The sequence below is a fragment of the Micromonospora sp. CNZ280 genome, from assembly GCF_011759515.1.
Genome location: NZ_JAAOYP010000002.1, coordinates 57,124 through 511,066, shown reverse-complemented (window position 1 = coordinate 511,066; position 453,943 = coordinate 57,124). Strand labels below are relative to the sequence as shown.

Below are 453,943 nucleotides of genomic sequence, written 5' to 3'. Positions count from 1 at the left end.
GGTGGACCCGGCCCCGCTCGCCGCACTCGGCCCGAACATCCACGCGGCGCACTACATCCCGCAGGAGGCGGTGCTGTCGCGCTGCGCCGCGGTGGTGCAGCACGCCGGGTACCTGACCACCGTCGGGGCGCTGCGGCACGGCCTGCCGATGGTGGCTGTCCCGGTGGCGGTGGACCAGCCGTACCACGCGCACCGGCTCGCCGCGGCCGGCGCCGCGGTGCGGCTGGACCACCGCACCCTCGACCCGGCGCGGGTCCGCGCCGCGGTCCGCGCCGTGCTCGACGAGCCGCTGTACCGGGCCAACGCCGAACGGCTGCGCCGGGAGATGCGCGCCATGCCGCCGACCGGACACGGCGTCACCCTGCTGGAGCGGCTGGCCGCCACCGGACGGCCGGTGTTCGACCGCGCCGACGAGCTGGTGGCCGTCCGATGACCGCCGTGCTGCTCACCGGGGCCACCGGCCGGGTCGGTGCCCGGTTCATCCCGCTGCTGCGGGCCCGCGGGCTGCGGCTGCGGCTGGCCGTCTGGAACCCGGCGGGCGGCCCCGCCGGCGGCAACCGGGACCTGGTGGTGGGCGACCTCACCGACCCGGACACCTGCCGGCGCGCGGTCGAGGGGATGGACGCCGTGGTGCACATCGCCAGCGCGTTCACCGGCATCGACGCGCGGGAGGCCGACCGGCTCAACCACCTGGCCACCGACCGGCTCGCCGCCGCCGCGCTGGCCGCCGGCGCCCGCCGGTTCGTGCAGCTGAGCAGCTACCTCATCTACCGCCCGACGCCCGGCCGGGCCACCCGCGAGGACGATCCGCTGCGCGACCCGGCGGGCGCGCCGTTCCCCGCCGCGAAGCTGGGCGCGGAACGGGCGGTGTCCGGCTACTTCGACACCCCGCTGGGGGTGTGCGTGCTCCGGGTCGCCTACACCTACGGCGAGGGCGACCCGCACCTGGTGGACGCGTTCGCCTGGGCCCGCCGAGCCCCCGGGGAGCAGCGGTTGCACCTGGTGCACCACGCCGACGTGCGGCAGAGCGTGCTGCACGCGCTGGCGGCCGGCGCGACCGGGGTGTTCAACATCGCCGACGACGCCCCGGTGACCGCCGCCGAGCTGGCCGCGCTGGCCGAGCAGGTGAGGCTGCCGCACGGCGAGTCGGCCGACGCACCGGTGCTGGACACCGACCAGTTCGGCGGCGAGGTGGACACCAGCGCCGCGCGGGCCGGGCTGGGCTTCACGCCGGCGTACCCGTCGATCCATGTCGCCGCGCAGGCGGGGGCGGCGTGATGGAGCCGGTGCCGATGACGATCGACGGCGCCGCGGTGCCCGGCGACCGGCAGGTCGAGGTGGTGAACCCGGCCACCGGCGCGGTCTGCGGGCTGGCGCCGGTCTGCACTCCGCAGCAGGTGGACGCCGCGATGTGGGCCGCGGCCGGGGCGTGGCGCCAGTGGAGCGCCGACGAGACCGCGTTGCGCGAGCGGCTGCGCGCCGCCGCCAAGGCGGTCGGCGCCGCCGCCGGGCGGATCGGTGCGCTGGTGACCGCCGAGATGGGCAAGCCGCTGCCGCTGGCGGTCGGCGAGGCGTACGCCGCCGCGGCCACCCTGCGCCACCACGCCGACCTGGAGCTGCCTCCCGAGGTGCTCCAGGACGACCGGCGCGGCTACGCCGAGCTGGTCCGGCGCCCGCTGGGGGTGGTCGCCGCCGTCACGCCATGGAACTTCCCGGTGGCGGTGGCCGCGGCGAAGCTGGCCCCGGCGCTGCGGGCCGGCAACGCGGTGGTGCTGAAGCCGTCCCCGTACGCGCCGCTGGCCACCCTGGAGTTGGGCCGGGTGCTCGCCGGGGTGCTGCCGGCGGGGCTGGTGAACGTGCTCAGCGGGGACGACGCGCTCGGCGCGGCGATGGTGGCCCACCCGGTGCCCGCGCACGTCACGTTCACCGGCTCGGTGCCGGCCGGACGCCGGGTCGCCGCCCGGGCCGGCGGCGACCTGAAGCGGTACGTGCTGGAACTGGGCGGCAACGACCCGGCCGTGGTGCTCGACGACGCCGACCCGGACGAGCTGGCCGAGCGGCTGTTCTGGGACTCGTTCGCCAACAACGGGCAGGCGTGCGTCCTGATCAAACGGTTGTACGCGCCGCGGCGGCTGCACGCCCGGCTGGTGGACGCGCTGGCCGACCGGGCCCGGTCGGCCCGGGTCGGTGACCCGACCGCCAAGGGCACCCAGTTGGGGCCGCTGGCGCACCGGCGGCAGTTCAGCCGGATCGCCGACCTGGTGGCCGCGGCCCGGTCCCGGGGCGCTCGGGTGGCGGCCGGCGGCGCTGCGCCGGACGGGCCGGGCCTGTACTACGCCCCGACCGTGCTGACCGGCGTCGACGACGGCGACCCGGTGGTCGACCAGGAACAGTTCGGCCCGGTGCTGCCGGTGGTGCCGTACCGGGATGTCGAGGACGCGGTGCGCCGCGCCAACGCCAGCTCCTACGGGCTCGGCGGGTCGGTCTGGTCGGCCGACCCGGACCGGGCGTGGGCGGTGGCCGGCCGGCTCGAGTGCGGCACGGTCTGGGTCAACGGGCACGCCCTGCTCGGGCCCGACCAGCCCTTCGGCGGCATGAAGTGCAGCGGGATCGGGCTGGAGGGTGGCCGGCTGGGGCTGGCCGAGTACACCGCGGCGCAGGTGCGCCGGCGCCCACCGACCGCGCCCCGGTAGCTGCTCAGACCAGGCCGCTGTAGAACAGCGCGCCGATGAAGGCGGTCTCCTGCTGCGGCAGCCGGGCGTGCGGCACGGCCCGGCCGGTGAGCGCGAAGCCCTCCCGGGGCCGGTAGACGAAGTCCCGGCCGCCGTCGGGGAACTGGCCGTTGTCGTGCACCCAGCGGTGCAGCGCGGCCGGATCGGTGGCCGTCCGGTCGAAGTAGGAGCGCATCGGGCCCGGTTCGCCGTCGACCGTGAACAGCAGCGACACCTCGCAGGTCGGCTGGTCGGTGTGTACGCCGAGGAAGTCGCCCGGCCGGTACTCCAGGTAGGTGCACCGGGTCGGGTACATCCGCCGGCCCATCCGCGCCGAGATCTGCGCCACCAGCGCCGGATCCTCGTGGATCGCCACCAGCGTCGGCCCGGCGCCCAGGTAGGCGTTGCAGGAGCGGCTGACCAGGGCGTCGTGCTCCTTGTCCCAGCCGGGGCTGAGCCCGCCGTCGTACGCGGCGCCGGCGCTGGCCGGCAACGTGGCGATCTCGGCCACGCAGGCTCGCCGGGTGGCCTCCGAGATCAGGTCGCCGATCATCCACCAGGTGTCGTCGGGCAGCTTGCGCAGGTAGTCCTCGCGGCGGCGGGTGGAGGCGAGCATCATGGCCGCGTACTGCTCGTCGGTCTCCCGGGCGGCGACCTGCCGCACCACCCGGGCCTGCATCGCCTTGGCGATCAGCGGCCCCTGCGGGAACATCTCGTCGTAGCTGAGCGTGGTCAGCGCCCCGCCGACCTCGGCGGCGAGCGGGGCGGTGGCCGCCGGCGGCATTCCGGCGGCCACCGCGAGCCGCTCGAAGAGCTTGATCGAGCCGGGCGGGTCGTCGTCGGCGGCGAGCCAGCGGCGCAGCCGCCAGCGCCGCCACTCCAGGTCCACCTCGTTGAGCCGGTGCCGGGGCCACCGGTGCGGCCCCTGCGGGGCGGACAGTTCCCGGCGGACCCCCGAGGCGTCCAGTCCCGCCGCGTACGCCACGGCTTCCGAGATCAACTGCGACTCGTCGGGCCGGGAGTCCGTCATCCCCGATGTCCCTTCTGGTCGGTCGGTGGGGCCGGCCCGACCCGCGTCACGACACCAGCAGGTCGGCCGCCTCCTTGGCGCATCCCCACGACAGCATGACCCCTGTGCCGGCGTGGCCATAGTTGTGCACGATCCGCGCCCGGCCGAGCTTCTCCAGTTCCAGCCGGGGCGCCGGCCGGCCCGGGCGCAGCCCTACCGAGTGCTCCAGCACCGGCGCGTCGGCCAGCCGCGGCTCGACCACCGCGCACCGTCGGATGATCTCGGCCGCCTCCGCCTCGTCCGGGGTGGTGTCGGCGGCGTCGCGGTGGGTGCCGCCGAGCACCACCCGGTCGCCGTGCGGGATGAAACCGGCCCAGATCGGCCCCAGCGGCGCCTCGATGAAGAAGTGCTCGATGCCCGGGTTCGCCACCACGATCTTCGGGCCACGGACCGGCTTGAGCTGCCGGTCGCCGGTCAGCTCCGCGGCGCCCAGGCCGGCGCAGTTGGCCACCAGCGGCGCGACCTCGGCCGCCTCGTCCAGCGAGCGCACCGGCTCCAGCACCAGCCGCCCGCCGCCGGCGGCGAACCGGTCGGCGAGGTGCCGCAGGTACGGCGGCATGTCGACCACCGGCTGGCGGACCCAGAACGCGGTGCCGTAGCCCTCGGGCAGTTCCTCCGGGCGGCACGGGCGGTAGCCCTCGAACCGTTCCACCCCGGGCGGGACCATCCCCGCCGGCCGGGCCGCCATCCGCCCGTCCAGCACGCGTACGCCGGGGGTGTCCGGGGTGAGCCGGCGGACGGTCTCCCGCTGCCAGCCGAGCGCGGGGTCGCCGGGGCCGGCGAAGCTGGGTCCGATCATCGCCGAGGCCATCATCGAGGTGCTGCGTTCCGGTGGCTGCGTGGCCCGGACGAGCACCCGCAGCCCCGCCTCCTGCAGGCAGATGGCGGTGCTCAGCCCGCTCACCCCGGCGCCGATGACCAGCGCGTCGACCTCAGCGTGCACGGTGGCTCCCTCCGTTGACGTCGCGGAAGCGCTGCCACATCACGCGGCGTCTCGGCTTTCCGCTGGTGGTCCGCAGGATTGTACCGACGGGAACGCGGAGCGCGATCAACTCCGCACCCTCGGTGAGTCGACCGACGACCGCGCCGGCCCGCCGTTCCCAGTCCGGCTCGGCGTTCTCCAGCAGCACCATCGCCACCGGCCGGTCGGCGTGTCCGAGCAGGACGGTGTGCCGGTGCCGGGGCAGGCCCGCGGCCTCCAGGGCCGCCTCCACGTCCTCGGCGAACAGGGTTCGGCCACGCAGCTTCAGGCTGTCGCCGAGCCGGCCGAGCACGTACAGCTGCCCGTCGTGCAGGAACCCGCTGTCACCGGTGCGCAGGGTGCCGGCGGTGAACCGGGCGGACGTCCCGGCCGGGTCGCCGAGGTAGCCGGCCGCGACGCAGCGCCCGCCCACCTCGATCTCGCCCACCCGCCCGTCCGGCAGCGGGCGGCCGGTGTCGTCGACGATCCGCACCGACACGCCGTCGAGCGGGGCGCCGCAGCCGACCAGGGGCGCGGCGGCCGGGCCATCGCCGGGTGCACCGCCGAGCGGGATCCGTGCCGGGTCCACCCGGGCCGTCCGCCACGGCTCGTCCAGCGCGCCGCCGGTCACCGCGAGGGTCGCCTCCGCCAGCCCGTACGCCGGCAGCAGGGCCCGCCGGTCCAGCCCGTGCGGGGCGAGCAGCCGCCAGAAGTCCTCCAGCGCGGCCGGGGAGACCCGCTCGGCCCCGACGATCACCGCCCGCCAGGCCGCGAAGTCGAGCCCGGCGAGCTGCTCGGGGCGTACCCGGTCGACCACGTGCCGCAGCCCGAAGGTCGGCATGGCGGTCAGCCGCGCCCCGCGCTGGCCGAAGCAGCGCAGGTAGCGCAGCGGGTCGCGGACGAACTGCTGCGGGGTGAGCAGCCACAGGTCGCCCTGGTGCGCCACCGGCGTGAGCAGGCAGCCGATCAGACCCATGTCGTGGTGCAGCGGCAGCCAGGAGGCGGTGGGATCCGCCGGCCCCTGGCGCAGCCACCGGCCGATCGCGGCGACGTTGTGCTCCAGCGCGGCGAACGGCACGCGTACCGCGCGGGGCCTGCCGGTCGAGCCGGAGGTGAACTGGAGCAGGGCCAGCCCGGCGCGCCGGCCGGCGGTCGGCTCGTCGGCACCGTCGAGCAGGTCGGCGGTGCGGACCACCCCGGCGTCCCCGGCGACCGGACGCAGCGGCCCGGCCAGCGTCCCGCCGGTCACCACCAGCCGGGGCGCGGCCGTGGCCACGATGTGCCGAACGTGCTCCAGGTAGCCGGCGAGGTCCTGGCCGAGCGCGGGCGGTGCGACCGGGGTCGGCACCGCACCGGCGAGCATGGTGCCGTAGTAGCCGGCGACGAAGCCCGGGCCGGTCGGCTCGACCAGCACCACCCGGTCGTCGCGCCGCACCCCGGCGGCGCGCAGCCCGCCCGCCACCCGGCGCACCGCGGCGGCCAACCGGGCGTACGGCCATTCGTCCCAGCCGTCGCCGGCGGCGGCGAACCGGACCACACCCGGGCCGGGGCGCTCCACCCAGGACAGCAGCCGGGACTCGGTCGCCGGTCGGTCGTCTTCAGCGGTGGTCGGCATGGCGGTATCTTGCGGCCGTTGTCGGCGGCCGGCCAGGCGGGTCAGGATGACACCGCTCCGGCTGCGTGGCACCTGGACGCGACCCGCGCCCGGTGACCAGCGCCCCGCTCGAGCGGGGCGGGGTGAGCGAGTGCGGACACTGCCCACTTGAACAACCGGCGGGCCGGGCGCCGCGGCACCGGGGAGGAACGGCACTCCCAGCCACGCGGCGGAAGGCTTCGACATGACCGGTACGGCAGTCATCTGCGGACTCAAGCTGACCCACGACGGCGCCGTCGCGGTGATCACCGACGGGCGCCTGCTCTTCTCCACCGAGGCGGAGAAGATCGGCAACTCACCCCGCCACTGCGGGCTCACCGACGCCGGCCAGATCCTCGACGAGCTGCGGGCCAGCGGCGTCGACCCGGCCGAGGTCACGCATGTCGCGGTCGACGGGTGGACGCCCCGGGTGGACGGCTCCTCGTACGTGCAGCTGCGCGGCCGGGACGGCCGGGCGCACCCGCTGGCGGTCGCCGGGTACTCCGACGAGCCGGGCGGCCCGCCGGAGCCGGTGCGGCCGGTCCGCGGCGACGGCCTGCCGCTGCACCCGATGCCGGGCGGCTTCGCCAGCTACACCCACTCCACCGGCCACCTGTTCGCCAGCTACTGCACCTCGCCCTTCGCCGAGCAGGACCGGCCGGCCCTGGTGGTGGTCTGGGACGGCGGGATGCCGCCCTTCCTCTACCGGTACGACCCCCGCGGCGGCGCGCTGCGCCGGGTCGGTTGGGTCGGCCCCGCCTCGGGCGGGCTCTACCCGATCTTCGCCTCGCACTTCCCGCCGTTCCGGGTGGACCGGCGCAGCCCCGACCGGGACCGGATGTTCGGCATGGAGGCGCTCTTCCCGGTCTCCGGCAAGGCGATGGCGTACGCCGCGCTCGGCAAGCCGGACGAGGACGCCATCGCGGTGATGGAGCGGGTCACGGCCGACCTGCCGCCGGCGGACACCCACCTGCGGATGTACGGCTGGACCCGGGAGGTGCTGCGCCGGCTCGACGGCTCGGGCCTGCCCGACGCCACGGTGATCTCCTCGTTCCAGGAGTACCTGTTCCGGGTGCTGCTGGCCGGGGTGCGGGCGGCGCTGCGCGACGCCCCGGAGCTGGCCGGCCTGCCGCTCTGCCTCTCCGGCGGCTGCCACCTGAACATCACCTGGAACGCCGGGCTGCGCGCCAGCGGCCTCTTCGAGGAGGTGTGGGTGCCGCCGTTCCCCAACGACGCCGGCTCGGCGATCGGCGCCGCCTGCGCCGAGATGGTCCGGATCACCGGCCGCTCCGCGGTGCGCTGGTCGGCCTTCGCCGGGCCGGGCATCCGCTGGGACGGGTTGGTCCCGGCCGGCTGGTCGGCGCGGCCCTGCGACGTCGCCGGCCTGGCCGAGCTGCTGCACCGGGAGAACGAGCCGGTGGTGGTGGTCAGCGGCCGGGCCGAGCTCGGGCCGCGGGCGCTGGGCCACCGCAGCATCATCGCCCCGGCGGTGAGCGCCGGCATGCGGGACACCCTCAACCGGCTCAAGCACCGGGAGGGGTACCGGCCGGTGGCGCCGATCTGCCTGGAGGAGCACGCTGCCGAGGTCTTCGCGCCCGGCACCCGCGACCCGTACATGCTCTTCGCCCACGACGTCCGTCCGGAGTGGGCGGACCGGGTGCCGGCGATCGTGCACGTCGACGGCAGCGCCCGGTTGCAGACCGTGGACGCCACCAACAGCCCGACCTACGAGCTGCTGCGCGCCTACCACCGGCTCAGCGGCGTCCCGGTGCTCTGCAACACCAGCGCCAACCACCCGGGCAAGGGCTTTTTCCCCGACCCCGGCTCGGCCATGGCCTGGGGACAGACCCGGTACGTCTGGTCGGAGGGAATTCTCTACACCCGCGGTGACATCTGAGCTGTGCAACTGAATACGCGCGCACTTCCGCATCCGCAGGGGTCGAACTAACGTCCACGACGTGCCGACTCGAACGGAATCAGAAGTCAGAACGCAGCTCCGGGACATCATCCTGGACCTCGCGCCGAACCCGCAGCCTGAGGTCACCGACGAGGCTCTTCTGGTCGAGGATCTCGAGTACCACAGCCTGGCTCTCCTCGAACTCGCATTCGCGCTCGAGGACGAGTTCGACCTGCCGCCCATCGACGAGGAAAATGCGCGCAACATCCGGTCCATCAAGGACATCGAGGACTACGTGTTGCGCCAGATGGATGCCAAGAATGGCAATCCGTCAGCCGCCTGATCAATTCCACGGGTAATTGTCGTCGGGGCGTCGTACGACGCCGAGCGCCGCACCGGCGGCGGGTGGGGGTGGTGGTAGGCGTGACCGGTCGACAGGTGATCTGCGGCCTGAAGGTGACCCACGACGGCGCGGTGGCGGCGATCGACGGAGACCGGCTGCTCTTCTCCGTCGAGGCGGAGAAGATCGACAACCGGCGCCGCCACGCGCACCTGTCCGACCTCGCCGACGTCGCCCACCAGCTCGCGCTGCACGACGTCGACGTGGCCGACCTGGTGGCGGTCAGCGTGGACGGCTGGGTGCAGTCCCGCGACGGGCGGGCCGGCGCCGAGGTGGTCCGCGAGGACGGCTCGGCGGTCACCCTCGACCTCGCCGGCTACGCGGTGCTCGGTGGGCCGGGGGAGAGCCCGGAGGCGCTCAATGGGATCACCGGCGCCGGGCTCACGGTGGCCGGCCGGGACCTGCCGCACACCAGCTACCCGCACGCCACCGACCACGCCCTGGCCAGCTACTGCACCAGCCCGTACGCCCGCACCGGCCAACCCGCGCTGATCCTGGTGTGGGACGGCGGGATGCCGGCGGTGCTCTACCGGTTCGACCCGGTGGCCCGGTCGCTGACCGCGCTGGGCCCGGTGCTCGGCATCGCCGGCGCGCTCTACCCGGTCTTCGCCTCGCACTTCGCCCCGTTCCGGGTCTCGGCCGAGCAGCGCCGCTCGCTCGGCGGGCTGGGCGACTTCGCCCAGCTGGAGGCGCTGCTGCCGATCTCCGGCAAGGCGATGGCGTACGCCGCGCTGGCCGAACCGGACGAGGCGGCGATCGCGGTGATGACCGAGCAGACCCGGCGGCTGCTGCCGATCGAGGTGACCCGCGGCTTCATCTGGAGCGCCCAGGTGCTGCGCCGGCTGGCCCCGCTGGGGCTCTCCGACGCCGCCGTGCTGGCCAGCTTCCAGGAGCACCTGCTGCGGCTGCTGCTGGCCGGCCTGCGCGCCGGTCCGGCCGCCCGGTACGCCGCCGCCGGCGAACCGCTCTGCCTCTCCGGCGGCTGCGCGCTGAACATCAAGTGGAACTCGGCGATCCGGGCCAGCGGGATGTTCTCCGACGTCTGGGTGCCGCCGTTCCCCAACGACGCCGGCTCGGCCATCGGGGCGGCCTGCGCCGAGCTGATCCGGCGTACCGGCACCGCCGCGCTGACCTGGTCGGTCTTCGCCGGGCCCGCGGTCGGCTACGGCGACGCCCCACCGGCGGGCTGGTCCTGGCGGCCGTGCGAGATCGAGGAGGTCGCCGAGCTGCTGCACCGCGAGCGGGAACCGGTGGTGGTGCTCCACGGCCGCGCCGAGTTGGGGCCGCGGGCGCTGGGGCACCGCAGCATCATCGCCCCGGCCGACGACCCGGGGATGCAGGACCGGCTCAACCGGATCAAGCTGCGCGAGGCGTACCGGCCGGTGGCGCCGATCTGCCTGGTCGACCGGGCGCCCGAGGTGTTCGACCCGGGCACCCCCGACCCGTACATGCTCTTCGAGCACCAGGTGCGCGCCGGGTGGCGGGACCGGGTGCCGGCGATCGTGCACGCCGACGGCAGTGCCCGGTTGCAGACCGTGGGGCCCGACCATCCGCTGCTGTTCCGGCTGCTCACCGCGTACCACGCCCGCAGCGGGGTGCCGGTGCTCTGCAACACCAGCGCGAACCTGCCCGGCCGGGGCTTCTTCCCGGACGCCTTCTCGGCGATCAAGTGGGGCGGGGTCCGGTACGTCTGGTGCGACGGGCGGCTCTACTCCAGCGGGGACGCCGGCGCCGGGTCGGGGCCGGCATGACGCTCCGCCGCGGCGACATCTCCTCGATGCTGGAGGTGCTTCCGCCCTTCGCCATCCGGGTGGCCGCCACCCTGCGCCTCTCCGACCACCTGGGCGACGGCCCCCGGTCGGCCGGCGAGTTGGCCCTGGCCACCGGCGCCGACGCCGACGCGCTCGGTCGGCTGCTGCGCTACCTCTGCTCCCTCGGCCTCTACCGGGAGGACGCGCCGGACCGGTTCGCGCTCACCCCGGCCGGCCGGATGCTCACCAGCCGGTCCACCGGCGACCTGCGGCAGTGGCTCGACCTGGACGGCGCCGGCGGCCGGATGGACCTGGCGTTGGCCGGGCTGCTGCACGCGGTGCGCACCGGCGGGCCGGGCTACCCGGCGGTGTTCCACCGGCCGTTCTGGGACGACCTGGCCGCCGACCCGGCCCGGGCCGACTCCTTCGACGGGCTGATGGCCGCCAAGTCCGCCCGGGTGGTGCCGGACCTCGCCGCGCTGGACTGGACCGGGGTGCGGCACGTGGTGGACGTCGGCGGCGGGGTGGGCCGCACCCTGGGCGCCCTGCTGCGCGCCCACCCGCACCTGCGCGGCACCCTGCTGGACCGGCCGCCGGTGGCCGAGCAGGCCCGCCGGCGACTGGCCGAGGCCGGGCTGACCGGCCGGTGCGCGGTGGTCGGCGGGAGCTTCCTGGCCGAGGTGCCCGCCGGCGGCGACGCCTACCTGCTCTTCGACATCCTGCACAACTGGGACGACGAGACCGCGCGGGAGATCCTCGGCCGGTGCGCCGCGGCGGCCGGCCCGGCCGGCCGGGTGCTCGTGGTCGAGGAGATGCCCGCCGACGACGACCGCAACGGCCGGGCGATGGACCTGAAGATGCTGGTCCTCTTCGGCGGTCGCCAGCGCACCGAGGCGGGCTTCGCGGCGCTGGCCGCCAAGGCCGGCCTGGGCGCGCCCACCGTACGCCGGCTGCCCTGCGGGTTCTCCGTGGTGGAGACGGCCGGCACGACCAGCCGGGGGAACGGATGAGCGAGCACGTGCTGGTCACCGGGGCGTCCCGGGGCATCGGCCGGGCGGTAGCGCTGCGGCTGGCGGCCGCCGGCTTCGACGTCACCGGCTGCTACGCCGGCCGGGCCGACGACGCGGCGCAGACCGAGAAGGCGGTCGCCGACCTCGGCGTCCGGACCTGCTTCGCCGCCTGCGACGTGGGTGACCTGGCCGCGGTGACCGCGCTGGTGACCGACGCCGAGGAGCGGCTCGGGCCGCTGACCGCGGTGGTCAACAACGCCGGCATCACCCGCGACGCGACCACCGTGCTGATGGCCGAGCGGGACTGGGACGCCGTGCTGCGCACCAACCTCACCGGCACCTGGAACGTCTGCCGCACGGTCGGCTACCGGTTCCTCAAGCGACGCCGAGGCGCGATGGTGAACATCTCCTCGGTGGCCGGGGTGTACGGCCACGCCGGGCAGTCCAACTACGCCGCGGCCAAGGCCGGCATCATCGGGCTGACCCGGTCGCTGGCCAAGGAGATCGCCCCGTACGGGCTGCGGGCCAACGTGGTGGCGCCCGGTTTCATCGAGACCGAGATGACCGCGGGGCTGCCCGACCGGCTGCGCGTCAAGGCCCGCGAGTCGATCCCGCTGCGCCGCTTCGGCACCCCCGACGACGTCGCCGGGCTGGTCGCCTTCCTGCTCTCCGCCGACGCCTCCTACATCACCGGCCAGGTGTTCCAGGTGGACGGGGGGATCGTACTGTGACCGACCTCCTCGACGCCGTCCGGCCGCTGGTCGCCTGCGACCGGGTGACCGCCATCGTGGACGGCGACGTCCGGCGGATCACCGGCGAGTTGCGGGTGCGCGACGACGGCCCGTACCTGCCGGACCACTTTCCCGGGCTGACCATCTACCCCGGCGTGTTCGTGCTGGAGGCGGTGGTGCAGGCGGCGGCCGCGGCGTTCGGCGCGCCGGCCGGCCGCCGGCTGCGGCTGACCGCGGTGCGGTCGCTGCGCTTCCTGGTGCCGCTGCGCCCTGGCGACCGGCTGCGGGTGCTCGCCGAGGCGACGGAGGTGTCGCCGCCGCACCCGGTCCGGTTGCGCGCCGACTGCCGGCGCGGCGACGGGGTGCGGGTGGCCACCGCGACGGTGGAGTGCGGGTGGTCGGGGTGAGGCTGGACTTCCCGCAGCTGCGCCGGACGCTGCCGCACGGGCCGGGCATGCTGCTGCTCGACCGGGTCGAGGAGCTGCGCCCCGGGGTGGGGCTGACCGCCGTGAAGACCGTTTCCGGGATCGAGCCGTGCTACGCCGGGCTCGACCCGGCCGACGGCGTCGAGGCGTACGCCTATCCGTCCTGCCTGCTGCTGGAGTCGTTCGGCCAGGCCGCGGCGGTGCTCTGGCTGCACAGCGCCGGGGGGACCCGCCCGGACGAGGTGCTCATGCTCGCCGCGGCCCGGGACTGCGAGTTCGTCGGGCGGGCGTACCCGGGCGATGTGGTGCGCCACGTCGTCGAGCTGGAGCACCGCAGCGACGGCGCTGCTTTCGTCACCGGCCGCAGCAGCGTGGGCCCGCGTCTGATCGCGACCTACGGCTCGCTCACCGCGGTCGTCCGGCCGCGCACCGCCCTACCGGCACGGCCGGACGGCACGTGACCACCAACCGATCGGAGGGAGCAGTTGACCATGGCTGACGGCGACACGCGTCTGGCGGAACTCAGGGAACTCGTCGCGGAGGTCCTGGAGGTCGAGCCGGAGGAGCTGACCGACACCGGGGACTTCCAGGAGGAGTACGAGGCGGACTCGCTGCGGGCGATCGAGATGCTCGCCCGGATCGAGAAGAAGTACAAGATCGAGATCCCGCAGCAGGAGCTGGCGAACATGCAGAACCTCAAGGCCGTGTACGCGGTGACGGCCGGCTACGCCGGCTGGTCCGAATCGTGACATGAGGCGGGTGGTGATCACCGGTCTCGGACCGGTGTCGAACATCGGGATCGGGGCGGCGGCGTTCGAATCGGGGCTGCGTGGCGGACAGAGCGGCATCTCCGCCATCACCAGCTTCGACACCGCCGGCTTCCCCCGGACCATGGCCGGTGAGGTGCGGGCGTTCGAGCCGGAGCCGATCCTGCGCCGGCTCGACCCCGCCGCCTGGGGCCGGTCCAGCCTCTTCGCGGCCGCCGCCGCGCGGCTCGCGGTGCGCGACGCCGGCCTGCGCGTCGACCGGGTGCCACCGCACCGGGTCGGCGTGGTGGTCGGCACCACCAGCGGCGAGTCGAAGGTGACCGAGGAGATGGGCCGCCGAATCGTCGACCACGGCTTCCCGGCGCTCCCCGGTGACCTGGCCGAGCACCTGCCCGCCGGGCGGCTCGCCGCCGCGGTGAGCGAGGAGCTGGGCGTCACCGGGGAGTCGGTCACCCTCGCCACCGCCTGCTCGGCCAGCAACTACGCGTTGGGTTACGCGTACGACCTGGTGGCCAACGGTGACGCGGACGTGATGCTCACCGGCGGCGCGGACTCGGTGTGCCGCTGGGCGCACGCCGGGTTCGTCCGGCTCGGCGCGGTCGCCGACAAGGCCTGCGCGCCGTTCGACCGGGACCGCTCCGGCATGATCACCGCGGAGGGTGGCGCCATGCTGCTGCTGGAGTCCGCCGACCACGCCCGCGCCCGGGGCGCCACGCCCTACGCGGAGGTGCTGGGCTACGGCCTGAACTGCGACGCCCGGCACATGGTCGCCCCGGACGCCGCCTCCATCGCCGAGTGCATGCGGCTGGCGCACCGCAACGCCGGCGTCCGTCCAGACGACATCGACTACGTCTGCGCGCACGGCACCGGCACCGCGGCCAACGACGCCACCGAGGCGGCCGCACTGGAGGACGCCTTCGACGGGCGGGTGCCGCCGGTCAGCTCGATCAAGTCGATGCTCGGCCACACCATGGGCGCGGCCAGCGCGTTCGGGGTGATGGCCGCGGCCCTGGCGATCGCCCGCGGGTTTTTGCCACCCACCATCAACTGGAGCAACCCGGATCCGGCGATGGCCCGGCTGGACCCGATCCCCAACCACGCCCGGCCGGCCCGGGTGCGGGTGGCCCAGAACAACGGTTTCGCCTTCGGCGGCAACAACGCCATCGTGCTGCTGGGAGCCGTCTCGTGACCGCGTTGCAGATCATCGGCTGGGGCGTCACCAGCCCGGCCGGCACGGATCACCCGGCACTGGTCGGGGCGCTCGACCGGCCGCCGGCGCCGGTCGAGGTCGCCGGCCGGTACGACGCCCCGCTGCCCACGCCGCGCGCGCACGCCCTGCCCGACTTCGACGTCCGGGCCGAACTGGGCCGCAAGGGCACCAGCTTCTTCGACCGGCGTACCGCGCTCACCGTGGTCACCTGCCGCCGGGCGCTGGCCGACGCCGGGCTCCAGGTCACCCCCGCCAACCGGCACCGGATCGGGGTGGTGCTGGGCACTACCGCCGGCAGCGTCCGGTCCTCGGTGGACTACGCGGTGGACACCTTCACCCAGGACCCGCCCTACATGGTGAACCCGGCGCTGTTCCCGAACACCGTGATGAACTGCGCCGCCGGTCAGTCGGCCATCTGGTTCAAGCTCACCGGCGTCAACGCCACCTTGGCCGGCGGCCGGGTGGCGTTCCTGTCGGTGCTGCGCTGGTGCGCCAACAGCTTCCGCTCCCGACAGGCCGACTACCTGCTCGCCGGCGCGGTGGAGGAGTTCACCCCGCACACCGCGTGGCTGTCCCGGCACGGCCGCGACGACGACCTGCCGGCCGGTGAGGGCGGTGCGGTGTTCGTGCTGCGCCCGCCCGGCGGCACCCACCTGCGCGGCCCGGACGCCGAGGTGCTCGCCGTGACGCTGGGCTTCTGCCCCCGGGGGCGGAACCGCGCCGAGGCGCTCGCCGGCTGCCTGCGCGGCGCGCTCGACCGCTGCGGGGTCGACGGCGAGCAGGTGCGGATGGCGGCGATCGGCGGAGCCGACGACGCCGCGGCCCGGGCCACCGCGTGGCGGGCGGTGGAGTCGGCGCTCGGGCACTCCCGGGCCCGGCGGATCGCCGTCGACGAGGCGATGGGCGACAACCCGACCGCCGGCGGCGCGCTGGAACTGGCCACCGTGCTGGCCGCGCACCGGCAGGATCCGCGGCTGGACGGGCAACTGTCGGTGCTGGTGGCGCAGAACCGCGAGGGGGCGGTGGGCGCCGCCGTCGTCCGGGGGTGGGGCCGTGGCACTGATCGCGGCTAGTGCCGTCCGCAGCTGCTTCGGCGACGGCGCCGCCACCTTCGACCGGCTGCTGGCCGGCGAGAGCGGCGTCGGTCCGCTGCGCCACGTCGACCCGGCCGCTGTCAACGTCACCCACGCCCACCACCTGCCCGCTCCGGCCGGTGCGGACGAACCGGAGCTGCCGGCCAGCGACTGGCTCGCCGGGTGCGTCACCGCCGCGCTCGCCGCGGCCGGGCTCGACCCGGCCACCGCCCGGGCGCCGGTGCTGGTCGGCACCGGCCTGCGCGAGCTGCGGGCGGTGGAGCGGCAGGCGCTGTCCGGCCGGCCGGTACGGGCGGCCCGGCTGCACTTCACCGGCGCGCTGCGGGCCGCCGCCCCGCGGCTCGGCCCGGTGCTCACCGTGGCCAACGCGTGCAGCGCCTCCGGGCACACCCTCGCCATCGCCGGCGACCTGGTCGACAGCGGGTCGGCCGACGTGGTGGTGGCCGCCGGCACCGACGCGATGACCGCGTCCATGCTCGCCATGATCGGACGGGTCACCGAGGAGCCGACCGAACAGGTGCGGCCCTTCGACGTCGACCGCACCGGGGTGCTGCTCGGTGAGGGCGCCGCCGCGGTGGTGGTGGTCTCCGGGGCGTGGCGGGGGCCGGTGGCGGCCCGGCTGCTCGGCGTCGGGCTCTCCTGCGACGCCCACCACGAGACCGCCCCGTCGCTGGCCGGCATCGGCCGGGCGATGACCGACGCGCTGGCCCGCGCCGGCCGGTCCCCGGCCGAGGTGGACGTGGTGGTCAGCCACGGCACCGGCACGCTGCTCAACGACGTCACCGAGGCCGAGGCGATCCACCGGGTGCTGGTCGAGGCCGGCGGCGACCCGTACGTGACCGGCATCAAGGGGGCGCTCGGCCACACCTCCGGCGCCTCGGCGCTGATGAGCCTGGACGTGGCGATCCGGTGCCTGCGCGACGGGCGGGTGCCGCCGGTGGTGGGGCTGCGCCGCCCGTTGCCGGAGGCGAAGGCACTGCGCCTGGTCACCGGCGCGCCGGTGCGCTGCGCCGCCCGGGTGGCCCAGGTCAATTCGTTCGGCTTCGGCGGGGTCAACGCGGTCACCCTGGTGGAGGCGGCGTGACCGGGTACGGCGTCGCGGTCACCGGGTGGAGCGCGCACCTGCCCGCCCTGCCGCCCGGCGCCCGGCTCGCCGGTTGGGAGCCGGGTCCGGCGTGCCTGCCCGAGGACGCCGCGACGCTGCTCGGTCGCAAGGGGCTGCTGGCCAAGGAACCGGCGACCCGGCTGGCGCTCTGCGCCGTGCACCGGGCGCTGGGCCGGCCGGCGCGGGCCGGCCGGCGCGTCCCGGACACGCCACCGGATCCGGACACCGCCGTGGTGGTCGCCACCAACCTCGGCAACTGCGCCACGGTTGCGGCGGTGGCCACCGCTGTCGCCGCGGACGGGGTACGGGCGGTGAGCCCGCTGGACGCGCCGAACGCGTCGAGCAACGTGGTCAGCAGCACCGTGGCGATCTGGTTCGGGTGGGGCGGCCCCAACCTGACGGTCTGCTCGGGCCACCCGGCCGGCCTGGACGCGGTCGGGCTCGGCGCGCTGCTGCTGGCCGCCGGCCGGGCCCGGCGGGTGGTGGTGGTCGGCGCGGAACCGGCCGACCCGGTCGCCGCCGGGCTGCTCGACGCCGCCGCGCCGCTACGCCCGCTGGCCGCCTGCGTGCTGCTGGAACGCGACGGTGACCTGCGGCTCGGCCCGGTCGAGGAACTGACCGGGCCGCCGCCCGGGGGAGCGGACCTGCTGCTCGCCCCGGCCGGGCTGGCCGCCGACGCGGTCGACCTGACCGGCGCGGTCGGCGCCGGCTACGGCGCGCTCGGCGTCCTCCAGCTGGCGGTGGCCGCCGCCGTGCTCGCCGAGCGGGACGGCAGCGCCCGGATCGTCTGCGGCGACCCGGACGACGGGTACCGCACCACCCGGCTGTCGAGGGGGACCGGATGACGTCGCCGCAGGCCCACCTGCTCTCGCCGGGCACCGACACCGGCCCGTGCGCGGTGTTCGTGCACGGCATCGAGGACACCTGGCGTACCTGGACCCGGCTGTCGCGCTGTCTCGGGCCGCAGTGGCGCACGGTCGCCCTGGATCTGCCCTGGCGGGCCGGCAACGACTACCGCTGGCGCTGGTCCGGCGGCCCGGGGGACTGGGTCGGCGCCGGGCTGGAAGCGCTCGGCGACCGGCCGTTCCTGCTGGTCGGCCACAGCTTCGGCGCGAACGCGGCGCTCGCCCGGCTGGCGGCCGGAGAGCCGCGGGCCACCGCCGCGGTGCTCGCGGCGCCGTTCTTCCGCCCGGCCGAGCACCGGGTCACCTGGGAGACCTTCGACCTGTCCCGGGAGACGTTCCAGCGGCAGATCAGCGACGGGATGCGGCTGCGGTTGCGGCGTACCGCCCCGCCGGACGTCTTCGAGGTGATGATCGCCCGCACCTGCGAGCGGATCGGCCCGGTCGGCTTCCTCGCCGTCTTCGAGCAGTACGTCGCCAGCGGCCACCTGCCGCTGTCGCACGTGGACATCCCGGCGGCCATCCTCATCGGCGAGGCGGACCCGGGGATGTTCCGTCCGCACATGGAGGCGCTGGCCAGCCGCCTGCCCCGGGCCACGGTGGCCGCCGGCGACGACTTCGACCACTTCTGCCACGTCAACCACGCACCCGAGGTGGCCCGGCTGATCGAGGAGCTGGCGGCCGCCGGCGCCGGCATCCGACCGACCGATTGAGGAGGGGATCCATGTCCAGTCCCGAACCGGAGCGCGGCACCGTCTGCCGGCTCCGTCCCCGGTACGCGGGCGCCAACATCCGCACCTGGATCGGCTTCAAGAACTTCATGTACCTGGCCGAGGAGGCCACCCTGGCCTGGTTCCGCGAGCGGGACCTCGGCCCGCGCTCCCTTTACCACCGGTACGGCCTCGGGCTGGAGATCGTGGACAGCTCGGTGCAGCTGCCCGCCGTCCTGGAGGTCGACGACGAGGTGGAGGCGCGGGTCGAGCCGCGCGGGCCCGGACGGTTCGGGGTGCGGCTGCACCTGCGTCGCGACGGGCAGCCGGTCACCGTGCTGCGGGGCACCGTGGCGGTGGCGCTGGTCACCGAGCGCGGCGTCCCCGCCGGGGACCCGCCGCCGGCGCTGGCCCCGCTGGTGGTGCCCGGCGTGGCCGCGGTGGCCCCGGCCGATCCGCCGCCGCCGACGGCGGAGGCGTACCGCTTCGGGTGGCGGGCCCGCTACTTCCACTGCCACTACTCCGACCGGGTGCAGCACGGCAGCCACGTCGCCGCGCTGGAGGAGGTGGTCGACCGGTTCCTCGCCGACCGGGGCCTGTCGGTGCCCCGGCTGCTCGCCGAGCGCAGCTGGATCCCGGTGGTGTCCCGGGCCCGGGTGCGGCTGCTCGCCGACGCGCACATGGACGACGAGATCGAGACCACCTTCACCGTCACCGAGATCGTCAAGGACCGCGCCTTCGACGGCCGGATGGACGCCTTCGCCACCGGGCCCGGGCGGGACCGGCCGCGGCACGTCGCGACCGCCCGCATCCTGCACGGCTACGCGGTGAGCGCCGGGTCGGACGCCGGCACCCTGGCCGAGCTCGACGCGGAGACGGTCAAGGCCCTGACCGGGGGCGCATCGTGAAGCGCGGACCCCGGGTGCACTTCTCCTTCCGTAGCCCGTTCAGCTGGATGGCGATCCACCGGCTGCGCCGCCGGCTGCCCGACGCCCACCAGCGGCTGGACTTCATCCCGTACTGGGACCCGGACGAGCGCACCAGCGCCGACCTGGCGGCCGCCGGGGCGGAGTTCCACTACACCCCGATGAGCAAGGCCAAGCACCTCTACATCCTGCACGACACCCGGCGGCAGGCGGCCAAGCTCGGCCTGCGGATGGTCTGGCCGGTCGACGTCGACCCGTGGTGGGAACTGCCGCACCTGGGCTACCTGCTGGCTCGGCGGCTCGGCCGCGGCGAGCAGTTCTACGACGCGGTCACCGCCGCCCGGTGGGAGCGCGGCGAGAACGTCTGCGAGCCGCCGGTGCTGCGCGCCGCGGCCGAGCGGGCGGGGCTGGACGGCGATCTGATCGTGGCCGCCGCCGAGTCAGCCGAGATCCGCGCGGCCGGGGTGGACTGCCTGGTCACCGCGTACCACGACGACATCTTCGGGATCCCGTACTTCCGGGTCGGGCCGCACCGGTTCTGGGGGCTGGACCGGCTCGACGACTTCCTCACCGAGCTGCTCGGCCCGGCCACCGTGCCGGTGCCCACCGGCGCGCCGGAGCGGGTGCTCGTCGACACCGACACCGCGGGCGGCTGCGGATGAGCGGCACCGCGATCCGCGGAGCGGCGCTGTTCGACCCGGCGGACCCGGCCGTCGCCGACGACCCGTACCCCAGCTACGCCCGGCTGCGCCGGGAGGCCCCGGTGCTGCATCTGCCGGCGGCGGACGTCTGGGCGGTGAGCCGGCACGCCGACGTGGCGGCGGTGCTCCGCGACCCGGCCACGTTCTCCTCGAAGGTGGGCATGAGCCCCGACTTCGGCGGGCGCAAGGTGATCCCGGACGCCGGGGTGCGCTACCGGATCGGCGCGCCCGACGTCCGGGTGCTGATCGCCACCGACCCGCCCGAGCACCAGGTGTTCCGGCGGGCGGTGGCGCGCGCCTTCAGCCCGTCCGCGGTCGCTGCCCTGGCGCCGCGGGTCACCCGGATCGCCAGCGACCGGGTGCGTCGGCTGCTGGCGCAGCCCGGGCCGGTCGACTTCTTCGCCGAGGTGGCCGAGCCGGTGCCGGCGCTGGTGCTGGCGGAGATGCTCGGCGTCCCGGCGGAGATGCAGCACGAGTTCCGGCAGTGGTCGGCCGTCATCACCGCCGACCTGAGCCAGGCCGGGTCCGGCGCCGACGGCATCGGCCGCGGCATGGACATGTTCCGGTTCTTCGGCCGCCGGCTGCGGCACGGCACGCCGCACGACCCGCCCGACCTGTTCGACGCCATCGCGGCCGGGCGCCGGGCCGGCATCACCGACCAGGAGGTGCTGGCCTTCTGCGCGTTCCTGCTGGTCGCCGGGATCGAGACCACCACCAGCCTGGCCACCAACCTGCTGCACGCGCTGATCGGCCAGCCCGAGCTCGCCGACCGGCTGCGTCGGCATCCCGAGCTGGTGCCGGCCGCGGTCGAGGAGGGCATCCGGTACGACACCTCTGTACAGGCGCTGTGGCGCGGCGCCACCCGGGAGGTGACGCTGTGCGGACAGCGGATCCCGGCCGGTGCCCGGGTGCTGGTCCTCTTCGGCTCGGCCAACCGCGACGAGGCGGTCTTCGCCGACCCGGACACCTTCCGCCTCGACCGCCAGCCCAACGACCACCTCGGCTTCGGCGGTGGGGTGCACTACTGCCTCGGCGCCCGGCTGGCAAGGCTGGAGCTGACCGCGGTCTTCACCGAACTGCTCGCCGCGACCCGCGCGATCGAGGCGGCCGGCCCCGGTCGGCGTACCGGCAGCCTGGTGCTGCGCGGCTTCACGCACCAGCCGGTCCGGGTGGTGCCGCGATGACCGGGCTGACCGACGCGGTGATCGTGGACGCCGTCCGCACCCCGATCGGGCGGCGCGACGGCGCGCTGTCCACCCTCAAGCCGGTGGCGCTGCTGCGGCACGTGCTGCTCGGGCTGATCGATCGCACCGGCATCGACCCGGCCGCGGTGGAGCAGGTGATCGGCGGCTGCGTCAGCCAGGTCGGTGAGCAGGGGCTCGGGGTGACCCGCAATGCCTGGCTCGCCACCGGGCTGGACCCCGGCGTCGGCTGCACCACCGTCGACGTCAGCTGCGGCTCCGCGCAGCAGGCCAACCACCTGGTCGCCGCGCTGATCGCGACCGGGGCGATCGAGGTGGGCATCGCCTGCGGCGTCGAGTCGATGAGCCGGGTGCCGGCCGGCGCCAACGCGCCCGGCGGCGTGGACGAGCACAAGCTGCCCGACTACCCGTGGGACGACCCGCCGGGCGTGCAGTTCGGCGGGGCCGAGCGGATCGCCCGGCGCGAGAGGCTGACCCGCGCCGACCTCGACGGCTACGGGGCGCTGTCCCAGCAGCGGGCCGCCCGGGCCTGGGCGCACGGGCGGTACGCCGCCGAGGTGCTGCCCCTGGGCGGCCTGACCCGCGACGAGGGGCTGCGCCCCACCACCGTGGAGACGCTGGCCGGGCTGCGTCCGGTGATGCGCGGCGGGCTGCACACCGCCGGCAGCACCTCGCAGGTCTCCGACGGCGCCGCCGCGGTGCTGTGGATGTCCCGCCGCCGCGCCGCCGAGTTGGGGCTGCGGCCCCGCGCCCGGCTGCTGCACCAGGTGGTGACCGGCGCCGACCCGTACTTCCTGCTGGACGGGCCGACCGTGGCCACCCGGCGGATCCTGGACCGGGCCGGGCTGAAGCTCGCCGACCTGGACGTGGTGGAGGTCAACGAGGCGTTCGCCTCGGTGGTGCTCTCCTGGGCCCGGCACCACGGCGCCGACCTGGACCGGGTGAACGTCAACGGCGGAGCGATCGCGCTCGGGCACCCGATGGGCGCCACCGGCGCCCGGCTGCTCACCACCGCCCTGCACGAGCTGGAACGCATCGACGGCGAGCTGGCGCTGGTCACCATGTGCTGCGGCGGCAGTCAGGGCACCGCCTCGGTGCTGCAACGGATCGCGGGGTGAGCGGGTGCGGATCGGACTGCTGCTCGACCGGTTCGACTGGCCCGGCGGTCCGGCCGCGCAGGGCCCCACCCTGCGCCGGATCGCCGTCGAGGCGGAGCAGGCCGGGGTGGCCAGCATCTGGATCAACGACCACTTCCTGCAGATCCCGCTCTTCGGCGAGGTCACCGACCCGATCCTGGAGTCCTGGACGGTGCTGGCCCACCTCGCCGCCGTCACCCGGCGGGTCGAGCTGGGCACCCTGACCACCGGCGGGCACCACCGCCACCCGGGTCCGCTGCTGAAGATCGTCACCACCCTGGACGTGCTCTCCGGCGGGCGGGCCTGGCTCGGCGTCGGGCCGGCCTGGAACGAACGGGAGCAGCTCGCCCTGGGCATCCCCACGTACAGCTGGCCGGAACGGTTCGCCCGGCTGGAGGAGCTGCTCCAGGTCGCGCACCAGGCCTTCGCCGGCGACCGCAGCCCGTACGCCGGTGAACACCTGCGGCTGGCGGAACCGATCTTCTCGCCCCCGCCGCTGCGCCGCCCCCCGATCCTGGTCGGCGGCGCCCACGAGCGCCGGGTCTTCCCGCTGGTCGCCCGGTACGCCGACGCCTGCAACCTGTTCGAGGCCGGCGGCCTGCCGATGCTGCGGCTCAAGCTCGACCTGCTGCGCCGCCGCTGCGAGGAGATCGGCCGGGACTTCGCCACCCTGCGCCGGACCTCGTTCGGCCCGCTGCACCTGACCCGCACCGGCGCCGGCGACGCGCAGACCGTCCCGGCCGCGCTGGAGCGGTTCGCCACCCTGGCCGGCGAGGGGTTCGAGCTGGCCATCGTGGCGCTGGCCGACCCGCTCGACCCGGCCGCGTTCGAGCTGCTCGCCGAGCTGGTCGAGGCGCTCGCGCCGGTCACCGCCACGCCCCGGTAGCCCGCTCGCGTCGCCGGGAGTCGCGGCCCGGCGGACGGCTCGCGCGGTCGCCGTCGCGGCCCGGTGGGCGCCTGTGCCGGGCGGCCCCGGTGTGCAATCCGCACTCCTTGTCGGCCTCCGCGGCCCGTTGGGAGACTGGCTGCGCCGTGACGGTGGGCGACGAGTCGCGTGCCATCTGCGTACACATTGGAGGTCCGATGAGCGTGACCGGTGAAGCGGCGCGGGACACCGCCCGCAGCGGCGCGGACGTCGTCAAGGCCGCCGAGCTGCTGGCCCCGGAGTTCGCCGAGCGGGCCGCCGAGGGCGAACGGCTGGGCCAGCTGCCGGCGGACCTGTTCACCAAGGCGCAGGACGCCGGCCTGATCGACCTGATGCTGCCGCGCGCGCTCGGCGGGTTGGAACTGGACCCGCTCACCGTGGTTGAGGTGATCAGCACGATCTCCGCCGCCGACGGGTCGGCCGGATTCACCATCCTCACCCTGAACGCCACCTGCTACGTCGCCTGGCTCGCCGAGGACGCGGCCCGCACCGTGCTGGCCGGCGAACCGCGCGCGGTGGCCACCGTCTTCACCCCCCGGGGCAGCGCTGTCCCGCAGGACGACGGCAGCCTGCTGGTGACCGGCCGCTGGCCGTTCAACACCGGCTGCCGCAACGCGTCCTGGTTCTGCAACGGGGTGATGGTGCTCGACGGCGACAAGCCGGCCGTCGTACCGCCCGGCCGGCCGGACTGGCGGCTGGTGTTCGCCCCCCGCGAGCAGTGCGGGATCCTCGACACCTGGGACGTCGCCGGGCTCAAGGGCACCGGCAGCAACGACACCGTGATGGAGCGGGTGCGGGTCACGCCGGAGTTCACCGCCAACCCGATCTTCGAGCCGCCCCGGCACGACGGGCCGCTGTACCGGTGGTCGTTCTTCGCCCTGATGGGGGTGCAGTTCGCCGGGTTCCCGCTGGGCATCGCCCGCCGGGCGCTGGACGAGTTCGTCGCGCTCGCGCCGAAGAAGTCCCGCGGCAGCAAGCCGCTGGCCCAGGAACAGTCGGTGCAGCTCGCCGTCGCCCGGTGCGAGGCGGACCTGCGCTCGGCGAAGGCCTTCGTCACCGACGTGATGGGCGCCGCCTGGGAGCGCACGCTGCGCGGCGACGAGATGAGCATGGACGACCGGGTGGCGGTGCGGCTGGCCACCGGCCGGGCGATCCGGGCCGGCGTCGAGGTGGTCGACACCGTGTTCCGGCTCGCCGGCGGGGGCGCCCTCTACGGCAGCTCGCCGCTGCAACGGTGCTGGCGGGACATCAACGCCGGCAGCCACCACGGCTACTTCTCCGAGTACCACGAGACGCGGGTCGGGCGGGCGCTGCTCGGGGTGCCCGTGCCGGACCCCTGGATGATGTGAAGGGCGGTGGCCGATGAGCCAGTCGGATGCCAAGGTGAGCGAGGTCGAGGACCCGGCCGCGGTGGTGCAGTCCATCGTCGACGAGATCGCCGGCAGCCCCGTCTCGCCGGAGCTGAGCTTCTTCGACCTCGGGCTGGACTCGATCCAGCTGATGGACATCTGCAACCGGATCAACGACCGGTACGGGGAGGTGATCGACCTCTTCCTGCTGTTCGAGAGCCCGACGATCAACGAGTGCGCCGACATCGTCCGGGCGCACGGCCACGGCGCCTGATGCGCCACCGCCGCCGCCCGCCGGTGACCCGATGAGCCGCGCCTGGGCCGCCCAGTGGATCTGGTGCCACGACAGCGGCATCGACAAGCTCGGCGAGTTCTCCACCGACACCCGGATCGCGGCCGGCGCGCATGACCGCCGGGTGCTCTTCCGGCGGGTGTTCGACCTGCCGGAGCCGCCGGTGACCGCCCCGTTGCGGATCACCGCGGACTCCCGGTACGTGCTCTGGGTCAACGGGCGGGAACTGGCCCGGGGACCGGCCCGGTCGCACCCGGCGCGGCTGCCGTACGACACCGTCGACGCCGGCCCCGCCCTGGTCGCCGGCCGCAACGTGCTCTGCTGCCTGGTCCGCTTCTACGGCGAGCCGAACGCCCGGTGGATGCCGGCCGGCCCGACGTTCAGCCACGGCGCCGGCGGGCTGCTGGCCGAACTGGCATTGCCCGACGGGCCACTGGCCACCGACCGCGCCTGGCGCTACCGGATCGCCGACGCCTGGACGCCGCAACGGCCGGAGGGCGTCGGCGGCTCGGTGCCCGAGGTGCTCGACGGCCGGCGACTCGACCCGGACTGGCTGGCCGTCGACGCCGACGAGACCGGGTGGCGCCCGGCCCGGGTGATCACCGCCCTGCACATCGGCGGCACCGCGCGTACCACCCCGCCGACCGACCCGTACGGGCCGCTGCCGCCCGGTCCCGGCCCGGCCGCGCCCGCCGTGCCGCGACCGGCGCCCCGGGCCCGGCTCCGGCTGGCCCAGCCGCCGGCCGGTAACCCCGGTCCGGCCCGGTACGTCGCCGCCGCCGCCGCGCAGGCCGGCCCGGTACGCGGCGAGCTGACGTTCCCGGTCGAGCTGGAGCTGACCGCCGACGCGGTCGCCGTGCTCACTGTCGACTGGGGGCAGGTGGTGGCCGGCACCCTGGACCTGCGCCTGCACGCCCCGGCCGGCACCCGGGTGGACGCCCGGATGTGCGAGGAGCTGGACGCCGACGGGCGGATCCCGGCGCACCACCACCCGCACGGGGTGCGCTACGTCGCCCGGGGCTACGCCGACCGGTTCGAGTCCGCCGACCCGGCCGGCGGCCGGTACGCGATGCTGGTGCTCACCGGCACCGGTCGGGTACGCCTCGACGCGCCGGTGGTGCGCGAGCGGCTGCGCCCCCGCCCGCCGGGGGCCTACTTCACCTGCTCCGACGAGCTGCTCGACCGGATCCACCGCACCGGGCTGCGGACCGTCGACCTGAGCGCCCAGGACGCCTACCTGGACTGCCCGACCCGGGAGCAGCGGGCCTGGGTCGGCGACTCGGTGGTACACCAGTCGGTCGACCTGCTCACCAATCAGGACTGGCGGCTCGCTCGCTGGCACCCCCGGTTGTGCGCCAGCCCCCGCCCGGACGGCCTGCTGCCGATGGCGGTGGCCTGCGACTACGAGCACCGCGGCGACACCTACATCCCGGACTGGTCGCTGCACTGGATCCGGTCCGTGCACAACCTCTACCGCTGGACCGGCGACCGGGACCTGGTGGCGGAACTGCTGCCGGTGGCGGAACGGGTGCTGCGCTGGTTCGCCGACTTCGCCCGCGGCGGGCTGCTGCACGACGTGACCGGCTGGGTCCTGCTGGACTGGGCCAGTGTCCAGGGCTCCGGCGCGAGCGCGGCGCTCAACGGGCTGTGGGGGCGGGCGCTGCGCGACGTCGCCGAGATGTCGTCCTGGCTGGGCGACCAGGGCCGGGCCCGGTGGGCGGCGGCCCGGCACGCCGAGTTGGCGGCCGCGTACCCGGTCTTCTGGGACCAGCGGCGGGGCGCGTACCGCGACTGGCTGCGCGACGGGGTCACGGCCCCGCAGGTGTCCGACCACGCGACCGCGGCGGCCGTGGTGGGCGGCCTGGTGCCGGCGGCGCTGCGCCCGGCCGCGCTGCGTTTCCTGCTGCGGCGCGCGGACCGGGTGTGCCGGGCCTGGTCGTTCCGCACCATGCCGCTGCGGGCCGCGATGGGGCCGCCCCCGCCGGACTGGGACGTGGTGCGCGAGGTGGTCGAGGCGCAGCCGTTCTTCCGGTACGTGGTGCACGACGCGGTGGCCGAACTCGGGGCCGCCGGGCAGGTGGCGGCGCTGTGCCGGGACTGGGCGCGGCTGTTCGACCTGGGCGACGACACCTGGCCGGAAACCTGGCTGGGCGGTTCGCACTGCCATGGCTGGTCGGCCACCCCCAGCCGCGACCTGCCGCTGTACACCCTGGGGGTCAGCCCCGACCTGCCGGGTTTCGCGCGGGCCCGGATCGCGCCGCGGCTCGGCGACCTGGCCTGGGCGCGCGGGGCGGTGCCCACGCCGCACGGGCTGATCGAGGTGGCGGTCACCGACCGGGTGGAGGTCACCTCGCCGGTGCCCTTCGTGCTCGACCTGGACGGCCGGCGCGAGTCGCGCCCCGCCGGCAGCTTCAGCACCGCCCTGGTGGGGGCGCGATGACCGGTCCCGAACCGGACCCCGGTGCGGTGCGTGACCTGCTCCGGCAGGCGTACGCGCTGGTCTGCGACCGGCTGGACGGCGACATCGCGATCAACGCCGCGCTGCTGACCACGGTGGAGGCCGCGCTCGGCCTGGCCGAGCTGCGGGCGGACCGCTGCGCCGACGCCGAGCAGCGCAGCGAACGGCTCAGCGAGGTCTACCGGTGCGCCCGGGCGGCGGCCACCACGGTCCGGTTCGCCGTGGTGGAGGCCGACGACCGCCGGCGGATCCGCGGGGTCCGGCGGCCGGAGCCGCGTCCGGCGCCACCGGCTCAGGCCGCGCCGGCGACGTACGACGGTGGGAACGGGCGCCGCCCGCGGGCCCGGCAGGAGCAACCGGCGGTGGCCGGCGGGGAGGGGTGAGCACATGCCCGGTGGCGAGCGGCTGGCGGAGCGGGTGACCTTCGACCGGTCCGACCCGGCGTTCCTGCACGACCCCTATCCGACCTGGACCCGGCTACGCGATGCGGATCCGCTGCACCTGACCGGCGGTGGCACCTACCTGGTCACCCGGTACGAGGACGTGACGGCGCTGCTGCGCGACCGCCGCTGCGGCCGGTCGGTGCCGCCCCGGCTGGTGCGCCGGGTGGCCGGCACCGGCCCCACCCTGACCTCGTTCCTGGCCAGCGTGCTCAACATGGAGGGGGAGCGGCACGGGCGGATCCGCCGGCTGATGCTCACCCCGTTCACTCCCCGCCCGGTGGCCGGGCAGCGCGAGCGGGTCGGCGCGCTGGTCGACGTCCTGCTCGACCGGGCCGGCGACCGCTTCGACCTGATCGAGGCGGTCGCCGCCGACCTGCCCATCCTGCTCGTCTCCGATGTGCTCGGCCTGCCGCACGCCGACGCCGCCGAGCTGAAGCGGGGGATCGCCGCGCTGATCGACGCGTCCGCGGTCTTCCCGCCGCCGGAGGCGCTGGCCCGCAGCGACGAGGCCAACGCCTTCTTTGCCGACTACTTCGCCCGGATGGTGCGCCGGCCCACGGCGGACGGCCTGCTGGCCGGGATGGCGGCGGCCTGGCGGGCCGGCCGGATCACCGCCGAGGAACTCTCCGCCAACGCCACCCTGCTGCTCTTCGCCGGCAACGAGACCACCACCAACAGCATCGGCAACGGGGTGCTGGCGCTGCTGTCCCGTCCCGAGCTGCTCGACCGGCTGCGCCGTACGCCGGAGCTGGTGCCGACCGTGGTCGACGAGCTGCTGCGCTACGACAGCCCGGTGCAGACCACGATCCGCTGGACCGAGGCGCCGATCGACCTGCCGTCCGGCCGGTTGCCGGCGCGCCGCTTCGTGGAGGTGTCGCTGGCCGCCGCCAACCGCGACCCCCGGGCGTTCGACCGGGCCGACGAGGTGGTGCCCGACCGGCAGCCGAATCCGCACCTGGCCTTCGGTCACGGCATGCACCTGTGCCTGGGCCTGCACCTCGCCCGGCTCGCCGGCGAGCTGGTGCTGCGCCGGCTGCTGACCCGCTACGCCACGGTGGAGCTGGACGGGGAGCCGGTGCGCGCCGCGTCGCTGTGGAACCGCGGCCTGCACCGGCTGCCGCTGCGAGTGAGCTGAACCTGCCGGTGGCCTGTCGAGCCGGTGTCCGCCGGCGCACAGTCGGCACGATGCCCGGCGGACCACCGGGCTGATGGATCCGGTGCGCGTTGCCGCCGCCGCTGCACGGTTCAGCCGAGGCGGACCGGGAGGCTGGTCAGGCCGCGCAGGGTGAAGCAGGGCACCCGGCGGCGGGCCGGCCCGGCGACGCTCATCCCGGGATACCGGCGGACCAGCGCGGCCAGCGCGGCGCCGACCTCGATGCGGGCCAGGGTGCCGCCGAGGCAGGAGTGCATCCCCCGGCCCAGCCCCAGGTTGCGCGGGGCCTCCGGGCGGCGCAGGTCGAGCCGGTCCGGGTCGGCGAAGACGCGCTCGTCGCGGTTGGCCGAGCCGAGCAGCAGCATCACCTGGCGGTGGGCCGGGATGTCCACCCCGTCGACGTGGTAGACACCGGTGGTGACCCGGGTGGAGGTCTGCACCGGGCTGTCGTAGCGCAGCAGTTCCTCGACCGCGTTGGGCATCAGCTCCGGTGAGCGGCGCAGCAGGTCGAGCTGCTCCGGGTGCTCCAGCAGGGCGAGCACCCCGTTGGCGATCAGGCTGACCGTGTTGTGGTGCCCGACGATCAGCAGGAAGACCCCGTTGACCAGCAGCTCGGCCAGGGACATCGTGCGGTCGTCGCGGCTGGCCGCCAGCCACCGGCCGAGCAGGTTGCTACCGGGCACGGTGTCGCGGCGGCGCACCAGCCGGGCGAAGTAGGCGCCGGCCTCCCGAGTCGCCTCCGCGGCCTGCTCCCGCTGGGCGTCGGTGAGCACCGCGTCCGGGTCGGAGGCCACCCCGAACTCGTGCGACCAGCGGCGCAGCAGCGGCTGGTCTTCGCGCGGGATGCCGAACAGCCGGGCGATGATGGCGACCGGGATCGGGTACGCCACGTCATCCACCAGGTCGATGTCAATCCGCCCCCGCGCCTCCAGCTCGTCGAGGACCTCGTCCACCGTCTCGGTGATCACCGGGCGGAGCGCGTCCACGGCGGCCGGGTGGAACTCCGGGGTGATGGCAGAGCGGATCCGCCGGTGGTCCGGCGGATCCAGCGCGTTGAGCGGCAGCGGGAACCGGTTGTCCACGCCGCGCGCCCGGAAGTAGCGGTCGTAGTGCTCCAGCCGGGCGAAGTCGCAGCTCAGCGCCGGGTCCTTGAGGCCGCGCACCACGTCGGTGTACCGGGGGACCACCCAGATGTCCGAGCCGGCGTGCAGCGCCGGCGCGGTCTCGCGCAGCCGCCGCAGGAAGGGGTACGGGTCGGCGACGTACTCGGGGGTGCCGACCACCGACAGGAAATCCTCGGTGGAGGTGACGGCCGGGCCGTGGTGGTGCCGGGCGGCCATCGGTCAGCCGACGCTGACGGGGAGCTTCGAGTAGCCCCGCTGGGCGGGCCGGTCGAGCCGGGTGGGCTCCTCCGCCACGGCCAGGTCGGGCAGCCGGCGCAGCAGCTGGGGGAAGGCGATCCGGCCCTGCAGCCGGCCCAGCGCCTGACCGAGGCAGATGTGCGCGCCGGCACCGAAGGTCAGCGGGTGGTTGTTCGGCCGGTCCGGGTCGAACCGGTCCGGGTCGGGGAAGCGGTTCGGGTCCCGGTTCGCCGCGCCGAGCATCATCTGCACGTGCTGGTTGGCCTTCACGTTCACCCCGGCAACGGTGATGTCCTCGGCCGCCCAGCGCAGCGTCCACTGGATCGGCGACTCCATCCGCAGGATCTCGTCGACGAAGCCGGGCGCCAGGGACGGGTCCTCCCGCAGCCGCCGGGCCTGCTCGGGGTGCTCCAGCAGGATGACCAGCCCGCTGCCGAGCATGTTCGCCACCGTCTCCCAGCCGGCCATCAGCAGCAGCACCAGGTTGGCGATCAGCTCGTCGTGGTCGAGCCCCTCGACGGCGGTGTCGTTCGCCTCCAGCAGAGCGGTGAGGAAGTCGTCGCGCGGCTCGGCGCGCCGCTCGGCCACCAGCCGGTCAAAGTAGCGGGACAGCTCGGCGGTGGCGTGGTCGGCGCTGAACAGAGCCTCGCCGAACTGCATGTTCTGCACCTTCACCAGCTCGTCCCAGTGCGGGCGCAGCCACTCGCCGTCGGCGTCGGGCACCCCCATCAGGTCGCAGAAGATGCCCAGCGGCAGCGGGTAGGCGAAGGTCTCCATGAACTCGACCGACCCGCCCCGGCTCTCCAGCAGGGTGTCGATGAGCCGGTCCACCCGCTGCTCGATCTTCTCCTGCATGGCGGCCACCCGGCGGGCGGTGAACGCGGCCCCGAAGACCCGGCGGACCCGGGTGTGGTCCGGCGGGTTCACCGAGTGCAGCGAGTTCGCCATCATCTGCATCGACGGGTGCTCGCGCCAGTTGCGGACGTACCGGTCCAGCGACACGGTGCCGTCGAGCAGCAGCCGGGAGTCGCGCATCATCGCGTCGACGTGGTCGTACCCGACGATGATGTGGACCCGTCGGCCGAAGGGGATCACCGGTCCGTGGGCGTGCATCGCCGCGTACGCCGCGTACGGCTCGGCGCGGCCCTCCGGACTGTTCAGCACCTTCAGCGCGCTCGCGATGTCCACGTCCTCCACCTCCGCACTCGGGGCATCCGGGTTGCAAGGTAGACCGAAGGTCGGGACGCGTTCGACTGTGCAACCTCGCCACTTGGACCCCGCCGGGCGCCGGCCGACCCGCCCGCGGCGGCGGTCAGCTGCCCCGGGAGAACGCCGCCGGGCGGCTGAGCTGGTGCAGCAGCATCTGCTGCTGACCGGCGGCGATCAGCTGGCCGTCGGCCGACCAGACGGCGGCCGTACCGCCGACGAAGCCGTGCGCCGCGGCGGCGCCCCGGGCGTCGACCAGCAGCCACTCCGCGTCCCCGGCGTCGCGGTGGAAGGTCACCGCCAGGTGCGTGGTGAGCGCCAGGGTGCGGTCCCGGTCCGGCATCAGCACCCGGATCGCGGGCCACTGGAGACTGTCCACCAGGATCAGCGCCCGGCAGGCGTCCAGCCACGGTTCGTCGAACGCGGGCACCGGCCGGAACCGGGCCCAGGTGAGCTCGGGCGTCGGGCCGGGCACCACCCGCAGGGTGACGCTGTCGTGCCAGCGCGGCACCCACGCGCCGGCGGCCGCCAGCCGCGCCTTGAGGTCGGGCAGCCGGTCCGGGCCGGGCGCCGCCGGCATCTCGTGCCAGGCCACGGCGGGCCCCTCCGGATGCTCCGGGGTGGCCCACACCTGCGCCTCCAGCAGCTGGTCGCCGCTTTGGAACATGGCCACCCGCAGCGCGGTCGCCCGTTCGGTTACCCGCAGCACGGTGCCGGTCAGCTCCACCCGGCCGAACCGGGCGGGGGCCAGGAACTGGCAGGACATGCTCGCCGGCCGGTACCGGTCGGCCAGCCGCTGACCGGCTCGCAGCGCAACCGCCGCCAGGTAGCCGCCGTTGGGCCCTACGAGCTGCCAGTCGGCGGAGAGCGTCGCGGCGAACCGGCCCGGCGCGACGGATTGCACCTCGGTGTCGGACGCGAGATCGCCCACGATGTTCACCTCCGTGTCCGGTTGCTCACGCTAATGTGACTGTTCCATCGAGCGGAATCGAGGACGGCATGGACCGACAGCCGGTGCGGTACGTGGGTGTCAGCCCCTACCTGTACTACGAGGACGCGGCCGCGGCGTTGGACTGGCTCGCGCGCACCTTCGGCTTCGAGGAGCAGGTGCGCTGGGTCGACCCCGACGGCGTGGTCCAGGAGGCCGAGATCCGTGCGGGTGACACCGTCTTCCAGGTGTGCGGGTGCCCCGGGTTCTGGGCCGCGCAGGGGGTCGCCGGGCCGCTGGGCCAGGAGAACATCCTCTACGTCGACGACGTGGACGCCCACTGGGCCAACACCCGGGCGGCGGGCGCCGACCCGCAGGCCCCGGAGGACAAGCCGTACGGCGTGCGCGCCTACGGCCTCAAGGACCCGGGCGGGCACTCCTGGGTGTTCTGGCAGCGGTTGACCGACACCGTCGAGCTGCAGCCGGGGTGGCGGGAGATCCGCGGCGGCCAGGTCACCCGGGAGGCCGTGGCGACATGACCCCGGGGGGCGGGGCGCGCGCCCAGGCGCAGGCCCTCGGCGGGCGGCTGTTCCAGGCGAGCCTCGCGGCCGCCGAGCTGATGACCGTCTACCTGGGCGTCCGGCTCGGCCTCTACGAGGCGCTGGCGAAGGGGCCGGCCACCGCCGCCGAGTTCGCCGACCGGGCCGGTGTCGCTCCCCGGTATGCCACCGAGTGGCTGGAGCAGCAGGCGGCGGCGGGGATCGTGACGGTCGACGACGTCACGGTCCCCGCCGACCGGCGCCGGTACACCCTGCCGGAGGGGCACCGGATGGCGCTCACCGACACCGGCGGGCCATGGGGGGTCGCCCCGCTCAGCGTGCTGCCGGTCGGCGGCATCGCCCCCGCGCTGCCCCGGCTGGCCGAGGCGATGCGGGCCGGCACCGGGGTGCCCCCGGACGCGTACGGCGAGGCGCTGCGGGCGGCGCAGGCCGGGATGAACCGCTCGGTCTTCACCGACCTGCTGCCCGGCTGGCTGCGGGGCGCCCTGCCCGACGTCCACCAGGCGCTGCGCCGCCCCGGCGCGGCGATCGCCGACGTGGGCTGCGGCACCGGCACCTCCACGCTGGTGCTGGCCCGCACCTACCCGCTGGCCCGGGTGCACGGCTTCGACCGGGACGCCGACGCGCTGGCGACCGCCCGGGCCGCGGTACCGGCGGCCGCCGCCGAGCGGGTCCGGTTCTCCGCCGCCGACCTCGCCGACCACGCCGACTCCGCCGGGGCCGCAGGGTTCGACCTGGTCTGCGTCCTCGACGCGCTGCACGACATGGCGCGCCCGGTGGAGGTGCTCGCCGCCTGCCGGGCCATGCTGAAGCCGACCGGCGCGGTGCTGCTGATGGAGCCCCGGGCGGCCGAGCGGTTCACCGCGCCCGCCGACGAGACGGAACGCTTCATCTACACCGTCAGCCTGCTGCACTGCCTGCCGCAGAGCCTGGTGGACGAGGGCTCGGTGGGCACCGGCGCGGTGCTGCGCCCCGAGACGGTCCGCCGGCACGCCACCACGGCCGGCTTCGCCCGCGCCACCGTGCTCGACGTCGCGCACCGGTTCCACCGGCTCTACCGGCTCGACCTCCACTGAGGACGGTCAACTGCGCGCTGCTCGCAGTTGTGCCCCCGCGCCGATCCCAGCATGGTGCTCAGGGAGAAGAGTCGTCGGCCAATGGATGAGTGAGGTCCGCGGTGTCAGAGACGGTCGTGAGTACCCGGCAGCCAGCCCAGAGCAGTTCGATCGGGAGCATCCGCAGCCAGCAGAACTCGCAGTTCGGGCTGGAGAGCGTGGCGAACCTCGTCACCCCGTACGCGGTGCGGGTCGCCGCGACGCTGCGCCTGGCCGACCACATCACCGACGGTGCGACCGACGTGCCGACGCTGGCGCAGCGCTGCGGCGCGAACCCGAAGGCGCTGCGCCGCCTGCTCGTGCACCTGGCGAGCTACGACGTGTTCACCGAGCGGGCCGACGGCGGCTATGACGTCGGGCCGGTGGGTCAGCAGCTGCGCAGCGACCACCCGATGAGCATGCGGGTGCTGCTCGACCTGGACTCCTTCAGCGGCAAGGCCGACCTGTCCCTGTCCGGCCTGCTGGAGTCGGTCCGCACCGGGCAGCCGGTCTACCCGGCTCAGCACGGCAAGCCGTACTGGGAGGACCTGGTCTCCTCGCCGGCGATGGGGGACAGCTTCGAGACCGCGCTGGACACCATCGTCAACTTCTCCTCCCGGTCCCTGCTGCGCGGCTACGACTGGTCGACGGTGAAGCGGATCGTGGACGTCGGCGGTGGCAGCGGCGCACCGCTGATCCGGCTGCTGCGCAAGTACGAGCACCTCCAGGCGACGCTGGTCGACTTCCCGCAGATGATCGAGCGGGCCCGGCGCAACTTCGAGGCGGCCGGGGTGGCCGACCGGGCCTCGGTGACCCCGGGCAGCTACTTCGACCCGCTGCCGCCGGGCGCCGACGCGTACCTGCTCTCCGAGGTCGTCGACCAGGAGTCCGAGGAGAACGCGGTGCGGATCCTGCGCCGCTGCGCAGAGGCCGCCGGCGACACCGGCAGGGTGATGCTGCTCCAGACGCCGGTGACGAAGTCCAACCGGGCCGTGATGACCGCCCTCGACCTGCGGATGCTCACCAGCGTCGGCGGGCAGGAGCTCAGCGTGGAGCAGTACCGCGAGTTGTTCGCCAAGGCCGGGCTGAAGCTCGACACCACCTACCCGGCCAGCAACATCACCACCTTCTCGGTGATGCTCTTCGTCTGCTCCGCCGCCTGAGCCGATGGTCGCTCTGGCGACCGCCACCGGCGCCCGGCTGGTCGCGGCGCTCGCCGCCGGGGAGGTCGGCAGCGCCGAGCTGCTGGAGGCGTGCCTGGCGCGGGTGGCGGCGTACAACGACGGGTTGAACGCGGTGGTCGCGACGGACCTGGACCGGGCCCGCGCCGAGGCCCGGGCCGCGGACGACGCCCGCGCCCGGGGCCGGCCGCTCGGCCCGCTGCACGGGCTGCCGATGACGGTCAAGGACGTCTTCGAGACGGCCGGCCTGCGCACCACGGCGGGCGCGGCGGAGCTGGGCGAGCACGTGCCCGCGCGGGACGCCGACGCGGTGGCCCGGCTGCGGGCCGCCGGCGCGATCGTCTACGGCAAGACCAACGTGCCGCGCTACGCCGGCGACTTCCAGACCTGGAACGAGCGGTACGGCCTGACCGTGAACCCGTGGCGGCCGGACCGCACCGCCGGCGGCTCGTCCGGCGGCTCGGCGGTGGCGGTGGCGGCCGGGATGAGCCCGATCGAGCTGGGCAGCGACATCGCCGGCTCGATCCGGGCGCCGGCGCACTACTGCGGGGTCTTCGGCCACCTGCCGAGCTGGGGCGCGGTGCCCGGCCGGGGGCACCTGCCGCCGCCGCCCGGCGCGCTGGCCACCCCCGAGCTGGGCACCGCCGGCCCGCTCGGCCGCGGCGCCGACGACCTGGAGCTCGCCCTCGACGCGCTGGTCGGCGCCGACCTGGCCGGCGTGCCCGGCGGCCGGCTACCGGCCAACCGGCTGCACGAGCTGCGCGGGTGCCGGGTGGGGCTCTGGCTGGACAGCCCGCTGGCCCGCACCGACCGGGAGCTGCTGGGCATCCTGCGCCGGCTGGCCGACCGGCTCGCCGACGCCGGCGCCGTACTGGTCGAGCGGCTGCGCCCGCCCCGGCCGTTCTACGAGATGCACGAGGTGTACGTGCGGCTGCTCATCGGCGTGCTGTCGGCGCACTTCACCCCGGACGAGTACGGGCAGTTGCTCGCCGTCGGCGCGGACGACCCGCTGGCCCAGGCGCTCACCCAGTCCTACCGGGACTGGGCCGCCACCCAGGAGCGGCGGGCCCGGATCGAGGCGGCCTGGCCGACGGTGTTCGACCAGGTCGACGTGGTGCTCACCCCGGTGACCCCGCTGCCGGCGTTCCCGCACGACCTGGACCGCCCCGCCCCGCAGCGGATGCTGGAGATCGACGGCCGGTCGGTGCCGTACTTCGTGCACATGGTCTGGACCAACCTGGCCAGCCTGGCCCGGCTGCCGGCCACCGTGGTGCCGGTCGGGCACACCGCCGCCGGCCTGCCGGTCGGGGCGCAGATCATCGGGGCGCGCTGGGACGACCGCTCCACCATCGGCTTCGCCCGCCTGGTGGAACGGCTCACCGGTGGCTTCGTCGCCCCGCCGCTGCCGGCCGGGTCCGCCGCCGGGCCCGCCGCCGGCTCCGCCGCTCCGCCGCCGGACGCGGGGCCCGCACCGGAGCGGGCCGGGACGTCACTCGACCTCGGCCGCGAGGCGCTTCGGCGCGGTTAGCCGGTACGCCTCGCGGACCAGCTCGCTGACCTCGTCCCAGTCCAGCCCGGGCGGCTCCAGGTCGACCCCCACCCAGCCCCGCGCACCCAGGTAGCTCGGCACGTGGAACCGGACCGGGTCGGCGCCGACCAGCGCCTGCTGCGCGCCCGGCGCCGCCTTGACGTGCAGCACCACCCGGCCGTCACCGTGGTGGTCGTCGAGGAACCACAGGAAGGTCTTCTTCCGCACCCGGTAGCCGACGTGCGGGCCCTCGCCGTCGGCGGTCACCTCGGGCAGGGCGGTGGCGATCGCGCGCACCCGCTCACGCAGCCCGTCGCCGGTCACGACCCGGCCCCCTCGGCGGTCACGGACGCGGCCCGTTCGGCGGCGGGGCGGAGCTGGCCCAGCAGCGCCGGCAGCGACCGCCCCGGGTCGGCCAGCACCGCCCGGGTGGTGTCCGCGAAGTCGGCCAGGAAGCGCTCGACCCACTCGGGCGCGAACTGGTTGCGGGCGTACGAGAGCCGGGCCTCGATCCGGTCGCCGCGCGGGATGATGGTGAGGTTCAGCCCGAACCGGCTCAGCGCCTGGGGCGGCCGGAAGGTGCCGACCTCCAGCCCGGAGGGGAGGGTGGCCGCCTCCCACGCCTCCGGGCTGCGGTCGGGCAGCATCTGGAACACCACGTCGTTGAGCCGGCCGGGCGAGTGCACCAGCGACGGCAGCGAGAGCATCTGCGCCGGCACCGCCTGGTGGACCACCGCGTCCAGCACCGTGCGGCGGGTCTCGGCGAGCAGGTCGCGGAACGACCCGGCGGGCGCGACGGCGGTCCGCAGGGCCAGCATGGTGGCGAGGAAGCCGACGGTGTGCTGCAACTCCCGGCGGGTGCGGTTGGCGAAGAACGAGGCGACGGTGAGGTCGCACTGCCCGGTCCGCGAGTGCAGCAGCAGGTAGTACAGGGCCAGGAAGACCGAGAAGAGCGTGGTGCGCTCGGCCTTGGCCAGCTCGCGCAACCCGTCGCCGACCGGGCCGGGCAGTTCGGCGACGGCCAGCGCCGGCTCCGGCCGGGCCAGGTCGACGACGTCGGCGCGGCCGGGCAGTACCGGCAGGCGTATCCCAGCCAGCCGCGCCTGCCACCACTCCTGCTGGCGGCGCAGCTCACCGCCGTCGGCCGCGGTCCGCTCCCAGCGGCAGAAGTCGAGGTACTGCCAGTCGACCGGGCGCAGCGCGGGGTCCGTCCCGGGCGCCGCGCCGAGCAACCGCACCACGTCGTCCACCACCACTCCGCAGGACCACGCGTCGGAGATCAGGTGGTGCATGTTCACGCACCAGACGGCGTCGCGGTCGCCGAGGCGCCACAGCGTGAACCGGGCCGGCGTGGTGTCGACCGGGATCGGCGCGGTCAGCTCGGCGCGCAGTTGCCGGGTCAGCTCGGCCTCCGCGCCGGCCGGCAGCGCCACGGTGCGTACCGGGGCGGGCATCCCGTCGTGCACCCGCTGCACCAGCTCGCGGCCCCGCCGCACGAGGGTGGTGCGCAGCGACCCGTGCCGGGCGGTGAGCAGCTCCGCCGCCGCCCGGACCCGTCCGGTGTCCAGGTCGCCCCGGATCCGGAACAGGGCCGGGCAGCTGACCGACGAGGACTCGGAGCGGTAGTGCTCGAGGAACCAGACCAGCCGCTGCCCGATCGACGCGGGCGCCTCGTCGGTCACCGTCATGGCGTGCCCGCGCCCTCGGGGAGGGCCCGGGGCGCGGAGATCGCCGCCACCCCGGCGAGCAGCACGACCCCGGCGGCGAGCAGCATGGCGTTGGTGTAGCCCGCCGCGGCGGTGGCGAACGAGGCGGCGAAGGTGGCCAGCACCGCCACGCCCAGCGCGCCGCCGAACTGGTTGGCGGTGTTGACCAGGCCGGAGGCCAGGCCCGAGCGCTCCTCGGCGACGCCGGCGGTCGCCGTGCTGGTGGCCGGTACGAAGATGGCGCCGATGCCGATGCCCATCAGGATCGTCGGCACCAGGACGTGGACCGGGTAGCTGCCATCGTCGGGGGCGAGCGACAGCCAGACCTGCCCGGCCGCGGCGATCACCGCGCCGGCCAGCATCGGCGGCCGGGGGCCGACCTTGGGCAGCAGCATGCTGCCGGCGAACGAGCCCATCACGATGCTGAACGACAGCGGCAGGAAGGCGAGCCCGGCCTGCAACGGGCTGAACCCGTAGACGTCCTGGAGGAAGAGGCCGAGCAGGTAGTACATCGGCAGGCTGGCGGCGTTGGCCAGGAACGCCACCGCGTTGCCGGAGGAGACGGTGCGCAGCCGGAAGATGTCCAGCGGCACGATCGGCGTACGCACCCGCCGCTCGATCGCGACGAAGGCGACCAGCAGGGCGACGCCGCCCAGCAGCGGCGCCAGGGTGCGCGGCGAGCCCCAGCCGTAGCTGCTGGTGGACGCGGCGCCGAGCACCACGAGCAGCAGGCCGGCGGTGACCGCCGCCGCGCCGGCCAGGTCGAACCCGGGCCGTTGGGCCGGCCGGCGGGTCTCCCGCAGGCCGACCAGCGCCCCGCCCAGCAGGAGCAGCCCGACCGGCACGTTGATCCAGAGCACCCAGCGCCAGTCGAGCAGGTCGGTGAGCAGCCCGCCGATCAGCGAGCCGAGCGCGGCGCCGACCACCCCGGCGGTGATCCAGGCGCCGATCGCGCCGGCCCGCTGCTTCGGGTCGGTGAAGTAGGTGGTGAGGATGGCCAGCGTCGTGGGCGCGATGATCGCCGCGCCGACGCCCTGCCCGGCGCGGGCCGCCACCAGCCAGGCGCCGTTGAGCGCGAGCCCGCCGAGCAGCGACGCCACGATGAACACCACCAGCCCGACGACCAGCATCCGGCGGATGCCGAACATGTCGGCGGCCCGGCCGCCGAGCAGCAGCAGGCCGCCGAACGCGAGCAGGTAGGCGTTGACCACCCACTGCAGGCCGAGGTCGCTGAGACCGAGGTCGTTGCGGATGGTGAACAGCGCGACGTTGACGATCGAGGCGTCGAGCAGTTCGGTGAAGGAGGCGCCGCAGGCGATGAGGAGCACGAGCCAGGCGCCACGGGCCCGCAGCGGCGGGGTGGGCGGGGCGGAAACCGTGCTGGTCGATTCGTCAGTCGTCACCGGGCTCCTCCGAGGACAGTGCGGACAATCGCCATCCGTGTCGGATGGCTCACGGTAGGTTACTCGACGTCCCGTCCGGACGGTTGACCCGCGCGCGCAGCCGCGCCGCGGTCTTCTCCGAGATCACCCGGAAGGTGCCGGTGGCGGTGGCGAGCACCTCGGCGTCGACCCGGAACACCGCCGACGCGTTCACGTCCATCCCGGCGACCTGGCCGATCTCGGCCCGGGCAAGGTACGGCACGTCGACCCGCAGCGGCCGGTGGAAGTCGGTGGAGCTGGCCAGCGTGATCGCGATCCGGCCGGTGGTGGTGACCACCGCCCAGGCCATCGCCTCGGCCAGCACGGCCATCGCGAGTCCGGAGTGGACGTACGTCGGGGCGCCGCAGTGCAGCTCGTCGAAGCGCACGGTGGCCTCGACGTGGCCGTCGGCGTCGTCGTACCAGAGCGGGACCGCCAGGCCGCGCGGGTTGCCGGGCGCGCAGACGAAACACCGGGATCCCGGCGCCTCCCGCAGCCGTCGCAGCGTCATCCCCGGGCCCCGGCTCCGAGCTCGCGCAGCAGCCGCTTGTCGACCTTCCCGACGCTGGTGCGCGGCAGCTCGTCCACCACCTCCAGCCGGTCCGGCAGCTTGTAGCCGGCCAGCCCGCGCCCGGTGAGGAAGGCGCGCAGCTCGTCGAGCCCGACCGGCTCGCCGCGCGGCACCAGGTAGACGCAGATCTTCTCGCCGAGGGTGGCGTCCGGCACCGCCACCGCCGCGCACGCGCGTACCGCCGGGTGGGCGCCGACGTGGTCCTCCAGCTCGGTGGCGCCGATCTTCTCGCCGCCGCGGTTGATCACGTCCTTGATCCGGCCGCGGACGGCGAGGTTCCCGTCCCCGGTGATCCGGACCAGGTCGCCGGTGCGCAGGAAGCCGTCGGGCGTGAACGCCTCGGCGTTGTACGCCGGCGCCCGGTAGTAGCCGCGCAGCGTGCACGGGCCCCGGACGAGCAGCTCGCCGACCTCCCCGGGCGGCACGTCCAGGCCGTCGGCGTCGACCACCCGGTACTCGTCCGCGGCGGCCAGCGGCCGGCCCTGGGTGTGCGCCACCACGTCCGGCGGGTCGGTGAGCCGGGTGTAGCTGAGCACCCCCTCGGCCATCCCGAACCAGTGGGTGAGCCGGCAACCCGCCGCCATCACCCGGTACGCCACCTCGGGCTGCAGGTTGGCGCCGCCGACCTGCAGCAGCACCGGCCGCAGGTCCACCTCCAGCAGCGGGGCCAGGTCCACCCAGACCGGCAGCAGCGGCGGCATCAGCGTGGTGAAGGTGACGCCCTCGGCGGTGATCAGCCCGAACGCGTCGTCCGGGCTCGGCGTCGGGCTGAGCACCACGGTGCCGCCGACGGCCAGGGTGCCGAGCACCCCGGGGCAGCCGAGCGCCGCGTTGTGCGCCGCCGGCAGCGCCGCCAGGTAGACCGAGTGCTCGTCCACGCCCAGCGCTTCGGCGCAGGCCCGCAGCTGGAAGGCGTAGTCGTCGTGGGTGCGGGGGATCAGCTTGGGCAGTCCGGTGGTGCCCCCGGAGAGCAGGAAGAAGGCGATGTCGCCGGGCGCCGGCCCGGGTAGCGCCAGCGGCTCGGCGTCCACCTCGGACAGTGCCTGGAACTCGCCGGGCTCGCCGACGATCAGCACGTGCGCCAGGGCCGGGTTGGCGGCGCGCAGTTCGGCGGCGAGGGGTCGGTAGTCGAAGCCGGCGAACCGGTCCGGTGCCACGTAGGCGCGGGCGCCGGTCAGCTCCGCCAGGTGGCCGAGCTCGGCCATCCGGTGCGGCGCCAGCGCGTACACCGGCAGCGCGCCGAGCCGGAACAGCGCCAGCGAGAGTTGCACCAGCTCGGCGACGTTGGGCAGCTGCACCAGCACCCGGTCGCCGCGGCGGATGCCGAGCGCCGCCAGGCCGGCCGCGGTGCGGTCGGCCCGCCGATCCAGCTCCGCGTAGCTCCACCGCCGGTCGCCGTGCACCAGGGCTGTGCGGTTTCGGTCGGGCACGGTCCGCCCGATGGCGCCGAGTGTCTCGCCCCGCCAGTAGCCCTCGGCCCGGTAGCGCCGGGCGAACTCCGCCGGCCAGGGCACGAAACCGTCCAGTGCGTCCACGCCCCGCACTATCGGCGGCGACCGTCGGGGCCGGCAAGGGTGGTCATTGCGCGGCGGTCGACCCCGGCCGCGGGCGGCAACGGCGCTCGTTGCGCCGCTCGCGGGTGCGTCCGTAGGGTCCGACTCGCCCGCGTCCCGAGTCATTGGAGGAACGCCATGACCCGACCGCTGTCGGCGAGGACCCCGGCCGGTGCCCGGATGGTCGAACTGGCCGAGGAGCACGCGGCGGACTTCGCCACCCGGGCCGCGCGCTACGACGCGGAGAACACCTTCGTCCGGGAGAACTTCGCCGCCATGCGGGCCAGCGGCCTCCTCGCCGCCACCGCGCCGGCCGAGGCCGGCGGGCTCGGCGTCGACTCGCTGCACGACCTGACGGTGGCGGTGTCCCGGCTGGCCCGCGGCTGCCCGGCCACCGCCATCGCCGCGAACATGCACCTCGGCTTCACCTTCGACATCAGCCGCACCCTGCGCCGGTCCGCGGACGACGCTCCGTTCACCGCCCAGCTGCGCATCCTGGTCAAGCTGCTGGGCCGGGGCCGGCTGGTGATGTCGCACGCCGGCACCGAGCCGGGTGGCGCGTTCTCCTTCCCGACCACCGAGGCTCGGCCGGCCGAGGGCGGCTACCTGATCAGCGGGCACAAGACCTTCGCCACCAACTCGGCGGTCGCCGACGCGTTCACGGTCTTCGTCCGGGTGCCCGACGGCGCCGGCTGGTACCGGATGGGCAGCGCGGTGATCCGGCGCGGCACGCCTGGCCTGACCGTGCTGGACAACTGGGACGCGGTCGGGATGCGCGGCTCGGGCAGCAACGACGTGGTGCTCACCGACTGCTTCGTGCCGGCCGACATGGTGCAGCTGGGCGGCCGGGTGGGTGAGCCCACCACGGCGATGTGGCCGGGGCTGGTCGCGGTGAACTTCCCACTGGTCGGGGCCTACCTGGGCATCGCCGAGGCGGCGCACGAGCTGACCGTGACGGCCGCCCGGACCCGCAAGCGCAAGCCGTACGACCACCTGCTGGCCGAGCGCCCGGCGGTGCAGGTGCAGCTCGCCGAGATGGAGGTGGCGCTGGCCACCGCCCGGGCCACCCTGGGCCGCACCTGCGAGGCGATGGACGAGTTCCTGACGCTGCCCGAGGACGAGCTGACCATGGACGCGGTGCACCGGGCGGTGATGGATTACCAGTGCACCAAGCTCATCGTCAACCGGGCCGCCACGGAGGTGGTCGACCAGGCGATGACGGTGGTCGGTGGCGGGTCGTACCTCACCGGGCACCCGCTCGGCCGGCTCTACCGGGACGTGCGGGCCGGCGGGTTCATGCAGCCCTACTCGCCGATCGAGGCCCGGGAGTTCATCGGCCGGGTGTCGCTGGGTCTGGATCCGTTCGCCGAGCTGCGGACGCTGGTGCCGCCGGCGCCGGACGCGGCACCGGCCGGCGCAGGAACCACAGCGGAATCCCGATGACCTGCACGGTGCGTACCACCTGCCAGCCCAGCGCCCGGTAGAACCGCACGTTGGCCTCGGTGTCGGTCTCGCACCAGCCGTCGTGCCCGTCGGCGTCCAGCACGGCGGTCAGCTCGCGTACCAGCCGCGCGCCGACGCCCCGGCCCTGGAACCCGGGCTCCACCGCCACCGGGCCCAGGTGCCAGTGCGGCTCCGGCAGGTCGTTGACGGCGTACGTCGCCTGCACGTAGTCGGCGCGGTCCGGGTCGCCGGGCGGCGGCACCGGTCCGCCCGCCACCTGGGCGGCGCGCGGACCGTAGGTGCCGCCGACGCAGGCGCCCGGCGGGGTGGCCCCGGCGACGCCGACCAGACAGCCCCGGTGGAAGGCGCCGAGCGCCGGGCCCGGCGGCCGGTGGAAGAAGGCGGTCCAGATCGGCTGCATGTGCGCCAGCCGGTCGAACGGGTCGGCGCCGCACATCGCCAGCGTGGTGGGGTTGTCCCGCATCGCCCGGGCGACCAGCCCGCCGGCCAGCCGGCGCTCGTCGGGGCGCAGGCCACGGACCTCCAACCGGGGCGGGTCGCCGTGGTCAGCCATGTCGCGGAACGTAGCAGCGCCGCGTCGGGCCGTGCCAATGTGTGGCAATGACGTCTGTCGACAGTGGCTCGGTCCCGTTCACCGTCCTGGTCGGCAATCCGCGGCCCAGGTCGCGCACCCGGGGCGTGGTGCTGACGGCGGCGGAGCTGCTGCGCGAGCGGTTGGCCGAGACCGGCGTCGAGCTGGCCGCGCCGACCCTGGTCGACCTCGCCGAGCTGCCGGCCGGGCTGATCGTGGCCGAGGACCGGTGCGCCGCGGTGCGCGAGGCGTACGCGGCGGTGACCGGCGCGACGCTGCTGCTGGTCGCCTCGCCCACCTACAAGGGCAGCTACACCGGGCTGCTGAAGCTCTTCCTGGACCTGTTGCCCCGGCACGGCCTGGCCGGCACGGTGGCGGTGCCGATGATGACCGCCGCCGACCGCGGCCACCGGCACGCGGTGGAGAGCTACCTGCGCCCGTTGCTGGTCGCGCTCGGGGCGGCGGTGCCGACCGCGGGCCTGTCCGTGCTGGAGTCGGAGTTCGGCGTCGTCGAGCGGGTCCTGTCGGCCTGGTCGGCCGGGGCCACGCCGGCGCTCGGCGGGTTGCTGGAACGGCGCTCGCGCCCGCTGCTCAGCCGCGCCTGACCGGGCTGTCCCGCCGGCCCGCCCGCGCCGAAACCGGCCGAGTGCGGGCCCGGCGAGCGCGGCCCGACCGAGCGGGGACTCGACCGGGCGCGGGCCCGGCCGAGCGCAGATCCGCCCGAGCGTGGCCGAGACCGGGCGTGGGCCCGGCGGGTGCGTCAGGGGTGCCGGCCCTCGTCGATCCAGCGGCGGAACAGTGCCACGTCCTCGTCCGGCCACGGCGCGTCGCACGGCATCGAACCGTCCGCGAGGCGCTCGTGGATGGCCTCGGCCCACGCGCATACGTCGGCGTGGTCGGACAGGTCGAAGGCGTGCGGCATCTCGAGGTCCAGCTCGCGGAAGAGCGGCAGCACGTCCCTGGCGAAACTCACCGGCTCCGGCACGCCTGGCAGTGTCGCCGCGGACCGCACCGGCGTTCAACTGCGGAGTCGCGTCACTCGCCCGGGCCGCGGGCGCGGTTCTGCGCGCCTTGTCGCCCCGGCTGGGCCGCGCCTATGTTCCACCACGACCCAGGTCGCCGCCGACCGGTCGCGCCGGGAGGAGAAGCGATGTCTGCACCCCTGATCTGCGGGCTCAAGATGACCCACGACGGCGGCTTCGCGATCGTGGAGGGCGACCGCCTGCTGCTCTCGGTCGAGGCGGAGAAGCTGGAGAACCGGGAACGGCACGCGACCTTCAACCGCTCCGCCGACATCGCCGCGCGGCTGCGCGACGCCGGGATCTCCCCGGCCGACCTGACCAGTGTGGTCATCGACGGCTGGGCCCGGGGCCGGGAGAACGAGAGCTGGGTCGAGGTGATCGACGACGCCGGCATCGCCCGGCCGGTCGAGGTGGCCGGCTACGACGACGCGCCGGCGGACTCACCCCGGCTGCTCGACGGCCGGGTCGGCAGCAGCCCGCTCTTCGGCCCGGCGCGGACCCGGTTCCGCAGCTTCAGCCACGCCACCGACCACGCCTTCGCCAGCTACTGCACCAGCGACTTCGCCGCCCGGGACGAGCCGGCGCTGATGCTGGTCTGGGACGGCGGGATGGCGCCGAACCTCTACCACTACGACCCCCGGCGGCGGGCGGTGCGCGCGTACGGTCCGGTGGCGGAGGTGTCCGGCGGCATCTACCCGATCTTCGCGTCGCACTTCGGCCCGTTCCGGGTCGACCACTCGCGACGGCTCGCGTCCAACCCCGGCCCGGGCATGGAGGCGCTGCTCCCGGTCTCCGGCAAGGCGATGGCGTACGCCTCGCTCGACCCGCCGTCGGAGGAGGCCGTCAAGCTGATGGAGGGTGTCACGGCGGCGATGCTGCCGATCGACCGGGCCATCAAGTCGTACGGGTGGAGCCGGCGGGTGCAGCAGGAGGCCGCCGCCCTGGGGCTCTCCGACGCCGCGCTGCTCGCCTCCTTCCAGGAACACCTGTTCCGGGTGCTCGTCGACGGGCTCAAGCAGAAGCTCGCCGAGCTGCCCGAGCTGGACGGCCTGCCGATCTGCCTCTCCGGCGGCTGCGCCCTGAACATCAAGTGGAACGCCGGGCTGCGGGCCAGCGGCCTCTTCGCCGATGTCTGGGTGCCGCCGTTCCCCAACGACGCGGGCTCGGCGATCGGCGCGGCGTGCGTGGAGATGATCCGCAGCACCGGGCGGTCCGCGCTGCGCTGGTCGGTCTTCGCCGGCCCGCCGGTGACGCCGACCCGGCGGACGCCGGCCGGCTGGTCCAGCCGCCCCTGCGAGATCGAGGAGCTGGCCAAGCTGCTGGAGGAGCAGGGCGAGCCGGTGGTCGTGGTGCACGGGCCGGCCGAGCTCGGCCCCCGGGCGCTCGGGCACCGCAGCATCATCGCCCCGGCCACCAGTGCGGCCATGAAGGACCGGCTCAACGCCATGAAGGGGCGGGAGTGGTACCGGCCGGTCGCCCCGATCTGCCTCCAGGACCGGGCGCCGGAGGTGTTCAGCCCCGGCACCCGGGATCCGTACATGCTCTTCGACCACTCCGTCCGTCCGGAGTGGAAGGATCGGATCCCGGCGGTGGTGCACCTCGACGGCAGCGCCCGGTTGCAGACCGTGGACGCCGACAACCCGACGATGCACCGGCTGCTGACCGCGTACGAGCGGCTCACCGGCGTCCCGGTGCTCTGCAACACCAGCGCCAACTTCAAGGGCTCGGGCTTCTTTCCGGACGCGGCCTCCGTGATGCGCTGGGGCCAGGCCCGCTACGTCTGGTCCGAGGGCGTGCTGCACTGGACCGACGCGGCGCCCGCCGACGCCATTCCCACCGCCGGCTGAGCCGCGTCCGTCCCCGCCGCCCTCCCACCCCCGGAGGGCGGCGGCGCGCGCGACACCTCCCGGCCGCACGGGACCGGGCGTCCCCCGCGCCGTGCGGATTCCCGCTCCGGCCCGATCACCGCCCCGCACGGTGCGGTCAGCGGCGGCCGGCGGCGCTGGTCGAGCGGCGGCGTGGCTGGCGCGGGCGGGTGCCGACCGCCCCGGCCTCGCGCAGCGCCCGGATCCGCCCGGCGGCGTAGCCGAGCCACTCGGCGAGCACCTCGTCGGTGTGCTGGTCGAACAGGGGAGCGGGCCGGGCCGGCGGCAGCGGATCGCCGGCCAGCCGCACCGGCGGGGTGAGGTACGCCCGCCGCCCGGCGACCGGGTGGTCGACCTCCTCCACCAGCCCGGCGGCGCGCAGCGTGCCGTCGGCGTACCGCCGGCGCAGGTCGGCCACCGCCTCGGCGGCGACCCCCTCGGCGCGCAACCGGGCCAGCACCTCGGCGGTGGTCGACCCGGCGGCCCAGCGGGCCACCGTCTCCGGCGTCGCGGTCGAGCCGGGCCGCCGGTCGACGAACGCGACGTGCCCGTCCAGGGTGGCGACGACGCCCGAGCTGGGGACACCCGGCTCGGCGTCGCCGAGCCGCGTCGGGTTCCGGCCCTCCCGGGAGGCGAGCACCAGGCCCTCGCCGAGCTGCAACCAGAGCGTCTCCTGCTGGGACAGGTCGAGCCAGTCACCCCGCCCGTGCCGGGCGCGACCGGCCAGCGCGGCCAGCACCGCGACCACCCCGTGCGCCCCGGCCACCGCGTCCGGGTAGTAGACCGGGCTGACCGTTGCCGGCTCGGCCGGCGATCCGTACCGGGCGGCGAACCCGCCCATCCCCTCGGTGAGCATCCCGTAGCCGGCCATCGACCGGTACGGCCCGGTCGCCCCCAGCGCCGGCATGGTGACCACCACCAGGCCGCGCTCGACCTGCCGGCGTACGTCCTCGGCCACGCCGCGCTTGACCAGCACGTCGTGGGTCATGTTCACCACCAGCACGTCGGCGACCGCGACCAGGTCCCGGAAGACGTCGGCGCCGGCCGGGGTGGCCAGGTCCACCGAGATCCCGCGCTTGCCCCGGTTCAGGCTGTTGAACTGGGCGGAGGCGTCCCAGGTGCACTCCTGCGGGTCCGCCCCGTCGGGCACCGGCACGCCGAGTTCGTGCCACCGGTGCCGGGTCCGCCAGCCGTCCGGGCGACTGCCCACCTCGACCCGCACCACGTCCGCGCCGAGCGTGCCGAGGAACCGGCCGGTGAGCGGTCCCGCCCAGGCCAGCGTCAGCTCCAGCACGCGCAGCCCGGCCAGCTCCGGTGGCCGGGGCGGTGCCGCCGGGCGCGGGTGCTCGGGGCGGAACCAGCCGGCGTCCCCGCCCGGTCCGGCGAGCCGGACCGGCACCCCCTCGGGCAGCAGCGGGCTGCGCCACGGGCGGGCCGCCACCCGGCCGCCGGTCGCCCCGGTCAGCGGGGCGAGGAAGCCCCGCTCGGCCAGGTGCGGGTCGGTCAGCGCGTCCCGGGCGGTGAGCACCATCGCCGCCGCCCAACCGGCGTCCAGCGCCGCCCGGAAGATCTCCGCCCGGGTGCGCGCGGCGTACCAGGGGCGCAGCTCGGCGGCGAGCAGGTGCCGGTTGCGCCACCGGTGCGCCCAGACGAACCGCTCGTCGTACGGCAGGTCGGGTCGGCCGTAGACGGCGCACTGCCGCAGCCAGTCCTCCGCCCGTACGGTGCCCGGGATCACCTGCCCGTCCGCGCAGGCGAACACCCCGGACGGGAAGGTGCGGGCCAGGTGCCCCGCGTTGCGGCGGGCCTCGTCGGGGTCCTCCGGACGGCCAGAGCTGGCGGTGTAGAGCAGCCCGGCGCCCTGCGCCTCGAACGCGGTCAGCAGCGCCCCCAGCCAGCTGACCCGGGCCCAGGCCGCCCCGCGGGCCAGCCCGGCCAGCGCGGCCGCCGCCGCGTACGCCCCGGCCAGGTATTGCGACTGCCAGCCGGGGAACCGGTGCGGCACCCCGTCGTCGTCCACGCTCACCGCCAGCAGCCCGGACGCCGCCTGCACCAGCAGCTCCTCGTCGGTGGCCAGCCCGGAGGCCACGGTGACCACCAGCGGCCCGTCCACCGCCGGCCCGTCCACCGGCAGGGTGCCGTCGTCCAGCACCACGTCCGCCCAGCCCAGCGCCGCCGGCAGCACCTCCCGGCCGACCAGCCGCTTGCCGGCGTTCAGGTGCACGAAGACCGGGCTCGGCGAGTGCTGCGGCCCACCGTCGACCGGCAGTCCGCGCGCCGGGTCGCCGCCGGGCGGCTCCGCCTTCACCACGGTGGCGCCGAGCATGGCCAGCAGCCGGCCGGCGTACGGGCCGGCCACCCCGGTGGCCAGCTCCAGCACCCGCAGCCCGTGCAGCGGCCCGGTCACCGGGCGCCGCCCGGAAAGAAGTGGTGGTGGTCCGAGCCGGTGATCTCGTAGATCGCGGTGCCCCGGCGGCCGTCGTCGGTGACCACCGCGAGGTGGTGCTGCCCGCCCCCGCGCCGGCCGTAGCGGGCGTTCCACTCCCCGCTGCCGGTCACCCCGACTCGTCGGCCGTCGGCCAGATCGAACTCCACCCGGCCCGCCAGGCCGTGCACCGCCGCGCCGGCCCGCCCGTACCCGACCGGCCGGCCGTCGACCCCGGTCCAGTGCAACCGGTGCCGGAAGCCGGTGACCGGCACCGGCTCCCCGTCGCCGACCGGGGCCCAGCAGCCGGCGCAGTAGGCCCGGCCACCGTCCGGCCGCTCCCAGCACCAGACGCCGAGCATCCCGTCGCCGAGCTGCACGGCCAGCCACATCCACAGCGGCACCCGGGCGTGGTCCCGCACCCCCCAGGAGTGGTCGCGCTGCCCCCACCACCGCCGGACCGGCCGGTGCTCGCCGTCGACGGAGTACCAGCCGTCGAACCAGCCGGACTGGAACAGGTGCCGCTGGTCCCACACCAGCCGGTCGTCGACCGACATCGACCCGCGGGGCAGCAGGTACGGCCGGGTGCGCGCGGTCCAGGTCAGGTCGAAGCCGACCGGCGCCTCGCCCTCCGCCACCGCCAGCCGGATCCGCCGGTACGGCGCGAGCACGTCCACCCGGGCCGGACCGACGGCGGTGGTGCGGGGGTCGTCGCCGTACCGGCGGGTGAACCGGGCGAACCGTAACCGCCCGTCGATCCGGCTCAGCTGCAGGCAGTCGAACCCGTCCCGGGTCGGCTGGCTGGTCAGGTTGAGGATCAGCACGTCGCCGGGGTGGTCCGGCCGGTGCGCCACGAAGTAGCAGCTCTCCTGCCAGTACGCGGGCGGGTCGGCGGGCGGCGGCCCGAACGCCTCGTCGGGCAGTGCCTGCTCACCGGTGCTGGTCGAGGACATCGAACGCCTCCAGATCCGTCACGTGGGCCGCGTGCCGCTCGGCCAGCGACATGAACATGGCGTCGCTGGCCGGGTCCGCGGCGACGAGCATCGCGCCGACCACCGTCATGTGGACCCCGGCGAGCGCGCCCAGCCGCCACGCGCGGCGGCACTCCGCCTCGGCCCAGCGCACCCCGGCCGCGGCCAGTGCGCGCCGGTAGTGCCGCAGCAGCTCCTCCTCGTGGTCCCGCCGGACGTCCTCCGGCAGCGCGCCGCCGACCAGGTACGCCGCGTCGCTCGGGCCGGGGCCGAGCGCCACCGTCTGCCAGTCCACGACGGTCAGCGGCGCGCTGCCCGGGCCGTCGTCGAAGAGCAGGTTGTCCAGCCGGAAGTCGCCGTGCAGCAGGGTGTACGGCGGCTGCTGCGCGGCGGCCCAGCGGCGTACCCGGGTGCCGAACCCGGCTACCACCGCCCGGGCCCGGGGCGACAGTCGCGTCCCGAACCGGGCCAGGAACCCCTCGGCGGTCACCCGGTACGCCGCTGCCCGGCGCCGGCCGGTCGCCGGGCCGGGCACCGGCAACCACTCCTGGCCGCAGAGCCCGGCACCGCCCCAGAACCGGGCCTGCAGCCGGGCCAGCTCACCCAGCGCCAGCGCGACGTCGTCCGCGGTGGCGCCGCGTACCTGGTCGCGGGGGCGGGCCGGGGCGGCGTCGGCGAGCAGCAGCACGAACTCGCCGGTCCCCGGTGCCGCCTCGGCGAGGTGGCAGCGTGGCACCCGGATCGGTACGGCCGGCGCCAGCCGGCGGTAGAAGAGCAGTTCCCGGCGGTACGCGTCGCTGTCGGTGCCGGTGCGCCGGGTGCGCTCGTCGGCGGCGGCGAACTTGCCGATCACCGTGTCCGGCCCGGCGCCGGCCGGTGACCAGCGCAGCCGCAGCCGGACGCAGCGGGCCAGCTTCCCGCCGCCGACCGGCGCGCGCTCCACAGCGGTCACCCGCGCGCCGGCCGCTGCCGTCGCGCGCAGGGCGCCGGTCAGGCGCGGGAAGCTGGCCCGCTGCGTCCGGCTGCGGCCTGCGCTGGTCACCGGCCGGGCGCCGGGCCGGACACGGTGAATCGGCAAGTTCGCCGCCGCCGACGAGCGCCACCCGGCGCACCGGCACCGGACAGCGACGCGTACCGCCGGAACTGCTCTTCTACCGCCGGCTGGCGCCGCCGTACCGATCCGGGTGCCACGCTGCCACCTCGCCGAGGCGGCACCGGGGACCGGCGAGTTCGTGCTGCTGCTCGCCGACGCCGCCCCGGCCCGCCCCCGCGACCAGGTACGCGGCGCCACCGCGGACGACGTCGCGCTGGCGCTGGGTGAGCTGGCCCGGCTGCAGGCCCGGTTCTGGGGCGGTGCCGGGCTCTGCGGCCAGGAGTGGTTGCCGGTGCCCGGCCCGGCGACCGGCCGGCGCCGGGCAGCGGCGTACCGGGTGACCGCCGAGGGGTTCCTGGCCCGGTTCGGGACGCGACTGTCGCCCCGGGCCCGGGCGGTGGTAGCCGGGTTCGGCACCCGGGTACGCCGCTGGGCCGCCGCGCAGCAGCCGCCGTACACCCTGCTGCACGGCGACTTCCGGCTGGACAACCTGCTCTTCGACGACGGCCCGGGCAGCGCGCCGCTGACCGTCGTGGACTGGCAGACGGTGGCGCTCGGCCCCGGCCCGAGCGACGCGGCGTACCTGTTCGGCGGCGCGCTGCCGGAGGACGTCCGGCGGGACCACGAGGAGGAGCTGCTGCGGCACTACCGGCGCGCACTGGCCGCGGCCGGGGTGCGCTGGGCCGAGGCGAGTGCCGCCGCGCGTGGCGGCTGGGCGCGCTCGCCGGGGTCCACATGACGGTGGTCGGCGCGATGCTCGTCGCCGCGGACCCGGCCAGCGACGCCATGTTCATGTCGCTGGCCGAGCGGCACGCGGCCCACGTGACGGATCTGGAGGCGTTCGATGTCCTCGACCAGCACCGGTGAGCAGGCACTGCCCGACGAGGCGTTCGGGCCGCCGCCCGCCGACCCGCCCGCGTACTGGCAGGAGAGCTGCTACTTCGTGGCGCACCGGCCGGACCACCCCGGCGACGTGCTGATCCTCAACCTGACCAGCCAGCCGACCCGGGACGGGTTCGACTGCCTGCAGCTGAGCCGGATCGACGGGCGGTTACGGTTCGCCCGGTTCACCCGCCGGTACGGCGACGACCCCCGCACCACCGCCGTCGGTCCGGCCCGGGTGGACGTGCTCGCGCCGTACCGGCGGATCCGGCTGGCGGTGGCGGAGGGCGAGGCGCCGGTCGGCTTCGACCTGACCTGGACCGCGCGCACCCGGCCGTACCTGCTGCCCCGCGGGTCGATGTCGGTCGACGACCGGCTGGTGTGGGACCAGCGGCACCTGTTCCAGTCCGGCTGGTTCGACGGCTGGTACTCCGTCGACGGCGAGCACCGGCCGGTCCGGCGGTGGTGGGGGCAGCGCGACCACTCCTGGGGGGTGCGGGACCACGCCCGGGTGCCGCTGTGGATGTGGCTGGCCGTGCAGCTCGGCGACGGGATGCTCGGCGTCTGGTGCTGGGAGCGGCCGGACGGTGGCCGGGCCTACTGCGCCGGCTGCTGGGCCCCGGTCGGCGACGGGGAGCCGGTGCCGGTCACCGGCTTCCGGCACCGGTTGCACTGGACCGGGGTCGACGGCCGGCCGGTCGGGTACGGGCGGGCCGGCGCGGCGGTGCACGGCCTGGCGGGCCGGGTGGAGTTCGATCTGGCCGACGGCCGACGAGTCGGGGTGACCGGCAGCGGGGAGTGGAACGCCCGCTACGGCCGGCGCGGGGGCGGGCAGCACCACCTCGCGGTGGTCACCGACGACGGCCGCCGGGGCACCGCGATCTACGAGATCACCGGCTCGGACCACCACCACTTCTTTCCGGGCGGCGCCCGGTGACCGGGCCGCTGCACGGGCTGCGGGTGCTGGAGCTGGCCACCGGGGTGGCCGGCCCGTACGCCGGCCGGCTGCTGGCCATGCTCGGCGCCACCGTGGTGAAGGCGGAGCCGCCCGGCGGCGACCCGGCGCGCGGACTGCCGGTCGACGGTGGGCCGCAGCACTCGCCGAGCCCGGTCTTCGTGCACCTGAACGCCGGCAAGCGGCTGGTCGGCCGGGAGGTGCTGCCGGCGGCGCTGGGCTGGGCGGACGTGGTGCTGGACGACGGCACCCTGCCGGTGGACGGGCCGGCGGTGGACGGGCCGCTGGTGGTCACCGTGGCCTCCGGGCTGGCCACCGACGAGGAGCTGCTGGTGCAGGCGGCGTCCGGGCTGCTGGCGGTGAGCGTGGACGACGACGGGGTGCCGCACCGGTTCCCCGGCTGGCAGTCGCAATACCTGGCCGGGGCGTACGCGGCGGCGGCCGCGCTGGCCGGGCTGGCCCGCGGGGCGGCCTGGGCCCGGGTCAGCTGGCTGGGGGCGCTGCTGACCGCGTTCGAGGCGCAGGGCGCCGGGCTGCTCTACACCGCCAGCTCTGGCCGTCCGGAGGACCCCGACGAGGCCCGCCGCAACGCGGGGCACCTGGCCCGCACCTTCCCGTCCGGGGTGTTCGCCTGCGCGGACGGGCAGGTGATCCCGGGCACCGTACGGGCGGAGGACTGGCTGCGGCAGTGCGCCGTCTACGGCCGACCCGACCTGCCGTACGACGAGCGGTTCGTCTGGGCGCACCGGTGGCGCAACCGGCACCTGCTCGCCGCCGAGCTGCGCCCCTGGTACGCCGCGCGCACCCGGGCGGAGATCTTCCGGGCGGCGCTGGACGCCGGTTGGGCGGCGGCGATGGTGCTCACCGCCCGGGACGCGCTGACCGACCCGCACCTGGCCGAGCGGGGCTTCCTCGCCCCGCTGACCGGGGCGACCGGCGGCCGGGTGGCGGCCCGCCCGTGGCGCAGCCCGCTGCTGCCCGAGGGGGTGCCGGTCCGGCTCGCCGGACCGGGCGGGGACGCCGGCTGGTTCCGCCCCGAGCACCCGCGCCCGGCGGCACCGCCCCCGGCCACCGGAGCTGGCCGGGCTGCGCGTGCTGGAGCTGACGCTGGCCTGGGCGGGACCGCTCACCGGCCGGTTCCTCGGCACGCTCGGCGCGGACGTGGTGCGGGTCGAGGTGGGCAGTCGCCCGGACGGCTGGCGGACCCGGCACCGGTGGCACGAACTCGGCGTGCCGGTGCCCGACGGGGCGGACCCGCAGGAGTGCACCTGGGACGCCTCCGCCCAGTTCAACAGCCTGAACCGGGGCAAGCGCGGGATCTCGGTGGACCTGGCCACCCCGGCCGGCGCCGACGTCTTCCGGGACCTGGTCGCGGTCGCCGACGTGCTGGTGGTGAACATGACCCACGACGTGCTGGTCAAGCGCGGCGTGGCCGAGGACGTACGCCGGCAGGTCGAGCGCGGCCTGGTGGTGGTCACCATGCCGGCGCTGGGGGCGACCGGGCCGTACCGGTCGATGGCCGGCTACGGGATGCTCACCGAGGGGATGGGCGGGTTCGCCGCCCGGTACGGATCGCCGGCCGAGCCGGCAACGGTCAGCCCGGTCTACTACCCGGACGCGGTGGCCGGGGCGCACGGGGTGGTCGCGGTGCTGGCCGCGCTGGCCGGTCGCGCCCGGCACGGGCGGGGTGACTGGCTCGACCTGTCCCAGCAGGAGACGCTCTGGTTGCAGCTCGGCGAGGGCCTGGTGCTCGCCTCCCGGGAGGGCCGGAACCCGACGCGGCTCGGCGACGCCGAGCCGGGTGTCCCCAGCTCGGGCGTCGTCGCCACCCTGGACGGGCACGTCGCGTTCGTCGACCGGCGGCCCGGCTCGACCGCGACGCCGGAGACGGTGGCCCGCTGGGCCGCCGGGTCGACCACCGCCGAGGTGCTGGCCCGGTTGCGCGCCGAGGGGGTCGCCGCCGAGGCGGTGGCCGACCTGCGCCGGCGGTACGCCGACGGCACGCTGCGCGCCGCCGGGCTGGTGGAGGAGGTCGACCACCCGGTCGCCGGGCGGCGGGCGTACCTCACCCCGCCGGTGCGGCTGGCCGGCGATCCGCTGCCGCCGGCCCGGCCCGCTCCCCTGTTCGACCAGCACACCGACGAGGTGCTCGCCGAGTGGCTCGGCTACGCCGCCGGGCGGATCCGGGCGCTGCGCGAGGCCGGGGCGGTCGGCACCCGCCCGCGCCAGCCACGCCGCCGCTCGACCAGCGCCGCCGGCCGCCGCTGACCGCACCGTGCGGGGCGGTGATCGGGCCGGAGCGGGAATCCGCACGGCGCGGGGGACGCCCGGTCCCGTGCGGCCGGGAGGTGTCGCGCGCGCCGCCGCCCTCCGGGGGTGGGAGGGCGGCGGGGACGGACGCGGCTCAGCCGGCGGTGGGAATGGCGTCGGCGGGCGCCGCGTCGGTCCAGTGCAGCACGCCCTCGGACCAGACGTAGCGGGCCTGGCCCCAGCGCATCACGGAGGCCGCGTCCGGAAAGAAGCCCGAGCCCTTGAAGTTGGCGCTGGTGTTGCAGAGCACCGGGACGCCGGTGAGCCGCTCGTACGCGGTCAGCAGCCGGTGCATCGTCGGGTTGTCGGCGTCCACGGTCTGCAACCGGGCGCTGCCGTCGAGGTGCACCACCGCCGGGATCCGATCCTTCCACTCCGGACGGACGGAGTGGTCGAAGAGCATGTACGGATCCCGGGTGCCGGGGCTGAACACCTCCGGCGCCCGGTCCTGGAGGCAGATCGGGGCGACCGGCCGGTACCACTCCCGCCCCTTCATGGCGTTGAGCCGGTCCTTCATGGCCGCACTGGTGGCCGGGGCGATGATGCTGCGGTGCCCGAGCGCCCGGGGGCCGAGCTCGGCCGGCCCGTGCACCACGACCACCGGCTCGCCCTGCTCCTCCAGCAGCTTGGCCAGCTCCTCGATCTCGCAGGGGCGGCTGGACCAGCCGGCCGGCGTCCGCCGGGTCGGCGTCACCGGCGGGCCGGCGAAGACCGACCAGCGCAGCGCGGACCGCCCGGTGCTGCGGATCATCTCCCACGCACGCCGCGCCGATCGCCGAGCCCGCGTCGTTGGGGAACGGCGGCACCCAGACATCGGCGAAGAGGCCGCTGGCCCGCAGCCCGGCGTTCCACTTGATGTTCAGGGCGCAGCCGCCGGAGAGGCAGATCGGCAGGCCGTCCAGCTCGGGCAGCTCGGCGAGCTTCTGCTTGAGCCCGTCGACGAGCACCCGGAACAGGTGTTCCTGGAAGGAGGCGAGCAGCGCGGCGTCGGAGAGCCCCAGGGCGGCGGCCTCCTGCTGCACCCGCCGGCTCCACCCGTACGACTTGATGGCCCGGTCGATCGGCAGCATCGCCGCCGTGACACCCTCCATCAGCTTGACGGCCTCCTCCGACGGCGGGTCGAGCGAGGCGTACGCCATCGCCTTGCCGAGACCGGGAGCAGCGCCTCCATGCCCGGGCCGGGGTTGGACGCGAGCCGTCGCGAGTGGTCGACCCGGAACGGGCCGAAGTGCGACGCGAAGATCGGGTAGATGCCGCCGGACACCTCCGCCACCGGACCGTACGCGCGCACCGCCCGCCGCCGGGGGTCGTAGTGGTAGAGGTTCGGCGCCATCCCGCCGTCCCAGACCAGCATCAGCGCCGGCTCGTCCCGGGCGGCGAAGTCGCTGGTGCAGTAGCTGGCGAAGGCGTGGTCGGTGGCGTGGCTGAAGCTGCGGAACCGGGTCCGCGCCGGGCCGAAGAGCGGGCTGCTGCCGACCCGGCCGTCGAGCAGCCGGGGTGAGTCCGCCGGCGCGTCGTCGTAGCCGGCCACCTCGACCGGCCGGGCGATGCCGGCGTCGTCGATCACCTCGACCCAGCTCTCGTTCTCCCGGCCCCGGGCCCAGCCGTCGATGACCACACTGGTCAGGTCGGCCGGGGAGATCCCGGCGTCGCGCAGCCGCGCGGCGATGTCGGCGGAGCGGTTGAAGGTCGCGTGCCGTTCCCGGTTCTCCAGCTTCTCCGCCTCGACCGAGAGCAGCAGGCGGTCGCCCTCCACGATCGCGAAGCCGCCGTCGTGGGTCATCTTGAGCCCGCAGATCAGGGGTGCAGACATCGCTTCTCCTCCCGGCGCGACCGGTCGGCGGCGACCTGGGTCGTGGTGGAACATAGGCGCGGCCCAGCCGGGGCGACAAGGCGCGCAGAACCGCGCCCGCGGCCCGGGCGAGTGACGCGACTCCGCAGTTGAACGCCGGTGCGGTCCGCGGCGACACTGCCAGGCGTGCCGGAGCCGGTGAGTTTCGCCAGGGACGTGCTGCCGCTCTTCCGCGAGCTGGACCTCGAGTGCCGCACGCCTTCGACCTGTCCGACCACGCCGACGTATGCGCGTGGGCCGAGGCCATCCACGAGCGCCTCGCGGACGGTTCGATGCCGTGCGACGCGCCGTGGCCGGACGAGGACGTGGCACTGTTCCGCCGCTGGATCGACGAGGGCCGGCACCCCTGACGCACCCGCCGGGCCCACGCCCGGTCTCGGCCACGCTCGGGCGGATCTGCGCTCGGCCGGGCCCGCGCCCGGTCGAGTCCCCGCTCGGTCGGGCCGCGCTCGCCGGGCCCGCACTCGGCCGGTTTCGGCGCGGGCGGGCCGGCGGGACAGCCCGGTCAGGCGCGGCTGAGCAGCGGGCGCGAGCGCCGTTCCAGCAACCCGCCGAGCGCCGGCGTGGCCCCGGCCGACCAGGCCGACAGGACCCGCTCGACGACGCCGAACTCCGACTCCAGCACGGACAGGCCCGCGGTCGGCACCGCCGCCCCGAGCGCGACCAGCAACGGGCGCAGGTAGCTCTCCACCGCGTGCCGGTGGCCGCGGTCGGCGGCGGTCATCATCGGCACCGCCACCGTGCCGGCCAGGCCGTGCCGGGGCAACAGGTCCAGGAAGAGCTTCAGCAGCCCGGTGTAGCTGCCCTTGTAGGTGGGCGAGGCGACCAGCAGCAGCGTCGCGCCGGTCACCGCCGCGTACGCCTCGCGCACCGCGGCGCACCGGTCCTCGGCCACGATCAGCCCGGCCGGCAGCTCGGCGAGGTCGACCAGGGTCGGCGCGGCCAGCTCGACGCCGGTCTCGGCCAACCGCTCGCGCAGCAGCTCCGCCGCCGTCAGCACCACGCCCCGGGTGCGCGACCTGGGCCGCGGATTGCCGACCAGGACGGTGAACGGGACCGAGCCACTGTCGACAGACGTCATTGCCACACATTGGCACGGCCCGACGCGGCGCTGCTACGTTCCGCGACATGGCTGACCACGGCGACCCGCCCCGGTTGGAGGTCCGTGGCCTGCGCCCCGACGAGCGCCGGCTGGCCGGCGGGCTGGTCGCCCGGGCCGATGCGGGACAACCCCACCACGCTGGCGATGTGCGGCGCCGACCCGTTCGACGGCTGGCGCACATGCAGCCGATCTGGACCGCCTTCTTCCACCGGCCGCCGGGCCCGCGCCGGCGCCGGTCCCGGCGCCGGTGGAAGAAGGCGGTCCAGATCGGCTGCATGTGCGCCAGCCGGTCGAACGGGTCGGCGCCGCACATCGCCAGCGTGGTGGGGTTGTCCCGCATCGCCCGGGCGACCAGCCCGCCGGCCAGCCGGCGCTCGTCGGGGCGCAGGCCACGGACCTCCAACCGGGGCGGGTCGCCGTGGTCAGCCATGTCGCGGAACGTAGCAGCGCCGCGTCGGGCCGTGCCAATGTGTGGCAATGACGTCTGTCGACAGTGGCTCGGTCCCGTTCACCGTCCTGGTCGGCAATCCGCGGCCCAGGTCGCGCACCCGGGGCGTGGTGCTGACGGCGGCGGAGCTGCTGCGCGAGCGGTTGGCCGAGACCGGCGTCGAGCTGGCCGCGCCGACCCTGGTCGACCTCGCCGAGCTGCCGGCCGGGCTGATCGTGGCCGAGGACCGGTGCGCCGCGGTGCGCGAGGCGTACGCGGCGGTGACCGGCGCGACGCTGCTGCTGGTCGCCTCGCCCACCTACAAGGGCAGCTACACCGGGCTGCTGAAGCTCTTCCTGGACCTGTTGCCCCGGCACGGCCTGGCCGGCACGGTGGCGGTGCCGATGATGACCGCCGCCGACCGCGGCCACCGGCACGCGGTGGAGAGCTACCTGCGCCCGTTGCTGGTCGCGCTCGGGGCGGCGGTGCCGACCGCGGGCCTGTCCGTGCTGGAGTCGGAGTTCGGCGTCGTCGAGCGGGTCCTGTCGGCCTGGTCGGCCGGGGCCACGCCGGCGCTCGGCGGGTTGCTGGAACGGCGCTCGCGCCCGCTGCTCAGCCGCGCCTGACCGGGCTGTCCCGCCGGCCCGCCCGCGCCGAAACCGGCCGAGTGCGGGCCCGGCGAGCGCGGCCCGACCGAGCGGGGACTCGACCGGGCGCGGGCCCGGCCGAGCGCAGATCCGCCCGAGCGTGGCCGAGACCGGGCGTGGGCCCGGCGGGTGCGTCAGGGGTGCCGGCCCTCGTCGATCCAGCGGCGGAACAGTGCCACGTCCTCGTCCGGCCACGGCGCGTCGCACGGCATCGAACCGTCCGCGAGGCGCTCGTGGATGGCCTCGGCCCACGCGCATACGTCGGCGTGGTCGGACAGGTCGAAGGCGTGCGGCATCTCGAGGTCCAGCTCGCGGAAGAGCGGCAGCACGTCCCTGGCGAAACTCACCGGCTCCGGCACGCCTGGCAGTGTCGCCGCGGACCGCACCGGCGTTCAACTGCGGAGTCGCGTCACTCGCCCGGGCCGCGGGCGCGGTTCTGCGCGCCTTGTCGCCCCGGCTGGGCCGCGCCTATGTTCCACCACGACCCAGGTCGCCGCCGACCGGTCGCGCCGGGAGGAGAAGCGATGTCTGCACCCCTGATCTGCGGGCTCAAGATGACCCACGACGGCGGCTTCGCGATCGTGGAGGGCGACCGCCTGCTGCTCTCGGTCGAGGCGGAGAAGCTGGAGAACCGGGAACGGCACGCGACCTTCAACCGCTCCGCCGACATCGCCGCGCGGCTGCGCGACGCCGGGATCTCCCCGGCCGACCTGACCAGTGTGGTCATCGACGGCTGGGCCCGGGGCCGGGAGAACGAGAGCTGGGTCGAGGTGATCGACGACGCCGGCATCGCCCGGCCGGTCGAGGTGGCCGGCTACGACGACGCGCCGGCGGACTCACCCCGGCTGCTCGACGGCCGGGTCGGCAGCAGCCCGCTCTTCGGCCCGGCGCGGACCCGGTTCCGCAGCTTCAGCCACGCCACCGACCACGCCTTCGCCAGCTACTGCACCAGCGACTTCGCCGCCCGGGACGAGCCGGCGCTGATGCTGGTCTGGGACGGCGGGATGGCGCCGAACCTCTACCACTACGACCCCCGGCGGCGGGCGGTGCGCGCGTACGGTCCGGTGGCGGAGGTGTCCGGCGGCATCTACCCGATCTTCGCGTCGCACTTCGGCCCGTTCCGGGTCGACCACTCGCGACGGCTCGCGTCCAACCCCGGCCCGGGCATGGAGGCGCTGCTCCCGGTCTCCGGCAAGGCGATGGCGTACGCCTCGCTCGACCCGCCGTCGGAGGAGGCCGTCAAGCTGATGGAGGGTGTCACGGCGGCGATGCTGCCGATCGACCGGGCCATCAAGTCGTACGGGTGGAGCCGGCGGGTGCAGCAGGAGGCCGCCGCCCTGGGGCTCTCCGACGCCGCGCTGCTCGCCTCCTTCCAGGAACACCTGTTCCGGGTGCTCGTCGACGGGCTCAAGCAGAAGCTCGCCGAGCTGCCCGAGCTGGACGGCCTGCCGATCTGCCTCTCCGGCGGCTGCGCCCTGAACATCAAGTGGAACGCCGGGCTGCGGGCCAGCGGCCTCTTCGCCGATGTCTGGGTGCCGCCGTTCCCCAACGACGCGGGCTCGGCGATCGGCGCGGCGTGCGTGGAGATGATCCGCAGCACCGGGCGGTCCGCGCTGCGCTGGTCGGTCTTCGCCGGCCCGCCGGTGACGCCGACCCGGCGGACGCCGGCCGGCTGGTCCAGCCGCCCCTGCGAGATCGAGGAGCTGGCCAAGCTGCTGGAGGAGCAGGGCGAGCCGGTGGTCGTGGTGCACGGGCCGGCCGAGCTCGGCCCCCGGGCGCTCGGGCACCGCAGCATCATCGCCCCGGCCACCAGTGCGGCCATGAAGGACCGGCTCAACGCCATGAAGGGGCGGGAGTGGTACCGGCCGGTCGCCCCGATCTGCCTCCAGGACCGGGCGCCGGAGGTGTTCAGCCCCGGCACCCGGGATCCGTACATGCTCTTCGACCACTCCGTCCGTCCGGAGTGGAAGGATCGGATCCCGGCGGTGGTGCACCTCGACGGCAGCGCCCGGTTGCAGACCGTGGACGCCGACAACCCGACGATGCACCGGCTGCTGACCGCGTACGAGCGGCTCACCGGCGTCCCGGTGCTCTGCAACACCAGCGCCAACTTCAAGGGCTCGGGCTTCTTTCCGGACGCGGCCTCCGTGATGCGCTGGGGCCAGGCCCGCTACGTCTGGTCCGAGGGCGTGCTGCACTGGACCGACGCGGCGCCCGCCGACGCCATTCCCACCGCCGGCTGAGCCGCGTCCGTCCCCGCCGCCCTCCCACCCCCGGAGGGCGGCGGCGCGCGCGACACCTCCCGGCCGCACGGGACCGGGCGTCCCCCGCGCCGTGCGGATTCCCGCTCCGGCCCGATCACCGCCCCGCACGGTGCGGTCAGCGGCGGCCGGCGGCGCTGGTCGAGCGGCGGCGTGGCTGGCGCGGGCGGGTGCCGACCGCCCCGGCCTCGCGCAGCGCCCGGATCCGCCCGGCGGCGTAGCCGAGCCACTCGGCGAGCACCTCGTCGGTGTGCTGGTCGAACAGGGGAGCGGGCCGGGCCGGCGGCAGCGGATCGCCGGCCAGCCGCACCGGCGGGGTGAGGTACGCCCGCCGCCCGGCGACCGGGTGGTCGACCTCCTCCACCAGCCCGGCGGCGCGCAGCGTGCCGTCGGCGTACCGCCGGCGCAGGTCGGCCACCGCCTCGGCGGCGACCCCCTCGGCGCGCAACCGGGCCAGCACCTCGGCGGTGGTCGACCCGGCGGCCCAGCGGGCCACCGTCTCCGGCGTCGCGGTCGAGCCGGGCCGCCGGTCGACGAACGCGACGTGCCCGTCCAGGGTGGCGACGACGCCCGAGCTGGGGACACCCGGCTCGGCGTCGCCGAGCCGCGTCGGGTTCCGGCCCTCCCGGGAGGCGAGCACCAGGCCCTCGCCGAGCTGCAACCAGAGCGTCTCCTGCTGGGACAGGTCGAGCCAGTCACCCCGCCCGTGCCGGGCGCGACCGGCCAGCGCGGCCAGCACCGCGACCACCCCGTGCGCCCCGGCCACCGCGTCCGGGTAGTAGACCGGGCTGACCGTTGCCGGCTCGGCCGGCGATCCGTACCGGGCGGCGAACCCGCCCATCCCCTCGGTGAGCATCCCGTAGCCGGCCATCGACCGGTACGGCCCGGTCGCCCCCAGCGCCGGCATGGTGACCACCACCAGGCCGCGCTCGACCTGCCGGCGTACGTCCTCGGCCACGCCGCGCTTGACCAGCACGTCGTGGGTCATGTTCACCACCAGCACGTCGGCGACCGCGACCAGGTCCCGGAAGACGTCGGCGCCGGCCGGGGTGGCCAGGTCCACCGAGATCCCGCGCTTGCCCCGGTTCAGGCTGTTGAACTGGGCGGAGGCGTCCCAGGTGCACTCCTGCGGGTCCGCCCCGTCGGGCACCGGCACGCCGAGTTCGTGCCACCGGTGCCGGGTCCGCCAGCCGTCCGGGCGACTGCCCACCTCGACCCGCACCACGTCCGCGCCGAGCGTGCCGAGGAACCGGCCGGTGAGCGGTCCCGCCCAGGCCAGCGTCAGCTCCAGCACGCGCAGCCCGGCCAGCTCCGGTGGCCGGGGCGGTGCCGCCGGGCGCGGGTGCTCGGGGCGGAACCAGCCGGCGTCCCCGCCCGGTCCGGCGAGCCGGACCGGCACCCCCTCGGGCAGCAGCGGGCTGCGCCACGGGCGGGCCGCCACCCGGCCGCCGGTCGCCCCGGTCAGCGGGGCGAGGAAGCCCCGCTCGGCCAGGTGCGGGTCGGTCAGCGCGTCCCGGGCGGTGAGCACCATCGCCGCCGCCCAACCGGCGTCCAGCGCCGCCCGGAAGATCTCCGCCCGGGTGCGCGCGGCGTACCAGGGGCGCAGCTCGGCGGCGAGCAGGTGCCGGTTGCGCCACCGGTGCGCCCAGACGAACCGCTCGTCGTACGGCAGGTCGGGTCGGCCGTAGACGGCGCACTGCCGCAGCCAGTCCTCCGCCCGTACGGTGCCCGGGATCACCTGCCCGTCCGCGCAGGCGAACACCCCGGACGGGAAGGTGCGGGCCAGGTGCCCCGCGTTGCGGCGGGCCTCGTCGGGGTCCTCCGGACGGCCAGAGCTGGCGGTGTAGAGCAGCCCGGCGCCCTGCGCCTCGAACGCGGTCAGCAGCGCCCCCAGCCAGCTGACCCGGGCCCAGGCCGCCCCGCGGGCCAGCCCGGCCAGCGCGGCCGCCGCCGCGTACGCCCCGGCCAGGTATTGCGACTGCCAGCCGGGGAACCGGTGCGGCACCCCGTCGTCGTCCACGCTCACCGCCAGCAGCCCGGACGCCGCCTGCACCAGCAGCTCCTCGTCGGTGGCCAGCCCGGAGGCCACGGTGACCACCAGCGGCCCGTCCACCGCCGGCCCGTCCACCGGCAGGGTGCCGTCGTCCAGCACCACGTCCGCCCAGCCCAGCGCCGCCGGCAGCACCTCCCGGCCGACCAGCCGCTTGCCGGCGTTCAGGTGCACGAAGACCGGGCTCGGCGAGTGCTGCGGCCCACCGTCGACCGGCAGTCCGCGCGCCGGGTCGCCGCCGGGCGGCTCCGCCTTCACCACGGTGGCGCCGAGCATGGCCAGCAGCCGGCCGGCGTACGGGCCGGCCACCCCGGTGGCCAGCTCCAGCACCCGCAGCCCGTGCAGCGGCCCGGTCACCGGGCGCCGCCCGGAAAGAAGTGGTGGTGGTCCGAGCCGGTGATCTCGTAGATCGCGGTGCCCCGGCGGCCGTCGTCGGTGACCACCGCGAGGTGGTGCTGCCCGCCCCCGCGCCGGCCGTAGCGGGCGTTCCACTCCCCGCTGCCGGTCACCCCGACTCGTCGGCCGTCGGCCAGATCGAACTCCACCCGGCCCGCCAGGCCGTGCACCGCCGCGCCGGCCCGCCCGTACCCGACCGGCCGGCCGTCGACCCCGGTCCAGTGCAACCGGTGCCGGAAGCCGGTGACCGGCACCGGCTCCCCGTCGCCGACCGGGGCCCAGCAGCCGGCGCAGTAGGCCCGGCCACCGTCCGGCCGCTCCCAGCACCAGACGCCGAGCATCCCGTCGCCGAGCTGCACGGCCAGCCACATCCACAGCGGCACCCGGGCGTGGTCCCGCACCCCCCAGGAGTGGTCGCGCTGCCCCCACCACCGCCGGACCGGCCGGTGCTCGCCGTCGACGGAGTACCAGCCGTCGAACCAGCCGGACTGGAACAGGTGCCGCTGGTCCCACACCAGCCGGTCGTCGACCGACATCGACCCGCGGGGCAGCAGGTACGGCCGGGTGCGCGCGGTCCAGGTCAGGTCGAAGCCGACCGGCGCCTCGCCCTCCGCCACCGCCAGCCGGATCCGCCGGTACGGCGCGAGCACGTCCACCCGGGCCGGACCGACGGCGGTGGTGCGGGGGTCGTCGCCGTACCGGCGGGTGAACCGGGCGAACCGTAACCGCCCGTCGATCCGGCTCAGCTGCAGGCAGTCGAACCCGTCCCGGGTCGGCTGGCTGGTCAGGTTGAGGATCAGCACGTCGCCGGGGTGGTCCGGCCGGTGCGCCACGAAGTAGCAGCTCTCCTGCCAGTACGCGGGCGGGTCGGCGGGCGGCGGCCCGAACGCCTCGTCGGGCAGTGCCTGCTCACCGGTGCTGGTCGAGGACATCGAACGCCTCCAGATCCGTCACGTGGGCCGCGTGCCGCTCGGCCAGCGACATGAACATGGCGTCGCTGGCCGGGTCCGCGGCGACGAGCATCGCGCCGACCACCGTCATGTGGACCCCGGCGAGCGCGCCCAGCCGCCACGCGCGGCGGCACTCCGCCTCGGCCCAGCGCACCCCGGCCGCGGCCAGTGCGCGCCGGTAGTGCCGCAGCAGCTCCTCCTCGTGGTCCCGCCGGACGTCCTCCGGCAGCGCGCCGCCGACCAGGTACGCCGCGTCGCTCGGGCCGGGGCCGAGCGCCACCGTCTGCCAGTCCACGACGGTCAGCGGCGCGCTGCCCGGGCCGTCGTCGAAGAGCAGGTTGTCCAGCCGGAAGTCGCCGTGCAGCAGGGTGTACGGCGGCTGCTGCGCGGCGGCCCAGCGGCGTACCCGGGTGCCGAACCCGGCTACCACCGCCCGGGCCCGGGGCGACAGTCGCGTCCCGAACCGGGCCAGGAACCCCTCGGCGGTCACCCGGTACGCCGCTGCCCGGCGCCGGCCGGTCGCCGGGCCGGGCACCGGCAACCACTCCTGGCCGCAGAGCCCGGCACCGCCCCAGAACCGGGCCTGCAGCCGGGCCAGCTCACCCAGCGCCAGCGCGACGTCGTCCGCGGTGGCGCCGCGTACCTGGTCGCGGGGGCGGGCCGGGGCGGCGTCGGCGAGCAGCAGCACGAACTCGCCGGTCCCCGGTGCCGCCTCGGCGAGGTGGCAGCGTGGCACCCGGATCGGTACGGCCGGCGCCAGCCGGCGGTAGAAGAGCAGTTCCCGGCGGTACGCGTCGCTGTCGGTGCCGGTGCGCCGGGTGCGCTCGTCGGCGGCGGCGAACTTGCCGATCACCGTGTCCGGCCCGGCGCCGGCCGGTGACCAGCGCAGCCGCAGCCGGACGCAGCGGGCCAGCTTCCCGCCGCCGACCGGCGCGCGCTCCACAGCGGTCACCCGCGCGCCGGCCGCTGCCGTCGCGCGCAGGGCGCCGGTCAGCCAGGTCGGGGTCACCTGCTCCGGCGCGGGGATCACGCCGGCACCGCGGCAGCGGTGAGCACCAGCCCGTCGCCGATCCGGAACCGGCCGGTGATCCCGCGCAGGCAGTCGGGCGCCGGCACCAGCAGTTCCACGGTGAAGGTGCCGGCCGGGTCGAGGCGGACCAGGGCGTCGCGGAAGCCGAGCCAGCGCCCGGTGACCGGCTGCCAGACCTTGTAGACGCTCTCCTTGGCCGAGAAGAGGACCGTGTCGAGGGCCGCGCCCGGCGGCTGCCCGCGCAACCAGCGCCGCTCGGCCGGCAGCAGGATCCGCTCGGCGACCCGGGGCGGCAGCGGCCGGTGCGGCTCGGCGTCGACGCCGACGGCGAGCAGGTCGGCGCGGCGGGCCACGGCCGCGCCCCGGTAGCCGCGGCAGTGGGTGATGCTCCCGACGAAGCCGGCCGGCCAGCGGGGCGCGCGGTCGGCACCGCCCGGGATGGCCACCGGCGGCACGCCGAACCGGGCCAGCGCCCGCCGCGCGCAGGCCCGTCCGGTGAGGAACTCGCCGCGCCGGCCCGCGCCGGCCCGGGCCACCTCGTCGGCCTCCTCGGCCAGGGGTACGGCGGCCGGGTCGTCGTCGGGCCGCTCGGCGACCCGCACGGCGGCCGGCAGCAACTCGCCCAGCACGTCAGCTCCCGAGCAGCGCCCGGGCCAGGTCGGCCCGGTGCCGGGTCGACGGCGCGTCGAAGGCGCGATTCCAGAGCGCCCGCCGGTACCACCGGTGCACCGGGTGCTCCCAGGTCATCCCGATCCCGCCGAGCACCTGGATGGCGTGCTCGCAGCCGCGTACCGCCGCGTCGCGGGCGGCGACCACGGCGGCGGCGACCGCCTCGTCGACGGTCCCGTCCGGCCGCCCGTCGGCCCGCCCGGCCAGCCAGGCGGCCCGGTAGACCAGCGAGTGCGCCAGCTCGACGGCCACGTAGCTGTCGGCGACGCGGAAGCTGACTCCCTGGAACGCCCCGATCGGCCGCCCGAACTGGGTGCGGGTCCGGGCGTGCGCGACGGCCAGGTCGTACGCCCGGCGGGCCACCCCCAGCGCCTCGGCCGCCAGCAGGGTGTACGCCCGCCAGCGCAGCCGGCGCAGCGTCACCGGGGTGCCGGCGACGTCGGCGACCGGCTCGGCCGGGGTGTCCGCGCAGCGCAGGTCCGCCGGGCGGCGCAGCCCGTCCAGCCCGGCGCGGTCGACCACGGTCACCCCGACCGCGTCCCGGCGGACCCGGAACAGCGCCACGCCCTCGGCGGTGCCGGCGGTGAGCAGCACCTCGGTGACCGCGGCCAGGTCGGGGACGAGCCGCTTCACCCCCGACACCCGCCAGCCGCCCGGGCCGGTGACCGCGCGCACCGCGCTGGACCGGTGCGCGGCGTCCAGCGTCGCGCAGTCGTCGTCGTGGCAGGCGACGGTGGCCGGCGCGGTGCCGGGCAGCGCCGCGCTCAGCGTGCTCCACCACGGCACCGGGTGCAGCGCGTAGCCGGACTCGTCGGCCAGCACCGCCTGCTCCACCAGGCCGAGGTCGGCGTCCCGCCAGCCCAGGCGGACCAGCGGCGCCCAGCCGTCGGGGTCGTGCCCGGCGCCGTCGGCGAGCGCGGCCACCCGATCCGGCGGGTAGCGCTCGGCGAGGTACCCGCGGGTCACCTCCCGCAGGTGCCGCTGCTGCTCGGTGAAGCCGAACTCCATCCCGCCCCCCTCGTCAGCGCCAGCGCGGCAGGCCGGCGACCCGCTCGGCGATGAGCCCGCGCAGGATCTCCGAGGTGCCGCCCTCGATGGTGTTGCCCCGGCTGCGCAGCAGCTGCCCCTGCCAGTAGCCGGCCCAGTACGCGTCCGCGCCGTCCAGCGCCGCGCGCTCGCCGAGCAGCCGGACCGCCAGGTCGCAGACCCGCTGGTGGACGTGCGACCAGTGCAGCTTCAGCACCGCGCTCTCCGGGCCCGGCTCGCCGGTGCGCTGCAACCCGGTCAGCGCCCGGTAGCCGGTCCAGCGCAGGGCCTGCACCTCGACGTGCAGTTGGGCCACCTCGTCGCGGACCAGCGGGTCGTCGGCGTGGCCGGTGGCCCGAACGGTGGCCAGCAACCGGTCGAACTGGACGCTGAGCCGGGCGTTCAGGGTGATGCCGAAGGTGCCGCGTTCGTGGGCGAGCGTGGTCATCGCCACCGCCCACCCCGCGTCGACCTCGCCGATCACGCAGTCGTCGCCGACCCGCACCCCGGCCAGCAGGATCTGGCCGAACTCCGCCGCGCCGTTGATCTGCCGCAGCGGCCGTACCGTCACCCCGGGCGCCCGCATGTCGAGCAGGAAGCAGGTGAGGCCCCGGTGCCGCGGCCCGTCCGGCCCGGTGCGGGCCAGCAGCAGGCAGTGGTCGGCCAGCGGGGCGTACGAGGACCAGAGCTTCTCCCCGTCGACCACGAACCCGCCCGGCATCCGACGCGCTGCGGTACGCACGGCGGCGAGGTCGGAGCCCGCCTCCGGCTCGGAGAAGCCCTGGCAGAACACGTGGTCGCCGGCGAGGATCGCGGCCAGGTGGCGCTCCTGCTGCGCCGGGGTGCCGTACCGGATCAGGGTCGGGCCGACCATGTTCAGGCCGATCACGTTGAGCTGGTCGGGGGCGCCGGCCAGGGCGCACTCCTCGGCGAAGATGCCCTGGTGGACGGGGGAGAGGCCGCGCCCGCCGTAGGCCACCGGCCAGGTGAGGCCGGCGTAGCCGGCGGCGTGCACCTGCTTGGTCCAGTCCCGCAGGGCGGCCGGGTCGCCGGGCGCACCGTCGGGCGCCGGCGCGGGTAGCCGTTCGCTCAGCCAGGCCCGCAGCCCGGCGCGGAACGCGGCCTGCTCGGTGCTGTCGTTCAGGTCCACGAGCGACACCGTAGCCACGCGTCGTGGCACCGGCTACCGTGCGCGACATGAACGCTCCGCGCACCGAGCGGTCGCCCGAGGAGGAGCGGCAGCACCGCAAGCGGCAGCTCGCCGCGACCCTGCGGATCTTCGCCCGGCTCGGCTTCGACGAGGGCGCCGGCGGGCACGTAACCGCGCGCGACCCGATCCGGCCCGACCACTTCTGGATCAACCGGTTCGGCCAGCACTTCGGTCACGTGCGGGTCAGCGACCTGCTCCTGGTCGACCACGCCGGGACGGTGGTGGCGGGCACCGGCACCATCAACCCGGCCGGGTACGCCATCCACTCGCAGATCCACCTGGCCCGGCCGGACGTGGTCGCCGCGGCGCACACCCACTCCACGTACGGGCGGGCCTGGTCCACCCTCGGCCGGCCGCTGGACCCGATCACCCAGGACGCCTGCGCGTTCTTCGAGGACCACGAGGTGCACGAGCACTACTCCGGGGTGGTGCTCGACCCGGCCGAGGGTAAGCGGATCGCCGGCACGCTCGGCGACCGCAAGGCGGTGATCCTGCGCAACCACGGCCTGCTCACCGTCGGCGGCAGCGTGGCCGAGGCGGCCTGGTGGTTCGTCTCGATGGACCGCTGCTGCCAGGTGCAGCTGCTGGCGGAGGCGGCCGGCCGGCCGGTGCTGGTCGACCCGGACGACGCCCGGGCCACCCGGGACACCATCGGCACCCCCGCGTTGGGCCGGCTGAACTTCCGGCCGCTCTACGCCGACGTGGTCCGCGCCGAGCCGGACCTGCTGGGCTGACCGTGGCCCGACTCCTCGACGAGCTGGTCCGTGACCGGGCCGGGGAGCCGGCGCTGGCCGACCGGCACCGCCGGCTCGACTGGTGGGCGCTCAACGATCGGGTGAACCGGTGGCTGCGGGTGCTGCGCGGGCGCGGTCTGTCGGCCGGGGACACCGTGGCGGTGGTGGTCGGCAACCGGGTCGAGGTGTTCGAGGCGCTGCTCGCCGGCCTGCACGGCGGCCTGCGGGTGGTCCCGGTGAACTGGCATCTCACCGCGCCGGAGCTGCGCCACATCCTGACCGATTCGGCGAGCCGCGCGGTGCTGGTGGACGCGTCCCGGGCCGGTGTCGTCGCCGCCGCGCTGCGGCCGGACGAGTGCCCGGCCCGGCTGCTCGTCGGCGCCGCCGAGGCACCCGCCGTCGCGTCCGGCTTCACCGCCGTCGAGCCGCTGCTCGCCGCCGCCGACGGGGCGGAACCGGAGGGGCAGGTCTGCGGGTCGGTGATGCTCTACACGTCGGGCACCACCGGGGTGCCGAAGGGCGTGGTCAACGGGGTGTTCCGGCAGGGCGAGCCGCTCGCCGGGGTCGGCCGGCTGCTGGCGTACGCCGGACTGGTGCTGAAGGTGCCGGCCACCGGCCGGGCCCTGCTCGTCGGTCCCTGGTACCACTCGGCGCAGCTGTACTTCGCCCTGCTGCCCCTGTTGCGCGGCTGTGAGCTGCGCATCGAGGAACGGTTCGATCCGGAACGGACGCTGCGCCTCATCGACAGCGAGTCGATCAACCTGTGCCACCTGGTGCCCACCCAGTTCGTCCGCCTGCTCCGGCTGCCGGAGCCGGTCCGCCGCCGCTTCCACGGCGGCAGCCTGCGCCGGGTCTGGCACGGCGGCGGACCGTGCGGGCCGGAGGTGAAACGCCGCATGATCGAGTGGTGGGGCCCGGTGGTGGTGGAGTACTACGCGGCCACCGAGGGCGGCGTGGTGACCCTCATCGAGGCCGAGGAGTGGCTGGCCCGGCCGGGCAGCGTCGGGCGGGCCGTGCCACCGACCCGGATCCTGGTGGTCGGGCCGGACGGCGCGGAACTGCCCCCGGGCCGGGTCGGCCGGATCTTCTTCCGTCGGGGCGCGGCGCACGAGTTCCACTACCACGGCGACCCGGCCAAGACCCGCGAGGCGCACCTGGCGCCGGGCGTCTACACCTACGGCGAACTGGGCCACGTCGACGACGACGGCTACCTCTTCCTCACCGGTCGGCACAGCCAGACCATCGTCTCCGGCGGGGTGAACGTCTACCCGGCCGAGGTGGAGGCGGCCCTGCTGGCCCACGAGGCGGTGCAGGACGTGGCCGTGCTGGGGGTGCCCGACGAGGAGTACGGCGAGCGGGTCTGCGCCCTGGTGCAGCTCGCCGGGGAGGGGCTCGCCGCCGCCGACGCGCCGGCCACGCTGGACCGGCACTGCCGCACCCGGCTGGCCGGGTTCAAGGTGCCCCGGGTGTGGCGGGTGGTCGACCGGCTGCCCCGCGACGAGACCGGCAAGCTGCGCCGCGAGGCGCTGTCCTCGCTCGCGCCGCGCCCGCCGGCGGCCGCGCGCACCTAGCACCCGTGGGCCCGGACGTCGCCCCCGGCGCGGAACGGGCCCGGCTCAGCCGAGCCGGGTCTTCTGCACCTTGCCGAGTGCGTTGCGCGGCAGCGCGTCCACCAGGTGCACCCGGCGCGGTCATTTGTGTACCGACAGCAGCCGCGCCCGGGCGCTCACCGTGATCAGGGTCTCGGTCATCCCGTACCGCTCGACCACCCGGTGCCCGGTGAGCGCACGCAGGCCGTCGAAGACCGCCGCCGGCAGCGCCGCGCTGCCGGAAGACCAGCAACCGGGCCCCGCGCAGGGCGCGGGCGGCGGACGGGTCGGCGCAGACCCGGGACCAGACGGTCGGCACCCCGAACAGCAGGTAGCGGACCGCGACGCCGGCCCGCCCGGACCCGTCAGCCGCTGGCCACGCCACCCGTCCGCAGCCGGCCAGCGACCGCGCGCCCCCGGCCGGATCCCCGCCCGGGCCCGGCCACCGGGCCGGTCCCGCCGCCGTCAATCGGGCGCGTCGGTCCGTTCCAGGAAGAGCAGTTGGGCCCGCTTCTCGGGCAGGTCCACCTGCGGGCCGGCGACGAATCCGGAGCGCAGCAGCCGCCGGATCGCCCGCTCGTTGCGCGCGTCCGGCTCCACCACGATCCGGCGCCGGTCCGGATCGGACAGGACGAAGCGGAGCATCTCCGCGACCACGGTGGCGGTGAACCCGTGCTCGGTCGACGTCGGCGGGCCGAGCAGCAGGTGGATGCCGTAGTCGCCGGGGCGTACGTCGTAGCACTCGCCGACCGGGTCGGCGTACGGGTCGTAGGTCTGCAGCAGCGCGACCGGCACGCCGTCCCGGTGCACCAGGTACGCGTGGTGCGTGCGCAACGAGTCCAGGTACCGGTAGATCTCCGCGACCCGTTCCCGGTCGGCGTCGAGCATCCCCCAGAACCGGGCCCGCTCCTGGCTCACCCAGCCGTGCAGCAGGTCGATGTCGGCGTCCGGGTCGACCGGCCGGATGGTCACCGTCCCGAAATTGGGAACGTCCCGGGCGTACCGGTGCGGATCGGCGACGGGCTGCTCAGCGTTCATCTCACTCCTCGGTGAGCTGGTCCCAGTCGGTGACCACCCGGGCCAGCCGCCCGGCCAGCCAGAGCGGCTGCTGGTCATCGTGGTGCGGGTCGCCGGGCACACCGGCGGCGCCGAGCGGCACCACCCAGCGGCTCTCCTCGCGCCGGGCCAGGTCCCAGACGTACCGGGCGACCGGGGCGCGCAGGCAGGCGTCGGTCACCCCGGGCACGCTGGAGGTGGCCAGCACGCAGTCGTGGTCGCCGGCCAGCTCCGGCCCGGGCGCGGCGTCCGGCCCCGGCAGCGCGCGCCACGGCGCGAGCCGGTGCCGCTCACCCCAGCGGCCGCCGGGGTCGGCGGCGGCCACCTCCTCGGCCGCCGCCCGCACCAGCGCCGGCCGGTCCACTTCGGGCAGTCCGGTCCGCAGCAGCGACTCCAGCGCGTAGCCGACCCGTGGGGTGAGCGCCAGCCAGGGCCGGAACAGCTCCGGGTAGGCCGGCGGGTCGGCCAGCGCGGCCAGCGCGGGGTGGGCCGCGAACCGCCGGACCACCGCGGCGCGCAGCGCGGCGAAGGCGCCGGCGTCGACGCTGTCGGCGTCCATCCGGCGGTCCCAGCGGCGCAGCCGCTCGCGCAGCGCCGCGGCCCGCGGGCTCAGTCCGGTGAGCCCGTCGAGCAGCGCCAGCAGCGGCTCGGCGGAGGCCAGGTAGGTGTCGGTGTGCACCCGGGCCATGTCCCCGACCCGCCAGCCGGTCGACGCGTCGAGCAGCCGGCGGATCCGCTCGGCCCGGTGCGGCGGCGCGAACTCCACCCCGAGCGGCGCGGCCAGGCCGCGCTGGTTCGCCATCACCGCGACGCCGTCGACCTCGGCCCGGGGGAGTGGGGCGTGCCAGCCCTGCCAGGCGTGTGCCGGCTCCCAGGCCGGCACCACCCGCAGCCGGTTGTCCGGGTGCCGCACCGGAACTGCCCCGGCGACCCGATGCAGCAGGCCACCGGCGGTGTCCGCCGCCTGCACGACGTTCACCGGTTCCACCCAGTGGTCGACGGCGGCGTCCACGTCGGCGACGGTACGCGCCCGCAGCAGTGCGGGCAGCGCGGCGAAGCCGAGCTTCCCGGTGACCCGGGGCGGGTAGCGCAGGCTGACCGCCGTCCCGTCGTCCGGGCCGCCGGCGATCACCGGCCCCCGATCGGTCTCCACCACCTCGACCTCGACCGGCGCCGAGCCGGCCACCTCGATCGTCTCCAGGTGCGCCCGGGCCGGCCGCCAGCCGTCCGGCCCGTACGCCTCCACCGCCGTGCCGCGCCGGCGCAGCCGCTCGGCGTACAGGTCCTGGTAGTCGGCCATCGCGTTGGTGATCGCCCAGGCGACCGCGCCGGCGTGCCCGAAGTGGCCAACCCCGGGCACCCCGGGCACGGCGAGTCCCACCACGTCGTACTCCGGGCAGGCGAGCCGGACCTGCTGGTAGCTGCCCGGGTCCTCGACGAAGCGGTGCGGGTCGCCGGCGAGCAGTGCCGCCCCGCTCGCGGTGCGCTCACCGGCCACCAGCCAGCCGTTGCTGCCGGAGGTGGCCGGCCCGTCGGTGTGGAAGAGGGTGATCGCGGCGTCGCCCAGTTGCCGGGCCACGTGCTCGCGCCACAGCTTGCCGGGGAAGCCGGCGAAGAGGATGTGGTGGGTCAGCCAGAGCGCCAGCGGTGTCCACGGCTGCCACCGGCCGGGGGCCAGGCCGGCGGCGGCGAACTCCGGGGCTCGGGCGGCGCCGTCGGCGAGCCCGGCGTTGACCCCGTCCACGTAGTGGCCGACCCAGCCGGCGGTTGCCGGGTCGAGGCCGGCGTGGCAACGCCGGGCGGTGTCGTCCAGCCGGACCCGGCGGGCGAACCGGTCCCACTCCACCGCCTCCGGGCCGAGGAACGCCGCGCTGGTGCCCTGCGACCGGTGCCGCTCCACCTCCAGCTGCCAGGCCCGGTCGACGGCGGCGTTGCGGCCCTGGGCGAAGGCGAGCTCGTCGGCGCTGTCCGCGCGCAGATGCGGCACACCCCAGGCGTCCCGGAAGACCCGGATGCTCATCGCCGGCCCCCGGCACCGGCCGCCCGGCCGAGCGCCCCGCGCCAGGCGGCCGGGCCGCTCACGGTGCCACCGCGCCAGGCGGTGGGGTCGCTCACGGCGACACCGCGCCGGCCCGGCGGCGGGCGGCGGGCACGACCAGCGGGGTGCCGCTCTCCGGGTCCTCGATGACCCGGCAGGGCAGCCGGAACACCTCCTCGACCAGCTCGGCGGTGACCACCTCGGCCGGCGGCCCGGCGGCCACCACCCGCCCGTCGCGCATGGCGATCAGGTGGGTGGCGTACCGGGCCGCGTGGTTCAGGTCGTGCAGCACCGCGACCAGGGTGCGGCCCTGCTCCTCGTGCAGCCGGGCGCAGAGGTCGAGGATCTCGATCTGGTGGGCGATGTCGAGGTACGTGGTCGGCTCGTCCAGCAGCAGCAGCGGCGTCTGCTGGGCCAGCGCCATGGCGATCCAGACCCGCTGCCGCTGCCCGCCGGACAGCTCGTCGACCGCGCGGTCGGCCAGGTCCGCGACGCCGGTGGCGGCCATCGACTCGGTCACGATCCGCTCGTCCTCGCGCGACCACTGGCGCAGCAGCCGCTGGTGCGGGTAGCGGCCGCGGGCGACCAGTTCGGCCACCCCGATGCCGTCCGGCGCGATCGACGACTGGGGCAGCAGCCCGAGGGTGCGGGCCACGCTGCGCGCCGAGCGGCGGTGGATGTCCTCCCCGTCCAGCAGCACCGCCCCGGCGGCCGGCCGCAGCAGCCGGGACAGCGCGCGCAGCAGGGTCGACTTGCCGCAGGCGTTCGGGCCGATGATCACCGTGAAGGACTGGTCCGGCACGGCGACCGTCAGGTCCTGCGCGACGGTGCGCCGCTCGTACGCGAGCGTCATCGCCTCGCCGCTGAGCCGGTGGGGCTGCATGGTCGGTGCTCCGTTCTCGTTCGTGGTCGTCACAGCCGGCCCGCCTTCCGTTCGGTGGCGAGCAGCCAGACCAGGTAGCCGCCGCCGATCACGCCGGTGACCACGCCGACCGGCAGCTGGTGCCCGCTGAACGCCCGCTGCGCCAGCTGGTCGGCGCCGACCAGCAGCGCCGCGCCGACCGCCATCGCGGGCAGCAGGTTCGGCCCCGGCGCCCGGGTCAACCGGCGGGCCAGGTGCGGCGCGGTGAGCGCCACGAACGACACCGGCCCGGTGGCGGCCGCGGCGAGGGAGACCAGCAGCACCGCCGCGCCGAGCAGCAGCAGCCGCACCCGCTCCACCGGTACGCCCAGCGCGCTGGCGGCGTCGTCGCCCAGCTCGATCATCCGCAGCGCGGGCCCGCAGCCGAGGAACACCACCGGCACCAGCACCGCCAGCGCGACCAGCAGCGGCAGCGCGTTGACCCAGCCCCGGCCGTCCAGGCTGCCGGTGAGCCAGAGGACGGCCCGGGCCGCGTCCATCAGCGGCGCCCGGGTCAGCAGGTAGCCGTTGACCCCGGTGAGGATCGCGGTCACCCCGATGCCGACCAGGATCAGCCGGAAGCCGGGCAGGCCGTGCCGCCAGGCGAGGGCGTGCACCAGCACGCCGGTGGCCAGCCCGCCGGCCACCGCGGCCGCGCCGAGCGCCAGGCTGCTGCCGCCGACCACGACCACCAGCAGCGCCCCGGTGGACGCGCCCTGGGTGAAGCCGAGCACGTCCGGGCTGCCCAGCGGGTTGCGTACCAGCGACTGGAAGACCGCGCCGGCCAGAGCCAGGGCGGCGCCGACGCAGATGGCGGTGACCAGCCGGGGCAGGCGCAGCTCGGTGACGATGAAGTCCTCCGCCGGGCTGCCGCCGCCGGCCAGCGTGCGCAGCACGTCGCCGGCGCTCATCGGGTAGTCGCCGCTGCCCAGGGCGAGCACGCCGAGGGCCGCGGTGAGCAGCGCGCAGGCGGCACCGACGACGAACGCGCGCGGGCGCAGGCGCAGCGACACCCCGCCCGGGGTACGCAGGACGATCACGGGTGGGCCACCCTTCCCCGCCGGATCAGCCACAGGAACAGCGGCCCGCCGAGCACGGCGGTCACCATGCCGACCTGGAGTTCGCCGGGGCGGCCCAGCACCCGGCCCAGCACGTCGGCGCCGAGCAGCAGCACCGGCGCGAGCAGCGCGCAGTACGGCAGCAGCCAGCGCAGGTCCGGCCCGGTCAGCGCGCGGACCAGGTGCGGCACCAGCAGCCCGACGAAGACGATCGGACCGCAGGCCGCGGTGGCCGCCCCGCAGAGCAGCGTGATCGCGGCGATCACCACCGCCCGGATCAGCGCCGGCCGGGCGCCCAGCGCCCGCGCCGAGTCGTCGCCGAGGGCCAGAGCGTTGAGCGGGCCGGCCGCGACCAGCGCGACCAGCAGGCCCGCGCCGATGAACGGCAGCACCCGCAGCACCGTCGCGGTCTCGGCGCTGGCCAGCGAGCCGACCGTCCAGAACCGCAGCCGGTCCAGGGACGCCGCGTCGAACAGCATCACCGCGCTGACGTACGAGTAGAGGGTGGCGTTGAGCGCCGCGCCGGCCAGCGCCAGCCGGGCCGGGGTGGCCGCCCGGCCGCCGCCGACCGCGTACACGCCGGCGGTGACCGCGGCGGCGCCGAGCAGCGCGAACCAGACGTACCCGTCGATCGCGGTGACGCCGAGGAAGGCAGCGGCGGTGGCGACCGCCGCGGCGGCGCCGGCGTTGATGCCGAGCAGGCCGGGATCGGCGAGCGGGTTACGGGTCAGCGCCTGCATGACCGCGCCGGCCACTCCGAGGGCGGCGCCGGCGAGCAGGCCGAGCAGCGTACGCGGCAGCCGCATCCGGTGCACGACGGCGTACTCGGCCGAGTCGGGGTCGAGCAGGCCCTGCCACACCTCGGCGAGCGGCAGCTGCTTGGCGCCGACGGCGATGCTGAGCACGGTGACGGCGACGAGCAGCAGCAGGGCGGCGACGAGGCCGGCCGCCCGCAACGCGGCACGGCCGCTCCGGGGCGGCACGGCCGGGGTCGCGGGCAGGACACCGCTGCGTGGGGACTCGATGACGGACAGTGTGAGCTCCGGTTGGGGGACGCCGAACTTGACAGGCGATTAGGTTAGGTTAACCTAACCGGGCTGTCCACGGTCGCCCGCCGACCCTGATCGAAAGACGACCTCATGCCTGATCCCGTGCTCGCCCGTCGACTCTCCCGCCGCGGCCTGCTGGCCGGCGGTGCCGCCACCTTCGCCGCCCTGATCGCCGGCTGCGGAAGCGACGGTGACTCCGCGACTCCGGCGGCCAGCAAGGGTTCGGGTCCCTGGTCGTTCACCGACGACCGTAACGAGAAGGTGAGCGCCGGCAGCCGACCGACCCGCGTGGTGGCCTTCACCGGCACCGCTGCAGCGCTGGTCGATTTCGGACTCGACAAGCAGGTGGTCGGCGTCTTCGGGGAGACGAAGCGAGCGGACGGTACGAAGGACCCGCAGGCCGGGGACCTGAACGTGGAGAGCGTGGAGATCCTCGGCAACGTCTGGGGCGAGTTCAGCGTCGAGAAGTACGCCGCTCTGCGGCCGGAGCTGCTGGTCACCCACATGTACGACCCGGGTGCGCTCTGGTACGTGCCGGAGGAGAGCAAGGACAAGATCCTCCCGCTGGCGCCCAGCGTGGCCGTCACCACCGCCCGGGTGCCGATGACCAAGCCGATCGAGCGGTACGCCCAGCTCGCCGAGTCGCTCGGCGCCGACCTGTCGGCCAGGAAGGTCACCGACGCGAAGGCCCGCTTCGAGGCCGCCGCCGAGTCGGTCCGGCAGGCGGTGAAGACCAACCCGGGCATCAAGGTGATGGCCGCCTCCGGCAGCCCCGACCTGTTCTACGTCTCCAACCCGAAGGTCAGCACCGACCTGATGTACTTCGCCGAACTCGGGGTCGACATCGTGGTGCCGAACAAGCTCGAGACGGGCGACTACTTCGAGGCGCTGAGCTGGGAGAACGCCAACAAGTTCCCGGCCGACCTGATCCTGCTGGACAACCGCAGCACGGCCCTGCAGCCCAAGGACCTCACCGCCAAGCCGACCTGGGCGCAGCTGCCGGCGGTCAAGGCCAACCAGGTCACCCCGTGGGACGCGGTGCCCCGCTTCTCGTACGCGGGCGCCGCGCCGCTGCTGGAGAACCTGGCCAAGGCGATCCTGGCCACCAAGAAGGTCAGCTGACGGCTGCCGCCGTCCGCGACGGGCCCAGCTCCGACCCCACGCCACCCGTTCCGCGTCCCGCGCCGACCTCGGTCGACGCGGGACGCGGGCGGTAGTGGCCGGGACGCGGCTCGACCGTCAAGCGGTGCCCGGGACGACGTCCTCGGGGAACTCCTGGTACATCACGTGCAGGCCGACCCGGCCGAGGCTGGGGTGCCGGAACGCGCCCGGCACCGTGCCGACCACCCCGAAGCCCTCCCGCCGGTACAGCTCGACGGCGGCGGTGTTCGTCGCCACCACCGCGTTGAACTGCATCCCGGCGTAGCCGCGCGAGCGGGCCCAGTCCAGCGTGAACCGGCACAGCGCGGTGCCCACACCCCGGCCGCGCGCCTCCCGCGCCACCATGAAGCTCGCCGTGGCGACGTGCGAGCCCGGCCCCGGGCGGTTGGTGCCCATCTTGGCGGTGCCGAGCACCGCCGCGCCGTCCACCGCGACCACCGTGAGTCCCGGCGGCTGCTCCACCCACATGTCGTACGCCTGGCCGGCGGTCATCGCCGGGTCGTAGGGGAAGGTCTCCTGCGCCCGGATGACCTCGTGGAGGATCGGCCACACCTCGGACCAGTCGGACTGCGTGAACGGCCGGATCTGCACGGCGAGCACCCTAGGGGCCGTTGACCGGGGCTGGCAACGCCTTTCCGCCGGCTCGACCCGGGTTGGGTCTGGGTCTGCTCGGGTCTGGAGACGGCGAAGGGCCGGCCCCCTGGGTTGGGGTCGGCCCTTCGCGTTGCTGCTCGGTGTTCGTTGGTGCTTGTTGGTTGTCAGGCGGTGTAGCCGCGGGTGGCGATCCAGTCGGCGAGGTTGTCGATGTTCATCCGGTAGCTGGCGGTGTTCGGGTTGGCCGAGTCGGCGATGGTCACCGTGTTGCCGCCGTCGCGGTAGCCGACGACGCTGATGTAGTGCCCGCCTTCGAAGGAGTGGGTGCTGCCGTCGGTGTCGGTGGCGGTGCCGGCGATGTTGGCGACCACGGCGCGGCCCTCGTCAACGGCCTTGACGATGTCGGTGCGCAGCTTGTCGGTCTGCTTCTCATCCGCCTTGGAGTCGCGGATCTCGACGCTGCGGTAGACGTCCTTGCCGGTTTCCTTGTTCAGGACGGGGGTGATGTCGTTGATGGAGTTGGTGCCGGCCTCGGTGGTGCCCATCTGCTTGGCCATGGCGTCGACGTCGATGTTCTTGCCCTGCACGGACAGGGCGTTGCGGGCGGCGGCGGGGCCGCAGTAGTAGAAGTTCGGCTGCGCCTCGTAGCGGACGCCGAGTTCCCGCTCACCACTCTGACGGTCGGTGGTGATCGAGGTGGCCGGCTTCTCCGGGGCGGCGAAGACGGCGGTGGCGGGGGCGGCGATGGCGCCGCCGGTGAAGGCGAGGCCAGCAGCGGTCAGAGCGGTCTTCCGCAGGATGTCGGTACGCATGATGATCACAAGCCTTTCGATCCGGGGGATGCACGGCACACCAGGGGGTGCGGTGTGGCCGCGCGTAAGGGAAAGGTCGTGCATAAGGGGGGTGGATCGGCCGGCGGCGCGGGGGGCCTGCTCGGGCGTCCGGGGGTGTAACCATCCGGGCCGGCCCACCATTCCAGCGGGCTCCGGCGGCCGGGCCGCTACCGGCGAGGCCAGCACGCGGGGGGTGTGGCGCGGGTCTGTCATGTTCAACGACCCCGGCCCGCCACCGATTCCGCCGCCAGGGTGGCGCCGACCACCCCACACCGGCACCCAAACCTCGCACCCCGCCCCAACACCGGACACCATGAAACGGACAGACGGCACTTCGCCGGACACCGGTTTCACGGCGGCGGGCACTGGCCTGTGGCGATCGGCGTGTCGTCGGGGCGAGCACCTCACCCTCGGGAGGCTGATACCTCTGAGTCATAAATATGCCGCAGAGGTATCACGGTCGCGTGTGTCCGCTACTCGGGCGCGGTCTCCGCAACCATCGTCCGGTCCGGCCCTGCCCGCCCCGGGCGGGTTCACTCCCGGCCCGTCCGCCCGCTCATCGCAACCGCCTGCCCATCAGGTCGCCACCGTCGAGGTCAGTCGTGGGACAGGGCGGTCAGTTCCTCGTCGAGCAGGCGGGTGAGCCCCGGGTGCCGGTCGGGGTGGCGGTCCGGGGTCATCCCGCGGCTGGGCATCTCGACGATCATCAGCAGGTAGAGGTGCATCCGGTAGAGCCCGAGGCGGCGCCGCACGCCGGCGTCGAAGACCGGCGGCTCGTCCGCTGTGGCGGCGTAGCCGCGGAGGAACGGGTGGTCCGGCTCGTCCTCGGCCCGGCGCAGCAGCAGCGGGGAGACCAGGTCCACCATGGGATCGCCGAAGAGGTAGCGCTCGCCGTCGACCAGCCCGCACATCCGGTACGGGCCGTCGCCCGCCGGCTCGGCGAGCACGTTGCCGTCCCAGCCGTCGTAGTGCACCAGCGCCGGACGGCGTACCTGGTCGAGCAGCCGGCGGTGCCGCCGCACCACGGATCGGATCCGCTGCGCCGGCACGGTTACCCGCCAGTCGACGGCGTCGGCGAGCAGGTCCTCGATCATCGCGGCGAACGCCTCGGCCCACGTCGACCCGCCGGTACGTCCGTCGTCGTAGCCGAAGCGGTCGCCGGTGACCCGGTGCACAGTGGCCAGCGCCGTCCCGAAGGCGTACCGGGCCCGGTCACCGTCCACTCCGGACGTCGCCAGGTCGCTCAGCGACCGGCCGGGCAGCCGGCCGGTGACCAGCCACTCGCCCAGCACCGGATGCACACCGTGGTGCAGCACCGGCGGTACCGGAACCCCCGGTGCGTGCGTCGCCACCAGCCGGAAGTAGCGGGCCTCGGCGGCGGTGAGACCCCGCTCGTAGCGCAGCAGCGGCACGGTGGGCGGCGGGGCCACCTTCAGCACCACCTCGCGGCCGTCGTCGAGCCGGACCCACCAGACGGCGGCGAAGCCGCCCCCGGTCAGCGGGCCGCAGGCCGCCACGCCATGGTCCGGCCCGAACGAGGCGCGAACGTAGTCGGCCACGTCGGTGGGGGAGAGGACACGCTGCGTGGGGCTCGGCCCGCTCATCGCATGCCCGGCCGCGCCATCCGTGTCACCGCGCCAGACTAGTCCGCCGCCACCCTTTCCGTCCGCCCCGCGGACCCGCCCGCCGGGCGCCCGGCGCCGGCGCAGCCTCAGCCGAGGCGTACCTGTGCCGGCCGCTCGGCCGGCGCCTTCCCCGCACGACCGTCCCCGGTGGTGCCGGCGGCCCTGAGCGGCGGGGCCGGCATGATCGGCGCGTCCCGGCCGGTGCCGTGACGGCCGTCGCCGCCCGCGGCCTCCTCGTGGTAGTCCTGCTCGACGTTGACGGACCAGACGTCGTGGCCGGTGCCGCAGGCGATGTTCTCCGCGGTGAGCATGGCGGTCAACATCGAGTGGTCCTGGTTGTTGTACCGGTGCATGCCGTTGCGGCCGACCGGGTGCACGTTGGGCACCTCGCGGGCCAGCCACTCCCGGATCACGTCGACGTTGTGCTGGTAGCGTTCGTCGTAGACCGGGTACGCCTTCGGCATCCGCACCACGTACCCGGCCTCGACGACGCCCGGCCGGACCAGGCCCAGCCGCTCCAGCTCGGCGGTCGCGGCGGCGATCAGGTCGGCGTCGGGCGTACGCCAGGTCTCGTCGTCCTCGAAGACGAAGTACTCCAGCCCGAGGCAGGTGCGGCCGTCCTTGACCAGGTGCGGCGACCAGGACCCGAAGTTCTGGATCCGGCCCACCTTCACCGCCGGGTCGTGCACGTAGATCCAGTTGTCCGGGAACGAGAATTCCGCCGGCACCACCAGCGCGACGGTGAGGAAGTCCCGGTAGCGCAGGTCGGCCGCGGCGGCCAGCACCTCCGGCGGGGCGGCCGGGCGCAGCGCGGCGACCAGCTCGGAGATCGGCATCGAGGAGATGACGTGCTCGGCCGGCTCGGTACGCTGCCCGCCCGCGCCGTTGACCGTCACGGCGACCGCCCGGCGGTGCTCGGGGTCGCGGTGCACAGCGGTCACCCAGGTCCCGGTGTCCACCCGGCCACCCCGGCGGCGCACCTCCTCGGCGCAGCGCTCCCACATCATGCCGGGCCCCAGCTTCGGGTACTGGAACTCCTCGATCAGGCTGGTCACGTCCTTGCGGTTGCGCCTGGGCAGCACGGCGTTGCGGACCGCCTTGGCCAGCGACAGGTTCTTGATCCGCTGGGCGGCCCAGTCGGCCTGCAACTGGTCGGCCGGCATGCCCCAGACCTTCTCCGTGTACGTCTTGAAGAAGATCGAGTAGAGCCGCCAGCCGAACCGGGCCGAGACCCACCCCTCGAAGTGCGACTGGTCCTTCGGCGGGCGCAACCGGGCCCGGGCGTACGAGCCCATGCAGAACGCGGCCTCGCGCAGCCCGAGGTTGCGCAGCGCGTTGGTGGCGTTGAGCGGGTAGTCGTAGAGCGCGCCGCGGTAGTAGATCCGGCTCATCCTGGGGCGGAGCAGGAAGTCCTCGTCGGGCAGGATCTCGTGCCAGAACTCCTCGACCCGGGGCACCTTGGTGAAGAACCGGTGCCCGCCGATGTCGAACCGCCAGCCGTCCCGCTCGACGGTGCGGCTGATCCCGCCGACCACCTCGTCGGCCTCGAACACCCGTACCAGGGCGCCCCGCCGGAGCAGTTCGTACGCCGCGGTCAGTCCCGCCGGTCCGGCGCCGATGACCACCGTGCCGTGCTCGTCAGCCATACCCTGCCACTTTCTGCCGTTGTGGACGCGCCGGCTTACCCGGCCTGGCGGCGATGTCACCCCCGGATTCCGTGCGCCGGCCGGCGTGTCAACGGCCGCGGAACGGGGATGTGGCACCGTTCGTGGCCGGGTGGCCGGATCCGGGAGAGGCATGGTCGACAGGGGGCGGGCCGACGCGGCCGAGCGCGGCGCGCTCACCGGCCGTGCCCGGCAGGTGGCGGCCTGGGCGCGGCGGGCGGTCGCCCGGGTGGCGGCCTGGGCGCGGCGGGCGGTCGCCCGGGTGCCGGCCCCCTGGCCGTACGTGGTGGCGGTCTTCGTCGGTACGAAGGTGGTGCTCAGCCTCTTCGGGGTGCTCGCGTTGAGCGCCTTCGACGGGGTGCCCTGGGCGCCGCCGCCGGACGAGACGACGATGCGCGACCAGCAGCGGGCGGTCTCCGGTCACCGGTGGCTCTCGCTCTGGTTCGCCTGGGACACGTTCCTCTACGACCACCTGGCCCGGCTGCCGCTGGACGAGCCGTGGCGCGACTTCGGCTTCCCGCTGCTCTACCCGTTCCTGGCCCGGCCGCTGGCTCCGCTGCTGGGCGGGGACACCGCGCTGGCCCTGCTGGTGGTCGCCAACGTGGCGTTCCTGCTGATGCTGTACTACGCGTACCGGCTGGGGGAGCGGCTGCTCGGCGACGACCCGGCGGCCCGCCGGTTCGTTCGCTACCTGGTGCTGCTGCCGGCGGCGTTCCTGTTCCAGGCGGCGTTGACCGAGTCGCTCTTCCTCTGCCTGGCGCTGGCCGCGTTCCACTACGCGGAGCGGCGGCAGTGGCTGGTGGTCGGCGTGGTCGGGTTCTTCCTGGCGCTGAGCCGCTCGGTCGGGTTCTTCGTCGTCCTCCCGTTGGCCCTGGTGCTGCTGCGGCAGGGCGACTACCGGTTCGGGCCGCGGGCGCTGTGGGGGTACGTCCGCACCGGCTGGCCGCTGCTGCTGGTGCCCGCCGGCTGGCTGACCTTCATGGCCTTCTGTTACTGGCAGAGCGGGGACTGGTTCGCCTACAAGCACACCCAGGAGAAGGGCTGGGGGATCAGCGTGCAGAACCCGTTGCGGGTGATCTGGCACGGCCTGACCGACGCGCCGGCGCGGGACGCGCTGCGGGTGTGGATCGCGGTGGCGGTGCTGGTCGTCCTGCTCGCGGCCGCCCGCCGGATCGGCCTGCCGTACCTCGTCTACGGGCTGATCATGGTGCTGGTCCCGCTGTCGATGGGCCCGCCGGTGTACAAGAGCCTGCTGCGCTACCTGCTCGCCGCGTTTCCGGTCGGCCTGGCCCTGGCCCGGTGGGCCCGGCACGCCACCCTCGACGTCTGGCTGACCGCCGCGCTCGCCCTGCTGCAGGGCGCGCTCTTCGTCATCTGGCTCGCCTACTGGACCCACTTCATCATCTGACCGCCCGGAATCCGGCGCGCCCCGAAGCGCCGCCGTCTTCACCTGGCCAGCGCCGCTCACTATGATCCGTTGAAAGTGATTGCCGGCGAACCGATCAATCGTCGGCAGAAATCTTCGGGCGCGACCGGCGTGCCGGGAAGGGTTGGCATGGCACTGTCCGCGACCGTCCGCGCCGAACTGGCCAGCATCGTCGGCCCGGCGAACGTGCACGACGCCGACGGGGACCTCGTCGCGTACGCCCGCGACGCCACGCCGCTCTTCACCCACCGGCCCGACGCCGTGGTCTTCCCGGCCGACTCCGCCGAGGTCGCCGCGGTGCTGGCGCTGGCCACCCGGCACGGCGTGCCGGTGGTGCCGCGCGGCGCGGGCTCGAACCTGTGCGCGGCGACCGTGCCGCTGCGCGGCGGGATCGTGCTCGTGCTGACCCGGCTGAACGCGATCCTGGAGATCAGCGCTGACGAGTTGCTGGCCCGGGTGCAGCCCGGCGTCTCCAGCGCCGCGCTGGCCGACGCCGTCGCCGCGCACGGGCTGCTCTGGGCCCCGGATCCGGGCAGCCGCACCGTCGCCACCGTGGGCGGCACCATCGCGACCTGCGCCGGCGGGCTGCGCGGACTGAAGTACGGGGTCACCCGCAACTACGTGCTCGGCCTGGAGGCGGTGCTGCCCACCGGCGAGGTGATCCGCACCGGCGGCCGGCTCTGGAAGGACGTGGCCGGCTACGACCTGACCCGGCTGCTCACCGGCTCCGAGGGCACCCTCGCGGTGATCACCGAGGCGACCGTGGCCCTGCTGCCGGCGCCCGCGTCCGCCAACACCGGGGTGGCGTACTTCCCGTCGCTGGCCGAGGCGGGGGAGGCGGTGGCCCGGGTGATCCGGGCCGGGGTGGTGCCGGCGACCCTGGAGTTCCTCGACCGGGCCTGCATCGACGCCGTGGAGGACTTCGCCCACCTGGGGCTGCGTACCGACGCCGGAGCCCTGCTGCTGTTCGGCGACGACGGCCCGCCGGACCTGGTCGCCACCCACCTCGACCGGATCGGCGCGGCCTGCGTCGCGGCCGGCGCGGTGGAGGTCACCACCGCCCGCCAGGTCGCCCAGGCCGAGGCGCTGCTGGCCGCCCGGCGGTGCGCGCTGCCCGCGCTGTCCCGGCGCGGCGGGGTGACCATCCTGGAGGACGCCACCGTCCCCCGGCCGCGGATCGCCGAGATGGTCGACCGGATCGACGCGATCGCCGCCCGCCACGACGTCGCCATCGCCACCTTCGGCCACGCCGGCGACGGCAACCTGCACCCCACCTGCGTCCTCGACTCCGCCGAGGACACCGACGCGGTACGGCGCGCCGAGGCCGCCTTCGCCGACGTCTTCGCCGCCGCCCTCGACCTCGGCGGCACCATCACCGGCGAACACGGCGTCGGCGCGGCGAAGCTGCCGTTCCTGGCGGCCCGGCTCGGCGACGATCAGCTCGCCCTGCTCCGCCGGATCAAGACCGCCTTCGACCCGGCGGGCATCCTCAATCCCGGAAAGCTGGGCTCGTGACCGGCGACGTGTTCGACCCCGAGCAGTTGTCCCGCTGCATCTCCTGCGGCTTCTGCCTGCCCGCCTGTCCCACGTACGCGATGACCGGCGACGAGGCGTCCTCGCCGCGTGGCCGGATCACCCTGATGCGGGCCCTGCAGGACGGCACGCTGCCCCCGGACGACCCCACCCTCGCCGAACAGTCCTCGTTCTGCCTGGGCTGCCGGGCCTGCGAGCCGGTCTGCCCGGCCGGGGTGCGGTACGGCAGCCTGCTGGAACAGTGGCGGGTGCACCAGTGGCGCGGCCGGCGGCGGCCACCGCTCGCCCGGGCGCTGACGCTGGTCGCCGGGCAACGCTGGCTGCTGCGCCTGCTCGGCCTGGTACGCGGCGCCGCCCGCGGCCCCGCCGCCCCGCCGGCCGCGGGCCTACCGCCCGCTGCGGGACCGGGCAGTGCCCCGCCGACCGCCGCGGGCGGTAGCGTGCCGGTGGCCGCCCCCGGGCCGGGCACGGAGGAGCAGCCGACCGGGCAGCTCATGCTGGGCTGCTTCGAGCGGGGGCTCTACCCGGGGGTCAGCCGGGCGGCCCGGGCCCTCGACCCGACGCTGGCCGTACCGACGGCGCAGGGTTGCTGCGGGGCGCTGCACGCGCACAACGGCGACCTGGCCGGCGGCGAGCGGCTGGCCCGGCGACTCGGCGAGGAACTGCCGGGCACCATCGTTACCACCTCCGGCGGCTGCGCCGCACACCTGGCCTCGGTGCTCGGGCCGCGGCGGGTGCGGGAGCTGTCCACCTGGCTCGCGGGCCGTCCGCCCGGGAGTGAGCTGCGGGTGGCCGGCCGGCGGGCCCGGGTCACCCTGCAGGACTCCTGCCACCTGCGCAACGGCCTGGGCGTCTTCGCCGAGCCCCGGGCGCTGCTCCGGCAGGTCGCCGACTACGTGGAGCTGCCCTCGGCGGCCACCTGCTGCGGCGCCGCCGGCACGTACTCGCTGCTGCGGCCGAGGGACTCCCGGCGGATCATGGACGCCAAGCTCGACGAGATCGAGGCCGCCGGGGTGGACCTGGTGGTGGCGGTGAACCCCGGCTGCCTGCGCCAGCTGCGTACCGGGCTGCGCCGGCGCCGGTCGGCCGTGCGGGCCGTACACCTGGCCGAGCTGCTGGCCGAGGCGGCCGCGCCGGCCTCCGCGCCGCCGGCCTGACCGGTCCTGACGGCCGGTCGAGCCCGAGCGGGCGGACCCGGCCGGCGGGGGAGCGCCGGCCGGGGTCGAGGCTCACTCGGTCCGGATGCCGTCCGGGCGGGTGAGCCGCCGCAGCACGGGCAGGCTGAGCCCGGTGACCAGCAGCACCACCGCCGCGCCGAGGGCGGTGCAGAGACCGACCACCGGCCAGGCGATCACCACCGGGGCCTGCACCATGCGCAGCAGCACCGCGCCGAGCCCCAGCCCGAAGACCACCGCCAGCGCCAGCCCGATCAGCACCGGCACCGCGGTCTGCCAGAGCACCGACCAGCTCAGCGTGCCCGGCCGGGTGCCGACCGCCACCAGCATGGCCAGCAGCCGGCGCCGTTCGCGCAGCTGCTCCAGGATGCCGACCAGCATGCTGGCGGCGATCAGCAGCAGGGTGACCACCGCGCCGACGTAGAGGCCGCGCTGGATGTTGACGAACTTGGTGGCCTGGGTGGTACCGGTCAGCGTGAGCACGCTGGCGAACAGGTCGCCGCCGGCGGCCGCGTTGCGGACGTGCTCGATCGCGTCCGGCCGCTCGGGGTCGAGCCGCAGGTAGGCGTCCGCGCGCAGCGGGCCGAGCCGGGCCGCCCCGACCGCGGCCGGGGTGGCCAGCACGGCGGACTCCTGACGGCCGACCGGGTCCGGCCGACCGGGGACCTCCCGGGCGGTGCCGGGCACCCGCCAGCTGCCGCCGTCGCCCACCGCCACGGCGGTTCCGGGCCGGATGGCCGGCTGGCCCTCGGCCCGCGGGTCCCGGACCAGGAACACGTCCCCGTCGGCGCAGCGGTCCAGCCGGGCGAACTCGGCCAGCGTGGCGCAGTCGCCGATCCGCAGGTCGGCGTAGCCGTCCCCGGCCGTGAGCCCGGTGACCAGGGTGGCGTCGCTGGCGCTGACGCCGGGCGCGGTGGCCAGCCGGTCCGCCGCGGCGGTGACGTCGGCCCGGGCCGGGAACTGCACCAGCACCTGGGCGCGGGACGGATCCTGCCCGGTCGAGTGGGTGAACTGGTCGGCCACGCCGGCGAAGAGCATCTGCAGGCCGATGGTGCCGGCGACGGCGACCGCGATGCCGTTCACCAGCCGCGTCGAGGCGGCGCTGTCGACCTGGAGCCGGCGTACCGCCAGCTGCCACGGCACCGGGCCGCCGCGCAGCGGGCGTACCACCAGGTCGGTCAGCCAGGGCAGCAGGGTGACCGTGCCGACCAGCAGCAGCACCGCGCCGGCCGCTGTCTGGTTCTCGGCGCCGGCCGGTGCCACGCCGGCCGCGGCGGCCAGCAGCAGCCCCAGCCCGGCGGCGGGCAGCAGCAGCCGCCACGCCAGCCGGCGGCGGACCGGGGTGGCGCGGCGGGTCACCCCGAGCGGCTCGACCACCACGGCGCGCAGCGCCACCATGGCCACCAGCACCGCCAGCGCGGGCACCGCCAGGGCGACCCCGACGACCAGCGGCAGCGGCGGGCGCACGTCGGCCGCGTACACGCTGAGGTCCATCAGCGTGACCATCGGCACCACCTGACGCCCGGCCAGGAAGAACACCCCACCGACAGCGACGCCGAGCAGCGCGGCGGCCGCGGCCTCGCCGGCGGCGATCCGGCGGATCATGCCGGCGTCCGCGCCGACCAGCCGCAGCGCGGCCAGCCGCCGGTCCCGGCGTTCGCCGCCGAACCGCACCGCCGCGCCGAGGAAGACCGCGATGGGCAGCAGCAGTACGACGAAGATGACCACCACGAGCAGCATCAGCACCGGCCCGAACCCCTCGCCCGGCAGCCCGCCGCCGAACGCGTCCAGCCGGGTCGCGCCGTCCTCGGTCGAGAGCGTGTCGCTGCCCAGGTAGTAGGCCAGCTCGTTCGGCCCGGCCAGGCCCGCCGGGCCGATGGTGCCGGTGATCCGGGCGCCGCCGAGGCGCGGGGCGAGCAGCGCGCCGTCGGCCGAGCCGAGCAGGTCACGCAGCGCGGGGGAGACCACCACCTCGCCGGCGCCGGGCAGCGCGGCGACCCCCGGCGGCAGCGGCGCGGCCGGACCCTCGGGACGCAGCACCCGGCCCCGGATCGGCCGGTCGCGGAAGGCGGTGTCGGTCGCCCTGATCAGCAGGGTGTTCGCGGCGGCCGGGAGCTGCGCGCCCATCCGCAGGTCGTCGCGGGCGTCGCCGCGAGCCTCCCGGGCGTCCAGCGCGTGCGGTACGGCGGCGGCGAGCAGCAGCATCGCCACGCCGATGCCGACGCCGAGCGCGGTCAGCACCGCGCGCAGCCAGCCGTCCCGGCCACCGGTGACGGCCATCCGGGCGCCCAACGCGAGGTCGGCCGCGCCGCCGCGCAGCCGGCTCACGCCGCGATCTCCAGGTCGCGGGTACGGCCGTCGCGCACCACCACCTCCCGGTCGGAGTACGCGGCCACCCGCGCCTCGTGCGTCACCAGCACCACCGCGGCGCCCGTCTCCCGGGCGGCCCCGGTGAGCAGCCGCATCACCCGCTCGCCGTTGAGCGAGTCCAGCGCCCCGGTCGGCTCGTCGGCGAAGACCACCTGGGGCCGGGTCACCAGCGCGCGGGCCACCGCGACCCGCTGACCCTGCCCGCCGGAGACCTCGCCGGGCCGCTTGCCGGCCACCTCGGCGACCTCCAGCCGGTCCAGCCACTCGGCCGCCCGGCGCTCGGCCTCGCGCCGGCCGAGGCGGCCCAGCCGCAGCGGCAGCGCCACGTTCTCCAGGCAGGTCAGCTCGGGCACCAGTTGGCCGAACTGGAACACGAAGCCGAACGCCTCGCGGCGCAGCGCGCTGCGCTCGGTGTCGGAGAGGGCGCCCAGGTCACGCCCGGCGAAGAGCACCCGGCCGGAGTCCGGCCGGACGATGCCGGCCAGGCAGTGCAGCAGGGTGGACTTCCCGGAGCCGGACGAGCCCATCACGGCCACCACCTCGCCCCGGTCGACTCGCAGGCTGGCGCCGGCCAGGGCCCGGGTCGGCCCGAAGGAGCGGTGCAGGTCCTCGGCGACCAGCAGCGGCGCGGTCACGCCAGCACCGCCTTGGCCAGCTCGTCGAGGCGGGCCGCGGTCAACTCCAGCCAGCGCAGGTCGGCCTCCAGATGGAACAGGGCGTGGTCGCAGATCAGCTGCTCGGCGAGGTCGCCGTCGCGCTTGCGGCGGGTCAGCTCGCGCATCATCCGCAGGTGTTCGGCGCGCTGCACGTCGAGCAGGTCGGCGGCGCTGCGGCCGGTGAGCAGGGCGAGCACCACCTTGGTGTAGAGGGTGCTCTGCAGGTAGGGCTCGGGCTTCTCGGCGCGGGCCAGCCAGCCGGCCACGTCGGTGACGCCGGCTTCGGTGATCGCGTACCGCTTGCGCTCCGGGCCCTCGCCGGGCTCGACGGCCTCGACCTCGACCAGGCCACTGCGCAGCAGGCGGGACAGGGTGGCGTAGACCTGGCCGTAGGCGAGCGGGCGGGCGTGGCCGAAGCGCTCGTCGTAGAGGCGTTTGATGTCGTAGCCGTGCCGGGGGGTGGCCTCCAGGAGGCCGAGGAAGGTCTGTCCGATCGACATGCGGGAGACTATACACACCGCGTATACGCCGGATGTATACACCCGGAAGCTCCTGCCTGTCCGATCCGGCCAGGGGGTGCTCGGGTGGTCGGCTCCGGCCGGCGGCAAGATCAGGGGCGACCTGTCCCGCACGCGACGGAGGTTCCGTGTTCGCCCTGCCCCTCACCGAGGACGCCGAGCTGCGTCCGCTCGATCCGTGGCTGGCCGAGGAGTTTCTGGCCCACCTGGACCGGGCCCGCGAGCACATCGCGCCCTGGGTGTCGCCGTCCTTCGTGGCCACCGACCTGCCCTCGGCCCGCGCCGTCCTGCAGCGCTACGCCGATCGCTGGGCGCGGGACGCGGGCGGCATCTGGGGCATCTGGCGGTCCGGCAGCCTGGTCGGCGGTGTCATGTTCGTCTCGTTCGACGTGCCGGTCGGCGTGGCCGAGGCGGGCTGCTGGCTGGAACCGGGCGCCGAGGGGCGCGGCCTGATCAGCCGGGCGGTCGGCCGGATCGTCGACTGGGCGGTGCGGGAGCGGGGCATCCAGCGGGTGGAGTGGCGGACCAACGCCGAGAACGCGCGCAGCATCGCGGTCGCCCGCCGGCTCGGGATGCACCACGACGGGACGCTGCGGCAGGTCTACCCCGGTTCGGCCGGGCGGCGCGTCGACATCGAGGTGTGGTCGGTGCTGGCCCACGAGTGGCGCACCGGATCGGACGTGGGCGAGCACCCCGTCCCCTGACCGGGGCGTCCGGTCCGGCCTGGACGCCGTCGTGCGGCCGGCCCGCGCCGCGCCGCCCATCGCAGGTCCGATGGTGGGCGGCGCGGCCGGCGAGCGGGGTCGCCGGTCAGGGCAGCGCCTTCAGGAACGGGCCGTGGTTCAGCCGGAACTCCCAGTTGTAGTAGCGGTCCCAGTTGATCGACCAGGTCATCAGGCCGCGGAAGTCGGGATTGGTGCCGCTGCGCGGGGTGTACGACCCGCAGCTCTGGCCGCGTACCAGGCAGCTCACCGCCGCCTGCACGCCGGCCGGGGCGACGTAGCCGTTGCCGGCGCTGACCGAGGCAGGCGCGCCGAAGGCGACCTGGTCCTCGCGCAGCGGCGGGAAGACGGCGTTGGGGTTGCCGGCCACCGGGAACCCGGCGAGCAGCATGTCGGTCATCGCGATGTGGAAGTCGGCCCCGCCCATCGTGTGGTACTGGTTGTCCAGCCCGACGATCGGTCCGGAGTTGTAGTCCTGCACGTGCAGCACGGTCAGGTCGTCACGCAGCGCGTGGATCACCGGCAGGTACGACCCGGCGCGTGGGTCCTGCCCGCCCCACGGCCCTGGCCCGTAGAACTGGTAGCCGAGCTGGACGAAGAACGTCTCCGGAGCCATGGTGAGCACGAAGTTCGCCCCGTACCGCTGCTTCAGCGCGCGGATCGCGGAGATCAGGTGGACGATCACCGGCGTGGTGGGGTTGCGGAAGTCGGTGTCGCCGGCGTTCAGGTAGAGCGAGTGCCCCTCGAAGTCGATGTCCAGCCCGTTCAGTCCGTACCGGTCGATGATCGCCGAGACGGACCGGACGAAGGTGTCCCGGGCGGCGGTAGTGGTGAGCTGCACCTGGCCGTTCTGCCCGCCGATGGAGAGCAGCACCTTCTTGCCCTGCTGCTGCTTGGCGCGGATCGCGGCGATGAACTCGGCCTCGGTCTCGACGCCCGGGCACTCGGCCGCCGGGCAGAGCTGGAAGCGGATGTCGCCGGAGGTGACCGAGGTGGGTTCGCCGAAGGCCAGGTTGATGATGTCCCAGTCGGCCGGCACGTCGGCCATCCGCAGGTAGCCGGAGCCGTTGGCGAAGCTGGCGTGCAGGTAGCCGATCAGCGCGTGCTTGGGCAGCCCACCGGGGGGTGGCGGTGTGGTGGGCGGCGGGGTCGTCGGCGGTGGGGTGCTGGTGGGCGGCGGCGTCGTCGGCGGGCTGGTCGGGGTGCCGCCGCCGCACGGCGCGCCGTTGAGGGTGCAGTCGGTGGGGGAGCCGGAGCCGGTGGCCAGGAACCCGAACGAGACCGAGGCGCCGGGCGCGACGGTGCCGTTCCACGACCGGTTGGTGAAGGTGTGCCGCTGGCCGGAACTGCTCACCGTGGCGTCCCAGTACGACCCGAGCGTGGTGCCGGCCGGCAGGGTGAAGGCGACCTGCCAGCCGTTGATCGTGCCGGTGCCTGCGTTGGTGATGGTGTATCTGCCCTCCCAACCGGTGCCCCAGTCGGCGGTCTTGACGAAGGTGGCAGTCGGGCCGGCGGCTCGCGCCGGGGTGGCCAGGACGAGCGTGGTGGCGGCGGCGGTGGTGAGGGCCGCGACCATGGCCAGCAACAGGTTTCGGGCAGGGCGACGCATCCGGACCTCCCGGTTCGAGGGCCGTCGGATCGACGGATGCACAATTATTAGGATTGTTAACTGTAGATGTCCAGCCCCCGTCCGGCCCTCGGTGCCGCGGGTCCGCCCGGCGCAGGTGACCCGACGCCGGGGCGGCGTGTGGCGACCGGCCCCCGCCGACCATCCGTCCATCCCGGACGTCCGGCGGGGGATTTGTCGTACCCGGCGGTCACCATGCATCCATGGCTGTCCCCGCCCGCACCCCGCCGCCGGCCCAGCCGCGCTCGCTGCCCCTGCGCGAGGCGCGCACCCGGCTGACCCAGCTCGTCGCGCTCGCCGAGCTGACCGACACCGTCACCGTGCTCACCCGCGACCGCGACGCCCGCCCGGTGGCCGCGATCGTGCCGGCCGCCGCCGCCCGCACCGCCGCCCAGGCCCGCGCCGACGCCGACCGGCTCGCCGAGGTCACCGCCGGCTGGGCGCGCCGCCTCGACGACCTGCACCGGCAGAGCGGCCGGCGGCACGCCGCCGAGCTGCACGCGGTCCGCACCGCGCTCGCCGAGGCCTGGGCCGAGCTGGATCGCCGGGTCGTACCGGGCAGCGATCCCCGGCTGACCCGGCTGCGGGCCGCGCACGCCGACCTGCTGCCCCGCTGACGCCACGGCCGCGTCGTCGGCCGCCGCGGAACGCCCGCCCCAGGTCGGCGGTCGCCGCCCGGGCCCGGATCGCCCGGGTCCGACCAGTCGACGGGGTCAGCCGCTGGCCGGGTAGGCATGGGTCTCGGCGGCCTTCACCGCCGCCCAGACCGGCTGCCCGGGCGCCAGGCGCAGCTGGGCGGCGGCCGCCGGGGTGACGTCCGCGGCCACCACGATCGGGCCGTCCAACTGCACCCGCAGGTTGTCGCCGTGGCGCTGCACCCCGCTCACCCGGGCCGGCCAGGTGTTGCGGGGGCTGCCCTCGGGGCGGTCCGGGTGCAGGGCCACCGCCGCCGGCCGGAACGCCACGAAGGCATCCCCGTCGAGGCACTCGGCGACGGTGAGCGCGAGCTCGTCGGCGACCCGCACGACGTGCCCGTCCGCCTTCCCCCGGTGCAGGTTCAGCCCGACCAGCCGGGCCACGTAGTCGGTGCGCGGCCGCGCGGTCACCGCGGCGGCGTCGCCCTCCTGCACCACCCGGCCGTCCTCCACGATGACCAGCCGGTCGGCCAGCACCAGCGCGTCCAGCGGGTCGTGGGTGACCAGCAGCGTCGCCCCCGGGTGGGCGGCCAGGTGCCGGTGCAGCTCGGCACGGGTGTCCAGCCGGGTCCGCGCGTCCAGCGCGGCGAGCGGTTCGTCCAGCAGCAGCAGCGATGGCGTGACAGCGAGCGCCCGGGCCAGCGCCACCCGCTGGGCCTGCCCGCCGGAGAGCTGCCGGGGCCGCCGGTGCGCGTGCTCGGCCAGCCCCACCCGGTCGAGCCAGTCGAGGGCCGCCCGCCGGGCGGCGCGCCGGTCGACGCCGTGCCGGCGCAGCCCGAAGGCCACGTTGTCCCGCGCGCTGAGGTGCGGGAAGAGCAGGTAGTCCTGGAAGACCACGCCGACCGGCCGGCGCTCGGTCGGCGTACGCAGCCGGCGCCGGGGGCGGTCCAGGTCCACGCCGGCCAGCGTGACGTGCCCGTCGGTCAGCGGATGCAAACCGGCGAGGGCGCGCAGCGCGGTGGTCTTGCCGGCGCCGTTCGGGCCGAGCAGCGCGACCACCTCGCCGGCGGCGATCCGTAGCGGCACGTCGAGGTGGAACGTGCCCCGGTCGGCGACGAGGCGGGCGTCGAGCAGCGCGGCGGTCATGGGCTGGTGATCCACCGGTCGCGCAGGGCGGCGAGGATGGCCACCGAGACCGTGAGCAGGATCAGGCTGAGCACCACAGCCGCCTCCAGGTCGGTCTCCAGCGCCAGGTAGACCGCCAGCGGCATGGTCTGGGTCCGGCCCGGGTAGTTGCCGGCGAAGGTGATGGTGGCGCCGAACTCGCCGAGCGCCCGGGCCCAGCAGAGCACCGCTCCGGCGGCCAGCCCGGGCGCCACCAGGGGCAGGGTGACGTGGGTGAAGGTGGTCCACCGCCCGGCTCCGAGGGTGGCGGCCGCCTCCTCGTAGCGCTGGTCCGCCCCGCGCAGCGCGCCCTCGACGGCGATGACCAGGAACGGCATCGCGACGAACGCCTCGGCGAGCACCACGCCGGCGGTGGTGAACGGCAGGGTGATGCCGAACGTCGCGTCGAGCCAGCCGCCGAGCAGGCCCCGCCGGCCGAAGACCAGCAGCAGTGCCACCCCGCCGACCACCGGCGGCAGCACCAGCGGCACGGTGACCAGGGCGCGGACCAGCCGCCGCCCGGGGAACTCGACCCGGGCCAGCAGCCAGGCCAGCGGCACCCCGAGCAGCAGGCAGAGCAGGGTGGCCAGGGTGGCGGTCTGCAGCGACAGCCGCAGCGCGGTGAGCACGCCGGGTGCGGCGAGGCGCTCCGGCAGGTCGGCCCAGGGCGTACGGGCCAGCAGCCCGACCAGCGGCAGGGTCAGGAAGACCAGCCCGAGTGCCGCCGGCAGCAGCAGCGCGACCGGGATGTTCGGGCGCGCCCGGGGTGGCCTGGCGCGTGGCGGGGGCGCGGTGTCGGTGCGGGGCATCGGCGCTACGGTGCCTGGAACCCGGCCTCGGCGAGCACCGCCTGCGCCGGGCCGGCGCGGACGTACTCGACGAACGCCCGCCCGCCCGCCGGGTTCGGCGCGTCGCCGAGCGTGACGATCGGGTAGTCGGTGACGGCCCGGGCGGACTCCGGGAACTCGACGCCGGTCACCGTCGCCGCGGCGGCCCGGGCGTCCGTGCGGTAGACCAGGGCGGCGTCGACCTCGCCGAGGGTCAGCTTGGACAGCGCCCCCTTCACGTCCTGTTCCAGGGTGACCGGGGTGAGCGCCACCGTCGCGGCGTCGAGCGCGCTGCGGGCGGCCGCGCCGCACGGCACCTGGTCGGCGCAGAGCGCGACCTTCACGTCCGGGTCCGCCAGGTCGGCGAGGCCGGTGATGCCCTTCGGGTTGCCGGCCGGAACAGCGATGACCAGCTGGTTGCGGGTGAAGGCGACCGGCGTGCCGTCGGCGTTGCCGGCCCCGGTGACGGTGGCCATGGTGCGGGCGGCGGCCGAGGCGAACACGTCGGCCGGCGCGCCCTGGTTGATCTGGGTGGCGAGCGCGGAGCTGCCGGCGAAGTTGAAGACCACCGTGGTGCCTGGGTGGGCGGCCTCGAAGTCCCGGCCGATCCGGGTGAAGGACTCGGTCAGTGACGCGGCCGCGAAGACGCTCACCGTGCCGGTGACCCCGCCGGTCGCGTCGGCCGGACCGGTGGTCGGGTCGCCGCCGCACGCGGCGACCAGGGCGGCCACCGCGGCCCCGGCCAGGACGGCCCGCGCCCGCCTCACGCCGCACCCCGTCCCCGGCCGGCGCCGGCCGGCCCACCGCGCTCCACCACCACGGTGGTCGACTTGATCACCGCTACCGCCACCGCGCCGACCCGCAGGTCGAGTTCGTCAACCGCCTCCCGGCTCATCAGTGACACGATCCGGAACGGCCCGGCCTGAATGTCGACCTGCGCCATCACGGTGTCCTTGACGACGTTGACCACGATGCCGCGCAGCCGGTTGCGGGCTGAGGAGGCGTCCGAGCGGTCGTCCGGGTCGGCCGCCTGCGACCGGGCGTACGCGGCCAGGTCGACACCGTCGACCACCCGGTGGCCGTGCTCGTCGCGGACGGCGGCGAGCCGGCCACCGTCGATCCACCGGCGAACGGTGTCCGGGCTGACGCCGAGCAGTTCGGCCGCCTCCCCGATCCGGAACCTCGTCACCGGCTCACCGTAACGGACGCATCTGCGAACCAGCACCGGCCCGATTGGCCGCAGATCGCTGGCCGACTGACCACAGCACCTCGCACCTGCGAGTGTTGTCGGGACGCCCCGGCGGGCGCGGGGCGTCCCGACCGGACGGCGGTCAGCAGTTGCGCAACTCGGGGGACTGGTTGAGCAGTTGGCCCCGGGCCGAGACGAAACCTCGGTACGCCGCGGAGTCGACCGCGGCCGGGCGGAACGCGGCCACCCGGTGGCAGTTCTGGAAGGCGAGCCGGACGTTGAAGTGCCGCTCCAGGCCGCCCCGGATCGCGTCGCTGGCCAGGGCCCGCAGCAACTGGCCGCGTTCGGCCTCGGTGGGCGGCGGGACGGCGTCGTCGGCTTGGTCGGCGCCGGTGGCCTCCAGTTCGGCCACCACCCGGCGCACGGTCTCGAAGGCGTACGGCAGGGAGTCGCGGACGCAGGCGACGAACTCGGCGTCGTCGACCGGGCCGCGCTCGGCGGCGTCGAGCAGGGCGGGCGGGACGGTGAGCGACATGGCATCTCCTTCGCGGTCCTGGACGTTGACTGGCAATGAACACGGTTTCCATTACCGATGTGCCCTGAGGACACCACAGGGACGACGAGGACGTCAACAGTTCCGGCGCGTCGCTTCGACAGCGCGTGACGGGCGGCGGCGCGGCGGCGCCCGCGTGCGGCCGGGCCGTGGTGGGGGTACGGGGACGAGGTCTGCCGGGCGGTCAGCGCCGGGTCCGGCCCTTGAGGTGGCGGCCCAGTTCCCGGGCGATCTCCCGGTTGGCGTCCCGCTCGGCCAGCGCCTGCCGCTTGTCGTACGACCGGCGGCCCTTGGCCAGGGCGAGCTCGACCTTCGCCCACCCGTTCGAGAAGTACATCGACAGCGGCACCAGGGTCAGGCCGCCCTCGCGGACCTTCTCCCGGATCCGGTCGATCTCCACCCGGCGCAGCAGCAGCTTGCGGGTCCGCCGCGGCGCGTGGTTGGTCCAGCTGCCGAAGCCGTACTCGGCGATGTGCAGGCCGTACAGCATCAGCTCGCCGTCGCGCTCCTGGGCGAACGCGTCGACCAGCGACGCCCGGCCCTCGCGCAGCGACTTCACCTCGGTGCCGGCCAGCACGATCCCCGCCTCGTACGTCTTGAGCACGGTGTAGTCGTGCCGCGCCCGCTTGTTGAGGCGATCAGGGTGCGTTCCTGCCGGGACCGGTCCACCGGCCGAAGGATAGCCGCCGGTCAGCCGGCCCGGGCCTGGGCGGTGAGGCCGTCGAGCAGCCGGTCGACCGCGGGTGACCGGTGCCGCCCGGCGACGGTGGCCGCGTACACCTGCCGGACCGGGGCGTCGTCGGGGTGCAGCCGGAGCAGCGCCAGGTCGGCCGGGGCGGCCCGGACGGCCAGCGCGGGCACCAGCGCGACGCCCAGCCCGGCCGCCACGCAGCCCAGCTTGCCGGTCCAGTCGGCGGCCACGATGTCGATGCGGGGCCGGAAGCCGGGCGGCATGGCGGCCCGCATCAACGGATCGTCGGCGCCGGTCGAGCCGGTGACGAACGAGTCGTCGGCCAGTTCGGCCAGGCGTACCGTGCGCCGCCGGGCCAGCCGGTGGTCCCGGGGCACCGCCACCAGCAGCCGCTCGTCGAGCAGGTGGCGCAGGTCGAACCGGCCGGCGTCCAGCGGCTGGTCCGGCGGCGCGGTCACCACCGCCACATCCGCGTCGCCGGCGAGCAGCCGCTCCAGCAGGGCCGGCGTCCGCCCCTCGACCAGGGAGAGCGCCACCCGCGGGTGGGCGGCCCGGAACGCGGCCAGCGCGCGGGGCACGAGGGCCGCCATCGCGGTGGGGAACGCCCCGACCCGGAGCCGGCCGGCGCCCAGCCCGCGCAGCGCGTCCAGCTCGCGGTGCACGGTGTCCAGCCGCGCCAGCACCGCCTCCGCGTGCGGCAGCAGGCACCGCCCCGGTTCGGTCAGCGCCACTCCGCGGGGCAGCCGGTCGAAGAGCGTCACCCCGAGGTCGGCCTCCAGCGCGGCGATCTGCCGGGACACCGCCGACTGGGTGTACCGGAGTTCCCGCGCCGCGGCGGTGATCGACCCGTGCCGGGCCACCGTGCGGAACACGTCGAGGGCGTGCGACTGCATGACCGGCAGGCTACCCCGCTGCCATGCGGTACGGGCATGTCGGGCATCTGCAACATTCGTTGGTCGCATCGCTTCGCCGCTCCTACCGTTGCCGGCATGACAGAGATCGCCGTACTCGGCACCGGCCGGATGGGCGCGTCGATCGCCCAACGGCTGCTCGACGCCGGTCACCCGGTGACCGTGTGGAACCGCACCGCCGCCCGTACCGCCCCGCTCCGGCACGCCGGCGCCCGGGTGGCCGACTCCCCGGCCGGCGCCGTCCGTCGGGCCGCCGTCGTCGTCACCATGCTCACCGACGCGACCGCCGTCGAGGCGGTGCTGTCCGGTCCGGACGGCGCGGCGGCGGCGCTGGCTCCGGGCGCCTGCCTCGTCGAGATGTCGACCATCGGCCCGGCCGCGGTCCGGGACCTGGCCCGCCGGCTGCCCCCGGCGGTCGATCTGGTCGACGCCCCGGTCGGCGGCAGCGTGGCCGCCGCCCGGGCCGGCCGGCTGCGGGTGTTCGCCGGCGGCCCCACCCCGGTGGTGGAGCGGGTCACCCCCGTGCTCGCCGCGCTCGGCAGCGTCCGGCACTGCGGCGACCTCGGCAGCGGCGCGGCGCTGAAGCTGGTGCTCAACACCGCGCTGCTGGTCGCGGTCACCGGGCTGGCCGACACGCTCGCGGTGGCCGGCGCGGTCGGCGTCGACCCCCGGACCGCGCTGGACGCGCTGGCCGGCGGGCCACTCGCCGGGGCGCTCGCCCGGGCCACCGCGCCGGACGCCGATTTCCCGGTCGCGCTCGCCGGCAAGGACCTCGACCTGGTGCGGGACGCCCTCGCCGGCGCGCCGGCACCCCTCGTCCACGCGGCCCGGACCACACTGGCCGCCGCCCCCGATCCCACCGCCGACATCGCCACCCTCGTCACCCGGGAGTACCTGTGAAGCTCACCCTCGACAACCCGAGCACCGTCGCGGCCCCGTTCGGCGACCGCTTCGCCCACCTGGCCCGCCTCGACCTGCCCGGCGGCGGCGCCCTGCTCGTGCTCGCCGGCCAGGTCGCCGTCGACGACGCCGGCGCGGTGGTCGGGACGGGCGACATCGTCGCGCAGTCCGAGCGGATCTTCGAGATCGTCGGTGGTGTGCTGGCCGCACACGGCGCGACCCTGGCCGACGTGCTGCACATCCGGACGTACCTCACCGACCTCGGCGACCTGCCCGGCTACGCCGCGGTCCGGCGCCGGCTCTTCACCGCCGTGCCGCCGCCGGCCAGCACGACGGTGGAGGTGAGCCGGCTCTTCCTGCCCGACGCGCTGATCGAGGTGGAGGTGACCGCCGCCGTGCCGGCCGGGCGGGCCTGACCGCCGGGCGGACCGGCGCGCCCGGGCCACCGGGAATCCGCCGGTCAGCGGTACGCCTGCCGGCGCAGCCGCTCGGCCAGTTCCCGCACCGCCTCGGCGAAGCGTTCGTCGGACTCGCCGGGCCAGTGCCCGAGAATCGGCGGCGGGACACTGTCGCTGGGCGGGGGCACCACGTCCCACGGGTCGCGCAGCCGCCGGTCGACCGTGCCCGCCGGGCCGGGTAGCGCCGGCGGCTCGCCGGGGCGGTGCGGGGAGAAGATCCAGCTGCCGATCTGGTCGGTGTCGCGCCACAGGTTCAGCCACCGCCAGCCGACCCGGTCGCCCACCTCGCGCAGCACGTCGGGGTTGACGTACTCGGGGAAGAGCCGGGTGTAGAGCCGGCGCAGCGGCGACCCGTACGTCAACAGGGCCACCCGGTCGCTGACGTGCGCCGGCAGTTGGAGCACGGTCGCGGCGAGCAGCACCGAGCCGTGACTGTGCCCGGCCAGCAGCACCCCGACGCCGCTCTCGGCGAGGTAGGTGATCCGCCGGCTCAACTCCGGCACGGCCCGCTCGGCGTAACAGGGCGGGGCGAACGGATGGGCCGCTCGCGGCCAGAAGGTGCCCAGGTCCCACACCACCCCGATGTACCGGCGGAACTCGGCCGTCCGGTAGGCGAAGATGCCACCCACCACCAGGACGAGCACCACCGCCGCGACCACGTAGCTGCCGATGCCGATGCCGAAGTTGACCATGTCGGCCGGCACCCCGAGGTACCGCTCGACGAAGGCGCCCGGATGGATGTCGAGCAGCCCGAGGACGCTGGTGGCCATGCCGAGCGCGATCAGGCAGGCGTACACCGCGGCGAGCGGTTCCAACCGCTCGGTGAACCGGGCCCGCGCGATCGCCCGGGTGACCTGCCGCAGCCGGGCCGCGGCCTCGGGCGGGGCGTCGGGGAAGTCCCGGGCGACGGTCACCGCGGCGGCGCGCAGCCGGCGGCGGCGGGTGAGCACGGTGACCAGCGCGGCGGCGAGCAGCATGGCGAGCACCGCGAGGAAGAAGCCGAAGATCGCCCACTTGTACATCAGCGGCGGGCTGAGCGCCACCCGGTCCGCGGTCGGCTCGTTGCGGTCGAGGAAGTCCGCCGCCCGGTAGACCAACTCGGCCGAGAACGCCACCGCCAGGCCGGTCGCGGCGGCCGCGATGATCGGGGCGCCCAGCCCGCGCAGCGGCCCGCCGCCGTGGCGGCCGCGACGCCGCCAGCCGCTGTGCCGAACCCGTAGCCACAACACCAGCGCCCCGAGCCCGGCGAGCAGGAGGGTCTGGAAGACCAGCAGGTACGTGACCATCTCCCCGTGCCCGGGCAGGCCGGCCGCGGCGGGCCAGGGCGCCGGGTGCGCCGCCACCACGACGAGGACCAGCACGGTGAGGCCGCTGGCGGTGAACCGTAGCCAGCGGGCCACCCGGTCGACCCGCCGGCCCACGTCGGTCTGGTCGATCGCCGGATGCGCGCAGACCAGCACGAGACAGGCCACCAGCATCGCGCCGGTGGCCACCGCGAGCACGACGGTGGCCGGGGCGGCGCCCGCCCGGGCCCGCGCGGTGAGCAGGGCGGCGTCCAGCGTGCCGAACGCGACAGCGACGTGGACCGACCGCAGCCGCCCGACCAGCGGCGCCGCGTCCCACTGGCCCACGGCGCTGAGCTGGTGCACGGTCGTGGTGGCGTGCGGTGCCCGGAACGCGTCGAAGTTGCGACCCGGGCGGGCGCCCAGCCGCCAGACCAGGCCGATCGCGGCGACCGGGACGATCGAGAGCACCGCCAGCCGCAGGCCCGCCGGCCGGCCGCCGAGCCAGGACAGCCAGGTGCGCTCGGCGAGACACTGCGGCGACGCCAGGCACCGCCAGGCGACCAGGTCCAGCGCCACCCCGACGGTGGAGAGCACGTACAGGGCGGTCAGCGAGAGCGCCAGCACCCGGCACAACGCCTTGATCACCAGTTCGCTCCGGCCCAGGCCGCGTGGGCGCATCCAGATCGCCACGTTGCAGAGCATGAAGGGCAGCAGGAAGACCAGCGACAGCGTCCGGATCGCGGTGCCCGACGGCAGGTCGCTCCAGCGGTACGCCTCCAGCACCACCCCGGCCGACCCCCGGGTGTCCGGGTATCCGGGCCGCGGCCGGAAGAAGCCGCCGCTGCGGTCCCCGGCCACCTGCCTCACGTTCGGCCGGTCCAGCACCTGGTCCGCGCCCGCGCCGGACACCCCGTGCACCCGCAGCTCCACGACGTCGTACGACGTCGCCGGTCCATCGGACATCGGCCCCCCGAGACGTCTCCGGCCGCTGCCGGCCCCGGTGCCGCCAGCCACCTGGCGTCGGAGCCGTCTACCCGTCCTGGCGCAGGTCAACCGCGCCGCCGCACGGTGCGGCCGACGTCCGCGCTCCCGGCGGTGGTGCGTCGCCGGGCCGGCGGGTGGTTGGATCACGCCATGGCGAACCCGGTGATCCTGAGCATCGACGACGACCCGGCGGTGTCCCGCGCGGTCGCCCGTGACCTGCGCCGCCGCTACGGCGACCGGTACCGGGTGGTCCGGGCGGCCTCCGGCGCGGACGGGCTGACCGCGCTGCGGGAGATCAAGCTCCGGGGCGAGCAGGTGGCCGTGCTGCTGGCCGACCACCGGATGCCGGAGATGACCGGCATCGAGTTCCTCGAGGCCGCGATGGACCTGTTCCCGGCCGCCCGCCGGGTGCTGCTCACCGCGTACGCGGACACCGACGCCGCGATCGACGCGATCAACCTGGTCGACCTGGACCACTACCTGCTCAAGCCGTGGCATCCGCCGGAGGAGAAGCTGTACCCGGTGGTGGACACGCTGCTGGAGGCGTGGGCGGCCAGCCCGGACGCCACGACGACCGAGATCCGGGTGGTCGGGCACCGCTGGTCGGCCCCGTCGTTCGCGGTGCGCGACTTTCTCGCCCGCAACCTGGTCCCGTTCCGCTGGCTGCTGGCCGACGACCCGGAGGGCGTCCGGCTGCTCGCCGCGGCCGGGGCGACCGAGACGGACCTGCCGCTGGTCGTCACCGGCGAGGGCAAGGCGTTGATCGCTCCGACCGAGGCGGAGCTGGCCGGGCTGGCCGGGCTCACCGTGGTGCCCGCTGCCGACTTCTACGACCTGGTGGTGGTCGGTGGCGGCCCGGCCGGCCTCGGTGCGGCGGTGTACGGCGCCTCCGAAGGGTTGCGGACGGTGCTGGTCGAACGCCGGGCCACCGGCGGGCAGGCCGGGCAGAGCAGCCGGATCGAGAACTACCTCGGCTTTCCCGACGGGGTCTCCGGCGCGCAGCTCACCGACCGGGCCCGCCGGCAGGCGTTGAAGTTCGGCGCCGAGCTGCTCAGCACGCGGGAGGTGGTGGGGCTGGCCGAGGCCGGCTCGGCCCGGCTGCTGCGCTTCGGCGACGGCACCGAGATCGCCGCGCACACCGTGGTGCTGGCCACCGGGGTGTCCTACCGGGTGCTCGACGCACCGGGGTTGGCCGAGTTCACCGGGCAGGGCGTCTTCTACGGCTCCACCGCCACCGAGGCGCCGAGCTGCGTGGCGCAGGACGTCTACATAGTGGGCGGGGCCAACTCGGCCGGCCAGGCGGCGGTGCACTTCTCCCGGTACGCCGCGCGGGTGCACCTGCTGATCCGTGGTGCGGACCTCACCGCCTCGATGTCGCGTTACCTGATCGACCAGCTCGACCGGATCGAGAACGTCCTCGTGCACCCGCACACCGTGGTGGCCGGCGGAGCCGGCAGCGGCCACCTGGAACGGCTCACCCTCTGCGACACCCGCAGCGGCGATACCCGCACGGTGGACGCGTCCTGGCTGTTCATCTTCATCGGGGCGGAGCCGCGTACCGAGTGGCTGGACGGGGTGCTGGTCCGGGACCGGCGGGGCTTCGTGGTCACCGGGCCCGACCTGGTCACCGACGGACGACGGCCGCCGGGCTGGGCGCTGTCGCGCGATCCGTACCACCTGGAGACCAGCGTGCCCGGCGTCTTCGCCGCCGGCGACGTCCGGGCCCAGTCGGTGAAGCGGGTCGCCTCCGCGGTCGGCGAGGGCGCGATGGCCGTCTCGCTGGTGCACCGCTACCTGGAGGCGCAGTGAGCACCCCGACCGACCGGCTGACCCCCGAGCAGCTGCGCACCCTGTTCCTGTTCGAGGCGCTCGACGACGGGCAGCTCGACTGGCTGGCCGAGCACGGCCGGGTGGAGCGGCGCGCCGCCGGCACCGTCGTCTACGCCGAGGGCGAGCCGGCGACCTGCTTCTTCGTCCTGCTCACCGGGGCGGTCACGCTGAGCCGGCGGGTGCACGGCGACGAGGTGGTGGTGACCCGGACCGGCCAGCGCGGGGTGTACGGCGGCGCGACCCAGGCGTACCTCGACGACCAGGCCGAGCAGGTCTACCGCAACAGCCTGCGGGCGGTCGCCGACGCGGAGTTCTTCGTGCTCCCCGCGGAGCGCTTCGCGCACGCCGTGCGGTCCTGGTTCCCGATGGCGATGCACCTGCTGGAGGGGCTCTTCTTCGGGATGCGGGACGCGCAGACCATCGTCGGCGAGCGGGAACGGCTGCTGGCGCTGGGTTCCCTGTCGGCGGGGCTGACCCACGAGCTGAACAACCCGGCGGCCGCCGCGGTCCGGGCCACCTCGGTGCTGCGCGACCGGGTGGCCGGGATGCGGCACAAGCTCGCCATGATCGCCGACGGGCGGCTCGACGGGCGGGCGCTGCACACGCTCGTGGAACTCCAGGAGGAGGCGGTCGCCCGGGTGGCCGCCGCGCCGCAGCTGAGCCCGATGGCCGCCGCGGACGCCGAGGACGCCCTGGCCGACTGGCTGGCGGAGCACCAGGTCGGCGCCGGCTGGGACCTGGCGCCGACCCTGGTCGCCAGCGGGCTGGACGAGGCGTGGCTGGCCCGGGTGCGGGCGGCGGTGGGCACGGCGGACCTGGCGGCCGCCGTCCGGTGGCTGACCTACACGGTCGAGACCGAGCTGTTGATGCGGGAGATCGGCGACGCGGTCACCCGGATCTCCGGCCTGGTCGGCGCGGCCAAGCAGTACTCGCAGCTGGACCGGGCGCCGTACCAGGTGGTGGACGTGCACGACCTGCTCGACGCCACCCTGGTGATGTTCAAGGGCAAGCTGCCCGCCGGGGTTCGGCTGGTCAAGGAGTACGACCGCGGCCTCCCGCCGGTCCCGGCGTACGCGGCGGAGCTCAACCAGGTCTGGACCAACCTGATCGACAACGCGCTCGGCGCGATGGGGGAGAAGGGCACGCTGACCGTCCGGACCGGGCGGGACGGCGACCTGCTCGCGGTGGAGATCGCCGACACCGGACCGGGCATCCCACCGGACGTGCGTCCGCGCATCTTCGAGCCGTTCTTCACCACCAAACCAGTCGGCACCGGTACCGGCCTGGGGCTGGACATCTCGTACCGGATCGTGGTCCACAAGCACCACGGCGACATCCGGGTCGAGTCGAGCGCCGGCGCCACCACCTTCCGGGTGCTGCTGCCGCTGACCGCGTCCCCGGCGGACGGACCGGAGCCGGTGCCCTGACCCGGCCCGGCCGACACCCCCGCCGGCGCTGACCGATCCGGCCCGCCGGCGCCGCCCGAGCGCCGACCGCACCGCCGCCTGACGACGGACGGCTGGGGCGCCGAGCGTCGAGCGCGCGAAAGCCGTGGCCCGGGCTCCCCGCCGGGAGCCCGGGCCACGACCATGCCACGCGGCGTCAGCTGGAGTAGCCGCGCTCCGCGATCCAGGTGGCCACCTTGTCGTCGCTCATCCAGTAGTGCTTCTTCGGGTCGTACGGGTCGGCGATCTGCACCACCTCACCGTTGTCGCGGTAACCGATGATGGTCACGTAGTGTCCGCCGGGGAACGAGTGTCGCCGGCCCTCGGTGTCGACGGCGGTGCCCATGGTGTTGGCCACCACGCCCCGCTTGCCGTCGACCGCCTCGACCACGTCGACGCGCAGCTCATCGACCTGTGCCGGCTCGGCGGTAGGGCCGTCGATCTCGGTGGTCTCGTAGCCGCCGCCGGTCATCTCGTTGAGGACGCGGGTGGTGTCGTCGGCCGACTGGGTACCGGCCTTGGTGGTGCCCAGCTTCTCCGCCACCTCGCGCTGACTCGGGGTCTTACCCTGCGTGGACAGGGCGATCCGGGTCGCCGCCGGAGCGCAGTAGTACGAGTTCGGCTGCCGCTGGTACTCGTGGTCGAGCACCTTCTTGTCCTGACCAGGGGGCTCCTCCGCCTGCACCGCGACGGCCGGTTTCGCTGGCGCGGTCTCGGCGGCGATCGCCGGAACGGCGACGGCTCCACCGGTCATCAGCAGACCGGCAACCGACAGCGCGCTCTTGCGGAAGATCGAGTTCATCGTGAAGCTCCCATCGGGGTTGATGCCGCTGGGATCGGGAGCGCATGCACCGCAGTAGCGGAACACCCGCGGTACGCCGGAGGTGTCGCTGTTTCCGGACGCTCCCGGTTCCCGGGCTCTCGATTGGCTTCCCGGCTCTCTCGCGGAATGATTACCCGGCCCAGGTTCGTGAAAACGCCCGCGAGCCCGTGCGGTTGGTACTACACTGCTCCTCCGCCGGGCGCCCCCGTCGGTTGCCGACGCATCCGCACCGCCCCCGGCAGCCTCCGGGACCGCTCCCAGCCGGCGGTTGGCGCCAGCGCCGAGGACGACCGTTCCCGGTTGGGTTCGTCGGCCCGCGAGCGGGCCACCGCGCCCGCCTCGATCCTCGCTGCCGCCCCCTGCGGCTCCGGCCGGATCCTGGCCGGCGCGGCGACCGCCGCGGTGCCGCTGCGGACGTGGGTAGGCCTCAGCCGGCGAGACGGCGGCCGACCGGCTGAGCGGCCCGTCGGGCAGCCGCGGCGTGCCGGCCTGGCCGGGTAGCGGGCAGCAGGCGGTCGAGCAGCTGCGCTGTGCGCCGCTCAACCACCTGCCAACAGCCAGCCGGGCCGGTTGGGCATCGCCGTGCGACACCCGACCGGCCGCGGGCGAACTACCGGGCGGCATGCCGACCGGCGGCGGGGACCTGTAGCCGAGGTCCCGCTGCTGCCCGATGGGCGGCTCAGATCCGGCGGGCGGTGCGCCACCGGTCCGGCCAGTAGCCCATGCCGTCGAGGATGGGTTCGCCGGAGAGGTCTCCCATGGTCGGGCCGTCCGTCTGCGAACGGCTGGAGACGAACCGGTGGTGGCCGCTGTCATCGAGGCCGAGGTAGATGCCGGAGTGGTCGATCTGCCGGCTCGGTACCGGCTGCGCGTTGAAGAACAACAGGTCGCCGGGGAGCAGACGGTCGATGCCGCGGGCTCGCTGACCGGTGTTGCGTGTCAGGGCGACCCCTGGGCCCACCTCGGCCATCGCGTACGCGCGGCGCGGCAGCCCGTCACCGGGGTTGTTGGTGCCGAGCAGCGGAAATCCGAGCCGGTGCCCGTAGACCATCCGCAGATAGCCGGAGCAGTCCAGCGCCAGGGCGCGTTCGGGGTCGGGCATTTCGTTCTTACCGTCCGGGAACGACCACGGGACCTGGAGGTAGTCGTAGAAGTCCGAGCGCTCGGCCCGGCCGTCGGGATCCAGCGGGTCCGGTGGCCCGAACGACGCGTCGCCGGAATACTGCTGTCCCTGGTTGTCCTTCTTCGCCGGGGCACCGTCGACATATTCGAAGGCGATCGCCAGCACGTCCGGCGAGCGGTCGTTGCGCACCCCCTCTAGCCAGTCGATGAACCACTGCTCCTGTTCGGCGCCCGCCCGCCACGCCTGTGGTGCGAGGCGGACCCAGACGTTGGTCTCGACCTTGGCGGCGGTGAAGCGCGGTTCCTCGAACGTCCGGAGCGGACCGTAGATCTGCACGGTCCGCGCGCCGTCGGTCATGGTCGCGACGGGCTCTCCCGACGAGTCGATGATCTCCGTGCGATCAGGCTCCGTCAGGCGCTGGTAGGTGTACCCGGACGTGCCGCGGGTCGGGCCCTGGGACGGCATGCCCGTGCCCAGGGTGATCTCCGTCTGGTCCGCCGGCGACGGCAGCACCACCGCGTAGGTACCCGCGCCGGCGGCGAGCAGCAGGACGAACACGCCGGTAGTCAGAAGTACGGTCCGTCTGCGCAGGTACGTCCAGTACTTCATGCCCGCGTCTCCTTTCGCGACTCGGCTCTGGGCTGCGGTCAGGTCACCGGCACGAAACCGGCCACGACGCCGCTGTACGCGACCCCGAACGTGATGGCGGTGACGATGACGGTCGCCATGATGGTGGCCTTCGGCGGCTGCCGCACGAGCTGGTACGCGATGAGCCCAGGGATGACGAAGCCCAGCGTCTGGTGGGCGAACAGCAGCGGAAGGTCACGTTGGACGATGACGAACAGGGTCAGCTGCAACAGGACGCTGAGTAGCACGATCGCCGCGAACAGCCGCTTGCCGTAGAGGATCACCACCCGTTGCATCAGCAGGGTGAGCAGGTAGGTGAGCACGGTCATCCCGGCGATGATCACCGCCTGCAGTTGATCCTCGATGAGCGTCAGGGCGATCCACCCGGGCGTGATCATGCCGCCCGGCGAGAGGTTCGTGGTCAGATAGCACAGCAGCGCGAACACCAGGCCGATCCCGAGGCTCGCGGTGGCCAGTTGGGCGCTGAGTTCTCCGCCGAAGGTCATCGCTGAATCCTTTCTCCGGTCGGCGTACGAAGCGTGGAGGCCGATGGAGACCCGTCCTCGCAGGTCCAGCCCGGCAGTTCCGCCAGCTTGTGGATCAGGACCTCGCCCTGCCCGTGGATGTTCCCCACGGCGACGATCGAGGAGTCGGCGGGCGTCTCCGCCATCACGCCCTCCAGCAGGCGGTCAGGGGCGAGCTTGCCGCCGATGTCGACCACCCGGTCCTGAAGCTCCGACGGCACGCTCGTCCGCGCGCTCTTGGTCACCTCGCCGATGAGAACGATCTTCTCCGGTCGCACCCGGCCGCTGAGTTCACCCATCTGCCCGTTGCGCTCGATCCGGTCCGGCCGGCAGTTGACCACCATCGTCAGCGGACGGGTGATGAGGTGCTGATTCTCCAGTTGCTGGATGTTCATGAAGGTGGACTCGGGATCGTTGGCGGCGAAGATGTTGGCGAACCGCATCCGCTTGCTGCCGTGCATCACCCGCGCCACGGACAGCACACCGGGGTCGGGCGGGGCCTCCCACATGCCCCGCAGCGCGCTGTGCCGGTCGACGCCCAGTTGTTCGGCGACGGCCAGCGCGATGGCGACGTTCTCCTTGAACGTGATCCACCCGAACCCGTCCATCTCGCGGTCGGTCACCGACTCGGGATCGACCGCGATCAGGCGGCAGTCGCGCCGTTCGGCCTCCTCCTGCAGGATCGCCAGCCGTTCCCGCTCGGCGGTGATGCAGACGCCACCCACCGGCATGGACCGGCTCAGCGACCGGGCCACATCGTCCAGGGTGGGACCCATCTCGGCGAGATGGTCCTCGCGCACGTTGCACAGCACCCCGATGTTCGACCGGATCAGCTTGCTCTGGTTGACCTCCTGCAGCGCCGGCATCACCGCCATGCACTCCATGACCAGGGCGTCGGGGTGGTAGACGGCGGCCCGCCGCACGATCCCGATCTGCTCCACCACATTCGCGATGCCGAACTTCCGGTGCACCGGCTCTTCGCTGGCGTCCGGGAAGATGAACCGGGCCGCCGTGCCGGTGGTCTTGGCCACCACCACCCGCCCACCGCCGCGCAGCGCGCCGGCACAGAGCCGGGTGATGGAGCTCTTGCCGCGAATGCCGTTGACCAGCACGCGGTCCGGGATCTTGTCCAGATTACGGTTGTGGTTGCGGTGCTCGACAATCCCGGCGACGAGCAGAGCCAGGCAGCAAAGGACGAATACGACGTATAGATATGCCACGTCAATCCCCTTCGTCTCGGCCGGCAGACTGTTGACCGCCGCGATAGACGGTCGGCGGGGCGACCCTCTCCGGACCGGCTGGCGCTGGCACCTCGGGGAGCACCACGGTCGGGTCGTCCTCCGTGCCGCGTATCCGCGGCACACCGCCCAACCGATCCGAGCCGGTGTGCCGGGCCTGACGGCAGACCTCCAGACACATGGCCAGTTCCCCGATGTCGTCGTGCCGCTGCGGCGGGACGGGCGTCTCGACCGAGCCGCTGCGGATCCGGTCGGCTTCGGTCGCCAGCCGCCGCAACGGCCGGGCGAAGACGTAGTACTGCCACACCTGACTGAGCAGCACGACACCGGTCGCGGCGCCGGCGACCAGCAGCGTCCACCGGCGTCCGTCGCTCTGCGGCAGCCGCAGTCCGGCCAGGTCCTGCTCCACGACCAGGGACCACTTCAGCGGAGCAACCGTGTTGGGCTTGTTCAGGCCGGCGGCGGCGATCAGGGCCGCACCGCCCCCAGGCGTCTCGGCCCGCCCCACGGTGCCGCCCTTCAACGCCTCGGCCGCGGCGCCACGGGCGCTGCCCTTCAGTTCCTCGAAGGCGCGGAAGCCCTCCGAGTCGAAGACCGTGCGCAGATCCTCGTCCACGATCCGGGCCTGACCGTCCACCTCGCGCAGCATCCCCAGCAGGTAGTCGATGTTGTACTCACCCACCGTCGCGACCCCGTTGGAGCCGACCCGGAAGGCGTAGACCACCGGGACTCGGGCGGTCTTGTCGTCCAGGTCGATGCCGGCCTCACCCCGCAACGGCTCCTTCCGCAGCGGCTCGCGTCCGGCCGAACTGATCACCGATCCGCTCGAATCCATCAGGTAGAGGGTGCGGAACCGCTGCTTGTCGGCCAGCTCGTGCTTGAGCAGCGGCGTCAGCTGCGCAGGGTCGCTGGACTCGGCAGTCTGCGAGACGCGGATCACCGTCTGCAGCCCGTTGTTGAGCGCCTTGCCCATCATCGTGCTCGCCGCCTCGGCCCGGCTCTCCTCGTCCTTGACGAGCTGGTCGGGAATCGACGGCTTGGGCGCGCCGAGGGCGGCCGCCACCGCCGCCGCCGGCCAGAGCAGAGCTACGACCGTGGCCACGGCCAGGGCCTGCGTCACGGTCGGCCGCCAGCGCCACCGCCACCGGGTGCGCGAGCCGCTGGTCGACGAGGTGTCGCCGGAGGTGGAAGCCAGCGCCCGGGCGATGCGGTGCGCCTCCGCGATCCGCAGCGGATGTCGCGTGGCCGGGGCGGCGCCGGAGGCGTTGGCCTTGGCCTGATCGAGCAGTGAGCGCACCGGACGGACCAGCGCCAGCCGCATCAGCAGGAAGCTCGGCACCGCCAGCGCCAACAGGGTCAGGCCGAGCAGGAGACCGCGGACCGCGGAGGTGCCACCCGCCTCCTCGGCGACGATCAGGGTCGCCAGCGTCACGCCGGTGTTGCCCACCGGAGCGGACGAGACGACCAACTGGCGGTCCTGCCACTCGGTCACCCTGATCGGGTGGCCCTCGCTGGAGTCGGACTGTGCCAGCTCGCCGAAGACCACCGGCAGGTGGACCTCGTCGACGGCGCTGACCCCCTGCATCAGCGTGCTCTTGCCGTCCGGCGTGAGCACGAAGACGCCCTGGCGGGCCTTGGGATTGAGCCGCAACTCGTCTACGTTGAGCGGTTGCATCGCCAGCAAGGTCCGCGACTGGTCCAGCACGATGCTGCGGATCAGCGCCGGACCGTCGGCCGTGCTGACCGGGAACACGTTGGCCGGCAGTGTCGGCGGCAGTTGCTCGAGCGGCAGCTGCGGCCCCAGGGTCGCCAGCGGGCGCCGGCTGGCCGTTTCCATGATCGTGGCCCCGTTCCAGGTGGCTCCGTCGCCCACCGCCTGTTTCAGCAGTTCGGGGTCCGGCGTCCCGGGTGCCCGGGTGGAGACCCGCTGGTCGAGCTCCTCGACCGAGTGCTGGATGGTCATTCGCGTGCTGGTCGCGACCTTCGACACGTTGTCCCGCTGCGAATCCACCACGGCGGGGGGCACGCCCCGCTGATGGTTGACGGCGAACCCCAGCACGATGGCCGCCGCCAGGCACATCGTCACCCAGAGATACACCAGCGAGGGTGTCCCGGAACCCGCTGGAAACCCGGCAGCCGGTAGCTGCTGCTCCAGGGCGCGTCGCCGCCAGGCGACCATCTCCTCCGGCGGCAGCTCGGCCGGCTTCCCTGTCACGGGAGCCTGGCCACGGAAGCTCTGCTGTTCTGTGTCCCGGTCAGCCGCAGGCTGTTCGCCTTCGCTCCTTCTGTTCATGGCGACCCCTTCCCTTCCGTGATCACCGGAAGTTGCACGGTCGAATCGATCATCGGACTCGACGGGGTGAGCCAGCATCACCTCACCGGGACGAACCTGGGCATGCCTCGAACCTCTGCCGGACCCCGCCAAGCGCTGGATGGGGCGGTATGACCCGATCATGGGATTCGGCAGGGTGAGGCGGCCTCACCCTGCCGAGATGAACCCGAGGGGGAAGCTCTTCTCGAGCGCTGTCGCGGAACTGGCTCAGCGGAACCGGCAGGCCGTCGACGGCCGCGGGGGAGCGCCCGGCGCACTCCTCCGTCAGCCGCCGCCGTCGGGGCCGGTTGGCCGGCGGGTCGTCAGCCCCCGGTGGCCGTACCGTCCCGACGTGGGTCCGCCGCGCCGAAAAGCTGACTGCCGCGAACCTCGATCGCCGTGAGACCGCTGTCCAGTGCGATGAGTCTGGGACAAGGGTGCCGCCGATCGACGAGGCTGGGCATGCGCAGTGCGATTCGTCTGTTCGCCTCGATCTCCGAGGGTGCGTCCCGCTCCCCGTCACAGTCGCGGGTGATGTCCTGCCCGCTGTAATGGCCCTGGCTGATCGCCCGTGCCGGGGTCATCCCGTCGACGATCACCCCTACGATGGTTTGCACCACGTAGTCAGGGATGTGGGAGCCTCCGGCAGCCCCTACCACCAGCCTCAATTCCTTGCCCGTACCGTCCAGTACGAGCGTCGGCGCCATCGAGGCCGTGGGTCGCTTCCCCGGCTGCATGACGTTGACGGGCTTACCCGGCGAGACGGACGACGTGTCGGTGAAGTTGTTCAACGCGTTGTTGAGGATCATCCCCTGCGCTTCCAGGTGCGACCCGAAGTGACTGTTGATGGTGGTCGTCATGGAGACGGCGTTGCCGTCGGCATCGACGATGCTCACGTTGCTCGTCGGGTCGCCGACATCCACCGTGGCGGGTTCATCGCCCACCTGGGGTGCCGGCCGTGGAATGCCCGGCGGGTCGCCCGGCTCGACCGGTCGGATCGCCCGGTCGGGAGAGAAGAGGGAGAAGCGCTGGTCGAGATACCGGTCGTCGAGTAGCCCGTCCACGGGCACGCCGTGAAACTCCGGGTCACCGACGTAGGCGCGCCGGTCGAGGTTCGCCAACCGGCTGGCCTCCACCGAGAGATGGACCCGGGCGGGCGAGCCGGGCTCCGTCTTCTTCACGTCGCCGCGTTCGAGCAACCCCAGCATTTCCAGGACCGCCACTCCGCCGAACGCGGCCGGCGGCGAGGTGCACACCGAGACGCCGAACGGCTTCCGGCAGACCTCGGTGCGCTCCACTGTGTTGTAGTCGGCGAAGTCCTGCGGGGTCATCAGGGAGGGAATCACCACCGGACCCGCCGTGTTGCCCTTGAGCTTGATCGGTCCCTTGGCCGCATGCTGGACGATGGCCGGGGCGATCTTGCCGTTGGGGTCGTAGAACGCCTGCGCGCCCTTGTCCCGCACCTCCCGCAGCACCTCGGCGATCTCCGGGTTGTACAGCGTTGTTCCCACCGGCTTCGGCTCGTCGCCGTCACAGTAGCGGGGGCGCAGGTCGGGATAGTTGCAGCGTTTCCGCCCGTTGAAGCGCTGCTCGAAACCATCGTGCAGGTTCGGGGACATCGGGAAGCCGTCCGCGGCCAACCTGATGGCGTCGTCGAAGAGTTGGTTCCACGGAAGGGTGCCGTACAACCCGTGCACGTTCGCGAGCACCCGAAGCGTGCCCGGAACGCCGAACGCACGTCCGGTTGCCGAGGCGTCGTTCGGGAAGCGGTCCCTGCCGAGGTCCTTGGCCTCCTGTGCGGTGGGTGTGCGGAGATTCTCCGTCACGTGCTGCGGCGCTCTGGCCATGCCGTCGAAGAACCGGATGTCGCGCTTGTCCTTGTCCCAGTGGTTGATGAGTGTGCCGCCAGCGAGCCCGGAGGCGTGCGGCTCCACGACAGCGAGGACGGCCTGAACGGATACCGCGGCGTCCGCGGCGCTGCCGCCCCTGGCAATGATCTTGCAACCGGCCTCAGCCGCGAGCGGATGGGCGGCGGCCACCATGAACTTCTCGACGACCGCGTCGTCCTCCCGGCCGCTCTTGCTTCTCGGATTCTTCGTACAGGCCTCGGCGGGCGCAGCGACCGTATGCGCGACGGGTGCTACGGCCACGGCGGACATACCCAGCGCCAGCGCCAGCGCGGGAATGAGAAGGTGCGCCCTGCGTCCGAACATGGAGTGACCTTTCGAGATCGGTCCGGAGTGGAGCGTTCTCGCTGACCATCGCGAGGCTCCGTAGCCGGAATGCATCTCCCTGTCTTGTCTCCCGGGCCTGCCGCCCGCGCTGTCCTGCCCGGCGTCCCTCGACCGCAGGCGAGCTCACCGCCCGAGCAGGAGGAACCGCTAGGGGCATCATCGATGTCACCTGGGTGATGGCGCAGGACATCGCCGGAAGTCGTGGCTCGCGGGGCGAAGGTGTCGCCGGTGATAGCGGAGATGGTTCGTGGACGTCGACCGGCCACGCAGGCCGACCGGCAAGCCCCGCTCGTCCCCCGAATGGCCGCTGGTGGCGATTCGACGGTTCCTTCCGCCACGGTCCGGGCTGTCCGGTCCGAAAGGCGTTACCCGGCGGAACACGGCCATCTCACGCTCAGTGAGGAACCGGCCCCGAGAAGTCCACGCTGTGTTAGCGTCGGGGAGGCGGGCCCCGTGCTGTGCGGCACGTTCCACGCCATCACACGGGATCTCATCGCCCTGCCGACAACAGGTGGTCAGGCGCCACGCGCGACCATCACATCCGTCCGGAAGACCGCGCGACATCCACCCGAGGAGCAATCGTGCAGCAACGGATCGGTGACCCCGTGGGACACACGCGGTGGCGAAGGTTCGCCGCGATGCTGGTGCCGGCGAGCGCGGTTGCCGCCGGGATCGTCTTCGGCATGGCCAACGGCGCGATCGCGGCCTCGTTCGCCGTGTCCGGGCAGACGTTCAAGGTATCGGCCTCGGAGCTGCAGGGGGAGGGCTTCGTCCAGTACGGCGGGGTCGCCGAGGAGGTCGACGGTACGGAGCACCCGGTGGCCGTCACCGGCATCCGCGAGGCAAGGCTCTTCGACCTGTGCCAGTCCGTGCGGGCACCGGGCGCTCCGGTGGTGCTCACCATCACCGCCGGCGGTGGGGGCAGGCCCGCCACGGCGAGCGACCTGCTGCTCGATGTCGAGTCGCTCGAGGGCGACGTCAGGTTCACCAACATCAACATCGGGCAGGACGCGTCGACCCTCGAGGGCGGCCCGGACGGCGCCAAGGGTCCCAGGGGCGCCTTCGGCCAGCAGGCCGACGCGGTGAACATCAAGAACCTGCGCCAGGTGGCCCGCTCCACCCAGGCCGGGACGTTCAACCTCACCGGGCTGCGGCTGAAGGTCAACGTCGGCCAAGCCGCCAAGGAATGCTTCTGATCCGGCCACCCGGGCCTCCAGGGCGGCGCGCTCCGCGTGCCCTCCCCACACCCTCCACTCCTCATTCGGCAGGAGGATGCGTGACAGACGCCGAACCCCAGCAGGCCCAGCCTGGCCGGCGCCGCCTGGCACGGGGTGGCCTCCGCCGCTGGCGGCGGACCCGGCCCTTCTGGGGCGGCCTGCTCACCGGCCTGGCCGGCCTCGAAATCTTCGGCACCACCCAGATGTCGCTGGCTGGTCTCTCCTTCCAGACGGGGCCGACGGGTTTCCTCTCCTGGCTGATCCCCGCAATCCTGGTGACCTGCGGGTTGCTGATGTGGTTCAAGCCGCAACACCGGGTCCTCTACGCCGTGGTCGCCGCGGTCACCGCGCTCTTCTCGCTGATCGGGGTGAACCTCGGCGGCTTCTTCTTCGGTCTGATCCTCGGCATCGTGGGCAGTGCCCTGGGCTACGCGTGGACGCCGGAGCCCGCCGCCGTGGTCGGACGCGGGGAGCCCGAAGACGACGCGACGACACGCGTGTCGACCGGGGAGGGGCGGGGTGGGTCGCCCGACGCCGCGCGGGACGAGTCACCGGACGAGGCGACGACGCGACGCGATCCGGCGGCCGGGCCGGGCCCTGACCGACCGGCCCCCGGTGCAGGACCGGCGCCGAGCGGAAGCAGCCGGCCGTCGTCGACGAGCTGATGTCGGGCCGGGACGGCAGCGGTCCGCGCGTCGTCGCGCGGGCGCTCGCCGACGAGCACCCCTGCGGGCCGGGGACGGCCCAGCGAACCGGTGACGTCCTGCCTCGCAAGCCCGACCGCCGGACCGTCGCGGTGCTGCTCGGACTGCTCGGCCTCGTGGCCGCCGTGGCGCCCGCCGCGCTCAGCCCGGCGCGGGCGTCCGCGGTGCCGGCCACGGTGCGGGACGGACCTACCTGCCCGAGCCCGCCGGGACCGGGCGTGCCGCAGGGGAGTACGCCCGCGTCGTCCGGCCCGCGCGGCATCCGTCCGGCTGACTGCGACCGACCGAAGTCGTTCCCGGGCGCGACCGGCGGCGTCGACGCCGGTACGGCGTTGCCGTGGATCAGCGCCGATCCGGGGCAGCCGCTGGTCGCGGCGATCCCCGCGAAGCTGACCGGCTCCACGGTGACCATGAGCGGGCTCCGGCTGGAAGGGATCGTCCGACTGCCCACCGCCGACGGCACCCTCACGACGTTGAAGTTCAGTATGCACGAGGCGGTCACCGAGGATGTCGTGCTGCGGCCGCCGGGCCCGCCGGACCGGACCATTCGGCTCGCCGCGGTGACGGCCCGCGGTAGCGTCGCGCTCTACGCCACCCGCTTCGTCGGGCGGCTCCCCGGCTTCACGATCACGCTGGCTCCCGACCTGCCGTTGCCCGCCGGCGTCCCGATCATGTCGCCCGGTGCGGTCACCCTCACCGATCCCGCCATCGACCTGGCCTTCGTCAAGAGCGACACGGTCAGCGTCCGGTAGGAGAGCCGTTCGCAGGACCTGCGCCGGGACGGGTCGTGATCGGGGAGGCGCGCTCGGGTGACAATGCCGGGGTGGATCACGCGGATCTGGTCAGGTTGAGCAAGCGGATGTCGCTCGCGCTCCGACACGAGCCCGGCCGGTTCGGCCTCGCGCCCGACCGGGCGGGCTGGGTGCCGGTCGCGGAGTTCCTGGCCGCGCTGCGGATCGACCGGGCCGACCTCGACGCGGTGGTGGCCGGCAACGACAAGCAGCGGTTCGCGGTGGAGCGGGGCCCGGACGGGGCGGAGCGGATCCGGGCCAGCCAGGGGCACTCGATCCCGGTCGACCTCGGGCTGCTGCCGGTCCCGCCGCCGGACCGGCTCTACCACGGCACCGGCGCGGCGGCGGTGGCGTCGATCCGGGCCACCGGCCTGCACCGCGGCGGGCGACACCACGTCCACCTGTCGCCGGACGTCGAGACCGCCCGCCGGGTGGGCGCCCGGCGGCCCGGGTCCGTCGTGGTGCTCACCGTCGACGCGGCGGCCATGGCCCGCGACGGGCATGTCTTCTACCGCAGCGCCAACGGCGTCTGGCTCACCGACGCGGTGCCCGCCCGCTACCTGACCGGCACCGAGTGACCGTTCCGCCGGCCGGACCGGCCGTGCCGTTGCCGGCCGGCGGCGCCGGCCCTCAGCCGGTATGGCGGGCGAGGAAGTCGGCCAGCACCCGGGTGTGCGTGGAGAACGCCAGCTCGGTGGGCTCGGTGAGCACCAGCCACTCGGTGGCCTCCTCGGTCGGTGCCGAGGGCGGCAGCTCCTCGACGGGCCGCTCGGGCAGTTCGCCGAAGAGCATCATGGTGCCGCCGGCCGGGGCGCTGTGCACGGCGAAGAGCCGCGCGTCGGCGGCGTCGGCGAGCAGGCCGGTCTCCTCGCGCAGTTCCCGCACCAGCGCGTCGTTCCACTCCTCGCCGTACTCGACGAAGCCACCCGGCAGCGCGAGCAGCCCGCGGGCCGGCTCGATGTCCCGGCGGACGACGACCACGCCGAGACCGGCGGCCGTGCGGACCGGCAGCACCGCCACCGCGACGGGCACCGGGTTGCGCCAGACCGTCTGCCCGCAGACCGCGCAGCTCCGCGGCCACTCGGCCCCCGCCGGGTAGGCGGCCCCGCAGTAGGAGCAGTGGGAGTACGGCACGCCACTCATGCCGCAGCACGTTACCGGCCGGGGCACGGGCCCTCAGGACGGGCGTCGCGCGGTTCCCGGGGCCCGCCGCCCCAAGGTTGTGCGGCCGCCGCCGCGGGCGGGGCGCCGGCAGGTCAGCGTGGCCGGCCGGCGGCCGGCCGGCGGCGACGGATCCCCTCACTGGTGACCGCGTGGTAGGCGATCATGACGATGATGGCGACCAGCCCGACCATCGGGTCCACGAACCAGCCGAGCAGCCCGGCCAGACCGTAGAGGACCAGGCCCGTGATCGGCCGCCGTTGCTGTGCCCGCATGTAGGTGTGATCGACACCCGCCGCGCGCATCTCCGGCCGCCGCCGCAGGTAGCCGAAGACCACCAGCCACGGCAGCGACATCAGCGCCGCGGCGAGCGCGTAGAGAGCGACCGCCGCCTGCCGGTCGTGCCGGTCGCCGTGGTCGGTGAACGCCGAGGCGAGCACCGCGGTCGGAAACGGGATGATCACCACGCCGAACAGGATCGCCAGGTTGATCCAGTTCAGGGCCAGATTGGTGCCGCGCAGCAGCCGCAGCAGCGCGTGGTGGTTGAGCCAGAGAACGCCGACGTAGCCGAAGGAGATCACGAAGGCGAGGTAGGCGGAGCCCTCGTGCAGCAGTGCGGTCAGCAGTTCGCCCGGCTCGTACGACGGGACGCGCAGTTCCAGCACGAGGAGGGTGATGACGATCGCGAAGACGCCGTCGCTGAACGCCTTCATCCGGTCGATCTCGGCCAGGCTGGAGCCGCCCGCCGGGTCCCGCTCCGCCGCGGCCACGAGGGCAAGCTACCGCCGTCGGGGCCGGGCCGGTGCCGCATCCGCGGCGACCACCCGGACGGACCCTGGGTGCCGCCCGGTGCGGCGCCGGTGCTCGGGATGGACCCGCCCGGCGACCACCTGGTGGCCCGGCCGGCGCGCCGGTCAAGGTCGGGCGGATCGAACTGCTCGACGTTTCCCGGCCGCTGGGGCCGGGCCGACGTCTTCGGGCGCGGCCGCGCCGACCGGTGAGCGCGCTCCCTGGTGCCCGGCTCGGGCCGGCGGATAGCGGACGCGCGGCCCACGCCTGTGCCGGTGGTCGCGGACCGGGCCGGTCGGGGACGTTTGCCCAGGCCAGCTGCCGGGAACGCGGGGTCGCCCGGCCGTGCGGCGCGCGCCGCCCGACGAAACGGACGCCGACCACCGATGACGTACCGTCCGGCAGTTGCCACCAGCGTCCCCGACCTGACCGTCCTCACTCTGGGGGTGGAGGAGGAGTACCTGCTGCTCGATCCGGCCACCGGAGAGAGCCTGCCGGTCGCCGACCGGGTGCTCACCGCCCTGCACGGCACCGTCCGGGACCAGAGCCGCCAGGAGTTCCGGCACAGCATGGTGGAGATGGTCAGCCCGGTCTGCGCCGACCTGGGGGAGTTGCGGGGGCACCTGGTCGGGTTGCGGCGTTCCGCGGCGGCGGCGGCCGAGGCGGCCGGCGCCCGGCTGGTGGCGGTCGGCGCCACGCCGGTGCACGAACCGCACCGGACGGTGCCGGACAAGCCGCGCTACCACGCCATGTCCCGCCGCTTCGGCCCGGTGGCGCACGACCCGGCGGTCTGCGGGTGCCACGTGCACGTCGGGGTGCCCGACCGGGAACTGGCCGTGCAGGTCTGCAACCACCTGCGGCCGTGGCTGCCGGTGGTGCAGGCGATCACCACCAACTCCCCGCTGCACGACGGCCGGGACACCGGGCACGCCAGCTGGCGGTCGATGCAGTTGGAGCGCTGGCCGAGCATCGGGCCGACGCCGCACTTCGACTCCGTCGCCGACTACGACCGCACGGTGGACGACCTGATCGCCGCCGGCATCATGCTCGACGCGGCGATGGTCTACTGGTACGCCCGGCCGTCGGCGGCGTACCCGACGGTGGAGGTCCGGGTCGGCGACGTCTGCCCGACCGTGGACGACACCGTGCTGGTCGCCGCCCTGGTCCGGGCGCTGGTGGCCACGGCCGTCGACGACGTCCGATCCGGGGTGGCCGCTCCCCGGATCCGCAGCTGCCTGGTCTCGGCCGCGCACTGGCGGGCCGCCCACGACGGCCTCGACGGTGACCTGATCGACCTGCACGGGGGCGGCGCCCGGCCGGCCTGGGACCTGGTCGACGAGCTGTTCGCCGCCGTGACTCCGGCGCTGGTGCGGCACGGCGACCTGGACTACGCCGTCGCGCAGCTGATCCGGCTGCGCGGCGAGGGCACCGGCGCCACCCGTCAGCGGCGCATCATGGCCGACACCGACGGCGACATCCGCGCCGTGCTCGACCACCTCGCCACCCAGACCACCGCTGGCTGACCACCGCCGGCTGACTGGGCGGACGTCGGCAGCGCCCGCCGCGGCCCGCACCCCCGGTGGCTCACCGGATGTCGTGCGTCTGGAGCCAGAGTTCCAGCAGGCCGAGCTGCCACAGCTTGTTGCTGCCGGCGGTCGCCTCGGCCCGGTCCGGCTCGGCCAGCAGCTCGGCGACGTACTCGGGACGGAACAGCCCGCGCTCGCGGGCGGCCGGCGCGTGCAGCGCCTCGGTGACCAGCTGACGCACCGGGCCGTCCACGTTGCGCAGCGCGGGCACCGGGAAGTAGCCCTTGGGCCGGTCGACCACCTCGACGGGCAGCACCTCGCGGGCCACCTCCTTGAGCACCGCCTTGCCGCCCTGGGCCACCTTGTGCTCGGGCGGGCAGGCCGCTGCCAGCGCGACCAGGTCCTGGTCGAGGAACGGGGTGCGCACCTCCAGCCCCCAGGCCATGCTCATGCTGTCCACCCGCTTGACCGGGTCGTCGGGCAGCATCAGGTGGGTGTCCAGCCGCAGCACCGCGTCCAGCGCGGTGTCCGCGCCGGGCGCGGCCAGCTCGGCGGCGAGCAGCTCGCGGCTGGCGTCGTGGTCGCAGGCGTACGCCGGGCTGACCACCCGGCGCAGCTCCGCGTGGTCCCGGTCGAAGAAGGCGGCGGCGAACGCCTCCGCCGCCCCGTCCCGGGGCACCCCGGCCAGCGGCTGGTGGTAGCCGTACCCGGCGAACACCTCGTCCGCGCCCTGCCCCGACTGGGCCACCTTGACGTGCCGGGCCACCTGCTCGGAGAGCAGGTGGAAGGCGACCACGTCGTGGCTGCCCATCGGCTCGGTCATCGCCAGCACGGTACGGCGTACCGCCGGGACCAGGTCGTCGTCGGCGAGCCGGATCCGGTGGTGGTCGGTGTCGAAGGCGCGGGCCACCAGGTCGGAGTAGTGGAACTCGTCGCCGGTCTCCTCGTCGCGGCTGTCGAAGCCGATGCTGAACGTCTGGAGGTGGTGCTGGCCGGCCTCGGCGAGCAGCGCCACGATCATGCTGGAGTCAAGGCCGCCGGAGAGGAGCACGCCGACCGGCACGTCGGCGACCAGCCGCCGGCGTACCGCGGTGCGCAGCGCGTCGCCGACCAGGGCCCGCCAGTCCGCCGCGGCCAGACCGGCGTGCGCCGGGTCCCGCACGTAGTGCGGCCGCCAGTAGACGTGGTCCCGGCTGCGCCCGTCCGCCTCGACGATCCGCAGGGTGGCCGGGGGGAGCTTGCGCACCCCGCGCAGCACGGTCCGCGGCGCCGGGACGATCGAGTGCCAGGACAGGTAGTGGTGCAGGGCCACCGGGTCGATCCCGGTGTCGACGTCGCCGGCGCGCAGCAGCGCCGGCAGGGTGCTGGCGAACCGCAGCCGGCCGGGCGTCTCGGCGAGGTAGAGCGGCTTGATGCCGAGCCGGTCGCGGGCCAGCAGCAGCCGGCGCCGCCGCCGGTCGACCAGGCCGATGGCGAACATGCCGACCAGGTGGTCGACGAAGCGTTCCCCCCAGTGGGCGTACGCCACCAGGATCACCTCGGTGTCGCTGGTGGAGCGGAACGCGTGCCCGGCGGCGATCAGCTCCGCGCGCAGCTCCGGGTAGTTGTAGACGCAGCCGTTGAAGACCAGGCCGAGGCCGAGGTCCTCGCGGACCATCGGCTGGGCGCCGGCGTCCGAGAGGTCGATGATGGTCAGCCGGCGGTGCCCGAGGGTCACCCAGCCGTCGCGCCACAGCCCCTCGCCGTCCGGACCGCGCGACCGCATCGCCTCGGTCATCCGGGTGACCGCCCCGGCGTCCGGCGTCGAGCCGTCGAACCTCGCCTCGCCGCTGATCCCGCACATGCTCAGCGGCCACCGCTCGCCCGGGGCACCGGACCCACCGCCACCACTCCCGTCCCGCCGATCCCTGTGCCGAACCGCCCGTCCGGGGTCCGGGCCCCGTCCGCAGGACGGGCGGTCCGGCTACCCGCCGGCGCCGCGATCAAACTCCGCCCGGGCCTCGCGGCGATCAACCGGGTGGCGCGGCTGCACACGCCGGCGGGCGCCCGATGGCGTCCCGCGGGCCTGAGCTGCCTGCACTCCGGCCCGCCGGCGCGCCATCCGACCGGGGGTCGTGGCGGATCGAGGTGTGCCACGCGAGGGTGATACCTCAGAGTCATTTTGATGACTGTGAGGTATCACCCTCGTTGTCGAGTGGCCCGCCCGGCAGACTCGCCGCGATCGTCGGCGTGGTCAAACGCCCTGCTCGGTCGCTACGCCGCCCTGGCCGCCTGACCCGTCGTCGTGCCGGCCTGGCGTGGGCTTGCCGGCGCATGACAGCCTCGGCGGCGTGAGCACCTTGCTGGCGCAGCTCCCGGCGCTGTTGGGCGTACTGGTCGGAACGCTGGGCACGATTCTCGCCACGTCGCTGGCGGACCGGGCCCGCTGGCGGCGCAACCAGAGCATCCGGTGGGACGAACGGCGGCTCGACGCGTACGTCGAGTACGCGCACGCAGTCAAGGAGAGCCACGCCGTCGCGCTGCGGATGACCGCCGACCGCCGGCCGGAGTCCCACAGCCACCCGATCGACCGGGAGGCCGGCCTGGCGAAGCTTGCCGAGACGGACGCCCGGCGCACCATCGCCTGGGAGAACATGTTGTTGCTCGGCGACGAGGCGACGGTCGCCGCCGCCAGGGTCTGGCGGGACGCGGTGTGGCAGCTTGAGCGGCTCGCTCGAGGCATCGCCGACCCGGAACCCGACATGGCCACGGTGCTCTCCCGGGCCAACGAGGCACGGGACGGCTTCTACCGCGCGGCCCGGCGCAGTCTCGCCGTCCGGGGTGGCTCGGTGGCGCAGTCCGCGCTACTGGAACAGGCGCTGCTCGACCGCGCGGCCGCGGCCCGCGGAGCCGTCCCACAACCGTCTCGAAACCGTCGCTAAACCGTCTCATTATTCTGGCCGGCGGCCCGGTCCAGGTGGCGGTAGACGGTGGCCCGGGAGACCCCCAGCGCCGCGGCGATGTCGTCCACCGAGTGGGTGCCCGCGGCGTGCATCCGGCGCGCGATCTCGACCTGTTCGTGGCCCAGCGCCCGGGGCCGACCCGGCCGGCGCCGCCGCGCCGCCGGGCCGGACGTCCCGGCGCCGGCGGCTTCGGGGCCGGGCGCGGCCAGCAACCGGCGTACGCCGTCGAGCATGTCCGCCCGCAGCACCTCGTCCGACACGTCGGCGAAGATCTGCCCGTCGCGCTGCTGCTCGCCGCGGTGGCGGCCGCCTACGCGCTGGCCGAGCGGCGGGACATCGGCGCCGGCCTGGTCGCGCCCCGGCGCGGGCCGGCGAACGCCCCGGCCGGGCTGCTCAGCCCCGCCGGGCTGGCCTGGCGGCTGCAGCGCGGCGCGCTGCTCGGCTGGGCGGTCGGGGTGGCCGTGCTCGGGTTCTCGATGGGCATCGCCGCCGACGAGTTCAACGCCATGATCGAGGAGAACCCGGCCGCCGCCGAGGCGATCGCCGCGATGGGCGGCGGGGCCGACCTGGTCGACGCGTACCTGGCCGCCATGCTCGCCCTGTTCGCGCTGACCATCGGGGCGTACGTCGTGCAGGCCATGCTGCGGGTGCGCGGCGACGAGTCCGACGGCGTGCTGGAGGCGGTCCTCGCCACCGGGGTGAGCCGGGGCCGCTGGCTGGGCACCCAGGTGGCCGCCGCGGCGCTCGGCGCGCTGGCCCTGGTGCTGCTCGCCGGCCTCACCACCGGCCTGGGGCACGGCCTGGTCGCCGGCGACCCGGTCGGGCGCGCCGTCGACCTGGGTGGCGCCGCCCTCGTACGCCTGCCGGCCCTGCTCGTGGTGGTCGGCGTGGTGACCGCGCTGGTCGGCCTGCTGCCCCGCTGGTCGGTGGCGCTGTCCTGGACGGCGTTGCTGGTCTTCCTGCTGCTCGGCCAGCTCGGCGCGGTGCTCGAACTGCCGCAGGCCGCGCTGAACCTCTCCCCGTACACGCACGTCCCGTCCGTGCCGGCGGTCGAGGCGACGGCGCTGCCCCTGGTGGTGCTGACCGCCGTGGCGGTGGCCCTGCTCGCCGCCGGCACGGCCGCCTTCCGCCACCGCGACGTCCCCTCCTGACGCGCTCGCTGTCGCACCTTCAGGGAAGTTGTCCCCGCCTCGGCCTTCCGAGGCCACACCTTCCCTGAAGGTCCGAGGCGCCGGTCGCGGCGGTGCTGGACAAACGCAAACCCCGGGCACCTGCTGCGCTGGCTCGGGGTCGGGTTCTTCGTCGCCGGCTTCACCCTCGACCTGCTCGGCTCGTAGCCGGCCGTTGCCCTCGCTACGGAGATCATTCTCGATAGCATGACGATCGTGAACGAGGACGCGGAGCGACTGCTCGCCGCGCGGGAGCCGCGGGTCGCCGAGCTGGCCCGGAGCCTGTCCGCGCTGATCCTGGCGGTCTACCCGGATGCCGTCGTCGGTGGACGGCGGCGACATCGGGTTCGGCAGCGGCACCGGATACACCGGGCTGGTCTTCGTGGTGACGCCGCACAGCCGGCACGTCAACCTCGGCATCGCCGGGGGCGCGACGCTTCCCGACCCAGCTGGCCTCATGGCCGGCACCGGCAAGGTGCACCGGCACGTGAAGATTCGCCAGGCCGACGACCTGGCGCGGCCGGAACTGCGCGAACTCATGGTCGCCGCGCTCGCCCGCGGCGCTGACCACCGACCCGAATAGGCCGTTCACCACCTGACTGATCGCAAGGCGTCAAGCGCTGAACATCCGGGACTTTCGTCTCAGGACCACGTCGTACCAGGCCTTTACGCTTCGTACGTCAGCTGAGGCGGTGTTCGACGGCAGGGGGAGCATGGAGCAGCGGCGCGGGTACTGGAGGGAATCCGGGGGAGGCGTGGGCGCGGAGGAGGCCTGACCGCGCCTTCAAGGCGGCGGGGTTGCCGCCGGACGGAGGAAGGCCTGCCCTGGCGCCCAAGCTCGCTGCGACGGTGAGGCGTCAACGTGCCCGTGCTCCGGAGCCTCGCCGGCCAACATGTCCAACCTGCGGCATCCAACTCCCGGTACACGGCGCCTGCGACTCCTGCAGCTGAGATCAGTAGGCAGACGTGATCGGCATCAGCCTCTCGGATGCCGCCGATCGACGAGTTGATCGCATCTGCTCGTCATCGCGGCCTGAGCGAGGTGGCAGGTGGTCACTGCCTGATGACCTGGTCCTAGGATCACGGCATGCAGGAGGGCCGGTGGACGACGATCACCCCGTCGCAGTTCACGCACGAGCGGGAGGCGCTGGCGCACGTCCAGGCGCTGCTGCCGGACACCGAGCCCTACCGCGCCTGGTCGAACTTCACCTTCACCGCCCAGACCGGCCATCCCTACGAGGTCGATCTGCTGGTCGCCGCGCCCGGCGGGCTCTACCTCATCGAGATCAAGAGCCTCACCGGGCGGCTGACCTCCAGCGGCTCGAACTGGATCCTGCACAGCCCGAACGGCACCCGCACCTTCGACAACCCGCTGCACCTGGCTGACGGCAAGGCGAAGAAGCTCAAGTCCCTGCTGCAGGTCGCCGCTTCGCAGCGCAAGGGACCGCCGATCAAGATCCCGTTCGTGCAGGCGGCGGTGTTCCTCTCCAAGCCGGGCCTGCACATCGGCCTGTCGGAGCACCACCTGCACGGGATCTACGGCCCCGAGCCGGCCCCCGGCCACCAGCCGGGGGCGCTGCCGACCATCGGCTCGCTGCTGCAGCGGCCTCCGCAGGACGAGAAGCACCGGGTCACGAAGGAACTGTCGGCGGCACTCCCGGACCTGCTCGAGGCCGTGGGTATCGCCCGCAGCCGTAAGCACTACGAGATCGGCATGTGGCAGCTGGAGAGCCGTCCGTTCGACCTCGGCCCGACCTGGCAGGACCACCACGCCCGCCACAAGAAGCTGGAGCGCGAGCACCGGCGCATCCGGATCTACCTCGTCGAGCGCAACGCGGTGCAGGCCGAGCGGGCGAGCATCGAACGCGCCGCCAAGCGCGAGATGGTCGCCCTGCACAACATCAACCACCCGGGCATCGTGCGGGTCGACTCGATGGAGTCGCACGAGGCCGGACCGGCCCTGATCTTCCGCCACGATCCCCGCTCGATGCGGCTGGACCACTACGTGGCCCAGTACGGCGCCCGCCTCGACGCCCTCAGCCGGCTGGCCATGATCCGTCAGCTCTCCGAGGCGGTCGCCTACGCGCACCGCCGGCGGCTGCATCACCGCGCGCTCTCCGCGCGCAGCGTCCTCGTCAGCCCGGGTCGCATGCGTCGAGGTGGCAGCGAGGATGAGGCGTGGCTGACGCCTCAGTTGCAAATCAGTGACTGGCAGACGGCGACCCGCGCCGCGGACACCACCGGGGCCAGCAGCGCCGACCCGTTGACGCTCTCCTCGCACACCGCCTCGCACATCGAGCGCTCCGCCGAGGCGTACCTCGCTCCGGAGCTGACCGCGCCGCGGCCGGACCCGGTCGCCATGGACGTCTTCGGTCTCGGTGCGCTCGCGTACCTGATCCTCACCAACCAGCCGCCAGCCGCGAAGCGTCAGGAGCTGCTCTCCCGGATCGCCCGGGACAACGGTCTGCGCCCCTCCTCGGTCGCCGACGGCATCACCGAGTTCGCCGACGAGCTGATCCAGGCCGCCACCGCGCCGGTCCCGGCCCAGCGCCTCACCACGGTCGCCGACTTCGTCGAGATGCTGGAGGTGGTCGAGGAGGAGCTGACCAGCCCGCCGGAGAAATCGGTGCATCCGGAGGAGCCGGAGCCGGTCGACCCGCTGGAAGCCAGGGGCGGTGACACCGTCGGCGAGTGGACCATCAAGAAGCGACTCGGCACCGGCTCCACCTGCCGGGCCTTCCTCGCCCACAACGAGCGCACCGGCAAGGACGAGGTACTCAAGGTCGGCCTCTCCGACGAGAAGGGCGCCCGGCTGGCCCACGAGGCCAGGGTGCTCGGCCCGCTCACCGACTCCCGGGTGATCCGCCTGGCCCGCCCCGAGCCGTTGCAGATCGCCAACCGCACCGTCGTGGTACTCGAGCACGCCGGCGAGCTGACCCTGGCCCGCAAGCTGCGCGACGACGGCCGGCTCACCGTCGACGAGCTGGAGACCTACAGCGACTACCTCTTCGGCGCCCTCGACTACCTGGAGGGGGAGGGCGTCTACCACCGCGACATCAAGCCGGACAACATCGCCATCCGGATCCGCCCGAACCGCACCCGGCAGCTCGTGCTCTTCGACTTCTCGCTGGCCGCCGTCTCGGTCAAGGAGATCGCCGCCGGCACCCCGCGCTACCTGGACCCGTTCCTCGGCAGCGCACACCGGCAGGTCTACGACAAGCACGCCGAGTGGTACGCCCTGGCGGTCACGCTGCACGAGATGGCCTCCGGCGAACTGCCCGTCTGGGGCGACGGCGGCACCGAACCGCAGCTGACCGACGGCCCACCCGTGCTGGCGGTCGAGGCTTTCGACACAGCGATCCGCGACGGCCTGGTGGAGTTCTTCCAGCGGGCCCTGCACCGGGACCACAGGGAGCGGTTCCCGTCGCTGAAGGACATGCGCGATGAGTGGCAGCAGGTGTTCCGCCGCTCCGACGCGAGCACCCCGGTCGGCAGCGATCACCCGGAGATCTCCGCCGACGAGCCGGACGAGAAGGCCGCCGAGGCAGCCCGCGACGAGGCCGCCGGCAGGGCCACCCGCGCCACCGCCCTGGAGGCGGCGGGCTTGACCCCGCGCGCGGTCTCCGCCGCCCACCGCCTGAACGCCAACACCGTCGGCGACCTACTCGCCGTGGCGAACAAGTTCGCCACCCTCCCCGGCCTCGGCGCCAAGACCCGCAAGGAACTGCAGCGCCGGGTCAAGGAGTGGCGCACCCGGCTGGGCGAGCGGGAGACCATCCCCACCTCGGCCGCCGCCCGCAAGGCCGCCACCGCCGAGGTCGCCACGGAGACCACCGCCGGGGCGGGCGACGCCGACCTGGTACGCGTCGGCCTCGACGCGATCGCCACCCTGCTCGTGCCGGTCAAGAACGCCCGCAACGTCGCCGAGGTCGAGGCGACCCGGCTGCTGCTGAACCTGCCCGACGAATCCGGAGCCCTGCCCGCGCTGCCGCTCTGGCCGCAGCAGCCGCAGGTCGCCGCTGCCGTCGGGGTCACCCCCGGCCGGGTCGCGCAGATCCTCGGCAAGCAGCGCAAGCGCTGGCACGGCATCCCGGTCGTCGGCAGCCTGCGTACCCAGATCATCGAGCTGCTGCGCGACGGTGGCCGGGTGATGGGCGTCGCCGAACTGGCCACCGCGCTGCTCACCAGCCGCGGATCGGTGCGCACCGGCGACGCGCTGCGCCTCGCGGTCGCGGTTGCCGCCGTGCGGGCCGCGGTCGAGGTCGACGCGCTCGAGGACGAGCCACGCCTACTGCTGCGCCGGCACGCCCGTCAGGACGTCGACGGCAAGCCGAACCCGCGCGGCGACCGGTTGCTGGTCGCCCTCGAAGCCGGCGAGGACGACGCCCCGGACACCCCGGCCGCGCCGGCGCTGCTCGACTACGCCGACGCGCTCGGCAAGGCCGCCGACAGGCTCGCGGCCAGCGAGGTGCTGCCCAGCGCGGCGACCGTGCTGCGTACCCTCGCGGCGGTGACCGCGCCCGGCGGGGCCGGCGACGCGGTCGACGAGCGGCGGCGGGTGCTGCTCGCCGCGGTGGCCTCGGAGCGGGCCGCGGCGACCGCGCGACTGGAGGTCTACCCCTACGACCTGGATCCGGTGCGGGCGCTGCGGCTGGCCCAGGCTGGCGTGGTGCCGCCGGCCAGCACGCCGGAGGGGCGGCGCGGCCTCACCCCGGATCAGGTCAAGAAGCGGGTCGAGGCGCGGTTCCCGGATCTTGCGCCCCTGCCGGAGCGTCCCGCGCTGGACCGGCTGCTCGCCGAGGCCGGCTTCGAGCTGCGCTGGGAGCGCGACCGGTACGTTCCGCCGGCGACCCGGGCCGGCTCGTCGTCGGTGTCCATCATGCAGCGCCGCCCGTCGGCGACCAGCGCGCCGAGCCGCTGGACGGCCGAGTCACCGGAGCTGGCGGCGGCGATGCGGGCCGAGGAGCGGCTGACCGGCGCGCGGTCCGCCGGTGGGTTCCGGGCCCTGACGGTACGACTGTCCCGGTACGGTCTGGCGCGGGAGGAACTGGTCCGGCGCTTCGAGGCCCGGCCGGTCAACGTGGCCGCCCGCTTCCTGCAGCACCTGCACGCCAAGGTGGACGCCCGTCCCAAGCCGACCTGGGAGACGGTGCTGGGCGCGGACGTGGCCGAGCCGGGTTCGCGGGCGGCGATCAAGCTGGGGGAGTACGTCGAGCAGGCCTGGGACCTGGCCGTGCCCTCGCTGCGTGCAGAGTTGCGCGCTGGCGATGGTCCGGTGCTGCTGTACGACGCGGCGGTGCTGGCGCGGTACCGGGCGGTGGACCGGCTCTACGAGCTGGCCGACGCGGCCCGCGGTGGGGCGGGGGACGTGTGGCTGCTCTGCCCGATGGAGGACCCGGCCCTGCTGCCCAAGCTGGACGGTGCGGTGGTGCGGGTGGGCGACAACGAGTGGATCGCCCTACCGGACGCGTGGGTCGTCAACGCCCATCGCAGCGCGCTCACCGCCTGAAACCCCTGGCCCTACTCGGCGCCCAACGGGTGGCGGCGGTGCGGAGCGTCCTCGTTTTCGGCGTGTCCCGGTTTGCGGTCGGTCCGGTCGGGTGCGCAGACTGTGCCGCGTGAGTCCAGTGAGCCGTGGTCGACGCCGCAACGGAAAGAAGCGATCAGTACGCGGCGGTGCGCCGCTCGTCGTGGTGGGCGCGCCGGAGGAGTGCGACTGCCCGAACTGCGCCGGAGCGCAGCCTACGCCGGAGCAGATCGGCGACCTGCTCCCGCAGTCGGTCGACATCGACGCCATGCAGGATCCGATGGAGGTGGAGATCGCCGCCTCGATGCTGCTGGCGATCGGGGCCGCCCTCGGCGACGACTTCGACCGGGCGTTGCAGGACCTGTTCGTTCCGACGTTCGAGGCGCAGGCCACCCCGGCGGCGCGGGCAATGCTGGCGGGAATCGCCTCGGTCGCGGACGGCGAGGTCCGCCGGGCTGGGGCGGAGGCGGCCCGGCGGCTGGCCGATGCCGGCGTCGACGCACCACCCTGGCTCGCCGAACTGGACGCCCCGGTCACGGTCGAGGAGTGCATCCGCTTCGCCGATCCGGCGGGCGAGACGTTCCTGCTGGCCGGCCGGTTCCAGCGGGCCGGTCGGTGCCACGTTGTCGCCGTCACACTGGACGACTGCGACTGTGGTGCCGCCGGTCAGATCCTGTTGATCGACGCGGACCGGTGGGGCGAGGCGCGCGAGGCGCTCCTGTCGGACCTGCACGCCGGTGGTGTCGACGTGACGGAGGAGAAGCTCCGACCGGCGGACTTCCGCCGTGCGGTGGAGGACGCCCTGAACGCCCGCGCCGACCACGACCGCTCCGACCCGGAGGCGTTGGACGAACTCGTCGACGAAGACGGCCCCGGCTACCGCGTGCTTGCCCTGCTGCTCCGCAGCCGGATCCGGACGCTTCCCGTGGCCCGGCGCAGGAGGGGTCGTTATCTGCAGGACGGCGAACTGGACGTCGCCTCGATCTCCGCGCTGCTTGACCTCCTGGCCTCGGGGCGGCGGGGCGGTGCCGTACCGGCCCAGCGTCGCCCCACCAACCTGCCCGCGAAGCGCAAGAAGTCCGACGGCCCGGCGCCGATATACCAGATCAAGGTGAGCCTGCGGGGCGCCCGCCCACCGATCTGGCGGCGTATCGAGGTGCCCGCCGACGTCACCCTCGCCCGGCTGCACGAGCTGATCCAGGTCGCCTTCGGCTGGAACGACAGCCACCTGCACGTCTTCGAGACGCCGTACGGCAGCTTCGGCCGTCCCGACGCCGACCTCGGCCACCGCGCCGCATCGCGGGTCACGCTGGAGCAGGTCGCCCGCGCCGTCGGGGACAAGCTGCGTTACACGTACGACTTCGGCGACAACTGGGAACACGACATCCTCGTGGAGAAGGCACTCGACCGGGACGCGTCCGTGGCGTACCCGCGTTGTGTCGGCGGGCGCCGTGCCGCGCCGCCGGAGGACTGCGGCGGGGTGTGGGGGTACGCCGAACTGGTGGAGATCCTCGCTGACCCCACCCATCCCGAGCACCAGGACCGGCTGGACTGGCTGGACTTGGACGGTCCGACCGGCTTCGACCCGGCCCGTTTCGACGCGAAGGCGGTGACCGCGGCCCTGCAGCGACCGCGGTAGTGCCGGTCTGCGGGCGCCGCTTCCCGTCCCGCCGTCGCATCGTTGATAGCTCACCGAGTCGACACGCCGACGACAAGCCAGCGGAGCTGCCAGCGATCAAGGCCGCTGTGGCAGATGAACACGCGGCTCACGCCGCGCCTGTGCCACCGGTCAGGTCGGGAAGTCCACCAGTCTTGAGCCAGTCCGCGAACTCGTGTCGCCTTTCCCGGTGATCGTCAACGTCGAGGGCCGTTCGAGACACGGCTGCGTGTCCCTCGGCGAACAGGGACAACAGGGCGGCCTGCTCGGACGACAGGCGCAGGGGCGCGTTTGGGTTGGTGCCGGGGAAGATCTGAGCCGCCTCGAGGTCACCCCGGCGCATGCTGGTCGCGATGCCGATCTTGACGCCCCGGCCGGTCAAGGTCTCCATCAGAACACGGGTGTCGAAGAGGTACGCCGCCGAGATCTGCCACCGATGGTGTTGCACGCCCACAGGCTGCGGCGGGCCGCTGAACACCAGGTAGAAGTCGCAGGGATGTGGGCTGATGTCGATGCCGGTGAACGCGTCGCCGTAGGTCTTGACGTTCACGGTGCGACCGGCGAGCGGACCGGATCGGAAGATGCCGTCGTAGCCGGCCTGGATCGCCGTACGGGCCAGCTCGATGTCGAACACCTGAGCGGCGATGAACTCGCCGATGTCACCCGGCCGAGCTGATCGCCCGGTGAGCGCCGCGATCCGGGCATCCAGGTCGTCGCGAGCCTGCAGCAGTGCCGCCAACTGGTGCAAATTCTCGGTCACGGGGCTGATTCTCTGCGTTGCGTACTGGCTTGACCAGTGAAGCATCGACAACTTTTCGTCATGACGACCTCCGCGCGGCAGCGTGTCGCGGCCTTCTGAGACGCCCACATCGAATCCTGGCTCAAGGGCGAGGACCCGATGCCGCCGCCACTGCCGGAGTGGTTCGCCTCGCTTGCCGGCGTCGGCCCCGGACAGGTCACCGGGACGGCTTCCCGGAGCCCTACCAGGGCGACCTGCTCGGCTGCTCTCGAAAGCCTCGCTGAGGCGATTCCCTGCGGCGAGGAGGCGAACCACCGTGGCACCCAGCCAGGCCGCCCCCAGCGCCTCACCCGAGTGCGTGAGCGCGGCGACCTCCACCGGGTTGCAGGACGGGTACAGGCCGACCGGCAGAGTCCGCGTGAGGGCGTGCGCCCCGGTGCTCGTGCCACCGGGCTTGTCGATGGTGCCCATCGTCTGCCGCTGCAACGCCGCCACCGAGGTGGCCGCCACTGGTGGCCCGCAGGGTTCCGCTGACCGGTATGTTGCCGGCCGTCGCGCCGATCGCGTCACCGAGCATCAGCCCGAGCACGCAGCCCGCGCCCTTGCGAGCTGCTCCGCCGTCGCCTTGGTCATTCCGCGAAGCATAGGGGTGGGTTACACGGGGCAGCCTCGGGTCGGGGGTGCTGGGCGCGGGGTGGAGGCCGGCGAGTTGGACGTAGATCTCGCGTTTGGCGGTCGCCTCGCCACGGCGGTTGAGGACGTAGCCGGTCAGCCAGATCCAGCCGGGGTAGGTCGGCTGGTCGGAGACAGCGACGACGCGGAAGGTCAGGGCGCGGTCCCCGGCGAACTGCACCGAGGCGCGGCCGTCGACGATCAGCAGGTCGCCGGGGGAGGGGCGCGCGGTCACCAGTGACCGGAGTTGTGGTGGTACTCCTGCGGCGGCCGGCACTCCCGCGCGTGCATGGTCTGCCAGTCGCGCAGCGCCCGCTTGATCCGGTCGTTCTCCTGGCTGAGCAGCCGTACCGCCTCGTTGAGGGCGGCCAGCTCGTCGGCCACCCGGGCCTGGAACTCGCGTACCTCATCGGGGTCGAAGCCGCGCCGGCGCGCGGCGAACTCGCGGGTCCGCACCTCGTGCGGCGTCAACCGGCCCGGATAACCGGCTGGGTAGGGCTGGCCACCTCGATACACCTGAGCCACGGCGATCCTTTCCTGAGCAGGCGGGAGCGCGGAAGGTCCCTGCGGTGGGTCTGGAAGGGCGGGCCGTCCGCGCGGGGGCCGCGGACGACCCGCCCGCTCCGCCGCCGCAGCTCGATTCAGCGGTACGACAGCAGAGCAGTCCGGTGGGTCGGGACGGGCACCCACACCCGCCCCGACCAGGGGGATGAGCCGAACTCGTTGCCACGCGAGGAGCGGCTCGGGGACAAACATAACTAGGGAACACAGGGAAGTCAAAGAGCGTTGTTTAGACATTCGAGTTGTGATCGAATTCGGGTTGCCACGCGAGGAGTGACATGCCCGAATCAGCCGAATATTTGCGCATTGCCGACGACGTAATGGCCGACGTCAGGTCGGGGAAGCTGAAGCCCGGTGACCGGTTGCCGTCGATCACTGAGACGCGCGCCGACTACGGCGTCAGCTACGGGACCGTGCAGTTGGCCTACGTCCGCCTCGAAGCGCTGCGGGTGATCCGCCGACAGCAGGGCAAGGGCGTCTTCGTCACCGACCCGAAAACCTGGATGCGCGAACCCTGACCGAAGTTCCTGAGACTCAAATGCTCCGCAGCGCCAGTTAGGTGTGCGATTATCGCACCATGGCGGAAGACCTGAACTGGCAGCTTGTCGGTGAGCAGGTGCGACAGGCTCGCCTGTCGGTGGGCATGTCGCAGCAGGAACTCGCCAGCGTGGTGGGTCTCGAACGCACGATGCTGGCGAAGGTCGAGGCTGGCAACCGGCGCTTGGACGGCCTGGAACTCGCCCGGGTGGCACGGGCGCTGCGGGTGTCGATGGAGTACCTGATCGAGCCGCGGCCGGCCGTGCTCTCCCGGCGGGCCGCACCGTTGACCGAGGAGACGGACACAGCGGCGGCCCGATCGTCCGAGCGTCTGGAAATCGCGCTGACCGAGTGGCTACGGAACGTGCAGCAGCTCATGGCTCTCGGCCTGCTGCAGACCCGTCCGCTCCTGCGGTATCCGCAGCTGGTCACGTCCGAGGATGACGCCCGGCGCGCGGCATCCTGGGTACGGCAACAGGCGGGGCTCGGCGACGGGCCGATCGGCAGCATGATGGACGTCTGTGAAGGGGCCGGCCAGTGGGTGCTGGTCACCGACCTGCCCGGCGACGGAGCGTCACTCGTCGACGGAGACATCGCCGTCGCAGTGGTAAGCACCATGGGTGACCCCGGTCGCCGCAGGGCAACCGCCGCCCACGAGCTGGGCCACCTCATCATCGGCGACGAGTATTCGAGCGACCTCGGCGTCAGTAGCTCCCGAGCCGATCGGGAAGCTGTGATCGACGCCTTCGCCGCCGAGCTGCTGCTGCCCGTGCAGGCAGTTGTCGCCGGGTGCGGGGCTGGTCCAGTGACCCGGGACCGGCTGGTGGAGTTCGCCGCGCGGTACCGGACCTCCTGGCTGTTGGCGTTGCGTCAGGCCGAGCGGGCCGGCGTGATCGACGGTGCGACCCGACGATCCTGGAGTGAGCCACGGCCCACCCGGGCGGAATTCATGGAGGCGTTGGGGTGGACTCCACAGCCTGACCTTGACTCGGTGCGGGTGCCGCCGACGTACGCGCATGCCGTGATGGAGGCCTGGCGGGCAAACCGGATCACCCGGTCCCGGGCGCTGGAGCTGATGCACGGCCAGATTGTCGATGCGGACCTGCCGGTGAACGACGACCTGGAGATGGAGCCGTGAGCCTGTCGGGTCCGCCGGTGCCGCTCCTGGTCCTGGACACGATGGTGCTCAGCCACTTCACCCTCGCCGACCGGTTGGACGTCCTCCAGGATCTGCTGATTGACGCGGACTGCAGGACGACGCAGGTCGTCATCGAGGAACTGCGGGCGGGCGCCGGGTTCCCCGAGTACGCCAGGAAGTACCGCCTGCTGTAACCACAACCTGTCGCTTTTCACCCACTCGGGTAACACCGTCCCTTCGGCAGTACGACTAGAGTCGTCGCGTGATCGACCGGAAGCTGCTCCTGTCCGACCTGCAGAAGCAGGTCAAGAACCTGGAAGTGGACCTGCGGGAGCAGGCCGAGTCGGTCGAGGAGGTGCGCCTCCGCCTGCGTGGCGAGTACGACCACGCCTTCAAGGTCGGGCGTACTGCCGCCACGTGGGCGGCCTGGCGGGACGAGCGGGTCACCCAGGTTGCCGTCGCCTGGGTGCTCGGCGCCGTTTTCGTACGCTTCTGCGAGGACAACGGGCTGCTACCCGACCCCTACCTGGCCGGGCCGGGGGACCGGCTGGTGCTGGCCGAGGAGGCCGAGGCGCAGTTCTTCCGCGACCACCCCGACCAGACCCTTCGCGACTGGCTGCACCAGGGCTTCGACGCCATCGCCAGCACCCAGGCCGGCAAGTCGCTCTTCGACAAGCGGCACAACCCGCTCTATCAGATCCCGCTGTCGCACGACGCGGCCAAGGAACTGATCGCCTTCTGGCGCCGACGCACCGAGCAGGGCGACCTGGTGCACAAGTTCCGCGACGAACTGTGGGACACCCGCTTTCTCGGCGACCTCTACCAGGACCTCTCCGAGGCGGCCCGCAAGACGTACGCCCTGCTCCAGACGCCGGAGTTCGTCGAGGAGTTCATCCTCGACCTGACGCTGACCCCGGCGATCGCCGAGTTCGGCCACGACGTCGTCAAGATGATCGACCCGACCTGCGGCTCAGGCCACTTCGTCCTCGGCGCCTTTCACCGTCTGCTGAAGGAGTGGGAGCACCAGGCCCCCAACCGCGACCCCCACGAGCGAGTACGCCTCGCCCTCGACGCCGTCCACGGCGTCGACATCAACCCCTTCGCGGTCGCCATCGCCCGTTTTCGCCTACTGAGGTGATCTCAGCAACGCGAATGTGTTGATTGGTGCGACACGGACGAGGCCGGACGATACGGGTGCTGCTGGAAACGGGCGTGGAGCCCACGGTAGATGAGTTCTCACCACAAGATCCATCAACCCGAGGACTCCACGTGATTGCCTATCGTGCCATGGTCGACGTGCCCCAGGAACTGGTGGCCCACCTGTCCCGGCTGTTGGCCGCCGAGCGGCGGGCGCTGGGAACCCGTCGCGGCACCCGGGCGTTGAGCTGCGGAAAGCAGGCGCTGCTGGTCTTGGTCTGGTTCCGCAAGAACGAGAACATCGAACTGCTGGCGGCCGGGTTCGGCGTCTCGCGGGCCACCGGCTACCGCTACGTCGCTGAGGGACGGCGGGTGCTCGCCGCCCAGGCACCCGACCTACACGAAGCACTCCAGCAAGTCGCCGAGGCCGGCTGGGCGTACGTGATCCTGGACGGCTCGCTGATCGGCACCGACCGGTGCGCCGAGACGACCACCAGCGTCAAGGGCAAACAGATCGACGCCTGGTACTCCGGTAAACACCGCCGGCCGGGAGGCAACATCCAGGCATTCATGCGCCCCGACGGGGCACCGATCTGGGTCTCCGACGTGATGCCCGGCCATCTGCACGACCTCACCTGCGCCGAGCAGCAACAGATCCTCGCCGCGGCCTGCTGGGCCGCCTCCCAACTGCACCTGCCGACCCTGGCCGACTCCGGCTACGAAGGCGCTGGCCAGGGAATCCACACGCCATACAAGCAGCCCGCAGACGGCCGGGCGCTCGCGGCCGACAACCGCGCCTACAACACCCTGCTGCGCGCCCAACGCGCACCCGGAGAACGCGGATTCGCCCTGCTCAAACGCGGCTGGAAAGCGCTGCAACACGTCACCGCCAGCCCGACGACCATCGGAGAGATCGCCCGCAGTGCCCTCGTGCTCACCACATTGCTATACGACCGTCAGCCCCAACCTTGCTGAGATCACCTCACTGGTCGCAGCTCTCCGCGCCAGCGACGTGAAGGCCCTTGCCGAATCGGCCGCCTATACCTTCCCGATGCACCTCGCTGTCGGCGATTCTCTGATCAAGCGACGGCAGGAGATTCTTCCCGGCACGGATCCCGACGGGGAAGCGATCGCGGAGTTCGCCTACGCGACCGAGGACCTGGCGGACCACCCAGACATCCTCAGCCCCGGCCGATACCACGCCGTGGTAGGCAACCCGCCCTACATCACTCCGAAGGACAAGGGCCTCAACGACGCCTACCGCGAGATGTACCCTGCCTGCTCCGGCAAGTACGCCCTGTCCGTGCCGTTCGCGCAGCGGTTCTTCCAACTCGCCAAGACTGGCGGTGGGGACGGCAAGGGTGCCGGCTACGTCGGTCAGATCACCGCCAACTCGTTCATGAAGCGCGAGTTCGGCAAGAAGATGATCGAGAAGTTGTTTGCGATCGACGTTAACCTGACCCACGTCATCGACACTTCCGGTGCCTACATCCCCGGGCATGGCACCCCGACCGTCATCCTGATCGGTCGCAACACCAACCGCGGCCGGGCGGGCACCATTCGCACGGTGATGGGCATCCGCGGTGAGGCCAGCGCGCCCATTAACCCCAGCCGCGGCCTCGTCTGGCAGGCCATCCTCGCTCAGGTGCGCAGACCTGGCTCCGAGAGCGAGTGGGTCAGCGTCGCCGACAGGCCGCGCGCCGAACTCGCAACCTTCCCATGGAGCCTGAGCGGAGGCGGAGCAGTTGGGCTGATGGCGGCGGTTGAGGGAGGCGACCGCACGCCACTACGGCGCAGCATCAGCGGCGCGGTCGGGTTCGCCAGCTTTCCCGGTCAGGACGATGCTTTTTTCGCGCCACCCGCCTGGTTCCGTCGCACAGGTATCGACTTGTTTCATCGCCCGCTCGTGATCGGTGAGGTCGTTCGTGACTGGGAGAGTGCTATCGAAGACCATGCACTAGTGCCCTACCGGGCCGATCTCACGCCTGCGCCCTTCGATCTCACCGCCGCTTGGTGTAGGCACTTGTGGTCGTTGCGTCGCGTTCTTGGGTCCATCACCGGGTTTGGCGGACAGACGCGCACAGAGTCGGACGATCCGTGGTGGACCTGGTACCGCTGGGTTCCCGAGCGGTATCGGACGCCGCTGTCGATCGCGTTTGGCGAGGTGACGACGCATAACCACTTTGTGCTTGACCGGGGCGGGAATGTCTTCAAGCAGACTGCACCAGTGATCAAGCTGCGGCAGGGGGCATCGGAGGATGAGCACCTGAGGCTCCTCGGGGTACTCAACAGTTCGACCGCCTGCTTCTGGCTCAAACAGTCATGCTTTCCTAAGGGAGGCAGTGGGATCGGACGCGGCATTCAGCCTGAGGACTGGATGGAGCGCTTCGCCTTCAACGGAGCCAACGTCGAAAGGCTCCCGCTGCCGTCGGCGTACCCCCTTGAACTGAGTCGGGAGATTGACGGGCTGGCGCAGCGGCTCGCCACGGTGAGCCCGGCGGCGGTCGCGGCCTCTGGCGTGCCGACCCGCGAGCGGCTGGCTGCCGCCCGCGACGAGTGGCACTCGATCCGGGCGCGGATGATCGCCTTGCAGGAGGAGTTGGACTGGCAGGTCTACTCGCTCTACGGGCTGCTGGACGAGGAGTTGACCGCCCCGGCCGGCTCGGTGCCGGAGTTGAAGCTGGGGGAGCGGGCGTTCGAGATCGTGCTCGCCCGCAAGATGCGCGACGAGGGCCTGGAGACGCAGTGGTTCGCCCGGCACGGGTCGACGCCGATCACTGAGCTGCCGGCGCACTGGTCGGATGAGTATCGGGCAGTCGTGGAGCGGCGGATCGCGGTCATCGAGGGCAACCGCAACATCGGGCTGATCGAGCGGCCGGAGTGCAAGCGGCGCTGGGCGACCGACGGCTGGGACGCGATGCAGGCGAAGGCGCTGCGCGACTGGCTGCTGGACCGGTGCGAGGCGCGTGAGCTGTGGTACCACCACGTCGACGGCCTCGAACAGCCGCGCCCGCTGACCACCGCCCAGCTCGCCGACGAGCTGCGCCGCGACGCCGACGTGCTCACCGTCGCCGGCATCTACGCGCCCGGTCAGGATCTCGGCAAGGTGATCGCCGACCTGGTCGCCGACGAGCACGTGCCGCACCTGGCCGCGCTGCGCTACAAGGACTCCGGGCTGGCCAAGCGGGCCGACTGGGAGCACGTGTGGGACCTGCAGCGACAGGAGGACGCGCTGCCCGACGAGGCGGCGAAGCGGGAGTTCCGCAAGCAGATCCCGGTGCCGCCGAAGTACACCTCGGCGGACTTCCTCAAGGGCAGCTACTGGAAGCACCGGGGCAAGCTCGACGTACCCAAGGAGCGGTTCGTCTCGTACCCCGGTGCCAGCCGCGACGGTGACCCGTCGCTGCTGGTCGGCTGGGCCGGCTGGGACCACCGCGAGCAGGCCCAGGCCCTGGCCACCCTGATCGTGGCCCGCGAGCAGGAGGACGGCTGGGCCGCCGACCGGCTGCTGCCGCTGGTCGCGGGGCTGCGCGAGATCCTTCCCTGGGTACGCCAGTGGCACGGCGAGTTCGATCCGCTCTGGGGCGCCTCGCCGGCGGACATCTACGCCGGCTTCCTCGCCGAAACCACCAACCGCCTCCACCTCACCGACGAGGCGCTCACCTCGTGGCGCCCGCCGAAGGCTATCCGTGGCCGCAAGGCCAAGGCATAGAGGAGGCAGATCGCTGCTGGTCATCAGAAGCCCGAAACCCGCATTGAAAGTTCCAAGCTCAGCCGACCAGTCGCACACGAGTTCGGGCGCAACCAGTTGTGGATCTACTGACGGATCACTGTAGACGGTGCCTTGTCGAGTTGGTCACGTCTGAGAGACCGTCGGGTAACCGGTTCGGGGCGTTGTGTTACGGCGAGACACGTCGATGTTGAGTGCTCGACAAATAGATCATCCCCGCCATGATCGCGTTGTGTGCGCAACTGCAACTGTGGCGGGGATGACGCCCGTTCATGCTGTCCGTCGAGCTTGACCGATGCGATGTGGGCGATCCTCGCGCCCTTGATGCCGGTGCGTGACCTGCGTAAAGGCGGTCGGCCTCGTAAGTGGGGAGATCGGTTGATCCTGGATTCGATCTTCTATGTGCTGCGGTCGGGCTGCCCGTGGCGGATGTTGCCGCGGGATCTGGCGCCACCGGACGCGGCGCATCGCTGGTTCACGACGTGGCGGAAGAACGGAACGTGGGACGTGATCCACGACGAGCTTCGCCGGCAGGTGCGGGTGGCGGCCGGTCGTGATCCGGAGCCGACCGCGGCGGTCCTGGACGCCCAGTCGATCAAATCCAGTGAGGGCGGCGAATGCCGTGGGTTCGACATGGGCAAGAAGACCACCGGCCGCAAACGGCACCTGGTCGTGGACACGATGGGGCTGATCCTGGTGGTCATGGTCACCTCCGCCTCCGTCAACGACCGTCCCGGCGGCCGGCGGATCCTGCAACGGCTGGCCGAGACATTCACCACCATCGCCCTTGTCTGGGCCGACGGCGGGTACGCCAACAGCATCGACTCCAGCCTGTTGAGCTGGGCGAAAGACAAGCTCGGCATCATGCTGGAGATCGTCAAGCGCACCGACGACGTCAAGGGCTTCCAGGTCCTTCCACGCAGGTGGGTGGTGGAGAGGACCCGGGGATGGCTGGTGCGTAACCGGCGCCTGGCCCGGGACTACGAGCGGTTGACCGCCAACTCCGAGGCCATGATCAAGGTAGCGATGATTCGACTCATGACGATACGTCTGGCCGGTCAAGCGATCCGCTGGGCCAACGCCACCGAACGCGAAGCCACCCAACGCATCAACGTCGAGCGACTTCTCGCCACGTAGTCACCTGGTTACCCGACGGTCTGAGGGCTACCTGACCGGCGGGGTGCCGGTAAGGTGATCAGAGCCCATGGATCTTTCGGGAGCAGGCCATGATCGTCCAGTGGTGCCTCAAGGGGATGTACTTCGACGAAGAGGACCAGGCCAGGGAGATCATCGACTCACGTGCAGGCCTACAGTGCAACTGGTGGCGCGGACGGAGCATCACTGCCCCGCAGATTCGGGACAAGCTCACTGATACCAATCTTGACATGCACGTCAATCACTTCGATGAGCTCGACCATCGCACCCGTAAGCCCTTTAGCGCCGGCACGCCCTTTGTGTCGCTGTCAGCCGGTACGATCGAGCGTGACACCGTTGTTCGCACCAATTTCGCCCACAGTGCCTACTCGACAGCCTTGTATTTCGGCACCGAGTTCGGTAGGCGCGACACCGCCTACCTGTTTCGGTGCTGGGTCGTGGTCGGGCCTCGATCTGCAGTCGGTGTCGAAAGTGTGGCCGAGGAGATCCGTGACTTGAACACCTATCGTCGATTTTCGCCATACCAGACCGAAGGCGAGATCGTCGCAAAGATTCACGTGCCGGACAACCAGCTCTGGGGTTATGAGCGGTGGACTTGGAACACGTCTCGAAAGCACCTTCGGCCCGAGTCGTTTTACCTGAATCCGCGGTTCACGCACCCCACGCAGTTGTCGAATGTTCGAGGGTTGATCTGACGTGGGAGCGGGTGAACTGGAAGCACTCGGCCTCACGATGGACCGCGCCAGAACAAGCGCAGACTTCTTCCAGGCTTACGGAGAATCAGCCGTCGGCTACCTGTTTTCGGATGGGCAGGATGAGTCGAGAAGGTTCGACGTCTACGAAGACCGCTTTGCGGCCTTGGTAGACCAGGCATCCGCATTTCGTCTGGGTGGTCAGTGGGCCGCTCTGTTCGATACTGGTCGAGCACAGGAGTTGTTCGCACGGTCCGGCGCGATCTTCGACAGCCTTGGATTCGGCTTCGGAGTCTTCGTGCTCGCCGCCTTCGGCGAGGCTCCGCCCGAGAGTCTTCACCAACGCGTCGAGATGCTGGTAAAGGAGGAGACCGGCGGCAGGCAACAGCCAGCATCGGCCGACTACCCACCTGCACTTCGCTATCCGCAGCAGCAGGCGTACCTGATGCTTGCCGCCGCGGCTGTCGCTGACGGCATCGACCTGCCCCGGGATCGCCTCCTCCGCATGGCGCATCGATCACCGCACCGTCGAGGTGTCCTACCGATGGGTGCGCTAAGCACGCCAATCCGCGTCTACTGGGACCTCGCCGTGGCAATGCTCGCCGAGACCGGCGATGGGGTTCTTCTCGAGTCGGCGTTCCGGTTTCTACATCAGATGTCCATCGCGTATGAGAGTGCTATGGCAGGGGGGATGGTCAACTCCAGGCTGTGGAGAAACGGCGCTGCTCCTGTTGATGTAGTTGACGTAGACGTGATCACCGTCGTGATGTTACTTGCTCAGCGTCTTGGGCCGGGCGCCGCCGGGCAGATTGCATCCGAAGTTGCAAGCGAGCTGACGCCACTTGCCCGAGTGACCCTCAATGTGGCGCTGGAGATGTTGAGCGAAGGAACCGAAGGCCGTGATCGCGGAAACCGTCAGAGGAGGCGTTGACCGGTGTCCGAAGCATTGTGGATCAAAATCATTGAAGTGGCGCCCGCCCTGGTCTGGGCGGTCTTCGGTGTCGTCGTATTTCTGGTTCTCCGGTCGGGCCTCATCGCTCAACTGAGGCGAATGCGGTCGCTGCGGACGCCGTTCGGTGAAGCTGACTTCGAGGTAAACCTCGCCCTGCTGGAGCGTGCTGCAGACGAGTTACAGGGCAAGTCGCCGCCGACCGCGCAAGAGCGAAGGGCCGTCGTCACCCGGCTTGACCACGCCGCAGACTCGCTGAAAGGCGGGCGCCTACTATGGGTCGACGATCATCCGGAGCACAACCGGGCCGTCGTGCGGTTGCTGGAGCGGGTTGGCATGTCGGTTGATATCGCGGTATCCACCAGTGAGGCGTTGGACCTTCTGCGCAGGCGTGGCCATGATTTGATCATCACTGACATGCGGCGAGGCGCCGACGACCGTGCCGGGCTGAAATTGCTGGACGAGATCTCTGGGGTGGCCAGTGCGACCCCCGTCGTGCTTTTCGCGGCGGCTTTCGACCCTACCGATGGCGTCGACCCGCGGCTTTTCGCATGGACCACGGACGTCGACGAGGTAGTTCATCTTGTGATCGACGTGATGGAGCGCAGACGCTTCGGTGGCGTCATCTAGCCGGACATCCGAAGGGCGGGTGAGCGGAACATCCCCACCGACACGTCAAGGCGCGACGTGGGGCGGTGCGATTCATGCCCCCATCGGTACGGTATGCAGCATGTCTTCGCCCAGCCCCGCGCCGCTGCTCCGGGAGTTCATCGACATCCCGGAGCGCACGAGCGTGAGCGACTTCGTGCTCAAGCTCGCCGACAGTGTCGCCGATGCCGACGCCACCCTCCGCGACTACGTTGTCACGGACCGGCTGCTCGGTAATTTCGACGAGGCGCTCGGGCTGATCCGCTCCGCGGTCGAGGGGCACGCCTCCAAGGCCGCCTACCTGCACGGCTCGTTCGGTTCGGGTAAGTCGCACTTCATGGCCGTGCTGCACGCCCTGCTGCGGGGCGAGTCCGCCGCGCGGGGGCGGGACGAGTTCGCGCCGCTGGTCGCCAAGCACAGCGTCTGGCTGGACGGGCGCAAGTTCCTGCTGGTGCCGTACCACCTGCTCGACGCCCGCTCGCTGGAGCAGCGAGTGCTCGGCGGCTACGTCGACCGGGTCCGCGCCCTGCACCCCGACGCGCAGATCCCGGCGGTGCACCGCACCGACGCCCTGCTCGACCAGGCCGCCTCGCTGCGCGAGAAGATCGGCGACAAGCAGTTCATCGACGGCCTGCCCGGCGGGGACGTCGAGGACGAGTGGGGCGAGAGCGAGACCTTCTGGACGACCGAGCGGCTCGACCAGGCGTTCGCCGGCGCGTACTCCGACGAGCTGCGTCGCAAGCTGGTCAACGACCTGCTGACCAGCTGGAACAAGGGCTTCTTCAGCAACGCCCGGGAGGACGCCGAAGCCTTCGTCTCCCTCGACCGGGGCCTGACCGAGATCAGCCGGCACGCCAAGGAACTCGGCTACCACGGCCTGATCCTCTTCCTCGACGAACTGATCCTCTGGCTGGCCAACTCCATCGGCGACCAGCAGTTCGTCTCCCGGGAGATCCAGAAGATCACCAACTTCGTCGAGGGCGGCGACACCCGCCGGCCGATCCCGGTGATCAGCTTCATCGCTCGGCAGCGTGACCTGCGCGAACTCGTCGGCGAAGAGGTCACCGGCGCCAACGAGCTGAGCTACCAGGACACCCTCAACCTGGCCAGCGGCCGGTTCGACGTCATCAAGCTGGAGGACCGGAACCTCCCGGAGATCGCCCGCCGCCGGCTGCTCAAACCCCGCGACACCACGGCCGCCGAGGCGATCGCCCGGGCCTTCGACGCCACCACGAAGGTACGCCGGGAAGTCTTCGACACCCTGCTCGGCACCGACGCCGGCAGCGGCGCCGACATCGACGCCTTCCGGTCGACGTACCCGTTCAGCCCGGCGTTCCTCTCGACGCTGGTGCACGTGTCCAGCGCGCTGCAGCGCTCCCGGACGGCGCTGAAGCTGATGCGGCAGCTGCTGGTCGACCGCCGCGACACCCTGCGCCTCGGCCAGCTCGTGCCGCTCGGCGACCTCTACGACGTGATCAGCAGCGGCGGCGACCAACCCTTCACCGAGAAGCTCAAGGCCGAGTTCGAGATGGCCCAGAAGCTCTACGACCTGAAGCTGCGCCCCCATCTCCTCGGCCAGTCCGGCCTCACCGAGGACGACCTGGACGTTGCCCGCCGCGGCGATCCGCTGCCCGCCGAAACGGCCGGGCGGATCCGGGCCTTCACCGGCGACGACCGGCTCGTCAAGACGCTGCTGCTCGCCGCCCTGGCGCCCAGCGTGCCGGCGCTGCGGAACCTCACCGCGCGGCGGCTGTCGGCGCTCAACCACGGCAGCATCACCAGCCCGATCCCCGGCGGTGAGGTCGCCCAGGTCGCGCGGAAGCTCGCCGACTGGGCCGGGCAGTTCGCGGAGATCCGCATCGGGGAGGGCGACGACCCGGTGGTGTCGCTGGAGCTGGTCGGCGTGGACGTCGACAGCGTCCTCGCCACGGCCAAGCACTACGACAACGAGGGCGCCCGCAAGCACATGGTCCAGCGGCTGCTCTGGCAGCAGCTTGGCGTGCCGTGGAGCGACTCGTTCTTCGCCGAGGCGGGCCTGAACTGGCGGGGGAGTCGCCGGACCATCGAGCTGGTCTACGGCAACGTCCGCGACGCCAATGACATCCGCGACGACGCGTTCCACCCGAACGACCCGGCCGGCTGGCGGCTCATCATCGACTACCCGTTCGACGACGGCAGCCACGGGCCGGCCGACGACCGGCAGCGCGTGCAGGACCTGATCAGTCGTACGACGTCGCGGGCTGTCTGCTGGATCCCGGCCGCGCTGACCGTGGAGCGCCTCACCGAGCTGGGCAAGCTCGTCATCATCGACAAGCTGCTCGAGGGACAGCGCTTCGACACCCACGCGGAGCACCTCAACCCCGACGACCGGCGGCGCGCGCACGCGGCGCTGACCAACCAGCGCAGCGCGCTGCTGGCAAAGATGCAGGCCGTCCTGCGCCAGGCGTACGGGCTCGCCGCCAAGCAGGCGACCGACGTGGTGCTCGGCTTCGACGACCACCTGCAGTCGCTCACCCGGGCGCTGGAGCCGAAGCTGCCCATGGGCGCCGCGTTCAACGACGCCCTGCGCACCCTCGGCGACCAGATGCTCAGCCAGCAGTATCCGGCGCACCCGGACTTCGACCCTGACCGCAAGGGCGACCCGGTCCGTCTGCAGGACGTACGGGTCGTCCTCGATCACGTCCGCCGGGCCGTCGAGTCGCCCGAGGGACGCGTCGAGGTGGAGCGGACCCACCGGCAGACCCTGCGGCGGATCGCCAACCCGCTCGGCCTGGGCACCATGCACGAGGCGGCCTTCGTCATCGGCGGGGAGTGGGTGCAGCACTTCCAGCACAGGGCGGCGGCCGAGGGCATCGCGGGCGAGCTGCGGGTGGCCGATCTGCTGCGGTGGATCGACGACCCGAAACCGCGCGGGCTCGACCCGGTCGTGGCGCAGTTGGTCGTGGCGACCTTCGCCGAGCAGACCGACCGAGCCTTCTACCTGCACGGCAGCCAGGTCATCCCGGCCCCTGAACTGGGGAAGGTCAGCGCGGACCACACGCTGCGCGAGGAGCGGCTGCCCAGCGAAGCGGACTGGGACATCGCCCGCGCTCGGGCGGTCGCCATCTTCGGCTTCCAGCCGCTCGCGTTGCGCCGCGGTCGCCTCGTGGCGATGTTCGGGCGGGAGCTGATGAACCAGGCGGACCGCCGCCGGCAGCCCGCCACCGATCTGCTTGCCCGGCTCGAGCAGCACGCGGCATGGCTGCGGCTGAACCAGGAGTCCGGGCGGCTCGCCACCGCACGCGCGGCCGCCGAACTGCTGGCCGGGCTGGTCGACGCTTCCTCGGCCAAGGAGGCCGTCGAGCGACTCGCCCGCGCGGAACTCGCCGGGCCGGCCGACCGGACCGGCAAGAGCATCAGCAGCGCCGCACAGGTGTCGGCTGCCCTCGCGTCCGCCCCCTGGGACACCTTCGAGATCGTTGCCGGCCTCCCGGAACCCCACGCGGCCGAGGCGGCGGCGCTCCTCGCCGAGCTGCGGCGGGTCGCCCAGGCCGACGAGTTGACCGCTCCGCTCGCCCCGGCCCTGCGCCGCGCCCAGACCGACGCGACCGACCTGATCCGACGTGCCACGAAGGTCGTGCCGCCTCCACCCCCGCCCTTGTTGCCCCAGAAGCCGCCAGAGCCAAGGCCTGCCGGAGAGCACCTCGTCCCGGCCAGTGCCATTGACGACGCCGTGACCGAGTTGCAAAGGTTCGCGGCTGACCACCCCAACGCCACGATCGAGGTGAGCTGGAGAATCGTGCCGTGACTCAGGCAGCCGCGCCGTCCCAGGCGCTGCGGATCAGTCCGGTGGCGCTGCGGCAGAAGGTGGCGCAGCAGCTCGACCGGCACCGCAACGGTGACGCGTACCCGGTGATCATCGTGCGGGCCGAGCCGGCGTGGCCGCACGATCCGGCGATGCCGCTGCCCGGCGGACGTCAGGCCCGGGTGGTGCCGTGTGTGTCGCCGCTGGCCATCTGGGACAACCTCGTCGCCGACCGTGGCGACGAGGTGTTGGTCCTGCTCACCGACATCCCCGAGCCCAAGCTCGGGCACGGCGTGCGCAGCCGGGTGTTCCGGCAGCGGGTGATCACGGTCGAGCCCTGGGACCTGGTCGTCGAGGCGTTCGGCGCGCAGGTGCCGGACAGCGCCCTGGAACGGGAGTCCTGGGCCGGCGAAGCCCTGCTCGACGCGATGCCGCCCGCCGGCTGGCCGAAGCTCACCAGCACGGTCCTCACCCGGGACGTCGCACTACGACACCTTGCCGCCGTACGGCTGGGTCTGGAGCGCCGGGGCGAGAGCGCCGACGACCTGGACGTGGCGGCCCTGCTGCGCTGGAGCGCCGAGCCCGGTGCGATCGAGGCGTTCGGCCTGCTCCGCGAGGCCGAACGCGACGGCCTGGCCGGCTGGCTGACCGAGCAGTTCGGCCGGCCCGCGCGGGCGCTCTTCGCGCTGGTCGAGGCCGGGCACGGCACCGACGCGCTCCCGCTCGGCCTGGTCTGCGACGCGCTCTGGAGCAGCGACACCCCCGATGCGGTACGCGCCCAGGGCCGCATCGACCAGTACTTCGGCGACCTCCACGACGACGCGACCGTACGCGGCTTCGCCGTGGCCGCCGTGCAGGTGGTGGCCGGGATGCTGGCAGCACGGGATCGGGAGACGCGCCTGCAGGCCAACGGTGTCCTGGACCGGGCTGAGGAGCTGCTCGTCCAGTTCAACGCGAGGGGCAGCGCCGGCCACAGCTCCATCCTGCGGGTCGGCTTCGCCCACCGGGTCGAGGAGGCGGCTCGCGCGCTCCTCGCCGGGATGGGTGACGCCACCGACCCGGCCCTCGACGCTGCGGTCGAGGCTCTCGCGGCCCACCGTCTCGCCGACGCGGAGTCCGAGCGAATCCGCCGGATCCGGATGGCGCAGCGGCTCGTCCGGTGGCTGGACACCGAGGTCGAACCTCCGGCCAGCGTCGCGGACGGGGTGGACCGGCAGATTGCCGAGTGGGGGTGGGTGGACCTGGCGCTCAACCACGTCTGGGCCGGCGAGGACGTCCACCCCGAGCTGCAGCGGGCCTTCCGGGACATCCACGACCGGGTGCAGCGGCGCCGTCGTGACCTCGACGGCGCCTTCGCCAGCCGGCTGGCAGCCTGGTCCGCCGCCGGTCCCGGCAACGACGGTTCCCTGCTCGCCGTCGAGAACCTGCTGCCCAAGGTCATCGACCCGCTGATCCGCAACGAGCGGCCTGTCCTGCTCGTCGTCCTCGACGGCATGAGCGCCGCCGTCGCCGTGGAACTGGCCGATCAGCTCTCCCAGCACTGGGTCGAGTACGACCCGCTGGCCGGCTCCGACCCGGGGCGGCGCCGCGGGATGGCCGCCGCCCTGCCGACCCTGACCGCCGTCTCCCGGACCTCGCTCTTCGCCGGCGCGCTGCGCAGCGGCACCCAGGCCAACGAGAAGCGGATGTTCGACGAGGGTCGCTGGGGCAAGGGGGCGCGGATCTTCCACAAGGGGCCGGCCCGGGGTGGAGCCGGTGAGGTGGTCGCCCAGGAACTCGAAGCCGCCATGGCCGACCGGTCGCACCTGGTCGCCGTGGTCATCAACACCGTCGACGACTCGCTGGCCTACGGCCGGGAGGGCGACGAGCCGGGCTGGCAGCTCGACGACGTCGGGTTCCTGCGCAGCCTCCTCGGCCTCGCCCGTTCCTCCGGGCGCGCGGTGATCATCACCAGCGACCACGGGCACGTGCTGGAACGCGGCGGCGAACACGTCAGAGCCGCCGACGCCGCGTCCGCCCGGCACCGCACCGGACCGGGCCCTGCCGGCCCGGGCGAGGTGGAGCTGAGCGGGCCACGAGTGGTCGCGCCGGACAACCGGATCATCGCGCTCTGGGACCCGATGCTGCGCTACCGGCCGAGTAAGGCCGGCTACCACGGCGGCGCCTCGCTGGCCGAGGTGACCATCCCGCTGCTCGCCTTCCTGTTGCCGAACGTGGCCGACGTGCCGGCCGGTTGGGCACCCGTGGAGGGAGGTCAACCGGACTGGTGGGAAGCGACGCCGGCGGCTCCTGTCGTCACGCCTGCGCCGGCCGCGGCTGCGGCCACGCCCAAGCAGCGGCGGAAGCCGCCAGTCCAGACCGGGGAGGCGCTCTTCGACGTGCCGGAAGCAGCACCGGTAGCGGTCACGCCGGCGGCCGGCGCGGGTGATCTGGTAGCCGCGCTGTTCGCCACCGAACTCTTCGAGGCGCAGCACGCGCTCACTCCGCGTCGGGTGGACCGCGGGAAGATCGAGGCGGCGATGCGGGCGCTGGTGGACGCGAAGGGCATGCTGCCGGTCGCGGTGCTCGCCCAACGTGCCGGCGAGGCGCCGGTACGCGCCACCGGGTTCGCCACCACGCTGCAGCGCATCTTCAACGTGGACAACTACCCGGTCCTGTCGCTGATCGACGACAACCGGACCGTCCGGCTGGACCTGGCGCTGTTGCGGGAGCAGTTCGGGCTGCCCGGAGCGACATCGTGACCACCGTCAGCCCGGCTCGCCGGCGGGAGGTCATCGACGCGCTGCGCCGGGGCGCGGTACCCTCGGCCGGGCTCGACCTCTTCGCGGTCGGGCTGGACCGGTTCGTCACCGCCATTGGCGCGGACCTGGACACCGTTTCCGCCGGTGGATCCGTGTTCAAGGCGGTGCGGGGTGAGTACGGCTCCGGCAAGACGTTCTTCACCCGGTGGATCGCCGAACGCGCCAAGCGGGCCAACCTCGCCACCGCCGAGGTGCAGATCTCGGAGAACGAGACACCGCTGCACAAGCTGGAGACGGTCTACCGCCGGCTCACCGAGCGGCTCACCACCTCGACGTTCTCACCCAGCGCGTTGCGCGCGATCGTCGACGGTTGGTTCTATGCCCTGGAGGAGGACGTCCTCGCGGCCGGAGACATCGCGCCCGACGACGCCGTTGCCCTGGACCGGGCTGTCGGCGTGTTGCTCGACCAGCGACTCGCCACGGTCAGCCGCAGCGCCCCGGCCTTCGCGGCGGCGTTGCGCGGGTACCGCACCGCCAGCCTCTCCGGCGACGCGGCCACCGCCGACGCCGTTCTCGCCTGGCTCGGCGGACAACCCCACGTCGCCGCTGCCGCCCGTCGGGTGGCCGGCGTCCGGGGCGATCTTGACCACTTCGCCGCGCTCAGCTTCCTGCAGGGCCTGCTGGCAGTGCTGCGCGACAGCGGGCACCCCGGCCTGCTGCTGGTGCTCGACGAGGTGGAGACCCTGCAACGCGTCCGGTCCGACGCCCGGGACAAGGCACTCAACGCGCTGCGGCAGCTCATCGACGAGGTGCACTCGGGTCGGTTTCCCGGCCTCTACCTGATCATCACCGGAACGCCGGCCTTCTATGACGGCCCGCAGGGGGTGCAGCGGCTCGCGCCGTTGGCGCAGCGGCTCGCCGTGGACTTCACCACCGATGCCCGGTTCGACAACCCGCGCGCGGTGCAGATCCGGCTACCGGGATTCACCGTCGAGTCGCTGGTCGAACTCGGCGGCCGGGTCCGCGACCTGTACGCGGACGGATCTTCAGCGCCGGCGCGGGTCGCCGCCCTGGTTGACGACGCCTACCTGGACCGGCTGGCCCGGGCGGTGGCCGGCGGGTTGGGCGGCAAGGTCGGGGTGGCGCCACGGCTCTTCCTGAAGAAGCTGGTGGGGGAGGTGCTCGACCGGGTCGACCAGTTCCCCGCATTCGATCCCCGGCAGCACTACGCCCTCACCCTCAGGGCCGCCGAAATGACCGACGTCGAGCGTAACGCGAGCAGCGCCGACGACATCGCGCTCGAGCTGTAGGGGCGGCCATGACGAGCGGTGCGGATCTGCTGCACCCGGTGGTGCTGCACCACGTGGTGAACTCATTGCAGTGGCCGGCTCTACGGCCTCTGCAGGACGCCGCCGTGCGGCCACTGCTGGACGGCGAGGACGCCCTGCTCCTCGCGCCCACCGCTGGCGGCAAGACCGAGGCGGCGATGTTCCCGCTTCTGTCCCGGATGGCGCAGGAGAACTGGACAGGTACCTCCATCCTCTACCTCTGCCCGCTCAAGGCGCTGCTCAACAATCTCCTGCCGCGCCTCGAGACGTACACCGGCTGGCTGGGTCGGCGGGCGGCGCTGTGGCACGGCGACGTGACGATGGGCCGGCGTCGGACCATCCTGCGCGAGCGCCCCGATGTCCTGCTCACCACGCCGGAGTCCCTAGAATCGATGCTGGTCAGCGCCGCCGTCGACCACGACGAGTTCCTCGGACACGTGCGAGCGGTGATCGTGGACGAGGTGCACGCGTTCGCCGGCGACGACCGGGGCTGGCACCTGCTGGCCGTACTGGAACGGCTCGGACGGGTGACCGGTCGGCCGGTGCAGCGGGTCGGCCTGTCCGCGACCGTCGGAAACCCGGACGAGCTGCTGGGCTGGTTGCAGGGCTCAGGCCGGGGCGAGCGACCGGCACGTGTTGTCGCGCCCGGCGTGCCGCCGGCCACGGTGGTACCGGCCGCCCGTCCGGCTGGAGACGTAGAACTCGACCACGTCGGCTCGGTACACAACGCGGCCAAGGTCATCGCCGCGATGCACCAGGGACAGAAGCGCCTGGTCTTCTGCGACTCGCGGGCCTTGGTCGAGGACCTCGGCCAGCGGCTGCGTGCGCTGAACGTGACCACGTTCCTCTCCCACGCGTCCCTCTCCGTCGACGAACGCCGGCGCGCGGAGGAGGCGTTCGCGCAGGAACGGGACTGCGTCATCGTCGCGACCAGCACGCTCGAGCTCGGCATCGACGTCGGCGACCTCGACCGGGTCATCCAGATCGACGCGCCGCGGACCGTCGCCGCCTTCCTGCAGCGGATCGGCCGCACCGGCCGGCGGCCGGGAAGTAGCCGGAACTGTCTCTTCCTCGCCCTGGACGGGGACGGTCTGCTGCACGCCGCCGGGCTGCTGCACCTCTGGGCGCAGGGCTGGGTCGAAGCCGTGGTCCCACCGCCCGAGCCCCGGCACATCGTCGCCCAGCAGATGTTGGCGCTCTGCCTGCAGCGGCACCGGGTCGGTGACCGGCTCTGGTCGGAGGAGTGGAACGGGCTGGCGCCCTTCGACCGGACGGCCGAGGTGATCGTCCGGCACCTCGTCGAGCACGGTTACCTCGACGCGGACTCCGGGATGCTGTTCATCGGTCCGGAGGCGGAGCTGCGATTCGGCCGCCGCCACTTCATGGACATGCTCGCGGTGTTCACCGCCCCGCCGCAGTTCACCGTGCTGTCCGGTCGGACCGAGATCGGCCGGACCGACCCCGCGCTGCTGACGGCACGGGTGCAGGGTCCTCGACTGCTGCTGCTCGCCGGGCGGAGCTGGCGGGTCACCTACATCGACTGGAAACGCCGCCGCTGCTTCGTGGAGCCGGCCGAGGGAGGTGGCAAGGCTCTCTGGATGAGCGGCGGCGCACCGCAGGGACTGTCGTACCGGATGGTCCGCGCGATGCGGGACGTGTTGCTCGGCGCCGAGCCACCGGTCGCCCTCACCGGGCGGGCCCGGGCGCGGCTTGCCGACCTGCGTGAGGACGCCACGCCTCTCGTGCACCCGGGCGGCACCGTCGTTGCTCGCGACGGCGACGGCGAGGTGCGGTGGTGGACATGGGCCGGCTACCGGGCTAACGCGACCCTGATCGCCACGCTGGGTGATCTGGCCGACCCGACGCAGCGCTACGACGACGCCTCGATCCGGCTGCGTCCGGACCTGGACCGGCAGACGCTGCAGGCCGCCACGGCGGACGCGGCGGACCGGCTCTGCCTTCCAGAGGTGTCGGAGAAAGCCCTCGCCAGGCTCAAGTTCAGCGCCGCTCTGCCCGAACGGCTTGCGGTCGCGACACTGGCCGCCCGGCTGGCTGACGTGCCGGCAGCTCGGGCGGTGCTCGCCGAGCCCACCCGAACGGCTTATCTTGCTGGTTGACCGGGAGTTGCCGCGCGTGCGGCGGCTCGATTGTTTCCACGTTCACCGGCGCCGCTTGCGTCCGTCGCCAAGCCCTGACGGTCGGCAAGCGGTGGGGATGTCCGCCAAGAACCGTGGAGATGAAGGGCTTTACAGCGATGTAGAGGTGAGGCATGATCGGCGACGCAACACAGTGGACAGTCGGGTGCGATGGCTGGCCGCTGTCGGGCGGGACGTCCCCACCCTCGGCGTCCCGCCCGGCCCAACCCACCTCGGCGCCCCCTTCCTCGCCGACGGCCACCACATCGACGATCCGTACCCGTCCGGCCACTGCGCGGTGGTCGTCAACCTCGGACCGGGAGCGCCGGAGCCGTCCGGTAGGGCCGGGCGGCGATGCGAGTCGTAGAGTCTCGCCGTGACTGAGATCGGTGCGCAGGTCAACTTGTTCCACCCGGCCGCCCGGGTGTGGCACGCGCTGACGGATCGTACGGCGCTCGCCCGGTGGTTCACCGAGGTCGAGCCGGTGGCCGGGGCGGACCAGCGGCTGCTGCTGCACACCGCCGGGCTGCCGGGTTTCGACGCCGCCGTGGACGCCGAGGTGGTCGACCGGCGGGCGCCGGAACTGCTCGCGCTGCGCTGCCAGGAGGCGGGCCGGCGCACCCGGCTGACCTGTGCCGTCGTCCCCACCGCCGAGGGCTGCCGGCTGTCGGTCACCGAGAGTCTGGAGCACGGCAGGTGGCCGGACGACCAGCGCGCCCGCCGCGAGGAGTACTACCAGCAGATCCTCACCGTGCAGTTGCCGGCCATCCTGGACTGGCTCGCCTTCCAGCAGATCGACCTGCGCCGCGGCGACGCCGCGATGACGGCCGAGATGCCGGTGATCGGGGTGCTCGGAGAGGATCCGGCGCCGGCCGACCGCCGCCTTCGTCCGGTGCTGGTCGGGGCGGTGGTCGGTGTCGTGCTGGTCGCCGCCGGGGTGGTGGCCTGGGCCGTGCTGCCGGGCGAGTCGGACGGATCCGCCGGCCCCGACCCGCTGGCGCTGCCGACGGCTGCCACCGCCGCCGCCGAGGGGTCCCGGTCGGCACCCTCCGCGCGCCCCAGCCGCAGCGCCACGCCCGGCGCCGACCGGTCGAGCCGGACCCCCACGGCGAAGCCCACCCGCACGTCCGCCTCGGCCCGGCCGTCGGCGCCCCCGTTGACCGCGCGCTACGAGTCGGTGTCGACCCGGCTGTTCGGCTACACCGGCGAGGTGGTGCTCAACAACCCGGGCGACGCGGCGACCGGCTGGACCCTGGTGCTCACGCTGCCTGAGGGCAGCACGGTCACCAGCGCCAAGAAGGTGGAGTGGCGCCAGGACGGGCAGGTCGTCACCGTCACCGGCCAACCCGTGCCGGCCGGCGGGTCGCAGACGGTCGAGTTCGACGTCCGTGACGCCGGTATCCGCAAGGCGCCCGAGGAGTGCACGGTGAACGGCAACCCCTGCGCCGGCCTCTGACCCCGCCGTCGCGTCGGCCCCACCGCGACACCGCCCACCCCGACCAGGATCGGCCAGCCGACCGACGGCCCGTCCGCCCGGCCCGCCGAAGGGGGTCGGGCGACCCGCACCGAGGGCGGCCACGACCCACGTAGCCGCCGCGGCGGTCCGGCTCAGGCCGGGCTGATGTGTGCCGCGAGGATCCGCCAGCCGCGGTTGTCGTCGTACACCCAGGTGCGGGTGTAGCGCAGCCGGGCCGCGAACGGCTCCCCGCCGAACAACCCCGTCACCCGCCCGACGAAGATGGTCACCCCGGTGGTGCCCTGGACGATGAGGTCCAGCTGCTCCTCGACCAGTTCGTCGACGATCGACGTCCGGCTGCGGTGGGCGGCCAGGTCGTCCCGCTTGCCGTACCGCTGGCCGTCCGGGCCGATGGCGATCAGGTGGTCGTCGAGCAGCTCGTCGAGCGCGGCCACGTCCCCGGCGCGCTGGGCGGCCTGGAGGCGGCGCTCGGCGTCGAGCAACTCGGCTTCGCGTTCGCTGTCCGGCATGGAACTCTCCTGATCAGGCGTGGATGGACGGGTCCGTCGGCGCCACGGTCAGCACCCGGCCCTCCGCGGCGGAGCGGTGGGCCAGCTCGAGCAACGCGACGGTGTCGACCGCGTCGTACGGGTCGACCGGCAGTGGCCTGCCGTCCCGCAGCGCCGCCACCAGCTGCTGGTAGAAGCTCTGGTACCGGCCGGGCTCGGTGGGCACCGGGCGCAGGTCGCCGTCGACGCCGAGCTGGCCGTACCGCTCGGCGGTGACCTCGCCCCAGCCCGGCGTGCCGGGCCGCCCTCCGGCGCGCAGCGCGGCCTCCTGCACGTCGAGCCCGTAACTGGTGTACGCGCCGCGGTCGCCGAGGATCCGCAGGCGCGGTCCGAGCTGCGCGGCCAGCGTGGTCATCCAGAGGTGGGAGCGGACGCCGTCGGTGTGGGTCAGCGCGACGAAGGCGTCGTCGTCGACCTGGGCGCCCGGCCGCCGCCGGTCCACCTCGGCGTAGACGTCGCGGACCGGCCCGAACAGCTGCACCGCCTGGTCGACGAGGTGCGCGCCCAGGTCGTAGAGGGTGCCGCCGGCCTCGTCGGTGGTTGCGCTTTCCCGCCAGCCGGGCTTGATCGCCGGCCGCCAGCGTTCGAAGCGGGACTCGAAGCGGACCACCCGCCCGAGCGCGCCCTCCTCGACCAGCCGGCGGGCGGTCAGGAAGTCGCCGTCCCAGCGCCGGTTCTGGAACACCGTCAGCGGCACTCCGCGGCGGGCCGCCTCGTCGACCAGGTCGCGGGCCTGCGCCGCGGTGGCGGCGAGCGGCTTGTCGACCACCACCGGCAGCCCGGCGGCCAGCGCCGCCCGGGCCAGCGGCACGTGCAGGCGGTTCGGGGTCGCCACCACGACCAGGTCCAGCTCGTCCGGTGAGCGCCACAGCTGGTCGGCGTCGTCGACGATCCGGGCGTCCGGGTGCTCCTCGCGCACCTGCTCGCGTCGCTGCGGGTCGCGGGTCAGCACCGCCGCCAGCCGCAGTCCGGGCGTCGTGGCGATCAGCGGGGCGTGGAACACCCGGCCGGCGATCCCGTAGCCCAGCAGACCCACCCGCAGCAGCGTCTTCCCCGCCATGTCACCCCCGTCGCGTACCGCCGGACCGCCCGGCTCCGATGGCACCGAACTTACGCCCCGCGCGGGCGCCGCTTCACTCCCATGGCGGCATTGCGGGTGGCGGCGGCGCGGGAGAGGGCCGCACGCCGGTCGGCGTACGGCCCTGACGACCTCGCGTGCCGGTCCGCCGCTCGCGGCGTGCCGGCCCTTCCCGGCGTACGGCTCAGGCGCGCGACCACTTCTGGTTGGCGCCGCCGGTGCAGTCCCACAGTTGCAGCTTGCCGCCGTTGGTGGCGACCCAGTCCCGCACGTCGACGCACCGGTTGCTGCTCAGGTTCACCAGGTCGCCGGCGGCGTTGAGGGTGAACCGTTGGGCCGGGTTGCCGTTGCACGTGACGAGGTTGACCTCGGTGCCGTTGGTCGTGCCGGCCCAGGCCGGGTCCATGCACTTGCCCATCGCCCGCACGGTGCCGTCGGCGGCGAAGGTCCACGCCTGCGCCGCGGTGGTGTTGCAGTCCCAGATCTGCAGCTTCGCGCCGTCGACGGGGTTGGCGCCGGGGATGTCGATGCACCGGCCGCTGTGCGCGCCCCGGAGCCGGGTGGTGTCGGACGGCGGCGGGGTGCCGCCCGAGGTGTAGCCGGAGACCCGGACGTAGTCCACCAGCATCTGCTGGGGGAACTGCGTCGAGCCGTCCGGGTAGCCGGGCCAGTTACCGCCGACCGCCACGTTGAGGATCATGAAGAAGGGGTGGTCGAACACCCAGCGGTTGCCGCCGAGCCGGCTCGGGTCGACCCGGTGGTACTCGACGCCGTCCAGGTACCAGATGATCGAGTTCGGCTCCCAGTCCACCCGGTAGGTGTGGAAGGCGTCCGCCAGCGGCTGGCCGATTGTGCGGCTGCCGGTGATCCCGCCGCCACCGGAGTAGCCCGGGCCGTGGATCGTGCCGTAGACGGTGTTCGGCTCCCGGCCGATGTTCTCCATGATGTCGATCTCGCCGGCGGCCGGCCAGCCGACGGTGCCCATGTCGTTGCCGAGCATCCAGAACGCCGGCCAGATGCCCTGCCCGCGCGGGATCTTGATCCGTGCCTCGAACCGCCCGTACGCCTGGGTGAAGGTGGCCGCGGTCAGCAGCCGGGCGGAGGTGTACTCGCACCGGCCGTAGTGGCACTGGTAGTTGGCCGGGTTCTCGCGCCGGGCGGTGATGACCAGGTTGCCCTGGCCGTCGTGCACCGCGTTGCTGGTGCTGTTGGTGTAGTACTGCCGTTCGTTGTTGCCCCAGCCGTGGCCGCCGATGTCGAAGCGCCACTTGCCCTGGTCGACGGGGGTGCCGGCGGGTGCGTTGAACTCGTCCTGCCAGGTGATGCCGCCGATGGCGGCCTCGGCGGTGTCGGAGCGGCTGGGCAGGACGAGGGCGGCGGTGAGGCCGACGATCGCGACCGCGGCGAGGACGAGCGCGCGTGGTCGGCGTAGTGCGGTGGACATGGGTCTCTCCTGTGGACGGGTCGGGGGATCGGGGCGGTGCTCGTGCTCCGGGCACGGGTGGTCGGTGGGGCGGGCGGGCCGTCCCGGGGGGAAGTTCCGCTGCGATCCGGTGGTGGCACACGCCGCTGAGCCCTGCCGGACCGATGAGAGAGCGCTCTCTAGTGATGCTTGTCGATGCTCGTCTCTTTTGTCAAGACTGTTGCCAGTTGGTTGCGTGGGCGGTGCGTGACGGCCGCCGGCGGCTGGCGCGGCAAGCCCGCACGGTTGCCGGCCCGGAGCGGGCGCCGGGCGTAGGCTGGCTGCCGTGGATCAAGAAGACCGGATCGCCCTGTTCCTCGACTACGAGAACCTCGCCCTGGGGGCGCGCGACCATCACGGCACTCCGTTCGACTTCCGCCCGATCGCCGACGCGCTCGCCGAGCGGGGTCGGGTGGTGGTGCGCCGGGCGTACGCGGACTGGTCGTACTTCGACGAGGACCGCCGGATGCTCACCCGGTCCCACGTCGAACTCATCGAGATCCCGCAGCGGATGGGCGCCACCCGGAAGAACGCCGCCGACATCAAGATGGCCGTCGACGCCGTGGAGCTGGCCTTCGAGCGCGACTACATCTCGACGTTCGTCATCTGCACCGGCGACAGCGACTTCACCCCGCTGGTGCACAAGCTGCGCGAACTCAACAAGCAGGTGATCGGCGTCGGGGTCGAGAAGTCCACCTCGGCGCTGCTGCCGCCCGCCTGCGACGAGTTCCTCTACTACGACCGGCTCGAGGGCGTCGACATCCCGACCACCCGGGGCCGGCGCGGGCGGCCGGCCCGGCCCAGCCGGGAGCCGCAGCAGGTGGAGCAGATCGAGCAGGCGGAGCCGGTGGAGCAGGAGCCCGAGGCGCCGCCGGCGGCCGAGGAGCCGGCAGGCGTCGACACGCTCTCCGTCCTGGTGGCCCAGACGGTGGCCGGCCTGCAGGGCAGCTCCGGCGGCGAGGTCACCGCGTCCCGGTTGAAGCGCACCCTGCTGCGCAAGGATCCGACCTTCAGCGAGTCCGACTACGGCTACCGCACCTTCGGGGAACTCCTGCGCCACCTGGCGCAGCACAACGTGGTCGAGCTGGCCGAGGGCCCGGCCAAGGGCGACCCCGAGGTCTCGCTGCCCGAACACGGCGACCGCGAGGTGGCGTTCGGGCTGCTCCACTCCGTCGTGCTCGACCTGGCCGCCGGGGACGGCGCGGTGGCGCTGTCCGGCCTGAAGAACCAGCTCCGCCGGGCCCGGCCCGACTTCAGCGAGAAGAAGCTCGGCTACCGCAGCTTCCTGCAGTTCTGCAAGGCGGCGGCCACCAGCGGTGTCGTCGATCTGCGATGGAGCCCGGAGGCGGACGACTACCTGCTCACCGCCCGGCCCGCCTGACGTCGTCTCGACCCCGCGCCGCACCAGGCCATCGGGGCGCCGGCGGTCCGGCCGGCCGTCGTGGGCCGGCCGGACCACCGGGTGCCTCAGGCCACCACGGACCGGAGCGGCACCCGGGCGTCCCGCAGCGCCCGGACCAGGTCACCGAGGAACGGGTGCTCGTCGGCCTGGCGACCGGCCGGGTTCGGGATCACCAGGTAGGCCGAGCCGTTCGCCTCGGACGCCCGGCTGTCACCGGTGAACCCGGCGACGACCGCCCGGGTGCGGGCCAGGTCGGCGGGCGCCACCTCGATGGTGATCGGCCGCCAGCCGCCGCCGAGATCCGCCGGCACCGGCGCCGCCGCGGCGGCCGCGCGGGCCGGGCCGACGGCGGGCGGCGTCGCGGCGCGGCCGGCCGCGCCGCCGGGCAGCAGCAGCGCGTTGGCCACCAGGTGCAGCCCGTTCTCGTTGTACGCCCGGAACAGCGGGTTGAACGCGAACAGCACCGCCCGGCCGGCCCCGGTCGGCTCGTCGACCAGCGCGACCGTCCCCTTCAGCGCGTCCGCGCCGACGGTGTAGCCGTTGGCCCAGAAGGTGTCGCCGCTCGGGTAGCGCAGCACGTTGGTCCCGGTGGTGCTCGGGGCCAGGATCGGGTCGTTGTTGTTGAACTCGAAGTCCTCCGCCGGCCGGCCCAGCGCGACCGGGCTGTCCCGGTCGACGTCCACCCGCAGGTGTGAGCCGATCACCGTGTAGCCGGTCGGTTTCGGCTGCTCGGTGGTGGAGGTGAGCCCGGCGGCCCGGGCCATCCGGGTGCCCTCGTTGCGCAGCCCGAGGTAGGTGTGGCCCTGCGCGATCCAGTTCCGCAGGTTGGCCTGCCCGGCGGCGGTGAGACCGCCGGTCGGGCTGCTGCCGTCCGGTACCAGCAGCACCGTGCGTCCGGTGAACGCCTCGGTGTTGTCGTTGATGTCGGCCGTGGTGACCGGGGTGAGCTCCAGCCCCCACCGCTTGCCGAGCACGTAGCGGGCCTCGCCGTGCGAGCCGGCGGTGGTGGAGATGCCGGTGCCCTGGAACAGCCCCACGTCCGGCAGGTCGAGCCGGGTGCCCGCGGCCGGTCCGCGCCGCGCGGTCAGGGTCACCCCGAGCGACCTGGCGAGCCGGTCCACCTCGCGGGTCAGGCTGGTCGCCGGCAGCCCGACCACGCCGCTGTCCAGCTCCCGCACCAGCGGTACGCCCCGACCCAGCAGCGCGAAGGTGAACTCCGCGGCGGCGGCGGAGTCCAGCGGGTACGCGTACGAGCCGGTAAGCCTGGCCGGGGCGCCGCGGCCACCGGTGATCTCCCGGACCAGCCGGGCCCGGGGCCGTACGTCGTCGCCGGTGTAGACAGTGGACACGCCCATCAGCAGCGGGTTGCTCCAAGACGACACGTCGTAGAAGTACGGGAACGGAGTGTACGGGTCCTCGCCCATGACCGCCTGGATCCAGTGCTTCTGCGGCTGGTCCATCGGGATCCAGTACGCGCCCTTCGGCACGGTCAGGTTCGTGGCGCTGCGCCCGCCGAAGATCCGCGCGGTCGGCAACCGGGTCGGCCGTTGCACCTCGTACACCTCGACGTCCATCCGCCGCAGCCGCTCGACCAGTTGGCGTACGTCGGCGAGCTGCCGGTCGGGCAGCAGGAAGTACGAGCGGATCCGGATGTCCGGCACCGGGAAGCGCACCGTGTTGGTGGGTTGGACCACCTCGTTCGGCTCCAACGCGCCGGCCCGGCCCTGGGCCAGCGCGTCGGTCCAGATCCGGAAGTAGCCGCTCAGCAGCTCGCGCTTGTGCGCCGCCGCCCAGCCGAGCGTGGACCACTGGGTGTGGAACTGCTGCTGGACCCGGTCGGCCACCGCCGAGGCGCTGCCCTTCTCGAAGGTCATCCCAGCGGCGCCGAAGCCGGCGGCCGGGACAGTGTCGCCGTACCCCATGAAGAACAGGTCGTAGGTGGAGTAGTTGAAGTAGCACTCGGTGGTGACCGCGCCGCCGCAGGCCCCGTTGTAGCCGAAGCCGGCCTTGTTGGCCTCGCCGATCCGGTTGATCCAGTCGACCGCCTCGCCGGCGATCTCGTGGTGGATCGGGTCGGCGTTGGGCGGGAAGAAGTACTGTCGGCCACCCATCTCGTGCGCGTCGATGAACACCTGCGGCGGGTACCGGCGCATCAGCTCCAGCTTGCTGTCGGTCTCCCGTTGGGTCCGGGCGAACCAGTCGCGGTTCAGGTCGAAGCCGAACTCGTTCTGCCGCCGGCTGGCGTCCCGGCCGTCCGGGTTCTGCGTCGGCACGATGACGGTGACCAGGTTGTCGTTGCGTCGGGCGACCTCGCAGGAGAGCCCCGACGCCAGCTCGTAGAGCGTCTTCAGCGCGGCGTCGGCGCCGCTCTTCTCGCCGCCGTGCACGTTCCCGGTGACCCAGACGATGGCCGGGTCGCCGGCCGCGGTCGCGGCGGCCTTCCGCGCCGAAGTGCGGCGCGGGTCCCGCAGGTCGCGGACGTCCTCGGCGATCTTCCGCAGGGTGGCCGGCCGGACGTTCCGCTCGGTGGACACCACCGCGTACGGCAGCGGCTGGCCCAGCACGCTGGTGCCCAGGACGCCGGTGACGACCCGGTCGGAGGCGGCGTCGACGGCGCCGAGGTACCGGCGGATCTCGTCGGTGCTGACCACCCGTTCCTGGCCGAGGCCGAGGGGGAAGCCGAGGGCCTGTTCCGGGCTGGGCACGGCGGCCAGCCGGGCGTTCGGGTCGTTGCTGCAGGGGGCGGGTCGCGGGGTGGCCGCGGCCGGCGCGCCGCCCAGCAGGGGCGTCATGCCGAGCACGAGCGCGACCGCCGTGGCGCTCGCCAACCGTCGTGATGGAACCGTCCGGACCGGACGCGTCGCTGGGGCCATGGCGTGTTTCCCTTCCCGGGAACCGGCTCACATTGATCGAAGCCTATGGCCTGCGATTTTGGCCGGTCAAGATCCCGCGCGCGGTCCACCGCTGTCGCGGGCGAGGGGCCGGTGAGCGGGGCCGCGGGGACGTCGGGTGCCACCTAGACTCCGGCTGTTCCGCAGCTCGACGGAGGGGAATGACGTGCGTCGCTGGACGGCCGCGCTGGCCATGACCGTGCTGCTCGCCGGTTGCGGCGGCGGTGAACAGACCGAGACCCTGGCCCAGCAGCCGGCCTGGCAGGGCGGCGCGTCGGCCGGCCCCACCACGCCGGCCGCGTTGACCCCCGAGGAGGCGAAGCGCCGCTACCTGGCGATCGTCGAGCCGTACAACACCGCGCTGGAGAAGCTCGAGACGGCGGCCAACGCGGGGAAACCGTGGCGGACGGTGCGGAAGTTGGCCGCCGAGGTGGCCCGGACGAACGCCGAGCACGCGGTGGCGCTGCGCGAGACGACCTGGCCGGCGAAGGCCCGGGCACCGATGGCCGCTTTGTTGGCCGAGAACGACATCGCACTGCGGCACTGGCGCCGCGCCGGGGAGGCGGCCGACGCCGAGGCGCTCATGCGGGAGATCCGGGCGGCGGCGGCGCACAGCGGCGCCGAGGAGGCCGGCAAGGTCCGGGCCGCGCTCGGCCTGCCCGCGTACCGGGAGGGCTGAGCGCGTTCTGGCGGACCGTCTGTTGTGGTGCCCTCACGTTCCTGGTAGACCTGCTGGTGGATCTGCTCCACGCCGCCCCGACCGGAGGAGCCGTCATGAGTGATCCGAGCACCGCGTCGGTCGCGTCCGCGCCCCTTTCCGAGCAGCCGAGCCAGAGCGGCGCCCCGGTCGACCCGGGGCTTCCGGGCGGCGCCCGGGCCGACAAGCCGCGGGGTCTGCTCGGCGACGCCTGGCAGGATCTGCGCCGTAAGCCGCTGTTCTGGATCTCGGCCACGTTCATCGTGCTGTTCCTGGTGATGGCGGCGTTCCCGTCGCTGTTCACCAACGGCGACCCGGTCAACGGCTCGCTGTCGAACAGCCGGGTGGAGCCGGGGGCCAACGGCTGGTTCGGCTACGACGTGCAGGGCCGTGACGTGTTCGCCCGGGTGATCTACGGCGCCCGCGCCTCGATCGTGGTGGCGGTGCTCTCGGTGGCCGGCACGCTGCTGATCGGCGGCACGATGGGCATCATCGCCGGCTACCGCGGTGGCTGGGTGGACGGCCTGCTGTCCCGGATCGCCGACGTCTTTTTCGGCCTGCCGTTCATCCTCGGCGCGATCGTCATCCTGACCACGTTCAACGGCTCCGGGTCCGACAACAGCACCGCCGAGATCATGGGTCTGGTCATGTTGTCGTTGACCATCCTCATGTGGCCGGTGGTGATGCGGCTGATGCGCTCCTCGGTGCTGGCCACCAAGGAGGCGGACTACATCGTGGCCGCGCGGGCGCTGGGTGCCGGCACCGGCCGGATCATCCTGAAGCACCTGCTGCCGAACTGCCTGGCGCCGCTGCTGGTGTACGGCACGATCATGGTGGGTTCGTTCATCGGCGCCGAGGCGACGCTGTCGTTCCTGGGCGTCGGCCTGAAGACTCCGGTGGTGTCCTGGGGCATCATGATCAGTGAGGCGCAGAACTACATCCGTGTCTCGCCGTTCCTGCTGTTCTTCCCCGCCGCGTTCCTCGTCACCGCCGTGCTGAGCTTCGTGATGCTCGGCGAGGCGGTCCGCGAGGCCCTCGACCCCAAGCTCCGCTGAGGCGGCTTGTCAGCCGCGGCGGGTCTCCCCGTCGTACCGGGCCGCCGAGTCGGTGAGGTCCCAGAACTCCGCCGGCAGGTGGGTGATGACGTCGTCGTACTCGCCCGGTGGGATGGCCTCGCGGAGGGTGTCGAACACCGCGCGCATGCCCGCCTTCGCCAGGTCGCTGTCCACCTCCGCCCGGCCGCTGACCTGCTGCACGAAGACGTCCAGCCCGAACCGCTGGGCCTTGTCCCGAGGTGCGAACGCGTACGCCCGTAGCCCTTCCGGGAGCCGGGCGGACAGGTCCCGCGCCTCGCCCCCGTCGATCCGCTCGGCGAGGGTCGTGAGCGTGGCGCGGGTGATGGCAGTCGCCTGCTCGGGTGAGGTGCGCAAGCGTTGCGCCACCGAGTCGATGAACTCGCTGTTCTCCACCTGCCGGGCCTTTCTCTGCGTGGACAGCGGCGTCTACCCGCGTGCCCGCCCGGCAAACAGCCGCGCCCGTACGCCTCGCCCCGGATCGGCCGGCCACCGGCCGGTCGGGACGCTACTCCGGGGCGACCGGCGATCCGGCTGCCGCGAGGTAGCGGGCGGCCAGCTCGCGCAGCGCCTCGCGGAGCTCGGGCGGTTCCAGCACGGTGAACGGCACCTCGAACTTGGCCAGGTAGGTGGCCAGGTCGGTGAGCGAGTCGGTGCCGGTGACCAGCTCGCACGTCCCGTCGTCGAGCGGGACGACCTGCCCCGAGGTGGTGGTGCTGCGTTCGGCCACCACCGCGGCCGGCGCGTGCATCCGGATTCGCGCCCGGTACCTCCAGACCTCCGAGCGGACACCACGCAGCACATGCGCGGCGGCGTCGCCACCGGGCGGCTCGCGCGGCACGAACCGCGGCCCGGCCGGCGGCAACGGCCGCACCCGGTCGGCCCGGAAGGTACGCCAGTCCCGCCGGTCGGTGTCCCAGGCCAGCAGGTACCAGCGCCGGCCGGTGTAGACGAGGGTGTGCGGCTCGACGTCGCGCTCGGTGCCCTGCCCGTCGTGGCCCACGTAGCGGAACCGGAGCCGTTCGTGGTTGTGCGCGGCCGCCGCGATCGTGGTCAGCGTGTCGGCGTCGACCGTCGGCCCGCCGCCGGCCGCCGACACCGTCGTCCCGCGCAGGGCGTCGACCCGCGGTCGCAGCCGGGCCGGCAGCGTCCGCTCCAGCTTGGTCAGCGCCCGCAGTGACACGTCCGCCATGCCGGTGACCGTGCCCGCCGCCGCGGCGCGCAGCCCCACCGCGACCGCGACCGCCTCGTCGTCGTCGAGCAGCAGCGGCGGCAGCGCGTTGCCCGCGCCCAGCCGGTAGCCGCCGGCCGGGCCGGTGGTCGAGTCCACCTGGTAGCCGAGCTGCCGCAGCCGGTCGACGTCGTTGCGCACCGTGCGGGTGGTGACCCGCAGCCGGTGCGCCAGCTCCGCACCGGACCAGTCCCGCCGCTGCTGCAACAACGAGAGCAGCCGCAGCAGTCGGGCCGAGGTTTCCAACATTCCCCGATTCTGCATCAGATCGAGGAACCAAACCTTCCTCAACACCTCCTAGCGTGAGGGTCATGACGAAGACACCGACGTTGCGAGGCATGGCCACCGTCAGCTACTGGGCCGCGGACTGGCCGGCTGCCAAGGCCTGGTACAGCGAACTGGTCGGCTTCGAGCCGTACTTCCTGCGGGACGGCTACGCGGAATGGCGCCTCGGCGACCACCAGGACGAGTTGGGCCTGATCGACAGCCGCCACCGGCCGCCGGGCGCGGCCGCCGGACCCGGCGGGGTGGTCCTCTACTGGCACGTCGACGACGTGCCCGGCATGGTCGCGCGGCTGCTCGCCATGGGCGCCACCGAGCACGAGCCGCCGCAGGACCGGGGCACGGGCTTCGTCACCGCCACCGTGGTCGACCCGTTCGGCAACCTGCTCGGCGTCATGTACAACCCGCACTACGTCGAGATCGTCGACGGGAAGGAGTGACCCTCGTGGACGACGTGGAGATCCTCCGCTGCGCCGACGCCGACGAGTGGGACCGGTGGCTCGCCGCGCACGGCGCCACCCGACCCGACGTCTGGCTCGCCATCGCCCGCAAGGGCGCCGGCGCGGCCACCGTGACCGCGACCGAGGCCGGGGACGTGGCCATCTGCCACGGCTGGATCGACAGCCACCGCCGCCGCCTGGACGCCACGCACTTCCTCCAGCGCTACTCGCCGCGCCGGCCGGGCAGCCCCTGGTCCCGGGTCAACGTCGAGCGGGTCGCCGCGCTGGAAGCGGCCGGTCGGCTGCGCCCCGCCGGCCGGGCCCAGGTCGAGGCCGCACAGGCCGACGGCCGTTGGGCGGCGGCGTACGCGCCGCAGCGCACCGCCGCCGTACCCGACGACCTCGCCGCGGCGCTCGCGGCGAACGACCGCGCCCGCGCGGCCTACCAGGCGCTCGGCCGCAGCGACCGGTACGCGGTGTTCCTGCCGCTGCTCAAGGCGCGCACCCCGGCGGCGCGGGCCGGGGCGCTGCGGCGGGCCCTCGCCGGCCTGGAAGCCGCGGGCGGGCCGCCGCGGTGACCGCCGGCCGGCCGCCGGTGGGTCCGGCAGGACCCACCGGCGGCCGTCACGGCCTGCGCCACATCGGGTACGCGGTGGTGCCGTCGGGCAGCGTGAACGACCCGTGGGCGACGTAGCCGTGCCGGGCGTACAGGTCCCGTTCGGCGGGCGTCGTCGCCTCGGTGTACGAGGGCAGCAGGCTGGCGTCCATCCGGGCGTGACTGGTGGCGAGCAGCGTGCCGGACTGGTCGCCGCGCCGCGGCTCGGGTACGGCCGCGAAGAACGCCAGGTGGTTGTGCGGCCCGGTGGGCCGCCGGGCGGCGAGCACCTCGTCGAGGCGCAGGAACCGGTCGAGGTAGTCGCCGCAGGCGACCGCGAGCCGCTCGCCGTACCCGGGCGGCGGCGGGATCGGGCCGTACCGGTGGAACCAGACGGCGGTGGCCGTCCGGTCGCTGGCCAGGTACGCCTCGCCGAACAGCAGTGCGTGCTCCGTCCAGATTTGGGTGACGGCGCCGAGTACCCGACGCCGGCGGTGGACGTCGGGCACGAGCCAGGCACCGGTGCCGGTGCGGGCCAGTGCCCCGGCGACCAGGTCGACGATGTCGGCGATGTCGCACCAGCGTGCGCGTCCGATCGGCAGGGTCTTCTTCACGAGCTCTCCTTCCCAGGTGCGCGGGGGCTGAGCCCGCGCGACGGAGTTGCGGTGGAGCAGGTCTCTCGGGTCGGGCACGGGCCGGAGCCTCGGCGCCCGGTTCGCGGTGCCGCGGCCGTCCGAGCCGCAGATGGCCCGCCGGGCCTAGCTGTCGGGGCGGGGCCGATCGGACCGACCGGCCCGTCTGGGCGGGCGTCGGGACGGCTCCCCCTGTGTTGCGCGGGGGGCCGGACAGCGACGATCGCCGGGTGGCTGGGTGCCCGGCACGAGTACCGATCGCCCTGGCGGAGCCGTCGCGGCCCGACCGGTGGCCGTCAGGCCGGTCTGGTGTCCGGCCGGCTCGCCCGGTGGCTCAGCTCGTCACTCCGGGCCGGGTGACCGCCCAGCGGCCACAGCTCGGGGTGCCAGGCCCAGGGCAGGGCACCCTCGGCGGCGCCGGACGGGCCGCCCGCGGTGGCCGAACCGGCCGTGCTGCCGCAGCCGCCGGGCGTCCCCGGGGCGGCGTGGCCGGGATCGCCCTCCGGACGGTGCCGGCCCGGGTCGGCGTCGCCGTCGGCCGGCTGGTCACCAGCCGACGGCCGGGAGATCGAGGCGTGCCATCGCGTGTCCGGGGCGACCAGTGCCGTGGCGTGGGTGGTGCCGGCCGGCGCGCTGGTGGCCGGAGGCGGTGCGGTCAGCGGTGACCGGACGCCGGCGCCGCTGCCGGGTGGAGTTCGGGGACCGGCGGGCGCGCCGGGGGCGGGTTGGGCCACGTCGAGCACCGGGGCGAGCACATCCACCACCGGAGCGGCCAGGTCCAGCACCGGTTCGAGGGCTCCCACAACCGGCTTCGCCAGGTCGAGCACCGGATCGAGCACCTGCCCGATCGGGCTGGCCGGGCCGAGGGCTGGTCCCAGTCCCTTCAGGATCGGCTTCGCGGGGCCGAGCGCCGGCGCCGGTGACTGCGGGATCGGCTTCGCCGGGCCGGGTGCCGGAGTCGGCGCGTCCGGTGCCGGATTGGCGGGCGGGGGTGCCGGGGGTGCCGCGGGTTGCCGGGTCGGCGGGCGGGAGGCGCTCGCCGGGCTGCCCGGACCCGCCGTGGCCGGCGCCCGCTCGTCAGGCTTCCCGGCGTCTCGGCGCGGGGGCACGGCCGCCTCGTCGGCCGGCGGCACGTCCCGGGCCGGCGCCGGCGGTGCGCCCGCCGCCCGCTGGTCGCCGGGGGGCGCCGGGGCGGCCGGGAGGAGGACACCCGCCGACGGCTGGCCATTGCCGGAGTGCCGCGTTCCGTCAGCCGCCTCGTCGCCGTTCGGCACGGCGGACGGAGCGCAGGAGAGCGGAGCGCCGAGCAACCTCCCCACGCCGTCGACCAGCTCGCCGAGCAGGCACTGCCCGCTGGCACCGGCGGCGTACGCGGGCTCGTCGGCGACCGCGCCGTACGCGCTCCAGGCGCCGAAGGCGCCCCCGACCAGCAGCAGCCCACGCAGCATCGTCCGAGCCAGCCGGCCGCGACGCCGCACCACGCGCACCTCCGGGGGTCCTCTTCCGGGCAGCTCCTTCCGGGCAGCTTCGATTGTGCCGAATGGTGACCGGGGGCACACGGTCCGACACACGACAAATCGACATCGGCCGAAGGAACGCGGGCCGGCCGAGCGCGGCCACGCCGACACCGCGGTCCGCCCACCGGGCGCGGCGGCCGAGCTGCGGACCGCCGGACTGACCGGGGCGCTGGTCGCCGCCGTCACTCCGGGCAGCGCCGCCGAGAAGCCGGGCAGCGCCGCCGAGAAGGCCGCGTTCAGCCCAGCGGGTTCGCGGTGGGAAGCGGCAGCCCGGGCAGCGACGGGAGCAGCGGCGGCAGCCCTCCGCTGGGCAGCAGGGTGGGCAGCGACGGCAACGGGAGGATCCCGGGCAGGCCCGGCTCCCCGGCGGCCGACGGTGACGGCGGTGGCGGCGAGCCGACCGGGCCGGGCTCGGCCGGTGGGGCGGACCCGCCACCGGCGGTGGATTCGGGCGTCGGGCCCGCGGTGGCGGGTGCGGATGGCGGCGACAGCGCGGCGAGCAGGTCGCGGTGCAGGGCGTCGAGTTCCGCGCGCAGCCGGGTGGCCAGCGTCGGGTCGTCGATCCCGGCGAGGTCGTCGCGTCCCTGCTCGATGAGCTGAGCGGCCTCCGTCAGCCGGCCGGTCGACAGTGCGGCCCGGGCGCGGTCGATGGTGTCCTCGACGGTGCGTACCTGAGCCTGCTGCGGGTGGAGCACCTTCGTCAGCGACCAGAGCGGGCTGCTCGGCCCGGCGTTGCGGCTGCCGACGCCGAGCGCGGTCGCGACGGCCACCAGGACGACCACCGCTGCCGCGAGGCGCAGCACGCGCTGCCCGAACGTCGCCGACCGGGGCGTGGGCGTCGCGGCCGGTGGCTGCACGGCGGGTCGGAGGACCGGCTCGTCGTCGCTGTCGAGATCGGCCCGCCAGGCGGCGAGCAGCGCGGCCACGTCGTCACCGGCCGGCGCCGGCTCGCCCCGGCCGAGCGTGTCGAGCAGCTGGTCGTCCCGGGCGATGGTCGCCAGGTCCAGCTCGTCGCCCCCCTGGGGCCGCTGCTCGGTCACGCCGCCACCTCGTCGAGTGTGTCGCCTGCCAGGGTACGGAGGCGGGCCAGGGCGCGGGACTGGGCCACCCGCACCGCGGCGGCGGACATGCCGACGATCGCCCCGACCTCCTCGGCGGAGAGGCCGACCGCCACCCGGAGCAGGACGATCTCCCGCTGCGCGTCCGGCAGGCGGTCGAGCAGCGCCGACAGGCGGCGGGCGAGGTCGGTGGCGACCGCCTGCTGCTCCGGCCCGGGCTCCGCGTCCGGGGTGTCGAGCGGGGCGTCGGCGGTAGCGGTGACGGCGGCGGCCCGCGCCGCGGCGCGCTGCGCGTCGGCCACCTTGTGCCCGGCGATGGCGTAGACGAACGCCGAGAACGGAGTGCCCTGCTCGCGGTAGCGGGGCAGCGCCCGCAGCACGGCGAGACAGATCTCCTGCGCGACGTCGTCCGCCGTGGTGTACGCCCCGCCGATCCGCCCCAACCGGGCCCGGCAGTACCGCACCAGCCCCGGGCGCACGTCGGTGAGCAGGGCCGCCATGGCCCTGGAATCGCCCTCTGCGGCCCGCCGGATGAGTTCGGGCTCGATCGTTGTGGTCATCGCGTCGCGGAGCACCTTCGTTACCGGCCGGTTAACGCGCACGCTATCGAGCCGACCGGCATTTGCCTAGCTCACCGCGAGTAGCCCTGGCGTACCGCAAAGAAATCGCGAGAAATCTGTTGCACCGCGCCGTGCCGCAGCGATGTCCGAAGTAGCAGCACCGAGGGAAGGGGACCGCGTGGGCGTCGAGGTGGCCGTGCAGGGGCTGACCAAGTCCTTCGGCGGGCAGCCGGTCTGGTCGGACGTCAGCCTGACGCTGCCGGCCGGCGAGATCTCGGTGCTGCTGGGCCCGTCGGGCACCGGCAAGTCGGTGTTCCTCAAGACCCTGGTGGGGCTGCTCCGGCCCGACCGCGGCGACATCTGGATCGCCGGCCACAACCTGCCCCGGCTCTCCGAGCGCGCGTTGTACGAGGTCCGCAAGCTGTTCGGCGTGCTGTTCCAGGACGGCGCGCTGTTCGGCTCGATGACCATCTACGACAACGTGGCCTTCCCGCTGCGCGAGCACACCCGCAAGAGCGAGGCGCAGATCCGGGCGGTGGTCGGCGAGAAGCTGGAGATGGTCGGCCTGACCGGCGCCGAGCGGAAGCTGCCCGGGGAGATTTCCGGCGGGATGCGCAAGCGGGCCGGGCTGGCCCGCGCGCTCGTGCTGGACCCGCAGATCATCCTCTTCGACGAGCCGGACTCCGGGCTCGACCCGGTGCGCACCGCCTACCTCAACCAGCTGATCATCGACCTCAACCAGCGCACCGAGGCGACGTTCCTGATCGTCACCCACGACATCAACACCGCCCGCACCGTGCCGGACAACATCGGGCTGATCTACCACGGGCACCTGGCCATGTTCGGGCCCCGGGAGATGCTGCTGTCCAGCACCGAACCGGTGGTCCGGCAGTTCCTCAACGCCCAGCGGATCGGGCCGATCGGGATGGCCGAGGAGAAGGACGCCGAGGAGCTGCGGGCCGAGGCCCAGGCCGGCGCTGAGCTGCCGCCGCTGCCGCCCATCCCGACCCAGTTGCAGCCCTCCGACGGCCGGCCCCGACGGGCCGAGCGCCCACCTGGCGCGTGGTGCCGCGAGCACGGCGTCACCCCGCCGCCGGGCTCCTTCGCCGACCGGCCGGCCGCCGACCGCCCGACGGTGGAACTCCCGGTCGGCGCCCGGCACGAGGAGCTGGCCGAATGACCGAACGCGAGGCGCGAACCCGGCTCAGCGTCCCGCTGGCCGCCGTCCGCCGTTCCGGCGACTTCTTCGGCTTCTGCCTCGACACGCTGCGGGCGCTGCCCCGCCGGCCGGTGCAGGTGCGCGAGTTCGTCCAGCAGGCCTGGTTCATCAGCTCGGTGTCGATCCTGCCGGCCGCGCTCGTCTCGATCCCGTTCGGCGCGGTCATCGCGCTGCAACTCGGCTCGCTGGTGCGGCAGCTCGGGGCGCAGTCGTTCACCGGCGCCGCCTCGGTGCTCGCCGTGGTCCGCGAGGCCGGGCCGATCGTCACCGCGCTGGTCATCGCCGGCGCCGGCGGCTCGGCGATCTGCGCCGACCTCGGCTCCCGCAAGATCCGCGAGGAACTCGATGCGATGCGGGTGCTGGGCATCGACCCGATCCACCGGCTCGTGGTACCCCGGGTGCTCGCCGCGATGCTGGTCGCCGTCCTGCTCAACGGCGTGGTCAGCGTCGTCGGCGTCACCGGCGGCTACCTGTTCAACGTGGTCATGCAGGGCGGCACGCCCGGCGCGTACCTGGCCAGCTTCCAGGCCCTCGGGCAGCTGCCCGACCTGCTGGTGGGCGAGGTCAAGGCGCTGCTGTTCGGCGCCACCGCCGCCCTGGTCGCCTCCTACCAGGGAATGAACGCGCGAGGCGGCCCGAAGGGCGTGGGCGACGCGGTCAACCAGAGCGTCGTGTTCACGTTCATGCTGCTGTTCGCGCTGAACTTCCTCGTCACGGCCGTGTACTTCCAGGTCGTACCGCAGAAGGGAAGCTGACGTGCCGGTGCTGCGACAGCTCGACGACCTGGGCGGACAGCTCGCCTTCTACCTGCGGGCCTTCGGCTGGGCGCCGCGCACCCTGCGCCGCTACCGGCGGGAGGTGGTACGGCTGCTCGCCGAGGTCAGCTTCGGCACCGGGGCGCTCGCGGTGCTCGGCGGCACCGTCGGCGTCATCTGCTTCCTGACCTTCTTCACCGGCACCGAGGTGGGCCTGCAGGGCTACCAGGCGTTGAACCAGATCGGCAGCAGCGCCTTCACCGGCTTCATCTCGGCGTACTTCAACACCCGGGAGATCTCCCCGCTGGTGGCCGCGCTGGCGCTGTCGGCCACCGTGGGCTGCGGCTTCACCGCCCAGCTCGGCGCCATGCGGATCTCCGAGGAGGTCGACGCGCTCGAGGTGATGGGCGTGCCGTCGCTGCCGTTCCTGGTCACCACCCGCATGATCGCCGGCTTCATCGCGGTGATCCCGCTGTACGTGATCGGGCTGCTCTCCAGCTACCTGGCCACCCGCGCCATCGCGGTCTTCTACTTCGGACAGTCGGCGGGCACCTACGACTACTACTTCCACCTGTTCCTGCCGCCCGGCGACGTGCTCTGGTCGTTCGGCAAGGTGCTGGTCTTCAGCGTGATCGTGGTGCTCGTGCACTGCTGGTACGGCTACACCGCCAGCGGCGGACCGGCCGGCGTGGGCGTCGCGGTGGGCCGCGCCGTGCGGCTGGCCATCGTCGCCGTCAACATCGTCGACTTCTTCCTGTCCCTGGCCATCTGGGGCGCCACCACCACCGTCCGGATCGCGGGGTGACCATGAGACATCGCATCCTCGGCATCGTCTTCGTCGCCGTCCTGGCCGCGGCGCTGACCGGCTCGGTCCTGCAGTACCGCAAGGCGTTCACCCCGGTCGCCTGGGTCACCCTGCACGTCGACCGCGCCGGCCTGCAGCTCACCGACGGCGCCGACGTCAAGGTGCGCGGCGTGCTGGTCGGCGACGTCCGCTCGGTACGCGGCGACGGCGACGGGGCCACCCTGCGGCTGGCCCTCGACCCGGCGACCACCGCCCGGATCCCGGCCGACGTGACCGCGCGCCTGCTGCCCAAGACGCTCTTCGGCGAACGGTACGTCGAACTCGTCCCGCCACCGGGCAGCACCGCCGGACCGATCCGTGACGGCGCGGTCATCACCCAGGACCGCAGCCGCACCGCCGTGGAACTGGAACGGGTGCTCGACGAGGCGCTGCCGCTGCTGCAGGCGATCCGCCCCGACCAGTTGGCCGCCACGCTCGGCGCGTTGGCCACCGCGCTGGAGGGCCGCGGCGAGCAGCTCGGCGCGAACCTGGCCCGGCTGGAGGCGTACCTCGAACGGCTCAACCCGGCCATGCCGGCCATCGCGGCGGACGTGCGCGCCCTGGCCGCGGTGCTGGACAGCTACGACGCCGCGCTGCCGGACCTGCTGGCGCTGCTGCGCGACGTCAGCGTCACCGCCCGGACGGTCACCGACCAGCGCACCCAGCTGGCCGCGTTCCTCGCCGAGGCCACCGACGCCGCCGACGTCGCGCACGGCTTCCTCGACCGGCACGGCGACCAGCTCATCCGGCTCGGCGCGGTGAGCCGGCCGGTGCTCGAACTGCTCGCCACCTACGCCCCCGAGTACCCGTGCCTGATGAGCGGGCTGGTGGCCCTGCAACCGCGGGTGGAGGAGGTGTTCGCGGGCGGCCGGATGCGGATCACCCTGGAGGTCACCCGCGACGGCGGCAAGTACGAGCGTGGCCGCGACGAGCCGGTCTACCGCGCCGACGACGGCCCGCAGTGCCACGGCCTGCCCCGCCCGGCCAGCCCCGCGCCGGAAAAGCCGATCGACGACGGCTACGACTACTCCGGCCCGCGACCGCCGGTCACCCTGCCGGTCGGCCTGCCCGCCCCGGCCGCCGGCGCCTCCCCGGCGATGGGGCAGGCCGCCACCGGCGAGGAACGCGCCCTGGTGAAACCGCTGCTCGGCGCGGTCACCGGCACCCCGCCGGCGGAGGTGCCCGACATCGCGGTGCTGCTGTGGGGGCCGCTGCTGCGCGGAGCGGTGGTGAACGCCCGATGACCGGCACCATCCGTCCGCTGGTGAAGCTGCTGGTCTTCGCCGCGGTGACCCTGCTGCTGACCGGGATGCTCGCCCAGACCCTGGGCGCCTTCCCGGCCGGCGGCGTCACCTACCGGGCCCGGTTCACCGACGTCACCGGCCTGCTGCCCGGCGACGACGTGCGGATCGCCGGCGTGCGGGTCGGCCGGGTCGCGGACATCCGGGTCGTCGACGACACGGTGGCGGAGGTGGAGTTCACCCTCACCGAGGACGTCCCGCTGGCCACCGGCGTCCGCGCCGCCATCCGCTACCGCAACCTGGTCGGGCAGCGCTACCTCGCGCTCACCGAAGGGCCGGGGGACCGGCGGCCGCTGCGCCCGGACGGCCTCATCCCGGTCGGGCAGACCACCCCGGCGCTGGACCTGACCGTGCTGTTCAACGGCTTCCGCCCGCTGTTCACCGCGCTGCGCCCGGAGGACGTCAACAAGCTCGCCTACGAGATCATCCAGGTGCTCCAGGGCGAGGGCGGCACCGTGGCGAGCCTGCTGAGCCGCACCGCCTCGCTGACCAACACCCTCGCCGACCGGGACGCCGTCATCGGCCGCGTGGTCACCAACCTGAACACCGTGCTGACCACCCTCGCCACCCGGGACCGGGACCTCGACCGGACCATCACCCAACTGCAGGAGTTCGTCTCCGGGCTGGCCGCCGACCGGACCGCCATCGGCGAGGCGCTGGTCAACCTCGGCGACCTCACCGAGGCGACCTCGTCGCTGGTGGGCGAGGCCCGCCCACCGCTCGCCGCCGACATCCGCGCCCTCGACGAACTCGCCGGCACGCTCAACCGCAACTCCGCTGTCATCGACAGCACGCTCGGCCGGCTGCCGCAGCGCTACGAGTCGCTGACCCGGGTCGCCTCGTACGGCTCCTGGTTCAACTTCTACCTCTGCGACTTCGACGGCCGGGTGTCGGCCGCCGGCCAGACCCTCAACCCCGTCACCTTCAGCGCGCCGGCCGCGCGGTGCGCCACCGGAGGCAGCCGATGAAACCGTTCCGCGAACGCAACCCCGTGGTCACCGGCGCCGTCGGGTTGACCCTGATCGTCGCCGCGCTGCTCGGTGCCTTCCAGCTCGACCGGCTCGCCGCGCTCACCGGCCGGGCCTACCAGGCGGCCTTCACCGACGCCAGCGGCCTCGCCGTCGGCAACGAGGTGCGGGTCGCCGGGGTCCGCGTCGGCAAGGTCACCGCCGTCGAGCTCGCCCGCGACACCCGGTCGTACGTGCGGGTCCGGTTCCGGGTCGACGACGACGCCGTACGCCTGGGCGACCGCACCGGCGCGACGATCCGGATCAAGACGGTGCTCGGCCAGAAGTACCTGGCCCTGGCGCCGGCCGGGGCGGGCCGGCTGCCGGAGGGTGGGCAGATCCCGCTGGACCGCACCGCCGCCCCGTTCGACGTGGTCCAGGCGGTCACCGGGCTCGCCGACACCCTCGACAAGGTCGACACCGACCAGCTCGCCGCCGCCTTCACCACCCTGTCGGAGACCTTCGCCGACACCCCGGCCAGCGTCGACTCCGCGCTGGGCGGGCTGGCCCGGCTCTCCCGCACCGTCGCCGACCGGGACGCCGAACTGCGCTCGCTGCTCACCCGGGCCCGCGAGGTCACCGGCGTGCTGGCCACCCGCGACGAGGAGTTCCGCAAGCTGGTGACCGACGGCGAGGCGCTGCTGGCCGAGGTGACCCGCCGCCGGGACGCCATCCACAAGCTGCTGGTCGGCACCAACGACCTGGCCACCCAGCTGTCCGGACTGGTCGCCGACAACCGGACCGAACTCGACCCGGCACTGCGGGAGCTGCGGGAGGTGATCGCCGTGCTGCAACGCAACCGGGACAACCTGGAACGGAGCATCGCCCGGATGGCGCCGTTCGTCACCGCGTTCGCCAACGTGGTCGGCAACGGCCGCTGGTTCGACTCGTACGTGCACGGGCTGGTGCAGCCGTACGTGCCCACGGGTGGCCGGTGATGGCCGCCCACCGCTGGCGCCGGCCGGTCGCCGCCGCCACCGTCCTGCTCACCGCGCTGGCCGCCGCCGCGGTGGTCGCCCGGCACGAGCCGCCCCAGCGGCGGCTGACCGCCCACTTCACCCGCGCGGTCGGCGTGCATCCCGGCTCCGACGTGCGGGTCCTCGGCGTACGGGTCGGCGAGGTGGTGGCGGTGACCCCGCGCGGGCGCACCGTCGAGGTCGCCATGCGCTACGACCCGGCGGTGCCGATCCCGTCCGACGCGCAGGCGGTGATCGTCCCGCCCAGCGTGGTCAGCGACCGGTACGTCCAGCTCACCCCCGCGTACGCCGGCGGCGCCACGCTCGCCGACGGCGCCGACATTCCGGTGAGCCGCACCGCGGCGCCGATGGAGATCGACGACATCTACCGGGCGCTGGACGACTTCAACCGGGCGCTCGGCCCGGAGGGCGCCAACGCCGACGGCGCGCTGTCCGACCTCGTCGCCACCGGCCGGGCCAACCTGGAGGGCAACGGCGAGCAGCTGCGGGAAACCCTCGACGCGCTGTCCCAGTCGCTGACCACGCTCGCCGACGGCCGGCAGGACCTGTTCGGCTCGGTGGCCAACCTGCAACGGTTCACCACCACCCTGGCCGAGAGCGACCAGCAGGTGCGCGCCTTCCAGCGGCGGCTGGCCGACGTGGCCGAACAGCTCTCCGGCGAGCGCGACGAACTCTCCGCCGCGCTGCACAACCTGGCCGTCGCGCTGGCCGACGTCACCGCCTTCGTGAAGAAGAACCGCCAACTGCTCACCGCCGACGTCGCCGCGCTCGCCGACATCACCGGGGTGCTGGTCCGCCAGCAGGAGGCGGTCATCGAGATCCTCGACGTGGCGCCGCTGGCGCTGAACAACCTCGCGTTGGCGTACAACCCCCGGTCGGGCACCCTGGACACCCGCGACAACGCCACCGGCCCGTACGACCCGGCCGGCTTCGCCTGCTCGCTGATCGTCGACCAGCTGCCCGCGAAGCAGGTCCCGGCCACCTGTCACGCGCTCGCCCGGACGCTGCACGCGCGTGGGCTGCCGATGACCGACCAGCTGCGCGAGCTGCTCAAGCTGCCGCCCGGCGCCCCGACGGCCGGCCCGGTCCCGCCGGGCGAACCTCCGTCCACCCCGCCCGGTGGGCCGGCCCTCGACCCGGTGCCGGGCGGCCCCGTCGACACCCTGGACCGTACCCTCGGCGGCATCCTGCGAGGTCCGGCATGACCGCCCGGGCCCGCCGGCTGCTGGCCGCGGCCCTGGTCGTGGCGCTGCTGCCGGCCGGCTGCGGCCTGCCGGAGCTGACCGACCTGCCGCTGCCCGGCGGCGCGCCGTCCGGCCCCGGGTACCGGGTCACCGCCGAGTTCACCGACGTGCTCGACCTGGTGCCGCAGGCGGCCGTCAAGGTCGACGACGTCACCGTGGGCAGCGTCGAGAAGATCTCCCTCGCCGGCTGGACCGCCCGGGTCACCCTGCGGATCGACCGCGAGGTCGACCTGCCCGCCAACGCCACCGCGGCGGTCCGGCAGAGCAGCCTGCTCGGCGAGAAGTACGTGACGGTGACCGCCCCGACCACCGAGCGGCGCCGCGGCCGGCTCGCCGACGGCGACGTCATCCCGCTGGCCCGCACCACCCGCGGCGCCGAGGTGGAGGAGGTGCTCGCCGCGCTCGGCCTGCTGCTCAACGGCGGCGGCCTGGCCCAGCTGCGCACCATCAACCAGGAACTCGGCCGGGCGCTCGACGGCCGCGAGCCCGCGGCCCGCGACGCGCTGCGCCGGCTCGACGAGTTCGTCGGCGGGCTGGAACGGCAGAAGGCGGACATCGTCCGGGCCGTCGAGGCGCTGGACCGGCTGACCGGCCGGCTCGCCCGGCAGCGGCAGGTCGTCGGCGAGGCCGTCGACGCGCTCGCCCCCGGGATGACCACGCTGGCCCGCCAGCGCGCCCAGCTGACCAGCGCGCTGACCGCCCTCGGCGAACTCGGGCGGGTCGGCACCCGCGTGGTCAACCGCAGCCGCGACGACACCCTGGCCAGCCTGCGGTCGCTGAAACCGATCCTCGAACAGCTGGTCCGCGCCGGGGACGACCTGCCGAAGTCACTGGACTTCATGTTGTCGTACCCGTTCCCGCCGAACGTGACCGGCGCGATCGTCGGCGACTTCGTCAACCTCTCGATCACCGCCGACCTGGACGCCGCCTCGATCCTGGCCAACCTGGTCGCCGCCGCGCCGGCGCCCGCCGGGTCGGCCACCGGCGGGCGGACGCCCGGCGCCGCACCGCCGCCCACGGCCGGCGGGTCGCGTCCCGGAACCCGCCCCGGCGGGTCCCTGCCGGACCTGCCGCTGCTGAAGTGCCTGCCGGATCTGACCAGGTTCCCGGCGACCTGGACGCCACCGAAGGAGTGCCAGCTGCCGGAGGGCTGCCTGCTGCTCAAGCCCGGCTCCAAGGTGCCGGTCGGCGGGCTGATCCTGCCCAAGGGGATCGTGCCGCCGGGCACCGCCTTCCCCGCCGGCACGGAACTGCCCGCCGGCACGATCCTCTCCGCCGACTGCATCCTGCCGGTGACCGGCGCCATCACCGGCACGGTCGGCGGCCTGACCGACATCCTCGGAGGCGGGCTGCTGCCATGATCGGACGGACCGCGAAACTCCAGGTCATCGCCTTCGTACTGGTGAGCCTGCTCGGCGTCGGCTACGTCGGGGTGCGCTACGTCGGCCTCGGCGACCGGCTGCTCGGCGGCGGGTACGTGGTGCACGTCGACCTCGCCCGCGCCGGCGGCCTGTTCGCCAACGCCCCGGTCACCTACCGCGGGGTGCCCGTCGGCCGGGTCACCGCGGTCAACCTGCGCGGCGGCGGCGTCCGCGCCGACCTGCGGATCGACCGGGACGTCCGGGTGCCCGCCGAGCTGCGCGCGGTGGTGGCGCACCGGTCCGCCGTCGGCGAGCAGTACCTCGACCTGCGGCCGGACCGTGACGACGGCCCGTACCTGCGCGACGGTTCGGTGATCCCCGCCGAGCGCACCGGGGTCCCGCTCGCCCCCGAGGTGCTGTTGTCCAACCTGGACGCGCTGGTCCGCTCGGTCGGCCCGGAGGACCTGGCCGTGCTGATCACCGAGCTGGGCACCGCGTTCCAGGGCAACGAGGCGGCGCTCGCCCGGATCCTCGACGCCGGGGACGCGCTGCTCACCGACGCGACGGCGGCCCTGCCCGAGACCCTCGCCCTGATCCACGACGGGCGCACCGTGCTGACCACCCAGGCCGAGTCGGCGGAGGCGCTGCGGCGCTGGGCGCGCGGCCTGGCCGAGCTGGCCGCCACCGTCCGGGAAGCGGACCCCGACCTGCGGCGCGTCCTCACCGCCGGCCCGCCCGCCGCGACCGAGACGATCGCGCTGCTGCGCGGTCTGGAGCCGACCATCGGCACCCTGCTCGGCAACCTGGTGACCGTCAACGGCATCGCCGCCCGGCGGCTGCCCGGCATCGAGCAGTTGCTCGTGGCGTACCCGATCGCCGTCGCCGGCGGCTTCACCGTCACCCCGGGCGACGGCACCGCCCATCTCGGCCTGGTGCTCAACGTCAACAACCCGCCGTCCTGTGTGTACCGGGGCGGCAGCCGGCAGTGCGGCCAGCAGGACCGGGCGGCCGGCGCCGGGGTGCGCGGCGCCCCGAACGCGCCGCGCCCGGGCGGCGCCGACCCGGCGCCCGCGACCAGCACCCCGCCCGCCGGCACCGCCGTCGGTTACGACCCGGCAACCGGCCTGGTGCTCGGCTCCGACGGACGGCCGTTGCAGTTCGGCGGGACCGGCGGCCAGTACCGGACCGCCGGTGACCAGTCGTGGAAGCAGTTGCTGCTCGCCGGGGTGACCCCGTGACCGGCAGACCCGAGGAGGAGCCCGTGCAGACCCGCAGGGACCGCAGGCTGAAGGTGATCAAGGGCGCCAAGGCCGGCGCACCCGGCCGGCCCACCCAGCGCCGGCTGGTCAGCCGTCCCGTGCCGCGTCCGGAGCCGTCGATCGAGGCCGTGCTGGAGCGGCTCGACCAGGCGCCGGTGGCGGACCCGGACGAGGTCGACGAGTTGACCGCGCTGGGCGACCCGGCGCGGGCCGACGACCCACCCGCCGAGGACGACCCGGCCGGCACCGGCGACCCCGGGGCGGCCGACGGGACCGCCGCCGACGGCGCGGCGGCGGACCGGGCCGCGACCCGCCGCAAGGCTCTCGTGGGCCTGCTCGTGGTGCTGCTCGCCGCGGCCCTGGCCGGGGCCGGGTTCTACGGGCACCGCTGGTACACCGTGCGCGCCGTCGAGGAGGCCCGCCAGGCGGCGGTGGCCGCGGCCCGGCAGGCCAGCGTCGACTTCGTCTCGGTCAGCGCGGCCAGCGTCGATCGGGACCTGCAGCGGATCTCCGCGGGGGCGACCGGCGAGTTCAAGGACGAGTTCACCCGCGGCCAGGCGCAGGTCCGCGCCGCGGTGGTGGAGAACAAGGTCGACTCGCGGGGATCGGTGCTGCGGGCCGGCCTGGTCTCCGGCGACCGGAACCGGGCGGTCGTCATCGTGGCCGTCGACGCCACCGTCAAGAACGCCAAGGCGCCCGAGGGCCGGCCGTCGCACTACCGGATCCAACTGGACATGGTCCGCGACCGGGACTCCGGCGAATGGCTCGTGTCCCGACTCCAGTTCGTCGGATGACCCCGGCGCGACGTCTCCAAGGAGGACCGATGCGTTTCCTCACCCGCATCCCGCGCCCCAGGCTGCGGCCAGTCCGGGTCCGGCCGGTGCCCGCGCTGGTCGCGGCGATCGTGCTGGCGGCGGGCGTCGCCGTCGCCGGCTGGTACGCCGACCGCGCTGCCGACCGCCGCGACGCCGCCGTACGGCAGGCACTGGCCACCGCTCCGGCGGCCGCCAAGGCCATCTTCTCGTACGACTACCGGACCTTCGACGACAGCGTGGCGAACGCCCGGACCTTCACCACCGGCGCCTTCGCCGACGAGTACGCGCAGACCACGGCGGCGTTGAAACAGACCGCCACCAAGCAGCAGGCGGTGGTGCTGGCGGAGGTCACCTCGACCGGCGTGGTCACCGCCACCGCCGACCGGGTGGAACTGCTCGTCTACCTCAACCAGTACCGGCGCAACGTCACCACGGCGGGGGAGAAGGTGGACCAGAACCGGGTCGTGCTCACCCTGGAGCGGGTCGACGGTGACTGGAAGGTGACCCGGGCCACCGCCGTCTGACCGTTGCCGGCGCCCGCACCGAGGCCCAGCGGGACGCGGACTGTCGCCGCCGGCTCGACTAGGCTCTCCCCACGGCGACGGTGGCGGGAGGCGACCGTGGGCAGGGAGAGCTGGCTCGACGTGGATCCGGCGGGCCTGGCGAGCCTGGCGGACCGGATGACCGATGTCGCGGAGCGCCTGGCGGCGGTCGAGTGGCCCGACAGCGGCGAGTTGCCCGCGACGGCGGGCCCGGACGGTCGGCCGCTGCGCGAGACGGCGACGCGCTGGCTGGACGAGCTGCCCCGCGCCGCCGGCGAGCTGCGGGAACTCGCCGGCATCGTCCGACAGGTCGCGGGTTCGGTGCGAACGGTGGACGAGGAGATGGCGGCCCAGCTGACCCGCCTGCTCCGGGACGTCTCCGATGGCCGGTGACCTCCACCGGCGGCTGGCCGGAGCCGCCACCGACGCGGCCGACCGGTGGGCGGACGCGGCCCGGGCCGCCGGGCAGGCCGCGGACGAGCTCCACCGGGTGCACCGTGACCTGCCCGCGCACTGGCGGACCGGGGTCGGGCTCGACAACGTCGATGAGACGCTGCGCCGCCTCGTCCGGCGGCTGGAGGACGCCCACGACACCTACCGGGCCGTCGCCGAAGCGCTGGCGATCCGGGACCGGGAGTTGGCCCGGGCCGGGCAGCTGATCAGCCGGACGGTGGCCGAGGCCCACCAGGTGGGGCTCGTCGTCACGCCGGACGGCGAGGTCGTTCCGCCGGCCGCCGGCGCCGCGCCGATGGCGGTGCGGGCGCTCGCCCGGCGGCTCTCCGCCACCCTCGCCGAGGCGACGGCCCACGCCGAAGCGGCGCGGGCCCGCGCGGCCGACGTTCTCGCCTCGCTCGCGTCCCGCTGACCCCGGCGGACCCGTCAGGAGATCAGGACTCGGCGAGGGCGGTCTGGATGAGCCGGGCACCGTCGCGGCGGCGCACCAGCGTGCCGCGACCGGGCGGCATCGGCTGCGGCCGGAGGTTGCCCAGCACCTGCCCCTCCTCGCGGTTGCCCGACATCAGCAGCCCGGGTGAATCCAGCTCCCGCAGCCGCTGGAGCACCGGCTCGTAGAGCGCCCGGGCGAGGCCGCCGACCCGGCGGGCGAGGATCAGGTGCAGGCCGATGTCGCGGGCCTGGGGCAGCAGGTCGTGCAGCACGCTGAGCGGGTTGTTGCCCGCCGACGCGACCAGGTCGTAGTCGTCCACCAGGATGAACAGTTCCGGCCCATGCCACCAGCCGCGGGTCCGTAGCTGCTCCGTGGTGACGTCCGGGCCGGGCAGCCGGTTCGTCATGGCCTCCCGGATCGAGGCGAGCGCCTGGGCGAAGCCCTGGTTGGACGGCGCGTACTCGAGGAGGTGCTCGGCCGGCACGGCCCCGAGCAGGCTCCGGCGGTAGTCGGCGACCACCAGCCGTGCCTGGGCCGGCGTGCGGCGGGCCACGAGCTGTTGGGCGACCAGCCGGAGCAGGTTGCTCTTGCCGCACTCCGCGTCGCCGAACACGGTCAGGTGCGGGTCGCTGTCCAGGTCGAGGTAGACCGGCGCGAGCGAGGCCTCGTCGACGCCGATCGGCAGGCCGGCGGCGGACGGGTCGCTCACCTCGTTCAACTCCGCCCGGGTGAGCCGGCGCGGCAGCATCCGCACCGGCGGTGCGGCCCGGCCCGGCCAGGCCGCGACGACCTGGTCCGCCAGCGCGGCCGTCGCCTCGGCCAGGTCGTCGACGCTGTGCTTGCCGTCGAGGCGGGACAGGGCGGTGAGGAAGTGCAGCCGGTCCCGGGTCAGGCCGCGGCCCGGCGCCGCCTCCGGGACGTTCGCCGCGGTCCGCCGGTTGAACTCCGACTCGTTGGGATCACCGAGCCGCAGCTCCAGCTTGGTGCCGAGCAGGTCGCGCATGCTGAGCCGCAGCTCCGACCAGCGGATGGCGGTGAGCACCACGTGTACGCCGTACTGGAGCCCGCGCTGGGCGAGGAGCGTGACGGTCTCCTCGAGCTCGGCGTACTCCAGGCGCAGGATGTTCCAGCCGTCCACGACGAGGAACACGTCGCCGAACGGGTCGTCGGCGAACTCGCCGGCCGCGCGCCGCTGGCGGTAGCTGGCCATGGACTCGACACCCTGCTCGGCGAAGCGGGCCTCCCGCGCGTCGAGCAGCGCCACCACCTCGGCGACCGTGCGCCGGACCGCCTCGGTGTCGCGGCGGCCGGCCACCCCGGACACGTGCGGCAGCGCGGCGAGGCTGCGCAGCGCGCCGCCGCCGAAGTCGAGACAGAAGAACTGCACCTCGCGCGGCGTGTGGGTGAGCGCCAGCGAGGCGATCAGGGACCGCAGCATGGTGCTCTTGCCGCTGAGCGAGGCGCCGACGACGGCCACGTTGCCGCCGGCCCCGGCGAGGTCGACCAGCAACGGGTCGCGGCGCTGCTCGTACGGCCGGTCGACGACGCCGACCGGCGCGGTCAGCGACCCGGCGGCGACGGCCGACGTGAGGCCGCGCTTGGGCTCCCGGGTCAGCGGCAGCAGCTCGTCCAGGGTGGGCGGCTCGGCCAGCGGCGGCAGCCAGATCTGGTGCGCGGGCGGCCCGCCGTCGCGCAACTGGTGCACCACGACGTGGAGCAGGCTGCGACCGGCGAGTTCCGGGGGCACGGTCGCGCCGGCGTCGACGCCGGTGAGGGCCGGCGGGCCGGAGACGTACGTGGCCCGGAACCGGGTCATCGCGGCACCCGTCTTCAGGTAGCCGTGGCCGGGGGCGTTGGGCAGCTCGTACGCGTCCGGCACGCCGAGCACGGTGCGGCTCTCGAACGCGGAGAAGGTACGCAGACCGATCCGGTACGACAGGTGGGTGTCCAGCCCGCGCAGCCGCCCCTCCTCCAGCCGCTGGGTGGCCAGCAGCAGGTGCACGCCGAGCGACCGGCCCAGCCGGCCGATCATCACGAAGAGATCGATGAAGTCGGGTTGCGCGGCGAGCAGCTCGCTGAACTCGTCACAGATGATCAGCAGGCTGGGCAGCGGCGCCAGCGGCTCGCCGGCGTCCCGTGCCCGCTCGTAGTCGAGCCGGGAGACGTAGTTGCCGGCCGTCCGCAGCAGCTCCTGCCGCCGGACCAGCTCGCCGGCGAGCGCCTCGCGCGTCCGCTCGACCAGGGGCAGCTCATCGGCGAGGTTGGTGATGACCGCGCTGGTGTGCGGCAGTCCCTCCAGCGAGCTGAAGGTGGCGCCGCCCTTGAAGTCGATCAGGACGAGGTTGAGGTCGGCTGACGAGTGCCGCGCCGCGAGCGCCACGACGATCGTACGGAGCAGCTCGCTCTTGCCGGAACCGGTCGCGCCGACGAGCAGCCCGTGCGGGCCCATCCCGTCCTGCGCCGACTCCTTCAGATCGAGCAGCACCGGCGCCCCGCCCTCGTCGACGCCGATCGGCACCCGCAGGTAGTCCGGTCCGAGCGGGGTCCGGTGCCCCGCGAAGCTCCACAACGCGGCGTAGTCCGGGATGTCGAGCACAGTCAACGGCTCGTCCGGCGCCCTGGTCGTGTCCGGGCGAGTGGCGACCCGCCCGGCGTCGACCCGGGGCAGGCCCCAGGCCTCCGCGATCACCGACACCATCGCCCGGGCCCCGCCCGTCGGCCGACCCTCGGCCTCGATCTCCGTCTCCGGATCGGTCCCGCTGACCGTGAGGTCGGGCAGCGCCACCCGGAAGGTGCGCCGGCCGTAGATGGCCCAGCCCGGCACGTTCATCGGCAGACGGGCGGCCTGGTCCGGGTTGACCCGCGACTCGTGCGGCTGCGACAGCCGGGTTTCGATCCGGGCCTGGGGCAGCTCCAGCAACTCCTCCGGGATGACCCGCCAGCTGCGTTCGAGCACCACGACGTGGAACCCGTAGCCCAGCCCCTTGTTCGCGAGGTCCACCACCCGCGGGGAGAAGTCGGGCAGCAGCGTCGCGAAGTCCTGCCACCGGTCGACGACCAGGAACACGTCCGGATACGGCTTGGCCTCGACGCCGGCCCGCCAGGCCCGCAGGCTCGCCGGCGATTCCAGCTCGTGCCGCCGGAACAGCTGCTTGCGGTCGAGGACCTCCTGTTCCAGCAGGTCGAGCAGCGCGCGGACCTCACCGACCTCGTCGTCGCCGACGACCGCGCGGACGTGCGGCAGCCGCCGCATCGGCCCGAGCAGGTTCCCACCCGACTCCAGGCAGTAGAAGGCGACCTCCCGGTCGGAGTGGGTGAGCGCCAGCCCGGCGATGAGGGAGCACAACAGCGTGGTCTTGCCGGTGCCGGTCCGGCCGACGAGGAGCAGGTGACCTTCCGAGGCGGCCAGGTCGAGCCAGACCAGCTCACCGGCCGGCTGGTCGATCCGCTGCGCCTGACCGATCGGAACCTTCAACAGCCCCCGTCGCCGCCAGTCGGTGGCGCACAGCTTCACGTCGCCACCGGGCTCCAGCGGGCCCAGCAGGTCGCCGAGTCGCGGCTCGCGGTGGTCCCGCCGGCGCCGCTGGCGGTGGTGCCCCTCCCGGGACAGCGCGATGTGTACCTCGTCGCTGGCCTGCCCGAACTGGCACGGCGACTGGGAGGAGGTCCGCTTCGGCAGTTCCAGCCGCACGTACCGCCACAGGTCGTCCGGGGTGATCCGGCCCTGCCCGGTGATGTCGGCCGCGCCGGTGCTCAGCCCCTGGATGATGGTCTCGGTGAAGGCCGAACGGAGCCGTGACGTGGTCTCGGAGGCCGGCCGGCCGTCGTCGGCCCGCTCCACGGAGTTGGTAGCGGTGATGACGTAGCGGCCGTAGCCGGTGCGCAGCTCGCCGTCGATGGCCAGGTCGTCGGTCGTCTTCAGGCCGTGCCCCTCGAAGGCGCCGCTGTAACAGCAGTCCAGCAGGATCACCGAGCTGGCGGCGTCCGACTCGTCGAGCAGTTCCCGGACGAAGGAGGCGGACACCGCCGTCGAGGAGAGGTGGTCCACCTCGGTGTTGGCGACCGCGAGGTAGAGCCGGCCGCGCTTGCTGCTGCGCACCCCGTGGCCGGAGAAGTAGAGCAGGACCAGGTCCTCCGGCCCGGCCGCCCGGAGCATCGACTCGATCGCCCGCTCGATCGAACTCTTCGACTCGTTCTCCAGCAGCATGGTCTGGTCGAAGGCGCCGACGTCCGCGTCGGCCAGCAGGCTCAGCAGGTCGCGTGCCTCTTCCCGCGGTGCGTAGAGGTCGGTCAGCGACTCGTCGATGTAACGGTCGTTGGCGATCAGCAGGGCACGGCGCTCTCCCACGGGTCAGCTCCCGGCGGCGCCGCCACCGTGCTGACCGGCCACCGGCCGCCGCTCCGGCTGGGCCGGAAGCTCGGCGGTGGCCGCCGGCGTGCCGCCGATGAGCTGCGTCAGCTCGGTGACCAGTCGTGCGTCGACCCGGGTCGACCCGGTGATCACCAGCTCGTTGTCGCCGCTGCGCAACGTGATCGACCGGGCCTTGACCCGGTCGGCGTAGGCGACGGCGACGTACGCGAGGGCGCGCAGGCTCGCGGCCGAGAAGAGGCCGCCCACCGCCAGCATCCCCAGCTCCCACGCCTGCTGCGACTTGCCGTGCCCGTCGGCCGCCGACCGGGCGTGCGCGATCCGCAACCCCGGCACCGTACGCAGGTCGTCCGCCAGTTGGCGGGCGAACTCGTCCACCCGTTCGGCGGGGGTCGACGGTCGCGGTTGGATCGACAGCAGGAGCTCGGTCACAGCACACCTCCGTACGGGTGTCTACATTCAACACCACTGCCGCGCCCCCGATGGTCGTCGCCCGGCGCCGTCGAAGAGCGGCGTTCTACCGTCCAGCGGACCGGTCGGCGAGGGTGACGTTCGCGGCGGCGAGCACCGCCTGGTGGTCGGGGCCGGCGGCGAGCGCGGCGAAGTAGACGGTGTCGACGGCGCCGGCCAGCGGGTCCTCGCGGGCCGCGGCCCGGACCGCCGGCAGCGCGATCGCCTGCTGCGAGCAGTTGGGGGTGCCGTCCGGCGTCGTGACCGTGGTGGACGGGACGCGGTCGTCGGCCCACAGGCGCGCCCACGCCTGCTGGTCGTCGTCGAACGGTGGCGGCAGCGGCTCGCCCTGATCGAGGGCCGTCAGCGCCCGGGCGATCCAGTCGACGCCGGCCAGGCCGGCGAGGGTGCACGCCTGGCGGGCGCCCCACCGGGCGACGGCCCGCTGGACGTCGGGCGTCGCGTCCGCCAGCGCGTCGAGGAACGGGCGGTCCAGGCGTGCCAGACCGATCGTGTTGGCGGGCACCCGGCGGAGGCGGTCGGACGGCGGCGCGCCGCCCCACCGGCGGGCCTCGAACTCCCGCTGGCGGCGGCGGTCGACGGCGGCCCGCGCCGCGGCCTTGGCTGCCAGCTCGGCGAGCAACGGCTCCCACGGATGCGGCGACCCACCCTCGGCCGGACCGCCGGGCAGGCGGTCGAGCAGGTGGTCCCAGACCAGCCCGAGCAGGACGGCGTCCGACGCCGGGACGGCGCGGTGAACGACGGCGAGGTCCGCGGTGCCGTCACCGGAAGCCGGTGTCACGCCGACCTCGACCGTGCTGATCCGGGCGTCGGGCACCTGGCTCGCTGTGCCCGGCTTCGGCGCCCACCGCCACTGGGCGATCAGTCCGCCGTCCGTGGAAACGGGACGCAGCCTGATCTCCAGCCCGCCGGCGGGCAGCACCAACTCGTCGCCCTGGACGGTCGCGCCGAGCAGGTCGGCCGGGCGGCGCAGCAGGTCGGTGGCCCGGCCGAGGGCGATCGTGCGGTGCCGTCGTACCGCCACCCGGGCGGCGGGCCGGTGGACCGGCGTCCCGTCGTTCCCGGCGGCGGCCCGGCGCAGCGCCACCTCCCGAGGGTCGGGATCGGCCAGGTTGACCAGCCGCACCATCGCCCAGCCGGCGGCCCGCGCCGGCCTCGGTGCCCAGGACGAGGGCCGCAGGCCGTCACGGCGCAGCGTCCGGAAGCCGCGGTCCTCGTCCACCGGCCACACGGTGACCGCGTACCGCTCCGGCGCGTCGGGTGCGGCGGGGCTGCCCTCCGGCCTCCGGTCACGCGCCCGGACCCGCACCCGGTACAGGCCCGGCCGGCCCGCCGCCACCCTGCGGAACGGCGCCGGGCAGTCGCCCATCAGCCCGCACACGCTGACCCGGCCGTCCGGCAGCCACACGGTCGCCTCGGCGACGGCCTCCCAGCCGTGGTCGTCCTCGATCGGCGGCGACCCGAGGACGGCGAGCCGCACCCCGACGTGAGCGGTGTGCGGCCCGGTGAGCACGGTGAGCCGACTCCGGCCGGTGACCTGGAGCAGATCGTCGCCGACCGTGTAGAGCCCGAGGTCGTCGCCGCGCTCCGCGCCGTCGCCGACCTGAAACTGGTGGTACGACACGAACACCGGGGTGAAGCCGTCGCCCAATTCCACGCGTGCCTCCTCAGTCGCCCGCCAGCGCGCCGAGCTGCCGTAGCACGGTGGGATCGGTGATGGTGTCGTCCGCGGCCAGCATGATCGCCTTGGACAGGATCACGGACAGCATCGGATCGTCATCGAACGGCAGATGCAGCCGGCCGGCCCGGTCCCGCGCCGCGACTACGCAGAGGTAGGCGTCGTTGGGGTCCATCAGGATGTTGCCGGAGCCGAGGTGGATCCGGTAGCTGCCGAGGTTTCCCCGGACGTGGAGATAGCGCTCCGACAGCTCCACCCGGTCGGCGATCTTCATCCGGGGCAGCAGCCGGGCCAGCGCGTCCCGGCGGATGTCCGCCGACGGCGTCAGCTCCGCCACGACGCTGCGCTGCCAGTAGTCGCGGAACCGGTCCTCGCCACGGTCGGCCCACTGCGGATCAGCGGCGATCGAGGTGACCCCGACGAACAGGTCGACGTCCCGCATCGCCTCGGTGAACACCAGCGGCGGGACGTCGGCCACCGGCACCGGCTGCCAGGTCGTCCCGTCGCGCCAGGCGAAGCGGACCTGGTCGGTCGCGCAGTACTGGGCGTCGTGGCTGTCGTTCAGCTCGTCGACCAGGGCGTGGTGGAAGGACGCCTGCCACTGCCCGCCGCCGAACTCCTTGGTCGCCTCGCTGGCGTACCCGCCGTCCCAGGGGCCGAGGTAGCTGGCCTGCCAACCGCGCACCCGCATCAGCGCGTTCGCCTGGCGGTAGCTCAGGATGTGGGCGGCGAACCGATTGGAGTAGCCGTGGGTTTCTTCCTCGGCTGGAGTGAGCAGGTAGACCTCCCGGAACGCCTGCTTGAACGGCTGCCGCAGCCCGGTGGCGAGGACGTGTTCGCGCCACGCGGCGACCTCGGGCACCACCGCCCGGATTGGATGCCACAGCCGGACCCGGTCGCTCCGCACGAGCCGGCCGTCGAGGCCCACCAGCGTCCACCCGTCGGCGTCGCGCCGCGGCAGGCCGGCCGTCCACCGGCGCCCGTCGGTGCTCGTCTCCCAGAGCAGCCGCCGTCCGTACGCCCCGGTGACCGGGTGATCGAGGAATCGCAATACCCAGTCCGGGTAGGCCCAGGTGCGATCCTCGGACAACAGCCCCTCCACCCGCTGCCGCTCGGCCGTCACCGTCGCGCCGACCGCCTTGACCAGCTCCCGTAACCGGGCGAGCTGGTCGCCGTGCTCCTGCTTGACCGTGGCCGGGACGCTCTTCAGCAGCTGGCCGCCCCGGGCGAACGTCAGGCGTGCCCTCTCGCCCACCACCTCGACCGTCGCGTCGTATGCCCCCAGCCGGGTGCGCAGGCGCCCGTCCCGGTCGAGCCCGTGGTCGTCGACCGTCAGCTCCAGCACCTCGCTGAGCGTCCATCCCCGCAGCGCGCCCAGTTCGGCCAGCGCCGCGTGGACCCGGGTCCGCACCGCCTTGTTCTTCACCGTCACGGCCAGCCTGGCCAGGGTCCGCACCGGTGCCTCGCCGGCGCGCCCGGCCAGCAACCGCACCGCCGCGATCGCCGTGCGCTGTGCGTGCGGGAAGCCTGCCGCGTCCCGGGGCGCCGCCGCCGCGACGGCGGTCACCCGCGCCAAGAGGTCGGTCGCGGCGTCGTCCTCGGCCCGAGACAGTGCCCACACCAGCCCGCGGAGCAGCGGGTCGGTGTCGTCGTGCACGGACCGTCCATGCGCGACGAATAGCGCCAGGATCGCGCGGACCACACCGGGGCCGTCCGGTGCGATCGCGAGATGCTCGTCGAGCCGGCGCTGCCAGGTCGCCGACGGACTCGGCCGGGTCAGCGCGGCGCAGTGCACCAGCAACTCCGCCACACCCGGCGCGGCGAGGGCGTGGCCCAGTTCCGCGCGGACCCGCGGGCCGAACGCGTCGCCGTCGTGCAGCAGCCAGTACGGCACCCGCCGCCCGACCGCGCGGTCGACCACCCCGCCGATCAGCTGGATCGCCCGACGCCGCGGCTCCCGAGCCACGAAGTGGTCGTTCGCGAGCTCCGTGAGTAGCCCGGACAGCGCAGGTGCCAGGTCGACCAGGTCCGCCGGGGGCAGGCCGGTGGTGATCACTGTCGGCAGTTCCAGGTGGGCTCCGTCGTCCCAGGCCTCGCCGTCGGCGATCGCGTGGAGGCACCAGAGCAGGTCCGACCGCCGCCAGGGCAGGTCACCGTCGGCGAGAGAGCGCATGGCGGAGCCCAGCGCGAGCGGGGTCGACGCGGTCGTGACCGCGCGGTGCAGGGCGAGGGCGGCGAGTCGACGCTCCGGCGCCGGCCAGGCGACCACCGACGCCCACTCCGGGATCCGGGTGACTGGTCCCCAGTAGTAGCTGGACGCCCGGCGGAGCACCTCCCGGATCCGCGCGTCCGCCTCGGCCAGCACGGCCTCCACCTGCTCCCGCTCCGACGGCGTCAGGTCGGGCAACAGGGACTGCCAGCCGCCCACCTCAGCCGCCCACCAGCGGCACCAGCCGCACGAACGCGACGTCCGGGTCGGCGCGGAGGTCGATCTCCTCGTCCAGGTCGTCGACCTGGTGGTTACCGACCAGCAGCACGAAGCCGTTGCGGGCGAACGCCGCGCAGGCCGCGTCCGCCTGCTGTGCCCAGTCCAGCCGCCGGTCGCGGGCGACCCGGTAGCCGTTCAACGTCGCCTCCGTGTCGGTCGGCTGCACCAGCCCACGGAAGTGCTCGGGACGGTTCGCGTTGAACCGGGCCACCTCCTCGCGGACCCGCAACCGGACCAGATCCCGCGCGGTGATCCGGTCGGGCAGGCCCGGCAAGGGCCAGCAGTCGATCGCTCTTCCTGTCGCGGTCTCGTCCCGGACCGTCACCGTGGCCATCCGTGCAACTCCTCGTCTCAGTGTGGCCGGCATCATGGCAGCACCATCCGACGCTTTCCGTCGGAGGCGCGCTCAGGCCACATCGGACCGTGCCCGGCCGCACGGCCCGCCTCGGCGTCACCGGGGCGACCGGCATCAGCAACCGCCGGCAGCGCCGACGGCCGGCGTCAGCGGCGCCGGCCGCGGAGCCGGCGCAGCGCGTACAGGGTGGCGCTGGCCAGGAACAGCAGGCCGGTGGCCAGCAGCCAACGGCCCAGGAAGGGCTGCTGGTCCTGGCCGGTCGCGGCGAGGTAGGTCGGCCCGCCCTGCCGGAGGATTCCGGGCAGGTAGACGAGGAACAGCAGCCCGGCGGCCAGGGCCGGTACCCGGACGTGGTTCACCAACGACGGCCCGGCCGCCGGAGGGCGGACGGCTCCTCGCAGGACCCGGTCGGCCAGCGCGTAGACCGGGAAGAGCACCAGGTCGTGGGCGATCGCCGCGCCGACGAACCAGACCAGCATGGCCCCGGCGGTCGGCTCGCCGGCCAGCCGGAGCACCACCCACCCGGTCACCGCGAGGGCGATCGCCATCAGCAGCAGGTGCCGCACCCCGGCGCCGTACGCCGCGCGGAACCGGGAGCCCACCTCAGCCATCGGTACGCGTCCGGAACTCGATCTCGCTGACCCACTTCGTGCAGTGCACGCCGGGCAGCGCGGGGACGATGATCCGCGCCGGGAAGCCGTGGTCGGGGGAGAGGTCCGCCCCGTTGACGGTCAACGCGAGCAGCGAATCGGCGTCGAGGACCTGGTTGGCCTGCAGGGTCGCCTGGTTGAACAGCCCGGCCCGCTCCAGCGAGCGGACGTGCGCCGAGCCGACGTCGCCCGCCCCGGCGAGCGCGGCGAGGTCACGCAGCCGGACGCCGGTCCAGGTCTGCAGGGTCGACCAGCCCTCCACGCAGGCGATCGGCAGCCGGGCGGTGTGCTGGGGCAGGGCCAGCAACGCCGCACGGTCCAGGGCGACCGTCCGTCCGCCGGCGCGCACCGTCACCCGCCACCGTTCGCCGGTGTCGTCGTCCCGCACGCCGGCGGCGACGGCCGTGCGGTTGACCGGGAACCCGTTCGGCCCGCCACCGGGCTCCCGCCCGCGGGGCAGCAGCAGGGCGGTGCGGCGCCACGCGCCATCCAGGCTCTGCCCGACGGTGAGCGCCCCCAGCAGCAGGGACAGGCCGCCGACCAGGGTGAGCGCGCCGCGCCGGCTGACCGTCGGCGCCCCGGGACGCACGGGCACCAGCCCGTCCGGGTCCGGCGGCTCGGGACGGGTGCCGGCCCGCGAGGTGGCGAACTCGCGGCCGGGCGGGCGGGAGCGCAGCGCGGAGACCAGCCGCGGCAGCTTCAACCCCACGTGCGCGACCAGTGCCGCGGTGAACACCCAGGCGCCGAAGTAGTGCGCGGTGTAGAAGTCGAACCCGAACAGGTACGCGTACTGGATGTTCAGCAGCCCGGTGGCGACCTGGAACAGGATGCCGCCGACCAGCAGGAGCAGCGACAGCCGCTCCAGCATCTGCGCGGCCGAGCGGGCCGGCGGCCAGTCGAACAGCTTCGGGATGACCGACCAGAGCTTCGCCAGCACCACCGGGACCAGCATGATGCCGAGCGTCACGTGCAGCCCCTGGGTGACCCGGAACAGCCAGGACGGGCGGGTCGGCCAGTCGAACGGCGGCAGCCGCAGCCAGCCGACGTCGCGGGGAAACGCCTGGCCGAACTGCGGACCGTAGGCCAGGTAGTCGAGCAGCCCGGTGACGATCACCAGCGGCAGGGTGACCAGCAGCACCGCCCCGAACACGCTGGTCAGCCAGGGGCCGCGCAGCGGGCTGCGCCAGCGGCCGGCCACCGTCGCGGCGCCCGGCGGGGGATGCCGCGCCAGGAACCGCCACCACCGCCGGGGATAGCCGTACGCCGCCCGGTCCGGCTCCGGCGGGACCGGGGCGCCTCCGGGCGGGTAGCTGCTGTCGGTGCTCACTCCCGCAGGCTAGAGCCGGCGCCCCCGCCCGGGCCCGGGTTGCGCGATTACCGGATCCTTACCGCCTGCGCTGGCGCCGGCAACCGCCACCGCCGTGGCCACCGCCTCGGCCCCGCCACCGCCAGGCCATCGCCACCACCTCGGCCACCGCCACGTCCGTGGCCACCTGCGGGTGGCTGATGTTTCGAGGTGCTTACGGGACCGGCGATCCGCCCTGACGGCGGCCCCGGCCGACCTACCCTGACCGGATGCGGGTACTGGTCACCGGCGCGGCCGGGTTCATCGGGTCCCAGGTCGTCGACCTGCTCACCGGCGCGGGACACGAGGTGGTGGCGCTGGACGCGCTGCTGCCCCAGGCGCACGGCGCCGAGCTGCCCGAGTGGAGCCGCCCGCACGCCCCGGTGGTCGGTGACGTCCGTGACCCCGACCTGCTCGACCGGCTGCTGGCCGGGGTCGACGCGGTCTGTCACCAGGCGGCCATGGTCGGGCACGGGCTGGACCCGTCGGACGCGCCCGCGTACGCGAGCCACAACGACTACGGCACGGCGGTGCTGCTCGCCGCCATGCACCGGGCCGGCGTGCGCCGCCTGGTGCTGGCCAGTTCGATGGTGGTCTACGGCGAGGGCCGCTACGAGTGCCCCCGGCACGGTGTCGTCCGTCCCGCCCCGCGCCGCCCCGCCGACCTGGCCGCCGGTCGCTACGACCCGACGTGCCCGCGCTGCGCCGGCACGCTGACGTCGCTGCTGGTGCCCGAGGACGCGCCGCTGGAGCCGCGCAGCACGTACGCGGCCAGCAAACTCGCGCAGGAGCACCTGGCCGGCGCCTGGGCGCGGCAGACCGGCGGGCAGGTGTGGGCGCTGCGGTACCACAACGTCTACGGCCCACGCATGCCGCGCGACACCCCGTACGCCGGGGTGGCCTCGATCTTCCGGTCCGCGCTGGCCGACGGCCGGCCCCCCACCGTGCTCGAGGACGGCCGGCAGCGCCGCGACTTCGTGCACGTCACCGACGTGGCGCGGGCCAACCTGCTGGCGCTGGCCACGGCGCCGCCGGAGCCCCTGTCGGCCGTCAACGTCTGCTCCGGACAGCCGCGCAGCGTCGGCGAGCTGGCCGCCACCCTGGCCACCGCGATGGGCGGCCCGGCCCCGGTGGTGGTCGGCGGGGCCCGCCCGGCCGACGTCCGGCACGTGGTCGCCGATCCCGCCCGCGCGGCCGACCTGCTCGGCTTCACCGCCCGGGTCAGCTTCGCCGACGGGGTGGCGGCCTTCGCCACCGACCCGCTGCGCGAGCCGGCGGCCCTGCCCGCCTGACCGGCCAGCACGCTGCCGCGACTCGGTCAGGAGACCGTCCACAGCAGGTGGTTGACCGCGAGCGCGGTCACCGCCTGACCGGCCAGCCACCAGCGGCGGGACGCCGCCGGCAGATGCGCGGTGGCAACCAGCAGCCAGACCGCGAAGGGCAGCCAGATCCGCTCCACCTCCGCCTTGCTCAGCCCGGACAGGTCAGCGGCGAGCACCGCGACCGCCGCGGCCACCGGTAGCACCACGGTCGGCCCGGCGGCCGGCGCGGCGAGCCGGAGCGCGGCGCCGCGCCACGCGGACCGGACCGCCACCACGCCGGCCGCGACCGTCCGGCGCAGCGCCGGCCCGACCGCGGGACCGGCGCAGAGCAGCAGCGCCGCCAGGTTGGCCCACACCCAGTAGCCGTACGGCCGGTCGGCCGCCCACCCCTGGTAGTACCGCTCCACCACCAGCCGGTAGCCGTCCCACCACCAGAAGCCGGCCACGGTGAACGCGACCACCACGGTGCCGACTCCGGCGAGCCCGGCGGCCAGGGCGGCGAGCCGGCCCGCCGGTCGCACCGCCAGCACCGCCACCGCCAGCAGGCCGACCAGCACGAAACCGTACGACAGGTGCAGCGCGCCGCCGAGCAGCAGTCCGCCGGCGGCGGGCGCCAGCCGTCCGGGTACCGCGAGCAGGGCCAGCCCGGCGGCGACCACGCCGGTGAAGACGCCGTCGGCCGACGCGCCCACCCACACCCCGCCCGGCAGCAGGACCAGGAACGGCAGCACCGCGCGGGCGGCCGGCTCGGCGCCGAGCGCCCGCAGCGCGACCGGCACGGACACCGTGACGCTGGTGCCCAGCAGCACGCACGCCAGCGCGGCGGCGGTGCCGCCGCCGAGGCCCATCCGGTCCAGCCCGACGAAGAACAGCAGCGCGCCGGGTGGGTGCCCGGCGGTGTGGGTGGACCACGAGTCCGGCTGGAAGTCCAGGATCCGGCCGGTGAACCCGGCCAGCATGGCGGGGACGTCCGTGACCCCGGGGACCTCGTGCAGGTACTCGGCCTGCGGGGTGAGCCGCTCGGTGAACCCGGCCGACCAGCCGTCCACCAGCGCCAGGGACAGCGTCCACGCCGCCGACGCCAGCCAGGCCGTGCCGAGCAGCGGACCCCAGCGGGCGGTCGACGCCCACCGCACCCCCGCCCCGACCACCACGACCGCCACCAGCACCGCCGCCGGGGTGCCCCAGCCGAGATGCGGCCGCCAGGTCGCGTAGAGCGGGGCGGCGTCCGCGTACAGGCCGGCGTCACGGGCGTTGAGCACCGCACCGACGGCCACGGCGAGGGCCAGCAGCGCCGCCTCGACGCCGAGTACGGTCAGGTCCGCCCGCCGCCGGCGGGTCGGTGCCTGCCCGGGTGCGTCGGGTGGCCTCGTGGTCGTTCTCATGCCGACCGGACGGTACGTCCTCGACCCCGTCCACGACAGGCGAACGGCCGGAACGTCACCGTCCGGTAAGAACCGATCCGTCGGTAACAGATCCGTAAGGCCCGATCTGCCCTCCGGCGCCCGGCTGGCGTCCTAGCGTCAGCGGTATGCCGATCCAGATCGACGTGGTGCTGCCCTGCCTGGACGAGGCGGCTGCCCTGCCCGGCCTGCTCACCGCGCTGCCGCCCGGCTACCGGGCGATCGTGGTGGACAACGGATCCCGGGACGGTTCACCGCAGGTGGCGGCCCGGCACGGCGCCCGGGTGGTGCACGAGCCGCGCCGCGGCTACGGCGCCGCCGTGCACGCCGGGCTGGAGGCGGCCGAGGCGGAGCTGGTCTGCGTGCTCGACGCCGACGGCTCCTTCGACCCCGGCGAGCTGCCCGCCCTGGTCGCGCCGGTGGCCGACGGGGTCGCCGACCTGAGCGTCGGACGGCGCCGGCCGGTCTCGGCCGGGGCGTGGCCGTGGCACGCCCGCGCCGGCACCGCGCTGATCGCGGCGCTGCTGCGGCAGCGGGGCGTACCGCTGCGCGACCTCAGCCCGATCCGCGCCGCCCGCCGCGACGCGCTGCTCGCCCTCGGTGTCGCCGACCGGGCCTTCGGCTACCCGCTGGAACTGCTGATCCGCGCCGCCGCCGCCGGCTGGCGCATTCACGAGCTGGACGTCAGCTACGCCCCGCGCGCCGCCGGCACCCGGTCCAAGGTCTCCGGCTCGGTACGCGGCACCCTCCGTGCCACCCGCGACTTCGCCGGCGTGCTGCGTACCGTGGGCCGGCCGCGGTGAGCGTCCTGCTGGTGATGGCCAAGGCGCCGGTGCCGGGTGCGGTGAAGACCCGGCTGGCCCCGCCGGCCACCCCGGCCCAGGCGGCCCGGATCGCCGCGGCCGCCCTGCTGGACACCCTGGACGCGGTCCGCGCCGTGCCCGGCGCGGTTCCGGTGCTGGCGCTGTCCGGCCGGCTCGACGACGCCGAGCACGGCGCCGAGCTGGCCGGGGCGCTCGCCGGCTGGACCGTGTTCGCCCAACGCGGCGCGGGACTCGGTGAGCGGCTCGCCAACGCCCACGCGGACGTCGCGGCCGCCTTCCCGGGACGTGCCGTGGTGCAGATCGGCATGGACACCCCGCAGCTGACCCCCGCCCGGTTGGGCGCCGCGATCCGCCGGCTCGCCGCCGCCGACGCGGCGCTCGGCCGGGCCGTCGACGGGGGCTGGTGGGCGCTCGGGCTGCGCGACCCGCGGCACGCCGACGCCCTGCGTACCGTGCCGATGTCCACCGCGCGGACCGCCTGGCACACCCGGGTGGCGCTCGGCGAGCGGGGGCTGCGGCCAGCGCCGCTGCCCGTGCTGCGCGACGTGGACGAGTGGCCGGACGCGCTCGCGGTGGCCGCCGAGGCCAGCGGAGGCCGGTTCGCCCGCCAGGTGGCGACGGTGCGGCCAGCGCCCGCCGGTGGCCGCCGGTGACGGTGCACGCCGTCGGGCCGGCCGGCCGCGACCTGGATCCCGGCAGCGCCCCGGACGTCCCTGACGTCGCCGCGTTCGCCGCCGCCCTGCGCCCGCACCGGGGCAGCCACTGGCTGGAGCAGAGCGACGGCCGCCGCGCCCCGCTGCCGGTACGCCGGTGGCACGGCCCGCCCGAGCCGGCGACGGCGGCGGTCGTCGCCCGGTGCGCCGGTCCGACGCTGGACGTCGGGTGCGGGCCGGGCCGGTTCACCCTCGCCCTGACCCGGGCCGGCCGCGCCGCCCTCGGCGTGGACGTCTCCACCCAGGCGGTACGGCTGACCCGGGCGCGCGGCGCGGTCGCCATCCGACGTGACGTCTTCACCGCCCTTCCCGCCGAGGGCCGCTGGCGGCACGTCCTGCTGATGGACGGCAACATCGGCATCGGGGGCGACCCGGTCGCGCTGCTGCGGCGGTGCCGGCGCCTGGTCCATCCCACCGGGACGGTCGTCGTCGAGCTGGAACCGCCCGGGCCAGGCCTGTGGCGCGGGCACGCCCGGCTGGCGTCCCGGTCGACCGACGGCATGCTGCGCCGCGGCGGACCGTTCCGGTGGGCTCGACTGGACACGGTCGCGGTGCACGGCGTGGCCCGGACGTCCGGCCTCGCGGTCCGGGACACGTTCGAGGCGGGCGGGCGCTGGTTCGCCGAACTCGCCCAGCCGTCCGCCGAGCCCGCCGTGCCGTCCCGCGGGGCCGCAGGCGACGGCTGACCGAGGAACGCCGGCAGGTGCCGGCTCGTCTCGTCGGGCGCCTCCTCGGGCAGGAAGTGCCCGGCCGCGACCGGCCCGCCACCTGCTCGCGGGCCACCTCGCGCATGCCGTACGGGGCGTGCTCGGCGACCCTGAGTGGTCGACTGTGCACCTTGCGTCGCGTCGGCCGGCTGTGACCTGTGGAAACCCGGCCCCACCCACTACTGCTCCGGTTTCCGGTGCTCTACCGTCGGGCTTGTGACAGTTGAGCAGCATTGGTGGAACGGCGACTCCACCACCCGCGGCCGTCGGGACGTCTACATCCGCACCGACGGGCAGCGCTGGGAGGTGCAGGCCCAGATCGGCGGAGCCTCCGGCCGGTCGCAGGTGCAGGGTTGCCCGAGTCGCGCCGCCGCCGTCATCCTCGCCAACGCGTGGCGCGGTGGCCGGTCGACCTGGCGCGAGGTGCCCTGCTGAACACGGCGGCGGCCCGATGACGGTACGCCCCGTCCGGCGGCTGCTGCTTCGGGCCGGCGCGGTTCCGGCGCGGCCACCGGTCAGTCCGGCAGTCGGGGCATCTCCGGGCCGGTGTCCCGGCCGAGCAGCACCGCGCGGGTGAGCGCTGCGGATCCGAACCGGTCGCGCACCGCGTCGACCGCGGCGTCGAGGTCGGCGCCCGGGTCCCGCTCGAACGGCAACGGCAACTGCACGTGGCCACCGTCCAGGTTTGCCACCGAGACGCCGAGCAGGGTGATGCCGCGCCGGTCGATCTCCGGCCGGGCGGCGCGCAGCAGCGCCCGGGCGGCGGCGAGCAGCGGTTGGGTGTCCGCGGTCGCCTTCGGCAGGGTGTGTGACCGGGTCGCCCGGGTGTAGTCGGCGAAGCGCAGCCGCAGCGTCACGGTCCGGCCGGTGCGGGTGGCGCCGCGCATCCGCCGGGTCACCCGGTCGACCAGCCCGGCCAGGACGGCGTCCAGCTCGGCCGGCGAGTGTGCCGGGCCGCCGAGAGCGTGCTGGGCCCCCATCGACGCGCGGCGCCGGCCCACCTGCACCGGCCGGGGGTCGCGGTTGTGCGCCAGCGCGTGCAGGTGCCGGCCGGCACCCGCGCCGAGCAGCGAGACCAGGGTCGCCTCGCCGAGGCCGGCGACCTGGCCGACGGTGCGGATGCCGCGCTCGCGCAGCTTCGTCGCGGTGACCGGCCCGACGCCCCACAGCCGCTCCACCGGCAGCGGATGCAGGAAGGCGAGCTCGCCGTCGGGCGGGACGACCAGCAAGCCGTCCGGTTTGGCCACCCCGCTGGCCACCTTGGCCAGGAACTTCGTCCGGGCCACGCCTACCGTGATCGGCAGGCCCACGCGGTGGCGCACCTCGTGCCGCAGCCGCGCGGCGATGTCGGCCGGCGGGCCCGCCAGCCGGCGCAGGCCACCCACGTCCAGGAACGCCTCGTCGACCGAGAGTCCCTCGACCAGCGGGGTGGTCTGCCGGAAGATCTCGAACACCGCTCGGCTGGCCGCCGTGTACGCCGACATCCGGGGCGGCACCACGATCGCCTCCGGGCACAACCGGCGGGCCTGCCGGCCGCCCATCGCGCTGCGTACGCCCCGGGCCTTCGCCTCGTAGCTGGCGGCGAGGACCACCCCGCCGCCGACGATCACCGGCCGGCCGCGCAGGCGCGGGTCGTCCCGCTGCTCGACCGACGCGTAGAACGCGTCCAGGTCGGCGTGCAGGATGCTGGCCTCGCGCGACACGAACATATGTTCGCACGGTTGCCGCGATTGCGGCACTGACCTGCCCGGACGCGCGCGCGCACGGCCACCGTGGCAGCGGGTCGAACGCCGGCCGGGCACGGACGCCGGACCGGCGCCGGCGGGACGCCCCGGCCGTTGCCTGGTGCCGGCTCGGGGGTCAGGCGACCCGCGGCGCCGGCACGATCGGCAGCGCGGCGCGGTGCGCCGGGCCGGCGATCTGACCGGTCTGCTCGACCGGATCGGGGGCCGGTGCGGGCACCGCCGCCGTCGCGCGGGTGCCCTGCGTGGTGGTCGGGTCGTCCGGCGGTGCCCCGGGCGCCGCGGCGGCGCCGATCTGGGCGAGCAGCGACAGCAGCCGGGGTGCGTCGCCGACGGCCATCCGGAAGGACCCCCGGCACACCGTGCCGCACCACAGGGACAGCACCACGGCGCCCCGGTCGGGGTGGTAGCTGACCCGCATCGTCCGGTCGTCGCCCCGGATGTCGGCGAACAGGTCGCCGAACCCGGGCATCGGCAGCACCTCTCCCATGGCAACCAGAATGCAACAATCGGTGATTCCGCGAAAGGTCAGAGATCCTCGAACGGCGCCGCGTACCGGAACTCGCCGCGGATCGACGGTCGCCAGGCGCTCAGCGGGCGGGCCATGAAGTAGCGCGGCCCCCACGGTTCGGGCGGCGTGACGCCGAGGTCGACCGCCGGCCGGAAGCCGAACCGGGGGTAGTAGTCGGGGTGGCCGAGCAGCACCACGAGCGGCTCGTCGAGCGCGTCCGCCGCGCCGAGCGCGGCGTGCATCAACGCGCTGCCCACCCCGCGTCGCTGCCAGCCCGGCAGCACCCCGAGCGGTCCGAGCCCGAGCGCCACCGGCTCGCCGGCCACCCGGCCGCGGGTGCACACCACGTGCCCGACGACCTGCCCGTCCGGATCCGCCGCGACCAGGGACAGCGCCGGCAGCCAGCCGCCGTCGGCCCGCAGCGCGTCGACCAGGGTCGCCTCCACGGGTACGACACCGGGCTGGTCCGCCTTGGCGAACGCGGCGGTGTGCACCGCCCGGACGGCCGCCACGTCGTCGGCGGTCTCACGTCTGATCAACATCGCGCCACCATAGGACGCCCGGCCTGCCGGGCGCGACGGCGTTTCCCGGCCCGGGCCGGCCGGCGCGGCCGGCACCTGCCCGCCGCCGCGCGGACCGGGTCAGCCGACCGCGGTGGGGGAGGGCGGGGCGGAGCCGCCCTGCGGCGCCTCGGCAGCCATCAGCCGGAGGATCTCCGCCCGGTCGGCCGGTGACGGCAGGCCCCACTCCGGCCGGTACCCGGACACCTCGCGCAGCGGGGTGGACGAGGTGCGCCCGTCGAGCACCTCGACGGCGTCGGTGGAGATGTGGCGGCGGGCGGGTCAGTGGCCGGTCGGGCGACGGCGGACGGCCAGCAGGGCGATGTCGTCGGTGGGGCGCTCGGCGCCGAAGGCGGCCATGACGGTGGCACACACCTCCTCGGCCGGCCCCGGCCGGACCGCGCCGAGCAGTTGCCCGATCCCGACGTCGATCACCTCGTCGCGCCGCTCGATCAGCCCATCGGTGTAGCAGACCAGCACGGCGCCGGGCGGCAGCCGGGCCGCGGTCTGCTGCCGGTGCGGCGGCCGCGGGCCGGTGCCCAGCGGCGGGTCGACGTGCGCGGGCACCACGGTGACCGGCTCGCCGGGAGCGGCGAGCACGGGGAGCAGGTGCCCGGCCACCGAGATGTGGACGGTCTCCCGGTCCGGCGAGATCATCGCGTAGAGCGCGGTGGTCAGGCTGCCCGCCTCGAAGTGGGCGACCTTCCGGTCGAGGAGGGTCAGCGCGTCCGCCGGTTCGTCGCAGACCAGCGCGTACGCGCGCAGCGCGCTGCGCACCCGGCCCATCACCACCGCGGACTGCAGCCCGTGACCGGACACGTCGCCGATGACCAGACCGAGCCAGCCCGACGGCAGGGTGAACACGTCGTACCAGTCGCCGCCGATGCCCGCGACGTGGCCCGGCACGTACCGGGCCGCCATCTCCAACCCCGGCACCTCGGGCAGCCGGGTGGGCAGCAGGCTGCGTTGCAGGGCCAGGGCGGCGTTGTGATCGAGATTGTCGGAGCGGGCCAGACTGGCCAGGCCGGCCCGGTCGGCGACCAGTTCGAGCAGGCGTATGTCGTCGGGGGTGAAGGTGCGCGGGCGCAGCGTCCCGACGTGCAGCACGCCGATGAGCTGGCCGCGGGCGAACATCGGCACGCCGAGCAGGGCGCGCAGCCCCATCTCCACCAGGACCGGGTTGACCACGTCGCCCGCGCGGACGTCCTCGATCAGCACGGGCCGCTGGGTGAGCGCGATCCGGCCGGCGAATCCGCGGCCGAGCGTGACCCGGAAACCCTGCCGGACCTCCTCCTCCAACCCCTTCGCCGCGGTCGCCACCAACTGCCGCGCGTGCGCGTCGAGCAGCAGGATCGCGGCGGTGTCGACGTCCAGCAGATCCCGGACCCGCTCCAGCAGTTCGTCGAAGAGGTCGGCGACATCGAGGCGGGACAGGGTCGCGTCCGTCACCGCCTCGATGCGGCGCAGCCGCTCGTCGTCCTGGATGAGCCCTGTGTCGACCACGCAAGGATCCTAGTCGCGCTGCGCCGCGGGGAGATGTCTGACCTGCGGCGGTGGAGTCGGGCCACGCCCGCTAGGGCAGGGCGAGCACCGCGACGTGGCCCAGGTGGTCGGAGGCCCAGCGGCCGTCCGGCGTACGCCGTTCGGTGCCGAAGACCTCGCTGGTCACCGGCACCACCGTGCCGCGGACCAGCACCATGTCGATCCGGTGTTCGACGTCGTCGGCCGGTTCGGTCAGGTCGTCGCCGAGGCCGGCGGTGTACCCCGGGTCGCCGGGGTGCAGGATCGGCCAGGTGTCCACCATCCCGCCGGCGACCAGCGTGACGTAGGCCAGGCGGTTGGCCGGCTCCGGCAGCTCCGGCCCGGTGTTGAGGTCGCCGACGAGGATCACCCGGCCGGGGACGTCCAGCGGCCCGGCCAGCAGCTCCTCGGCCTGCCGCACCCGTACGCCCGGGTGGAACGCCTCCAGGTGGGTGTTGACCACCCGGAACGCGCGCCGGCCGTGTACCACGTCCACCGCGGTCCAGCCGCGCGTGCTGGTCACCGAGCTGCCGGTGGCCGGCAGCGGGGTGACCATGTTGGTGACGAAGTTCCCGGACGAGGTGCCGGTGACCTTGACCCGACCGCCGTGCCGGACCAGGAGGACGTCGCGCATGGTGAGCCGGGCGTCGACCAGGTGCGGCGGCCCGGCCGGAGCCTCGAGGTCCGCCTCGTCCTGCACCACGGCCACGTCGTAGCGGTGGCCGGCGACCGCCAGCTCCGTCATCAGCAGGGCCAGGTAGTCGTAGCGGACCGTGGTGGCCGGAGCCGGGTCGCCGAGCGGCCCGGTGCGCCACAGCGCCACCTCCTGCAGGCCCACCACGTCCGGCTTGTGCTCCCGGATCTCCGCCGCGACCAGCTTCGCCCGGGCGGGGAAGTCGACCAGGTCCACGTGACTGAGCAGGGCAGCGTTCGCCGCGAGGAACGCGGGCAGGTCCGGCGCCGTCATCGACGGGGTGAGGTCGCCGCCGAGGTAGAGGTTGCGGGTCATCACCGTGATCTTGGCGCCGGGCTGGGCCTGCGCGGGCGGGGCGACCAGCCCCAGGCCGGCCGCCACCAGGGCGGCGGCGGTGAACAGTCGGGTCAGTCGGTACGGGAGCGCCCTGCCGTCCATCTCCCCGGTCCTCTCCTCGAAGGAGATCCGCGTCGCGGAAGCCTGCCGTACGGTAGCGCCGCGACGGCCCTTCCGGATACGCCCGATCGGCCGGTTTCCGGACCGGTGGGCGACGGAAACCGCGGGTCAGCGGCGGTGCGACGGACCGCGGGGTCAGCCGCGGCGGGCGGCGACCGCCCGCAGCGGGGGGCGGCGGATCACCGCGATCCGGTCGCCGCGGGCGCGCAGCGAGGTACGGCCACCGCGCCGGCGGCGGACGGTCAGGTCGACGGTGCGCCCCCCGACCTGTACGCCCTCCAGGGTGAGCTGGGGCAGCCACTCGGGCAGGTGCGGGTCGACGAAGATGGTCCGTAGCGGCGCGGCCGGCCGCAGCGCGAGCAGCGCCTGGATCAGCGCCACCACCGAACTGGCCGACCAGGCCTGCGGCGAGCAGGAGTCGGGATAGACCCCGGGGTACGGGTGGGCGTCGTCGCGGGGCAACCCGGAGAGCACCTCGGGCAGGCGGTGCTCGTCGAACAGCGCCGCCGCGGCGAACATCCCCTCGGCCAGCCGGTGCAGGTGCTGCCAGCAGCCGTACCGGGCCAGGCCGAGGCCGATGGTGCCCGCCTCGACCGGCCAGACGCTGCCCCGGTGGTAGCTGAACGGGTTGTACGCCGGGTGGCCGGAGGAGAGCGTGCGGACTCCCCAGCCGCTGAACATGTCGGGGGCGAGCAGCCGGTCGGCGACGGTCCGGGCGATCCGGGCCGGCACGATCCCGGTGGCCAGCAGGTGACCGTCGTTGGAGTTGACCGACCGCACCGGTCGGCCGTCCGGGCCGAGCGCCATCGCGTAACAGCCCCGGTCGGGCAGCCAGTACGCGCGGTGGAAGCGCCGACGCAACGCGGCCGCCCGCCGGACCAGGCTGGCGCCGAGTCCGGGATGACCGGTCGCGGTGAACGCCACGGCGGCGTGCCGCAGCGCGGCGTACCAGTACGCCTGCAACTCGCTGGTGGCGATCGGGTTCGGCACCACCTGCCCGTGCTCGTCGACGACGGCGGTGTCCGAGTCCTTCCACCCCTGGTTCTTCAGGCCGGCCCGGGACCGGCGGTGGTACTCCAGGAAGCCGTCCCGGTCGAGGTCGCCGAACCGGTCGATCCAGGCCAGCACGCGCCGGGCCGTCGGCAGCAGGTCGCGGACGGTGTCGAGGTCGCCGGTCCAGGCGTAGTACTGGCCGAGGAAGGCCAGGAAGTCCGGCGCGGTCGACCAGTCGCCGTGGTAGTGGGTGAACGGGTCGAGGCCGAGCACGGAGACCGGGCCGCGCCGGGACTCGTGCAGCGGCTTGCCGGGCTCCTCGTCCCGCCAGTCGTCGATCCGCTGCCCCAGGTGGCGGGCGTTGAGCCGGAGGCTGTCCGCGAGCATGCTCGGCCCGGCGAGCAGCGCCTGCCAGGACGCGGTCATCGTGTCCCGCCCGAAGATCTCCTGGTAGATCGGCAGGCCGGCGATCGGGGCCGTCGGACCGTCCGGTTCACCGAGCGGCAGCACGGCGAGGTCACCGACCGCGCACCGCCAGGCCGCTGTGACGTCGAAGTTCGGGCTGGTCAGCCGGGTGAGTTCGGCGGTGAGCCGGGTGCGGGCGCGGGCCGCGGCGTCGCCCGGTTCGGCGAACGTCGGCGGTGGCGCGGCCAGGCGCCGACCCTCGAAGACGGGCTCGACGAGCAGGTCCACCCGGCGGCGCTCGCGGGGCGGCACCGCGAGGTCGACCTCGAACGCTCCGTCGGCGTAGCGGACCGGGGCGTCGGCGGTGGCCCGGATCGCCACCGCCCGGTCCAGCCCGGCGCAGCGGTAGCGGAGGCACAGTTCCTGGCCAGCGGCGTCCCAGTGGGTGTCGACCTCGCCGACCTGCACCCGCCGGCCGGTCTCGGCCTCGGAGGTGTCCGCGAAGTCGGCCGCGAGGTGGATCCGCAGGCGCAGGTCCAGCGGCTGGCCGGCGTAGCTGGCCACGGTCAGCCGGGTGCGCAGCCCCTCGCCGACGAACCGCTCGACCAGCAGGTAGGCGGTCCGTGCGGGCAGGGTTTCGCGGTCGCCGAGTTCGGCGTACGAGAGCTGGGCGTGGCCGCCGACGTTGGCGGTGCTGAACGGCACCGGCTCGCGGCCGTCGACGGTGATCCGTTCCAGACTGAGCACCCGGGTGTTGCGGGCGAAGAACCCCTGTGCTCCGGTGCCCCGGATCCGCCCGCGCACGTCGGTGACCAGCGTGCTCCAGCCACTCGCCAGGTAGAGCAGATCCGGGCGTACGCGCAGGTTCCGGACGGCGCTCACGGCGGTTCCTACCCGGTGCCGCCCCCACTACACCTGCCGTGGCCGGCGCGGACGGTCAGCGCTGGGGCTGGCTGATGTTCACCAGCCAGCCGATGCCGAACCGGTCGACGCACATGCCGAACTCGTCGCCCCACATCTGCTTCTCCAGCGGGACGCTCACCGTGCCGCCGACGGTGAGCTTGTCCCAGTACCCGCGCAGCTCGTTGCCGTCGACGCCGCTGACGCTCACCGAGACGTTGTTGCCGGGCACGTGCTGCATGCCCGGGGCGGTGTCCGAGGCCATCAGCGTGTAGCCGGACGGTGTCTCCAGCATGCCGTGCATGACCTTGTCGGCCAGCGTCGGGTCGTCGGTGCCGAACTCCCCGAACGTGCTCAATGTCAGGTCGCCGCCGAACACCTGCCGGTAGAACTCCATCGCCTCCCGGGCGTTCCCGTCGAAGCTGAGGTACGGGTTGAGTCGCGACGTCATGGCACCCTCCTTGGTCCTGACCAGGGGTCATCGTCGCAGAGGACGGGTGCCGTGGCGCGTGAATCGCCGGACGGGCGCCGCCGGCCGTGGCGGAGGTGCCGGCTCACCACCTCCGCCACGGCGCGGGCCGTCAGCGGTGCCGGAAGGACTGCCGGACCACCCCGCCGACGAGCACGCACCAGGTGCTGGTGGTGAGCTTGCCGTCCTCGGGCAGGTTGTGCAGGGCCTGGAGGTCCTGGACCGCCTTCTTCGTGGCGTAGTCGTACTCGCCGGTGACGGTGACCTCGGTCCACCCCTTGAAGTTGAGCATGAACTGCACGGCGCTGACCGGGATGCCGCTGGCGTCCTTGTCCAGTTCCGGCACCAGGGTCTCCCAGGTCGGGGTGGTGAGGGTGGCGTCCACGTCGACCGGGATGCCGTTGCGGGCCTGCCAGTCCTGCACGGCCGCCACGGTCGCCGCGTCGAAGACGCTGTTCACCGGCACGGTGTAGCCGCGGTGGGCGAGCAGGTACTGCACCACCCGGACCGACGGCGAGCCGACGAACCGCCACAGGTCGGGCCAGCGGCGCGCCGGCACGTCCGCGAGGTCGGTGCCGAGCTCGCGGAAGACCCGCCGGCGCAGCATCGGGAACTGCCGGTAGAACGCGGCGCCCGGGCACTGGGTGGTGCGGAAGTCCCAGTGGCCGAAGATGTCGTGGGCGGAGAGGCCGTACTGCCGGCAGATCGTGGTGCAGAGCCTGACCAGCGAGTCGAGCAGGGCCTCCGGCGGCGTCTCGGTGACGTAGGTGCCCTCGTTCTCGATGCCGATGGCGCGCCCGTTCTCGCCCGGGCAGTGTGCCGAGATCATCTGCCGGTCGCCGGCCTGGAGGCGCTCCAGGCTGCCGCGCCGGCCCTCCAGCACGTAGCCGCCCCGGCTGATGGTGAAGTGCTGGCCGGTGTCGGACCAGCCGTTGCCGTCCATGTGCAGGTCCTGGCAGTCGCGGGCGAGCTTGATCGCCTGCGCCTCCGAGTAGTCGGTGACGTTCGGGAACGCCATGTGGTGCACGATGATCTTGTTGGTGGGGATGGCGCTGACCGACAGCGGGTCGGCGGGCGGGCGGGCGCCCCACTCGTCGCAGCTGTAGATCCAGTCCAGGTCCGCGCCCGGGTCCGCCTGCGCGGCCGCCGGGAAGGCGAGTTCGCTCCCGACGACCGCCACCGTGGCGGCGCCGAGGCCGGCCCGCAGCAGGGTGCGACGGTCCAGTTCGGAATGGTCGACGTGCATGGCATCTCCTCTGCGGCGACGACGGGGGATGAGCGGAGCTGTGAAAAGTAGCTCCAGAGGTCGCGCGTGCAGTGGAGGATATTGCCATCCCTCCGGCCGGCGCTAGGGGTCGGCGCCGGCTGGAAGCTCCGGTCGTCCCCGTCCGAGCTGGACCGTCCACCCGGATCCCGGTCCCCGGTCGGACCGGCGCGGGGTGTTCCTCAGGGAGTGCGGGTGATCTGGTCGATCCGGCGCAGCCGGCCGTCCGGTGCGAGTTCCCCGAACATGTAGATCTCGGTGACGATCGACCTGTCGCGCAGTGTCGAGTCCATCGTGTAGCGCACCGCCACCCGGTCGCCGCTGGTGAGGGTGTCGTGGATGTCGAGGTCGCACCGGGTCGCCTTGCGGCGTACCGGTCGGGCGTGCGCGATCAGCCGCTCCCGATCCAGCCGGATCCCGTCGTTGTGCCAGACCACGTCCGGCGTGTGGTAGCGGTCCAGCACGACGGCGGGATCCGCGTCGCCGAACGCCATCTCGGCCACGTACGCGCGCAGGTAGCCGGCGATGTCGTCGCGCGGAACCGGGTAGGTCATCGCTGTCCTCCGATGCTTACTCTTGACGTGAGTGTCAAGGATAAGCATCGGCGGTAGCCTTGACAACCATGTCCGAGCTGACGTCACCGGAACGGCGCCGACGGGTACGCGCCGAGGCCCGGCGCAACGCGGCCGCGATCCTCGACGCGGCCGTCCGGTTGCTCGGCGACCGGCCCAACGCCACCGTCGACGACGTGGCGGCGGCCGCCGGGCTCTCCCGGCAGACCGTCTACGCGCACTTCCCGTCCCGGGACGCGCTGCTCACGGCGGTGGTCGGGCGGATCACCGAGGAGGCGATGGCCGCCATCGACGCCGCCGCCATCGACGAGGGGCCGGCCCCGGACGCGCTGCTGCGCCTGCTCGACGCCGGCTGGCGGACGGCCCTGCGCTACCCGGTGCTGGACAGCGTGCCGGCCGGCGACGCCGACGACGAACTGCACCAACCGGTCGTCGACCGGCTGTTGCGGCTGGTCGCCCGCGGTCAGGCCGCCGGCGAGTTCGACCCGGCGCTGCCGCCCACCTGGCTGGTCGCCACCACCATCGCCCTGGGGCACGCCGCCGGGGCCGAGGTCGCCGCCGGGCGGATGGCCGCCGACCAGGCCGCCGCCGCGCTGCGCACCAGCATCCTGCGGGTGTACGGGGCCGCGCCGCCCTGACCGCTCACTCCTCGATCGCACCACCGACCCGGCGCAGGTGCTGGCGGAAGGTGTAGTCGGGCTCCGCCGCGCGCCGGGCCAGGTAGTCGTCGAACGCGGTCTGCTGGCGCAACGTCTCACCGGCGCGGATCCGGGCCGCCTGGATCCGCTCGGTACGCCGGATCCGCTCCGCCGTCGCCAGCACCTCCTCGGCGCGGCCGCGGGCAGAAAGAGCACGCCGTCGTCGTCGGCGCAGACCAGGTCGTCGGCGGTGACCAGGTGCTCGCCGACCCGGGCGCTGAGCATTGTCTGCGCCTCCCGATCGTCCAGCCGGGTCGGTCCGAGCGGGCAACTGCCGTAACTGAACACCGGCAGGCTGATCTCCACCAGCTCGGCGGTGTCGCGGTGCAGCCCCCACACCACCAGGCCGGCGACCCCGGCCGCGGCGGCCTCCAGCACCGCCAGGTCACCCACGCACGCCTCGTCCGTCCGCCCGCCGTTGTCGATCACCAGCACGTCCCCGGGCGCCGCCGAACCGTACGCCTCCAGGAACACGTCCACGCTGCCGTGGTGCCGTACCGGCAGCACCCGGCCGGCCACCCGCTGGCCGGACACGACCGGCCGGACGCCGGCGGGCGCCACCCGCAACGGCACGTCCAGTCGTACGCAGGCGTCGGCCAGTAGCGGCGTGGGCAGGTCGGCGAGATGCTCCACCATGACGTCCTCCGGGCGGCTGTGGATCGTGGGTCGCCATCGTAGGGACGCCGACCGGCACGGCAGCCAGGTCCAATCCGGATCGCCTGGCCCGCGTACGCCCGGAAAACCGATCCTCTCCAGCGACCGAGATCAACTATCCTTGCCGGGCTCGACACGGGAGGTGGGCCGGTGAAGCTCGGTGAGGCGCTGGCGGATCGGGCCGACGCGGTCCGGCGGGTGGAACAGCTGCGCGCACGGATTGTGGGCAGCGCCCGGTACCAGGAGGGCGAGGCGCCGCCGGAGGACGCCAACGCCCTGCTCGGCGAGCTGGCCGAGACGCTCGACCAGCTGGAGTCGCTGATCCGCCGGATCAACCGGACCAACGCCTCGGTGCCGGCCGGCGACCACGGCAGGCTCACCGACGTGCTGGCGCGTCGGGACGTACTGCGGCTGCGGCACTCCGTGCTCACCGCGGCGGCCGACGCGGCCGCCGGTGGGCGGCACGCGGTCCGGCAACTGCGCTCGGAGCTGAAGATGCTCACCGCGCTCCCGGTGGCCGAGCTGCGCGGCCAGGCCGACGCGTTGGCCCGCGAACTGCGCGAGCTGGACGTGCTGATCCAGCGCACCAACTGGGAGGCGGACCTGCTGGACTAGTCAGGTGTGGAGCAGGTAGCCGTCGTGGAGGCGTGCACAGCACAGATCCGGCTGTAAACCGGACTCCTTTCTCTGGCGCGCGACGGGCAGCGCGGAGGTTCGACTCCTCGACTCACAGGGCCGCCCAGCACAGAGGACAGGTGACAGCGCACCGCGCACAACACACCACCACGTGCAGATCCACGGCGGCGAGGGCGGGCTCGGGGAACTCCACACCCAGCCGGCGAATGACGCTGACCGGCCCGGGCGCCCATCGTCGATCACCGCCCGCGAGCGGGGCAGGATCACCGGCATGCGACGCCGTCAGGCAAGGGTTGGATCGCCTGCCCTGGCGGCCCGCTCGATCTCCGCGCGCCGGGCTGCCCAGAAGGCCGCGTCGCGCTGCCCGTCGGCGTACCGGGCTGCGAACCCCGTCGACCCGTCGAGTTGCTCGCGCAGGATGTCGGCATGCCCGGCGTGGCGGTTCGTCTCGGTGAGCACGTGGACCAGGATGTTGAACAGCATGACCTGTGGACGCGGCCACCAGGGCACGTAGCCGGGCGCGTCGATGGCCAGGGCGAGGATCGTCGCGTCCGAGTGCTCCCACACGCGGCGGTAGCGGTCGATGATCTCGTCGCGCGTTTCGTGCTCGGCCGCCCACATCTCGGTCTCGCCCGCCTCGGCGTCGTCCCAGCGTGCCAGTGGTTCGGGGAACGGCCGCCCGAAGACCTCGCCGAAGTACCTGGCCTCGCAGACCGACAGGTGCTTGACCAGACCGAGCAGGTTGGTGCCGGTCGCGGTCAGGGGACGGCGGATGTCGTACTCGCCGAGCCCGTCGAGCTTCCAGACGACCACCTCACGAATCTGCCGTAGATCGTCGTGCAGGTACGTCTTCGCGAAGTCATCGATCATGAGGCACGACCCTGCCACGTGCTCCCGCCCCACTCAACCCGCGCCCACACAGTGCCAAGCGTGACCCACGTCGTCACTCAGCCTGAACTGTCGACCCGGCACGCCGCATCGACCAGCTCGCGCAGGTGCCCGAGTGCTGCCGGCTTCTGGTCCGTGTCGGGCAGTTCCCGCTCCGCCGCGGCAAGCAACTCCTGCCGCAACCGCGTGAGAATCTCGGCCCGGTACCGCGCCGGTACGTCGTCGAGCCAGAACGATCCGAGGTTGTTGTCGACGATCTCCCGCAAATGGTCGACTACCTCCTGATGCGGCACGCGTCGCATCAGGAATTCCAAGGTCCAGTCGAACAGCCCACCCGTCGTTGTCCAGTCGACGCCCGGCTTGAACACGATGAGAGCGGCCATCACTTCCCCACAACGAAGACGCGCGGACTGAGTTGCCGATCCACGATGAATTGCTCGATCCTCGCGACCTGCCCCGGCGAGAAAGGCGACACGTCAACCGGCACCAGATCAGCTTTGTCCAGGTGTCGCTCGATCTGGTATTGGAGTTGCGGCCACTGCCGGTCGAAGAACTGCGCCGGGAAGTTGCCGACAGCATCATAGGTGCGGCCCGACTCATCCACCCAGTCCGCCGACGAGTCCGTCGGGGCTCTGCGCAACCGGACACCGAGCTCGTTTTCGATGCGGACCGCTGTCTCCGCTTCGCCCGGCCGGAAACGGCCAGTGGCCGGGTCCATGCCGAGCTCACGAACTCGTGCCTCCTCCATGGGATCCGGCTTGTGAGGCGGCGGCCCCGGCGCAACGGGCCCACCGGGCCGCCCGCCCGGTCGCAGTCTGTCGAGATGTCGCTTGAGGAGGTCGATCAGTTCGGTGAGGCGGCGTGCCTCCGGGATCAGCCGCCGGAGGCTGGCCAGCAGCCCGCGCAGCCACCGGGCGATCTTCGCCGCGAACGCGGCGACCGTGGTGACGACCTGTTCCACCACCAGAGGAGTGGCCAGGCCGAAGCTGAGCGCCTCCTCGGCCGCGTACACGATGAGGCGGGAGACGCAGAGCGCGATGGTGTCGCGGACCATGAGCCGGACGGCCGCGATCAGGCAGCCGGCACCCTCGGTGAGCGCGGCCATCGTGTCGGCGGCCCGGCCCAGGCCGACCAGCGCCCCCTGCTGCTCGGCCGCCCACGACCGGTACGCGGTGGCGGCCGCACCGCTCCACTCGGCGAGGTCCAGCCGGGCCGCCCGGGCGAGCGTCGCCGCCTCGGTACGCAGGGTGCCGGCGACGTTGCGCCAGGTCTGGGCGTGGGCGGCGATCTGCGCCGGGTCGCCGGCCAGCCAGTCGAGCGCCTCGGTCAGCGGCCGGACGTGCTCGATGAGCCAGGCGATGCCGTACTGGAGCAGGGAGCCGACCGGATCGGAGACGAGGGCCAGCGCGTCGAGCCCGGCGCCGACCACGCCGAGGCTGCCGTCGATCCAGCTGCCGTCGCGGATGCCCCGGCCGATCAGCTCGATGTCCTCGGCGATCCACACCCCGGTCCACGGGCCGGTGGTGTCGGCGGGGGCGGCGACCAGCGGGTTGCCGCTCACCGCCGGCCGCGCAGCCCGTCCAGGGCGGCCTGCGCGCGGGTGTCAGCACCCCGGTAGCGGCCGGCGGCGGTGCGGAGCCGACCGGCGGTGTCCCGCACCGAGTCGGTGGCGCCGTCGATGCCGTCGACCAGCACCCGTTGCACCTGGTCCACCAGGACCGGCACCAGCGCGCAGAGCTGCCCGTACGCGTCGCCGCCGAGCCGCACGGACCGCCCGGCCGCGGTGGCGAGGTGCAACGCGTCGGCGACGGCGTCGAGGTGACCGGCGTGCGCGTCGAGATCCTCCGGGCGGACCCGGACGCCGTCAGCGGGCGGCACCGGCGCCACCCTCGTCGGGCCGGCGCAGCCGGCGGGCGTACGACTCGACGACGGCCCGCGCAGCCGGGTCGTCCGCGCCGAGTGCCGCCTCGGTCGTCGCCACCGCCCGGCGGACCAGTTCCGCCTGCGCCGCCCGCGCGGTGGCCAGCACCTGGTCGGCGGTGCGCGCCGCGGACTGCCCGCGCACCCGCTCGTCGAGCCGCAGGTCGATCAGGGCCCCGGTGGCGTCGACGGTCGCCTCGACCGCGCCGTCGGGGCTGCGGACCGTCGCGGTGAGTGCCGCCAGTTCGCGGGTCAGTGCGGTGGTCCGCGTCGCCCGCTCGGCGAGCGTGGCCTCCCAGTCGTCGACCCGTCGTCGTGCGGCGTCCAGCGCCGCCTCGTCCGTCCACACCTCGGAGCCTCCCCGTCCCACCGGTGCGAGCCCCGGGTCACGTTACCAATCGAGGTCGATCCGTGCCGCCCCGTGACGGCCGGCAGGCGTGGCCGGCGTCGTAACGGGTACCCGGCGTCCGGGCGGCGGCCCTGGCCGCCCGGATCGGGGGTGCCGTGGAGGCCACGGTGATCGGCGTGGTGATCGTCCTCGCGCTGCTGGCGCTGCTCGGGGCGCTCAGCGTGCGGCTGGTGCAGCAGTACCAGCGCGGCATCGTCTTCCGGTTCGGCCGGGTGCTCGACCGCGTCCGGCAGCCGGGCCTGCAGTTCATCGTGCCGGTCGCCGACCGGATGGTGCGGGTGAGCATGCAGACCGTGGTGATGGGTGTGCCTCCGCAGGGCGCCATCACCCGGGACAACGTGACGCTCACCGTCGACGCGGTCGTCTACTACCGGGTGGTGGATCCGGTGAAGGCGCTGGTCAACGTGCACGACTACCCGTCGGCGGTGCTCCAGGTGGCGCAGACCGCGCTGCGCTCGGTGATCGGTAAGGCCGACCTGGACACCGTGCTCGGCGACCGGGAACGGGTCAACGCCGAGCTGAAGGCGGTCATCGACGCGCCGACCGAGAAGCCCTGGGGACTGCTGATCGAGCGGGTCGAGGTCAAGGACGTGGCGCTGCCGGAGGGGATGAAGCGGTCGATGTCCCGCCAGGCCGAGGCGGAGCGGGAACGCCGGGCCCGGGTGATCGCCGCCGACGGCGAGTACCAGGCGTCCCGCCGGCTCGCCGACGCCTCCCGGGCGATGGCGGCCACACCGGGGGCGTACCAGCTGCGCCTGTTGCAGACCGTGGTGGACGTGGCGGCGGAGAAGAACAGCACCCTGGTGATGCCGTTCCCGGTGGAGCTGCTGCGCTTCTTCGACCGGTTCAGCCGTACCACTCCGGAGCAGGGTGCGTCGGGCGTGCCGGATCTCGGGCCGGTCACCGGGACGGTCGCGGCGACCGCCGAGCCCGACGGCGGCTCACCGGCGACCTGACGGGACAGTCATATACCGGCAACGTGTATATGCTGCCGGCATGAGTGAGAGCCCGTTACGGGAACCGACCTTCCTGATCCTGACCGCGCTCGCCGAGACACCCCAGCACGGCTACGGCGTGATCGAGGACGTGCTACGCATCTCCGACGGCCGGGTGCGGCTGCGCGCCGGCACCCTCTACGCGGTGCTCGACCGGCTGCGCGCCGACGGTCTGATCGAGGTGGACCGCGAGGAGGTGGTGCAGTCCCGGCTGCGCCGCTACTACCGGCTGACCGGTCTCGGTGCCCGCCGGCTCGCCGAGGAGGCCGCCCGGCTGCGCCGTAACGCCGACGCCGCCGGTGCCCGGCTGCGCCGTGCCGGTCTGCTCGCCGAGGGTGGTGCCGCGTGAGCGAGCGGATCACCCCGCTGGAGGGCCGCTACCGCCGGTTGCTCCGCGTCTACCCGTGGGAACACCGCCGGGCGTACGAGGACGAGATGCTCGCCGTGCTGTTGGCCGGTTCCCGGCCCGGGCAGCGGCGGCCCGGTCTGCGCGACGTGGCCGACGTCCTCGTCGCGGGCCTGCGCGCCCGACTCCGGGTGACCGCGCGCGGGATGACCGACCCGGCCTGGGCGGACGGCGCGGCGGTCACCGGCCTGCTGACCGCGCTGGCGCTGTTCGGGATGAGCGCGCACGTGCTGCTCGACCAGTTCGGCCCGACCAGCGGGCTTCCGATGATGCCCGGTGGCTCGGCTCCGCGCGTCGACGCCGTCGACTGGCTGCGCGTCGCCGGCTGGGCGGCGGTGTGCGCCGCGATGCTGCTTGGGTTCCGGCGGCTGGCCGCCGGACTGGCCTGGGCGGCCGTCGTCGCCGCGGCGGTGCTGCTCCTGCCGCGCTTCCGGGACGAACCCGGCTACGTGGCCGACAACCTCTGGCAGGTCGCGCTGGCGCTGACCGTGGCGGTCGCGCTCAGCGTGCCGGTGCCGCGCCGGCGGGCCGCCGGGCTGCTCGGCGTACGCCGGCTGCTGCTCGTCGGGGCCGCGCTGGTCCTGGTCGAGACGGTGCTGCGGATCAACCGGATGACCGACCCCGGCTTCGCCACCGACAGCCCGATGACGGTGTACGGCAGCTACGGGCTGACGGCCCGGTCCGAGGCGGTGATCCTGCTCTACCAGGCCGGCCTGGCCGTCGCCGGCATCGCCCTGCTGGTCGCGGTCGCCACCCTGCCGCCGCCGGTCCGCCGGCGGATCGCGGTCTACGCCGCGCCGGTGCTCGCGCTCGTCGCGGTGGTCGACGGCACCCTCACCGGCTGGGCCACCTCCACCGCGCACATGGGGCACCCGATCCCGCTGGTGCCGGCGCAGTGGGCGGCGCTCGCCCTGGCCCCGCCGGTGGCCTTCCTCGCCGGCGTGCTGCTCGTCCGCCGCCGGGAGGAACGGCTGCGGATGCTGGCCCTCGGGCGCGCCGCCGACCGCGCCCAGCCAGCCGGCTGACCTGCTCGGCGGTCCCGGCTCAGGCCGGGGCCGCCGACTCGGCCGCCGGCTCGCCCGGCTGTTCCGGTACGGCGGGCGGCGCGGGGCGGGGCAGCGTGAACCGGAACCGCGCCCCGCCGCTGTACGTCTCGTCCAGGCTCAGGGTGCCGCCGTGGTACTCCACGATCTTCTTGCAGATCGCCAGGCCGATGCCGGTGCCCGGGTACGAGCCACGCGGGTGCAGCCGCTGGAAGATCACGAAGATCTTCTCGGCGTACCGGGGGTCGATGCCGATGCCGTTGTCCTCGACCGTGAACGACCAGCCGTCCGGCGTGTCGGCCACGGTCACCCGGACCCGGGGGTCCCGCTCCGGGCTGCGGAACTTGACAGCGTTGCCGAGCAGGTTCTGCCACAGCATGGTCAGCAGCGTCGGGTCGCCCCGCACGGTCGGCAGCGGATCGCGGGTGATCTCCGCGCCGGCCTCCTCCACCACCCCGGACAGGTTCGCCGCCGCCTGTTCGAACACCTCGGCCAGGTTTACCTCGCGCAGGTCGCTGTAGACCCGGCCGATCCGGGAGAACGCCAGCAGGTCGTTGATCAGCTCCTGCATCCGAGTGGCCCCGTCGACCGCGAAGCCGATGTACTGCCGGGCCCGGTCGTCGAGCTGGTCGCCGTAGCGTCGTTGCAGCATCTGGCAGAACGAGGCCACCTTGCGCAGCGGCTCCTGCAGGTCGTGCGAGGCGACGTAGGCGAACTGCTCCAGGTCCTCGTTGGACCGGCGCAGCTCGGCGGCCTGCTGTTCGAGGGCGTCCCGGTCGTGCTGGCCGCGCTCCAGCGCGTCCACCATCCGCTGCCGCATCGTCTCCACGTCGTCGGCGAGCCGGGCGATGTCGGCCGGCCCCTGCGGGCGCAGCCGGTGGCGGAAGTTCCCGCCGGCCACCTGCCGCACCGACTCGCCGAGCCGCTCCAACGGGCGCAGCACCGTCAGCCGTACCAGCACGGAGCTGACCACGCTGGTCAGCAGCAGCGCGGCGAGGATCGCCACGAAGGTGAGGTCCCGCAGCCCGCGGGCCCGGTCGAGGTCCGCCCGGCCGGCGTCCCGGATCTGGTCCAGCCGCGCCACCAGCCCGCTGAACTCCGCCCGCAGCGCCTCGAAGGTGTCCAGGCCGCGGGTCGCCACCGCCGCCAGCTCGGCCGGGTCGGTGCCGGCCTGCCGGCCCCGGACCAGCGGCTCGGCGACGTCGTCGTGCCACCGGACGGCGAGCGCCTCGGCGCGTTCCAGGTCGCGCAGCGCCGCCGGCTCGTCGGCCAGCAGGTCGCGCAGCCGGGCCACCGTGACGGGCTCGGCCTCGAGGTTCTGCCGGTACGCGGCGAGGTACCGGTCCTCCCCGCTGAGGGCGTACGCGAACACGGCCGCACGCTGGCTCACCAGCTCGTTGTCGAGTTCCCCGACGGCCGTCCGGGCCGGGGCGATCCGGTCGGCCAACCGGTCGGACACCGCCGCGGTGTGCGTGAGGGCGGCGGCGCCCAGACCACCGCCGAGCACGACGACGGCGGCCATGGTCAGCAACATGACACTGAGCCACCACCGGGTCGTCTTCCGGCGGCTGTCCGTCGCCGGGACCGTTCCGCTGTCGCTCACGGCCTGCACATTAACCGAGCCGGCAAGCCGGCGCGGAGGGCGGACGGCCACCGCGCCGGCTTGCCGAGGGCTGCTACCTGTGTGGACGTGTGTCCGCGATCGACCATGCCGGCACCGGGCCGCGACGCCGTCGCCCGGCCGCCCCGCGGTGACCGGCGGGCGGGCGGGCGGGCCCGGCCCGGACCGGCCGGCCGCGCGCCGGCCGACGTCCGGGGCGGCGGAAGCACCCGTTGCGCCGATGGCCCGACCCGGAGTGCCGGCCACAATGACCAGCGTGGCGCCCGTGACGACCCGCCGAGCGGGGAGGTGATCGCGTGACCGGCTGGCAGGTGTCCGGCTACACGCCGGTGCGGCAGCTCGGCGCGGGCGCGTCGGGCCGGGTGGACCTGGCCGTGCACGACGCGACCGGCACCCCGGTGGCGATCAAGTACCTCACCGGTGGCGTCGGCGACGACCCGCCGTTCCGGACCGCCTTCCGCGACGAGGCCCGGTTGCTCGCCGAGATCGACGACCCGCACGTCTCCCGCCTCTACGAATACGTCGAGTCGCCCGACGGCGCGGCGATCGTGATGGAGCTGGTCAACGGCGTGTCGCTGCGGCAGATGCTGCGCGCGCACGGCCCGACCGGGCCGGAGGCGGCGCTCTGCGTCCTCAAGGGATCGCTGGCCGGGCTCGGGGCGGCGCACGCCCGCGGTGTGGTGCACCGCGACTACAAGCCGGAGAACGTGCTGGTGACCGCCGAGGGCGCCAGCAAGCTGGCCGACTTCGGCATCGCGATGCCGATCGGCGCCGCCTCCGGCGTCTCGGTCACCGGCACGCCCCGCTACATGGCCCCGGAGCAGTGGACCGGTGCCCCGGCCAGCCCGGCCTGCGACATCTACGCGGCGACCGCGACCTTCTACGAATGCCTCACCGGGCGTCCACCGTACGACGGGCGGGACCTGCTCACCCTGCGCCAGCAGCACGCCACCGCGCCGATCCCCACCGACCCGGCCCCCGCGCCGGTGCACGACCTGCTGCGCCACGGCATGGCCAAGCAGCCGGCCGACCGGCCGCAACCCGCCCAGGCGTTCCTCGCCCTGCTCGAAGAGGTGGCGGGCCGGGCGTACGGCACGGAGTGGGAGGAGCGCGGGCTGCGCGAGCTGGCCCGCCGGGCGGCGTTGCTGGCCGCCCTCTTCCCCTTCCCGGACGGCACCGGCGGCGCCACCAGCCTGGCCAGCACCGCCCTCGGCGCGAGCACCGGCCGGTGGACCTGGCTGCGCCCCGGCCGGGCCCGTAGGTCGCTGGTCGGCGCCGGGGTGGTGGCCACCCTGCTGGTCGGCGGTGCCGGGCTCAGCTACGCCGCCCGGGACGAGCCGCTGCCCGCGGCCGGGGCGGGCACCTCGGGATCGACCACCGTGACCGGCGGCGTGGCGGCCACGCCCGGCACCGGATCGCCCACCCCGACGCCGAGCGCGACCGCCACCCCGTCGGGCGAACCGGCCACCACGACGGCGGCGCCAGAGCCCGCCACCCCCGGTGCGACGACCCGCCCGCCCACCCGGAGCCCGAGCCCGAGCGCGTCGACCAGCACCAGCCCACCGCCGCCGCCGGACACCGTCGCCCCGAAAGTGGGGCGGGTGGCGGCCAACCCGACCAGGCTCGATCCGCAGGGCTGCCCGTACGGGCCGACGTCGAGCACCGTCGCCGCGGTCGTCGCCGACGACCGTACCCCGGTCGGCTCGCTGCGGGTGCGGCTCCGTTACACCCTCGACGGCCGGTCCACCGACGTCGCCATGTCCCCGGGCCGCGACGGGACGTTCCGGGGTGCCTTCGGCGACCTGCCGCGGCCCGCGAGCGCCACCCGGATCCCGGTCCGGGTGCTCGCCACCGACCAGGCCGGCAACACCGCCGAGGGCGGACCGGTGTACGTCACCCTCGACACGTACTGCACTCCGGGCTGACCGCCCCTCGACGCCAAGCCGACCACGACGAGACAGGACGGGCCGCCGTGACCCAGCCGAACGACCCGACCGAGGCGCTGCCCACCCGTGCCGGGTACGACGACCCGCCCGGCCCGCCCGCCGCGCCGGCGCGCCCCGCCGAGCCCACCGTGCGGCTCACCCCCGAGTCCGCCCAGCGCCCGGAGCCGGTCGAGCCGACCGTCCACCTCGGCCCGCCGCCGAGGAAGCCGGGCGGTGCGGAGCCGACGGTCCACCTGGGTGTGGGGGAGTCGACGGTGCATCTGGGCGCTGCGGAGCCGACGATGCACCTGGGTGTGGGGGAGTCGACGGTGCATCTGGGCGCTGCGGAGCCGACGGTGCGTCGGGCCGAGTCGACCGGTCACCGAGCGGGTGGATGGGTTCCGCCGCCGGCGGGGGAGGCGACGGTCGACATGGGCGGGGCCGGGCCGACGGTGGGCGTGACCGGTGGCCCCGGTACGGCTGCCTGGCCGGGCACGGTGGATCCGACCCAGCCGCCCGGCGGGGCCACCACCGCCGCCGGGACCGGCACGCTCTACGGCCCGCGTACCGCCGCGGCCACGCCCGGCAGCACCGGTGTGGCCGGCGCGACGATGCCGGGAAGAACCGGCGCGACCACGCCCGGTGCGGCTGCCGTACCGGCCGGCGGCGAGGTCCGGTTCGGGCCGGGCGTCCCGACCACGCCGCCGGCCGCGCCCGGCTGGCCGGCGCCGCCGCCGCGACGCCCACGGTCGATCTGGCGGACGGTCACCTCGGTGCTGTCCACTCTGGTCACCCTGGCGCTGCTCGCCGCCGTCGGAATCTACCTGTGGCAGCGGATCAGCCCGCTGGAGATCACCGGGGTGACCGTGGCGGTTCCCGAGCCGGCCGGTGACCGGTGTGACGTCACCGTCGACGTCGTCGCGACCGTACGCACCAACGGCCGCGGCGGGGTCATCGAGTACCAGTGGCTGCGCTCCGGCAGCCCGCCGAGCAACGTGCTGACCGAGCGGGTCGGCCGGGGGCAGCGCAGCGTCGACCTGACGCTGGAGTGGACGTTCACCGGCGTCGGGAGCACCCGGCAGACGGCCACCGTCAACATCACCTCGCCGGCGCCGATGCAGGCGCAGACCGAGGTCGCGTACGACTGCCGGCCGTGACCTCCCGGCGCCGCGCCCGGGGTTTCCGGCGGATCCCCACGGGGTAGGTCGGCCCGGACGAACCGGTGCTGTGGAGGATTTCGATGCGAGACAACTTCGGTGACGCCGTGGGGGACGCCGTCCGCTCGGTGCTGCTCTTCCTGCCCAAGGCCGTCGGCTTCGTGGCCATCCTGGTGGTCGGCTGGCTCGCCGCGAAGGCGCTGCGCAAGATCGTGGACAAGGTGCTGGAGCGGGTCGGCTTCGACCGGGCCGTCGAGCGCGGCGGCATCCGCCGGGCACTGGCCCGCTCCCGGTACGACGCCAGCGACATCGTCGCCAAGCTCGTCTACTACGGCGTGCTGCTGGTGACCCTGCAACTCGCGTTCGGTATCTGGGGGCCGAACCCCATCTCGGACCTGATCGCCGGGGTGATCGCCTGGCTGCCGCGCGCCTTCGTCGCGATCGTCATCGTGGTGGTCGCCGCGGCGATCGCCAACGCGGTCAAGGACATCATCAGCGGCGCCCTCGGCGGGCTGTCGTACGGCCGGATCCTGGCCACCATCGCCTCGGTGTTCATCCTCGGCCTGGGCATCATCGCCGCGCTCAACCAGATCGGCGTGGCCACCGCGGTGACCACCCCGGTGCTGATCGCCGTGCTGGCCACCGTCGGCGGCATCCTGGTCGTCGGAGTCGGCGGCGGGCTGGTCCGGCCGATGCAGAGCCGGTGGGAGTCCTGGCTCACCCGGGCCGAGCAGGAGTCCCAGGCGATCGCGACGCACGCCCGGGCGTACCAGGCGGGCCGTCGGGACACCGCGGCCCGGCTGGCCGAGTCGGCGCCCGGCGCGGGCGCGGCCGGTGGCGACCCGGAGGCCACCCAGGTGGTGGCCGCCGCGCCCGGCCACACCGGAGCGGCCGCTGCGGCGCCGACCGACCCGGACGCCACCCAGCCCACGCCGCGGGGCGCCACCATCCCGGCGCAGCCGACCGGTGACGACGCCGAGGCCACCGTGGTCATTCCGGCGGTGGACCGCGACCGGCGCTGACCCGTCGCCGACCGCACCGGGGTGGGACCCGTCGGGTCCCACCCCGGTGCGTGTCCGGGAATGGGCGTGGCCGGCGCGGCCCGGTCCGACTACCATCGCCGCATGACCTGGCGATGTTGATGCTCCGCTAGAGGCCACTGCCGTGGGCCGCCGCGGTCGCCGTACGTCCGGCGTCCGTTTCGTCCCTCCGGGAAGGCCTCATGACTCCCATCTCCGCGCGCGTGCCCGATCCGCGTGTCCGCCGGCTGGCGGCCACCCTCTACGGGTACGCGTTCCTCGGTGAACTCGTCCTGCTCTATCCGGTGTACGCGCTGCTGTTCAGCGACACCGGCCTGTCCGTGTGGCAGATCAGCTCGCTGTTCGTGATCTGGTCGGCCAGCAGCATCCTGCTGGAAGTGCCCTCCGGCGCCTGGGCCGACGCGGTCTCCCGGCGACTGCTGCTCCGCCTCGCTCCGCTCGTCAGCGCCGCCGCGTTCGCGCTCTGGGTGATCGTCCCGTCCTATCCGGCGTTCGCCGTCGGCTTCGTGCTGTGGGGCGCCGGCGGGGCGCTCGCCTCCGGCGCGCTGGAGGCGCTGGTCTTCACCGAACTGGACCGCCTCGGCGCGGCCGGCCGGTACGCCCGGATCATCGGTCGGGCCCGGACCGCCGAGACGCTCGCCGTGCTCGCCTCGATCGTGCTGGCCGCCCCGGTGCTCGCCGTCGGCGGATACCCGGCGGTCGGCGCGGCCAGCGTGCTGGCCTGCCTGCTCGCCGCCGCCGTCGCCACCCGGTTCCCGGAACACCGCACGCCCGCCCCGACCAGCCCCGCCCCGAGCGGCGCCGCCCAGACCAACCCCGCCGCTACCGGCGCGGCCGGCGGGTCGGAGCCGGCGGAGGACGACCTCGGTTGGTGGGCCAGCCTGCGGGCCGGCCTGGCCGAGGTGCGCGCCGACCCGGCGGTCCGCTCGGCGGTGCTGCTGGTCGCCGCGGTCACCGCGGTGTGGGGCGCGCTGGAGGAGTACACCCCGCTGCTGGCCCGCGACACCGGCGTCGCCGACGAAACCGTGCCGTTGCTGCTCCTGCTGATCTGGGTCGGGGTGAGCGTCGGCGGGCTGCTCGCCCCGGCCGGGGAGCGGCTGGGCCGGCGCGGGCAGGCGGCGCTGCTGGCGCTCGCCGGCCTGGCCCTGGCCGCCGGGGCGCTGCTCGGCCGGCCGGTCGGCTTCGTGCTGGTGGGTCTGGCCTTCTGCGGCTTCCAACTGGCCAGCGTGCTGGCCGAGGCGCGGTTGCAGGCTCGGATCACCGGTCCCGGGCGGGCCACCGTCACCTCGCTGGCCGGGGTGGGCACCGACCTGACCATCATCGTGGTCTACGCCGGGTACGGGCTGGTCGCCACGGCGGCCGGCAACGGGGTGGCCTTCGCGGTGGCCGCGGCGGCGTACCCGCTGGTCGCCGTGCTGCTGGCGGTCGGCGGGCGGCGGCGAGGGGCGCCGGCGGCCGGTCGCGGCGGGCGGCGGGCGGCAGCCGGTCGTTAGCCGGCGGTGGCCTTCGCTGTCAGTCGGCGATGCCGGTGAAGGCCACCACCTGCTCCACCCGCAGCCGCACCAGCAGTTCGCCCGGCACCGCGTTGCGCCGGCCGTACCGCTCGGCGTGGTCGTCGCCGACGTAACGGGCGGCGATCCGGGTCGCCCAGGCCAGCATCTCGTCGAGGTCCTCGCTGACGGTGACCCGGCCGCGCACCGCGACGAACGCGTACGGCGGGTGCTCCTCGTCGACGGTCAGCGCGGCCCGCGGGTCGCGCCGCAGGTTGCGTCCCTTCACGCTGCTCCGCCCGGTGTTGAAGACCAGGTCGTCGCCGTCGAGCACGAACCAGACCGGCACCACGTGCGGCGAGCCGTCGGCCCGTACGGTGGCGAGCTTGCCGGTCCGCGTGCCGTGGCTGACGAACGCCCGCCACTGTTCGTCGGTCATCCTCCGCGCCATGGCGCCATTCTGGTCGATCACCACGCCCTCGTGCCCGCCCGGCCCGTCCAGCGCAGCTGGGCGCGCGGGCGGGAGGCGGTGGCGCGACCGCTGGGCGGTGCGGCGCCGGCCGGGGCTGCCGGTCCGGTGGCGGTCGGCCGACCGCCACCGGATCCGGCGGTCAGCCGCCGACGTGCAGGAAGGACCACTGGTGGCCGTCGAGATCGCGGAAGCCGCCCATGTAGAGGCCGCCCTGCTCCCGCGGTTCGCCGAGGCTCTCGGCCCCGGCTGCCACGGCCCGGCCGATCAGGTCGTCGACCTGCTCCCGGCTGTCCAGGCCGAGCCCGACGATCACCTCCCGACCGGTCGCCGTGTCCGGCACGTCGACGCCGGTGTAGCCGGCGAACGAGCTGGTGGTGTGCAGCATCAGGTGGGTCGTGTCGGTGAGGGTGAGCTGGACACTGGTGCCGTCCGGCGACAGGTCGCCGGCGTGGAACCCGAGGATCCGGAAGAACTCGGTGGAGGTGGTCAGGTCGCGTACCGGCAGGTTGATGAAGGTCGCCGTCATCGCGGGTCTCCGTCCGACTCGAGGAGCTGCTTGAGCGCGGCCAGCCGCTCCCGCCAGTACGCCTTCAGTCGCGCCGCCTGCTCCGCGTCCGCGAGCTTCTCGTGCTGCACCGCCACCCGGGACTTCGACTCGCCGGCGGGCGCGAAGCCGACCACGATCCGGGTCGACCCGTCGGCCCAGTCGGCGCGGAACGACTTCGGCGCGGTGGCCGTACGGACCCGGACGTCCTCGGGCAGCCACCGCCGGCGCAGCGCGTCGTCGGCGAACGCGTCGAAGAGCCGCCGCACCGGCACCGCGACGGTGCGGGAGCCGTTGGCGGAGAATCCGCCGCCGCGGCGCTGTCCGGGTGCCCGCAGGCCGCGCGCCTGCTCGTAGCCGACGGTGACCGTCTGCGCCCACCAGCCGGGCACCTCGTGGGTGGTGACCAGCCAGCGGGCGATCTCGGTGTGCGTCCGCCCGGTGCCGCCCCAATCGTCGAGCAGGGCGAACCACTGCGCCCAGGGGCGCCCGGTGCGTTCGCTGAGCAGCGCGTCGGAGATCCGTTCGGTCTGCTCCGCCGGTCCGGCGACGGCCGCCGCCGGCCCGGCCTGGTCGGGCACCGACGCGGCCGCCGGGCCCGTCGCCGCGGAGATCGGGGCCGCCGGGGCTGCTGAGGCCGGGGTCGTCGGCTCGGCCGGGTCTGCCGAGAGCAGGGTCGTCGCCTCTGCCGGGGCGGTCGCGGCTGCGGCGGGCTCGGCCGGGTTGGTCTGGGCGCGGGCGAGCAGCTGGCGGCGGGCGGTGGTGTAGCTCTCGCCGGTCTTGGCCATCCGGCTGCGGACCCGGGCCTTGAAGGTGTGCTGGCGTGTCATCACATGCTCCCTGTCAACGGCACGGCCGCAGGGACTCACGCTCCCGTCGACCGCGCCGGAGAAGGCATGTGGCACGGCATCCCGAGAACACCAGGTTCCCTTTGCCTCCGCGCGGCCGGCGGCGTGAGCACCGGAAAGGAGGTGAGGCGCGGGACGGCGCCGCCACCAGCATACGCCGGGCGGGCGGAGCTTCGGGAGGGACGCGCGGAAAGGGGGTTTGGTCAGGAGCCGTCCGGCTCGGCGCTCTGCTCCCAGATCGACTTCATCTCGTCGAACGCCTGCTCCATGAGCTGCACCATCGCCCGGCGGGCGCGTTCGCCGTCGTGCCGCTGGATCGCCTGGGCGACATCGGCGTGCAGTTGGAGGGCCTCGTCGCTCGGGTGGTGCGGCATCAGGTGGTGCTTGTGCCGGCCGGTGAGCACCTCGGCGATCAGGTCCTGCAACCGGACGAACATCTCGTTACCGGACGCGACCAGCACCCGCCGGTGGAATTCGATGTCGAGGCTCAGGAAGCGTTCCTCGTCGCCGGCCTTGCCGGCGGCCCACATCTTCGCCGCGAGCCCGACCAGGTCGCTCGCCTCGTCGTGGTCGGCCCGGGTGGCGGCCAGCCAGGCGGCGTGCGGCTCGACCGCGGTACGCAGCTCGGTGATCGACCGGAGCTGGGTGATCCGCCCGGCCGAGGCGAGCCGCCAGCGGATCACCTGCGGGTCGAAGACGTTCCAGTCGTCCGCCGGCCGGATCATCACTCCGACCCGGCGGCGGGTCTCGATGAACCCGATGGAGGCGAGGACGCGCAGCACCTCGCGGATCACCGAGCGGGACACCGCGTACCGGTCGACCAGCTCGTCGATGTTGAGGATCGCCCCGGGGGCCGGGTCGCCGCCGCAGATGGCCGTGCCGAGGTGGTCGAGGACGCGTGCGTGCAGCCCGGCCTCGGCAGGGGCGTTCTGGGCGGCTGCGCCCCCGGAGGAGTACCGTTCCACGCCACGGATCATATCAGTTAGATCAACCTCTTGAATAAGTCCGCTTTTTCGGCCTAGCATCCCGACGTTAAGCGGATGTAAACACCGAGGTAGCGCCCTAGTCAGGGCAGCGACCGGGGACAGAAGGAGAGACAAGCGTGCGACGTCGATCGATAATCGGCACGTCTCTGGCCGTGGTCGCCGCCATGGGCCTGTCCGCCTGTGGCGGCGGGGACGACGGCGGCAGCGGCTCGAACACCCTCCGCGTGACGCTGGTGAACCACGTCTGGACGGAGAACATCAAGAAGTCGCTGCCGGAGTTCGAGAAGCAGACCGGCCTCAAGGTCGAGGTGACCCAGCTCGGCGAGGACCAGCTGTCGGACCAGTACAACGTCAAGCTGAACGCCGGGTCCACCGACCTGGACGTGATGATGTACCGGCCGCTGCAGGAGGGGAAGCTGTTCGCCAAGAACAAGTACCTCGCCGACCTGACCGACAAGGCCAAGTCGGACAGCGCCTTCGAGTTCAGCGACTTCCAGGCCGGCCCGGTGCAGGCCACCTCGTACGAGGACAAGCTGGTCGGCGTGCCGATCATCACCGAGCAGGAGGTCCTCTACTACCGCAAGGACCTGCTGGAGAAGTCCGGCTTCACCGCCCCGCCGAAGACCCTTGACGAGCTCAAGGCGCAGGCGGCCAAGGTCGAGGCGGACAACCCGGGCGTGGCCGGCTTCGTGGCCCGTACCGGCAAGTCGGCGGCGGTCACCCAGTTCTCCAGCTTCCTCTACAGCTTCGGCGGCGACTTCGTCGACGCCAGCGGCAAGGCGTCGGTCAACACCGCGCAGGCCAAGCAGGCGTACGCCTACTACGGCGGGCTGCTGCGCGACCACGGCCCGGAGAACATCAGCACCGACATGAGCTGGTCCGAGGCGATGGCGATCTTCACCCAGGGCAAGGCGGCCTTCTACACCGAGGCCAACTCGCTGTACAAGAACGCCACCGACCCGGCCAAGTCGAAGGTCTCCGACACCGTCGGCTTCGCCACCTTCCCGGCCGGCCCGGCCGGCTCGAAGCCGTACAACGTGCCGTCCTGGGCGCTCGGTATCAACGACGAGTCGAAGAACAAGGACAACGCCTGGAAGTTCATCCAGTGGGCGGCCGGCAAGGACCAGTCGCTGGCGCAGCAGAAGGCCGGCGTCCCCGGCGCCCGCGCCTCCGTCTGGGCGAACCCGGAGGGCACCTCGACCTACCCGAAGGACCTCGCCGAGGCCACCGCGGTCAGCACCACCAACGGCGTCGGCCACGACCGTCCGCTGGTCGTGAAGGTCGCCGAGGCGCGGGAGATCGTCGGTCAGCCGATCGTCGACGCGATCACCGGCAAGGACGCGGCCGCCTCGGCGGACGCGGCGAACGAGGCGTTCCAGAAGTTCCTCGACGACGAGGCGAAGTAGTCCCACCGCGGGGTGGCGGGGCCGACCGGCTCCGCCACCCCGCACCGGGACCCTGGCCCTGAGAACCCCGGAGACCCCATGTCAGTCGTCACCACCCCGGCCACCAGATCGCCCTCGGCCCCGTCCGGGCCGTCCGAATCGGCCTGGTCGCGCTGGGCCAACGCGCACCGCAAGTGGCTCTTCGCGGCACCCGCGATGGCGTTCGTCGCCGTGCTGATCGTCTTCCCGGTGGCGTGGACCGGGTACCTGAGCCTCACCGACGCCGAGGGTTCGGTCCGCGCCGAGAGCGAGTTCATCGGCTTCCAGAACTACCTGGACGTGCTCTCCGACACCGACCGGTTCTGGCCGGCGGTGTGGCGCACCGTCCTGTTCACCGGCGTCGTGCTCCTGGTCGAGGTCGTCCTCGGCATGGCGATCGCCCTGCTGCTGTGGCGGCCGTTCCGCGGTGAGAAGTGGGTCCGGGTCGCCATCCTGCTGCCGCTGGTGGCCACCCCGGTCGCGGTCGGCATGATGTGGCGACTGATCTTCGACCCCAACATCGGCATGGCGAACCAGTTGCTGAGCTGGGTCGGGATCGGCCCGCAGCCCTGGCTCTCCGGGCAGAACTCCGCCCTGCCGACGACGATGTTCATCGACATCTGGCAGTGGACCCCGATGGTCGTGCTGATCCTGCTCGCCGGCCTGACCTCGCTCTCCGACGAGCCCCAGGAGGCGGCGCTGATCGACGGCGCCAGCACCTGGCAGCGGTTCCGGCACGTCACCCTGCCGCTGCTGATGCCGACGGTGATCGTCGCGGTCCTGCTGCGCGGCATCGACGCGCTGAAGACCTTCGACATCCTCTACGCGACCAAGGGTCGCGGCGGCGGGTCGTTCCACGAGGTGGAGACGCTCAACGTATACGCCTACGGGCTGAGCTTCGACTACAACGACTACGGCGTCTCGTCGACGGTCCTCATCATCTTCTTCCTGATCATCATCGGGGTGATGTGGGCCCTGACCTACCGCAAGAAGGGGCTGGAGCGATGAAGCCGAGCAGGCCGTTCAAGGTGTTCCGGGCGGTGGCGCTGGTCGTCGTGGTGTTCTCGCTGATCGCGCCGCTGCTCTGGATGATCCTGGCGTCGCTGAAGACCAACGTCGACATCTACGACACCGAGAAGGCGTTCTCCTTCTCGCCCACCCTGGACAACTACGGCACGGTGCTGGAGCAGGCGAACTACGTCCAGTTCATCGGCAACAGCCTCTGGGTGGCGTTCGCGGCGACCGTGCTGTCGCTGATCCTCGGCGTGCCCGCCGCGTACTCGATGAGCCGGTTCAACATGAAGAAGTCCGCGCTCGTCGTGCTGATGGCCCGGGTGATCCCCGGCGTCTCGCTGCTGGTGCCCTGGTACTACGTCTTCTCGAACCTGCAGATGGTCGGCGGCTACACCGTGCTGATCCTCAGCCACATGTTCGTCTCGCTGCCGCTGATCGTCTACATCATGATGGGCTACTTCGACGGCCTGCCCGCCGAGCTCGAAGAGGCGGCCCTGGTCGACGGGCTGACCCACATCGGCGCGTTCCGGCGGATCACCCTGCCGCTGTCGGTGCCCGGCGTCGCCACCGCGGGCATCCTGTCGTTCATCTTCTCCTGGAACAACTTCATGTTCGCCCTGGTGCTCTCCGGCGCCGACACCAAGACGCTGCCGGTGGCGATCTTCGACTTCGTCGGCTACGCCAGCATCGACTGGGGCGGTCTGATGGCGGCGGCCACGGTGGTCACCGTGCCGATCATGGTGATCGCGCTGTTCGTGCAGAAGTACATCGTCTCCGGCCTTACCGCCGGCGCCACGAAGGGCTGAGGCCATGACGACGATCGCACGGGTGGAGACCTTCCTCGTTGCGCCCCGCTGGCTCTTCGTCCGGGTCGAGACCACCGACGGGATCGTCGGCTGGGGCGAGGCCACCTGCGAGGGCCGCGCGGAGACCGTCCGCACCGCCGTCGAGCAGCTCAGCGAGCTGCTGATCGGTCAGGACGCGCTGCGCATCGAGGACCACTGGCAGGTGATGACCAAGGGCTCGTTCTACCGCGGCGGGCCGATCCTGGCCAGCGCGGTCGCCGGGCTCGACCAGGCGCTCTGGGACATCGCCGGAAAGCACTTCGGCGCGCCGGTGCACCAGCTGTTCGGCGGCCCGGTCCGGGACCGGATCCGGGTCTACGGCTGGGTCGGCGGCGACGAGCCCGCCGAGGTCCGCGACCAGATCAGCGCCGCCGTCGAGAGCGGCCTGACCGCTGTGAAGATGAACGCGTCCGGGAAGATGAGCCCGGTGGCCTCGGTCGCCGAGCTGGACGGCGTGGTCCGGCGGGTGGCCGCCGCCCGCGAGGTGCTCGGCGACGAGCGGGACGTGGCGGTCGACTTCCACGGCCGGTTCAGCCTGGCCAGCGCCCGCCGGGTCGCCCCGCTGCTGGAGGAGTTCCGGCCGTTCTTCCTGGAGGAGCCGGTGGTGCCGGAGAACTCGCACCTGATCGGCGAGTTCGTCCGCTCCACCACCACCCCGGTGTCCACCGGGGAGCGGCTCTACAACCGGCAGGAGTTCCTGCCGGTGCTCCAGGCCGGCATCGCCGTGGCCCAGCCGGACCTGTCGCACGCCGGCGGCATCACCGAGGTCCGCAAGATCGCCGCGCTGGCCGAGGTGTACGACGTGCAGCTCGCCCCGCACTGCCCGCTCGGTCCGATCGCCCTGGCCGCCTGCCTCCAGGTCGGCTTCGCCACCCCGAACTACCTGATCCAGGAACAGAGCATCGGCATCCACTACAACCTCGGCGCCGAGGTGCTCGACTACTGCCTCGACAAGACCCCGCTGACCTTCGTCGACGGGTACGTCGAGCGGCTCACGGCGCCCGGCCTCGGCATCGAGATCGACGAACACGCGGTGCGGACGGCCGACAAGCGCGGCCACGCCTGGCGCAGCCCCACCTGGCGGCACCGCGACGGCTCCTACGCGGAATGGTGATCACATGACCGTCAACCTCACCGCCGAACTCGCCGACGCCCGCATCCTCGCGGTCATCCGCGGCACCGACACCGCCGGCGCGATCGCCGCCGGCACCGCCCTGCTCGAAGAGGGCGTACGCCTCGTCGAGGTGGCGCTCACCACGCCGGACGCCCCGCGCGCCGTCGAGGCACTGCGCGCGGCGGCGCCCGCCGGCTCCCTGGTCGGCGCCGGCACGGTGCTCACCACCGCCGACGTCGCCGACGTGGTCGCCGCGGGCGCGCAGTTCGTGGTCACGCCGGCGGTGGTCGAGTCGATCGCCGAGGCGGCCCGCCGGGGCGTCCCGGTCGCCGCCGGGGCGTTCACCCCGACCGAGGCGTACACCGCGATGCGGATGGGCGCCTCGGCGATCAAGCTGTTCCCGGCCTCGGTGGGCGGACCGGCGTACCTCAAGGCGGTGCGTGACCCGTTCCCGGACATCCCGTTCGTCGCGGTCGGCGGCGTGGGCTTCGACGACGTGCCCGGCTACCTGGCCGCCGGCGCGATCGCGGTGGGCGTCGGCGGGCCGCTGGTCGGCGACGCCGCCTCCGGCGGCGACCTGGCCGCCCTGCGCGAGCGGGCCCGCACCTACCTCGCCGCGGTCCGGGAGACGGCCCGCCGATGACCGCGCCCGACCTGCTCACCTTCGGCGAGGCCATGGTGTCGCTGCGCTCGGCCGGCCCGCTCGCCGCCGGGGGGTCGCTGACCATGCACCTGGCCGGCGCCGAGTCCAACGTGGCCGTGGGGGTGGCCCGGCTGGGCCACCGGGCCGCCTGGGTCGGCCGGGTCAGCGGCGACGAGTTCGGCGAGTACACGCTGCGGCAGTTGCGCGCCGAGGGCGTCGAGGTGGCCGGCGTGAGCCGGGACGCGGACCGGCCGACCGGGCTGATGTTCCTGGAGCAGCGCACCGCCGACCTGACCCGGGTGCAGTACCACCGCGCCGGATCGGCGGGCTCCGCGCTGCGCGTCGACGACCTGCGGGCCCCACTGGCCGCCGGCGCGCGGATGCTGCACCTGACCGGGATCACCCCGGCGCTGTCCGACACCGCCCGGGAGGCCACCCGGTGGGCGGCCGAGGCCGCCGCCGAGGCGGGCATCCCGGTCTGCCTGGACGTCAACTACCGGGCCCGGCTCTGGTCCCGGGAGGGCGCCCGCGCGGTGCTCGCCCCGCTGGCCGGCCACGCCGCCATCGTCATCGCCTCCGCCGACGAGCTGGACCTCGTCGGCGAACCGGGCGCGGACGAGTCCACCGTGGCCGCCGAGCTGTTCCGCCGGGGCGTGCACACCGTCCTGGTCAAGCTGGGCGCGGACGGCGCCCGGGCGCACACCCCCGACGGGGTCCAGCACGTCGGGACGCTCACCGTGACCGCCGTCGACCCCGTCGGCGCCGGGGACGCGTTCACCGCGGGCTACCTGTCCGGCTGGTTCGACGGGCTCGACCTGGCCGGTCGACTCCGCCGCGCGGCCACCCTCGGCGCCTTCGCCGTCTCCACCAGGGGCGACTGCGAGGGGCTGCCCCGCCGCGCCGAACTGTCCCTTCTCGAGGGCCACGAGACCGGAAGCGTCCTCCGTTAGTCGCCGCCGCCACACCCCGTGCAGAAAGGCACCACCCCGTGAAGATCACCGCAGCGGACGTCATCGTCACCAGCCCGGACCGCAACTTCGTCACCCTCAAGATCACCACCGACGAGGGGATCGTCGGCCTGGGCGACGGCACGCTCAACGGGCGGGAACTGTCCGTCGCCTCGTACCTGCGCGACCACGTCGTCCCGCTGCTGATCGGCCGGGACCCGCACCGTATCGAGGACACCTGGCAGTTCCTGTACCGCTCGGCGTACTGGCGGCGCGGGCCGGTCACCATGGCGGCCATCGCCGCGGTCGACGTGGCCCTGTGGGACATCAAGGCCAAGGCCGCCGGCATGCCGCTCTACCAGCTGCTCGGCGGCGCGTCGCGCACCGGCATCATGGCGTACGGGCACGCGTCCGGCCGGGACCTGCCGGAGCTGTTCGACTCGATCCGCCGGCACCTCGACGACGGCTACCGGTCCATCCGGGTGCAGACCTCGGTGCCGGGCATCAACGCCGTCTACGGGGTGGCCGCCCAGCCCAGCGCCGACGGCAAGCGCTACGACTACGAGCCGGCGCAGCGCATCCCGCTGCCGGCCGAGGAGGACTGGGACACCCGGGCCTACCTGCGCCACCTGCCCGGCGTCTTCGAGGCGGTGCGCAACGAGTTCGGCCCGGAACTGCCGCTGCTGCACGACGGCCACCACCGGATGACCCCGATCCAGGCCGCCAAGCTCGGCAAGGCGCTGGAGCCGTACGACCTGTTCTGGCTGGAGGACTGCACCCCGGCGGAGAACCAGGAGGCGCTGCGGCTGGTCCGCCAGCACACCACCACCCCGCTGGCCATCGGCGAGGTCTTCAACACCGTCTGGGACTACCAGACCCTGATCCGCGAGCAGCTCATCGACTACGTCCGCTCGGCGGTCACCCACACCGGCGGCATCACCGCGATGCGCAAGCTGCTCGACTTCGCCGCGCAGTACCAGATCAAGTCCGGCATCCACGGCCCCACCGACATCTCGCCGGTCGGCATGGCCGCAGCCCTGCACCTGGACCTGGCCATCCACAACTTCGGCATCCAGGAGTACATGCGGCACGGCCCGCTCACCAACGAGGTGTTCCGGCAGTCGTTCACCTTCACCGACGGCTACCTGCACCCGGGCGAGCAGCCGGGCATCGGCGTGGAGCTCGACGAGACGGTCGCCGCGAAGTTCCCGTACCAGCCGGCCTACCTGCCGTTCAACCGGCTCAAGGACGGCACGGTCCATGACTGGTGAGCGGCGGCCGGCCCCGGCCGGCGCCACCCGACACGTGGTCGTGATGGGGGTGTCCGGGGCCGGCAAGACCACGGTGGCCCGGGGCATCGCCGCGCGCACCGGGCTGACCTTCGCCGAGGCCGACGAATTCCACCCGCCGGCCAACGTGGAGCGGATGCGGGCCGGCGTGCCGCTGGACGACGCCGCGCGCCAGCCCTGGCTGCGCGAGCTGGCCGCCTGGATGGCCGCCCGCGCCGCCGAGGGCGTGTCCACGGTGCTGGCCTGCTCGGCGCTGCGGCGGTCCTACCGCGACGTGCTCCGGCAGGGCCCGCCGCAGGTGGAGTTCGTGCACCTGGACGGGCCGGCCGAGGTGATCCGGGAACGGCTGTCCCAGCGGGCCGGGCACTACATGCCGGCCAGCCTGCTGGAGTCGCAGCTGGCCACCCTGGAGCAGCCGGACCCGGACGAGTCGGTGCTGGTGCTCGACGTGTCGCTGACGCCGGAGGAACTGGTCGAGGCGGCGGTCGGCAAGCTCGGCCTGCCCCGGCTCGCCGAGTGACCCGCCCGCGTCAGTCGGGCAGCGCGTCGAGGTAGACCCCTTTCTGGCTCACCGCCGGGCCGGCCTCCGGCCGGGCGGCACCAACTCCCGGAAGCGGCATCGGCCGGCCCGGCGGCCGGTCCGGTGCGGCGACCGGGTCAGCCGGTCGTCCGGCGGGCGCCGCGCCGGGTGCCGTACGACTCCATCGTCGCCTTCCGGGTCGCCGTCTTCTTCGCCGGCGCCGTCGTCGTCGCGCGGGACCGGCTCGCCGCGGCCTTCTTCGCCGGCGCCTTCTTCGCCGCCGCCTTGGTGCCGGGCGCCTTCGCCGGCGCCGTCGTGCCGGGCGCCCTGGTGGCCGTCGCCGACACCCGCGGCCGCCGGGTGGGGGCGGCCGTGGCCGAGGTGTCCTTCTTCTGTGCGGCGCGGGCCGTGGTCGGCGTGGGTTTCCCGCCCGGTGTCTTGGCCGCGCTCGTCCCGGTCGCCCGCTTCGTGGCCGCCGCGACCTTCTTCGCCGTCGCCTTCCGGTTCAGCGGGCCCCCGTGGGGCCCGCCGGTCGCCCTGCTGGTACCACCGGTGGATCTGGCCGCCATCGTCCCTCCTCGCGGATCCGCCCTGCCCGCCGTCGATGGCGGGACGGGTGCTGACCGGCCGGCGCGGGCCGACGGCCCGCCCGGCGCGACGGTCTTCCCGAGGCCCCGGCCGCCAAACGCCGTCCGGCGCTCGGGCGTCCGGCCCACCAGGACGGTACGCCCGGACCTTCCACCGACAGTGATCGGCGCCTACGTTCCCGCATCGTGGCTGGCGGCCGGGCCCGATTGGACCAGGAAACGGGACACGGATCGGCTCTGCCGGAGAGCCAATCCGGCCGACAGGGTGGGGGATGACCGTCGACCCGACCGGAAGGACCGGAACACCCATCATGACGACGACCGCCGACATGTGGTTCGACCCGCGCTGCCCGTGGGCCTGGAATGCCTCCCGCTGGCTGCTGGAGGTGGAGCGGGTCCGGGCGGTCACCGTCCGGTTCCACGTGCTGAGCCTGTCCGTGCTCAACGAGGGCCGCGACGGGCTGGAGGAGTGGTACCAGGAGTGGCTCAAGCCGGGGATGGGCCCGGTGCGGGTCGCCGTCGCCGCCGAGCAGAAGTACGGCAACGAGGTGCTGCGCGACCTCTACACGGCGCTGGGTAACCGGATCCACCACGAGCGCGCGCCGATCGGGCCGGAGCTGTACCGGGCGGCGCTGGCGGAGGTGGGGCTGGCCGTCGACCTCGCCGACGCGGCGGAGTCCACCGACCACGACGAGGCGCTGCTGGCCAGCCACCACGCCGGTCTGGAGCCGGTCGGTGAGGACCTCGGCACCCCGACCATCCACGTCACCGCCGAGGGCCGGCGGACCGCCTTCTTCGGCCCGGTGGTCGCGCCGATTCCGCGGAACGAGGCGGCCGGCCGGCTCTGGGACGGGGTTCTCGCGTGCGCCAACACCGACGGGTTCTTCGAGCTCAAGCGGGCCCGTACCCGTCCGCCGATCGAGCGCTGACCCACCCGGCCGGGGCGCCGCTCGCGGGTCCGGCGACCGGGGCGGGTATCCCCGAGAGGTCTGATACCTGAGAGTCATCATGATGACTCTCAGGTATCACCGCCGGAACCAGGCGGCACTCGCCGGTGACACCGGCGAGCCGGCAAGGGGTGCGGCGCGCCAGGCGGTTGACGACACGACGTCGGGGATGGCGGGGCCACCCGGGCGGCGTCGAAGGACGGGCGCAGCACGTCGTTCATGCCGGCCACCACGGTGGCCAGGTCCGGCGCCAGATCGAGCGCGACCGGCAGCTGCTCGGCCCGGATCCGGGCGGCGGTGCGGCCCCGGACGGCCAGGTTCGCGTACTCCAGCCCACCCCGACCACGCCGGCGGGGCCGCCGAGCTGGCCCGCCGCACGGGCGCCCCCGGCGCTCTATTTCACCCGGTCCGGGTGGCGAATACGACGACGTTGTCGATGTAGTTCCCGCTGCCCTCGTCGAACCGACCGCCGCAGGTGACCAGGCGCAGCCCGGCAGCCGGGTTCGGGCCGTAGACGAGTTCGGCGGGGAACCGGTCCTTCGGGTACGCCGCCACACCGTCCACGGTGAACGTCACCACGCCGGCGTCGGCGCGGGTGACGCGTACCGCGTGGCCGCGGCGCAGCCGGCCCAGGTCGAAGAAGACGGCCGGGCCGGTGGGGGAGTCCACGTGCCCGACGATCACCGCGTTGCCGGTCTCGCCGGGGCTGACGCCGAGGGAGTACCAGCCGGCCAGGCCGGGCCGGTCCAGGGGCGGCACCTCCAGTACCCCGGCCGCGTCGGCCGCGACGGGCACCACCTCCGCGCGTACGCCGATGGCCGGGACCTCGACCCGGACGGGGTCGGCGCGGGGCAGCGGCGGCAGGCTGGGCACGGGCCGGGTGCTGACCGGCGCGTCGGCGGCGTCCGGCTGCGGCGGTCGGGTCGGCGCGGCGGTCAGCCCGGACGCGATCAGCCCGAGCCCGGCCGTGCCGAGCAGGCCCACCGCCGCGACGGCCGTACCCGGCCTGCGCCACCACACGTCAGCACCTCCGGGCACGCTCGATCCGGGGTGCCCGCGCCGGGGTCGGCGCGGGCACCCGTTTCAGGGACGGGTGTCGCCTCAGGCGACGCCGGCGGGGTGGCGCCGGCGGCGGGCCAGGATGAGAGCGCCGCCCACGGCGGTGCCGAGCAGCGTCGCGCCGGCGGCGAGTGAGCCGGTGCCGTCCGTTCCGTCGCCGCCTCCGGCGGGTGCCCCGCCGATCGGCGTGACGGTGAAGGTGGCGCTGCCGGCCGAGCTGCCGTCGCCGCAGGTGGCGGTGACCGTGTAGGTCCCCAGGGTGAACCCGGCGGTGAAGAGTTCGGCGCTCAGGCCGCCGCCGGCCGCGGCGGTGGTGGACCGGACGTTGATGTCGCGGTTGGGGCCGGTGACGCGGAAGATCGCGTCGCCGGACTTCGGATTGCAGGTCGTCGCGGTGAGCACGACCGTCCCGCCGACCGGGGTGCTGGCCGGTGACACGATGGTCTCGGCCAGCGCGGCGCCCGGGAGCAGCAGCGTGCCGAGACCCACGCCCACCGCCGCCGATACGAGAACTGTCTTAGCCTTCATACGCGTCTTCCCTCACATTTCGTCCGCTGACTGCGTGGGACGTCGTTCGGGTGGCCAACTCCGTGACTAGCACCGGTGTGCCCAACACTAGGAGGGTTGGCCCCTCGATCCGGTGAAAATGAGAAATCTTCGTTGCCGTCACGTGTCCACCCGGCGGCGGCCGAAGCCGCGGGTGGGAGGCGATACGTGGGACGCGAGCCCCGCGAGGAAAGCCGCCGTTGCGCCCTCGCCGCGGCGTACGCCCGCCTCAGCCGGTACGCCGCCCGGGGCGGACGATGCCGGTCTCGTAGCAGAGCACCACGGCCTGCACCCGGTCGCGCAGCCCCAGCTTCGCCAGGATCCGCTTGACGTGGGTCTTCACCGTCGACTCCTCGATCACCAGTTCGGCGGCGATCTCGGCGTTGGACAGCCCGCGGGCCACCCGTTCCAGCACGTCCCGCTCGCGCGGGGTCAGCTCCGCCAGCCGCCGGCGCAGCGCCGGATCGACCGGCTCGTCGTGGTCGACCATCCGGCTGATCACCGTGCGGGTCACCGCGGGGGAGAGCAGCGCCTCGCCGCCGGCCACGGTGTGGATCCCGGCGATCAGGTGCTCCGGCCGGGTGCGTTTGAGCACGAAACCGGACGCCCCGGCGCGCAGCGCGCCGAAGACGTAGTCCTCGTCCTCGAACGTGGTCAGCACCAGCACCCGGGCCCGGCCGCCCGCCGCCACGATCTCCCGGGTCGCGCTCACCCCGTCCATCCGGGGCATCCGCACGTCCATCAGCACCACGTCCGGGTCGAGCGCCCGGCTCCGCTCGACCGCCTGCCGCCCGTCGGCGGCCTCGCCGACCACCTCGATGCCGTCGTCGACCGACAGCACCGCGCGCAGGCCGGCGCGCATCAGGTCGTCGTCGTCGACCAGCAGCAGCCGCAGCGCGCTCACCGGCCGACCTCGTCGTACGGCAGGCGCGCCCGCAGCCGGAACTCGCCCTGCCCGGACGCGGTCTCCAGGGTCCCGCCCAGCAGGGTCGCCCGCTCCCGCATCCCCACGATGCCGTGCCGCCGCCCCCGCACCCCGGTGTCGGCGGGCGTCGCCGGCGCGGGATTGCTCACCGCGATCTCCACCGCGTCCGCCCGGAAGTCCACCGCGACCCGCGCCGTGCCGCAGCCGTGCCGGGCGGCGTTGGTCAGCGACTCCTGCAGGATCCGGTAGGCGGCCCAGGAGACGCTGCGGGGCAACGGCCGGTCCGGGCCGTTCAGCTCGGCGTCGATGCGCAGGCCGTCGACCCGGTGCCGGTCCAGCAGCTCCTCCAGCGCGCCCGGGTCGGCCGGTACGGGCTCCGCGTCGTCGTCGCGCAGCGCCCGCACCAGCCGCTCCATCTCGACGATGGTGCTGCGGGCCACCTCCTCCACGGTGGCGATGGCGCGCAGCGACCGCTGCGGGTCCCGGCCGTGCGTCAGCCGGGCCGCGCCGGCCTGCACCAGGATCACGTTGACCGCGTGGCCGGCGGAGTCGTGCAGCTCCCGGGCGATGCGGGTGCGTTCCTCGGCCACCGCCAGCCGGCGCTCGCGTTCGATCTCCCGGGCGGCCCGGGCGGCCCGCTCCTCCAGCTCGTCGATCCGCTCCCGGCGTACCCGGAACAGCTCGCCGGCCACCCAGGCGCCCGCGAACGTCAGCGCCCAGGCGCCCATCCCGGAGACCACTTCGTGACCACGGAAGCCACCCGCCGCGTACGCGCCGGCGGCTACCGGGACGAACGCTCCGACGGCGAGGCGGGCGGTCCAACGCCGGCTGGGCCGCGGGTCGCCGCCGTGCACCGCGGCCAGCGTGTAGATCGCGACGACGCAGCTGAACGGGAAGTCCAGCGGGTAGCGCAGCACGAGCAGGGCGGCGGTGCCGACGGCGGTGCCGAGGTACGCCGCCAGCGGCGCCCGGCGCCGGACCAGCAGCGGCAGGCAGGCCGCGGCGACCAGCGCCACGCCGGTGGCGTCCAGGGCGGTCGCGTCCGGCGACGGCGTGCCGATCCCGTCGAGCCCGAGCACCAGCAGCGACGCGGCGAGCACCGACACCGTCACGCCGGCGTCCACCAACTGGTCACGACGGGTCACGACACCGAGGTTAGCGGGGGTGCGGCGGCCCCCGGATCATCCGGCGGGAGCATCCGTCCTCCCTCCCCGGGGGTACGCGGAGATCACCACCCGGGGCGTCGCCGGGTGCGGCCCGGCGCTCCTAGCGTCGGCGGCACCCGTGCACGTCAGGAGGTCGTCCCCGCGATGGTCCAGTCCAGTCCGGCGCCGAGCGCGCCCCCGACAACCCCACCCGCCAGCCGGTTCGAGCGATTGGCCGGCTGGGCCCACCGGCGCCGGTGGCAGGCCCTGCTCGCCTGGTTGGTGACGCTGATCGCGGTCAGCGTCGGCGCACAACTCGTCGGCGCGAACTACCGCAACGACGTCTCGCTGCCCGGCACCGAGTCGCAGCGGGCGCTGGACACGCTGCGCGAGCGGGCGCCGGTCGCGGCGAACACCAGCGTGCAGCTCGTGCTGGCCGACCCGGCCGGGCTGGAGCGGCCGGCGACCCGGGACCGGGTTGGACAGCTGCTCGACCGGGTACGCGCGTTGCCCTCGGTCGCCGAGGCCCGCGACCCGTACGCCGACCCCGGCGCCCTCTCCGCCGACCGGACGGTCGGCTACGCCACCGTGACCCTCGCCGGGCAGGCCGGTGACGTGCCGGACGAGGACGTCCGGCGGCTGGTCGACACCGCCCGGGCGGGCGCCGGCGACGGGCTGCGGGTGGAGGTCGGCGGCGACCCGGTGGTGGCCGTGGAGGAGGGCGGCGGCGGACCGGCGGAGGGCATCGGCCTGCTCGCGGCGCTGGTGATCCTCGTCGTCCTCTTCGGCTCGGTGCTCGCGGCCAGCCTGCCGATCATCATCGCGGTCTTCGCCGTCGGCACCGCGATGGGGCTGGTCCTGCTCGCCTCACACGTCGCGACGGTCGCCGACTACACCACCCCGCTGATGGCCCTGGTCGGCCTCGGCGTCGGCATCGACTACGCGCTGCTGCTCTTCTCCCGCTACCGCGCGGAACTGCTCGCCGGCGCGAACCCCGAGCAGGCCGGACGGCGGGCGGTGGACACCGCCGGTCGGACCGTGCTGTTCGCCGGCACCACGGTGATCCTGGCCCTGCTCGGCCTGGTGGTGCTCGGCCTGGGCTCGTTGCAGGGCGTGGCCGTCGCCGTGGCGGTGACGGTGGCGGCCACCATGGCCGCCGCGCTGGTCCTGCTGCCCGCGCTGCTCGGCATCATGGGCGGCCGGATCGAGCGGACGGTACGCCGGCGAGCCACCCGCCGCCGCGGCGACGGGTCGCGCTGGGCGGCCTGGTCGTCCCTGGTGCAGCGGCATCCGTGGACGGCCACCGTGGTCGCGGTCGGTGCCCTGCTGGCCCTGGCCGTGCCGGTGCTCGACATGCGGCTGGGCATCGCCGACCCGGGCAACGGCGCGCCGGAGCGCACCAGCCGGCAGGCGTACGACCTGCTGGCCGAGGGGTTCGGCCCCGGCTTCAACGGGCCGCTGGTGGTGGTGGTCGACGCCACCCCCGCGCCGGGCGGGAACGCGCGGGCGGCGGCCGAGGCGGCCCGTCCGGCGCTGGCCGCCACGGCCGGCGTCGCCACCGTCGTGCCGCCGGTACCCACCGCTGACGACCGAGTCGCCACCATGATCGTCGTGCCGGACGCCAAGCCGCAGGACGCCCGCACCCAGCAGCTGGTGGACCGGCTGCGCACCGACGTGCTGCCCGGGCTGGGTGGTCCGGGGGTGAGTTTCCTGGTCGGCGGGACCACCGCGGCGACGGTGGACTTCTCGACCGCCGTGGCCGACCGGCTGCCGCTGTTCGTGCTGGTGGTGGTGGGACTCTCCACCCTGCTGCTGGTCCTGGTGTTCCGCTCGCTGCTGATCCCGCTCAAGGCCGCGCTGCTCAACCTGCTCAGCGTCGCCGCGTCGCTGGGCGCGATCACGCTGGTCTTCCAACACGGCGTGCTCGCCGACGCGCTCGGCGTCCAGCCGGGCCCGGTCGAGGCGTTCGTGCCGGTGCTGATCTTCGCGATCGCGTTCGGGTTGTCGATGGACTACGAGATCTTCCTGCTCGCCCGGATGCACGAGCACTGGGAGCAGCACCACGACGCCCCGGGCGCCGTCCGGCACGGCATGGCGACCACCGGCCGGATCATCACGGCCGCCGCCGCGATCATGGTGATGGTGTTCGGCTCGTTCCTGTTCGACCCGGGCCGGATGCTCAAGCAGTTCGGCCTCGGGCTGGCCGTGGCGGTGCTGGTCGACGCGCTGGTCATCCGGTGCCTGATCGTGCCGGCCGTGATGCAGCTGTTCGGCCGGCGCGCCTGGTGGCTGCCCGGCTGGCTGGCCCGGCGGCTGCCCCGGCTCGCCCTCGAACACCGCTGACGGCGACGCCGGGAGGCGGTGCCACCCGGCACCGCCACCCGGCATCTCCTCCCGGCGGTCTGGCTCCGCCGAGCCGGCGCGCAGCGGGCCGGCCGGGGCGCCACGACCCCGAGCCGGGCCGGCGGGTCAGGAGGCGGGTGCGGCGGGCTCGGCCACCGGCTCGGGCAGCGGCTCACCCGTCTCCAGCAGCGTCTTCAGGCTGGCCAGCAGCTCCGGCCAGCCGCCGCTGCCGGCCAGCTGCCCACTGATCGCCCGGTGCATCTCGCTGTCAGGGGAGAAGTCGTCGTGCACCACGGTCAGCCGGACCGCCTCGCCGTGCGGCGTGATCTCGAAGGTCACCTTGGAGCGGCGCTCGCCCAGCCGGGCGGCGAGCTCCTCCTGCGACCAGCCGAAGTACGCGGCGTGCTCCGGTTGGAAGCCGTGCCAGCTGTAGCTGAGCAGCCGGTACGGCTCGGCGGCCAGCACCCGCTGGCCGAGGTCGCGGTACTCGCCGTCCGGGGCGTCCTGCCACAGCACGGGGGAGCCCACCTGCCAGTCGGACTTCAGCGCCACGCCACCCCAGTAGCGGCGGGTGAACGCCGGCTCGATGAGCGCGGCCCAGAGCCGCTCCGGGGTGGTGTTGATGTAGGTCGTGTAGACGAACGTCGGACTCTGCATGGACTCCCGCTCCAATGCTGTCTGCAGGTCGGCGAGCGCGTGGACCCGCTGCCGGTCGTACCGGTTGATCCAGCGGTCGGCGATGGCGTTGATCGGTGCCGGGTTGAGGTAGTGCAACTTCTCCCGGCCGCGGCGCACGGTGGTCACCAGGTTGGCCGCCGCCAACACTGCCAGGTGCTTGCTGACCGACTGCCGGGTCATCGCCAGCCCGGCGCACAGCTCGCGCAGGCTCTGCCCGTTGCGCAGGTTCAGGTCGTCGAGCAGCCGGCGGCGGCTGGCGTCAGCCAGCGCCCGGAACACCTCGTCCACCCCGCACCCCACATATGCAGCCGTTTGGTTGCCTGTCACTATAGGCAACCAGACGGCTGCATGTCCAACCGGGTGTGGGGCGACCCGCTCTCGGGGTCAGGCCTGCCGGAGCAGGTCCACCAGCGCGGAGAGGCCGTCCTCGCCGTGCCCGGCGCGCACCGCGTCGTCGAGCAGCCGGCGTACCGGCTCCAGGAGCGAGGTGCTGACGCCGACCTCGCGGCTCGCCGCGAGCAGGTTCCCGAACGCCGCGGCCTGCATGCCCACGGCGGATCCGTCGGCGGCGTGGTCGCCCGAGTCGACGCCCCGGGCCAGCGCCGGCAGCGCGCCCAGCATCGCGGTCAGCCAGTCGGTCGCCAACGGGGTGAACCCGGTGGCCGGCACGCCCGCCGCGCGGATCATCGCGACCGCGTGCAGATAGCCGCCGAACATCCCGTACATGGCGGCGAGCAGGGCCAGGTCGTGCAGGGAGGCGGAGCCGGGGTCGGCGCCGAGCCAGTGGGCCGCGCCGAACGCGGCCAGCGTCTCCCGGCCGGCCCGGAAGGCCTCCTCCGGGCCGCTGTAGAGGATCAGCGCGCCGGGTTGGCCGATCATCGCCGGCATCGCCATGATCCCGCCGTCGAGGTGGTCCGCACCGTGCGAGGTCGCCCACTCGGCCAGCTGCCGCGCCTGCTCCGGCGTGCCGTTGGTGAGGTTGACCAGGGTGCGGCCGGCGAGCACCGGGGCCACCGGTGCGAGCACCTGCCGGGTGACCGCGTCGTCGAGCAGGCAGACCACCACCAGGTCGCCGGCGGCGACCGCCTCGGCCGCCGTACCCGCCTCGGTGGCGCCGGCCGCGGTCAGCGCCGCCGCCCGGCCCGGCGAGCGGTTCCACACGGTGGTGGGATGGCCAGCGGCGACCAGCGCGCCGGCCAACGCCCGGCCCATCGCGCCGAGCCCGAGCACGGTCACCGGACGACGTGCCGGGGCGCTCACGCGGCCACCTGCTCGTACATCCGGGTCAGCCGGGAGAAGTCGTCGTCGCCGTGCCCGGCACCGACCGCCCGTCCGGCGACGGCGTGGGCGGCCCGGAGCACGCTGGCGTCGATGCCGTGCCCCTCGGCGGCGTCGATGATGTGCGCCATGCCCGCGGCCGCGGAGGCGATGCTGGAGACGTCCGCGACGTGGTCGTCGGCGTCCAACCGCCGGGCCAGGTCGTCGATCAGGTCGGGCAACAGGCCGCCGATGCCCCGGGCGTACGGGGCGAGGTCGGCCGCCCGGATCTTCTCGGCCCGGGCCAGCGCGAATGCGTGCGCGATCCCGCTCATCGCCGTCCAGAAGACGTCGAGCAGGGCAACGTCGTAACCGGCGGCCCGGGCCGGGTCCGCGCCGAGCCAGTGGGCGTCGCCGCCCAGCCGGGCCAGGGTCGCCCGGTGGGCGTGCCAGGTCTTCTCCGGTCCGCTGTAGAGCACCAGTGCGGCCGGCCCGCCGATGGTCGGCGCGGGGGTCATGATCGCCCCGTCCAGGTAGTCGATGCCGTGCCCGGCGGCCCAGTCGGCCATCGCCCGGGCGCGCTGCGGGGTGTCCGCGGTGAGGTTCACCAGGGTGCGGCCGCGCAGCGCGTCGGCGGCCGGCTCGACGATGCCGCGCACGGCGGGGTAGTCGACGACGCAGGCGAGCACCAGCGGGCTGGCCCGGACCGCCTCCTCGACGGTGCCGGCGCGCCGAGCGCCGCGTTCGACCAGCCGGTCGGCCCGGGCGGCCGTCCGGTTCCAGACGGTGGTGGGATGGCCCGCCGCGAGCAGCGCGCCGGCCAGCGCGCGGCCCATCGGCCCGAGGCCCAGCACGGTCACCGGGGCAGGGTCGTGTTCGGTCATGGATCTGCTCCTCACCGGGATCAGGGAAAGGTGGAGGCGCCCGGAGCTGGGCTCTTGCGCGTCCCGCCGGGCAGTCCCATCCTGGGTGCGGTACGCGCGGACCGGCAAGTACCTACTATTTTCTCAGGTACCTACCTTTTGGTAAGTAGGGAAGGGGCGAGGTGAAGAAGCGGACCTACTCGTGCGGCCTGGACGCCGCCGTGGACGTGGTGGGTGGCAAGTGGAAGGCGCTGATCCTCTGGGAGCTGCACCACGGGCCGCGCCGCTTCGCCGAGGTGCGGCGCGGGGTCTCCGGCATCAGCGAGAAGATGCTGATCCAGCAGCTGCGCGAGATGGAGGCGTACGGCCTCGTGCACCGCGAGGTCTACCGGCAGGTGCCGCCCAAGGTGGAATACTCGCTGACCGCCTTCGGCGCGTCGCTGAACGAGGCGCTGATCCCGCTCGGCGAGTGGGGTGAGCGGCACATGGCGACGATCGAGGCGATCCCGCGGGACCAGCCCGAAAAGCGTTCGGAGGTCGCCACACGGGCCCGCTAGGGTCGGCCGGTGACAGAGATCAGAACCCGGCGGCTGTTGCTGCGCGACTGGCAGGAGTCCGACCTCGCGCCCTGGGCCGCGATGAACGCCGACCCCGAGGTCCGCGAGCACCTGGGTCCGCTGCTCACCCCGGAGCAGGCCACCGCCTCCGCCCGGAGGTTCCAGGCCGACCTGGCGCGCGACGGCTTCGGCTTCTGGGCGGTGGAGGTCCGCGACACCGGCGAGTTCATCGCCTTCGCCGGGCTCGACCGGGTCGACCCCGGCATGCCGTTCACCGGGGTCGAGGCGGGCTGGCGGCTGGCCCGCGCCGCCTGGGGGCACGGCTACGCCACCGAGGCGGCCAGCGCCGTGCTGGCGTACGGCTTCGACACCGTCGGGCTGGCCGAGATCCTCGCCGTCACCACCGCCACCAACCTGCGCTCGCAGGCGGTGATGCGCCGCCTCGGGATGACCACCGACCCGGCCGACGACTTCGACGACCCGAGCGTCCCGGCCGGCCCGCTGCGCCGCAGCGTGCTCTACCGCAAGCGCCCCGACCGCTGATCGTCGTCCCGGCTCAGCCCCGTTTGCGGGCCTGGAGGGTGTAGGTCTGCGGCAGCCGCCACGGCCGGTCCCGGAGCCGGTGCTCGCCGTGCCCGTCGCGGACCGTCTGGCCCGGCAGGGCGTCCCACGGCGCGCTGTCGTGCTCGGTCAGCATGGTCAGGTCGAGACCGGCGTCGAGCAGCGCGGTCACGACCTCACCCAGCCCGTGGTTCCACTCGTACGACCGGGTGTGGGTGAACGTCACGTCGGTCTCGACGTACGTGCCGGGCTCGTCCCACACCGTCGGCTCCGGCCGCTCGAAGTACGGGTGCTCGACCGCCAGCAGGCCGTCCGGCCGGGGATCGGCCAGCGCCCAGAGCATCGGGTGGCCCTCCCGCAGGAACAGCCGCCCGCCGGGGCGCAGCAGCGCCGCGACCACCTCGGCCCAGCGGCGGATCTCCGGCAGCCAGCACAGCGCGCCGACGCCGGTGTAGACCAAGTCGAACTCGGCCTCGCCGAGCGCCTGCACGGCGTCGTACACGTCCGCCTGCACGAAGTCGACCGCCGCGCCGGTGCGCTCGGCCAGCCGGCGGGCCTGCACCAGCGCCGCGCCGGAGAAGTCCAGGCCGGTCATCCGGGCGCCGAGGCGGTGCAGCGAGACGGTGTCGGCGCCGATGTGGCACTGCAGGTGCACCCCGCGCAGCCCGGACACGTCGCCGAGCCGGGGCAGGTCGAACCGCACCACCTCGCTGAGGTGCTCGGGATCGGCGACGAAGCGTTCGACGCCGTAGTCCGGCGACGCGGCGTGGGCGGGGGCGCGCTCGTCCCAGCTGGCCCGGTTGACCGTCCGATGGTCGTTCACCGCCAGACCGTCGCACACCCGCCCGCCCCGGGTATGCGCGCCATCGCGTCGCGCCGCGTCGCGCCGCGTCGCGTCGGCGGTCCGGTGCGGTGCGCCGCCGGGCCGCGCCGTCACCGCGTTGTGGTGCCGCGTCCGGCGGGGCAGGCAGGGTCGCGCCGTCATCGTGTCTGCCATGGGCGGGGGCAGCCGGCGCCCACTACTCCCGCAGGCGCTTCAGAGCTGCCCCGTCTGTAGGGGCGCGCGGTGGTGCGTGCGCAGGACGGCCGGTGGTCGCTGGCCCAGTGGTCCTATGCACGGGGCAGCTCGACAGGGCGCGCGGTGTCGTGCGTGCGCAGGACGGCGGTCGTCGCTGGCCCAGTGGTTCTATGCACGGGGCAGCTCGACAGGGCGTGCGGTGTCGTGCGTGAGCACGACGGCCGGCCGTTGCAGCCCAGCGGTCCCATGGACGGGGCAGCTCGACAGGGCGCACCCAGCGCATCAGCCTGCGGGTTCCCGGAGACCGGCCACGAGAGCGACACGGCCAAGCCGCGGCCGTGGCGAGCAGGCCCGGCGACGAGCCGGGGCTGTCGGTCGCATCGTCGCGCTCACCAGGACTGGACGACCTTCCTTTGATCAAAGCAGCGCCGTCAGCGGCCCCAGGGAAATGCGGAGGCCGCGCCTGCTCGCCGCTGGTAGGTTGGCCCGCCGTGACCAGGAACGCGGGGGAGAGCCTGGGGGCGCGGTTCGCCAAGCTCTGGGCGGCGAGCACCATGTCCGCACTCGGCAGCGGCCTGGCCACGGTCGCCGCGCCGCTGTTCGTCGCCTCGCGCACCGACGACCCGCTGGTCGTCGCCGCCGCGTCCGGGGTGGCCTGGCTGCCCTGGCTGCTCTTCGCGCTACCCGGCGGCGTGCTGGTCGACCGGGTCGACCGCCGTCGGCTGATGATCGTCATCGACTGGGTACGGGTCGCCGCGCTGGCTGTGCTGGCGGTGGCCATCATGACCGACCGGGCCGGGGTGGCCCTGCTCTACGCCGTCCTCTTCGTGATCAACACCGGCGAGATCGTGTTCCGCGCGGCCAGCCAGGCGATGGTGCCCGCCGTGGTGCCCCGCGATCTGCTGGAGCGGGCCAACGGCTGGCTCAGCGGCGGCAGCACGCTGATGCACGGGATGCTCGCCGGCCCGCTCGGCGGGTTCCTGTTCGTGCTGGCCGCGAGCAGCCCGTTCCTGGCCAACGCCGTCACGTACGCGGTGAGCGCGGTGCTGCTCGCCCTGATCGCCGGCAGCTACCGGCCCGGCCCGGCGAGCGTCGGCGGCGCGACGGTCCGCTCCGTTCGCGCCGACATCGTCGAGGGCTTCCGGTGGCTGGCCGGGCAACGCCTGCTGCGTACCATGACCGTCCTGATCGGACTGCTCAACCTCACCCTGACCGCCGCGATCGCGGTGCTGGTGCTGCTCGCCGCCGAGCGGCTGCACCTCGGGTCGGTCGGCTACGGCGCCCTGTTCACCTGCATGGCCGTCGGCGGTGTGCTCGGCGCCGCGGTCGGCGACCGCCTGATCGCCCGGATCGGCGCCACCTGGACCATCCGGGTCGGCCTGCTGGTCGAGGCGGGGCTGCACCTGGCCCTGGCCGCCTCGCGCAGCGCGGCGGTGGTCGGGTTCGCGCTGTTCGCCTTCGGCGCGCACAGTTCGCTGTGGAACATCGTCGCCAACTCGCTGCGCCAGCGGCTCACCCCGACCGCTTTGCAGGGCCGGGTGGGGAGCACCATCCTGTTCGTCGCCGCCGGCGGCAACTGCCTCGGCGCGCTGCTCGGCGGGGCGGTCGCGGCGACCTTCGGGCTGACGGTGCCGTACTGGATCGGGTTCGTGGTGGCGGTCGGCGTGTCCGCCGCGACCTGGCGGGTCTTCGACCGGGCCACCGTCGCCCGGGCGTACGCCGCGCCCGCGCCCGACCAGCCGGCCGCGACCGACCGGCCCGCCGACGAGCGCGCCGCGGCCGGCCCGGTCGCCTGACGAGCGGGCGGCTCAGGCCGGGTCGGCCGGCGCGGCGAGGTGCGAGGAACGCCACCAGGCCAGCGTGGCGATGACGGCGACCGCACCGCTGAACAGGAACGGCGCCTCGACGCCCGCCCGGGCGGCGAGCGCGCCGCCGGCCAGCGCGCCCAGCGCCGTGCAGCCGAAGGTGAGCATCCGCGAGGCGGCGACCACCCGACCGAGCAGGCCCTCGGGTACGAGCCGGTGCCGGATCGACAGCGCGGCGACGTTGAGCACCGCGAACGACGCGCTGGTGGTGACGACGACGGCCACGGCGGCGACCCGGTGCGGGGCCACCACCAGCAGCAGCGGCACGCCGGCCGTCGTCGCCAGGGACCAGGTCAGCACGTGTCGGTGCCGGAACCGGGCGATCAACCGGTCGGCGGCGAACGATCCCGCGAGCCCGCCGGCCGCGCCGGTCGCCAACAGCAGGCCGAAGCCGAGCGCGCCGAGGCCGAGGCTCTCCCGCGCGTACAGCACGAAGATCGCGAACCAGGCGCTGTCCGCGGCGGCGACGGCCGCGCCCACCACGACGAGCGTCCGCAGCAGGGGTTGCCGCACCAGCCAACGCAGCCCGGCCAACGCACCACCCCGGGCCGCCGCCGGTCCGGCGGTGCTCACAGCCGCGTCCGCGGCACCTGGGCCCCGCCCGGGGCGGGCCAGGCTCAGCGGCAGGGAAAGCACCAGCATGACCGCCAGGGCGAGCGCCGCGCCGTTGACCGCGAACGGCAGCGCGGCGCCGACCACGAAGAGCAGCGCGCCCACCGGCGGGCCGAGGAACTCGTTGCCCACGATCTCGCCGGCGACCAGGCGGCCGTTCGCCTTCTCCAACTGCGCGCCGGTCACCAGGCGGGGCACCGCCGTCTGGGCGGCGGTGTCGCGCACGGTCTCGCCCACGCCGAGCAGGAACGCGGCGGCGATCACCAGCGGGATCGAGGCCCCGCCGGTCGCCACGGCCGCGGTCAGCACCGCCAGCACCACCACCCGGCCGGCGTCGGCGGCGGCGATGACGGTACGCGCGCCGCGCCGGTCGGCCAGCGCGCCGGCGAGCAGGCCAGCGACCAGCCAGGGCAGGAACTGCGCCGCGGCGACCCCGGCCACCGCCACCGGGTCGTCGCTCAGCGCGGCGGCCAGCAGGGGGAACGCCGCCACCCGGATGCCGTCACCCAGGTTGGCCAACGCGGCGGCGCCCCAGAAGGTCCAGAACGGGCGCCCCAGCGACCGGGACCGCTCAACCATGTCGGCCACCGTAACCGAGCCACCGCCGTCCCGCGGTCCCGCCAGGCCTGGTCCGCCGCGGCTCGGCCCCGTCGGCGTGGGGCGGGCCGTTACCCGGCTGGGCACGCGACCTAGGCTGCCCGGATGACCCGGGCGACGCTGATCCTGCTGTTCGGCCCGGTCGTGGTGGCCGCCGCGGGTGCCGCCACCGGCGCGCTGCTCGGGTACGGCTTCGCGTTCGCCTGGGTGGTGCACTTCGGGCTGATGGCCTGGATCGCCACCTGGGTGGACGCCGCGCGGCCGGGGCTGGGCGGCGACCACTGGCGGATCCGCCGGTGGGAGCCGGGGCTGTACCGACGGCTGGGGGTCGGGGCGTACCGGCGGCTGCTGCGCCGGGTCGGCTGGGAGCGGCTGATGGGGCACTCCTTCGCCGGTACCCGCGCCGCCCTGCCGGCGCTCGACCTGCGTACCCGGCGGTCGGAGTTCGGGCACTCGGTGCTCGCCGTCGCCGCCCTCGGGCTGGCCGGGGCGGCGGCCCTGCTCGGGGCGGGCCCGGCCGCCGGTTGGTTGGCCGGGCTGACCGTGCCGCTGCACGGCTACCCGATCCTGCTCCAGCGGGCGCTGCGGGCCCGGATCCAACGTGTCACAGCCACCACCGAACGGGCCCGGGGAACGGTGTGACACCGTGACCGGGTGAACTCCGCACCGGTCGACGTCGACCTCGCCCTCGTCGGCGGTGGCGGCGCCGCGTCCCTGGTGCTCGCCGCGCTCGATCGGCACGGGGTGCGGGACCTGCGGGTCGCCGTGGTCGACCCGGTGCACAGGCGCGGCCAGGATCGCACCTGGGCGTTCTGGGATCGCCCGGGCACCGATCTCGACCCGGCGCTGAGCGCGAGCTGGCGGCAGGTCGAGGTGGTCACCGCGCAGCGCCGCCGGGTGCTCGACCTCGCCCCGCTGCGGTACGCCATGCTCCGCTCCGGCCCGGTCTACGACCGGGCCGCCGAGGCCGAGCGGCGCCTCGGGGTGACCCGGGTCGTGGCCGCCGCCGACGCCCTCGACGACGACGGCGAGCGGGTGCTGGTCCGCGCCGGTGACGCCCCCGTGGTCCGGGCGTCCTGGGTGCTGGACTCCCGGCCCCGCCCGCCGCGCCGGCCCGGGCGCACCAACTGGCTCCAGCACTTCCGGGGCTGGTGGCTGGCGTCGGACACCCCGGTGTTCGACGCCGACCGCGCGGTGCTGATGGACTTCCGCACCCCGCAGCCGGCCCGGGGCGTCTCGTTCGGATACGTGCTGCCGGTGAGCGACCGCTACGCCCTGGTGGAGTACACCGAGTTCTCGCCCGCGCCGCTCACCGGCGCCGGCTACGACGCGGCCCTGGTCGGCTACCGGGACCTGCTCGGCCTCGATCCGGCCCGGCTGACCGTGCGGGAGGTGGAGGACGGGGTGATCCCGATGACCGACGCGCCGTTCGACGCCCGCCCGTCACCCCGGGTGGTCCGTCTCGGCACGGCCGGCGGCGCGACCCGCCCCTCCACCGGCTTCACCTTCTCCGCCATGCGCCGGCAGGCCGATCAGGTGGCCCGGGCCCTGGCGGCCGGGCGGCCACCGGTGCCGGCACCCGCGTACCCCCGACGGCATCGGTGGATGGACGCGGTCGCGCTGCGCGCGCTGGACCGGGGCGGGGTGAGCGGCCCGGACTTCTTCGACCGGCTCTTCGAGCGCAATCCCGCCGAGCGGGTGCTGCGCTTCCTCGACGGCGCCACCAGCCCGGTCGAGGAGTTGGCGGTGATGAGCTCCACCCGCCTGCCACCGATGGTGGCCGCCACGGCGGGCGACGCCGCCGACCGGCTGCGCGCCCGGCTCGCCCGTAACCAGCGGAGCCGTTAGGCCAGCGACCCGGACGTCCCGGGCAGGCGGCGGATCAGGCGCCGGGTGCGAGGCCGGCCGGGGCCTGTCCGCCGCCGAGCTGGCTGCCGTCGGCCAGCTCGCGCAGCCGCTCACCGTCGAGTCGCAGCACGTCGATCTCGTCCAGGGATCGCGCGCGCAGCCGGCGGTAGAAGCGCAGCGCCGGATCGTTGGTACGCAGCACCCACCACTCCAGCCGGCCGCAGCCCCGCGCCACGGCCAGCGCGGCCAGATGGGCGAGCAGCGCCCGGCCGACCCCGCCGCCGCGCTGCTCGGGCCGGACGTACAGGTCCTCCAGGTGGATGCCGGGGCGGCCCAGCACCGTGCTGTAGGTGGGGTAGAACAGCGCGAACCCGACCGGCTCGTCGTCGACGGTGGCCACCACCGCCTCCGCCACCGGACGCGGACCGAACAGCGCCCGGGCCACGTCCGCCGGCTCGGCACGGACCTCGCCCGGGAAGTTCTCCGCCTCGGCCAGCTCCACGATGAACCGGTGCAGCGTGTCGGCGTCGCCCGGCTCGGCCGGCCGGATCACCGTGCGCCCGGCGCGCCCCACCTCGTCGAAGGTCGTGCGTGCCTCGGCCCGCAGGCCGTCCCCGATCACCGTCACGGTTACCCAGCCTGCCAGAATGCCGCCGCGCGGGGCGCGGGCTTTTCGCCTGGCGGGACGGTGGCGGTTCCGCCGCCGCCGGTCAGTCGGTGAGCAGCCGCTCCCGTAGCTGGGTGATCGTCTTCTCGGACACGCCGAGCCGGTCGGTGACGTAGCCGTGCACCGAGCCGTGCGCTGCCCGCAGGTCGGCCAGCACGAGTTCGATGATCTCGGCCGGAGCCCGGCCGTAGCCGGGCCAGAGCAGGGTGCGGCCCGGATGGGCGGCCCGCCAGTCGGCCACCAACCGCTCGGTGGCCAGTTCGGTCAGCGCGAAGTCCGTGGCGATCTGCTCGTCGTCGACACCGAGCAGGGTGAGCAGCAGGGCGGCCAGCAGGCCGGTGCGGTCCTTGCCGGAGGCACAGTGGAAGACCAGTGGACCGTCGGCGTCGGCGACCACCTCCAGCGCCTCCCGCAGCTCGGCCGCGCCGTCCTCGGCCACCTCGGCGTAGCGGTCGGCGAGGTAGCGCCATGGGTCGACGGCCGGGTCGATGGTGGCCTGGTCGTACGGGCGGTGCTCGATGCTCAGGTTGCGCCAGGCCAGACCGTCGTGGTGCGGCACCCGGCCCCGGGCCTCGATCTCCCACGGGTAGCGCAGGTCGATCACGGTACGCACGCCGAGCTCGCGGAACCGGGCCAGGTCGGCGCCGGCCAGCTTGCCCAGCGAGTCGGACCGGTAGAGCTGACCCCACCGTACGGTGCGGCCGTCGCCGGTCCGGTAGCCGCCCAGGTCCCGGAAGTTGTGCAGGCGCTGAAAGGTGATGTGCCGCTCCACCGGCCGACCCTAGCTGACGCCGCGTGGCGCAGGCCCGCGCAGCCGGTTCGGCGTCGGCACCGGGTAGGTTGCCGGCATGGTGGACGGGACGACCGGCAGGGTCGTGCAGATCTGGACCGACGGCGCGTGCAGCGGCAACCCCGGCCCGGGCGGCTGGGGCGTGCTGCTGCGCTACGGCAGCCACGAGCGGGAGCTGCACGGCGGCGAGGCGACGCCGACCACCAACAACCGGATGGAGCTGATGGCCGCCATCCAGGCGCTGGAGAGCCTGACCCGCCCGGTCACCGTCGAGCTGCACACCGACAGCACGTACGTGCGCAACGGCATCACCAGCTGGCTCGCCTCGTGGAAACGCAACGGCTGGCTGACCGCTGCCAGGCAGCCGGTGAAGAACGCCGACCTGTGGCAGCGGCTGGAGGCGGCCTGCGTCCGGCACCAGGTCACCTGGCTGTGGGTGAAGGGACACAACGGACACCCGGAGAACGAGCGGGCGGACGCGCTGGCCAACCGGGGGATGACCGAGGCCCGCGCCGCGGCGGTGCCCGCCGGCCGCTGACGGCCGCGACCCGCCATGAGCGGCCGCGACACCCCGATGGTGGTTGGGCCGGCGCGGCGGTCCGGAGCGGACCGCCGCGCCCCGAACCACCGCGACGCCGCCGGCCGGCGGGGTGGTCAGCGGGTCGCGTCCGGGTGGCCGGGCATGGTCGAGCCGCCGCTGCTGGTGCCCGACGCCCCGCCCGCCACACCGGAACCGTCGTCCTCGGTGACGATGTCCGGCTTGATCTCGGTGTCGTCCGGGGCCGGAACGTCGGTGTCCGCCCCGACCTGGACCAGCCGGGCCTGGCCGGCCTCGTCCTCGGCGTGCTCCGGGTCGACCGGCTGTACGCCCTGGCGTGCCCGATATCCCACCGTCGCCTCCCCGTTCGTGCCGTCGGTCAGCCGGCTACCCGACCGCCCGGCAGCGAAACGTCGGGCTCGGCACCGGTGGGCCGGCCGGGCCGCGACCGCGCCTCAGCGCCGCCGGGCGGTGCGGGCCGGACGGCCGCCGGACGCCCGTCGTACCGGGGTGAGTGGCAGCGCCGACCAGTGCGCCGGCCGGACGAGCGTCGCCGGCAGCCCGGTGTGCCGGTCGCCACGGGCCGCGTCGAGCTGGGACTGGTGCAGGAAGAGGCTGCCGGACAGGTCGGCCCCACGCAGGTCGGCCCCGCGCAGGTCGGTGCCGGTCAGGTCGGCCAGGCGCAGGTCCACCCCGCGCAGATCCGCCCCGATCAGCAGCGCGCCGCGCAGGTTGGCCGCGCGCAGGTCGGCGCGACGCAGGTCGGCCCCGAACAGCCGACCGCCCCGGTGGTCGGGGCCGGGCCGGCCGGCGCGGGCCCGCACCAGGTCGCCGGTGCGCGACAGCAACGCGTTCACCCGCCCCCGGTACGCGTCGACGTCCAGCCCGAGCAGCGTCTCCGGGTCGGCGTTGGTCAGCCGGGTGGTCTCGGTCAGGGCGGCCGCCAGCTCGTCGGGCAGCGGCCGCGGCGGGCGCAGCGCGACCGCCTGGGTCAGGTACCAGAGCAACTCGTGCAGCGGCCGCATCACGGCGAACGTGTCGAACATCCGGGCGGCCGTCTCCGGGGCCTGCCGCCAGTCCCGCCCGCCGAAGGTCACCTGGGCCACCTGCTGGCCGGCCCCGAAGCAGTCGAAGACCGTGCAGCCCGGGAAGCCCCGGTCGCGCAGCTGGGTGTGGATGCCGCAGCGGAAGTCCGACCGGAGGTGCCGGCAGGGCTGGCCGGCGGGCTTGTCGACGGCGAAGTCGGCGGATGCGGCGAAGGCCGGCGCGACGCAGCAGAGCCCGAAACAGCGGGCGCAGTCGGCGCGCAGCTCACCGGCCGACGACGGGGCCTGGGCGGTTTCCGACACGCTGACCGTTCTCCTGCCGATCCGGGACCTTCCCGCCCGGCGGCGGCGCGGGCGGACCCACCCATTGTCCCAGCCCCGCCGGTCAGCCCTCGGGCGGCTCCGCCGCGTGGGCGGCGCGGGGCGCCGGGGTGCGGTCGTTCGCCCGGCGATGTGGCACCAGCCGCAGCACGGTGCGGGTGCCGTCGGCCCGGCCGTACTTCTGATCGAAGAGCCGGGCCACCACCGGGGGCGGGATCGGGTCGCCGTCGGCCGGCTCCGCCAGCCCGAACACCCCCGGGGTACGCGCCGGCGGCCGGGCCCGCACGGTCAGCGGCCGGACCAGCTTGAACGCCTGGCAGTCCAGGTAGTGCTGCCCGTCCACCGTCACGTACGGCACCTGCATCTCGACCAGGTCGGAGTCCTTGTCCTGGAGGGTGACCGTGGTGGTCCAGTAGCGCTCCAGCGACGAGGTGGCCTGCTCGTGCTCCCACAGCTCCTCGAACCGGGCGTGCACGAACCCGCCCCATGGGCTGTCCATGTCCACCTCCAGCTGCGGGACGTTGAACGACAGCTTGCCGATCGGGAAGAACGAGATCAGCGCGTGCCCGTCCCACTGGTAGAGCTGGATCGAGGGGGAGGCGTCGTAGATCCGTACCTGGAACCGGCGGGCCAGCTTCGGCCGCAGCCGTAGCGACTCCTGGAACGCGGCGAGGTGGCGCAGGTTGGCCCGGATCTGCCGGGGCACGTCCACCCGCTGCCGTTCCAGCTCCTCCGAGCGCTGCTGCGCGGCGGTGCAGTCCGGGTCGAGCAGCAGCAGCTGCACCTCGGCGCCGGACTCCAGGGCCGCCTCGACCGCCCGCAGGGTCTCCGCCCGGTGCTGGTCCTCCAGCAGGATCGTCCAGGTGTCCAGGATCCGCACCCGGCGGCCGGTGCGGCACAGCCGGTCGACGAACGCCTTCTGGTCGAAGCTGAGGTGCTCCTGCACCCGGGCTCTGCGGGCCTCCTCGAACAGCGGGTCGAAGATGACGTACGAGATCGCCGCGAGCACCACGCTGGCCCCGAGGTTGAGCAGCAGGTCACTGGCGAAGCCGGTGCTGCGCCAGGCGGCCAGCAGCATGACCGTGGCGACGACCAGCAGCCCGCCGCCGCCGACGAACGCCCGCCGCTGCCGGCCGGTGCGCCCGCCCCAGCGACGCCGCCCGCCCGCCCCCGCCATCCGGCCCCCTCGGCGTCGCGCCGGTCGTGCCGGCCTGCGTGATCACCCGGAAAGCGGAGGATACGTTGCCGGGATCCGCGCGCGCTGTCCCGTTCACGACCGGTCCGCTCGCTCCACCGGGCACCCGCGTCGCTGGCCGGGTCCGGCGAGGCGGTGCGGCGCCCGCCGCGGGGGCGGACGCCGCGCGACGTACGGGTCAGAACGCGAACAGCGATCCGGTCTCGCGCAGCAGCGCGCAGCGGTTGCCGAAGGTCTTCACCCAGGACACCGGCTGGTCCTGCCAGAAGCCGAGCGCGCGGGCGGTCACCGGCGCGTACTCCAGGGTGCACGGCCCCGGTTCGGGGGTCATCGCGCCGAGGTCGCCGTCCACGGCCGCCACCGCCTGGCAGGCGGTCGTCGCCGCGGGGTGCGTCCCGCCGGCCGGGTCGCAACGCAGTGCGGCGGCCCGCGGTTCGCCGTGCACGTGCGGCAGGACGGTCAGCAGCAGCACCGAAATGGGCCGGTCGGGAGCGGCGTGCGCGGCGCGGGGGGTGGTCGCGGCGGTGAGCGCGCCGGTGGCCAGGACGGTCAGCGCGAACAGGGCGGCGACCCGCTGGACGAAGGGCATGGTGTGTCCTTCCGGTCGAGGCCCCGGGTAGGGGCCGGCGGTCGGCCCGGCCGTCGTGTGACCGGGCCGCCGACCACGCTAGGTGGACACTGTGAACCGGAATCATCACCAACTGTTACGAGGGCTTGACCTGCCGCCAGTCGTCCGACCGCAGCGCGTTGGCCTGCGGGCCCATCGTCAGCATGCCACCGTCCACCGGCCAGGAGGCTCCGGTGACGTACGCGGCGGCGGGGGAAGCCAGCAGCGCGACCACCGCGGCCACCTCGCGGGCGTCACCCGGCCGCATGCCCCGCGCATTACCCCGCCGCATGCGGATACAACCATCCGTCGAGGTCGGTCCAGCCAGGGGATTGTCGGCGGCCGATCGCTCTGACATCCTCCAGCGTGGACGCTGCCAGTGACGGTCGCCAATCCCGCGCCGCGCTGCGGCGACCCCGACTCGTGCCGGAGGGACCCTCGTGAAGCGCAGACGTCGCCATCTCTTCGCAGGACTAGCGGTCGCCGCCCTGGTGGCGTCGACGGGTGCCGCCGGCATCCACTTCACCGGCGCCGAGGTGCCGGCCGCCGCGGCGGTGGGCGACGGCGAGATGCCGGGCGCCACCGGCGCCCACCTCGACCGGCTGCGCCAGGCGGTGCCCGGCAGCGACGGGATGTCGCCCGAGGGGCCGGGCAACGCCGCCCAGCAGGAGTTCCTGGAGCGCGCCTACCCGGCCGACTCGATCAGCATCGCGCAGGTCGACCGCTCCAAGGCCGCGTACGCCGCCGCCGAGCGGCGCCTGCGCGGCGGCCAGAAGTGGACCAACGTCGGGCCGAGCGAGGCGCTCTACCCGTTCACCGAGTACCGCAACGCCTACAACTACGTGCCGGACGAGTACGTCGCCGGCGGGCGGGTCACCTCCATCGACATCGCCCCGGACTGCAACGCGCTGCTCTGCCGGGCCTACGTGACCCCGGCCGGCGGCGGCGTCTGGGGCACCCTGAACGTGCTCGCGCCCGAGCCGAAGTGGTTCTACCTCGGCGGGCCGCTGGGCATCAACGCCGCCGGCTCGGTGAAGATCGACCGTAACGACAAGACGGGCCTGACCATCTACGTCGGCACCGGCGAGGCGAACACCTGCGGCTCCGGCTGCGTCGCCGGCGTCGGCCTGTACAAGTCGACCAACGGCGGCCTGACCTGGCAGGGCCCGCTCGGCAAGGACGTGCTCGCCGGCAAGGGCCTCGCCGAGATCACCATCGTCCCGGGTCAACCGAAGACGCTCTACGTCGCCACCACCATCGCGTTGCGCGGCATGTCCAGCTCCTGCTGCACCGGCGTCACCCGGCCGGTGCCGGACGCCGCCAAGTGGGGCCTGTACAAGTCCACCGACGGCGGCAAGAGCTGGCGGTTCATCCACAACGGCTCGGCCGACGCGACCCAGTGCACCGGCAGCGCCGCCGAGTACAACAACACCGCCGCCTGCTCGCCGCGCGGGGTGCGCTACGTCAAGCTCGACCCGCGCGACTCGAACATCGTCTACGCCTCCTCGTACGCCCGCGGGGTGTGGCGCTCGCCGGACGGCGGCGCCACCTGGACGCAGATCAAGCCCTCGCTCAACGCCGCGCTCTTCCAGACCCGCGCCGCGATCGACGTGACCGCCCTGCCGAACGGTAAGACCCGGATGTACGTCTACGAGGGCAACTTCGGCAACCCCTACTCGCGGCTGTTCCGCAGCGACGACGTGGCCGCCGGGACGCCCACGTTCACCGACCTGACCAGCGCCAACCCGGCCGACCCGGGCTTCGCCACCTACAACCAGTGCACCGGCCAGTGCTGGTACGACGTGTTCGTGCACACCCCGGCCGGGCACCCGGACATCGTCTACACCGGCGGCTCCTACGTCTACGGCGAGACGGTGGCGCACAAGCGGGCCGTGGTGCTCTCCACCGATGCCGGGGTCAGCGGCACCGACATGACCTACGACGGCACCGACGAGCTGCACCCCAACGGCCTGCACCCCGACCAGCACGCGCTGGTCACCAACCCGCGCAACCCGTACCAGTTCTTCGAGGCCAACGACGGTGGCGTGATGCGCTCCAGCGGCCAGTTCGTGGACCGCTCGGCCTGGTGCGACAACCCGGCCCGAAACCTGACCACCCAGGCGCAGAAGGACCGCTGCCGGCAGCTGCTCTCGCGGATCCCGTCGAAGCTGGACGGCATCAACAAGGGCATGACCACCCTGCAGTTCATCAGCCTCTCGGTCAGCCCGCACGACCACCGGATGCTGCAGGGCGGCACCCAGGACAACGGCACCTGGGAGAACAAGGGCCAGCGCACCCGCTGGGTGAACACGATGATCGGTGACGGCGGGGCGTCCGGCTTCGACGTCGGCCGGCCGGAGTTCCGGTTCCACACCTACTACGACGCCACCCCGGAGGTGAACTTCAACAACGGCGACATCGGCAGCTGGATCTCCATCTACGACGGCGTCTTCGGCCAGGCCGGCACGCTCTTCTACGCGCCCGTGATCAGCGACCCGAAGGTCAGCGGGACGATGTTCGCCGGCACCGCCCGCTCGGTGTACCGCACCAAGACCTTCGGCCTCGGTGACCGGACGATGGAGGAGGCCAACCGGATCTGCAACAGCTGGACCGGCACCTTCGAGGCCCGGTGCGGCGACTGGGAGCAGCTGGGCAGCGTCGGGCTGACCGACGCCGCCTGGGGCGACCGGGCCGGCGGCGCCGTCTCGGTGGTCCAGCGGGTCGCCAGCGACTCCTCGACGGCGTACGCGGCCACCAGCACCGGCCGGGTCTTCGTCACCCGCAACGCCGACGCCGAGCCGGCCGCCGCGGTGACCTGGACCCGGATCGACACCGCCAGCACGCCGAACCGCTTCGTCACCAGCATCCACGTCGACCCGGCCGACCCGGCCCGGGCGTGGATCTCCTACAGCGGGTTCAACTCGAACACCCCGGCCACCGTCGGGCACGCGTTCGAGGTGCGGCTGGCCGGCGCCGGGGCGACCTGGGCCGACCGCTCGTACGACTTCGGCGATCAGCCGATCACCGACCTGGTCCGCGACGACGTCACCGGCGACCTGTACGCGGCCACCGACTTCGGTGTGCTGCGACTGGCCAAGGGGACGACGAGCTGGGTCAAGGCGGCCGGCGGGATGCCGAACGTGGAGATCGCCGGGCTCACCATCGTGCCGGGCAAGCGGATCCTCTACGCCGCCTCGCACGGGCTCGGCGCCTGGCAGCTCCCCCTGAGGTAGGCGAACATCGGCACCAACCGGGTGAGGGGCCGCGCGAGCGGCCCCTCACCGCTGCCCGAGCGGGCCACGCGCGTCTGGCGGACCCTCGGCGCGGCGTTCGTGCTCCTCGTCTTCGTCCCGCCGCTGCTGCTGCTGGTCTCCGGTTCGTTCACCGAACCCGGCCTGCCGCCGTCGCCGACGCCGCAGCTGGTGCCGGATCCGGTCTCCACCACCGGTTACCAGCAGGCCGTCCAGCTCGGCGGCCTGCTGCGCGCGTCGCTGAACTCGGTGCTGGTGGCAGTGGTGGCCGTGCCGCTGAGCGTACTGGTCGCCGCGCTGGCCGGGTTCGCGCTGGCCCGGGTCGCCCCGCGCACCACCGCCACCGTGGTCGCGGCCTCGCTGGTCGCGTTGATGGTGCCGGCCACGGCGCTGCTGGTGCCCCGCTTCGCGATCTTCCGGACGCTCGGGCTGACCGACACCCTGGTGCCGTTGATCGCGCCGGCGCTGGTGGGCACGTCACCGCTCTACGTCCTGGTCTACTACCTGGCCTTCCGGGCGTTGCCGGCCGACCTGTACGACGCCTGCCTGGTGGCGGACCTCTCCCCGATGCGCATCTGGTGGCGGGTCGCCCTCCCGCTGGTCCGCCCGGTCACCGCCGCGCTCACCGCGCTCACCTTCGTGCTCACCTGGTCGAACTTCCTGGACCCGCTGGTCTACGTCTACGACCGCGACCTGTTCACCCTGCCGCTGGCGCTGCGCTCGCTGTCGGTGCTGGACCCGACGAACTTCCCGGTGTTCCTGGCCGGGGCGGTCCTCGCCACGGCGCCCGCGCTGGCCGTGTTCGTGCTGGCCCAACGGCGCTTCCTCCACCACGACGACCCGACGGGACGGAACCGATGAGACCGAAGGCCCTGCTGGCACTGCTGCTCTCCGCCGTGCTCCTGACCACCGGTTGCGGGTCCGGGTCGGGTTCGCCCGCCGACGGCCCGGTACGCCTGCTGGTCTTCGGCGCCCCGGAGGAACTGGCCGCCTACCGCACCCTGATCGAGGCGTACGAGAAGGCCCGGCCCGGCGGCGACGTGCAGCTCATCGAGGCCAGCGACCGCAAGGACCTGCTGGCCCGGCTGGCCACCTCGGTGGCCGGCGGCGCGCCGCCGGACCTGTTCCTGATGAACTACCGGTTCTACGGCCAGTTCGCGGCCAAGGACGTCGTCGAGCCGCTGGACGACCGGATCGCCGCCTCGGACGCCGTCGACCCGGCCGACTACTACCCGGTGGCGATGGACGCGTTCAAGTGGAACGGCAGGCAGCTCTGCCTGCCGCAGAACGTCTCCAGCCTGGCCGTCTACTACAACCGCACGCTCTTCGCCAGGTACGGCGTGCCGGAGCCGAAGCCCGGCTGGACCTGGAACGACCTGGTCGGCACCGCCACCGCGATGACCCGCGACGCCCGGGGCGTGGTGGTCAGGGCGACCGAGAGCGAGGGCGCCGCGCTGCGGCCGGCCGTGCACGGGCTCGGCGTCGAACCGTCGATCATCCGGCTCGCCCCGTTCGTCTGGTCCAACGGTGGCGAGATCGTCGACGACCCGGCGAAACCGACCCGGTTGACGCTGGACGGTCCCGCCGCCCGGGAGGCGCTGAAGAACCTCGTCGACCTGCGGCTGGCGTACGGGGTGGTGCCCACCGACGAGGAGGTGGAGGCGGAGGACGACGAGTCGCGGTTCGCCAACGGTCGACTGGCCATGCTGATGAGTTCCCGCCGGTCCACCACCACGTTCCGCTCGATCAGCGACTTCGAGTGGGACGTCGCGTCGCTGCCGGTCTACCGCGAGCAGGCCGGGGTGCTGCACTCCGACGCGTACTGCATGACCCGGGGCGCCAAGCGCAAGGACGCCGCCTGGCGGTTCCTGGAGTTCGCCATCGCCGAGGAGGGGCAGCGGATCATCGCGGCCACCGGCCGCACCGTGCCGTCGCACGTCGGGGTGTCGCAGTCCCCGGCGTTCCTCGGCCCGGCCCAGCCGCCGCGCAGCGCCAAGGTCTTCCTGGACGCCATCCCCACCGTCCGGGCGCTGCCCACCGTCTCCACCTGGCCGGAGATCGAGGACGTCACGTACGGGATCCTGGAGAACGCCATGCACCGGGGCGACCGGCTCGACGACGTGATCCGCGACCTGGACCAGCAGACCCGGCCGTTGTTCGCCCGCGGGGAGCGCGGGTGAGCGAACCGGGGCTCGTCCTGGACGGCGTCAGCGCCGCGTACCGGTCCGCGACCGTGCTGCACGAGGTCGACCTGGCGGTGGACCGCGGGGAACTGCTCGTGGTGCTGGGGCCCTCGGGGGCCGGCAAGTCGACGGTGCTGCGGGTGGTGGCCGGGCTGGAGCCGGTCACCGGCGGCCGGATCCGGATCGCCGGGCGGGACGTCACCGGCGATCGCCCCGGCCGGCGCAACGTGTCCATGGTCTTCCAGTCGTACGCGCTCTTCCCGCACCTGAGCGTGGCCGAGAACATCGCGTTCGGGCTGGAGGTGCGGGACACGCCCCGGGCGGTCGCCCGGGAACGGGCCCGGGCCGCGGCCGAGTCGGTCGGCTGCGCGGCGCTGCTCGACCGCCGTCCCGGGCAGCTCTCCGGTGGCGAGCGGCAGCGGGTGGCGCTGGCCCGGGCGCTGGTGCGGGAGCCGGACGTGTTCGTGCTCGACGAGCCGCTGTCCAACCTCGACCTGGCGCTGCGGGTGGAGATGCGCGCCGAACTGCGCGCCCTGCACGACCGGGTGAGCGCCACCATGGTGCACGTCACCCACGACCAGACCGAGGCGCTGGTGCTCGCCGACCGGATCGCCGTGCTGCGCGACGGCAGGATCGAGCAGGTCGGCACCCCGGACGAGATCTGGCGCACCCCGGCGAGCACGTTCGTGGCCCGGTTCGTCGGCTCCCCGGCGATGAACCTGCTGCCGGCGGACGGCCCGGTGCGACCGGCCGGCGACTCTCCGCCCGGTGCGCCGGTCACCGAGACCGGCCGGCTCGACCTCGGCTTCCGGCCCGAGGCGGTCACCCTGGCCGGGGCCGACGCCGAGGGCACGCCGGCCACCGTGGAGCGGGTGGACGTGGTCGGTGAGGACGCCTACGCGTACCTGCGGCTGGCCGGCGGGGAGCCGGTGGTCGCCCGGGTGCCGGCCGCCCGCCGCCCCGACCGGGGAGCGGCGGTACGCCTGAGCGTGCGCTGGCCAGACGTGCACCTGTTCCACGCCGGCTCCGGCCGACGGTACGCCCCGTGACCCGGCCGGACACCCGCTCCCGCCGGCAGTTGGCGCTGATGCTGGCGCCGTACCTGATCGGCCTGGTCGGGCTGGTGCTGCTGCCCGCCCTGGTGACCCTGGCGCTGGCCTTCACCGAGTACGACCTGCTGCGCCCACCGACCTGGGTCGGGCTGGACAACTTCACCGCCCTCGTCGACGACCCGGTCTTCCGGGTGTCGCTGGCCAACTCGCTGGTGTTCGGGCTGGTGGCCGTACCACTGCGGGTGCTGCTCGCGCTCGGCCTGGCGCTGCTGCTGCACCGCCGCGCGCTCGGCGTCGGCGGCGCCCGCACCGCGGCGGTGCTGCCCACCGCGGTGCCGGAGATCGCCTACGGCCTGCTCTGGCTCTGGCTGCTCAACCCGCTGTACGGGCCGATCAACCAGGTGCTGCGCACCGGCGGGGCGAACGGGCTCACCGCGCTCGGGCGCACCCCGCCGCAGTGGCTCACCGACCCGACCGACGCCCGTGCGGCGATCATCCTGATGAGCCTGTTCACCATGGGGGAGACCTTCGTGGTGCTGCTGGCCGCGCGGCGGGCGCTGCCCCGCGACGTGTACGAGATGGCCGCTCTCGAGGACGCCACCGGCTGGGACGTGTTCCGTCGGATCACCCTGCCGCTGATGGCGCCGGTGCTGGCCCTGCTCATGGTGCGTGACCTCATCCAGAGCCTGCACTTCTCCTTCGTGCCGGCGTTCGTGGTCACCGACGGCGGCCCGCCGCCGTACGCCACCACCTACCTGTCGCTGTTCGTCTATCGCACCGGGTTCGAGTACCTGCGCTACGGCTACGCGGCCGCGGCGACCCTGGTGATGATCCTGCTGACCGTGGCGGCGGTGTTGGTGCAGTGGCGGCTGGTCCGCCGCTACCGTGCCTTCTACCGGCTCTGACGAGGAACCGGACCGGTTGCCACCGCGTCCCACGTGACGGAGGTTGGTCTCATGCGCAGAGCATCGGTCCTGCTGGCCGAGGTCGGCCTGCTGTGCTGGCTGACCGCGTGTTCGGCCTCCCCGGACCTGCCCGAGGTGAGCGGCGCGCCGACACCACTGCCGTCCGGCAGCGGCAAGCCGCCCCGGCCGTCGCCGTCCGGCAGCGGCGAGGTGCCGGGGCCGTCGCCGTCCGGCAGCGGCGAGGTACCCGGGCCGCTGCCGTTCGGCGCCCGCACCCTCACCGGCACGGTGGAGCGCGCCGGGGACTGCACCATGCTGCTGGTGGGCGAGCGGCGCTGGGCGTTGACCGGTGAGGTGGCGGCGGCGCTGCGTCCCGGCGCGCGGGTGACCGTGCGGGGCAACGTGGCGCCCCGTCCGGCCGCCTGCGGCGACCGGGACATCGCGCAGACCGTCGCAGTCACGCGGGCCGACCCGGCCTGACCACGACGGGGACCGGCGGCGATCCCGGGAGGTCACCGTGCCGGCGGTGGGCCGCGGGTGCGGGCGATGCGCCGTGCCGCCCTCGGCGTGTAACGCCCGCCGGACCGGGTAGGACGCGCGGATGGAGCTGGTGGAGGAGTCGCCGTACCGGTTCCGGATCGACCGGCACGACCCGATGCGGGTACCGGGGGTGGTCTTCGCGTCCCGGTCGCTGCTGCCGGACGCCGGGGCGGACAGGTCGCTGGAGCAGGTGGCGAACGTGGCCACACTGCCGGGCATCGTCGGCGCCTCGTACGCCATGCCGGACGTGCACCTGGGCTACGGCTTCCCGATCGGCGGCGTCGCCGCCACCGACGTCGAGGCCGGCGGGGTGGTCTCCCCGGGCGGGGTGGGTTTCGACATCTCCTGCGGCGTCCGGCTGCTCGCCGCCGACCTCGATCGCGCCGAGCTGGGCACCCGGCTGGAGCCGCTGATGGACGGGCTCGGCGCGGTGACCCCGCGCGGCATGGGCAGGGGCGCGGTGTGGCACCTGTCGAAGCAGTCGGAGCTGGACGCGGTGCTGCGCGGCGGCTCCCGGTACGCGGTGGAGCGGGGGTACGGCGTCGAGCGGGACCTGGCCCGCTGCGAGGACTACGGGGCGGTCGACGACGCCAACCCGGCGCAGGTGAGCGAGCGGGCGGTGGAACGCGGCGCCCGGCAGGTCGGCAGCCTCGGTTCCGGCAACCACTTCCTGGAGGTGCAGACCGTCGAGGAGGTGTACGACGACCGGGTCGCCGCCGCGTTCGGGCTGCGCCCCGGCCAGGTCTGCGTGATGATCCACTGCGGCTCGCGCGGGCTGGGCCACCAGATCTGCACCGACTACGTGCGCCGGATGGAGAAGGTGATGGCCCGGTACGGCATCGACGTTCCGGACCGCCAGCTGGCCTGCGCGCCGGTGGACTCGCACGAGGGTCGCGCCTACCTGGGTGCGATGGCGGCCGCCGCGAACTACGCCCGGGCCAACCGGCAACTGCTGGCCGACGCGGCCCGCAAGGTGTTCAAGCGGGAGACCGGCCGGAATCTCGACCTGGTCTACGACATCTCGCACAACCTCGCCAAGATCGAGGCGCACGGGGTGGACGGCGGGCAGCGCAGCCTCTGCGTCCACCGCAAGGGGGCCACCCGGGCGCTGCCGCCGGGCCACCAGGATCTCCCCGACGACCTGCGCGACGTGGGGCAGCCGGTGCTGATCCCCGGCTCGATGGGCACCGGCTCGTACGTGCTCACCGGAGTGCCCGGAGCACCGGCGTTCGCCTCCACCTGCCACGGGGCCGGCCGGGTGCAGAGCCGCAAGCAGGCGGTCAAGGCCGAGCGGGGGATGGACCCGCGCGCCCAACTGGAGGCCCAGGACATCGTGGTACGCGGCGCGTCCCGGCGCGGGCTGGCCGAGGAGATGCCGGCGGCGTACAAGGACATCTCGGCCGTGATCGAGTCGGCTGAGGGAGCCGGGCTGTGCCGCAAGGTCGCCCGGCTGGCACCGATCGGCGTGGTGAAGGGCTGACCGGGCGCTTCGACCTCGCCGGGCGCTGACCGGCGCGTCAGACGTCCAGGGTCACCGCGCAGGACCAGCCGGCGCCGTCGCGGCCGAAGCGCAGCTCGTGCAGGGCGACCGCCTTCGGCACCGCGCCGACGAGTTCGACCGCGTCGGTGTCGGTGGTGCGCCAGCGCACCAGCAGGCCGCCCGTCCCGTCGTCGGTCACCTCGGTGCTCAGCGGCAGCTCGCCCTCGGTCTCCATCCGGAAGATCACCTCGTCGAGGACGCTGACCAGCAGGTCCGCGTCGTCAGCGGCGGGCGCCCGGAACTCCCGCTCGGCCGCCGGCCGAACCCCGTCGGCGTCGGTGAACGTGTCGACCAGTGCGGTGACCGCCTCGGCCACGCACGCCTCCCGGGTGGGCGCCCACGCCTCGATCCGTACGTCGGCGGTGTGCGGCACGCACCGGTGTCCCCGTTCCGCTGGTCGCTCCATGCCCCGATCATCCGCCCCGCGCCCGGGCCGGGCGGGCGGTTGTCGGGAGCCGTCCCGGAAGCCGGTCCGGGGGAACCCGGAGCGGTCCCGGAAACCGGCCGGATCCGCTGGGCACCCGGCGGATATGCAGGCACGCTACAGGTACCGAATCTACAGGAGGTGCCAACGTGGTGGCCGGACGACGATCCCTGGCCCGGGTGACCATCGGCGTGCTCGCCGTCGTGCTCGTACTCTGCTGCGGCGGCGTGGCCGTCGGCGGCTGGGCCCTCGCCCGCGGCGGTACGGACACCGTCGGCCAGGTGGACTTCGTCCGCCCGCTGGCCGTGCCGCCGCTGGCCGAGTCCCGCGTCGATGAGCGCGGGCGGCGGGTGTTCGACCTGCTCGCCCGGGACGGCCAGCGCGACTTCCACGGCGACGGGCGGCTGACCCGCACCGCCGGCTTCGACGGCGACTTCCTCGGCCCGACGCTGCGCGCGAGGCGGGGCGAGCAGGTCGTGGTCAACGTGGTCAACCGGCTCGCCGAGGAGACCAGCGTGCACTGGCACGGCATGCACCTGCCGGCCCGGATGGACGGCGGCCCGCACCAGATGGTCCGGCCCGGTGCCACCTGGTCGCCGACCTGGACGGTGAACCAGCCGGCCGCCACCCTCTGGTACCACCCGCACCCGCACGGCCAGACCGAGGAACACGTCTACCGGGGGTTGGCCGGGATGTTCATCCTGGACGACGACCGGGAGGCCGCGCTGCCGCTACCGCGCGACTACGGCGTGGACGACATCCCGGTGATCGTGCAGGACCGCAACTTCTCCCGCGGCGGCCAGTTCAAGAAGACCCGCAACCTGATCGCCGGGATCGGGGTGCTCGGCGACACCCTGCTGGTCAACGGCACCGTGGGGCCGTACCTGGACGTGCGGACCGAACGGGTGCGGCTGCGCCTGCTCAACGGCTCGACCGCCCGCACGTACGACTTCGGCCTCTCCGACGACCGGCCGTTCGCGCTGATCGGCAGCGACGGCGGCCTGTTGCCGCGCACCGCCCGGGTCGACCGGGTGCGGCTGTCTCCGGGCGAGCGCGCCGAGATCGTGGTGGACGTTCGCCCGGGGGAGCGGGTGACCCTGCGCAGCAACCCGCCCGAGCTGGGCGCGGGCGCGCTGGCCGACCGCTTCGCGGGCGGGGCGGACCGGTTCGACGTGCTGCAACTGCGCGCCGCCGGCACCCTCGCCGCGTCGCCGCCGGTGCCGGAGACGCTGGCGCCCACCGAGCGGCTGGACCCGGCCGACGCCGCGCAGACCCGGCGGTTCACCCTCACGGGCCGCAGCATCAACGGCCGCTCGATGGAGCTGGACCGGATCGACGAGACGGTCACCCGAGGCAGCACCGAGGTGTGGGAGGTGACCAACCGGGACGGCGCCCCGCACAACTTTCACGTGCACGACGTGCAGTTCCAGGTGCTCTCGGTCGGCGGGTCCGCTCCGCCGCCCGCGTGGAGCGGCTGGAAGGACACCGTCTACCTGGCGCCCAACCGGCCGGTACGGCTGATCATGCGCTTCACCGACCACAGTGACCCGGACACGCCGTACATGTACCACTGCCACCTGCTGTACCACGAGGACGCCGGCATGATGGGCCAGTTCGTGGTGGTCGAACCGGGCCAGCGGGCCGGTCGCCCGCCGCGATCGGGCGACCACACCGGCCACGACTGACGGCCGCTCGTGCGGCCACCGGCCGAGGCGTACGGCCGCCGACGCTGGTGCCCGGCGGGACGGCGGCGGCGGAGGGTAGGGCGTACGGTCGGCCGGTGCGGATCATCAAGTTCACCCACGCCTGTGTCCGGATCGAGCACGACGGGGCGGTCCTGGTGATCGACCCGGGCACCTGGAGCGAGCCGCGGGCCCTGGCCGGCGCGGACGCCGTGCTGGTCACCCACGAGCACACCGACCACGTCGACGTGCTGCGGCTGGCCGGCCTCGGCGTCCCGGTCTTCGCGCCCGAGCAGGCGGTGCTGCCCGACCTGGCCCCGCTGCCGGTCACCCGGGTCCGCGCCGGCCAGCGGTTCACCGCCGCCGGCCTCAATGTGACCGCGTACGGCGGGCGACACGCCGCCATCCACGACGGACAGCCCGACTGCGCCAACCTCGGCTACCTGGTCGAGGAGAGCGTCTACCACCCGGGCGACTCGCTGCACCGCCCCGAGCGGCCGGTGCCGACGCTGCTGGCGCCGGCGCAGGGGTCCTGGCTGAAGCTCACCGAGGCGATCGACTTCGCCCGCGCCGTCGGCGCCGAGCGGGTGTTCCCGATCCACGACGCCCAGCTCAACGAGCGGGGGCTGGCCAGCGTCAACGGCTGGTTCGGCGAGACGGTGCCCGGCTACCGCTACCTCGCCCCCGGCGAAGCCGCCTGAGCCCTCCGTCGTTCACGCGGCCGCGGGGCGGCGGCTCGGTCACGCTCGCCCCACCCTCCCCGGCAGGGAGCAGCATGAGCAGCGAGACCGTGCCCACGGTGATGCCCGCGGCCTTCTTCGGGCACGGCAGCCCGATGAACGCCCTCACCCGCCCGGGCGCGCGGCCAGCCGGGGCGGGAGGCTCAGAACTCGAAGCGCGGCGCGGCCGGGGTCAGCAGGGCCGTCCGGGCTGGCGCAGACCAGCCGCGGCGCAGCTCACCGGCGATGGCATCGAGTACCCGCGGCACGTCCGGCGCGGCGCCGTCGTGCATCGCCTCGACCACCACCAGGATCGTCGCGGTGTCGTCGCGGACCGCCGACCAGCCGCTCTGCCGGTTGGTCCAGCGCCGGGCGTGCGCCCGCCCGTCCGGGTCGGCGAAGATCACCTCACCCGGGTCCGGGTGCTCCTCGGCGCCGGCGAAGGTCAGGTAGCGCTCGTCGCCGCGGGCCGGCCGCACCTCGATGCCGCCGCCGATCCGCGCCACGTCGAGGATCCCGACCGGGATGGCGTACGCGGCGGAGACGGCGTTGCCGAGGTCGACCAGCGGGTGCACCTCGGGCAGGGCGCCCTCGGTGCGCAGCCGGCGCAGCAGCGACTCCGACGCGCACCGGTATCTCGTCGGGGCGAGTCCCATCCGGGCGAACGCCCGCCGCCACGCCTGGATCTCCGGGAAGCTCGCCTCGGTGCCGCCGGCCAGCCGGTCCCGGGCCACCGCGTGCAGGTCGGCCAGCGGCAGGTCGGCGCGCGGCTTGCCGGCCACGCCCTCCGCGTACAGCAGGCCGGCGACCAGCCCGGGGTGCGCAGCCCAGACCTCGGGGGAGTGCTGGAAGAACATCTCGGCCCCCCTCACGCCTCGGCGCGGGCCAGCAGCAGCCCGAGCGCGACGAACGAGCCGGCGAAACCCCGGCGCAGCCAGCGGGTCACCGCCGGCCGGGCCAGCACCCGGTCGCGTACCGCGCCGGCCAGCACCCCGTAGGCGGCGAACACTGCGAAGGTGAGCGCCATGAACACCGCACCCAGACCGAGCATCCGGGTGAACTGGTTCGGCTCGCCGGCCCGGACGAACTGCGGCAGGAACGCGAAGAAGAAGATGGTCAACTTCGGGTTGAGCAGGTTGGACAGCACCGCCACCGAGATCACGCGGGCGGCCGACGGGGCCGGCTCCGCCGGGTCGACGGCGAACCCGCTGCGGTCCCGCAAGGTGGCCCAGGCCAGGTAGAGCAGGTACGCCACGCCGGCGTACTTGAGCACCTGGAAGGCCGCCGCGCTGGAGTGCAGCAACGCGGCCATCCCGGTGACCGCCGCGGCCAGGTGCGGGGCGACGCCCAGGGTGGAGCCGGCGGCGGCGAGCACGCCCGCCCGGGGCCCCCGGCCGAGCCCGGCGGCGAGCGTGTAGAGGGCCCCGGTGCCCGGGGTGGCGATCACGACGAGCGAGGTGACCAGGAACGCGACGGTCATCATCGTCCTTCCGACGAGTGGGTGGGTGGTGCCTCACTGCCCACTCTGCTGCCATCATGGCCCGATGAGCAGAGCCAAACCACGCTCGCCCGAGAGGTCCATATCCGCCGGGTCGGATTTCCTGCACCTTGACATCGCCGAGGCGCCGCCCGGCGGCCGCGCCGACTGGCTGGCCGCCCGGCTGCGCCAGGCAATCGCCGACGGGCGGCTCCCGATCGGCGGCCGGCTGCCCGCCACCCGGGTGCTCGCCGCCGATCTCGGTGTCTCCCGGGGCGTGGTCACCGAGGCGTACCAGCGGCTGGTCGAGGACGGCCAGGTCGCCGGGCGGGGACGCGCCGGCACGGTGGTGGTCGCCGCTCCGGCCGCGCCGCCGGCGCCGCCGCCGGCCGCGGCGCCTGCCCCGGTCACGCTCTTCCCGCGCGCTCCCGGCACCGACGTCCTCGACGCCGTACGCGCGATCCCGGCGCGGATCGACCTGACGCCCGGCGTACCCGACCTGGCCGCCTTTCCGCGCGCGGCCTGGCTACGCGCCGAACGGACCGTGCTGCGGCAGCTGGCCGCGTCCGACTTCGGCTACGGCGACCCGCGCGGTGCGCCCGCGTTGCGCGCCGCCGTCGCGGCGTGGCTGGCCCGCAGCCGCGGTGTCGCGGCCGACCCCGCCGAGGTGATCGTCACGACCGGTGTCTCGCAGGCGCTCGGCCTGCTCGCCCAGGCGTTGCGGCCGTACGGCATCACCCGGATCGCGGTCGAGGACCCGGGCTCGCTCGGGGTGCGCCAGCACCTGAACAACTGGCAGGTCGACACCCCACCGGTCGCGGTCGACGACGCCGGCCTGCGGGTCGACGAACTGGCCGCCAGCGGCGTGGCCGCGGTGATGCTCACCCCCGCCCACCAGTTCCCGACCGGCGTGGTGCTGGACGGCGAGCGCCGCCGCCAGCTCGTCGCCTGGGCGCGGGCCGGCGGGCTGATCGTCGAGGACGACTACGACGCCGAGCACCGGTACGACCGCCCGCCGGTGCCGGCGCTGCGGGCGTTGCTGCCCGACCAGATCTGTTACGCCGCCAGCGTGTCGAAGCTGCTGGCGCCGGCGTTACGGGTCGGCTGGCTGCTGGTGCCGGCGCGCTACCGGGAGGCGGTGGTGGAGGCCCGGCGCAACGCCGACCTGGGCAACGCGGTGCTGCCACAACTCGTGCTCGCCGAGCTGATGACCTCCGGCGCGTTGGAGCGGCAGCTCCGGATGCTGCGCCGGCGGCACGTCCGCCGGCGGGACGCGATGATCGCCGCGCTGGCCCGGCACCTGCCCGGCGCGACCGTGCACGGGGCGGCGGCCGGGCTGCACCTGATGGTCACGCTGCCAGGTGACCTGCCGGACACCGAGGTGGCCGCCGGTGCGCTGGAGCGCGGGGTGAAGGTGCAACCGCTGTCCTGGCACTGCCAGCGGGCACACCGGCCCGGGCTGGTCCTCGGGTACGCGGCGAACCCGGCCTCGACCATCGAGGAGGGGATCGCCACCGTCGCCGCCGTGCTACGCGGCTAACGGGGGCCGCTGCCAGCCGGCGCGTCGGGCACGGGCCGGGCCCCGGGCTCGGCGGTCAGGGCGTGCCGGGCCAGTACGACGAGCCAACCCAACCCGGTGAGGATCGACAGGCGCTGAAGCAGGCCGGCGGGCGCCGGGGTCCACACGCCGGCGTAGTCCAGCCCGACGAGCGTGCCGGCGCCGAGGAACAGCACGATGACGGCGACCCCCACCGCGATGCCGTACGCCCGGGCGAACCGGCGCGCGTACGTGAAGGCGATCAGCGCCAGGGCGAGGAAGACGGCCGGGCCGGCGACGTCGTGCAGCGCCCCGTGCCAGGAGGCGGTCGCCGCGGTGCCCGGCGGGTAGTCCAGGCCGGGATCGGTGACGAAGACGCCCGCGGCGACGAGCGCGACCCCGGCGGTGGCGACCCAGCGGGGTCCCCAGACCGCCGCCGGGCCGGAGTGGATGGTCCGGCGCAGCCCGACCGCGAAGACGACCAGCAGTACGCCGGTGAGCAGGAAGTTGGCGATCTGGATCCAGCCGCGTCCGGTGAGGGCCAGCTCGCTGATCCAGTTGCGCATCGGGTCGTAGTGTGGCCGGGCGGCGCCCTCGGCCAGCGCGACGGTGGCGAACACCAGCGGACCCGCGGCCCCGGCCCAGAGGAGTTTGCGTGACGACATGTCTTCTCCAAACATAATCTGCATGACGCAGATAAATGATGATGCAGATTATGCGGCGGTAGAGTCGGGCCATGTCAAGAGCGCGGCAGGAACTGCTGCTCGAGCTGCAGGCCACGCTGACCCAGGCGGTGGCCGACGCGATCCTGGTGCAACAGGCGGCGGCCGACCGGCTCGGCCTCGGGCTGGCCGACTTCAAGTGCCTCACCGCCCTCACCGAGGAGGGCTCGGCGACGGCCGGGGAGATCGCCCACCGCACCGGCCTGACCAGCGGCGCGGTGACCCGGATGATCGACCGCCTGGAGCGTGCCGGATGGGTCCGGCGCCGCCACGACACGGTGGACCGTCGCCGGGTGATCGTGGAACCGGTGCCGGAGCGGCTGGCGGAGATCGAGCCGCTCTTCGCCGGCATGGCCGCCGGCTGGTCGGCGGCGCTCGCCGACTACGACGACGCCCAACTGCGGATGCTCATCGACCTGTTCGGCCGGATGCGCGCCCTGGCCCGGCAGCAGGCCGCGGCGATCCGCGTCGAAGCCTGAGGCGCCGTTCGGGGTCACCGGCTCTGGAAACGGGTCGACGGCCGCCACCATCGGCGGGGTCGCTCGACCCCGCCGATGGTGGCGGCCGTCGTAGGTACGCCGGGGCAGGCGTACGTCAGAGGCGCTTCGCGACCTCGACCAGCTGGTCCAGGGCCGCGCCCCAGCCCTCGATGAAGCCCATCTCCGCGTGCGCCTTCTTCGCCGCGTCGTCGGCGTGGATCGCGGTGGCGGTGTACTTCGTGCCGGTGCCGGCGGGCTCGATCTGGACGACGGCGGTGAACGGGAAGCCGTCCGCGGAGACCTGCGGGCGGAAACCGGGGCCGAGGGCCGAGGTGAAGGCCAGCGTGGAGTTCTCCTTCACCAGCAGCACGCAGCCGACGTTCGGGAACTCCTGGCCCTCCGGCGAGCGCATCACCGTGTTGAACTTGCCGCCGGGCCGCAGGTCGAGTTCGCAGGACGTGGTCGACCAGGGCTTCGGGGTGAACCACTGCACGATCAGCTCGGGCGTCGTCCAGGCCTTCCAGACCAGCTCGGGCGCGACGTCGACGGTGCGCTCCAGGACGAGGTCGAGATTGGGGTCCGCGCTCCAGGTGGTCATTTCTGCTGCTCCTTCAGGTCGTAGAGAAGTGCGTCGAGTTGATCCAGCCGTCGGGTCCACAGCGCGCGCTGCCCGGTGAGCCAGGTGTCGACCCGTTCCAGCGGCTCGGGGGTGAGGCGGTAGGTGCGCACCCGACCCTTCTTCTCCGACGTCACCAGGCCGGAGCGCTCGAGGACGCCCAGGTGCTGGGTGAACGACGGCAGTGCCATGTCGAACGGACGGGCCAGCTCGCTGGTCGTCGCCGGCCCTCGGCCGAGGCGTTCCACGATCCGGCGGCGGGTGGGGTCGGACAACGCGTGGAACACGCCGTCCAGCGCCGGGTCCACCGGCCTGTCCCCGTCGCCAGATCGCTTAGGCATGCACCTAAGTATGGGCGCGGCGAAAGCTTAGGTCAAGACCTAAGTATCAGGCGTGTTGGGACGTGCCGGGATCCGCCGATCCTGATCGTCGCCGCCGCAGCCGAGGAGCATCGCCCTTGACATCGTCGGCTCCCGCTGGCCAGCATCGGGGGCGCCGGTGTCGCGACCTCGGCGGCCAGCAGGGCCGTACGGGCTGAAACGTCGACTCTTCGCGAAGGGACGACGTGATGCACCCGATGCTGCGACGGCTGGACGACCTCGCCGCCCACCTCGCCACCCGCCCGGACGTGGTCGCGCTCCTCGGGCTCGGCTCCGCCGGCGCCGAGCACGACCGCCTCGACGACTACTCCGACCTGGACTTCTTCGTCGTGGTCGACGCGCACGCCAAGCCCCGCTACCTGGAATCCCTCGACTGGCTGCGCGCACCCTGCCCGGTGGCGTACAGCTTCGCCAACGACCGCAACGGGCGGAAGGCGCTCTACGCCGACGGCGTTTTCGTCGAGTACGCCGTCTTCACCCTCGACGAACTCGCCCGGCTGCCGTTCACCGGCGCCCGGATCGTGTGGCAGCGTGACGACGCGCCCGCCGGGCTGGCCGATTGTGGACCACCGCCGGCCGGGGTCCCGTTCGACACCGTCGAGTTCCACCTCAACGAGGCGCTGACCAACCTCTACGTCGGCCTGCTCCGCGACCTGCGCGGTGAGCGGCTGACCGCCGCGCGGTTCATCCAGTCGTACGCCGTCGACCGGGTGATCGGGCTGCTGAACCTGACGCACCCCGGGGCCGGGCACCGCCGCGACCCGTTCGACGCCAGCCGGCGGGTGGAGCAGGCGTACCCTCCTCAGGTGCTGCCGCTGGCCGCTATGGTGCCCGGCTACCAGCACAACCGGCAGGCGGCGGCGGTCACGCTGACCTGGCTGGAGGAACGATTCACCGTGGACCGGGTGATCGCCGACGCCATCCGCCGGCTCCTCGCCGTCGGAGCCTAGACCCGGCCGCCGAAGAAGACCCAGACCTCGGCCACCCGGCCGTCCCGCACCGTGATGTGCTCGGCGTTGCGGTACCGCTCACCGTTGTGCAGCTCGTACTCGTACAGCAGGAGGACCTCGTCGTCGCCGACGTCGGCCAGCCGCAGGACCTCCTGCGACAAGAAGCGGTCCGCCGTCGGGAAGCACCGGTCGAGGTAGGCCGCCTTGTCGATGTGGTCGTCCTGCGGGCTGGTGAAGACCAAATCCGGGGCGAGCAGCCGGTCGGCGGCGGCCAGGTCCTGTTTCCGGTACGCCGCCAGCAGCGCCCGCACCACCTCCGTGTTGGACACGCTCCACCTCCTGGCGGCCGGCGGTTCTCGGCGACCAGCAGCATAAGCGGTGCCGACTGTCGGTTCCCGACACACCGGTTCCGCTGGACGTGTCGGTCAGGCTCATATCGGGTGTGCTCGATGTCACGTTAGCGTCTGGCCACGCCGACACCACCGCCGGCGCTCGCCGATTCCGGGAGAGCGTCCATGAAGACACCGCTGAAGGCCACCGCCGCCCTGGTCACCGCCCTGCTGCTGACCCTGACCACCGCGTCCCCCGTCCAGGCCGCCGACCCGTCCACCAAGACCCCGGTCGCCGGCTCGTTGCGCGCCTACAACGTCTCCGGCGTGTACGTCGCCGGAGTCTCCTCCGGTGCCTACCTGGCCACCCAGCTGCACGTCGCCTACTCGTCCCGGATCCGCGGCGCGGCCGTCTTCGCCGCCGGGCCCTACTACTGCGCCCAGAACAACGTCGCCCAGGCACTCTACGGCTGCGGCGACAACCTGTACCCGACCTACCTGTCCGCCCTGCAGACGTACACCCGCACCTGGGCCACGTACGGCTGGGTCGATCCGGTGGGCAACCTCTCCGGCGACCCGGTGTACGTCTTCCACGGCGCCAACGACAGCACCGTCAAGAAGTCGGTCACCGACGACCTGGTCCGCTACTACCAGCACTTCGGCGCCAGTGTGCAGTACGACAGCGGCTCCTCGGCGGGGCACGCCTGGGTCACCCCGTACGGCACCCGCGGCTGCACCGCGACCGCCTCGCCGTTCCTCAACAACTGCGGCACCGACCCGCAGAACGCCCTGCTGCGCAAGCTGCTGGGCAGCGTCAAGGCGCCGAACACCGGTGCGCTCGGCGGCACGCTCATCCGGTTCAGCCAGAACACCCACGCGGTCAACGGCTGGGCCCCCGGCCTGAGCATGGACGCCAACGGCTTCGCGTACGTGCCGTCGTCGTGCGCCGCCGGCCAGTCCTGCCGGCTGCTGGTCGCACTGCACGGTTGCCTGCAGGCGTACGGCTCGGTCGGCACCGCGTTCGTGGATCGGGCCAACCTCAACCAGTACGCCGACACCAACAACCTGATCGTGCTCTACCCCCAGGCCGCCACCGCGGGCACCAACCCCAACGGCTGCTGGGACTGGTGGGGCTACCTCGGCGCCACCAACTACCCGATCAAGGGCGGCGCTCAGGTCGAGACGATCATGAACATGGTCCGCCGCCTCGACGGCTGACCTCATGTGAGGTGGCCCCGGCCGGCCCCGCTCAGGCGGGTTCGTCGGCCGGGGCGTCCACCCCAGCCAGGCGGGCGTCCGCCTCGGCCTGCCCCTCGGCGTCCCGGGCCGCCTCGCACACCGCTGCCGCGTCCACCCAGTGCCGCCGCGCCTCGTCCACATCGCCGAGCGCGTCCGCCGCGTCGCCCAGGTACAGCAGGGTCCGGCCCAGCCCCGGGGTGGCCGGCCCGCCCTCGCGCAACCGCCGGCTCTCGGCCAGCATCTCGTACGCCTGCCGCGCCTGCCGGGGCGCGGTGCTCAGCAGCGTGGCACCGGCGTTGAGCAGCGCGGCGGCCCGATTCGTCGGGTCGGCCACCGACTCGTACTCGCGCAGCGCCGCCCGCCACGACTGTGCCGCGTCCAGGTGCTCGCCCAGGTCGGCGTGCACCAGCACCAGGTTGGTCAGCGCCGCCGCGTAGCCCCGGGCGTCGCCGAGCGAGCGGAACGTGTTCGCCGCCCGGACCAGATGGTGGTGCGCGATCTCGAACTCGCCGCGGGCGAGCTGGGCGGCGCCGAGTCCGAGCTGGGTCAGCGCGTGCCCGGCCCGGTCGGCGCCGGAGCGGTGCCGGCGGGACAGCTCCAGGTGTTCCACCGCGTCGTCGAGCTGACCGAGGTCGAGCAGCACCAGGCCGAGGTTCATCCGGGCCTGGGCGGTGCCCCGGCGGCCCCGCTCGGCGACGGCCAGGGTCAGCGCGGTGGCCGCGCCCTGCGGGTCGTGCCGGCGCCGACGCAGCACCCCCAGCTCGTTGTGCGCCCAGCCGGCGATCTCCGGCCGGTCGTCGGCGGTCGGCGTGGCCAGCACGGTGCGGCACACCTCGTCCCACTCGTCCAGCCGCTCGACGTGGGCGAGCCAGCCGCACAGCGCCACCGCCAGCCGGAACCACCAGCGGCGGACCCGGCGGGGCAGCGTCTCGGCTGCGCCGGCCGGCACCTTGACCACCGCGAGCAGCAGCTCCTGGTGCAGGTCGAACCAGCCGTACGGGTCGTCGTCGAGCGGCAACGGCCGGTCCCGGTCCAGGGTGGACGCGGCCACCGCCAGGCTCGCGGCGTGCCGTTCGGCCCGCCGGGCCAGGTGCCGGGTGAGCCGGGCCTGCGCCGCCACCCGCCGGCGCACCGGCTCGTCGTCCCGCAGGTGCAGCCGGGCGTACGGGCCGAGCAGCGGCCGCACCTCGTACCGGTCGCCGGGCGCGCCGACCACGAACGCCCCGGCGGCCAGCTCGTCCAGCAGGGCGGCGACCCGGTCCGGCCGCCGGTCGGCGAGCGCGGCGATGGTCGGCCGGTCCACCGGCGCCGGGGTGAGCGACATCAGCCGCCACAGCCGCCGGGCCTCCGCCGAGAGCGCGTGATACGCGGCGTCCCGCGCGGTCACCAGCAGGGTCGCCGGGGACGCGTCGAGCTCCTGGTGCGGGGGAGTCTCGACGGCCCGGCGCAGCGCGTCGAGCACGTCGGCGTGCCGCCAGCCGTGCTGCGCGGTGCGCCGACCCAGCTCCGCCACCGTACGCGGCTGCCGCCCGCACAGCTCGACGATGGTGCGGACCGCCGGGTCGGTGCGCGGTTCCGGGCGGTGCGGGCGGGCCGCCGGCGCCGCCGCGCCGGCCGCGGCGAACAGTTCGACCGCGTCGTCGGTGTCCGGCTCCCCGATCCAGTGCGCCACCACCCCGACCGCGTCCAGCGCGGCGAGCGCCCCGGTGCCGGCCAGCAGCAGCCGGCAGGCGTGGGCGGTCGGCGGCAGGAGCGGCCGGACCTGGGCGGCGTCGTCGACGTTGTCCAGCACCAGCAGGATCCGCCGGCCGTCGAGTTGGCCGCGCAGCTCGTCGGCGGCCTCGGTGAGGTCGTCCGGGCGACCGGAGGCCGGCGGTCGGGTGCCCAGGACCCGGGCCAGCGCGGCCAGCACCTGCCGGGGCGGGTGGCGCCGGCCGCCCCGGCGCAGGTCCAGGTGGTACTGGCCGTCCGGGAAGTCGGCCCGGCACCGGTTGGCCGCCTCGATGGCGTACCAGGAGGTGCCGACGGCCCGGCGGCCCACGACCGCCACCGCGTGCTCCCGCTTCAGCGCGTCCACGATGGCGTCCACATCGTCGCTGCGCCCGGTGAAGGTGCCCTGGTAGGGCAGCGTCGGCGTGCCGGCGGCGGCCGGCGTCTCGGCGTCCGGCTCGGCGAGCTGGTCGCGCCGGCGCCGGCGCCACTCGACCACGAAGGAGGCGAGCAGGCCGAGCAGCACCACGCCGACGCTCGCCGAGCCCAGCACCTGCACGGACAGCTCGGAGAGCAGGTTGCCGGCGATGTTGCCGAGCAGCGCGCTGACCCCGCCGCCGAGCACCCCGCCGAGGGCGAGCAGCACGCTCAGCCGGCCCGGCCCGCGCGACCGCCCGGCCGGCCGGCTCACCGGACGCCCCCGGCGACCAGCCCGGCGACGAGCTGGCGGCGGGCCAGCACCACCAGCAGCACCGGCAGGATCGACGCGACCACCGACCCGGCGGCGAGCACCCCGCTGTTGGCCACGAACCCGCGGGTCTGGCCGGCGAGGAACAGCCCCAGCGGTGCCGCGCCCGGCCCGCTGAACAGCAGGCCGACCACCAGGTCGTTCCACACCTGGACGAACTCCAGCACGGCGACCGCGACCACCGCCGGCCGGTTGTGCCGGGCCAGCAGCCGCAGCGTGCTCCACCAGTGCCGGCCGCCGAGTCGCACCGCGCGCACCTGCTCGGCGGGCAGGTCGGCGAAGGCGTTGCGCAGCACCAGCACGGCGAACGGGATGCCCAGCGCGACGTGCACCAGCGCCAGCCCGCGCGTCGTGCCGGAGGAGAGCACGGCGCCGAGCACCTCGTTGACCGGGCCGGCGATCACCTGGACCGGCACCACGCTGGCCGCCATCAGCAGCAGCCCGGTGGCCTGCGCGGGCGGCCCGGTCAGCCAGGCCAGCGGGTACGCCGCCAGCAGCGCGATGCCGAGCACGGCCGCGGTGACCACGGTGGCCAGCACCAGGGTGAACCCGAGCGTGCGCCACAGCTCCGGACCGCTGGTCAGCTGGCGGTACGAGTCGAGGCTGGGCGCGCTCGACCACCACGCCCGGGCGGCCGCGTCGACCGGCCGGTGCAGCGAGGTGGCCAGCAGCACGCCCAGCGGCACCAGCCAGGCGAGCGCGGCGCCGGCGGCGAGCAGCCGGATCCACCGACGCGGCGGCGCCGGTTCGGGGTCGACCGGCGCGGGATCGCGCGGCGGCGGCCACGCCTGGCGGACGAAGAGCGCCGCCACCAGCATGCCGGCCGCCACGGCCGCCAGCCAGATCACCCCGAGCGCAGCGCCCTCGCCGGTGGTGGTGCCGCCGGAGGTCTGCCAGACCCGCAGCGCCAGCACCGACGCCTCGTCGCGCACCGAGCCGGGGGTCATCACCAGGATCAGGTCGAAGGTACGGCTGGTGCCGAGCGCCACCAGGGCGAACACCACCGCGACCGTACGCAGCAGCAGCGGGCGCCACTGCGCGTCCCAGAGCACGTCCCGCCGGTTGCCGCCGAAGGCGCGGACCGCGTCGCCGAGGCTCGGCGGCACCGCGTCCAGCGCGGCCCGGAACACCAGCACGGCCAGCCCGACCCAGGCCCAGACGAACGCCGACATCAGGGCCACGGTGACCAGGCCCGGGCCGAGCAGCTGCGGCACCTGTTCCGCCGAGCGCCCGGTGAGCCGGGCCAGCAGCAGGGTGGCCGGCCCACGCTGCGGATCGGGGTCGTAGAGCAGCCGGAAGGTGACCCCGGTGACCACCAGCGGCAGCGCGGTCGGCACCACCAGGATGAGCCGGACCAGCCCGCCCTCCTGCGAGCGGCGGGACGCGGCGGCCAGCAGGTAGCCGAGCACGGTGACCACCGCGGGCACCAGCAGCGCCCAGAGCACCGTACGGCCCACCACCGCCGCGGTGCCCGGCGCGGCGAACGCGGCGCGGAAGTTCGCCGCGCCGACCCAGCGGCCGTCGGTGACCACGCTGGCGTGCAGCGTCCGTAGCACCGGCCAGGCCACCAGCCCGCCGAGCAGCAGCAGCGCCGGCAGCAGCAGCGCGGAGGTGGCGCCCGCCGCCGGGTAGGCTCGGCCGCGCCGCGGCGGCCCGACGTCGTCGAGAACCGCCAGTTCGCCGAGCACCGGCCGGGTCATCGCCCACCCCCGGCCGCCCGGGCCGCCGCGGCCAGCTGTCCGGTGGCCCGGCGCACCGCCTCGGCGGCGCGCACCCCGTCGGTGACGTCGGCGAAGAAGTCCTGCATGATCCGCCAGATGCCCACCCCGTCGGAGCCGGTGAACGGGCCGGGCAGCCGGTCGGAGAGGTCGAAGCGGACCGACTCCGCGTCGCGCAGCTCGGCGGCGAGCGCCCGGCGCATCGGGTCGTGGTAGCTCTCCAGCGGGACCGTGACGTTGGGGGAGAGGTAGCCGCCGGCCCGCAACCACGGCCGGAATGCCGACCCGTCGCTGAGCCAGCGCACCAGCTCCGCCCCGCGGGCCGACCCGGCGAACGCCACCGCCGCGTCGCCGCCCAGGATCAGCGGACGGTCCGCCGCCCGTGACCCCGGGAACCGGAAGGTGACCGGCTGCTCCGGACCGCGCTGGAACCGGCTGCTGACGTCGGCGACGAAGTCGGCCTCGAACACCATCGTCGCCCGGCGGTGGTGCACCACCTGGATCACCGACTCCTCGTACTGGGTGAGCAGGGCGCGGCGGGGGCCGCCGGGGAAGGCGCCGTCGATGCTCCACAGCTCGGCGAGGCGCTCCAGGGCGATCCGCACCGACCGGCTGCGCCAGTCGGCCTCGCCGCGGGCCAGCGCCTCGTAGAAGTCGGGCGCGGCGACGTCGGCGAGCACGTTCTCGAACCAGTCGGTGAGCACCCAGCCGTCGGCGGCGCCGATCGCCAGCGGCGCCGGGGCGATGCCGGCCCGGGCCCGGGCGCCCTGCCGGCGGGTGATCGCCACCAGTTGGTCCCAGGTGGCGGGCGGCTCGGAGAGCATCGACCGGAAGTACCAGAACAGCGACTTGTGGGCCGCCTTCACCCAGACCCCGTAGCGGCGCCCGTCGGTGGCGAGCAGGTCGGCCATCCCGGGCGGGACGGCGTAGCTCGCGGCGGGGGCGAGTTCGCGCAGCCAGCCCCGGCGGGCGTACTCGACGACCAGCCCGGAGCGGGGCAGGATCGCCACGTCGGGGCTGGTGCCGGCGAGGTGCCGGGCGCGCAGGAACGCGTCGATGTCGTTGCCCGCGCTGACCACCCGTACCGGCGTGCCGTAGCCGGCCACCACCTGCCGGAACCGGGTCAGCTCGGTGCCGCTCCACACCACCGCCACCTGCAGCGACCGCTCGCCCCGGGAACAGGAGGCGGCGGCGGTCGCGGTGCTCGCCGCGGCGGCGGCCCGCAGCAGCGTACGGCGGCGCAGCCTCACCGGCCCACCTCCGCGTCGGCGTCGGCCGGCGCTGCCCGGACCTGGTCGCCGAGTTCGGCCAGCACGGCCTCGTCGGCGGTGCAGACCAGCACCGCGAGACCCGGCGCGTCGGGCGGGGAGAGCCGCCCGACCAGGTCGGTGAGCCGCCCGCCGTCGGGGGCACCGGCCGGCAGGTCGATGACCAGGACCTCCGGCAGGCAGGCCATTGCCCGGGCCAGCGCAACCCGGAAGCGTTGGCCCTCGGAGAGCAGGTGCGGCCGCAGGTCGAGGGTCGGCGCCAGCTCCAGCCGCTCGACCACCGTCGCCGCCCAGCTGTCGGCCACCTCGCGTACCCGTTCCCGCTTGCGCTGGCCGTAGGCGATGTTGCGGCGCACGGTCAGGTGGGGCAGCAGGGCGCCGCCGGCCGGGACGTACCCGATGCGGCGGCGCAGCGGCGGCAGGTCGGTGACGTCCCGGCCGCCGACCAGCACGGCGCCGGCCGCCGGCGCGGCCAGCCCGACCACCACCCGGGCGAGCGCGGTGCCGACCCGGGGCGGGGCGGCCAGCGCCACGGTGGCGCCGGCGGGCACGTCGAGGGTCACCGGCGCGTCGGCGGGCAGCGCGACGAGTTCGCAGAGTCGTAACGTGGCCATCACCTCCGGTGACCCGAATCGTCGCCCCCAGGGTGGCACATCCGGACGACGAACACGCCCCGCACCCTCCCTTGTGGAGGCGGCGGGCGGCCCTCACCCGTCGGCGCGACATCGGCCGGAACCGGCACCGGGCCGGCCAGGCGGCACCTAGCCTGGCGCTGAGGAGCACCACGCGATCGTCGACGGAGGTCAGCGGTGAGCATCGAGGACGCCAGGGACGCCTTTGCCGGTGCCGAGGAAGTGGAGATCACCGTGACCGGCCGGCGGACCGGCCGGCAGATCTCGCACCCGGTGTGGTTCGTGCAGGACGAGCAGAGCATGTTCCTGGTGCCGATCACCGGGTCGGACAGCGACTGGTACAAGAACCTGCGGCAGACCCCGCTGATCGAGGTCGCGGCGAACGGCACCGCGGTGAGCGCGCCCGCCACTCCGATCACCGACGCCGACCGGGTCGACCACGTGCTGGAGATGTTCCGCGCGAAGTACGGCCGCCGGTACGTGGACGAGCACTACCCGAGGCGGGACGTCGCCGTCCAGGTCTCCCTCGGCTGAGGACGGGCGGTCAGCCCGGCGGCTCGGGACGGTAGAGCGCGGCCAGCGCGACGGCGGTGTCCGTGAGCATGGCCCGCAGCTCGGCCGGCGCCAGCACCTCCACCTCGGCGCCGAGCCGCAGCAGATCGCCGTGGGCGTGGGTGAGCGATTCGATCGGCACCACCGTGGTCACCCAACCGGTGGCGTCCGGTGGGCCGGCGTTGCGCTCTGCCGCCCCGGCCACCACGTCGCTGGCGACCTCCCGCAGCCGCTGCCGGCCGCGGGGGGAGAGCCGGATCCTCGCGTCGTCGCTGTGCAGTTGGGCGCGGAAGCGCACCACGTGCCCCTGCCACCAGGCCGGCAGGTCGAACTCCGCGGGCCGGTCGAATCCCTCGTCCAGGGTGGTCAGCGTCAGGATCTGGTTGATCCGGTAGGTCGCCGGGGCGTCCCGGCCCGGCCGGTTGGCCACCGCGTACCACCGACCGCCCTTGAGCACCAGCCCGTACGGCTCCAGCGCCCGGTCCACCTCGCCGGTCCAGCTGCGGTAGCGGACCCGGATCCGGCGCTCGCGCCACACCGCGTCGGCCACCGCGGCCAGGTGGGGCGAGGCGTCGCCGTCGGCGTACCAGCCGGGGGTGTCCAGGTGGAATCGCTGCTGGAGCCGCTGCGCCCGGTCGGCCAGCGCGGGCGGCAGCGCGGCCTGGAGCTTGAGCTGGAGCGCGGCCACCACCGCGCCGTAGCCCAGCTCGGCGGCCGGCCCGGGCAGCCCGGCGAGGAAGAGGCGCTCGGCCTCCTCGGCGGTCAGCCCGGTGAGCCGGGTCCGCCAGCCCTCGACCAGCTGGTAGCCGCCGGCGTGCCCGGCCTCGCCGTAGAGCGGGATGCCCGCCGAGTGCAGCGACTCGACGTCGCGGTAGACGGTGCGGACGGAGACCTCCAGCCGCTGCGCGAGTTGCGCCGCGGTCATCCGGCCGTGGCCCTGCAGCAGCAGCAGGAGGGAAAGAAGTCGACTGGCCCGCACTCCCCTGACAGTAGTTGTCAGGGGAGTGGTCCTACCGTCCCGGCATGGCATTTCGCGACAAGGATCTCTGGGTGCCGGGACCGGTCACGGTCGCCGGCCGCGAGCTGAAGCGCTACCACATCGACCAGCCGCACCGGCGGATCGAACCGGAGGTGGAGAAGGCCGGGTACGACCTGCTGCCCCGGCTGCTGCCGGCCGGCACGGACGACAGCACCCCGGCGGCGGGCTGGGTGGTGCTGCACCGGGGCGCCGACACCGGCGCCTACCTGCTGGCGTACACCTGGGTGTGGGACAACGTGGTGCAGGTGCGGGTCGCCGCCGCCGGCCAGCCCGCCCTGGACTGCCCGGACGACGACCCGACCCACTTCGTCGAGCAGCACCGGCCCTGGGTCGGCTGCGTCTGGGAACTCGGCGTGCTGGAGCACGAGCGGGCCGCGTGGGTCCGGCACGTGCTGGCGCCGGAGCGCCCGGACCTGGCCGGCTGGCGCGCCGACACCCGGGTTGAGGGGCCGGTGGGCCGCTGATGGGCGACTTCGACTTCTTCGTCGGCACCTGGGACGTGGTCAACCGGCGGCTGGTGAAGCGGCACGTCGGCAGCGACGAGTGGGACGAGTTCCCCGGGCGGTCGGTGGCGGGCAGCTTCTTCGGCGGTGCGGGCAGCTTCGACGAGATCACCTTTCCGACCAAGGGCTTCTCCGGCGCCACGGTGCGGATCTTCGACCCGGCGGCCGGCACCTGGTCGATCTACTGGATGAACAGCAACCGCGGCGTGCTGGAGCTGCCGCCGGTGGTCGGCCGGTTCGTCGACGGGGTGGGCACCTTCTTCGCCGACGACGTCGACGAGGGCCGGCCGGTCCGCTGCCGGTTCGTCTGGTCGGCGATCACCCCGACCTCCTGCCGCTGGGAGCAGGCGTTCTCCACCGACGGCGAACGCACCTGGGAAACCAACTGGATCATGGAGTTCACCCGCACGCCGGCCTCCTGAGTTACCGCTCAGCCGGCCACCGGCGTCGCGTCCGGGCGCAGTCGGTGCGGCATCTCCCAGCCCTCGGCCAGCCGGGACGGGTGCACGTTCTGCCCGCCGCCGAAGAACTCGCAGAACTTCATGATCAGCGGGTCCCAGCGCAGCGGGTCGACGTAACTCGTCCCGGGGATCACCAGGTCCTCCTCGACGTACGCGCGGAGCACCTGCACCTCGAACGCGGTGGCGTGCGCGGAGGTGCCGCCGAAGCGGTGCGTCGCGACGACCCGGCATTCGAGCTGGACCGGGCACTCCGCCACCCGGGGTGCCCGGACCAGTTCGGACGGCTGGGCGGTCAGCCCGGCCAGGGCGAACTTGTCCGGCTCGTAGCGGTAGCCCTGGCGTACCTTGTGGTCCGGCACGTCCGAGCGACCGGTGGTGAGCGCTATCCGGTCGACCGCGTCCACCATCGTCGCGGACGGCAGGTTGAGCACGCACTCCCGCTCGCGCCGCAGGTTGGCGGTGGTCTGGCCGCTGTCGCCGAGCCCGAGCATGGCGTGCTGACCCAGCCACCAGGCCGACGACATCGGCGCCAGGTTGGCCGTGCCGTCCGGGTTGCGCGAGCTGACCAGAACCACCGGCGTGCCGAAGTAGAGCACCTTCAGACCGGGAACCACGTGCATCCGTACGCCTTCCGTCGCGAGCGCGACCGGGCGTCGCGCCACCGCCGTCGACTCTGCGCCAGGCCGGCCGCCGGTTGCTGGCGGCGATCGGACATCGCGTTCGACCGCTGGCGTCGGACGCGGGCCCGCGGCCTGTGCGGCCGACGCCGCCCCCTGCCCGACCGTTCGGATTGTTAGGCTCCGCGCCATGTTTTCCGGCGATGCGGATGCTGACCTTCGGCAGATGGCGGACGATCCGAGCTTTCCGCACCGCGACGCCGCGCGGCACGCGATGCGGTTCCGGGCCTCCGGCGACGTGGCGGACCTGGTCGCCGTACACGACGACCCGCACCCGTGCCGGATGACGGACGTCGTGTTCGCCCTGGCGGCAGCGAAGCGGCCCTGGCTCAACTGGGTACCGATGCCGAGCGAGGCGATCACCAACGTCGCCAACGACATTGGTGGCCGCCGGGCGCGGGGTGAACAGCTCGAGGTCAGCGGCCTTGGGCTGTCAGCGGCGGAGCCGGCCAGCGCCATGACGGCCTGCCGCCGGGTCGCCGGCCCGGTCGACATCGGCATCGCCGAGTTCCCGCCCCCCGACATCCGGCAGCCCGTACGCCACGGCCGGTACGCGGTGTGGCGGTACGACGGCACCGAGCCGCTGCCGGCCGGACCGGCACCGTCGGCCGCCGCAGTCCGGCTGTTGCAGGAGGTCGCGGGGGAGCCGTGGCCGTCCCCGCTGTCGGGGTACGCGAAGGCGGCCCCGCTCGGCGAGCTGCCGCTGGCCGACCTGCTCGGGCTGCTCGCGCACCTGCCCGGCCCGCCGGACACCCCGCGCTGGCGCCACCTGGCGACGTCGACGCCGACCTACTGGTACCGGCTCATGCAGCCGTGGGTCTGCCTCGGCATCCTGCATCACGCGAAGGACGAGCCGTGGCCGACCTCGACCCGCCGCGAGGTGCTGGTGGACCTCGCCTTCGGCGTCGAGGACTGGGTCGCCGACGCGGCGTTGTTCGCGCTCGTCACCGCCGCGTACCGGGAACCGGACCTGCGACCGGAGGTACGTCAGCTCGTCCGGGCCCGGCTCGACGCGGCGGTCGCGGCGAAGCGGCTGGTCACCATCGAGGAATCGCTGGCGCGGCTGATGCTCGTCACGCCCGGTTGCGGTGCCGACGACCGGGCGCTGGCGACGGCGGTGCTGGAGCGTGCCGCGTACGACGACGAGGACGAGGAACCGGCGCCGCCGCCGGCTCCGGAGCCTGCGCCCGCGCCGGCCGCGAAACGGCGCTGGTGGCGGCGGGGCGGCTAGGCGCGTCGCGCAGTCCGGGCTGGTGGCCGTAGCGGGCGGCTGGCGAGGGTTGGGTCAGCTCGGGGCGAGGAGGCAGAACTCGTTGCCCTCCGGGTCGGCGAGGACCGTCCACGGGACGTCGCCCTGGCCCACGTCGGCGGGTGTTGCGCCGAGCTCCCTCAGGCGCGTGACCAGCTCCGCCTGCTGGGCCGCCGAGGTGGTGGCGAGGTCGACGTGCACGCGGTTCTTCACCGTCTTCGGTTCCGGGGAGGCGATGAGGTCGATGCAGACAGCGACGGGGTCGGGGTAGACGAAGCCCTCGGGTTCGAGGTTGGTCACGCCGGGTTCCTCGCTGGAGACTCCCCAGCCGAGCGCCTCCGTTCAGAAGCCGCCCAGCGCGGAGTCGTCCCGAGCCTTCATGTTGATTTGAACGAGCCGCGTTGCCATGCCGGCGATGCTAGACGAGTAGTTCCGAAGTCAGGGGTCGATGTCTGGGCATGAAGAGAGGGCATCCATGATCATGTTGTGACGCAAGACCTGGATACCCTCTTGACCGCACTGTACGTGAAGATCGACGACAGCATCCGCACGCCCCGGTGGCGGGGCCGGCCGCCGCTGTTGACCGACTCCGAACTGGTCTGCCTGGCCGTGGCGCAGGTTCTGCTCGGCGCCCGTTCGGAGGCCCACTGGATCCGCTACGCCCGTGTCCACCTGGCCGGCATGTTCCCGTACCTGCCCCAGCGCCCCGGGTACAACAAGCGGCTCCGCGCGGCGCTGCCGTTCATCAAGAAGGTGATCCGGGATCTGGCCCGTGACAGTGACTTCTGGTTCGACAACCACTGGATCGTCGACTCCACCCCGGTCCCGTGTGGCATGTCCCGCCCGACGGTGCAACGCTCGGACCTTGCCGGCTGGGCCGGTTACGGCTACTGCGCCTCCCACTCCCGGTTCTTCTGGGGCCTGCGGCTGTACCTGGTCTGCACCCCGACCGGAATGCCGATCCTGTGGGCCCTGGCCAACCCGAAGATCGGCGAACGGGAAGTCCTCGCCGCGATGCTTCAGGTCGAGGCCGGTGTGGTCGCCGAGCACGACGGGATCCTGCTGATCTCGGACAAGGGCTTCGCGTCCAAGCCGTTCGAGCGGCAACTGGCCGAGCAAGGCATCGAGCTGCTCCGCCCGTCGCGTAAGCCGGAGAAGGCCCGCTACGGCGAGCCGATGCTCAAGAAGGTCCGACAGTTGATCGAGTCGGTCAACGACACCCTCAAAGGCCAGCTTGACCTGGAAGAACACGGCGGACGAACCCTCGCCGGCGTCGCCGCGCGGGTGGCTCAACGTCTCCTGGCCATGGCCGCAGCGATCTGGCACAACAACAAGACCGGCGCACCCGTCACCCGATCCCTGATCGCCTACGACCACTGACCGGATTTCGGAACTACTCGTCTAGGGCCGGCGGCGAACTGGACCTATTCTAGTGCTAGAATAGATGCGTGGAACTCACGCCGTCCGAACTCGTCGTCCTCGGGCTGATCATCGAGCGGCCGCGGCACGGCTACGACCTGGAGCAGGTCATCGAGCGTCGCGGGATCCGCCAGTGGACCGAGATCGGGTTCTCCTCGATCTACTACCTGCTCGCCAAGCTGGAGAAACGCGGGCTCGTCCACGCCCCCGACGCGCCGGCGGCGGCGAAGTCCCGGCGCGTCTTCCACGCCACCGGCGCGGGGGTGGAGGCCGCCACCCGCAGCGCGCTCGCACTCATCGCGGAGCCGCGTCCCGTCCCGCATCCCCTTCTCGTGGGCGTGGCGAACCTGGCCCTGCTCTCCGAACGGCAGTACGTGCAGGCCCTGCGCGAGCGACTCGCCCAGGTCGACGCGCGGATCGCCGCCGTCCGGGCGGCCGAGTCGGCGCAGGCCCCCCTCACCCTGCCGGCGCGCGAGGTCTTCTCCTGCTCACTGAGCCTCCTGGAGGCGGAAAGGTCGTGGCTCGCGACGCGGGCCCAGGTGCGCGATGACCGACAAGACTGACTTCAAGCGGGAGATCCACAGCTATCGCGCCAGCCAGGGCCGGTTCGACGTGGTGGACGTGCCCGATCTGCGGTACCTCATGATCGACGGGCACGGCGACCCGAACACCACGGCCTTCACCGACGCGACCGAGGCGCTCTACCCGGTGGCCTACAAGCTGAAGTTCGCCAGCAAGCGGACCCTCGGGCGTGACTACGTGGTGATGCCCCTGGAAGGGCTGTGGTGGGCCGACGACATGGACACCTTCACCGCGTCGCGGGACAAGTCCCGGTGGGACTGGACGCTGATGATCATGGTCCCCGACTGGGTCGACGAGGACATGTTCGCCGACGCCGTCGGGCAGGTGGCGGCCACGGGCCGGCCGCGGCGCCTCGACGACGTGCGCCTGGACTCGCTGTCCGAGGGCCGCTGTGTGCAGACCCTGCACGTCGGCGCCTACGACGACGAGACCGAGGTGCTGGCACGGATGCACCACGAGTTCATCCCGGCCAACGGGCTCCGGATGGTCGGCAGGCACCACGAGATCTACCTCAGTGACGCCCGCCGGACCGCCCCCGAGAAGCTCCGCACCATCCTCCGGCAGCCGGTCAGGTGATCGTCTGCCGTTCAGCAGGTGCTCCAGGCCCTTCCGCCCTGCCCCGCGTCAGACGATCACGGTCGGGGGGTGCGGTAGATGGCGGACAGCCAGACGTCGAGGAGGACGTCGACCACGTCGCGCTCGGCCACCGCCGGGCCGTCGCCGGCGAAGGTGGCGTACCAGACCCGCTCGTTCATCGAGTTCAGCGCGATGGCGAGGTCGCGGGCGGGCAGCCCGTCGGGGGCGGCGCCGCGCCGCCGTTCCGCCTCGATCGCGGTCTCGATGGCCTGCACCCAGCGCTCCATCACGCTCGCCCAGAGCCGGCGCACCTCGACGTTGGTGCCGCGTACCTGGGCGCAGGCCAGCACCACCGCGCGGTGCCCGCCGAACGTCTCGTGGAACCGGGCGATCAGTTCCCGCCACCGGGCCGGCGGGTCCTCGGCCAGCCGGACCAGCACGTCACCGCAGGTAGCCTCGGCCTCCTCGGTGACCCGGTCCAGCAGCGTGAGCAGCACCGCGTCCTTGGACGGGAAGTAGAAGTAGAAGGTGGGCCGGGAGATGCCGGCGCCGCGGGCCAGGTCGTCGATGGAGATGTCGGCGAAGGCCCGGTCGTGCAGCAGCCGCTCGGCGGTGGCCAGGATGGCCGATTCGCGCTCGTCCCCGGAGGAGCGGGCCGCGCGGCGTCCGCGCGGGGCCGCGGTCCTGGTGGGCGTACGGGCGGGCGTCATGACCGGAGACTCTACACCGGATCGACACTGTGTCGATTGAACTCGACAGGGTGTTGACGGGCGTCGACGGCGGTGGATAGTGTCCGGGGCCACCGCCTCGGATCGGGAGATGACATGGCCTCCGACCACGTCGACGTGCTCATCGTGGGTGCCGGCCTCTCCGGCATCGGTGCCGCCTGCCACCTGCGGCTCAACTGCCCGGACAAGACGTACGCGGTGCTGGAGGCCCGGGGCGCGATCGGCGGCACCTGGGACCTGTTCCGCTACCCGGGTGTGCGGTCCGACTCCGACATGTTCACCCTCGGCTACTCGTTCCGGCCGTGGACCGACCCGAAGGCGATCGCCGACGGCGACGCCATCCGCGGGTACGTCCGGGAGACCGCCGACGAGTACGGCGTCACCGAGCACATCCGCTTCCACCACCGGGTGGTGCGGGCCGACTGGGACAGCACGACCGCCCACTGGACGGTGCACGCCCGGCGCGACGACACCGCCGAGGACGTCGTGCTCACCTGCTCGTTCCTGTACACCTGCTCCGGCTACTACCGCTACGACACCGGGTACACCCCGGACCTGCCCGGCGTGCAGACGTTCACCGGGCGGATCGTGCATCCGCAGCACTGGCCCGCCGACCTCGACCACACCGGCAAGCGGGTGGTGGTGATCGGCAGCGGCGCGACGGCGGTCACGCTGGTGCCGGCGATGGCCGAGCGGGCCGGGCACGTCACCATGCTGCAACGCTCACCCACGTACGTCATCGCGCTGCCCTCGCGCGACGTGCTCGCCGAGACGCTGCGCCGCTTCCTGCCGGCGAAGGCCGTGTATCCGGTCGTGCGCTGGAAGAACGTCCTGCTAGCCACGGCCAACTTCCAGGCCAGCCGGCGTGCCCCCAACCTGGTCCGCAAACTGCTCCGGCGCGCCGCCAAGGGCCGGCTGCCGGCCGGCTACGACGTCGACCGGCACTTCTCGCCCCGGTACGACCCGTGGGACCAGCGGCTCTGCGTGGTGCCGGACGGCGACCTGTTCACCGCCCTGCGGAAGGGCCGGGCCTCGGTGGTCACCGACACCATCGACACGTTCACCCCGGGCGGCATCCGGCTCAGCTCCGGCGAGGAGGTGCCGGCCGACATCGTGGTCACCGCCACCGGGCTGAACCTGCTCGCCCTCGGCGGGATGACGCTGACCGTCGACGGCACCGAGGTCGACCTGGCCGGCACGGTCGCCTACAAGGGGATGATGCTCTCCGGGGTGCCGAACTTCGCGATGACCATCGGCTACACCAACGCGTCCTGGACGCTGAAGGCGGACCTGGTCGCCACGTACGTCTGCCGGCTGCTGCGCCACCTCGACCGCACCGGCCAGCAGATCGTCACCCCGCTCGCGCCCCGCGACGGTGCGCTGGAACCGATCATCGACCTCAAGTCCGGCTACGTGCTGCGCAGCGTCGACGCGCTGCCCAAGCAGGGCGCCTCGGCGCCGTGGCGGCTGCACCAGAACTACCCCCGCGACGTGCTGCTGATGCGGCACGGCCGGCTGACCGACATCGGGGTGCGCTTCTCCCGCGCCGCCGCGAACCGGTCCAGCACCCCGGAGAGGAGCACCGCCGATGCGTAGCTTCGACTTCACCTCGGGCACCGCCGTGGTGACCGGCGCGGCCAGCGGGATCGGCGAGGCCCTGGCACACGGCCTCGCCCGCCGCGGCAGCGACCTCGTGCTGCTCGACCGGGACGCCGAGCGGCTCGCCGCCGTGGTCGCCGCGATCCGCGCGGCCCACCCCGACCGGCAGCTGACCAGCTACCTGGTCGACCTCGCCGACGCCGCGGCCACCGCCCGGGTCGTCGAGGAGATCCGGCAGCGGCATCCCGTGATCCGGCTGCTGGTCAACAACGCCGGCGTCGCGCTCGGCGGCCGGTTCGACCAGGTGACCCTGGCGGAGTTCAACTGGGTCATCGAGATCAACTTCCGGGCCGTGGTGCAGCTGACCCACGCGCTGCTGCCGGCGCTCAAGGCCGAGCCCGGCGCGCACCTGGTCAACGTCTCCAGCCTGTTCGGCCTGATCGCCCCGCCCGGCCAGGCCGCCTACGCCGCCAGCAAGTACGCCGTGCGCGGCTTCACCGAGGCGCTGCGCCACGAACTGGTCGACGACGGCATCGGCGTCACCTCGGTGCACCCCGGCGGCATCCGCACCCGGATCGCGCAGAGCGCCCGGATCGGCAGCGGCGTCTCCGTCGAGGAGTACGAGGCCGGCCGCGAGCGGTTCGAGAAGCTGCTCTCGATGGACCCGGCGAAGGCGGCCGAGATCATCCTGCGCGGGGTGCGCCGCCGCCGCGGCCGGGTGCTGGTCGGCTGGTCGGCCAAGCTGCCCGACGTGCTGGCCCGGATCGCTCCCGCCTCGTACGGCCGGGTGTTCGCCCTCGGGCCGGGCCGGGCCGCCGCCGAGCCGGCGCGTCGGGCCACCGCCGTCCCCGCCCAGCGGAGACCGGACGACCCGGATCCTGCCGCGCCGGGCGACCGGCCCGCCGAGCGGGCGGGGGGTCCGGCGTGAGCGCGCCGGCCGGCCCCCGGCACGTCACCGTCGACGGGCGGCGGGTGCGCCACCGGGTCGACGGCGACGGCCCGCCGGTGGTGCTGCTGCACGGCATCGGCCGCAGCCTGCGCGACTTCACCGAGCAGCACGAGCTGCTCGCCGACCGGTACCGGGTGCACAGCGTCGACCTGCCCGGCTACGGCGGCTCGCTGCCGATGGCCGAGCCGTACACCCTGCCGGCGCTGGCCCGGTTCGTCGGCCGCTACCTCGACGTGGTCGGCGTCGAGGCGCCCGCGCACCTGGTCGGCAACTCCCTCGGCGGCGCGATAGCCATGCGACTGGCCGTCGCCGAGCCGGCCCGGGTGGCCAGCCTCGCGCTGGTCAACAGCGCCGGCTTCGGCCGCGAGGTGACCATGATGCTGCGGCTGCTCGCCCTGCGTCCGTTGGGCCGGCTGCTGCTGCGTCCCAGCCGGGCTGCCGCCCGGCGCACCGAGCGGGCCCTCTTCCACGACGGCGCGTTCGCCACCGCCGAGCGGGTCGCGTACGCCCTCGAGGTGGCCCGCCAGCCGTACGCCGCTCGGGTGCTGCTGGAGACGGCGCACAACCTGGGCACCTTCCGCGGGGTCAGCCCGCAGTGGCGGGAGGAACTGCTCACCGAGCTGGCCCGGCTCGACGTACCCACGCTGGTCGTCTGGGGCGACCGGGACCTCATCCTGCCCGCGGCCCACCTGGAGGCCGCCCGCACCCGGCTGCCCCACGCCCGCACCCACCTGTTCACCAACTGCGGGCACCTGCCGCAGATCGAGTGCGCCGAGGAGTTCAGCCGGCTGCTGGTCGACTTCTGGACCGCAGCTCCCGCTGCCGAGCCAGCACCGTCACCGCCACCAGGGCGGACAGCAGCGCCGCGATGAGATAGACCGACCCGGCCACCCAGGGGGTGGCCAGCACCAGCAGCGCGGTCGCCGGGAAGGCCACCAGCACCACCCCGTGCTGCCGGGGCAGCACCCGCAGCACCCAGACGGTGAGCAGGTAGACGGCCGTCGGCACCGCCACGGTGTGGCCGACCACCACGCTGCCGACGTGGGCCAGGTGCCGGTGCTGGTCGACCGCCACCCACAGCCCGGCACCGACCGCCGCGACCGCCGCGAACACCAGGTAGTGGCCGTACCCCCAGACCAGCGAGGCGGGCAGCCGCGCCGGCACCTCCACGTCCCGGTCGAAGTAGAGCCACCAGAGCGCGAACACGATCACGCAGGCCGCCGTGGCCAGCGGGCGCAGGTCGGCCTGCCCCGTGTCGATGCCGGTCTGGATCGCCACCGACGTCGCGAGCACCACCTCGCCGAGCACGATCAGGGTGAACAGCCCGTACCGTTCGGCGATGTGCCGCGGATGCCAGGTGGTCATCCCCGGTCGCTCGGCCAACGCCGGCACCAGCAGGTCGGCCAGGGCCAGCACCAGGAACGAGCCGACCCGCCAGCCGTCCGGCAGCAGCAGCCGGACCAGCCACCCGACCTGCACCACTGTCACGCCTACCGCGTACCGGACGTCCGCGGCCCGGTGGCCGGGATCGCCGGCGGCCGCCCGCAACCACTGCGTCACCAGGGCCAGCCGCATCACCACGTACCCGTAGGTGATGGTGGCGAAGTCACCCTCGGTGAAGGCGCGCGGAACCCCGGCGGCCAGGATCAGCGCGCCGGCGATCTGCACCAGGGTGGTGACCCGGTAGACGTCGTCGTCGGTGTCGTAGGCGGAGGCGAACCAGGTGAAGTTCATCCACGCCCACCAGATCGCGAAGAACACCATCAGGTAGCTGCGCACCGCGTGCCCGACGTGGTCCTCGGCCAGGTCGTGGTGCAGGTTCGTGGCCGCCTGTGCCACCGCCACCACGAAACAGAGGTCGAAGAAGAGCTCCAGCGGCGTGGCGGCGCGGTGCTCCTCGCCGCGGTCGCGCGCGGTCATCGGCCGGTACCACGGCCGCAGCCCACCGGTCACCCGGGTACTCCTCGCCGCCGTACCGCCGGTCACTTCCACCCTAGGCAGCTCAACGGCGCCGCGAGCCGGGTTCCGCGCAGCCGGCGATGCGCCCGACCCGGGCCGGCACCGGGCCGGGCGGATCGGCGCGGGGCCGGGGTCCGCCACCCGCCGGTCAGCTCGGTGGCAGCGGTCGGGCGGGGTGGCCGTCGCTGTTTCGAGCCGGCGCGGGGCGGGGAAGCGGACGGATGCCACCCGACCCGCTGACCCTGTTCCTGGCCGGGGACGTGATGACCGGCCGGGGCGTGGACCGGATCCTGCCCCGGCCCGGCCCGCCCGAGCTGCGGGAGCGGGCGGTCCGCGACGCCGACGAGTACGTCGGGCTGGCCGAGCGGGTCAGCGGCCCGATTCCCCGGCCGGTGCCGCCGGAGTGGCCCTGGGGCGTCGCCCTGCCGCTGCTGGAGGACCTGTGGCCGGCCGCCCGGCTCGTGAACCTGGAAACCGCGGTGACCGCCCGGGGCGAGCACGCCCCGGGCAAGGCCGTGCACTACCGGATGCACCCGGACAACGTGCCGTGCCTGACCGCCGCCCGGCTCGACGTCTGCGCGCTGGCCAACAACCACGTGCTCGACTTCGGGCCGGTCGGGCTCGCCGACACCCTCGACGCGCTGGCCGGGGCCGGGATCGCCACGGCCGGCGCCGGCCGGGACGCGGCGGCGGCCTGGGCACCCGCCCGGGTGGACCTCGGCGCGGGCCGCCGGCTGCTGGTCTTCTCGGTGGCCGCGCCGTCCAGCGGCGTGCCGCCGCCCTGGGCGGCTACCGCCGACCGGCCCGGGGTGGCCTACCTGCCGGAGATCTCGGTGGCCACCGCCGACCTGCTGGCGGAGCGGATCGCCGCCGTGGCCGGGCCGGGGGACCGGGTGCTGGTCTCCGTGCACTGGGGCGGCAACTGGGGGTACGAGGTGCCACCCGAGCACGTCGAATTCGCCCACCGCCTGGTCGACGCCGGGGTCGACCTGCTGCACGGGCACTCCTCGCACCACGTGCGGCCGGTGGAGGTGTACCGGGACCGGCTGATCCTCTACGGCTGCGGGGACCTGGTCGACGACTACGAGGGGATCGGCGGGCAGCAGGCGTACCGGCCGGAGCTGCGGCTGCTCTGGCTGCCGGCGCTCGACCCGGGCAGCGGCCGGCTGCGGGGCCTGCGGGCGGCCCCGGTGCGGATCCGGCGGATGCGGCTGGCGCCGGCCGCCGCCGACGAGACGGCCTGGCTCGCCAACCTGCTGGGCCGGCTCGGCCCCCGGTTCGACGTCGACGCCGACGGGCTGCTCACCCTGCACCCCGACGCGCGCTGACCGGGTGGCCTGGGCCACGTCCCGGGCAGCCGACGTGCCGCCGGCCGCGGCCGGGCCGATCATAGATACATGACGCATCCCTCGGCCCCGACCACCGTCCCCTCGGCGGCCGAGCGGGCCTACCGGCACCTGAAGCGGTCCATCCTGGAACAGCTCTACCCGGGCGGGCAGCTGGTCAGCGAGGGGGAGATCGCCGAGGCCACCGGGGTCTCCCGCACCCCGGTACGCGAGGCGCTGCTGCGCCTGGAGGCCGAAGGGCTGGTCCGGCTCTACCCGAAGCGGGGCGCGCTGATCCGGCCGGTCTCCGCCCGGGAGATCACCGACGTCATCGAGGCCCGCCGGCTGGTCGAGCTGCATGCCGCCGAGCGGGTCTGGCCCCGCCGGGCGGCGCTGCGGGCAGACCTCGCCGCGCGGCTGGCCGAGATGCGCGCGGCGCACGCCGCCGGTGACCTGACCGCGCTGATGGCCGCCGACCGCGCCTTCCACGCCACCGTGGTCGACGCCGCCGGCAACGAGATCCTGGCCGAGCTGTACCAGCGGCTGCGGGACCGCCAGCTGCGGATGGGGGAGGCGAGCTTCCGGCTCTCGCCCGGCTGGGCCGAGGTGGCGCTGACCGAGCACGCCGCCCAGCTCGCCGCCCTCAACGGCGACGACCCGCAACGCTGGCTCGCCACGGTCGCGGCGCACATCGACAACGCCGCCACCGTGCTGCGGACGCTGCGGTGACCGCCGCGTCGGCAACCCGCCACCGCTCCGGCTGGCTGGTCTGGGGCGTCGCGCTGGGCGCGTACATCGGGGCGGTGTTCCACCGCAGCACGCTCGGCGTCGCCGGGGTCGACGCCGCGCACCGCTTCGACATCAACGCCAGCACGCTGGCCACCTTCTCCGTCGCCCAACTCGCCGTGTACGCGGCCATGCAGGTGCCGGTCGGCGTGCTGCTCGACCGGTACGGCTCGCGCCGGCTGCTGATCGCCGGGGGCGCCCTGATGGTCGCCGGGCAGCTCTGCTTCGCCCTCGCCACCGAGGTGTGGCTGGCGGTCACCGGCCGGGTGCTGATCGGGCTGGGCGACGCGATGACCTTCATCAGCGTGCTGCGGATCGTGGCGCTCTGGTTCTCCGGCCGGCGCTACCCGATGCTGACCCAGCTGACCGGCACGCTGGGCCAGTTCGGCGCCATCCTCGGCGCCGTACCGCTGGTGGCGCTGCTGCACCGGGCCGGCTGGACCCCGGCCTTCCTGGTCGCGGCCGCGCTCGGCGCGACGTTGCTGCTGATGGTCGTGGTCGCGGTCCGGGACACCCCGGACCGCGAGGTCGTCGCCGGCCCGCCGCCGGACCTGGCCACGGTGCGCCGGGAACTCGCCGCCGCCTGGGCGCAGCCGGGCACCCGCCTGGGGCTCTGGACGCACTTCGTCACGCAGTTCTCCGGCTCGGTGTTCGCCCTGCTCTGGGGCTACCCCTTCCTGGTGCAGGGCCAGGGGCTCACACCGACCGGGGCCGCGTCGCTACTGACCCTGATGACCGTCGCCATGCTGGTGTCCGGGCCGGCGATCGCGCACTTCTGCGCCCGGCATCCGTTCCACCGGTCGGTGCTGGTCTTCGCGATCGCCGGCAGCAGCGCGGCGGTCTGGGCGGTGGTGTTGCTCTGGCCCGGCCCGGCGCCGCGCTGGCTGCTGGTCGCGCTGGTGCTGGTGCTCGCGGTGAACGGCCCCGGCTCGCTGATCGGGTTCGACTACGCGCGCTCCTTCAACCCGGTCAGCCGGATCGGCAGCGCCACCGGCGTGGTGAACGTCGGCGGTTTCGTCGCCTCGATCACCCTGGTGCTGGTGGTCGGCGTGGTGCTCGACCTGACCACCCCGGCCGGCCGGGCCACCCCCGACCTGTCCGCCTTCCGGTGGGCCTTCGCCGCGCAGTACCTGCTCTGGGCGCTCGGCGCGGTGCAGGTGCTCCGCTACCGCAACGCGGCCCGCCGGCAGGTCGCCGAGCAGGCGCTCGCCGCCACCCCCGCGCCGGCGGCCCCCTGACCGGCGCGCCGATGGCCGCTCTGACCCGGCACACCGATGGCCGCTCTGCCCGGCGCGCTGGCGCCCTGGCGCGAGGCGCCGCGGGGGTCGGGCCGAGGTGCCGCCGTCAGGCGCGACGGCGGCGGTGGGTGAGGTCGTCCAGCACCAGGGTCAGGCCGGCGCCGAGCATCCAGACGTCCTTGGCCAGGCCGATACCCTGCTGGGTGGGCCGCAGGCTGCCCTGCTCCCGCATCCCGGGCGTCTTGAGATACAACTGGGTCAGGCCGGCGGCGAACGCGGTCAGCCCCAGGCCGACCAGCGCGGACGGGATGAACGGCGCGAGCAGCGCGGCGCCGAGCGCGATCTCGGCCCCCGACAGCAGCCGGGCGAACCGGTCCGGTGGAAACTGGTTGAGTTGCGGGATGGCGTTGGCGGCCATCCCGTGCATGCCCTGTGCCGCCTCGCCCTCCAGCGTCCGCTTGCTCAGCCCGGAATTGAGGACGAACGCGCCGATGCTCACGCGCAGCGGCAGATGGCTCACCTTCATCGCGCACTCCCGTCCGACGGCAGAACCGTGCCCCCGCCTACCCGGACCGGGCCGGGATAACCGCCGCGCGGCGCTGGGCCGCCGGTGGTGATCGGCGGTAGTTTCGCCCGAGAACCCTGATCCATCGGGTCGCCGTACCCCCGGCGGCGCCGGATCCCGACGGACGGCGGCGCGCCGCGCCGCGGAGCAGGAGGAGACCGTGAGCCAGCAGGTCCGGGGAGTCATCTCCCGCAGCAAGGGCGCGCCCGTCGAGGTGACCACCATCGTGGTGCCCGACCCGGGGCCCGGCGAGGCGGTGGTGCGGGTGCTGTCCTGCGGGGTCTGCCACACCGACCTGCACTACCGCGAGGGCGGCATCACCGACGACTATCCGTTCCTGCTCGGCCACGAGGCGGCCGGCATCGTGGAGGAGGTCGGGGCGGGCGTCGACTCCGTCGCCCCGGGCGACTTCGTGGTGCTCAACTGGCGGGCCGTCTGCGGCGTCTGCCGGGCCTGCCGGCGGGGCCGGCCCTGGTACTGCTTCGCCACCCACAACGCGGCGCGGAAGATGACCCTCACCGACGGCACCGAACTGGCCCCCGCGCTCGGCATCGGCGCGTTCGCCGAGAAGACCCTGGTCCACGCCGGCCAGTGCACCAAGGTCGACCCGGCCGCCCGGCCCGCCGCGGTGGGGCTGCTCGGCTGCGGGGTGATGGCCGGCCTCGGCGCGGCGATGAACACCGGCGGAGTGACCCGTGGCGACTCGGTGGCGGTGATCGGCTGCGGCGGGGTCGGCGACGCGGCGGTCGCCGGCGCGACGCTGGCCGGGGCGACCACGATCATCGCGGTGGACACCGACGCGCGGAAGCTGGAGTGGGCCCGCCGGTTCGGCGCCACCCACACCGTGAACGCCTCCGCCGAGGATCCGGTCGAGGCGATCCGCGCCGCCACCGGCGGCTTCGGTGCCGACGTGGTGATCGACGCGGTCGGCCGGCCGGAGACCTGGAAGCAGGCGTTCTACGCGCGCGACCTGGCCGGCACCGTCGTGCTGGTCGGCGTGCCGACGCCCGAGATGACCGTCGAGGTGCCGCTGCTGGACGTCTTCGGCCGCGGCGGCGCCCTCAAGTCCAGCTGGTACGGCGACTGCCTGCCCAGCCGCGACTTCCCCATGCTCACCGCGCTCTACCTGCAGGGCCGCCTCGACCTCGACGCCTTCGTCACCGAGGAGATCGCGCTCGACCAGGTGGAGGAGGCGTTCGCGCGGATGCACCGCGGCGACGTGCTCCGCTCGGTGGTGGTCTTCTGATGGCCGCCCGGATCGACCACACCGTCACCGCCGGCACCTTCTCCCTGGACGGCCAGACCTTCGACGTGGACAACAACGTCTGGGTGGTCGGTGACGACACCGAGTGCGTCGTCGTCGACGCGCCGCACGACGTCGACGCGATCCTGGCGGTCGTCGGCGGCCGGCGGGTCCGGGCGATCCTCGCCACCCACGCCCACGACGACCACGTCCGGGTGGCGCCCGCGCTGGCCCGGGCCACCGGCGCGCCGGTGCTGCTGCACCCCGCCGACCGGGTGCTCTGGGACCAGGTGCACCCGGACGAGCCACCCGGCGGCGAGCTGCGCGACGGCGACACCGTCGAGGTGGCCGGGGCCGCGCTGACCGTGCTGCACACCCCCGGGCACAGCCCGGGCGCGTGCAGCTTCCACGAGCCGGCGCTCGGTGTCGTCTTCACCGGGGACACCCTCTTCGCCGGCGGGCCGGGCGCCACCGGTCGCTCGTACAGCGACTTCGGCACGATCATCGAGTCGATCCGGAACCGGCTGCTCACCCTGCCCCCGGAGACCGTCGTGCACACCGGCCACGGCGAGAGCACCACCGTCGGCGCGGAGGCGCCGCACCTCGACGAGTGGCTGGCCCGGGGCCACTGAGCGCCGGGTCAGCGTTCGTCGGGTGGGCCGAGCACCGGCTTGACGTCCAGCACCGGGGTACCGTCCAGCGCCTCCAGGTCGGCAACCCGCACCCGCAGCCCGTCCACCGCCAGCACCCGTACCCGGTGCAGGCCGATCGGGTTCGGCCGGTGCGGCGACCGGGTGCTGAACACCCCGGTCTCCGGCCGGGACGCGTCGCCGCGCGGGTGCACCGTCAGCACGTCCCGACGGGCCCGGTCGAGCCAGGTCAGCACCAGCACCTCGGTGCCGACCCGCAGGTCGCGCAGGGCGGTGGCGACCTCCGGCGTGAAGTCCAGGTACGCCTCCGGCGCGCCCTCGTCGCCCTGCCGGGGCGCGGTCGCCGGGTCGGTCAGCGGCGAGGTGACCCGCCCGACCGGCCGCAGTGAAAAGGTGTCGTCGGTCATCACGTCCTCCGCATGTGCAGCCGAACCGTCGTGCCGGCCGGGGAGGTGTGCAGCCGCACCAGGTCGCAGAGCGCGTGCACGATGACCAGTCCCCGCCCGCCGACGCCGTCCGCCGCCGGGGTCAGCCGCCCAGCCATCGGGTCGGCCAGCCACGTGGTCAAGGATCTCACAGACCAGGTGCGCGGCCGTCCGCCACACGTGCAGCATCCCGCCGCCGCCACCGTGCGCGACGCTGTTGGTCGCCAGTTCGGTGACCGCGATCTGCGGGTCCGCCACCCGGTCCGCGGCCGCCCCGGCCCGCCCGGCGCTTCGCCGGCGGAGCCCGCCACCGTCGTGCCCGGCGCGGGCCGGCCGGCGGCACCGATCCGCGCGAACCGGCCGTACCGCCCCAGGTGGTCGTGAACCATCTGGTCCGCCACGTCGGCAGCAGTCACCTCATCGCCTTCCGGTCGGAGCCCCTCACTGTAGCCCCGCCCGGGAGCCGACCTGACGACCGACCTGTCGTCGTAGTGGGTAGGCTCCCCGGTCATGGCCGATGATCACACCCGTCCGCCCGCCGTACGTCAACTCCGCCTGGTGGTGGAGGCCGAGGACTACGCCGCGGCGGTGGCGTTCTTCCGCGACGCGCTGGGCCTGCCGGAGCAGGCGGCGTTCACCGGCGAGGGCGACGCGCGGGTGGTGATCCTGGATGCCGGCCGGGCCACGCTGGAGATCGCCAACCCGGCGCAGAAGCGGATGATCGACGAGGTGGAGGTGGGGCGGCAGGTGGCCCCGAAGCTCCGGGTGGCGTTCGAGGTGGACGACAGCCGGGCGGCGACCGACCGGCTGGTCGCCGCGGGCGCCACCGAGATCGCGCCGCCCACCGTGACGCCGTGGCAGTCGCTCAACTCCCGCCTCGACGCCCCGGCCGGCCTGCAGATCACCCTCTTCCAGGAACTCCTCGACGCCGACGAGCGGGCGACCCTCGACGGCTTCGGCACCGACCGCCCGCGTGAGGAGTGAGTGACCGGACGGTGAGCGGTCGCCGCGCGGACCGGCCCCGGCCGGTCGGCCCGGCCACCCCCGCCACGACCCCGGCACCGGTCACCGCCTACCCCGGCCGGGAGCCGGTCGGGAAAACGGGATGCGCCGAGCCGGCGGGCGCGGAGATGATCGTCGGCGTGCAGCCCGTCGGAGCCCCGGCAACCGCCCCCGTGCCCCTCACTCCGGCGCAGCGTGCGGCGCTCGACCACGTCCGGCGGACCGCGCTGCGGGACCGCCCCGCCGCCCTGGCCGCCATCGCCCGGGCGCTGGCCGGATCAGGTGTCACCCACCAGCCGGAGGAGCTGATCACCGCGATCGGCCGGCACGGGCGGCTCACCCTCAACTTCCACCCCGACCGGCTGCTCGCCGACGGCCGTACGGTCGCCGGGGCGCTGGCCGACGAGGGCATCTACCGCAGCCAGTTCGAGACCCGGATCTCCAACGGCGGGTTGACCGCGTACCCGGGCGGCGACCGGGACCGCTGGGAGGAGTCACTGTTCGGCGGCGCCTACCAGGCGTCCGGCGTACCCCTTGCCGACCGGCCCAAGTACGGCGGGCTGAACCTGCTCGACCACCCGGACGGCGCCTGCCCCCGGTTCGGCTCGTGCCACCTGCGGTTGCGCCCGGAGGTGCTGGCCCGGGCCACCTTCTGCTTCGGCGACAGCCACCTCGGCCCCCGGGACCTCGGCACCGTCGACGTGTTCGAGCCGGTGCTGGCCGCCCTGGTCGCGGCGACCGAGGGCACCGGGACCAGCCTCGGCCGGCCCGGAATGGACACCGTGGCCCTGGTGCGGGAGTTGCTGCGCCGCCGGGAGGACGCGGCGTGGTCGCCCGGCGCCGCCGGCCGCGCCCTGGACGACTACATCGAGGCTCAGGTCCACGGGGATCTCGACCTCGGCCGGGACGTGGAGGCGGTGGTGGTCGACCCGTCGTTCCGCGGCACCGAGGCCGGTGCGACGCTCGCCGGGATCGCCCGGCGGCACGGCTTCGCCCTCCGCTGGCACCGGGGCTTCGTCCTGCCGGTGGACGAGATCGACCCGGAGTTCCGGGGGCCGGCCATCCCGCCGCTGGCGGCCCGGGTGCACGCCGAGTTCGCCCGGCCGGGCGAACTGGTCGACGCCGCGCTGATCGGCCGCGCGGCGGTCTCCGTGGTGACCGATCCGGCGCGCTGGGCGGACCGCGGGCCCACCGAGGTGACCCTGCAGCATCTCAAGCAGCTCTGGCACGTCCTGGTCCGGTTCGGGGTCCCGTACGCCGACTGAGCCCCGTCGGGGCTTCCGTGCCGGCTCGGCCCCGGCTGGGCCGTGGCGCACAGTCAGCGCGTCGCGCCACCCGGCTGTCCGGTGACCTGGGTCGCAGCCGTCCCGGCTCGGCCGCATATCCGGAATGACCGACACGTGAAGCTGGTTGTGTCCCCCGTACCGCCGGAGCGCAAACCTCTTTTCCGGCACCGGAGATCCCCCGAGAGGTGCTCAACCGGAGCGCTTCACGATCGAAAGGGCAACCATCGTGAAGGTCGACTTCACTCGATGGCTCCCCGCCATCGCGAAGGACTCGTACCGCAAGACCGCACTCAGCGTGGCAGGCGTGGCCGCCCTGGGTGGCCTGGCCCTGGCGCCGACGGCCGCGGCGGCGCCGATCACCACCGGCCCGCACGAGGGCGCCGTGGCGGCGATCGACAAGGCCACCGGGCGGGCCAAGACCGACCGGACCGATGAGTCCGCACTGACCACCGGCGGCACCACGGTCAAGCCGGCCGAGGAGAAGCCCACCCGCGAGGAGCTGATCCCGCACGGCGTGCAGGGTGCTCAGTCGCGTATCCCGCTGGACGACGCTCAGCTCGCCAACGCCCGGGCCATCATCGACGTGGCCAAGAAGACCGGCGTGGGGGAGCGGGGCGCGGTGATCGGCATCGCGACGTCGCTGCAGGAGTCGAAGCTGTACAACCTTGGCCACCTCGGCATGTACAACGACCACGACTCGCAGGGCCTGTTCCAGCAGCGCCCGTCGTCGGGTTGGGGTTCGCCGGAGCAGATCACCGACCCGGAGTACGCCTCGACGGCGTTCTTCAACGCGCTCAAGAACGTCGGCGGCTGGCAGGACCTGCCGCTGACCACCGCGGCGCAGACGGTGCAGGTCTCGGCCTACCCGTTCGCGTACGCGCAGTGGGAGGAGCAGGCGGCGGACATCGTCGCGCAGCTCTGGTGACAACCAGCATGACGAACCGGCCGGTCCCCGCACGGGGGCCGGCCGGTTCGCTTTCCTCGGGCGCCAACCGGACGCTCGTTCGGTCACGGTGGCCCCACCTTTGTCGCTGGTCCACGTCCGCCCGCGTCGAGGTGGGCGCAGCCTTGGTGGTCGGGTCCGCTCGCGTGGTCGTGGTGGCCGCATTCATGTCGTTGTCCCGGGTCCGTTTCGTGGCTGCGAACGCCGAGGCCCGTTCCGGTCGTCCCGTCGGGGGTGCTTCGGCGGTTGCCCCCGGCTGGTCGGGTCGGGCGTGTCGTCGGAGGCTGAGCATGTTGCTTGAGAGGTCGATACCTCTAAGTCATCAATATGCCGCTGAGGTATCACGCTCGTTCCTCGGTGGCCCACCTCCCGCTCGGGTCGGCCGCTCTTTTCGGGTGAGTGATGGCCCGCCGCGGGTCGATCTGCCCGGACATTCCACGTATCGGGCCGCAGGGGTGGTTCGGGCCCCGCGTCGTTTCGCTTACCCCGGAGTTGATCACCCTGCCCAGCCTCCGGGGTGGGCGTTTGTTGGATGCGGTCGGTGGGGTGTTTGTCGGGTTTGTGGGTGTGATCGGTGGCATCCGGGTGGTGGAATCGGGGCCTGGTCGGGGGCGTTACATCATGCGGACGATCGAGCAGGGGCACGCCGCCGGCAGGGCTGGCCCCCGAGTACTCGAACGGCGTTTCTGAAGGGCCTCAAGCAGGTCGACGGGTGGCAGGACATGCCCCTGACCGAGGCGGCGCAGACCGTGCAGGTGTCGGCCTACCCGGACCACTACGCCCAGTGGGAACAGCAGGCCGCCGACCTGGTCGCCGAGCACTGGAACAGCTGACCCAACCGAACATGAAGACTGTTGAAGGCTCCCTCCCCACATCGGGGAGGGAGCCTTCGACCGAGCTGACCCTTGCCGGTCAGCACGCCGGTGTCGTACCGAACACCGTCTCGACGGTCTCCGGCATACCGACACGTCCCTTCGCTTCCTGGCAGCCCCGTTGCTACCACCCGCGTCGGCGTACCCGCCAACCGTCCCGGAATACGGACGGTCACCGTGGTCCGGTTCACCGGGCCGACCGAGGGGCGCTCGCCCCGGTCGCCGCCGGGCTGGGAGGTGGTCGCGCCGGCCGGTACGCCGGCGAGGTCCGGGCCCGCGTCGGGGGTGGTGCGCGTACAGTCGGGGCGGTGGAGCGTACCGAATCGATGCCGGCGCAGACCCGACCGCCCGGCGTGGCCACTGTCGACCCCGGCAGCGTGCTGCTGCCCGGCCACGACGTCCCGCTGGGCCGCTACACCACGGTGCGTCGCCTGCTGCCGCAGCGGCAGCGGCGAATGGTCGGGGCGTGGTGCTTCGTCGACCACTTCGGCCCGGACGACGTCGCCGAGCGGCCGGGCATGGAGGTCCCGCCGCACCCGCACACCGGGTTGCAGACGGTCACCTGGCTGCTGGACGGCGAGATCCTGCACCGCGACAGCCTGGGCAACGTGCAGCCGATCCGGCCCGGCCAGCTGAACGTGATGACCTCCGGGCACGGCATCGCGCACTCCGAGCGCTCGCCCGCGGACCATCCGCCGCTGATGCACGGCGTGCAGCTCTGGGTGGCGCTGCCCGACCCGGCGCGTGCCGGTGACCCCGACTTCGCCCACCACGCCGAGCTGCCCCGCTGGGCCGACGGCGAGCTGGACGTCACCCTGCTGGTGGGCGAGCTGGCCGGGGAACGCTCCCCGGCGGTGGTGCACACCCCGCTGCTCGGCGCGCAGCTGGAGCCGCGCGGTCCGGCGCCGGCCACGCTGCCGCTGCGCCCGGACTTCGAGTACGGCCTGCTGGCCATGTCGGGCTCCGCCGAGGTGGACGGGGTGTCGTTTGCTCCCGGCGCGCTGCTCTACCTCGGCACCGGGCGGGACCGGCTGACCCTACGCGGCGAGCCCGGCAGCCAGCTGCTGCTGCTCGGCGGGACGCCGTTCGACGAGCCGCTGGTGATGTGGTGGAACTTCGTCGGGCGCTCGCACGACGAGGTCGCCGCCGCCCGGGAAGACTGGATGGCCGGGCGCCGGTTCGGCGTCGTCGCCGACGACCCGGCGCCGCCGCTGCCCGCTCCCGCGCTGCCCACCACCCGGCTCAAGGCCCGTGACCGCAGCGGCGGCGTGCACGGTTGACCCGCTCGGCAGGCGTGGCCGGCGGCGACGCGGGTAGTCGCGGGCATGCCGACCAGTGCCATTTCCAGCATCGAGGACAAGAAGCGCCTGGTACGCCGGCTCGCCGGCAGCGGGCGCGGGTTCGCCGAGCAGTACGGCTTCCGGGTGATCAACAACCCGTCGAACCTGTTCCAGCTGCTCTGTCTGTCCGTCCTGCTGGCCCGCCGGGGTGACTTCCGGCGGGCCGTGGACAGTGCCCACGCGCTGCCCGGGAACGGGTGGGACAGCGCCGCCCGGCTGGCCCGTTCGCTGCACGCCGACCGGGTCCGGGTGCTGCGCGAGGCCGGCCAGCGCGGCGACGTGGACGCGCTGGCCACCGTCCTCGGCGACCTAGCCCAGACGGTGGTGGACCGATACCGGGGCGACCTGCGCCGGCTGCGCGCGTTGGCCCACCACGATCCGGCCCGGGAGCGGAAGCTGCTCACCGACCTGCCCGGGGTGGACGACCAGGTGGTCGAGCTGTTCCTGCGGGAGGCGCAGGCGCTGTGGCGGGAGGTGGCGCCGGTGGCCGACCGGCGGGCCCTCGTGGCGGCCCGCAAGCTCGGGCTCGGGCGCTCCGCCGACGACCTGGCCGGGCTGGCCGGCAGCGGCGAGTCGGAACGGCTCGCCTGGCTGGTCGGGGCGCTGGCCCGGGTCGACCTGGAACACCGGTACGCGGAGGTCACCGGCTGATCCGGCGGAGTGGACTGGCCCACAGTTCCGCATTTTCTGACCGTTAGGACGATCCCTATCGTATGATGATCGCGGCAGTGATGCCCGCCCGGTTCGGGCGTACGTCACCGCCTGGCGGCCGCGATCCGGTTCGGGCGCGGTCCGCCCAGGTCAGGTGTTTTGTGGGGCGCCCCCGGTCGCGGTTCGCGACCCGGGGCGCCCGCCTGTCTGCGCAGCCATCCACCGATGCCTGCTCGCAGGGTCCGCAGTGCACCTCGGAGTCGGAGCGAAACCGGAACCGGAACCGGTGATCGGGTGCCGAGCCGACGGCGACGAGCGCCGGGGCGGCGCACGGACGGAGTCCCGGACTCGCGGTGGCGCGACCGGAGGCGGCCCGGGTGCGGGTACCGGCGGGGTCAGATGCCGCGCAGGTGCTGCGAGACGCGCTGGTGCTTGTCGCGGGCCTGCGCCGCCCGCTGGGACGCGCTCACCTCGGGCGCGGCGTCGATCGCCGCGGAACGGGCCACCTCGTTGCCGTTGGCGTAGTCCACCGGCGGCAGCGCGCGCAGCGCCTTCAACACCTCCGGCGGGGCGCCCTCCCGTTCGGCCTCGCGGACCACGTCGTCCTTGCCGGCCGGATAGTCCAGGCTCGACAGGTACTGCAGGACGTCGGCGTAACTCGCCATGGTGTCGGCTCCTCGGGCATCGATCCGGTCACGACCGGCGGCGGTTACCCGCCCAGCCGGCCGGCACGCGCCGCCCGGCCGGAAATCCGCCGCCGTTTCCCGACCCGGTCGGCGGGTACGCGCTTCCACCGACCGAGGGAGCACCCGATGAACTACGACACCTTCATCGACCAGGTCGCCCAGCGCACCCGGACCCCGTCCGAGCGGGCTGTCGCGGTGACCCGGGCCACCCTGGAGACGCTCGCCGAGCGGCTGACCGGTGGGGAGGTGCTGGACCTGGCCGTCCAACTGCCCAAACCGCTCCAACTGGTGCTCAAGCCCAGCCCGCGTACCGAGTCTGCCGACCGGTTCGGCGGCGCCGAGTTCGTCGCCCGGGTCGCGCTGCGCGCCGGCGTCGACGAGCCGGCCGCCCGGGACGGCGCACGGGCGGTCTTCGTCACCCTCCGCGAGGCGATCAGCGGCGGCGAGTTCGACGACGTGGCGGCCCAACTGCCGCGCGACTACCGCGACCTGGTCGAGCCTGCGATGGCCCCCGGTGCGACGCTGCGCCATTCCTGACCGGGTGTGCGTCGACCACTGCCGCCCGGTGACCCGACGCCGGCCGGCGGTCAGGCGATCGAGCCGGCCGCCCGCAGGTCGGCGATCCGGAGTGCGTCGAAGCCCGCCTCGACCAGCACCTCGTCGGTGTGCTCGCCGGGTTGCGGTGGCGGCCGGCGCAGCGCCGTCGGCGTGCCGGAGAACCGGGGGGCCGGTGCCGGCTGGGTCACCCCGTCCCGCTCCACGAACGTGCCCCGCGCGGCCAGGTGCGGATGCTCCGGGGCCTCCCGCCAGTCCAGCACCGGCGCCACGCAGGCGTCGCAGGCGGTGAGCAGCGCGGTCCACTCGTCCCGGCTGCGGGTGCGGAACAGCCGTGCCCAGGCCGCCCGCAGCGCCGGCCAGTGCGCCGGGTCGGTACGGTCCAGCGCCTCGTCCGGGTGCAGCGGGAAGCCCGTCCGGCGCACCAGCTCGTCGTAGAACTTCGGCTCCAGCGCGCCGACCGCCAGGTAGCGGCCGTCGGCGCACTCGTACGTGTCGTAGAAGGGCGCGCCGCCGTCGAGCAGGTTCACCCCGCGCGGGTCCTGCCACATACCGAGCCGCCGCAGCGCGTGGATCTGCGTGCTGAGCACCGCCACGCCGTCCACGATGGCCGCGTCGACCACCTGGCCGGTGGCGCCGCCGCGCACCGCGTACAGGGCGGCGACCAGGCCGAGGGCCAGCATCATCCCGCCGCCGCCGAAGTCGCCGAGCAGGTTCATCGGCGGCACCGGGCGCTCACCGGCCCGGCCGATGCCGTGCAGCGCCCCGCTCAGCGCCAGGTAGTCGATGTCGTGCCCGGCGTACGGGGCGACCGGCCCGTCCTGCCCCCAGCCGGTCATCCGCCCGTAGACCAGCCGGGGGTTCGCCGCGAGGCAGTGCGCCGGCCCGACACCCAGCCGCTCGGTCACCCCCGGCCGGAAGCCCTCGATGAGCGCGTCCGCGCCGGCCACCAGGGCGAGCACCACCTCCCGGCCACCCGCCGACTTCAGGTCGACGGCGATCGAGCGGCGGCCCCGGTTGAGCAGGTCCGGATGCGGGGTGCCGAAGGCGGCCGGGTCCACGTCGGAGACCCGGTCCACCCGGACCACGTCGGCACCCAGGTCGGCGAGCATCATCGCGGCGAACGGACCCGGCCCGATGCCGGCCAGTTCCACCACCCGTACGCCGGCGAGCGGGCCGGCCGGGACGTCCTCGGTCATCGGGCCACGATAGGCGCTGGGGGGTTTGCGCCGTAAGGGGCCGGGAATCCGGCGCCGGCCCGGCCTGCATGGCCGCGCTGGACGTCGACCGCGTCCTCGCCGCGGTCGTCGCCCGCTGATTCCCCCGGGATGCCGTTTGGCGCGCGGAATCAGCCTGGCCTAACCTTGTCGCCACGAGGGGAGTACTTCCCACGAACCATTCCGGTCAGTACGGCGGGCCCCGGAGCGCGCCTCGGGTGGTTGCCCACGAAAGGTGGGTGAAGGAGACCTCGAACATGTCACGGTGTTCGAGGAGGCTCCATGTCCGGTTCGTCATACCTTGCTGCGACCGAGATCCAGTCGGTCGGCACCCCCACGCTGTGGGGCGTCACGATCGCCGGCGTGCTCGCGCTGCTGGTGCTCGACTTCCTGGTCACCCGCCGCCCGCACGAGGTGTCGTTGCGCGAGGCGCTGGGCTGGTCGGCCTTCTACATCGCCCTGCCGCTCGCCTTCGGCGGCTGGGTCTGGTCCCGGTACGGCTCCCAGCAGGGTGTCGAGTACCTCACCGGTTACCTGGTGGAGAAGTCGCTCTCGGTCGACAATCTCTTCGTCTTCATGCTGCTGCTGGCCGCGTTCGCGGTGCCCGCGGTCCTCGCCCAGCGGGTCCTGCTCTACGGCATCGCCGGCGCGCTGGTGCTCCGGGCGGTCTTCATCGCGCTCGGCGCCGCCGCCCTGCAGACCCTGGACTTCGCCTTCCTGCTCTTCGCCGCGATCCTGCTCGTCACCGCGGTCAAGCTGCTGCGTGACGCCCTCTCCGGGCACCAGCAGGAGGTGGACATCAACAAGATGCGGTCGGTGCGGCTGTTGCGCCGGTTCATGCCGGTGACCGACGAGTACCACGGCACCCGGATGACCATCCGGGAGCACGGCCGGCGGACGCTGACCCCGCTCGCCCTCGTGGTGGTCGCGGTGCTCGCCACCGACGTGGTCTTCGCGGTCGACTCGGTGCCGGCGGTCTACGGCATCACCGAGGACCCGTACCTGGTCTTCGCCACCAACGCGTTCGCCCTGCTCGGCCTGCGGGCGCTCTACTTCGTGCTGCACGCCGCGCTGAGCCGGCTGGTCCACCTCAGCTACGGGCTGGCCGCCATCCTGGCCTTCATCGGCGTCAAACTCGGCCTGCACTGGGCGCACGGCATCTGGAAGGGCGTGCCGGAGATCCCCACCCTGGCCTCGCTCGGCGTGATCATCGGGGTGCTGGTGGTCGTCACCATCACCAGCCTGCGGGCCACCCGCACCACCGTCGGCGGCGAGCGGGAGGTCGTCGCGGAGCGGCGCTGAACGGGTCACCCGGCCCGGTCGGCTCCGTCCGACCGCCCCCTGCGGCGCCGCCCGGGGTGGTACCACTGACGGGTGGGAATCGTGTCACCAGGCTTCCAGGGCCGGCCCCGCTCCGCGGAGCCGGCCCTGCCGCCGGGGCAGTACCTGACCCAGGACTTCCCGGTGCTCTCCGCGGGTCCGACCCCGAAGGTGCCGCTGGACACCTGGGAGTTCGTCATCACCGCCGAGACCGGCGCCGAGTACCGGTGGAGCTGGGACGAGCTGATGGCATTGCCCCAGGAGACGCCGACGGTGGACATCCACTGCGTGACCCGCTGGTCCAAGCGGGACACCACCTGGCAGGGCGTCTCGCTGGACACGCTGCTCGACGGCGTCGACACCGGTGCGCACTACGTGCAGGCCCACTCGTACGGCGGCTACACCACCAACCTGCCGCTGGACGACCTGCGCGGCGGACGGGCCTGGGTGGCGCACACCTTCGAGGGGCGCCCACTGCCCGCCGAGCACGGCGGTCCGGCCCGGCTGCTGGTGCCGCACCTGTACTTCTGGAAGTCGGCCAAGTGGGTGCGCGGCATCCGGCTGACCCCCACCGACGAGCCCGGATTCTGGGAGACCGCCGGCTACCACGACTACGGGGACCCGTGGCGTGAGCAGCGGTACCAGGGCGATTGACCGCGCCGCTGCGCTGGCGGGTGGCCCGGCTCGTGGAGCGCCGGGTCGAGACGCCGAGCGCGCAGACCCTGGTGCTGGAGGTGCCCGACTGGCCGGGGCACCTGCCCGGGCAGCACGTCGACCTGCGGCTCACCGCCGAGGACGGCTACCAGGCGGCGCGGTCGTACTCGGTGGCCGGGCCGGTGGCCGACGGGCCCGGCGGGCCGCGGATCGAGGTGACCGTCCAGCGGGTGCCGGACGGCGAGGTGTCGCCGTATCTGATCGACACGTATGCCGAGGGTGACCCGGTCGAGGTGCGCGGCCCGGTCGGCGGCTGGTTCGTCTGGCGGTCGGCGGAGACCGCGCCGGTGCTGCTGGTCGGCGGCGGCTCGGGCGTGGTGCCGCTGATGGCGATGATCCGGGCCCGCCGGGCGGCCGGCAACCGGGCGCCGTTCCGGCTGCTCTACTCGGTGCGCACCCCGGACGACGTGATCTACGCCGACGAGCTGCGCCGTCGGGCCCGGGACGACTTCGGCCTCGACGTGGCGTACGTCTACACCCGGCAGGCGCCGCAGGGGTGGCGGGGCGAGCCGCACCGGATCGGGCTGGCCGACGTGAACAGCCACGGCTGGCCACCGGACCTGGAACCGCTCTGCTACGTCTGCGGCCCGACCGGCTTCGTGGAGACCGTGGCGGACCTGCTGGTCGGGCTGGGCCACCAGAGCCCGCGGGTGAAGACCGAACGGTTCGGCCCCACCGGCTGAGCGTCGAGGAGGCACCATGACCGACATGTCCTACCTGGACGGCAACATGCTCGACGGCCCGCTCCGCGAGTTGTTCGCCGTCGACCTGAGCACCGCCAGCGGCCGCTGCGAGAACTGCGGCATGCTCGGCCCGATGGCCGGGCTGCGGGTCTACTCGCACGCCCCGGGCCTGGTCGGGCGCTGCCCGAACTGTTCCGGGGTGATGCTGCGCCTGGTCCGCTCGCCGGACCGGGCCTGGCTGGACCTGCGCGGCAGCACCTACCTCCAGGTGCCGATGCCGCTCGACCAGCCGCACCCCGGCCCGCTCTGACCGACCGCCCCGCCGCCGGCCCACCAGGCTGGCGGGCACACCCAGCCCGCCGAGCATGGCCGGTCCGCCCAGCAGGGCCGGCGCGCTCGGCGGGGCCGGCGCGCTCGGCGGGGCCGGCGGGGCCGGTCCGTCCAGCACGGCGAGCAGGGTCGGTCCGGCGGGCTCAGCCGGGGCCGGCAGGGCCTGTCCGCCACGAATCGCGGGCCCGCCCGAAGTCGGCGCGGCCGGTAGGTTCGACGGATGCCGGCGCCGCCCACCTCCGTGCTCGCCGACCTGCTCGCCCGCGTCGCCGGGGGACCGGTGCGGATCGGCGCGGCCACCCCGGCGGCGGCCGGTTGGTCGGCCGACCGGGCGGCGTACCCCTGGCTTTCGCGGGTGCCGGTGCACGGCCCGCCGGGATGGCCGGTGCGGTCCGTGGTGGTGAAGACCCGGCGGCCGGACCGGGGCCGGCCGGGCGACCCGGTGCGGGAGCGGGTGGCGCTGGAGTTCCTGGCCGAGGTGGGCTGCGCGGTGGGCCCGCTGGTGCTTGCGCACGACGATCGGCTCGGCCTGCTGGTGCTGGAGGACCTCGGCGTCGGCCCCGGATTGGAGGACCTGCTGGTCGGGACCGACCCGGACCGGGCGACCCGGGGTTTCGTCGCGCTGGCCGAGGCCGCCGGCCGGCTGCACGCGGCCACCCGGGGGGCGCCAGGACGCCTTCCGCGAGCGGCTCGCCGCCGCCGGCCGCCGCGCCCCGGGCGCAGCGTCCTGGCCGGCGCGCCGTGCTGGTCCCGGGTGCCGGTCGAGGTGGGCCGCCGGGTGGAGCGCGCCTACCGGGCGGCCGCCGGCCAGCGCGACGACGGAGCCTGGGCGGCGGGGATGGCCGCCGCGACCGCCGCCTGGGCAGTGGTCCGGCTGGCCCGGCTGCCGAAGCTGCTCGCCGCCGACCCGCCGCACCCGATGGGCTTCTCCCGCCGGGGGCAGTTGCTGGACACCCTCCGGGTGGCCGTCGCCGCTGGCGCCGCCGGCGGACCGCTGCCAGCCCTCACCGCCTGGCTGGCTGCGACCGACGAGCACCTCCGTCGCCGCTGGCCCCACCTCCCACCCACCCAACCCTGCTATCCCGCCTACCACCCCGCCGCCGCCTTCGGGGGGCGCGGGACGGCGGGTGGGAGTGCGGCGCCGGTGACCCGGGGCAGGCGGCGCCGGTGCGGGTGACGCCCGGCACACCCCGGGCGCCGCGGCGGGTAACCCGCTGGACGTCCACCGGACCGGGGGCCAGAGTTGTCCGCCGTGAGATATCTGCGCACCGCCGGCCCGGCCGGTATCCGCCGCCCCCGACCGGCCGACGAGGCCGAGTTCATCGCGGCCGCCCGGCGCAGCCGCGAGCTGCACCACCCCTGGCTCGCCGCCCCCACCGACCCGGCGGCGTACGCCGCGTACCTGGCCAGGATCCGCCGGCGGGACCACTCCGGCTACCTGATCTGCGACCGGGCCAGCGGGGAGATCGCCGGGTACGTGAACATCAGCGGGATCCTGCTCGGCGCGCTGCGCGGCGGCTACCTCGGCTACGCCGCCTTCCTGCCGTACAGCGGCACCGGGCACGCCTCGGCGGGCATCGGCCTGGTGATCGAGCACGCCTTCACCACGTTGGGCCTGCACCGGCTGGAGGCGAGCATCCAGCCGGGCAACGAGCCGTCCCGCCGGGTGGCCCGCAAGCTGGGCTTCCGGTTGGAGGGCTACTCGCCGGAGTACCTCTTCATCGACGGGGCCTGGCGGGACCACGAACGCTGGGCGATCACCGCTCCGGCGGCCGGACCGGCCGGTGCCGGCCGCCTGCGGGCGACCGGCACCGGATGACGGCTCAGCGTCCGGGCCGTCGCGCGTCGCCGCGCTGCATGCCCAGCCGCTCGATGCGGCCCTGCTTGTGCTCGACCCGCCGCCGCTGCCGCGCGGTGAGCTGCTTGCGCCCGCTCTGCCGCAGGTAGATCGGCTGCCGCTGGTCGTTGGACATCGGGGTGCTCATCGGTTGCCTCCCGCTCGGATGGGACCGACGACCATGCTCCGCCGCCGCCGGGTGAGCGCACCCCGCCCGAACCGGGTGAACCGGGCTCAGCTGCCCGGCCGGGGGAACGCCACCGGGCTGCGGTGCCCGTCGCGGCCCACCGCCCGTACGCCGAAGAAGACGTTGTCCTTGGACAGGTCGATGGTCACCTCGGTGACGTCGCCGACCGGGATCACCCGCTGCCACTCCGGCGCGGTGGTCTCCCGCCACAGCACCTCGTAGCCGGCGAGGTCCGGCTCGTCGCCGCGCTGCCAGCGCAGGGTGGTGTCGTTGGTGAGGTTGCTGGTGACGATGACCGCGCCCCTCGGGGTGCCGGGGGCGCGGGCCAGCGACCAGAGCGCGGCGCCGTTGACCCGGGCCACCCGGGTGACGTACGCGAAGTCGCAGAACTCCGGCAGGTCGCCGAACTGCCGGCCGTCCAGTCGTAGTGCCCGGTGATCACGTACGTCCGGTTCGGCGACGTCTCCCCGCGCAGCGTCGCCACCACGTTGGTGATGCGGGTGGGCACCGGGATCCGGGAGGCCGGCTGCTGTACGTACGACTGGAGCTCGACGGTCATCCGGCCGCCGGAGGCGGCGGCGTACTCGCGCATCCGCTCGTGGATCCAGTCCCGGGCGGCGCCGATGCCGCGCTCCGGGTCGTCCTGGCTGGAGAGAGTGTGTCGGGTGCCGAACGCCGCCAACCGGCGGACGACGGCCTCGATCCGCCGCTGGTCGACCTGCCGGAGCAGGTCACGCAGGTCCCGGTCGGGGGCCTGCGGTCGGACCGGACGGCCCGGCCCGGTGGGCGGCGTGTCGTGCGCGGCGGCGGGCTCGGCCAGCAGGGGCACGGCGACGGTGGCGACGGTGGCGGCGGCGGAGGCGGACAGGAAGGTGCGCCGGGCGGACCTCGTGGGTCGGTCGCCGGCGGTGTCGTGGGATCCCATCACCGCATCCTCGCCATCGACGACGGTGGTTGTCCATATCGCCGGGCATGGATGTGTCCGGGTTTCACCCGGAGCGGGTGATGACGGACGGTGACCGGCGTTCCTACGGTGAGACGTATGGCTGCCGTGCGTGCGACGCCCGCCGATCCGACCCCCGGCCTGGTCGCCACCGCCTGGGAGGGCGGCGACCAACGGGCCCTGCCGCCCGAGCTCGGCCCGGGCTCGCTCGCGGTGCTCAGCGGCCCGACCTTCATGTACGCCGACCAGTGCGGGGACGTGCCGCCGGGCAGCATCGGCGGCCTGGTGCACCTGGACACCCGGCTGGTCTGCGGGTGGGTGCTGTCGGTCAACGGGAGCCGGCTGCTGGCGTTGCGCTCGCAGACGTTCCAGCACTACTCGGCCCAGTACGTGCTCACCAACCAGGAACTGCCCGACCTGCCCCCGAACAGCCTGGGCGTCCGCCGGCTGCGCTACGTGGGTGACGGGTTCCACGAGCGGATCACCATCGCGTCGTTCCGACCGGAGCCCGTCCGGTTCGAGCTGCGGCTGGCCGTGGCCGCCGACTTCGCCGACCTGTTCGAGGTGAAGTCGGGCGTCCGGGACCGCTCGGCGCAGATCGTCCGCGACCACCAGCCGGACCGGTCGGAGCTGTGCTTCTCGTACGCGGTGGACGGGTTCGCCGCGGAGACCCGGGTCAGCAGCTCGATGCCGGCCCGGATCGAGGGAGACGAGCTGGTCTGGGCGGTCGCCCTCGCCCCGCGCGAGGAGTGGGAGGTGGACCTGCACGTGCCGCTGCCGCCCGGGATGGGGGTGGTGGAGCCGGTCCGGGGCGACATCGCCGACGTCGTCCACCAGCGGGTCGACGACCCGGTGCGCCGGTGGACCACCAGCCGGGCGCTGCTGACCAGCGACAACGAGACTCTGACGCGGACGGTGCGCCAGTCGCGCGACGACCTCGCGGCGCTGCGACTCGAACTCGAGGTCAAGGGGCAGCGGATCGTGCTGCCCGGGGCGGGTCTGCCCTGGTTTCTCACCGTCTTCGGCCGGGACACCCTGATCACCGCGTACCAGACGCTGGGGGCCGGGCCGATGCTGGCCCAGGGGGCGCTGCTCGCGCTGGCCCGGTTGCAGGGGCGGCGCTGCGACGACTTCACCGACGAGGAGCCCGGCAAGATCCTGCACGAGGTTCGTAGCGGCGAGCTGACCCGCACCGGGGTGAAGCCGTACACCCCCAACTACGGCACCGCGGACGCCACCCAGCTCTGGCTGATCCTGCTGTCGGAGTACTGGCGGTGGAGCCGCGACGACGAGACCGTGCGGTTGCTCCGGGACAACGCGATCGCCGCGCTGCACTGGATCGACGACTACGGCGACCGGGACGGCGACGGCTACGTCGAGTACGCCACCCGCTCGCCGGAAGGGCTCGGCAACCAGTGCTGGCGGGACTCGCCGGACGGGGTCTGTTTCGCCGACGGCCGGATCCCGGTGCTGCCGCTGGCCACCTCCGACCTGCAGGGCTACACCTACGACGCGAAGCTGCGGCTGGCCGAGCTGGCCGACGGACCGCTCGCCGATCCGGCCCTCGCCGAACGGTTGCGCGCCGACGCGGCCCGGCTGTTCGACCGGTTCAACCGGGACTACTGGATCGACGAGCGGGGCGGCTACTACGCGGTCGCCCTGGACGGCGACAAGAACCGGGTCGACGCGATGACGTCCAACATGGGACACCTGCTGTGGAGCGGGATCGTGCCGGCGGAGCGGGCCGAGGCGGTGGTGCGGCAGTTGATGTACCCGACGGCGTGCAGCCCGCAGGCGTGGGCGACCGGCGCGCCGCTCGCGCTGACCCGGGCGATGCTCGCGTGGAGCCGGTGGACGGCCGGCTGACCCTCGACCCGCACATCCCGCCCGAGGTCGGCCGGATCAGGGTGGACCGGGTCCGGGCCTTCGGCCACTCCTGGGACGTGGAGGCGGTGGGCGACGCCGGGTACGTCCGGCTTTCCGGCTGAGTTCACGTTTGCCCCTCCGGTCGGTGGGAACGGGGCCGCAATGACGAAACCTCGTGTGGTGATCGTGGGGGCCGGGTTCGCCGGTTACCACGCGGCGAAGACCCTGAGCCGGCTGGCCCGGAACAAGGCCGAGATCGTGGTGCTGAACTCCACCGACTACTTCCTCTACCTGCCGCTGCTGCCCGAGGTGGCCGCCGGGGTGGTGGAGCCGACCCGGATCGCCGTGCCGCTGACCGGCACGCTGAACGGAGTGCGGGTGATCATCGGCGAGGCCGACCACGTCGACCTGCAGAACCGGTGGGTCGGATTCACCCAGCCGGAGGGGGACCGCAACCGGATCGCGTACGACCGCCTGGTGCTCGCCGTGGGCAGCGTCAACAAGCTGTTGCCCATCCCCGGGGTGACCGAGTACGCGCACGGCTTCCGCGGCCTGCCCGAGGCGCTCTACCTGCACGACCACGTGGTCCGCCAGATCGAACTGGCCGAGCAGGCCGAGGACCCGGCCGAGCAGCGGGCCCGGTCCACCTTCGTGGTGGTCGGCGCCGGTTACACCGGCACCGAGGTGGCCGCGCACGGTCAGCTCTTCACCGACGCGCTGATGGCCCAGCGGCCCCGGCTGAAGACCCGCCCGCGGTGGATGCTGCTCGACATCGCCCCCCGGGTGCTGCCCGAGCTGGACAAGCGGATGTCGGACACCGCGCACCGGGTGCTCGACCGGCGGGGCGTGGACGTGCGGATGGGCACCTCGGTCGCCGAGGCGACCCCGGACGGGGTCAAGCTCACCGACGGCGAGTACGTGCCCACCTGCACGCTGGTCTGGTGCGTCGGGGTGCGCCCCGACCCGTTCGTGGCCGAGTTGGGCCTGCGCACCGAGCGGGGCCGGCTGGTCGTCGACGAGTACCTCACCGTCCCCGGCTTCCCCGAGGTGTACGCCTGCGGCGACGCCGCCGCCGTGCCCGACCTGACCCATCCCGGGCAGATGTGCGCGATGACCGCGCAGCACGCCCAACGCCAGGGCAAGCTGGCCGCGCACAACATCGCGGCCTCGTACGGGCAGGGGCGCCGCCGGCCGTACCGGCACCACGACCTGGGCTGGGTGGTCGACCTGGGTGGCAGGGACGCGGCGGCGAACCCGTTGAAGCTGAACCTGGGCGGACTGCCCGCCAAGGCGGTCACCCGCGGCTACCACCTGCTGGCCATGCCCGGCAACCGGGCCCGGGTCGGCGCCGACTGGGTGCTCGACGCGACGCTGCCCCGGCCGGGGGTGCAGCTCGGCCTGGTCCCGGCGAACGCGGTGCCGCTGGAGAGCTCCTCACCCGAGATCGCCGTCCGGGCCCGCTGAGCGCCCCGGGACGAGGTCGCCGTCCGGCCGTGCCGGCGGGGGCGCGGCCCCGACCGCTGAGCATCCTGCGACGACGGCGCGGTGAGGCGCGGTCCAACACGGTCAGCGCTCAGGCGAGGGCGGCGTCGGTGGCTGGGCGGGCGCCGGCCACGAACGTGTCCAGGGCCGGGCCGTGCAGCACGCCGCCGGGCACCGGGTCCCGGAGGGCGCCCACCGCCAGCCGCCCAACCGGCAGCCGGCCGGGTCGCCGGGCGGCGGCCAGCACCAGGTTGCCGTAGCGCCGGCCGCGCAGCATCCGCCGGTCGGCGACCAGACAGACGTCGGCGAAGGCGGCCCGCAGGGTGGCCACCTGGACCCGGGCGAAGCCCAGCGGCGGCAGGTCGGTCACGTTGACCAGGTAGATGCCCTCGGGTCGCAGGACGCGGGCCGCCTCGGCGGCGAACTCGACGGTGGTCACGTGCCCGGGCATCCGGGCCGCCCGGTAGATGTCGGCCAGCACCAGGTCGTACCGCCCGGTCGGGGCGTCGGCCAGCGCGGCCCGGGCGTCGGCGACCTCGATCCGCACCTGCGGCGGGAGCGCCGGCAGCTCCCGGGTCACCAGCTCGACCACCGCGGGATCCCGCTCGACGACCAGCTGCGCCGAGCCGGGCCGGGTGGCGGCCAGGTAGCGCGGGAGGGTCAGCGCCCCGCCCCCGAGGTGCAGCACCTCCAGCGGGCGGCCGGCCGGCGCCGCCAGGTCCGCCACCGCCGCCATCCGCCGCACGTACTCGAAGTGCAGGTGGCGCGGGTCGGTGACATCCACGTACGACTGCTCGACGCCGGCGGCCAGCAGCGTACGCCCGCCGGGGCGGGCCGGGTCGGCGACCAGCTCCAACCGGTCGGCGGCGCGGTCCATGGCGGGCACGCTAGTCGACGCCCGCCCACGGCCTGGCGGGCGGGCCGGCGGTGCGCCCGCCGGACCCGGCCGGCCCGGGACGCCGGCGCGGCCACCCGGGGCCGGTCGCCCCGCGGCCGGTCAGCCGCTGTTCATCCCTGCGCCCACCTCGTCGATCGCGGCGTCGACGGCGTGCGCGAGGTCGACATCCCGCGCGGTGACCGCACGGGCCTGCCGGGAGCGGACGGTCACCACCGCGGTGGTCGGGTCCACCCGGCCGATCTGCGGCCCGCGTCCGGTCTCGTCCCGGAGCTGGTCCAGCCGGGCCAGCACCCGGTCCAGATTGTCCGGGGGCAGCGCGATGGTGCGCGACAGCGAGCCGGTGTCACCCGACCAGTACGGCAGGTCGCCCAGCGCCGCGCGTACCTCGGCGTCGCCGAGCGTCGGGGTGCTGGTGGTGGCGCCCACCACGCCGCCGCCGGGCTCGGGCGGGGCCAGCAGGTCCCGCAGGCTCTCCGGCACGTGCAGCGACGCGACCAGCTCGCCGTCCTGGTCGCCCAGCGCGGCCAGGGTCGCCTCCGCCTGGTAGCGGGCCTGCTCCGGGGTGTTGCCGCTGATCCGGCTCACCTCGGCCAGGAAGCCGGACAGGTCCTGGGGGTGGCGGATGCCGTCGACCGGGACGACGTCGTGCAGCTTCGGCGGTACGGCCGTGAGCAGCCGCTGCCGTTCCGCCTCGTCCAACGCCCGGGCCAGGACCAGCACGGTCGCCTCCGCGCCGACCTTCGCGGTGCGGAAGTCCGCGCCGGTGCGGCGGGCGACGTCCTCGACCAGCCGGCTGTAGCCGATGGCGGCCTCCGCCGGCGTACCCATGCCCGGTTCCGGGCGGGGTCGGGGGTTCTCCGGGATGCCCGCCGGCGGCGGCGCCGGGCCGCCCCGGCTGCTGTCCGGCTTGTGCCGGCTGCCGGCCGCCGGCGGGCCGGCACGCTTGCCCCGGTCCAGCTTGGTGAGCTGCTTGGAGGCGCTCAGGCTGGCGCCGGTGTCGCTGGCCTGCATCCCGCGTTCGCGGGCCTGCCGGGCCAGGGCCCGGCGGCGTTGGTTGTCGCCCTCCATCTGCTTGCGCATGGTGACACCTCGCTTCCGCTGGTGTTCCCTCGCTTCCGTCGGGCCGCCTTCCCGCCGTCGCCGGGACCGAAACGGACGCCCCGGGTCGGGCCCCGTGCGCCGGGACCGCCGCTGGCAGCTTCATCCGGCCGGGGTGAGGGGCGCTCACCCGGGCGGCGCCGACGATCGGGGCGGACCGGGAAACTTCCGAGGTACGCGGAAGGGAAGGTCGTCATGAAGAGGATCGTCGAGATCGTGCCCGCCCGTCCCGGCTGGTACGCCCGCTGGCGGCTCTCGCCCGAGGGCACCCGCTGCTACCCGGTGAGCCTCTGGGCGTTGCTGGAGGAGGCCGACGGCACCGGACGCGAGGTGGTCGGGGTGGACTGCATCGGGCAGTGGCCCGGAGCGGACGACAACGAGGCGGGTGGGGAGTTCGTCCGCTATCTCTTCCAGACGCCCGACTCCGGTCCACCGGACGACGCGGAACCACCCGCGGCGCCCCGCCGTGGTACGACCGGGCCACGATTGCAGCCGGTCGCCACGCCCTGAGCCATCCTCCGGCCCCCGACCCCTGGTCCCAGGGTCGGGGGCCATCCCCCCGCTGGTCCGCCACCGGCAAGGTCGCCCGGCTGCTCCAGCTGACCGGCCTGAGTGACATCCTCGGTGACGATTCCGACATGACCGACCCGGCATCACAGACCGCGTCGTGATGGGCTACATTTCCCCGCCAGCCGCGGTGACCGCCAGGTCCCGTCCCCGCCGATCAGAGGCAGGTAGTGATGCCGTCAGACACCCCGAGTCCGGTTCGCATCCTGGTGGTGGACGACGACCCGGGCGACGTCCTCATGATCGAGGAGGCGCTCGCGGACTCCGACGTCGACAAGGTCATTGACGTGGTGGGCGACGGCCAGGAGGCGATGGAATTCCTGCGCCGGGAGGGGCGGCACACCGACGCCCGGCGGCCCGACGTGATCCTGCTCGACCTCAACATGCCGCGGATGGACGGGCGGCAGGTGCTGGGCGAGGTCAAGCGGGACGAGGACCTGCGGACCATCCCGATCGTCGTGCTGACCACCTCGAACGCGGACACCGACATCGTCAGCAGCTACACCCTGCAGGCCAACGCGTACGTCACCAAGCCGATCGACCTGGACGACTTCAACGACGTGGTGCGCCGGATCGACGAGTTCTTCGGCCGGGTCGTGGTGCTGCCCAAGCGTCCCTGAGGCGCTCGGGCGTCCGGTTCGACGCCGGGCGGACGGATGATCCGCGCCGTCGGCCCGATCGACACGCCGGCGGCGGGTCGCCGCTCGGATGCTGAACATTTTTCCCGAACCCGCTCGGTGGGTGCTGCCAGCGCCGAGGATCCAGGTGGGGAAGAAATACCAGCTGCCTGGGGGGCGACAGTATGAGGTTCTCCGTCGTGGACATCGGCTACGACCAGCGGCAGGTGGATGCCTGCCTGGACGAGCTGGGGATCCGGTTGACCCGGTTGGCGGCGCGGGCGGAGAGCGCCGGAGGCACCGGTCGGGAGTGGGACCTGATCCGGCAGGAGGCGACCGGGCTCTGCGGGCTGCTGCGGCGGCTGGCGGCCGGCGAGGTGGGCACCGGCCGGGGCGGCGGCGTCGGCGAGTTGGAGCGGGAGGCGGCCGAACTGCTCGCCCGGGCGCGCCTCGAGCTGGACGCCGCCCGTGAGGAGGCGCGGCAACTACGCGAGCAGGCGTACGCCGACGCGCTGCGCGCCCGGCGTGAGTTCGAGGCGGCGTTGCTGGACCGCCGACGCCGCGAGGCCAGGGTCGACGAGATCCTCGGCGGCCTGCGGACCGAGCCGGTCCCGGCGGACACGCCGACCGCGGCCGCGGCCGTCACCGGCGTGCCGGCTCGCGGCCGGCGGTGACCCGGCCGCGGCTGGGCCAGCCACCGGCCGCGGCGCGCGGGTGGGCCGGGCGACTCAGACGAGCGCCGCCACCACGGTGGTGGCCCGCTCCTCGTGCTGGGCGTACGCGTCGGGGAACGCGGAGATCTGCACCGCCTGGGCGGCCGCGGTGACGCTCATCTCCTGCCAGCCGGGGATCTCGCGCAGCGCCTCGTAGAACGCCCGGGCCGCGTACGCCGGCCGCATCAGGTCCTTCACCGTGCCCCAGCCGCTGCTCGGGCGCTGCTGGAACAGCCCGACGGAGTCGTGGTCCCAGCCGATGGCCTGGTGCGGGTAGTTCTGCGACTCGGGCAGCACGCCGCTGGCGTAGTTGTACAGGTTGCTCTCCTGCATAGCCGTGGCGATCGCGACCACCAGCCCCCGGCGCGGGATCTTCATGTCCACGCCGACGTCCACGATGATCTTGGCGTTGTCCATCTGCGCCTGGGTCAGTCCGGCGACCGGACGGGGGCGGCGGGGCTTGGCGGGCTTCTTCGGGGCCTTCTTCTTGGTGGCCGAGGGGGTGGGCTTCGGGGTCGGGCTGGGGCTGACCGGCGCGGGGGAGGCGGCCCGGTCCAGCGACCGGGAGGCCGCCTGGTCGGCCGTCGCGGCCCGGTCGGCCACCGCCTCGGCGATCGGCTCGCGCCGCGCGTCGTCGGTCCGGACGGCGGCGACCGCGGCCACGCCGAGGCAGCAGGAGACGCCGGTGGCCAGCGCGACCCGGGCGGGGGCCGAGGTCAGCAGGGCGCGGACGCCGCGCCGGGGAGGCCCCGGGGCGCGGTGACGGCCGATCGTCCGTTCGGATGATGCGACATCGGACGGAGGGGTGTCCGGCCGTTCCTTGGTCAGCTTCTGGTCGAAGGGGTCGTCGGGGTGCACCCGCCGAGGCTAGAAATTGCCTCGGCCGTTGCCACCGGTCTGGTTGGTGGCATGCGTCACAATTTCGCCCGGTCTGGCGGACGATCGAGGGCGGTCGCCCGCTTAGCTCGCATCACTCTGTTGTCCGGCTTTCCGTCAATGCCGGATATGCCGACGAATAGCGGGCGCACGGTGGATCTTGGGGCAGTTCGCCGGAACCGTCGATGGCCTCCACCGAACGGTGGAGGCCGGACTCGGCCGTCCAGGCAGGCAGTGCCTGGGCCGGGCGGTCTGGCCGCGGCCGGCCCGGCACGTCGGGTCAGTGGCGGCCGTTCTCCGCCGGGGTGACCGTCAGCCGGTGGCGGCTGCCGTCACCGCTGGAGAACGGCCACAGCCGGTCGGCGTGCTCGACCAGCTGGGCCAGCTGCTGCCGGCTGAGCCCGGCCGAGGCGATGGAGGCGTGCACGTCGGCCCGGTACCGGCCGTCGTCGTCGCGGCCCAGCTTCGCCTCCGCCCGGACCTGCACGGTGTGCGCCTCGTCGGTGATCCCCCCGGCCGCCTCCACCGCCGCGTGGTGCAGGCAGGACGCGAAGGCCGCGGCGAGCAGCTGCGACGGGGTCAACCCGGTGCAGTGCGGCGCCAGCGGGGACGCCAGGGCGGTGGAGAGCACCTCGTCGTCGGTGCGTACGTGGCCGCCCTCGGCGGTCGCGGTGGCTGTCTCGTTGAACCAGGAACTCGGATCCGGCATCGCGTTCCTCCCGTCACTCCCCGCCCGGCTACCCGGCCCCTGTCCGGTGAAACCGCAGGACAGGAGGCGTCCGGGCGGTCAGCCGGCGCGGCCGGACAGGTCGGCGACCGGGGCCACCTCGGTCGCTTCGGCGGCGGCCCGTTCGGTCCACGGGGAGATCGCCGCCCGCCGGGGGCGCGGAGGTGCCGGCAGCCGCATCGGCACGTACACCCGGGCGTCCACCGCCTCGGCGAGCACCAGCGCGGCCACCAGGCTGCTCGGCCGGGCCGCCGGGTCGTCGGCGAGGCAGCGGGCGCAGAGCTCGGCCACCTCCGCCGGCAGCCCGTCGACCGCCGGCAACGGCCGGGGCGGTTGCCGGCGGCGCGCGCCGATCAACTGCGTCATCGTGCCGGCCGGGTACGGCAGCTCGCCGGCCAGGCAGTAGTAGAGCAGCACGCCGAGGGCGTACATGTCGGCGGCCGGGGTGGCCGGCGCCCGGTCCAGCTGCTCCGGCGCCAGGTACGCGGGCGTGCCGACCGCCATCCCGTCCGGCGTCGGGTCCGGGGCGCCGCCCGCGCGGTGCCTTCGGCAGCGGTACCCGGACCCCGATCAGGGCAAACCGCCGTCCGATCCGGCGCGACCGGGTCCGCCCGGCGCGGCGGACGGGTAGCTTGCGAGCCAGAGCGGTGTCCGGGGCCCGGGCGGGCCGGCCGCGCGGCGCGCAGGAGGTCGGGCGATGAGCGAGGTGACCGTACGGTTCGTCGGTGGACCCGCCCACGACCTGGTCCGCCAGCTGCCCGCCGACGCCGACGGCGCGCCACCGGCGCGGTGGATCCTCAGCCACCCCGACGGGGCCGGCGCGGTCGCCCCGGGCGGGCCGGACCACCTCTACCAGCGGGGCCGTCCCGACGGCGGGGGCACCTGGACGATGACCTACGTGCGCACCGACCCGGTCGGGGTGACCGAGTGAGCGGGCCACACAGCTGGCACACAGCGGGCGCACACCTGGGCCGTAGGCTGCCCGGCCATCCTTGGGGTCATGGGAACCGAGGGGCAGACCCGGGTGGAGTTGCGTCGCCCGGACGGTGAGCCGGTCCGGGTGCTGGTGGTCGACGACGAACCGACCCTGGCCGAGCTGCTGGCGATGGCGCTGCGCTACGAGGGCTGGCAGGTCCGCACGGTCGGCGACGGGACGGCGGCGCTGAGCACCGCGCGGCAGTTCCAGCCGGACGCGGTGGTGCTCGACGTGATGCTGCCCGACCTGGACGGGTTCCAGGTGCTGCGCCGGCTGCGCGAGCGGGCCCCGACCGTCCCGGTGCTCTTCCTGACCGCCCGGGACGCCGTGCAGGACCGGGTCGCCGGGCTGACCGTCGGCGGCGACGACTACGTCACCAAGCCGTTCAGCCTGGAGGAGGTGATCGCCCGGCTGCGGGCGCTGCTGCGCCGGTCCGGCTTCGCGGTCGCCGCGCGGGAGGAGGCGGTGCTCACCGTCGGTGACCTCAGCCTCGACGAGGACAGCCACGAGGTACGCCGGGGCGGCGAGTTGATCACGCTCACCGCCACCGAGTTCGAGCTGCTGCGCTACCTGATGCGCAACCCGCGCCGGGTGCTGAGCAAGGCGCAGATCCTGGACCGGGTCTGGAACTACGACTTCGGTGGCCAGGCCAACGTGGTCGAGCTCTACATCTCGTACCTGCGGAAAAAGATCGACGCCGGACGCGAGCCGATGATCCACACGCTGCGCGGCGCGGGGTATGTCCTCAAACCGGCCGGGTGAGCACGCCGGCCCGCCGACGCGGCCGCGACGCTGGCCGGCCGGCTGGTCGCTGCGGACCCGGCTGGTGGTCACCCTGGTCGGGCTACTGGCCCTGGTCAGCGTCGCGATCGGCGGGCTCACCACGGTGGCCCTGCGGCAGTTCCTGGTCGACCGGGTCGACGCGCAGCTGGTGCCCGGCGCGATGTCCCGGGGCGACCGCCCGTTTCCGCCGTTCGGCGCGGGCCTTCCGCCCGGGCTGCCACCCGGCTCCGTCGTGGCCACCGTGGTCGACGGCACGGTGACCGAGGCGCGGACCCAGAGCGGGAACCGGGCCGGTGGCGAGCCGGTGCCGGTCGCCGAGGTGACCGCGCTGGCCCGGCTGCCGGTGGGCGCCGCGCCGCGCACCGTCGACCTGGGCGAGCGCGGCGACTACCGGGCCGTGGCCCGGCAGCTGCCCGCCGGGCGCACCCAGGTCGTCGCCCTGCCGCTGGCCGGGGTGCAGGAGACCGTCTGGTGGATGATCGCGGCGCAGGTCGGGGTGGCCACCGCCGGGCTGCTGGTGGCCGGCACGGCCGGCGCGCTGATCGTCCGCGCCACGCTGCGCCCGCTGCGCCGGGTCGCGGCGACCGCCGGGCGGGTCAGCGAGCTGCCGCTGGACCGGGGCGAGGTGGCGCTCTCCGAACGGGTGCCCGCCGCCGACACCGACCCGCGTACCGAGGTGGGCCAGGTCGGCGCAGCGCTGAACCGGATGCTCGGGCACGTCGGCGCCGCCCTCGCCGCCCGGCAGGCCAGCGAGACCCGGGTCCGCCAGTTCGTCGCCGACGCCAGCCACGAGCTGCGTACCCCGCTGGCCGCGATCCGCGGCTACGCCGAGGTCGCCCGGCGGGGCCGGGACCAGGTGCCGCCCGACGTCGCGCACGCGCTGCGCCGGGTGGAGTCGGAGAGCGCCCGGATGACCAGCCTCGTCGACGACCTGCTGCTGCTCGCCCGGCTGGACACCGGCCGGCCGCTCGCGGCCGAACCGGTCGACCTCACCGCGCTGGTGGTGGACGCGGTCAGCGACGCGCACGTCGCCGGCCCGGAGCACCACTGGCGGCTCGACCTGCCGGACGTGGTGGTCCGGGTGCCCGGCGACGCCGCCCGGCTGCACCAGGTGCTGGCGAACCTGCTGGCCAACGCGCGGGTGCACACCCCGCCCGGCACCACCGTCACCACCACCCTGCGCGCCGGGCCGGACGCCGTCGTGCTGACCGTGGCCGACGACGGTCCCGGGGTGCCGGCGCGGTTGCAGCCGGAGGTGTTCGAGCGCTTCGCCCGGGGCGACAGCTCCCGTTCCCGGGCGCACGGCAGCACCGGCCTGGGCCTGGCCATCGTGGCGGCGGTGGTGACCGCGCACCACGGCACCGTGGCGCTGGACAGCCGCCCGGGCCGCACGGTGTTCACCGTCCGGTTGCCGGGCCCGCTCGCCGCCGGGTGAGGGTCCGGGCACCAGCGGCTCCGGCGGGGTCGTGCCCCGACTGGAGCCGTGGCAGGCTGGTCGGCGTGTACCGGGAACGCCCCGCGGGGTTCGCCGGCGCGGTGCTGTGGACGGCCACCACGGCCGGCACCGCGCCCAACCGGGTGCTGCCCGACGGCTGCGTCGACCTGCTCTGGTCCAGCCACGCCGGGCTGCTGGTGGCCGGGCCGGACCGCACCGCCCACCTGAGCGCGGCCGTACCCGGCCAGCGGTGGGTCGGGCTGCGGCTGCCGCCCGGCACCGGTCCGGCGGTGCTCGGCGTACCCGCCGTCGAGCTGCGGGACCGCCGGGTGGCGCTCGCCGACGTCTGGGGTGACCGGGCGGTCGCCGGCCTGGCCGAGCGCGCCACGGCCGACCCGGCCACCGTGCTGGTCGAGGTTGCTCGGGGGCGGCTGCGCGCCGCCGGCGGCCCCGACCCGGTGGGCGCCCGGGTCGCCGCGGCGCTGGCCGCCGGCGCCCCGGTGGCCGCGACCGCCGCCGAGGTCGGGCTGGATCCGCGCGCCCTGCACCGCCGGTCCCGGCACCTGTTCGGGTACGGCCCGAAGACCCTCGCCCGGATCCTGCGCATGCGCCGGGCGCTGGCCCTGGCCCGGGCCGGCACCCCGCTGGCCGAGGTGGCGGCCGGCTGCGGCTACGCCGACCAGGCGCACCTCACCCGGGACGTACGCGAGTTGGCCGGCGTGCCGCCGACGGCGCTGCTCGCCCGCGGCTGACCGGCCGACTCCGGGTGGCGGTGGCCCGGGCGGTGGACCCGGTGCTCGGGCTGTGCGCGGCCGGGTCCGCGTTCCGTCGTGCCGGTCAGTCGGCGGTCTTCGGCTGCCGGGCGAAGAGGTCCACCCCGTTGCCGTCCGGGTCGAGCACCACCGCGTAGCGCTGCCCCCACTCGGCGTCCCACGGCGGCAGGTGGCCCTGGTAGCCCTCGGCGACCAGCTCCGCGTAGAGCCGGTCCACCTCGGCCGGGTCGGCGCAACGGAAGGCGAGGCTGGCGCCGCCGCCCTGGCCGGGCTTCCAGTCCGGGTCGAAGGAACGGATCACCTCCACGGTGTCCCAGGCGAGCCGGAGCCCGTCGGGCAGGGTGACCTCCACGTGCGGGGCGGCGTCGGCGTCGGCCGGGATGTCGAGGCCGAGCCGGCGGTAGAAGGCGAGCGAACGCGGCAGGTCGCCGCTGACGATTCCGATGAGATCGAGTGTCGGTGCCATGGCGCCCACGGTAGGGAGCGGCCGGGCCGGCGTCTTGAACGAATCGGACGGCGGACGGATGGGCGATGTCGGCACACGAGGCGCACAGCCGACGTACCGTGTCAGAAGTCCGGCCTTCCGGTCATTTCGGGGCGTCGGGTGTCGAGACGGCGAGGGGAAGGAGCGGTCGGTGAACCATCTGGCCTACCTGGACGCGGGGTCCGGCAGCCTGATCGTGCAGGCGGTGGTCGGCGGGGTGGCCGGCGCGGCGGTGGCCGCCAAGCTGTACTGGCGGAGGCTGGTCGACCGGTTCCGCCGCCAGCCCACCGACCAGCGCTGATTCGCCCGCGATGGCCATCTCCCACACCGGCCTGCGGCCCGAGCCCGGGTCGTTCCGCGACCCCGCCAACCGGGTCTTCCACTTCGGCGACGACGTGCTGCGCGGGCTGGACGCGCGGGCGGCGCAGGAGTGGCGGGCCCTGGCCGGCAGCGACTTCTTCCCCGCCCTGCTCGCCGCCGGCAAGGTCTGCGGCACCGAGCCGGCCGACCCGGCGCTGTTGCCCGCGAGCGCCGGCTGGGCGGCGGCGCTGCGGCACGAGCGGATCCCGTTCGTCTCCCACCCGTACGAGTGGTCCTTCAGCATGCTGCGCGACGCCGCGCTGCTGCACCTGGAGATCCTCCGTACGGCGCTGCCCGCCGGGTTCACCACCAAGGACGGCTCGGCCTACAACCTCCAGTGGCGCGGCGCCGAACCGGTCTTCATCGACGTCGGCTCGTTCACCCCACTCCGCGACGGCGAGCCCTGGGCCGGCTACCGCCAGTTCTGCCAGACCCTGCTCTACCCGCTGCTGCTCGGTGCCCATCTCGGGCTGGACTTCCAGCCCTGGCTGCGGGCCCGGGTGGACGGCATCGACGCCGACCAGATGCGCCGGCTCTTCGGCGGTACGCGCCGACTGCGCCCCGGCGTGCTCACCCACGTGCACCTGCACGGGGCGATGCAGAGCCGGTACGCCGGCACCAGCACCGCCGACACCCGGGACCGGCTGCGGGCCGCCGGCTACTCGCGGGAGCTGGCGTTGGCCACCGTACGGGGCATCGAGAAACTCGTCCGCCGGCTCGACCGGCCGGCCACCGCCAGCCACTGGTCGGCGTACCAGCGCACCTGCGGCTACTCGGCCGGCGACCGGGCCGCCAAGGAGGCGTTCGTGGCCGGGGCGCTGGCCGCCACCCCGCACGCCCGGCTGGTGCTCGACCTCGGCGCCAACGACGGCCGGTACGCCCGGCTCGCCGCCCGGCACGCCGACTACGTGGTCGCCGTGGAACAGGACCCGGCCGTGGTGGACGAGCTGTACCGGGCGCTGCGCGCCGACGGGGAGCGGCGGGTCCTGCCGCTGGTGATGGACCTCGCCGACCCGTCGCCCGGCGGCGGCTGGCGGGGCGTCGAGCGGGCCGGGTTCGCCGGCCGGGCCGCCGCCGACGTGGTGCTCGCCCTCGCCGTGGTGCACCACCTCGCGATCGGTCGCAACGTGCCGCTGCCCGAGGTGGTGGACTTCCTCGCCGGCCTCTGCGCGCCGGGCGCGCGGGTCGTGGCGGAGTTCGTCCACCCGGACGATCCGATGGCCCGCCGGCTGCTGGCCAACAAGCCCGACGGGCTCTTCCCCGACTACCGCCGCGACGAGTTCGAGCGGCTGCTCGGCGCGCGTGGCCGGATCGAGCGCCGGCTGGAACTGCCGTCGGGCACCCGGACCCTGTACGCGGTGGTCGTGGGTGGCTGAGCAGCCACCCGTCCCGCCACACCCGCGCCCGACCCCGCCGGAACCGGCCGGACCGGCCCTCGCGCCCGCGCCCACGGCCGCGTCTCCGGTCCGGTCGGCGGGTCGGCGACCGGCGGCCGGCTGGCGGGCCGAGCTGGGCCGGGTGCTGGAGGTGGCGGCGCTGGTCGGGCTGGTGGTCACCCAGCCGCTGCTCGACGTGCTCGGGCGCAGCCCGGACTTCTTCCTGTTCCACCGCGCCGACCGGGGCGAGATCCTGCTGCTGGTGGCGCTGATCGCGGTCGCACCCACGCTGGCCGTGGGGCTGCTCGGCGCGCTCAGCCGGCTGGCCGGCCGGGCCGTCCGCGCGGCCACCCACACCCTGCTGGTCGGGCTGCTGCTCGCCGCGCTGGCCGTGCAGGCCGGCCGGCACGTCACCGGGCTGCGGGGCGTACCGCTGCTGCTGGTGGCGGCGGTGGCCGGCGCGGCCGGGGCGGCGGCGCACCGGCGGTGGCGGGTGCCCGGCCGGGTGCTGCGGGTGGCCGCGGCGGGCCCGCTGGCCTTCGTCGGGTTGTTCCTGCTCGTCTCGCCCACGTCGGCGGTCGTACTGCCGCGCGGCGAGGGCGGCGCGGCCGGCGCGGCCCAGGGCGGCCGGCATCCGCCGGTGGTCATGCTGGTCCTCGACGAGCTGCCGCTGGTCTCCCTGCTCGGCCCGGACGGGCGGGTCGACGCCACCCGGTACCCGCACTTCGCCGAGCTGGCCGCCGGCTCGACCTGGTACCGCAACGCCACCGGGGTCAGCGGCTGGACGCCGTACGCGCTGCCGGCGATGCTCACCGGCCGCTACCCACAGCGCGGCGTCGCGCCGCACTACTCGCAGTACCCGGACAACCTCTTCACCGCCTTCGGCGGCCTGTACGACGTCCGCGCCGAGGAGAGCATCACCCGGCTCTGCCCGCCCAGCCGCTGCGACCGGCCGGTCAGCCCGGAGCAGGGGCTCGGCGTGCTGATCCGGGAGACCGGCAAGCTGCTGGGACAGTTGGCGGCGCCGGTGGAGAGCCGGATCGACCCGGAGGACTCCTACCGGGAGCGCACCCGCGCCGAGGCGGGCCTGGACGCCGCCGAACCGGTCCCGGACGACCCGAAGTTCCGCTGGGACAGCCTGGACGACAACCAGCCGGCCCGGTTCACCGAGTTCCTGGCCGGCCTGAAACCCACCGCCCGGCCGGCGCTGCACTTCCTGCATCTGCTGATGCCGCACTCGCCGTGGGCGTACCTGCCGTCGGGGGCGCGCTACGACGCCCCCGAGGACCTGCCGAACGAGGGCGCCGGCTGGGTGGAGCTGGCCCGGCAGCGGCACCTCGCCCAGCTCGGCTACACCGACCGGCTGATCGGCGAGACGCTGCGTACGCTGCGCGCCACCGGCCTCTACGATCAGGCCCTGCTGGTGGTCACCGCCGACCACGGGGTGAGTTTCACCCAGGGCGCCCAGGGGCGCGGGATGGACGCGATCCGGGCCGCCCCGGACGAGGTGGCCTGGGTGCCGCTCTTCGTCAAGTCGCCCGGACAGCGGACCGGCCGGGTCGACGACCGCAACTGGGAACACGTCGACCTGCTGCCCACCGTCGCCGACGAGGCGGCGATCCGGCTGCCCCGGCCGGTTGACGGCCGGTCCGCCCGGCAGGCGCCGCGCGACCCGGCGAAGCACTTCTACGACCGGCCCGGCCAGCCGGTCCCGCTTCCCGGCGGGGTGCCCGGCCCACTCGCGCCGCCGGCCGCGCATCCGTTGATCGGCACGGTGGTGGGGGACCGGCCCACCGGCGGCTCGGCGCGGGTGCCCGACCTGGCTGCGTTCGCCGACGTCGACCCGGACACCGGCCGGCTGCCGGCGCTGGTCTGGGGCGACCTGCCGGACCAGGTGCCGGACGGCACGCTGCTCGCGGTCGCGGTCAACGGCCGGGTCGGCGCGGTGGTCCCGGTGGTCGCCCGCGACGCCGGGGGGCGGCGCTTCGCCGCCCTGCTCGCCGACGACCGGCTCTTCCAGGCCGGCGCGAACCGGCTGGACGTCTACCAGGTCGCCACCGACGGCACACTGCGCCGCCTCGCCCTGTCCTGACCCGCGTCGGGCGGCTCCCGACCGCGCTTCCTAAGGTGGGCACGGTCGCGCTCCCACCGCCCCGGGGTCGCGCTCCCACCGGTTCGGTGGTCGCGCTCCCAGGCTGCGGTAGGTTGCGCTCCCACGGTGGTCCGGCCTGGTCAGGGCACGCGGTGGGCGGGGTTTCCCCGCTGGCTGGTCGGGAATCGGGTGACGCATGCCTCACCGCCGACCCACGGCGGGCGGTGTCCCGGGATCCGCGAATACGGTAGAAGCGAAGGCAATTCAACGTAGATCTGCCGGCAAAGCGAGGAACCACATGACGGAAGTCAAGCTCGATCACCCCGGTGGGCAGCTGTCGATGCCGGTGCAGTCCGCTGTCGAGGGCCCCGCCGGTATCGGGGTGGGCAAGCTGCTGAAGGAAACCGGGTTGACGACGTACGACCCCGGTTTCGTCAACACCGCGGCCTGTTCGTCCGCGATCACCTACATCGACGGCGACGCGGGCATCCTGCGTTACCGGGGGTACCCGATCGAGCAGCTGGCCGAGAAGTCCTCCTTCCTGGAGGTCTCCTACCTGCTGATCTACGGTGAGCTGCCGACCGAGCAGCAGCTGACCGAGTTCAGCGAGCGGATCCGCCGGCACTCGCTGCTGCACGAGGAGATGCGTCGGTTCTTCGACGGCTTCCCGCGCGACGCGCACCCGATGGCCGTGCTCTCCTCGGCGGTCAGCGCGATCTCCACCTTCTACCAGGACAGCCTGGACCCGTTCGACTCCTCGCACGTCGAGATGTCCACCGTGCGGCTGATGGCGAAGGTGCCCACCATCGCCTCGTACGCGTACAAGAAGTCGATCGGCCAGCCGCTGCTGTACCCGGACAACTCGCTGGGCTACGTGGAGAACTTCCTGCGGATGACCTTCGGCGTGCCGGCCGAGCCGTACGAGGTCGACCCGGTGATGGCCAAGGTGCTGGACATGCTGTTCGTCCTGCACGCCGACCACGAGCAGAACTGCTCCACCTCGACCGTGCGGCTGGTCGGCTCCAGCAACGCCAACCTCTTCGCCTCGGTCTCCGCCGGCGTGAACGCCCTCTTCGGCCCGCTGCACGGCGGCGCCAACCAGGCCGTGCTGGAGATGCTGGAGAAGATCCAGGCCGAGGGCGGCGACGTACGCTCGTTCGTCCGGAAGGTCAAGGACAAGCAGGACGGCGTCAAGCTGATGGGCTTCGGCCACCGGGTCTACAAGAACTACGACCCGCGGGCCGCGATCGTGAAGAAGGCAGCCCAGGACGTGCTCGGCCGGATGGCCAAGCCGGACCCGCTGCTGGACATCGCGATGGAGCTGGAGGAGATCGCCCTGGCGGACGACTTCTTCGTCTCCCGCAAGCTCTACCCGAACGTGGACTTCTACACCGGCCTGATCTACAAGGCCATGGGCTTCCCGACCAAGATGTTCACGGTGCTCTTCGCGCTGGGCCGGCTGCCCGGCTGGATCGCTCAGTGGCGCGAGATGATCAACGACCCGGAGACCAAGATCGGCCGCCCGCGGCAGATCTACACCGGCTCTCCGCAGCGCGACTACCTGCCGCTCACCGAGCGCTGACCGCCGCCGCGCGTCCGACGGGCCGCCGACCCCGAGAGGTCGGCGGCCCGTCGCGTTGTATGGGCGCACGTGTCCCGATCGCGCCCTGTCGAGCTGCCCCATCGATGAGACCACGCACGCGGGACGCGGCAACGTTACCCCCCGTCCATGAGGGCAGCTCACACCCGGTGGGGCGGCGGCTCGTCTTGCTGCCCGTCTTCCCTGATCTTTGCGTCAAAGCAGACAAGAATTATCAAACGGTTCGTATCATCGAGCGGTGAAGGAGTTCTTCAGCCGGAGTGACCTGTCGAGGGCAGGTCACGCTCGCGACGGCGTGCCATTGCCCGATGGGGCCTACGAGCAGCCGTGGTGACTGGTGTACCTCGCCTGCCAGTTGTCCATCGGGCCGCCATCTATCGTCGCCTGCGGCAGGACGGGCCGAGTGCCCGAGGGGCGGATGACAGGAGATGGGCTTGTGTCGACATTGGTGTGGATCATCGCGGCGGGTTCGGCGATGACCGTCCTCGCCCTGTCCGGCAGCCTGACCTTCGTGCTTCCCGAGCGGATCTTCAACTGGATCGTCCTGCCCCTGGTGGCGCTGGCCGCCGGCTCCCTGCTCGGCGGCGCGCTGTTCCACATGCTGCCGGAGTCGGTGGCGGCGCTGGGGAACACCCTGAGCGTCTACGTCTGGCTCGCCGCAGGGTTGTTGACCTTTTTAATCCTTGAGCAGTACCTGCACTGGCACCACTGCCATCGACCGGTGTCGGCACACCGCCCGGTGGGCTATCTGATCCTGATCGCCGACGCACTGCACAACCTCATCGGCGGCTTGGCCATCGGCGCCGCCTTTGTCACCGACATCCGCCTGGGCATCGTCACCTGGCTGATCGCTGCCGCCCACGAGGTGCCCCAGGAGATGGGCGACTTCGGCATCCTCATCAACAGTGGCTGGACCCGGCCGCGCGCCCTGGTCTGGAATCTGGTCTCCGCCTCCACCGTGCTGCTCGGCGCCCTCGCCGCCTATGGCCTGTCCGAACACCTCGATATAGCCGTCCTGATCCCGTTCGCCGCCGGAAACTTCATCTACATCGCCCTGGCCGACCTGGTTCCTGAACTGACCACGAAACCCGCCGCCCACGACAAGGCGATACACACCTTCGGCTTCGCCGCCGGACTCGCACTGCTGTTGGGTGTCGCCTTGGCGGCCCCCTGACCCGATTACTGCTTCAGCATGGGTCAGAGCCTCTCGAAGTCAAGGTCTCTACCAGGACGGGGGAGTCTCGGTCTGAGAAGGCGCCGAAGGTTGCACAAGGTGCCGTCCGAGGCGGATTCGTGCCAGCCAGCCGCTCCCACCGGCGGAACGTGAGAGAGTCGACGCTGGCCACGTCATGATCCTGAATGATGTTGCGCGCGTGCATGACCCGAGCAGCGCGCGAGACGGCACCCTCTTGCCCCGCCGGTCGGCCGGACATACGACGAGGTCGCAGCCTTGATCGAGGCTGCGACCTGGTGGGCGACGGACGAGTCGACCTGTACGCCGGATTCTGTTGAAGCCTGGGACTGACTGCTCTAGAACTTCCGAGCACATCTGTTGGGTGTGCCAAAACCCCGCCCTCATGAGACCGATCAGCAGCTCGATGGGACAGCCGAACCGCCGGCAAGGTACGCCGCGCTTTTTCGGCCTCGGGCCTGTATCGCTGTACGGACACGTGAAGCGACGTTGCCCGGCAGGTGCTGCTCCGCCGCCTGAGCCGAGAAGAAGGCGATGTCTTCCAGTTCTTGTCCGGCTAGGTTGAAGCTGTCGAGGCCAGTAACGGTCCCGCAGTCGAAGGTGAAATGGACGAGGGCGCGTGGCCGCTGCCCGGCGGCGGGTGCCCAGTCCACGACGAGCAGGTCACCCACGGCTACAGCAGCACCCAACTCTTCGCGGATTTCGCGGGCGCAGGCCTCATGGGGATATTCGCCCTCCTCCACGTACCCGCCGGGGAAGGCCCAGTGGTCGCGGTACGTGGGTTTGACGAGGAGGACATTGCCAGCCCGGTCGGTAATGAAGGCGGCTGCGGCAGCGTAGAAGGCGGGCAGGTTGGCGTACCAGGTGGCGGGCTCCGTCCAGGTCACACCGTGACGCTAGCCGACGCGTCTCAGTGCCGACTCGCGCTACTCGGGGGGTGGGGTGGCCGCGAGGGCAAGGAGGAGTTCGTTGACCTGGGGCATCGCTTGATGAGGGGTCAGCGCGGCGGTGAGTTCGCGGACGCGGTGGTTCACGCGGACAGAGTGGACGTCCGCGACATGCCGTGCCAGCTCCCGACCCCAGCCGCAGGCGGTGTCGATGTCCCCAGCGCGGGCATGGGTCGTGGCGATGAGGGCGGTGTGCAGGGCACGCGTCCGGGCGTTCTGGCCAGCGAGAGTGATCGCGTCGGGTGCGTGTCGCAGGGCCCGCCGGTACAGGTGCAAGTCGCTCAGGCACTTCAGCGCCGTGCCCGCGAAGTGGGCCGGGCTGAAGTAGTTGACCCACCGCGGGCCGGCATCGGGGGTGGCGCTGTCAAGGGCACGCTCGGCCTTGGCGAGCGCGCTCTGGCAGGCGCGTCCCTCGCCCAGCCGGCCGTAGGCGCTGGCGGCCGTTGTGTAGAGCCGGGCGCGAACACCGGCGGGGACGCGGCCTGCCCCGTCGATCGCTGCCTCGGCGAGCCGGGTGGCCTCCTGGGCGTGCCCGAGGTAGACGGCCTGGGTGGCGAGGTTGGCCAGGAGGTGAGCGCCGTACAGGCGGTCGTCGGCGGCCTTGGCAAGCCGTAGGGCGATCGTCAGATGATACTGGGCGATGCGGTGGTCACCTGCGTCGTAGGACATGAAGGCGAATTGGCCGGAGAGCGTCGCCGCGGCGCGCATCAGTTCGCGCCCAACGGCGTCGGTGTAGGTGCCGTGCAGCATGGGAGCCAGCTGGCGCACGAGGAAGTCCGCCATGAGCGCCCGAGCCCGCGGGGAGCCACCGCCATGACGCCGGTCGAGATTGGTGAAGTGATCGGCGAGGGCGTACAGCGACTGGATGTCGCCGGCCGTGACCGGCTGCCGGCCGCTGCGGCTGACCGTCTCGTCGGGTAGGTCGTACCGCCACGCTAGCGCGGCCTGCAGGGCAACGTCGCTCTGGAACGTCTCGCTGGATGCCGGGGTGAGTTGCTTGGCCAGCATTGCCCAGAGCTGCTCGGCGGCACCGAATGCATGACCGGCGGAGGTGGGATAGGAAATCGTTGCGGGAACCTGGGCGATAGTGAATCCCAGCTCAGCAGCGGCGACGGGACGACCCAGCTTGCGGCCGATCACGTCGGTCATGGTGGCCTGGACGTGCTCCGCGGGTCGTCGTCCGCGTAACCACCAGTAGACGCTGGCGGCGTCGTACCGCCAGGTCCCGTGGCCTCGGCCGGCGTGATTCAACTGGCGGGCGAAGGCAGCGTGGGCGTTGCCGTAGCCAGCGGCCTTCAACAGTGCTTCGAAGGCCGAGTTTGTGACTGGCCGCGCCATGGTGTTGCCTCCAGGCATCGAGTGGCTACGAACAGTGATGAGCCTAGGGGGTGCTGCGGTGCGGTGGGGACCGTGCGCAACCCCTCGCAACGCGACGTCCTGGACAACGCAACGGCGCGCATTGGCCGCCATCTGTTCCGTCCATCAACAGTCCAATTGGCTGGGCATCAGAAGTCTGAGTTCGACGGCGCACGCCGGTAGATGGAGGTGGAGATGCCAGGAAACGAGTCGGTGAGTCGGGGTGGCCAGGTCGAGGCGGCCGAGCGGGAGGCGGCCAAGCAACGCCTGCTGGAGCAGGCCGAGGCGGAGCGCGTACCTGTGGAGGACATCACCCGGGCGGTGCCGGACCGGCGGTGGCGCAGTGACCAGCGATGACCTGCCGATCGGTCGCCGGGTGGCGCGCTGGCGGGTACGGCGGCGGATGACCCAGCAGATGCTCGCCGACCGGCTCGGCCGGTCGAAGAGCTGGGTGGACAAGATGGAGCGGGGTGTCCGCGCGTTGGACCGGTACCCGGTGATCCAGGAGATCGCCGAGGTGCTGCGGGTCGACCCGATGGCGCTGCTCGGCCAGCGTCAGCCGCCGGCACCGACCACACCGCAGGCGCTGAACGGTGTGGACGGGATCCGGGCCGCCCTCGCCCGCTACGACACCACGCCACCGCAGCCGACCGGCGAGGTCCGCCGGCACGTCGAGCACGCCTGGCTGACCTACCAGCACGGGCACTACCCGCAGCTCGTGCGGGTGCTGCCGGGCCTGCTCGACGCCACGCGGAGCGCAGAGCCGGGGCTACGCGTGCAGGGGTACCGGATCACCTCGTCGCTGCTGGTGAAGCTCGGCGAGGCCGACCTGGCCTGGTTGGCCGTCGACCGGGCGATGGGCGCGGCGGCCGGCGATCCGGTGCTCTCCGCGGCGGCGGCCGTGTCGGTCGGGGCGGCGCTGCGCACGCTGGGCCGGCACCGGTTGGCCTGCGCCGCGACGCTCGCCGCCGCGAGCCGCCTCGCGCCGGCGCAGGCGCCGGCCGTGCACGGGACGCTGCTGCTCCAGGCCGCCCTGGCCGCCGCCGGCAGCGGCGACGCCCGCCGGGTCGGGGAGCTGACCGACCGGGCCGCCGGGATCGCCGCCGGAATCCGGGCCGGTGACGACCCGCACCGGACCGGCTTCGGTACGGCCGCCGTCGAGCTGGCCCGGGTGGTGGTGGCGGTCGAGTCGGGGGACACGAGTGCGGCGGTGCGCTGGCACGGGAGGCTGGCGTTGGGGGAGGGATGGCGGCGGCTGCCGGCCGAGCACCGGGCCGCGTACCTGGTGGACGTGGCGCGGGCGTACCTGGCGGTCGGTGACCTGCGTGGGGCGGCCCGCGCCCTGGTCGAGGCCGACGCCGTCGCGCCGGCCGAGGTCCGGTGCCGGCCTCAGGTGCGTACGGTGATCGCCGAGGTCGCCCGCGGCCACCCGGCGCCGGCCGGCGCGGCCCGCCTGGCCACCCTGATCGGCCTCACCCGCTGACCGGCGACCGGAGACCGAGGCACGAGCCCTGGCCGGCCCTGACGGGGTACCCCAGGTCAGAAGGTGGCGATCGGGTTGACCGGGCTGCCGGACGTGCCGGCGAAGCGGACCGGCGCGACCGCGAGGTGGAAGTCCCACTGGCCGAGCTCGGCGGCCGTCGTCGCGCACGCCTCCAGGTCGCAGTTGTCGAGCAGCCACAGGCCCATCGCGACGAGGCTCACGGCGTGGATCGGCATCAGCACGTCGTCGTACCCCGACGGCTGAACGTCCTGCGGGGTGTCGGCGCCGATCAGGGCGACCTCCCGGTCATGCAGCCAGGGCAGGCAGGACGCGTGCCAGCCGGCCTGGGTGAAACCGCTGGCCGCACCGGCCTCGTGCCGGGCGCGGCCGTAGCCGGTCCGCAGCAGTACCGCGTCGCCGGGCCGCACCCGCACGCCCTGGCGACGCTCGGCCTCCTCCAGATCGTCGGGAAACACACCCTGCCCCGGTTCCAGCCACGGCACATCCCGGGCCCTCGCGATGTCCAGCAGGACCCCCCGGGTGACGATCCCGTTCGCCGCCGCCGTGACGGCCGCCCACCCCGACCCGGTGGCGGCGTCGACCAGTGAGTGTGACCGCCCGTTGTACATCAGGCCGTCCCAGAAGATGTGGCACGGCGAGTCGAGGTGGGTGACGGTGTTGCCGTGGAACATGATGCCCAGCCGCTCGGACGAGAAGCCCCAGCGCCGGTCGGCGTGGAAGGCGGGCGGCATGTTCTCGGCACCCGGCATGTCGGCGGCGCACGGGCACGTCGTCGTCGACCGCTCCATCTCCGCCGGTGCGGCGACCTCCCAGGCGCACGACACGCTCCTGCCGTGGCGTACGGCCCGCGCCGCCGCCAGCCGGACGTCGTCGGTGATGTGGTTCAGCGTCCCGCGCTGGTCGTCGTCGCCCCACCGTCCCCAGTTCGACAGCGTGTCGAAGTACCCGAGCACGTCGTCCTGTGTGGGCATCGGTCGCTCTGCCGTCATCCCAGCATCGACTCCTCCGGTCACCGGTTCGAGGCGCCGCAGGTAGGCTATCCCGCCCTACCGGGCGGACCGCCCGACTACGGCTTCCAGTCGCGCCGGAGCAGGCCGTAGAGCACGAAGTCGGCGAAGCCGTCGCCGTCGTACTCGCGCTCCCGCTGGGTGCCCTCGTGGGTGAAGCCGCACGCCTCGGCGGTCCGCCGCATGGCCTCGTTGCTGGCCAGCGTCTCCAGCTCCAGTCGGCGCAGGTTGCGGTTGCGGAAGCCGTACCGGCAGAGTAGCTGGATCACCTCGGTCCCGTACCCCTGGCCGCGCGCCTCGGGGACCAGCGCGATGCCGAGGTGGCCGTACCCGTTGAACGTGTTGATCCCCCACAGCACGCCGCGGCCCAGGAACGTGCCGTCGGCCACGGTCTCGGCCAGCAGCAGCACCGGGCTCTGGCCGTCCGGCGGCTCGGTGACCTGCCTCTCCAGGAAGGCTCGGAGCTGGCCGACGTGGCGCGGCAGGAACGGCTCGCCGTCGGTGATCAGGTGCAGCTCGGGATCGTTCTTCAGGCGGAACAGGTTCGGCGCGTCGTCTGGTGTGGGTGGGCGCAGTCGCACCCGTTCGGTGGCGAACACCGCCCGACGCTAACAGCCGGCCCGGTTGATCATCGACCGGTTAATTTGGGCATGGTGACGACGATCTTGCCGGCGGGATGGCCGTCGCGGAGGTGCCGGATCGCGTCCGCCGCCTCGGCCAGGGGGTAGCTGCGGTCCACCGCCGGGGTGACCGCGCCGGACTCGATGAGCCTCCCCAGCTCGGCCAGGTCCTCGGCGCGCTCCACGGCGCTGACGCTGCGCAGCCGTTGACCGACGAACAGGGACAGCAGCGGCGCGCGGACCACCTGCCGGTCGTAGCCGCTGAGCACCGGGCCCTTGGTGTACGAGCCGCCGACCAGCGCCAGCGTCCCGCGCGGTGTGAGGGCGCGGCGCAGCAGCGAGAACGGCCGGTCGCCGCCGGTGTCGATGACCACGTCGTAGACCGGGCCGTCGCGGTCCACCTCCTCGCTGGTGTAGTCGAGGACGTCGTCGGCGCCGAGGGAGCGGACGAAGTCGGCCCTGGCCGGGGCGCAGACGGCGGTGACCGTCGCCCCGTACGCCTTGGCGAGCTGCACGGCGTGGGAGCCGACCCCGCCGGACGCGCCGATGACCAGCACCCGCTGCCCGGCGCGGACCTGGCCGCTGTCGCGGACCGCGCGCAGCGCGGTCATGCCGGAGACCGGCGCCGCGGCGGCCTGCGTGAACGACACGTTGGCCGGCTTGCGGGCCAGCCGCCGCTGCGGTGCGCTCGCGAACTCGGCGTACGCGCCGCGCAGGCAGGTGCCGAACACCTCGTCGCCCGGCCGGAACCGGGTCACCCGGGCGCCGACCGCGGCCACCACGCCGGCCAGGTCCCGGCCGAGCACCGGCACCCGGGGTCGGCGCAACCCGCTGGCCAGCCGCGCCAGGTAGGGGCGGCCGGTCATGAAGATCCACACGCCGGGGTCGACCGCGGCCGCGCGGACCTGGACCAGGACGTCGTCGTCGCCGATGGTCGGCCGGTCGATGTCGCGGAGCTGGAGCACGTCGGCCGGGCCGTAGCTGTCGTGGACGATGGCCTTCACGGTGTCGCCTCCTCGGGGTACTGGAACACGTCGTCGAGCCGCGCGCCGAACACGCGGGCGATCCGGAACGCCATCTCCAGCGAGGGGGAGTAGCGGCCCTGCTCGATGGCGATGACCGTCTGCCGGGTCACGCCGATCCGCTCGGCCAGCTCGGCCTGGGTCATCTCGTCGTGTGCGAAGCGCAGCGCGCGGATGTTGTTCGTGACGCGGGTCGGCTTCACCACTGCGGGACACCTCGGCGGTAGACGATCACCTTCGCCAGGGAGCCGACCACCGCCGACAGGACGAAGCACAGGTAGATGACGTTGGCGATCCAGAACCAGTCCCACTCGGCCACCGCCATGAGCAGCGCCGACACCGCGCCGATGGCGACGAACGCCTGGCCGACGTGGTCGCCGAGCCGCCCGATCTCCCGGTCGCGGACGTCCTTGACCCGGGACGCCCGCGGGTTCACCACGCCCATGGCGATCTCGGCCACGATGCTCGCGACGATGGCGCCGCCGATCGTCCACAGCAGAACGCCGGCGTAGGGGGTGGCGGTGAGTGGCCCGCCGTCCACCCGGCTCAGCACGACGGCGGCGTAGACGGCGTACCCGACCGTGCTGACGACCAGCATGATCCAGGCGCGTTTCTCCTCGTGCGTCATGACCGCCTCCCGATGTAAAGAATCCTTGACACGGTCAGAGTAAGGCGTTCTTGACACCGTGTCCAGAAACTTTTACATCGGACGGCGGGTGACGATCACGACGGGCGTCAGCGGCGGGTCGCGAGGACGACGCCGGTCAGGCAGAGCGCGCCGCCGAGCAGGGCGAGCGGTGCCGGTACCTCGCCCAGCAGCGTCCACGACAGCAGCACGGTCACCGGCGGCGACAGGTAGGTGGCGGCGGTGGTGCGCCCGGCGGTCCAGCGGGACAGCACGTACCCCCAGGTGAGGAAGCCGACAGCGGTCGGGAAGACGCCCAGGTAGAGCATGCCCAGGGTGGCCGACAGCGGGGCCGCGGCGAGGTCCGCGAGCAGCGCTGGCGCGAACGGCAGCAGGGCCACCGTCCCGGCCAGCGCGCCGAGCCAGGTCATCGTCACCGCGTCCACCCGCGCCAGCAGGCGTTTCTGCAGCAGTACGCCGAAGGCGTACAGCACGGCGGAGAGCACCGCCAGCGCGACGCCGAGCTTGTCGGCGTGCCCGGTGAAGCCGCCGGCCGCGATCAGGGCGACCCCGGCGAAGGCGACCGCCACCCCGACCCCGAGCCGGCCGGTGAGCCGCTCGCCCAGGACGGCGACCGCGGCCACCGCGACGAGGATGGGCGCGATCGCCACCAGCAGCGCCGCCGTGCCGGCGTCGACCAGCCGCTCGGCGGCGTTGAGCGCCACGTTGTACCCGCCGAACCAGGCCACGCCCCACAGCGCGATCAGCCCCAGGGTGCCGCCCCGGGGCAGCCCGGCCCCACGGTCCGACCCCGGCGCGGCGTGCGCCGCTCGCCGGCGGCGGACACCGGCGGTGAGGGCCACGAACGCGCTCAGCGCGACGGACGCCGCCGCCATCCGACCCAGCGCCATCGCGCCGGGGGAGTAGTCGTGCCCGGCGAAGCGGATGCCGACGAACGCCGACGCCCACAGGAACACCGTGATCCCGGCGGCGGCCACGGCCGGCCAGGACCGGGGCCGCGGGTGCGCCGGCGCGCGGGTGGGCGCCTGCCCGACCGCCGGGGGCTGGGCGTCGGAGCTGCTCGGGGCGGCGAGGTTGGCGGTGCGCGCACTGGTCATACGGCGATTCTGGTGCGGCTGACTGTGCAGCACCAGTGAATCTCTCTTCACCACGATTCAGCCGAGCTTTATAGTCGTCGCATGCTCGACGTCCACCGCCTCCGGGTCTTCCGTTCCGTCGTGGCGTCCGGGTCCGTCCAGGCCGCCGCCGCCAACCTCGGCTACACCCCCTCCGCCATCAGCCAGCACCTCACCGCGCTCCAGCGGGAGACGGGCCTCACGCTCCTCGCCCGGGCCGGGCGGGGGCTGCGGCCCACGGCAGCCGGGCACGCCCTGGCCGCCGAAGCCGAGCGGGTGCTCGCCCGGCTCGGCGCGGCCGAGTCGCTGATCGCCGACCTGCGGGCCGGCCGCACCGGCGCACTGTCCATCGCGTACTTCGCGTCGGTCGGGGCGGCGTGGATGCCGCTCGTGGTGCGGCGCATCCTCGCCGAGCACCCCGGCGTCCGGCTCGACCTGCAACTGCGCGAAAACATCCCGGACAGCCGGGAGGAACGAGCCGACGTCCAGGTGGTCGTGGCCCGCTCCGGCTTCGACCCCGGTTCCGGCTTCACCGCCCACCACCTCCTCGACGACCCGTACGTGGCCGTGCTGCCCGCCGGGCACCGCCTCGCCGGGCGGGCGGAGGCGGACCTGATCGACCTCGCCGACGAGGGCTGGGTCGACAACGACTTCGCCCGCGGCTGGTGCCGCGACAACCTCATCGAGGCCTGCACCGCCGCCGGGTTCAGCCCGGCCTTCCGGGTCGAGGCGCACGACTACCCGACCGCGCTCGCCTTCGTGGCCGCCGGGATCGGCCCGACGGTGCTCCCCGCGCTCGGCGCGGCCCAGCTGCCCCCCGGCGTGAGCTGCGTTCGGCTCGTCCGCCCGACACCGATCCGGTCGATCCACGCGGTGGTGCACGACGCGGTCGCGCACGCGCCGGCGGTGCGGACGGCGGTCGCCACGCTGCGGGAGGCGGCGACGCTGGTGGACCCGGCCCGGTGATTCGGCGCCCGCCGGGCTGCCCTCGTCGCGGCAGCGGCAGGGCCGGTCAGCGGCGGCGCTGTGCCTCCACCCGCCGGATGAAGGCGTCCATCAGGGCGGCGCACTCGACCGGATGGGTCTCCAGCAGGAAGTGCGGCCCGTCGAGGATGTGCGCCTCCATCCTGGGCAGCGCCCTCAGCCAGGAGAGGGTCTCGGCGAGGTCGAAGAAGATGTCGTGCCGCCCCCACAGCATCAGCGCGGGCGGCTGCCAGCGATCGAGATACTCGGCGATCTCCCCGAAGCGCGCGACGTGGTGGCGGTAGTCCCAGTAGGCCCGGGTGGCCGCCCACTGCGGCCCGATCCCGCTGTCGTGGGCGTTGGCGTTCTGGACGATGAGGCTGCGGACCCGCTCGGGATCCCGGGTGGCGAGATGGAGCCCCACCGGCGCTCCGTAGTCGTGCAGGTAGAGGTGGAAGGACCGGATGTCGAGCCGCGCGAGCAACTTGTCGATCACGTCCGCGAACCGGGCGAACGAGGGCCGGTCGATCGGCTCGGAGCCACCGAACCCCGGAAGGTCGGGAGCGATCACGAAGCAGGTCCCCGCGAGGGTGTCGATCACGTTCCGGAACGACCCCGAGGAGGCCGGAAACCCGTGGATCAGCAGCAGCGCCGGCCGCTGCCGATCGCCCGCCAGCCGGACCGCGATCTCGGCACCGTCGATGGCGAACCTGACCGGTTCCGGTTCGCTCGGGGCCGCGTCCATCCGGTAAGGCTGCCACACCACGTCGCCGGAATGGGGGTGTCCACCCCGCCCGGACACCCCCGGATCGCCGATGCGGAGTCGATCAGCCGGAACGGACGTCGTCACCTCGGCGGAATCGGGTCCATGGCCCGTTTTCGGGGCATAGCGTCACGGTGGCGGACTCACCGCCGGGCCGCCCGCCGTCGCGCCGGGCGGCCTCGTGTCAACCGAGGAGGCAGACCGTGGACAGGTCCGACGAGGTGCTGTTGCCCGAACTGGACGGGCCGGAGCCGACCGCGCTGCTGCCCCGGGCGGTGGGCTGGCTGAGCCTGGCGCTCGGCGTTGGCGCACTCGCCGCGCCCGGCCGGCTCGCGCGGCTGACCGGAGTGGACGATTCCCCGGCGGCCCGCGCGGTGATCCCCGCGGTCGGCGCCCGCGAGCTGGGGCACGCGGCCGGGCTGATCATGGGACGCCGGCCGGCCGGCTGGGCCTGGACCCGGGTCGCCGGCGACGCGACGGACCTGACGCTGCTCGGCCGGGCGATGGCCGACCGCTGCGACGAGCGGCGTCGGCGGGTGGCCATCACCACCGCCGTTGTCGCCGGCATCGCCGCCGTCGACCTGGTCACCGCGGTACGGGCCAGCCGCGCCCGCCGGGCCCGGCAGCGACTGATCCGGATGGAGCTGGCGGTCACCGTCAACCGCACGCCGGCCGAGGCGTACCGGTTCTGGCGGGACGTGGAGAACCTGCCCCGGTTCATGTCCCACCTGGAGTCGGTGCGCGCCGAGGACCTGCGCCGCTCGCACTGGGTCGCCCGCGGCCCGGCCGGCCGGGCCGTCGAGTGGGACGCGGAGATCATCGACGACCAGCCGAACCGGTCGCTGGCCTGGCGGTCGCTGCCCGGCACCCGGGTGCCCAACGCCGGCCGGGTCCGGTTCGTGCCCGCCCCCGGCGACCGGGGCACCGAGGTCCGCGTCCAGCTGCGCTACGCCCCGCCCGGCGGCGCGCTCGGCCGGACGGTGGCCAAGCTCTTCGGCGAGGAGCCGGAGCAGCAGGTCCGCGACGACCTGCGCCGGTTCAAGCAGGTGCTGGAGACCGGCGAGGTGGTCCGCTCCGAGGGCAGCCCGGACGGCATCTCGGTGCGCCAGCAGGTCATGCAACGCCCGGCCCAGCCGCTGCCGGCCGCCACCCGATGACCGACCGACCCGGAAAGGAGGGCCGATGAAGGCCACCGCGTGGATGGGCAGGGACAGCGTCAAGGTCGTCGACGTGCCCGACCCGAAGATCATGAACGCCCGGGACGCGATCGTACGGATCACCTCCACCGCGATCTGCGGCTCCGACCTGCACCTCTACCACGGCTACATCCCGGCGATGCGCAAGGGCGACATCCTCGGCCACGAGTTCATGGGCGAGGTGGTCGAGGTCGGCCCGCAGGTGCGCAACCTGCGGCCCGGCGACCGGGTGGTGGTGCCGTTCCCGATCGCCTGCGGGCACTGCACCTCCTGCCAGCGCGGCCTCTACTCGGTCTGCGAGAACTCCAACCCCAACGCCGGGATCGCCGAGAAGGTGATGGGCCACTCGCCGGCCGGCATCTTCGGCTACTCCCACCTGCTCGGCGGCTACGCCGGCGGCCAGGCCGAGTACGCCCGGGTGCCGTTCGCCGACGTCGGCCCGGTCAAGGTGCCCGACGAGGTGCCCGACGAGCAGGCGGTGATGCTCGCCGACGTGTTCCCGACCGGCTACATGGGCGCCGAGATGTGCGACATCAAGCCGGGTGACGTGGTCGCCGTCTGGGGCGCCGGCCCGGTCGGGCTGCTCGCCGCGGCCAGCGCCCGGCTGCTCGGTGCCGAGCGGGTGATCGTCATCGATCGGTACCCGTACCGGCTGGGGCTGGCCCGCGAGCACGCCGGCGCCGAGACGCTCAACTACGAGGACACCGACGTGCTCGACGCGCTGAACGAGTTGACCGCCGGTCGGGGCCCGGACGCGTGCATCGACGCGGTCGGCCTGGAGGGCCACCACGGCGACACCGCCATCTACGCGTACGACCGGGCCAAGCAGGCGGTACGGCTGGAGACGGAGCGGCCGTTCGCGCTGCGCGAGGCGATCCTGTCCTGCCGCAGCGGCGGTGTGGTCTCGGTGATCGGCGCGTACGGCGGCTTCGTGGACAAGTTCCCGATGGGCGCGTTCATGAACCGGTCGCTGATCATGCGGACCGGGCAGTGCCACGTGCAGCGCTACACCCGGCCGCTGCTGGAGCGCATCCAGCGCGGCGAGATCGACCCGAGCTTCATCATCAGCCACCGGATGCCGCTGGCCGACGCTCCGAAGGGATACAAGATCTTCCAGAAGAAGCAGGACGACTGCACCAAGGTGCTGCTCACGGTCTGACCCGGGCGGGCCCGGCGGCCGGCCGACCACTAGCCTGTCGCGAATGGACGCAACGCTCGCGGGGATCGAGCACGAGACCGATGGCCTCACCGTCCGGCTGCGCCCGGTGGCCGAGCCGGACCTGGCGATGTTCCGCCGGTTCGTCAGCGAACCGGGCCTGATCGGGCTGGACTGGAGCGGCTACCGGGACGCCGGCGCGCCGGCCCGGCGCTTCGCCACCGACGGCTACCTCGGCGCCGACGACGGGCGGCTGGTCGTCGAGGTCGACCCGGAGCGCGCCGTCGGCCTCGTCAGCTACCAGGCCGGGCGGTACGCCGGGCCGGCCGGTTACTGGGAGATCGGCATCGCCCTGCTGCCCGAGTGGCGGGGGCGCGGCATCGGCTGGCGGGCCCAGGCGCTGCTCTGCGACTACCTGTTCGCGCACACTCCGGCGCAGCGGATCCAGGCCGGCACCCACCCGGAGAACGCCGCCGAGCAGCGGTCGCTGGAGAAGGCCGGCTTCCAGCTGGAGGGCGTGGTCCGCGCCAGCGAGTTCCGCGCCGGCCGGTGGCGCGACGCCTACCTCTACAGCCGGCTGCGCGACGACCCGTCCCCGTGGCCGGGAAAGGCGGACTGACCCGGGCCGGCACGGACGTGTCACCCGGCTCCGTGATACCGCTGAGGCATATTGATGACTCTGCGGTATCACGTTCGCCGGCGAGGTGGCCGCCACCGGCGGCCCGCCGGGGCGTGGTCACTCGTTAGGCTGTCGCCATGCTCGTCGTGCCGAAGGCCCTCGCCGAACAGTCGCGATCGGCCGGTCGGCGTGGCCGGCACCCGGGCGCGGCGCCGGGGCTCACCGCCCGGTGAGCCGTCCCCGCGTGCCCGAACAGCGGCGGGCCACCGGTGGGTCCGCGCCGGGTTGGTCCACCGTGGCCGACCGGTGCGCCCGGGCCGTCCGGTCGCGGCCGTTTGGACGCTGCTCTACTACGTCAGCTACGTGGTCATCACGGTGAACCTGCTGCTCAACATCCTGATCGCGGTCATCGTGAACTCGATGGAGGAGGCCCGCCGGCTGGAGATGACCGAGCGGCTGGCGCCCGGCTACGACGAGGACGGCGACGGCGTGCCCGACGAGGTGGACCGGATCGCGCTCACCCAGCGGCTGGACGACCTGCGGGCCGTCATCGCCGAACTGGAGCGGGAACTGCGCATCGACCGCGAGGACGGGCACGCCCGGCCGCCGCACCGGCACTGAGCCCGGCCGCCGCACCGGCACCGACCGGCGGTCAGGGCAGCGGCCACTCGTGCACCGGGCGGTTGCTGTGCATCAGGTCGACGTAGTGCCGGACCACCTCGCGCAGCGCCTCGGGCCGGTCCAGGTGGTCGGCGGACTCCAGCCGGTGCAGCGTGGCCACCTGCCAGCTGGCCCCGTTGCGGCCGGTCAGGCAGCGCTGCTCGATGATGCCGAGCAGCCGGTCCCGCTCGTCCGGGTCCAGCCCCCACCGGTCCAGCCCGTGGTAGGCCAGCGGCAACAGCCGGCGCAGCACCAGTTCGGTCACCGGCAGGTAGCCCAGGCCGGGCCAGTACACCTGCGCGTCGATGCCGTGCCGGGCGCAGTTGGTGAAGTTCTCCTCGGCCGCGCTGAACGACATCTGCGACCACAGCGGCCGGTCGGCCTCGGCCAGCGCCCGGACCAGCCCGAAGTAGAAGGCGCCGTTGGCGACGGTGTCGAGCACGGTGGGCCCGGCGGGCAGCACCCGGTTCTCCACCCGCAGGTGCGGGCGGCCGCGCAGCACGTCGTAGACCGGCCGGTTCCACCGGTAGATGGTGCCGTTGTGCAGCCGCAACTCGGCCAGCTTCGGCACCCCGCCGGCGGCGAGCGCCTCGGCCGGGTCCTCCGGCTCGCAGACCGGCAGCAGCGCCGGGAAGTAGCGCACGTTCTCCTCGAACAGGTCGAAGACCGTGGTGATCCAGCGTTCGCCGAACCACACCCGGGGCCGTACGCCCTGGGCCTTGATCTCCTCCGGGCGGGTGTCGGTGGCCTGCTGGAACAGCGGGACCCGGGTCTCCCGCCACAACTCCCGGCCGAAGAACAGCGGCGCGTTCGCGCCGAGCGCCACCTGGACGCCGGCGACGGCCTGGGCGGCATTCCAGTAGTCGGCGAACTGGGCCGGACTGACCTGGAGGTGGAACTGGGTGCTGGTGCAGGCCGCCTCCGGGGTGATGGTGTCGGCGGTGACCGCCAACCGCTCCACCCCGTTGATCGAGATCCGCAGGTCCTCGCCGCGGGCGGCGAAGATCTGCTCGTTGAGCAGCCGGTAGCGCGGGTTGGCCGACAGCGTCTCCGCGGTCAGGTGCTCGGGGCGCAGGGTGGGCAGGATGCCGATCATCACCATGTGCGCGCCGACCGTCCGGGCCTTCTCCTCCGCCGCGTTCAGGCTGGCCCGCACGTGCCGCTCGAACTCGGCGGTGCCGGTGCCGCCCAGCCGACGGGGCTCGACGTTGATCTCCACGTTGAACTGGCCGAGTTCGGTCTGGAAGCTCGGGTCCGCCACCGCGGCCAGCACGTCGGCGTTGCGCATCGCCGGCATCGAGTCGTCGTCGACCAGGTTCAGCTCGATCTCCAGGCCGGTCATCGGCCGGTCGACGTCGAACCGGGACTCGCGCAGCATCTCCGCGAAGACGTCCAGACAGCGGCGGACCTTCTCCCGGTAGCGGGCCCGATCCTCCCGGCTGAAGTTGCGTACGCCGACGTCCTCGCCCATGGTCACCACCCTGTCACCGCTGGTTCCACCAAACTCGCACGGAGGTGACGAGCCGGGGAAGACCCAGCCCGGTCCTTTCCCGTACCGGACGGGTGTTAATCCGGCACGGACCGCACCGGGACGGCCGGTCGGGGCCGGGCGGGACGCCGGGTAGGATGGCTCGCCGTGACCGCTGACCTCGCCCTGCGTACCCGGCTGACCCGGCTGTTCGTGGTGGCCGCGATCGCCGAGGCGTGCTCCTGGGCGGGACTGCTGGCCGGCATGGCCGTCAAGTACGGCCCGCCCGGCAACGAGATCGGCGTGCAGATCTTCGGGCCGATCCACGGCGGGCTGTTCGTCGCGTACCTCGCCCTGGTCGCCGTCGTCTCCCGGCTGCACCGGTGGAGCTGGCCGGCCACCCTCGCGGCGCTGGCCTGCGCGGTGCCGCCGTTCGCCACGATCGCCTTCGAGCGCTGGGCGCACCGCCGGGGGATGCTGCGCACGGCCGCCGAGCCGGCCCGTACCCCGACCCGGGTCGGCTGAACCGCCCCGGCTCCGGCCGGCAGCCCTCGCCCCGACCCCGGCGGCCGACCCTCAGGTCAGCGCCGACCAGGCGAGCAGCGCGGCGATCAGCAGCGCGCCGAGCGCCGCCTGGAGCAGCAGCGGCGGGCCGAGGTGCGACCAGAGGGTCGCGGTACGCGGGGTGAGCAGCTGCCCGGTGGTGAGGTTGACGATCTGCTCCACCTTCGGCGGCAGGTCGGGGTCGCGCTGCCGGCGCAGGGTCAGCTGGACGTGGTCCGCCGGGTGCAGCGCGCTCTGCGGCAGGTGCCCGTGCAACTCCACCTCGCAGAGTTGGCCCACCGTGTCGCGGATCCGCAGCGGGGTGACCAGGTACTCCGGGCCCTTGCGCAGCTCCTTGAACGCCCGTCGGCTGCCGCCGGAGCCGATCGAGAGCAGCGCCCGGACCAGCGCCACCAGCAGCCCGGCAACCCCGGCCGCGGCGAGCACGGCGACCAGCACCGGCTGGCCCACCTTCAGCTCCCGGGCGTAGCCGTCCATCAACCGGACGACCCGGCCGGTGACGATCCGGTCCGTCGGGTGGACGATCCGCCGGATATGCAGGTCGCTGTCCATGTCCACCACCCAGAGTCCGGTTCCGCTCACCGATGGTATCGGTACGCCTGGGTTGAACGACGTGAATGAAACCTGGTCACGCCCCCACTCACGGGCCAGGTGACTATCGCAGTCGCGCGGGTAAGCGCAGGGCCGAGCTGGAAAGGGGTCGAGCATGCAGCTGTCCTTCCTGCGCCCGCTCTACGACCGACCCGGGCCGTGGTGCTCGGTCTACCTGGACGCCTCGGCCAACACCGAGGACGCCCATCCGGCGCTCGACCTGCGCTGGCGCGCGCTGCGCGACGAACTCCAGCGGCAGCGCGCCGACGTGGCGAGCATCGACGCCGTGGAACGGGTGGTCCGGGGGCACGATCCGATGGCCGGGGACTACGGGTTGGCCGTCTTCGCCACCCGGGGCCGGGTGGTGCTCTCCGAGTACCTGTCCGCCCCGCCGCTGCGGGACCTGGCCGCGTTCTCCGAACTGCCGCACGTGATGCCGCTGCTCGCCCAGCGCGGCGAGCAGGTCGCCTGGGTGCGGGTGCTGGCCGACCGGACCGGCGCCGACGCGATGGCGATCAGCGCCGGCGGCGTGCCGCGCCGGTCCCACGTCCAGGGCCGGGAGAGCTACCAACTGCGCCGGGTGAATCCGGGCGGCTGGTCGCAGTCCCGCTACCAGCGGGCGGCGATGGAGGCCTGGCACCACAACGCCGGCGACGTCACCGCCGCCACCGTCGAGCTGGCCGAGAAGGTCGGCGCCGAGGTGGTGGTGGTCGCCGGCGACGTCCGGGCGACCGGGATGATCGCCGCCCAGATGCCGGAGCGCTGGCAGGACGCGGTGGTGCGTACCGACGCCGGCTCCCGGGCCGGCGGGGCCGACCAGACCCTGCTGGACGACCTCACCGTGCAGACCATCGCCGAGGTGGCCGACCAGCGGATCACCGCCGCGCTGGACCGGTTCGGCATGCAGGAGGACGTGGGCGCCGGGCTGGACGCCGTGGTCTCCGCCCTGCAACGCAACCAGGTGGAGAACATGCTGATCGTGGACGACCCGTCGGCGACCGGCGAGCTGTGGATCGGCCCGGAGCCCACCGAGATCGCCACCGACCCGCGCCAGCTGAGCGCCATGTCGGTGACCGACCCGGCGAAGGTCCGCGCCGACGCGGCGCTGGTGCGCGCGCTGGTCGGCACCGACGCCGAGCTCACCGTGCTGGGCCCGGACGAGGCACCGGAGCTGACCGACGGCGTGGGTGCGGTGCTGCGCTACGTGGACGCGAGCACCCCCGGGCGGGGCAATGGCTGAGCGCACCGTCGCCGACCTGGTGGTCGAACGGTTGCGGGCGTGGCGGGTACCACGCGCCTTCGGCTATCCCGGTGCGGCCATCGCGCCGGTGGTGGAAGCGCTGGACGCCGCCGGTGGGGACCCGGCGTTCATCCCGGCCCGGCACGAGGAGACCGCCTCGTTCATGGCCACCGGGCACGCCAAGTTCACCGGCGGCATCGGTGTCTGCCTGGCCACCCAGGGCCCGAGCGCGGTGCAACTGCTCAACGGGCTCTACGACGCGAAGCTGGACAGCAAGCCGGTGGTGGCGATCGTGGGGGAGGACATCACCGGCCCGCTCGGCGGCGCGCACCAGGAGATCGGGCTGAGCCAGCTCTTCGGCGACGTGTGCAACCAGTTCATCGGGCACGCCCGTACGCCGCAGCAGGTGCCGGGTCTGCTGGACCAGGCGTTCCGCACCGCCGCGGCGACCCGCAGCCCGGTCTGCGTGGTGCTGCCCCGGCAGTTGCAGGAGATCAGCGTGCCCGACCTGCAACCGCAGGCGGTCGGGGTGGTCACCGCCACCCCGGGCGAGCCGCTGGCGCGGGTGCTGCCGCACGAGGTGGACCTGGACGCCGCCGCCCAGCTGCTCGGCAGCGGGCAGCGCCCCGCCATCCTGGTCGGGCAGGGCGCCCGGGGCGCGGCGGACGAGATCATCGCGCTGGCCGACCGGCTCGGCGCCGGGGTGGCCACCTCGCTGCTCGGCAAACCGGTGCTCGACGAGCGGCTGCCTTTCCACACCGGCGTGCTCGGCGAGGTCGGCACCCCGGCCAGCGCCGAACTGATGGGCGGCTGCGACATCCTGCTGCTGGTCGGCACCAACGACCCGTGGACCGACTACTTCCCGATGGCCGGTCAGGTCCGCACCGTGCAGATCGACCTCGACGGCCGCCGGATCGGCACCCGCTACCCGGTGGACGTGCCGCTGGTCGGCGACGCCGCGGAGACCCTGCGCGCCCTGCTCGCCCGGGTTCGCAACGACCCGAACCAGGGGTGGCGGGCGACCGTGGAACGCTCGGTCGAGCGCTGGCGCGGCGAGGCGGCGGACCGGGCGGGTGGCCCGGCCGAGCCGGTCAACCCGCAGCTGGTGCTGCACGAGCTCTCCGCCCGGGTACCGCGGTCCGGGGCGATCGCTGTCGACGTCGGCTCGGTGATCTACTGGTACGCCCGGCACCTGGAACTGCCGCCGGGGGTCAACGCCCAGCTGTGCGGCACCCTCGGCTCGATGGGTTGCGCCCTGCCGTACGCGGTGGCGGCCAAGCTCGCCGCCCCCGACCAGCCGGTGATCGCGCTGCTCGGTGACGGCGCGATGCAGCTCAACGGCCTGGCCGAGCTGATCACCGTCGCGCACCACTGGTCGCGCTGGCCCGATCCCCGGCTGGTGGTGCTGGTGCTCAACAATCGCGACCAGTCCGGGATGGGCGGGGGCCGGGAACCGACAGCCGATCCGTCCCAGCGCCGGCCCGACGTGCCGTACGCCGGCTGGGCCCGGCTGCTCGGCCTGCACGGCGTCCGGGTGGACCGGCCGGAGCTGGTCGGCGCGGCCTGGGACGAGGCGCTCGCCGCGGACCGGCCCTGCGTGCTGGAGGCGGTGGTCGATCCCGGGGTGCCGCTGGCCCCACCGGAGCCGGCCTTCGCCGACCTGCGCGGCATCGTCGCCGCCGGCGACGCCGCCCGCCGGGTCCGCGACCAGATGCTGGCGGCCGGGGTGGCCGTCGAGGCGGAGGACCTCGTTTAGCGGTAGCCGACCGGGGCAACTGGTGATCGTCAGTCGAAGCTGGAGGTCACCTTGTCCGAGCCTGTTGACCGGCGGTACGGTCCCGCGCCCCTGCCGCGCCCGCGCGGACCCGTCTCGGCGGCGGTGCTCGACGCGCTACGGCGCGCGCCGCACGACCTGCCGGACGACCTCGCCGCGCGGCTCGACCCGGCCGACCCGCTGACCGACGAGGACCTCCAGCTCACCCTCTTCCTCTGCTACGAGACGCACTACCGGGGCTGGCGCGGCGTCGCCGACGACTGGGAGTGGCAGCCGTCGCTGCTGGCGCTGCGGTCGTCCGCTGAGAAGGTCTTCGAGGCGGCGGTGCGCCGGCTGGTCGGCCCGCTGCCGGCGGTGCTGCCCGCCGGGGTGCCGGCGGCGCTGGCCGACGTGGTCGCCGCCGACGACGGGCCGTCGCTCGCCGCGCACCTGCAGCGGCGGGCCACCCTGGCGCAGTTCCGCGAGTTCGTCACCCACCGCTCGATCTACCACCTGCGGGAGGCGGACGCGCACAGCTGGGCGTTGCCCCGCCTCGGCGGCCCGGCCAAGGCGGCCCTGGTGGAGATCCAGATGGACGAGTACGGCAACGGGCGGCTGGACCGGATGCACGCCGAGCTGTTCCGCACCACCATGGACCGGCTCGGCCTGGACACCGCGTACGCCGCTCACCTGGACGCGGTGCCGGCGGTCACCCTGGCCACCAACAACCTGATGTCGCTGTTCGGCCTGCACCGCCGGCTGCGCGGGGCGCTGCTCGGGCACCTGGCGGCCTACGAGATGACCTCGTCGCTGCCGAACCGCCGCTACGGCAACGGCCTGCGCCGGCTGGGTCTCGACGAGGTGGCCACCCGGTTCTACGACGAGCACGTCGAGGCGGACGCGGTGCACGAACAGATCGCCGCGCACGACCTGTGCGGGGGACTGGTCCGGATCGAGCCGGAGCTCGCGCCGGACGTGGTCTTCGGCGCGGCCGCCGCGCTGGCGGTGGACCGACTCTTCGCCGCGCACCTGCTGCACAGCTGGTCCGCCGCCCGCACCTCCCTCCGCACCCCCAACCCCACCCGCACCCTCTCCACCCCCACCCCATCCCCACTCCCCGCCGTAGCCTGACCACCCCCGGCACGCGCCCGTGATCATGAAGTTGTTGTCCCGACACGTCGGGCCGGGTGACAACAACTTCATCATCGACGGGGAAGCGGCGGGCCTCAGGTTTCGCGGTCGGTGCCGGCGCGGAAGCCGACGGCTTTGTGGGTGCCGTCGCAGAAGGGCTTGAGGGCGGACTTGCCGCAGCGGCACAGGGCCACTGTGCCGCGGCGGGCGTCGATGGTCCGCCCGTCCGGGGTGACCAGGGCGAAGTCGCCCCGCACCAGCAGCGGACCGTCCTGGTACGGGGTGATCGTGGCGGCCGGGGGAGTGTCCTGGTCCTCGTGCATGGGGCGTCAAGTGCCCGTACCGGCCGCCCCGAAACCCGGTGCGGAAGCGGCGGGACGCCGCGCCCACCCGGGACGTCCGCGCCACCCGGGACCGGCGGGCCCACCAGGGACGCGCGGGCCGGGACGGAGCCAACCGGCGAGGACGGCGATGGGCCGGAAGATCACCGGATTGCTCCCGCCCGGTGGGGGATGCCCCGTTTGAACCGCATCGGGACGGGAAGCCGGGCCGCGTGGTGAGCGATCGAGGCAAGGTGGGGCCGGTGCGCAAGGTGCACGAGGGGCTCACGGCCGAGGGCGCCGGTCTGACCGGCGACCGGGTCGTGACGCCGGGCAGCGCCGCGCGGATCCTGGTCGGCGCCACCGCCCGGGCCCTGCGCGGGGTGGACTGCGCCGACCTGGGGCACGTCGGCCCGCTGTCCCGCTTCACCGGCGCCCCCGAGCCGGTCCGCCGGGCGGTGGCGAACCGGGCCGCCGGCCGGGTCGCGCTGACCTGCGGGCAGACGGCCGAGGTCGAAGCGGCCCGGGTGGCCGCCTGGTTCGTCGGCCATTACCCGCGACGGCGCTACCCGGGGGTGCTGATCGGATCGCCGCACGGCGCGGCGGCGCACCTGGCGGTCGCGCTGGGCGTGCCCTGGCTGCCCGCCGGGTTCGAGATGACGGTGCACTGGGCGCAGGGCGCGGTGGACCGGCCGAAGGCCGCCCTGGACCACGGCGCCGCGCTCGCCGCCCGGCTGCTCGCCGGCAACGGCGACCTGCACGTACGCCAGGTGCACTGCCCGGCCAGCCGGGGTGCGCTGGCCGGCGCGACGGTGGCGCTGGCGGCCCGCTGGCAGGCGCTGCCGGAGGCCTACCGGCGGTTCCTGGCCGACCGGCTGGCGCCGGGCGCGCCGGTGCTGCTGCTGCGCGACGCGCGCACCTGGCCGGTGCTCGACTCGGCACCCGGGCACAGCTTCCAGGTCGGCTGCCCGGCCAGCGGCCTGGACCCGGTGGACTTCCACCCGGACAGCCACGCGCTGCGCCAGGTGCTCCGCTCGGCGGGCGGGGACGGCGCGCACTGGGAGCCGCCGGAGGTCACCTCGCCGGCCGGGTACGCCGAACATGTCGTGGAGTCCGGTTTCGAACTGAGCACCCGGGAGTGGACCGGCCGGCACGGGCATCCGCTGCACCGGGTGCTGTACCCCCGGCCCGAGGCGCTCAGCGCCGCCACCGCCGACCTTTACCGGGGTTGGCTGCGGGCCGCCGGCAAGACCGGCGACCGGCTGGTGGTCGAGTGCGGTCGGCTGCTCGACCCGTGGCAGGTGGTCCGGGCCGGGCTGGTGCCGTACTGGTGCGAGAACGCCACCCGGCGCAGCGTCGAGGGGGCGGAGTGGTGGCTGGCCGGCAGCGAGCCGTTCAGCTCGGTGGACGTGCTGCCCGAGCCGCCCGGCGTCCGCTCGCCGGCGCTGGCCGGGCTGCCGCAGTGGCTCGCGGTCGCCGGGTTCGGCCGCCGTCGGCGCGCGCTGGACCGCCCGACCGCGCGCGGCTATCCGGTCACCGCGGTACCGACCCGGCGGGCCACCGAGGTGCTGCGAGCCCAGCCGTACGACCTGCCGGTGCCGCCGCCGATGGCGATGCCGGCGGCGCTCGCCGCGCTCCGCGCCGGCGGCACCGTGCACGGCCTGCTGGTCTGTTGAGGCCGGCCCGGCGAAACATCCTCGCGAACCGGGGATCCCGTGATTGAGTACCTACGGAGCGGGAACACCGCTGGCTGCGACGGCCCGATCACGCTGCGTAGTGCGGCGCCCGCTGGCATCCCAGTCACGTAACCCACTTCCGGCCCGGTGCGTGGTGCGACCACGCGCACGACCGGTTTCCCAAAATCCGGGCGGGGGACCTTCCTGAGGGAGGCGCGGATGTTCGGACAGACCGGCACGACCACACCACCACCCACCGACCGGGGTCTGGAGGACCTCGACGCGGCGGCGATGGCGTACGCGGCGCGGATCGAGGGACTCCCGCCGGAGCGACGGCAGGAGGCCCGCGACGACCTGGTCCGGTTCGCCCTGCCGTTCGCCGGCCGGCTGGCCCGCCGGTACCGGGGGCGGGGCGAGCCGCTGGAGGACCTGGAGCAGGTCGCCCGGCTGGGACTGGTCAACGCGGTCGACCGGTACGACCCGGAACGGGGCTCGTTCACCGCGTACGCGGCGATCACCATCGTCGGCGAGATCAAGCGGCACTTCCGCGACCGCACCTGGGGTGTGCACGTACCGCGCCGGCTGCGCGACCTGATCCTCGAGGTCGGGCAGGCCACCGCGGCGCTGACCAGCGAGCTGTCCCGGGCGCCGACGGTGGCGGAGCTGGCCGCCCGGCTGGAGACCCCGGAGGAGGAGATCCTCGCCGCGCTGGAGTCGGCCGCCGGCTACAGCCCGGCCTCGCTGAACGCGCCGGTCGGCGGGGAGAGCTCCGCCGAGTTCGGCGACCTGGTGGGGGAGTCGGACAACGCGCTGGAATCCGTCGACGACCGGGTGACGGTGAGCGGCCTGCTGCACCGCCTGCCCTGGCGGGAACGGCGGATCCTGGCCATGCGCTTCTACGGCAACCAGACGCAGGCCGAGATCGCTGCCCGGTTCGGCATCTCCCAGATGCACGTGTCCCGGCTGCTGTCCCGGGCGCTGACCTGGCTGCGCCAGGCGATGCTCGCCGATGCGCCGCCGCCCTGGCAGAACGGCGCCGCGGAGCCGGATCCGGGCCGCACCCGGATCTCGGTGAAGCAGAACGGCGACCGGGTGGTGGTCGAGGTCGGCGGCGAGGTCGACCGGGACGGCGCCGACCAACTGCGCCGGGCCATGCTGGAGGCGGTCACCGGCCAGCCCGCCGAGGTGGTGGTGGACCTGGTCGGCGCGGGCGGGTTCGACGCCGGCGGGATCGCCGCGCTGATGGCCGGCCGGGAGGCCGCCGCCCGCACCGGGGTGCCGCTGCGGCTGACCCGGGTGCAGCCCGCGGTGCGCCGCTCGCTCACCGCGGCCGGCCTGTCCCCGGGCCGGGACGGCTGACCGGCAGGCAAGCAACCACGAGCGGGGGGCCGGCGCATCCGCGCCGGCCCCCCCGCTCGCGTACGAGGCCCGTCAGTCCTCCGGGTTGTCGTCGTGCCTGCGCGGGTGTCGCCACCGCTTGCTCGCCTCGGACCGCTGCGGAGGTGGAGGCCCCTCCGGCGCGTCGGTCTCCTCGAAGCTGGGTCGACGGACGTCCTCCGGCTCCGGCACGTCGACCGGCCGCGCCCCGGACTGCGGTGCCGGCTGGTACGCAACCGCCTCCCGAGCACCGTGCGCGCCCTCGGCGGCCGGCGACTCGGGCAGGTGCGTCTCCCGGTGCAGCTCCTCGGTGAATTCCTGCGGCGGCTTGGTGGTGCGCTGCGGCAGGTCCCGGCCGAGGTCGGCGACGAGCGGGCCGTACTTGGCGTCGAAGGCGGGCCGCTCGGAGCGGATCCGGGGCATCCGGTCGAAGTTGCGCAGCGGCGGCGGGCAGGTGGTGGCCCATTCGAGGGAGTTGCCGAAGCCCCACGGGTCGTCCACCGTCACGTTCGCGCCGTACCGCCAGGACTTCCAGGCGTTCCAGATGAAGAAGAGCGTGGAGGCGCCAAGGACGAACGCAGAGATGCTGGAGAAGGTGTTCAGCGCGGTGAACCCGTCGCTGGGCAGGTAGTCGGCGTACCGGCGGGGGAAACCCTCGTTGCCCAGCCAGTGCTGCACCAGGAAGGTGCCGTGGAAGCCGAGGAACATGGTCCAGAAGTGGGCCTTGCCGAGCCGCTCGTCGAGCAGCCGACCGGTCATCTTCGGCCACCAGAAGTAGAAGCCGCCGAAGAGCGCGAACACCACGGTGCCGAAGAGCACGTAGTGGAAGTGCCCCACCACGAAGTAGGTGTCGTGGGTGTGCCAGTCCGCCGGTGGGCTGGCCAGCAGCACGCCGGTGAGACCGCCGAAGAGGAAGGTGACCAGGAAGCCGATCGCGAAGAGCATCGGCGTCTCGAAGGTGATCTGCCCCTTCCACATGGTGCCGATCCAGTTGAAGAACTTCACCCCGGTGGGCACCGCGATCAGGTAGCTGAGAATGCTGAAGAAGGGCAGCAGCACCTGGCCGGTGCCGAACATGTGGTGTGCCCACACCGTCATCGACAGCACCGTGATGGCGGCGGTGGCGAGCACCAGACCCGTGTAGCCGAAGATCGGCTTGCGCGCGAAGACCGGGATGATCTCGGTGATGATGCCGAAGAACGGCAGCGCGATGATGTACACCTCGGGGTGGCCGAAGAACCAGAACAGGTGCTGCCAGATCATCGGCCCGCCGGTCGCCGGGTCGTAGACGTGGGCGTTGAGCAGCCGGTCGGCCAGCAGCCCCAGCAACGCCGCCGCGAGCAGCGGGAACACCAGGATGACCAGCACGCTGGTGAAGAGCATGTTCCAGGTGAAGATCGGCATCCGGAACATGGTCATGCCGGGCGAGCGCAGGGTCAGGATCGTGGCGATCAGGTTGACCGCGCCGAGGATGGTGCCCAATCCGGAGATCACCAGGCCCATCACCCACATGTTGGCGCCGACGCCGGGGGAATGTTCCGCGCTGCTCAGCGGGGTGTACGCGGTCCAGCCGAAGTCGGCCGAGCCCTGCGGGGTCAGAAAACCCGCCATCACCATCAGCCCGCCGAAGAGGTAGAGCCAGTAGGCGAGAGCGTTCAGCCGGGGGAACGACACGTCGGGAGCGCCGATCTGGATCGGCACGATGTAGTTGGCGAACCCGAACGCCGCCGGGGTGGCGAAGAGCAGCAGCATCACCGCGCCGTGCGAGGTGAACAGCTGGTTGTACTGCTCGGAGGAGAGGAACTGCAGGCCGGGCCGGGCCAGTTCGGCCCGGATCAGCATCGCCTCGATGCCGCCGGCGATGAAGAAGAGGAACGACGTGAGCAGGTAGAGCAGGCCGATCTGCTTGTGGTCGGTGGTGGCCAGGAACCGGATCAGCTTGCCGCCCGGGATCGCCTTGCGCAGCGGTCCCGGGTAGCCGCCGAACCGGGCCGGGGCCAGGACGGCCGGTCCGCGGTCGCGTCCGGGTTCCGTGGTGGTGACCCGTTCGGGCATTGACTCTCACCCCGCCATGACGACAGAAAGGACGGGCGTGGCTACCCACCCCTCCGTCCATGTAACCAGGCGAAGGCGGTAATTTCGGTCAATTCGCGGGCAGGGTGGCCCAGACGACCTATCCCTCCCCGGCCGGCACGCTGCCCCAGCGCTGGGTCAGCTCGCGTACCAGCAGCAGACCCCGGCCGCCCTCGGCCCGCGCATCCGGCGTACCGGGACGGGCGCCGTCCCGGCTGCCGTCGACCACTGCCAGCACACCATGCACCGAGCGCCTGGTGGTCAGGTCCAGGTCGCCGGCGAGCCGGACGACGGTCGGCGACCCGTCGCGCACCTCGCAGCTGATCCGGCTCGACATCTCCGCCCTCGTTCGGGTCTCGTCCGCAGGCCTGCGAACCACCCCGGCGCGCGGCAGGTCAAACGGGACGGGCCGCCGCCGCGACGACCGGCACGCGGTCGTCGTCGACGGCGGCCCGGCGTCGCGGTGGTCCGCCCCGGCCCGCGGTCGGCGCCGCAGCGGTCGGGGCCGGGTCAGCGGCGGGCGGGGCCGCGGGTGGTCAGCAGGCCCAGCGCGATCATGCCGATGCCGAGGAAGAGGTGCAGCCAGTTGACCGCGTTGTTCAGCGGGATGAAGTTCGCCCCGCTGTCGTGGTCGACCACCAGGCCGTAGAGCCAGAGCACGAGGTAGATCGCGCCGCCGCCGATCAGGTAGGCCCGGGCGCCGGCGATCGTCCGGGCCAGGGCCAGCCCGACCACCCCGTACAGCAGGTGTACGAGGTTGTGCAGCACCGACACTTGGAACACCCCGAGCAGCATCGCTTCCGACTGGTGACCGGCGAACCCCAGGTCGCCGTAGTTGGTGGTGATGCCGGGGACGAACCCCAGCAGGCCGACCAGGATGAAGACCCAGGACACGATGACGGCGGCCCGGCGTACCGGGGCCTTGCCGTCGGCCGGATTGGATCGGGCACGCGAGTGCGCCATCGGACCGGTCACCGCGGACTCCCTCCGTGCGGCGGTGCAGAGCCCGGCCCGGCTACCCGCTCGCGGTGCCGGCAAACCCGCCGGCCGGGCCCGCGAGTCGGGACCCGGCCGGGTGGGCGTCCGGCGCCGGTCAGGCCATTTGCAGGTGGCGGGCCGCGGCCCGCTGGCGGACCTGGTCGTAGAGCCGCACGTACTCCCGCGCCATCACCGCCGGGGTGAACCGTACGCCGGCCTCCCGCCGGCACTCGTCCGGGTCGAGCAGGCTGGCCGCCAGCAGCAGCTCGCCCAGTTCCTCCTCGTCGGTGGTGAGCAACCCGGTGCGGCCGTGCTCGATCAGCTCCGGCAGGCAACCCCGGGCGGTCGCCACCACGGGCGTGCCGAGCGCGAGCGACTCGACCACCGCGGTGCCGCCGGGCTCCTCCCAGCGCAGCGGAAACAGCGTGGCCCGGGCCCCGGCGAGCAGGTCGTCGCGCTCCTGCCCGGCCACCGTGCCGACCCAGCGGACCAGGTCGCCGTCCACGTGCGGGGCCACCTCGTCCAGGAAGAACCGGACGTCGGGGTTCTGCCGGGCCTCGTCGCCGGCGGCGGCCAGGTCCGCCGGCCGGTGGTACGGGCCGACCGGGCCGGCCAGCACCAGCGGTACGCCGACCCGCTGCGCGAGCCGGGCACCCAGATCCTGGCCCTTGCCGGGGTTGATCCGGCCGAGGATGAGCGCGTAGTCGCCCTTGCGCACCGCCGGCCGGCGGTCGGCGCCCACCGCCAGCGGGGTGGCCAGGTGCACGTGCCCGACCGAGTGCGCCCGCAGCGCCTCGGGCGCCCGGGCCAGCTGGGCGGCGGAGACGCCGTTGACCCGGACCCGTTCGCCGCCGTCGAAGGCGCCGTAGAGCTCCGGGTGCTTGGCCAGGTCCCAGTGCAGGGTGTGCAGCGCGGGCGGAGCGTCCGGGCCCATCGCGGCGAGGGTGGCCAGCCCGACCGCCTCCACGTGGTCGTGCACCAGGTCGATGTCGTCGCGCGAGCGGAGCGCCCGGACCACGCCGCCCAGGTGCGCCTGGGCCACGCCGCAGACCTGGTTGTACGGCCGCTGCAGCTGCGGGAACTGCCCGTCGGGGAAGACCGACACCAGCTCGTCGACCGGCAGCGTGCTGGTCTGGACCGAGGCGAGCACCACCCGTACGCCGAGCCGGCGCAGCTCCGGCACCAGGGTGGCGATCACGTTCTCGATCCCGCCGTAGCCCGGCGGCGGCACGGACAGCCACGGCCCGGCGTTCATCAGCACGGTGAGGCTCATCGCGCCGCCCCCCGTCCCGCACCGGGACCCGGGTTCGCCGCTGCCGGCGGGCCGCCGGCCGGCCCGGGCTTCACGCCGCCACCCGACGACGCGGCACCCGGTGCCGCAGCTGCGCCAGCGGCGGGCGCTCCTCGATGGAGACGTCGCTGACCACGATCTCCCGCTCCAGGTTCGGCAGCGCCTCCGAGCCGCCCCGCCGGAACTGGGTGAGCAGCGCGGCCGGCATGGCGCCGGGGCTGACCCAGCCGCGCCGCTGCAACCGCGACCACGCGGTGAGCATGATCTGGGCCGACATCCGACCCAACGCAGCGGTGTCCTGGTGACGGTGCTTGCGCTCGCCGAGGTCCACCTGGGCCAGCGCGTCCAGCCCGACCAGCTCCAGCAGGTCGATCAGCATGGCCGTCTCCACGCCGTAACCGGAGACGAAGGGAACCTGCTCCAGCACCTCCCGGCGGCCGGCGTACTCGCCGGCCAGCGGCTGCACGAAACCGGCCAGCTCCGGCCAGAACAGGTTGAGCACCGGCCGGGCCATCAGCTCGGTCACCCGGCCGCCACCGTCGGCCTCCACCCCCGCCGTCCCCACCAGCGGCCGGTGGTAGAAGCCCTTGACGAAGTCGACCGACGGGTCGGTCAGCAGCGGGCCGATCAGCCCGCTCACGAAGTGCGGGCGGAACTCCCGCAGGTCGGCGTCGACGAAGGCCACCACATCCCCCTCGGCGGCGGCGAGTCCGGCCCAGAGCGCGTCGCCCTTGCCGGTCAGCCGGGGCAGCCCCCGGGTCATCGCGTCCTGGCTGACCACCTCGGCGCCCGCGGCCCGGGCCACCTGGGCGGTGCGGTCGGTCGACCGGGAATCGACCACGATCAGCTCGTCGACCAGCGGCACCCGGTCGACCAGGTGCTCCCGGATGGTCGACACGATGGCGCCGACCGTGGCCTCCTCGTTACGGGCCGGCAGCACCACGCTGACCCGGGTGTCACCCTTGGCGCGCAGCAGCCGCCGCGCCGGCCAGTCGGCCGCTGACGTCGTCCGGTAGGTGGCCCACGCCTCCACCACCGGCGAAACCGTCGATTCCGTATTCCGCACAGGCACCCCCTGATCGAGGCGGAAAATCCAGGGAGGGTTTTCCCACTTCCCACCACGCGCTAACCGGATCATCCCCGACAGCCTGATCACGAACGTGACATCGGGGGGTTCCCGGGTCGTGAACGTTTGATTGCGCCCACCCACGGGGAGTGCTGACCTCGACGGTGTGGACCGCGGGCGGAAGGGGCTCGGATGCGCACGTGCCGGGTGGGACTGGTAGGAGCCGGTGGGGTGGGGCAACGCCACGCCAGGGTGCTGGGCGGGTTCGACGACGTCGAGCTGATCGGGGTGACCGACGTGCTGCCGGCGGCCGCCTCGGACCTGGCCGCCGCGTACGGCACGCGGGCCTACGCCGACGTCGAGGAGCTGCTCGCCGCCGGGCCGGACGCGGTGTACGTCTGCGTCCCGCCGTTCGCGCACGGGCCGGCGGAGGAGGCGGTGATCGCCGCCGGGCTGCCGATGTTCGTGGAGAAGCCGGTCGCGGTCGACCTGACCACCGCCGAGCGGATCGGCGAGCTGGTCGCCCGGAGCGGCCTGCGGACCGCGGTCGGGCACCACTGGCGCTACCTGCCGGTGGTGGAGCAGGCCCGCCACCTGCTGGCCGGCCGGCCGGCGCGGATGGTCGCCGGCGCCTGGCTGGACAAGGTCCCCCCGGTGGCCTGGTGGTCGCGGCGGGACCGGTCGGGTGGCCCGGTGGTCGAGCAGGCGGCGCACGTGCTGGACCTGATCCGGGTGCTGGCCGGCGAGGTGAGCGAGGTCACCGCGTACGCCGACGGGACGCCGCCCCCGGTCGACGGGGCGGACATCGACTCGGTCACCACCGCCGCGCTGCGCTTCACCAGCGGCGCGGTCGGCACGCTGACCGCCGCGTGCGTGCTCGGCTGGAAGCACCGCGCCGGGCTGGAGATCCTCGCCGACGGGCTGGCGCTGGCGCTGACCGAGGACGGCCTGGTCGTCCGGGACGGCGACGGGGAACGCCGGTTCCCGGCCGACCCGGACGCCGCGCGGGTCGCCGTCGACCGGGCGTTCGTCGACGCGGTGCGCGGCGTCGGCGACGACATCCGGGTCCCGTACGCCGAGGCGCTGGGCACCCAGCGGCTGGCGGTCGCGGTGGCCGACTCGGCCCGCACCGGCGCGCCCGTCCGACTGGCCGCGCCGGCCGCCCCGGCGACCCTGTCGACGGGGGTGACGGTCGATGCGTGACAAGGTGGTCACGGTGCCCGGCCCCGGCCGGGTGGAGCTGGTCGAGCAGGACGCCGCCGAGCTGCGCCCGGGCACCTTTCGGGTCCGCACCCTGTTCAGCGGGGTCTCCGCCGGCACCGAGCTGAGCTACGTGAAGGGCACCAACCCGTACCTCAACGTCACCTGGAACGCCGACCTGGGGCTGTTCCAGCCCGGCCCGGCGAGCACCCCGTACCCGGTGACCCGGCTGGGCTACATGCAGGTGGCCGAGGTGGTGGAGAGCGCCACCCCGGCGGTCCGGGTCGGCGCCGTCGGCGCGATGACCTACGGCCACCGCACCGGGCACGTCGCCGACCCGCTCGCCGAGCGGTTCGTCCCGCTCCCAGACGACCTGGACCCGCTGCTCGGCGTCTACGTCGCGCACATGGGTCCGATCTGCGCCAACGGCCTGCTGCACGCCGGCGCCGACCGGTACGGCACGGACGTGCGCGGGCTCGGCGACGGGGTGCGCGGGCACCGGGTGGCGGTGGTCGGCAGCGGGGTGGTCGCCCTGCTCACCGCGCTGTTCGCCCGCCGGCACGGTGCCGCCTCGGTGGTGGTGCTCGACCCGACCCCGCAGCGGCGGGAGGTCGCCGAGGCGCTCGGCCTGGAGACCCTCGACCCGGAGGCCGACGACCCGGCGGTGGTGCTCAAGACCCGCTGGGCGCACACCGCCGGCGACCGGGGGGCCGACGTGGTGTTCCAGTGCCGGGGTCAGGCCTGGGCGCTGCACCTGGCGCTGCGCCTGCTTCGCTCGCAGGGCACCGTGATCGACCTGGCTTTCTATCAGGCCGGCGCGGACGCGGTCCGGCTCGGCGAGGAGTTCCACCACAACGGGCTGTCGCTGCGCTGCGCCCAGATCGGCCGGGTGCCCCGCGGGCTCGCCCCCACCTGGGACCGGGAACGGCTCTCCGCCGACACGATCGACCTGCTGCGTGCGTACGGGGACCTGATCCGCAAGCATCTGGTCTCGGCCGTGGTGCCGTTCGAGGAGGCGCCCGCACTGCTGACCGACCTCGCCGAGAGGCGCCGCCAGGAACTCCAGGTGGTGCTCACCGCGTAGTTGCCGCCCCTCGCCGCGATCTTGCAGTTTCGGTCCTGTTCTGGGGCATTTGCGGCATTCGCCAGGGCATCGAGTGCAAGATCGCGGGAATTGGGCGGTGCGCCCCGCGGCCGGGCGGGCCGCCCAAGGTCAGTCGGGTCGCGTACCGTTGCCGCTCATGGGTGTGTCGCAACGGTTGAAGACCAGGTTCCGCCGGTTCCTCCAGCGCCCGGGAACGACGGTCGACCTGGCGCCGCTGGAGAAGCTGCTGCCGGCCATCGAGGCCCGCGAGGAGGAGCTGTCGGCGCTCGACGACGTCGAGCTGACCGAGGCCGCCGGCCGGGCCGAGGGCTACGAGGAGATCTGCGCGATCGGCCGCGAGGCCGCCCGTCGCGGCCTCGACCAGCGGCCGTACGACGTGCAGCTGCTCGGCGCGATGTCGCTGCTCTCCGGCAAGGTCGCCGAGATGGCCACCGGTGAGGGCAAGACGCTCACCGCCACCATCGCCGCGTACGGGCATGTCCGGCTGGGCAACGGGCCGGTGCACGTGCTCACCGTCAACGACTACCTGGCCCGCCGCGACGCCCAGTGGATGGAGCCGGTCTACACCCTGCTCGGCCTCACCGTGGGCTGGGTCAACGAGGCCTCCACCCCGCAGGAGCGCCGCGACGCGTACGCCTGCGACGTCACCTACGTCTCGGTCAGCGAGGCCGGCTTCGACTACCTGCGCGACCAGCTGGTCACCGACATCGCCGACCGGGTGCAGCCGGCGCTGCGCACCGCGATCGTCGACGAGGCCGACTCGATCCTGATCGACGAGGCGCGGGTGCCGATGGTGCTGGCCGGCGCGGTGCCCGGCGAGCAGGACCCGGTGCACACGGCTGCCGCCCTGGTCCGCGGGCTGCGCAAGGGCAAGCACTACACGGTGGCCGAGGACGGCCGCAGCGTCGCCTTCACCTCCGCCGGCCTCGCCGCCGTCGAGGCCAAGCTCGGCATCGACCTGTACGACGAGGAGCACGTCGAGCAGCTCTCCGCGGTGAACGTGGCGCTGCACGCGCACGCCCTGCTGCACCGCGACGTGGATTACATCGTCCGGGACGGCTCCGTCGAGCTGATCGACGAGATGCGTGGCCGGGTCGCCCAGCGCCGCCGCTGGCCGGACGGGCTCCAGGCGGCCGTGGAGGCCAAGGAGGGGCTGGACGCCACCGCCGAGGGCGAGGTGCTGGGCACCATCGCCGTGCAGGCGTACATCGCGCTCTACCCGAAGGTGTGCGGCATGACCGCCACCGCGGTGCTGGTCGGCGACCAACTACGCGAGTTCTTCGGCCTCGAGGTCGCGGTGATCCCGCCGAACACCCCGTGCGTCCGTGAGGACGAGCCGGACCGGATCTACGCCACCCGGGCCGAGAAGGAGGAGGCGCTGATCGACGAGATCAAGCGCAACCACGAGCGCGGGCGGCCGGTGCTGGTCGGCACGCTGGATGTCAAGGAGTCCGAGGGGCTGGCCGCCGGCCTGAACGCCGCCGGGGTGCCCTGCGTGGTGCTCAACGCCAAGAACGACGACGAGGAGGCGGCGATCATCGCCGAGGCCGGCGCGTACGGCGCGGTGACCGTCTCCACCCAGATGGCCGGCCGGGGTGTGGACATCCGGCTCGGCGGCAGCGACCAGGCCGACCGGGACCGGGTCGCCGAGCTCGGCGGCCTGTACGTGATCGGCAGCGGTCGGCACGACAGTCGGCGCGTCGACGACCAGCTGCGCGGCCGGGCCGGCCGGCAGGGCGACCCGGGCGGGTCGGTCTTCTTCGTCAGCCTGGAGGACGACCTGGTGGTCCGGCACGCCGGGGACACCGTCCCGCCGTCGCCCCGGATGAACGCCGACGGCCTGGTCACCGACGAGCTGGTGGACTACGCCGTCGAGCACGCCCAGCGGGTCGCCGAGGGCGTCAACCACGAGATCCACCGCAACACGTGGCGCTACAGCGTGGTCATCGAGCAGCAGCGCAAGGCGCTCGCCGAGCGGCGCGAGCGGCTGCTGACCACCGACGTGGCGGCGCTGATGCTGCTGGACAAGGTGCCGGACAAGGCCGGCGAGATGGACGAGGACCTGCTCGCCCGCGTCGCCCGGTCGATCGCGCTCTACCACCTCGACCGGCTCTGGGCCGACCACCTGGCCGAGTTGTCCGAGGTCCGTGAGGGCGTGCACCTGCGCGCGCTGGGTCGCCTCGACCCGCTGGACGAGTTCCACCGGGCAGCGGTGCCGGCGTTCAACGACCTGGTCCCGGAGATCGAGAAGCGCACCATCGCCACGTTCGAGGAGACCGAGTTCGACGAGGACTGGGAGCCGGACGCGGCGAAGCTGGTCCGGCCGAGCGCCACCTGGACGTACCTGGTGCACGACAACCCGTTCGGCTCCGAGCTCGACCGGCTGATCGCCTCGGTCGGGCGGCGGCTCACCGGCGCGTCCCGCTGAGGCCACGGGGGCCGGCGGCTGGGGCGTTCGCGCGCCCGGCCGGGGCCCCCTTTAGGCCGTTTCGACCCATGTTCGCTGGGGTAGTACGCCGGGGCCGTAGCGTCGGGAGATCAAGAGGATGGCACGCGTGATGACAGCACCGGCTGGGCGTTCGGGGGCGGCGGAGGCTGTGGACCGGTGAACCTGGACACGCGGGTGCCGGCCGTCGAGACGCTCGGGGTGCTGGAGACCGCCGCGCTGCTGCGGGAACTGACCGCCGGCCTGATCGCCGTGGACGACTTCGACGAGGCGCTCACCGCCCTGGTGCGGATCACCCGGGACGCCGTGGACGGGGTCACCTGGTGCGGCTTCACCGCGCTGCGGGCCGGGGAACCGGCCGGGGTGGCCGCCTCGGACGCCCGGCTTGCCGGCCTCGACGACCTGCGGCACGGCCCGGACACCCCGGCCATGGAGGCGATCCGGCGCCGGGAGATGATCCGCTCCGAGCATCTGGGCCGGGAGCGGCGCTGGCCGACCTGGACGCTCCGGGCCCGCGACCTCGGCGTGCACGGGGTGATCTCCGCTCCGGTCGACGTGGACGAGCAGGTGGTCGGCGCGATCAACCTGTACGCCGGCGCCTCCGACGCGCTCAGCACCGGCCACCAGCTCACCGCGATGCTGCTGGCCGAGCACGCCGGGCTGCTGCTGGCCGCGGTCCGGGACCGGGCCCGGCAGGCCGCGCTGGCCGGGGAGCGGGACTCGTCGCTGCTCGGCGACGGGGTGGTCGGGCAGGCGATCGGGGTGATCATGACGCAGCGCGGCTGCCCGGCACCGGAGGCGCTGGAGGTGCTGCGCACCGCCGCGTCGTCGCTGTCCATCCCGCTGCGCGAGGTGGCCGAGCGGCTGGTCAGCACGGTCTCCCGGCAACGGAACGGCTGAGCGCGTCGTTTCGCCCGGTTGGCGCCCGGGTAGCACCCTGGACCGATGGACTGAGCCACGACCAGGGGGAGGACCGATGCAGAGCCGGCTGCGGGTGCGGGGGCACCCGATCCAACCGATGCTGGTGACGTTCCCCTACGGGCTCTTCGTCAGCGCGACCGTCTTCGACCTGACCGACGTCTTCGGCGGGCCCGCCTTCCTCGGCGAGGTCGGCTACTGGACGGCGGTCGCCGCGCTGGTGGCCGCCGGGCTCACCGCGATCGCCGGCATGATCGACCTGTGGGACGTCCCGGGCGACCGGACCCGCCGGACCGCTGTCACCTTCAACCTGGTCAACACGGCGATGGCCGGCCTGTTCCTGATCGGCTGCCTGATCCGCGCGGACGCGCCACAGCGCGGCGCGTCGGTGGTGCTGCTGCTGACCGAGGTGGTCGCGCTCGCCGTCGGCGGGATCGGGGTACGGCTCGGTGCCCGGCTGATGCGGCAGTTCGACGCCGGCCGGCGGGCCGAGGCGACCACGTTCAACGCACTCAACGGAGTGACCGGCTCGACGGCCGAGATCGTCCCGCCGCGCTCCTGACCCGCGCAGGCTCACCCGGCGGCGGGACCGCGACGGCGTCCGGCCGGCCGCGGCAATTGCGTTGCCGCCGGGGTCCTGCCCGGCCAGGCTGGCCCGATGACCACCGAGCCGAGCTTCGAGGACCTGATCGCCGAGGGGGTGGCCGCCCCGGTCGAGGGTTGGGCCTTCGACTGGTTGGCCGGCCGGGCCACCGAGGAACGGCCGCCCTGGGGGTACGCCCGCCTGGTCGCCGCCCGGATGGTGGCCGCGGACGCGGCCCTGGACGTGGACACCGGCGGCGGTGAGGTGCTGGCCGAGGTGCCGCACCCGCCCCGGCTGCTGGTGGCCACCGAGGGCTGGCCGCCGAACGTGCTGGTGGCCCGCCGGGTCCTGCGCCGGGTGGGGGCGAGCGTCGTCGCGGTCACGCCGGACGCCCCGCTGCCGTTCCGGGACGCCGCGTTCGACCTGGTGGTCAGCCGGCACCCGGTACGCACCGACTGGGCCGAGACGGCGCGGGTGCTGCGCCCCGGCGGGACGTTCCTGTCCCAGCAGATCGGTCCGGGCACCGTCCGCGAGCTCAGCGAGGCGATCCTCGGGCCGCTGCCGCCGCCGGCCGAGCGCCATCCCGAGCAGGCGGTGGCCGCCGCCCGGGCGGCCGGGCTGACCGTGGTGAATCTGCGCCAGGCCACCCTGCGCACGGTGTTCCACGACATCGCCGCGGTGGTCTGGTTCCTGCGCAAGGTGGTCTGGACCGTCCCCGGCTTCACCGTGGACCGCTACCGCTCCCAACTGGCCCGGCTGCACCACCGCATCCGCACCGACGGCCCCTTCGTCGCCCACGCCCGCCGGTTCCTCATCGAGGCCCACCGCCCCGGACCGCCCCGTTGATCATGAGGTTGGCGGCGATGTCGATCTCCGTCGGTGCCGCCAACCTCATGATCAACGCGGTCCGGGGCCGGTGTGGGTGTGGGTGTGGTGGGCGGCCAGGACGTCCTGGCCGAAGTCGCTGGCGGGGCGGCGGAGCACGGTGTGCGCGTGGTTGCCGTCGTCGGTGGTGTTGTCGTACTCGATCAACAGGTCGTCGCCCTGCACCCGGTAGTAGTGGCGTTGGCCCGGACGGGTGGGGCCGGCCCAGGCGAAGTGCAGCTCCCCGCCAGCCAGCCGGCGCGCCTCCCGGACGGCCAGCTCCGGGGGGAGCCGGTCCAGGTAGAGCGCGACCAGCTGGTCCAGCAGCGCCCGGGAGGTCGGCCCGAGCCGGTCGCCCGGTACGCCGAGCGGCTCCAGCGGCGCGTCCACCCGGGGGCGGGTGGCGCTGATGATGTCCCCGGGGGCCTCGTCGGCGATGACCGCGGCGGCCCGCCCCGCCGGGTCGAGCGCGTCCAGCAGCGCCCGGGCGAGATCCTCCTCCACGCCGAGCGGCCGGGTCACCGGGCGGCCCCCGTACCGGACGGCCGCCGGGTTGGCGCCGAAGAAGATCGGCGCGGGGGAGACCTGGTCGTCCACCACGGTCATGCTCACCGAAAGGTGGTGCCCCTCGACCCGCCACGCCCAGCGGTCGTCGCGCGCCGGGTCGCCGAAGACGGCCACCCAGTAGTCGTCGCTGCGCCGGCCCCGGCGCCACCCCTCGGCCCGGTCCAGCACCTCCTCCAGCGCGACGATCGTCATGGCCTGCGCGTACGCTGTCGGACTCAAGGCCGTGGCGAGCAGCCGGTGCGCGGCCTTGCGTCCGGCCGCGTCGAGGTCGGCCAGGCTGACCCCGGGCCGGGGCCGCGGCCGGTACTCCAACCAGTGCCGGGCGGCATCGTCGTCGAACCGGTAGGTCGCACGCTCGCGGGCCGGCTCGTCCAACGCGGCGAGCAGCGCCGTGCCGGCGGCGCGCATCTGTTCGGGCAGGGGATCCTCCACCGCCTCTGTATACCGGCCCCGGCCCGATCGCGCCGGGGCTCGGCCCACCCCGGCACCGTCGGTGGACGGCCCGGGCTCAGCCGGTGGCCGGGCCGCTCTCGGGGCGCAGCAGCGCGAGCATCTGCGGCAGGTCGAAGAAGCCCGCGGTGTCCACCGCGGACGGGCTGCCGTGATCCGGGTCGGCGCCGGCGGCGAGCAGCGCCCGCACCGCCTCCGTACTGCGGCGGAACACCGCAGCGGCCAGCGCGGTCTGCCCGCGGTCGTTGGTCCGGGAGTGGTCGGCGCCCCGGTCGAGCAGTGCGGCGACGGTGTCCGGGTGGGCGTGGTAGGCAGCGAGGACCAGCAGCGTGTCGCCCTTGTCGTTGGTCAGGTTGACCGGCAGCCCGGCGTCGACGTAGCCGGTCAGCTCCGCGGTGGCGCCGTCGCGGGCCAGGTCGAACCTCCGGTGCGCGAACGCCAGCGTCTCGGCGTCGAGTTCCTCGGTCACCGGCCCAGGTTGGTCGGACCGGCGCCTGGTAGGTTCCTCGCCCGGTGATCGGGGGAGGGACATGGACGAACGGGTGTACGTGGGCAACGCGGGCGTCGACGGCGCGACCAACGCCGGTTGGCTGCTCGGCCACTTCATGCCGCCCGGCGACGTGCGGCACAGCACCGACGTCGAGGTGAAGTGGGGTGTGCACCCGGCCGGTGAGGCCCGCTCGCGGTGGGCCACCGGCGAGCGGCGCACGGCGCTGCTGGTGCTGGTGAGTGGACGGTTCCGGGTGGAGTTGCCGGATCGGACGGTGGTGCTCGGCGAGCCTGGCGACTACGTCCTGTGGGGCCGCGGGGTGGACCACTCCTGGTACGCCGAGCGGGAGTCGGTCGTGCTGACCGTCCGCTGGCCCTCGGTTCCCGGCTACCGGGTCGCGCCCCCGGTCCGCCGCTGACCCGGCATCCGCGACGGCCCTGACCGGCGCCCCGACGGTCCGAAACCGGATCGACAGCGACCGACCCGCTGACCCGGTCACCACGCCGGCCGCACCCGACGGGCCCGCGCCGCCCGCCGCGGCGTGTGTTTCGGGCGACATGTCCCGCCGCCGGGACGGTGTCCGTCCACCTGGGAGCGTGCCCGGCCACCTGAGAACTCCTCAACTGCCACGGTGGGTGGCGACGCGCGGCGAATGTGAACCGGGCGGGCACCCCCCGTATCGGGTCAAGATGGCGACTCTGCTGTAATCATCTGGCTTCGTACGCAGAGCGAGCATTCGACTCCGATGTGTTCGTCGATTGTCACATTCATGCAACGCAGTCGCCCCTTGACCCTCGCACGGGCGCCGGGAAGCATCGATGAAGCGGCGTCCCGGGCCGTGGGGAGATACCCGGACCAGCCAAGGAGGACCATGTCGGTCAGCCCCGCCTCGTCGCGCGCCGGATGGCATACGTCCCAACCCGCGGTCCCCGGTCGACCCCCCGGCGGCCAGCGCCGCCCCGCGAACACGGCCGCACCGATGCTCACCGTCACCCTGTCCATCCCGCTGGCCTGCGAGGAGTCGCTGACCCCACCGGCCCGCCGGCTGCTGGAGGCGGCCCGCGAGCTGCTCGAGCGGGGCGAGGGCATCATCTCCACCGGCGCCCCGGCGGTGGAGCGCCGCCCCGACCCGGCGCCGGCCAACCGTTCGCCGGGCCGGCCGCTGGCCCCCACCATCCCGGCCCTGCACATCCTCGCCTCGTCCCGGTCGGTGCTGCGCGACGGCGAGCCGCTGCCGCTGACCCGGCTGGAGTTCGACCTGCTGCTGCACCTGGTGGCCCACCCCCGGCGGGTGTTCACCCGGCTGCAACTGCTCAACGCGGTCTGGGGCTACGAGCACGCCGGGGTGCGCACGGTCGACGTGCACGTGCGCCGGCTGCGCGGCAAGGTCGGCGTGGACGTCCCGCTGGTCACCACGGTCTACGGGGTCGGCTACCGGCTCGCCGACGACGCCCGGGTCACCATCGACCGCAGCGGCTGACCCGGCCCGGGCATGATGGGTCGGGTGCGCGTCCGTCCCATCTCACCCGAGCGACTCGTCACCGAACTGGCCGACCGGTTCGCCGCCGCCCCGGGCCGGCTCCGGGTGGCCGTCGACGGCGCACCGGCCGCCGGCCCCGACGAGCTGGCAGCGGCGCTGGTCGACCCGCTGCGCGCGCTGAGCCGGCCGGTGCTGCACGTGCGCGCCGCCGACTTCCTCCGCCCCGCCTCCGTACGGCTGGAGCACGGCCGCACCAATCCGGACGCCTACTACGAGGGCTGGGTCGACGAGGCGGGGCTGCGCCGGGAGGTGCTCGACCCGGCCGGCCCGGGCGGCTCCGGGCGCGTGCTGCCGTCGCTCTGGGACGCCCGTACCGACCGGGCCAGCCGGGCCGACTACGTCGAGCTGCCGCCCGGCGGGGTGGTGCTGGTCAGCGGCGCGCTGCTGCTCGGCGGCGGGTTGCCCTTCGACGTGGCCGTGCACCTGGCGCTGTCCCCGGGCGCGTTGGCCCGGCGCACCGACCCGGCCCAACGGTGGACGCTGCCCGCCTTCGCCAGGTACGCCGAGGAGGTCGCCCCGGCCACCTTCGCCGACCTGGTGGTCCGGGTCGACGATCCGCGCCACCCGGCCCTGGTGGAGCCGGCCCGGCCGGCCTAAGCGGCCCGGGCACCCCTCAACGCCCAGGAAATCGGCGGTTTGATCCTTTCGGCGGGTGGGTAATCGCCCGGCTCACAGAGCACGGGTGATCGCCCGTGCGAGAAGCACCGTTGCCGGGGCGGACCGCACCGGCGTCCCGAGGCAACCACGAGGCCCAGAAAGGCAGGCAGCGATGCTCGTCCACGACACGGTCGACACGGGCCGATCCCAGGCGGAGATCGACCAGATCCGGCGCTCCCTGCAGGCCCGCTACGACGAGCTGTCCGCGGAGTACGAGCAGGCGGTGCTGCAGAGCCAGGTGTTGCGGCTGGTGGAGGTCGGCGACACCGCCGGCGACGACCAGGCCGACAGCGGCACCAAGACGGCCGAACGGGACACCGCGCAGTCCCTGCTGCGGACCATCCTCGATCGCCGTGCGCAGTACGAGCACGCCCTGACCCGGCTGGAGGAGGGCACCTACGGCTTCTGCGAGGGGTGCTCCGCGCCGATCCCGGTCGAGCGGCTGGAGATCTTCCCGTCCGCCACCACCTGCGTGACGTGCAAGCAGAACCGGGAGCGGCGGGCCGCCTGACCCCGGACTGCGGTTGCCGGTCGGTCCGGAACGCGGTGGACTCCACCCATGGGTGAGATCAAGGTGGGCACCGCGTCCTGGACCGACCGGACCCTGTTGGACTCCGGCTGGTATCCGCAGACCGCCGACACGCCGGAGAAGCGGCTGGCCTACTACGCCCGGCAGTTCCCGCTGGTCGAAGTGGACGCCACCTACTACTCGCCGCCGGCCGAGCGGACGGCACGGCTGTGGGCCGAGCGCACCCCGGCCGGTTTCACCTTCAACGTCAAGGCGTTCAGCCTGCTCACCGGACACCCGACGAAGGTGTCCGCGCTCTACAAGGACCTGCGCCCGGACACCGACAAGCGCAACCTCTACCCGGACGACCTGCCGCCGCAGGCGTACGAGGAGGTCTGGACGCGGTTCCTCAGCGCGCTGGACCCGCTGGTCGAGGCGGGCCGGCTCGGCGCGCTGCTGTTCCAGTTCCCGCCCTGGTTCACCATCAAGCGGGACAACAAGCAGTACCTGCTCGAGGTGGAGCGCCGCTGCGCCCCGCTGCTGCCGGTCTTCGAGTTCCGGCACGCGTCCTGGTTCGACGGCTCCAACGCCGCCGAGACGCTGTCCTTCCTGCGCCAGCACCGGCTGGCGTACGTCTGCGTGGACATGCCGCAGGGGCACCGCTCGTCGGTGCCCCCGGTGCTGGCCGCCACCGCGGACCTGGCGGTGGTGCGTTTCCACGGGCACAGCGACAAGTGGACCAGTAAGGACATCCACGAGAAGTTCGGCTACCGCTACTCCGACCGGGAGCTGAGGGACTGGGCGCCGAAGCTGCGCGAGCTGGCCGACTCCACCGAGCAGACCCACGTGCTGATGAACAACTGCTACCGCGACTACGCCCAGACCAACGCGGCCACCCTGGCCGGGCTCCTCGACACCGACGGCTGAGCGGCTCGACGCGCGACGGGGCCGGCGAGGCTCACCCCGACCGGGTGACGCGGCCTCACCCGGTCGGCGAGCAGCATCGAGGGTGCGTGCGGTCGACTCGTGAGCCGGCCGCGGAACCGACACCACGGAGGTGCTGGAGATGACGGTTCGGGTGGTACCGGATCGACGACGGGGTGCCGTGCTGCACGTCGTCGGGTCGTCCGGCGACTCCCGGCACGTGCCGCGGGCCGGCCGGGTCAGCCCGACCCGGCAGCCGCGCGGCCCGGTCGGGCCGCCCCGCCGCGACGACGACCGGTGGTGGGATACCGAGGTACGGGGGTGGAGAGATGGCTGAGCAGTTCCGGTCGGCAATCGAGTCCTCGATGCAGAAGACCAACGAGATACTGCGGGACATCGAGCAGGCCTACGGCTGGCCGAAGGAGCAGCGCAACCAGTCCTACTGCGCGCTGCGGACGGTGCTGCACCTGTTGCGCGACCGGATGCCGGTGCAGGAGAGCGTGGAGTTCGCCGCGCAGTTGCCGGTGGTGGTGCGCGGGGTCTACTTCGACGGCTGGAAGCCGATGGACGTGCCGGTCAAGCTGAACCGGGACGACTTCCTGCTGGAGGTGCGGCAGCGCTTCCCGTACGACGTCGAGGGTGGCCCGGAGCGGGTGGTGCAGGTGGTGCTGGACACCCTGCGCCGGCACGTGACCCAGGGCGAGTGGCAGGACGTGAAGGACACCATGCCCAAGGACATGGCCCGGATGATTCCCTGACCGGCGCCTCGACGACGGCTCGCTCCACCCGCGTGGGGCGGGCCGCTCACTGTTCTCGGGCCCCGGCCGGCCCCGGCGGGCCCACCTGGCTGGCGGCCTCCGGCACCGTCGGCACCTGGCTGACCCGCCGGCCGGCCCGACCGGCCAGGCCGGCGAAGGCGACCGCGTCGAGCAGCGCCGCGCCGCCCGGGTCGTTGGTGAAGTAGACGTACGCCGGTTCCCGGTCGTTGAACGTGGCGGCCAGCCGGCGCATCTTCACCGCGACGCAGAAGTCGTCCGGGGTGCGGTCCCGCCAGGCGGCGAAGGTGTCCCGTTCGGGCAGCCGGTAGAAGGCGTTGTTGACCCCCACGGTGGCGAACCGGGCGGCGAAGTGCTCCAACCACAGCCGTTGGGGCAGCCCGGTCGGGTGGAACCGGCCCCGCCAGTCGCGGTACTGCCACCCGGAGGTGCCGAGCAGGATCATCCGGCGGCTACCACAGGTCGAAGCGGAACACCTCGAACGCGACGCCGTAGCGGACGCCGAGCCGGGTGCCGGTCGGCCGGGCCAGCCCCTCCAGGAACTCCTCGGCGTCGAAGCTGCCGTCACCCAGCCCGGTCAGGTACGCGTGGTGCGCCCGCAGCGAGGCCACCCCCTGGGCGAACGTGTCGGTTACGTCCACCCCGTGCGCCGAGCGGGGCGAGGCGGCGGCCCAGACCTGGCGCACCCCGTTCCACGGCTCGACCCCGTCGGTGAGCTGCTCGGAGAAGACCCACCGATTGCCGGCGTCGCGGACCGCGTCCAGCACCGCCCGCCCGGTGGCGATGTGGTCGGCCTGGTTGAGCGTGTACGAGCCGTCCCAGGTGTCCCGGAAGTTGTTGGTGAGAACGATCTCGGGCCGGTGCCGGCGGACCACCTCGGCGATCGCGCGGCGCAGCGGCACGCCGTACTCCAGGATACCGTCGGGCAGCCCGAGGAACTCGACGGTGTCCACTCCGACCAGCGCCGCCGAGGCCCGCTGCTCCTCCTCGCGCACCTGTCGGGCGCGCTCCGGCGGCATCCCGTCGATGCCCGCCTCGCCGCTGGTGACCAGGCAGTAGACGATCCGCTTGCCCTGCGCGGTCCAGCGGGCGATCGCCGCCGCCCCGCCGAACTCCAGGTCGTCGGGGTGGGCCACCACCGCCAGCGCGCGCTGCCAGTCCTCGGTCACCGGTTCCAGCGGGGACACCGCGGTCGGCTCGGTCATCGACACCTCCTGCTCCTCCGGTTCGTCGCGGCACCGCACCGCGTACGGCGGCCGCGAGCGGATCGGGCCCGCCCCATCCTGCCACCGCGGCCCGTGTGGCGCCGTCCGGCGCGACGTCGCCGCCGCGGCTGTGCGGCCGGGTCCGGTTGACGGGGCGGGTCCGGGATGCCAGCATGTGGAAGCGCTCCCATCGACCGACGTCGCCACTTGCCGCCTCCGGGTGGCCCGACGAAGGACAGGGACCGCATGCACCCGCACCGTTCACGAACCCGACCGGCCCTGCTGGCCGGTGCCCTCGCCCTGGCCACGGTGGTCGCCGTCGGCCTCGGCTTCGCCCGGCCCGGCCCCGCCGACGCCGCCACCACCCTGAAAGCCCTGGCCGACGCCAAGGGCCGGGACATCGGTGTCGCCATCGACCCGAACCGGCTCAACGAGTCCGCGTACCGGCAGCTCGCCGACGCCGAGTTCAACCTGGTGGTCGCCGAGAACGCGATGAAGTGGGACGCCACCGAGCCCAACCGGGGGCAGTTCAGCTTCGCCCAGGGCGACGCGGTGGCCAGCTACGCCGCCGCCGGCGGCAAGCGGCTCTACGGCCACACCCTGGTCTGGCACTCCCAGCTGCCCGGCTGGGTCAGCGGCCTGTCCGCCACCGAGCTGCGCCAGGCCATGCTCGACCACATCGCCGGCGTGGCCGGCCACTACCGCGGCAAGGTGGTCGCCTGGGACGTGGTCAACGAGGCGTTCGCCGACGGCGGCTCGGGCGGGCGCCGGGACAGCATCTTCCAGCAGCGCCTCGGCGACGGCTGGATCGAGGAGGCGTTCCGCGCCGCCCGCGCCGCCGACCCGGCCGCCAAGCTCTGCATCAACGACTACAGCACCGACGGCGTGAACGCGAAGAGCACAGCGATCTACAACCTGGTCCGCGACTTCAGGGCCCGCGGTGTGCCGATCGACTGCGTCGGCTTCCAGGCGCACCTGATCGTCGGGCAGGTCCCCGGCGACCTGCAGAGCAACCTGCAGCGCTTCGCCGACCTGGGCGTGGACGTGCGGATCACCGAGCTGGACATCCGGATGCCCACCCCGCCGAGCGCGGCCAACCTGGCCACCCAGGCCGCCGACTACCGCAAGGTGGTCAGCGCCTGCCTCGCGGTGACCCGGTGCGCGGGCGTCACCACCTGGGGCATCACCGACCGCTACTCCTGGATCCCGGACGTCTTCCCCGGCCAGGGCGCCGCGCTGATCTGGGACGAGAACTACGCGCCCAAGCCGGCGTACCAGGCGGTGGCCGAGGCGCTCGGTGGCGGCGTCACGCCCACCCCGACCACGCCGAGCCCGACGCCCACCACCCCGACGCCGGGCGGCGGCTGCACCGTGACCTACGTGCCGAACACCTGGAACACCGGCTTCACCGCCGAGGTCCGGGTACGCAACGACGGCGCCAGCGCGATCAACGGCTGGACCGTCGGCTTCACCTTCGGCGCCGGGCAGCGGGTCACCAACGCCTGGAACGCCACCGTCACCCAGTCCGGCTCCCAGGTGAGCGCTCGCAACGCCAGCTGGAACGGCACGGTGCCGGCCGGCGGCACGGTCAACTTCGGCTTCCAGGGCACCCACGGCGGCAGCAACCCGACGCCGACCGGCTTCACCCTCAACGGCTCGGCCTGCCGTACGGGCTGACGGCGAACCGCCCGTGCCGGCCCCGCCGGGCGTCTACCGTGTGGTTAGAGAAGATCCAGCGTGGGGTACCACCCGCTGCACGACGGACCCCGGCGCACGGCGGGGCGGCACACCCGAGGAGCACCCATGGCACTCAACGACGACGACATGCAGACCACCTCCGGCGGCGGCCTGGAAGGCCCGGCCGACGGTGGCGCGACCCCGGGCCAGCAGGACGGCGGCGCCGACGGCGGTGCCGACCGCGGTGCCGAGCGGGGCGCCGACCAGGGTGCGGACCAGGGCGCCGAGGGCCCGGCCGACGGCGGGGCGACCCCGGGCCAGCAGGACGGCGGCGCCGACGGCGGCGCGGAGGGCCCGGCCGACGGTGGCGCGACCCCGGGTCAGCAGGACGGCGGCGCCGACGGCAGCGCCTGAGCCGTACGCCATGACGCACATCGACCCGCCGGGCGGCCACGGCCGCCCGGCGGTCCCGGCCGCGGCCGCCGCCGCGCTGGCCCGCTGCGTCTCGGTCGAGCCGGCCAAGTTCGCCGCCGCCCACTGGGGACAGACCCCGCTGCTGTCCCGCGCCGACGAGCTGCCCAACCCGGCCGGCTTCACCGACCTGCTCAGCCCCGCCGACGCCGACGAACTGCTCAGCCGGCGCGGCCTGCGTACGCCGTTCCTGCGGGTCGCCAAGGACGGCCAGCTGGTGCCGGCGGCGCGGTTCACCGGCGGCGGCGGCGCGGGCGCCGAGATCGGCGACCAGGTCCTCGACGAGCGGGTACTCGAGCTGTACGCCGGCGGGGCCACCCTGGTGCTGCAGGGCCTGCACCGCACCTGGCCGGCCCTGATCGACTTCACCCGCGACCTCGGCACCGCCGTCGGGCAGCCGTTGCAGGTCAACGCCTACCTGACGCCTGCCGGCAGCCAGGGCTTCGCCACCCACTACGACACCCACGACGTCTTCGTGCTCCAGGTCGACGGCCGCAAGCACTGGCGGATCCACCCGCCGGTGCTGCCCGATCCGCTGGAGAAGCAGCCCTGGGGCGGCCGGGCCGACGAGGTCTCCGCCACCGCTCGGGGACCGGCGGCGCTGGACGTGGTGCTCGCCCCCGGCGACGCGCTCTACCTCCCGCGCGGCTGGCTGCACAGCGCGCAGGCGCAGGAGTCCAGCTCGCTGCACCTGACCGTCGGGGTCCGGGCGCTGACCCGGTACGCGCTGGTCGAGGCGCTGCTCGCGCTCGCCGCGGACGACCAGCGGCTGCGCGCGACGCTGCCGTTCGGGGTCGACGTGGCAGACCCGGACGCCATCGAGCCGGAGCTCACCGAGACGGTGGAGGCGCTGCGCGACTGGCTGCTGCGCGCCGACCCGGCAGCGGTGGCCGGCCGGTTACGGCAGCGGGCCTGGCCCGCCGCCCGGCCCGCGCCGATCCGCCCGCTCGCGCAGGCCGCCGCGCTCGCCGCGCTGGACGCCGACAGCCGGCTCGCCCCGCGCGCCGGGCTGCGCTGGCACCTCGCCCCGCAGGGCGACCAGGTCGCGCTGCGGCTGTTCGACCGGACCATCACCCTGCCCGGGCAGTGCGCGCCGGCGGTGCGCGCCCTGCTCACCGGCGCGGTCGGCAGGGTCGGTGACCTGCCCGGCCTCGACGACGACGCCGACCGGCTGGTGCTCGCCCGCCGGCTGCTGCGCGAGGCGGTGCTGGTCCCCGCCTGAGGCGGCGCCGGCGGGGGCGTGCCCCCGCCGGCGTACCAGGGCTGGTGGCCGCCGCTCAGGCGGTGATCGGCTCCAGGAACTCCGGTGGCGGCGGGGCGTCCCCGTCGGGCTGGATCACGTTCAGCAGGTACTGGCGCATCACACGCTCCTCCTGGTCGCATCGGCCGGCGTGCTCCGGCCTCCGACCTCTACACGAACGGCGGCCGGCCGGATCGACACCGCGCCGCCAGGGCGGGCCACGCCCGCCGTTCAGCGGCCGGCGACCAGCAGCAGGACGGTGGTCACCAGCCCGGCGGCGAGTACCACGGCCATCGGTCGCGGGCCGAGCACCGCGTGCCGGCGGTCGGCCAGCCGCTTCGCCGGCACCAGGCCGACCAGCGGCCCGAGCAGCGTCACCACCAGCGCCAGCACCGGCATGCCCACCGCCAGGTCGCCGCCGTTGCGCTCGCCCACCGCCCGGGCCGCCACCCCGAGGCCGTACGCGAGAGCGGCGCCGAGCACCCCGCAGAGCGCGAGCAGCGGGTTCACCGAGCCGGGCAGGTCACCCGGCCGGCGGGTGCGGTTGAGCAGCTCGCGCACCCCGTCGAGCAGCAGCACCGGGTCGCCGGTCGCGCCGGCCGCCGGCCCTGGCGGCGCGCCGAGCCGCCGCGCGCCGGCGCCGAGCCGGTCCCGCAACTGCTGCCACAGGTGGGTCGCCTCGGCATCCACCCGCTCCTGCGCCTCCCGCGCGTCCACCAGTTCCCGCTCGGCCTGCCGCACCCGCTCGGTGGCCTCGGCGACGGCCCGATCGGCCGCCGCGCACTGCTGCTCGTACCAGGCGTGCGCCTCGGCCCGCTGGCCCTGCACCCGCGCGGTCAGCTCGGCCAGCCGCCGTACCTGCGCCGCGTACGTCTCACTGGTCATCGGTTGGTTCATCGGGACGGTCCGTAGGGGATGATCACCTGGCCGGTGCGGTGCACCGCCCGGTCGAAGAAGAGCCCGCGCCACGGGCGGGGGTACCAGTCCGGCCCGCCGGTGCCCGGGTACAGCGACGAGCCCAGCTCGCCGCCGTGCGTGTCCAGCGCGACCCAGGCGCCGATCTGGTCCGTACGCGCCGCCGGACCGCCCAGGTCGGCCCGCATCCGGGCCACCCCCCGCCACCAGGCCAGCACGTGGGTACGCCGCTCCGGCCCGTCGTGCAGGATCCGGCGCAGATGCTCCAGCCCGGTCCGCCGGCCGACCCGCGCGCCCAGCGAACCGGCCGCCGCGTCGACGGCGAAGAGCAGCAGGTAGTGCGGGCTGCCGCTGCCGCCCGGCGCGGCCAGGCCGTCGACGGTCTCGGCCATCAACTCGGCCACCGTCTCCTCGTCGTACCAGGCCGCGTCGTCGGCCAGGTCCTCGTACAGCGAACGGGCCGCCGGGTCGGCGTCCGGGTCCAGGCAGGCGATGGAGAACCGGGCGCTGCCCGGCCGGTGCTGCCGGGCCAGCGACCGGGCCGCGGCGTCCAGCACCGCGCACGCCTCGTCGACCCGGGTGCCGAGCACCGCCAGGTTCCGCCCCGGCGCCCGGGGCAGCCGCAGCGCCGCCGAGCGGGCCTGCACGTCGATGATCTCGCCGAGCAGCGCCACCGGGTTGCGCAGGGTCCCGGTCTCCGGCGCGGCCAGCGCCCGGAAGTCCGGCGCGTCGGCCAGCCGGGGGATCGCGTCGCCGTCGAAGAGCCGGGCCGGCGCGGCGTCCTGCGGGCGCATCCGCCACAGCCGGTGCTGCAGCTCGCTCCAGGTCTCCCAGTCGCTGGCCGAGGGAATCCGGGCCACCTGGTTGCCCTCGGTCATCCCCGACTCGGCGTTGACCACCGCGTGGTGCCGCGGCAGCGACTGGGCGGCGTCGTTGCGTTCGGCGAGGATCCGCAGCGCCTTGGGCAGCGCGATGCGCAGCGTGAACTGGGCGACCAGCGCCGGCCGCCCCCACAGCGCCTCGATGCCCCGCACGTCCTGCGAGGCGAGCACCAGGTGGATGCCCTGCGACCGGCCCCGGCGGGCCAGGTCCTCCAGCAGGTCCGCCGCCTCCCGGGCCACCACGTCCCGGCCGGCCAGCAGCATCTGGAACTCGTCCACCACGGCCACGATCCGCGGCCAGTGCCCGGTCGGGTCCACCGCGCGCAGCTCGGCCAGCTTGGTCACCTCGTGCTTCTTCGCCGCGTCGGCGCGCCGGCGCAGCTCCTCGGCGAGGAAGCGCAGCAGCGCCAGACCGAACTCCCGGTCGGTGTTGACGTTGATCCCGACCAGCCGCATGTGCGGCAGCCAGCTCGGGTCCCGCCGGCCCTGGGCGAACCGGGCGAAGGACACCCCCTCCTTGAAGTCGAGCAGGTAGAACTCCAGCTCGGCGGGGGAGTAGCGGGCGGCCAGCGCGCCGATCCAGGCGAAGATCAGGTTGGTCTTGCCGGTGCCGGACGGTCCGCCGATCAGCGCGTGCGGCGGGTAGTCGCCCAGGGTCAGCAGCACCGGCCGGCCGTCGGGACCCTCCCCGATGGGCGCGGTCAACCCGGTCGCCGAATCCTCCCGCCACATCCGCTCCGGCGGCGGCAGCAGCTCGGTGAACGGGGTCGGCGCGGGGCCGGCGTTCACCCGCGCCGCCACCTGCCGGCAGGTCTCGGTGACCAGTGCGGCCGGCGGCGGCGGGTCCAGGCGTACCGGCAGGGCGGGCGGGCCGCCGACCCGGGCGCCGTCCGGCTCGGCCCGGATCCGGGTCACCGTCGGGTCGTCCGGCAGCGACACGCCCCGGACCACCAGGTGCACGCCGCACGCCGCACCGGTACGCACCACCCGGTCGAGCTGGCCGCGTTCGTGCCGGGACAGCTCGTCCCCGCCGAGCAGCACGGCCACCCGCCACGGCTCCGGGCGGCGGCCGGTCGCCGCGGCCAGTTCGCGCAGCGAGCCGTACTCGCCGGCCAGTACGGTCTCGTTGATCCGGCGGATCTGCTCCACCAGGTCGTCCAGCAGCCGGCCCAGCCCGCCGGGGCCGACGAAGGTGAGCAGCCCGGCGGTGCCGAGCGGGGCGAAGCCGGCCAGGCCGCCGCCGAGGTGCTCCGGGTCGTAGCCGACCAGCCGGACGCCGCCCGGGTCGGCCCGGCCCACGGCGCGCAGCAGCAGGGCGGAGACCACCGCCTCCCCGCCGTCCCGGTCCTCGCCGGTCAGCTCCACGTGCCCGGCGTCCAACAGCGGCACCAGCGCGGGCACCGGCTCGGCGCCGGGGATGCGCAGCGTGCCGATCCGCAGTGCGCCAGGCGGTTCGGCCCGCCCCGGCGGGGTCGGCGACCATTCGGTCCACTCGGCGGACGCGGCGCCGGGCGATTCCCGCCCGGCGGCGGCGGCGGCCCGGCGGGCCAGCTCGGCGATCCGCGTGGCGTGCCGCTCGTCGATCTCGGCCAGCCGGCGGTCCCGTTCCGCGCCCACCCGGTCCGGCACCGCCGCGGCGGCCCGCCGGATCCGGGCCAGCCGCTCGCGGTCGGCGGTCAGCTCGGCCTGGGCGGCCGACAGCCGGGTGCGGGTGGCGCCGAGCGCGTCGGCGAGCATCCCCCGGACCCGGGTGACCAGTTGGGCGCGGCGGTCAGCCATCGACGCCCCGGCGCCGGTCCCGGCCGCCCGCCGCGTCCGAGCCGCCCCGGCCGGGCCCGCCCGAACCGTTCCGGTGCGGCCCACCCGGCGCGGGCGAACCCGGCCCGCTTCGCGCGGACGCGGCCGGGCCGCTGGATCGGGGGGTGGCGCCGGCCGGCTCGCGGCCGGTCTCGGCCGGCAGATCCCGGCCGAGCCGGGCCAGCAGCACCCCGGTGAGTACCCCGGCGGTGACCGCCGGATCGGCGGCGTGCGGCTGGTCCTGCTCCGCGCGCCGCGGCGGGGGCATCCGGCAGACCCGGGTCAGCAGGGTGTCCAGCACCGGCGCGGGCAACCCGGGCAGCAGGTCCCGGACCCGGCCGTCCACCTCGCGGCGCAGCCGGCCCAGGTCGTCCGCCCGGGGCGGGTGGCCGAGCAGCTCGCCGGCGAGGTCGCGCAGCAGCGGCGGGGCCACCGCGGCCAGCCCGAGACCGACGTCGGCGTGCGCCCCGCGCAGCTCGGCGTGCAGCCGGTCGCGGTCGCCGGCGCGGACCCCGCGCACCACCCGGCGCAGCAGTTCCCGGGAGTCACCGACCCGCTCGTCCGGCCCGTCCGGCGGGCCCTCCCGGCCCCCGGTCAGCTCGGCCACCCGCACCGCCCACCAGCGGCGCATGGTCACCTCGCCGGCCGGCTCGCGTGCGGCCGCCACGGGAGCCGCCTCGCGGGGGGCGTCGTGCCGCGGCCGCCGGCCCGGCTCGTCGCATGGCGGCGGCGCGCCGTCGGCGGCCAGCCCGATCGCGGTCAGGTACGCGGTGAGCTGCTCCTGGGCCACGCGCAGCGCGTAGTTGGCGGTCTCGGCGTGCTCGGTGGCCGCGGACAGCTCCGGCACCCCCATCGGGTTGGCCGACTCCTGCCGCACCCAGCGCAGCCGCTCGGCGGCCAGGCCGAACTTCTCCAGCGCCTGCCCGAGCAGGCCCAGCGGCAGCTCCTCGGCGGCGGCCCGGACCTGCGCGCCGACATCCTCCACGATGGACATGACCGGTGCCCTAGAGGGCCGCGACGTAGAGCTGCGCCTGCTCGACCGCGACCAGGGTGGCGGCGAGGCACTCCTCCAGCTCCTGGGTGGCCTGGGTGAGCGAGGCCTGGGCCGCCTCGACCGTCTCGTGCCCGCTGCCCTCCAGCGCCCCGGCCAGGGTCTGCTGCGCCTCGGCCAGCTTCTCGCCGGCGGCCTGTACGGCGCTCTGGCCGTCGCCGATCTGTTGCAGGGCGACATCGATGGCTGCCTTGAGCTCGGCGACGCTCGCCACGGCGGAACCTCCTGGGGGCGGGGAGGTCTCCATTAGAGCCTATCCCGGTGGGTGAGAGAACAACCGCCCTGTCAGTGTTCCTGCCCCGCTGACCGGTTGTCGACTTCGAGCGCCGCAAGTCCGATTGGTGGGACCCCGGCGGCCCGGTCGGTCAGTCCCGCAGCCACCGCGGGCCGTACACCTCGGCGCCCAGCACGGCGACCCGTTCCCGCAGCTCACGGTCGGCGGTGACGACCAGGCGGCGGCGCCGTGGGGCGGCCGCGACCTCCTCGACGATCGTGTCGTCGCCGGACCGGTCGGCGGCGACCACCCGCACCCCGGCCACGGACGGCACGTCGCGCGCAGCGCCCTCCACGACCAGCACCACCTCCACCGGCGGCGGGAGCCGGCCGGGCAGCCCGGCCGCGCCCACCGGCGCCAGCGCGTCGCGCAGCCGGGCGGTGGCGCCGGCCCGGTCCCGCCACCAGCCGTCCGGGCGCGAGCCCACCACGTTGGCGGCGTCCACGATCAGCAGCGGCGTCGACTCCATGCCGCCAGCCTGCCACCCGCCGGCGCGCCGCCGGGCGGGCGGCTGCCCCGCGGTGGCACCCGTGCGGCGTTTGTCGGGCCGGCCGCCGGGTAGCCCCTGGCGACCGTGCCGCGCGCCCGACTGCGGAGGACAGACATGATGGGACCCGGTGACTTCGGCTCCGACCCCTGGGACGAGTTCCTGGCCCGGTACTTCGGCCGGGGTGAGGGTGGGCGCCGACCCGCGCACCGGGTCGACATCACCCGGCTGATGACCGCCGACGCCCGGGAGATGCTCGCCGACGCCGCGCGGCGGGCCGCCCAGCGGCACAGCACCGACCTGGACACCGACCACCTGCTCTGGGCGGCGTTGCAGCGCGAGCCGCTGCGCGACCTGGTCCGCCGGGCCGGCGCCGACCCGGACACGCTGCTCAACGCCCTCGGCGGGCGGGGCGACGGCGCGCCGGGCGGGGAGGTGCCGCCGAACCTCTCGCTGACCCCGGCGGCCAAGCGGGCGTTGCTCGACGCCCACCAGTTGTCCCGGGCGATGGGCGCCAACTACATCGGTCCGGAGCACATCCTGATGGCGCTGCCGCTGAACCCGGAGTCGCCGGCCGGGCGGATGCTGGCCGCCGGCCGGATCCAACCCGAGTCGTTGCAGGCGGCCAGCGCCGAGCGCGGCCCGACGGGCGGCCCGAAGCCGGACCGCGGCACGCCCACCCTCGACCAGTACGGCCAGGACCTCACCGACCTGGCCCGCAACGACCAGATCGACCCGGTGATCGGCCGGGCCGACGAGATCGAGCAGGCGGTGGAGATCCTCTCCCGGCGGACGAAGAACAACCCGGTGCTGATCGGCGAGGCGGGCGTCGGCAAGACCGCGATCGTCGAGGGCCTCGCGGAGAAGATCTGCGACGGCGACGTGCCGCAGACCCTGCTCGGCAAGCGGGTCGTCCAGCTCGACCTGGCCGGCCTGGTCGCCGGCACCCGCTACCGGGGCGACTTCGAGGAACGGCTGAAGAAGGTGATCGACGAGATCCGGGCGCACCGCGAGGAGTTGATCGTCTTCCTGGACGAGATCCACACCCTGGTCGGCGCGGGCGGCGCGGGCAGCGAGGGCGGGATGGACGCCTCCAACATGCTCAAACCGGCGCTGGCCCGGGGCGAGCTGCGGGTGATCGGCGCGACCACGCTCGACGAGTACCGCAAGAGCATCGAGAAGGACGCCGCGCTGGCCCGCCGGTTCCAGCCGGTGTTCGTGCCCGAGCCGAGCGTCGAGGACACCGTGGCCATCCTGCGCGGCCTGCGGGACCGCTACGAGGCGCACCACCAGGTGCGGTTCACCGACGAGGCGCTGGTCGCCGCCGCCGAGCTCTCCGACCGGTACGTCACCGACCGCTACCTGCCGGACAAGGCGATCGACCTGATCGACCAGGCCGGCGCCCGGATCCGGCTGCGTACCCGGACCCCGGCCGAGGACGTGCGCGAGCTGGAGCAGCAGCTCGACGAGGTGCGCCGGGACAAGGAGCAGGCGGTCGCCGACGAGCAGTACGAGCGGGCGTCCGCGCTGCGCGACCGGATCTCCGAGCTGGAGGGACACATCCGGCGCGCCACGGGCGACGAGGAACCCTCCCAGGTGCCGGCGGTCGGGCCGGAGGAGATCGCCGAGGTGGTCTCCCGGGCCACCGGGATCCCGGTCGCCCAGCTCACCGAGGAGGAGCGGGACCGGCTGCTGCGCCTGGAGGGGCACCTGCACGAGAAGGTGGTCGGTCAGGACGACGCGGTCAACGCGGTGGCCGAGGCGGTGCGCCGGTCGCGGACCGGGCTGGCCGACCCGGACCGGCCGATGGGCAGCTTCCTCTTCCTCGGCCCGACCGGCGTCGGCAAGACCGAGCTGGCCCGGGCCCTGGCCGAGGCGCTCTTCGGCGAGGCCGACCGGATGGTCCGGGTGGACATGAGCGAGTTCCAGGAGCGGCACACGGTCAGCCGGCTGGTCGGCGCTCCACCCGGCTACGTCGGGTACGAGGAGGCCGGGCAGCTCACCGAGGCGGTGCGCCGCCGCCCGTACGCGGTGGTGCTGCTGGACGAGATCGAGAAGGCCCACCCGGACGTGTTCAACATCCTGCTCCAGGTGCTCGACGACGGGCGGCTCACCGACAGCCAGGGCCGGACGGTCAACTTCAAGAACACCGTCCTGATCATGACGAGCAACCTCGGCTCCGAGCTGATCACCGGCACCCAGCGCGCGGTCGGCTTCGGCGCCGGCGCGGAGGGCAGCGAGCAGGAGCGCGACGAGCTGCGCGAGCGGCTGATGCGCCGGCTCCAGGAGAACTTCCGGCCGGAGTTCCTCAACCGGATCGACGAGGTGATCATCTTCCGCCGGCTGGAGGCGGAGCAGCTGCGCCAGATCACCGGGCTGATGCTGGAGGAGACCCGGCGCCGGCTGCACGCCCAGGACATCCAGGTGGACTTCACCACCGCCGGCGTCGACTGGCTCGCCGAGCACGGCTACCAGCCGGAGTTCGGCGCCCGCCCGTTGCGCCGGGTGATCCAGCGCGAGGTGGACAACCACCTGTCCCGGATGCTGCTCGAGTCGGCGGTCTCGCCGGGCCAGAAGGTCGTCGTGGACGCCCGCGACGGCCAGCTCACCTTCGACGTCTCCGCGGGCGAGCGCGGCTACACCGCGGCGACCACCTCGCATCCGCGATGACCCGAAGGGCGGAGATGACCGAACCCGAGGAGAGCCAGGACGAGAGCGATCGCACCGATCCGATCGTGGCCCCGCCGACGGCCAACCCGGGCCGGGTCCGGGTGCCGCCGGAGGGCCTGGGTCGGCGCACCGACGACGAGGAGGGGGACCCGGGTTCGTCCGGGCCACCGCCCGGAGAGGAGGGCTGATGGTACGTGAGGCGCGGCTCGATCCCGAGGTGGAGGTGCTCTGGGACGACTTCCACGCCCAGGTGAACGTCCCGTCCGAGAAGCTGCGGCAGTGGCTGCTGACCCGCGGCTCGGGGGAGGAGTCGTTCGGGCCGGACCCGGATCTCGACCTGCCCGAGCCGGGCCGGCAGATCCTCAAGGTGCTGACCAAGCGCAAGGTCGACCTGACGCCGGAGGACATCAAGGTGATGCAGGACGCGATCGACGAGATCCAGAACCTGCTGGAGGCCAAGCCACCGCGCGGCAACGCCGACGACGAGTGGCGCCACGCCCTGCTCGACCTCGGCCACGACGTTCTGGTCGAGCGCTGAGGCACCGCACGACGTCGTCGTCACCCCGGGCGGGGTGACGGCGACGTCCTGGTGAGCCGGGGTCAGGTCCCCTGGTCGGACTCGAGGCTGCCGACGGTGAGCCCGAAGGCGTCGGCGGCGGCCTCGCGGTCGGCGCGCTGCCGCTGCTCGCGGGTGAGCAGGTTGGCGTACTCGGTGATGGCCGACGCGTCCGGCACCTCCGGCAGGCGGCGCAGGAAGGCCTCCACGTCCTGGGCGGCGGCGGTGTGCGCGGCGGCGGCCCGGAGCAGCGTCTCCCGGTCGGCGGCAGCGGGGTCGAGGTCGGTCATGCCGGGCAGATACCCGCGCTCAGGCGGTTCGCACCCCGCGCGCCCCGACGACCGGCCCGGCCGCCTTCGGGCCGCGCACCCCGAACTCCGGGTTGCGCATCAGCCAGGCCAGGTATGCCGGGTGCGGCGCCAGCGCGTCGGTGTACGCGGCCAGCGCCGTCTCCAGCACCAGGTCGGCGCCGAGCGCGGCGGGGGAGTCCGGGTGCCAGCCCAGCAGCAGCCGCCAGCGCAGCGGGGTGCCGGCCAGCCGCCGGGTCACCAGGCCGGCCACCGGGCGGAAGGTGGCCTGGCACAGCGCCACCGCCTCGCCCGCGTCCACCAGGTCCACGCAGCCGCGCACGTCGGTCTCGTACACCTTGCGTGGGGTGAAGCCGGCGCGGGCGCAGGCGGCGGCGAAGCAGTCGCCGAAGCAGCCCTCGCCCGGCGCGGCCACCCACTGCTCGTGGCGCAGGTCGACCAGGCGCACCTCGTCGCGGTCGGCCAGCGGGTGGATCTCCGGCAGCAGCACCATCACCGGGTCGACCGCCACCTCCCGCCAGCACAGCCCGAACTCCGCCGACGGCGCGGAGTCGCCGCACACCCCGATCAGCGCGTAGTCCAGCCGGCCGCCGGCCACCGACTGCGCCAGTTCGTCCACCGACCAGGACGCGTACGTGCTGATCTGGGCCTGCGGGTGCTCGGCGGCGAGCCGGTGCACCAACCGGCCGAGGATCGGGCTGTTCATCCCGCCGAACCGGTACCGCCGGGGCGCGTCCCCGGCGCCGGCCAGCCGGGCCGCCTCGTCCTGCAAGCCCTTCATCGCCGGCAACAGCACCCGGGCCCGGGCGAGCACCAGCTCACCGAGGGCGGTGGGTCGGGCACCGCGACGGTCCCGCTCGAACAGCGGCCCGCCCAGAGTCCGCTCGATGCGCTGGAGCTGGGCGGTGAGCGCCGGCTGGGCCAGGCCGAGCGTCGAGGCCGCCTTGGTCACGCTCCCCGTCTCCGCGATCGCGCAGACCACCCTCAGGTGTCGCAGCTCCAGGTTCATGGATATGACGGTAGGTCCACCGGCAGTCGGCGGGAAGGGTCCGTACGGATCAACGCTTTCCGATATTTGCGGGCCAGGACCGGTCGGCGCGGTGGATGCCGGTCATCGGTCGGGCGGCGCGGGCAGGTCGGCGAGGTAGGTGGGCCGGCCGGAGACCGCATCGCGCACCTTGTCCACCACCCCGACGGCCGGCTCCACGATCCGGTTCCACGGCGGGGTGGCCGGGGTGGCCGGGTGGGGCCGGGTCGGCGCCGCCTCCTCGGCGATCTCCAGCCGGTTGCCGAGCCGGATCAGCTCCTCGGCGGTGGCCACCTCGCGTAGCGCCGCGACCAGCGCGTCGACCCCGGCCACGTGCCGGCGTACCCGCTCGGCCAGCTCGGCGAGGCCGGTCGTCTCCCTGAGCGCGGTGAGCAGCCCGGCGTCCGCGTCGAGCTCGTGGTCCACCCGTTCCGCGAGGTCCGGACGGGCTGACCGCACCGCCGGCAGCAGGTACTGCTCCTCGGCCGAGAGGTGCCGGGACAGCGCGGCGGTGAGCACCGCCAGCCCGTCCGCCGGCGGGTCCGGCGTGCCGGTGAGCCGGTCCACCAGCTCCAGCAGCTGATGGTGCTCGCCGGCGACGATGTCGGCGATGCTGCGCCCGCCGGGCCGGTAGCCCTCCTCGGGCGCGGGCGGCAGCGGCGGCAGGGGGACGGTCATGGTGCCCTCCTCGATGGCGGACCGCGTGGGGCGCGGTCGGGTCCGGCGGTACCCGGCGGCGTCTGCGCCGAAACCGTGGCCGGCTGGTATGAAGATGCGATGACGAGCGACGCCGCCTCCGCCCGACCCGATCCCACCGCCGAGGTCGTCGACCTCTGCCGTGACCTGCTGCGCATCGACACCACCAACACCGGGGACAACGACACCAGCGTGGGTGAACGCCGCGCCGCCGAGTACGTGGCGGAAAAGCTGGCCGAGGTGGGCGTCGAGCCGGTGATCCACGAGTCCGCGCCCGGCCGGGCGAACCTGGTGGCCCGCATCCCCGGCACCGACCCGACCCGCGACGCGCTGCTGGTGCACGGCCACCTCGACGTGGTGCCGGCGGACGCCGACGAATGGTCGGTGCACCCGTTCTCCGGCGAGCTGCGCGACGGCTACCTCTGGGGCCGGGGCGCGATCGACATGAAGGACTTCGACGCGATGGTGCTGGCCGTGGTGCGGCACTGGCAGCGCACCGGCGTCCGGCCGCCGCGCGACATCGTGCTCGCCTACACCGCCGACGAGGAGGCGGGCAGCGACTACGGCGCGCACTTCCTGGTGCAGCGGCACCGCGACCTCTTCGACGGCTGCACCGAGGCGATCGGCGAGGTCGGCGGCTTCTCGTACTCGGTCAACGACGCCCAGCGGCTCTACCTCATCGAGACCGCCGAGAAGGGCATCGACTGGCTGCGCCTGCACGCCAAGGGCCGGCCCGGACACGGCTCGATGGTGCATGACGACAACGCGGTCACCGCGCTCGCCGAGGCGGTCGCCCGGATCGGCCGGCACCGCTTCCCGGTGGTGGTCACCGACACCGTGCGGGCGTTCCTGGAGGAGGTCTCCGACCTGCTCGGCATCGAGCTGGACCCGGACGACCCGGAGACCGCCATCGCCAAGCTCGGCCCGATCGCCAACATCATCGGCGCGACCATCCGCAACACCGCCAACCCGACCCGGCTGGCCGCCGGCTACAAGGACAACGTGATCCCCGGCCGGGCCACCGCGACCATCGACTGCCGCAGCCTGCCCGGCCAGTCCGAGCTGCTGGAGCGGCAGCTGCGCGAGCTGATCGGCCCGGACATCGCGATCGAGTACATCCAGCGGCAGCCGGCGCTGGAGACCACCTTCGACGGCGACCTGGTCGAGGCGATGTCGGCGGCGCTGCGCGCCGAGGACCCGGGCGCCCGGCCGGTGCCGTACATGCTCTCCGGCGGCACCGACGCGAAGGCGTTCTCGCAGCTCGGCATCCGCTGCTTCGGCTTCGCGCCGCTGCGGCTGCCGGCCGACCTGAACTTCTCCGCGCTGTTCCACGGCATCGACGAGCGGGTCCCGGTCGACGGACTACAGTTCGGCGTGCGGGTTCTCGACCGGTTCCTGCGCACCTGCTAGCCGGGTCCGGCGCACCGACCGTCCGCACCGATCCTCCCCATCGCGAAGGGACTGCCTCACATGACCGACCAGCACGGTGAGCTGGACGCCGCCCTCGAGCGCGTGATCGAAGCGGCCCGCCACCACCTGGCCGCCGTCCGCGCCGCGCAGGGCCGCATCGACGACGACGACGTCTGGCAGGCGTACGTGGCGTTGAACAACGCGTCCTACGCCTACGACGAGCAACTCCTGGACGCCTTCGGCGAGGTCACTCCCTGGGACGTCGAGTCGATCGACCCGGATGAGGCCGACCAGCGCTTCGGCGGCGGCGCGGAGGGCGTGGAGGCCAGCGACCCGCACCCGCGGGTGATCTCGGTACGCCAGCGCCGCGACTACCGGGTGCCGAGCGTGTCGGCGCTGATCCGGGTGGCCGAGGTGGCTCGCCGGGAGGGCACGCCCGAGGACGACGAGCCGGCGCCGGTGGAGGGCGTCGGCGAGGCGGTGCTGGAGCTGCTGCAGAGCGGCGACGGCTCGCTCGGCGCGCTGGACGTCCCGGAGCTGGAGCCGCTCGACGGGGTGGTGATGGTCAGCGAGGTCGGTACCCCGGTCGACCTGGAGTCGTTCGACGACGACGACCCGGTGGGCCCGTTCCAGCCGGGCGTCGACGACCGGCTGGTCGGCCGGCTCGACGAGCACCCGTTCCTGGAGCTCGACGACGAGCACGACCACGCCCACTAGGGCTGTCTCGTCACCCGGTGAAGGCGCCGCCCGGCACCGGATCCGTGCGCACATCGACCGGTGCCGCGTCCGGCATCGGTCGATGTGCGAGGCGACGCGGCGGTGTCAGGCGGGATCCGTCGGCACCCGGGCCCGGCCAGGACGCGTTCGACGCGGTCAGGCCGCCGCGGACGTGCGGGCGGTGTGCCCGCCGGGAGAATCGCCGGGCGGTGCCGGTGAGGCGGCGGCGATCACGTCCTCGAGCACCTCGCGGGTGCGCCGCATCTCGGCGATCTGCCGGTCGATCCGGTCCCGTTCGGCCTGCAGACGCTCGACGAGCAGGGGTGTCGCCTGTTCGCTGGGGCCACCGTCCGAGTCACGCATGCAGGGCAGGAGTTCTCTGAGCCTGGAACTGTTGAGACCGGCGGCGAACAACTCCTGGATCCGGATGACCCTGTCGATCGCGGCCTCCGGATAGGCCCGGTGCCCACCTGAGGTCCGCTCCGCGGGCAGGAGGCCCTGATCGTCGTAGTACCGCAGGGAGCGGATGCTCACCCCGGTACGTGCTGACAGTTCCCCGATCCGCATGTTGGGTCTCCGCTGCCTGACGAACGGTGGACAGCGGCGCCCGATGGTCATGATGGGCGCCGACTTGATTCTCGCACCCATGTGAGGTTTCACCATCGACGGCGTGACCACTGACCACACTCCGTCTGTCAGAACCGACCGCCTTCCGCTCTCTCCGCTGCTCGCTCTGGGCACGGCCGTGTTCATCACCACCCTGACCGAGACGCTCCCTGCCGGGCTCCTCATCGGGATGAGCGCCAGCTTCGACGTGAGCGACTCCGCCATGGGCCAGACCATCACCATCTACGCGGTCGGCACGGTCCTCACGGCCGTTCCGCTGAGCGCGGCCACCGCACACTGGCGGCGCAAGCGACTCCTACTCACCGCCATGGTGGGCTTCCTGGCAGCCAACACGCTCACCGCCCTTGCTCCCAGCTACGCCGTCAGCATGACCGGGAGGTTCCTCGCCGGCGTCTCGGCCGGGGTGGCCTGGGCCCTGCTGGCGGGCTACGCGCGCCGACTCGCCCCGCCCCACCTGGCCGGTCGCGCGATCGCCGTCGCCATGACGGGGATCCCGCTCGCCCTTTCGCTGGGTGTTCCGCTCGGCACCTTCATCGGCCAGGTGTTGAGCTGGCGAGCGGCGTTCGGCCTGATGAGCGTGGCCACCGTGCTCGTCATCGTCTGGATCGTCGCCAGTCTGGCGGACTTCCCCGGAGTGTCCCGGAGGCCCTCGCCGGCGGCCGGTGGCCCGTCGATACTGGCGGCGGCCCGCGTTCCCGGCGTCGCCGCCGTCCTTGCCGTCACCCTGGTGTTCGTCCTCGCGCACACCGTCAACTACGCGTTCATCGCCACCTATCTCGACGATGCCGGCATGGCCGACCGCACGGATCTGGCCCTTCTCGTCTTCGGTCTCGCCTGCCTGGCCAGCATCTGGTTCGTCGGTCGACGCGTCGACCGCAGCCTCCGGCAGCTCACGATCGGTAGTGTCGCGCTGGTCGCCGGCGCCGCGGCGGTGTTCGCCGTCGTCGACTCGCAGGCAGCCATCTATGCGGCCACGGCCGTGTGGGGTCTGGGCTGGGGTGGGGTTCCGACCCTCCTCCAGACGGCGGGCGCGCGGGCGGGAAGTCGCCACAGCACCGCCGCCGCCGAGGGGGCCCAGGCGATGCTGGTCACCCTGTGGAACGCCGCCATGGCGATCGGCGGGAGCATCGGAGGCGTCCTGCTCTCGGTGGGAGGTGTCGGTGCCCTGCCGACCGCCACGGCCCTGCTGAGCCTCCCGGCGCTGCTCGTCGTCGTCCTGGCCCGGGGGCACGCCTTCCCGGCGACCGTCGCCGCGAATCGCGCCGACGAGCCGCGGTCGACGGCACGGCTCGGCTAGCGATCCTGGTGGTCGGACGCGCTCGCTGGCAGCCACCAGGTGGATCGACCGCGGGCGCCGCCGACCAGGCTGCCGATCGTCGCGCCGATCCCGTCGGTCATCGGCACCGGGCCGGGCACGGCCCCGGGGCTCGCCCAGCGGCACGGGCTCCGGGGCGCCGTCGGGGCGGGAGCCGGCCCCGCGCCCGGGCCCTCAGTACGACAGGCCCGGCTGCGGCTGGTTGATCCGCCGGCGACGCAGCATCACCTGCCGCGTACCGTCACGGAACAGCCGCACCCGGGCCAACTCCCATCCGGAGAACTCCGCCTGGATCGCCAGCTGCGCCGCGGCGGTCAACCGGTCGACGTTCGGCGGCAACCGCAGCGGCGCGTATTCGTAGTCCATGGGCACTATGCTGCCCAGCCCGGCGGCCGTCCGCCACCCCCCGCGCGGTGACCCGCGCTGCTGCCCACGCCCGGTTTCCGCCGGCCCGCGCCGGCTGACCGCCAACTCGCCCCTGGCACGCGGCCGGGGTGGGTCAGCCGGCCGGGCTGTTCGCCGCCAGCAGGGCGGCCAGGGCCGGCGCGGCCAGCGCGACCGACCGCGGGGTGCCCGGGTCGACCACCAGCCCCCAGGACCGGTCCGGCCAGTCCGCGAAGAGGTCGGCGCAGGCCAGCGCGACGAACGGCACCCCGTCGCCGGCGAAGGCCGTCAACACCTCCGGCGAGGTGAAGACCGGCAGCAGCGGCGCGCCCGCGGGATCGCTGGCCACCGTCCACGGGAAGTCGGCGTCCGGGCTCGGCTCCGCCGCCAGCGGCACGCACACCGTGGCGCCGGCCAGCACCCCCAGGTAGCCGGGAAGGTCACGCCGACCGGCCGCCTCGGCGAGCAGGTCCACCACCGCCCGCTCCACGGTGCCCGAGGGGTCCGGTCCGCCGCCCGTACCGGCTCCGGCGGTCGGGGCCGGCTCGATCGCGGGGTCCGGGCCGCTCGGTGTCCCGGCCGCCACCGCCCGCCCGCCCGCTGGGGCTGGGACGCCGACCGCCGCCGTCCGGACCGGCAGGTCGGCGGGAGGCGGCGGCGGGGCCGGCTGCCGGGCGGCGGGGACTGGGACCGGCGTCGGCGGCAGGGCGCGGCAGGAGAGCGCGCCCGGGTCGGCGGTGAGCACCTCGGCCGCGGTCCGCGCCACGAACGTGCCGAGCCAGTCGAGCCGCTCCGGGGTACGCGGCGTCTCGTACCACCAGCCGCCGCTGCCGTCGGTCGGACGCTGCCAGCCGAGCGCGGCCAGGCGTGCCTCGTCGTAGCCCGGGCAGTGCAGCCGGACCGTCTCCCGGCGCACCAGCAGGTGCAGCCGGCGCGGACCGGCCGCCAGCTCCAGGTCGGTGTCCCGGTCGCAGCGGGCGAGCGTGTCCCGCAGCCGGTCGACGATCTCCGGCCAGCTCGGCGAGGTCATGCCGGCGAGCCCGGCAGCCGGCCGTCCAGTCGGCCGAGCCGGCCGACGGCCTCCTCCAGCCGGCCCAGCGCGGAGAAGTCGCCCGGCGTGCCGAACAGGTCGGTCAACCCGGCGCCGAGCTTCGCGTCCAGGCCCTCGGTGCGCTCCTCGAACTGCTCCGCCGCGGCGGCCTTGGCCCGCCCGTACGCCTCCAGCACCATCTCCGCCAGCCCGTCGGTGCCGGCGCGCAACGCGGTCGGCGCGAAGCTCAGGTCGGTGAGCGCGCCGGTGGCGTCGACGGTGGCGGTGACCAGGCCGCTCTCGTCGGTGGCCGTGCCGGACAGCTCGGACAGGTCGTCCCGCAGGCCGGCGAAGCGGCGTTCGATGTCGGCGATCCGCCCGGCGAGCGCGTCGAACGCGGACAGCGGGTCAGCCATGAGATTCCTCCCCCGTGGACGGTGGCACCGGGGTGGTGCCCGGCGGCGGGCTGATCGTATCGTCGGTGGGCCGCACGCTACGGGGGAGGAACGGGCGATGCCACCAGACATCGAAGTCGACGTGCACGCGGTCCGTCGACTGGAGACCGCCGCGAAGCAGGTCGCCAGCTCGCTGGCCGCCCTGGAGAGCCGGATCGCCTCGGCCGGCGACATACCGTCGGACGCCTTCGGCCACCTGCCGTTCGCCAGCGACATGCTCCGCGACAAGTACGCCGAGCAGGTCGAGGGCGGGATGGAGCTGTTCCGGTCGGCGCACGACGCGTTCGAGCGGGTGGCCACCGCGCTGGCCGGCACGGCGGAGGCGTACGAGCGCAACGAGCAGGACATCGACGCCGGGTTCAAGGCCATCCAGTCCGGGATGCCCCGATGAGCGGGCCGGCCGCCAGCGCCGTCCAGCTGTGGAACGGCATCGACAACGCGCTCTCCGGCGTGCACGAGGCGGTGGACAGCGTCTGCCGCACCCTGGCCTGGCCGCTGATCCAGCTCGTCGACCTGGTCGACGGCGAGCCGGCGGCGCTGCGCGCCAAGGCCACCGAGTGGGACGCGCTGGCCGCGCAGGTGCGCGAGCTGGCGCAGGGCCACCGCGGCGCCCGCGAGGCCGCCCAGGCCGGGTGGCGGTCGCCGTCCGGTGAGGCGTACGGCCGCCGGATGGCCGAGGTGGAGCAGCAGCTGCTCGACCTCGGCGAGCAGTTCGCCGCCACCGCCGAATACCTGCGGGGCGTCGCCGACGGCCTGCAGACCGTGCACGACGTGCTGGTCGACCTCTGCGTCGAGTTCGTGAACTGGATGCTGGTCACGCTGGTCACCGCGCTGCTGATGGCGCCGTTCACCGCCGGGGCGTCGTGGGCGGCCGGCATGGCGATCACGGTCACCCGCGGCATGATCGTGCTGGCCCGGATGCTCAAGGTGATCCGGCCGCTGGCCGCGCACCTGCAGAAGGTGATCAAGCTGCTCCAGCGGGTGCTCTACTACCTGCGCAAGCTGCGCAGCCACCTGGACAAGCTGGTCGACAAGCAGAAGTGGCTGCGTACCGGCCAGAAGTACGCCGACAAGCGGAGCGCCGCCGGCAAGGCGGACAAGTGGTATCACAAGGTCATGGACCCGGCCAAGGGCCACTACAAGCTGGGCAAGTCCGGCTCGCCGTTCGACCTGGGCACCTTCGAGCGGATGAAGGTGCTGCGCAACGAGGGCATCACCAACGGCGCCCAGACGATCGCCCGCGACTGGGCAACCAACCTGCCGTGGAACGTGCCGAACACGATCGTGCACGGGGTCACCTGGGGCACCGTCGCGGTCACCACCGGCCTCTCGGTGCCCGGCGCCGACCTGGTCGAGGACAAGGTCGACCAGGCGGTCCAGGACGGCGCCGACTGGGTCGACCAGAATGTCTTCGGTCAGCCGCCCGCGCAGCAGCCGGCGGGCCGGTGACTGTCGATCGAGGAGGTGGCGCCGTGAGCGCGAGGAGTGAGCCGGGGTTGCGAGCCCCGCAGTCGCGAACCGAGGTGGCGCCGTGAGCGCGAGGAGTGAGCCGGGGTTGCGAGCCCCGCAGTCGCGAACCGAGGTGGCGCCGTGAGCGCGAGGAGTGAGCCGGTCCTGCGAGCCCCGCAGTCGCGAACCGAGGTGGCGCCGTGAGCGGTGGTGGGCGGGGCCGGCTCGGGCGGCTCACCGAGGCGGTGCTCGGCGGCGCCCGGGCGGCCCGGGACAAGGCCCGCGAGCTGCGCGAAGAGTTCCGTACCAGCGACGAACCCGAGCGCGCCCTGGTCGCGCCGCTGGTGCCGGGGCAGGAGCTGCGCTACGTCGGGCTGGCCCCGGTCCGGGCGCCCGAGGGGCACCGCGCGGGCAGCCAGCTCGTCGACCGGGTGGGCGACGAGATGGCCGAAGCGCTCGACCCCCGGGCGCTGTTCGGGCTGCTCAACATCGTCAACCCGGTGGTCTGGGTGGACGCGGTGATGACCCCGGTGCGGCTGGCCGCGGGCGTGCTTCTGCTCCCCGGCAAGGCCGCCGTGCTCGCGGCGGGCGTGCCCGGCGAGGAGGAGCCGCCGGCCGGGCCGCCGCAGCAGGCGCCGGCCCGGGAACCGCTGCCGCTGACCGAGGAGCAGGAGGCGTTCCGGGCGCTGTTCCGGCTCAGCCGGTACCGGCCGCTGGCCGACCAGCTCGCCGAGATCGCCTACCGGCGGCGGTACGTCTTCAGCGGCGACCTCGCCACCCTCGCCGGCAGCCTGCTGCTCTTCCTGGAGCGCTACACCGGCACCCCGCTCGCGGTGACCGACACCCACCTGCACCTGCTGCGGATGGGCCGCCGCCCGGACGAGGGCCGGCCGGACAAGCGCCAGCCCCGGCTGCTGTGGAGCGTGGAACGCAGCCGGATCGTCCGGATCGACTGCGATCACGGCGGTGCGCGGCTGATGCACTTCCCGTCGACCATCGTGTTCGACGACGGGTCGTGGATCCGGGTCGTCAATCCGGCGACCCGAGACGACCAGAACCGGTTCCTCGCCGCCGTCCGGGAGATCCCCGGCCAGCGCCCGCCCGGCTGACCGCACCGGCGACGCCGGTCAGCCGTCCCGCTCCGGGTAGCCGACCGGCACCGAGGACACGTCGTCCAGCGCGGTGGTGATCTCCTCCGGCAACGTCATCCGTTCCACCTGCAGCGCCCCCAGCAGCTGCCCGACGGTCCGGGCGCCGAGGATCGGCGCCACCACCCCGGGGCGGTCGCGGATCCAGGCCAGCGCCACCTCCAGCGGCGACACCCCGAGCCCGCCGGCCGCGGTGGCCACCGCCTCCACGATGCTGGAGCAGCGCGGCTCCAGGTAGGTGGCGACGAACCGCTCGAAGTGCGGCGACGCCGCCCGGGAGTCGGCCGGCCGGCCGTGCCGGTACTTGCCGGTCAGCACCCCGCGGCCCAGCGGCGACCAGGGCAGCACGCCCAGCCCGAGCGCCTCGCAGGCCGGCAGCACCTCCCGCTCCACGCCCCGCTCCAGCAGCGAGTACTCCACCTGCGCGGCCACCACCGGGGCCCGCCCCGGCCAGGCGGCCTGCCAGGTGGCGGCGCGGGCGGTCTGCCAGCCGGAGAAGTTCGACACCCCGACGTAGCGGACCCGGCCACTGGCCACCGCGTGGTCCAACGCCGACAGGGTTTCCTCCAGCGGGGTGTCCGGGTCGTAGCCGTGCACCTGGAACAGGTCGACGTGGTCGGTGCCGAGCCGGCGCAGCGAGGCGTCGAGCGTACGCAGCAGGTGCCCGCGCGAGCCGTCCCGCCGGCGGCCGCTGCCCGGCCGCAACCCCGCCTTGGTGGCGATCAGCAACTCGTCGCGGGGGACCAGGGTGCCCAGCAGCGAACCGATCACCGACTCGGCGTCGCCGTCGCCGTAGACGTCGGCGGTGTCGACCAGGTTGCCGCCCGCGTCGAGGTAACTCTTCAGCTGGGCGGCCGCATCGTCGGCGTCGGTGTCCCGGCCCCAGGTCATGGTGCCGAGAGCGAGCCGCGAAACCGCCAGCCCGCTTCGGCCGAGCGGTCGCTGTTGCATGGGTGAACCTTATTTCGAACCGGGCCCGGACGGATATCCTCGCTTGGCCGTCAAGTCTGCCGCCCCGGGCCGGTGTCCGCTCGGCCCGGTGCCGGCTGGCCCCCCGGCCGGCCGGGCCGCGCCATCCGCCCGACCCGCCGACCGGCCGGACGCCGAGGTCGCGGCGATTCCGGTGAGCCGGTGATCGGCCCCGTGTCCGGCATTGCGTAACCTGGTGCGACCTGTGGTGCGGATGGGGGAGGACCAGTGCGACTCGGGCTCAGCCTCGGATACCAGACGGCGTGGAGCACGCCGGCCGACCACCTGGCCCTGGCCCAGGAGGCGGACCGGCTCGGCTACTCGGTGGTGTGGGCGGCGGAGGCCTACGGCTCCGACTCGCCGAGCATGCTCGCCTGGATGGCCGGCCAGACCGAGCGGATCGACGTGGGCGCCGCGGTGATGCAGATCCCCGCCCGTACCCCGGCGATGACCGCGATGACCGCGGCGACCATCGACGCCCTCTCCGGCGGCCGGTTCCGGCTCGGCCTGGGCGTGTCCGGCCCGCAGGTCTCCGAGGGCTGGCACGGCGTACGGTTCGCCAAGCCGCTGGCCCGCACCCGCGAGTACGTGGACATCGTGAAGCTGGCCGTGGCGCGCAAGGAGGTCGCCTACGACGGCGAGTTCTACACGCTGCCGCTGCCGGACGGCCCCGGCAAGGCGCTCCGGCTCGGCTTCCACCCGCCGCGCGAGCACATCCCGATCTACCTGGCCGCGGTCGGCCCGAAGAACCTGGAACTGGCCGGGGAGATCGCGGACGGCTGGCTGGCCGTCTTCTACTCGCCGGAGTTCGCCGAGGAGCAGCTGGCGTCCGTCCGGGCCGGGCGGGCGAAGGTCGGCAAGGAACTGGCCGGCTTCGACGTGGTCCCGTCCGTACCGGTGGTCGTCGGCGACGACATCGCCACCTGCGCCGAACTGGTCCGCTGGTACGCCGCGCTCTACGTGGGCGGCATGGGCAGCCGGCAGCAGAACTTCTACAACCAGCTGGCCACCCGGATGGGGTACGGCGACGCCGCCCGCGAGGTGCAGGACCTCTACCTCGCCAAGCGGCAGCGCGACGCGGCCGCCGCGGTGCCGATGGAGTTCATCGACCGCACCTCGCTGCTCGGACCGAAGGATCGCATCGCCGAGCGGATGCGGGAGTACGCCGCCGCCGGCGTCACCACCCTGTCGGTGAGCCTGTTCGCCGCCGACCGGGACAGCGGGGTGCAGACCCTGCGTACCGTCGCCGAAGCGTTCGACCTCGCCGGAGTCGGCGAGTGACCTGGGTCGAAGCCATCGTCCTGGGCATCGTCCAGGGATTGACGGAGTTCCTTCCGGTCAGCTCGTCCGGGCACCTGCGGATCACCTCCGCGATCTTCTTCGACCGGGACGCCGGAGCGTCGTTCACCGCGGTGACCCAGCTGGGCACCGAGGCGGCGGTGCTGATCTACTTCGCCAAGGACATCTGGCGGATCACCCGGACGTGGCTGGTCGGGATCAGGGACAAGTCGGTCCGCTCCAGCCTCGACTACCGGATGGGCTGGTACGTGATCGTCGGCTCGATCCCGATCGGGCTGTTCGGCTTCCTGTTCAAGGACCAGATCCGTACCGCCGGCCGGAACCTCTGGCTGGTCGCCACCACGCTGATCGTCTTCGCGTTCGTCCTCGCGTTCGCCGAGTACTGGGGCCGGCAGACCCGGACCCTGCAGAACTTCCGGATGAGCGACGGCGTGGTGATGGGCTTCGCCCAGGCGATGGCGCTGATCCCCGGGGTGTCCCGCTCCGGCGGCACACTCACCGCCGGGCTGCTGCTCAACCTGACCCGCGAGGCGGCGGCCCGGTACTCGTTCCTGCTGGCCATCCCAGCCGTGGTGATGTCCGGGGTCTTCAGCATCGGTGACGTCTTCGAGCCAGCCGCACCGGGCACCTCGGCACCGTCGGTCGCCCAGATGATCGTGGCCACGATCATCGCGTTCGCCATCGGCTACGCGGCCATCGCCTGGCTGCTGCGCTACGTCGCCCACCACACCCTGTACGTCTTCGTGCTCTACCGGGTCGCGCTGGGCACCCTGGTCCTCGCCCTGCTGATGACCGGCACCATCAGCGCCACCTGAGCGTCCGGGCTACCCACGACGGCCCCCGGCACCGAGCGGTGCCCGGGGGCCGTCGCCGTCACACCCTCCGGGCATCCGGCGCCGGTCCCGGCCGCCAGGCGTGTGGTCGCATCTTCGCCGCGTCTCTCCGTGGCCAGGTGCCGCGGGTCCTGGAGACAGCACCGCCCCCGCGGCTTTGTGGGCTGCGGGGGCGGTGCTGGGGTGTCGGTGTGCAGGTCGCCTCTCGGCGAGTGGCGCGACGCGGCTCCAGCCGGACGGTATTCCGCGAAGGCTATAGAGGTGAGGCCCGGGGACACTGAGTCACACCGACACTGGTTTCAACCGGGTGGTGGGTTGGGTTGTTCCCGCTTGGTGCCGATCGGCTGCTGTGCGGGTGCGGACCGGGCTGCGGGTCCGTCGGCTGGGGTGCAGCGGCCGGCCTGCTGCGTGGAAGTTGGGGTTTGGGGTGTGGCCCGCCAGGCCCGGCTCCGGGCGGTCAGGCTTGATCCCTGCGCCGGGCACGGCGGGCCACACCCCCGTCCCGGTCGAGCCCCGGACGCTGGTCGCGGTCGTGGGTCGGTGCCTCGCGCTGCCCGTGCGGAGAGGCGCCGGCCGTGACGGGTGCTCGGACATGCCGCGGGGCCGGCGCCCGGTGGTGGGTGTCGGCCCTGCCGGTGGTTGGTAATGCTGCTGGCCGGCACCCACGGGTGCCGGCCAGCAGTTTCCCTGTGAGGAAAGTGTTTGTTCGGTTGGGTCAGCTGTTCCAGTGCTCGGCGACGAGGTCGGCGGCCTGCTGTTCCCATTGGGCGTAGTGGTCCGGGTAGGCCGACACCTGCACGGTCTGCGCGGCGACGGTCAGGGGCATGTCCTGCCACCCGTCGACCTGCTTGAGGCCCTTCAGGAACGCCGTGGTCGAGTACTCGGGGTCGGTGATCTGCTCCACCGTGCCCCACCCGCTCGACGGGCGCTGCTGGAACAGGCCCTGCGAGTCGTGGTCGTTGCGCTCGCCCAGGTGACCCAGGTTCTCCAGCTTCGACTCCTGCAGGCTGGTGGCGATGGCCACCACGGCGGCGCGCTCGTCCATGTCGGACTTCTTCGTCGCCGCGATGATCGCCTTCACATTCGCGACCTGCTCGTCGTTGAGGTCGATGCGCGACTGCTCACCCGGGTTCCGCAGTTCGTAGACACATGAGCTCGGTCCGTCTCGGGTTTGTGCTGGTTACGGGCCTGCGGTTGGCCGGGATCCGGTGTACGGGGTCGAAAGTGTGGTAACACGACTGGAAGGCTTTCCCTTGTCTGGTTAGGCATGTCGTGGTTTGCTCGTGGTCATGTATCTGCGGTTCACGTCGCGGACCAACGCCGACGGCAGGGTGGTGCGTTACGTGGCCCTGGCCCACAACCGGCGGGTGGACGGGCGGACCAAGCCCGACGTGTTGATGAACCTCGGCCGCGTGGACCGCCTCGACGTCGAGGGGCTGCGCCGGCTGGCCGCGTCGATCAACAAGCACTTCGGCGACGTCGACGTGCTCGGCGATGCCGCCGAGGCGGGGCTTGCCGCGGGCACGGCCCCCCTCGAAGTCATCGACGCCCGACCGATCGGGGCGACGTGGCTGCTGGACGGGCTGTGGCGGCGGCTGGACGTCGCCGCGGCGGTGCGCGCCGCAACGGACGGGCGCCGGTTCACCACGAACATGGAACGGGTGCTGTTCGCGCTGGTCGCCAACCGGGCGGTCGCGCCGATGAGCAAGCTGTCGGCCGCCGAGTGGGTCCGCGAGGACGCCCTGATCAGTGGCCTGCCGGCGATGGATGAGGACCACGCGTACCGGGCGATGGACCTGCTCATCGATGCCGACACCGCCGGCCGGGTGCAGGAAGCGGTGTTCTTCGCCGTGGCCAACCTGCTCAACCTTGAGGTGGACCTGCTGTTCTTCGACACCACCAGCACCTACTTCGAACGCGATGGCGAAGACGACGGCGACGACGCGTTCCGCCGGTTCGGGCACTCCAAGGACCACCGCGGTGACCTGCCGCAGATCGTCATCGGCCTGGCGGTGACGAAGGAAGGCATCCCGGTGCGGGTCTGGTGCTGGCCCGGCAACACCAACGACCAGCAGGTCCTCGCCGAGGTCAAAGATGACATGCGCGACTGGCGGCTCGGCCGCGTCATCACCGTGGTCGACCGTGGCTTCTCCTCCGCGGACAACCTGGCCTACCTGCGCCGAGCCGGCGGGCACTACATCGCCGGGATGCGCATGCGCGACGGCAACCCCCTCGTCGACCAGGTCCTGTCCCGCCAAGGCCGCTACCAGCAGGTCCGCGACAACCTGCGCGTCAAGGAAGTCACCGTGCAGGGGCAGGACGCCCGGTTCGTCATCTGCCACAACCCCGAGCAGGCCGAACGTGACAAGCAGCTGCGCGACGACGCCATCGCCCGCATCAACGCCGAGCTCGCCCGGATAGCCGAGCAACGCCGGCGGGACGCCACGCGCCCACCCGGTGACAAGACCCGCAAGCGCAACGAGGCCGCGCACCTACGCGCCGAGTGCGCCCTACGTGACCACCCGAGCCTGGGCCGCTGGCTGATCCAGCAGCCGAACGGACGCCTGAAGGTCAACAACGCCAAGGTCAAGACCGAGTCCCGCCTGGACGGCAAGTACCTCATCGCCACCTCGGACCCGCACATCAGCACCGAGGACGTCGCCCTGGGCTACAAGAACCTCCTGGAAGCCGAACGCGGCTTCCGCGACCTGAAGTCCGACCTGCTGCTCCGCCCGGTCTTCCACCGCCTCGAACACCGCATCCGCGCCCACGTGCTCATCTGCTGGCTCGCCCTGCTCCTGACCCGCGTCGCGGAACGCGCCACCGGCCTTCCCTGGCGAAACATCAACCGGCAACTCGGGCGAATCGCGCAGGTAACCCTCGCCGGTCCCGCCGGCACCGTCGTGCAGACCACCCCACTCAAGCCCGAACAGAAGGCCATCTACCAGGCACTTTCCATCCAGCCACCGCCCCGCGTCACCACATTCGACCCCACATAACCAAGATCAAAGAACATGCCAAGGGCGTGGACACACGACTCTCTCTAGACATGCATCAATCTTCGCTGCTCAACGCCCAGATTCCGATGATCGTTTGACCACAAACTGCGGAACCCGGGGCTCACCCTGCACCCCGTGCGGGATCAGCTTGCCCATGTCCGGCTTGTCAGCCTGCACCGCAACCGCAGCGACCGGCTTGACGGCCTCGACCGGGCCGGTGTCGGCGTGGGTGGTGGGGCCAGCGGCGATGCCACCGGCGAAAGCCAGACCAGCAATACCCAGAACGCTCTTCCGCATGATCGTGTTCATCACACAGCTCCTTCCGGGGGATAACGCCACCAGCCCAAGGGGGGACAGGCCGATAGGGCGCAAGCACCATCAGGCGCTCAGAAAGACTCGAGAGAAAACATGGCACTCTGACCGGGCGGGGGCGCCCGTGGTGCCAAAATGCCGGCCGAACCAGTAGGGCGGGGGTGCCCTACGCGGTGCCGGACTGGGTAACGACCGCCAGCCCGCCATCATTCCGGGGCCAAAACCCTCATCCGCCGGGTGCCGGGCGGGGCGTTGCTGCGATCGCCGGGTGATGTAACGACCGGCCGCCCGCCATCATTCCGCGAACCCAGGACCCCGGGCCGGCCCTGCCGGCCACGTGCCCCTGCTCGATCGTCCGCATGATGTAACGCCCCCGACCAGGCCCCGATTCCACCACCCGGATGCCACCAACCACACCCACAAACCCGACAAACACCCCACCGACCGCATCCCAGCAAACGCCCACCCCGGAGGCTGGGCGGAAACGAGCGTGATACCTCAGCGGCATATCGATGACTCAGAGGTATCACCGTCCCGGACACCATGCCCAGCCCCCGACGACACACCCGACCCGACCAGCCACCGAACCCACTGGACCGAGCGGACCCGGACCACCACCAACGGTGGCGCACACCGTGACCACACGAACAGAGCCGGACCACGGCGCGGGAGTGGCCCGCCGGGACCGGCGCAGGGACCAAGCCTGACCACCCGAACCAGTCACGGCAGGCCACACCCGGACCGCAACCACCCACCCACCGCAAGCGAACGATGCGCCACCTCAGCAACGGCCGCACCAAGCCATACCAGCCAGGCCCGGAACCGGCCGGACCGAGCGGGCAGTGGGTCGCGCCGAACGCTGACCCGTGGGTGGCGGACGGCGGTGGAGGTCCACACCCCAGGCCCTAGGGTGGTGACCGTGGCGACCCTTCTGCTTCTGCGACACGGCCGGACGACCGCGAACGCGGACGGTGGGCTGGCCGGCCGCCAGCCGGTCGAGCTCGACGACACCGGCCGGGCCCAGGCGACCGCGGTCGGCGAGCGGCTCCGGGCGGTGCCGCTGGCGGCGGTGGTGACCAGCCCGTTGATCCGGTGCCGGCAGACCCTCGAGCTGGCGCTGCCGGAGGCGACCCCGATGGTCGAGGAGGGCCTGATCGAGTGCGGCTACGGCAGCTGGGAGGGGCAGCCGCTGAAGAAGCTCGCCAAGGAGCCGCTCTGGCCGGTGGTCCAGCATCACCCCAGCGCGGCGGTCTTCCCGGAGGGGGAGGCGATGGCGGCGATGGCGGCCCGGGCGGTCGCGGCGGTGCGATCCTGGGACGCCCGGGTCACCGCCGAGCACGGCCCGGAGGCGGTCTGGCTGGCGTGCAGCCACGGCGACGTGATCAAGGCGATCGTGGCGGACGCGCTGGGCGTACATCTCGATCTGTTTCAGCGGATCGTGGCGGACCCGGCGTCGGTGACCGCGATCCGCTACACGCCGGTGCGCCCGTTCCTGCTGCGGCTCAACGACACCGGCGGCGACCTGGCCGGTCTGGTGCCGCCGCCGCGCAAGCGGCGCCGGCGGGCGGCCCGGGCGGCCGACTCGGACGCCGTGGTCGGCGGGGGAGCGGGGGCGACGCGGTGAGCCCGGCCGGACCAGGGCCGACCCGGCGGTACGGCGGGGGCGCCGGCGCGAGGGTGATTCGGGGTGTCGGTGGGGTGCGCGTTGCCGTTGCGGGCCGGATAGGGTCGTGGGTATGACCCACCAGGTGCACGCCTTCGAGCCGCCGGAGCGGTTCGTCGCCGGGACCGTCGGGCCGCCGGGGGATCGCACGTTCTTCCTCCAGGCGCGCGGCGGTGGCCGGCTGGTCAGCGTCGCGCTGGAGAAGGTCCAGGTGTCGTTGCTGGCCGAGAAGCTGGAGGAGTTGCTCTCCGAGGCGCAGCGCCGGTTCGGGGTCGAGCTGCCCGAGCCGGCCACCGGTGTCGGCGACAACGACCCGCTGGACACGCCGGTCGACGAGGAGTTCCGGGTCGGCACCCTCGGGCTGGCCTTCGACGTGGACACCGCCACCGTGGTGATCGAGGCGATCGCCGCCGGTGAGGCGGAGGCCGAGGTCGAGTTGGGTGAGCCCGACGACGAGGACTCCGACGACGACGAGCCCGACGACGACCTCGACCGGCTCCGGGTGCGGCTGACCCCGGAGGCGACGCGGCAGTTCATCGAACGGGCCCGGCGGGTGGTCAACGCCGGCCGGCCGCCTTGCCCGCTCTGCGGTCAGCCGCTGGATCCCGCGGGCCACCTCTGCCCGCGGCACAACGGTTACCACCGGTGACGTCGTCCGGTCTGCAACCCCGCCAGGACGGCGACGCCGCGCTCCGGCTGCTCCGCGACGGCGCGCTCGACCTCGAGGGCCGGCTGGTGGACGCCTCGAACACCACCCTGCGGGGGATCCTCACCCTGGACGGGGTGACCGCCCGATGCGTGTACAAGCCGGTGCGGGGCGAGCGCCCGCTCTGGGACTTCCCGGACGGCACGCTGGCCGGTCGGGAGGTGGCCGCGTACCTGGTCTCCCGAGCCACCGGCTGGGGCCTGGTGCCGCCGACCGTGCTGCGTGACGGCCCGTTCGGGCCGGGCTCGTGCCAGCTCTGGATCGACGAGCCGGCCGACGCGGAGCCGCTGGTCGGCTTCGTGCCGGCCGCCGCGCTGCCGCCGCGCTGGTTCCCGATCGCCGCCGCCCGCGACGACGACGGCACCCCGTACGCGCTGGCGCACGCCGACGACCCGCGGCTGGCCCGGCTCGTGGTGCTCGACGCCGTGATCAACAACGCCGACCGCAAGGGCGGCCACGTGCTGGTCGGCCCGGACGACCGGATCTACGGCGTGGATCACGGGGTGAGCTTCCACGTCGATGAGAAGCTGCGCACGGTGCTCTGGGGCTGGGCCGGCCGGCAGTTGCCGGCGGACGCCGTGGAGATGCTCGACGCGCTCGCCGGGCAGGTCGCCGGGGCCCTCGGCGCCGAACTGGCCGACCACCTGACGATCACCGAGATCGCCGAACTGGCCGCCCGGATCGACCGGCTGCGCGACACCGGCCGGTTCCCGCAGCCGCCCCAGGACTGGCCGGCGGTGCCCTGGCCGCCCATGTGAGCCGCTGTCGTGATGATCACCCCGGTGCTCGTCCAGCCCTGTCGTACCGCTGGTTAGGCTGGCAATCATGGAGTCTTGGGCGGGACATGAGGTGCCGCGGCTGCCCGGCAGGGGCGGGCCGCTGGCGTTGTTCGACTCGGCACGGCAGGGGGTTCACCCGAGCGACCCGGACGGCACGGCGAGCATGTACGTCTGCGGCATCACCCCGTACGACGCCACCCACCTCGGTCACGCCGCCACCATGATCACGTTCGACCTGGTCCAGCGGGTGTGGCGGGACGCCGGCCTGACCGTGAAGTACGTGCAGAACGTCACCGACATCGACGACCCGCTGCTGGAGCGAGCGGCCCGCGACGGGGAGGACTGGAAGGTCCTCGCGATGCGGGAGACCGCGCTGTTCCGGGAGGACATGGAGGCGCTGCGGATGATCCCGCCGGCGCACTACGTGGGCGCGATCGAGTCGATCCCGGACATCGTCGAGAAGGTCCTGATGCTGCTCAAGGACGGTGCCGCGTACCGGCTGGAGGACGGCACCGGCGACGTCTACTTCGACATCACCGCGGCGCCCCGGTTCGGCTACGAGTCGAACCTGTCCCGCGAGCAGATGCTGGAGATCTTCCCGGAGCGCGGCGGCGACCCGGAGCGGGCCGGCAAGCGTGACCCGCTCGACCCGCTGCTCTGGCGGGGTGCCCGCGAGGGGGAGCCGTCCTGGCCGGGCGGCGAGCTGGGTCCGGGCCGCCCGGGCTGGCACATCGAGTGCGCGGTGATCGCGCTGGGCCTGCTCGGCGACCGGATCGACGTGCAGGGCGGCGGCAACGACCTGCTCTTCCCGCACCACGAGTGTTCCGCCGCGCACGCCGAGCGGCTCACCGGCGAGGCGCCGTTCGCGACGCACTACACGCACGCCGGCATGATCGGCCTGGACGGCGAGAAGATGTCGAAGTCTCGGGGCAACCTGGTCTTCGTCTCCCGGTTGCGGGCCGACCAGGTGGATCCGATGGCGGTGCGGCTGGCGCTGCTGTCCGGGCACTACCGCGCCGACCGGTCCTGGACCGACGACCTGCTCACCACGGCCCAGGAGCGGCTGGCCCGCTGGCGGCGGGCCGCCGCCGCGCCGGCCGGGCCGTCCGGCGCCGAGTTCCTGGCCGGCGTACGCGCGCGCCTCGCCGACGACCTGGACACTCCCGGGGTGCTGGCGCTGGCCGACGCCTGGGCGGAGCAGGCACTCGCCGGCACCGCCGACGACGCGGCCGCCCCGTCCCTGTTCGCCGACACCCTCGACGCCCTCCTCGGCATCCGCCTCTGACCCACCCCACCCCCTGCTCGTCGAGCATGAAGCTGTTGCCGCGACACGCCGAGGTGGCAGGCAACAACTTCATGATCGACCGGACCGGCTCCGGGGGAGGGGGAGGGGAGAGAGTCAGGCGAGGGTGAGGCCGGGGTCGGGGTCCGGGGCGGGGGGCGGGGCGGGGATCTTGTACTCCTCGGTCAGCGTGGTGACCGGGCCGGGCCAGGTGGCCTGGGCGACCTCGATCGGCTTGTGCGCGCCGTCGTAGGCGACGTGCAGCAGGTGCAGCACCGGGGTGTCCGGGCGGATCTGCAGGATCTCCGCCTCCTCCCGACTGGGCTGGCGGGCGCTGATCGTGTCGGTGGCCGAGACGTACCGCCGCCCGGTGGCCTCCTCGGCCTCCTGGTAGAGCGGCCGGCCGTACGCCTCGCCGCGTTCCAGCGAGGTGCCGGCGGCGTCGGCGGGCAGGAACCAGGAGGCGCCGACCTCGACCGGGGAGTCCTCGGTGCGGACCAGGTGCCGGCGGCAGACCAGTTCGGTGCCGTCGGGTACGCCGAACGCGTCGGCCACCTCGGGCGGGGCGGGGGCGCGGCCGACGGAGACCAGCTGCTGCTTGTACCGGGCGGCCAGGTCGGTGTGGTAGCCGCGGAAGCCGCCGTACCGTCCCCGGGAGAGCCGGTTGAGCCGCCGCCGGGTGCCCCGGACGTACGTGCCGGAGCCCGGCTTGGTGATCAGGATTCCCTCGACCCGCAGCTGGTCGACGGCGCGCTGCACGGTCTGTTTCGCCACCCCGAACATCTCGGCGATGGCCGGGATGGACGGCAGCCGCTCGCCCGGCCCCCAGTCGCCGCGCCGCACCTGCGCCTTGAGCTGCGCGGCGATCTGCCGGTGCGGGAACTCGGCCGCGCCCGGATTGATCTGCATGCCCGCCTCCTCGATCACAGCTAGGTTCCTAGGATGGCCTAGCGGGTGTGACCGCGCCACCCCGGACACGCCAGAGGAAATCCGTGGAGCGTCTGCAACGGCGTGGCCGGGGCGCTGCCGGTGAGGTGCGGCAGGGATGGTTCCGGTCGCCTCCCGCTCACCGCTTGGACGGCGCCGGTGCCGCACACTGGTCGAGTAGCCCGACCGCGGTAGTGAGGGGCACCGTATGGAGCGGACGAAGGACACGTCGGCCAAGCCTGCCGAGCAGCGGAGCCGGGTCGCCATGCTTGTCGGCGCCTTCATGGCAATTGGGGTGGCACTGGGCTCGGTCATCAGCGCACTGGCTTTCACGACCAGCCTCAACGCGAACGCGTATGGAGTCGATGACGACTCGTCGAAGCAGTTCGCTTACCAGGCAACCGTGCATAACGACCGCCTCGACCTGTTCAACGGTCAACTGCACGCTACGACCGACCGGCGAGTCAAGGTCACCGAGTGGTTTGACGTCCGTGTGCTGCTCTGCGGGCCCGCGAACACCGACGAGCGATGCGTCAGCCCAAGCAGGGTCGGGACCCTGCCGACCGATCCGGACACGGCTACTGACGTGCGGCTCGGCGGCCGGGTCGGGGTAACCCTCGCTGCGGCCGACAGCGCAGTGGAGGTCAAGAACCTGGTCAACTCGGAAGACAGCACCCAGCCGCTCACCGATCCGACCGACGCCGGCCTGTGGGTATGGGACGTGCGGGCGACCAGGCCAGGCGACTACGTCCTCCGGGCATCCGTGTTCGTGATGGCCGCCGACAGCAAGCACGAGCTCGTGCCGCGGGAGACGGTGACGATCCGCCTCAAGGTCGAGCGGACCGGCACCTACACCGCAAAGCAGGTCGGGCGTACGGTCGTGGATGTGACGAGGTGGTCGGCGCCCCATCTCGTGGCGATCGTGGTAGCGCTCGTCGGCGCCGGTGCCCTCACCACGCTGTTCCGCCGGTGGAGGAGTCGCCGGCGGTCAGAAAAGGACCCGCAGCCCACAGGGTGAACAGTCGTCTACGCCTCCTCAGATGGCACCGCCGGTCAGGACGGTCAGGCACGGATGGTCGTGGCAGCACTGATCTGAAGGAGCCAGATTCAGGCGGGCGGGCTACCAGGAGCCCGCGGTCGGGCCGGCCGAGCCGCCGCGGCGGCGCAGGTACTTCTCGAACTCCTGGGCGATCTCGTCACCGGTCAGCGGGGTGATGCCCGCGTCGCCGACCCGCTCCTCCAACTCGCGCACGTACTCGCCGAGTTCGGCGTCCTGCTCGGCGGCGCTGCGGACCCGCTGCTCCCACTCGGCGGCCTCCTCGGCCAGGTCGGCCATCGGCACCGGCAGGTCGAGCACCTCCTCGACCCGATGCAGCAGGGCGAGGGTGGCCTTCGGGCAGGGCGGGTTGTTGGCGTAGTGCGGCACGTGCACCCAGAACGAGACGGCTTCGACCTCGGCGCGGGTGCAGGCGTCGTGCAGCACCCCGACGATGCCGGTCGGCCCGTCGTAGCGGGTGGGCGTGAGCTGGTAGCGCTCGGCGGCCCGGGAGTCCGAGGCGCTGCCGCTGATCGGCAGGGGCCGGGTGTACGGCACGTCGGCCAGCAGCGCGCCGAGCAGCACCACCCGCTCGACCTCCAGGCTGTGGCAGATCTCCAGCACCTGCTCGCAGAAGGTGCGCCAGCGCATGCTCGGCTCGATGCCACGGATCAGCACCACGTCGCGCTCGGTGCCCTCCGGGCTGGCCACCATGAACCGGGTGGTGGGCCACTGCACCCGGCGGGTCTCGCCCTCGGCCATGGTGATGGTGGGCCGGCTGACCTGGAAGTCGTAGAAGTCCTCCGGATCCAGCTCGGTGACCTGCCGGGCGTTCCACACCTGCTCCAGGTGTTCGACCGCGGCGGTGGACGCGTCCGCGGCGTCGTTCCAGCCCTCGAACGCGGCGATGGCCACCGGGGACCGCAGCACCGGCAGTCCGTCGAACTCGGTCACGCCGTCACCTCTCCCTGCTGGTCGCGGACGGTGCCGGGGCCGCGCCCGGTGTCCCGCCGGCCGGGCACGGGGGCGCTGCTGTTGTCCTTCACGTCCGCCAGCCTACGTCCCGGGGCCGGGCGCGGCCCGGCGGCCGCGCCGGTCGGCAGGCGGGAAGCAACGGGCATAACGGATCAGATCAGACATGGTGATCCCGCTGACAGTATCTGGGACAGGGGTATGGGCCGCGACGTGGTCGGGGCGGGCACACTAACCTGAACGGCGTGCGGACTTCGTTGCTCGACGTACTGGCAGAGCGGATCCTGATCGCCGACGGCGCGATGGGGACGATGCTACAGGCGGCCGACCTGACCCTGGACGACTTCGAGGGCCACGAGGGCTGCAACGAGGTCCTCAACGTGACCCGGCCGGACGTGGTCCGCGGCGTGCACGAGGCGTACCTGGCCGCCGGGGCGGACTGCGTCGAGACGAACACCTTCGGCGCCAACCTCGCCAATCTCGGCGAGTACGACATCGCCCACCGGATCCGGGAGCTCTCCGAGGCCGGCGCCCGGATCGCCCGCGAGGCGGCCGACGCGTTCGCCACCCCGGAGCGGCCCCGCTTCGTGCTCGGCTCGATCGGTCCCGGCACCAAGCTGCCCACCCTCGGGCACGCCGACTACGCCACCCTGCGTGACGCGTACCGGGAGAACGCCGCGGGCCTGATCGCCGGCGGCGCGGACGCCCTGATCATCGAAACCTGCCAGGACCTGCTCCAGGTGAAGGCGGCGGTGGTCGGGGCTAAGCGGGCGATGGCCGAGATCGGGTCGAGGGTGCCGATCATCTGCCACGTCACCGTGGAGACCACCGGCACCATGCTGCTGGGCAGCGAGATCGGCGCGGCGCTGACCGCGATCGAGCCGCTCGGGGTGGACCTGATCGGGCTGAACTGCGCCACCGGGCCGGCGGAGATGAGCGAGCACCTGCGCTACCTCGCCCAGCACGCCGGGCTGAAGCTGTCGGTGATGCCGAACGCCGGCCTGCCGCAGCTGACCGCCGACGGGGCGGTCTACCCGCTCACCCCGGTCGAGTTGGCCGACGCGCTGGAGCGGTTCGTCGCCGAGTACGGCGTGTCGCTGATCGGTGGCTGCTGCGGCACCACGCCGGAGCACATCCGGGTGGTCGCGGATCGGCTGCACGGCGCCCGGCCCGGCCCCCGTGAACCCCGGCACGACGCCGGTGTCTCCTCGATCTACCACCACGTGCCGTTCGCCCAGGACGCCAGCGTGCTGATGGTGGGGGAGCGGACCAACGCCAACGGCTCCAAGGCGTTCCGCGAGGCGATGCTGGCCGCGGACTGGCAGGCCTGTGTGGAGATCGCCCGCAGCCAGGCCCGGGACGGCTCGCACCTGCTGGACCTCTGCGTCGACTACGTCGGCCGGGACGGCACGACGGACATGCGCGAGCTGGCCGGCCGGTTCGCCACCGCGTCCACCCTGCCGATCATGCTGGACTCCACCGAGCCGGCGGTGATCGAGGCGGGCCTGGAGATGCTCGGCGGCCGGTGCGTGGTCAACTCGGTCAACTTCGAGGACGGCGACGGGCCCGAGTCCCGTTACGCCCGGGTGATGCCGGTGGTCGCGGAGCACGGCGCCGCGGTGGTCGCGCTGCTCATCGACGAGGAGGGCCAGGCCCGCACCAAGGACTGGAAGGTGCGCGTCGCCGGCCGGCTGATCGAGGACCTGACCGGCCGCTGGGGCCTGCGCCGCTCCGACATCCTGATCGACGCGCTGACCTTCCCGATCGCCACCGGCCAGGAGGAGACCCGGCGGGACGGCATCGAGACCATCGAGGCGATCCGGGAGATCGCCACCCGCTGGCCGGGGGTCAACTTCACGCTGGGCATCTCCAACGTCTCGTTCGGGCTCAACCCGGCCGCCCGGCAGGTGCTCAACTCGGTCTTCCTGCACGAGTGCGTGCAGGCCGGGCTGACCTCGGCGATCGTGCACGCCAGCAAGATCCTGCCGATGTCGAAGATTCCCGACGAGCAGCGCGAGATCGCCCTCGACCTGGTCTACGACCGGCGGCGCGAGGGCTACGACCCGGTGCAGCGGTTCATCGAGATCTTCGAGGGCGTGGACGCCGCGTCGGCGCGCGCCGGCCGGGCCGAGGAACTGGCCGCGCTGCCGCTGGACGAGCGGCTCAAGCGGCGGATCATCGACGGCGAGCGCAACGGCCTGGAGGCCGACCTGGACGCCGCCATGGCCGGCGGCCGGACCCCGCTGTCGATCATCAACGACATCCTGCTGGACGGGATGAAGGTTGTCGGCGAGCTGTTCGGCTCCGGGCAGATGCAGCTGCCGTTCGTGCTCCAGTCCGCCGAGGTGATGAAGACCGCGGTGGCGTACCTCGAACCGCACATGGAGAAGGCCGACGACGGCGGCAAGGGCCGCATCGTGCTCGCCACCGTGAAGGGCGACGTGCACGACATCGGCAAGAACCTGGTGGACATCATCCTGTCCAACAACGGCTACGAGGTGGTGAACATCGGCATCAAGCAGCCGATCACCGCGATCCTCGACGCCGCCGAGGAGCACCGGGCCGACGCCATCGGTATGTCCGGGCTGCTGGTCAAGAGCACGGTCATCATGAAGGAGAACCTCGCCGAGATGGCCACGCGCGGGGTCGCGGAGCGCTGGCCGGTGCTGCTCGGTGGGGCGGCGCTGACCCGGGCGTACGTCGAGGACGACCTGCGGTCGATGTTCCCCGGGCAGGTGCACTACGCCCGCGACGCGTTCGAGGGGCTGTCCCTGATGGACCGGGTGATGGCCGCCAAGCGCGGCGGCGCGCCGGTGATCGACGCGGAGCGGGAGGCGGCGCTGGCGGCCCGGCGGGCGCGCCGGGAGCGGCAGCGGGCCATCGTCAGCGAGTCGCTGCCGGAGCTGGACGACGCCTCGGTCCGCTCGGACGTGGCGACCGACGTCGAGGTGCCCACGCCGCCGTTCTTCGGCACCCGGGTGGTCAAGGGCGTGCCGCTGGCCGACTACGCGGCGCTGCTCGACGAGCGGGCCACCTTCCTCGGCCAGTGGGGGCTGCGCGGCGCCCGGGGCGGCAAGGGACCGTCCTACGAGGAGCTGGTGGAGACCGAGGGCCGGCCGCGGCTGCGCTACTGGCTGGACCGGCTGATCGCCGACAAGGTGCTGGAGGCGGCCGTGGTCTACGGCTACTTCCCCGCCTACGCCGAGGGCAACGACCTGGTGGTGCTGGACGAGAACGGGCACGCCGAGCGGGCCCGGTTCTCCTTCCCGCGCCAGCGGCAGGAGCGGCGGCTCTGCCTGGCCGACTTCTTCCGCCCCCGGGGTGAGCAGCTGGACGTGGTGGCCCTGCAACTGGTCACCGTCGGCCAGCCGGTCAGCGAGTACGCGGCGAAGCTGTTCGCCCGCAACGAGTACCGCGACTACCTGGAGGTGCACGGGCTGTCGGTGCAGCTCACCGAGGCCCTCGCCGAGTACTGGCACAAGCGGGTCCGCGCCGAGCTGGCGCTGCCGGGTGGCCGTACGGTCGCCGACGACGACCCGGCGGACCTGGCCGGCCTGCTGCGCACCGACTACCGCGGTTGCCGGTACGCGTTCGGCTACCCGGCCTGCCCCGACCTGGAGGACCGGGCGAAGGTGGTGGAGCTGCTCGGCGCCGAGCGGATCGGGGTGCAGCTGTCGGAGGAGTTCCAGCTCATGCCGGAGCAGGCCACCGATGCGATCGTGGTGCACCACCCGGAGGCCAGCTACTTCAACGCCAAGTGATCAGCGCAGGTGCCCTGACCTGCAGTGCAGCACCTGGAACGGCTCTGATTCGCATGATCAGGCCGTCTCCAGGCCGTCCAGGGTCTGCGGGTCGTCCGCGAAGGCGTGGTCGATTGCGCGACGGGTGCGGTCCTCGCTGGCTGGCAGCAGGTGCGTGTAGATCCGGAGGGTGAAGCCGGGGTCGGAGTGCCCCAGGTACGCCGAGAGGGCCTTCACGCTTTCGCCGGCGTCGAGCAGGACCGAGGCGTAGGTGTGCCGGAGCACGTGCATGCCGTTGTGCCGGTTATCGGGGACGCCCGTGGCGCGGATGGCGGGCTTCCAGACGCCCGAGTTGAAGCCGGTTCGGCTCAGCGCCGTTCCGGCCGGGGTCGTCAGGTAGAGCGTCACGGTCCGCGGCTCGCCGGTCGAGGTGCCCCAGGGAAGGGTGACGTCGACCGGCGGGTACCGCTTGGCGTGCTCGGTTAGTCGGCGTTACACAGACTCCGGCAGAGGGACGTCGCGGACCTTGCCGCCCTTGGGCTGCGCGAAGATCAGGCGTCCCCGGACGAGCTTGACCTGACGAGTCACGTGTAGGACGGGCCGGGCCGGGTCGATGTCGTCCGGGCTGACGCCGAAGATCTCACCCTGGCGCAGGCCGCAGCCGGCGCCCAGGTCGACGGTGACCCGGTAGCGGTCGGCCAGGGCGGCGCGGAAGCGGGCGCGTAGGTCGTTGGGCCACGGGACGACCTTGGGCGCTTGGTACTTCGGTGGCCGGATCGTCTTGACCGCGAACGGGTTGCTGACCACCTTCCGGTCATCGACGGCCGCGTTGAAGATCATGGAGACGTCGTTGAACAGGACTCGGCGGTAACTGGCCGCCAGGCTGACCTTGACCTATCTCTACCTTGCGAACCTTAATTGCGAGACGAAGCCTGAAAGCAGGCACCACATGAGGATGCAGTCAGCCTCATTTAGGAAAAAGCTCAACTGCGACGACGCGGTCAAATCCCAGCCGCCATATCCGTGCTGCTTTCGACGGACTCAATGTCATGTCTGCCTTTCAGGCAGTCAATGACTGCCGCAGACATGTCGGGGGATAGCTGTTGGAAGATTGTCGCTATAGGGGGATTGGGTTGACCGGCCCCAACGACAGTCGCAAGCAGTTCCACGGCTAGAGCGCGAGTCTCCGGATGGACATCTGCTAGTTGTCCCCAGCCACGAATCAGTTCCGTGTTGAACTCGCCCGCAGCAGGGTCGTTGATGAGCCACAGCCATGCATCAGCCAGGGGGTCAAGAAGGCCTAGCTCACCTGGAGTACCGGAACGGGTATTGAGATGGCCTGCCCTATGCAGCCACTCGGGATCGAGAAGCCCCGTCAGCGCGATGGTTCTCTCATACTGGGGCCATTGCTCAACGACCGAAAGCACCCTAGTCAGTCTCGTCCTCTCAGCATGAGAACGCAATGCATCTTGTACAGCTAGTCGGACTGCAGCGGTCTGCGCTCGACTAGCAACGCGACGCAACCGCACGACGGCAACGGTGAACGAATTGTCGCCAACCTTGCCGCCACAGAGCCGGGCTACTTCGACGAGATTTCGGCTGCCGCCGGCCCAATCGTAAAGGCGCTTCTGTAATGCCTGGCCGACGTGCGGATCCTCAAGCAGTCCAGCGAGAGCCGCATAAGCCCGCCGATTCTGATCACGATTACCGCTCAACAAGTTGAAGAGCACATCAATTGCGGATACCCATCGATGGCGGGATGCTAGGCGATGGACCACTTCGATAAGCCGACGGCTCTCAGCGCTGTCAGTAGGCTTGCGCGCTGACATGTCGGTGATCCAGGAAAAGAGTGCCTTTCTAAGGTTGGGCCTTTGCTCCCAAATATAGTCAACAACTTCGTCGTGGTCCGTACCTCGGGCCGATAAATAAATCCGGTCGCCGATTCGGCGCGCCCCTACCTTGGCGAGCTGTTGACGTATGTCGGCACCCTCAAGTGTTCTCGTAGGATCAACCGCTATACCAAGTTTCTCACTCAGAGCGCCGGCCTCTTCCGAAAGCGTTTCAACCGTTGCTCCGCCCAGAACCGCTGCGGCTATGAGCAGAATTCGCTCGCCCGCACTACCCGGTGCCTCTTTGGCGAGATGGTCAACAATGTATCGATTCCAGCGCTTCCATGACGCGGCAAAGCGCAGCAGTTCCTCTTGCGATTCCGCATGCGCGCTTATGTCAAATGCGAGGCCAACGCCGTAGTCTGGCGGGGCATCGCTGTCCTTCAACGCCTCGACGATCCCCGCTAGAGCCTGGACATCGAGGAGCTCCCCTCCAGGCATTGCAGTGCGTCGCGCCTGATAATCCAACCGGACCCGCACAACTTCGAGGACCTGAGGTTGGCCAATAGGCGCCGTAATGTCGGCAAGTTCGTCGGCGTACTGTTGCCAGACTGCGGTGCTTGCGATGACGACTAGCTTTGCGTTCACCGCCTCCAGTTCGTGGCCATAATCACGCAGATTGGCGGCAAAATCGTCGGACAACTCCTCCGCGTAAGTAATGTCAAGCAAGTACCGAGCATTACCTTCTCGCGGGAGATCACGAAAATCATGCTCTCCCCAGGTCACGTTCAGCCTGTGAACGGGCTGAGCAGTACCGAGACACAACAGCGACAACGCACAGGTTTGCCGCCCGGTGCGGGGCTCCCCCATCAGCACAACTGCGCCCGCGCCATGCCCGCGCCAAAGGATATGTTCTGCCCGCTCATAGCCTTGCGGTGGACTGAAGGCATGAACGGCGGCATGAACGTCCCTGGAACTGATCACTACGCGCGGCACTCGAGCACGCACGTAGGTGACGTTCAAATCACGGCGTGCCTGGAGGATTGTTGCATTAGGGCCAGCTTCGGCGATCATTGCCCCAGCATCGGCACCGGAGTTGTCGTCACCTTCCACTGCTTTGCCCGAAATGTATTGCTCCGTTGATGTCTCGGCCGGCCTGAATAGAAATACCGCCCTCGGCCACCGTGGCAGTCATTGGACCGCTACTCGGCGCTGTCGATGAAGCCTCCTCATTGCAGAAGTCTCGGCGGATGGCGGGCCCGAACGCGGCTTCCACAATGGTCGGAAATTCTCGTAGCGACCTGGACAGATCCCAGCCGTCTCGAACCTGGATATCAAGACCGGGCCTCGCCGCCCGAAGTTCAATCAGGTCGGCCTCAATGTCTTTCGCGTCGACGATGCATGCCACAACCACGATGAAACTAGTGACGACGAACGGTTGCCGGACCTCGAACGCCGTGACCGCGCGTCGCAGGGCAGCTCCGTTGAATTGCGCCACACGCTTACATTGGTATGCGAAATACGTCATGCCGTCATCGGTGGCAATCACATCCCGGCCATCGTCAGCCCGGCCGGACCTGCCGTACAGCCGGGCCTCCCGGTGGCCGTCCACCAAAGTGGCGACCTCTGCAATGAGCGCCTCGAAGTCATACGGCGACATGGCCTCAAAGGGCAAACGGCTCGGTCTGGGGCGCGCAAGCGGCGCGTATCCTCCCGGCGGCACGGCCAACGCAGGTGCAGGGTCGAGGGAGTTGAATAGGCGTGCCTGCTCAGTATCGGGCAGATCGAGCTGTCGGCGTTGAGGCGTCACTAGTGGATTATCGGCTGAAACCCCTACCGCAACAGCAAGTCGCTTGTTATCTGTCACTATCCCGACACTTACTGTGCTAGTCCTCGCGGTGGTGCTACGTCGCGGCCTGCATTCGCTACCCGGACCGACGGACGATGCTAGGTCACCCAGTGCAGCAGGGGAGTGCAGCAACCGACGACACCAGGCGGAACCACGGTGACCACCGCCAGACCCTCGACCCGCGGTGCGAGGCGGACGGCACCCCGTTGCCGATCTCTGGGGGACAAGTGGGCTTCGCGACGATGATGGAGCCCAAGATCATGCCGTCTACAGGCCGTCTGAGGGGAACCAGCGGTGACCAACGACGACGAACGACGGCAGCTGTCGATGCAGGTCAGCGGCCTTTCAGTCCGGTTGGCGGTGGTATGCCGATCACCGTTCACATTGCAACGCCAAGTGACGCCTCACCCCGCCTGAGAGAGACCACCCGCGCGGCCGAGCCGTGGGCGAAACTGTCCCGGCGTGGTCTGCGGTGGGCGCTGGACGGTCCCGTCAGGGCTGGAATAGTTTCCAGTGCCCCTCGGAGACGACCTGGGCGTCGCCGTCGACCACCCTGATGGCGGTCTCATCGTCGATCGCGTACGTCGGCGCAGGAATCCGTGCCGCCCACCTCGCTGCGTTGGCCAAGGAAGCGTCGGGGTGGTTCGGGTGCTCCAGGTGCGGGATCACCGCGAAGTCAACGAGTCCCGCTCCCTGTCCCGTGACCAGGATTCTGTCGAGGTCACCCTGGGGCGAGGCGAACACGACGTCCTCCGACTTCAGCGGTCCATCGTTCCCGCGTGGCGGTTCGTCGTAGGTCTCGACGAAGGTGGAGGCAGCAGCGATGCTCCCGGCGCTCACGCCCACGTAGACCGCCTCGAAGCGCAGCGTCGGCAGGAGACCGGTCAAACCGGAGCGCCGCATCCAGTTGGCGAGAAACAGGGGGTCGCCGCCCCACACCAACAGTGCGTCGGCGTCCCGGACCGTTGGCACCCAGGTAGCCTCCTCGATGCTCGGCAGCGCCGTCAGCTCCAGGACCCCCAACGATTTCCAACCCAATTCACACAACGGCGCTGGAGCCTTGCCGCAGATCGCCCGCCACGCCATGCCGGGCCCGCCGGGGAAGGAGTAGACGGCGGTGGGGATAAAGAGGGCGTTGGACTCGGCGATCGGTTTGCCCAGCAGGTCAACCAGCGCGTCGTGGATGCTGCTGTTCTTGATCCCGGCCGATGTGAGGAGAGCTCTCATGTTCCTACCTTCCTGAGTGGTCCAGGTAGGGGACGGTAGCGGCTGGGTCGGACGTTGGGTCGATGTCGGCTTCGGGTGGTTGCCCCACAGGCACAGTCTGTCCACGGGCGCAGGACGGTGAGGTGCTCCGAACAGCGCCGGTCAGCCGATGGTCCACTTGCCACGTCCGGTCAGACTGGCAGTGTGAGACGGGACACAGGCGTGCGGGTCGTAGCCCTGGCCGTCTGCGTCCTGCTCTCCGCGGAGATCGGCGGGTGGCAGGGCTGGCGGAACGCGACGGTGGACCCACCCGCACCTCCGGCGGTCTGCCCGCTCATCCGGTCGGCGGTGTTCGACCTCCTGGTTCCTGCGCGCGGTGCCCTGCGAACCGGGGAGCAGAACGGGCCCGGCCTGCGCTCGAACTACTGCCTGGCCGAGAGCGTGTCCACGACGGAGGGCGCACGCGCCGAGCTGTGGGTGTCCCTCGGGCGTTACGGGCGGCACGAGGGCCGTGGCCCGCGTTGCGTGGACCGAGATGGGCTGCTGACGGTCGTCAACAACGAGAATCATCCCGTTGCGCTCGGCGACCGCGCCGTCTACTTCGTCGCGGGCGACCGCGAAACTGGCCGGCGCGTCAACTTCTCGGCGTGCTTCGGCACCTACGGAGTGCTGGTCGAATACGAGGCGACCGGCGCCGCCGATACGGCGATGGTCGCCTCGGCCACCACCGTCGCCCAGGAGGTGCTGTCGTGGCTATGAACGGCCCCCCGTTTCCGTGGATTCCCGTTCCGGGAGACCTGCGACCCCGTGGCCTCGACCGCCGAATGCTCGTGCGGCAGTGGCTGCTGGCTGCTGCGGCGGTGTCCCTCATCATCGCCGCCGGCGTGGTCGCGTGGCACGTCGGCCGGCTGGCGGCACCCACGATCGGCAGGTGGCAGATCACCATCACCGACCAGACGAGGGACGCACCACCGCTACCCGACCTGCCGGCATCTCCGTTCGCGCGGTAACCGCGGCGTCGATCGGGAGCGAGTGCCTGCGATGCCGTGGCGTCGGGCGGCGGCGTCGTACCCGGTGTCGGGCCGGGTTCAGGCGATGAGCAGACGGAGGCCGAGGTCTACCGCGTCGAGATCGACGAGGTCGCGGTTACGTTCGGCCCACCGACCCGAGGCGAGGGCGTCACGGAGGCGGCGCACCGCCCGCTGCTCGGCCTCCGGCCCCACTCTGGCCCAGACCGATACTCCGCGACGGACATCCTCGTCCAGGTACGCCTCGGGTCGGCGCCAGTGCGCCTCGAAGAACCCGTCGACGCAGTCCCACGGAATGAGCACCGGTTCGACCCGGGCCTCGACCGCGTGGGCCAGGTCGGTCAGCGGAGGTCGGCCGACCAGGAGGTCCGCGACCTCGGGCAGGTAGTCACGAGTGAGCCAGAACCGGTGACGCCATCCGCTGTCAGTGGTGTCGTGCGTGAACACCACCACGCGGCGAGCGACGCGCCGCATCTCGCGCAGGCCGGCGATCGGGTCCGGCCAGTGATGGACGGAGGCGACCGCCATCGCTGCGTCGAAGGAGTCGTCATGGAACGGCAGGTGCTCGGCGGATGCCGCCAGGCACGGCGCCGAGTCCGCGGGACGCTGCGAGCGCATGAGCGCCGACGGTTCCACCGCGAGGACGTGCCGGTCCGGGGGCTCGTAGGACCCGGTGCCCGCCCCGACGTTCAACACCGTCCGGGCATCGCCGAGCGCGGCCCAGATCCGCGCAGCGATACGCGGTTCGGTGCGGCGGGTCACGGTGTAGGTGGCTCCGATGGTGTCGTACAACTGCCCGGTGGTCATGACTCGGCCTCTCTGGTCGGTTGCCGCCGTTGTCCCCGCACGCCCCGCGGCCTGGCTAGGCGTATCGATGACCGGTGTTCATTCTCGGTCGCTGGCCGGTGGAGTGGTAGGCCACGCCCCGATCCCACAGCGAAGCCTCAGGAAGCGGTGCCGCACAGCTCGCGTCGCTCGGGCACTGCTCGAGGCCGGCCGACCGGTAGGCGCTCGGCGATGTATCCATCGATGTTCATCGCGACGAAGTACTGTGTCCGGGTCATCTGCGGAGGCTAGCGGCGGCCTGCGACGGAATCCCGACGAGCGGACGGCATCGGTCGAACCGCGACCGGCGGGTGTCTGGCGCAGCGGGCGATCCGGCGGCGGGCAGCGTGCGGCGACTGCTCCTACGATGACCCGGTGCTGATCATCGACTGGCTCTCCGGGGTTTGGCCGCGGACCCGGGCGGTACGCGTCCTCGACGGCGGTCTGGACGGCGGGCCGCTGGCGGAGCGCGCCGTGCTGGCCGAGACGCGCGACCCGGCTCGGCTGGCCCGGATGCGACGGCTCACCACTGTCGGCCGGTTCACCGGTGACGTCTGTCGGTGCCTCGGCGGGCCCACCCTGGCCCTGTACGACGCAGCGGACACGCTGCTCGGCAGCGCCACCCTGCATGGGCACGGCAGCGTCTCCTGGGAGCGGTCCACGTTCGCCGACGACCTCGAGGTCGCCGAGCCTGAGGCGTTGACGCTGTTCCTGGCCGAGTGTGGGGTGACCGGGCTGCTGGTCGACCTGCTCGGCCCGCTCGTGTCGGCCCTCGGCTACGACGAGCCGCCGGACGGCCCACAGTTCCGTCCGGCCGGGGCTTCGGGGGTGCTGGCCGCCCGGGAGGTGCCCGAAGTGCTCCGCGACGACCTGGTCGCCGTCGCCGGCGACGACGCCGCGCAGCTTCCCGAGGACCGGGTACGCGGCCTCGCCGAGCGGTTGACCAGTGTGGAGCCGGATCCGGTGGCCCGGGCGGGTGCGTTGCTGAACTGGCTGGGCCGGCTACCGTTCCCGACGGAGGCGTTGTGGGGTGAGGGCGTCCTGGTGCGCCGGCTGCTCGCGGCACTGCCCGAGGGCGACATCGTGGCGGCGACGGCATCGGGTACGCCGGTTGCGGTGCTCGGCGCGGTGAACTGGGCGGCGCACCAGCCGGACGACCGCGCGATCGCCGCCGCCATCACGCCTACGCTGCTCGGCTGATCCACTGCGGATTTCCGTCACCCCGTGACCGGGTTCGGCCGTCGCCGGGCGGGACCCGGGGGAAGCCCGGCAGGCTGTGGGGCGTGACGATTCGTACGGTGGCCATGACCTCAGGTGGTGGTCGCATGATCCAATTCCCGGGCAGGGTTGAGTGATGGCCGCTCAGCTCCGTGCTCGTCTGACCGACTGGACCGTGATCGTGCCGCTGCTGGCGGTGCTGCTGCTGATCCTGACCTGGGGACGCGAGCTGTCCGGCCCGCTCGTCGTGGTGGTGGCCGCCTTCCTGGCCGGCGCGGTGCTGGCCGCCGTGCACCACGCCGAGGTGGTCGCACACCGGGTGGGGGAGCCGTTCGGCTCGCTGGTGCTCGCCGTGGCGGTCACCGTCATCGAGGTAGCCCTGATCGTCACGCTGATGATCAGCGGCGGGGAGAAGACCCAGTCGCTGGCCCGGGACACCGTCTTCGCCGCCGTGATGATCACCTGTAACGGGATCCTCGGCCTGTCGTTGCTGCTCGGCGCGCTGCGTCGGGGCGTGGCGGTGTTCAACTCCGAGGGCAGCGGCGGTGCGCTGGCCACCGTGGCCACCCTCGCCACGCTGAGCCTGGTGGTGCCGACCTTCACCACGAGCCGTCCCGGCCCGCAGTTCAGCCCGGCGCAGCTGGCCTTCGCCGCGGTGGCCTCGCTGGCGCTGTACGGGTTGTTCGTCTTGGTGCAGACCGGTCGGCACCGGGACTACTTCCTGCCGGTCACCAGCGAGGGCGCGGTGATCGAGAGCGACGGGCACGCCGCCCCGCCGTCGACCCGCAAAGCGCTGCTCAGCCTCGTGCTGCTGCTGATCTCGCTGGTCGCGGTGGTCGGTGACGCCAAGTCGGTCTCCCCGACGATCGAGGCCGCGACCGCCAGGGCCAACCTGCCGCACTCGTTCGTCGGCGTGCTGATCGCCCTGCTGGTGCTGCTGCCCGAGACCCTGGCCGCGGTGCGCGCGGCGCGCCGGGACCGGGTGCAGATCAGCCTCAACCTCGCCCTCGGTTCGGCGATGGCCAGCATCGGGCTGACCATCCCGGCGATAGCGCTGGCCATGATCTGGCTGGAGGGGCCGCTGGTGCTCGGCCTCGGCGGCACCCAGATGACCCTGCTCGCGCTCACCGTGGTCACCGGGGTGCTGACGGTGGTGCCGGGGCGGGCCACCCTGTTGCAGGGCGGCGTGCACCTGGTGCTGCTCGCCGCGTTCGTCTTCCTCGCCGCCAGCCCCTGAGCCGGCGCTGCCGCGACCGGCGCTGCCGTGCGGCCCCGGCGCCAGTGCACGCGACCCGGCGCCGCCGCGCGTCACCCGCCGTCGAGGCGGTCGGCCCGGGTGTGCAGGTAGCGCTGCTGGGCCAGGTTGGTCGACCGGGCGGCCGCCGCCCGGTAGGCGTCCCGGGCGGCGGTACGGTCGCCGAGCAGTTCCAACAGATGCGCGCGGATGGCCGGCAGGCGGGCGTCCGCGCCGAGCCGGCCGTCGGCGGCCAGCGCGTCGACCAGCGCGAGTCCCGCCACCGCACCCTGGCTCATCGCCACCGCCACCGCGTGGTTGAGCGCCACCACCGGGCTGTCGGAGACCTGCCGCAGCACCTCGTACAGCGCGGTGATCTGGGCCCAGTCGGTCGCCTCGGCGCTGGGTGCCTCGTCGTGCACCGCGGCGATCGCCGCCTGCACCTGGTACGGCCCGACCCGGCCACGGGGGAGCGCGGCGGTGACCAGGGCGACGCCCTCGGCGATCTGGTCGGCCTTCCACCGGCTGCGGTCCTGCTCGGCCATCGGCACCAGTTCGCCGTGCGGGCCGGTGCGGGCCGGTGCCCGGGCGTCGGTGAGCAGCATCAGCGCGAGCAGCCCGGTGACCTCCGGATCGTCCGGCAGCAGCCGGTGCAGCAGGCGGGTCAGCCGGATCGCCTCGGCGGCCAGGTCGGCGCGGAGCAGCGCCGGCCCGGCGGTGCTCGCGTACCCCTCGTTGAAGATCAGGTAGAGCACGTGCAGGACGGCCGCGAGGCGCGCGGCGCGCTCGGGCCCGGCGGGCATCGCGAACGGCAGGCCGCTGTCCCGGATGCGCTGCTTGCCGCGGGTGATCCGGCGGGTCATCGTGGCCTCCGGCACCAGGAACGCCCGCGCCACCTCGGCGGTGCTCAGCCCGCCGACGGCGCGCAGGGTGAGCGCGATCTGGGCGGCCGGCGACAGCGCCGGATGGCAGCACAGGAACAGCAGGGTGAGGGTGTCGTCGGTGTCGGCCGGCGGGCGGTCGGCGGCCGGGGCCAGCCGCTGCTCGGGCAGCACCCAGCGGGCCACGGCGTCCTCCCGCCGCTGCCGGGCCTGCTCGCTGCGCAGCAGGTCGGTCAGCCGGCGGGACGCCACGGTGATCAGCCAGCCGCGCGGGTTGTCCGGTACGCCGTCGCGCGGCCAGCCGGTGGCCGCCGCGATCAGCGCCTCCTGGGTGGCGTCCTCGGCGGTGTCGAAGTGGCCGTACCGGCGCACGAGCGCGCCGAGGACCTGCGGCGCCAGCCGGCGCAACAGGTCCTCGACACGCTCCGCGGGCATCGCCGGTTCAACCGTCCAGGTCGGCGATGCCCTCGGCGACCGGCCGCACGTCCACGTACTCGCCAGGGGCGTCCGGGTTGACGAAACCGGCGGCGATCTCGGTGGCCCGGTCGAAGCTGTCGCACTCGACGATGGTGTAGCCGGCCAGCACCTCCTGCGTCTCCGGGTACGGCCCGTCGGTCACCACCGGCAGCCCGCCGCTGACCTGGACCCGGCGGGCGTGCACCGGGGCGACCAGCCCGCGCGCGTCCACCAGTTCGCCGGACTCGGCCAACGTCTGGTGGATCTTCCCCAGGTGGGCGTGCATCGCGGCGACGTCCTCGGCCGACATGGGTGGCCTGTCGGCGGCGGGCCGGCCGGCCATCGCGTCGTAGTCGCGCTGGGAGCCGTACAGCAGGATCATGTACTTCATCTCGCATCCTCCTCGTCGGCGCCGGTGCGGCGCCGCTCACCGGAGACGTCGGCACCGCCCGCCGGTTCCGGACACCGGGGGTGGAGCCTACGTCCGCGGTACGGGTTCGCGGCTCGATTACCGTAGACGCATGACGATGTGGACGATGCTCGGCGGGGTGGCGGTGCTGATCCTCGGGGCGTTCGCCTGGGTCGGCTGGCGGGACCGCCGGCGGCTCAGCGGGCCCGACGACACGCGCGCCGACCGGGAGGCGCGGGCGGGGCAGCACGCCTCCGAGGTGCAGCGGCACGCCTCCCCGGGGCAGGAGTGGTCGGCGCGCAACGACACGCACGGGCCGGTATGAACCCGCGGGGCGGTGGCGCCGTAGGTCACGGCGAGGGCATGAGGGGGTTGCCGTCGGGGTACCGCACGGGCATCGCCGACGCCGGAAGGGCACTGTGACGGCACGTTCGCACCGGCGGTCACGCGGGGCGCTGGCCGGGCTCGTGGTGGCGCTGGTGGCGACCGCCGGGTGCTTCGTCGGCGGGGTGTCCGAACCGGAGGAGCCGGCGCCGCGGCGGCCCGGTTCGTCGGCCTCGCCCGGCGCGGAGCAGACCCGGGCGGACGGCACCACCAGCGTCGCCGAGTTCCAGCAGGACGTCCGCGACGCGCAGAGCATCGCCGAACGGTACTGGGCCGAGCAGTTCCGGGCCTCGGGGCAGCAGTTCCGGCCGGTCCGGCGGATCATCCCGTACCAGCGCGGCGGCGAGGTGACCTGCGGCGGGCAGGAGATCCCGCGCAACAACGCGGTATACTGCTCGGCCGGCGACTTCATCGCCTACGACGTGCGCTGGTCGGTGGGGGCGTTCCGCCAGGTCGGCGACGCGTTCGTGTTCTACCTGCTCGGCCACGAGTACGCGCACGCCATCCAGGTCCGCCTCGGCATCCGCTACAGCTTCACCATCCAGCAGGAGCTGCAGGCCGACTGCATGGCCGGGGCGTACCTGGGGGACTCGGTGCGCGCCGGCGCGCTGACCCTCGACGAGGGCGACCTGGACGAGTTCCGCGACGGGCTGCTCGCGGTCGGCGACGACCCCGACCAGCCCTGGTTCGCGGAGGGTTCGCACGGCACCGCCGAGCAGCGCACCGAGTCCTTCTTCCGCGGCTACCAACGGTCCCTGGCGGCCTGCGACCTGGGCTGAGCCGGCCGGGTCAGCCCTCGCCCCACCACTGGCTCACCCGCACCGACGCGCCGCCGCCGTTGTCGCCGAGGTTGGGGTCGTTGAAGGAGAAGATCACCCGGGGGTTCGGGCCGGCGCTGTAGTAGAGCATGCAGCCGCTGTCCGTGCCGACCGGGAACCACTGCCCGGGGCCGTAGAAGAGGCCCGTCTTGAGCACCAGCATGGACCCGTCGGTGACCTTGGCGATCAGCGCGTACCGGAGGGCGTCCGGCGCGGGCCAACCGCTGCCGCCCGGGGGCCACTCGCCGGCGATGGACTTCTGGGTGCCCCAGTGGTCGATGCGGATCTTGCCCTGCGCGGACACCCGGAGCACGTCCCGGTCCAGGATGCCCACCGGAGTCGGCCACACCGTCTGCCGGTTGCCCGGCGCGGACCAGGGCTGGTCGTCGATGTTCTGCGGCGGAGCCAGGTCGTAGCAGCGGTCCAGCGGCAGGCTGGCCGCCGCGGCCGGGGCCGCCGGCCAGAGCGCGGCGGTGGCCGCGAGGACCACCACGGTGCACCGGGAGAGCAGGGATCGGACGCGCATCGGCGACCTCCTCAGGCGACGGGCCGACGCGGCGGCGGCCGGCTGCGCCCAGTCTGCGACCGGGCCGCAAGCCCGCCGCCCGGGCGCGGCCGGAGCCTGGTCGCGGGGCCGACCGTCGGACAGGTCACCCGGACGGCACCTCGGGCCGGCAGCCGTACGGGAAGTTGAGAGGATCGCCGGGTGACCGCTGATCCGCTGCCCAGCCGCCATCCCGCCGCCGTGCTCTTCGACATGGACGGCACCCTGGTCGACAGCGAGAAGCTGTGGGACGTCGCGCTGCACGAACTGGCGGCCGAGTACGGCGGCACGCTCTCCGATGCGGCCCGCAAGGCGATGGTCGGCACCAGCATGGCGGCGTCGATGCGGCTGCTGCACGACGACCTGGGCCAGCCGGAACGCGACCCGCAGGTCAGCGCGGCGTGGATCGACGCCCGGATCCTGGAGCTGTTCCGCACCGGGCTGCGCTGGCGTCCCGGCGCGCTGACCCTGCTGCGCGCGGTCCGGGCGGCGGGCATCCCCACCGCCCTGGTCACCTCCAGCGGTCGGCCGCTGGTCGAGGTGGCGCTGGACACCCTGGGCCGGGACAGCTTCGACGCGGTGGTCTGCGGCGACGAGGTGGACGCCACCAAGCCGCACCCGGAGCCGTACCTGACCGCCGCGCGGCTGCTCGACGTGCCGATCGCCCGCTGCGTGGCGATCGAGGACTCGCCGACCGGGGTGGCCAGCGCGCTCGCCGCCGGGGCGGCGGTGCTCGCCGTACCCGCCGAGGTGCCGATCGCCGCGACGGCCGGCGTACACCAGGTGGCGAGCCTGACCGCCGCGGACCTGGAGCTGCTGGCCGCCCTGCTGGGCGAACCGCCGACCGGATGACGCGACGGAGGGGCCCGCCGACCGGCGGGCCCCTCCGGCTGCGACGACCTCAGTCGTGGGCGATGGCGCCCAGCACGTTGATCCGGGCGGCCCGCACCGCCGGCAGCAGCGCGGCGATCACGCCGACGATCGCGGCCAGGCCGAGCATGATGCCCATCTGGCCCCACGGCAGCACCAGGTCGGTGATGCCCTCGTCCTTCAGCGCCTCGACCACCGCGGCGCCGAGCCCGCTGCCGACCGCCACGCCGAGCAGCGCGCCGAAGACCGAGATCACCACCGCCTCCACGGTGATCATTCGCATGGTCTGCGCCCGGCGCAGCCCGATCGCCCGCAGCAGGCCCAGCTCCCGGGTGCGCTCCAGCACCGACAGCGCCAGCGTGTTGATGATGCCGAGCACGGCGATCACGATGGCCAGCGCGAGCAGGATCTGGATCATCGTGAGCAGTCCGTCCAGCTGGCCGGCCTGCTGCTCGATGAACGCGTCCCGGTCGGCCACCGACACCTCGGGGGAGTCGGCCAGCAACGCCTCGACCTGCGGCTGCACCGAGGCCACCGAGGTACCCGGGGCCAGCTGGATGAAGCCCTGGATCGGCTGCGGGATGCTGAAGTCGCGGGCCGCCGCCGGCGGCAGCACCACCGGGTTGGTCAGCTGCGAGCTGGCGTAGATGCCGCTGACCGTGTAAGTGCGGGCCTCGCCGCGGGCCAGCTGCACCGGCACCTGGGAGCCGACGGAGAGCCCGCGCGACTTCGCGGTGTCCGAGCTGACCAACATCTGGTCCGGGGCGAGCCGGTCGATGTCACCGGCGGTCGGGGTGGCCCCGAAGATCTGCCGCAGCGAGGCCACCTCGCTGCTCGCCGCCACCCAGGTCCGCTCGCCGCCGACCAGCGCCATGTCGCCGTACTCGCCGTCGACCAGGCGGACGCCGGGGATCGCCGCGGCCTCTTCCAGCACCGCCGGATCGAAGCTCGGCGGCCGCGGGCCGCTCTGCACGCCGGCGATCACCAGCTCGGCCTTGATGGTGTCCTGGGCCAGGCCGCTGATGCTGCTCTTCGCCGAGTCCAGGATCACCGTCACGCCGGTGACCAGCGCGATGCCGACCATCAGCGCGGCGGCGGTGATCGCGGTACGCCGCGGGTTGCGGCCGGAGTTGAGCCGGCCCAGCTTGCCCGGCACCGACCAGGCGAAGATCGCCCCGAGCAGGCTCACCACCGGCCGGCTGATCAGCGGGGTCAGCAGCGCCACGCCGATGAAGGCGAACAGCACGCCGCCGAGGATGGTGACCAGGGTGTTGTCGCCGGCGTTGCCGGTGAGGCCCAGGGCCAGCAGCGCGGCGCCGATCGCGGTGACCACACCACCGCCGATGGTGATCCTGGTGAGTGGCCGATCCGGGGTGGCCACGTCCTGCATCGCCGCGATCGGCGGGATCCGGGACGCCCGCAGCGCCGGCAGCAGCGCCGCCACCACGGTGATGATCAGACCGACGGCGAACGCGCCGATCACGGCCGACGCCGGCACGCCGAGGCCGGCCAGAGTGAGCCCGCCGGCGAAGGTGCTGAACAGGTACGCCAGCAGCGCGCCGATGCCGATGCCGGCGCCCAGGCCGAGCACCGAGGCGATCAGGCCCACCGCGATGGCCTCCAGCACCACCGAGCCGATGATCTGCTTGCCGCTGGCGCCGATGGCCCGCATCAGCGCCAGCTCGCGGGTGCGCTGGGCCACGATGATCGAGAACGTGTTCAGGATCAGGAAGGTGCCCACCAGCAGTGCCACCGCGGCGAAGCCGAGCAGGATCCGGTTGAAGAAGGTCAGCGCCTCCTTCAGCCCGGCCGCCGCGTCGGCGGAGAGCTGCTCGCCCGTCTTGACCTCGTAGCCGCCGCCAACTGCGGCGGCCACGGCGTCACGCAGCGACTCGTCGGACACCCCGTCGGCGGCCTTGATGGACACGCTGTTGTAGGTGTCCGGCGCGCCGAGCATCAGCTTCTGCGCCACCGGGGTGGTGAACATGATCTCGTTCGCGCCGCCGATCGAGTCGCGGCCACCGCTGTAGCCGAAGACGCCGACGATGGTGAACTCCCGCTTCGGCTCCAGGGTCAGCACGCCGACCCGGTCGCCGACCTTCACCTTCCCGGCCGTCGCGAGCGCCTTGTTGATCACGATCTCGTCGTCGGCCTGCGGCCCGCGCCCCTCGCGCAGTTGCACCAGGTCGCTCTCGCCGGTCCAGTTCTCACCCAGCTGCGGCGGGCCGAAGGAGGTGACCACCTTGCCGTTGCTGCCGATCAGCCGGGCCCCGTCGGCGGCGACCACGCCGGTGGCCTCGGCCACCCCGGGCACCGCCTTCACCGTGTCGAGGGTCGCCGCCGGGAACGGCGGGCTGACCTGCTCACCCTCGGTTTCGCCGAGCGCGACCTTCGGCTTGGCGGCGACGTTGACGTCCACCCCCTCGTACGCGTCGGCAAAGATCGCGTCGAAGGAGCGGCCGAGGGTGTCGGTGAGCACGAAGGCACCGGAGACGAACATCACCCCGAGCACCACCGCCAGGCCGGACAGGATGAGCCGGACCTTGCGGGCCAGCAGGCTCTTCAGTGTCGCCCGGAACATCAGTTCCCCACCTCGGCGGCGTGCGTGTCCAGCTTCTTCATGGTGTCCAGCACCGTCTCGGCGGTCGGCTCGATCAGCTCGGAGACGATCTGCCCGTCGGCGAGGAAGACCACCCGGTCGGCGTACGCGGCGGCGGTCGGGTCGTGGGTGACCATGACGATGGTCTGCCCGTGCTCGCGTACCGAGTTGCGCAGGAAGTTGAGCACCTCGGCGCCGGACCGCGAGTCCAGGTTGCCGGTCGGTTCGTCGGCGAAGATCACCTCGGGGCGGGAGACCAGCGCCCGGGCGCAGGCCACCCGCTGCTGCTGGCCGCCGGAGAGCTGGGCCGGGCGGTGGTCCAGCCGGTCCCGCAGCCCGACCGTGGCGATCACCGTGTCGTACCAGGCCGGGTCGGGCTTGCGGCCGGCGATCGACAGCGGCAGCAGGATGTTCTCCTTGGCGGTCAGCGTCGGCAGCAGGTTGAACTGCTGGAAGATGAAGCCCACCTTGTCGCGGCGCAGCTTCGTCAGGCCCGCGTCGCCCAGACCCGTGACCTTCGTGTCGCCGATCGACACCGTGCCCCGGGTCACCGAGTCCAGGCCCGCGAGGCAGTGCATCAGCGTCGACTTGCCCGAACCCGAGGGCCCCATGATCGCCGTGAACCGGCCCCGCTCGAACTCCGCGCTGACCCCCCGCAGCGCGACGACCTGCGCCTCGCCGCTGCCGTACACCTTCCACACGTCGCTCGCCCGGGCCGCGGCCTGCTCCTGCCGGCCTACCGTCGCGGTCACGTCATGCACCTCTTCCGTCTGAATTTGATCCGCGCCGCCCCCGCTGGTCCGGCGCGGCAGTCCCCATCATCTGCGCTCCGCGGCGGTGATCCGTCCGACTCCGGGTGGAAGCGGTGCGGATTTCGCGCTGCGGGTGCCCCCCATCGCCGGGTCAGGGTTGCCCCTGAGTCCTCGCCGGGCCGGCGGGTTTCCGCCGAGCGGGACCGATCCTGCACATTGACGCCGCGTCAGGGTCAACCGCGCCGCGCCGTCTTCCGTCACGGTAGGTGACCGCGACAACCGGGCCGTCGCCCCGCCGGCGGCTCTCCGGGTACGCCCCGGGCGGTAGCCCGGTGGCCGCGCGCTACGCCCGGGGGCGGACCAGTCCCGACTCGTACGCCAGCACCACCGCCTGCACCCGGTCGCGCAGCCCCAGCTTGGTCAGCATGTGCCCGACGTGGGTCTTGATGGTGGTCTCGCTCACCGACAGCGCGCGGGCGATCTCGGCGTTCGACAGGCCCCGGGCGACGTGCACCAGCACTTCCCGCTCCCGTTCGGTGAGCGCGTCGAGCGCCCGGGGTGGGGTCGCCGCCGGGTCCGGCAGCACGTCGGCGAAGCGGTCCAGCAGCCGCTTGAGGATCCGGGGTGCCACCACCGCGTCCCCGCCGGCCACCGTACGGATCGCCGCCACCAGGTCGTCGGCCGGCACGTCCTTGGCCAGGAAGCCGCTCGCCCCGGCCCGCAGCGCCCCCACCACGTACTCGTCGAGGTCGAAGGTGGTCAGGATCAGCACCCGCACCGGCAGCCGGGCGTCGACGATGGCCCGGGTGGCGGCGACGCCGTCCATCCGGGGCATCCGGATGTCCATCAGCACCACGTCGGGCAGCAGCCGGCGGGACAGCTCCACCGCCTCCACGCCGTCGCCGGCCTCGGCGACGATGTCCAGGTCGTCCTCGGCGCCGAGCACCATCCGGAAGCCGGTACGCAGCAGCGGCTGGTCGTCGGCGAGCAGGATCCGCACCGGCCGCGCCGGCGCCGTCGGATCGGTCATCGTTCTCCCTGTCCTGCTGTCCGTCGTCCTGCCGCTGTGTCACTGTCCCGCCCCGCCGGGGCGGCCCGTCGCCGGGCGTTCCCGCCGGCGCGGGCCGTCGTCGCTGCTGTCGGGTGCGCAGTCACGCCGGGCGGACGGCCGCCGGCTCCACCGGAATCCTCGCGTACACCCGGAAGCCGCCGCCGGGGCGCGCCCCGATGCGCAGGACCCCACCGTAGAGGCTGACCCGCTCGCGCATCCCCACCAGTCCGTGCCCGATCCGGTCGGCCTCGGGCAGCGGCCCGCGCCCGGTGTCGGTCACCTCCACCTCGACCACGCCGACGCCGAAACCCAGCCGCACCTGCGCGGTCGCCGTCCCGGCGTGCTTGAGCGCGTTGGTCAGCGCCTCCTGGGCGATCCGGTACACGGTCAACGCCACCCCCTGCTCCAGCCCGCCGGGGGTGCCCTCGACCCGCAGGGTGACCGGCAGGCCCGCCTCGCGCACCTGGTCGACGAGGGCCTCGACGCCGGCCAGCCCCGGCTGCGGGGCCAGCTCGGCGGCCGGCTCGGCCTCGGTACGCAGCACGTCCAGCAACCGGCGCAGCTCCCGCAGCGTGACCCGGCCGGTCTCCTCGATGGTGGCGACCGCCTCGTCGGCCGCGTCCGGGTCGCGCCGCAGCACCCGCCGCGCCCCGGTGGCCAGCACTCCCATCACGCTGACGTGGTGGGCGACCACGTCGTGCAGTTCCCGGGCGATGCGCCGGCGCTCGTCCGCGACCGCCTGCTCGGCCAGCGCCCGCTGGTTCTCCTCGGCCACCCGGGCGCGCTCCCGCAGCGCCTCCGTCGAGGTGCGGCGGGCGTGCACGGTACGCCCCACCGAGAACGCCACCGCCCCGATCAGCAGGTTGTTCAGCACCAGGTAGGCGGGGCCGATCTCGAGCACGCCGGCCGGGGGCGCGAGCGTGCTCACCAGCGCCACGGGCAGCCACAGCACGACCGCGGCGGCCAGCGCCTCCCGTACCGGCCGACGGGCGGCAAGCGTGTAGGTGAGCACGATGAAGGCCAGCCCCTGGGTGCCCGGCGCGAAGTCCAGCAGCGCGGGCAGCGCCAGGGTCGCCACCGCCACGCCCACCGCCGGCCAGGGCGCCACCCGCCGCAGCGCCGCCGGGGCGGCGCAGAGCGCGCTCCAGCCCAGCGCCGAGGGCAGCGGCCGGGGCCACAGCTCGCGCGGGGTGAGCAGGGTGAAGACCGCCTCGGCCACGATCAGGCCGACGGCGAGCAACGCGTCGGCGGCCAGCGGGTGCCGGCGCGTCCACTCCCTCGGGCCCGACGTCATACCGCGACGCTAGCCGCCGCACGGCCAGGGAAAGATCGTCGCCGGCGGTGAGGCGGCCTCCTCCCTGAGGAGGAGACGACCTCGGCCGCTCTCAGGGGCGGCGGGCACGCCGGGGGATGCGCCCCTCGGCGCGGGAAACCGTCCGCCGGCCCACCCGGCGACCGGGCGGGCACGCGAAACCACCCGGCGGCCGCGCGGCACCGGCCCGGCCAGGTGTCGGTGTGGGCGGTGTGGTGCGGCGCGTCGGGTGGCCGCCCGCTCGTCGGCGCCGGGCGGCGCACCGTTCCCCGGCTCAGCGGCGCGGGTCGGGCTGGCCGGCTACTCGTCGGCGCCGGGCGGCGCGGGGCGGGAGCGGGCGTCGCGCAGCGGATCCGCCGCCGGCTCAGGCGTGGGAAAGGGCGGCGGGGTGCCGCCGAAGGCCGGGCAGAGCGCCTGGTGGCTGCACCAGTCGCAGAGCCGGCTCGGCCGCGGGCGGAAATCCTGCTGGGCGGTGGCCTGCTCGATCGCCCGCCACAGCGCCACCACCGTGCGCTCGAAGCGGAGCAGCTCGTCGGCGTCCGGCGCGTAGTCGCAGACCTCCGCGTCCTTGAGGTAGAGCAGCCGGAGCACCCGGGGGACCACGCCACGGGTGCGCCACAGCACCAGCGCGTAGAACTTCAGCTGGAACAGCGCGCGGGCCTCGAACGCCTCCCGCGGCGCGCCGCCGGTCTTGTAGTCGACCACCCGCAGCGCGCCGTCCGGCGCGACGTCGAGCCGGTCGAGGTAGCCCCGGATGAGCAGCTCGTCGTCGACCACCGCGGAGATCAGGCTCTCCCGCTCGGCCGGCTCCAGCCGGCGCGGATCCTCCACCGCGAAGTAGCCCTCCAGCAGTGCCGCCGCCGAGCGGAGGAACTCGGCCACGGCCGGGTCGTCACCCTCGGCGAACAGCCCGGCCAGCTCCGGCTGCTCGGTGACCAGCCGGTCCCACTGGGGGGCCACCAGGTCACCGGCGGCGTCCGGGGTGCGGCCGCCGGCCGGCAGGTCGAACAGCCGCTCCAGCACCGCGTGCACCAGCGTGCCCCGGGCCTGCTCGACGGTGGGGCGCTCGGGCAGGCGGTCGATGCTGCGGAACCGGTAGAGCAGCGGGCAGGTCTTGAAATCCGCCGCCCGCGACGGTGACAGCGAGGCCCGTACCGTCGCCGGCACCTCCGCCGGGGCCGCGGGCTGCTGGGTGATCACCGGTTCCGCCGTCATGCCCGGAAGGTTAGGGCACCGGTGTGACACCACCACGCCCCGCCGCGCCGCGACGGGCCCGGTCCGTAGCATCGGCCCGGTGGAGGAGCAGAGCAGGCGACCGCGACCCCGGCCCGGCGGGCGCACCACGCTGACGGTGGGGCGGGTGTTCGGGGTGCCGCTGCACCTCAACGGCTCGATGCTGCTGCTGGCGGCCCTGGTGACCGTGATCTACGCCGAGTTCGCCCGCCACCAGCTGAACCTGCCGCAGATCAGCGGCTACCTGATCGGCCTCGGGTTCGTCGTCTCGCTGCTCGGCTCGGTGCTGCTGCACGAGCTGGGGCACGCGCTGACCGCCCGCCGGTACGGCATCGGTGTGCGCGGCATCACGCTGGAGCTGCTCGGCGGGTACACCGAGATGGACCGGGACGCCCCCACCCCGCGGGTCGACCTGCTGGTGTCGCTGGCCGGGCCGGCGGTCTCCGCGGTACTCGGCGCGGTCGCGGTCGCGCTGACCCTCGCCCTGCCCGACCGTACGGTGGCCAACCAGCTCGCCTTCCAGCTCGCGGTGAGCAACGTGATCGTCGCGCTGTTCAACATCCTGCCCGGCCTGCCGCTGGACGGCGGGCGGGCGCTGCGCGCCGCGGTGTGGGCGCTCACCCGGGACCGGCACCGGGGCACCGAGGTCGCCGGCTGGGTCGGGCGGATCGTGGCGGTCGGCACCGCGCTGCTGGTCGCCGCGCTCACCGCGGCCCGGCTGCTGGCGCCGCTGGCGCTGCCGCTGATGCTGCTGGTCGCGTTCACCCTGTGGCGGGGCGCCGGCCAGTCGATCCGGGTGGCCCGGGTCAGCCGTCGGTTCCCGCTGATCGACCTGTCCCGGCTGGCCCGGCCGGTGCTGGCCGTGCCCACCGGCACTCCGCTGGCCGAGGCGCAGCGGCGGCGGGCCGCCGGCGCAGCGCCGGGCGCCGCGCTGCTGGTCGCCGACTCGGCCGGCCGGCCGGTGAGCCTGGTCGACCCGGCCGTCGCCGAGACGGTGCCGGTGGAGCGTCGCCCCTGGCTGGCGGTGGACGCGGTGGCCCGGTCGCTGGCCGACCTGCCGGTCCTGCCGGTCGGGCTCGACGGGGAGCGGGTGATGGAGGCCGTGCAGGCGCACCCGGACGCGCAGTACGTGGTGACCGCAGGCGAAGATGTCGTGGGCATCCTGCACATCGCGGATCTGGCTCAGCTCCTCGAACCTCAACGGAAGATGAACACGTGACCGCAACTCCCTCCGCCGCCCCGGCCGACCCGGGCGCCCCGGCGCCCGCCGACACCCCGGCGCTGCCTCCCGTGCACCGCGGGCCGTTCCGGCCCGGCGACCGGGTGCAGCTGACCGACCCGAAGGGGCGGATGCACACGGTCACCCTGGAACCGGGCAAGGCCTTCCACACCCACCGGGGCATCCTGGAGCACGACGCGCTGATCGGGCTGCCCGACGGCAGCGTGGTGACCACCTCCGGCGGCGGCACCGCGTTCCTGGCGCTGCGGCCGCTGCTGTCGGACTACGTGCTGTCCATGCCGCGCGGCGCGCAGGTGATCTACCCGAAGGACTCCGCCCAGATCGTCGCCATGGGCGACATCTTCCCCGGCGCCAAGGTGCTGGAGGCCGGCGCCGGCTCGGGCGCGCTGAGCTGCTCGCTGCTGCGGGCCGTCGGCACCGAGGGGGAGCTGCATTCGTACGAGCTGCGCGACGACTTCGCCCAGATCGCCCGGCGCAACGTGGCGGCGTTCTTCAACGGGCCGCACCCGGCCTGGCGGCTGCACGTGGGCGATGTCGCCGAGTGCACCGAGACCGGCTTCGACCGGATCATCCTGGACATGCTCACCCCGTGGGAGAGCCTCGACATGGTCGAGCGGGCACTGCTGCCCGGCGGCGTGTTCATCGGCTACGTGGCCACCACCCCGCAGCTGTCCGAGCTGGTCGAGGCGCTGCGCGAGCGCGGCGGCTGGACCGAGCCGCGGGCCTGGGAGTCGCTGGTGCGCGACTGGCACGCCGAGGGGCTCGCCGTCCGGCCGGATCACCGCATGATCGCGCACACCGCCTTCCTGGTGTCCGCGCGTAAGCTCGCCCCCGGCGTGACCGCGCCGCCGCGGCGACGCAAGCCCAGCAAGGGCACCGAGGCGTACGCACAGCGCCGGCAGGCACTGCGCGAGGCCGAGGCGGCCCGGCAGACGGCGGCCGCCCGGGCCGCCGGGGTGCAGCCCGACTCGACGGAGGAGATGGACAGGCCGTGACGGCGGAATGGGGCGGCTGGGAGTGAACGGGTGGATCCCGCCGGTCGGTGCGGGCCGGTGGTGCGACCCTCGGGCGGCGGCATGAGCGCGCGGATCGTCGGGCTCGGCGCGGTGGTGCCTGCTGCCGGCGCGTGGCGTGGCGGAGTGCCGGCATGAGCCGGCCGGGCTTCGGTGGCGGCGACCTGCCGGCGGTGTTCCCGGACTGGTCGCCCTACCAGGATCTCGAATCGGCGGCCCGGGCCTACCTGCGGGACCCGGACGTGGCGCTGGAGGCGCTCGGCGGGGTGCTGCGCGGGGCGTCGGTGCTCGGCTTCACCCTGGAACGCTTCGTCAACGAGGTGAACGGGGTGTGGCAGGAGGTCGTGGTCTGCGACGGCAGCCGGCTCGTCCTCTGGCACGGAGAGGACGTCCCGCCGGGGGAGGGGCCGCCCGGGTCGATGACCTCCTCGCTGCGGGTGGTGCCGGTCTCCTCGGTCACCGAGGTGGGTTGCCGGCGCCGGCTCACCCGGGGCGACAACGGCGAGATCCGGGTCGACAGCATCGACGTCTACCTGCTGCTGACCTCGCTGGACGAGGCTCCGCCGAGCGAGGAGATGGCGGGCGCGCCGCGGCACGACGCGCTGCGCTTCGGCAAGACCCTCGACGACGGCGGCGCCGGGCAGATCGCCCGGCTGGAGGAGTTCGCCCGGCTGGTCGCCTCGGTGGTCGGGCGTCCGCTGCTCTGAGCGGGCGGCGGAGCGGCCCGGCCGTTGGGCCGCCGGGCACCGGCCCGGCCGTTCCGCCGTCGCCGGGCACCGGCCCGGCGGCGGTCAGCCGTCGGAGGTCCGATCGTGGTGTGGTGGCGGGTCGTCGTCGGCCGGCGGTGCGGTGGCGGTCAGTCGTCGGCGCCGGGGCCGGCGACCTCGACGCCGTCGCCGGCGCGCACCACGTGGATGCACTCGCCCGGGCACTCCCGGGCCGAGTCGATCACTTCCAGGCGCAGGTGGGCGGGGACGTCGACCCGGTCGCCCGGGGCCTGCCGCAGCTCGCCGTCGGGGCCCTTGACGTACGCCAGGCCGTCGACGTCGAACTCGAAGACCTCCGGCGCGTACTGCACGCACAGCCCGTCGCCGGTGCAGAGGTCCTGGTCCACCCAGACCGTCAGCTGGTCGGTCGCGACCTCGGCCACGGGTGCACCCCCCATGTTCTCCCGTCCCACGCCCCGACGGTACCCGAACGCCCGTACCGCCCCACCGGCCCACCCTTGGCGATCAAGGTTCGGTGACGAGGGCGTTGCGTGGGACCGAATCGGCCTCATAGCGGCTAGTGTTAGGCCAGAACGTTCAAGCCCCCCGGGGAGGTGGGACGTGGCACGCAGCGACGACGCGGACTCGCGCGCCGCACGGTGGGAGAAGGAGGCCCACGATCTCTCCACGCAGGTCGCGTTCCTGCAAGAGGAACTCGCTCTGGTGCGGCGCAAGTTGACCGAAAGCCCCCGACACGTCCGGCAGCTCGAAGAGCGGCTGGCGGCCACCCAGGCACAGTTGGCGCGGCTGACCGAGAACAACGACCGGCTCGTGAGCACCCTCAAGGAGGCTCGCGCGCAGATCGTGACGCTCAAGGAGGAGATCGACCGCCTCGCGCAACCGCCGAGTGGCTACGGCGTCTTCCTGGCGCGGCACGACGACGGCACGGTGGACGTCTTCACCGGCGGCCGTAAGCTCCGGGTGGCCGTCTCGCCCTCGCTCGACGTGGCCGAGCTGCGGCGCGGCCAGGAGGTGCTGCTCAACGACGCGCTCAACATCGTCGACGCGTTCGGCTTCGAGCGGGTCGGCGAGGTGATGATGCTCAAGGAGGTCCTCGAGGGCCCCGGCGGCGCTCCGGGCGACCGGGCGCTGGTGGTCTCGCACTCCGACGAGGAGCGGATCGTCCACCTGGCCGACTCCCTGATCGGTTCGCCGATCCGGGCCGGCGACTCGCTCATGATCGAACCACGCTCGGCGTACGCGTACGAGCGGATCCCCAAGAGCGAGGTCGAGGAACTCGTCCTGGAGGAGGTGCCGGACGTCGACTACACCGACATCGGCGGCCTCCACGCGCAGATCGAGCAGATCCGCGACGCGGTGGAACTGCCCTTCCTGCACGCCGACCTGTTCCGCGAGCACCAGCTCCGGCCGCCGAAGGGGATACTGCTCTACGGCCCGCCCGGCTGCGGCAAGACGCTGATCGCCAAGGCGGTGGCCAACTCGCTGGCCAAGAAGATCGCCGAGCGCCGGGGCGAGGAGAAACACACCAGCTACTTCCTCAACATCAAGGGCCCGGAGCTGCTCAACAAGTACGTCGGCGAGACCGAGCGGCACATCCGGCTGATCTTCCAGCGGGCCCGGGAGAAGGCCGGCGAGGGCACCCCGGTGATCGTGTTCTTCGACGAGATGGACTCGGTCTTCCGCACCCGCGGCTCCGGCGTCTCCTCGGACGTGGAGAACACCATCGTCCCGCAGCTGCTCAGCGAGATCGACGGCGTCGAGGGCCTGGAGAACGTCATCGTCATCGGCGCCTCCAACCGGGAAGACATGATCGACCCGGCGATCCTGCGCCCCGGCCGGCTCGACGTGAAGATCAAGATTGAGCGGCCGGACGCCGAGGCGGCCAAGGACATCTTCTCCAAGTACATCCTCTCCGGGTTGCCGCTGCACCCGGACGACCTGGCCGAGCACGGCGGCGACCCCCAGGCCACCGTCGCGGCCATGATCGACGCGGTCGTGCTGCGGATGTACTCGGAGACCGAGGAGAACCGGTTCCTCGAGGTCACCTACGCCAACGGCGACAAGGAAGTCCTCTACTTCAAGGACTTCAACTCCGGCGCGATGATCCAGAACATCGTCGACCGGGGCAAGAAGATGGCCATCAAGGAGTTCCTCACCTCCGGCCGCAAGGGGCTGCGCCTGCAGCACCTGCTCGACGCCTGCGTCGACGAGTTCCGCGAGAACGAGGACCTGCCCAACACCACCAACCCGGACGACTGGGCCCGCATCTCCGGCAAGAAGGGGGAGCGGATCGTCTACATCCGCACCCTCGTCTCCGGCGGCAAGGGCGCCGAGGCCGGCCGGTCCATCGAGACCGCCAGCAACACCGGCCAGTACCTGTAACACCCGAGTCGACGGGGCCCGCGGCACGCCGGGGGCCCCGTCGACGTACCACCTGATGCTCACCGGGCCGGCACGCGTTCGGCGGGCGGGACGGCGGGTCCGTCGGTAAGCTTCCGGGCACCGCTTCGTCGACCCGCCGAGGAACCGCGTGCCGCCCGAGCTGACCGTCGTCGATCCGCCGGCCACCCCGGGGGCCGACCCGACCCACCCGGCCACCCGCCGCCGACGCACCGCCGCGTTGCTGGCCGCCGCCCTGCTCGTGCTCGCCGCCGCGGCCACCGGCCGCCGCCCCCCGGCTGCCCCGGCCCGGCTGGGTCGACCTGTTCCCGGTGCTCGGCACCGCCGCACTCGTCGGCTACCTCGCCCAGCGGCTGCTGCGAGCCGGGGACCTCGCCACCCAACTGACCCTGCTCGGCCGCGGTGAGGACAACTACCGTCACCTCGCCCTCTTCGACGTCGTCGTCGGCGCTCTGCTCCTCGGCACCCAACTGCCGCGGCTGCTCATCGCCGGCTACCCGGCTGCACCGCCGCGCCCCCATCCGCGGTGGCGCCGACTACGCTCGACTCGACGGGGGACCGGTCGGGCGAGCGAAGCGGGTAGGTCGATGAGCGTAAGACGGATCATGGGCACCGAGGTCGAGTACGGCATCTCCGTACCGGGCCAGGCGGGGGCCAACCCGATGGTCACCTCGTCCCAGGTGGTCAACGCCTACGGGGCACGACCGGAACTCAACCGCGGCGGCCGGGCCCGCTGGGACTACGAGGAGGAATCGCCGCTGCGCGACGCCCGGGGCTTCACCTACTCCGGGGCCGCGTACGACCCCGCCGAGGCGCTGGCCGACGAGGACCTCGGCCTGGCCAACGTGATACTCACCAACGGCGCCCGGCTGTACGTCGACCACGCCCACCCGGAGTACTCCACTCCGGAGGTGACCAACCCGCTGGACGTGGTCCGCTGGGACAAGGCCGGCGAGCGGGTGATGGCCGAGGCGGCCCGCCGCGCCGCCACCATCCCCGGCACCCAGCCGATCCACCTCTACAAGAACAACACCGACAACAAGGGCGCCAGCTACGGCGCGCACGAGAACTACCTGATGCGCCGGCAGACGCCGTTCGCGGACATCGTCGCGTACCTGACGCCGTTCTTCGTCACCCGGCAGATCGTCTGCGGCGCGGGCCGGGTCGGCATCGGCCAGGACGGCGGGCAGAGCGGCTTCCAGATCTCCCAGCGGGCCGATTTCTTCGAGGTCGAGGTCGGCCTCGAGACCACCCTCAAGCGGCCGATCATCAACACCCGGGACGAGCCGCACGCCGACGCCGACAAGTACCGCCGGCTGCACGTCATCATCGGCGACGCCAACCTGTCGGAGATCTCGACGTACCTCAAGGTCGGCACCACCGCGCTGATCCTCACCATGATCGAGGAGAAGGCGCTCGGCTCCGACCTGGGCATCGCCGACCCGGTCAGCGAGCTGCGCGCGGTCAGCCACGACCCGTCGCTGTCCCACCTGATGCGGCTGCGCGACGGACGCCGGCTGACCGCCCTGGACGTGCAGTGGGCGTACTACGAGCGGGTGCGGTCCTTTGTCGACGAACGGTACGGCAGCGACGCCGACGAGCAGACCCTGGACGTGCTGGCCCGCTGGGAGGGTGTGTTGGACCGGCTCGGCCGGGACGTGATGCTCTGCGCCGACGAGCTGGACTGGGTGGCCAAGCTGCGGCTGCTGGAGGGCTACCGGGAGCGGGAGAAGCTCGGCTGGGGCTCGCACAAGCTGCAGCTGGTCGACCTGCAGTACTCCGACGTGCGCCCGGAGAAGGGCCTCTACCACCGGCTGGTCACCCGCGGGGCGATGAAGACGCTGCTGACCGACGAGCAGACCCGCACCGCGATGACCGAGCCGCCGGAGGACACCCGGGCCTACTTCCGCGGCCGCTGCCTGGCCCAGTACGCCTCCGAAGTGGTCGCCGCGAGCTGGGACTCGGTCATCTTCGACGTGGGCCGGGAGTCGCTGGTGCGGGTGCCGATGATGGAGCCGGAACGGGGCACCCGCAAGCACGTCGGCGAGCTCTTCGACCGCTGCCCGAGCGCCAAGGACCTGCTGGAGACCCTCACCGGCGGCTGACCGGACCGGGCGGTCAGCCGCGCGTCCCGTCGGGCCGCCGGCTGGCGTCCGCCGTGCGACGGTGACCCTGGCCCGTCGCGCGTACACCTGGCGCGCGGCGGGCCTTTCGTCGCTCCCGCGAGGTAAGTTTCTGGCAAGAGATCGTGGAGGAGGCACCAGATGGCCACTCGTGACAGCGGCGGGCAGTCGCAGTCGGGCAAGTCCCGCCAGGGCGAAGAGATCGAGGACGTCACCACCGAGGCCAACCCGGAGGTCGCCGAGCGGCACGCGGAGATCACCGAGGACGTCGACGACCTCCTCGACGAGATCGACTCCGTCCTGGAGGAGAACGCAGAGGAATTTGTCCGGGGCTACGTACAGAAAGGGGGTGAATAGGGCATAGGCAGGCAAACCAGACCTGCCTCGACCCCTCGACGACCGAGATGGCACTCGTCGTTGCCGTGATCGCGGCGAGTGGAAAGCCACTTGAGGATTTCTGCTTGCGGCGAGACGAAAGGGCAGTCGCGAGTACCACCTGCGGCGGCGGTACGGCATCGGGCAGCAGGAGTTCGACGAGCTCCTGGCCGAGCAGGGCGGGGTCTGCGCCGGCTGCGGCGGCGCGGACCCGCAACATGTGGACCACGATCATCGCACCGGTTGGGTGCGCGGGATACTCTGCTTCAACTGCAACGGTGGTCTTGGTCAGTTCCGTGACGATCAGGCGCGGCTGGCCGGGGCGATCACATACCTGAGAGGAACCACGTGGCAGCGGGTTTTGATCCATCCGGGCGTCTACCAGATGTGTTCACCAACGCGGGGACGTCCTCCTTCACCACGTTCCTGAGCAAGGTGGCCCCCGAGATGCTGCCCGGCCGTCGGCCGCTGCCGCCGGGCATGGCCGCCGACCTGGCGCCGCACGCCACCACCATCGTGGCCATCTCGGCCGCCGGCGGCGTGGTGATGGCCGGCGACCGACGGGCCACCATGGGCAACCTGATCGCCCAGCGTGACATCGAGAAGGTGCACCCGGCCGACGCGTACTCGCTGGTCGGCATCGCGGGCACCGCCGGCATCGGCATCGAGCTGATGCGACTGTTCCAGGTGGAGCTGGAGCACTACGAGAAGATCGAGGGCGCGATGCTCTCGCTGGACGGTAAGGCCAACCGGCTCGCCTCGATGATCCGGGGCAACCTGGGCGCGGCGATGCAGGGGCTGGCCGTGATCCCGCTCTTCGCCGGCTTCGACCTGGCCTGCGCGGACCCGGCGAGGGCCGGCCGCATCTTCAGCTTCGACGTCACCGGCGGCCCCTACGAGGAGACCGGCTACGACGCCATCGGCTCCGGGTCGCTGTTCGCCAAGTCCGCGCTGAAGAAGCGGTACCGGGCGGGGCTGTCGATGGACGACGCGGTCCGCCTCGCGGTGGAGGCGCTCTACGACGCCGCCGACGACGACACCGCGACCGGTGGGCCGGACCTGACCCGCCGGATCTACCCGGTGGTGATGACCGCGACGGCGGAGGGCACCCACCGGCTCACCGACGCCGAGACGGCGGCGATCGCCGAGAGCGTGGTCTCCGGCCGGATGGAGAACCCGGGCGGCTGATCCGCCCCCACAGTCAGCAGCCGTCAGCACAGCGCCGTAAGGAGAACCGCCGCCGTGGCCATGCAGTTCTACGCCTCGCCCGAGCAGATCATGCGCGACCGCTCCGAGTTGGCCCGCAAGGGCATCGCCCGGGGGCGCAGCGCGGTGGTCCTGAGCTACGAGGGCGGGGTGCTCTTCGTCGCGGAGAACCTCTCCAGCGCCCTGCACAAGGTCAGTGAGATCTACGACCGGATCGGCTTCGCCGCCGTCGGCCGGTACAACGAGTTCGAGAACCTGCGCCGCGCGGGCGTGCGGATGGCCGATCTGAACGGCCTGAGCTACGACCGGCGCGACGTCACCGGCCGGGCCCTGGCCAACGCGTTCGCGCAGACCCTCGGCGCGATCTTCACCGAGCAGTCCAAGCCGTTCGAGGTGGAGATCTGCGTGGCGCAGGTCGGTGCCACCGCCGAGGACGACGAGATCTACCGGCTGACCTACGACGGCTCGGTCAACGACGAGCCGGGACGGATGGCGATGGGCGGCCAGGCCGAGGCGATCACCAACGTGCTCAAGGCCGACCACTCGGCGGAGATGTCGTTGAGCGACGCGGTGAAACTGTCGGTGCGGGCGTTGAGCAGCGTCGGCGGCGAGGGTGGCGCGGCCCGGACCATCGCGGCCGACCAGTTGGAGGTGGCGGTGCTGGACCGCCGCCGGGTCGGCCGGACGTTCCGGCGGATCACCGGCGCGGCGCTGACCGCGCTGTTGGACGGCGGCGCGGTCAAGGCGGAGGAGCCGGCCGCCGCGGGTGGGCCGACGACGCCGACCACGCCGACCGAGGAGGCACACAAGCCGACCAGCTCCGCCGGGTCCGCGGACCTGGAGGACAAGCCGGGCCAGCCGGCCGACGAGTAGTCCCGTCGCGGTGCGCCGGGGTCCGGGCTTCCGGGCCCCGGCGTACGCGTTTCCGCGATGCCCGAGTCTGCCGGCTGGACCCGTCAGGCGCGGCGCAGCAGCGGGCGGACCAGCGCCCAGTAGCCGGCGGCGATGACGTTGAAGATGCCCATCCCGGGCGGCGCCTCGACGTTGGAGGGGGCGACCTTCGCGGTCATCATGGCCGCGATGACGCCGTCGGGCACGGTCCGCTCCGCCTGGAGTCGCTGGCGGCGGGCGCGTACCCAGGCCCGGTTGCTCCACAGCCAGCGCCAGCCGCGGACCTTCTCCTTCGACCAGCCGCCGAGCAGCGCGGCGGCGAGCATGGCCGCCTCGGAGAGCAGCAGCATCGGCGCTAGCAGCGCCAGCGTCCGCCGCTCGTACGCGGTCAGCAGGGAGAGCAGGCGGTTCCGCTCCACCAGGTAGACCTTCAGCGAGTTGCGGGAGAACTCGTAGTGGTGCACGACGACGGCGTCCGGCACGTACTCCAGGCGCATTCCGCGCTGCCAGAGGCGGAGGCTGAGTTCGGTGTCCTCGTGGTAGGCGAAGTACTCGGCCGGGAAGCCGTCCAGCTCCTGCCAGAGCTGCCGGCCGATGATGAAGCAGCAGCCGCTGAGCGACGGCACCGTGGTGCGGACGGCGTGGGCGGTGGCCGGCTCGCCGTTGCCGCCGGCCCAGGAGAGCCCGATGAAGTGCAGCGGGTTGCCGGAGGTGTTGATCAGCTCCGGGTTCTCGGCGAGCCGGATGGAGGCCATGGCGGCGCCGACGCCGGGCTCCCCGGCGACCGCGACGACCTTGGCCAGCGCGTCCGGGGCGACGATCGCGTCGGAGTTGACGAAGGCGAGCCATTCGCCGGTGGCCTCGGCCGCGCCGACCCGGCAGCCGCCGGCGTACCCGGTGTTGGTCTCGGGGCGGATCACCCGGACGCCGGGGAAGCCCTTGACCACGTCGATGCCGTCGCCGGTGCAGCCGTTGTCGACGACGATCAGCTCGATCTCGACGTCGGTGCTGGCCAGCACGGCCCGGGCGGCGTCGACCAGGTACGGCTCGGCGCCGTAGGCCAGCATCACCGCGGAGACCTGGGGGCGGGTCATCGGATGCCTCCGGATACGCCAGTCGCCACGGCGTCGTCGATCGGCCGGGCCGGGGTGGGGACGGGACGGATGCCGCCGCGCAGCAGCAGCGCCATGGTGCCGGCGACCACGAGGGAGCCGACCGCGTACGCCAGCTCGACGCGGAGCGCGACCGGCGCGGGGGCCAGGGTCACCGCGAGCAGCGCGGCCACCCCGAGCGTCCAGGCGACGGCCTGGGCCCGGTGCCGGTTCAGGGCGAGCAGGGCCTGGCCGAGCACCATCGACCAGAGGTAGGCGAGGGTGCCCACGGCGAGCCAGGCGAAATCGACCTGGTCGAGCACGTCGGGGGCGTCGAAGAGGGCGCCGACCAGCCACGGGCCGAGCAACACGGCGCCGACCGCGCCGATCAGCCCGAGCGCGGTGACCACGCCGAGCGACCGGCGGAGCAGGCCGTGGAAGGCGGCCCGGTCGCCGGTGGTGGCGGTGGCGGCGAGGCCGGGCAGCAGCGACGCCTGCATGGAGCCGAACACGAAGAGCGGGATCCGCACCAGCACCAGGGCGGACAGCAGCGCGCCGGCGGTGGCCACGTCGTCCGGGGCGAGCAGCCGGACGTTGATCACGCCGACGTTAACCACGACCTGGGAGAGCAGGCTGGAGACGGTGAGCAGGCCGAGGCCGCGCAGCAGCGCGCCCCAGGGCACCGGCGCGCCGCCGCCGACGGCCCGCACCACCGGGGGCAGAGTGAACAGCACGCTGGCCAGCGGGGCGATCACCAGCACCACCCCGTACCACAGCGGGGAGCTGACGCCGGCGAGCCCGAGCAGCGCGACCATGACGATGCGCAGCCCGCCGTCGATGCCGAGCTGGCCGCCGTACCAGGGGAAGAGCGACAGGCCGGAGAGAACGCCGCGGGTGGTGTACGCGATCGCCATGGCGACCAGTGACCCGATCAGCACCAGGACCAGGTCGCCGTCGCCGGCGAAGAGCCGGTCGGCGAGGACGCGGTAGCCGGCGACGGTGGCGAGCACCATCACGGCGAGCACCGCGGCGGCGAGGGCGGCGCCCCGGGCCAGCACCGGGCCGGGGGGCAGCCCCTGGGTACGGCGGGCGGCGACGACCCGGGCGACCTCCTGCTCGACGGGGATGAACACGCCGATGCCGACGGTGAACACGATCGACCAGAGCACCGACAGCGAGCTGTAGTCGGCCTTGGTGAGGCTGTGGCCGGCGACCGCGAGGTGGACGTAGGAGGCCAGCCCGAGCAGCGCCAGCCCGGCACCGACGGCCATGGTGCCGGGCGGGACGAGGGCGAGCAGGCGCCGCATCACTGGCGGATGAGCGCCAGCGTGAGCACCACGAACGCCCGGCCCAGGTAGATCATCGCCTTGGCGGGGGAGTGGCTGGGCGTGCCGGCCATCCGCCTGCGCA

The 453,943-nt window shown here is 73.8% G+C and carries 437 protein-coding genes and 13 pseudogenes (2 of these 450 running past the window's edge); 246 read left to right on the top strand and 204 right to left on the bottom strand.

Features of this window, described 5'->3' with window-relative positions:
- The 3 genes in view from FHX32_RS17400 to FHX32_RS17390 are tightly spaced (at most 14 nt apart) and all read left to right on the top strand, a layout consistent with a single transcriptional unit that may run on beyond the window.
- Positions 1–433, top strand: partial view of a glycosyltransferase gene (locus FHX32_RS17400; RefSeq protein WP_167183936.1) — the final stretch only. It extends 767 nt beyond the left edge of the window; 433 of the gene's 1,200 nt are visible here — the last part of the coding sequence; its start codon lies beyond the left edge, outside the window; it ends in the stop codon at positions 431–433.
- The gene (locus FHX32_RS17395; RefSeq protein WP_167183933.1) at positions 430–1,278 is read left to right on the top strand and encodes an NAD-dependent epimerase/dehydratase family protein; all 849 of its coding nucleotides are present in this window, start codon (positions 430–432) and stop codon (positions 1,276–1,278) included. The genes FHX32_RS17400 and FHX32_RS17395 overlap by 4 nt, the downstream gene beginning before the upstream one ends.
- 14 nt (positions 1,279–1,292) lie before the next feature.
- On the top strand, positions 1,293–2,693 hold the full coding sequence (locus FHX32_RS17390) for an aldehyde dehydrogenase family protein (protein ID WP_486481152.1): 1,401 nt from the start codon (positions 1,293–1,295) through the stop codon (positions 2,691–2,693).
- Between the two features lie 4 nt (positions 2,694–2,697).
- Here FHX32_RS17390 and FHX32_RS17385 read toward each other — a convergent pair whose 3' ends face one another.
- From FHX32_RS17385 to FHX32_RS17375, 3 genes are read right to left on the bottom strand one after another with little or no spacing between them, the layout of a single operon-like run.
- Positions 2,698–3,741: a hypothetical protein gene (locus FHX32_RS17385; RefSeq protein WP_167183930.1), complete on the bottom strand. Its 1,044-nt coding sequence runs from the start codon at positions 3,739–3,741 to the stop codon at positions 2,698–2,700.
- Between the two features lie 46 nt (positions 3,742–3,787).
- Complete coding sequence (locus tag FHX32_RS17380) at positions 3,788–4,723, bottom strand: FAD-dependent oxidoreductase (protein WP_486481151.1); 936 nt, start codon at positions 4,721–4,723, stop codon at positions 3,788–3,790.
- Positions 4,713–6,356, bottom strand: coding sequence for an AMP-binding protein (locus tag FHX32_RS17375; protein ID WP_167183927.1), 1,644 nt, complete (start codon positions 6,354–6,356; stop codon positions 4,713–4,715). Before FHX32_RS17375 ends, FHX32_RS17380 begins: the two co-directional genes overlap by 11 nt.
- A gap of 223 nt (positions 6,357–6,579) precedes the next feature.
- Here FHX32_RS17375 and FHX32_RS17370 point away from each other — a divergent pair, with 223 nt between their 5' ends.
- The 23 genes from FHX32_RS17370 (at position 6,580) to FHX32_RS17260 (ending at position 28,943) form a co-directional block, all read left to right on the top strand.
- A complete protein-coding gene (locus FHX32_RS17370; RefSeq protein WP_167183924.1) occupies positions 6,580–8,271 on the top strand; it encodes a carbamoyltransferase C-terminal domain-containing protein in 1,692 nt (563 codons plus the stop codon).
- Between the two features lie 61 nt (positions 8,272–8,332).
- Positions 8,333–8,614: a phosphopantetheine-binding protein gene (locus tag FHX32_RS17365; protein ID WP_088993388.1), complete on the top strand. Its 282-nt coding sequence runs from the start codon at positions 8,333–8,335 to the stop codon at positions 8,612–8,614.
- 80 nt (positions 8,615–8,694) lie between these two features.
- Positions 8,695–10,422, top strand: a complete 1,728-nt coding sequence (locus tag FHX32_RS17360) for a carbamoyltransferase N-terminal domain-containing protein (RefSeq protein ID WP_167183921.1) — start codon at positions 8,695–8,697, stop codon at positions 10,420–10,422.
- Entirely contained in the window at positions 10,419–11,432 is a 1,014-nt protein-coding gene (locus FHX32_RS17355; RefSeq protein ID WP_167183918.1) for a methyltransferase, read from the top strand. Before FHX32_RS17360 ends, FHX32_RS17355 begins: the two co-directional genes overlap by 4 nt.
- Positions 11,429–12,163 carry a 3-oxoacyl-[acyl-carrier-protein] reductase gene (fabG, locus tag FHX32_RS17350; protein WP_167183915.1) on the top strand — a complete coding sequence of 245 codons (735 nt, stop codon included), beginning with the start codon at positions 11,429–11,431 and terminating at the stop codon, positions 12,161–12,163. Before FHX32_RS17355 ends, fabG begins: the two co-directional genes overlap by 4 nt.
- Positions 12,160–12,570, top strand: a complete 411-nt coding sequence (locus FHX32_RS17345) for an ApeI family dehydratase (protein ID WP_167183912.1) — start codon at positions 12,160–12,162, stop codon at positions 12,568–12,570. Before fabG ends, FHX32_RS17345 begins: the two co-directional genes overlap by 4 nt.
- Positions 12,558–13,049 carry a 3-hydroxyacyl-ACP dehydratase FabZ family protein gene (locus FHX32_RS17340; RefSeq protein ID WP_486481150.1) on the top strand — a complete coding sequence of 164 codons (492 nt, stop codon included), beginning with the start codon at positions 12,558–12,560 and terminating at the stop codon, positions 13,047–13,049. Before FHX32_RS17345 ends, FHX32_RS17340 begins: the two co-directional genes overlap by 13 nt.
- Positions 13,050–13,079: 30 nt before the next feature.
- Positions 13,080–13,337, top strand: a complete 258-nt coding sequence (locus FHX32_RS17335; RefSeq protein ID WP_088993393.1) for an acyl carrier protein — start codon at positions 13,080–13,082, stop codon at positions 13,335–13,337.
- 1 nt (position 13,338) lies between these two features.
- Entirely contained in the window at positions 13,339–14,544 is a 1,206-nt protein-coding gene (locus FHX32_RS17330) for a beta-ketoacyl-[acyl-carrier-protein] synthase family protein (protein WP_167183909.1), read from the top strand.
- Entirely contained in the window at positions 14,541–15,638 is a 1,098-nt protein-coding gene (locus FHX32_RS17325; RefSeq protein WP_167183906.1) for a beta-ketoacyl synthase N-terminal-like domain-containing protein, read from the top strand. The genes FHX32_RS17330 and FHX32_RS17325 overlap by 4 nt, the downstream gene beginning before the upstream one ends.
- Entirely contained in the window at positions 15,619–16,743 is a 1,125-nt protein-coding gene (locus FHX32_RS17320; RefSeq protein ID WP_167183903.1) for a beta-ketoacyl synthase N-terminal-like domain-containing protein, read from the top strand. Before FHX32_RS17325 ends, FHX32_RS17320 begins: the two co-directional genes overlap by 20 nt.
- A complete protein-coding gene (locus FHX32_RS34530) occupies positions 16,740–17,609 on the top strand; it encodes a beta-ketoacyl synthase N-terminal-like domain-containing protein (RefSeq protein ID WP_486481149.1) in 870 nt (289 codons plus the stop codon). The genes FHX32_RS17320 and FHX32_RS34530 overlap by 4 nt, the downstream gene beginning before the upstream one ends.
- Positions 17,606–18,379 (top strand): alpha/beta fold hydrolase, encoded by a 774-nt coding sequence (locus FHX32_RS17310; RefSeq protein ID WP_167183900.1) that lies wholly within the window; start codon positions 17,606–17,608, stop codon positions 18,377–18,379. Before FHX32_RS34530 ends, FHX32_RS17310 begins: the two co-directional genes overlap by 4 nt.
- Positions 18,380–18,390: 11 nt before the next feature.
- Positions 18,391–19,284, top strand: a complete 894-nt coding sequence (locus FHX32_RS17305) for a hotdog family protein (RefSeq protein ID WP_167183897.1) — start codon at positions 18,391–18,393, stop codon at positions 19,282–19,284.
- The gene (locus FHX32_RS17300; RefSeq protein ID WP_167183893.1) at positions 19,281–19,964 is read left to right on the top strand and encodes a DsbA family protein; all 684 of its coding nucleotides are present in this window, start codon (positions 19,281–19,283) and stop codon (positions 19,962–19,964) included. Before FHX32_RS17305 ends, FHX32_RS17300 begins: the two co-directional genes overlap by 4 nt.
- Positions 19,961–21,187, top strand: a complete 1,227-nt coding sequence (locus FHX32_RS17295) for a cytochrome P450 (protein ID WP_167183891.1) — start codon at positions 19,961–19,963, stop codon at positions 21,185–21,187. Before FHX32_RS17300 ends, FHX32_RS17295 begins: the two co-directional genes overlap by 4 nt.
- Before the next feature lie 5 nt (positions 21,188–21,192).
- A complete protein-coding gene (locus tag FHX32_RS17290) occupies positions 21,193–22,323 on the top strand; it encodes a steroid 3-ketoacyl-CoA thiolase (protein WP_167186056.1) in 1,131 nt (376 codons plus the stop codon).
- A gap of 4 nt (positions 22,324–22,327) precedes the next feature.
- A complete protein-coding gene (locus FHX32_RS17285) occupies positions 22,328–23,227 on the top strand; it encodes an LLM class flavin-dependent oxidoreductase (protein WP_167183888.1) in 900 nt (299 codons plus the stop codon).
- Between the two features lie 197 nt (positions 23,228–23,424).
- Complete coding sequence (locus tag FHX32_RS17280; protein WP_167183885.1) at positions 23,425–24,615, top strand: acyl-CoA dehydrogenase family protein; 1,191 nt, start codon at positions 23,425–23,427, stop codon at positions 24,613–24,615.
- Between the two features lie 13 nt (positions 24,616–24,628).
- On the top strand, positions 24,629–24,889 hold the full coding sequence (locus FHX32_RS17275; protein WP_088993403.1) for an acyl carrier protein: 261 nt from the start codon (positions 24,629–24,631) through the stop codon (positions 24,887–24,889).
- 31 nt (positions 24,890–24,920) lie between these two features.
- Entirely contained in the window at positions 24,921–27,347 is a 2,427-nt protein-coding gene (locus FHX32_RS17270) for an alpha-L-rhamnosidase-related protein (protein WP_167183882.1), read from the top strand.
- A complete protein-coding gene (locus FHX32_RS17265) occupies positions 27,344–27,748 on the top strand; it encodes a hypothetical protein (RefSeq protein WP_109902868.1) in 405 nt (134 codons plus the stop codon). The genes FHX32_RS17270 and FHX32_RS17265 overlap by 4 nt, the downstream gene beginning before the upstream one ends.
- 4 nt (positions 27,749–27,752) lie before the next feature.
- Positions 27,753–28,943 (top strand): cytochrome P450, encoded by a 1,191-nt coding sequence (locus tag FHX32_RS17260; protein ID WP_167183878.1) that lies wholly within the window; start codon positions 27,753–27,755, stop codon positions 28,941–28,943.
- 110 nt (positions 28,944–29,053) lie between these two features.
- Here the strand turns inward: FHX32_RS17260 and FHX32_RS17255 are convergent, their stop codons facing one another.
- The 3 genes from FHX32_RS17255 to FHX32_RS17245 form a co-directional block, all read right to left on the bottom strand.
- Positions 29,054–30,301, bottom strand: a complete 1,248-nt coding sequence (locus FHX32_RS17255; protein ID WP_167183875.1) for a cytochrome P450 — start codon at positions 30,299–30,301, stop codon at positions 29,054–29,056.
- Between the two features lie 3 nt (positions 30,302–30,304).
- Positions 30,305–31,510, bottom strand: coding sequence for a cytochrome P450 (locus FHX32_RS17250; protein ID WP_167183872.1), 1,206 nt, complete (start codon positions 31,508–31,510; stop codon positions 30,305–30,307).
- Between the two features lie 124 nt (positions 31,511–31,634).
- Positions 31,635–32,459 carry a thioesterase family protein gene (locus FHX32_RS17245; protein WP_167183869.1) on the bottom strand — a complete coding sequence of 275 codons (825 nt, stop codon included), beginning with the start codon at positions 32,457–32,459 and terminating at the stop codon, positions 31,635–31,637.
- A 68-nt stretch (positions 32,460–32,527) separates the two neighbouring features.
- Here FHX32_RS17245 and FHX32_RS17240 point away from each other — a divergent pair, with 68 nt between their 5' ends.
- From FHX32_RS17240 to FHX32_RS17225, 4 genes are all read left to right on the top strand, one after another.
- On the top strand, positions 32,528–32,995 hold the full coding sequence (locus tag FHX32_RS17240) for a VOC family protein (protein WP_167183866.1): 468 nt from the start codon (positions 32,528–32,530) through the stop codon (positions 32,993–32,995).
- On the top strand, positions 32,992–34,092 hold the full coding sequence (locus FHX32_RS17235) for a class I SAM-dependent methyltransferase (RefSeq protein WP_167183864.1): 1,101 nt from the start codon (positions 32,992–32,994) through the stop codon (positions 34,090–34,092). The genes FHX32_RS17240 and FHX32_RS17235 overlap by 4 nt, the downstream gene beginning before the upstream one ends.
- Positions 34,093–34,208: 116 nt before the next feature.
- Entirely contained in the window at positions 34,209–35,273 is a 1,065-nt protein-coding gene (locus FHX32_RS17230) for a methyltransferase (RefSeq protein ID WP_167183861.1), read from the top strand.
- 4 nt (positions 35,274–35,277) lie between these two features.
- Positions 35,278–36,819: an amidase gene (locus FHX32_RS17225; RefSeq protein ID WP_167183858.1), complete on the top strand. Its 1,542-nt coding sequence runs from the start codon at positions 35,278–35,280 to the stop codon at positions 36,817–36,819.
- Here FHX32_RS17225 and FHX32_RS17220 read toward each other — a convergent pair.
- The 5 genes from FHX32_RS17220 to FHX32_RS17200 are packed head-to-tail and all read right to left on the bottom strand — an operon-like array spanning position 36,781 to position 42,052.
- Positions 36,781–37,143, bottom strand: a complete 363-nt coding sequence (locus FHX32_RS17220; RefSeq protein WP_208418835.1) for an MmcQ/YjbR family DNA-binding protein — start codon at positions 37,141–37,143, stop codon at positions 36,781–36,783. The two genes, FHX32_RS17225 and FHX32_RS17220, sit on opposite strands and share 39 nt — an antisense overlap.
- On the bottom strand, positions 37,140–38,507 hold the full coding sequence (locus FHX32_RS17215) for a condensation domain-containing protein (RefSeq protein WP_167183855.1): 1,368 nt from the start codon (positions 38,505–38,507) through the stop codon (positions 37,140–37,142). The genes FHX32_RS17220 and FHX32_RS17215 overlap by 4 nt, the downstream gene beginning before the upstream one ends.
- Entirely contained in the window at positions 38,504–39,928 is a 1,425-nt protein-coding gene (locus FHX32_RS17210; RefSeq protein WP_167183852.1) for an MFS transporter, read from the bottom strand. The genes FHX32_RS17215 and FHX32_RS17210 overlap by 4 nt, the downstream gene beginning before the upstream one ends.
- A 49-nt stretch (positions 39,929–39,977) precedes the next feature.
- A complete protein-coding gene (locus tag FHX32_RS17205; protein WP_167183848.1) occupies positions 39,978–40,457 on the bottom strand; it encodes a PaaI family thioesterase in 480 nt (159 codons plus the stop codon).
- Positions 40,454–42,052, bottom strand: coding sequence for a (2,3-dihydroxybenzoyl)adenylate synthase (locus tag FHX32_RS17200; RefSeq protein ID WP_486481148.1), 1,599 nt, complete (start codon positions 42,050–42,052; stop codon positions 40,454–40,456). The genes FHX32_RS17205 and FHX32_RS17200 overlap by 4 nt, the downstream gene beginning before the upstream one ends.
- A 156-nt stretch (positions 42,053–42,208) precedes the next feature.
- On the opposite strand from FHX32_RS17200, the gene FHX32_RS17195 reads away from it, so the two are divergent.
- Positions 42,209–43,513, top strand: coding sequence for an acyl-CoA dehydrogenase family protein (locus tag FHX32_RS17195; protein WP_167183842.1), 1,305 nt, complete (start codon positions 42,209–42,211; stop codon positions 43,511–43,513).
- Here FHX32_RS17195 and FHX32_RS17190 read toward each other — a convergent pair.
- Positions 43,401–44,087: a GNAT family N-acetyltransferase gene (locus FHX32_RS17190; RefSeq protein WP_167183840.1), complete on the bottom strand. Its 687-nt coding sequence runs from the start codon at positions 44,085–44,087 to the stop codon at positions 43,401–43,403. The two genes, FHX32_RS17195 and FHX32_RS17190, sit on opposite strands and share 113 nt — an antisense overlap.
- A 47-nt stretch (positions 44,088–44,134) precedes the next feature.
- Here FHX32_RS17190 and FHX32_RS17185 point away from each other — a divergent pair, with 47 nt between their 5' ends.
- Positions 44,135–44,710 (top strand): NAD(P)H-dependent oxidoreductase, encoded by a 576-nt coding sequence (locus tag FHX32_RS17185; protein WP_167183830.1) that lies wholly within the window; start codon positions 44,135–44,137, stop codon positions 44,708–44,710.
- 155 nt (positions 44,711–44,865) lie between these two features.
- Here FHX32_RS17185 and FHX32_RS17180 read toward each other — a convergent pair whose 3' ends face one another.
- Positions 44,866–45,090: an HAD family hydrolase gene (locus FHX32_RS17180; RefSeq protein WP_109902898.1), complete on the bottom strand. Its 225-nt coding sequence runs from the start codon at positions 45,088–45,090 to the stop codon at positions 44,866–44,868.
- A gap of 165 nt (positions 45,091–45,255) precedes the next feature.
- Between FHX32_RS17180 and FHX32_RS17175 the strand changes: the two genes are divergently transcribed.
- Positions 45,256–46,974 (top strand): carbamoyltransferase N-terminal domain-containing protein, encoded by a 1,719-nt coding sequence (locus FHX32_RS17175; protein ID WP_167183827.1) that lies wholly within the window; start codon positions 45,256–45,258, stop codon positions 46,972–46,974.
- A 136-nt stretch (positions 46,975–47,110) separates the two neighbouring features.
- Here FHX32_RS17175 and FHX32_RS17170 read toward each other — a convergent pair whose 3' ends face one another.
- From FHX32_RS17170 to FHX32_RS17160, 3 genes are read right to left on the bottom strand one after another with little or no spacing between them, the layout of a single operon-like run.
- Positions 47,111–49,399 carry a CoA transferase gene (locus FHX32_RS17170; RefSeq protein ID WP_167183824.1) on the bottom strand — a complete coding sequence of 763 codons (2,289 nt, stop codon included), beginning with the start codon at positions 49,397–49,399 and terminating at the stop codon, positions 47,111–47,113.
- Entirely contained in the window at positions 49,396–50,370 is a 975-nt protein-coding gene (locus FHX32_RS17165) for a hypothetical protein (RefSeq protein ID WP_167183821.1), read from the bottom strand. Before FHX32_RS17165 ends, FHX32_RS17170 begins: the two co-directional genes overlap by 4 nt.
- Positions 50,348–51,430: a phosphotransferase gene (locus FHX32_RS17160; RefSeq protein WP_167183838.1), complete on the bottom strand. Its 1,083-nt coding sequence runs from the start codon at positions 51,428–51,430 to the stop codon at positions 50,348–50,350. The genes FHX32_RS17165 and FHX32_RS17160 overlap by 23 nt, the downstream gene beginning before the upstream one ends.
- 142 nt (positions 51,431–51,572) lie before the next feature.
- Between FHX32_RS17160 and FHX32_RS17155 the strand changes: the two genes are divergently transcribed.
- From FHX32_RS17155 to FHX32_RS17140, 5 genes and pseudogenes are all read left to right on the top strand, one after another.
- Entirely contained in the window at positions 51,573–52,220 is a 648-nt protein-coding gene (locus FHX32_RS17155; RefSeq protein WP_167183836.1) for a phosphotransferase, read from the top strand.
- Positions 52,217–52,348 carry a hypothetical protein gene (locus tag FHX32_RS35150; RefSeq protein WP_486481147.1) on the top strand — a complete coding sequence of 44 codons (132 nt, stop codon included), beginning with the start codon at positions 52,217–52,219 and terminating at the stop codon, positions 52,346–52,348. The genes FHX32_RS17155 and FHX32_RS35150 overlap by 4 nt, the downstream gene beginning before the upstream one ends.
- Complete coding sequence (locus tag FHX32_RS17150) at positions 52,326–53,300, top strand: hypothetical protein (protein ID WP_167183821.1); 975 nt, start codon at positions 52,326–52,328, stop codon at positions 53,298–53,300. The genes FHX32_RS35150 and FHX32_RS17150 overlap by 23 nt, the downstream gene beginning before the upstream one ends.
- Positions 53,297–54,256: pseudogene (locus FHX32_RS17145) on the top strand (CoA transferase); the annotation flags it as partial. The gene FHX32_RS17150 and the pseudogene FHX32_RS17145, both read left to right, overlap by 4 nt.
- 139 nt (positions 54,257–54,395) lie before the next feature.
- Positions 54,396–55,586: a CoA transferase gene (locus FHX32_RS17140; RefSeq protein WP_486481235.1), complete on the top strand. Its 1,191-nt coding sequence runs from the start codon at positions 54,396–54,398 to the stop codon at positions 55,584–55,586.
- Between the two features lie 136 nt (positions 55,587–55,722).
- Here FHX32_RS17140 and FHX32_RS34525 read toward each other — a convergent pair whose 3' ends face one another.
- The 3 genes and pseudogenes from FHX32_RS34525 to FHX32_RS34515 all read right to left on the bottom strand — a co-directional run bounded on the left by FHX32_RS34525 (position 55,723) and on the right by FHX32_RS34515 (position 57,441).
- Complete coding sequence (locus tag FHX32_RS34525) at positions 55,723–56,379, bottom strand: carbamoyltransferase C-terminal domain-containing protein (protein WP_208418834.1); 657 nt, start codon at positions 56,377–56,379, stop codon at positions 55,723–55,725.
- 19 nt (positions 56,380–56,398) lie between these two features.
- A pseudogene (locus tag FHX32_RS34520) lies at positions 56,399–56,698 on the bottom strand (carbamoyltransferase N-terminal domain-containing protein); the annotation flags it as partial.
- A gap of 20 nt (positions 56,699–56,718) precedes the next feature.
- Positions 56,719–57,441 carry a carbamoyltransferase N-terminal domain-containing protein gene (locus FHX32_RS34515; RefSeq protein ID WP_208418833.1) on the bottom strand — a complete coding sequence of 241 codons (723 nt, stop codon included), beginning with the start codon at positions 57,439–57,441 and terminating at the stop codon, positions 56,719–56,721.
- Between the two features lie 227 nt (positions 57,442–57,668).
- On the opposite strand from FHX32_RS34515, the gene FHX32_RS17130 reads away from it, so the two are divergent.
- Positions 57,669–57,830 (top strand): hypothetical protein, encoded by a 162-nt coding sequence (locus FHX32_RS17130; protein WP_167183832.1) that lies wholly within the window; start codon positions 57,669–57,671, stop codon positions 57,828–57,830.
- Between the two features lie 155 nt (positions 57,831–57,985).
- On the opposite strand, the gene FHX32_RS17125 is transcribed toward FHX32_RS17130, so the two are convergent.
- Positions 57,986–58,561: an NAD(P)H-dependent oxidoreductase gene (locus tag FHX32_RS17125; protein WP_167183830.1), complete on the bottom strand. Its 576-nt coding sequence runs from the start codon at positions 58,559–58,561 to the stop codon at positions 57,986–57,988.
- A gap of 498 nt (positions 58,562–59,059) precedes the next feature.
- Between FHX32_RS17125 and FHX32_RS17120 the strand changes: the two genes are divergently transcribed.
- A complete protein-coding gene (locus FHX32_RS17120) occupies positions 59,060–59,635 on the top strand; it encodes an NAD(P)H-dependent oxidoreductase (protein WP_167183830.1) in 576 nt (191 codons plus the stop codon).
- 155 nt (positions 59,636–59,790) lie between these two features.
- Here FHX32_RS17120 and FHX32_RS17115 read toward each other — a convergent pair whose 3' ends face one another.
- Positions 59,791–60,015 carry an HAD family hydrolase gene (locus tag FHX32_RS17115; protein WP_109902898.1) on the bottom strand — a complete coding sequence of 75 codons (225 nt, stop codon included), beginning with the start codon at positions 60,013–60,015 and terminating at the stop codon, positions 59,791–59,793.
- Positions 60,016–60,180: 165 nt separating this feature from the next.
- Here FHX32_RS17115 and FHX32_RS17110 point away from each other — a divergent pair, with 165 nt between their 5' ends.
- A complete protein-coding gene (locus FHX32_RS17110; protein ID WP_167183827.1) occupies positions 60,181–61,899 on the top strand; it encodes a carbamoyltransferase N-terminal domain-containing protein in 1,719 nt (572 codons plus the stop codon).
- Positions 61,900–62,035: 136 nt separating this feature from the next.
- Here FHX32_RS17110 and FHX32_RS17105 read toward each other — a convergent pair whose 3' ends face one another.
- Genes FHX32_RS17105 through FHX32_RS17080 form a run of 6 tightly spaced genes read right to left on the bottom strand, consistent with a single transcriptional unit; the run spans position 62,036 to position 69,188 of the window.
- On the bottom strand, positions 62,036–64,324 hold the full coding sequence (locus FHX32_RS17105; protein WP_167183824.1) for a CoA transferase: 2,289 nt from the start codon (positions 64,322–64,324) through the stop codon (positions 62,036–62,038).
- Positions 64,321–65,295 (bottom strand): hypothetical protein, encoded by a 975-nt coding sequence (locus FHX32_RS17100; protein WP_167183821.1) that lies wholly within the window; start codon positions 65,293–65,295, stop codon positions 64,321–64,323. The genes FHX32_RS17105 and FHX32_RS17100 overlap by 4 nt, the downstream gene beginning before the upstream one ends.
- A complete protein-coding gene (locus FHX32_RS17095; RefSeq protein ID WP_167183818.1) occupies positions 65,273–66,343 on the bottom strand; it encodes a phosphotransferase in 1,071 nt (356 codons plus the stop codon). The genes FHX32_RS17100 and FHX32_RS17095 overlap by 23 nt, the downstream gene beginning before the upstream one ends.
- Positions 66,340–66,969: a 4'-phosphopantetheinyl transferase superfamily protein gene (locus FHX32_RS17090; protein WP_167186050.1), complete on the bottom strand. Its 630-nt coding sequence runs from the start codon at positions 66,967–66,969 to the stop codon at positions 66,340–66,342. The genes FHX32_RS17095 and FHX32_RS17090 overlap by 4 nt, the downstream gene beginning before the upstream one ends.
- 4 nt (positions 66,970–66,973) lie before the next feature.
- Positions 66,974–68,020 (bottom strand): acyl-CoA dehydrogenase family protein, encoded by a 1,047-nt coding sequence (locus FHX32_RS17085; RefSeq protein WP_167183815.1) that lies wholly within the window; start codon positions 68,018–68,020, stop codon positions 66,974–66,976.
- Between the two features lie 13 nt (positions 68,021–68,033).
- Complete coding sequence (locus FHX32_RS17080) at positions 68,034–69,188, bottom strand: acyl-CoA dehydrogenase family protein (RefSeq protein WP_167183812.1); 1,155 nt, start codon at positions 69,186–69,188, stop codon at positions 68,034–68,036.
- A 38-nt stretch (positions 69,189–69,226) separates the two neighbouring features.
- Here FHX32_RS17080 and FHX32_RS17075 point away from each other — a divergent pair, with 38 nt between their 5' ends.
- Positions 69,227–69,982: a class II aldolase/adducin family protein gene (locus tag FHX32_RS17075; protein WP_486481234.1), complete on the top strand. Its 756-nt coding sequence runs from the start codon at positions 69,227–69,229 to the stop codon at positions 69,980–69,982.
- Positions 69,983–69,984: 2 nt separating this feature from the next.
- On the top strand, positions 69,985–71,553 hold the full coding sequence (locus tag FHX32_RS17070) for an AMP-binding protein (RefSeq protein ID WP_167183806.1): 1,569 nt from the start codon (positions 69,985–69,987) through the stop codon (positions 71,551–71,553).
- Between the two features lie 144 nt (positions 71,554–71,697).
- Here FHX32_RS17070 and FHX32_RS17065 read toward each other — a convergent pair.
- The 6 genes and pseudogenes from FHX32_RS17065 to FHX32_RS17040 form a co-directional block, all read right to left on the bottom strand.
- Positions 71,698–71,902: pseudogene (locus FHX32_RS17065) on the bottom strand (AMP-binding protein); the annotation flags it as partial.
- Between the two features lie 134 nt (positions 71,903–72,036).
- Positions 72,037–72,609 (bottom strand): GNAT family N-acetyltransferase, encoded by a 573-nt coding sequence (locus FHX32_RS17060; RefSeq protein ID WP_167183804.1) that lies wholly within the window; start codon positions 72,607–72,609, stop codon positions 72,037–72,039.
- A gap of 1 nt (position 72,610) precedes the next feature.
- Positions 72,611–74,641, bottom strand: a complete 2,031-nt coding sequence (locus FHX32_RS17055) for a penicillin acylase family protein (protein ID WP_167186047.1) — start codon at positions 74,639–74,641, stop codon at positions 72,611–72,613.
- Positions 74,642–74,738: 97 nt separating this feature from the next.
- The gene (locus FHX32_RS17050) at positions 74,739–75,518 is read right to left on the bottom strand and encodes an ABC transporter ATP-binding protein (protein WP_167186044.1); all 780 of its coding nucleotides are present in this window, start codon (positions 75,516–75,518) and stop codon (positions 74,739–74,741) included.
- A 59-nt stretch (positions 75,519–75,577) separates the two neighbouring features.
- Entirely contained in the window at positions 75,578–76,606 is a 1,029-nt protein-coding gene (locus tag FHX32_RS17045; RefSeq protein WP_167183802.1) for an iron chelate uptake ABC transporter family permease subunit, read from the bottom strand.
- Positions 76,603–77,607 (bottom strand): FecCD family ABC transporter permease, encoded by a 1,005-nt coding sequence (locus FHX32_RS17040; RefSeq protein WP_486481146.1) that lies wholly within the window; start codon positions 77,605–77,607, stop codon positions 76,603–76,605. Before FHX32_RS17040 ends, FHX32_RS17045 begins: the two co-directional genes overlap by 4 nt.
- Before the next feature lie 156 nt (positions 77,608–77,763).
- Here FHX32_RS17040 and FHX32_RS17035 point away from each other — a divergent pair, with 156 nt between their 5' ends.
- Positions 77,764–78,795 (top strand): ABC transporter substrate-binding protein, encoded by a 1,032-nt coding sequence (locus tag FHX32_RS17035; protein WP_167183800.1) that lies wholly within the window; start codon positions 77,764–77,766, stop codon positions 78,793–78,795.
- A 117-nt stretch (positions 78,796–78,912) separates the two neighbouring features.
- Here the strand turns inward: FHX32_RS17035 and FHX32_RS17030 are convergent, their stop codons facing one another.
- The 4 genes from FHX32_RS17030 to FHX32_RS17015 form a co-directional block, all read right to left on the bottom strand.
- The gene (locus FHX32_RS17030; RefSeq protein ID WP_167183798.1) at positions 78,913–79,425 is read right to left on the bottom strand and encodes a GNAT family N-acetyltransferase; all 513 of its coding nucleotides are present in this window, start codon (positions 79,423–79,425) and stop codon (positions 78,913–78,915) included.
- Positions 79,426–79,592: 167 nt separating this feature from the next.
- Positions 79,593–80,240, bottom strand: coding sequence for a C39 family peptidase (locus FHX32_RS17025; RefSeq protein WP_167183796.1), 648 nt, complete (start codon positions 80,238–80,240; stop codon positions 79,593–79,595).
- Between the two features lie 617 nt (positions 80,241–80,857).
- Positions 80,858–81,865 (bottom strand): aminoglycoside phosphotransferase family protein, encoded by a 1,008-nt coding sequence (locus FHX32_RS17020; protein WP_167183794.1) that lies wholly within the window; start codon positions 81,863–81,865, stop codon positions 80,858–80,860.
- Between the two features lie 107 nt (positions 81,866–81,972).
- Positions 81,973–83,532 (bottom strand): NAD(P)/FAD-dependent oxidoreductase, encoded by a 1,560-nt coding sequence (locus FHX32_RS17015; protein ID WP_167183792.1) that lies wholly within the window; start codon positions 83,530–83,532, stop codon positions 81,973–81,975.
- A 151-nt stretch (positions 83,533–83,683) separates the two neighbouring features.
- On the opposite strand from FHX32_RS17015, the gene FHX32_RS17010 reads away from it, so the two are divergent.
- From FHX32_RS17010 to FHX32_RS17000, 3 genes are all read left to right on the top strand, one after another.
- Positions 83,684–84,958, top strand: a complete 1,275-nt coding sequence (locus FHX32_RS17010; RefSeq protein ID WP_486481145.1) for a hypothetical protein — start codon at positions 83,684–83,686, stop codon at positions 84,956–84,958.
- 147 nt (positions 84,959–85,105) lie between these two features.
- Complete coding sequence (locus FHX32_RS17005; protein ID WP_167183790.1) at positions 85,106–86,491, top strand: FAD-linked oxidase C-terminal domain-containing protein; 1,386 nt, start codon at positions 85,106–85,108, stop codon at positions 86,489–86,491.
- Positions 86,488–87,666 (top strand): (Fe-S)-binding protein, encoded by a 1,179-nt coding sequence (locus FHX32_RS17000; RefSeq protein WP_167183788.1) that lies wholly within the window; start codon positions 86,488–86,490, stop codon positions 87,664–87,666. Before FHX32_RS17005 ends, FHX32_RS17000 begins: the two co-directional genes overlap by 4 nt.
- A gap of 72 nt (positions 87,667–87,738) precedes the next feature.
- Here the strand turns inward: FHX32_RS17000 and FHX32_RS16995 are convergent, their stop codons facing one another.
- From FHX32_RS16995 to FHX32_RS16985, 3 genes are read right to left on the bottom strand one after another with little or no spacing between them, the layout of a single operon-like run.
- On the bottom strand, positions 87,739–90,012 hold the full coding sequence (locus FHX32_RS16995; RefSeq protein ID WP_208418831.1) for an ABC transporter permease: 2,274 nt from the start codon (positions 90,010–90,012) through the stop codon (positions 87,739–87,741).
- Complete coding sequence (locus FHX32_RS16990; protein ID WP_167183786.1) at positions 90,009–90,689, bottom strand: ABC transporter ATP-binding protein; 681 nt, start codon at positions 90,687–90,689, stop codon at positions 90,009–90,011. The genes FHX32_RS16995 and FHX32_RS16990 overlap by 4 nt, the downstream gene beginning before the upstream one ends.
- Positions 90,686–91,210, bottom strand: coding sequence for a PadR family transcriptional regulator (locus FHX32_RS16985; protein ID WP_167183784.1), 525 nt, complete (start codon positions 91,208–91,210; stop codon positions 90,686–90,688). The genes FHX32_RS16990 and FHX32_RS16985 overlap by 4 nt, the downstream gene beginning before the upstream one ends.
- Before the next feature lie 146 nt (positions 91,211–91,356).
- Between FHX32_RS16985 and FHX32_RS16980 the strand changes: the two genes are divergently transcribed.
- Positions 91,357–91,932 carry a GNAT family N-acetyltransferase gene (locus tag FHX32_RS16980; protein ID WP_167183782.1) on the top strand — a complete coding sequence of 192 codons (576 nt, stop codon included), beginning with the start codon at positions 91,357–91,359 and terminating at the stop codon, positions 91,930–91,932.
- A gap of 106 nt (positions 91,933–92,038) precedes the next feature.
- Here the strand turns inward: FHX32_RS16980 and FHX32_RS16975 are convergent, their stop codons facing one another.
- Positions 92,039–93,538 (bottom strand): cellulose binding domain-containing protein, encoded by a 1,500-nt coding sequence (locus FHX32_RS16975; protein ID WP_167186034.1) that lies wholly within the window; start codon positions 93,536–93,538, stop codon positions 92,039–92,041.
- Positions 93,539–93,780: 242 nt separating this feature from the next.
- On the opposite strand from FHX32_RS16975, the gene FHX32_RS16970 reads away from it, so the two are divergent.
- The gene (locus tag FHX32_RS16970) at positions 93,781–94,194 is read left to right on the top strand and encodes a type II toxin-antitoxin system Phd/YefM family antitoxin (protein ID WP_167183780.1); all 414 of its coding nucleotides are present in this window, start codon (positions 93,781–93,783) and stop codon (positions 94,192–94,194) included.
- A 96-nt stretch (positions 94,195–94,290) separates the two neighbouring features.
- Here the strand turns inward: FHX32_RS16970 and FHX32_RS16965 are convergent, their stop codons facing one another.
- The 7 genes from FHX32_RS16965 to FHX32_RS16935 all read right to left on the bottom strand — a co-directional run bounded on the left by FHX32_RS16965 (position 94,291) and on the right by FHX32_RS16935 (position 99,529).
- Positions 94,291–95,358 (bottom strand): ABC transporter ATP-binding protein, encoded by a 1,068-nt coding sequence (locus FHX32_RS16965; protein ID WP_167183778.1) that lies wholly within the window; start codon positions 95,356–95,358, stop codon positions 94,291–94,293.
- Entirely contained in the window at positions 95,355–96,185 is an 831-nt protein-coding gene (locus FHX32_RS16960; protein WP_167183775.1) for an ABC transporter permease, read from the bottom strand. Before FHX32_RS16960 ends, FHX32_RS16965 begins: the two co-directional genes overlap by 4 nt.
- A 5-nt stretch (positions 96,186–96,190) precedes the next feature.
- On the bottom strand, positions 96,191–96,970 hold the full coding sequence (gene modA, locus FHX32_RS16955) for a molybdate ABC transporter substrate-binding protein (RefSeq protein WP_167183773.1): 780 nt from the start codon (positions 96,968–96,970) through the stop codon (positions 96,191–96,193).
- Entirely contained in the window at positions 96,967–97,392 is a 426-nt protein-coding gene (locus tag FHX32_RS16950) for a helix-turn-helix transcriptional regulator (protein WP_167183770.1), read from the bottom strand. The genes modA and FHX32_RS16950 overlap by 4 nt, the downstream gene beginning before the upstream one ends.
- A gap of 142 nt (positions 97,393–97,534) precedes the next feature.
- Entirely contained in the window at positions 97,535–97,927 is a 393-nt protein-coding gene (locus tag FHX32_RS16945) for an SCO5389 family protein (protein WP_167183767.1), read from the bottom strand.
- Between the two features lie 202 nt (positions 97,928–98,129).
- Positions 98,130–98,549 carry an SsrA-binding protein SmpB gene (gene smpB, locus FHX32_RS16940; RefSeq protein ID WP_486481144.1) on the bottom strand — a complete coding sequence of 140 codons (420 nt, stop codon included), beginning with the start codon at positions 98,547–98,549 and terminating at the stop codon, positions 98,130–98,132.
- 86 nt (positions 98,550–98,635) lie between these two features.
- Entirely contained in the window at positions 98,636–99,529 is an 894-nt protein-coding gene (locus FHX32_RS16935; protein WP_167183764.1) for a LysR family transcriptional regulator, read from the bottom strand.
- Positions 99,530–99,625: 96 nt separating this feature from the next.
- Here FHX32_RS16935 and FHX32_RS16930 point away from each other — a divergent pair, with 96 nt between their 5' ends.
- On the top strand, positions 99,626–100,447 hold the full coding sequence (locus FHX32_RS16930; protein WP_167183761.1) for an NAD(P)-dependent oxidoreductase: 822 nt from the start codon (positions 99,626–99,628) through the stop codon (positions 100,445–100,447).
- Complete coding sequence (locus FHX32_RS16925) at positions 100,444–100,863, top strand: RidA family protein (protein ID WP_167183758.1); 420 nt, start codon at positions 100,444–100,446, stop codon at positions 100,861–100,863. The genes FHX32_RS16930 and FHX32_RS16925 overlap by 4 nt, the downstream gene beginning before the upstream one ends.
- Positions 100,864–100,907: 44 nt before the next feature.
- On the opposite strand, the gene FHX32_RS16920 is transcribed toward FHX32_RS16925, so the two are convergent.
- Complete coding sequence (locus FHX32_RS16920) at positions 100,908–103,154, bottom strand: hypothetical protein (RefSeq protein WP_167183755.1); 2,247 nt, start codon at positions 103,152–103,154, stop codon at positions 100,908–100,910.
- A gap of 171 nt (positions 103,155–103,325) precedes the next feature.
- On the opposite strand from FHX32_RS16920, the gene FHX32_RS16915 reads away from it, so the two are divergent.
- Both FHX32_RS16915 and FHX32_RS16910 read left to right on the top strand, forming a co-directional pair.
- A complete protein-coding gene (locus FHX32_RS16915; RefSeq protein ID WP_167183752.1) occupies positions 103,326–104,984 on the top strand; it encodes an NAD(P)/FAD-dependent oxidoreductase in 1,659 nt (552 codons plus the stop codon).
- The gene (locus tag FHX32_RS16910; protein WP_167183749.1) at positions 104,981–106,432 is read left to right on the top strand and encodes an ATP-binding protein; all 1,452 of its coding nucleotides are present in this window, start codon (positions 104,981–104,983) and stop codon (positions 106,430–106,432) included. The genes FHX32_RS16915 and FHX32_RS16910 overlap by 4 nt, the downstream gene beginning before the upstream one ends.
- Before the next feature lie 175 nt (positions 106,433–106,607).
- On the opposite strand, the gene FHX32_RS16905 is transcribed toward FHX32_RS16910, so the two are convergent.
- The 6 genes from FHX32_RS16905 to FHX32_RS16880 form a co-directional block, all read right to left on the bottom strand.
- The gene (locus FHX32_RS16905; protein ID WP_167183746.1) at positions 106,608–107,252 is read right to left on the bottom strand and encodes a C39 family peptidase; all 645 of its coding nucleotides are present in this window, start codon (positions 107,250–107,252) and stop codon (positions 106,608–106,610) included.
- A gap of 700 nt (positions 107,253–107,952) precedes the next feature.
- A complete protein-coding gene (locus FHX32_RS16900) occupies positions 107,953–109,005 on the bottom strand; it encodes an NlpC/P60 family protein (RefSeq protein WP_167183743.1) in 1,053 nt (350 codons plus the stop codon).
- A gap of 38 nt (positions 109,006–109,043) precedes the next feature.
- Positions 109,044–109,529 (bottom strand): poly-gamma-glutamate biosynthesis protein PgsC/CapC, encoded by a 486-nt coding sequence (locus FHX32_RS16895; RefSeq protein ID WP_088993458.1) that lies wholly within the window; start codon positions 109,527–109,529, stop codon positions 109,044–109,046.
- Positions 109,526–110,767 carry a poly-gamma-glutamate synthase PgsB gene (gene pgsB / locus FHX32_RS16890; protein WP_167183740.1) on the bottom strand — a complete coding sequence of 414 codons (1,242 nt, stop codon included), beginning with the start codon at positions 110,765–110,767 and terminating at the stop codon, positions 109,526–109,528. The genes FHX32_RS16895 and pgsB overlap by 4 nt, the downstream gene beginning before the upstream one ends.
- 1 nt (position 110,768) lies before the next feature.
- Positions 110,769–113,000, bottom strand: a complete 2,232-nt coding sequence (locus FHX32_RS16885; RefSeq protein WP_486481143.1) for a HAMP domain-containing protein — start codon at positions 112,998–113,000, stop codon at positions 110,769–110,771.
- 419 nt (positions 113,001–113,419) lie between these two features.
- The gene (locus FHX32_RS16880) at positions 113,420–115,309 is read right to left on the bottom strand and encodes a gamma-glutamyltransferase family protein (RefSeq protein ID WP_167183734.1); all 1,890 of its coding nucleotides are present in this window, start codon (positions 115,307–115,309) and stop codon (positions 113,420–113,422) included.
- Positions 115,310–115,911: 602 nt separating this feature from the next.
- Here FHX32_RS16880 and FHX32_RS16875 point away from each other — a divergent pair.
- The 4 genes from FHX32_RS16875 (at position 115,912) to FHX32_RS16860 (ending at position 118,620) form a co-directional block, all read left to right on the top strand.
- Positions 115,912–116,526, top strand: a complete 615-nt coding sequence (locus FHX32_RS16875; RefSeq protein ID WP_167183731.1) for a DUF6230 family protein — start codon at positions 115,912–115,914, stop codon at positions 116,524–116,526.
- Between the two features lie 80 nt (positions 116,527–116,606).
- Entirely contained in the window at positions 116,607–117,212 is a 606-nt protein-coding gene (locus FHX32_RS35145) for a DUF6114 domain-containing protein (RefSeq protein WP_486481142.1), read from the top strand.
- Complete coding sequence (locus tag FHX32_RS16865) at positions 117,212–118,003, top strand: hypothetical protein (RefSeq protein ID WP_167183728.1); 792 nt, start codon at positions 117,212–117,214, stop codon at positions 118,001–118,003. The genes FHX32_RS35145 and FHX32_RS16865 overlap by 1 nt, the downstream gene beginning before the upstream one ends.
- A gap of 71 nt (positions 118,004–118,074) precedes the next feature.
- Positions 118,075–118,620, top strand: coding sequence for an RNA 2'-phosphotransferase (locus tag FHX32_RS16860; protein WP_167183725.1), 546 nt, complete (start codon positions 118,075–118,077; stop codon positions 118,618–118,620).
- Between the two features lie 52 nt (positions 118,621–118,672).
- On the opposite strand, the gene FHX32_RS16855 is transcribed toward FHX32_RS16860, so the two are convergent.
- Both FHX32_RS16855 and FHX32_RS16850 read right to left on the bottom strand, forming a co-directional pair.
- Entirely contained in the window at positions 118,673–119,185 is a 513-nt protein-coding gene (locus tag FHX32_RS16855; RefSeq protein ID WP_167183722.1) for an NUDIX domain-containing protein, read from the bottom strand.
- A gap of 113 nt (positions 119,186–119,298) precedes the next feature.
- On the bottom strand, positions 119,299–119,973 hold the full coding sequence (locus tag FHX32_RS16850; protein WP_167183719.1) for a TMEM175 family protein: 675 nt from the start codon (positions 119,971–119,973) through the stop codon (positions 119,299–119,301).
- Positions 119,974–120,042: 69 nt separating this feature from the next.
- Here FHX32_RS16850 and FHX32_RS16845 point away from each other — a divergent pair, with 69 nt between their 5' ends.
- Both FHX32_RS16845 and FHX32_RS16840 read left to right on the top strand, forming a co-directional pair.
- A complete protein-coding gene (locus tag FHX32_RS16845) occupies positions 120,043–120,204 on the top strand; it encodes a hypothetical protein (RefSeq protein WP_167183716.1) in 162 nt (53 codons plus the stop codon).
- 174 nt (positions 120,205–120,378) lie between these two features.
- Positions 120,379–121,515, top strand: a complete 1,137-nt coding sequence (locus FHX32_RS16840; RefSeq protein ID WP_167183713.1) for a glutamate--cysteine ligase — start codon at positions 120,379–120,381, stop codon at positions 121,513–121,515.
- 61 nt (positions 121,516–121,576) lie between these two features.
- Here the strand turns inward: FHX32_RS16840 and FHX32_RS16835 are convergent, their stop codons facing one another.
- Positions 121,577–123,361: an N-acetylglutaminylglutamine amidotransferase gene (locus FHX32_RS16835; RefSeq protein ID WP_167183710.1), complete on the bottom strand. Its 1,785-nt coding sequence runs from the start codon at positions 123,359–123,361 to the stop codon at positions 121,577–121,579.
- Positions 123,362–123,848: 487 nt separating this feature from the next.
- Between FHX32_RS16835 and FHX32_RS16830 the strand changes: the two genes are divergently transcribed.
- Positions 123,849–124,439, top strand: a complete 591-nt coding sequence (locus FHX32_RS16830; protein WP_167183707.1) for a hypothetical protein — start codon at positions 123,849–123,851, stop codon at positions 124,437–124,439.
- Here the strand turns inward: FHX32_RS16830 and FHX32_RS16825 are convergent.
- Positions 124,436–124,720: a helix-turn-helix domain-containing protein gene (locus FHX32_RS16825; RefSeq protein WP_486481141.1), complete on the bottom strand. Its 285-nt coding sequence runs from the start codon at positions 124,718–124,720 to the stop codon at positions 124,436–124,438. The two genes, FHX32_RS16830 and FHX32_RS16825, sit on opposite strands and share 4 nt — an antisense overlap.
- Before the next feature lie 12 nt (positions 124,721–124,732).
- Between FHX32_RS16825 and FHX32_RS16820 the strand changes: the two are divergent.
- From FHX32_RS16820 to FHX32_RS16805, 4 genes and pseudogenes are all read left to right on the top strand, one after another.
- Positions 124,733–125,611 (top strand): annotated as a pseudogene (locus FHX32_RS16820) (anibiotic ABC transporter); the annotation flags it as partial.
- A 331-nt stretch (positions 125,612–125,942) separates the two neighbouring features.
- Positions 125,943–126,212, top strand: coding sequence for a DUF1801 domain-containing protein (locus FHX32_RS16815; RefSeq protein ID WP_167183701.1), 270 nt, complete (start codon positions 125,943–125,945; stop codon positions 126,210–126,212).
- 504 nt (positions 126,213–126,716) lie between these two features.
- Positions 126,717–131,138, top strand: coding sequence for a BREX system serine/threonine kinase PglW (gene pglW, locus FHX32_RS16810; RefSeq protein WP_167183698.1), 4,422 nt, complete (start codon positions 126,717–126,719; stop codon positions 131,136–131,138).
- A 109-nt stretch (positions 131,139–131,247) separates the two neighbouring features.
- Positions 131,248–132,795 (top strand): plasmid pRiA4b ORF-3 family protein, encoded by a 1,548-nt coding sequence (locus FHX32_RS16805; protein ID WP_208418825.1) that lies wholly within the window; start codon positions 131,248–131,250, stop codon positions 132,793–132,795.
- 127 nt (positions 132,796–132,922) lie between these two features.
- Here the strand turns inward: FHX32_RS16805 and FHX32_RS16800 are convergent, their stop codons facing one another.
- Both FHX32_RS16800 and FHX32_RS16790 read right to left on the bottom strand, forming a co-directional pair.
- The gene (locus tag FHX32_RS16800; protein ID WP_208418824.1) at positions 132,923–134,023 is read right to left on the bottom strand and encodes an ADP-ribosylglycohydrolase family protein; all 1,101 of its coding nucleotides are present in this window, start codon (positions 134,021–134,023) and stop codon (positions 132,923–132,925) included.
- Between the two features lie 432 nt (positions 134,024–134,455).
- Complete coding sequence (locus FHX32_RS16790; RefSeq protein WP_486481140.1) at positions 134,456–134,749, bottom strand: DivIVA domain-containing protein; 294 nt, start codon at positions 134,747–134,749, stop codon at positions 134,456–134,458.
- Positions 134,750–135,063: 314 nt separating this feature from the next.
- On the opposite strand from FHX32_RS16790, the gene FHX32_RS16785 reads away from it, so the two are divergent.
- The 15 genes and pseudogenes from FHX32_RS16785 to FHX32_RS16715 all read left to right on the top strand — a co-directional run bounded on the left by FHX32_RS16785 (position 135,064) and on the right by FHX32_RS16715 (position 156,215).
- Positions 135,064–135,303 (top strand): winged helix-turn-helix domain-containing protein, encoded by a 240-nt coding sequence (locus FHX32_RS16785; RefSeq protein WP_091558877.1) that lies wholly within the window; start codon positions 135,064–135,066, stop codon positions 135,301–135,303.
- Positions 135,304–135,362: 59 nt separating this feature from the next.
- Positions 135,363–136,460, top strand: coding sequence for an XRE family transcriptional regulator (locus tag FHX32_RS16780; RefSeq protein WP_167183691.1), 1,098 nt, complete (start codon positions 135,363–135,365; stop codon positions 136,458–136,460).
- The gene (locus FHX32_RS16775) at positions 136,457–136,654 is read left to right on the top strand and encodes a hypothetical protein (protein WP_208418823.1); all 198 of its coding nucleotides are present in this window, start codon (positions 136,457–136,459) and stop codon (positions 136,652–136,654) included. The genes FHX32_RS16780 and FHX32_RS16775 overlap by 4 nt, the downstream gene beginning before the upstream one ends.
- 68 nt (positions 136,655–136,722) lie before the next feature.
- Positions 136,723–137,598, top strand: a complete 876-nt coding sequence (pglX, locus tag FHX32_RS16770) for a BREX-2 system adenine-specific DNA-methyltransferase PglX (RefSeq protein WP_167183685.1) — start codon at positions 136,723–136,725, stop codon at positions 137,596–137,598.
- Positions 137,599–137,729: 131 nt separating this feature from the next.
- A complete protein-coding gene (locus tag FHX32_RS16765) occupies positions 137,730–138,572 on the top strand; it encodes a transposase family protein (RefSeq protein WP_109898065.1) in 843 nt (280 codons plus the stop codon).
- 37 nt (positions 138,573–138,609) lie between these two features.
- Positions 138,610–141,309, top strand: a complete 2,700-nt coding sequence (gene pglX, locus FHX32_RS16760) for a BREX-2 system adenine-specific DNA-methyltransferase PglX (RefSeq protein WP_486481139.1) — start codon at positions 138,610–138,612, stop codon at positions 141,307–141,309.
- A 252-nt stretch (positions 141,310–141,561) separates the two neighbouring features.
- A pseudogene (locus FHX32_RS16755) lies at positions 141,562–142,383 on the top strand (IS5 family transposase); the annotation flags it as partial.
- 170 nt (positions 142,384–142,553) lie between these two features.
- Positions 142,554–143,177 carry a hypothetical protein gene (locus FHX32_RS16750; RefSeq protein ID WP_167183680.1) on the top strand — a complete coding sequence of 208 codons (624 nt, stop codon included), beginning with the start codon at positions 142,554–142,556 and terminating at the stop codon, positions 143,175–143,177.
- Between the two features lies 1 nt (position 143,178).
- Entirely contained in the window at positions 143,179–144,105 is a 927-nt protein-coding gene (locus FHX32_RS16745) for a hypothetical protein (RefSeq protein WP_167183677.1), read from the top strand.
- Positions 144,106–144,108: 3 nt separating this feature from the next.
- The gene (locus FHX32_RS16740; RefSeq protein ID WP_167183674.1) at positions 144,109–144,753 is read left to right on the top strand and encodes a response regulator; all 645 of its coding nucleotides are present in this window, start codon (positions 144,109–144,111) and stop codon (positions 144,751–144,753) included.
- A 100-nt stretch (positions 144,754–144,853) separates the two neighbouring features.
- A complete protein-coding gene (gene pglY, locus FHX32_RS16735) occupies positions 144,854–148,558 on the top strand; it encodes a BREX-2 system ATPase PglY (RefSeq protein ID WP_167183671.1) in 3,705 nt (1,234 codons plus the stop codon).
- Positions 148,555–151,296, top strand: a complete 2,742-nt coding sequence (gene pglZ, locus FHX32_RS16730) for a BREX-2 system phosphatase PglZ (protein ID WP_167183668.1) — start codon at positions 148,555–148,557, stop codon at positions 151,294–151,296. Before pglY ends, pglZ begins: the two co-directional genes overlap by 4 nt.
- On the top strand, positions 151,293–152,606 hold the full coding sequence (gene brxD, locus FHX32_RS16725; protein ID WP_486481138.1) for a BREX system ATP-binding protein BrxD: 1,314 nt from the start codon (positions 151,293–151,295) through the stop codon (positions 152,604–152,606). The genes pglZ and brxD overlap by 4 nt, the downstream gene beginning before the upstream one ends.
- Before the next feature lie 8 nt (positions 152,607–152,614).
- Positions 152,615–154,741: a DEAD/DEAH box helicase gene (locus FHX32_RS16720; RefSeq protein WP_167183665.1), complete on the top strand. Its 2,127-nt coding sequence runs from the start codon at positions 152,615–152,617 to the stop codon at positions 154,739–154,741.
- 394 nt (positions 154,742–155,135) lie between these two features.
- Positions 155,136–156,215, top strand: coding sequence for a cellulose binding domain-containing protein (locus tag FHX32_RS16715; protein WP_167183662.1), 1,080 nt, complete (start codon positions 155,136–155,138; stop codon positions 156,213–156,215).
- 152 nt (positions 156,216–156,367) lie between these two features.
- Here FHX32_RS16715 and FHX32_RS16710 read toward each other — a convergent pair whose 3' ends face one another.
- The 3 genes from FHX32_RS16710 to FHX32_RS16700 form a co-directional block, all read right to left on the bottom strand.
- The gene (locus FHX32_RS16710) at positions 156,368–156,745 is read right to left on the bottom strand and encodes a nuclear transport factor 2 family protein (RefSeq protein ID WP_167183660.1); all 378 of its coding nucleotides are present in this window, start codon (positions 156,743–156,745) and stop codon (positions 156,368–156,370) included.
- 13 nt (positions 156,746–156,758) lie between these two features.
- Positions 156,759–157,844 (bottom strand): Gfo/Idh/MocA family protein, encoded by a 1,086-nt coding sequence (locus FHX32_RS16705; protein WP_167183658.1) that lies wholly within the window; start codon positions 157,842–157,844, stop codon positions 156,759–156,761.
- Positions 157,845–158,046: 202 nt separating this feature from the next.
- On the bottom strand, positions 158,047–159,306 hold the full coding sequence (locus tag FHX32_RS16700) for a family 16 glycosylhydrolase (protein WP_167183656.1): 1,260 nt from the start codon (positions 159,304–159,306) through the stop codon (positions 158,047–158,049).
- Positions 159,307–159,610: 304 nt separating this feature from the next.
- On the opposite strand from FHX32_RS16700, the gene FHX32_RS16695 reads away from it, so the two are divergent.
- Positions 159,611–160,705 carry an NYN domain-containing protein gene (locus FHX32_RS16695; protein WP_167183654.1) on the top strand — a complete coding sequence of 365 codons (1,095 nt, stop codon included), beginning with the start codon at positions 159,611–159,613 and terminating at the stop codon, positions 160,703–160,705.
- 86 nt (positions 160,706–160,791) lie between these two features.
- Here the strand turns inward: FHX32_RS16695 and FHX32_RS16690 are convergent, their stop codons facing one another.
- Positions 160,792–163,554, bottom strand: coding sequence for a M14 family zinc carboxypeptidase (locus FHX32_RS16690; RefSeq protein WP_486481137.1), 2,763 nt, complete (start codon positions 163,552–163,554; stop codon positions 160,792–160,794).
- 229 nt (positions 163,555–163,783) lie between these two features.
- Between FHX32_RS16690 and FHX32_RS16685 the strand changes: the two genes are divergently transcribed.
- Positions 163,784–164,296, top strand: coding sequence for a hypothetical protein (locus tag FHX32_RS16685; protein WP_167183650.1), 513 nt, complete (start codon positions 163,784–163,786; stop codon positions 164,294–164,296).
- A 95-nt stretch (positions 164,297–164,391) separates the two neighbouring features.
- Entirely contained in the window at positions 164,392–165,369 is a 978-nt protein-coding gene (locus FHX32_RS16680) for an ABC transporter permease (RefSeq protein WP_167183648.1), read from the top strand.
- A gap of 9 nt (positions 165,370–165,378) precedes the next feature.
- Here the strand turns inward: FHX32_RS16680 and FHX32_RS16675 are convergent, their stop codons facing one another.
- Positions 165,379–165,783 (bottom strand): DUF2267 domain-containing protein, encoded by a 405-nt coding sequence (locus FHX32_RS16675; RefSeq protein ID WP_167183645.1) that lies wholly within the window; start codon positions 165,781–165,783, stop codon positions 165,379–165,381.
- A gap of 112 nt (positions 165,784–165,895) precedes the next feature.
- Positions 165,896–166,867 carry a helix-turn-helix transcriptional regulator gene (locus tag FHX32_RS16670; RefSeq protein WP_167183642.1) on the bottom strand — a complete coding sequence of 324 codons (972 nt, stop codon included), beginning with the start codon at positions 166,865–166,867 and terminating at the stop codon, positions 165,896–165,898.
- Between the two features lie 62 nt (positions 166,868–166,929).
- Between FHX32_RS16670 and FHX32_RS16665 the strand changes: the two genes are divergently transcribed.
- Positions 166,930–167,340, top strand: a complete 411-nt coding sequence (locus tag FHX32_RS16665) for a VOC family protein (protein WP_167183639.1) — start codon at positions 166,930–166,932, stop codon at positions 167,338–167,340.
- A gap of 5 nt (positions 167,341–167,345) precedes the next feature.
- The gene (locus tag FHX32_RS16660) at positions 167,346–167,918 is read left to right on the top strand and encodes a YdeI/OmpD-associated family protein (RefSeq protein WP_167183636.1); all 573 of its coding nucleotides are present in this window, start codon (positions 167,346–167,348) and stop codon (positions 167,916–167,918) included.
- Between the two features lie 46 nt (positions 167,919–167,964).
- Here FHX32_RS16660 and FHX32_RS16655 read toward each other — a convergent pair whose 3' ends face one another.
- From FHX32_RS16655 to shbA, 4 genes are all read right to left on the bottom strand, one after another.
- Entirely contained in the window at positions 167,965–168,549 is a 585-nt protein-coding gene (locus FHX32_RS16655) for a hypothetical protein (protein ID WP_167183632.1), read from the bottom strand.
- Positions 168,550–168,863: 314 nt separating this feature from the next.
- A complete protein-coding gene (locus FHX32_RS16650) occupies positions 168,864–170,045 on the bottom strand; it encodes a hypothetical protein (protein ID WP_167183630.1) in 1,182 nt (393 codons plus the stop codon).
- A gap of 275 nt (positions 170,046–170,320) precedes the next feature.
- Positions 170,321–171,124 carry an anti-sigma-D factor RsdA gene (locus FHX32_RS16645; RefSeq protein WP_167183627.1) on the bottom strand — a complete coding sequence of 268 codons (804 nt, stop codon included), beginning with the start codon at positions 171,122–171,124 and terminating at the stop codon, positions 170,321–170,323.
- Positions 171,121–171,702, bottom strand: a complete 582-nt coding sequence (gene shbA / locus FHX32_RS16640) for an RNA polymerase sigma factor ShbA (protein ID WP_167183624.1) — start codon at positions 171,700–171,702, stop codon at positions 171,121–171,123. Before shbA ends, FHX32_RS16645 begins: the two co-directional genes overlap by 4 nt.
- Before the next feature lie 178 nt (positions 171,703–171,880).
- On the opposite strand from shbA, the gene FHX32_RS16635 reads away from it, so the two are divergent.
- The 13 genes from FHX32_RS16635 (at position 171,881) to FHX32_RS16575 (ending at position 183,891) form a co-directional block, all read left to right on the top strand.
- Positions 171,881–172,882 (top strand): ABC transporter ATP-binding protein, encoded by a 1,002-nt coding sequence (locus FHX32_RS16635; RefSeq protein WP_167183621.1) that lies wholly within the window; start codon positions 171,881–171,883, stop codon positions 172,880–172,882.
- On the top strand, positions 172,879–173,676 hold the full coding sequence (locus tag FHX32_RS16630; protein WP_167183618.1) for an MlaE family ABC transporter permease: 798 nt from the start codon (positions 172,879–172,881) through the stop codon (positions 173,674–173,676). Before FHX32_RS16635 ends, FHX32_RS16630 begins: the two co-directional genes overlap by 4 nt.
- A 1-nt stretch (position 173,677) precedes the next feature.
- The gene (locus FHX32_RS16625) at positions 173,678–174,481 is read left to right on the top strand and encodes an MlaE family ABC transporter permease (protein ID WP_088993502.1); all 804 of its coding nucleotides are present in this window, start codon (positions 173,678–173,680) and stop codon (positions 174,479–174,481) included.
- A 2-nt stretch (positions 174,482–174,483) separates the two neighbouring features.
- Positions 174,484–175,764, top strand: coding sequence for an MCE family protein (locus tag FHX32_RS16620; RefSeq protein ID WP_167183615.1), 1,281 nt, complete (start codon positions 174,484–174,486; stop codon positions 175,762–175,764).
- A complete protein-coding gene (locus tag FHX32_RS16615) occupies positions 175,761–176,789 on the top strand; it encodes an MCE family protein (protein ID WP_167183611.1) in 1,029 nt (342 codons plus the stop codon). The genes FHX32_RS16620 and FHX32_RS16615 overlap by 4 nt, the downstream gene beginning before the upstream one ends.
- Entirely contained in the window at positions 176,786–177,766 is a 981-nt protein-coding gene (locus FHX32_RS16610; RefSeq protein ID WP_167183608.1) for an MCE family protein, read from the top strand. Before FHX32_RS16615 ends, FHX32_RS16610 begins: the two co-directional genes overlap by 4 nt.
- Positions 177,766–179,010 (top strand): MCE family protein, encoded by a 1,245-nt coding sequence (locus tag FHX32_RS16605; RefSeq protein WP_167183605.1) that lies wholly within the window; start codon positions 177,766–177,768, stop codon positions 179,008–179,010. Before FHX32_RS16610 ends, FHX32_RS16605 begins: the two co-directional genes overlap by 1 nt.
- A complete protein-coding gene (locus FHX32_RS16600) occupies positions 179,007–180,410 on the top strand; it encodes an MCE family protein (RefSeq protein WP_167183602.1) in 1,404 nt (467 codons plus the stop codon). Before FHX32_RS16605 ends, FHX32_RS16600 begins: the two co-directional genes overlap by 4 nt.
- Positions 180,407–181,648: an MlaD family protein gene (locus FHX32_RS16595; RefSeq protein ID WP_167183599.1), complete on the top strand. Its 1,242-nt coding sequence runs from the start codon at positions 180,407–180,409 to the stop codon at positions 181,646–181,648. The genes FHX32_RS16600 and FHX32_RS16595 overlap by 4 nt, the downstream gene beginning before the upstream one ends.
- Positions 181,645–182,463 (top strand): hypothetical protein, encoded by an 819-nt coding sequence (locus FHX32_RS16590; protein ID WP_208418821.1) that lies wholly within the window; start codon positions 181,645–181,647, stop codon positions 182,461–182,463. The genes FHX32_RS16595 and FHX32_RS16590 overlap by 4 nt, the downstream gene beginning before the upstream one ends.
- Positions 182,464–182,492: 29 nt before the next feature.
- Positions 182,493–183,008, top strand: a complete 516-nt coding sequence (locus tag FHX32_RS16585) for a hypothetical protein (RefSeq protein ID WP_167183593.1) — start codon at positions 182,493–182,495, stop codon at positions 183,006–183,008.
- A gap of 96 nt (positions 183,009–183,104) precedes the next feature.
- On the top strand, positions 183,105–183,419 hold the full coding sequence (locus FHX32_RS16580; RefSeq protein ID WP_167183590.1) for a hypothetical protein: 315 nt from the start codon (positions 183,105–183,107) through the stop codon (positions 183,417–183,419).
- Positions 183,409–183,891, top strand: a complete 483-nt coding sequence (locus FHX32_RS16575) for a hypothetical protein (protein ID WP_167183587.1) — start codon at positions 183,409–183,411, stop codon at positions 183,889–183,891. Before FHX32_RS16580 ends, FHX32_RS16575 begins: the two co-directional genes overlap by 11 nt.
- A 22-nt stretch (positions 183,892–183,913) precedes the next feature.
- Here FHX32_RS16575 and eccCb read toward each other — a convergent pair whose 3' ends face one another.
- The 7 genes from eccCb to FHX32_RS16540 all read right to left on the bottom strand — a co-directional run bounded on the left by eccCb (position 183,914) and on the right by FHX32_RS16540 (position 195,250).
- Entirely contained in the window at positions 183,914–188,260 is a 4,347-nt protein-coding gene (gene eccCb, locus FHX32_RS16570; RefSeq protein WP_167183583.1) for a type VII secretion protein EccCb, read from the bottom strand.
- Positions 188,261–188,263: 3 nt separating this feature from the next.
- Entirely contained in the window at positions 188,264–188,713 is a 450-nt protein-coding gene (locus FHX32_RS16565) for a hypothetical protein (protein WP_167183580.1), read from the bottom strand.
- 85 nt (positions 188,714–188,798) lie between these two features.
- Positions 188,799–190,409, bottom strand: a complete 1,611-nt coding sequence (locus FHX32_RS16560; RefSeq protein WP_167183577.1) for a hypothetical protein — start codon at positions 190,407–190,409, stop codon at positions 188,799–188,801.
- 10 nt (positions 190,410–190,419) lie between these two features.
- Positions 190,420–192,837 carry a DUF4132 domain-containing protein gene (locus FHX32_RS16555; RefSeq protein WP_167183574.1) on the bottom strand — a complete coding sequence of 806 codons (2,418 nt, stop codon included), beginning with the start codon at positions 192,835–192,837 and terminating at the stop codon, positions 190,420–190,422.
- A 22-nt stretch (positions 192,838–192,859) separates the two neighbouring features.
- Positions 192,860–193,252, bottom strand: a complete 393-nt coding sequence (locus FHX32_RS16550; protein ID WP_167183572.1) for a hypothetical protein — start codon at positions 193,250–193,252, stop codon at positions 192,860–192,862.
- Between the two features lie 167 nt (positions 193,253–193,419).
- Entirely contained in the window at positions 193,420–193,884 is a 465-nt protein-coding gene (locus tag FHX32_RS16545) for a hypothetical protein (RefSeq protein WP_167183569.1), read from the bottom strand.
- Complete coding sequence (locus tag FHX32_RS16540) at positions 193,877–195,250, bottom strand: molybdopterin-dependent oxidoreductase (RefSeq protein ID WP_486481136.1); 1,374 nt, start codon at positions 195,248–195,250, stop codon at positions 193,877–193,879. The genes FHX32_RS16545 and FHX32_RS16540 overlap by 8 nt, the downstream gene beginning before the upstream one ends.
- A gap of 248 nt (positions 195,251–195,498) precedes the next feature.
- On the opposite strand from FHX32_RS16540, the gene FHX32_RS16535 reads away from it, so the two are divergent.
- Complete coding sequence (locus tag FHX32_RS16535; protein WP_167183566.1) at positions 195,499–196,560, top strand: NAD-dependent epimerase/dehydratase family protein; 1,062 nt, start codon at positions 195,499–195,501, stop codon at positions 196,558–196,560.
- Between the two features lie 26 nt (positions 196,561–196,586).
- On the opposite strand, the gene FHX32_RS16530 is transcribed toward FHX32_RS16535, so the two are convergent.
- Positions 196,587–197,975 carry a hypothetical protein gene (locus FHX32_RS16530; RefSeq protein WP_167183563.1) on the bottom strand — a complete coding sequence of 463 codons (1,389 nt, stop codon included), beginning with the start codon at positions 197,973–197,975 and terminating at the stop codon, positions 196,587–196,589.
- Positions 197,976–198,121: 146 nt separating this feature from the next.
- Here FHX32_RS16530 and FHX32_RS16525 point away from each other — a divergent pair, with 146 nt between their 5' ends.
- The 4 genes from FHX32_RS16525 (at position 198,122) to FHX32_RS16510 (ending at position 200,672) form a co-directional block, all read left to right on the top strand.
- Complete coding sequence (locus FHX32_RS16525; protein WP_167183560.1) at positions 198,122–198,796, top strand: glycosyltransferase family 2 protein; 675 nt, start codon at positions 198,122–198,124, stop codon at positions 198,794–198,796.
- Positions 198,793–199,470, top strand: a complete 678-nt coding sequence (locus FHX32_RS16520; RefSeq protein WP_167183557.1) for a DUF2064 domain-containing protein — start codon at positions 198,793–198,795, stop codon at positions 199,468–199,470. Before FHX32_RS16525 ends, FHX32_RS16520 begins: the two co-directional genes overlap by 4 nt.
- Before the next feature lie 32 nt (positions 199,471–199,502).
- Entirely contained in the window at positions 199,503–200,216 is a 714-nt protein-coding gene (locus tag FHX32_RS16515; RefSeq protein ID WP_208418996.1) for a class I SAM-dependent methyltransferase, read from the top strand.
- A 237-nt stretch (positions 200,217–200,453) separates the two neighbouring features.
- On the top strand, positions 200,454–200,672 hold the full coding sequence (locus tag FHX32_RS16510) for a hypothetical protein (protein ID WP_167183551.1): 219 nt from the start codon (positions 200,454–200,456) through the stop codon (positions 200,670–200,672).
- An 80-nt stretch (positions 200,673–200,752) separates the two neighbouring features.
- Here FHX32_RS16510 and dinB read toward each other — a convergent pair whose 3' ends face one another.
- From dinB to FHX32_RS16460, 10 genes are all read right to left on the bottom strand, one after another.
- On the bottom strand, positions 200,753–201,940 hold the full coding sequence (gene dinB / locus FHX32_RS16505) for a DNA polymerase IV (RefSeq protein WP_486481135.1): 1,188 nt from the start codon (positions 201,938–201,940) through the stop codon (positions 200,753–200,755).
- A 157-nt stretch (positions 201,941–202,097) separates the two neighbouring features.
- The gene (locus FHX32_RS16500) at positions 202,098–202,469 is read right to left on the bottom strand and encodes a hypothetical protein (RefSeq protein WP_167183544.1); all 372 of its coding nucleotides are present in this window, start codon (positions 202,467–202,469) and stop codon (positions 202,098–202,100) included.
- Positions 202,470–202,507: 38 nt separating this feature from the next.
- Complete coding sequence (locus FHX32_RS16495; RefSeq protein WP_167183540.1) at positions 202,508–203,032, bottom strand: GNAT family N-acetyltransferase; 525 nt, start codon at positions 203,030–203,032, stop codon at positions 202,508–202,510.
- Positions 203,033–203,131: 99 nt separating this feature from the next.
- Positions 203,132–203,296, bottom strand: coding sequence for a hypothetical protein (locus FHX32_RS16490; protein ID WP_486481134.1), 165 nt, complete (start codon positions 203,294–203,296; stop codon positions 203,132–203,134).
- 36 nt (positions 203,297–203,332) lie between these two features.
- A complete protein-coding gene (locus tag FHX32_RS16485) occupies positions 203,333–204,553 on the bottom strand; it encodes a GAF domain-containing SpoIIE family protein phosphatase (RefSeq protein ID WP_167183537.1) in 1,221 nt (406 codons plus the stop codon).
- Between the two features lie 70 nt (positions 204,554–204,623).
- Positions 204,624–205,703, bottom strand: coding sequence for an endonuclease/exonuclease/phosphatase family protein (locus FHX32_RS16480; RefSeq protein ID WP_167183534.1), 1,080 nt, complete (start codon positions 205,701–205,703; stop codon positions 204,624–204,626).
- 153 nt (positions 205,704–205,856) lie between these two features.
- The gene (locus tag FHX32_RS16475; protein ID WP_167183531.1) at positions 205,857–208,001 is read right to left on the bottom strand and encodes a glycogen debranching N-terminal domain-containing protein; all 2,145 of its coding nucleotides are present in this window, start codon (positions 207,999–208,001) and stop codon (positions 205,857–205,859) included.
- A gap of 55 nt (positions 208,002–208,056) precedes the next feature.
- Complete coding sequence (locus FHX32_RS16470; RefSeq protein ID WP_167183528.1) at positions 208,057–208,470, bottom strand: VOC family protein; 414 nt, start codon at positions 208,468–208,470, stop codon at positions 208,057–208,059.
- Between the two features lie 130 nt (positions 208,471–208,600).
- Entirely contained in the window at positions 208,601–209,734 is a 1,134-nt protein-coding gene (locus FHX32_RS16465; protein WP_167183525.1) for a peptidoglycan recognition protein family protein, read from the bottom strand.
- Between the two features lie 200 nt (positions 209,735–209,934).
- Positions 209,935–210,306, bottom strand: a complete 372-nt coding sequence (locus FHX32_RS16460) for a nuclear transport factor 2 family protein (protein ID WP_167183522.1) — start codon at positions 210,304–210,306, stop codon at positions 209,935–209,937.
- 68 nt (positions 210,307–210,374) lie between these two features.
- Between FHX32_RS16460 and FHX32_RS16455 the strand changes: the two genes are divergently transcribed.
- On the top strand, positions 210,375–210,962 hold the full coding sequence (locus tag FHX32_RS16455) for a TetR/AcrR family transcriptional regulator (RefSeq protein ID WP_167183519.1): 588 nt from the start codon (positions 210,375–210,377) through the stop codon (positions 210,960–210,962).
- 4 nt (positions 210,963–210,966) lie between these two features.
- Here FHX32_RS16455 and FHX32_RS35140 read toward each other — a convergent pair whose 3' ends face one another.
- Together FHX32_RS35140 and FHX32_RS35135 are read right to left on the bottom strand one after the other, a co-directional pair.
- Positions 210,967–211,146: a hypothetical protein gene (locus FHX32_RS35140; protein WP_486481133.1), complete on the bottom strand. Its 180-nt coding sequence runs from the start codon at positions 211,144–211,146 to the stop codon at positions 210,967–210,969.
- Positions 211,147–211,232: 86 nt separating this feature from the next.
- Positions 211,233–211,658: pseudogene (locus FHX32_RS35135) on the bottom strand (RraA family protein); the annotation flags it as partial.
- A gap of 168 nt (positions 211,659–211,826) precedes the next feature.
- Between FHX32_RS35135 and FHX32_RS16445 the strand changes: the two are divergent.
- A complete protein-coding gene (locus tag FHX32_RS16445) occupies positions 211,827–212,291 on the top strand; it encodes a DIP1984 family protein (RefSeq protein ID WP_167183516.1) in 465 nt (154 codons plus the stop codon).
- 303 nt (positions 212,292–212,594) lie between these two features.
- Here FHX32_RS16445 and FHX32_RS16440 read toward each other — a convergent pair whose 3' ends face one another.
- The 5 genes from FHX32_RS16440 to FHX32_RS16420 all read right to left on the bottom strand — a co-directional run bounded on the left by FHX32_RS16440 (position 212,595) and on the right by FHX32_RS16420 (position 215,469).
- A complete protein-coding gene (locus FHX32_RS16440) occupies positions 212,595–213,182 on the bottom strand; it encodes a DinB family protein (protein WP_167183513.1) in 588 nt (195 codons plus the stop codon).
- A 77-nt stretch (positions 213,183–213,259) separates the two neighbouring features.
- The gene (locus tag FHX32_RS16435) at positions 213,260–213,583 is read right to left on the bottom strand and encodes a hypothetical protein (protein WP_167183510.1); all 324 of its coding nucleotides are present in this window, start codon (positions 213,581–213,583) and stop codon (positions 213,260–213,262) included.
- On the bottom strand, positions 213,583–214,761 hold the full coding sequence (locus FHX32_RS16430; RefSeq protein ID WP_167183507.1) for a WXG100-like domain-containing protein: 1,179 nt from the start codon (positions 214,759–214,761) through the stop codon (positions 213,583–213,585). Before FHX32_RS16430 ends, FHX32_RS16435 begins: the two co-directional genes overlap by 1 nt.
- The gene (locus FHX32_RS16425) at positions 214,758–215,078 is read right to left on the bottom strand and encodes a type VII secretion target (RefSeq protein WP_167183505.1); all 321 of its coding nucleotides are present in this window, start codon (positions 215,076–215,078) and stop codon (positions 214,758–214,760) included. The genes FHX32_RS16430 and FHX32_RS16425 overlap by 4 nt, the downstream gene beginning before the upstream one ends.
- Positions 215,065–215,469: a YbaB/EbfC family nucleoid-associated protein gene (locus tag FHX32_RS16420; RefSeq protein WP_167183503.1), complete on the bottom strand. Its 405-nt coding sequence runs from the start codon at positions 215,467–215,469 to the stop codon at positions 215,065–215,067. Before FHX32_RS16420 ends, FHX32_RS16425 begins: the two co-directional genes overlap by 14 nt.
- Positions 215,470–215,624: 155 nt before the next feature.
- Here FHX32_RS16420 and FHX32_RS16415 point away from each other — a divergent pair.
- The 3 genes and pseudogenes from FHX32_RS16415 (at position 215,625) to FHX32_RS16405 (ending at position 217,955) form a co-directional block, all read left to right on the top strand.
- Positions 215,625–216,529: pseudogene (locus tag FHX32_RS16415) on the top strand (SPFH domain-containing protein).
- Positions 216,526–216,873, top strand: coding sequence for a PadR family transcriptional regulator (locus FHX32_RS16410; RefSeq protein ID WP_167183499.1), 348 nt, complete (start codon positions 216,526–216,528; stop codon positions 216,871–216,873). Before FHX32_RS16415 ends, FHX32_RS16410 begins: the two are co-directional and overlap by 4 nt.
- The gene (locus FHX32_RS16405) at positions 216,870–217,955 is read left to right on the top strand and encodes a hypothetical protein (RefSeq protein WP_167183497.1); all 1,086 of its coding nucleotides are present in this window, start codon (positions 216,870–216,872) and stop codon (positions 217,953–217,955) included. The genes FHX32_RS16410 and FHX32_RS16405 overlap by 4 nt, the downstream gene beginning before the upstream one ends.
- A gap of 19 nt (positions 217,956–217,974) precedes the next feature.
- Here FHX32_RS16405 and FHX32_RS16400 read toward each other — a convergent pair whose 3' ends face one another.
- Positions 217,975–219,576, bottom strand: coding sequence for an ATP-binding protein (locus FHX32_RS16400; protein WP_208418820.1), 1,602 nt, complete (start codon positions 219,574–219,576; stop codon positions 217,975–217,977).
- 314 nt (positions 219,577–219,890) lie between these two features.
- Between FHX32_RS16400 and FHX32_RS16395 the strand changes: the two genes are divergently transcribed.
- The 4 genes from FHX32_RS16395 to FHX32_RS16380 all read left to right on the top strand — a co-directional run bounded on the left by FHX32_RS16395 (position 219,891) and on the right by FHX32_RS16380 (position 225,209).
- Positions 219,891–221,519, top strand: a complete 1,629-nt coding sequence (locus tag FHX32_RS16395) for a protein kinase domain-containing protein (protein WP_167183495.1) — start codon at positions 219,891–219,893, stop codon at positions 221,517–221,519.
- Between the two features lie 47 nt (positions 221,520–221,566).
- Entirely contained in the window at positions 221,567–222,676 is a 1,110-nt protein-coding gene (locus FHX32_RS16390) for a hypothetical protein (protein WP_167183493.1), read from the top strand.
- Between the two features lie 83 nt (positions 222,677–222,759).
- Positions 222,760–223,698 carry a mechanosensitive ion channel family protein gene (locus FHX32_RS16385; RefSeq protein ID WP_167183489.1) on the top strand — a complete coding sequence of 313 codons (939 nt, stop codon included), beginning with the start codon at positions 222,760–222,762 and terminating at the stop codon, positions 223,696–223,698.
- A gap of 200 nt (positions 223,699–223,898) precedes the next feature.
- On the top strand, positions 223,899–225,209 hold the full coding sequence (locus FHX32_RS16380; protein WP_167183487.1) for an MFS transporter: 1,311 nt from the start codon (positions 223,899–223,901) through the stop codon (positions 225,207–225,209).
- 19 nt (positions 225,210–225,228) lie between these two features.
- On the opposite strand, the gene FHX32_RS16375 is transcribed toward FHX32_RS16380, so the two are convergent.
- The 4 genes from FHX32_RS16375 to FHX32_RS16360 form a co-directional block, all read right to left on the bottom strand.
- On the bottom strand, positions 225,229–225,657 hold the full coding sequence (locus tag FHX32_RS16375; protein WP_167183484.1) for a PPOX class F420-dependent oxidoreductase: 429 nt from the start codon (positions 225,655–225,657) through the stop codon (positions 225,229–225,231).
- 160 nt (positions 225,658–225,817) lie between these two features.
- Positions 225,818–226,204, bottom strand: coding sequence for a VOC family protein (locus FHX32_RS16370; protein ID WP_167183481.1), 387 nt, complete (start codon positions 226,202–226,204; stop codon positions 225,818–225,820).
- Positions 226,201–227,052 (bottom strand): DUF4287 domain-containing protein, encoded by an 852-nt coding sequence (locus FHX32_RS16365; RefSeq protein WP_208418819.1) that lies wholly within the window; start codon positions 227,050–227,052, stop codon positions 226,201–226,203. Before FHX32_RS16365 ends, FHX32_RS16370 begins: the two co-directional genes overlap by 4 nt.
- A gap of 221 nt (positions 227,053–227,273) precedes the next feature.
- A complete protein-coding gene (locus FHX32_RS16360) occupies positions 227,274–228,035 on the bottom strand; it encodes a FadR/GntR family transcriptional regulator (protein ID WP_486481132.1) in 762 nt (253 codons plus the stop codon).
- Between the two features lie 137 nt (positions 228,036–228,172).
- Between FHX32_RS16360 and FHX32_RS16355 the strand changes: the two genes are divergently transcribed.
- The 8 genes from FHX32_RS16355 (at position 228,173) to FHX32_RS16320 (ending at position 235,852) form a co-directional block, all read left to right on the top strand.
- Positions 228,173–229,462 carry an ABC transporter substrate-binding protein gene (locus FHX32_RS16355; RefSeq protein WP_486481131.1) on the top strand — a complete coding sequence of 430 codons (1,290 nt, stop codon included), beginning with the start codon at positions 228,173–228,175 and terminating at the stop codon, positions 229,460–229,462.
- 78 nt (positions 229,463–229,540) lie between these two features.
- Positions 229,541–230,488, top strand: a complete 948-nt coding sequence (locus FHX32_RS16350) for a carbohydrate ABC transporter permease (RefSeq protein WP_208418818.1) — start codon at positions 229,541–229,543, stop codon at positions 230,486–230,488.
- Entirely contained in the window at positions 230,485–231,300 is an 816-nt protein-coding gene (locus FHX32_RS16345; RefSeq protein WP_167183474.1) for a carbohydrate ABC transporter permease, read from the top strand. Before FHX32_RS16350 ends, FHX32_RS16345 begins: the two co-directional genes overlap by 4 nt.
- A gap of 4 nt (positions 231,301–231,304) precedes the next feature.
- Positions 231,305–232,453: a galactonate dehydratase gene (gene dgoD / locus FHX32_RS16340; protein WP_167183471.1), complete on the top strand. Its 1,149-nt coding sequence runs from the start codon at positions 231,305–231,307 to the stop codon at positions 232,451–232,453.
- 4 nt (positions 232,454–232,457) lie between these two features.
- Positions 232,458–233,096: a bifunctional 4-hydroxy-2-oxoglutarate aldolase/2-dehydro-3-deoxy-phosphogluconate aldolase gene (locus FHX32_RS16335; protein ID WP_167183468.1), complete on the top strand. Its 639-nt coding sequence runs from the start codon at positions 232,458–232,460 to the stop codon at positions 233,094–233,096.
- Complete coding sequence (locus FHX32_RS16330) at positions 233,093–234,046, top strand: sugar kinase (RefSeq protein ID WP_167183465.1); 954 nt, start codon at positions 233,093–233,095, stop codon at positions 234,044–234,046. The genes FHX32_RS16335 and FHX32_RS16330 overlap by 4 nt, the downstream gene beginning before the upstream one ends.
- Positions 233,974–235,314, top strand: coding sequence for a D-mannonate dehydratase ManD (gene manD / locus FHX32_RS16325; protein ID WP_486481233.1), 1,341 nt, complete (start codon positions 233,974–233,976; stop codon positions 235,312–235,314). The genes FHX32_RS16330 and manD overlap by 73 nt, the downstream gene beginning before the upstream one ends.
- Entirely contained in the window at positions 235,304–235,852 is a 549-nt protein-coding gene (locus tag FHX32_RS16320; protein WP_167183459.1) for a gluconokinase, read from the top strand. The genes manD and FHX32_RS16320 overlap by 11 nt, the downstream gene beginning before the upstream one ends.
- Positions 235,853–235,989: 137 nt before the next feature.
- On the opposite strand, the gene FHX32_RS16315 is transcribed toward FHX32_RS16320, so the two are convergent.
- Positions 235,990–236,421, bottom strand: coding sequence for a histone (locus tag FHX32_RS16315; RefSeq protein ID WP_167183456.1), 432 nt, complete (start codon positions 236,419–236,421; stop codon positions 235,990–235,992).
- Positions 236,422–236,750: 329 nt separating this feature from the next.
- Here FHX32_RS16315 and FHX32_RS16310 point away from each other — a divergent pair, with 329 nt between their 5' ends.
- Positions 236,751–237,368: a DsbA family protein gene (locus FHX32_RS16310; protein ID WP_167183453.1), complete on the top strand. Its 618-nt coding sequence runs from the start codon at positions 236,751–236,753 to the stop codon at positions 237,366–237,368.
- 89 nt (positions 237,369–237,457) lie between these two features.
- Here the strand turns inward: FHX32_RS16310 and FHX32_RS35130 are convergent, their stop codons facing one another.
- The 5 genes from FHX32_RS35130 to FHX32_RS16285 form a co-directional block, all read right to left on the bottom strand.
- Positions 237,458–237,784 carry a GDSL-type esterase/lipase family protein gene (locus FHX32_RS35130; RefSeq protein WP_486481232.1) on the bottom strand — a complete coding sequence of 109 codons (327 nt, stop codon included), beginning with the start codon at positions 237,782–237,784 and terminating at the stop codon, positions 237,458–237,460.
- Between the two features lies 1 nt (position 237,785).
- Positions 237,786–238,406: a class F sortase gene (locus tag FHX32_RS16300; protein WP_167183450.1), complete on the bottom strand. Its 621-nt coding sequence runs from the start codon at positions 238,404–238,406 to the stop codon at positions 237,786–237,788.
- A gap of 81 nt (positions 238,407–238,487) precedes the next feature.
- Positions 238,488–238,973 (bottom strand): hypothetical protein, encoded by a 486-nt coding sequence (locus tag FHX32_RS16295; RefSeq protein WP_167183447.1) that lies wholly within the window; start codon positions 238,971–238,973, stop codon positions 238,488–238,490.
- 247 nt (positions 238,974–239,220) lie between these two features.
- Positions 239,221–239,895 (bottom strand): response regulator transcription factor, encoded by a 675-nt coding sequence (locus FHX32_RS16290; RefSeq protein WP_167183444.1) that lies wholly within the window; start codon positions 239,893–239,895, stop codon positions 239,221–239,223.
- Positions 239,892–241,061, bottom strand: coding sequence for a histidine kinase (locus FHX32_RS16285; RefSeq protein WP_167183441.1), 1,170 nt, complete (start codon positions 241,059–241,061; stop codon positions 239,892–239,894). Before FHX32_RS16285 ends, FHX32_RS16290 begins: the two co-directional genes overlap by 4 nt.
- A gap of 165 nt (positions 241,062–241,226) precedes the next feature.
- On the opposite strand from FHX32_RS16285, the gene FHX32_RS16280 reads away from it, so the two are divergent.
- On the top strand, positions 241,227–243,404 hold the full coding sequence (locus tag FHX32_RS16280) for an MMPL family transporter (RefSeq protein ID WP_167183438.1): 2,178 nt from the start codon (positions 241,227–241,229) through the stop codon (positions 243,402–243,404).
- 126 nt (positions 243,405–243,530) lie between these two features.
- On the opposite strand, the gene FHX32_RS16275 is transcribed toward FHX32_RS16280, so the two are convergent.
- The 3 genes from FHX32_RS16275 to FHX32_RS16265 all read right to left on the bottom strand — a co-directional run bounded on the left by FHX32_RS16275 (position 243,531) and on the right by FHX32_RS16265 (position 246,223).
- Complete coding sequence (locus tag FHX32_RS16275) at positions 243,531–244,370, bottom strand: ArsR/SmtB family transcription factor (RefSeq protein ID WP_109899446.1); 840 nt, start codon at positions 244,368–244,370, stop codon at positions 243,531–243,533.
- A gap of 96 nt (positions 244,371–244,466) precedes the next feature.
- Positions 244,467–245,342: an imine reductase family protein gene (locus FHX32_RS16270; protein WP_167183435.1), complete on the bottom strand. Its 876-nt coding sequence runs from the start codon at positions 245,340–245,342 to the stop codon at positions 244,467–244,469.
- Positions 245,339–246,223: an imine reductase family protein gene (locus FHX32_RS16265; RefSeq protein WP_167183432.1), complete on the bottom strand. Its 885-nt coding sequence runs from the start codon at positions 246,221–246,223 to the stop codon at positions 245,339–245,341. The genes FHX32_RS16270 and FHX32_RS16265 overlap by 4 nt, the downstream gene beginning before the upstream one ends.
- Positions 246,224–246,384: 161 nt before the next feature.
- Here FHX32_RS16265 and FHX32_RS16260 point away from each other — a divergent pair, with 161 nt between their 5' ends.
- Both FHX32_RS16260 and FHX32_RS16255 read left to right on the top strand, forming a co-directional pair.
- Entirely contained in the window at positions 246,385–246,759 is a 375-nt protein-coding gene (locus FHX32_RS16260) for a winged helix-turn-helix transcriptional regulator (RefSeq protein WP_167183429.1), read from the top strand.
- Positions 246,760–246,768: 9 nt separating this feature from the next.
- Positions 246,769–247,302: a GNAT family N-acetyltransferase gene (locus tag FHX32_RS16255; protein ID WP_167183426.1), complete on the top strand. Its 534-nt coding sequence runs from the start codon at positions 246,769–246,771 to the stop codon at positions 247,300–247,302.
- 13 nt (positions 247,303–247,315) lie between these two features.
- Here FHX32_RS16255 and FHX32_RS16250 read toward each other — a convergent pair whose 3' ends face one another.
- A complete protein-coding gene (locus FHX32_RS16250; RefSeq protein WP_167183423.1) occupies positions 247,316–248,143 on the bottom strand; it encodes a class I SAM-dependent methyltransferase in 828 nt (275 codons plus the stop codon).
- A gap of 686 nt (positions 248,144–248,829) precedes the next feature.
- Between FHX32_RS16250 and FHX32_RS16245 the strand changes: the two genes are divergently transcribed.
- Positions 248,830–250,134 carry an MFS transporter gene (locus tag FHX32_RS16245; protein WP_486481130.1) on the top strand — a complete coding sequence of 435 codons (1,305 nt, stop codon included), beginning with the start codon at positions 248,830–248,832 and terminating at the stop codon, positions 250,132–250,134.
- Between the two features lie 12 nt (positions 250,135–250,146).
- Here the strand turns inward: FHX32_RS16245 and FHX32_RS16240 are convergent, their stop codons facing one another.
- Positions 250,147–251,394, bottom strand: a complete 1,248-nt coding sequence (locus tag FHX32_RS16240; protein ID WP_167183420.1) for an MFS transporter — start codon at positions 251,392–251,394, stop codon at positions 250,147–250,149.
- A 123-nt stretch (positions 251,395–251,517) separates the two neighbouring features.
- Here FHX32_RS16240 and FHX32_RS16235 point away from each other — a divergent pair, with 123 nt between their 5' ends.
- Positions 251,518–252,054, top strand: a complete 537-nt coding sequence (locus FHX32_RS16235; protein ID WP_167183417.1) for a glycosyl-4,4'-diaponeurosporenoate acyltransferase CrtO family protein — start codon at positions 251,518–251,520, stop codon at positions 252,052–252,054.
- A gap of 12 nt (positions 252,055–252,066) precedes the next feature.
- On the top strand, positions 252,067–253,260 hold the full coding sequence (locus tag FHX32_RS16230; protein WP_167183414.1) for a lycopene cyclase family protein: 1,194 nt from the start codon (positions 252,067–252,069) through the stop codon (positions 253,258–253,260).
- A 34-nt stretch (positions 253,261–253,294) separates the two neighbouring features.
- Here the strand turns inward: FHX32_RS16230 and FHX32_RS16225 are convergent, their stop codons facing one another.
- Positions 253,295–253,888: a GNAT family N-acetyltransferase gene (locus FHX32_RS16225; protein ID WP_208418815.1), complete on the bottom strand. Its 594-nt coding sequence runs from the start codon at positions 253,886–253,888 to the stop codon at positions 253,295–253,297.
- A gap of 82 nt (positions 253,889–253,970) precedes the next feature.
- Positions 253,971–254,699: a tyrosine-protein phosphatase gene (locus FHX32_RS16220; RefSeq protein WP_167183411.1), complete on the bottom strand. Its 729-nt coding sequence runs from the start codon at positions 254,697–254,699 to the stop codon at positions 253,971–253,973.
- 76 nt (positions 254,700–254,775) lie between these two features.
- Here FHX32_RS16220 and rnhA point away from each other — a divergent pair, with 76 nt between their 5' ends.
- Positions 254,776–255,255 carry a ribonuclease HI gene (gene rnhA / locus FHX32_RS16215; protein WP_167183408.1) on the top strand — a complete coding sequence of 160 codons (480 nt, stop codon included), beginning with the start codon at positions 254,776–254,778 and terminating at the stop codon, positions 255,253–255,255.
- 116 nt (positions 255,256–255,371) lie between these two features.
- On the opposite strand, the gene FHX32_RS16210 is transcribed toward rnhA, so the two are convergent.
- The 5 genes from FHX32_RS16210 to FHX32_RS16190 all read right to left on the bottom strand — a co-directional run bounded on the left by FHX32_RS16210 (position 255,372) and on the right by FHX32_RS16190 (position 258,716).
- The gene (locus tag FHX32_RS16210; RefSeq protein WP_167183405.1) at positions 255,372–255,608 is read right to left on the bottom strand and encodes a preprotein translocase YidC; all 237 of its coding nucleotides are present in this window, start codon (positions 255,606–255,608) and stop codon (positions 255,372–255,374) included.
- 102 nt (positions 255,609–255,710) lie between these two features.
- Positions 255,711–256,604, bottom strand: coding sequence for a pentapeptide repeat-containing protein (locus FHX32_RS16205; RefSeq protein WP_167183401.1), 894 nt, complete (start codon positions 256,602–256,604; stop codon positions 255,711–255,713).
- An 82-nt stretch (positions 256,605–256,686) separates the two neighbouring features.
- The gene (locus tag FHX32_RS16200; protein WP_167183398.1) at positions 256,687–257,799 is read right to left on the bottom strand and encodes a DUF5919 domain-containing protein; all 1,113 of its coding nucleotides are present in this window, start codon (positions 257,797–257,799) and stop codon (positions 256,687–256,689) included.
- A 196-nt stretch (positions 257,800–257,995) separates the two neighbouring features.
- Positions 257,996–258,406, bottom strand: a complete 411-nt coding sequence (locus FHX32_RS16195) for an SSI family serine proteinase inhibitor (RefSeq protein WP_167183395.1) — start codon at positions 258,404–258,406, stop codon at positions 257,996–257,998.
- 115 nt (positions 258,407–258,521) lie between these two features.
- Complete coding sequence (locus tag FHX32_RS16190) at positions 258,522–258,716, bottom strand: SDR family oxidoreductase (RefSeq protein ID WP_486481129.1); 195 nt, start codon at positions 258,714–258,716, stop codon at positions 258,522–258,524.
- Between the two features lie 148 nt (positions 258,717–258,864).
- Here FHX32_RS16190 and FHX32_RS16185 point away from each other — a divergent pair, with 148 nt between their 5' ends.
- The 7 genes from FHX32_RS16185 to FHX32_RS16155 all read left to right on the top strand — a co-directional run bounded on the left by FHX32_RS16185 (position 258,865) and on the right by FHX32_RS16155 (position 267,835).
- Entirely contained in the window at positions 258,865–261,657 is a 2,793-nt protein-coding gene (locus FHX32_RS16185; protein WP_167183392.1) for a sialidase/neuraminidase family protein, read from the top strand.
- Between the two features lie 21 nt (positions 261,658–261,678).
- Entirely contained in the window at positions 261,679–262,536 is an 858-nt protein-coding gene (locus FHX32_RS16180) for a carbohydrate ABC transporter permease (RefSeq protein ID WP_167183389.1), read from the top strand.
- A complete protein-coding gene (locus FHX32_RS16175; RefSeq protein ID WP_167183386.1) occupies positions 262,533–263,855 on the top strand; it encodes an ABC transporter substrate-binding protein in 1,323 nt (440 codons plus the stop codon). Before FHX32_RS16180 ends, FHX32_RS16175 begins: the two co-directional genes overlap by 4 nt.
- Positions 263,852–264,907, top strand: coding sequence for an ABC transporter ATP-binding protein (locus FHX32_RS16170; RefSeq protein WP_167183383.1), 1,056 nt, complete (start codon positions 263,852–263,854; stop codon positions 264,905–264,907). The genes FHX32_RS16175 and FHX32_RS16170 overlap by 4 nt, the downstream gene beginning before the upstream one ends.
- Before the next feature lie 38 nt (positions 264,908–264,945).
- Positions 264,946–265,815, top strand: a complete 870-nt coding sequence (locus FHX32_RS16165; protein ID WP_167185998.1) for a carbohydrate ABC transporter permease — start codon at positions 264,946–264,948, stop codon at positions 265,813–265,815.
- Positions 265,816–265,866: 51 nt separating this feature from the next.
- Positions 265,867–266,295: a hypothetical protein gene (locus FHX32_RS16160; protein ID WP_167183380.1), complete on the top strand. Its 429-nt coding sequence runs from the start codon at positions 265,867–265,869 to the stop codon at positions 266,293–266,295.
- Between the two features lie 121 nt (positions 266,296–266,416).
- On the top strand, positions 266,417–267,835 hold the full coding sequence (locus tag FHX32_RS16155; protein ID WP_167183377.1) for an RtcB family protein: 1,419 nt from the start codon (positions 266,417–266,419) through the stop codon (positions 267,833–267,835).
- 37 nt (positions 267,836–267,872) lie between these two features.
- Here the strand turns inward: FHX32_RS16155 and FHX32_RS16150 are convergent, their stop codons facing one another.
- The gene (locus tag FHX32_RS16150) at positions 267,873–268,301 is read right to left on the bottom strand and encodes an archease (RefSeq protein WP_167183374.1); all 429 of its coding nucleotides are present in this window, start codon (positions 268,299–268,301) and stop codon (positions 267,873–267,875) included.
- 170 nt (positions 268,302–268,471) lie between these two features.
- On the opposite strand from FHX32_RS16150, the gene FHX32_RS16145 reads away from it, so the two are divergent.
- Together FHX32_RS16145 and FHX32_RS16140 are read left to right on the top strand one after the other, a co-directional pair.
- Positions 268,472–270,004, top strand: coding sequence for a multicopper oxidase family protein (locus FHX32_RS16145; RefSeq protein WP_486481128.1), 1,533 nt, complete (start codon positions 268,472–268,474; stop codon positions 270,002–270,004).
- 95 nt (positions 270,005–270,099) lie between these two features.
- Positions 270,100–270,702: an MBL fold metallo-hydrolase gene (locus FHX32_RS16140; protein ID WP_167183371.1), complete on the top strand. Its 603-nt coding sequence runs from the start codon at positions 270,100–270,102 to the stop codon at positions 270,700–270,702.
- A 182-nt stretch (positions 270,703–270,884) separates the two neighbouring features.
- Here the strand turns inward: FHX32_RS16140 and FHX32_RS16135 are convergent, their stop codons facing one another.
- Positions 270,885–271,577, bottom strand: a complete 693-nt coding sequence (locus tag FHX32_RS16135; protein ID WP_167183368.1) for a phenylalanine--tRNA ligase beta subunit-related protein — start codon at positions 271,575–271,577, stop codon at positions 270,885–270,887.
- Between the two features lie 11 nt (positions 271,578–271,588).
- On the bottom strand, positions 271,589–272,200 hold the full coding sequence (locus tag FHX32_RS16130; RefSeq protein WP_167183364.1) for a LysE family translocator: 612 nt from the start codon (positions 272,198–272,200) through the stop codon (positions 271,589–271,591).
- A gap of 64 nt (positions 272,201–272,264) precedes the next feature.
- Here FHX32_RS16130 and pdxR point away from each other — a divergent pair, with 64 nt between their 5' ends.
- A complete protein-coding gene (gene pdxR, locus FHX32_RS16125; protein ID WP_167183361.1) occupies positions 272,265–273,737 on the top strand; it encodes a MocR-like pyridoxine biosynthesis transcription factor PdxR in 1,473 nt (490 codons plus the stop codon).
- On the opposite strand, the gene FHX32_RS16120 is transcribed toward pdxR, so the two are convergent.
- Positions 273,734–274,399 (bottom strand): DUF998 domain-containing protein, encoded by a 666-nt coding sequence (locus tag FHX32_RS16120; protein WP_167183358.1) that lies wholly within the window; start codon positions 274,397–274,399, stop codon positions 273,734–273,736. The two genes, pdxR and FHX32_RS16120, sit on opposite strands and share 4 nt — an antisense overlap.
- Positions 274,400–274,470: 71 nt before the next feature.
- Here FHX32_RS16120 and FHX32_RS16115 point away from each other — a divergent pair, with 71 nt between their 5' ends.
- Positions 274,471–274,935, top strand: a complete 465-nt coding sequence (locus FHX32_RS16115) for a MarR family transcriptional regulator (protein WP_167183355.1) — start codon at positions 274,471–274,473, stop codon at positions 274,933–274,935.
- A 115-nt stretch (positions 274,936–275,050) separates the two neighbouring features.
- Here FHX32_RS16115 and FHX32_RS16110 read toward each other — a convergent pair whose 3' ends face one another.
- Both FHX32_RS16110 and FHX32_RS16105 read right to left on the bottom strand, forming a co-directional pair.
- Complete coding sequence (locus tag FHX32_RS16110) at positions 275,051–275,533, bottom strand: SRPBCC family protein (protein ID WP_167183352.1); 483 nt, start codon at positions 275,531–275,533, stop codon at positions 275,051–275,053.
- On the bottom strand, positions 275,530–275,892 hold the full coding sequence (locus FHX32_RS16105) for a metalloregulator ArsR/SmtB family transcription factor (protein WP_167183349.1): 363 nt from the start codon (positions 275,890–275,892) through the stop codon (positions 275,530–275,532). Before FHX32_RS16105 ends, FHX32_RS16110 begins: the two co-directional genes overlap by 4 nt.
- Before the next feature lie 236 nt (positions 275,893–276,128).
- On the opposite strand from FHX32_RS16105, the gene FHX32_RS16100 reads away from it, so the two are divergent.
- On the top strand, positions 276,129–276,881 hold the full coding sequence (locus FHX32_RS16100; protein ID WP_208418814.1) for a hypothetical protein: 753 nt from the start codon (positions 276,129–276,131) through the stop codon (positions 276,879–276,881).
- Here the strand turns inward: FHX32_RS16100 and FHX32_RS16095 are convergent.
- Positions 276,878–277,210 carry a nuclear transport factor 2 family protein gene (locus FHX32_RS16095; protein ID WP_167183343.1) on the bottom strand — a complete coding sequence of 111 codons (333 nt, stop codon included), beginning with the start codon at positions 277,208–277,210 and terminating at the stop codon, positions 276,878–276,880. The two genes, FHX32_RS16100 and FHX32_RS16095, sit on opposite strands and share 4 nt — an antisense overlap.
- A gap of 186 nt (positions 277,211–277,396) precedes the next feature.
- Here FHX32_RS16095 and FHX32_RS16090 point away from each other — a divergent pair, with 186 nt between their 5' ends.
- Positions 277,397–278,428, top strand: coding sequence for an extracellular catalytic domain type 2 short-chain-length polyhydroxyalkanoate depolymerase (locus tag FHX32_RS16090; RefSeq protein ID WP_167183340.1), 1,032 nt, complete (start codon positions 277,397–277,399; stop codon positions 278,426–278,428).
- 31 nt (positions 278,429–278,459) lie between these two features.
- On the opposite strand, the gene FHX32_RS16085 is transcribed toward FHX32_RS16090, so the two are convergent.
- From FHX32_RS16085 to FHX32_RS16070, 4 genes are read right to left on the bottom strand one after another with little or no spacing between them, the layout of a single operon-like run.
- On the bottom strand, positions 278,460–280,850 hold the full coding sequence (locus FHX32_RS16085) for a tetratricopeptide repeat protein (protein WP_167183338.1): 2,391 nt from the start codon (positions 280,848–280,850) through the stop codon (positions 278,460–278,462).
- Complete coding sequence (locus FHX32_RS16080; RefSeq protein ID WP_167183335.1) at positions 280,847–282,607, bottom strand: ABC transporter permease; 1,761 nt, start codon at positions 282,605–282,607, stop codon at positions 280,847–280,849. Before FHX32_RS16080 ends, FHX32_RS16085 begins: the two co-directional genes overlap by 4 nt.
- Complete coding sequence (locus FHX32_RS16075; RefSeq protein WP_167183332.1) at positions 282,604–283,875, bottom strand: extracellular solute-binding protein; 1,272 nt, start codon at positions 283,873–283,875, stop codon at positions 282,604–282,606. Before FHX32_RS16075 ends, FHX32_RS16080 begins: the two co-directional genes overlap by 4 nt.
- Entirely contained in the window at positions 283,872–284,507 is a 636-nt protein-coding gene (locus FHX32_RS16070; RefSeq protein ID WP_167183329.1) for an ATP-binding cassette domain-containing protein, read from the bottom strand. The genes FHX32_RS16075 and FHX32_RS16070 overlap by 4 nt, the downstream gene beginning before the upstream one ends.
- Positions 284,508–284,702: 195 nt before the next feature.
- Between FHX32_RS16070 and FHX32_RS16065 the strand changes: the two genes are divergently transcribed.
- Positions 284,703–285,059, top strand: a complete 357-nt coding sequence (locus tag FHX32_RS16065; RefSeq protein ID WP_486481127.1) for a nitroreductase/quinone reductase family protein — start codon at positions 284,703–284,705, stop codon at positions 285,057–285,059.
- Positions 285,060–285,069: 10 nt separating this feature from the next.
- Here FHX32_RS16065 and FHX32_RS16060 read toward each other — a convergent pair whose 3' ends face one another.
- Positions 285,070–286,056, bottom strand: a complete 987-nt coding sequence (locus FHX32_RS16060) for a WYL domain-containing protein (protein ID WP_167183326.1) — start codon at positions 286,054–286,056, stop codon at positions 285,070–285,072.
- Between the two features lie 44 nt (positions 286,057–286,100).
- On the opposite strand from FHX32_RS16060, the gene FHX32_RS16055 reads away from it, so the two are divergent.
- Positions 286,101–286,580: a hypothetical protein gene (locus tag FHX32_RS16055; protein WP_167183323.1), complete on the top strand. Its 480-nt coding sequence runs from the start codon at positions 286,101–286,103 to the stop codon at positions 286,578–286,580.
- Entirely contained in the window at positions 286,580–287,041 is a 462-nt protein-coding gene (locus FHX32_RS16050; RefSeq protein WP_167183319.1) for a hypothetical protein, read from the top strand. Before FHX32_RS16055 ends, FHX32_RS16050 begins: the two co-directional genes overlap by 1 nt.
- 8 nt (positions 287,042–287,049) lie before the next feature.
- On the opposite strand, the gene FHX32_RS16045 is transcribed toward FHX32_RS16050, so the two are convergent.
- Positions 287,050–287,700 (bottom strand): flavin reductase family protein, encoded by a 651-nt coding sequence (locus tag FHX32_RS16045; RefSeq protein ID WP_167183316.1) that lies wholly within the window; start codon positions 287,698–287,700, stop codon positions 287,050–287,052.
- Between the two features lie 223 nt (positions 287,701–287,923).
- On the opposite strand from FHX32_RS16045, the gene FHX32_RS16040 reads away from it, so the two are divergent.
- Positions 287,924–288,988 carry a hypothetical protein gene (locus FHX32_RS16040; RefSeq protein WP_486481126.1) on the top strand — a complete coding sequence of 355 codons (1,065 nt, stop codon included), beginning with the start codon at positions 287,924–287,926 and terminating at the stop codon, positions 288,986–288,988.
- Positions 288,989–289,054: 66 nt separating this feature from the next.
- Here the strand turns inward: FHX32_RS16040 and FHX32_RS16035 are convergent.
- Positions 289,055–289,414: pseudogene (locus FHX32_RS16035) on the bottom strand (VOC family protein); the annotation flags it as partial.
- A 78-nt stretch (positions 289,415–289,492) separates the two neighbouring features.
- Between FHX32_RS16035 and FHX32_RS16030 the strand changes: the two are divergent.
- From FHX32_RS16030 to FHX32_RS16020, 3 genes are all read left to right on the top strand, one after another.
- Positions 289,493–290,386, top strand: coding sequence for an IS982 family transposase (locus tag FHX32_RS16030; protein WP_167183310.1), 894 nt, complete (start codon positions 289,493–289,495; stop codon positions 290,384–290,386).
- A gap of 68 nt (positions 290,387–290,454) precedes the next feature.
- Positions 290,455–290,988, top strand: coding sequence for a PadR family transcriptional regulator (locus FHX32_RS16025; RefSeq protein WP_167183307.1), 534 nt, complete (start codon positions 290,455–290,457; stop codon positions 290,986–290,988).
- Positions 290,972–291,583 (top strand): GyrI-like domain-containing protein, encoded by a 612-nt coding sequence (locus FHX32_RS16020; RefSeq protein WP_167183304.1) that lies wholly within the window; start codon positions 290,972–290,974, stop codon positions 291,581–291,583. Before FHX32_RS16025 ends, FHX32_RS16020 begins: the two co-directional genes overlap by 17 nt.
- 56 nt (positions 291,584–291,639) lie before the next feature.
- Here FHX32_RS16020 and FHX32_RS16015 read toward each other — a convergent pair whose 3' ends face one another.
- The gene (locus FHX32_RS16015; protein WP_167183301.1) at positions 291,640–292,293 is read right to left on the bottom strand and encodes a TetR/AcrR family transcriptional regulator; all 654 of its coding nucleotides are present in this window, start codon (positions 292,291–292,293) and stop codon (positions 291,640–291,642) included.
- 114 nt (positions 292,294–292,407) lie between these two features.
- On the opposite strand from FHX32_RS16015, the gene FHX32_RS16010 reads away from it, so the two are divergent.
- From FHX32_RS16010 to FHX32_RS16000, 3 genes are read left to right on the top strand one after another with little or no spacing between them, the layout of a single operon-like run.
- A complete protein-coding gene (locus FHX32_RS16010) occupies positions 292,408–293,907 on the top strand; it encodes a flavin-containing monooxygenase (RefSeq protein WP_167183298.1) in 1,500 nt (499 codons plus the stop codon).
- Complete coding sequence (locus FHX32_RS16005) at positions 293,900–294,838, top strand: SDR family oxidoreductase (RefSeq protein WP_167183295.1); 939 nt, start codon at positions 293,900–293,902, stop codon at positions 294,836–294,838. Before FHX32_RS16010 ends, FHX32_RS16005 begins: the two co-directional genes overlap by 8 nt.
- Entirely contained in the window at positions 294,835–295,731 is an 897-nt protein-coding gene (locus tag FHX32_RS16000) for an alpha/beta fold hydrolase (protein ID WP_167183292.1), read from the top strand. Before FHX32_RS16005 ends, FHX32_RS16000 begins: the two co-directional genes overlap by 4 nt.
- Here FHX32_RS16000 and FHX32_RS15995 read toward each other — a convergent pair.
- On the bottom strand, positions 295,640–296,812 hold the full coding sequence (locus tag FHX32_RS15995; protein WP_486481125.1) for a low temperature requirement protein A: 1,173 nt from the start codon (positions 296,810–296,812) through the stop codon (positions 295,640–295,642). The genes FHX32_RS16000 and FHX32_RS15995 overlap by 92 nt on opposite strands.
- A gap of 227 nt (positions 296,813–297,039) precedes the next feature.
- On the opposite strand from FHX32_RS15995, the gene FHX32_RS15990 reads away from it, so the two are divergent.
- The 3 genes from FHX32_RS15990 (at position 297,040) to FHX32_RS15980 (ending at position 300,167) form a co-directional block, all read left to right on the top strand.
- Complete coding sequence (locus tag FHX32_RS15990; RefSeq protein ID WP_167183289.1) at positions 297,040–298,146, top strand: CapA family protein; 1,107 nt, start codon at positions 297,040–297,042, stop codon at positions 298,144–298,146.
- 69 nt (positions 298,147–298,215) lie between these two features.
- Positions 298,216–298,872 (top strand): GntR family transcriptional regulator, encoded by a 657-nt coding sequence (locus FHX32_RS15985; RefSeq protein WP_167183286.1) that lies wholly within the window; start codon positions 298,216–298,218, stop codon positions 298,870–298,872.
- Positions 298,869–300,167, top strand: a complete 1,299-nt coding sequence (locus FHX32_RS15980) for an MFS transporter (protein WP_486481124.1) — start codon at positions 298,869–298,871, stop codon at positions 300,165–300,167. Before FHX32_RS15985 ends, FHX32_RS15980 begins: the two co-directional genes overlap by 4 nt.
- Positions 300,168–300,273: 106 nt before the next feature.
- On the opposite strand, the gene FHX32_RS15975 is transcribed toward FHX32_RS15980, so the two are convergent.
- Positions 300,274–300,693, bottom strand: a complete 420-nt coding sequence (locus tag FHX32_RS15975; protein WP_167183283.1) for a hypothetical protein — start codon at positions 300,691–300,693, stop codon at positions 300,274–300,276.
- 199 nt (positions 300,694–300,892) lie between these two features.
- Between FHX32_RS15975 and FHX32_RS15970 the strand changes: the two genes are divergently transcribed.
- The gene (locus tag FHX32_RS15970; RefSeq protein WP_167183280.1) at positions 300,893–301,978 is read left to right on the top strand and encodes an S-(hydroxymethyl)mycothiol dehydrogenase; all 1,086 of its coding nucleotides are present in this window, start codon (positions 300,893–300,895) and stop codon (positions 301,976–301,978) included.
- Positions 301,978–302,607 (top strand): MBL fold metallo-hydrolase, encoded by a 630-nt coding sequence (locus FHX32_RS15965; protein ID WP_167183277.1) that lies wholly within the window; start codon positions 301,978–301,980, stop codon positions 302,605–302,607. The genes FHX32_RS15970 and FHX32_RS15965 overlap by 1 nt, the downstream gene beginning before the upstream one ends.
- Positions 302,608–302,615: 8 nt before the next feature.
- Here the strand turns inward: FHX32_RS15965 and tsaA are convergent, their stop codons facing one another.
- A complete protein-coding gene (gene tsaA / locus FHX32_RS15960) occupies positions 302,616–303,032 on the bottom strand; it encodes a tRNA (N6-threonylcarbamoyladenosine(37)-N6)-methyltransferase TrmO (RefSeq protein WP_167183274.1) in 417 nt (138 codons plus the stop codon).
- On the bottom strand, positions 303,032–303,193 hold the full coding sequence (locus FHX32_RS15955; protein ID WP_167183271.1) for an ATP-binding protein: 162 nt from the start codon (positions 303,191–303,193) through the stop codon (positions 303,032–303,034). Before FHX32_RS15955 ends, tsaA begins: the two co-directional genes overlap by 1 nt.
- A 367-nt stretch (positions 303,194–303,560) precedes the next feature.
- On the opposite strand from FHX32_RS15955, the gene FHX32_RS15950 reads away from it, so the two are divergent.
- From FHX32_RS15950 to FHX32_RS15930, 6 genes and pseudogenes are all read left to right on the top strand, one after another.
- Positions 303,561–304,034 carry a VOC family protein gene (locus tag FHX32_RS15950; protein WP_167183269.1) on the top strand — a complete coding sequence of 158 codons (474 nt, stop codon included), beginning with the start codon at positions 303,561–303,563 and terminating at the stop codon, positions 304,032–304,034.
- Between the two features lie 158 nt (positions 304,035–304,192).
- On the top strand, positions 304,193–305,317 hold the full coding sequence (locus FHX32_RS15945; RefSeq protein ID WP_486481123.1) for a DUF3626 domain-containing protein: 1,125 nt from the start codon (positions 304,193–304,195) through the stop codon (positions 305,315–305,317).
- Between the two features lie 247 nt (positions 305,318–305,564).
- Positions 305,565–305,750: pseudogene (locus tag FHX32_RS35125) on the top strand (hypothetical protein); the annotation flags it as partial.
- A 72-nt stretch (positions 305,751–305,822) separates the two neighbouring features.
- A pseudogene (locus FHX32_RS35120) lies at positions 305,823–306,263 on the top strand (hypothetical protein); the annotation flags it as partial.
- 1,198 nt (positions 306,264–307,461) lie between these two features.
- Entirely contained in the window at positions 307,462–308,433 is a 972-nt protein-coding gene (locus FHX32_RS15935) for a pirin family protein (protein ID WP_167183263.1), read from the top strand.
- A 45-nt stretch (positions 308,434–308,478) separates the two neighbouring features.
- The gene (locus tag FHX32_RS15930; protein WP_167183260.1) at positions 308,479–309,144 is read left to right on the top strand and encodes a hypothetical protein; all 666 of its coding nucleotides are present in this window, start codon (positions 308,479–308,481) and stop codon (positions 309,142–309,144) included.
- A gap of 395 nt (positions 309,145–309,539) precedes the next feature.
- Here FHX32_RS15930 and FHX32_RS15925 read toward each other — a convergent pair whose 3' ends face one another.
- Complete coding sequence (locus FHX32_RS15925) at positions 309,540–309,809, bottom strand: DUF2795 domain-containing protein (RefSeq protein ID WP_167183257.1); 270 nt, start codon at positions 309,807–309,809, stop codon at positions 309,540–309,542.
- 147 nt (positions 309,810–309,956) lie between these two features.
- Here FHX32_RS15925 and FHX32_RS15920 point away from each other — a divergent pair, with 147 nt between their 5' ends.
- The gene (locus tag FHX32_RS15920) at positions 309,957–310,367 is read left to right on the top strand and encodes a DUF2267 domain-containing protein (protein WP_167183254.1); all 411 of its coding nucleotides are present in this window, start codon (positions 309,957–309,959) and stop codon (positions 310,365–310,367) included.
- 50 nt (positions 310,368–310,417) lie between these two features.
- Here FHX32_RS15920 and FHX32_RS15915 read toward each other — a convergent pair whose 3' ends face one another.
- Entirely contained in the window at positions 310,418–311,584 is a 1,167-nt protein-coding gene (locus FHX32_RS15915; protein WP_167183251.1) for a CaiB/BaiF CoA transferase family protein, read from the bottom strand.
- A gap of 300 nt (positions 311,585–311,884) precedes the next feature.
- Here FHX32_RS15915 and FHX32_RS15910 point away from each other — a divergent pair, with 300 nt between their 5' ends.
- The 6 genes from FHX32_RS15910 to FHX32_RS15885 all read left to right on the top strand — a co-directional run bounded on the left by FHX32_RS15910 (position 311,885) and on the right by FHX32_RS15885 (position 316,468).
- Entirely contained in the window at positions 311,885–312,904 is a 1,020-nt protein-coding gene (locus FHX32_RS15910; RefSeq protein ID WP_167183248.1) for a TerC/Alx family metal homeostasis membrane protein, read from the top strand.
- 81 nt (positions 312,905–312,985) lie between these two features.
- On the top strand, positions 312,986–313,576 hold the full coding sequence (locus tag FHX32_RS15905; RefSeq protein ID WP_393348568.1) for a sulfite oxidase-like oxidoreductase: 591 nt from the start codon (positions 312,986–312,988) through the stop codon (positions 313,574–313,576).
- Complete coding sequence (locus tag FHX32_RS15900; RefSeq protein WP_167183242.1) at positions 313,573–314,319, top strand: ferredoxin reductase; 747 nt, start codon at positions 313,573–313,575, stop codon at positions 314,317–314,319. The genes FHX32_RS15905 and FHX32_RS15900 overlap by 4 nt, the downstream gene beginning before the upstream one ends.
- Before the next feature lie 16 nt (positions 314,320–314,335).
- On the top strand, positions 314,336–314,629 hold the full coding sequence (locus FHX32_RS15895; RefSeq protein ID WP_088993634.1) for a DUF6510 family protein: 294 nt from the start codon (positions 314,336–314,338) through the stop codon (positions 314,627–314,629).
- 240 nt (positions 314,630–314,869) lie between these two features.
- Complete coding sequence (locus FHX32_RS15890) at positions 314,870–315,826, top strand: hypothetical protein (RefSeq protein ID WP_167183239.1); 957 nt, start codon at positions 314,870–314,872, stop codon at positions 315,824–315,826.
- Between the two features lie 75 nt (positions 315,827–315,901).
- Positions 315,902–316,468: a GNAT family N-acetyltransferase gene (locus FHX32_RS15885; protein ID WP_486481122.1), complete on the top strand. Its 567-nt coding sequence runs from the start codon at positions 315,902–315,904 to the stop codon at positions 316,466–316,468.
- A gap of 4 nt (positions 316,469–316,472) precedes the next feature.
- On the opposite strand, the gene FHX32_RS15880 is transcribed toward FHX32_RS15885, so the two are convergent.
- Together FHX32_RS15880 and FHX32_RS35115 are read right to left on the bottom strand one after the other, a co-directional pair.
- Positions 316,473–316,634 carry a hypothetical protein gene (locus FHX32_RS15880; RefSeq protein WP_167183233.1) on the bottom strand — a complete coding sequence of 54 codons (162 nt, stop codon included), beginning with the start codon at positions 316,632–316,634 and terminating at the stop codon, positions 316,473–316,475.
- Between the two features lie 86 nt (positions 316,635–316,720).
- A complete protein-coding gene (locus tag FHX32_RS35115) occupies positions 316,721–317,035 on the bottom strand; it encodes a fibronectin type III domain-containing protein (protein ID WP_486481121.1) in 315 nt (104 codons plus the stop codon).
- Between the two features lie 680 nt (positions 317,036–317,715).
- Here FHX32_RS35115 and FHX32_RS15870 point away from each other — a divergent pair.
- From FHX32_RS15870 to FHX32_RS15860, 3 genes are read left to right on the top strand one after another with little or no spacing between them, the layout of a single operon-like run.
- On the top strand, positions 317,716–319,482 hold the full coding sequence (locus FHX32_RS15870; RefSeq protein WP_167183230.1) for a glycogen debranching N-terminal domain-containing protein: 1,767 nt from the start codon (positions 317,716–317,718) through the stop codon (positions 319,480–319,482).
- Positions 319,467–319,604, top strand: a complete 138-nt coding sequence (locus FHX32_RS15865; protein WP_167183227.1) for a potassium-transporting ATPase subunit C — start codon at positions 319,467–319,469, stop codon at positions 319,602–319,604. Before FHX32_RS15870 ends, FHX32_RS15865 begins: the two co-directional genes overlap by 16 nt.
- Positions 319,605–319,644: 40 nt before the next feature.
- Positions 319,645–320,946, top strand: a complete 1,302-nt coding sequence (locus FHX32_RS15860; RefSeq protein WP_167183224.1) for an NAD(P)/FAD-dependent oxidoreductase — start codon at positions 319,645–319,647, stop codon at positions 320,944–320,946.
- A 109-nt stretch (positions 320,947–321,055) separates the two neighbouring features.
- On the opposite strand, the gene FHX32_RS15855 is transcribed toward FHX32_RS15860, so the two are convergent.
- Together FHX32_RS15855 and FHX32_RS15850 are read right to left on the bottom strand one after the other, a co-directional pair.
- Positions 321,056–321,841: a fused MFS/spermidine synthase gene (locus FHX32_RS15855; protein WP_167183222.1), complete on the bottom strand. Its 786-nt coding sequence runs from the start codon at positions 321,839–321,841 to the stop codon at positions 321,056–321,058.
- A 120-nt stretch (positions 321,842–321,961) separates the two neighbouring features.
- Positions 321,962–322,942 carry a DUF2267 domain-containing protein gene (locus FHX32_RS15850; RefSeq protein ID WP_167183219.1) on the bottom strand — a complete coding sequence of 327 codons (981 nt, stop codon included), beginning with the start codon at positions 322,940–322,942 and terminating at the stop codon, positions 321,962–321,964.
- Positions 322,943–323,155: 213 nt separating this feature from the next.
- On the opposite strand from FHX32_RS15850, the gene FHX32_RS15845 reads away from it, so the two are divergent.
- The 3 genes from FHX32_RS15845 to FHX32_RS15835 all read left to right on the top strand — a co-directional run bounded on the left by FHX32_RS15845 (position 323,156) and on the right by FHX32_RS15835 (position 324,818).
- Complete coding sequence (locus FHX32_RS15845; RefSeq protein ID WP_167183216.1) at positions 323,156–323,470, top strand: hypothetical protein; 315 nt, start codon at positions 323,156–323,158, stop codon at positions 323,468–323,470.
- 230 nt (positions 323,471–323,700) lie between these two features.
- Complete coding sequence (locus FHX32_RS15840) at positions 323,701–324,147, top strand: response regulator (RefSeq protein ID WP_167183212.1); 447 nt, start codon at positions 323,701–323,703, stop codon at positions 324,145–324,147.
- A gap of 182 nt (positions 324,148–324,329) precedes the next feature.
- Positions 324,330–324,818, top strand: a complete 489-nt coding sequence (locus tag FHX32_RS15835) for an ATPase (RefSeq protein ID WP_167183209.1) — start codon at positions 324,330–324,332, stop codon at positions 324,816–324,818.
- 54 nt (positions 324,819–324,872) lie between these two features.
- On the opposite strand, the gene FHX32_RS15830 is transcribed toward FHX32_RS15835, so the two are convergent.
- The 3 genes from FHX32_RS15830 to FHX32_RS15820 all read right to left on the bottom strand — a co-directional run bounded on the left by FHX32_RS15830 (position 324,873) and on the right by FHX32_RS15820 (position 326,964).
- On the bottom strand, positions 324,873–325,715 hold the full coding sequence (locus tag FHX32_RS15830; protein ID WP_167183205.1) for a hypothetical protein: 843 nt from the start codon (positions 325,713–325,715) through the stop codon (positions 324,873–324,875).
- A gap of 298 nt (positions 325,716–326,013) precedes the next feature.
- On the bottom strand, positions 326,014–326,442 hold the full coding sequence (locus FHX32_RS15825) for an OsmC family protein (RefSeq protein ID WP_167183202.1): 429 nt from the start codon (positions 326,440–326,442) through the stop codon (positions 326,014–326,016).
- A 78-nt stretch (positions 326,443–326,520) separates the two neighbouring features.
- Entirely contained in the window at positions 326,521–326,964 is a 444-nt protein-coding gene (locus FHX32_RS15820; protein WP_167183199.1) for a protein kinase domain-containing protein, read from the bottom strand.
- Positions 326,965–327,157: 193 nt separating this feature from the next.
- Here FHX32_RS15820 and FHX32_RS15815 point away from each other — a divergent pair, with 193 nt between their 5' ends.
- From FHX32_RS15815 to FHX32_RS15800, 4 genes are all read left to right on the top strand, one after another.
- Complete coding sequence (locus FHX32_RS15815) at positions 327,158–327,391, top strand: hypothetical protein (protein WP_167183196.1); 234 nt, start codon at positions 327,158–327,160, stop codon at positions 327,389–327,391.
- Positions 327,392–327,460: 69 nt separating this feature from the next.
- Positions 327,461–328,198, top strand: a complete 738-nt coding sequence (locus FHX32_RS15810; protein WP_167183193.1) for a response regulator transcription factor — start codon at positions 327,461–327,463, stop codon at positions 328,196–328,198.
- Complete coding sequence (locus FHX32_RS15805) at positions 328,176–329,654, top strand: sensor histidine kinase (RefSeq protein ID WP_167183190.1); 1,479 nt, start codon at positions 328,176–328,178, stop codon at positions 329,652–329,654. The genes FHX32_RS15810 and FHX32_RS15805 overlap by 23 nt, the downstream gene beginning before the upstream one ends.
- Before the next feature lie 65 nt (positions 329,655–329,719).
- Positions 329,720–330,406 carry a helix-turn-helix transcriptional regulator gene (locus tag FHX32_RS15800; protein WP_167183187.1) on the top strand — a complete coding sequence of 229 codons (687 nt, stop codon included), beginning with the start codon at positions 329,720–329,722 and terminating at the stop codon, positions 330,404–330,406.
- Between the two features lie 85 nt (positions 330,407–330,491).
- On the opposite strand, the gene FHX32_RS15795 is transcribed toward FHX32_RS15800, so the two are convergent.
- Positions 330,492–330,893 (bottom strand): VOC family protein, encoded by a 402-nt coding sequence (locus FHX32_RS15795; protein WP_167183184.1) that lies wholly within the window; start codon positions 330,891–330,893, stop codon positions 330,492–330,494.
- A gap of 169 nt (positions 330,894–331,062) precedes the next feature.
- Here FHX32_RS15795 and FHX32_RS15790 point away from each other — a divergent pair, with 169 nt between their 5' ends.
- The 5 genes from FHX32_RS15790 to FHX32_RS15770 all read left to right on the top strand — a co-directional run bounded on the left by FHX32_RS15790 (position 331,063) and on the right by FHX32_RS15770 (position 337,513).
- On the top strand, positions 331,063–331,212 hold the full coding sequence (locus FHX32_RS15790) for a hypothetical protein (protein WP_167183181.1): 150 nt from the start codon (positions 331,063–331,065) through the stop codon (positions 331,210–331,212).
- A 10-nt stretch (positions 331,213–331,222) separates the two neighbouring features.
- Positions 331,223–332,647 (top strand): class I SAM-dependent methyltransferase, encoded by a 1,425-nt coding sequence (locus FHX32_RS15785; protein ID WP_167183176.1) that lies wholly within the window; start codon positions 331,223–331,225, stop codon positions 332,645–332,647.
- Positions 332,640–334,739: a sulfatase-like hydrolase/transferase gene (locus FHX32_RS15780; protein WP_167183173.1), complete on the top strand. Its 2,100-nt coding sequence runs from the start codon at positions 332,640–332,642 to the stop codon at positions 334,737–334,739. Before FHX32_RS15785 ends, FHX32_RS15780 begins: the two co-directional genes overlap by 8 nt.
- A gap of 298 nt (positions 334,740–335,037) precedes the next feature.
- Positions 335,038–336,321: a citrate synthase gene (locus FHX32_RS15775; RefSeq protein WP_167183170.1), complete on the top strand. Its 1,284-nt coding sequence runs from the start codon at positions 335,038–335,040 to the stop codon at positions 336,319–336,321.
- Positions 336,322–336,787: 466 nt separating this feature from the next.
- A complete protein-coding gene (locus FHX32_RS15770; RefSeq protein ID WP_208418811.1) occupies positions 336,788–337,513 on the top strand; it encodes a ZIP family metal transporter in 726 nt (241 codons plus the stop codon).
- A gap of 413 nt (positions 337,514–337,926) precedes the next feature.
- Here the strand turns inward: FHX32_RS15770 and FHX32_RS15765 are convergent, their stop codons facing one another.
- Both FHX32_RS15765 and FHX32_RS15760 read right to left on the bottom strand, forming a co-directional pair.
- Positions 337,927–338,418, bottom strand: a complete 492-nt coding sequence (locus FHX32_RS15765; RefSeq protein WP_167183167.1) for an NUDIX hydrolase — start codon at positions 338,416–338,418, stop codon at positions 337,927–337,929.
- A 39-nt stretch (positions 338,419–338,457) separates the two neighbouring features.
- Entirely contained in the window at positions 338,458–339,816 is a 1,359-nt protein-coding gene (locus tag FHX32_RS15760) for an NsdA family TPR-like regulatory protein (protein WP_167183164.1), read from the bottom strand.
- 213 nt (positions 339,817–340,029) lie between these two features.
- Between FHX32_RS15760 and FHX32_RS15755 the strand changes: the two genes are divergently transcribed.
- Positions 340,030–340,191 (top strand): hypothetical protein, encoded by a 162-nt coding sequence (locus FHX32_RS15755; RefSeq protein WP_167183161.1) that lies wholly within the window; start codon positions 340,030–340,032, stop codon positions 340,189–340,191.
- Positions 340,178–341,317 carry a helix-turn-helix domain-containing protein gene (locus FHX32_RS15750; protein ID WP_167183158.1) on the top strand — a complete coding sequence of 380 codons (1,140 nt, stop codon included), beginning with the start codon at positions 340,178–340,180 and terminating at the stop codon, positions 341,315–341,317. The genes FHX32_RS15755 and FHX32_RS15750 overlap by 14 nt, the downstream gene beginning before the upstream one ends.
- A gap of 56 nt (positions 341,318–341,373) precedes the next feature.
- Here the strand turns inward: FHX32_RS15750 and FHX32_RS15745 are convergent, their stop codons facing one another.
- From FHX32_RS15745 to FHX32_RS15720, 6 genes are all read right to left on the bottom strand, one after another.
- Positions 341,374–342,309 carry a cyclase family protein gene (locus FHX32_RS15745; protein WP_167183155.1) on the bottom strand — a complete coding sequence of 312 codons (936 nt, stop codon included), beginning with the start codon at positions 342,307–342,309 and terminating at the stop codon, positions 341,374–341,376.
- A 95-nt stretch (positions 342,310–342,404) separates the two neighbouring features.
- Entirely contained in the window at positions 342,405–342,944 is a 540-nt protein-coding gene (locus tag FHX32_RS15740) for a GNAT family N-acetyltransferase (RefSeq protein ID WP_167183152.1), read from the bottom strand.
- A gap of 29 nt (positions 342,945–342,973) precedes the next feature.
- Complete coding sequence (locus FHX32_RS15735; RefSeq protein ID WP_167183149.1) at positions 342,974–343,969, bottom strand: NAD(P)-dependent alcohol dehydrogenase; 996 nt, start codon at positions 343,967–343,969, stop codon at positions 342,974–342,976.
- Entirely contained in the window at positions 343,966–344,193 is a 228-nt protein-coding gene (locus tag FHX32_RS15730; protein ID WP_109903460.1) for a helix-turn-helix transcriptional regulator, read from the bottom strand. Before FHX32_RS15730 ends, FHX32_RS15735 begins: the two co-directional genes overlap by 4 nt.
- Positions 344,187–344,615, bottom strand: coding sequence for a hypothetical protein (locus tag FHX32_RS15725; protein WP_167183146.1), 429 nt, complete (start codon positions 344,613–344,615; stop codon positions 344,187–344,189). Before FHX32_RS15725 ends, FHX32_RS15730 begins: the two co-directional genes overlap by 7 nt.
- Positions 344,616–344,722: 107 nt before the next feature.
- Positions 344,723–345,730, bottom strand: coding sequence for a DMT family transporter (locus tag FHX32_RS15720; RefSeq protein ID WP_167183143.1), 1,008 nt, complete (start codon positions 345,728–345,730; stop codon positions 344,723–344,725).
- 81 nt (positions 345,731–345,811) lie between these two features.
- On the opposite strand from FHX32_RS15720, the gene FHX32_RS15715 reads away from it, so the two are divergent.
- Complete coding sequence (locus tag FHX32_RS15715) at positions 345,812–346,714, top strand: LysR family transcriptional regulator (RefSeq protein WP_167183140.1); 903 nt, start codon at positions 345,812–345,814, stop codon at positions 346,712–346,714.
- Between the two features lie 46 nt (positions 346,715–346,760).
- Here FHX32_RS15715 and FHX32_RS15710 read toward each other — a convergent pair whose 3' ends face one another.
- A complete protein-coding gene (locus FHX32_RS15710; RefSeq protein ID WP_167183137.1) occupies positions 346,761–347,456 on the bottom strand; it encodes an alpha/beta hydrolase in 696 nt (231 codons plus the stop codon).
- A 221-nt stretch (positions 347,457–347,677) separates the two neighbouring features.
- Here FHX32_RS15710 and FHX32_RS15705 point away from each other — a divergent pair, with 221 nt between their 5' ends.
- The 4 genes from FHX32_RS15705 to FHX32_RS15690 all read left to right on the top strand — a co-directional run bounded on the left by FHX32_RS15705 (position 347,678) and on the right by FHX32_RS15690 (position 351,066).
- Complete coding sequence (locus FHX32_RS15705; protein WP_167183134.1) at positions 347,678–348,631, top strand: SRPBCC family protein; 954 nt, start codon at positions 347,678–347,680, stop codon at positions 348,629–348,631.
- 25 nt (positions 348,632–348,656) lie between these two features.
- Positions 348,657–349,829: a zinc-dependent alcohol dehydrogenase gene (locus FHX32_RS15700; RefSeq protein ID WP_167183132.1), complete on the top strand. Its 1,173-nt coding sequence runs from the start codon at positions 348,657–348,659 to the stop codon at positions 349,827–349,829.
- 43 nt (positions 349,830–349,872) lie between these two features.
- On the top strand, positions 349,873–350,445 hold the full coding sequence (locus tag FHX32_RS15695) for a GNAT family N-acetyltransferase (protein WP_167183129.1): 573 nt from the start codon (positions 349,873–349,875) through the stop codon (positions 350,443–350,445).
- Positions 350,446–350,751: 306 nt separating this feature from the next.
- Entirely contained in the window at positions 350,752–351,066 is a 315-nt protein-coding gene (locus FHX32_RS15690) for a hypothetical protein (protein WP_486481120.1), read from the top strand.
- A gap of 31 nt (positions 351,067–351,097) precedes the next feature.
- Here the strand turns inward: FHX32_RS15690 and FHX32_RS15685 are convergent, their stop codons facing one another.
- Positions 351,098–352,576: a glutamate-cysteine ligase family protein gene (locus FHX32_RS15685; RefSeq protein WP_167183127.1), complete on the bottom strand. Its 1,479-nt coding sequence runs from the start codon at positions 352,574–352,576 to the stop codon at positions 351,098–351,100.
- Positions 352,577–352,741: 165 nt separating this feature from the next.
- Between FHX32_RS15685 and FHX32_RS15680 the strand changes: the two genes are divergently transcribed.
- Entirely contained in the window at positions 352,742–353,098 is a 357-nt protein-coding gene (locus tag FHX32_RS15680) for a DUF3817 domain-containing protein (protein WP_486481119.1), read from the top strand.
- 51 nt (positions 353,099–353,149) lie between these two features.
- Here FHX32_RS15680 and FHX32_RS15675 read toward each other — a convergent pair whose 3' ends face one another.
- Complete coding sequence (locus FHX32_RS15675; protein ID WP_486481231.1) at positions 353,150–353,698, bottom strand: hypothetical protein; 549 nt, start codon at positions 353,696–353,698, stop codon at positions 353,150–353,152.
- 145 nt (positions 353,699–353,843) lie between these two features.
- On the opposite strand from FHX32_RS15675, the gene FHX32_RS15670 reads away from it, so the two are divergent.
- Genes FHX32_RS15670 through FHX32_RS15660 form a run of 3 tightly spaced genes read left to right on the top strand, consistent with a single transcriptional unit; the run spans position 353,844 to position 357,852 of the window.
- Positions 353,844–354,968 (top strand): baeRF2 domain-containing protein, encoded by a 1,125-nt coding sequence (locus tag FHX32_RS15670; RefSeq protein WP_167183125.1) that lies wholly within the window; start codon positions 353,844–353,846, stop codon positions 354,966–354,968.
- The gene (locus tag FHX32_RS15665; RefSeq protein WP_167183123.1) at positions 354,961–356,724 is read left to right on the top strand and encodes a thiamine pyrophosphate-binding protein; all 1,764 of its coding nucleotides are present in this window, start codon (positions 354,961–354,963) and stop codon (positions 356,722–356,724) included. Before FHX32_RS15670 ends, FHX32_RS15665 begins: the two co-directional genes overlap by 8 nt.
- A 51-nt stretch (positions 356,725–356,775) precedes the next feature.
- Positions 356,776–357,852 (top strand): iron-containing redox enzyme family protein, encoded by a 1,077-nt coding sequence (locus FHX32_RS15660; RefSeq protein WP_167183121.1) that lies wholly within the window; start codon positions 356,776–356,778, stop codon positions 357,850–357,852.
- Between the two features lie 95 nt (positions 357,853–357,947).
- On the opposite strand, the gene FHX32_RS15655 is transcribed toward FHX32_RS15660, so the two are convergent.
- On the bottom strand, positions 357,948–358,175 hold the full coding sequence (locus FHX32_RS15655; protein ID WP_167183119.1) for a CDGSH iron-sulfur domain-containing protein: 228 nt from the start codon (positions 358,173–358,175) through the stop codon (positions 357,948–357,950).
- Between the two features lie 260 nt (positions 358,176–358,435).
- On the opposite strand from FHX32_RS15655, the gene FHX32_RS15650 reads away from it, so the two are divergent.
- Both FHX32_RS15650 and FHX32_RS15645 read left to right on the top strand, forming a co-directional pair.
- On the top strand, positions 358,436–359,848 hold the full coding sequence (locus FHX32_RS15650; protein ID WP_167183117.1) for a hypothetical protein: 1,413 nt from the start codon (positions 358,436–358,438) through the stop codon (positions 359,846–359,848).
- A 219-nt stretch (positions 359,849–360,067) separates the two neighbouring features.
- Complete coding sequence (locus tag FHX32_RS15645; protein WP_109898529.1) at positions 360,068–361,207, top strand: SigB/SigF/SigG family RNA polymerase sigma factor; 1,140 nt, start codon at positions 360,068–360,070, stop codon at positions 361,205–361,207.
- 72 nt (positions 361,208–361,279) lie between these two features.
- Here FHX32_RS15645 and ctaD read toward each other — a convergent pair whose 3' ends face one another.
- The 5 genes from ctaD to FHX32_RS15620 form a co-directional block, all read right to left on the bottom strand.
- Entirely contained in the window at positions 361,280–363,280 is a 2,001-nt protein-coding gene (gene ctaD / locus FHX32_RS15640; RefSeq protein ID WP_167183115.1) for an aa3-type cytochrome oxidase subunit I, read from the bottom strand.
- Positions 363,281–363,398: 118 nt separating this feature from the next.
- Positions 363,399–363,635 (bottom strand): ATP-binding protein, encoded by a 237-nt coding sequence (locus tag FHX32_RS35110; protein WP_486481118.1) that lies wholly within the window; start codon positions 363,633–363,635, stop codon positions 363,399–363,401.
- A 173-nt stretch (positions 363,636–363,808) separates the two neighbouring features.
- On the bottom strand, positions 363,809–364,261 hold the full coding sequence (locus FHX32_RS15630; RefSeq protein WP_167185969.1) for a DUF4383 domain-containing protein: 453 nt from the start codon (positions 364,259–364,261) through the stop codon (positions 363,809–363,811).
- Between the two features lie 130 nt (positions 364,262–364,391).
- Positions 364,392–365,549 (bottom strand): glycosyltransferase, encoded by a 1,158-nt coding sequence (locus FHX32_RS15625; RefSeq protein WP_167183112.1) that lies wholly within the window; start codon positions 365,547–365,549, stop codon positions 364,392–364,394.
- Between the two features lie 70 nt (positions 365,550–365,619).
- Positions 365,620–366,600 (bottom strand): glucosyl-3-phosphoglycerate synthase, encoded by a 981-nt coding sequence (locus FHX32_RS15620; protein ID WP_486481230.1) that lies wholly within the window; start codon positions 366,598–366,600, stop codon positions 365,620–365,622.
- Positions 366,601–366,825: 225 nt separating this feature from the next.
- On the opposite strand from FHX32_RS15620, the gene FHX32_RS15615 reads away from it, so the two are divergent.
- The 6 genes from FHX32_RS15615 (at position 366,826) to FHX32_RS15590 (ending at position 373,731) form a co-directional block, all read left to right on the top strand.
- Positions 366,826–367,836, top strand: coding sequence for a Gfo/Idh/MocA family protein (locus tag FHX32_RS15615; protein WP_167183106.1), 1,011 nt, complete (start codon positions 366,826–366,828; stop codon positions 367,834–367,836).
- Positions 367,829–368,917, top strand: a complete 1,089-nt coding sequence (locus FHX32_RS15610; protein WP_167183103.1) for a zinc-binding dehydrogenase — start codon at positions 367,829–367,831, stop codon at positions 368,915–368,917. The genes FHX32_RS15615 and FHX32_RS15610 overlap by 8 nt, the downstream gene beginning before the upstream one ends.
- A 157-nt stretch (positions 368,918–369,074) precedes the next feature.
- Entirely contained in the window at positions 369,075–371,366 is a 2,292-nt protein-coding gene (gene secA2 / locus FHX32_RS15605; RefSeq protein WP_167183100.1) for an accessory Sec system translocase SecA2, read from the top strand.
- 177 nt (positions 371,367–371,543) lie between these two features.
- Positions 371,544–372,284, top strand: a complete 741-nt coding sequence (locus FHX32_RS15600; protein ID WP_167183097.1) for a GAF and ANTAR domain-containing protein — start codon at positions 371,544–371,546, stop codon at positions 372,282–372,284.
- 76 nt (positions 372,285–372,360) lie between these two features.
- Entirely contained in the window at positions 372,361–372,864 is a 504-nt protein-coding gene (locus FHX32_RS15595) for a DUF2231 domain-containing protein (protein WP_167183093.1), read from the top strand.
- A 96-nt stretch (positions 372,865–372,960) separates the two neighbouring features.
- Positions 372,961–373,731 carry a class I SAM-dependent methyltransferase gene (locus tag FHX32_RS15590; protein ID WP_167183090.1) on the top strand — a complete coding sequence of 257 codons (771 nt, stop codon included), beginning with the start codon at positions 372,961–372,963 and terminating at the stop codon, positions 373,729–373,731.
- 51 nt (positions 373,732–373,782) lie between these two features.
- On the opposite strand, the gene FHX32_RS15585 is transcribed toward FHX32_RS15590, so the two are convergent.
- Both FHX32_RS15585 and FHX32_RS15580 read right to left on the bottom strand, forming a co-directional pair.
- Entirely contained in the window at positions 373,783–374,748 is a 966-nt protein-coding gene (locus tag FHX32_RS15585; protein WP_167183087.1) for a DUF3500 domain-containing protein, read from the bottom strand.
- A 76-nt stretch (positions 374,749–374,824) separates the two neighbouring features.
- A complete protein-coding gene (locus FHX32_RS15580; RefSeq protein ID WP_167183085.1) occupies positions 374,825–375,235 on the bottom strand; it encodes an ankyrin repeat domain-containing protein in 411 nt (136 codons plus the stop codon).
- 61 nt (positions 375,236–375,296) lie between these two features.
- Between FHX32_RS15580 and FHX32_RS15575 the strand changes: the two genes are divergently transcribed.
- The 7 genes from FHX32_RS15575 to FHX32_RS15545 all read left to right on the top strand — a co-directional run bounded on the left by FHX32_RS15575 (position 375,297) and on the right by FHX32_RS15545 (position 379,643).
- On the top strand, positions 375,297–375,674 hold the full coding sequence (locus FHX32_RS15575) for a cupin domain-containing protein (protein ID WP_167183082.1): 378 nt from the start codon (positions 375,297–375,299) through the stop codon (positions 375,672–375,674).
- Between the two features lie 453 nt (positions 375,675–376,127).
- Positions 376,128–376,736, top strand: coding sequence for a winged helix-turn-helix domain-containing protein (locus FHX32_RS15570; protein ID WP_167183080.1), 609 nt, complete (start codon positions 376,128–376,130; stop codon positions 376,734–376,736).
- 24 nt (positions 376,737–376,760) lie between these two features.
- Positions 376,761–377,393 (top strand): nucleoside/nucleotide kinase family protein, encoded by a 633-nt coding sequence (locus FHX32_RS15565; protein WP_167183078.1) that lies wholly within the window; start codon positions 376,761–376,763, stop codon positions 377,391–377,393.
- A gap of 172 nt (positions 377,394–377,565) precedes the next feature.
- Positions 377,566–377,964: a TraR/DksA C4-type zinc finger protein gene (locus FHX32_RS15560; protein ID WP_167183076.1), complete on the top strand. Its 399-nt coding sequence runs from the start codon at positions 377,566–377,568 to the stop codon at positions 377,962–377,964.
- A gap of 48 nt (positions 377,965–378,012) precedes the next feature.
- Positions 378,013–378,888 carry a DUF72 domain-containing protein gene (locus tag FHX32_RS15555; RefSeq protein WP_167183074.1) on the top strand — a complete coding sequence of 292 codons (876 nt, stop codon included), beginning with the start codon at positions 378,013–378,015 and terminating at the stop codon, positions 378,886–378,888.
- A 139-nt stretch (positions 378,889–379,027) separates the two neighbouring features.
- On the top strand, positions 379,028–379,222 hold the full coding sequence (locus tag FHX32_RS15550; protein WP_167183072.1) for a hypothetical protein: 195 nt from the start codon (positions 379,028–379,030) through the stop codon (positions 379,220–379,222).
- The gene (locus FHX32_RS15545) at positions 379,215–379,643 is read left to right on the top strand and encodes a DUF2267 domain-containing protein (RefSeq protein WP_167183069.1); all 429 of its coding nucleotides are present in this window, start codon (positions 379,215–379,217) and stop codon (positions 379,641–379,643) included. The genes FHX32_RS15550 and FHX32_RS15545 overlap by 8 nt, the downstream gene beginning before the upstream one ends.
- 46 nt (positions 379,644–379,689) lie before the next feature.
- On the opposite strand, the gene FHX32_RS15540 is transcribed toward FHX32_RS15545, so the two are convergent.
- Positions 379,690–380,106: a DUF72 domain-containing protein gene (locus tag FHX32_RS15540; protein WP_167183066.1), complete on the bottom strand. Its 417-nt coding sequence runs from the start codon at positions 380,104–380,106 to the stop codon at positions 379,690–379,692.
- A 7-nt stretch (positions 380,107–380,113) separates the two neighbouring features.
- Positions 380,114–380,866 (bottom strand): PIG-L deacetylase family protein, encoded by a 753-nt coding sequence (locus tag FHX32_RS15535; RefSeq protein WP_167183062.1) that lies wholly within the window; start codon positions 380,864–380,866, stop codon positions 380,114–380,116.
- A gap of 246 nt (positions 380,867–381,112) precedes the next feature.
- Between FHX32_RS15535 and FHX32_RS15530 the strand changes: the two genes are divergently transcribed.
- The 3 genes from FHX32_RS15530 (at position 381,113) to FHX32_RS15520 (ending at position 384,236) form a co-directional block, all read left to right on the top strand.
- Positions 381,113–382,543 (top strand): glycoside hydrolase family 10 protein, encoded by a 1,431-nt coding sequence (locus FHX32_RS15530; protein ID WP_167183059.1) that lies wholly within the window; start codon positions 381,113–381,115, stop codon positions 382,541–382,543.
- 126 nt (positions 382,544–382,669) lie between these two features.
- Complete coding sequence (locus FHX32_RS15525; RefSeq protein WP_167183056.1) at positions 382,670–382,957, top strand: hypothetical protein; 288 nt, start codon at positions 382,670–382,672, stop codon at positions 382,955–382,957.
- Positions 382,958–382,967: 10 nt separating this feature from the next.
- Positions 382,968–384,236 carry a JmjC domain-containing protein gene (locus FHX32_RS15520; RefSeq protein ID WP_167183053.1) on the top strand — a complete coding sequence of 423 codons (1,269 nt, stop codon included), beginning with the start codon at positions 382,968–382,970 and terminating at the stop codon, positions 384,234–384,236.
- Between the two features lie 249 nt (positions 384,237–384,485).
- Here FHX32_RS15520 and FHX32_RS15515 read toward each other — a convergent pair whose 3' ends face one another.
- From FHX32_RS15515 to FHX32_RS15495, 5 genes are all read right to left on the bottom strand, one after another.
- Positions 384,486–385,151 carry a hypothetical protein gene (locus FHX32_RS15515; RefSeq protein WP_167183050.1) on the bottom strand — a complete coding sequence of 222 codons (666 nt, stop codon included), beginning with the start codon at positions 385,149–385,151 and terminating at the stop codon, positions 384,486–384,488.
- Positions 385,148–387,829, bottom strand: coding sequence for an FtsK/SpoIIIE domain-containing protein (locus tag FHX32_RS15510; protein ID WP_167183048.1), 2,682 nt, complete (start codon positions 387,827–387,829; stop codon positions 385,148–385,150). The genes FHX32_RS15515 and FHX32_RS15510 overlap by 4 nt, the downstream gene beginning before the upstream one ends.
- A complete protein-coding gene (locus FHX32_RS15505) occupies positions 387,822–388,841 on the bottom strand; it encodes a hypothetical protein (RefSeq protein WP_167183045.1) in 1,020 nt (339 codons plus the stop codon). Before FHX32_RS15505 ends, FHX32_RS15510 begins: the two co-directional genes overlap by 8 nt.
- A gap of 10 nt (positions 388,842–388,851) precedes the next feature.
- A complete protein-coding gene (locus tag FHX32_RS15500) occupies positions 388,852–389,112 on the bottom strand; it encodes a hypothetical protein (RefSeq protein ID WP_167183042.1) in 261 nt (86 codons plus the stop codon).
- Between the two features lie 151 nt (positions 389,113–389,263).
- Complete coding sequence (locus FHX32_RS15495) at positions 389,264–389,641, bottom strand: hypothetical protein (protein ID WP_167183041.1); 378 nt, start codon at positions 389,639–389,641, stop codon at positions 389,264–389,266.
- A gap of 135 nt (positions 389,642–389,776) precedes the next feature.
- Here FHX32_RS15495 and FHX32_RS15490 point away from each other — a divergent pair, with 135 nt between their 5' ends.
- The 3 genes from FHX32_RS15490 to FHX32_RS15480 are packed head-to-tail and all read left to right on the top strand — an operon-like array spanning position 389,777 to position 392,867.
- Positions 389,777–392,329 carry an ATP-dependent Clp protease ATP-binding subunit gene (locus FHX32_RS15490; RefSeq protein WP_167183039.1) on the top strand — a complete coding sequence of 851 codons (2,553 nt, stop codon included), beginning with the start codon at positions 389,777–389,779 and terminating at the stop codon, positions 392,327–392,329.
- 14 nt (positions 392,330–392,343) lie between these two features.
- A complete protein-coding gene (locus FHX32_RS15485; protein ID WP_157748113.1) occupies positions 392,344–392,517 on the top strand; it encodes a hypothetical protein in 174 nt (57 codons plus the stop codon).
- Complete coding sequence (locus tag FHX32_RS15480; protein WP_167183037.1) at positions 392,517–392,867, top strand: DUF3140 domain-containing protein; 351 nt, start codon at positions 392,517–392,519, stop codon at positions 392,865–392,867. Before FHX32_RS15485 ends, FHX32_RS15480 begins: the two co-directional genes overlap by 1 nt.
- Positions 392,868–392,929: 62 nt before the next feature.
- On the opposite strand, the gene FHX32_RS15475 is transcribed toward FHX32_RS15480, so the two are convergent.
- From FHX32_RS15475 to FHX32_RS15465, 3 genes are all read right to left on the bottom strand, one after another.
- Positions 392,930–393,175, bottom strand: a complete 246-nt coding sequence (locus FHX32_RS15475) for a hypothetical protein (RefSeq protein WP_167183035.1) — start codon at positions 393,173–393,175, stop codon at positions 392,930–392,932.
- Between the two features lie 19 nt (positions 393,176–393,194).
- Positions 393,195–394,202: a LysR family transcriptional regulator gene (locus FHX32_RS15470; RefSeq protein WP_167183033.1), complete on the bottom strand. Its 1,008-nt coding sequence runs from the start codon at positions 394,200–394,202 to the stop codon at positions 393,195–393,197.
- A gap of 102 nt (positions 394,203–394,304) precedes the next feature.
- Entirely contained in the window at positions 394,305–394,898 is a 594-nt protein-coding gene (locus FHX32_RS15465) for a hemerythrin domain-containing protein (protein ID WP_167183031.1), read from the bottom strand.
- Positions 394,899–394,997: 99 nt separating this feature from the next.
- Between FHX32_RS15465 and FHX32_RS15460 the strand changes: the two genes are divergently transcribed.
- Positions 394,998–396,326, top strand: a complete 1,329-nt coding sequence (locus tag FHX32_RS15460; protein ID WP_167183028.1) for a M20/M25/M40 family metallo-hydrolase — start codon at positions 394,998–395,000, stop codon at positions 396,324–396,326.
- Positions 396,327–396,386: 60 nt separating this feature from the next.
- Entirely contained in the window at positions 396,387–397,043 is a 657-nt protein-coding gene (locus FHX32_RS15455) for a hypothetical protein (protein ID WP_167183026.1), read from the top strand.
- Between the two features lie 156 nt (positions 397,044–397,199).
- Here the strand turns inward: FHX32_RS15455 and FHX32_RS15450 are convergent, their stop codons facing one another.
- On the bottom strand, positions 397,200–397,721 hold the full coding sequence (locus tag FHX32_RS15450) for a MerR family transcriptional regulator (RefSeq protein ID WP_486481117.1): 522 nt from the start codon (positions 397,719–397,721) through the stop codon (positions 397,200–397,202).
- On the opposite strand from FHX32_RS15450, the gene FHX32_RS15445 reads away from it, so the two are divergent.
- A complete protein-coding gene (locus FHX32_RS15445) occupies positions 397,714–398,967 on the top strand; it encodes an MFS transporter (RefSeq protein WP_167183023.1) in 1,254 nt (417 codons plus the stop codon). The two genes, FHX32_RS15450 and FHX32_RS15445, sit on opposite strands and share 8 nt — an antisense overlap.
- A 192-nt stretch (positions 398,968–399,159) precedes the next feature.
- Here FHX32_RS15445 and FHX32_RS15440 read toward each other — a convergent pair whose 3' ends face one another.
- The 3 genes from FHX32_RS15440 to FHX32_RS15430 form a co-directional block, all read right to left on the bottom strand.
- On the bottom strand, positions 399,160–399,351 hold the full coding sequence (locus FHX32_RS15440) for a DUF5703 family protein (protein ID WP_088993715.1): 192 nt from the start codon (positions 399,349–399,351) through the stop codon (positions 399,160–399,162).
- A 133-nt stretch (positions 399,352–399,484) separates the two neighbouring features.
- The gene (locus tag FHX32_RS15435; protein ID WP_167183020.1) at positions 399,485–400,399 is read right to left on the bottom strand and encodes an SseB family protein; all 915 of its coding nucleotides are present in this window, start codon (positions 400,397–400,399) and stop codon (positions 399,485–399,487) included.
- Positions 400,396–400,815 carry a YbaB/EbfC family nucleoid-associated protein gene (locus FHX32_RS15430; RefSeq protein ID WP_088993717.1) on the bottom strand — a complete coding sequence of 140 codons (420 nt, stop codon included), beginning with the start codon at positions 400,813–400,815 and terminating at the stop codon, positions 400,396–400,398. The genes FHX32_RS15435 and FHX32_RS15430 overlap by 4 nt, the downstream gene beginning before the upstream one ends.
- A 97-nt stretch (positions 400,816–400,912) precedes the next feature.
- Between FHX32_RS15430 and FHX32_RS15425 the strand changes: the two genes are divergently transcribed.
- The 3 genes from FHX32_RS15425 (at position 400,913) to FHX32_RS15415 (ending at position 403,412) form a co-directional block, all read left to right on the top strand.
- A complete protein-coding gene (locus FHX32_RS15425; RefSeq protein ID WP_167183016.1) occupies positions 400,913–401,245 on the top strand; it encodes a hypothetical protein in 333 nt (110 codons plus the stop codon).
- Positions 401,242–402,303: a hypothetical protein gene (locus FHX32_RS15420; RefSeq protein WP_167183014.1), complete on the top strand. Its 1,062-nt coding sequence runs from the start codon at positions 401,242–401,244 to the stop codon at positions 402,301–402,303. The genes FHX32_RS15425 and FHX32_RS15420 overlap by 4 nt, the downstream gene beginning before the upstream one ends.
- A gap of 200 nt (positions 402,304–402,503) precedes the next feature.
- On the top strand, positions 402,504–403,412 hold the full coding sequence (locus FHX32_RS15415; RefSeq protein WP_167183011.1) for a hypothetical protein: 909 nt from the start codon (positions 402,504–402,506) through the stop codon (positions 403,410–403,412).
- 18 nt (positions 403,413–403,430) lie between these two features.
- On the opposite strand, the gene FHX32_RS15410 is transcribed toward FHX32_RS15415, so the two are convergent.
- Positions 403,431–404,402 (bottom strand): aldo/keto reductase, encoded by a 972-nt coding sequence (locus FHX32_RS15410; protein WP_088993721.1) that lies wholly within the window; start codon positions 404,400–404,402, stop codon positions 403,431–403,433.
- 246 nt (positions 404,403–404,648) lie between these two features.
- Between FHX32_RS15410 and FHX32_RS15405 the strand changes: the two genes are divergently transcribed.
- A complete protein-coding gene (locus FHX32_RS15405; RefSeq protein ID WP_167183008.1) occupies positions 404,649–405,701 on the top strand; it encodes an LLM class F420-dependent oxidoreductase in 1,053 nt (350 codons plus the stop codon).
- Entirely contained in the window at positions 405,698–406,534 is an 837-nt protein-coding gene (locus tag FHX32_RS15400; protein ID WP_167183005.1) for an undecaprenyl-diphosphate phosphatase, read from the top strand. Before FHX32_RS15405 ends, FHX32_RS15400 begins: the two co-directional genes overlap by 4 nt.
- Positions 406,535–407,267: 733 nt before the next feature.
- On the opposite strand, the pseudogene FHX32_RS15395 reads toward FHX32_RS15400, so the two are convergent.
- Positions 407,268–407,678: pseudogene (locus tag FHX32_RS15395) on the bottom strand (hypothetical protein); the annotation flags it as partial.
- A 163-nt stretch (positions 407,679–407,841) separates the two neighbouring features.
- On the opposite strand from FHX32_RS15395, the gene FHX32_RS15390 reads away from it, so the two are divergent.
- Positions 407,842–409,551 carry an IS1634 family transposase gene (locus tag FHX32_RS15390; RefSeq protein WP_109903628.1) on the top strand — a complete coding sequence of 570 codons (1,710 nt, stop codon included), beginning with the start codon at positions 407,842–407,844 and terminating at the stop codon, positions 409,549–409,551.
- A gap of 120 nt (positions 409,552–409,671) precedes the next feature.
- Here the strand turns inward: FHX32_RS15390 and FHX32_RS15385 are convergent.
- Positions 409,672–409,860, bottom strand: a pseudogene (locus FHX32_RS15385) (hypothetical protein); the annotation flags it as partial.
- 913 nt (positions 409,861–410,773) lie between these two features.
- Between FHX32_RS15385 and FHX32_RS15380 the strand changes: the two are divergent.
- The 4 genes from FHX32_RS15380 to mshC all read left to right on the top strand — a co-directional run bounded on the left by FHX32_RS15380 (position 410,774) and on the right by mshC (position 414,296).
- Positions 410,774–411,487, top strand: a complete 714-nt coding sequence (locus FHX32_RS15380; RefSeq protein WP_167183002.1) for an MSMEG_4193 family putative phosphomutase — start codon at positions 410,774–410,776, stop codon at positions 411,485–411,487.
- A 112-nt stretch (positions 411,488–411,599) separates the two neighbouring features.
- Positions 411,600–412,175, top strand: a complete 576-nt coding sequence (locus FHX32_RS15375) for a DUF3090 domain-containing protein (RefSeq protein ID WP_167182999.1) — start codon at positions 411,600–411,602, stop codon at positions 412,173–412,175.
- Positions 412,172–412,990 carry an SCO1664 family protein gene (locus FHX32_RS15370; RefSeq protein ID WP_167182996.1) on the top strand — a complete coding sequence of 273 codons (819 nt, stop codon included), beginning with the start codon at positions 412,172–412,174 and terminating at the stop codon, positions 412,988–412,990. The genes FHX32_RS15375 and FHX32_RS15370 overlap by 4 nt, the downstream gene beginning before the upstream one ends.
- Before the next feature lie 67 nt (positions 412,991–413,057).
- Positions 413,058–414,296 carry a cysteine--1-D-myo-inosityl 2-amino-2-deoxy-alpha-D-glucopyranoside ligase gene (gene mshC, locus FHX32_RS15365; RefSeq protein ID WP_167182993.1) on the top strand — a complete coding sequence of 413 codons (1,239 nt, stop codon included), beginning with the start codon at positions 413,058–413,060 and terminating at the stop codon, positions 414,294–414,296.
- Positions 414,297–414,410: 114 nt separating this feature from the next.
- On the opposite strand, the gene FHX32_RS15360 is transcribed toward mshC, so the two are convergent.
- Positions 414,411–415,202 carry a GntR family transcriptional regulator gene (locus FHX32_RS15360; protein WP_167182990.1) on the bottom strand — a complete coding sequence of 264 codons (792 nt, stop codon included), beginning with the start codon at positions 415,200–415,202 and terminating at the stop codon, positions 414,411–414,413.
- 226 nt (positions 415,203–415,428) lie between these two features.
- On the opposite strand from FHX32_RS15360, the gene FHX32_RS15355 reads away from it, so the two are divergent.
- Entirely contained in the window at positions 415,429–416,238 is an 810-nt protein-coding gene (locus tag FHX32_RS15355; RefSeq protein ID WP_167182987.1) for a hypothetical protein, read from the top strand.
- A gap of 102 nt (positions 416,239–416,340) precedes the next feature.
- On the opposite strand, the gene FHX32_RS15350 is transcribed toward FHX32_RS15355, so the two are convergent.
- Positions 416,341–417,210: a PAC2 family protein gene (locus tag FHX32_RS15350; protein WP_167182984.1), complete on the bottom strand. Its 870-nt coding sequence runs from the start codon at positions 417,208–417,210 to the stop codon at positions 416,341–416,343.
- 263 nt (positions 417,211–417,473) lie between these two features.
- Between FHX32_RS15350 and metH the strand changes: the two genes are divergently transcribed.
- Positions 417,474–420,989, top strand: coding sequence for a methionine synthase (gene metH, locus FHX32_RS15345; RefSeq protein ID WP_486481116.1), 3,516 nt, complete (start codon positions 417,474–417,476; stop codon positions 420,987–420,989).
- A 57-nt stretch (positions 420,990–421,046) separates the two neighbouring features.
- Here metH and FHX32_RS15340 read toward each other — a convergent pair whose 3' ends face one another.
- From FHX32_RS15340 to FHX32_RS15320, 5 genes are all read right to left on the bottom strand, one after another.
- Complete coding sequence (locus FHX32_RS15340) at positions 421,047–421,376, bottom strand: tyrosine-type recombinase/integrase (protein WP_167182981.1); 330 nt, start codon at positions 421,374–421,376, stop codon at positions 421,047–421,049.
- 84 nt (positions 421,377–421,460) lie between these two features.
- A complete protein-coding gene (locus tag FHX32_RS15335) occupies positions 421,461–421,808 on the bottom strand; it encodes a site-specific integrase (RefSeq protein WP_167182978.1) in 348 nt (115 codons plus the stop codon).
- Between the two features lie 161 nt (positions 421,809–421,969).
- Positions 421,970–423,910 (bottom strand): hypothetical protein, encoded by a 1,941-nt coding sequence (locus FHX32_RS15330; protein ID WP_167182975.1) that lies wholly within the window; start codon positions 423,908–423,910, stop codon positions 421,970–421,972.
- Positions 423,900–424,457 (bottom strand): PDDEXK family nuclease, encoded by a 558-nt coding sequence (locus FHX32_RS15325; RefSeq protein ID WP_167182973.1) that lies wholly within the window; start codon positions 424,455–424,457, stop codon positions 423,900–423,902. The genes FHX32_RS15330 and FHX32_RS15325 overlap by 11 nt, the downstream gene beginning before the upstream one ends.
- 681 nt (positions 424,458–425,138) lie before the next feature.
- Positions 425,139–425,873 carry a Type 1 glutamine amidotransferase-like domain-containing protein gene (locus FHX32_RS15320; RefSeq protein ID WP_167182971.1) on the bottom strand — a complete coding sequence of 245 codons (735 nt, stop codon included), beginning with the start codon at positions 425,871–425,873 and terminating at the stop codon, positions 425,139–425,141.
- A gap of 327 nt (positions 425,874–426,200) precedes the next feature.
- Here FHX32_RS15320 and FHX32_RS15315 point away from each other — a divergent pair, with 327 nt between their 5' ends.
- Together FHX32_RS15315 and FHX32_RS15310 are read left to right on the top strand one after the other, a co-directional pair.
- Complete coding sequence (locus tag FHX32_RS15315; RefSeq protein ID WP_167182969.1) at positions 426,201–426,611, top strand: hypothetical protein; 411 nt, start codon at positions 426,201–426,203, stop codon at positions 426,609–426,611.
- A gap of 65 nt (positions 426,612–426,676) precedes the next feature.
- Positions 426,677–426,862 (top strand): hypothetical protein, encoded by a 186-nt coding sequence (locus tag FHX32_RS15310; RefSeq protein WP_109902358.1) that lies wholly within the window; start codon positions 426,677–426,679, stop codon positions 426,860–426,862.
- Between the two features lie 78 nt (positions 426,863–426,940).
- Here the strand turns inward: FHX32_RS15310 and FHX32_RS15305 are convergent.
- Positions 426,941–427,675, bottom strand: a pseudogene (locus FHX32_RS15305) (class I SAM-dependent methyltransferase); the annotation flags it as partial.
- Positions 427,676–428,080: 405 nt separating this feature from the next.
- Here FHX32_RS15305 and FHX32_RS34510 point away from each other — a divergent pair.
- Both FHX32_RS34510 and FHX32_RS15295 read left to right on the top strand, forming a co-directional pair.
- Positions 428,081–428,905, top strand: coding sequence for a hypothetical protein (locus tag FHX32_RS34510; protein ID WP_208418808.1), 825 nt, complete (start codon positions 428,081–428,083; stop codon positions 428,903–428,905).
- A 154-nt stretch (positions 428,906–429,059) separates the two neighbouring features.
- The gene (locus FHX32_RS15295; RefSeq protein WP_167182964.1) at positions 429,060–430,160 is read left to right on the top strand and encodes a calcium:cation antiporter; all 1,101 of its coding nucleotides are present in this window, start codon (positions 429,060–429,062) and stop codon (positions 430,158–430,160) included.
- Between the two features lie 71 nt (positions 430,161–430,231).
- Here the strand turns inward: FHX32_RS15295 and FHX32_RS15290 are convergent, their stop codons facing one another.
- Both FHX32_RS15290 and FHX32_RS15285 read right to left on the bottom strand, forming a co-directional pair.
- Complete coding sequence (locus FHX32_RS15290) at positions 430,232–431,473, bottom strand: DUF6596 domain-containing protein (protein ID WP_167182961.1); 1,242 nt, start codon at positions 431,471–431,473, stop codon at positions 430,232–430,234.
- Positions 431,474–431,480: 7 nt separating this feature from the next.
- The gene (locus FHX32_RS15285) at positions 431,481–431,885 is read right to left on the bottom strand and encodes a YciI family protein (protein ID WP_167182958.1); all 405 of its coding nucleotides are present in this window, start codon (positions 431,883–431,885) and stop codon (positions 431,481–431,483) included.
- A gap of 130 nt (positions 431,886–432,015) precedes the next feature.
- Here FHX32_RS15285 and FHX32_RS15280 point away from each other — a divergent pair, with 130 nt between their 5' ends.
- Positions 432,016–432,228 carry a hypothetical protein gene (locus FHX32_RS15280; protein WP_167182955.1) on the top strand — a complete coding sequence of 71 codons (213 nt, stop codon included), beginning with the start codon at positions 432,016–432,018 and terminating at the stop codon, positions 432,226–432,228.
- Between the two features lie 94 nt (positions 432,229–432,322).
- A complete protein-coding gene (locus FHX32_RS15275) occupies positions 432,323–433,066 on the top strand; it encodes a neutral zinc metallopeptidase (protein ID WP_167182952.1) in 744 nt (247 codons plus the stop codon).
- A gap of 10 nt (positions 433,067–433,076) precedes the next feature.
- On the opposite strand, the gene FHX32_RS15270 is transcribed toward FHX32_RS15275, so the two are convergent.
- Positions 433,077–433,631, bottom strand: a complete 555-nt coding sequence (locus tag FHX32_RS15270) for a hypothetical protein (protein ID WP_167182948.1) — start codon at positions 433,629–433,631, stop codon at positions 433,077–433,079.
- 219 nt (positions 433,632–433,850) lie between these two features.
- On the opposite strand from FHX32_RS15270, the gene FHX32_RS15265 reads away from it, so the two are divergent.
- Positions 433,851–434,501: an HAD family hydrolase gene (locus FHX32_RS15265; protein ID WP_167185957.1), complete on the top strand. Its 651-nt coding sequence runs from the start codon at positions 433,851–433,853 to the stop codon at positions 434,499–434,501.
- Positions 434,502–434,550: 49 nt separating this feature from the next.
- Here FHX32_RS15265 and FHX32_RS15260 read toward each other — a convergent pair whose 3' ends face one another.
- The 5 genes from FHX32_RS15260 to FHX32_RS15240 form a co-directional block, all read right to left on the bottom strand.
- On the bottom strand, positions 434,551–437,100 hold the full coding sequence (locus FHX32_RS15260; protein ID WP_167182945.1) for an ABC transporter permease: 2,550 nt from the start codon (positions 437,098–437,100) through the stop codon (positions 434,551–434,553).
- Positions 437,100–437,870, bottom strand: a complete 771-nt coding sequence (locus FHX32_RS15255) for an ABC transporter ATP-binding protein (RefSeq protein WP_167182942.1) — start codon at positions 437,868–437,870, stop codon at positions 437,100–437,102. The genes FHX32_RS15260 and FHX32_RS15255 overlap by 1 nt, the downstream gene beginning before the upstream one ends.
- Before the next feature lie 343 nt (positions 437,871–438,213).
- Positions 438,214–438,900, bottom strand: coding sequence for a response regulator (locus FHX32_RS15250; protein WP_109902378.1), 687 nt, complete (start codon positions 438,898–438,900; stop codon positions 438,214–438,216).
- Between the two features lie 121 nt (positions 438,901–439,021).
- Entirely contained in the window at positions 439,022–440,215 is a 1,194-nt protein-coding gene (locus FHX32_RS15245) for a sensor histidine kinase (protein WP_167182939.1), read from the bottom strand.
- A gap of 318 nt (positions 440,216–440,533) precedes the next feature.
- Positions 440,534–441,448 carry a PD-(D/E)XK nuclease family protein gene (locus tag FHX32_RS15240; protein ID WP_167182936.1) on the bottom strand — a complete coding sequence of 305 codons (915 nt, stop codon included), beginning with the start codon at positions 441,446–441,448 and terminating at the stop codon, positions 440,534–440,536.
- 145 nt (positions 441,449–441,593) lie between these two features.
- On the opposite strand from FHX32_RS15240, the gene FHX32_RS15235 reads away from it, so the two are divergent.
- From FHX32_RS15235 to FHX32_RS15225, 3 genes are all read left to right on the top strand, one after another.
- Positions 441,594–442,685, top strand: a complete 1,092-nt coding sequence (locus FHX32_RS15235) for a site-2 protease family protein (RefSeq protein WP_486481229.1) — start codon at positions 441,594–441,596, stop codon at positions 442,683–442,685.
- Positions 442,682–443,701: a tRNA (adenine-N1)-methyltransferase gene (locus tag FHX32_RS15230; protein WP_167182928.1), complete on the top strand. Its 1,020-nt coding sequence runs from the start codon at positions 442,682–442,684 to the stop codon at positions 443,699–443,701. Before FHX32_RS15235 ends, FHX32_RS15230 begins: the two co-directional genes overlap by 4 nt.
- 152 nt (positions 443,702–443,853) lie before the next feature.
- A complete protein-coding gene (locus tag FHX32_RS15225) occupies positions 443,854–444,426 on the top strand; it encodes a hypothetical protein (protein ID WP_088993745.1) in 573 nt (190 codons plus the stop codon).
- 149 nt (positions 444,427–444,575) lie between these two features.
- Here FHX32_RS15225 and FHX32_RS15220 read toward each other — a convergent pair whose 3' ends face one another.
- Positions 444,576–444,869, bottom strand: coding sequence for a ferredoxin (locus tag FHX32_RS15220; protein ID WP_167182925.1), 294 nt, complete (start codon positions 444,867–444,869; stop codon positions 444,576–444,578).
- A 178-nt stretch (positions 444,870–445,047) separates the two neighbouring features.
- Between FHX32_RS15220 and arc the strand changes: the two genes are divergently transcribed.
- The 6 genes from arc to prcA all read left to right on the top strand — a co-directional run bounded on the left by arc (position 445,048) and on the right by prcA (position 451,424).
- Positions 445,048–446,829 (top strand): proteasome ATPase, encoded by a 1,782-nt coding sequence (arc, locus tag FHX32_RS15215; protein ID WP_167182922.1) that lies wholly within the window; start codon positions 445,048–445,050, stop codon positions 446,827–446,829.
- 605 nt (positions 446,830–447,434) lie between these two features.
- On the top strand, positions 447,435–448,952 hold the full coding sequence (dop, locus tag FHX32_RS15210) for a depupylase/deamidase Dop (protein WP_167185954.1): 1,518 nt from the start codon (positions 447,435–447,437) through the stop codon (positions 448,950–448,952).
- A gap of 159 nt (positions 448,953–449,111) precedes the next feature.
- Positions 449,112–449,327, top strand: coding sequence for a ubiquitin-like protein Pup (locus tag FHX32_RS15205; protein WP_088993750.1), 216 nt, complete (start codon positions 449,112–449,114; stop codon positions 449,325–449,327).
- 100 nt (positions 449,328–449,427) lie between these two features.
- Entirely contained in the window at positions 449,428–449,775 is a 348-nt protein-coding gene (locus FHX32_RS15200) for an endonuclease VII domain-containing protein (protein ID WP_167185951.1), read from the top strand.
- Positions 449,694–450,533: a proteasome subunit beta gene (gene prcB / locus FHX32_RS15195; protein ID WP_474579821.1), complete on the top strand. Its 840-nt coding sequence runs from the start codon at positions 449,694–449,696 to the stop codon at positions 450,531–450,533. The genes FHX32_RS15200 and prcB overlap by 82 nt, the downstream gene beginning before the upstream one ends.
- Positions 450,534–450,587: 54 nt before the next feature.
- On the top strand, positions 450,588–451,424 hold the full coding sequence (gene prcA / locus FHX32_RS15190) for a proteasome subunit alpha (protein ID WP_167182916.1): 837 nt from the start codon (positions 450,588–450,590) through the stop codon (positions 451,422–451,424).
- Positions 451,425–451,507: 83 nt separating this feature from the next.
- On the opposite strand, the gene FHX32_RS15185 is transcribed toward prcA, so the two are convergent.
- The 3 genes in view from FHX32_RS15185 to FHX32_RS15175 are tightly spaced (each overlapping or abutting the next) and all read right to left on the bottom strand, a layout consistent with a single transcriptional unit that may run on beyond the window.
- Positions 451,508–452,536 carry a glycosyltransferase family 2 protein gene (locus FHX32_RS15185; protein WP_167182913.1) on the bottom strand — a complete coding sequence of 343 codons (1,029 nt, stop codon included), beginning with the start codon at positions 452,534–452,536 and terminating at the stop codon, positions 451,508–451,510.
- Entirely contained in the window at positions 452,533–453,840 is a 1,308-nt protein-coding gene (locus FHX32_RS15180) for a lipopolysaccharide biosynthesis protein (protein ID WP_486481115.1), read from the bottom strand. The genes FHX32_RS15185 and FHX32_RS15180 overlap by 4 nt, the downstream gene beginning before the upstream one ends.
- Positions 453,840–453,943, bottom strand: partial view of a glycosyltransferase family 2 protein gene (locus FHX32_RS15175; protein ID WP_167182910.1) — the 3' end only. It continues 598 nt past the right edge of the window; 104 of the gene's 702 nt are visible here — the last part of the coding sequence; its start codon lies off the right edge, out of view; it ends in the stop codon at positions 453,840–453,842. The genes FHX32_RS15180 and FHX32_RS15175 overlap by 1 nt, the downstream gene beginning before the upstream one ends.

Bases quoted from the DNA above. Each gene is read 5' to 3' on its own strand.
- FHX32_RS16440 (WP_167183513.1), bottom strand. From the start codon at position 213,182: ATGATCGATGACTTCGCGAAGACGTACCTGCACGACGATCTACGGCAG.
- FHX32_RS16090 (WP_167183340.1), top strand. From the start codon at position 277,397: ATGAAGACACCGCTGAAGGCCACCGCCGCCCTGGTCACCGCCCTGCTG.
- fabG (WP_167183915.1), top strand. From the start codon at position 11,429: ATGAGCGAGCACGTGCTGGTCACCGGGGCGTCCCGGGGCATCGGCCGG.
- FHX32_RS15550 (WP_167183072.1), top strand. From the start codon at position 379,028: ATGACGGTTCGGGTGGTACCGGATCGACGACGGGGTGCCGTGCTGCAC.
- FHX32_RS35150 (WP_486481147.1), top strand. From the start codon at position 52,217: ATGACGGTGGTCGGCGCGATGCTCGTCGCCGCGGACCCGGCCAGCGAC.
- FHX32_RS16375 (WP_167183484.1), bottom strand. From the start codon at position 225,657: ATGGCGCGGAGGATGACCGACGAACAGTGGCGGGCGTTCGTCAGCCAC.
- FHX32_RS15505 (WP_167183045.1), bottom strand. From the start codon at position 388,841: ATGTCCATCGTGGAGGATGTCGGCGCGCAGGTCCGGGCCGCCGCCGAG.
- FHX32_RS15895 (WP_088993634.1), top strand. From the start codon at position 314,336: ATGACCGACATGTCCTACCTGGACGGCAACATGCTCGACGGCCCGCTC.
- FHX32_RS16835 (WP_167183710.1), bottom strand. From the start codon at position 123,361: ATGTGCGGGATCAGCGGCGAGGCGAGGTTCGACGGCTCGACGCCGGAC.
- FHX32_RS16700 (WP_167183656.1), bottom strand. From the start codon at position 159,306: ATGTCCACCGCACTACGCCGACCACGCGCGCTCGTCCTCGCCGCGGTC.
- FHX32_RS17020 (WP_167183794.1), bottom strand. From the start codon at position 81,865: ATGAGCGGGCCGAGCCCCACGCAGCGTGTCCTCTCCCCCACCGACGTG.
- FHX32_RS16465 (WP_167183525.1), bottom strand. From the start codon at position 209,734: ATGCACGTCGACCATTCCGAACTGGACCGTCGCACCCTGCTGCGGGCC.
- FHX32_RS17295 (WP_167183891.1), top strand. From the start codon at position 19,961: ATGAGCGGCACCGCGATCCGCGGAGCGGCGCTGTTCGACCCGGCGGAC.
- FHX32_RS16070 (WP_167183329.1), bottom strand. From the start codon at position 284,507: ATGGCCACGTTACGACTCTGCGAACTCGTCGCGCTGCCCGCCGACGCG.
- FHX32_RS15285 (WP_167182958.1), bottom strand. From the start codon at position 431,885: ATGAAGTACATGATCCTGCTGTACGGCTCCCAGCGCGACTACGACGCG.
- FHX32_RS15760 (WP_167183164.1), bottom strand. From the start codon at position 339,816: ATGGCGCGGCCAGTCACAAACTCGGCCTTCGAAGCACTGTTGAAGGCC.
- FHX32_RS15590 (WP_167183090.1), top strand. From the start codon at position 372,961: ATGACCACCGAGCCGAGCTTCGAGGACCTGATCGCCGAGGGGGTGGCC.
- FHX32_RS17035 (WP_167183800.1), top strand. From the start codon at position 77,764: ATGCCTGATCCCGTGCTCGCCCGTCGACTCTCCCGCCGCGGCCTGCTG.
- FHX32_RS15615 (WP_167183106.1), top strand. From the start codon at position 366,826: ATGCGCACGTGCCGGGTGGGACTGGTAGGAGCCGGTGGGGTGGGGCAA.
- FHX32_RS16895 (WP_088993458.1), bottom strand. From the start codon at position 109,529: ATGACCTTCGGCGGAGAACTCAGCGCCCAACTGGCCACCGCGAGCCTC.
- FHX32_RS15475 (WP_167183035.1), bottom strand. From the start codon at position 393,175: ATGACCGACCTCGACCCCGCTGCCGCCGACCGGGAGACGCTGCTCCGG.
- FHX32_RS16985 (WP_167183784.1), bottom strand. From the start codon at position 91,210: ATGTCGATCGGACAGACCTTCCTCGGCCTCCTGGAGGCCACCCCCCGG.
- FHX32_RS16865 (WP_167183728.1), top strand. From the start codon at position 117,212: ATGTCGGGCCGGGACGGCAGCGGTCCGCGCGTCGTCGCGCGGGCGCTC.
- FHX32_RS16470 (WP_167183528.1), bottom strand. From the start codon at position 208,470: ATGACGTCGCGACTCAACCCGTACCTCAGCTTCGACGGGAACGCCCGG.
- FHX32_RS15360 (WP_167182990.1), bottom strand. From the start codon at position 415,202: ATGCAGATCAATCCGGGCGCGGCCGAGTTCCCGCACCGGCAGATCGCC.
- FHX32_RS15845 (WP_167183216.1), top strand. From the start codon at position 323,156: ATGAAGAGGATCGTCGAGATCGTGCCCGCCCGTCCCGGCTGGTACGCC.
- FHX32_RS16915 (WP_167183752.1), top strand. From the start codon at position 103,326: ATGGCGAACCCGGTGATCCTGAGCATCGACGACGACCCGGCGGTGTCC.
- FHX32_RS16970 (WP_167183780.1), top strand. From the start codon at position 93,781: ATGGCTGTCCCCGCCCGCACCCCGCCGCCGGCCCAGCCGCGCTCGCTG.
- FHX32_RS16315 (WP_167183456.1), bottom strand. From the start codon at position 236,421: ATGGCGGCCAGATCCACCGGTGGTACCAGCAGGGCGACCGGCGGGCCC.
- FHX32_RS16335 (WP_167183468.1), top strand. From the start codon at position 232,458: ATGACCGTCAACCTCACCGCCGAACTCGCCGACGCCCGCATCCTCGCG.
- FHX32_RS15375 (WP_167182999.1), top strand. From the start codon at position 411,600: ATGACCCACCAGGTGCACGCCTTCGAGCCGCCGGAGCGGTTCGTCGCC.
- FHX32_RS15785 (WP_167183176.1), top strand. From the start codon at position 331,223: ATGGCCATCTCCCACACCGGCCTGCGGCCCGAGCCCGGGTCGTTCCGC.
- FHX32_RS16105 (WP_167183349.1), bottom strand. From the start codon at position 275,892: ATGCCTAAGCGATCTGGCGACGGGGACAGGCCGGTGGACCCGGCGCTG.
- FHX32_RS15515 (WP_167183050.1), bottom strand. From the start codon at position 385,151: ATGAACCAACCGATGACCAGTGAGACGTACGCGGCGCAGGTACGGCGG.
- FHX32_RS15890 (WP_167183239.1), top strand. From the start codon at position 314,870: ATGCCGGCGCCGCCCACCTCCGTGCTCGCCGACCTGCTCGCCCGCGTC.
- FHX32_RS16380 (WP_167183487.1), top strand. From the start codon at position 223,899: ATGACTCCCATCTCCGCGCGCGTGCCCGATCCGCGTGTCCGCCGGCTG.
- tsaA (WP_167183274.1), bottom strand. From the start codon at position 303,032: ATGACCGACGACACCTTTTCACTGCGGCCGGTCGGGCGGGTCACCTCG.
- FHX32_RS16410 (WP_167183499.1), top strand. From the start codon at position 216,526: ATGAGTGAGAGCCCGTTACGGGAACCGACCTTCCTGATCCTGACCGCG.
- FHX32_RS15560 (WP_167183076.1), top strand. From the start codon at position 377,566: ATGCTCGTCCACGACACGGTCGACACGGGCCGATCCCAGGCGGAGATC.
- FHX32_RS17330 (WP_167183909.1), top strand. From the start codon at position 13,339: ATGAGGCGGGTGGTGATCACCGGTCTCGGACCGGTGTCGAACATCGGG.
- FHX32_RS17265 (WP_109902868.1), top strand. From the start codon at position 27,344: ATGACCGGTCCCGAACCGGACCCCGGTGCGGTGCGTGACCTGCTCCGG.
- FHX32_RS15860 (WP_167183224.1), top strand. From the start codon at position 319,645: ATGACGAAACCTCGTGTGGTGATCGTGGGGGCCGGGTTCGCCGGTTAC.
- FHX32_RS15250 (WP_109902378.1), bottom strand. From the start codon at position 438,900: ATGACCGATCCGACGGCGCCGGCGCGGCCGGTGCGGATCCTGCTCGCC.
- FHX32_RS15685 (WP_167183127.1), bottom strand. From the start codon at position 352,576: ATGGGCGAGGACGTCGGCGTACGCAACTTCAGCCGGGAGGATCGGGCC.
- FHX32_RS15455 (WP_167183026.1), top strand. From the start codon at position 396,387: ATGACCGACCAGCACGGTGAGCTGGACGCCGCCCTCGAGCGCGTGATC.
- FHX32_RS16055 (WP_167183323.1), top strand. From the start codon at position 286,101: ATGGCATTTCGCGACAAGGATCTCTGGGTGCCGGGACCGGTCACGGTC.
- FHX32_RS15835 (WP_167183209.1), top strand. From the start codon at position 324,330: ATGAGGTTCTCCGTCGTGGACATCGGCTACGACCAGCGGCAGGTGGAT.
- FHX32_RS15815 (WP_167183196.1), top strand. From the start codon at position 327,158: ATGAGCGAGGTGACCGTACGGTTCGTCGGTGGACCCGCCCACGACCTG.
- FHX32_RS16200 (WP_167183398.1), bottom strand. From the start codon at position 257,799: ATGGCGGGGGCGGGCGGGCGGCGTCGCTGGGGCGGGCGCACCGGCCGG.
- FHX32_RS16480 (WP_167183534.1), bottom strand. From the start codon at position 205,703: ATGGACGGCAGGGCGCTCCCGTACCGACTGACCCGACTGTTCACCGCC.
- FHX32_RS15880 (WP_167183233.1), bottom strand. From the start codon at position 316,634: ATGAGCACCCCGATGTCCAACGACCAGCGGCAGCCGATCTACCTGCGG.
- FHX32_RS15775 (WP_167183170.1), top strand. From the start codon at position 335,038: ATGACGGAAGTCAAGCTCGATCACCCCGGTGGGCAGCTGTCGATGCCG.
- FHX32_RS16150 (WP_167183374.1), bottom strand. From the start codon at position 268,301: ATGGAGCGACCAGCGGAACGGGGACACCGGTGCGTGCCGCACACCGCC.
- FHX32_RS15655 (WP_167183119.1), bottom strand. From the start codon at position 358,175: ATGCACGAGGACCAGGACACTCCCCCGGCCGCCACGATCACCCCGTAC.
- FHX32_RS17195 (WP_167183842.1), top strand. From the start codon at position 42,209: ATGACCCGACCGCTGTCGGCGAGGACCCCGGCCGGTGCCCGGATGGTC.
- FHX32_RS17060 (WP_167183804.1), bottom strand. From the start codon at position 72,609: ATGAACGCTGAGCAGCCCGTCGCCGATCCGCACCGGTACGCCCGGGAC.
- FHX32_RS15810 (WP_167183193.1), top strand. From the start codon at position 327,461: ATGGGAACCGAGGGGCAGACCCGGGTGGAGTTGCGTCGCCCGGACGGT.
- FHX32_RS16195 (WP_167183395.1), bottom strand. From the start codon at position 258,406: ATGCCCTTCGTCCAGCGGGTCGCCGCCCTGTTCGCGCTGACCGTCCTG.
- FHX32_RS16630 (WP_167183618.1), top strand. From the start codon at position 172,879: ATGACCGAACGCGAGGCGCGAACCCGGCTCAGCGTCCCGCTGGCCGCC.
- FHX32_RS16135 (WP_167183368.1), bottom strand. From the start codon at position 271,577: ATGTTCTTCCAGCACTCCCCCGAGGTCTGGGCTGCGCACCCCGGGCTG.
- FHX32_RS16120 (WP_167183358.1), bottom strand. From the start codon at position 274,399: ATGTCGTCACGCAAACTCCTCTGGGCCGGGGCCGCGGGTCCGCTGGTG.
- FHX32_RS15805 (WP_167183190.1), top strand. From the start codon at position 328,176: ATGTCCTCAAACCGGCCGGGTGAGCACGCCGGCCCGCCGACGCGGCCG.
- FHX32_RS17385 (WP_167183930.1), bottom strand. From the start codon at position 3,741: ATGACGGACTCCCGGCCCGACGAGTCGCAGTTGATCTCGGAAGCCGTG.
- FHX32_RS17165 (WP_167183821.1), bottom strand. From the start codon at position 50,370: ATGTCCTCGACCAGCACCGGTGAGCAGGCACTGCCCGACGAGGCGTTC.
- FHX32_RS16960 (WP_167183775.1), bottom strand. From the start codon at position 96,185: ATGCCCCGCACCGACACCGCGCCCCCGCCACGCGCCAGGCCACCCCGG.
- FHX32_RS17255 (WP_167183875.1), bottom strand. From the start codon at position 30,301: ATGGCCGCCCGGCACCACCACGGCCCGGCCGTCACCTCCACCGAGGAT.
- FHX32_RS16705 (WP_167183658.1), bottom strand. From the start codon at position 157,844: ATGGCGGGGAAGACGCTGCTGCGGGTGGGTCTGCTGGGCTACGGGATC.
- dop (WP_167185954.1), top strand. From the start codon at position 447,435: ATGAGCGTAAGACGGATCATGGGCACCGAGGTCGAGTACGGCATCTCC.
- FHX32_RS15310 (WP_109902358.1), top strand. From the start codon at position 426,677: ATGCTCGTGCGGCAGTGGCTGCTGGCTGCTGCGGCGGTGTCCCTCATC.
- FHX32_RS16585 (WP_167183593.1), top strand. From the start codon at position 182,493: ATGCGTTTCCTCACCCGCATCCCGCGCCCCAGGCTGCGGCCAGTCCGG.
- FHX32_RS15920 (WP_167183254.1), top strand. From the start codon at position 309,957: ATGAACTACGACACCTTCATCGACCAGGTCGCCCAGCGCACCCGGACC.
- FHX32_RS16350 (WP_208418818.1), top strand. From the start codon at position 229,541: ATGTCAGTCGTCACCACCCCGGCCACCAGATCGCCCTCGGCCCCGTCC.
- FHX32_RS15465 (WP_167183031.1), bottom strand. From the start codon at position 394,898: ATGACCGTCCCCCTGCCGCCGCTGCCGCCCGCGCCCGAGGAGGGCTAC.
- FHX32_RS15850 (WP_167183219.1), bottom strand. From the start codon at position 322,942: ATGCGCAAGCAGATGGAGGGCGACAACCAACGCCGCCGGGCCCTGGCC.
- mshC (WP_167182993.1), top strand. From the start codon at position 413,058: ATGGAGTCTTGGGCGGGACATGAGGTGCCGCGGCTGCCCGGCAGGGGC.
- FHX32_RS15425 (WP_167183016.1), top strand. From the start codon at position 400,913: ATGCCACCAGACATCGAAGTCGACGTGCACGCGGTCCGTCGACTGGAG.
- FHX32_RS17310 (WP_167183900.1), top strand. From the start codon at position 17,606: ATGACGTCGCCGCAGGCCCACCTGCTCTCGCCGGGCACCGACACCGGC.
- FHX32_RS16920 (WP_167183755.1), bottom strand. From the start codon at position 103,154: ATGTCCGATGGACCGGCGACGTCGTACGACGTCGTGGAGCTGCGGGTG.
- FHX32_RS15335 (WP_167182978.1), bottom strand. From the start codon at position 421,808: ATGATCTTCAACGCGGCCGTCGATGACCGGAAGGTGGTCAGCAACCCG.
- FHX32_RS15540 (WP_167183066.1), bottom strand. From the start codon at position 380,106: ATGATCCTGCTCGGCACCTCCGGGTGGCAGTACCGCGACTGGCGGGGC.
- FHX32_RS17205 (WP_167183848.1), bottom strand. From the start codon at position 40,457: ATGACGCTGCGACGGCTGCGGGAGGCGCCGGGATCCCGGTGTTTCGTC.
- FHX32_RS17185 (WP_167183830.1), top strand. From the start codon at position 44,135: ATGACGTCTGTCGACAGTGGCTCGGTCCCGTTCACCGTCCTGGTCGGC.
- FHX32_RS16115 (WP_167183355.1), top strand. From the start codon at position 274,471: ATGTCAAGAGCGCGGCAGGAACTGCTGCTCGAGCTGCAGGCCACGCTG.
- FHX32_RS16710 (WP_167183660.1), bottom strand. From the start codon at position 156,745: ATGCCGGACAGCGAACGCGAAGCCGAGTTGCTCGACGCCGAGCGCCGC.
- FHX32_RS34515 (WP_208418833.1), bottom strand. From the start codon at position 57,441: ATGTCTGCACCCCTGATCTGCGGGCTCAAGATGACCCACGACGGCGGC.
- FHX32_RS16965 (WP_167183778.1), bottom strand. From the start codon at position 95,358: ATGACCGCCGCGCTGCTCGACGCCCGCCTCGTCGCCGACCGGGGCACG.
- FHX32_RS17270 (WP_167183882.1), top strand. From the start codon at position 24,921: ATGAGCCGCGCCTGGGCCGCCCAGTGGATCTGGTGCCACGACAGCGGC.
- FHX32_RS15245 (WP_167182939.1), bottom strand. From the start codon at position 440,215: ATGACGTCGGGCCCGAGGGAGTGGACGCGCCGGCACCCGCTGGCCGCC.
- FHX32_RS17085 (WP_167183815.1), bottom strand. From the start codon at position 68,020: ATGGAGTTCGGCTTCACCGAGCAGCAGCGGCACCTGCGGGAGGTGACC.
- dgoD (WP_167183471.1), top strand. From the start codon at position 231,305: ATGACGACGATCGCACGGGTGGAGACCTTCCTCGTTGCGCCCCGCTGG.
- FHX32_RS17100 (WP_167183821.1), bottom strand. From the start codon at position 65,295: ATGTCCTCGACCAGCACCGGTGAGCAGGCACTGCCCGACGAGGCGTTC.
- FHX32_RS15575 (WP_167183082.1), top strand. From the start codon at position 375,297: ATGGACGAACGGGTGTACGTGGGCAACGCGGGCGTCGACGGCGCGACC.
- FHX32_RS16930 (WP_167183761.1), top strand. From the start codon at position 99,626: ATGACAGAGATCGCCGTACTCGGCACCGGCCGGATGGGCGCGTCGATC.
- FHX32_RS15420 (WP_167183014.1), top strand. From the start codon at position 401,242: ATGAGCGGGCCGGCCGCCAGCGCCGTCCAGCTGTGGAACGGCATCGAC.
- FHX32_RS15530 (WP_167183059.1), top strand. From the start codon at position 381,113: ATGCACCCGCACCGTTCACGAACCCGACCGGCCCTGCTGGCCGGTGCC.
- pglW (WP_167183698.1), top strand. From the start codon at position 126,717: ATGCAGGAGGGCCGGTGGACGACGATCACCCCGTCGCAGTTCACGCAC.
- FHX32_RS17050 (WP_167186044.1), bottom strand. From the start codon at position 75,518: ATGACGCTCGCGTACGAGCGGCGCACCGTCGCGCAGGACCTGACGGTC.
- FHX32_RS16265 (WP_167183432.1), bottom strand. From the start codon at position 246,223: ATGACCGAACACGACCCTGCCCCGGTGACCGTGCTGGGCCTCGGGCCG.
- FHX32_RS15470 (WP_167183033.1), bottom strand. From the start codon at position 394,202: ATGAACCTGGAGCTGCGACACCTGAGGGTGGTCTGCGCGATCGCGGAG.
- FHX32_RS15950 (WP_167183269.1), top strand. From the start codon at position 303,561: ATGGCCGATGATCACACCCGTCCGCCCGCCGTACGTCAACTCCGCCTG.
- FHX32_RS16815 (WP_167183701.1), top strand. From the start codon at position 125,943: ATGCCGTCGTCGGTGGACGGCGGCGACATCGGGTTCGGCAGCGGCACC.
- FHX32_RS16240 (WP_167183420.1), bottom strand. From the start codon at position 251,394: ATGGTTGAGCGGTCCCGGTCGCTGGGGCGCCCGTTCTGGACCTTCTGG.
- FHX32_RS15670 (WP_167183125.1), top strand. From the start codon at position 353,844: ATGCAGCTGTCCTTCCTGCGCCCGCTCTACGACCGACCCGGGCCGTGG.
- FHX32_RS17025 (WP_167183796.1), bottom strand. From the start codon at position 80,240: ATGCGTACCGACATCCTGCGGAAGACCGCTCTGACCGCTGCTGGCCTC.
- FHX32_RS16365 (WP_208418819.1), bottom strand. From the start codon at position 227,052: ATGACACGCCAGCACACCTTCAAGGCCCGGGTCCGCAGCCGGATGGCC.
- FHX32_RS16595 (WP_167183599.1), top strand. From the start codon at position 180,407: ATGATCGGACGGACCGCGAAACTCCAGGTCATCGCCTTCGTACTGGTG.
- FHX32_RS17190 (WP_167183840.1), bottom strand. From the start codon at position 44,087: ATGGCTGACCACGGCGACCCGCCCCGGTTGGAGGTCCGTGGCCTGCGC.
- FHX32_RS16015 (WP_167183301.1), bottom strand. From the start codon at position 292,293: ATGACGCCCGCCCGTACGCCCACCAGGACCGCGGCCCCGCGCGGACGC.
- FHX32_RS15410 (WP_088993721.1), bottom strand. From the start codon at position 404,402: ATGCAACAGCGACCGCTCGGCCGAAGCGGGCTGGCGGTTTCGCGGCTC.
- FHX32_RS16550 (WP_167183572.1), bottom strand. From the start codon at position 193,252: ATGGCCACGGTGACGGTCCGGGACGAGACCGCGACAGGAAGAGCGATC.
- FHX32_RS16385 (WP_167183489.1), top strand. From the start codon at position 222,760: ATGCGAGACAACTTCGGTGACGCCGTGGGGGACGCCGTCCGCTCGGTG.
- FHX32_RS16080 (WP_167183335.1), bottom strand. From the start codon at position 282,607: ATGACCCGGCCGGTGCTCGGCGAACTGGCGGTTCTCGACGACGTCGGG.
- FHX32_RS15725 (WP_167183146.1), bottom strand. From the start codon at position 344,615: ATGACGCACGAGGAGAAACGCGCCTGGATCATGCTGGTCGTCAGCACG.
- FHX32_RS16680 (WP_167183648.1), top strand. From the start codon at position 164,392: ATGAGTGATCCGAGCACCGCGTCGGTCGCGTCCGCGCCCCTTTCCGAG.
- FHX32_RS16750 (WP_167183680.1), top strand. From the start codon at position 142,554: ATGATCGTCCAGTGGTGCCTCAAGGGGATGTACTTCGACGAAGAGGAC.
- FHX32_RS15520 (WP_167183053.1), top strand. From the start codon at position 382,968: ATGACGCACATCGACCCGCCGGGCGGCCACGGCCGCCCGGCGGTCCCG.
- FHX32_RS15270 (WP_167182948.1), bottom strand. From the start codon at position 433,631: ATGCGCGTCCGATCCCTGCTCTCCCGGTGCACCGTGGTGGTCCTCGCG.
- FHX32_RS17010 (WP_486481145.1), top strand. From the start codon at position 83,684: ATGGTCGACAGGGGGCGGGCCGACGCGGCCGAGCGCGGCGCGCTCACC.
- FHX32_RS15205 (WP_088993750.1), top strand. From the start codon at position 449,112: ATGGCCACTCGTGACAGCGGCGGGCAGTCGCAGTCGGGCAAGTCCCGC.
- FHX32_RS16165 (WP_167185998.1), top strand. From the start codon at position 264,946: ATGCTGGCGCCGTACCTGATCGGCCTGGTCGGGCTGGTGCTGCTGCCC.
- FHX32_RS17150 (WP_167183821.1), top strand. From the start codon at position 52,326: ATGTCCTCGACCAGCACCGGTGAGCAGGCACTGCCCGACGAGGCGTTC.
- FHX32_RS15435 (WP_167183020.1), bottom strand. From the start codon at position 400,399: ATGACCTCGCCGAGCTGGCCGGAGATCGTCGACCGGCTGCGGGACACG.
- FHX32_RS16160 (WP_167183380.1), top strand. From the start codon at position 265,867: ATGCGCAGAGCATCGGTCCTGCTGGCCGAGGTCGGCCTGCTGTGCTGG.
- FHX32_RS16040 (WP_486481126.1), top strand. From the start codon at position 287,924: ATGGCGGACGATCCGAGCTTTCCGCACCGCGACGCCGCGCGGCACGCG.
- FHX32_RS15390 (WP_109903628.1), top strand. From the start codon at position 407,842: ATGTATCTGCGGTTCACGTCGCGGACCAACGCCGACGGCAGGGTGGTG.
- FHX32_RS16005 (WP_167183295.1), top strand. From the start codon at position 293,900: ATGCGTAGCTTCGACTTCACCTCGGGCACCGCCGTGGTGACCGGCGCG.
- FHX32_RS16235 (WP_167183417.1), top strand. From the start codon at position 251,518: ATGACCCGGGCGACGCTGATCCTGCTGTTCGGCCCGGTCGTGGTGGCC.
- FHX32_RS15720 (WP_167183143.1), bottom strand. From the start codon at position 345,730: ATGACCAGTGCGCGCACCGCCAACCTCGCCGCCCCGAGCAGCTCCGAC.
- FHX32_RS15595 (WP_167183093.1), top strand. From the start codon at position 372,361: ATGCAGAGCCGGCTGCGGGTGCGGGGGCACCCGATCCAACCGATGCTG.
- FHX32_RS16045 (WP_167183316.1), bottom strand. From the start codon at position 287,700: ATGCACGTGGTTCCCGGTCTGAAGGTGCTCTACTTCGGCACGCCGGTG.
- FHX32_RS15645 (WP_109898529.1), top strand. From the start codon at position 360,068: ATGTTCGGACAGACCGGCACGACCACACCACCACCCACCGACCGGGGT.
- FHX32_RS17390 (WP_486481152.1), top strand. From the start codon at position 1,293: ATGACGATCGACGGCGCCGCGGTGCCCGGCGACCGGCAGGTCGAGGTG.
- FHX32_RS17235 (WP_167183864.1), top strand. From the start codon at position 32,992: ATGACCCCGGGGGGCGGGGCGCGCGCCCAGGCGCAGGCCCTCGGCGGG.
- FHX32_RS15985 (WP_167183286.1), top strand. From the start codon at position 298,216: ATGACGCATCCCTCGGCCCCGACCACCGTCCCCTCGGCGGCCGAGCGG.
- FHX32_RS16620 (WP_167183615.1), top strand. From the start codon at position 174,484: ATGAGACATCGCATCCTCGGCATCGTCTTCGTCGCCGTCCTGGCCGCG.
- FHX32_RS15495 (WP_167183041.1), bottom strand. From the start codon at position 389,641: ATGGAGTCGACGCCGCTGCTGATCGTGGACGCCGCCAACGTGGTGGGC.
- FHX32_RS17110 (WP_167183827.1), top strand. From the start codon at position 60,181: ATGTCTGCACCCCTGATCTGCGGGCTCAAGATGACCCACGACGGCGGC.
- FHX32_RS17175 (WP_167183827.1), top strand. From the start codon at position 45,256: ATGTCTGCACCCCTGATCTGCGGGCTCAAGATGACCCACGACGGCGGC.
- FHX32_RS15180 (WP_486481115.1), bottom strand. From the start codon at position 453,840: ATGCGGCGCCTGCTCGCCCTCGTCCCGCCCGGCACCATGGCCGTCGGT.
- FHX32_RS17240 (WP_167183866.1), top strand. From the start codon at position 32,528: ATGGACCGACAGCCGGTGCGGTACGTGGGTGTCAGCCCCTACCTGTAC.
- secA2 (WP_167183100.1), top strand. From the start codon at position 369,075: ATGGGTGTGTCGCAACGGTTGAAGACCAGGTTCCGCCGGTTCCTCCAG.
- FHX32_RS16050 (WP_167183319.1), top strand. From the start codon at position 286,580: ATGGGCGACTTCGACTTCTTCGTCGGCACCTGGGACGTGGTCAACCGG.
- FHX32_RS15295 (WP_167182964.1), top strand. From the start codon at position 429,060: ATGGCCGCTCAGCTCCGTGCTCGTCTGACCGACTGGACCGTGATCGTG.
- FHX32_RS15240 (WP_167182936.1), bottom strand. From the start codon at position 441,448: ATGACGGCGGAACCGGTGATCACCCAGCAGCCCGCGGCCCCGGCGGAG.
- FHX32_RS17335 (WP_088993393.1), top strand. From the start codon at position 13,080: ATGGCTGACGGCGACACGCGTCTGGCGGAACTCAGGGAACTCGTCGCG.
- FHX32_RS15990 (WP_167183289.1), top strand. From the start codon at position 297,040: ATGCCACCCGACCCGCTGACCCTGTTCCTGGCCGGGGACGTGATGACC.
- FHX32_RS15510 (WP_167183048.1), bottom strand. From the start codon at position 387,829: ATGGCTGACCGCCGCGCCCAACTGGTCACCCGGGTCCGGGGGATGCTC.
- FHX32_RS15745 (WP_167183155.1), bottom strand. From the start codon at position 342,309: ATGCCCACACAGGACGACGTGCTCGGGTACTTCGACACGCTGTCGAAC.
- FHX32_RS15870 (WP_167183230.1), top strand. From the start codon at position 317,716: ATGGCTGCCGTGCGTGCGACGCCCGCCGATCCGACCCCCGGCCTGGTC.
- FHX32_RS15665 (WP_167183123.1), top strand. From the start codon at position 354,961: ATGGCTGAGCGCACCGTCGCCGACCTGGTGGTCGAACGGTTGCGGGCG.
- FHX32_RS16130 (WP_167183364.1), bottom strand. From the start codon at position 272,200: ATGACCGTCGCGTTCCTGGTCACCTCGCTCGTCGTGATCGCCACCCCG.
- ctaD (WP_167183115.1), bottom strand. From the start codon at position 363,280: ATGCCCGAACGGGTCACCACCACGGAACCCGGACGCGACCGCGGACCG.
- FHX32_RS16600 (WP_167183602.1), top strand. From the start codon at position 179,007: ATGACCGCCCGGGCCCGCCGGCTGCTGGCCGCGGCCCTGGTCGTGGCG.
- FHX32_RS15715 (WP_167183140.1), top strand. From the start codon at position 345,812: ATGCTCGACGTCCACCGCCTCCGGGTCTTCCGTTCCGTCGTGGCGTCC.
- FHX32_RS15290 (WP_167182961.1), bottom strand. From the start codon at position 431,473: ATGCCCGCGGAGCGTGTCGAGGACCTGTTGCGCCGGCTGGCGCCGCAG.
- FHX32_RS16330 (WP_167183465.1), top strand. From the start codon at position 233,093: ATGACCGCGCCCGACCTGCTCACCTTCGGCGAGGCCATGGTGTCGCTG.
- FHX32_RS16345 (WP_167183474.1), top strand. From the start codon at position 230,485: ATGAAGCCGAGCAGGCCGTTCAAGGTGTTCCGGGCGGTGGCGCTGGTC.
- FHX32_RS15710 (WP_167183137.1), bottom strand. From the start codon at position 347,456: ATGGACGCGGCCCCGAGCGAACCGGAACCGGTCAGGTTCGCCATCGAC.
- FHX32_RS16460 (WP_167183522.1), bottom strand. From the start codon at position 210,306: ATGACCTACCCGGTTCCGCGCGACGACATCGCCGGCTACCTGCGCGCG.
- FHX32_RS15535 (WP_167183062.1), bottom strand. From the start codon at position 380,866: ATGACCGAGCCGACCGCGGTGTCCCCGCTGGAACCGGTGACCGAGGAC.
- FHX32_RS15820 (WP_167183199.1), bottom strand. From the start codon at position 326,964: ATGGCGGTCGGCACGCCCGCGTACCTGGCGCCGGAGCAGCTGGACCGG.
- FHX32_RS16310 (WP_167183453.1), top strand. From the start codon at position 236,751: ATGACGACGACCGCCGACATGTGGTTCGACCCGCGCTGCCCGTGGGCC.
- FHX32_RS16945 (WP_167183767.1), bottom strand. From the start codon at position 97,927: ATGTCGCTCACCGTCCCGCCCGCCCTGCTCGACGCCGCCGAGCGCGGC.
- shbA (WP_167183624.1), bottom strand. From the start codon at position 171,702: ATGACCACAACGATCGAGCCCGAACTCATCCGGCGGGCCGCAGAGGGC.
- FHX32_RS17215 (WP_167183855.1), bottom strand. From the start codon at position 38,507: ATGACGGTGACCGACGAGGCGCCCGCGTCGATCGGGCAGCGGCTGGTC.
- FHX32_RS15355 (WP_167182987.1), top strand. From the start codon at position 415,429: ATGGAGCGGACGAAGGACACGTCGGCCAAGCCTGCCGAGCAGCGGAGC.
- FHX32_RS16320 (WP_167183459.1), top strand. From the start codon at position 235,304: ATGACTGGTGAGCGGCGGCCGGCCCCGGCCGGCGCCACCCGACACGTG.
- FHX32_RS17275 (WP_088993403.1), top strand. From the start codon at position 24,629: ATGAGCCAGTCGGATGCCAAGGTGAGCGAGGTCGAGGACCCGGCCGCG.
- FHX32_RS35110 (WP_486481118.1), bottom strand. From the start codon at position 363,635: ATGTCGAGCCGGATCAGCTGCGAGGTGCGCGACGGGTCGCCGACCGTC.
- FHX32_RS16575 (WP_167183587.1), top strand. From the start codon at position 183,409: ATGGCCGGTGACCTCCACCGGCGGCTGGCCGGAGCCGCCACCGACGCG.
- FHX32_RS17225 (WP_167183858.1), top strand. From the start codon at position 35,278: ATGGTCGCTCTGGCGACCGCCACCGGCGCCCGGCTGGTCGCGGCGCTC.
- FHX32_RS16780 (WP_167183691.1), top strand. From the start codon at position 135,363: ATGGCGGAAGACCTGAACTGGCAGCTTGTCGGTGAGCAGGTGCGACAG.
- FHX32_RS16535 (WP_167183566.1), top strand. From the start codon at position 195,499: ATGCGGGTACTGGTCACCGGCGCGGCCGGGTTCATCGGGTCCCAGGTC.
- FHX32_RS17005 (WP_167183790.1), top strand. From the start codon at position 85,106: ATGGCACTGTCCGCGACCGTCCGCGCCGAACTGGCCAGCATCGTCGGC.
- FHX32_RS15185 (WP_167182913.1), bottom strand. From the start codon at position 452,536: ATGACCCGCCCCCAGGTCTCCGCGGTGATGCTGGCCTACGGCGCCGAG.
- FHX32_RS16495 (WP_167183540.1), bottom strand. From the start codon at position 203,032: ATGTTGATCAGACGTGAGACCGCCGACGACGTGGCGGCCGTCCGGGCG.
- FHX32_RS16905 (WP_167183746.1), bottom strand. From the start codon at position 107,252: ATGAACTCGATCTTCCGCAAGAGCGCGCTGTCGGTTGCCGGTCTGCTG.
- FHX32_RS16190 (WP_486481129.1), bottom strand. From the start codon at position 258,716: ATGCGGCGGGGTAATGCGCGGGGCATGCGGCCGGGTGACGCCCGCGAG.
- FHX32_RS15325 (WP_167182973.1), bottom strand. From the start codon at position 424,457: ATGTCGCCGTATGACTTCGAGGCGCTCATTGCAGAGGTCGCCACTTTG.
- FHX32_RS17260 (WP_167183878.1), top strand. From the start codon at position 27,753: ATGCCCGGTGGCGAGCGGCTGGCGGAGCGGGTGACCTTCGACCGGTCC.
- FHX32_RS16855 (WP_167183722.1), bottom strand. From the start codon at position 119,185: ATGAGTGGCGTGCCGTACTCCCACTGCTCCTACTGCGGGGCCGCCTAC.
- FHX32_RS15610 (WP_167183103.1), top strand. From the start codon at position 367,829: ATGCGTGACAAGGTGGTCACGGTGCCCGGCCCCGGCCGGGTGGAGCTG.
- FHX32_RS17015 (WP_167183792.1), bottom strand. From the start codon at position 83,532: ATGGCTGACGAGCACGGCACGGTGGTCATCGGCGCCGGACCGGCGGGA.
- FHX32_RS16840 (WP_167183713.1), top strand. From the start codon at position 120,379: ATGACGTACCGTCCGGCAGTTGCCACCAGCGTCCCCGACCTGACCGTC.
- FHX32_RS17355 (WP_167183918.1), top strand. From the start codon at position 10,419: ATGACGCTCCGCCGCGGCGACATCTCCTCGATGCTGGAGGTGCTTCCG.
- pglY (WP_167183671.1), top strand. From the start codon at position 144,854: ATGTCTTCGCCCAGCCCCGCGCCGCTGCTCCGGGAGTTCATCGACATC.
- FHX32_RS15485 (WP_157748113.1), top strand. From the start codon at position 392,344: ATGACCGAACCCGAGGAGAGCCAGGACGAGAGCGATCGCACCGATCCG.
- FHX32_RS16605 (WP_167183605.1), top strand. From the start codon at position 177,766: ATGGCCGCCCACCGCTGGCGCCGGCCGGTCGCCGCCGCCACCGTCCTG.
- FHX32_RS17375 (WP_167183927.1), bottom strand. From the start codon at position 6,356: ATGCCGACCACCGCTGAAGACGACCGACCGGCGACCGAGTCCCGGCTG.
- FHX32_RS16935 (WP_167183764.1), bottom strand. From the start codon at position 99,529: ATGCAGTCGCACGCCCTCGACGTGTTCCGCACGGTGGCCCGGCACGGG.
- FHX32_RS16610 (WP_167183608.1), top strand. From the start codon at position 176,786: ATGAAACCGTTCCGCGAACGCAACCCCGTGGTCACCGGCGCCGTCGGG.
- FHX32_RS15460 (WP_167183028.1), top strand. From the start codon at position 394,998: ATGACGAGCGACGCCGCCTCCGCCCGACCCGATCCCACCGCCGAGGTC.
- FHX32_RS16525 (WP_167183560.1), top strand. From the start codon at position 198,122: ATGCCGATCCAGATCGACGTGGTGCTGCCCTGCCTGGACGAGGCGGCT.
- FHX32_RS17370 (WP_167183924.1), top strand. From the start codon at position 6,580: ATGACCGGTACGGCAGTCATCTGCGGACTCAAGCTGACCCACGACGGC.
- FHX32_RS15930 (WP_167183260.1), top strand. From the start codon at position 308,479: ATGCCGACCAGTGCCATTTCCAGCATCGAGGACAAGAAGCGCCTGGTA.
- FHX32_RS16545 (WP_167183569.1), bottom strand. From the start codon at position 193,884: ATGGCTGAGGTGGGCTCCCGGTTCCGCGCGGCGTACGGCGCCGGGGTG.
- FHX32_RS15825 (WP_167183202.1), bottom strand. From the start codon at position 326,442: ATGCCGGATCCGAGTTCCTGGTTCAACGAGACAGCCACCGCGACCGCC.
- FHX32_RS15795 (WP_167183184.1), bottom strand. From the start codon at position 330,893: ATGGCACCGACACTCGATCTCATCGGAATCGTCAGCGGCGACCTGCCG.
- FHX32_RS16500 (WP_167183544.1), bottom strand. From the start codon at position 202,469: ATGGGAGAGGTGCTGCCGATGCCCGGGTTCGGCGACCTGTTCGCCGAC.
- FHX32_RS16880 (WP_167183734.1), bottom strand. From the start codon at position 115,309: ATGTTCGGACGCAGGGCGCACCTTCTCATTCCCGCGCTGGCGCTGGCG.
- FHX32_RS15965 (WP_167183277.1), top strand. From the start codon at position 301,978: ATGGCCGCCCGGATCGACCACACCGTCACCGCCGGCACCTTCTCCCTG.
- FHX32_RS17125 (WP_167183830.1), bottom strand. From the start codon at position 58,561: ATGACGTCTGTCGACAGTGGCTCGGTCCCGTTCACCGTCCTGGTCGGC.
- FHX32_RS15910 (WP_167183248.1), top strand. From the start codon at position 311,885: ATGTCCGGTTCGTCATACCTTGCTGCGACCGAGATCCAGTCGGTCGGC.
- FHX32_RS15700 (WP_167183132.1), top strand. From the start codon at position 348,657: ATGAAGGCCACCGCGTGGATGGGCAGGGACAGCGTCAAGGTCGTCGAC.
- FHX32_RS16720 (WP_167183665.1), top strand. From the start codon at position 152,615: ATGACGAGCGGTGCGGATCTGCTGCACCCGGTGGTGCTGCACCACGTG.
- FHX32_RS16785 (WP_091558877.1), top strand. From the start codon at position 135,064: ATGCCCGAATCAGCCGAATATTTGCGCATTGCCGACGACGTAATGGCC.
- FHX32_RS15480 (WP_167183037.1), top strand. From the start codon at position 392,517: ATGGTACGTGAGGCGCGGCTCGATCCCGAGGTGGAGGTGCTCTGGGAC.
- FHX32_RS16295 (WP_167183447.1), bottom strand. From the start codon at position 238,973: ATGAAGGCTAAGACAGTTCTCGTATCGGCGGCGGTGGGCGTGGGTCTC.
- FHX32_RS17120 (WP_167183830.1), top strand. From the start codon at position 59,060: ATGACGTCTGTCGACAGTGGCTCGGTCCCGTTCACCGTCCTGGTCGGC.
- FHX32_RS15225 (WP_088993745.1), top strand. From the start codon at position 443,854: ATGAGCCGGCCGGGCTTCGGTGGCGGCGACCTGCCGGCGGTGTTCCCG.
- FHX32_RS17395 (WP_167183933.1), top strand. From the start codon at position 430: ATGACCGCCGTGCTGCTCACCGGGGCCACCGGCCGGGTCGGTGCCCGG.
- FHX32_RS15430 (WP_088993717.1), bottom strand. From the start codon at position 400,815: ATGGCTGACCCGCTGTCCGCGTTCGACGCGCTCGCCGGGCGGATCGCC.
- FHX32_RS15975 (WP_167183283.1), bottom strand. From the start codon at position 300,693: ATGAAGGTGAGCCATCTGCCGCTGCGCGTGAGCATCGGCGCGTTCGTC.
- FHX32_RS16530 (WP_167183563.1), bottom strand. From the start codon at position 197,975: ATGAGAACGACCACGAGGCCACCCGACGCACCCGGGCAGGCACCGACC.
- FHX32_RS15525 (WP_167183056.1), top strand. From the start codon at position 382,670: ATGGCACTCAACGACGACGACATGCAGACCACCTCCGGCGGCGGCCTG.
- FHX32_RS15440 (WP_088993715.1), bottom strand. From the start codon at position 399,351: ATGGACTACGAATACGCGCCGCTGCGGTTGCCGCCGAACGTCGACCGG.
- FHX32_RS17280 (WP_167183885.1), top strand. From the start codon at position 23,425: ATGAGCGTGACCGGTGAAGCGGCGCGGGACACCGCCCGCAGCGGCGCG.
- FHX32_RS15915 (WP_167183251.1), bottom strand. From the start codon at position 311,584: ATGACCGAGGACGTCCCGGCCGGCCCGCTCGCCGGCGTACGGGTGGTG.
- FHX32_RS16900 (WP_167183743.1), bottom strand. From the start codon at position 109,005: ATGAAGTACTGGACGTACCTGCGCAGACGGACCGTACTTCTGACTACC.
- FHX32_RS15570 (WP_167183080.1), top strand. From the start codon at position 376,128: ATGTCGGTCAGCCCCGCCTCGTCGCGCGCCGGATGGCATACGTCCCAA.
- FHX32_RS17305 (WP_167183897.1), top strand. From the start codon at position 18,391: ATGTCCAGTCCCGAACCGGAGCGCGGCACCGTCTGCCGGCTCCGTCCC.
- FHX32_RS15840 (WP_167183212.1), top strand. From the start codon at position 323,701: ATGCCGTCAGACACCCCGAGTCCGGTTCGCATCCTGGTGGTGGACGAC.
- FHX32_RS15855 (WP_167183222.1), bottom strand. From the start codon at position 321,841: ATGGACCGCGCCGCCGACCGGTTGGAGCTGGTCGCCGACCCGGCCCGC.
- FHX32_RS16615 (WP_167183611.1), top strand. From the start codon at position 175,761: ATGACCGGCACCATCCGTCCGCTGGTGAAGCTGCTGGTCTTCGCCGCG.
- FHX32_RS16670 (WP_167183642.1), bottom strand. From the start codon at position 166,867: ATGTTGGAAACCTCGGCCCGACTGCTGCGGCTGCTCTCGTTGTTGCAG.
- FHX32_RS16010 (WP_167183298.1), top strand. From the start codon at position 292,408: ATGGCCTCCGACCACGTCGACGTGCTCATCGTGGGTGCCGGCCTCTCC.
- FHX32_RS15320 (WP_167182971.1), bottom strand. From the start codon at position 425,873: ATGAGAGCTCTCCTCACATCGGCCGGGATCAAGAACAGCAGCATCCAC.
- FHX32_RS15490 (WP_167183039.1), top strand. From the start codon at position 389,777: ATGATGGGACCCGGTGACTTCGGCTCCGACCCCTGGGACGAGTTCCTG.
- FHX32_RS15630 (WP_167185969.1), bottom strand. From the start codon at position 364,261: ATGGCGCACTCGCGTGCCCGATCCAATCCGGCCGACGGCAAGGCCCCG.
- FHX32_RS16155 (WP_167183377.1), top strand. From the start codon at position 266,417: ATGGAGCTGGTGGAGGAGTCGCCGTACCGGTTCCGGATCGACCGGCAC.
- FHX32_RS16100 (WP_208418814.1), top strand. From the start codon at position 276,129: ATGCTGCGACGGCTGGACGACCTCGCCGCCCACCTCGCCACCCGCCCG.
- FHX32_RS15695 (WP_167183129.1), top strand. From the start codon at position 349,873: ATGGACGCAACGCTCGCGGGGATCGAGCACGAGACCGATGGCCTCACC.
- FHX32_RS34525 (WP_208418834.1), bottom strand. From the start codon at position 56,379: ATGATCCGCAGCACCGGGCGGTCCGCGCTGCGCTGGTCGGTCTTCGCC.
- FHX32_RS15280 (WP_167182955.1), top strand. From the start codon at position 432,016: ATGACGATGTGGACGATGCTCGGCGGGGTGGCGGTGCTGATCCTCGGG.
- FHX32_RS15755 (WP_167183161.1), top strand. From the start codon at position 340,030: ATGCCAGGAAACGAGTCGGTGAGTCGGGGTGGCCAGGTCGAGGCGGCC.
- FHX32_RS16110 (WP_167183352.1), bottom strand. From the start codon at position 275,533: ATGACCACCTGGAGCGCGGACCCCAATCTCGACCTCGTCCTGGAGCGC.
- FHX32_RS16800 (WP_208418824.1), bottom strand. From the start codon at position 134,023: ATGGGCACCATCGACAAGCCCGGTGGCACGAGCACCGGGGCGCACGCC.
- FHX32_RS16020 (WP_167183304.1), top strand. From the start codon at position 290,972: ATGACCGACAAGACTGACTTCAAGCGGGAGATCCACAGCTATCGCGCC.
- FHX32_RS15625 (WP_167183112.1), bottom strand. From the start codon at position 365,549: ATGAGCCTCACCGTGCTGATGAACGCCGGGCCGTGGCTGTCCGTGCCG.
- FHX32_RS15555 (WP_167183074.1), top strand. From the start codon at position 378,013: ATGGGTGAGATCAAGGTGGGCACCGCGTCCTGGACCGACCGGACCCTG.
- FHX32_RS16175 (WP_167183386.1), top strand. From the start codon at position 262,533: ATGAGACCGAAGGCCCTGCTGGCACTGCTGCTCTCCGCCGTGCTCCTG.
- FHX32_RS16435 (WP_167183510.1), bottom strand. From the start codon at position 213,583: ATGGCCGCTCTCATCGTGTTCAAGCCGGGCGTCGACTGGACAACGACG.
- FHX32_RS15925 (WP_167183257.1), bottom strand. From the start codon at position 309,809: ATGGCGAGTTACGCCGACGTCCTGCAGTACCTGTCGAGCCTGGACTAT.
- FHX32_RS16455 (WP_167183519.1), top strand. From the start codon at position 210,375: ATGTCCGAGCTGACGTCACCGGAACGGCGCCGACGGGTACGCGCCGAG.
- FHX32_RS15545 (WP_167183069.1), top strand. From the start codon at position 379,215: ATGGCTGAGCAGTTCCGGTCGGCAATCGAGTCCTCGATGCAGAAGACC.
- FHX32_RS16370 (WP_167183481.1), bottom strand. From the start codon at position 226,204: ATGACGGCGACCTTCATCAACCTGCCGGTACGCGACCTGACCACCTCC.
- FHX32_RS16280 (WP_167183438.1), top strand. From the start codon at position 241,227: ATGGTCCAGTCCAGTCCGGCGCCGAGCGCGCCCCCGACAACCCCACCC.
- FHX32_RS16665 (WP_167183639.1), top strand. From the start codon at position 166,930: ATGACGAAGACACCGACGTTGCGAGGCATGGCCACCGTCAGCTACTGG.
- pdxR (WP_167183361.1), top strand. From the start codon at position 272,265: ATGAGCAGAGCCAAACCACGCTCGCCCGAGAGGTCCATATCCGCCGGG.
- FHX32_RS15260 (WP_167182945.1), bottom strand. From the start codon at position 437,100: ATGTTCCGGGCGACACTGAAGAGCCTGCTGGCCCGCAAGGTCCGGCTC.
- rnhA (WP_167183408.1), top strand. From the start codon at position 254,776: ATGGTGGACGGGACGACCGGCAGGGTCGTGCAGATCTGGACCGACGGC.